Annotated in this window: 379 protein-coding genes, 14 tRNA genes, 2 rRNA genes, 1 other RNA gene and 50 pseudogenes (1 of these 446 cut by a window edge); 208 read left to right on the top strand and 238 right to left on the bottom strand. The window is 35.3% G+C overall.

The genetic code is table 11. The features are described from left to right. Positions 1–694, bottom strand: partial view of a tetratricopeptide repeat protein gene (locus OPR46_RS04225; RefSeq protein ID WP_265042915.1) — the start only. The gene continues 1,775 nt to the left of window position 1, outside the view; the window shows 694 of its 2,469 coding nt (coding positions 1–694); it begins with the start codon at positions 692–694; its stop codon lies beyond the left edge, outside the window. 249 nt (positions 695–943) lie between these two features. Here OPR46_RS04225 and secA point away from each other — a divergent pair, with 249 nt between their 5' ends. Beyond that, positions 944–3,604 carry a preprotein translocase subunit SecA gene (gene secA / locus OPR46_RS04230; protein WP_265042917.1) on the top strand — a complete coding sequence of 887 codons (2,661 nt, stop codon included), beginning with the start codon at positions 944–946 and terminating at the stop codon, positions 3,602–3,604. Positions 3,605–3,613: 9 nt separating this feature from the next. On the opposite strand, the gene OPR46_RS04235 is transcribed toward secA, so the two are convergent. The 6 genes from OPR46_RS04235 to OPR46_RS04260 all read right to left on the bottom strand — a co-directional run bounded on the left by OPR46_RS04235 (position 3,614) and on the right by OPR46_RS04260 (position 6,353). Next, the gene (locus OPR46_RS04235) at positions 3,614–3,859 is read right to left on the bottom strand and encodes a hypothetical protein (protein ID WP_265042919.1); all 246 of its coding nucleotides are present in this window, start codon (positions 3,857–3,859) and stop codon (positions 3,614–3,616) included. A 32-nt stretch (positions 3,860–3,891) separates the two neighbouring features. Further along, positions 3,892–4,221, bottom strand: a complete 330-nt coding sequence (locus tag OPR46_RS04240) for a hypothetical protein (RefSeq protein WP_265042921.1) — start codon at positions 4,219–4,221, stop codon at positions 3,892–3,894. After that, positions 4,205–4,828, bottom strand: a complete 624-nt coding sequence (locus OPR46_RS04245; RefSeq protein WP_265042923.1) for an ankyrin repeat domain-containing protein — start codon at positions 4,826–4,828, stop codon at positions 4,205–4,207. The genes OPR46_RS04240 and OPR46_RS04245 overlap by 17 nt, the downstream gene beginning before the upstream one ends. 336 nt (positions 4,829–5,164) lie before the next feature. Next, positions 5,165–5,806: a fructose-6-phosphate aldolase gene (gene fsa, locus OPR46_RS04250; RefSeq protein WP_265042925.1), complete on the bottom strand. Its 642-nt coding sequence runs from the start codon at positions 5,804–5,806 to the stop codon at positions 5,165–5,167. Between the two features lie 39 nt (positions 5,807–5,845). Beyond that, positions 5,846–6,187 (bottom strand): hypothetical protein, encoded by a 342-nt coding sequence (locus OPR46_RS04255; RefSeq protein WP_265042927.1) that lies wholly within the window; start codon positions 6,185–6,187, stop codon positions 5,846–5,848. Continuing rightward, a complete protein-coding gene (locus OPR46_RS04260) occupies positions 6,168–6,353 on the bottom strand; it encodes a hypothetical protein (RefSeq protein ID WP_265042929.1) in 186 nt (61 codons plus the stop codon). Before OPR46_RS04260 ends, OPR46_RS04255 begins: the two co-directional genes overlap by 20 nt. Positions 6,354–6,457: 104 nt before the next feature. On the opposite strand from OPR46_RS04260, the pseudogene OPR46_RS04265 reads away from it, so the two are divergent. Then, positions 6,458–6,762, top strand: a pseudogene (locus tag OPR46_RS04265) (transposase); the annotation flags it as partial. Between the two features lie 529 nt (positions 6,763–7,291). Here OPR46_RS04265 and folD read toward each other — a convergent pair. The 5 genes from folD to OPR46_RS04290 all read right to left on the bottom strand — a co-directional run bounded on the left by folD (position 7,292) and on the right by OPR46_RS04290 (position 11,553). Then, positions 7,292–8,170: a bifunctional methylenetetrahydrofolate dehydrogenase/methenyltetrahydrofolate cyclohydrolase FolD gene (gene folD, locus OPR46_RS04270; protein WP_265042931.1), complete on the bottom strand. Its 879-nt coding sequence runs from the start codon at positions 8,168–8,170 to the stop codon at positions 7,292–7,294. Beyond that, the gene (locus tag OPR46_RS04275; protein WP_010082294.1) at positions 8,154–8,729 is read right to left on the bottom strand and encodes a UbiX family flavin prenyltransferase; all 576 of its coding nucleotides are present in this window, start codon (positions 8,727–8,729) and stop codon (positions 8,154–8,156) included. The genes folD and OPR46_RS04275 overlap by 17 nt, the downstream gene beginning before the upstream one ends. After that, on the bottom strand, positions 8,722–8,988 hold the full coding sequence (locus OPR46_RS04280; RefSeq protein WP_010082293.1) for a DUF2312 domain-containing protein: 267 nt from the start codon (positions 8,986–8,988) through the stop codon (positions 8,722–8,724). Before OPR46_RS04280 ends, OPR46_RS04275 begins: the two co-directional genes overlap by 8 nt. 13 nt (positions 8,989–9,001) lie before the next feature. Next, entirely contained in the window at positions 9,002–10,285 is a 1,284-nt protein-coding gene (locus tag OPR46_RS04285) for an HlyC/CorC family transporter (protein WP_265042932.1), read from the bottom strand. Between the two features lie 89 nt (positions 10,286–10,374). After that, positions 10,375–11,553 carry an aspartate aminotransferase family protein gene (locus OPR46_RS04290; RefSeq protein ID WP_006280246.1) on the bottom strand — a complete coding sequence of 393 codons (1,179 nt, stop codon included), beginning with the start codon at positions 11,551–11,553 and terminating at the stop codon, positions 10,375–10,377. 275 nt (positions 11,554–11,828) lie between these two features. On the opposite strand from OPR46_RS04290, the gene OPR46_RS04295 reads away from it, so the two are divergent. Beyond that, positions 11,829–13,001 carry an NADH-quinone oxidoreductase subunit D gene (locus OPR46_RS04295; RefSeq protein WP_265042934.1) on the top strand — a complete coding sequence of 391 codons (1,173 nt, stop codon included), beginning with the start codon at positions 11,829–11,831 and terminating at the stop codon, positions 12,999–13,001. A gap of 760 nt (positions 13,002–13,761) precedes the next feature. On the opposite strand, the pseudogene OPR46_RS04300 reads toward OPR46_RS04295, so the two are convergent. After that, a pseudogene (locus OPR46_RS04300) lies at positions 13,762–13,944 on the bottom strand (IS256 family transposase); the annotation flags it as partial. Positions 13,945–13,978: 34 nt separating this feature from the next. Here OPR46_RS04300 and OPR46_RS04305 point away from each other — a divergent pair. Then, on the top strand, positions 13,979–14,125 hold the full coding sequence (locus tag OPR46_RS04305) for a hypothetical protein (RefSeq protein WP_265042935.1): 147 nt from the start codon (positions 13,979–13,981) through the stop codon (positions 14,123–14,125). Between the two features lie 146 nt (positions 14,126–14,271). Here OPR46_RS04305 and OPR46_RS06750 read toward each other — a convergent pair. The 6 genes and pseudogenes from OPR46_RS06750 to OPR46_RS07020 all read right to left on the bottom strand — a co-directional run. Continuing rightward, positions 14,272–14,772: pseudogene (locus OPR46_RS06750) on the bottom strand (transposase); the annotation flags it as partial. Between the two features lie 104 nt (positions 14,773–14,876). Next, positions 14,877–15,666, bottom strand: a pseudogene (locus OPR46_RS06755) (IS4 family transposase); the annotation flags it as partial. 118 nt (positions 15,667–15,784) lie between these two features. After that, entirely contained in the window at positions 15,785–17,116 is a 1,332-nt protein-coding gene (locus OPR46_RS04315; RefSeq protein ID WP_265042937.1) for a DNA recombination protein RmuC, read from the bottom strand. A gap of 173 nt (positions 17,117–17,289) precedes the next feature. Continuing rightward, positions 17,290–18,374, bottom strand: a pseudogene (locus OPR46_RS07015) (IS3 family transposase). A gap of 209 nt (positions 18,375–18,583) precedes the next feature. After that, positions 18,584–19,513 (bottom strand): AEC family transporter, encoded by a 930-nt coding sequence (locus OPR46_RS04335; protein ID WP_265042940.1) that lies wholly within the window; start codon positions 19,511–19,513, stop codon positions 18,584–18,586. Between the two features lie 303 nt (positions 19,514–19,816). Beyond that, positions 19,817–19,960: pseudogene (locus tag OPR46_RS07020) on the bottom strand (N-acetyltransferase); the annotation flags it as partial. A gap of 16 nt (positions 19,961–19,976) precedes the next feature. Here OPR46_RS07020 and OPR46_RS04345 point away from each other — a divergent pair. After that, complete coding sequence (locus OPR46_RS04345) at positions 19,977–21,140, top strand: multidrug effflux MFS transporter (protein ID WP_265042943.1); 1,164 nt, start codon at positions 19,977–19,979, stop codon at positions 21,138–21,140. Positions 21,141–21,167: 27 nt separating this feature from the next. On the opposite strand, the gene prfA is transcribed toward OPR46_RS04345, so the two are convergent. Further along, positions 21,168–22,247, bottom strand: a complete 1,080-nt coding sequence (gene prfA, locus OPR46_RS04350) for a peptide chain release factor 1 (protein WP_265042945.1) — start codon at positions 22,245–22,247, stop codon at positions 21,168–21,170. A gap of 98 nt (positions 22,248–22,345) precedes the next feature. Between prfA and yihA the strand changes: the two genes are divergently transcribed. The 4 genes from yihA (at position 22,346) to OPR46_RS04370 (ending at position 25,509) form a co-directional block, all read left to right on the top strand. After that, a complete protein-coding gene (gene yihA / locus OPR46_RS04355; RefSeq protein ID WP_265023858.1) occupies positions 22,346–22,939 on the top strand; it encodes a ribosome biogenesis GTP-binding protein YihA/YsxC in 594 nt (197 codons plus the stop codon). 4 nt (positions 22,940–22,943) lie between these two features. Further along, a complete protein-coding gene (gene argB / locus OPR46_RS04360) occupies positions 22,944–23,855 on the top strand; it encodes an acetylglutamate kinase (protein WP_320109366.1) in 912 nt (303 codons plus the stop codon). Positions 23,856–24,351: 496 nt separating this feature from the next. Further along, the gene (dut, locus tag OPR46_RS04365; RefSeq protein ID WP_265042947.1) at positions 24,352–24,813 is read left to right on the top strand and encodes a dUTP diphosphatase; all 462 of its coding nucleotides are present in this window, start codon (positions 24,352–24,354) and stop codon (positions 24,811–24,813) included. A 78-nt stretch (positions 24,814–24,891) separates the two neighbouring features. Beyond that, the gene (locus tag OPR46_RS04370; RefSeq protein WP_246165642.1) at positions 24,892–25,509 is read left to right on the top strand and encodes a hypothetical protein; all 618 of its coding nucleotides are present in this window, start codon (positions 24,892–24,894) and stop codon (positions 25,507–25,509) included. Between the two features lie 229 nt (positions 25,510–25,738). Here the strand turns inward: OPR46_RS04370 and OPR46_RS07025 are convergent. After that, positions 25,739–26,663 (bottom strand): annotated as a pseudogene (locus OPR46_RS07025) (IS5 family transposase). A 33-nt stretch (positions 26,664–26,696) separates the two neighbouring features. On the opposite strand from OPR46_RS07025, the gene OPR46_RS04385 reads away from it, so the two are divergent. Beyond that, positions 26,697–26,837, top strand: a complete 141-nt coding sequence (locus OPR46_RS04385) for a hypothetical protein (RefSeq protein ID WP_153296794.1) — start codon at positions 26,697–26,699, stop codon at positions 26,835–26,837. A gap of 56 nt (positions 26,838–26,893) precedes the next feature. Here the strand turns inward: OPR46_RS04385 and nusB are convergent, their stop codons facing one another. From nusB to yidC, 3 genes are read right to left on the bottom strand one after another with little or no spacing between them, the layout of a single operon-like run. After that, positions 26,894–27,376, bottom strand: a complete 483-nt coding sequence (nusB, locus tag OPR46_RS04390) for a transcription antitermination factor NusB (RefSeq protein ID WP_007549265.1) — start codon at positions 27,374–27,376, stop codon at positions 26,894–26,896. After that, a complete protein-coding gene (locus tag OPR46_RS04395) occupies positions 27,376–27,804 on the bottom strand; it encodes a 6,7-dimethyl-8-ribityllumazine synthase (RefSeq protein WP_006279647.1) in 429 nt (142 codons plus the stop codon). The genes nusB and OPR46_RS04395 overlap by 1 nt, the downstream gene beginning before the upstream one ends. Next, entirely contained in the window at positions 27,782–29,491 is a 1,710-nt protein-coding gene (gene yidC / locus OPR46_RS04400; protein ID WP_265042948.1) for a membrane protein insertase YidC, read from the bottom strand. Before yidC ends, OPR46_RS04395 begins: the two co-directional genes overlap by 23 nt. 134 nt (positions 29,492–29,625) lie before the next feature. Here yidC and OPR46_RS04405 point away from each other — a divergent pair, with 134 nt between their 5' ends. After that, positions 29,626–30,141, top strand: coding sequence for a TIGR02281 family clan AA aspartic protease (locus OPR46_RS04405; protein WP_265042949.1), 516 nt, complete (start codon positions 29,626–29,628; stop codon positions 30,139–30,141). 6 nt (positions 30,142–30,147) lie between these two features. Here OPR46_RS04405 and secF read toward each other — a convergent pair whose 3' ends face one another. From secF to OPR46_RS04420, 3 genes are all read right to left on the bottom strand, one after another. After that, entirely contained in the window at positions 30,148–31,023 is an 876-nt protein-coding gene (gene secF / locus OPR46_RS04410) for a protein translocase subunit SecF (RefSeq protein ID WP_010082185.1), read from the bottom strand. Positions 31,024–31,223: 200 nt separating this feature from the next. Then, positions 31,224–33,314: a hypothetical protein gene (locus tag OPR46_RS04415; protein WP_265042950.1), complete on the bottom strand. Its 2,091-nt coding sequence runs from the start codon at positions 33,312–33,314 to the stop codon at positions 31,224–31,226. Between the two features lie 173 nt (positions 33,315–33,487). Further along, positions 33,488–35,551: a cytochrome c-type biogenesis CcmF C-terminal domain-containing protein gene (locus OPR46_RS04420; RefSeq protein WP_458694309.1), complete on the bottom strand. Its 2,064-nt coding sequence runs from the start codon at positions 35,549–35,551 to the stop codon at positions 33,488–33,490. On the opposite strand from OPR46_RS04420, the gene OPR46_RS04425 reads away from it, so the two are divergent. From OPR46_RS04425 to OPR46_RS04475, 11 genes and pseudogenes are all read left to right on the top strand, one after another. Beyond that, positions 35,472–35,660 carry a hypothetical protein gene (locus tag OPR46_RS04425; protein ID WP_022626229.1) on the top strand — a complete coding sequence of 63 codons (189 nt, stop codon included), beginning with the start codon at positions 35,472–35,474 and terminating at the stop codon, positions 35,658–35,660. The two genes, OPR46_RS04420 and OPR46_RS04425, sit on opposite strands and share 80 nt — an antisense overlap. Before the next feature lie 80 nt (positions 35,661–35,740). Further along, the gene (locus OPR46_RS04430) at positions 35,741–36,982 is read left to right on the top strand and encodes a hypothetical protein (RefSeq protein WP_265042952.1); all 1,242 of its coding nucleotides are present in this window, start codon (positions 35,741–35,743) and stop codon (positions 36,980–36,982) included. Positions 36,983–37,104: 122 nt separating this feature from the next. After that, positions 37,105–38,430, top strand: coding sequence for a dihydroorotase (locus OPR46_RS04435; protein ID WP_265042954.1), 1,326 nt, complete (start codon positions 37,105–37,107; stop codon positions 38,428–38,430). Between the two features lie 198 nt (positions 38,431–38,628). Beyond that, on the top strand, positions 38,629–39,813 hold the full coding sequence (locus tag OPR46_RS04440; RefSeq protein ID WP_265042956.1) for a dicarboxylate/amino acid:cation symporter: 1,185 nt from the start codon (positions 38,629–38,631) through the stop codon (positions 39,811–39,813). A 3-nt stretch (positions 39,814–39,816) separates the two neighbouring features. After that, on the top strand, positions 39,817–40,413 hold the full coding sequence (gene pyrE / locus OPR46_RS04445; RefSeq protein ID WP_265042959.1) for an orotate phosphoribosyltransferase: 597 nt from the start codon (positions 39,817–39,819) through the stop codon (positions 40,411–40,413). 97 nt (positions 40,414–40,510) lie between these two features. Further along, on the top strand, positions 40,511–42,340 hold the full coding sequence (gene typA / locus OPR46_RS04450) for a translational GTPase TypA (protein ID WP_265042961.1): 1,830 nt from the start codon (positions 40,511–40,513) through the stop codon (positions 42,338–42,340). A gap of 62 nt (positions 42,341–42,402) precedes the next feature. Continuing rightward, a pseudogene (locus OPR46_RS06560) lies at positions 42,403–42,648 on the top strand (PD-(D/E)XK nuclease family transposase); the annotation flags it as partial. 1,001 nt (positions 42,649–43,649) lie between these two features. Next, entirely contained in the window at positions 43,650–46,307 is a 2,658-nt protein-coding gene (locus OPR46_RS04460; RefSeq protein ID WP_265042966.1) for an ATP-dependent Clp protease ATP-binding subunit, read from the top strand. A gap of 27 nt (positions 46,308–46,334) precedes the next feature. Beyond that, positions 46,335–51,086, top strand: coding sequence for an NAD-glutamate dehydrogenase (locus tag OPR46_RS04465; protein WP_265044085.1), 4,752 nt, complete (start codon positions 46,335–46,337; stop codon positions 51,084–51,086). A gap of 4 nt (positions 51,087–51,090) precedes the next feature. After that, positions 51,091–51,387: a Sec-independent protein translocase subunit TatB gene (tatB, locus tag OPR46_RS04470; RefSeq protein WP_265042968.1), complete on the top strand. Its 297-nt coding sequence runs from the start codon at positions 51,091–51,093 to the stop codon at positions 51,385–51,387. Continuing rightward, positions 51,359–52,741, top strand: coding sequence for a PleD family two-component system response regulator (locus tag OPR46_RS04475; RefSeq protein WP_265042970.1), 1,383 nt, complete (start codon positions 51,359–51,361; stop codon positions 52,739–52,741). Before tatB ends, OPR46_RS04475 begins: the two co-directional genes overlap by 29 nt. Positions 52,742–52,957: 216 nt before the next feature. On the opposite strand, the gene OPR46_RS04480 is transcribed toward OPR46_RS04475, so the two are convergent. From OPR46_RS04480 to OPR46_RS06760, 4 genes and pseudogenes are all read right to left on the bottom strand, one after another. Beyond that, the gene (locus tag OPR46_RS04480) at positions 52,958–53,089 is read right to left on the bottom strand and encodes a hypothetical protein (protein ID WP_265042972.1); all 132 of its coding nucleotides are present in this window, start codon (positions 53,087–53,089) and stop codon (positions 52,958–52,960) included. Between the two features lie 144 nt (positions 53,090–53,233). After that, positions 53,234–53,956: a DNA repair protein RecO gene (gene recO, locus OPR46_RS04485; protein ID WP_264329797.1), complete on the bottom strand. Its 723-nt coding sequence runs from the start codon at positions 53,954–53,956 to the stop codon at positions 53,234–53,236. Further along, positions 53,940–54,086 carry a hypothetical protein gene (locus tag OPR46_RS04490; protein ID WP_007548499.1) on the bottom strand — a complete coding sequence of 49 codons (147 nt, stop codon included), beginning with the start codon at positions 54,084–54,086 and terminating at the stop codon, positions 53,940–53,942. The genes recO and OPR46_RS04490 overlap by 17 nt, the downstream gene beginning before the upstream one ends. A 76-nt stretch (positions 54,087–54,162) precedes the next feature. After that, positions 54,163–55,178: pseudogene (locus OPR46_RS06760) on the bottom strand (PDDEXK nuclease domain-containing protein). Positions 55,179–55,350: 172 nt separating this feature from the next. Here OPR46_RS06760 and OPR46_RS04510 point away from each other — a divergent pair. The 3 genes and pseudogenes from OPR46_RS04510 to OPR46_RS04530 all read left to right on the top strand — a co-directional run bounded on the left by OPR46_RS04510 (position 55,351) and on the right by OPR46_RS04530 (position 57,449). After that, a complete protein-coding gene (locus OPR46_RS04510) occupies positions 55,351–55,971 on the top strand; it encodes a hypothetical protein (protein ID WP_265042978.1) in 621 nt (206 codons plus the stop codon). Positions 55,972–56,181: 210 nt separating this feature from the next. Beyond that, positions 56,182–57,059: pseudogene (locus OPR46_RS07030) on the top strand (IS5 family transposase); the annotation flags it as partial. A gap of 174 nt (positions 57,060–57,233) precedes the next feature. After that, complete coding sequence (locus tag OPR46_RS04530; protein ID WP_264339319.1) at positions 57,234–57,449, top strand: hypothetical protein; 216 nt, start codon at positions 57,234–57,236, stop codon at positions 57,447–57,449. Positions 57,450–57,519: 70 nt separating this feature from the next. Here OPR46_RS04530 and OPR46_RS04535 read toward each other — a convergent pair whose 3' ends face one another. Beyond that, positions 57,520–57,858, bottom strand: coding sequence for an outer membrane protein assembly factor BamE (locus OPR46_RS04535; RefSeq protein ID WP_320109367.1), 339 nt, complete (start codon positions 57,856–57,858; stop codon positions 57,520–57,522). A gap of 130 nt (positions 57,859–57,988) precedes the next feature. On the opposite strand from OPR46_RS04535, the gene OPR46_RS04540 reads away from it, so the two are divergent. From OPR46_RS04540 to tsaB, 3 genes are all read left to right on the top strand, one after another. Further along, positions 57,989–58,978, top strand: a complete 990-nt coding sequence (locus tag OPR46_RS04540) for a ribonucleotide-diphosphate reductase subunit beta (RefSeq protein ID WP_265042987.1) — start codon at positions 57,989–57,991, stop codon at positions 58,976–58,978. A 128-nt stretch (positions 58,979–59,106) separates the two neighbouring features. Then, entirely contained in the window at positions 59,107–60,237 is a 1,131-nt protein-coding gene (locus OPR46_RS04545) for a dicarboxylate/amino acid:cation symporter (protein ID WP_265042989.1), read from the top strand. Next, positions 60,237–60,812 (top strand): tRNA (adenosine(37)-N6)-threonylcarbamoyltransferase complex dimerization subunit type 1 TsaB, encoded by a 576-nt coding sequence (gene tsaB, locus OPR46_RS04550; protein ID WP_265042991.1) that lies wholly within the window; start codon positions 60,237–60,239, stop codon positions 60,810–60,812. The genes OPR46_RS04545 and tsaB overlap by 1 nt, the downstream gene beginning before the upstream one ends. Here tsaB and OPR46_RS04555 read toward each other — a convergent pair. After that, positions 60,807–61,430: pseudogene (locus OPR46_RS04555) on the bottom strand (DEAD/DEAH box helicase family protein). The gene tsaB and the pseudogene OPR46_RS04555 overlap by 6 nt on opposite strands. 280 nt (positions 61,431–61,710) lie before the next feature. Between OPR46_RS04555 and OPR46_RS04560 the strand changes: the two are divergent. The 3 genes and pseudogenes from OPR46_RS04560 to OPR46_RS07040 all read left to right on the top strand — a co-directional run. After that, a complete protein-coding gene (locus OPR46_RS04560) occupies positions 61,711–62,421 on the top strand; it encodes a class II aldolase/adducin family protein (RefSeq protein ID WP_265042993.1) in 711 nt (236 codons plus the stop codon). A 105-nt stretch (positions 62,422–62,526) separates the two neighbouring features. After that, positions 62,527–62,938 (top strand): annotated as a pseudogene (locus OPR46_RS07035) (transposase); the annotation flags it as partial. Between the two features lie 104 nt (positions 62,939–63,042). Next, a pseudogene (locus OPR46_RS07040) lies at positions 63,043–63,241 on the top strand (IS3 family transposase); the annotation flags it as partial. A gap of 130 nt (positions 63,242–63,371) precedes the next feature. On the opposite strand, the gene OPR46_RS04580 reads toward OPR46_RS07040, so the two are convergent. From OPR46_RS04580 to pstC, 4 genes are all read right to left on the bottom strand, one after another. Beyond that, positions 63,372–63,506, bottom strand: a complete 135-nt coding sequence (locus OPR46_RS04580; RefSeq protein WP_265042996.1) for a hypothetical protein — start codon at positions 63,504–63,506, stop codon at positions 63,372–63,374. A gap of 429 nt (positions 63,507–63,935) precedes the next feature. Next, positions 63,936–64,280, bottom strand: coding sequence for a F0F1 ATP synthase subunit epsilon (locus tag OPR46_RS04585; RefSeq protein ID WP_006279902.1), 345 nt, complete (start codon positions 64,278–64,280; stop codon positions 63,936–63,938). Positions 64,281–64,292: 12 nt separating this feature from the next. Further along, positions 64,293–65,720 carry a F0F1 ATP synthase subunit beta gene (atpD, locus tag OPR46_RS04590; protein WP_265044086.1) on the bottom strand — a complete coding sequence of 476 codons (1,428 nt, stop codon included), beginning with the start codon at positions 65,718–65,720 and terminating at the stop codon, positions 64,293–64,295. A gap of 101 nt (positions 65,721–65,821) precedes the next feature. Next, positions 65,822–66,910: a phosphate ABC transporter permease subunit PstC gene (gene pstC, locus OPR46_RS04595; protein ID WP_265044087.1), complete on the bottom strand. Its 1,089-nt coding sequence runs from the start codon at positions 66,908–66,910 to the stop codon at positions 65,822–65,824. Between the two features lie 107 nt (positions 66,911–67,017). On the opposite strand from pstC, the gene rpmH reads away from it, so the two are divergent. From rpmH to OPR46_RS04610, 3 genes and pseudogenes are all read left to right on the top strand, one after another. Continuing rightward, entirely contained in the window at positions 67,018–67,152 is a 135-nt protein-coding gene (gene rpmH / locus OPR46_RS04600) for a 50S ribosomal protein L34 (RefSeq protein ID WP_006279898.1), read from the top strand. A 19-nt stretch (positions 67,153–67,171) separates the two neighbouring features. Next, positions 67,172–67,495 (top strand): annotated as a pseudogene (gene rnpA, locus OPR46_RS04605) (ribonuclease P protein component); the annotation flags it as partial. An 85-nt stretch (positions 67,496–67,580) separates the two neighbouring features. Beyond that, positions 67,581–67,844, top strand: a complete 264-nt coding sequence (locus OPR46_RS04610) for a hypothetical protein (RefSeq protein ID WP_077188558.1) — start codon at positions 67,581–67,583, stop codon at positions 67,842–67,844. A gap of 85 nt (positions 67,845–67,929) precedes the next feature. Here OPR46_RS04610 and rrf read toward each other — a convergent pair. Both rrf and OPR46_RS04620 read right to left on the bottom strand, forming a co-directional pair. After that, positions 67,930–68,036: ribosomal RNA gene (gene rrf / locus OPR46_RS04615) — 5S ribosomal RNA — on the bottom strand. 66 nt (positions 68,037–68,102) lie between these two features. Next, positions 68,103–70,868: ribosomal RNA gene (locus tag OPR46_RS04620) — 23S ribosomal RNA — on the bottom strand. 336 nt (positions 70,869–71,204) lie between these two features. Here OPR46_RS04620 and OPR46_RS04625 point away from each other — a divergent pair. Together OPR46_RS04625 and OPR46_RS04630 are read left to right on the top strand one after the other, a co-directional pair. Then, positions 71,205–72,281: a methyltransferase domain-containing protein gene (locus OPR46_RS04625; RefSeq protein WP_265042999.1), complete on the top strand. Its 1,077-nt coding sequence runs from the start codon at positions 71,205–71,207 to the stop codon at positions 72,279–72,281. 58 nt (positions 72,282–72,339) lie between these two features. Further along, positions 72,340–74,124: a ribonucleoside-diphosphate reductase subunit alpha gene (locus OPR46_RS04630; protein WP_265043001.1), complete on the top strand. Its 1,785-nt coding sequence runs from the start codon at positions 72,340–72,342 to the stop codon at positions 74,122–74,124. A gap of 5 nt (positions 74,125–74,129) precedes the next feature. Here OPR46_RS04630 and OPR46_RS04635 read toward each other — a convergent pair whose 3' ends face one another. The 10 genes and pseudogenes from OPR46_RS04635 to OPR46_RS04680 form a co-directional block, all read right to left on the bottom strand. Then, positions 74,130–74,759, bottom strand: a complete 630-nt coding sequence (locus OPR46_RS04635) for a hypothetical protein (protein WP_265043003.1) — start codon at positions 74,757–74,759, stop codon at positions 74,130–74,132. Positions 74,760–74,943: 184 nt separating this feature from the next. After that, positions 74,944–75,222: a recombinase family protein gene (locus OPR46_RS04640; protein ID WP_265043004.1), complete on the bottom strand. Its 279-nt coding sequence runs from the start codon at positions 75,220–75,222 to the stop codon at positions 74,944–74,946. A 212-nt stretch (positions 75,223–75,434) separates the two neighbouring features. Beyond that, a pseudogene (locus OPR46_RS04645) lies at positions 75,435–75,836 on the bottom strand (ankyrin repeat domain-containing protein); the annotation flags it as partial. Between the two features lie 168 nt (positions 75,837–76,004). Continuing rightward, positions 76,005–76,583 (bottom strand): annotated as a pseudogene (locus OPR46_RS04650) (phage tail protein); the annotation flags it as partial. Between the two features lie 102 nt (positions 76,584–76,685). Beyond that, positions 76,686–76,892: pseudogene (locus tag OPR46_RS04655) on the bottom strand (phage baseplate assembly protein V); the annotation flags it as partial. Next, positions 76,879–77,352, bottom strand: a complete 474-nt coding sequence (locus OPR46_RS04660) for a hypothetical protein (RefSeq protein WP_265043006.1) — start codon at positions 77,350–77,352, stop codon at positions 76,879–76,881. The pseudogene OPR46_RS04655 and the gene OPR46_RS04660, both read right to left, overlap by 14 nt. Further along, a pseudogene (locus OPR46_RS04665) lies at positions 77,349–77,459 on the bottom strand (phage tail protein); the annotation flags it as partial. The pseudogene OPR46_RS04665 and the gene OPR46_RS04660, both read right to left, overlap by 4 nt. Before the next feature lie 104 nt (positions 77,460–77,563). After that, positions 77,564–77,965, bottom strand: a pseudogene (locus tag OPR46_RS04670) (phage tail protein); the annotation flags it as partial. After that, positions 77,958–78,251, bottom strand: coding sequence for a head-tail joining protein (locus OPR46_RS04675; RefSeq protein WP_265043009.1), 294 nt, complete (start codon positions 78,249–78,251; stop codon positions 77,958–77,960). The gene OPR46_RS04675 and the pseudogene OPR46_RS04670, both read right to left, overlap by 8 nt. Before the next feature lie 17 nt (positions 78,252–78,268). Continuing rightward, positions 78,269–78,406, bottom strand: a complete 138-nt coding sequence (locus OPR46_RS04680; RefSeq protein ID WP_265043011.1) for a major capsid protein — start codon at positions 78,404–78,406, stop codon at positions 78,269–78,271. Positions 78,407–78,448: 42 nt separating this feature from the next. On the opposite strand from OPR46_RS04680, the gene OPR46_RS04685 reads away from it, so the two are divergent. The 6 genes and pseudogenes from OPR46_RS04685 to OPR46_RS06765 form a co-directional block, all read left to right on the top strand. Next, a complete protein-coding gene (locus tag OPR46_RS04685) occupies positions 78,449–78,796 on the top strand; it encodes a phage tail protein (protein WP_265043013.1) in 348 nt (115 codons plus the stop codon). Then, positions 78,793–79,002 carry a tail protein X gene (locus OPR46_RS04690; protein ID WP_265043015.1) on the top strand — a complete coding sequence of 70 codons (210 nt, stop codon included), beginning with the start codon at positions 78,793–78,795 and terminating at the stop codon, positions 79,000–79,002. Before OPR46_RS04685 ends, OPR46_RS04690 begins: the two co-directional genes overlap by 4 nt. Then, positions 78,999–79,964, top strand: a complete 966-nt coding sequence (locus OPR46_RS04695; protein WP_265043017.1) for a phage late control D family protein — start codon at positions 78,999–79,001, stop codon at positions 79,962–79,964. The genes OPR46_RS04690 and OPR46_RS04695 overlap by 4 nt, the downstream gene beginning before the upstream one ends. Positions 79,965–80,115: 151 nt before the next feature. Continuing rightward, positions 80,116–80,547, top strand: a complete 432-nt coding sequence (locus OPR46_RS04700) for an ankyrin repeat domain-containing protein (protein WP_319606855.1) — start codon at positions 80,116–80,118, stop codon at positions 80,545–80,547. Between the two features lie 67 nt (positions 80,548–80,614). After that, positions 80,615–80,836, top strand: a complete 222-nt coding sequence (locus tag OPR46_RS04705; RefSeq protein ID WP_265043020.1) for a hypothetical protein — start codon at positions 80,615–80,617, stop codon at positions 80,834–80,836. Positions 80,837–81,004: 168 nt separating this feature from the next. After that, positions 81,005–81,675, top strand: a pseudogene (locus OPR46_RS06765) (hypothetical protein); the annotation flags it as partial. Positions 81,676–81,714: 39 nt separating this feature from the next. On the opposite strand, the gene wmk reads toward OPR46_RS06765, so the two are convergent. From wmk to OPR46_RS04730, 3 genes and pseudogenes are all read right to left on the bottom strand, one after another. Continuing rightward, positions 81,715–82,692, bottom strand: a complete 978-nt coding sequence (gene wmk, locus OPR46_RS04720; RefSeq protein ID WP_265044089.1) for a WO male-killing family protein Wmk — start codon at positions 82,690–82,692, stop codon at positions 81,715–81,717. Positions 82,693–82,738: 46 nt separating this feature from the next. Continuing rightward, positions 82,739–83,224, bottom strand: a pseudogene (locus OPR46_RS04725) (helix-turn-helix domain-containing protein); the annotation flags it as partial. Between the two features lie 110 nt (positions 83,225–83,334). Further along, positions 83,335–85,305, bottom strand: a complete 1,971-nt coding sequence (locus OPR46_RS04730) for a hypothetical protein (protein ID WP_265043022.1) — start codon at positions 85,303–85,305, stop codon at positions 83,335–83,337. Positions 85,306–85,921: 616 nt separating this feature from the next. Here OPR46_RS04730 and OPR46_RS04735 point away from each other — a divergent pair. The 5 genes from OPR46_RS04735 (at position 85,922) to OPR46_RS04755 (ending at position 94,947) form a co-directional block, all read left to right on the top strand. After that, complete coding sequence (locus OPR46_RS04735; protein ID WP_265043025.1) at positions 85,922–87,649, top strand: ankyrin repeat domain-containing protein; 1,728 nt, start codon at positions 85,922–85,924, stop codon at positions 87,647–87,649. Then, positions 87,631–90,153: an ankyrin repeat domain-containing protein gene (locus tag OPR46_RS04740; protein WP_265043027.1), complete on the top strand. Its 2,523-nt coding sequence runs from the start codon at positions 87,631–87,633 to the stop codon at positions 90,151–90,153. The genes OPR46_RS04735 and OPR46_RS04740 overlap by 19 nt, the downstream gene beginning before the upstream one ends. A gap of 125 nt (positions 90,154–90,278) precedes the next feature. Continuing rightward, a complete protein-coding gene (locus OPR46_RS04745; RefSeq protein WP_265043029.1) occupies positions 90,279–91,607 on the top strand; it encodes an IS4-like element ISWosp9 family transposase in 1,329 nt (442 codons plus the stop codon). A gap of 792 nt (positions 91,608–92,399) precedes the next feature. Then, positions 92,400–93,746, top strand: coding sequence for an IS110 family RNA-guided transposase (locus OPR46_RS04750; protein ID WP_265043032.1), 1,347 nt, complete (start codon positions 92,400–92,402; stop codon positions 93,744–93,746). 289 nt (positions 93,747–94,035) lie between these two features. Then, a complete protein-coding gene (locus tag OPR46_RS04755; RefSeq protein ID WP_265043035.1) occupies positions 94,036–94,947 on the top strand; it encodes an Rpn family recombination-promoting nuclease/putative transposase in 912 nt (303 codons plus the stop codon). Here OPR46_RS04755 and OPR46_RS04760 read toward each other — a convergent pair. Continuing rightward, positions 94,934–95,233: pseudogene (locus tag OPR46_RS04760) on the bottom strand (transposase); the annotation flags it as partial. The gene OPR46_RS04755 and the pseudogene OPR46_RS04760 sit on opposite strands and share 14 nt — an antisense overlap. Positions 95,234–95,375: 142 nt before the next feature. Continuing rightward, complete coding sequence (locus OPR46_RS04765; protein WP_265043041.1) at positions 95,376–96,896, bottom strand: HlyD family type I secretion periplasmic adaptor subunit; 1,521 nt, start codon at positions 96,894–96,896, stop codon at positions 95,376–95,378. A gap of 266 nt (positions 96,897–97,162) precedes the next feature. On the opposite strand from OPR46_RS04765, the gene fabG reads away from it, so the two are divergent. Beyond that, on the top strand, positions 97,163–97,897 hold the full coding sequence (fabG, locus tag OPR46_RS04770; RefSeq protein ID WP_265043043.1) for a 3-oxoacyl-[acyl-carrier-protein] reductase: 735 nt from the start codon (positions 97,163–97,165) through the stop codon (positions 97,895–97,897). 88 nt (positions 97,898–97,985) lie between these two features. Continuing rightward, positions 97,986–98,315 (top strand): TrbC/VirB2 family protein, encoded by a 330-nt coding sequence (locus OPR46_RS04775; RefSeq protein WP_155968336.1) that lies wholly within the window; start codon positions 97,986–97,988, stop codon positions 98,313–98,315. A gap of 27 nt (positions 98,316–98,342) precedes the next feature. Here OPR46_RS04775 and OPR46_RS04780 read toward each other — a convergent pair. From OPR46_RS04780 to carA, 37 genes and pseudogenes are all read right to left on the bottom strand, one after another. Then, positions 98,343–99,161 (bottom strand): annotated as a pseudogene (locus OPR46_RS04780) (tetratricopeptide repeat protein); the annotation flags it as partial. Positions 99,162–99,265: 104 nt separating this feature from the next. After that, positions 99,266–99,727 (bottom strand): annotated as a pseudogene (locus OPR46_RS04785) (M48 family metalloprotease); the annotation flags it as partial. Between the two features lie 71 nt (positions 99,728–99,798). Next, positions 99,799–100,452, bottom strand: a complete 654-nt coding sequence (gene ribB / locus OPR46_RS04790; protein ID WP_265043045.1) for a 3,4-dihydroxy-2-butanone-4-phosphate synthase — start codon at positions 100,450–100,452, stop codon at positions 99,799–99,801. A 6-nt stretch (positions 100,453–100,458) separates the two neighbouring features. Then, entirely contained in the window at positions 100,459–100,953 is a 495-nt protein-coding gene (gene greA / locus OPR46_RS04795; protein WP_007549342.1) for a transcription elongation factor GreA, read from the bottom strand. Between the two features lie 9 nt (positions 100,954–100,962). Further along, on the bottom strand, positions 100,963–102,504 hold the full coding sequence (atpA, locus tag OPR46_RS04800; RefSeq protein ID WP_012673176.1) for a F0F1 ATP synthase subunit alpha: 1,542 nt from the start codon (positions 102,502–102,504) through the stop codon (positions 100,963–100,965). Beyond that, positions 102,501–103,061 (bottom strand): ATP synthase F1 subunit delta, encoded by a 561-nt coding sequence (gene atpH, locus OPR46_RS04805; RefSeq protein WP_010962742.1) that lies wholly within the window; start codon positions 103,059–103,061, stop codon positions 102,501–102,503. Before atpH ends, atpA begins: the two co-directional genes overlap by 4 nt. A 41-nt stretch (positions 103,062–103,102) precedes the next feature. After that, on the bottom strand, positions 103,103–103,453 hold the full coding sequence (locus OPR46_RS04810) for a YraN family protein (protein WP_265043047.1): 351 nt from the start codon (positions 103,451–103,453) through the stop codon (positions 103,103–103,105). 23 nt (positions 103,454–103,476) lie between these two features. Beyond that, positions 103,477–103,905, bottom strand: coding sequence for a 50S ribosomal protein L17 (rplQ, locus tag OPR46_RS04815; RefSeq protein ID WP_007550873.1), 429 nt, complete (start codon positions 103,903–103,905; stop codon positions 103,477–103,479). Positions 103,906–103,912: 7 nt separating this feature from the next. Continuing rightward, positions 103,913–104,980, bottom strand: coding sequence for a DNA-directed RNA polymerase subunit alpha (locus OPR46_RS04820; protein ID WP_265043049.1), 1,068 nt, complete (start codon positions 104,978–104,980; stop codon positions 103,913–103,915). Positions 104,981–105,001: 21 nt separating this feature from the next. Then, the gene (gene rpsK / locus OPR46_RS04825) at positions 105,002–105,388 is read right to left on the bottom strand and encodes a 30S ribosomal protein S11 (protein ID WP_265043051.1); all 387 of its coding nucleotides are present in this window, start codon (positions 105,386–105,388) and stop codon (positions 105,002–105,004) included. 24 nt (positions 105,389–105,412) lie between these two features. Further along, positions 105,413–105,781 (bottom strand): 30S ribosomal protein S13, encoded by a 369-nt coding sequence (rpsM, locus tag OPR46_RS04830; RefSeq protein ID WP_265043054.1) that lies wholly within the window; start codon positions 105,779–105,781, stop codon positions 105,413–105,415. A 59-nt stretch (positions 105,782–105,840) separates the two neighbouring features. After that, complete coding sequence (locus OPR46_RS04835; protein ID WP_265043056.1) at positions 105,841–106,482, bottom strand: adenylate kinase family protein; 642 nt, start codon at positions 106,480–106,482, stop codon at positions 105,841–105,843. Continuing rightward, complete coding sequence (gene secY, locus OPR46_RS04840) at positions 106,479–107,807, bottom strand: preprotein translocase subunit SecY (RefSeq protein ID WP_265043058.1); 1,329 nt, start codon at positions 107,805–107,807, stop codon at positions 106,479–106,481. The genes OPR46_RS04835 and secY overlap by 4 nt, the downstream gene beginning before the upstream one ends. A gap of 3 nt (positions 107,808–107,810) precedes the next feature. Further along, a complete protein-coding gene (gene rplO / locus OPR46_RS04845) occupies positions 107,811–108,281 on the bottom strand; it encodes a 50S ribosomal protein L15 (RefSeq protein ID WP_006279863.1) in 471 nt (156 codons plus the stop codon). A gap of 3 nt (positions 108,282–108,284) precedes the next feature. After that, a complete protein-coding gene (rpsE, locus tag OPR46_RS04850) occupies positions 108,285–108,797 on the bottom strand; it encodes a 30S ribosomal protein S5 (RefSeq protein ID WP_010962748.1) in 513 nt (170 codons plus the stop codon). Positions 108,798–108,809: 12 nt separating this feature from the next. Further along, positions 108,810–109,181, bottom strand: a complete 372-nt coding sequence (gene rplR / locus OPR46_RS04855) for a 50S ribosomal protein L18 (protein ID WP_006279867.1) — start codon at positions 109,179–109,181, stop codon at positions 108,810–108,812. Positions 109,182–109,186: 5 nt separating this feature from the next. Then, entirely contained in the window at positions 109,187–109,732 is a 546-nt protein-coding gene (gene rplF / locus OPR46_RS04860) for a 50S ribosomal protein L6 (protein WP_007551152.1), read from the bottom strand. 16 nt (positions 109,733–109,748) lie between these two features. Then, the gene (rpsH, locus tag OPR46_RS04865; protein ID WP_007551150.1) at positions 109,749–110,144 is read right to left on the bottom strand and encodes a 30S ribosomal protein S8; all 396 of its coding nucleotides are present in this window, start codon (positions 110,142–110,144) and stop codon (positions 109,749–109,751) included. 21 nt (positions 110,145–110,165) lie between these two features. After that, on the bottom strand, positions 110,166–110,474 hold the full coding sequence (gene rpsN / locus OPR46_RS04870; RefSeq protein ID WP_006279345.1) for a 30S ribosomal protein S14: 309 nt from the start codon (positions 110,472–110,474) through the stop codon (positions 110,166–110,168). 16 nt (positions 110,475–110,490) lie between these two features. Beyond that, positions 110,491–111,024: a 50S ribosomal protein L5 gene (gene rplE / locus OPR46_RS04875; protein ID WP_010962750.1), complete on the bottom strand. Its 534-nt coding sequence runs from the start codon at positions 111,022–111,024 to the stop codon at positions 110,491–110,493. Positions 111,025–111,030: 6 nt separating this feature from the next. Beyond that, positions 111,031–111,348, bottom strand: coding sequence for a 50S ribosomal protein L24 (gene rplX, locus OPR46_RS04880; protein ID WP_006279347.1), 318 nt, complete (start codon positions 111,346–111,348; stop codon positions 111,031–111,033). Continuing rightward, entirely contained in the window at positions 111,348–111,707 is a 360-nt protein-coding gene (rplN, locus tag OPR46_RS04885) for a 50S ribosomal protein L14 (protein ID WP_006279348.1), read from the bottom strand. The genes rplX and rplN overlap by 1 nt, the downstream gene beginning before the upstream one ends. A gap of 13 nt (positions 111,708–111,720) precedes the next feature. Further along, positions 111,721–111,957, bottom strand: a complete 237-nt coding sequence (gene rpsQ / locus OPR46_RS04890; protein WP_007549925.1) for a 30S ribosomal protein S17 — start codon at positions 111,955–111,957, stop codon at positions 111,721–111,723. Beyond that, the gene (rpmC, locus tag OPR46_RS04895) at positions 111,950–112,153 is read right to left on the bottom strand and encodes a 50S ribosomal protein L29 (RefSeq protein ID WP_265043061.1); all 204 of its coding nucleotides are present in this window, start codon (positions 112,151–112,153) and stop codon (positions 111,950–111,952) included. Before rpmC ends, rpsQ begins: the two co-directional genes overlap by 8 nt. A gap of 11 nt (positions 112,154–112,164) precedes the next feature. Next, the gene (gene rplP, locus OPR46_RS04900) at positions 112,165–112,578 is read right to left on the bottom strand and encodes a 50S ribosomal protein L16 (protein ID WP_010962752.1); all 414 of its coding nucleotides are present in this window, start codon (positions 112,576–112,578) and stop codon (positions 112,165–112,167) included. 14 nt (positions 112,579–112,592) lie between these two features. Continuing rightward, positions 112,593–113,207 carry a 30S ribosomal protein S3 gene (gene rpsC, locus OPR46_RS04905; RefSeq protein ID WP_010962753.1) on the bottom strand — a complete coding sequence of 205 codons (615 nt, stop codon included), beginning with the start codon at positions 113,205–113,207 and terminating at the stop codon, positions 112,593–112,595. A 39-nt stretch (positions 113,208–113,246) separates the two neighbouring features. Continuing rightward, positions 113,247–113,594, bottom strand: a complete 348-nt coding sequence (gene rplV / locus OPR46_RS04910; RefSeq protein ID WP_265043064.1) for a 50S ribosomal protein L22 — start codon at positions 113,592–113,594, stop codon at positions 113,247–113,249. Between the two features lie 5 nt (positions 113,595–113,599). Continuing rightward, entirely contained in the window at positions 113,600–113,884 is a 285-nt protein-coding gene (gene rpsS, locus OPR46_RS04915) for a 30S ribosomal protein S19 (protein ID WP_006279181.1), read from the bottom strand. Between the two features lie 3 nt (positions 113,885–113,887). Next, positions 113,888–114,712, bottom strand: coding sequence for a 50S ribosomal protein L2 (gene rplB / locus OPR46_RS04920; protein WP_015589143.1), 825 nt, complete (start codon positions 114,710–114,712; stop codon positions 113,888–113,890). A 1-nt stretch (position 114,713) separates the two neighbouring features. Then, entirely contained in the window at positions 114,714–115,001 is a 288-nt protein-coding gene (locus OPR46_RS04925; protein WP_265043066.1) for a 50S ribosomal protein L23, read from the bottom strand. Next, a complete protein-coding gene (gene rplD, locus OPR46_RS04930; protein WP_265043068.1) occupies positions 114,998–115,612 on the bottom strand; it encodes a 50S ribosomal protein L4 in 615 nt (204 codons plus the stop codon). Before rplD ends, OPR46_RS04925 begins: the two co-directional genes overlap by 4 nt. 2 nt (positions 115,613–115,614) lie before the next feature. After that, a complete protein-coding gene (gene rplC / locus OPR46_RS04935) occupies positions 115,615–116,337 on the bottom strand; it encodes a 50S ribosomal protein L3 (RefSeq protein ID WP_265043071.1) in 723 nt (240 codons plus the stop codon). 9 nt (positions 116,338–116,346) lie between these two features. Further along, the gene (rpsJ, locus tag OPR46_RS04940; RefSeq protein ID WP_012673184.1) at positions 116,347–116,667 is read right to left on the bottom strand and encodes a 30S ribosomal protein S10; all 321 of its coding nucleotides are present in this window, start codon (positions 116,665–116,667) and stop codon (positions 116,347–116,349) included. A gap of 14 nt (positions 116,668–116,681) precedes the next feature. Next, on the bottom strand, positions 116,682–117,854 hold the full coding sequence (gene tuf, locus OPR46_RS04945; RefSeq protein WP_265043073.1) for an elongation factor Tu: 1,173 nt from the start codon (positions 117,852–117,854) through the stop codon (positions 116,682–116,684). Between the two features lie 77 nt (positions 117,855–117,931). Further along, positions 117,932–118,002: transfer RNA gene (locus OPR46_RS04950), tRNA-Gly, on the bottom strand. Between the two features lie 4 nt (positions 118,003–118,006). Then, a tRNA-Tyr gene (locus tag OPR46_RS04955) sits at positions 118,007–118,089 on the bottom strand. 114 nt (positions 118,090–118,203) lie between these two features. Beyond that, a complete protein-coding gene (gene carA, locus OPR46_RS04960; RefSeq protein WP_010962760.1) occupies positions 118,204–119,403 on the bottom strand; it encodes a glutamine-hydrolyzing carbamoyl-phosphate synthase small subunit in 1,200 nt (399 codons plus the stop codon). Between the two features lie 338 nt (positions 119,404–119,741). On the opposite strand from carA, the gene OPR46_RS04965 reads away from it, so the two are divergent. Next, positions 119,742–120,107 carry a hypothetical protein gene (locus tag OPR46_RS04965; RefSeq protein ID WP_265043075.1) on the top strand — a complete coding sequence of 122 codons (366 nt, stop codon included), beginning with the start codon at positions 119,742–119,744 and terminating at the stop codon, positions 120,105–120,107. Positions 120,108–120,526: 419 nt separating this feature from the next. Here the strand turns inward: OPR46_RS04965 and OPR46_RS04970 are convergent, their stop codons facing one another. Both OPR46_RS04970 and glpX read right to left on the bottom strand, forming a co-directional pair. Continuing rightward, a complete protein-coding gene (locus OPR46_RS04970) occupies positions 120,527–121,744 on the bottom strand; it encodes a hypothetical protein (protein ID WP_265043077.1) in 1,218 nt (405 codons plus the stop codon). A 231-nt stretch (positions 121,745–121,975) separates the two neighbouring features. Further along, a complete protein-coding gene (gene glpX, locus OPR46_RS04975; RefSeq protein ID WP_265043079.1) occupies positions 121,976–122,893 on the bottom strand; it encodes a class II fructose-bisphosphatase in 918 nt (305 codons plus the stop codon). Between the two features lie 393 nt (positions 122,894–123,286). Between glpX and OPR46_RS04980 the strand changes: the two genes are divergently transcribed. Both OPR46_RS04980 and OPR46_RS04985 read left to right on the top strand, forming a co-directional pair. Beyond that, positions 123,287–123,916 carry a hypothetical protein gene (locus tag OPR46_RS04980; protein ID WP_265043081.1) on the top strand — a complete coding sequence of 210 codons (630 nt, stop codon included), beginning with the start codon at positions 123,287–123,289 and terminating at the stop codon, positions 123,914–123,916. Beyond that, positions 123,913–124,128 carry a hypothetical protein gene (locus OPR46_RS04985; RefSeq protein WP_265043083.1) on the top strand — a complete coding sequence of 72 codons (216 nt, stop codon included), beginning with the start codon at positions 123,913–123,915 and terminating at the stop codon, positions 124,126–124,128. The genes OPR46_RS04980 and OPR46_RS04985 overlap by 4 nt, the downstream gene beginning before the upstream one ends. A gap of 109 nt (positions 124,129–124,237) precedes the next feature. On the opposite strand, the gene ppdK is transcribed toward OPR46_RS04985, so the two are convergent. Further along, positions 124,238–126,973, bottom strand: a complete 2,736-nt coding sequence (ppdK, locus tag OPR46_RS04990; protein WP_265044091.1) for a pyruvate, phosphate dikinase — start codon at positions 126,971–126,973, stop codon at positions 124,238–124,240. Between the two features lie 210 nt (positions 126,974–127,183). Between ppdK and OPR46_RS04995 the strand changes: the two genes are divergently transcribed. Beyond that, positions 127,184–128,035, top strand: a complete 852-nt coding sequence (locus tag OPR46_RS04995) for an Rpn family recombination-promoting nuclease/putative transposase (RefSeq protein ID WP_015589151.1) — start codon at positions 127,184–127,186, stop codon at positions 128,033–128,035. A 106-nt stretch (positions 128,036–128,141) separates the two neighbouring features. Here OPR46_RS04995 and OPR46_RS05000 read toward each other — a convergent pair whose 3' ends face one another. Next, positions 128,142–129,530, bottom strand: coding sequence for a phosphomannomutase/phosphoglucomutase (locus OPR46_RS05000; protein ID WP_265043085.1), 1,389 nt, complete (start codon positions 129,528–129,530; stop codon positions 128,142–128,144). A 94-nt stretch (positions 129,531–129,624) separates the two neighbouring features. Here OPR46_RS05000 and OPR46_RS05005 point away from each other — a divergent pair, with 94 nt between their 5' ends. From OPR46_RS05005 to OPR46_RS05020, 4 genes are all read left to right on the top strand, one after another. Next, positions 129,625–131,700 carry a hypothetical protein gene (locus OPR46_RS05005; RefSeq protein WP_265043087.1) on the top strand — a complete coding sequence of 692 codons (2,076 nt, stop codon included), beginning with the start codon at positions 129,625–129,627 and terminating at the stop codon, positions 131,698–131,700. A 501-nt stretch (positions 131,701–132,201) separates the two neighbouring features. Then, a complete protein-coding gene (locus OPR46_RS05010; RefSeq protein WP_265043089.1) occupies positions 132,202–132,354 on the top strand; it encodes a hypothetical protein in 153 nt (50 codons plus the stop codon). Between the two features lie 101 nt (positions 132,355–132,455). Then, positions 132,456–132,767, top strand: a complete 312-nt coding sequence (locus OPR46_RS05015; RefSeq protein ID WP_265043091.1) for a transposase — start codon at positions 132,456–132,458, stop codon at positions 132,765–132,767. 42 nt (positions 132,768–132,809) lie between these two features. Further along, a complete protein-coding gene (locus tag OPR46_RS05020) occupies positions 132,810–132,941 on the top strand; it encodes a hypothetical protein (protein ID WP_265043093.1) in 132 nt (43 codons plus the stop codon). Positions 132,942–133,126: 185 nt separating this feature from the next. Here the strand turns inward: OPR46_RS05020 and tsaD are convergent, their stop codons facing one another. From tsaD to OPR46_RS05040, 4 genes are all read right to left on the bottom strand, one after another. Beyond that, positions 133,127–134,134, bottom strand: a complete 1,008-nt coding sequence (gene tsaD / locus OPR46_RS05025; RefSeq protein ID WP_265043095.1) for a tRNA (adenosine(37)-N6)-threonylcarbamoyltransferase complex transferase subunit TsaD — start codon at positions 134,132–134,134, stop codon at positions 133,127–133,129. A 232-nt stretch (positions 134,135–134,366) separates the two neighbouring features. Further along, positions 134,367–134,498 (bottom strand): hypothetical protein, encoded by a 132-nt coding sequence (locus tag OPR46_RS05030; RefSeq protein WP_265043097.1) that lies wholly within the window; start codon positions 134,496–134,498, stop codon positions 134,367–134,369. A gap of 203 nt (positions 134,499–134,701) precedes the next feature. Continuing rightward, positions 134,702–135,439, bottom strand: a complete 738-nt coding sequence (locus OPR46_RS05035) for a WD_0702 family putative metalloprotease (protein WP_265043099.1) — start codon at positions 135,437–135,439, stop codon at positions 134,702–134,704. Positions 135,440–136,308: 869 nt separating this feature from the next. Further along, the gene (locus tag OPR46_RS05040) at positions 136,309–137,445 is read right to left on the bottom strand and encodes a cysteine desulfurase family protein (protein ID WP_265043101.1); all 1,137 of its coding nucleotides are present in this window, start codon (positions 137,443–137,445) and stop codon (positions 136,309–136,311) included. Between the two features lie 155 nt (positions 137,446–137,600). Between OPR46_RS05040 and OPR46_RS05045 the strand changes: the two genes are divergently transcribed. Together OPR46_RS05045 and OPR46_RS05050 are read left to right on the top strand one after the other, a co-directional pair. Then, a complete protein-coding gene (locus tag OPR46_RS05045; protein WP_265043102.1) occupies positions 137,601–138,299 on the top strand; it encodes an alpha/beta hydrolase in 699 nt (232 codons plus the stop codon). 52 nt (positions 138,300–138,351) lie between these two features. Next, positions 138,352–138,516 (top strand): lipoprotein, encoded by a 165-nt coding sequence (locus OPR46_RS05050; protein WP_265043103.1) that lies wholly within the window; start codon positions 138,352–138,354, stop codon positions 138,514–138,516. Between the two features lie 21 nt (positions 138,517–138,537). On the opposite strand, the gene OPR46_RS05055 is transcribed toward OPR46_RS05050, so the two are convergent. Both OPR46_RS05055 and OPR46_RS05060 read right to left on the bottom strand, forming a co-directional pair. After that, a complete protein-coding gene (locus OPR46_RS05055) occupies positions 138,538–139,212 on the bottom strand; it encodes an ABC transporter ATP-binding protein (protein ID WP_265043104.1) in 675 nt (224 codons plus the stop codon). Between the two features lie 39 nt (positions 139,213–139,251). After that, on the bottom strand, positions 139,252–139,713 hold the full coding sequence (locus OPR46_RS05060; protein WP_265043105.1) for a HesB/IscA family protein: 462 nt from the start codon (positions 139,711–139,713) through the stop codon (positions 139,252–139,254). 47 nt (positions 139,714–139,760) lie between these two features. On the opposite strand from OPR46_RS05060, the gene OPR46_RS05065 reads away from it, so the two are divergent. From OPR46_RS05065 to OPR46_RS06885, 4 genes and pseudogenes are all read left to right on the top strand, one after another. Then, the gene (locus OPR46_RS05065) at positions 139,761–140,960 is read left to right on the top strand and encodes a deoxyguanosinetriphosphate triphosphohydrolase (protein WP_265043106.1); all 1,200 of its coding nucleotides are present in this window, start codon (positions 139,761–139,763) and stop codon (positions 140,958–140,960) included. Next, on the top strand, positions 140,960–142,042 hold the full coding sequence (gene ribD / locus OPR46_RS05070; RefSeq protein WP_265043116.1) for a bifunctional diaminohydroxyphosphoribosylaminopyrimidine deaminase/5-amino-6-(5-phosphoribosylamino)uracil reductase RibD: 1,083 nt from the start codon (positions 140,960–140,962) through the stop codon (positions 142,040–142,042). The genes OPR46_RS05065 and ribD overlap by 1 nt, the downstream gene beginning before the upstream one ends. 112 nt (positions 142,043–142,154) lie before the next feature. Next, positions 142,155–143,013, top strand: a pseudogene (locus tag OPR46_RS06880) (IS66 family transposase); the annotation flags it as partial. A 72-nt stretch (positions 143,014–143,085) separates the two neighbouring features. Further along, positions 143,086–143,505: pseudogene (locus tag OPR46_RS06885) on the top strand (IS66 family transposase); the annotation flags it as partial. Here OPR46_RS06885 and OPR46_RS05080 read toward each other — a convergent pair. The 3 genes from OPR46_RS05080 to OPR46_RS05090 form a co-directional block, all read right to left on the bottom strand. After that, positions 143,437–143,574: a hypothetical protein gene (locus tag OPR46_RS05080; protein ID WP_265043117.1), complete on the bottom strand. Its 138-nt coding sequence runs from the start codon at positions 143,572–143,574 to the stop codon at positions 143,437–143,439. The pseudogene OPR46_RS06885 and the gene OPR46_RS05080 sit on opposite strands and share 69 nt — an antisense overlap. Before the next feature lie 176 nt (positions 143,575–143,750). Then, positions 143,751–144,431, bottom strand: a complete 681-nt coding sequence (rpe, locus tag OPR46_RS05085; RefSeq protein WP_264724025.1) for a ribulose-phosphate 3-epimerase — start codon at positions 144,429–144,431, stop codon at positions 143,751–143,753. A gap of 94 nt (positions 144,432–144,525) precedes the next feature. Then, entirely contained in the window at positions 144,526–144,954 is a 429-nt protein-coding gene (locus OPR46_RS05090; RefSeq protein WP_265043118.1) for an MJ0042-type zinc finger domain-containing protein, read from the bottom strand. Between the two features lie 74 nt (positions 144,955–145,028). On the opposite strand from OPR46_RS05090, the gene dapD reads away from it, so the two are divergent. Then, positions 145,029–145,859 carry a 2,3,4,5-tetrahydropyridine-2,6-dicarboxylate N-succinyltransferase gene (gene dapD, locus OPR46_RS05095; RefSeq protein WP_265043120.1) on the top strand — a complete coding sequence of 277 codons (831 nt, stop codon included), beginning with the start codon at positions 145,029–145,031 and terminating at the stop codon, positions 145,857–145,859. A 6-nt stretch (positions 145,860–145,865) separates the two neighbouring features. Here dapD and OPR46_RS05100 read toward each other — a convergent pair whose 3' ends face one another. Continuing rightward, positions 145,866–146,150 (bottom strand): DUF2610 domain-containing protein, encoded by a 285-nt coding sequence (locus OPR46_RS05100; RefSeq protein ID WP_010962783.1) that lies wholly within the window; start codon positions 146,148–146,150, stop codon positions 145,866–145,868. Then, on the bottom strand, positions 146,151–146,522 hold the full coding sequence (locus OPR46_RS05105) for a hypothetical protein (protein ID WP_406833312.1): 372 nt from the start codon (positions 146,520–146,522) through the stop codon (positions 146,151–146,153). A gap of 101 nt (positions 146,523–146,623) precedes the next feature. Here OPR46_RS05105 and OPR46_RS05110 point away from each other — a divergent pair, with 101 nt between their 5' ends. Then, a complete protein-coding gene (locus tag OPR46_RS05110) occupies positions 146,624–147,673 on the top strand; it encodes a class I SAM-dependent methyltransferase (RefSeq protein WP_182320464.1) in 1,050 nt (349 codons plus the stop codon). A gap of 449 nt (positions 147,674–148,122) precedes the next feature. On the opposite strand, the pseudogene terL (OPR46_RS06770) reads toward OPR46_RS05110, so the two are convergent. Together terL (OPR46_RS06770) and OPR46_RS05130 are read right to left on the bottom strand one after the other, a co-directional pair. Beyond that, positions 148,123–149,678: pseudogene (terL, locus tag OPR46_RS06770) on the bottom strand (phage terminase large subunit). 22 nt (positions 149,679–149,700) lie between these two features. Next, complete coding sequence (locus tag OPR46_RS05130; protein ID WP_265043126.1) at positions 149,701–149,970, bottom strand: hypothetical protein; 270 nt, start codon at positions 149,968–149,970, stop codon at positions 149,701–149,703. Here OPR46_RS05130 and OPR46_RS07045 point away from each other — a divergent pair. Further along, positions 149,954–150,256, top strand: a pseudogene (locus tag OPR46_RS07045) (integrase core domain-containing protein); the annotation flags it as partial. The gene OPR46_RS05130 and the pseudogene OPR46_RS07045 sit on opposite strands and share 17 nt — an antisense overlap. Positions 150,257–150,616: 360 nt before the next feature. Here OPR46_RS07045 and OPR46_RS05140 read toward each other — a convergent pair. Together OPR46_RS05140 and OPR46_RS05145 are read right to left on the bottom strand one after the other, a co-directional pair. Then, a complete protein-coding gene (locus OPR46_RS05140) occupies positions 150,617–152,191 on the bottom strand; it encodes a penicillin-binding transpeptidase domain-containing protein (protein WP_265043129.1) in 1,575 nt (524 codons plus the stop codon). After that, positions 152,146–152,985 (bottom strand): polysaccharide deacetylase family protein, encoded by an 840-nt coding sequence (locus OPR46_RS05145; RefSeq protein WP_320109352.1) that lies wholly within the window; start codon positions 152,983–152,985, stop codon positions 152,146–152,148. The genes OPR46_RS05140 and OPR46_RS05145 overlap by 46 nt, the downstream gene beginning before the upstream one ends. A gap of 122 nt (positions 152,986–153,107) precedes the next feature. On the opposite strand from OPR46_RS05145, the pseudogene OPR46_RS06775 reads away from it, so the two are divergent. The 4 genes and pseudogenes from OPR46_RS06775 to OPR46_RS05175 all read left to right on the top strand — a co-directional run bounded on the left by OPR46_RS06775 (position 153,108) and on the right by OPR46_RS05175 (position 157,095). Then, positions 153,108–154,719: pseudogene (locus OPR46_RS06775) on the top strand (YifB family Mg chelatase-like AAA ATPase). 83 nt (positions 154,720–154,802) lie between these two features. Further along, on the top strand, positions 154,803–155,252 hold the full coding sequence (locus OPR46_RS05165; RefSeq protein WP_265043135.1) for a hypothetical protein: 450 nt from the start codon (positions 154,803–154,805) through the stop codon (positions 155,250–155,252). Between the two features lie 248 nt (positions 155,253–155,500). Further along, complete coding sequence (ftsZ, locus tag OPR46_RS05170) at positions 155,501–156,697, top strand: cell division protein FtsZ (protein ID WP_265043137.1); 1,197 nt, start codon at positions 155,501–155,503, stop codon at positions 156,695–156,697. Next, positions 156,697–157,095 carry an EVE domain-containing protein gene (locus OPR46_RS05175; protein WP_007549395.1) on the top strand — a complete coding sequence of 133 codons (399 nt, stop codon included), beginning with the start codon at positions 156,697–156,699 and terminating at the stop codon, positions 157,093–157,095. Before ftsZ ends, OPR46_RS05175 begins: the two co-directional genes overlap by 1 nt. Before the next feature lie 33 nt (positions 157,096–157,128). Here OPR46_RS05175 and OPR46_RS05180 read toward each other — a convergent pair whose 3' ends face one another. Beyond that, positions 157,129–157,308 (bottom strand): hypothetical protein, encoded by a 180-nt coding sequence (locus OPR46_RS05180; protein ID WP_265043139.1) that lies wholly within the window; start codon positions 157,306–157,308, stop codon positions 157,129–157,131. A 15-nt stretch (positions 157,309–157,323) separates the two neighbouring features. Next, positions 157,324–157,455, bottom strand: coding sequence for a hypothetical protein (locus OPR46_RS06890; RefSeq protein WP_255322244.1), 132 nt, complete (start codon positions 157,453–157,455; stop codon positions 157,324–157,326). Between the two features lie 24 nt (positions 157,456–157,479). Here OPR46_RS06890 and ybeY point away from each other — a divergent pair, with 24 nt between their 5' ends. Together ybeY and OPR46_RS05195 are read left to right on the top strand one after the other, a co-directional pair. Beyond that, positions 157,480–157,932, top strand: a complete 453-nt coding sequence (gene ybeY / locus OPR46_RS05190; protein WP_265044095.1) for an rRNA maturation RNase YbeY — start codon at positions 157,480–157,482, stop codon at positions 157,930–157,932. A gap of 86 nt (positions 157,933–158,018) precedes the next feature. After that, positions 158,019–158,807 carry a succinate dehydrogenase iron-sulfur subunit gene (locus OPR46_RS05195; RefSeq protein WP_010082472.1) on the top strand — a complete coding sequence of 263 codons (789 nt, stop codon included), beginning with the start codon at positions 158,019–158,021 and terminating at the stop codon, positions 158,805–158,807. 3 nt (positions 158,808–158,810) lie between these two features. Here OPR46_RS05195 and OPR46_RS05200 read toward each other — a convergent pair whose 3' ends face one another. The 4 genes from OPR46_RS05200 to OPR46_RS05215 are packed head-to-tail and all read right to left on the bottom strand — an operon-like array spanning position 158,811 to position 162,244. Further along, a complete protein-coding gene (locus tag OPR46_RS05200) occupies positions 158,811–159,947 on the bottom strand; it encodes a hypothetical protein (RefSeq protein WP_265043141.1) in 1,137 nt (378 codons plus the stop codon). Positions 159,948–159,989: 42 nt separating this feature from the next. Next, positions 159,990–160,769: a GNAT family N-acetyltransferase gene (locus tag OPR46_RS05205; protein ID WP_265043143.1), complete on the bottom strand. Its 780-nt coding sequence runs from the start codon at positions 160,767–160,769 to the stop codon at positions 159,990–159,992. Beyond that, positions 160,759–161,241 (bottom strand): phosphatidylglycerophosphatase A family protein, encoded by a 483-nt coding sequence (locus tag OPR46_RS05210; RefSeq protein WP_006279290.1) that lies wholly within the window; start codon positions 161,239–161,241, stop codon positions 160,759–160,761. Before OPR46_RS05210 ends, OPR46_RS05205 begins: the two co-directional genes overlap by 11 nt. Before the next feature lie 19 nt (positions 161,242–161,260). Next, a complete protein-coding gene (locus OPR46_RS05215; protein WP_265043145.1) occupies positions 161,261–162,244 on the bottom strand; it encodes an NAD(P)H-dependent glycerol-3-phosphate dehydrogenase in 984 nt (327 codons plus the stop codon). Between the two features lie 159 nt (positions 162,245–162,403). Here OPR46_RS05215 and OPR46_RS05220 point away from each other — a divergent pair, with 159 nt between their 5' ends. Together OPR46_RS05220 and OPR46_RS05225 are read left to right on the top strand one after the other, a co-directional pair. After that, a complete protein-coding gene (locus OPR46_RS05220) occupies positions 162,404–162,544 on the top strand; it encodes a hypothetical protein (RefSeq protein WP_265043146.1) in 141 nt (46 codons plus the stop codon). 129 nt (positions 162,545–162,673) lie between these two features. Next, the gene (locus OPR46_RS05225; RefSeq protein WP_010962797.1) at positions 162,674–163,444 is read left to right on the top strand and encodes a response regulator transcription factor; all 771 of its coding nucleotides are present in this window, start codon (positions 162,674–162,676) and stop codon (positions 163,442–163,444) included. A gap of 51 nt (positions 163,445–163,495) precedes the next feature. Here OPR46_RS05225 and rnpB read toward each other — a convergent pair. From rnpB to OPR46_RS06795, 5 genes are all read right to left on the bottom strand, one after another. Further along, positions 163,496–163,845, bottom strand: an RNA gene (gene rnpB / locus OPR46_RS05230) — RNase P RNA component class A. A 53-nt stretch (positions 163,846–163,898) separates the two neighbouring features. Beyond that, positions 163,899–164,084 carry a hypothetical protein gene (locus OPR46_RS05235; protein WP_265043148.1) on the bottom strand — a complete coding sequence of 62 codons (186 nt, stop codon included), beginning with the start codon at positions 164,082–164,084 and terminating at the stop codon, positions 163,899–163,901. Between the two features lie 22 nt (positions 164,085–164,106). Further along, positions 164,107–164,388 carry a hypothetical protein gene (locus tag OPR46_RS06785; RefSeq protein WP_406833313.1) on the bottom strand — a complete coding sequence of 94 codons (282 nt, stop codon included), beginning with the start codon at positions 164,386–164,388 and terminating at the stop codon, positions 164,107–164,109. A gap of 17 nt (positions 164,389–164,405) precedes the next feature. Further along, positions 164,406–164,576: a hypothetical protein gene (locus OPR46_RS06790; protein ID WP_406833314.1), complete on the bottom strand. Its 171-nt coding sequence runs from the start codon at positions 164,574–164,576 to the stop codon at positions 164,406–164,408. Between the two features lie 32 nt (positions 164,577–164,608). Continuing rightward, positions 164,609–165,580: a hypothetical protein gene (locus OPR46_RS06795; RefSeq protein WP_406833315.1), complete on the bottom strand. Its 972-nt coding sequence runs from the start codon at positions 165,578–165,580 to the stop codon at positions 164,609–164,611. A gap of 808 nt (positions 165,581–166,388) precedes the next feature. Here OPR46_RS06795 and nuoE point away from each other — a divergent pair. The 3 genes from nuoE (at position 166,389) to OPR46_RS05255 (ending at position 168,613) form a co-directional block, all read left to right on the top strand. Further along, positions 166,389–166,889, top strand: coding sequence for an NADH-quinone oxidoreductase subunit NuoE (gene nuoE / locus OPR46_RS05245; protein ID WP_265043150.1), 501 nt, complete (start codon positions 166,389–166,391; stop codon positions 166,887–166,889). Next, a complete protein-coding gene (tgt, locus tag OPR46_RS05250) occupies positions 166,890–168,104 on the top strand; it encodes a tRNA guanosine(34) transglycosylase Tgt (RefSeq protein ID WP_151807958.1) in 1,215 nt (404 codons plus the stop codon). A 191-nt stretch (positions 168,105–168,295) separates the two neighbouring features. Then, complete coding sequence (locus OPR46_RS05255) at positions 168,296–168,613, top strand: WD_0736 family protein (protein ID WP_010082444.1); 318 nt, start codon at positions 168,296–168,298, stop codon at positions 168,611–168,613. Between the two features lie 6 nt (positions 168,614–168,619). On the opposite strand, the gene OPR46_RS05260 is transcribed toward OPR46_RS05255, so the two are convergent. From OPR46_RS05260 to OPR46_RS05270, 3 genes are all read right to left on the bottom strand, one after another. After that, complete coding sequence (locus tag OPR46_RS05260) at positions 168,620–169,891, bottom strand: M16 family metallopeptidase (RefSeq protein ID WP_265043152.1); 1,272 nt, start codon at positions 169,889–169,891, stop codon at positions 168,620–168,622. Further along, entirely contained in the window at positions 169,888–170,508 is a 621-nt protein-coding gene (locus tag OPR46_RS05265) for a superoxide dismutase (protein ID WP_265043153.1), read from the bottom strand. Before OPR46_RS05265 ends, OPR46_RS05260 begins: the two co-directional genes overlap by 4 nt. A gap of 127 nt (positions 170,509–170,635) precedes the next feature. Beyond that, complete coding sequence (locus OPR46_RS05270; protein WP_265043154.1) at positions 170,636–170,785, bottom strand: hypothetical protein; 150 nt, start codon at positions 170,783–170,785, stop codon at positions 170,636–170,638. A 753-nt stretch (positions 170,786–171,538) separates the two neighbouring features. On the opposite strand from OPR46_RS05270, the gene OPR46_RS05275 reads away from it, so the two are divergent. From OPR46_RS05275 to OPR46_RS05310, 7 genes and pseudogenes are all read left to right on the top strand, one after another. Then, positions 171,539–172,945, top strand: a complete 1,407-nt coding sequence (locus OPR46_RS05275) for a cytochrome ubiquinol oxidase subunit I (RefSeq protein ID WP_265044097.1) — start codon at positions 171,539–171,541, stop codon at positions 172,943–172,945. Beyond that, complete coding sequence (cydB, locus tag OPR46_RS05280) at positions 172,938–173,960, top strand: cytochrome d ubiquinol oxidase subunit II (RefSeq protein ID WP_265043155.1); 1,023 nt, start codon at positions 172,938–172,940, stop codon at positions 173,958–173,960. The genes OPR46_RS05275 and cydB overlap by 8 nt, the downstream gene beginning before the upstream one ends. 250 nt (positions 173,961–174,210) lie before the next feature. Next, entirely contained in the window at positions 174,211–175,095 is an 885-nt protein-coding gene (gene era / locus OPR46_RS05285; protein WP_010082484.1) for a GTPase Era, read from the top strand. Continuing rightward, positions 175,088–175,909, top strand: a complete 822-nt coding sequence (locus tag OPR46_RS05290) for a 3'-5' exonuclease (protein ID WP_265043156.1) — start codon at positions 175,088–175,090, stop codon at positions 175,907–175,909. Before era ends, OPR46_RS05290 begins: the two co-directional genes overlap by 8 nt. A 207-nt stretch (positions 175,910–176,116) precedes the next feature. Beyond that, the gene (locus OPR46_RS05295; protein WP_265043157.1) at positions 176,117–178,084 is read left to right on the top strand and encodes a WD0745 family porin; all 1,968 of its coding nucleotides are present in this window, start codon (positions 176,117–176,119) and stop codon (positions 178,082–178,084) included. Positions 178,085–178,592: 508 nt separating this feature from the next. Continuing rightward, a pseudogene (locus tag OPR46_RS05305) lies at positions 178,593–179,212 on the top strand (DUF2163 domain-containing protein); the annotation flags it as partial. 31 nt (positions 179,213–179,243) lie between these two features. Beyond that, positions 179,244–179,330: transfer RNA gene (locus tag OPR46_RS05310), tRNA-Ser, on the top strand. Between the two features lie 210 nt (positions 179,331–179,540). On the opposite strand, the pseudogene OPR46_RS05315 reads toward OPR46_RS05310, so the two are convergent. Further along, a pseudogene (locus OPR46_RS05315) lies at positions 179,541–179,911 on the bottom strand (transposase); the annotation flags it as partial. A 3-nt stretch (positions 179,912–179,914) separates the two neighbouring features. Here OPR46_RS05315 and OPR46_RS05320 point away from each other — a divergent pair. After that, on the top strand, positions 179,915–180,061 hold the full coding sequence (locus OPR46_RS05320) for a hypothetical protein (RefSeq protein ID WP_265043161.1): 147 nt from the start codon (positions 179,915–179,917) through the stop codon (positions 180,059–180,061). Here the strand turns inward: OPR46_RS05320 and OPR46_RS07050 are convergent. Beyond that, positions 180,031–180,563: pseudogene (locus OPR46_RS07050) on the bottom strand (transposase); the annotation flags it as partial. The gene OPR46_RS05320 and the pseudogene OPR46_RS07050 overlap by 31 nt on opposite strands. 359 nt (positions 180,564–180,922) lie before the next feature. On the opposite strand from OPR46_RS07050, the gene OPR46_RS05330 reads away from it, so the two are divergent. The 3 genes from OPR46_RS05330 to OPR46_RS05340 are packed head-to-tail and all read left to right on the top strand — an operon-like array spanning position 180,923 to position 184,336. Further along, a complete protein-coding gene (locus OPR46_RS05330) occupies positions 180,923–182,032 on the top strand; it encodes an outer membrane protein assembly factor BamB family protein (protein WP_265043162.1) in 1,110 nt (369 codons plus the stop codon). Continuing rightward, positions 182,025–183,404 (top strand): dihydrolipoyl dehydrogenase, encoded by a 1,380-nt coding sequence (lpdA, locus tag OPR46_RS05335; protein ID WP_265043163.1) that lies wholly within the window; start codon positions 182,025–182,027, stop codon positions 183,402–183,404. The genes OPR46_RS05330 and lpdA overlap by 8 nt, the downstream gene beginning before the upstream one ends. A 2-nt stretch (positions 183,405–183,406) precedes the next feature. Then, positions 183,407–184,336, top strand: coding sequence for a tyrosine recombinase XerC (locus OPR46_RS05340; protein WP_265043164.1), 930 nt, complete (start codon positions 183,407–183,409; stop codon positions 184,334–184,336). Positions 184,337–184,480: 144 nt separating this feature from the next. Here OPR46_RS05340 and OPR46_RS05345 read toward each other — a convergent pair whose 3' ends face one another. Next, a complete protein-coding gene (locus OPR46_RS05345; RefSeq protein ID WP_265043165.1) occupies positions 184,481–184,753 on the bottom strand; it encodes a hypothetical protein in 273 nt (90 codons plus the stop codon). Between the two features lie 28 nt (positions 184,754–184,781). On the opposite strand from OPR46_RS05345, the gene OPR46_RS05350 reads away from it, so the two are divergent. Continuing rightward, a complete protein-coding gene (locus OPR46_RS05350) occupies positions 184,782–184,949 on the top strand; it encodes a hypothetical protein (protein WP_265043166.1) in 168 nt (55 codons plus the stop codon). On the opposite strand, the gene OPR46_RS05355 is transcribed toward OPR46_RS05350, so the two are convergent. The 5 genes from OPR46_RS05355 to grxC all read right to left on the bottom strand — a co-directional run bounded on the left by OPR46_RS05355 (position 184,924) and on the right by grxC (position 189,881). Next, positions 184,924–186,102, bottom strand: a complete 1,179-nt coding sequence (locus OPR46_RS05355) for an ankyrin repeat domain-containing protein (RefSeq protein WP_320109368.1) — start codon at positions 186,100–186,102, stop codon at positions 184,924–184,926. The genes OPR46_RS05350 and OPR46_RS05355 overlap by 26 nt on opposite strands. Positions 186,103–186,191: 89 nt before the next feature. Then, complete coding sequence (gene trxB / locus OPR46_RS05360; RefSeq protein ID WP_174516028.1) at positions 186,192–187,130, bottom strand: thioredoxin-disulfide reductase; 939 nt, start codon at positions 187,128–187,130, stop codon at positions 186,192–186,194. Next, complete coding sequence (locus OPR46_RS05365) at positions 187,117–187,716, bottom strand: peroxiredoxin (RefSeq protein WP_265043167.1); 600 nt, start codon at positions 187,714–187,716, stop codon at positions 187,117–187,119. The genes trxB and OPR46_RS05365 overlap by 14 nt, the downstream gene beginning before the upstream one ends. An 838-nt stretch (positions 187,717–188,554) precedes the next feature. Next, on the bottom strand, positions 188,555–189,427 hold the full coding sequence (locus tag OPR46_RS05370; RefSeq protein ID WP_265043169.1) for a hypothetical protein: 873 nt from the start codon (positions 189,425–189,427) through the stop codon (positions 188,555–188,557). 115 nt (positions 189,428–189,542) lie between these two features. Continuing rightward, a complete protein-coding gene (gene grxC / locus OPR46_RS05375) occupies positions 189,543–189,881 on the bottom strand; it encodes a glutaredoxin 3 (RefSeq protein WP_265043170.1) in 339 nt (112 codons plus the stop codon). A gap of 68 nt (positions 189,882–189,949) precedes the next feature. Here grxC and ribF point away from each other — a divergent pair, with 68 nt between their 5' ends. From ribF to OPR46_RS05395, 4 genes are read left to right on the top strand one after another with little or no spacing between them, the layout of a single operon-like run. Then, on the top strand, positions 189,950–190,879 hold the full coding sequence (ribF, locus tag OPR46_RS05380; protein ID WP_265043172.1) for a riboflavin biosynthesis protein RibF: 930 nt from the start codon (positions 189,950–189,952) through the stop codon (positions 190,877–190,879). Next, the gene (gene lspA / locus OPR46_RS05385) at positions 190,876–191,352 is read left to right on the top strand and encodes a signal peptidase II (protein WP_265043173.1); all 477 of its coding nucleotides are present in this window, start codon (positions 190,876–190,878) and stop codon (positions 191,350–191,352) included. The genes ribF and lspA overlap by 4 nt, the downstream gene beginning before the upstream one ends. Before the next feature lie 29 nt (positions 191,353–191,381). After that, the gene (locus tag OPR46_RS05390; RefSeq protein WP_265043175.1) at positions 191,382–192,722 is read left to right on the top strand and encodes a M16 family metallopeptidase; all 1,341 of its coding nucleotides are present in this window, start codon (positions 191,382–191,384) and stop codon (positions 192,720–192,722) included. After that, positions 192,709–194,028, top strand: coding sequence for a M16 family metallopeptidase (locus OPR46_RS05395; RefSeq protein ID WP_265043176.1), 1,320 nt, complete (start codon positions 192,709–192,711; stop codon positions 194,026–194,028). The genes OPR46_RS05390 and OPR46_RS05395 overlap by 14 nt, the downstream gene beginning before the upstream one ends. A gap of 9 nt (positions 194,029–194,037) precedes the next feature. On the opposite strand, the gene purN is transcribed toward OPR46_RS05395, so the two are convergent. Both purN and OPR46_RS05405 read right to left on the bottom strand, forming a co-directional pair. Continuing rightward, a complete protein-coding gene (gene purN / locus OPR46_RS05400) occupies positions 194,038–194,598 on the bottom strand; it encodes a phosphoribosylglycinamide formyltransferase (RefSeq protein ID WP_265043177.1) in 561 nt (186 codons plus the stop codon). A gap of 15 nt (positions 194,599–194,613) precedes the next feature. Next, the gene (locus tag OPR46_RS05405) at positions 194,614–194,751 is read right to left on the bottom strand and encodes a hypothetical protein (RefSeq protein ID WP_265043179.1); all 138 of its coding nucleotides are present in this window, start codon (positions 194,749–194,751) and stop codon (positions 194,614–194,616) included. Between the two features lie 255 nt (positions 194,752–195,006). On the opposite strand from OPR46_RS05405, the gene OPR46_RS05410 reads away from it, so the two are divergent. After that, positions 195,007–195,423 (top strand): hypothetical protein, encoded by a 417-nt coding sequence (locus tag OPR46_RS05410; RefSeq protein WP_006279382.1) that lies wholly within the window; start codon positions 195,007–195,009, stop codon positions 195,421–195,423. Here OPR46_RS05410 and OPR46_RS05415 read toward each other — a convergent pair. After that, complete coding sequence (locus OPR46_RS05415; protein WP_265043180.1) at positions 195,416–195,946, bottom strand: Na+/H+ antiporter subunit E; 531 nt, start codon at positions 195,944–195,946, stop codon at positions 195,416–195,418. The two genes, OPR46_RS05410 and OPR46_RS05415, sit on opposite strands and share 8 nt — an antisense overlap. 68 nt (positions 195,947–196,014) lie before the next feature. Between OPR46_RS05415 and OPR46_RS05420 the strand changes: the two genes are divergently transcribed. From OPR46_RS05420 to dapA, 10 genes are all read left to right on the top strand, one after another. Beyond that, the gene (locus OPR46_RS05420; protein ID WP_265043181.1) at positions 196,015–197,865 is read left to right on the top strand and encodes an ankyrin repeat domain-containing protein; all 1,851 of its coding nucleotides are present in this window, start codon (positions 196,015–196,017) and stop codon (positions 197,863–197,865) included. 120 nt (positions 197,866–197,985) lie between these two features. Further along, on the top strand, positions 197,986–198,435 hold the full coding sequence (smpB, locus tag OPR46_RS05425) for an SsrA-binding protein SmpB (RefSeq protein ID WP_007548863.1): 450 nt from the start codon (positions 197,986–197,988) through the stop codon (positions 198,433–198,435). Between the two features lie 6 nt (positions 198,436–198,441). After that, positions 198,442–199,233 carry a prolipoprotein diacylglyceryl transferase gene (gene lgt / locus OPR46_RS05430; protein WP_265043182.1) on the top strand — a complete coding sequence of 264 codons (792 nt, stop codon included), beginning with the start codon at positions 198,442–198,444 and terminating at the stop codon, positions 199,231–199,233. A 976-nt stretch (positions 199,234–200,209) separates the two neighbouring features. Beyond that, on the top strand, positions 200,210–201,955 hold the full coding sequence (locus OPR46_RS05435; protein ID WP_265043183.1) for a type I secretion system permease/ATPase: 1,746 nt from the start codon (positions 200,210–200,212) through the stop codon (positions 201,953–201,955). Positions 201,956–202,316: 361 nt separating this feature from the next. Beyond that, positions 202,317–203,756 carry a hypothetical protein gene (locus OPR46_RS05440; RefSeq protein ID WP_265043184.1) on the top strand — a complete coding sequence of 480 codons (1,440 nt, stop codon included), beginning with the start codon at positions 202,317–202,319 and terminating at the stop codon, positions 203,754–203,756. A 4-nt stretch (positions 203,757–203,760) separates the two neighbouring features. Beyond that, positions 203,761–204,369 (top strand): hypothetical protein, encoded by a 609-nt coding sequence (locus OPR46_RS05445; RefSeq protein ID WP_015589194.1) that lies wholly within the window; start codon positions 203,761–203,763, stop codon positions 204,367–204,369. Between the two features lie 4 nt (positions 204,370–204,373). Beyond that, a complete protein-coding gene (locus OPR46_RS05450; RefSeq protein ID WP_209473389.1) occupies positions 204,374–205,189 on the top strand; it encodes a hypothetical protein in 816 nt (271 codons plus the stop codon). A 13-nt stretch (positions 205,190–205,202) separates the two neighbouring features. After that, a tRNA-Arg gene (locus OPR46_RS05455) sits at positions 205,203–205,276 on the top strand. Positions 205,277–205,343: 67 nt separating this feature from the next. Further along, positions 205,344–205,826 (top strand): single-stranded DNA-binding protein, encoded by a 483-nt coding sequence (ssb, locus tag OPR46_RS05460; RefSeq protein ID WP_265043185.1) that lies wholly within the window; start codon positions 205,344–205,346, stop codon positions 205,824–205,826. Positions 205,827–205,835: 9 nt separating this feature from the next. Beyond that, positions 205,836–206,717, top strand: a complete 882-nt coding sequence (dapA, locus tag OPR46_RS05465; protein WP_265043186.1) for a 4-hydroxy-tetrahydrodipicolinate synthase — start codon at positions 205,836–205,838, stop codon at positions 206,715–206,717. 38 nt (positions 206,718–206,755) lie between these two features. Here the strand turns inward: dapA and ligA are convergent, their stop codons facing one another. Further along, positions 206,756–208,744 carry an NAD-dependent DNA ligase LigA gene (gene ligA, locus OPR46_RS05470; protein ID WP_265043188.1) on the bottom strand — a complete coding sequence of 663 codons (1,989 nt, stop codon included), beginning with the start codon at positions 208,742–208,744 and terminating at the stop codon, positions 206,756–206,758. Between the two features lie 206 nt (positions 208,745–208,950). Between ligA and gltX the strand changes: the two genes are divergently transcribed. Then, positions 208,951–210,273: a glutamate--tRNA ligase gene (gene gltX / locus OPR46_RS05475; RefSeq protein ID WP_265043189.1), complete on the top strand. Its 1,323-nt coding sequence runs from the start codon at positions 208,951–208,953 to the stop codon at positions 210,271–210,273. A gap of 315 nt (positions 210,274–210,588) precedes the next feature. Here gltX and OPR46_RS05480 read toward each other — a convergent pair whose 3' ends face one another. Beyond that, positions 210,589–210,732 (bottom strand): hypothetical protein, encoded by a 144-nt coding sequence (locus OPR46_RS05480; protein WP_265043190.1) that lies wholly within the window; start codon positions 210,730–210,732, stop codon positions 210,589–210,591. 508 nt (positions 210,733–211,240) lie between these two features. Here OPR46_RS05480 and dnaE point away from each other — a divergent pair. The 7 genes from dnaE (at position 211,241) to OPR46_RS05515 (ending at position 217,830) form a co-directional block, all read left to right on the top strand. Beyond that, positions 211,241–214,570: a DNA polymerase III subunit alpha gene (gene dnaE, locus OPR46_RS05485; protein ID WP_265044100.1), complete on the top strand. Its 3,330-nt coding sequence runs from the start codon at positions 211,241–211,243 to the stop codon at positions 214,568–214,570. A gap of 48 nt (positions 214,571–214,618) precedes the next feature. After that, a complete protein-coding gene (locus OPR46_RS05490; RefSeq protein WP_265043192.1) occupies positions 214,619–215,392 on the top strand; it encodes a 30S ribosomal protein S6 in 774 nt (257 codons plus the stop codon). Beyond that, on the top strand, positions 215,392–215,667 hold the full coding sequence (rpsR, locus tag OPR46_RS05495; RefSeq protein ID WP_007548890.1) for a 30S ribosomal protein S18: 276 nt from the start codon (positions 215,392–215,394) through the stop codon (positions 215,665–215,667). Before OPR46_RS05490 ends, rpsR begins: the two co-directional genes overlap by 1 nt. A 7-nt stretch (positions 215,668–215,674) precedes the next feature. Further along, a complete protein-coding gene (gene rplI, locus OPR46_RS05500) occupies positions 215,675–216,229 on the top strand; it encodes a 50S ribosomal protein L9 (protein WP_265043193.1) in 555 nt (184 codons plus the stop codon). Between the two features lie 42 nt (positions 216,230–216,271). Then, complete coding sequence (locus OPR46_RS06895) at positions 216,272–216,469, top strand: hypothetical protein (protein WP_265043194.1); 198 nt, start codon at positions 216,272–216,274, stop codon at positions 216,467–216,469. Then, positions 216,466–217,758 carry an adenylosuccinate lyase gene (gene purB, locus OPR46_RS05510; protein WP_265043195.1) on the top strand — a complete coding sequence of 431 codons (1,293 nt, stop codon included), beginning with the start codon at positions 216,466–216,468 and terminating at the stop codon, positions 217,756–217,758. Before OPR46_RS06895 ends, purB begins: the two co-directional genes overlap by 4 nt. Next, positions 217,758–217,830: transfer RNA gene (locus tag OPR46_RS05515), tRNA-Met, on the top strand. Before purB ends, OPR46_RS05515 begins: the two co-directional genes overlap by 1 nt. Before the next feature lie 170 nt (positions 217,831–218,000). Here OPR46_RS05515 and OPR46_RS05520 read toward each other — a convergent pair. After that, the gene (locus OPR46_RS05520; protein ID WP_265043196.1) at positions 218,001–219,257 is read right to left on the bottom strand and encodes an iron-containing alcohol dehydrogenase; all 1,257 of its coding nucleotides are present in this window, start codon (positions 219,255–219,257) and stop codon (positions 218,001–218,003) included. A 42-nt stretch (positions 219,258–219,299) separates the two neighbouring features. Between OPR46_RS05520 and dapE the strand changes: the two genes are divergently transcribed. After that, positions 219,300–220,496 carry a succinyl-diaminopimelate desuccinylase gene (gene dapE, locus OPR46_RS05525; protein ID WP_265043197.1) on the top strand — a complete coding sequence of 399 codons (1,197 nt, stop codon included), beginning with the start codon at positions 219,300–219,302 and terminating at the stop codon, positions 220,494–220,496. Positions 220,497–220,613: 117 nt separating this feature from the next. Here dapE and nth read toward each other — a convergent pair whose 3' ends face one another. Both nth and icd read right to left on the bottom strand, forming a co-directional pair. Beyond that, on the bottom strand, positions 220,614–221,252 hold the full coding sequence (gene nth, locus OPR46_RS05530) for an endonuclease III (RefSeq protein WP_151807622.1): 639 nt from the start codon (positions 221,250–221,252) through the stop codon (positions 220,614–220,616). Between the two features lie 27 nt (positions 221,253–221,279). Further along, a complete protein-coding gene (gene icd / locus OPR46_RS05535) occupies positions 221,280–222,698 on the bottom strand; it encodes an isocitrate dehydrogenase (RefSeq protein WP_265043198.1) in 1,419 nt (472 codons plus the stop codon). A gap of 145 nt (positions 222,699–222,843) precedes the next feature. Between icd and OPR46_RS05540 the strand changes: the two genes are divergently transcribed. Together OPR46_RS05540 and OPR46_RS05545 are read left to right on the top strand one after the other, a co-directional pair. After that, positions 222,844–223,380: an RDD family protein gene (locus OPR46_RS05540; RefSeq protein ID WP_265043199.1), complete on the top strand. Its 537-nt coding sequence runs from the start codon at positions 222,844–222,846 to the stop codon at positions 223,378–223,380. A 22-nt stretch (positions 223,381–223,402) separates the two neighbouring features. Beyond that, complete coding sequence (locus OPR46_RS05545; RefSeq protein WP_265043200.1) at positions 223,403–223,879, top strand: RDD family protein; 477 nt, start codon at positions 223,403–223,405, stop codon at positions 223,877–223,879. A 166-nt stretch (positions 223,880–224,045) separates the two neighbouring features. Here OPR46_RS05545 and rho read toward each other — a convergent pair whose 3' ends face one another. Together rho and OPR46_RS05555 are read right to left on the bottom strand one after the other, a co-directional pair. Further along, the gene (rho, locus tag OPR46_RS05550) at positions 224,046–225,449 is read right to left on the bottom strand and encodes a transcription termination factor Rho (protein ID WP_265043201.1); all 1,404 of its coding nucleotides are present in this window, start codon (positions 225,447–225,449) and stop codon (positions 224,046–224,048) included. A gap of 209 nt (positions 225,450–225,658) precedes the next feature. Then, positions 225,659–226,261 (bottom strand): cell cycle transcriptional regulator TrcR, encoded by a 603-nt coding sequence (locus tag OPR46_RS05555; RefSeq protein WP_320109353.1) that lies wholly within the window; start codon positions 226,259–226,261, stop codon positions 225,659–225,661. A 331-nt stretch (positions 226,262–226,592) separates the two neighbouring features. Between OPR46_RS05555 and OPR46_RS05560 the strand changes: the two genes are divergently transcribed. From OPR46_RS05560 to trpS, 5 genes are all read left to right on the top strand, one after another. Beyond that, positions 226,593–228,401 (top strand): peptidylprolyl isomerase, encoded by a 1,809-nt coding sequence (locus tag OPR46_RS05560; RefSeq protein WP_265043203.1) that lies wholly within the window; start codon positions 226,593–226,595, stop codon positions 228,399–228,401. A 391-nt stretch (positions 228,402–228,792) separates the two neighbouring features. Beyond that, positions 228,793–229,113, top strand: coding sequence for a 30S ribosomal protein S16 (gene rpsP / locus OPR46_RS05565; protein ID WP_006279266.1), 321 nt, complete (start codon positions 228,793–228,795; stop codon positions 229,111–229,113). 10 nt (positions 229,114–229,123) lie between these two features. Then, positions 229,124–230,110: a polyprenyl synthetase family protein gene (locus OPR46_RS05570; protein WP_265043204.1), complete on the top strand. Its 987-nt coding sequence runs from the start codon at positions 229,124–229,126 to the stop codon at positions 230,108–230,110. A 61-nt stretch (positions 230,111–230,171) separates the two neighbouring features. Then, positions 230,172–230,708 carry a nucleotide exchange factor GrpE gene (locus tag OPR46_RS05575; protein ID WP_406833316.1) on the top strand — a complete coding sequence of 179 codons (537 nt, stop codon included), beginning with the start codon at positions 230,172–230,174 and terminating at the stop codon, positions 230,706–230,708. Positions 230,709–230,741: 33 nt separating this feature from the next. Then, positions 230,742–231,740: a tryptophan--tRNA ligase gene (gene trpS, locus OPR46_RS05580; RefSeq protein WP_265043205.1), complete on the top strand. Its 999-nt coding sequence runs from the start codon at positions 230,742–230,744 to the stop codon at positions 231,738–231,740. A gap of 175 nt (positions 231,741–231,915) precedes the next feature. On the opposite strand, the gene OPR46_RS05585 is transcribed toward trpS, so the two are convergent. The 5 genes and pseudogenes from OPR46_RS05585 to OPR46_RS06900 form a co-directional block, all read right to left on the bottom strand. Further along, on the bottom strand, positions 231,916–232,677 hold the full coding sequence (locus OPR46_RS05585; protein ID WP_265043206.1) for an alpha/beta hydrolase: 762 nt from the start codon (positions 232,675–232,677) through the stop codon (positions 231,916–231,918). 1 nt (position 232,678) lies between these two features. Continuing rightward, positions 232,679–233,206, bottom strand: coding sequence for a c-type cytochrome (locus OPR46_RS05590; protein WP_010082469.1), 528 nt, complete (start codon positions 233,204–233,206; stop codon positions 232,679–232,681). Between the two features lie 93 nt (positions 233,207–233,299). Further along, complete coding sequence (locus tag OPR46_RS05595) at positions 233,300–233,509, bottom strand: hypothetical protein (RefSeq protein WP_265043207.1); 210 nt, start codon at positions 233,507–233,509, stop codon at positions 233,300–233,302. Positions 233,510–233,750: 241 nt separating this feature from the next. After that, positions 233,751–235,006 (bottom strand): annotated as a pseudogene (locus OPR46_RS05600) (IS4 family transposase). 206 nt (positions 235,007–235,212) lie between these two features. Then, positions 235,213–235,413, bottom strand: a complete 201-nt coding sequence (locus OPR46_RS06900) for a hypothetical protein (RefSeq protein WP_265043208.1) — start codon at positions 235,411–235,413, stop codon at positions 235,213–235,215. Positions 235,414–235,777: 364 nt separating this feature from the next. Here OPR46_RS06900 and OPR46_RS05610 point away from each other — a divergent pair, with 364 nt between their 5' ends. The 7 genes from OPR46_RS05610 (at position 235,778) to OPR46_RS05640 (ending at position 240,609) form a co-directional block, all read left to right on the top strand. Then, positions 235,778–236,086 carry a hypothetical protein gene (locus OPR46_RS05610; RefSeq protein ID WP_265043209.1) on the top strand — a complete coding sequence of 103 codons (309 nt, stop codon included), beginning with the start codon at positions 235,778–235,780 and terminating at the stop codon, positions 236,084–236,086. Positions 236,087–236,124: 38 nt separating this feature from the next. Then, on the top strand, positions 236,125–236,361 hold the full coding sequence (locus OPR46_RS05615; RefSeq protein ID WP_265043210.1) for a hypothetical protein: 237 nt from the start codon (positions 236,125–236,127) through the stop codon (positions 236,359–236,361). A 20-nt stretch (positions 236,362–236,381) separates the two neighbouring features. After that, complete coding sequence (locus OPR46_RS05620) at positions 236,382–236,939, top strand: hypothetical protein (protein WP_265043211.1); 558 nt, start codon at positions 236,382–236,384, stop codon at positions 236,937–236,939. A 42-nt stretch (positions 236,940–236,981) separates the two neighbouring features. Further along, positions 236,982–237,200, top strand: a complete 219-nt coding sequence (locus tag OPR46_RS05625) for a hypothetical protein (protein ID WP_265043213.1) — start codon at positions 236,982–236,984, stop codon at positions 237,198–237,200. 60 nt (positions 237,201–237,260) lie between these two features. Further along, positions 237,261–238,529, top strand: coding sequence for a proline--tRNA ligase (gene proS, locus OPR46_RS05630; protein ID WP_265043214.1), 1,269 nt, complete (start codon positions 237,261–237,263; stop codon positions 238,527–238,529). Next, the gene (locus tag OPR46_RS05635; RefSeq protein ID WP_265043216.1) at positions 238,526–238,882 is read left to right on the top strand and encodes a holo-[acyl-carrier-protein] synthase; all 357 of its coding nucleotides are present in this window, start codon (positions 238,526–238,528) and stop codon (positions 238,880–238,882) included. Before proS ends, OPR46_RS05635 begins: the two co-directional genes overlap by 4 nt. A gap of 230 nt (positions 238,883–239,112) precedes the next feature. Beyond that, positions 239,113–240,609 carry a proton-conducting transporter transmembrane domain-containing protein gene (locus OPR46_RS05640; protein WP_265043218.1) on the top strand — a complete coding sequence of 499 codons (1,497 nt, stop codon included), beginning with the start codon at positions 239,113–239,115 and terminating at the stop codon, positions 240,607–240,609. On the opposite strand, the gene OPR46_RS05645 is transcribed toward OPR46_RS05640, so the two are convergent. The 5 genes from OPR46_RS05645 to OPR46_RS05665 all read right to left on the bottom strand — a co-directional run bounded on the left by OPR46_RS05645 (position 240,606) and on the right by OPR46_RS05665 (position 244,324). Continuing rightward, complete coding sequence (locus OPR46_RS05645; protein WP_010082435.1) at positions 240,606–241,268, bottom strand: hypothetical protein; 663 nt, start codon at positions 241,266–241,268, stop codon at positions 240,606–240,608. The two genes, OPR46_RS05640 and OPR46_RS05645, sit on opposite strands and share 4 nt — an antisense overlap. 172 nt (positions 241,269–241,440) lie before the next feature. Then, positions 241,441–242,235, bottom strand: coding sequence for a hypothetical protein (locus OPR46_RS05650; RefSeq protein ID WP_265043219.1), 795 nt, complete (start codon positions 242,233–242,235; stop codon positions 241,441–241,443). 73 nt (positions 242,236–242,308) lie between these two features. After that, a complete protein-coding gene (locus OPR46_RS05655) occupies positions 242,309–243,130 on the bottom strand; it encodes an AAA family ATPase (protein ID WP_265043220.1) in 822 nt (273 codons plus the stop codon). Between the two features lie 17 nt (positions 243,131–243,147). Beyond that, positions 243,148–243,735 (bottom strand): L-threonylcarbamoyladenylate synthase, encoded by a 588-nt coding sequence (locus OPR46_RS05660; RefSeq protein WP_265043221.1) that lies wholly within the window; start codon positions 243,733–243,735, stop codon positions 243,148–243,150. 118 nt (positions 243,736–243,853) lie between these two features. After that, positions 243,854–244,324 carry a hypothetical protein gene (locus tag OPR46_RS05665; RefSeq protein WP_265043222.1) on the bottom strand — a complete coding sequence of 157 codons (471 nt, stop codon included), beginning with the start codon at positions 244,322–244,324 and terminating at the stop codon, positions 243,854–243,856. 75 nt (positions 244,325–244,399) lie between these two features. Here OPR46_RS05665 and miaA point away from each other — a divergent pair, with 75 nt between their 5' ends. Beyond that, complete coding sequence (miaA, locus tag OPR46_RS05670; RefSeq protein ID WP_265043224.1) at positions 244,400–245,284, top strand: tRNA (adenosine(37)-N6)-dimethylallyltransferase MiaA; 885 nt, start codon at positions 244,400–244,402, stop codon at positions 245,282–245,284. Here miaA and OPR46_RS05675 read toward each other — a convergent pair. Together OPR46_RS05675 and OPR46_RS05680 are read right to left on the bottom strand one after the other, a co-directional pair. Further along, positions 245,281–245,496 (bottom strand): annotated as a pseudogene (locus OPR46_RS05675) (hypothetical protein); the annotation flags it as partial. The gene miaA and the pseudogene OPR46_RS05675 overlap by 4 nt on opposite strands. Positions 245,497–245,567: 71 nt before the next feature. Further along, entirely contained in the window at positions 245,568–246,203 is a 636-nt protein-coding gene (locus OPR46_RS05680; protein ID WP_265043225.1) for a hypothetical protein, read from the bottom strand. Positions 246,204–246,499: 296 nt separating this feature from the next. Between OPR46_RS05680 and recG the strand changes: the two genes are divergently transcribed. Both recG and OPR46_RS05690 read left to right on the top strand, forming a co-directional pair. Then, complete coding sequence (gene recG, locus OPR46_RS05685) at positions 246,500–248,521, top strand: ATP-dependent DNA helicase RecG (protein WP_406833317.1); 2,022 nt, start codon at positions 246,500–246,502, stop codon at positions 248,519–248,521. Between the two features lie 531 nt (positions 248,522–249,052). Further along, positions 249,053–249,187, top strand: coding sequence for a hypothetical protein (locus tag OPR46_RS05690; RefSeq protein WP_265043227.1), 135 nt, complete (start codon positions 249,053–249,055; stop codon positions 249,185–249,187). Positions 249,188–249,681: 494 nt separating this feature from the next. On the opposite strand, the gene OPR46_RS05695 is transcribed toward OPR46_RS05690, so the two are convergent. The 4 genes from OPR46_RS05695 to walE1 form a co-directional block, all read right to left on the bottom strand. Continuing rightward, on the bottom strand, positions 249,682–250,074 hold the full coding sequence (locus OPR46_RS05695; RefSeq protein WP_244263371.1) for a hypothetical protein: 393 nt from the start codon (positions 250,072–250,074) through the stop codon (positions 249,682–249,684). 201 nt (positions 250,075–250,275) lie between these two features. Next, positions 250,276–250,350 (bottom strand) — tRNA-Gln (locus OPR46_RS05700). Further along, positions 250,341–250,676 (bottom strand): divalent-cation tolerance protein CutA, encoded by a 336-nt coding sequence (gene cutA, locus OPR46_RS05705; RefSeq protein WP_006279213.1) that lies wholly within the window; start codon positions 250,674–250,676, stop codon positions 250,341–250,343. The genes OPR46_RS05700 and cutA overlap by 10 nt, the downstream gene beginning before the upstream one ends. Positions 250,677–251,117: 441 nt before the next feature. After that, entirely contained in the window at positions 251,118–252,644 is a 1,527-nt protein-coding gene (walE1, locus tag OPR46_RS05710; protein ID WP_265043228.1) for an actin bundler, read from the bottom strand. Positions 252,645–253,097: 453 nt separating this feature from the next. Here walE1 and hflK point away from each other — a divergent pair, with 453 nt between their 5' ends. The 4 genes and pseudogenes from hflK to terL (OPR46_RS06810) all read left to right on the top strand — a co-directional run bounded on the left by hflK (position 253,098) and on the right by terL (OPR46_RS06810) (position 258,054). Next, positions 253,098–254,132, top strand: coding sequence for an FtsH protease activity modulator HflK (hflK, locus tag OPR46_RS05715; protein ID WP_265043229.1), 1,035 nt, complete (start codon positions 253,098–253,100; stop codon positions 254,130–254,132). A gap of 2 nt (positions 254,133–254,134) precedes the next feature. Beyond that, the gene (gene hflC / locus OPR46_RS05720; protein WP_265043230.1) at positions 254,135–255,007 is read left to right on the top strand and encodes a protease modulator HflC; all 873 of its coding nucleotides are present in this window, start codon (positions 254,135–254,137) and stop codon (positions 255,005–255,007) included. A 3-nt stretch (positions 255,008–255,010) separates the two neighbouring features. Further along, entirely contained in the window at positions 255,011–256,495 is a 1,485-nt protein-coding gene (locus tag OPR46_RS05725) for a DegQ family serine endoprotease (protein ID WP_265043231.1), read from the top strand. Between the two features lie 116 nt (positions 256,496–256,611). Next, positions 256,612–258,054: pseudogene (gene terL, locus OPR46_RS06810) on the top strand (phage terminase large subunit). A 241-nt stretch (positions 258,055–258,295) separates the two neighbouring features. Here the strand turns inward: terL (OPR46_RS06810) and OPR46_RS05745 are convergent. Together OPR46_RS05745 and OPR46_RS05750 are read right to left on the bottom strand one after the other, a co-directional pair. Beyond that, entirely contained in the window at positions 258,296–259,864 is a 1,569-nt protein-coding gene (locus OPR46_RS05745) for a hypothetical protein (RefSeq protein WP_265043233.1), read from the bottom strand. Between the two features lie 88 nt (positions 259,865–259,952). Next, a pseudogene (locus tag OPR46_RS05750) lies at positions 259,953–260,531 on the bottom strand (hypothetical protein); the annotation flags it as partial. Between the two features lie 525 nt (positions 260,532–261,056). Between OPR46_RS05750 and OPR46_RS05755 the strand changes: the two are divergent. The 6 genes from OPR46_RS05755 (at position 261,057) to OPR46_RS05780 (ending at position 266,242) form a co-directional block, all read left to right on the top strand. Next, on the top strand, positions 261,057–262,502 hold the full coding sequence (locus tag OPR46_RS05755) for a hypothetical protein (RefSeq protein ID WP_406833336.1): 1,446 nt from the start codon (positions 261,057–261,059) through the stop codon (positions 262,500–262,502). Positions 262,503–262,773: 271 nt separating this feature from the next. Continuing rightward, the gene (locus OPR46_RS05760) at positions 262,774–262,959 is read left to right on the top strand and encodes a hypothetical protein (RefSeq protein WP_182319534.1); all 186 of its coding nucleotides are present in this window, start codon (positions 262,774–262,776) and stop codon (positions 262,957–262,959) included. A 32-nt stretch (positions 262,960–262,991) separates the two neighbouring features. Beyond that, positions 262,992–264,893: a hypothetical protein gene (locus tag OPR46_RS05765; protein ID WP_265043235.1), complete on the top strand. Its 1,902-nt coding sequence runs from the start codon at positions 262,992–262,994 to the stop codon at positions 264,891–264,893. Then, a complete protein-coding gene (locus tag OPR46_RS05770; RefSeq protein ID WP_265043236.1) occupies positions 264,875–265,573 on the top strand; it encodes a hypothetical protein in 699 nt (232 codons plus the stop codon). The genes OPR46_RS05765 and OPR46_RS05770 overlap by 19 nt, the downstream gene beginning before the upstream one ends. Next, positions 265,542–265,832, top strand: coding sequence for a hypothetical protein (locus OPR46_RS05775; protein WP_265043237.1), 291 nt, complete (start codon positions 265,542–265,544; stop codon positions 265,830–265,832). Before OPR46_RS05770 ends, OPR46_RS05775 begins: the two co-directional genes overlap by 32 nt. Before the next feature lie 200 nt (positions 265,833–266,032). Further along, complete coding sequence (locus OPR46_RS05780; protein ID WP_265043239.1) at positions 266,033–266,242, top strand: hypothetical protein; 210 nt, start codon at positions 266,033–266,035, stop codon at positions 266,240–266,242. Positions 266,243–266,344: 102 nt separating this feature from the next. On the opposite strand, the gene uvrB is transcribed toward OPR46_RS05780, so the two are convergent. Further along, the gene (gene uvrB / locus OPR46_RS05785) at positions 266,345–268,252 is read right to left on the bottom strand and encodes an excinuclease ABC subunit UvrB (RefSeq protein WP_265043240.1); all 1,908 of its coding nucleotides are present in this window, start codon (positions 268,250–268,252) and stop codon (positions 266,345–266,347) included. A 395-nt stretch (positions 268,253–268,647) separates the two neighbouring features. Then, positions 268,648–268,968 (bottom strand): annotated as a pseudogene (locus tag OPR46_RS05790) (transposase); the annotation flags it as partial. Positions 268,969–269,053: 85 nt separating this feature from the next. Between OPR46_RS05790 and OPR46_RS05795 the strand changes: the two are divergent. After that, positions 269,054–269,886 (top strand): annotated as a pseudogene (locus tag OPR46_RS05795) (IS982 family transposase). A gap of 22 nt (positions 269,887–269,908) precedes the next feature. Continuing rightward, on the top strand, positions 269,909–270,022 hold the full coding sequence (locus tag OPR46_RS06815) for a transposase (protein ID WP_406833318.1): 114 nt from the start codon (positions 269,909–269,911) through the stop codon (positions 270,020–270,022). 553 nt (positions 270,023–270,575) lie between these two features. On the opposite strand, the gene OPR46_RS05805 is transcribed toward OPR46_RS06815, so the two are convergent. From OPR46_RS05805 to OPR46_RS06905, 4 genes are all read right to left on the bottom strand, one after another. Next, complete coding sequence (locus OPR46_RS05805; RefSeq protein WP_182309927.1) at positions 270,576–270,962, bottom strand: cytochrome c-type biogenesis protein; 387 nt, start codon at positions 270,960–270,962, stop codon at positions 270,576–270,578. Then, on the bottom strand, positions 270,946–271,986 hold the full coding sequence (locus OPR46_RS05810; protein WP_265043242.1) for a hypothetical protein: 1,041 nt from the start codon (positions 271,984–271,986) through the stop codon (positions 270,946–270,948). Before OPR46_RS05810 ends, OPR46_RS05805 begins: the two co-directional genes overlap by 17 nt. Further along, complete coding sequence (locus OPR46_RS05815; protein ID WP_264722965.1) at positions 271,979–272,341, bottom strand: ferredoxin family 2Fe-2S iron-sulfur cluster binding protein; 363 nt, start codon at positions 272,339–272,341, stop codon at positions 271,979–271,981. Before OPR46_RS05815 ends, OPR46_RS05810 begins: the two co-directional genes overlap by 8 nt. Positions 272,342–272,899: 558 nt before the next feature. Continuing rightward, complete coding sequence (locus OPR46_RS06905; RefSeq protein ID WP_265043243.1) at positions 272,900–273,190, bottom strand: hypothetical protein; 291 nt, start codon at positions 273,188–273,190, stop codon at positions 272,900–272,902. A gap of 402 nt (positions 273,191–273,592) precedes the next feature. Between OPR46_RS06905 and OPR46_RS05825 the strand changes: the two genes are divergently transcribed. The 3 genes and pseudogenes from OPR46_RS05825 to OPR46_RS05835 all read left to right on the top strand — a co-directional run. Beyond that, positions 273,593–275,146 carry a Mur ligase family protein gene (locus tag OPR46_RS05825; RefSeq protein ID WP_265043244.1) on the top strand — a complete coding sequence of 518 codons (1,554 nt, stop codon included), beginning with the start codon at positions 273,593–273,595 and terminating at the stop codon, positions 275,144–275,146. A gap of 6 nt (positions 275,147–275,152) precedes the next feature. Beyond that, a complete protein-coding gene (locus OPR46_RS05830) occupies positions 275,153–275,743 on the top strand; it encodes a COQ9 family protein (RefSeq protein WP_265043245.1) in 591 nt (196 codons plus the stop codon). 22 nt (positions 275,744–275,765) lie between these two features. After that, positions 275,766–276,062: pseudogene (locus OPR46_RS05835) on the top strand (hypothetical protein); the annotation flags it as partial. Here the strand turns inward: OPR46_RS05835 and rsmD are convergent. The 8 genes from rsmD to OPR46_RS05875 all read right to left on the bottom strand — a co-directional run bounded on the left by rsmD (position 276,054) and on the right by OPR46_RS05875 (position 291,769). After that, positions 276,054–276,602, bottom strand: coding sequence for a 16S rRNA (guanine(966)-N(2))-methyltransferase RsmD (gene rsmD, locus OPR46_RS05840; RefSeq protein ID WP_010082416.1), 549 nt, complete (start codon positions 276,600–276,602; stop codon positions 276,054–276,056). The pseudogene OPR46_RS05835 and the gene rsmD sit on opposite strands and share 9 nt — an antisense overlap. 122 nt (positions 276,603–276,724) lie before the next feature. Further along, positions 276,725–277,357 carry a WD_0853 family protein gene (locus OPR46_RS05845; protein WP_265043247.1) on the bottom strand — a complete coding sequence of 211 codons (633 nt, stop codon included), beginning with the start codon at positions 277,355–277,357 and terminating at the stop codon, positions 276,725–276,727. Next, on the bottom strand, positions 277,347–281,066 hold the full coding sequence (locus tag OPR46_RS05850) for a TrbL/VirB6 family protein (RefSeq protein ID WP_265043248.1): 3,720 nt from the start codon (positions 281,064–281,066) through the stop codon (positions 277,347–277,349). Before OPR46_RS05850 ends, OPR46_RS05845 begins: the two co-directional genes overlap by 11 nt. Before the next feature lie 89 nt (positions 281,067–281,155). Next, entirely contained in the window at positions 281,156–284,122 is a 2,967-nt protein-coding gene (locus OPR46_RS05855; protein WP_265043249.1) for a TrbL/VirB6 family protein, read from the bottom strand. Beyond that, positions 284,119–286,506, bottom strand: coding sequence for a TrbL/VirB6 family protein (locus tag OPR46_RS05860; protein WP_265043250.1), 2,388 nt, complete (start codon positions 286,504–286,506; stop codon positions 284,119–284,121). The genes OPR46_RS05855 and OPR46_RS05860 overlap by 4 nt, the downstream gene beginning before the upstream one ends. 9 nt (positions 286,507–286,515) lie before the next feature. Further along, positions 286,516–289,065: a TrbL/VirB6 family protein gene (locus tag OPR46_RS05865; RefSeq protein ID WP_265043252.1), complete on the bottom strand. Its 2,550-nt coding sequence runs from the start codon at positions 289,063–289,065 to the stop codon at positions 286,516–286,518. Then, positions 289,058–291,463, bottom strand: a complete 2,406-nt coding sequence (locus OPR46_RS05870) for a VirB4 family type IV secretion/conjugal transfer ATPase (RefSeq protein WP_265044104.1) — start codon at positions 291,461–291,463, stop codon at positions 289,058–289,060. The genes OPR46_RS05865 and OPR46_RS05870 overlap by 8 nt, the downstream gene beginning before the upstream one ends. Positions 291,464–291,472: 9 nt before the next feature. Further along, entirely contained in the window at positions 291,473–291,769 is a 297-nt protein-coding gene (locus OPR46_RS05875) for a type IV secretion system protein VirB3 (protein WP_007548615.1), read from the bottom strand. 100 nt (positions 291,770–291,869) lie between these two features. Between OPR46_RS05875 and OPR46_RS05880 the strand changes: the two genes are divergently transcribed. From OPR46_RS05880 to OPR46_RS05890, 3 genes are all read left to right on the top strand, one after another. Further along, a complete protein-coding gene (locus tag OPR46_RS05880) occupies positions 291,870–293,405 on the top strand; it encodes a lysine--tRNA ligase (RefSeq protein ID WP_265043254.1) in 1,536 nt (511 codons plus the stop codon). A gap of 633 nt (positions 293,406–294,038) precedes the next feature. Further along, the gene (locus OPR46_RS06910) at positions 294,039–294,185 is read left to right on the top strand and encodes a hypothetical protein (RefSeq protein ID WP_410529788.1); all 147 of its coding nucleotides are present in this window, start codon (positions 294,039–294,041) and stop codon (positions 294,183–294,185) included. A 117-nt stretch (positions 294,186–294,302) separates the two neighbouring features. Next, on the top strand, positions 294,303–294,485 hold the full coding sequence (locus OPR46_RS05890; protein WP_265043256.1) for a hypothetical protein: 183 nt from the start codon (positions 294,303–294,305) through the stop codon (positions 294,483–294,485). Here OPR46_RS05890 and alaS read toward each other — a convergent pair. Beyond that, the gene (gene alaS, locus OPR46_RS05895; protein WP_265043258.1) at positions 294,457–297,096 is read right to left on the bottom strand and encodes an alanine--tRNA ligase; all 2,640 of its coding nucleotides are present in this window, start codon (positions 297,094–297,096) and stop codon (positions 294,457–294,459) included. The genes OPR46_RS05890 and alaS overlap by 29 nt on opposite strands. 165 nt (positions 297,097–297,261) lie before the next feature. Here alaS and OPR46_RS05900 point away from each other — a divergent pair, with 165 nt between their 5' ends. The 7 genes from OPR46_RS05900 to gpmI all read left to right on the top strand — a co-directional run bounded on the left by OPR46_RS05900 (position 297,262) and on the right by gpmI (position 302,642). Further along, positions 297,262–297,705, top strand: coding sequence for a PAS domain-containing protein (locus OPR46_RS05900; protein ID WP_010962890.1), 444 nt, complete (start codon positions 297,262–297,264; stop codon positions 297,703–297,705). Between the two features lie 98 nt (positions 297,706–297,803). After that, on the top strand, positions 297,804–298,010 hold the full coding sequence (gene rpmI, locus OPR46_RS05905; protein ID WP_265043260.1) for a 50S ribosomal protein L35: 207 nt from the start codon (positions 297,804–297,806) through the stop codon (positions 298,008–298,010). Positions 298,011–298,030: 20 nt separating this feature from the next. Then, positions 298,031–298,396: a 50S ribosomal protein L20 gene (gene rplT / locus OPR46_RS05910; protein ID WP_015589254.1), complete on the top strand. Its 366-nt coding sequence runs from the start codon at positions 298,031–298,033 to the stop codon at positions 298,394–298,396. Between the two features lie 12 nt (positions 298,397–298,408). Beyond that, positions 298,409–299,308 (top strand): methionyl-tRNA formyltransferase, encoded by a 900-nt coding sequence (gene fmt, locus OPR46_RS05915; protein ID WP_265043261.1) that lies wholly within the window; start codon positions 298,409–298,411, stop codon positions 299,306–299,308. An 80-nt stretch (positions 299,309–299,388) separates the two neighbouring features. Beyond that, the gene (gene purH / locus OPR46_RS05920) at positions 299,389–300,900 is read left to right on the top strand and encodes a bifunctional phosphoribosylaminoimidazolecarboxamide formyltransferase/IMP cyclohydrolase (protein WP_265043263.1); all 1,512 of its coding nucleotides are present in this window, start codon (positions 299,389–299,391) and stop codon (positions 300,898–300,900) included. A gap of 116 nt (positions 300,901–301,016) precedes the next feature. After that, positions 301,017–301,088 (top strand) — tRNA-Asn (locus tag OPR46_RS05925). Between the two features lie 33 nt (positions 301,089–301,121). Further along, positions 301,122–302,642, top strand: coding sequence for a 2,3-bisphosphoglycerate-independent phosphoglycerate mutase (gene gpmI, locus OPR46_RS05930; protein ID WP_265043264.1), 1,521 nt, complete (start codon positions 301,122–301,124; stop codon positions 302,640–302,642). Positions 302,643–302,681: 39 nt separating this feature from the next. Here the strand turns inward: gpmI and fabD are convergent, their stop codons facing one another. Further along, entirely contained in the window at positions 302,682–303,662 is a 981-nt protein-coding gene (gene fabD, locus OPR46_RS05935; RefSeq protein ID WP_265043265.1) for an ACP S-malonyltransferase, read from the bottom strand. Positions 303,663–303,832: 170 nt separating this feature from the next. Between fabD and rpmE the strand changes: the two genes are divergently transcribed. The 3 genes from rpmE (at position 303,833) to OPR46_RS05950 (ending at position 306,416) form a co-directional block, all read left to right on the top strand. Further along, complete coding sequence (gene rpmE / locus OPR46_RS05940) at positions 303,833–304,036, top strand: 50S ribosomal protein L31 (protein WP_007548602.1); 204 nt, start codon at positions 303,833–303,835, stop codon at positions 304,034–304,036. A 38-nt stretch (positions 304,037–304,074) separates the two neighbouring features. Then, a complete protein-coding gene (locus OPR46_RS05945) occupies positions 304,075–304,869 on the top strand; it encodes an NAD kinase (RefSeq protein ID WP_070356930.1) in 795 nt (264 codons plus the stop codon). 83 nt (positions 304,870–304,952) lie between these two features. Then, entirely contained in the window at positions 304,953–306,416 is a 1,464-nt protein-coding gene (locus tag OPR46_RS05950) for a hypothetical protein (protein ID WP_265043266.1), read from the top strand. Between the two features lie 197 nt (positions 306,417–306,613). On the opposite strand, the pseudogene OPR46_RS07055 reads toward OPR46_RS05950, so the two are convergent. The 9 genes and pseudogenes from OPR46_RS07055 to OPR46_RS05995 all read right to left on the bottom strand — a co-directional run. Next, positions 306,614–307,397, bottom strand: a pseudogene (locus OPR46_RS07055) (IS3 family transposase); the annotation flags it as partial. A gap of 257 nt (positions 307,398–307,654) precedes the next feature. Continuing rightward, positions 307,655–307,900 (bottom strand): transposase, encoded by a 246-nt coding sequence (locus tag OPR46_RS05965; protein WP_265043272.1) that lies wholly within the window; start codon positions 307,898–307,900, stop codon positions 307,655–307,657. A gap of 72 nt (positions 307,901–307,972) precedes the next feature. Next, positions 307,973–308,625: pseudogene (locus OPR46_RS05970) on the bottom strand (IS630 family transposase); the annotation flags it as partial. Positions 308,626–308,793: 168 nt separating this feature from the next. Next, a complete protein-coding gene (locus OPR46_RS05975; RefSeq protein ID WP_265043273.1) occupies positions 308,794–309,006 on the bottom strand; it encodes a hypothetical protein in 213 nt (70 codons plus the stop codon). A 162-nt stretch (positions 309,007–309,168) separates the two neighbouring features. Next, complete coding sequence (locus OPR46_RS06830) at positions 309,169–309,390, bottom strand: hypothetical protein (RefSeq protein WP_022626388.1); 222 nt, start codon at positions 309,388–309,390, stop codon at positions 309,169–309,171. 25 nt (positions 309,391–309,415) lie between these two features. After that, the gene (locus OPR46_RS05980) at positions 309,416–309,550 is read right to left on the bottom strand and encodes a hypothetical protein (RefSeq protein ID WP_255324781.1); all 135 of its coding nucleotides are present in this window, start codon (positions 309,548–309,550) and stop codon (positions 309,416–309,418) included. Positions 309,551–309,583: 33 nt separating this feature from the next. After that, positions 309,584–309,787 (bottom strand): IS5 family transposase, encoded by a 204-nt coding sequence (locus tag OPR46_RS05985; RefSeq protein WP_007549940.1) that lies wholly within the window; start codon positions 309,785–309,787, stop codon positions 309,584–309,586. A 91-nt stretch (positions 309,788–309,878) separates the two neighbouring features. Next, positions 309,879–311,045 carry an aspartate kinase gene (locus tag OPR46_RS05990; RefSeq protein WP_265043274.1) on the bottom strand — a complete coding sequence of 389 codons (1,167 nt, stop codon included), beginning with the start codon at positions 311,043–311,045 and terminating at the stop codon, positions 309,879–309,881. Between the two features lie 404 nt (positions 311,046–311,449). Further along, positions 311,450–312,883: a hypothetical protein gene (locus tag OPR46_RS05995; RefSeq protein ID WP_265043275.1), complete on the bottom strand. Its 1,434-nt coding sequence runs from the start codon at positions 312,881–312,883 to the stop codon at positions 311,450–311,452. A 133-nt stretch (positions 312,884–313,016) separates the two neighbouring features. Between OPR46_RS05995 and OPR46_RS06000 the strand changes: the two genes are divergently transcribed. Next, positions 313,017–314,291: an APC family permease gene (locus OPR46_RS06000; RefSeq protein WP_265043277.1), complete on the top strand. Its 1,275-nt coding sequence runs from the start codon at positions 313,017–313,019 to the stop codon at positions 314,289–314,291. Between the two features lie 494 nt (positions 314,292–314,785). Here OPR46_RS06000 and OPR46_RS06005 read toward each other — a convergent pair whose 3' ends face one another. Continuing rightward, a complete protein-coding gene (locus tag OPR46_RS06005) occupies positions 314,786–314,929 on the bottom strand; it encodes a hypothetical protein (protein WP_265043279.1) in 144 nt (47 codons plus the stop codon). Positions 314,930–315,261: 332 nt separating this feature from the next. Then, positions 315,262–315,714, bottom strand: coding sequence for a hypothetical protein (locus tag OPR46_RS06010; protein ID WP_265043280.1), 453 nt, complete (start codon positions 315,712–315,714; stop codon positions 315,262–315,264). 140 nt (positions 315,715–315,854) lie between these two features. Between OPR46_RS06010 and OPR46_RS06015 the strand changes: the two genes are divergently transcribed. Together OPR46_RS06015 and OPR46_RS06020 are read left to right on the top strand one after the other, a co-directional pair. After that, the gene (locus OPR46_RS06015; protein WP_010962945.1) at positions 315,855–316,889 is read left to right on the top strand and encodes an aspartate-semialdehyde dehydrogenase; all 1,035 of its coding nucleotides are present in this window, start codon (positions 315,855–315,857) and stop codon (positions 316,887–316,889) included. Positions 316,890–317,100: 211 nt separating this feature from the next. Then, complete coding sequence (locus tag OPR46_RS06020; protein WP_265043281.1) at positions 317,101–317,238, top strand: hypothetical protein; 138 nt, start codon at positions 317,101–317,103, stop codon at positions 317,236–317,238. A gap of 551 nt (positions 317,239–317,789) precedes the next feature. On the opposite strand, the gene OPR46_RS06025 is transcribed toward OPR46_RS06020, so the two are convergent. After that, the gene (locus tag OPR46_RS06025; RefSeq protein ID WP_265043282.1) at positions 317,790–318,284 is read right to left on the bottom strand and encodes a Smr/MutS family protein; all 495 of its coding nucleotides are present in this window, start codon (positions 318,282–318,284) and stop codon (positions 317,790–317,792) included. Between the two features lie 92 nt (positions 318,285–318,376). On the opposite strand from OPR46_RS06025, the gene rlmB reads away from it, so the two are divergent. The 4 genes from rlmB to OPR46_RS06045 all read left to right on the top strand — a co-directional run bounded on the left by rlmB (position 318,377) and on the right by OPR46_RS06045 (position 321,628). Next, a complete protein-coding gene (gene rlmB / locus OPR46_RS06030) occupies positions 318,377–319,141 on the top strand; it encodes a 23S rRNA (guanosine(2251)-2'-O)-methyltransferase RlmB (protein ID WP_265043283.1) in 765 nt (254 codons plus the stop codon). Positions 319,142–319,220: 79 nt separating this feature from the next. After that, a complete protein-coding gene (locus OPR46_RS06035; protein ID WP_265043284.1) occupies positions 319,221–319,943 on the top strand; it encodes a Bax inhibitor-1/YccA family protein in 723 nt (240 codons plus the stop codon). Next, the gene (locus OPR46_RS06040) at positions 319,944–320,480 is read left to right on the top strand and encodes a cytochrome c oxidase assembly protein (RefSeq protein ID WP_265043286.1); all 537 of its coding nucleotides are present in this window, start codon (positions 319,944–319,946) and stop codon (positions 320,478–320,480) included. Between the two features lie 170 nt (positions 320,481–320,650). Beyond that, positions 320,651–321,628: a quinone oxidoreductase family protein gene (locus tag OPR46_RS06045; protein ID WP_265044106.1), complete on the top strand. Its 978-nt coding sequence runs from the start codon at positions 320,651–320,653 to the stop codon at positions 321,626–321,628. Positions 321,629–321,912: 284 nt separating this feature from the next. On the opposite strand, the gene OPR46_RS06050 is transcribed toward OPR46_RS06045, so the two are convergent. The 4 genes and pseudogenes from OPR46_RS06050 to OPR46_RS06065 form a co-directional block, all read right to left on the bottom strand. Then, a complete protein-coding gene (locus OPR46_RS06050) occupies positions 321,913–322,059 on the bottom strand; it encodes a hypothetical protein (RefSeq protein WP_265043287.1) in 147 nt (48 codons plus the stop codon). Continuing rightward, positions 322,043–322,577: pseudogene (locus tag OPR46_RS06055) on the bottom strand (transposase); the annotation flags it as partial. The pseudogene OPR46_RS06055 and the gene OPR46_RS06050, both read right to left, overlap by 17 nt. Positions 322,578–322,921: 344 nt before the next feature. After that, positions 322,922–323,290, bottom strand: a pseudogene (locus tag OPR46_RS06060) (transposase); the annotation flags it as partial. Positions 323,291–323,394: 104 nt separating this feature from the next. After that, a pseudogene (locus tag OPR46_RS06065) lies at positions 323,395–323,923 on the bottom strand (IS110 family transposase); the annotation flags it as partial. A gap of 216 nt (positions 323,924–324,139) precedes the next feature. On the opposite strand from OPR46_RS06065, the pseudogene OPR46_RS06835 reads away from it, so the two are divergent. Together OPR46_RS06835 and OPR46_RS06840 are read left to right on the top strand one after the other, a co-directional pair. Next, a pseudogene (locus OPR46_RS06835) lies at positions 324,140–324,315 on the top strand (IS4-like element ISWosp2 family transposase); the annotation flags it as partial. 104 nt (positions 324,316–324,419) lie between these two features. Further along, positions 324,420–324,651 (top strand): annotated as a pseudogene (locus OPR46_RS06840) (IS4-like element ISWosp2 family transposase); the annotation flags it as partial. A 7-nt stretch (positions 324,652–324,658) separates the two neighbouring features. On the opposite strand, the pseudogene OPR46_RS06075 reads toward OPR46_RS06840, so the two are convergent. Next, a pseudogene (locus OPR46_RS06075) lies at positions 324,659–325,243 on the bottom strand (DUF6444 domain-containing protein); the annotation flags it as partial. Between the two features lie 445 nt (positions 325,244–325,688). On the opposite strand from OPR46_RS06075, the gene OPR46_RS06080 reads away from it, so the two are divergent. The 4 genes from OPR46_RS06080 (at position 325,689) to lepB (ending at position 329,703) form a co-directional block, all read left to right on the top strand. After that, positions 325,689–326,714, top strand: a complete 1,026-nt coding sequence (locus OPR46_RS06080) for an extracellular solute-binding protein (protein ID WP_265043290.1) — start codon at positions 325,689–325,691, stop codon at positions 326,712–326,714. A gap of 203 nt (positions 326,715–326,917) precedes the next feature. After that, positions 326,918–327,805 carry an aspartate carbamoyltransferase catalytic subunit gene (locus tag OPR46_RS06085; protein WP_006280416.1) on the top strand — a complete coding sequence of 296 codons (888 nt, stop codon included), beginning with the start codon at positions 326,918–326,920 and terminating at the stop codon, positions 327,803–327,805. Between the two features lie 745 nt (positions 327,806–328,550). Continuing rightward, positions 328,551–328,673 (top strand): hypothetical protein, encoded by a 123-nt coding sequence (locus OPR46_RS06090; protein WP_265043292.1) that lies wholly within the window; start codon positions 328,551–328,553, stop codon positions 328,671–328,673. Positions 328,674–328,956: 283 nt separating this feature from the next. After that, positions 328,957–329,703, top strand: coding sequence for a signal peptidase I (lepB, locus tag OPR46_RS06095; RefSeq protein ID WP_265044108.1), 747 nt, complete (start codon positions 328,957–328,959; stop codon positions 329,701–329,703). 7 nt (positions 329,704–329,710) lie between these two features. Here lepB and hscA read toward each other — a convergent pair whose 3' ends face one another. From hscA to iscU, 4 genes are read right to left on the bottom strand one after another with little or no spacing between them, the layout of a single operon-like run. Further along, positions 329,711–331,459 (bottom strand): Fe-S protein assembly chaperone HscA, encoded by a 1,749-nt coding sequence (gene hscA, locus OPR46_RS06100; RefSeq protein WP_265043293.1) that lies wholly within the window; start codon positions 331,457–331,459, stop codon positions 329,711–329,713. Then, entirely contained in the window at positions 331,437–331,895 is a 459-nt protein-coding gene (locus OPR46_RS06105; protein WP_320109369.1) for an iron-sulfur cluster co-chaperone HscB C-terminal domain-containing protein, read from the bottom strand. The genes hscA and OPR46_RS06105 overlap by 23 nt, the downstream gene beginning before the upstream one ends. Further along, entirely contained in the window at positions 331,888–332,301 is a 414-nt protein-coding gene (locus tag OPR46_RS06110; RefSeq protein ID WP_182309603.1) for a HesB/IscA family protein, read from the bottom strand. The genes OPR46_RS06105 and OPR46_RS06110 overlap by 8 nt, the downstream gene beginning before the upstream one ends. 5 nt (positions 332,302–332,306) lie before the next feature. Next, positions 332,307–332,690 carry a Fe-S cluster assembly scaffold IscU gene (iscU, locus tag OPR46_RS06115; protein ID WP_151808025.1) on the bottom strand — a complete coding sequence of 128 codons (384 nt, stop codon included), beginning with the start codon at positions 332,688–332,690 and terminating at the stop codon, positions 332,307–332,309. A gap of 180 nt (positions 332,691–332,870) precedes the next feature. Between iscU and ftsY the strand changes: the two genes are divergently transcribed. Then, positions 332,871–333,782 (top strand): signal recognition particle-docking protein FtsY, encoded by a 912-nt coding sequence (ftsY, locus tag OPR46_RS06120; protein WP_155969582.1) that lies wholly within the window; start codon positions 332,871–332,873, stop codon positions 333,780–333,782. On the opposite strand, the gene radA is transcribed toward ftsY, so the two are convergent. The 9 genes from radA to OPR46_RS06165 all read right to left on the bottom strand — a co-directional run bounded on the left by radA (position 333,769) and on the right by OPR46_RS06165 (position 340,716). Next, a complete protein-coding gene (gene radA, locus OPR46_RS06125; RefSeq protein ID WP_264723993.1) occupies positions 333,769–335,112 on the bottom strand; it encodes a DNA repair protein RadA in 1,344 nt (447 codons plus the stop codon). The genes ftsY and radA overlap by 14 nt on opposite strands. A 744-nt stretch (positions 335,113–335,856) precedes the next feature. Beyond that, positions 335,857–336,612 carry a putative folate metabolism gamma-glutamate ligase gene (locus OPR46_RS06130; protein ID WP_265043297.1) on the bottom strand — a complete coding sequence of 252 codons (756 nt, stop codon included), beginning with the start codon at positions 336,610–336,612 and terminating at the stop codon, positions 335,857–335,859. 1 nt (position 336,613) lies between these two features. After that, on the bottom strand, positions 336,614–337,102 hold the full coding sequence (locus OPR46_RS06135; protein WP_265043300.1) for a dihydrofolate reductase: 489 nt from the start codon (positions 337,100–337,102) through the stop codon (positions 336,614–336,616). After that, on the bottom strand, positions 337,096–338,379 hold the full coding sequence (folP, locus tag OPR46_RS06140) for a dihydropteroate synthase (protein WP_265043302.1): 1,284 nt from the start codon (positions 338,377–338,379) through the stop codon (positions 337,096–337,098). Before folP ends, OPR46_RS06135 begins: the two co-directional genes overlap by 7 nt. Continuing rightward, on the bottom strand, positions 338,376–338,762 hold the full coding sequence (locus OPR46_RS06145; protein WP_007548841.1) for a dihydroneopterin aldolase: 387 nt from the start codon (positions 338,760–338,762) through the stop codon (positions 338,376–338,378). The genes folP and OPR46_RS06145 overlap by 4 nt, the downstream gene beginning before the upstream one ends. A gap of 39 nt (positions 338,763–338,801) precedes the next feature. Then, the gene (locus OPR46_RS06150; RefSeq protein WP_265043304.1) at positions 338,802–339,458 is read right to left on the bottom strand and encodes a CADD family putative folate metabolism protein; all 657 of its coding nucleotides are present in this window, start codon (positions 339,456–339,458) and stop codon (positions 338,802–338,804) included. Between the two features lie 78 nt (positions 339,459–339,536). After that, a tRNA-Ile gene (locus OPR46_RS06155) sits at positions 339,537–339,613 on the bottom strand. A 42-nt stretch (positions 339,614–339,655) separates the two neighbouring features. Further along, positions 339,656–339,979, bottom strand: a complete 324-nt coding sequence (gene trxA / locus OPR46_RS06160) for a thioredoxin (RefSeq protein ID WP_007548839.1) — start codon at positions 339,977–339,979, stop codon at positions 339,656–339,658. A gap of 116 nt (positions 339,980–340,095) precedes the next feature. Beyond that, positions 340,096–340,716, bottom strand: coding sequence for a ribonuclease D (locus OPR46_RS06165; protein ID WP_010962900.1), 621 nt, complete (start codon positions 340,714–340,716; stop codon positions 340,096–340,098). 171 nt (positions 340,717–340,887) lie between these two features. On the opposite strand from OPR46_RS06165, the gene OPR46_RS06170 reads away from it, so the two are divergent. The 3 genes and pseudogenes from OPR46_RS06170 (at position 340,888) to OPR46_RS06180 (ending at position 343,664) form a co-directional block, all read left to right on the top strand. Next, positions 340,888–340,960 (top strand) — tRNA-Gly (locus OPR46_RS06170). A gap of 1,453 nt (positions 340,961–342,413) precedes the next feature. Next, a pseudogene (locus tag OPR46_RS06175) lies at positions 342,414–342,762 on the top strand (transposase); the annotation flags it as partial. Between the two features lie 42 nt (positions 342,763–342,804). After that, positions 342,805–343,664 (top strand): IS630 family transposase gene (locus OPR46_RS06180; protein WP_265043306.1). Its coding sequence is split into 2 segments (ribosomal slippage): positions 342,805–343,129 and positions 343,129–343,664, totalling 861 coding nucleotides; the frame shifts between segments, so codons are not numbered across the junction. A gap of 78 nt (positions 343,665–343,742) precedes the next feature. On the opposite strand, the gene OPR46_RS06185 is transcribed toward OPR46_RS06180, so the two are convergent. Beyond that, on the bottom strand, positions 343,743–345,659 hold the full coding sequence (locus OPR46_RS06185) for an ATP-dependent helicase (protein WP_265043308.1): 1,917 nt from the start codon (positions 345,657–345,659) through the stop codon (positions 343,743–343,745). 231 nt (positions 345,660–345,890) lie between these two features. Beyond that, entirely contained in the window at positions 345,891–346,319 is a 429-nt protein-coding gene (locus tag OPR46_RS06190; protein WP_010082321.1) for a WD_0964 family protein, read from the bottom strand. 212 nt (positions 346,320–346,531) lie between these two features. On the opposite strand from OPR46_RS06190, the gene OPR46_RS06195 reads away from it, so the two are divergent. From OPR46_RS06195 to OPR46_RS06230, 9 genes are all read left to right on the top strand, one after another. After that, positions 346,532–347,119, top strand: a complete 588-nt coding sequence (locus OPR46_RS06195) for an NADH-quinone oxidoreductase subunit J (protein ID WP_264338039.1) — start codon at positions 346,532–346,534, stop codon at positions 347,117–347,119. Further along, on the top strand, positions 347,110–347,418 hold the full coding sequence (gene nuoK, locus OPR46_RS06200) for an NADH-quinone oxidoreductase subunit NuoK (protein ID WP_265043311.1): 309 nt from the start codon (positions 347,110–347,112) through the stop codon (positions 347,416–347,418). Before OPR46_RS06195 ends, nuoK begins: the two co-directional genes overlap by 10 nt. A 4-nt stretch (positions 347,419–347,422) precedes the next feature. Beyond that, positions 347,423–349,270 carry an NADH-quinone oxidoreductase subunit L gene (nuoL, locus tag OPR46_RS06205; RefSeq protein ID WP_265043313.1) on the top strand — a complete coding sequence of 616 codons (1,848 nt, stop codon included), beginning with the start codon at positions 347,423–347,425 and terminating at the stop codon, positions 349,268–349,270. 3 nt (positions 349,271–349,273) lie between these two features. Next, the gene (locus OPR46_RS06210; protein WP_265043314.1) at positions 349,274–350,716 is read left to right on the top strand and encodes a complex I subunit 4 family protein; all 1,443 of its coding nucleotides are present in this window, start codon (positions 349,274–349,276) and stop codon (positions 350,714–350,716) included. Beyond that, positions 350,713–352,077 carry an NADH-quinone oxidoreductase subunit N gene (locus OPR46_RS06215; RefSeq protein ID WP_265043315.1) on the top strand — a complete coding sequence of 455 codons (1,365 nt, stop codon included), beginning with the start codon at positions 350,713–350,715 and terminating at the stop codon, positions 352,075–352,077. The genes OPR46_RS06210 and OPR46_RS06215 overlap by 4 nt, the downstream gene beginning before the upstream one ends. Positions 352,078–352,094: 17 nt before the next feature. Continuing rightward, positions 352,095–352,964, top strand: coding sequence for a biotin--[acetyl-CoA-carboxylase] ligase (locus OPR46_RS06220; protein ID WP_265043316.1), 870 nt, complete (start codon positions 352,095–352,097; stop codon positions 352,962–352,964). Next, a complete protein-coding gene (locus OPR46_RS07060; RefSeq protein WP_006012903.1) occupies positions 352,961–353,098 on the top strand; it encodes a CcmD-like small membrane protein in 138 nt (45 codons plus the stop codon). Before OPR46_RS06220 ends, OPR46_RS07060 begins: the two co-directional genes overlap by 4 nt. Further along, on the top strand, positions 353,082–353,474 hold the full coding sequence (gene ccmE, locus OPR46_RS06225) for a cytochrome c maturation protein CcmE (protein WP_264702474.1): 393 nt from the start codon (positions 353,082–353,084) through the stop codon (positions 353,472–353,474). The genes OPR46_RS07060 and ccmE overlap by 17 nt, the downstream gene beginning before the upstream one ends. A 201-nt stretch (positions 353,475–353,675) precedes the next feature. Beyond that, on the top strand, positions 353,676–353,837 hold the full coding sequence (locus OPR46_RS06230) for a hypothetical protein (RefSeq protein WP_265043318.1): 162 nt from the start codon (positions 353,676–353,678) through the stop codon (positions 353,835–353,837). Positions 353,838–354,158: 321 nt separating this feature from the next. On the opposite strand, the gene OPR46_RS06235 is transcribed toward OPR46_RS06230, so the two are convergent. Beyond that, positions 354,159–354,234 (bottom strand) — tRNA-Ala (locus OPR46_RS06235). A gap of 320 nt (positions 354,235–354,554) precedes the next feature. Between OPR46_RS06235 and OPR46_RS06240 the strand changes: the two genes are divergently transcribed. Beyond that, positions 354,555–354,627, top strand: a tRNA-Lys gene (locus OPR46_RS06240). 19 nt (positions 354,628–354,646) lie between these two features. Then, positions 354,647–355,900: an NADH-quinone oxidoreductase subunit NuoF gene (gene nuoF, locus OPR46_RS06245; RefSeq protein WP_010962959.1), complete on the top strand. Its 1,254-nt coding sequence runs from the start codon at positions 354,647–354,649 to the stop codon at positions 355,898–355,900. A 28-nt stretch (positions 355,901–355,928) separates the two neighbouring features. Here the strand turns inward: nuoF and infC are convergent, their stop codons facing one another. From infC to nuoI, 4 genes are all read right to left on the bottom strand, one after another. Beyond that, on the bottom strand, positions 355,929–356,447 hold the full coding sequence (gene infC, locus OPR46_RS06250; RefSeq protein WP_265043320.1) for a translation initiation factor IF-3: 519 nt from the start codon (positions 356,445–356,447) through the stop codon (positions 355,929–355,931). A gap of 12 nt (positions 356,448–356,459) precedes the next feature. Continuing rightward, complete coding sequence (thrS, locus tag OPR46_RS06255) at positions 356,460–358,361, bottom strand: threonine--tRNA ligase (protein ID WP_265043322.1); 1,902 nt, start codon at positions 358,359–358,361, stop codon at positions 356,460–356,462. Next, a complete protein-coding gene (locus OPR46_RS06260; protein ID WP_144054593.1) occupies positions 358,358–358,573 on the bottom strand; it encodes a hypothetical protein in 216 nt (71 codons plus the stop codon). Before OPR46_RS06260 ends, thrS begins: the two co-directional genes overlap by 4 nt. A gap of 115 nt (positions 358,574–358,688) precedes the next feature. After that, entirely contained in the window at positions 358,689–359,171 is a 483-nt protein-coding gene (gene nuoI / locus OPR46_RS06265; protein ID WP_174515692.1) for an NADH-quinone oxidoreductase subunit NuoI, read from the bottom strand. Between the two features lie 131 nt (positions 359,172–359,302). On the opposite strand from nuoI, the gene mnmE reads away from it, so the two are divergent. The 3 genes from mnmE to OPR46_RS06280 all read left to right on the top strand — a co-directional run bounded on the left by mnmE (position 359,303) and on the right by OPR46_RS06280 (position 361,951). Further along, positions 359,303–360,631 carry a tRNA uridine-5-carboxymethylaminomethyl(34) synthesis GTPase MnmE gene (mnmE, locus tag OPR46_RS06270; protein WP_265043324.1) on the top strand — a complete coding sequence of 443 codons (1,329 nt, stop codon included), beginning with the start codon at positions 359,303–359,305 and terminating at the stop codon, positions 360,629–360,631. A 47-nt stretch (positions 360,632–360,678) separates the two neighbouring features. Next, a tRNA-Ser gene (locus OPR46_RS06275) sits at positions 360,679–360,766 on the top strand. Positions 360,767–360,934: 168 nt separating this feature from the next. Then, positions 360,935–361,951, top strand: a complete 1,017-nt coding sequence (locus OPR46_RS06280) for an NAD(P)/FAD-dependent oxidoreductase (RefSeq protein WP_265043326.1) — start codon at positions 360,935–360,937, stop codon at positions 361,949–361,951. 735 nt (positions 361,952–362,686) lie between these two features. Here the strand turns inward: OPR46_RS06280 and OPR46_RS06285 are convergent. Genes OPR46_RS06285 through rpmF form a run of 3 tightly spaced genes read right to left on the bottom strand, consistent with a single transcriptional unit; the run spans position 362,687 to position 364,866 of the window. Then, positions 362,687–363,643 (bottom strand): beta-ketoacyl-ACP synthase III, encoded by a 957-nt coding sequence (locus tag OPR46_RS06285; protein WP_265043328.1) that lies wholly within the window; start codon positions 363,641–363,643, stop codon positions 362,687–362,689. Then, positions 363,636–364,673, bottom strand: a complete 1,038-nt coding sequence (plsX, locus tag OPR46_RS06290; protein ID WP_265044109.1) for a phosphate acyltransferase PlsX — start codon at positions 364,671–364,673, stop codon at positions 363,636–363,638. The genes OPR46_RS06285 and plsX overlap by 8 nt, the downstream gene beginning before the upstream one ends. A gap of 10 nt (positions 364,674–364,683) precedes the next feature. Continuing rightward, on the bottom strand, positions 364,684–364,866 hold the full coding sequence (gene rpmF, locus OPR46_RS06295; RefSeq protein WP_041573607.1) for a 50S ribosomal protein L32: 183 nt from the start codon (positions 364,864–364,866) through the stop codon (positions 364,684–364,686). Between the two features lie 332 nt (positions 364,867–365,198). Here rpmF and OPR46_RS06300 point away from each other — a divergent pair, with 332 nt between their 5' ends. Next, positions 365,199–365,981 (top strand): MlaE family ABC transporter permease, encoded by a 783-nt coding sequence (locus tag OPR46_RS06300; protein WP_015589313.1) that lies wholly within the window; start codon positions 365,199–365,201, stop codon positions 365,979–365,981. Continuing rightward, positions 365,974–366,675, top strand: coding sequence for an ABC transporter ATP-binding protein (locus OPR46_RS06305; protein WP_265043331.1), 702 nt, complete (start codon positions 365,974–365,976; stop codon positions 366,673–366,675). The genes OPR46_RS06300 and OPR46_RS06305 overlap by 8 nt, the downstream gene beginning before the upstream one ends. A gap of 153 nt (positions 366,676–366,828) precedes the next feature. On the opposite strand, the gene OPR46_RS06310 is transcribed toward OPR46_RS06305, so the two are convergent. Next, a complete protein-coding gene (locus tag OPR46_RS06310) occupies positions 366,829–367,026 on the bottom strand; it encodes a hypothetical protein (protein ID WP_265043333.1) in 198 nt (65 codons plus the stop codon). 65 nt (positions 367,027–367,091) lie between these two features. On the opposite strand from OPR46_RS06310, the gene OPR46_RS06315 reads away from it, so the two are divergent. From OPR46_RS06315 to OPR46_RS06325, 3 genes are all read left to right on the top strand, one after another. Continuing rightward, positions 367,092–367,589, top strand: coding sequence for a hypothetical protein (locus OPR46_RS06315; protein ID WP_265043335.1), 498 nt, complete (start codon positions 367,092–367,094; stop codon positions 367,587–367,589). A gap of 65 nt (positions 367,590–367,654) precedes the next feature. Continuing rightward, entirely contained in the window at positions 367,655–368,818 is a 1,164-nt protein-coding gene (gene dxr / locus OPR46_RS06320; RefSeq protein WP_265043337.1) for a 1-deoxy-D-xylulose-5-phosphate reductoisomerase, read from the top strand. 202 nt (positions 368,819–369,020) lie between these two features. Continuing rightward, positions 369,021–369,932, top strand: a complete 912-nt coding sequence (locus OPR46_RS06325) for an Rpn family recombination-promoting nuclease/putative transposase (protein ID WP_265043339.1) — start codon at positions 369,021–369,023, stop codon at positions 369,930–369,932. A gap of 34 nt (positions 369,933–369,966) precedes the next feature. Here the strand turns inward: OPR46_RS06325 and OPR46_RS06330 are convergent, their stop codons facing one another. The 3 genes from OPR46_RS06330 to tldD form a co-directional block, all read right to left on the bottom strand. Then, entirely contained in the window at positions 369,967–371,214 is a 1,248-nt protein-coding gene (locus tag OPR46_RS06330) for an IscS subfamily cysteine desulfurase (RefSeq protein WP_265043341.1), read from the bottom strand. Between the two features lie 90 nt (positions 371,215–371,304). Next, positions 371,305–371,445, bottom strand: a complete 141-nt coding sequence (locus OPR46_RS06335; RefSeq protein WP_265043342.1) for a hypothetical protein — start codon at positions 371,443–371,445, stop codon at positions 371,305–371,307. Between the two features lie 55 nt (positions 371,446–371,500). Then, positions 371,501–372,919: a metalloprotease TldD gene (gene tldD / locus OPR46_RS06340; protein WP_010962974.1), complete on the bottom strand. Its 1,419-nt coding sequence runs from the start codon at positions 372,917–372,919 to the stop codon at positions 371,501–371,503. Between the two features lie 62 nt (positions 372,920–372,981). Here tldD and OPR46_RS06345 point away from each other — a divergent pair. The 4 genes from OPR46_RS06345 (at position 372,982) to OPR46_RS06360 (ending at position 375,359) form a co-directional block, all read left to right on the top strand. Further along, a tRNA-Leu gene (locus OPR46_RS06345) sits at positions 372,982–373,066 on the top strand. Positions 373,067–373,136: 70 nt separating this feature from the next. Beyond that, positions 373,137–373,661: a hypothetical protein gene (locus OPR46_RS06350; RefSeq protein ID WP_265043343.1), complete on the top strand. Its 525-nt coding sequence runs from the start codon at positions 373,137–373,139 to the stop codon at positions 373,659–373,661. Positions 373,662–373,872: 211 nt separating this feature from the next. Next, positions 373,873–374,580 carry a uroporphyrinogen-III synthase gene (locus OPR46_RS06355; RefSeq protein WP_265043344.1) on the top strand — a complete coding sequence of 236 codons (708 nt, stop codon included), beginning with the start codon at positions 373,873–373,875 and terminating at the stop codon, positions 374,578–374,580. Further along, positions 374,580–375,359, top strand: a complete 780-nt coding sequence (locus OPR46_RS06360; protein WP_265043345.1) for an exodeoxyribonuclease III — start codon at positions 374,580–374,582, stop codon at positions 375,357–375,359. The genes OPR46_RS06355 and OPR46_RS06360 overlap by 1 nt, the downstream gene beginning before the upstream one ends. A 35-nt stretch (positions 375,360–375,394) precedes the next feature. Here OPR46_RS06360 and OPR46_RS06365 read toward each other — a convergent pair whose 3' ends face one another. Continuing rightward, positions 375,395–376,390 (bottom strand): hypothetical protein, encoded by a 996-nt coding sequence (locus OPR46_RS06365; protein ID WP_174516012.1) that lies wholly within the window; start codon positions 376,388–376,390, stop codon positions 375,395–375,397. A gap of 49 nt (positions 376,391–376,439) precedes the next feature. Next, complete coding sequence (gene polA / locus OPR46_RS06370) at positions 376,440–379,016, bottom strand: DNA polymerase I (RefSeq protein ID WP_265043346.1); 2,577 nt, start codon at positions 379,014–379,016, stop codon at positions 376,440–376,442. Positions 379,017–379,240: 224 nt separating this feature from the next. On the opposite strand from polA, the gene OPR46_RS06375 reads away from it, so the two are divergent. Next, positions 379,241–379,396 (top strand): hypothetical protein, encoded by a 156-nt coding sequence (locus OPR46_RS06375; protein WP_265043347.1) that lies wholly within the window; start codon positions 379,241–379,243, stop codon positions 379,394–379,396. Here the strand turns inward: OPR46_RS06375 and OPR46_RS06380 are convergent. From OPR46_RS06380 to OPR46_RS06410, 7 genes are all read right to left on the bottom strand, one after another. Next, complete coding sequence (locus tag OPR46_RS06380) at positions 379,367–379,669, bottom strand: transposase (RefSeq protein ID WP_081600753.1); 303 nt, start codon at positions 379,667–379,669, stop codon at positions 379,367–379,369. The genes OPR46_RS06375 and OPR46_RS06380 overlap by 30 nt on opposite strands. Before the next feature lie 232 nt (positions 379,670–379,901). After that, complete coding sequence (locus OPR46_RS06385) at positions 379,902–380,708, bottom strand: SDR family oxidoreductase (protein ID WP_213863192.1); 807 nt, start codon at positions 380,706–380,708, stop codon at positions 379,902–379,904. 5 nt (positions 380,709–380,713) lie between these two features. After that, positions 380,714–381,358: an alpha/beta hydrolase gene (locus OPR46_RS06390; RefSeq protein ID WP_265043350.1), complete on the bottom strand. Its 645-nt coding sequence runs from the start codon at positions 381,356–381,358 to the stop codon at positions 380,714–380,716. 397 nt (positions 381,359–381,755) lie between these two features. Then, positions 381,756–382,121: a hypothetical protein gene (locus OPR46_RS06395; RefSeq protein ID WP_265043353.1), complete on the bottom strand. Its 366-nt coding sequence runs from the start codon at positions 382,119–382,121 to the stop codon at positions 381,756–381,758. A 121-nt stretch (positions 382,122–382,242) separates the two neighbouring features. Continuing rightward, a complete protein-coding gene (locus OPR46_RS06400) occupies positions 382,243–383,910 on the bottom strand; it encodes an aminopeptidase P family protein (RefSeq protein ID WP_265043354.1) in 1,668 nt (555 codons plus the stop codon). Between the two features lie 8 nt (positions 383,911–383,918). Next, entirely contained in the window at positions 383,919–385,841 is a 1,923-nt protein-coding gene (mnmG, locus tag OPR46_RS06405; RefSeq protein WP_265043355.1) for a tRNA uridine-5-carboxymethylaminomethyl(34) synthesis enzyme MnmG, read from the bottom strand. Between the two features lie 291 nt (positions 385,842–386,132). Continuing rightward, a tRNA-His gene (locus tag OPR46_RS06410) sits at positions 386,133–386,208 on the bottom strand. Positions 386,209–386,358: 150 nt separating this feature from the next. Between OPR46_RS06410 and murJ the strand changes: the two genes are divergently transcribed. Beyond that, the gene (murJ, locus tag OPR46_RS06415) at positions 386,359–387,846 is read left to right on the top strand and encodes a murein biosynthesis integral membrane protein MurJ (protein WP_010962984.1); all 1,488 of its coding nucleotides are present in this window, start codon (positions 386,359–386,361) and stop codon (positions 387,844–387,846) included. 3 nt (positions 387,847–387,849) lie between these two features. Beyond that, on the top strand, positions 387,850–390,393 hold the full coding sequence (locus OPR46_RS06420) for an AsmA-like C-terminal region-containing protein (RefSeq protein WP_265043356.1): 2,544 nt from the start codon (positions 387,850–387,852) through the stop codon (positions 390,391–390,393). A 54-nt stretch (positions 390,394–390,447) separates the two neighbouring features. Here OPR46_RS06420 and OPR46_RS06430 read toward each other — a convergent pair. Next, positions 390,448–391,463, bottom strand: a pseudogene (locus OPR46_RS06430) (phage portal protein). Between the two features lie 157 nt (positions 391,464–391,620). Here OPR46_RS06430 and lipB point away from each other — a divergent pair. Beyond that, the gene (lipB, locus tag OPR46_RS06435; protein ID WP_265043357.1) at positions 391,621–392,238 is read left to right on the top strand and encodes a lipoyl(octanoyl) transferase LipB; all 618 of its coding nucleotides are present in this window, start codon (positions 391,621–391,623) and stop codon (positions 392,236–392,238) included. Beyond that, complete coding sequence (locus tag OPR46_RS06440; protein ID WP_265043358.1) at positions 392,238–393,263, top strand: LD-carboxypeptidase; 1,026 nt, start codon at positions 392,238–392,240, stop codon at positions 393,261–393,263. The genes lipB and OPR46_RS06440 overlap by 1 nt, the downstream gene beginning before the upstream one ends. Positions 393,264–393,805: 542 nt before the next feature. Here OPR46_RS06440 and OPR46_RS06445 read toward each other — a convergent pair. Beyond that, a protein-coding gene (locus OPR46_RS06445) for an IS630 family transposase (protein ID WP_265043306.1) occupies positions 393,806–394,665 on the bottom strand; the annotation gives its coding sequence in 2 pieces (ribosomal slippage) (positions 393,806–394,341 and positions 394,341–394,665; 861 coding nt in all). Between the two features lie 66 nt (positions 394,666–394,731). On the opposite strand from OPR46_RS06445, the gene OPR46_RS06450 reads away from it, so the two are divergent. Beyond that, positions 394,732–394,890: a hypothetical protein gene (locus OPR46_RS06450; protein ID WP_265043359.1), complete on the top strand. Its 159-nt coding sequence runs from the start codon at positions 394,732–394,734 to the stop codon at positions 394,888–394,890. Here OPR46_RS06450 and terL (OPR46_RS06575) read toward each other — a convergent pair. Continuing rightward, a pseudogene (gene terL, locus OPR46_RS06575) lies at positions 394,845–396,155 on the bottom strand (phage terminase large subunit). The gene OPR46_RS06450 and the pseudogene terL (OPR46_RS06575) overlap by 46 nt on opposite strands. On the opposite strand from terL (OPR46_RS06575), the gene OPR46_RS06465 reads away from it, so the two are divergent. Continuing rightward, a complete protein-coding gene (locus tag OPR46_RS06465) occupies positions 396,136–396,357 on the top strand; it encodes a hypothetical protein (protein WP_265043362.1) in 222 nt (73 codons plus the stop codon). The pseudogene terL (OPR46_RS06575) and the gene OPR46_RS06465 overlap by 20 nt on opposite strands. 622 nt (positions 396,358–396,979) lie before the next feature. Here OPR46_RS06465 and OPR46_RS06470 read toward each other — a convergent pair. The 4 genes from OPR46_RS06470 to trmD all read right to left on the bottom strand — a co-directional run bounded on the left by OPR46_RS06470 (position 396,980) and on the right by trmD (position 400,327). After that, positions 396,980–397,777 (bottom strand): phosphoribosylformylglycinamidine synthase subunit PurQ, encoded by a 798-nt coding sequence (locus OPR46_RS06470; protein ID WP_044471287.1) that lies wholly within the window; start codon positions 397,775–397,777, stop codon positions 396,980–396,982. A 6-nt stretch (positions 397,778–397,783) separates the two neighbouring features. Further along, complete coding sequence (gene pstA / locus OPR46_RS06475; RefSeq protein ID WP_213863204.1) at positions 397,784–399,034, bottom strand: phosphate ABC transporter permease PstA; 1,251 nt, start codon at positions 399,032–399,034, stop codon at positions 397,784–397,786. 221 nt (positions 399,035–399,255) lie between these two features. After that, complete coding sequence (gene rplS / locus OPR46_RS06480; protein WP_006279489.1) at positions 399,256–399,633, bottom strand: 50S ribosomal protein L19; 378 nt, start codon at positions 399,631–399,633, stop codon at positions 399,256–399,258. Continuing rightward, positions 399,617–400,327 (bottom strand): tRNA (guanosine(37)-N1)-methyltransferase TrmD, encoded by a 711-nt coding sequence (trmD, locus tag OPR46_RS06485; protein WP_007549279.1) that lies wholly within the window; start codon positions 400,325–400,327, stop codon positions 399,617–399,619. The genes rplS and trmD overlap by 17 nt, the downstream gene beginning before the upstream one ends. A 74-nt stretch (positions 400,328–400,401) precedes the next feature. Between trmD and purC the strand changes: the two genes are divergently transcribed. Further along, positions 400,402–401,124 (top strand): phosphoribosylaminoimidazolesuccinocarboxamide synthase, encoded by a 723-nt coding sequence (gene purC, locus OPR46_RS06490; RefSeq protein ID WP_265043364.1) that lies wholly within the window; start codon positions 400,402–400,404, stop codon positions 401,122–401,124. Here purC and purM read toward each other — a convergent pair. After that, complete coding sequence (purM, locus tag OPR46_RS06495; RefSeq protein ID WP_265043366.1) at positions 401,121–402,158, bottom strand: phosphoribosylformylglycinamidine cyclo-ligase; 1,038 nt, start codon at positions 402,156–402,158, stop codon at positions 401,121–401,123. The genes purC and purM overlap by 4 nt on opposite strands. 133 nt (positions 402,159–402,291) lie before the next feature. Here purM and OPR46_RS06500 point away from each other — a divergent pair, with 133 nt between their 5' ends. Together OPR46_RS06500 and OPR46_RS06505 are read left to right on the top strand one after the other, a co-directional pair. Then, the gene (locus OPR46_RS06500) at positions 402,292–402,585 is read left to right on the top strand and encodes a hypothetical protein (RefSeq protein WP_265043367.1); all 294 of its coding nucleotides are present in this window, start codon (positions 402,292–402,294) and stop codon (positions 402,583–402,585) included. A 104-nt stretch (positions 402,586–402,689) separates the two neighbouring features. Continuing rightward, positions 402,690–402,944, top strand: coding sequence for a hypothetical protein (locus OPR46_RS06505; protein WP_406833319.1), 255 nt, complete (start codon positions 402,690–402,692; stop codon positions 402,942–402,944). 66 nt (positions 402,945–403,010) lie between these two features. Here the strand turns inward: OPR46_RS06505 and OPR46_RS06510 are convergent, their stop codons facing one another. After that, entirely contained in the window at positions 403,011–403,829 is an 819-nt protein-coding gene (locus tag OPR46_RS06510; RefSeq protein ID WP_265043369.1) for a transporter associated domain-containing protein, read from the bottom strand. Positions 403,830–404,174 lie beyond the last annotated feature (345 nt).

Below are 404,174 nucleotides of genomic sequence, written 5' to 3' on the forward strand. Positions count from 1 at the left end.
TTATACTCTCTTCTAACCTGCTCTTTATTATTTGTTTAAATTCGTTTTGCCACTTTTGATTTCTTCCCAATTTCCTTTTTGAATCCTGATCTGATTTACTTTGAAGTTTTTCTATCTCCTTTTCTAATTCTGCTATCGTCTCTTCCACAGCACTCTCAAATGCCGGTTGCACTACCGAAATCATATTATTATGAATACAAGAGAACTTATATCTAGTGCCGCCGTCTTTAAAAAAGACATCACTAGTGTCGATTACTTCAACTAAAATTTCTATTTCATTGTTTGGTCCTGAAGTTTTTACCTTCAACTTCTTCACTGTGTTTTGTGCTGTGCTTTGATCCAGATCAAAATCGATATTAGTGCAGATAATAAAATCTTTCAGGTTACCATCTGCAAAATCTTGATTATTTTTAATCTTTAGATAAGAGATGAAATACTTTGCTAACCTAAATTCGCCATTTTTATTTTGTGTAAGTAAGTCCCCTACTTCAATTTTTCTACTATCTTCAGCTTGTGTGTGTTTAGCCTGCAAAAAGTGGTATGCTTTCTTACTACCCTGGGTATATGCAAACACTAAATCATCAAACTTTTGGGCTTCTTCTATTTCTGTACCTAAGCGAAAAGAATGCTGATAAAGTACTCCGCGATGCAAAAACAGCATCAATACCTTTAACTGATAGATATTACCGTGCATAACTAGTTACCCCATACAGGCTGCAATAAATTTATTTAGTCTAGAATTAAAGATTACCAAATACCTAAAATAATACAACGGTATCTTCAATATTTTGATAGAAGGCCTTCGAGGGTAGGAATTGCCTGGCAAACTCTTAATTCTTGATTTAAAAAAGACTTTCCAAAGATTCCCTAAATCTAATATATCATTGCCGCAGGCTGCATTTAGTAATATAATCTCATATTAAATAAGACTTTACTTAAGTTTATGCTAGATTCTCCGCTAATTTTGACAGCCATTCTTATATTTTTCATTTTTACGTTGTCATTCTTTTTTATAAGAAAGATATTTGGTTCCACAAACAAGAAGATAATAAAATCCTTTAGGAAAATTGTTCAGCAAATAAATGCATTAGAAACAGAAATGCAGAGCTTATCTGATGAGGAGCTTGCTGGTAAAACTGAAGAATTCAAACGAGAATTGAAAAATGGGAAAACGTTAAATGATCTTCTCGTACCTGCATTTGCAGTTGTGCGTGAAGCCTCTCGACGATTCCTTAATATGAAACATTTTGATGTCCAGCTAATTGGTGGAATGGTGCTTCATAATGGCATGATATCAGAAATGAAAACAGGAGAGGGAAAGACACTCGTTGCAACTTTAGCTGCATACCTTAATTCTTTAGAAGGAAAAGGCGTGCACGTCGTAACTGTTAACGACTATCTTGCAAAACGAGACACAGAGTGGATGAGCAAATTATATAATTCTCTTGGGGTTTCTGTTGCGTTTATTACGAATAACTTGACAGACGAAGAGAGGAAAGAGGCTTACAGTGCAGATATCTTGTATTCCACAAATAACGAGCTTGCCTTTGATTACCTGCGAGACAATATGAAATTTTCTCAAGAAGACATGGTTCAGAGAGGCTTTCACTACGGAATAGTTGATGAAGTGGACTCAATACTCATTGATGAAGCTCGCACTCCGCTTATTATTTCTGGCCCGGTTGAGGAAAACAATCAGATATATAAGCATATCAATAAAATAGTAACCAAATTAGTTGACTCTGATTATGAAGTAGATGAAAAAGGTAGAACGGTATTCTTGACTGAAGATGGTATTTCACGAGTGGAGGAACTACTAAGATCATACAATCTCATTCCTGAAAATTCCTCGCTCTATGATACTGACAGCATGATAATGACTCATTATATGGACCAAGCATTACGTGCACATAAGCTGTTCACTGCTGATAAAGATTATATAGTAAAGGATGGCAAGGTAGTGATTATTGATGAATTTACTGGGCGTATGATGGAGGGCAGGAGATATTCCGATGGTCTTCATCAGGCACTTGAAGCGAAGGAGAATCTTGAAATTCAGCATGAAAACCAAACTTTAGCATCGGTCACATTTCAGAATTACTTTCGTATGTACAATAAACTTTCCGGAATGACGGGAACAGCAGCAACAGAGGCAGAAGAGTTTCGTGATATATACAGATTAAATGTAGTAAAAATTCCAACCAATGTACCTGTAAAAAGAGTTGATATTGATGATGAAATTTATGGCACAGGAAAAGAAAAATTTAATGCTGTGTTGAAGTTTATAGAAGAATGCTACAAACGCCTTCAACCGGTCCTTGTTGGCACGGTAAGCATCGAAAACTCTGAGAAGCTTTCTGCGCTTTTGCAAAGCCATTCTCTTAAGCATTCAGTGTTGAATGCTCGTTATCATGAACAAGAGGCGTACATAATAGCGCAAGCTGGAGTGCCAGGTAGTATCACTATAGCAACTAACATGGCAGGACGTGGAACTGATATTCAGCTTGGTGGAAATGCTGAAATGATTGCAAAGGTGGAGCTAAAGAAGATAAAAAATGCTGATGAAAGAGAAAAAAAATACCAAGAAATAGTTGAAAGAGTAAAAAAAGATAAGGAAATTGCTATAAAAGCTGGTGGTTTATGTGTGGTTGGAACCGAAAGACATGAAAGCAGGAGAATAGATGATCAATTACGCGGCCGTTCTGGTCGTCAGGGGGATCCTGGACTTTCTAAGTTCTTTTTATCGCTCGAAGATGACCTAATGAGAATATTTGGCTCTGATAGAATGAGAAGCTTTTTACAAAAAGTAGGGTTAAAGAATAACGAAGCTATTCATCATCCATGGATCAATAAGGCACTCGAGAAAGCGCAAAAGAAAGTTGAAGCTAGAAACTATGACGTGCGGAAATCTCTACTTAAGTTTGATGACGTAATCAATAACCAACGTAAAGTTATTTTTAAGCAGAGAAACAATATCTTAGGCAACGAAATTAATGATATATTTGAAGTGTATAGCGAAGTAAATGAGAGCGTAGTAGAAGGTATAATCCAAAGTGGCTATTACGAAGATTATGTTGAAGATATAGCCAAAGAATTCCATACAAGGTATGGAATAACGCTTGATAAAGAAGACTTGGCAAAGTTTTTGAATAAACAAGAAGCTTTGAATTATATAAATGATAAGATACAAGAATTTTTTACTGAGAAAGAAAAATATTTCAACAGTCAGCACACTACAGATTTGTGGAATACGATCGTGAAGCAAATGATGATAATGACACTTGATCATTTATGGAGGGAACACCTTTCAGTTCTAGAGAGCCTAAGACAAAGCATAAGCTTACGTGCTATGGGGCAGAAAGATCCACTGAATGAATTTAAACGCGAAGCTTTCTTGATGTTTGAGTCAATGCTTGAAAAATGGAAGGAACTCACCATTCACCGCTTAGCACACTTTAAGTTGCCAGACAACCAAGAGATAGGCAATAGGTTACATTCTGCTAGAAATAGCAGACTTCCCAAAGTCTCAAGAAATGACAAATGTCCTTGCAACTCCGGAAAGAAATACAAACACTGCCATGGTGCGGTTACTGTGGTGAACTAATAATTATGGTTATACAGTTTGTTTATTTCCATCAACATTACTGCAGCTAACCTCACTTAGCTTACTGTTTAATGAATGCTCTGATGACTTATATGCAACTCCATAGGTAATACCACCAACTATCAGTACAGATGCTACAGTAATTCCAATTATTGCTAGTGCAGGTAATGCAGTGGCATAGGCAGGTATAGCCTTTCTTATAATAGTCCGAATGCGATAAGATATGTGTTTATGGCTATAGCAGGCCAGTAGCATATTACGGTCTGTTCGGATTATTGTAAAAAGAGCTATACTAGTGGAACTACAACAGCAGATATAACACCCACAGTAATTCCTGCTGTTATAGCTTTAGGTCTATGGATGCATGATGGATTTGCACCATAATTTAGCAGGAGTTTTGCCATCCTTGGACTAGGTTTGTAAGGTTCATAAAAATTACCTAGTAAAGTTGTGTCACAATCTAGTAGCAGTTTTCCTCCTAACCTTATATTACGGTAACTATAACTAAGAGTAGCATAGTATAAAGGTGCCCTTCCATCCTTGTCTTTTATATTAGCATCTGCACCTTTTTTAAATAGCATTTCTATTGTTTGTATAAGTTCATAACCAAATAGCATAATGCAAAGGAGTTTTTCCATCCTCGTCTTTTATATTAACATCTACTCCTCTTTGTAATAAAAGTCCCGCTATCTTTGCTGCACTATCATCCTTCATAGGAGTACATATGTTAGCATTACATGTAGCATAGTGCAAAGCAGTTCCTCCAGATTTATCCTGTAGATTAACATTTGCCACTTTCTCCAATAACATTTGCACTATTTCTATATCTCTTTTGCCAGCAGCTACATGTAAAGGAATCTCTTTATCTTCATCTTGTGCATTAACGTCTGCTCCCTCTTCTAGCAAAACTTCTACTACTTGCGTATACCCATACTGAGCAGAATAATGTAAAGAGGTTTTTTTCCATACATCTTGTACATTAACATTAGCCCCGCTTTTTATTAGGTGTTTTACTACTTTTCCACAACCATTTTTAGCTGCTATAAGTAATAAACCACAATTAAGTACTTCAAATGTGTGATTTATATCAAACTGGTTACTTTCCCACTCACTGTAGATATCTGGAAGCTTCTGCTGTAGTTCATCTTTGATTTTCTCAACTACATTTTCTGCACTCAGGTCTGGACTACTGTTGACTTCTTGTAGTATTAACCTTAATGTCATTTCCTTCTCCAAGATATAAAATTTTATTATGGCATATGGAGTGGATTATGTCAATGAAGAACTAAGAAACTGGTTCTTCTTTTTTTCTATAGCTTTAGGTTTACCTACAATTTGAAAAACAACAAATTCGTCATTCCGCTACTCGTTAGCGCCGCGGCGGTATGATGTAGGGAAACCTTTCTTGGGTTAGCTATAAAGTTAAAATTCGACCAGGGCAGCCGCAATAAGGTAGAAAACGCCATCATGTCTTTAGGAGAGTTTGCTAATGAAGGCTCTTAAGTTGACGCCATTGCCTGAACGGATACGCCAATTTTTATGTTCATTTGTAACCGTCCATTATTTTACACCCCAGTCTTTTTCAAATATTGCTAGCCCTTGGTCAGTAAGTGGGTGATTAATTAATTGTCTAAGTACTTTTGCTGGCACAGTAATTGAATCAGCACCAAGCCTTGCAGCTTCTATTACATGCGCTGGGCTTCTCACTGATGCAACAAGAACTTTAGTATCAAAACCGTAATTAGAATATATAGTACATATATCTTCTATTAGCGATAAGCCATCATAGCTTATATCATCAAGGCGACCAACAAAGGGGGAAATAAAACAAGCACCGACCTTAGCGGCAAGCAGTGCTTGTCCAGGAGAAAAACATAATGTGATGTTAACAGGTATTTTATGCTCTGTCCATAACTTTTTACAAGAAATTAATCCTTCATGTATAAGAGGTAATTTGATCACAACATTATCAGCAATTTTTGCTAAATTCAGACCCTCTGTGATCATCTCTTCATGTCTATCTGCAACAACTTCAACACTAACAGGCCCTTTTATAATAGAGCATATTTCACGCACTAAATCCTCGTATTTATCTTTACGCCCGGACTTTGCTATTAAAGAAGGATTAGTTGTTATGCCGTCAATGAACTCCTTTAGTTCTTTAATTTCATTTAAATCAACGCTATCAAGAAAAATTTCCATATTAATCTCCTATAAAAAAAATACCCTTGCAAAATCTTGTCATCCTACCGCTTGACTTACAACCGTATGAACTTCCTGCGTTGTAAACATCAAACGGCCGATAACACAACTGTACAAATATTGAGACATAAGAGTAATTTGCACCAAGAAAAAAGATGTCATCCCAGTGCCCAGACCCCTTAGACAATGTACCATCTTTTGATTTTGTCCATTCTGGGCGGGGTTTTCAAGTTCTTTGATCTTAAATACTACATCTACTTTATCAAGATCAATGTTGACTTCTTTTACTAATGTCCTAACAAGACTACGTTTGGCTTGCCAATCTAGGTCCGATTTAACACTAGAATAAAAGCCCTTGATGCTATTTGTAATAAGATTCATTTTCTGCCGTATTCCCTTTTACCTTTTTCTTCTCTCCTTTAATCTCTTTTAAACGTTCCTTCATTTTTTTTATTGCCTGCTTAAAGTCTTCCTTACTTATAGTTAGTGCATACTTTGTTGCCGTAAAAACTTCTGGTACCCAAACAGTTGTAATAAGTATACACAATCTTTGTCAACTATTTTCGGCACTGGTATATTGACCTTACCCAGAAAAAGTGGAGAGAAAGAAAAGAGTTTTTTTTGGTAAAATAAAATTTTGGAGGATTAGAAATGGCAAGAGAATATACGGCAGAATTCAAATTGGAAGCTGTTAAACTGGCAAATGAACAAAGAAAGGTAGGTCAACCAGTTGCAAAAGTAGCAAGAGATCTAGGAATAAGGGATAGTGTATTAGGAAAATGGATGAAGAAATATAACGAAAAAAAGTCAGCGGCAAATGCATTTCCAGATGTAGCACCTTATGACAAAGAGAGATTTGATTTACAGAAAGAGTTAGCAAAAGTAACAAGAGAAAGAGACATTTTAAAAAAAGCCCTGGCCAGTCAAAAAGAGTAAAATATTTTTTTTTAAAAGAGCTATAACTATTGCATTCCAGAACAATTTGATGCATCATTCTTTTTGTAAAAAACATTCCACACTTTCTCTCCACTTTTTCTGGGTAAGGTCAGATACTATAAACTATAAAAAAATTTCTCCGATAGTTCATATAGCAAGTAAATTCACAAAATGAAGACTATTATTTTTATTACAGGTGTATCTACGGTTGGAAAATCAAGTTTGGCTCATATATTAGGTTCAAAGCTTTTTATGCCTAGAAACTTTGCAATTCCACTAACTATAGCTAACCCAAGAAAGGTTTCCCTACGTCATACCGCCGCGGTATCTCAGCATAGATTCCGCTAACGAGTAGCGGAATGACGAATTTGTTGTTTTTCAAATTGTAGGTAAACCTAAGCCACTTTAGCTGTACTTGTAGAGAAAAAAGAATAGATGATGATCCTAAATATTTAATAAATTTGACTACTGAGGAATTTCAAAAATCTCAATTTTTTATTAATTGTGATATGGTACATTCTATCTTCATATAGCTTTCCTCTTCATACCTCAACTAATGAAATCAGAAGCATCAACTCCCTTTTGCAAGCAAGCAGCAATAACAGTGTTCATCATTAGAAATGCAATGGTCATTGGGCCAACACCCCCGGGTACTGGGGTCATAGCTTTGGCTTTCCCTTTTATTCCTTCAAAGTCAACATCACCTACAAGCTTTCCTACGTTAACGCTATTTATGCCAACATCGATCACTATTGCACCTTTCTTTATCCAGTCTGCTTGAACAAAATTTGGCTTTCCGACTGCTGCAACTACTATATCCGCTTTAGAGCAATATTCAGCTAAATCCTTGCTTTGTGAATGCAAGATGGTGACAGTGCAGTTTTCTTGCAATAGCAGGTAAAACGTTGGCTTGCCCACGATATTTGACCTACCAATTACCACTGCGTTTTTACCGGAAAGGTTCTCTTCAATTGACTTAATTAAATGCAAAGAACCTTTAGGAGTGCAAGGTATAAGACAGTTTTTTTCACCTTTAACTAATTTGCCAACGTTTTCATCATGAAAGCCATCTACATCTTTTTCAACACTTACTGTGTTAATTACTCTGCTTGCACTAATATGATTTGGTAAAGGCAACTGTACTAAAATGCCATGCACAGATGGATCTTCATTTAACTCATTGATTTTCTCAATCAATTCATCTTCTAAAATATTATTAGGCAAAACAATGGTCTCAGAACTTATGCCTATTGATTCTGCTTTTTTCTGTTTGTTGCGAACATAAACCTGACTTGCTGGATTGCTACCCATGAGAATTACTTTCAGGCAAGGAAAAATGTTATACTCTCTCTTTAAAATATCAATTTTTTGTGATAGCCTCTCACATAGGTCGTTTGCTATTTTTTTACCATCAATAATAATTGTCACTTCCTTGCCACTCCTTAAAGTCGGGTAATTTGATATCAAATAAATCCAATACTTTGCCAACAGAATGATTAATAATATCATCCAACGATTTCGGTTTAATATAAAAAGCAGGCACTGGTGGAGCAATTATTGCTCCCATCTCCGTTAATTTTAACATATTTTGTAAATGCCCAAGATGCAGTGGTGACTCTCGCACCATAAGAACTAACTTTCTTCTTTCTTTTAGCGTTACATCTGCAGCCCTTGTCAATAGATTGGAAGTAACACCTGATGCGATTTCAGACATTGTCTTCATAGAGCATGGTGCTACAATCATCCCTGAGGTTTTAAATGAGCCGCTTGCTATTTTTTCTCCAATCTTTTCTTCAGAATAGTAAAAATCTGCAAGTGATGTAATATCTTCAAGTTTTTCTTTAATCTCGTGAGCTAAAGTTACTTTCCCAGCACGACTTATCACTAAATGAGTTTCATAATCGACGTCTTTCAACGCTTCTAAAATACGCACACCGTAAATAGAACCAGATGCTCCACTTATTCCAATTACAATTCTGCTATTCACTTAACTCTTCTTCGTAGCTCATTCCCAATGCACGTTTATAGGTATCAAGCAATATTTCTTGTTCCTCTCTGTCATCATCATCCATCTTCCTCAGCCTAATAATTTGTTTCATCACTTTTATATCCCAACCTTCATCTGCGGCTTTTGCATATACATCACGAATGTGATCTTGCACATCCCTCTTTTCTTGTTCAAGTTTTTCGATTCTCTCTATGTAACCCTTCAACTCTTCAGCCGTTATTTTTACTGTATCTTCCATGAAACTCCACTAATTAATTGCTGCCACTAATATTACCAATTTTTACTTGCACTTCAACAACAGTAGTAATATTTTTATCTTTTTTTAAAATCTTAAAGCGAAAACCATACATGGAAAACTCCTCGCCTTCGTCAGGAATGCGCTCTATTTCATTCACAATCATACCTGCTAGAGTTGTAGCTTCTTCATCAGGGAGATTCCAGTATAACTGCCTGTTAATGTCCCTAATAGTAGATTTTCCTTCTATGTGATACATATTATCAGATATTTTCTTTATAAAATTCTCCGTAATCAAATCATGTTCATCCGAAATTTCTCCAACTATTTCTTCCAGTATATCCTCAAGAGTTACAATTCCCTGCAGTGCTCCATACTCATCAATAACAAATGCAAGGTGTTTCCTGTTCTTACGGAAGTTGTGAAGTTGCACGCTGAGCGGTGTACTTTCTGGTATGAACCAAGGCCTTGACATAACTTGGGTAATGTCAACTTCTTCCGCTTTATTATTCTTTTCACGCAAAGCATTTATTAGAGCTTTCACGTGAATTACACCTACAATGTTATCTGGTTCCTTCTGCCATAAAGGTACTCTACTGTGACTGCTGGTTAAAATCTCTCTTATTAACTCTTCTTTATTCCGATCTATATCAAGAGAAAATAGGTTTCTTCTATGGGTCATAATTTGTGATATCTCTGTCTCAGCCAAATCAAGTATGCTGCTTAGCATATCTAAATCCTGTTGCAACATAGTTCCTTCACTGCGGTGAAGAGTAATCATATTACGCATTGCATCCGCTGCAGATATCACTTCCTTATCTTTATGCAGCCCACATAATTTTAGGATGAGGTTAACAATAAATTGAATACCTAGTGTCAATGGAGAAAAAATCTTTACAAAAAACAATACAAAATAAGCAGAAAATGATGCAAATTTTTCAGGATTTTGAATAGCATAAGTTTTTGGTAGAACTTCGCAGAACAATAAAATACAAAATGTCATTATAATTGTTGATAGGAGAATGCCCTCATTTCCAAAAAGATTGATAAATATTGCTGTAAATAAAGCAGAGCAAGTAATATTAATAATTGTATTGCCGAGCAATACCGTTCCTATTGTCAATTCTTTCCTATTTAATAAGCGATCTATTACCCTGGCTTTTTTGTTACCGTCTAGCTTTAGCTTATTAACTCGAGAACGGCTAATTGAGGTTAAGCCTATTTCTGCTCCTGAGAACAAAAACGATAAAACTAACAAAACAAAAATTGCTGATGATACTAAGACCAATAACCAATCCATTAAAGTACGATGTTATTGTGATAAAAAATAAAATTAATTTTACATGTTATGAGAGGCATTTGCAATGCCTAAACTTATATTGCCGAATTTTATATACCTTTAATCTTAAAAAACAAATCATAAAGCATATTACACGCTGCGTTCACATGCTCATCCTCAATGATAAGTGGTGGGGTTACCCTTACTACTTTGTTGTTTAAAACCCTAGTTATTATTAAACCTTTATCAAGAGATCGACTAATAATTTTATCAGCTACAAGAGTTGCTAGTTCTATTCCCATTAGTAACCCTTCTCCACGAACTTCTAAAATCATCTCAGGAAATTCTTTAGCTAAAAGCAACAGCTTTTCTTTTAAATATTTACTAATTCTTTTAACATGATCAAAAAAGCCTTCTTTTAGCATTATATCGAGCACTGCATTACCAACAGTCATGGCAAGTGGATTGCCACCATAGGTTGATCCATGAGTTCCTGGAGTAATTGCTTCTGCTATATAATCTTTCACTAAACATGCAGCTACAGGAAAACCGTTACCCATAGCCTTCGCACAGGTTAGCATATCAGGTTCAATGCCGACATTTTGATAATGAAATAAAGAACCGATGCGTCCATATCCGCACTGCACTTCATCAAAGCACAAAATTATTCCTTGAGCTTTTGTTATTTCCCTTACTTTTTGAAGATATTCTACGTCTAGTGGATATACTCCACCTTCGCTTTGTATGGGCTCTAAAAATACAGCAGCTATTTCATTGTTGATTTTTTCTTCTAATGCTTTAATGTCATTTCTTGGCACTTTATCAAAACCAGAAAGGAGCGGAGCAAAACCTTCGCGTGATTTTTCATTGCCTCCAGCAGAAATTGCAGCAATACTGCGGCCATGAAAGCCTCCTTCAATTGTAATAATACGATTACGTTTTGCTTGCCCTTTTGAATAAAAGTAACGACGAATAAACTTAATTGCAGCTTCTGTTGCTTCAAGCCCACTTGAGCAGAAAAAAACTTTATCTGCAAAAGTAAGGGTTGTTAAACGCTCGGCAAGCCTTTCTTGCTCGGGAATAGTGAAAATGTTAGAGCAGTGCCATAATGAGCTCGATTGCTCTTTCAGCTTATCTGTAATGTATGGATGACAATGCCCTAAAGAAGTTGTAGAAATACCTGCAGCAAAATCTAAATATTTTTTACCATCTTTATCAAAAAGATATGCCCCTTCTCCCCTGACTATAGGAGTGTCAAGTCTATTATACGCATTAACAACATGATCCATTTTATAAGTATTGTGGTATTATCTATACTATACCTGAAATGAATCCATTAACACAAAGCTTTTCCTTTAACCTCTTATGCTACTTCAACTAAAAATTTGGCTAATGCAAACCTTTTTTGTCATTCTATAGCTAAAGTGACTTGGTTTTACCAACACTTATTAGCCATTGTAAAAGTTTTTGTTTCTATTTAATGATAGTTGTAGCCTATGCAAGAAGTTTATTGACTTTGAGCGCACTTTAGCCTATACAATTTTAATATCTTAAACTACTGGACATGCCCGATCTAAAGACAATGATGTTAAATTTTGGACCTCAGCACCCAGCTGCACATGGAGTGTTGCGTCTTGTTTTAGAGATGGATGGTGAAGTGATCGAGAGGGCAGATCCCCATATTGGGCTTTTGCACCGCGGTACTGAAAAATTAATAGAACATAAAACGTATCTTCAAGCTTTGCCTTATTTTGATCGCCTTGATTACGTATCACCAATGTTACAAGAGCATGCATATTCACTTTGTGTGGAGAAATTGTTGCAATGTGAAGTGCCAATTAGGGCAAAGTATTTACGTGTCTTGTTTTGTGAACTGACGAGAATACTAAATCATTTACTGAACGTTTCTTCTCAAGCACTTGATGTTGGAGCAATGACCCCTCTTTTATGGCTCTTTGAAGAAAGAGAAAAAATACTGGAATTTTATGAAAGAGCTTCAGGTGCAAGGTTTCACGCAGCTTACATCAGGCCAGGTGGAATTGCAGCAGATGTTCCAGAAGATTTGATTGAGGATATTGCAAAGTTTATAGAGCAATTTCCAAAATATATAGACGATGTTGATGAACTTTTAACAGAAAATAGGATATGGAAGCAACGCACTGTAGGAATTAGTGAAATATCAATTAAACAGGCACTTGATTGGGGCTTTAGTGGCCCAATGTTGCGCGCTGCTGGGCTTGCTTGGGATTTGCGAAAAAGCCAGCCATATGAGATATATGATCAACTAGATTTTGATATACCGATCGGCCAAAATGGCGACTGTTATGACCGTTATCTAGTTAGAATGGCAGAGATTAGGCAATCTATCAGTTTGGTGAAGCAGTGCATAGAGAAAATGCCTGAAGGGCAAATAAAAACTGAAGATAGAAAAATTTCTCCACCGTCAAGAGCAGAGATGAAAAAATCTATGGAAGCTCTGATTCACCATTTTAAGCTCTATTCAGAAGGATATCACGTACCAGAAGGTGAGGCTTACGCAGTTGTTGAGGCACCAAAAGGTGAGTTTGGAGTGTATATAGTTTCAGATGGTACCAATAGACCTTATAGGTGCCGAATAAGAGCACCTGGCTTTGCGCATTTACAAGCCTTAGACTTTATGGCAAAAGGACACATGCTTGCTGACGTTGCAGCAATTATTGGCTCACTCGATATAGTTTTTGGTGAGATTGATAGGTAATCATTGGTACCCGTTCAGGCAATGGCGTCATGCAAGTAGCTGACACATAACTGTACGAACATTTGTTTGCAAAGGCAGTATGTTAAGTGTTATAGCCGATTTTGCCTCAAACACAAAGGCAGTGCCTTGACTACTTGGATCCAGAAAAATTGATTGTGTACTATACAACATTTTTGATCAAAAGCGTAACCGTTCACTGTTAGACTGCATTCTGTGATTTTTAGCAAAACATGATCTTTCATTTGAGCTTCCTTCAATTTAAAATAAATACAGAAAATTGCTGCCTATAGCTAAACTGACTTAGATTTACCAACAATCGTCATCCCGCTACTTGTTAGCGGCTAAGAGATACCGCGGCGGCATAGCTATCTTCAAAAATATGGTTGAATAATTGTGTGTATAATTATTAATATTTTTAAACACTTTGGCTATGGCTTTATCTAAGTTTCTCGACCCTAAGCTGGATTTAACCTTCAAAAAAATATGTAGGGTCAAGAACTGGCGCGCCTACTTTAGGGTTTGGTGGCTGATCCATTGTTTTCACAATAGGCCTCAATCCAAATTCCCATGTTAACGTTTCCAGCTCCAGCCTCGTCAAACGCAGCATCCGCACTACGCTTTCCTAGCAGATTCTTTACCAAAGTTTATAACATATTGTGCTGGTGATGCTTTCGGTTTGTAATACCTTATTCTGTAGTCTGAATATAGACCCAGCGTTTTGTATATCCATTCGCTACTCCACTTCTTCCAACCAAAACCTCTCTTCACTTTCAGCTAATAAGTGATTTTCTATTTCACCTTCCAAACTTGCCTCCAGCAGCTTTTTTATAAGTGGTGTAAATGCTCCATCCCTTCCTGTTAATGGTCTGCCTTCCCTTATTGATGACAGTATATTTGCTTCCAGTTCTTTGTAATCTACCAAACCGGTAGTTCTGTTTACTATAGCTCTTTTTACAATAATCCGAACAGACCGTAATATGCTACTGGCCTGCTATAGCCATAAACACATATCTTATCGCATTCGGACTATTACAAGAAAGGCTATACTTTCTGACTCATTGTCAAACCTCCATTTTTTTTATATCAATTTATTACTTTTTTTTTGGTTTGACACACTTTTTTGAACCATACGCGTCAAGTTAAGAGATTGTGAGCAAATTTAGAGAGGTTATAGCCTTTCTTGTAATAGTCCGAATGCGATAAGATATGTGTTTATGGCTATAGCAGGCCAGTAGCATATTACGGTCTGTTCGGATTATTGTAAAAAGAGCTATAAAGTGGATACTCTAGCCCTTCTACGTTTGTCTTTTAATGAAAATCGCGACCAAGTTATAGTGAGTTTTTTAAGAAATTCTTTTAAACTATTAATTTTGGTTAATACTAAAAATAACTTTCTAACCCGCCTTTTTAGCTCAATAAATGCCTTTGTTAAGCTAAGTTCTGTATTCTTTTTCACTTCTGTGCAACCAACTATGCCGTGAAATATAAGAATTGCGCACAATTTAGCATATAGTTCACATAATACTCTGCATGGCTTTCCTTTTAGCTTATCAAGCCTGATATGGCTTTTATACAATTTAAATAATAACTCAATTTGCCACCTTACTCTGTAAATCGTTAATACTTGCTCAGCACTAATTTTATTTTCTGGAACATTAGTTATAAATATTGACCAGTTCAACAATTTTTGATTTCTTTTAGAGGATGTATATCCCTGCGATCTTGCTAATCTATTAGCTTTCCTTCTTCTGGCCATAGACTGTTCTTCAGTTATAGCCTTTCTTATAATAGTCCGAATGCGATAAGATATGTGTTTATGGCTATAGCAGGCCAGTAGCATATTACGGTCTGTTCGGATTATTGTAAAAAGAGCTATAGTTTCTGACATATAATTCTTACTCTAATTTTTGCTTCTTTTCCTAACAATACCTCGTTTTCTAAAAATAACTTATCCTCTAAACATTCTAATAACTCCATTTTTTGATTTGTTTCTACATCATATATGTTGGTATCGACGACTTATGAAATAAGCTCCTATTTCATTGATTTGTTTAAAAGAACTTGGCACAAAATAACCGAGATCAGATATTAGCAAATCATTGCTTAATATATTACTTAAATGTTTCCTATATCCCTGGTCTGATCTTACCCCCTCCGTTAAATTAAGTTGGTCTATTATCTGATTCATGTAGTCGAAAACTAATTGTAACTTTATTCCAGACTTAGTATTGCTTTCATAGCCACTGTAGCTAGTACCATAACCTTTATACATCTCTTCCATACTGTTAGGTAGAGTAATATAGCTACTGTCCAATAATTTAACACTATTAAATTGCTGTAAGATTTTGCAATCAACTTGCAAGATATTTTTAAAGAGAATCACAGATTCATTATACATCCTTTTCATAAATTCCACTGCTTCTTCAGTAAATCTAAAATCCAAACCTTGTTTTGTTATATCTATCGAGTCCTCGTTTAGTAATTGACACATTGTTTCTACGCTACAATTATCAACTCCTATATTACCCAAGACCATGGCTTTTACGAATGATGAACCTTTTAGCTTTCTCTTTCTTTTTATAAACCTTGTTGTAATTGAGATTTTCTCTGCTTTTTCATTAAAAAATTCTTTGAGCTTTTTTGATAAGCAAGTTATTTTATTCATTGGTTCTCTCACTAAAAGTATATCTGGGAGAACTTATACCTTATTATTCTATCTCTTTCATACCTTTATTTCCTTAACTTGACGCGTATGCTTTTTTGAACATTCCCTGTTAAGATGCCTAATCTACTTTCAGCTCCTCAGTATGTAAACTGCGTGGTAAAGACTCTAATTCCTTTGCAGCACTTAAACTTTTATTTTTTGCATGTATACCAAGCTTATTGAATTCTCGAGCAGCAGGAAACACCCTTGCTTCAAGAGAGCCAGCAGTTTTATTATAATGATCAACAGCACTTTTTAAGCTCCTGCGCAAATTATCAAAGTTTTCACCCATTGTGCAAATGCGCTCATATAAAATATGACCTAGTTCACTGATTTTCTTTGCGTTTTCAGCTATCATCTCTTGCTTCCATCCATACGCTATTGCTCTCAGCAACGCAATTAGAGTGATCGGTGTTGCAATGATCACTTTTTTTTCCACTCCAATCTCTATCAAAGCAGGCTCATATTCCAGTGCTGCGCTAAAAACCCCCTCCCCTGTTAAGAAAAGCACCACAAGTTCTGGCGTATTTTCAAATTGATTCCAATACTCTTTTTTACCCAAATCATCTATGTGTTTTTTTATTGCCAGGGAATGGTTCTTTAATTTCTCCTTTTGTATTTGCAAATCATTTTGTGATATAGCATCCATGTAAGAATCAAGCGGCACTTTAGCATCTATTATTATTTGCTTTCCAGATGGCATTTTGATTATTAAATCAGGACGCAATAAATTATCCTCGTTTTTATCAATCACTGACGGCTGAGTAAAAAAATCGCAATACTCAATCATTCCTGCCATTTCTACCACTCTTTTGAGTTGCATTTCACCCCATTTGCCCCTAATGTGAGGTTTCCTCAGGGCATTAGCAAGGTTGGAAGTTTGGTTCATCAGCGCTCCAATTTGCTCCTTTAAACCTTCATAGGCCCCTACCCTCTCCTTTTCTAGCTCACGTATTTCATTATCGAATTTTTCTAATTTTTCTTTTATTGGAGTTACAACTTCGTTGATCGTTGCTTGTCTTTTTTTGAAATCGCTTTCCGTTTCTTTTAATTTACTATCGATTACTTCCTTTGCTAAGTTCAGAAAATTATTGTTATTTGTTTGCAAAGCATCAAGAGAGAGCGCTTTAAAAGTGTTTGTTAATCTCTCCTCTGCTTTTGTTAGTAATTCTATTTCCTTTTTCTTTTCCTCACGTTCTTTTTGCAGAGTTACTTCAAGTTCTGCTTTTTTGACCCTTAAATCAACTATTTCTTCATTCTTCGTAAGCAAAGTTTGCTTTGTTTCTTGAAGTTCTTGCTCTAATTTACATAAATTACCCTCAAGGTTTGCTTTCTTTTCGCTCAGTTTTTTTACGATAATGTAGAAAAATAGTAATAGAGAGACAACCAGAGCTATAGAATTGAAAAGCATCAGAATAAAAAAGCTGTATTTACAATTCTATATGATTTTTGTGTGTATAAGAAAGAAAAAAGGAGCACCTAAAGAGGTGACCTTACCCAGAAAAAGTAGAGAGAAAGTTAAGACGTTTTTACCATGAGAATAAATTGTGCAGGAATGCAATAGTTAATAGTAGAATGTCTACGTTATTTGTTATAAAAGATTTCTATGTATTCAAATATGGCAGTTCTGGTTTGTTGAGCGAGAAGTATCAATAAGCAGCTCCCTTTTAAGTGAACTTTTCTGCAACAGAGTTATCGTAACAACAGCCCTTATGGCTCATGCTGGAAATGATGTTTTTTGTATTCAATAGAAATTGGTGATTTTGATAGGTATACTGTGACCCTTGATCGCTATGTAACAGCAGATTTTTATCGGGCTTGCGTTTATCAACGGCCATCAATAAAGAATCTATAACTAATTATCATGTTACTCATTAACCACCATGCGTGAATATAGGTCAATTATTGCCGCCAACAACCTTCTTTAGTTTTTATGTAGGTAATCCCAAACTTTATAGCTCTTTTTACAATAATCCGAACAGACCGTAATATGCTACTGGCCTGCTATAGCCATAAACACATATCTTATCGCATTCGGACTATTATAAGAAAGGCTATATTTGGCTGATCAGTAGTAAAATTTTGATCCAATGTGTTCGGAGCCACAACTCGGTTGCTTATTTGCTGTTTTTTATTTTTGAACCTTCGTCTAAGCTTGGTTTTAATGCCATTTTCTTGCATAACACTTTGTACTGTTTTAATTTTTGCCTAAAGCTTTTAATTCAGCGTGAATTTTAGGGGCTCCATATCTGCATTTAGAAGCTTGATGTATTTTTTGAATATCTGCTAGAAGCCCTTCTTTTGCTAATTCTTTACTGCTTTTTTCCTTAGCAACCAATACCACCAGTACAAAACCCTACATAGTTCCTGTATTTTATAGCAATTTCTATATAAAAGAATACTTTACTCTTTTTCTTTGCCCAGGGCTTTTTTTAAAATGTCTCTTTCTCTTGTTAGTTCTTTTTTTAGATCAAATCTTTCTTTGTCATAAGGAGCCTTTGCCTGGAAATGCGTATGCTCCAGACATTTTTCCATCATATTTTCTTACTTAACATACTGCCATCTATACCTAGATCTTTTGCTATTTTTGTACTTGCTTGACCTGTTTCTTTAACCAGCTTAACAGCTTCTAATTTGAATTCTGCTGTATATTCTCTTCTATTTGTCATATTTTGAAAAAACGTTTTATTTTACTCCAAAAACGTCTTAACTTTCTCTCTACTTTTTCTGGGTAAGGTCAATTTACCGCCACGGCGCTAACTAGTAGCGGGATGACGGGTTACCAAATTGTAGAAGTTGCTTTAGCTATAAATTCAAGTTTTATCAATGTCTTGTGTTGTTACCCAAATAATGGTTGTGCAAGCGCTTAATTTTTTGATCAAAAAGGAACAAGTTTAGTAAAAAATAATGATATTATTAGTGGAACATAAAACAGTCCCACTGCAGTACTGATTAGAAGCAACAGAGTAGCTTTATCTGGTTGATAATTCAAAATATTAGCAAGTATTATACTGGACCCAGAAACTGGAATAATAGCCAGCAACATCAGTGCTTTATATATGCTCTCATCGTATATACCTATAACATGCTTGTCTAAAAGGACAATTCCTAAAACAAACAGTGGCCAGAATATGTACTTTGCTGTAATAGTGATCAAAGCAAGCTTCCAATCTATTTTAAAGCTTGCAATATTCGCAATGCTCACTCCAAGTAGCACCATTCCTAATGTGACAAATGTACTTCTAATGTTCATCATAACATCTGTTAAAAAAGTAGGTATTTGTATATCGTATATACTTAAAAAGAAGCCCAGAACCATCGCATAAAGCGAAGGAAGTTTGAACAACTTTAATATGCATTCTTTTGCGGTATAAATACCATTTGCAGCTATGTAAAATCCTAAGCTGTTTTCAAATAGCGCCATTCCTATATAACAAACAACATATACAGATACTGAATCTTCATCAAATAAAGCCATGGCAATCGGCAGGCCAAAATAACCCATACTTGTGCTACCCGAGCTAAATGCTAATATGTTTCTCGTGTTATCCTTAAATAAAAAAGAAGAAAGATAATACACTGATAAGGACATAGTGCTACCTATAAACCATATCAAAATCGGCAGAGAAATTACTTTTAAATTAACTTCTGTATGAGAAACTCCATATAAAATCACTATTGGATTAGCTATATAAAAGAGTATTTGAGATATAGTGTTTCTATCAATTTTAAGACATTTTCCTGCTAAATAACCAATAAATATCGTAATATAAATAGGTAGTATTTTTAGGAAAAGAGTAAAGAACATACTAGCCTATTGTGATACTTTTGACTGATAAAGTAATATTAGATCTTAAGGTATTGTAAAAGTAAACAAAATTTATTTTCCAATTTATCCAGCTCATAGTTAATTAAATTAGTGTCAAAATTTGTTTTTACATAGGACTTAAGAATGACATTTTTATGATAAAATTATGTTAAGTTTCTATAAAGCTTCTTGCATATTTTTAAATAATGACATATTTACTAAAAATTAAACTGCTTGTAGTAATTTAGACGAACTGTTGAAAAAGTAAGAGGAAATAAGTAAAGTTAGGACAGAGAGTAAGAGCTTTAACATAGTTGTCAGATTTTTCTCAATTAACTCTGGTGTCCAATTTATCCACCACCTCTTTACGTGAGGTGTTTCTAACCATTTTAATAACAGTAAAAAATGTTCTTCTTTCAACGCTTTAAATGCGATATTTTTATTCATTAATTGAAAATCTCAAATGTTACTACCATTTCTATTAATCCTGTCTCTAATTGCCAAGTTCATTGAAATTGACATTTCCGTACCTAGTTTTCCTGATATGGTGCGCTATTTTAACGTATCAGAAGGAACAATTCAATTAACTATTGCTTATAATTTTTTAGGCTTTTGCATAGGAGGGTTGTTTTTCGGTCCATTGTCTGAATGCTACGGCAGAAGGAGAATTATGATCATAGGTAACACTTTGTTATTAATCGGCGCTGTTGGTTGTGTTTTTGCACCGTCGATTTTTTGGCTTTTAATCTCTCGCTTTGTTCAGGGCATTGGTGTCAGCACATCTGTAGTTGTGTTTGCAATCGTTGCAGACAGCTATAAAGGTGACGAAGCGGTGAAATTTATTGGAATCATGAATTCTGTTCTTACAGTTGTCATGGCAATTGCGCCAGTGTTAGGCAGTTTCATCAATGAAATTGTAGGATGGCGTGGTAATTATGCAACTGTTGCAATACTTTGTTTGATCTCTTGGGTTTTGCTGCTTTTAGCGTTACCAGAAACAAAAAAGGACCGCGATATTTTCAGTTTGAAAAAAACGATGAAAGATTACAGAAAACTACTATCTAATCCGAGGTTTGTTACGTTGTCTTTGATTTCAAGCCTCTTTTCTGCTGCTTATATGTTATTCATCACTTGTGGACCTTTTCTGTATATGAAGACTTTTAGTTTATCTAGCACTATTTATGCACTACATCAAGGTGCAATAGTTGGGTGCTTCTCACTCATCAGTCTATTTGCTGGCAAAATCTTGCAGAAACTTGGAGCAATAAAGTGTGTAATTTCTGGTACGAGCGTGGTTGCTATTGGGTCTCTATTGCTTGTAATATTCAGTATAATTGTACCCCACTCTTTCTACTTAGTAACACTGTCTATGATTATTTTTTCTATCGGTTGTGCAATTTTCCAGCCAGTGATTTTTAATGCATCAATAAATGTTTTCCCTGAAATTAAAGGCACAGCTTCTTCTGCAGTCTCGTTCATTAGAGCTTTTATCATGGCTATTTTTATCGGCTTAACAAGCTACATTTACAATGGTCAAACAATTAGTGTAGCTGTTCTTGTTTTATCCGTGATAGTACTAGAACTTGTTTTTACTGTCTATCTATTGCGTTTAAAAGATCCTATGTAATTAATAAAGATATTCCATTGTAGGCTGCTAACTTTCCCCTGCCAATCTTTCTGCTTCATTACGTGAGATTAATGCCTCAATAAATTCATCTAGTTCGCCTTCTTTTATAATCTGCTCTAGCCGATGTGAAGTTAGATTAATTCTGTGGTCTGTTATTCTTGATTGTGGGAAATTATATGTTCTTATGCGCTCGGAACGATCACCAGAGCCAATCTGACTTTTCCTCATTGTTGACCTTTCCATTTCTTTTTTTTGTCTTTCAATTTCGTATAGCCTTGCCCTCAATACTTTGAGCGCTTTAGCTTTATTTTTATGCTGCGATTTTTCATCTTGCTGTATCACAACTATCCCTGTTGGCAAGTGGGTGACCCTTACTGCGCTGTCAGTTGTATTCACTGATTGCCCTCCAGGACCACTGGATCTATAAACATCTATTCGTAAGTCTTTTTCTTCTATTTTAAAGTCAACTTCTTCTACTTCAGGTAATATCGCAACAGTAGCGGCAGAGGTATGCAACCTTCCTGAAGATTCAGTTTCTGGCACTCTCTGTACTCTGTGCACTCCTGATTCAAATTTCAACCTTGCAAAAACTTCTGTTCCATTAATGAGTGCAGAAGCTTCCTTATATCCACCTATACCTGTATTAGAAATGCTTATTGGCTCGAACTTCCAATTTCTTCTTTCTGCATATTTTTGATACATACGAAATAACATTGCTGCAAATAATGCTGCTTCTTCTCCGCCTGTACCTGCTCTAATTTCTAATATTGCATTTCTTGAGTCATCTTCATCTTTGGGCAATAATGCTAACTTTAATTTTGCTTTTATTTTTGGTAATAATACCTTGTGCTTTTCGAAAAATTCTTCTTTTGCTAACTCTTTTATATCACCTTCGCTGTTTTCATCTTTCATTATTTCTTCTAAGTCTGAAATTTCCTCTTTCAGCGTGTTATATTCATCAATTATCTTGATTATTGGCCTGAGCTCAGAGTATTCCTTTGAAAGGGTAATGAATTCTTTTTGACTTAAATTGGCAGGATTTTCCAAATTCCTCTCTATATCATTAAATTTTTTCTTTAAGTCTTGTAAATTATTTTCCATATCCATATAGCACAGATCTAGCTAAGTAATATATACTGAAATAAAAAATTTCTTATATCAAGCAATAACACTATAATATACCTACTACCTTCTAGTTGAATATAATGGCAAAACAGATAACATCAAACTGCAATTTCATATTTGGAGCTTCGGACATAAAATCATTACCAAATGAGTCGGTTCCAGAGATTGCGTTTGCTGGTAGATCAAATGTAGGAAAATCCAGTCTGATTAACTTACTGATAAACAGCAAAAAAGCTGCCAGAGTTTCCTCTAAACCTGGATGCACTAGACAAATAAATTTTTACTCTATGTACAATGATAAGTTCAGGCTTGTTGACCTACCAGGGTATGGTTATTCTCATGCAGGTAAGGAGGAAATTATACAATATTTAAACTTAATTGAGTATTATCTAATTCAAAGAAGAAATCTAAGAAGAGTGTTTGTGTTGATAGATAGCAAGGTAGGATTAAAAGAAATAGACAAAGACTTCATTTATTGGTTAATATATAATAACATTAACTTTAACGTTGTGCTAACAAAAATAGATAAAGTAAGTCAAAAAAGCTTAGGTGCTGTTATAGAAGATATTCAAAGATGGATTAATAATGAGAATGTGTCAATTCATCAAATGAGCATCCGTGTTAAGCATAAAATAACCAAGGTAAGAGATGAGTTTTTCAAGTTTACAAGATAAAAAAATGAAGAGTAGTGAATTCTTAAAGGGTGAGGTATCATTTGAACAAAAAGCAGAAATATTATTTGAAGTGCTATCTAATATACCTAGCTTTGTAGGCGAGACTTTTGTCATTAAATGCGGTGGTACAATAATCTTAGATGAAACACTATTTAACACTTTTGTGCATAATGTTGTCTTGTTGAAGCAGCTTGGTATAAATCCGGTAATAATTCATGACGGAGAATATGAAATTAACTCGGTGTTAAAAGTGCTGGGTATGGACAGTAAATTTGTGAATGGTATCAGACTTACAGACAGAGACACTATGAAAATCATTGAAATGGCACTGTGTGGCTCAGTTAATAAAAAAATTGTTCAGCATATAAATTCTGCTGGTGGTTCAGCTATTGGATTATGTGGAAAAGATGGTAACTTAATTAAAGCCGAAAAAATAACCGCTACGCTTAGAGAAGATAGATCAAATAATATCGAAAAGATATTAGACATGGGGTTCATCGCTAGACCCACTGAAATCAATCCTGATATATTATTTTTTATTGAAGAATCAGATTTTATACCAGTTATTGCACCAATTGGTCATGGAAAAGATGGGGAAACATATCATATTGATGCCGATAGCACTGCAAGCGCAATCGCAATCGCAGTTTCTGCATCTAAAATGATAATCTTGAGTGACACAGATGAAGAAATAGATAAAATTGGTGGCAGGAAGATATCTGTTAAAAATTTAAATGCATCGATTGATTGTGGGAAAATTAAAGGGGAAAAATTTATTGAAAGGCTTATGGCATACGTTAAAATGGCGGAGGAATGTGCTGGAATTGTTCACATAGTTGATGGTAGAATACCTAACATTATGCTTGATTTATTTACTGAGAGTAATTCAAGCATATCGATTGTGAGTGATTTATAGCTATACTGCTTGCAACTACACGAATACCAAGAGGGTGTCATTCAAGTAGCTGGCACTGGAATGACAGCAATCTACGTCATACCGCGATTCATTCGCGGTATCTCTAGATCCCGCTAACAAGTAGCGGGATGACGGTTGTCAGGGTGTCATCCCAGTGTCTGGGCACTGGGATCCAGAAGACTTAATTTCAACCAAGTGGCTGCATAATAAGGACTAGATTCCAGACTGGAATGACATCATAGAGGCACTGGGATGACAAAAAAAGGAGCACTGAACTTGTCAAGGAATTTTATGGCCTAGCGTCACGCGCTGGAATGACATCATTTAAATTTATCACTTTTGCAGATACAATTTATAGCCTTTCTTATAATAGTCCGAATGCGATAAGATATGTGTTTATGGCTATAGCAGGCCAGTAGCATATTACGGTCTGTTCGGATTATTGTAAAAAGAGCTATACATGCTATAATTGAGTCTTCATAGATGGTAAATTGGAGTGCAAAGAAGTAAAATTAAAGTAGAAATAAAAAGATTATCACACGGAGAAGACTTGTCTCTTCCATGTTATGCAACTACGCAGAGTGCTGGCATGGATCTTTATGCTGCATTGAATGATTCTGCTGTTTTAAATCCACTTGAAAGATTACTTCTTCCAACTGGAATTGTGATTGCAATACCAAACGGTTTTGAGGGGCAAATCCGCCCACGTTCTGGTCTTGCTGCAAAACATGGAATCACTGTCTTAAATTCTCCTGGTACTATAGACTCTGATTATCGAGGTGAAGTTAAAATTTGTCTAATTAATCTAAGTAATCAGCCATACGAAATAAAAAGAGGAGATAGAATCGCACAAATCCTTATTTCTCCTGTATCTCAGGTAATTTGGGATGACAGAGAAGAATTCTGCGCAGAAGAAACCGGTCGCAATGCAGGGGGCTTTGGCTCAAGCGGCAGGTAGCTTACGAAAAAGCTTGACTATGACAGTTCTTTTATACACAATTTAAGCATATTAATATTTTATTAAATGAAGTCGTTTATGCTAACTTTCAAAAATCATTGTGGCCAGCTCCACAAAGCAAACACTGTATTTGTTGCATTTACTGCTATATACGTTATAGGTGGATTAGCAATACTTTCAACACCGCTTTGGAGGCCTTCAACTTGCAAGCTAGCAGCTTTTGCAGCTACACCACTTGGAATGGGCGTTTTAGCATTTGTTGCTGCTGCGCTGACTTATTTAGCAATATATGCTATCAGCAAAAATAACGAAATATCTGAGTTGAAAGCTCTGAAGGTTATTAAGGATGGGTTACTAGTAACAAAAGACGCATTTAGGGAAATTGCAAGGAATAACCAAGTTAAAGATGAAGAAGGTCAGGTAGAAAAGGATAAACATTATATAGACTTCAGCTTAGAAGGCAAGAACTACCGTATTATTGTTGATATTAATCAGTTTACCAATAAGCTAGGCAATACTTCACTCTTCGAGATAGATTCACTAGAAGTGAAAAACAAAGAAGGTAAGTTCGAGACAGTAGATAAAACAGAATGGAATAAAACATTAGGTTTAGAAAAAGAGGGTGCTAAAGAGGTTAACACTTATTTAGGCTCGCTTATTGTTGAACAAGTTGCTTCTCAACAACAGACAGTATAGCCAAGTGAAATAAAAGAGGTAGATTAAGTCTGCCTCTTTGTTTTTTTTGATTTTTAGTGTTACGCGCATAACTGCATGGATGTTGCGATTCTCAAGGCAACGTATCTGTTTAGATGCATGGCTAATGCTGAAACAAAAATTCCAGTGTTCCCTTTCTTGTCATCCAAGTAGCTGACACTGGGATGGCTTTGTTGCATCACACTTTATGAGATGGTGATTTATGGTAAATTCATGTAACTGTCTCAAATTTAGCCATACCAATATCAGTGAATTTATTAAGCAAATAGCATTTGATTAGCAGTTCTTTTTCTCGATTTATCTCAGATTTATTCCTAAAACTAAATCCGAATATTTGCTTTAATCTTGAGAAAAACCCTTCAATATAAGATCTTTTCCCATAATTTACTTCTTTTTTCCATTCTTTCATGCCATCTTCACCGTATAATTTTATTAACCTAATAGCAGCATTCCTGTCAGACATATAATCTATTTCTGGATGTTCTGCCGCATTGTTTATTGGTGGAATTTTTGTCTTTATATCATATTCGTTACACAACTTATAAAACTTGTGCCTATCACATGCTCTATCTGCATATAGTGCTTTTATGGCATGCTGAAAATCAACTTCTTTTAGCAAATCACAAGCTCCATAGTGATCAGCCGTTACTGTATTTTACAGCTATGGCTTTTTTGTTGTTTATATTCAACATTACGTGCAATTTTCTCGTTTGCTCATAGCCACGATATTTTCTGTCAGTGCTATTTTCCTTACTGTGTGTTGTTGTATATACTAATTCCTGTACTGTCTATAGCAATTTCGATATCTTCCATATTATTTTCTGCAATCATTGATCTTAATATTAAGTTTTTTTTGATGCTTGTGAATAGCTGATAACTGCCAAACCTCTTCCTATTTGTTGCAAATACCCTTTTATAAACCCGACTGTTTGTCTTAAACCAATTCTAAAGAAACTGACGATTATATGCACCAAAATCACAACTTTATCACTATAAATATAGTTGCCGCCCTGCATTTTTGGACAATTCTCGTACCAATTTTCTATGGCGTCATTGATATAACAAAAAATGCTTCCTCTTTCTTGGAGAAATTTGTTATATTCATGGCAGTTACTGACTCTCATTTTTTGTGGCATATTTTTTCTTCAACAGTTAAATGGCTATTTATAATGAATTTTGTCAGTAACTGCCAGTTCTTTTCACTTGAGCGATGCAACAAAGCCCACTGGGATCCAGAAAATTTGATCGTGTACTATACAACATTTTCGATTAAAAGCTGGATTCCAGTGTCAAGCACTGGGATCTGGTAGACAATGTTCATACAGCAGCTACTCGGATGACACCTTGTGCTTGCTGGCTATAATTGCTAAGGATTTTTATTTAATTTAACTGCATCTTTTGCCTTATCCAATAACCCATTAATAAAACCAATTTCGCTTGGTTTATCAAGTAAATCAGATGCAATGTTAGTATATTCATTAATGACAACTGGAACTGGCGTATCACAATTAGCTAACTCACATATTGCAACACGCAAAATAGATAAGCTTATAAGATTTAACCGTGAAAGGGACCAACTTGGGTGTAAATAAGACTCTATTATTTTATCATATTCTTCACTGCTTTTTATAACCTTATATAACAAGTTTTCTAAGAACTGATGTTCAAATTCTTCACATTCAAATATATCTTTCAACTTATTTATGTAGTCCTTAAGCTCACAATTTTCCAGTTTAAAAGTGCTTTTGTTGTAACCTACGAAAATATTTGAATAAGCAATTTGTACAGCAAGAAATCTTGCCGTGCTTCTTTTTATGCGCCACTTTTTATCTACTGGTTTTTCCTCCATTATTTTAATTTATTGTGTAAATCTATCATACGCAAAACAGTTGAGGCTGCATGGCCACCAACGTTCTTTTTGTTTTTATCAGCTCTAACTAGTGCTTTATCTTTGCTGTCAGCGGTAATTACACCCATACCAAGGGGTATTGCATAATGCATAACAACCTCATTTAAGCCTTCAATTACTCCTTTACAAACATATTGATAATGATCGGTTTCACCGCGAATTACGCACCCAAGAGCTAAATAACCATCATAATTAGTATGCCCACTCTTGACTGCAAAAAGAATTGTAGCTGGTATCTCAAATGTACCAGGAACCTCAACTACATCGTAACTGGCATTACTGCCTTTTAATTTATCAATTGCACCTTCAAGCAAAAGGTTCGCTATTTCAGTATAATAAATCGAATTAACTATTAGTATTCTCGACATTTACTACCACTTTTTTTGTTAAAAAAAACTTTATTAATGACTGTTGAATTAGAGTTATAATATTACTAAATATCCAATATATTAACAGGCCGGCAGGAAAAGAAGAAAAAATAAAGACAGAAATGTAAGGTAAAAACTTCATAACATTTACTTGAATATCATCTTTACTGGTTTGATCTTTCTCACTTAGCTTCTGCTGAATTATCATGGTGGCACCGAAAATTATAGGTAAAATGCCTATAGAAATAGGAAAGTTATAATTAAACAACCCAAATAATGTAAAGATGTTCGTTGGGTCAGGAGCTGAAAGATCCTTAATCCATAAAAAAAAAGGAGCATGCCTCATCTCTATAGTAACAAATAATACTTTATATAGAGCAAAAAATACCGGTATTTGTATTAGCATGGGAAAAATGCTCGACATTGGATTTACGTTGTTTCTCTTAAACAATGCAATTGTCTCTTTATGCTGCTTTAAGCTGTCATTTTTATACAACTCTTTTATACGAGTTAATTCAGGCTGCAGGCTTTTTACCTTAAACATCGAAATATATGATCTATTAGATAAGGAAAGCATCAAAAGTTTGATTACTAAAGTCAGCAATAATATTGCTAAGCCAAAATTTTTTAAAACGAAGTTAAAATATTCAAGCAGTAAAAACACTGGTTTAGTTATAAAGTAAAGAACACCAAAATCTACAGCTTTATCAAACAGGGGTATATTGAGAGTGTCCTTATAAGAATCCAGTAAATTCAACTTTTTTGCTCCAGCAAAAAAATAATTCACATTAGAAACGCTTGCACCAGGCAGTATGCTCTTGTAAGGTTTGACAAAATCTACTTGGAATTTATCAGTATTATTAACGTTTGTGTGTTTAATGCTTACATTTATTTTATCAGATTTTTCAGGTATGATGGCTGTGAGCCAGTATTTATCAGCAAAACCAAACCAATTTTTTTCACTCGTGCTTGCTTTTATTAAATGTTTTTTGGAAATATCCTTATATGTCCACTCCTCTAGTTTATTATCAAATGCACCCAGTACTCCTTCATGGGATATCCAATAAGATTCGTTGATATTGTCACGTTTACGGTTAATTTTACCATAAGGAACCAAAACTACATTATCCTTTGTATTATTTTCAACAACTTGCTCAACTTTAAACATGTAATTATCGTCGAGGTTAATTTTCATTCTAAATAAAATGCCATTCTCATTGTCCCAAGATAAATTGACCTCTTTTTGATTAAGTTTATCTGCTCGCCAGACTGCTTTAGAATCTGGAACTTTAATCTTGTTACTCGGATCGAGCCACCCAAATTCTGCAAAATATACATCTTTTGATTCTGCAGGTGACAGTAACACCACTTGTGGAGAAGAAGAACTCGGTTCTAAGTGGTAATTAGTTAAAATTAAGTCATCAAACCTTGCACCTTTCAGAGAAATTGATCCTTTAATCATGTTATTGGTTAAACTAACCCTCTGTTCTCGAGTAGAATTAATAATTTCAGAACGATTTTGGTATATTATAGGAGCAAGGTCGTTAAAAGATTCGATATGTTCAATATTTTCAATCAATGGCTGGTTTTGGTTTGTACTAAAAAAATTATCATAAATAATACGCCAAGACACCATGATTAACATGGAAAGGATAGCTGCCAAAATTAAACTTTTTGCTTCTGACATGAAATTAAATCAAACATATCTTCTTAAAGTGTATACTAAATATTGTACTAAAACAATGAAATTTACTTATTTTTAATAATAACTTTTAACGCTGATCTTTAAAATTTATTTTAATAGCTTCAAATTTTAACAATATGAACGCGGTGAAAAATCTAGTTATTTGGTTGCTAATAATAGCCACTACTGCAATGCTTATTGATTCACAAAGGGACAAACTAAGCGACAGATTTCTCAGTACTTTTTTACCATATAAAGGAAGAATTCAAAATAGCGGTCAGAATAGTGGAAGTATTGAATTTACGAAGTCATATGATGGACACTTTTATATTCAGGCTCAAGTCAATGATCGCAATATAACGTTTTTGCTTGATACTGGAGCAACCGATATTGTTCTATCACAAAAAGACGCATTACATGTTGGTATTAACTTACAAAATGTTCAGGATTTTAAAATATATGAAACTGCGAAAGGTCAAATAAAAGCTGGAATGGTTCAAATACCTCAAGTTAAAATAGGAAATTTTTTGATTAATGATGTACAGGCAAGCGTTAACACTCATTATATGTCTCATTCACTACTTGGAATGAGCTTTTTAAGGTATTTTCATTTCACTATAAGAGATAATAAGTTGATATTATACCGCGACTAAACACTTCTACAATCTACTTATCAAAGCTCTGTAGGTCAATATAGGAGCAGAAATAAATATTGCAGAACAAGTGCCAATCAAAATACCAAAAAAAATGATCAAGCTGAAGTCTCTCACTGCATCTGTGCAGATTAATACCAAAGGAAGAGCAGCAAGAAGGGTTGTACCAGAAGTTAATATAGTGCGAAATAATGTAGCGTTGATACTTGCATCTACTACCTCACTCATCCGCCCACTTTTACCACTCCTGCGATACTCTCGAATCCGATCATATATAATTACTGAGTTATTGATTGAATAACCAATGACAGTAAGGAGAGCTGCAACTGATGAAATATTAAACTCAATGCCAGTTAGGCTAATAAAACCAACAGTTAAAATCACGTCATGAATCAGTGCTGTTATTCCACTGAATCCACATTGCCAATTAAATCTAAACCAAACGTAAAAAAATATTCCAACAATCGCGATCAACATGGATAACATTCCTTCAAATATTTGTGTTGAGCTTATTTGTGGGCCAACATAGTCTATTTTACGATAGCTTATTGAGCTCCCCAGCTTTTCTTCTAGTATGCTTTTTATCTTTTTGATTTTATCTTCATCTCCTTCATCTTTAAAACGCATGACTAAATTATCACCCGCTTTTGAACTCTGCACTGTAAAACCATTTTCTTTTAATGCATCGAGAATAGAGTGATTCTCATCTGAAGATTTTATCTCTATCAAAATTCCGCCTGCAAAGTCTATGCCTAAGTTCACTCCACGCAGCACAACAGTGAATATTGAAAAGATGATAAGAATAATGCTAATTAATGCAGTCAAATCCCTATATTTACTAAACTTGATATCGAGGTTGTCTGGAATGAGTCTAAGTGCCATTCTATTTACTTAAACTTGAATTTTATATACTTTTCAAAAAATTCACTAGTTTATTCTGTGATTGTTTGATTATGTCAATTTTTCCATCAGTTAATTCTTGTCTGTCAATTAAGTTCTATCTAGTGCAAACTTTGCAATTTTGAAGTACATTACAAGAGCAAAATACCGCCAATTTGGCCCATCATTTTATCTCTGCAAGCTTATCCCCCCCTTGCTATGTTAGCAACGGAACCTAAGCTAGGTTCCTTCATAGCAGTGTTAGATACACTGCCATATCTTTCAAAACTTTCATGCTCTATAGCTTCCTCAACACTTTTTCCTCCTAAAAGACAGTTTTCCCCTAAACTTTTTCCCCTATTTTTTAACTCATTAAACCTTGCTCTGTTTTCCCCATCAATCTCCACTTTTATTTTATTGCTGCCTTTCTCACTAGGACTTAGATAAATACTTATCTCTCCTACCTCAGTAGTAAAAGACATTTCAATACCACCTTTTGAGACATCCATGTAATTTCTTTTTCCCCCTATTTCTTCTACATTTTCAACTCTTACTATACTTTCTCCAATTTTGAGTATGCCAACTCTTAAATTTAAGTCTTTGGCTTTTTCATTGTTTAGGATTTCTGCAACTTCAACAATACTATCTTGCGAGTATTCTATACAAAAATACCCATTATCCTTGTCTACTCCCAATACATTTTGAGTCTGCTTGCTTTTGTTTACAATACTTTCATATGCTAAATTATTAAGTCCTAAAATATTTTTATTCCTTTGACTTAAAATCTCTTTTTCTCTGTAAATACAATCTACATAATCATCGTACCTCTCTTTAGTAAATTTATTTAAAGTTGCACCCTCCGATATTACTTGTAATATCTTTTTCTCCTCTAGAAGTCTAGAATTCTCAGTAGAATCGACCCAATATAGTTCTTGTGTTGTATTAATTATACGGTCTACAAAGGACTCGCCGTCTTTATATGGAAAAGTGAACATAATTCCTTGTTCCAGTGCTTGGCTTATAACTTCATCAAGTCTCCCTTTCAACTTCCCAATATCATCTTCTTCACATTCACCAGCTTCATCTGAATTACTAAGGATTTTATCCATTTCTTGCCAAATACTTTCATACTTTTCCTTTTCTGCTTTATTCAGTTCTATTTGGGCTAAAGAAAAAGAATCTTTTTTTATTATGTTTGTGTTTTCATCATGAAAACTCAGATGACTGTAGCGTTTACCACAATCTGTATCATAATGACCAACATCATTATCACCACAGTCCGAACTATCTTCTGAGTTCCCATCACTATCTGACCAATTGTCAACTTTCGGAGATTCTGAGCTTTTCTGTTCACCTTCAAAAGTCTGATTACTACCGCCAGCGCCCTTTGTCAAATTTTCTTTACTTTCACAAGAATCACCTAAAGAATAGCCTTGACCCTCTTCTTGATCTGAAGCACTTAATTTGCTACAAGTCGCTTGACTATAATCATTGAAGTTATAACCTAAACCATTACTACCATGCTGTAAAGGATCGCTTTTAAAAATTTGTGGATTATTACTTCCGTTTGGCAAATTACCTGATAAACCAGTCTGATGATTATTTTCACCTACCCAACCATCAGTTGTTGTTGGAGTACATACATTTCCTGTATATTTTTGGTTATTTTGTGCTTCTATTTTCCTCTTCCTGTACAACGGTTCAAACTGATCAATTTCAATCGATCGTACTCGTTTCCTTGAAGGAAAGTCCTCTGGAATCTGATCCTCATCGTCAGAATTGTGACCTGAATCACAAATTACATGATCATTGCAGGTAGAATTATGCTCTTGACTAATCAAGGAAAGCTGAATTAGATTGCTAAAAACAATATTATCTAGCCATACTGGATCAATACTTTCAAAAATTTGTGGATTATTACTTCCGTTTGGCAAATTACCTGATAAACCAGTCTGATGATTATTTTCACCTACCCAACCATCAGTTGGTGTGGGAATGCATATTCCTGTATATCTTTGGCTATCAAGAGAATCATTAGTTAATTGTACTGCTGTATAAGTTGTCCGGTCATCCTCATCATCGGAACTAATACCTGAACCATGGCCATCACCTTCTTCTGAATCTGAATCACCTGACCTATGATTATTACTGTTATCACTTGTACAAGAATCATCGGAGTGCTGTAGAGGAGTTTGTGCATTACTTTCAAGATTTTGATGCCAATCGCTGTAAGGCTCCTTAAAATCGAAAGCAGTGCGTATAGCTTTTTCCTTGCCTGATACCCCATCATTCATATTGTATAACCATTATTCACTAACCCCTTAGTGAATATCGCAATATATAGGTCTGTCAATAAAAAAATATAACTTTCTTTGGTTCTAACCTTTGCAAATCAGTATCTATAGCCCGGTAATTTCTCATATATTGCACTCTGGACCTAGGAGCGTTGTTAATAAATCCACGACAGCTAGACAACCTTCGCCCGTTTACTAAAAGGAAAAGCAGCAAAGAGCGAACCAAAAGCGATAAGAAAGGATCCAAGCCAGATTATAGACATTCCAGGTTTATAGTGCACTTTAGCTGCGATTTTGCTCTTACTCTTATCAATTTCTCCAATTACAACATAAATATCAGAAAATAAATTGTGGTAGATACTGCTTTCAACATTTTTCTGACCTTCCGCAAGGTAAAATCTATATTCAGGAGTTACTTCACCCAATATCTTGTTATTCAGCAAATTCCTGATATCCATTGTACCCCTCACTGCATGGAAATTTTTTTCTTTTATTAGCTCAATATTTCGTAAAGTAACTTTAAATTTATTGACTGTTATGCTATCCCCTATTTTTAAGTAATTTTCTTTTTTCTCCTGCCAACCAACTGAATAAGCTATACCAAGCACTAGAATTGCCACTCCAGCATGAGCTGCAATCATTGCATAGTAGGATTTAGAAACTTTTCTTGCTAATAAAATTGATTCACCAAATGCTACCTTAAATAAACAAATTCTTTTACTGTATGCTTCTAAAACAAAGACTAATAATGCTATGGAGATAGTAATTGATAGCACAATTATTAGCTCCATGTGAAAAATAAACGGCAAAATAGCTGCAGCACTACAAAATGAAAATCTATATTCACGGAATATTGGCAATAGACTATTTCCCTGCCAACTGCAGTATTGCCCAATTATCGTGAGGGCTAGAATAGCCAGTGCAATAGGATTAAATAAAGAATTGTAATATGGTTCTCCAACTAAAATTAATTCACCGGTTAAATATTCGAGCACTGTAGGGTATAAAGTGCCAACGAACACAATGAAAAAGGCAGTGATGAATAATAAATTGTTCATCAGCATCATTGTAAGGCGTGAAAAGAATCTTCTATCCTCTGTCACTTGAGTAGCAGGTTTCTTTTCAGATTCCAGTGTCAAGCATTGGAATGACATCGCAGACGTGTGATTTTTTCTCGTAAATACTACAAATATTACTAAGCTACTGACTGTAATTACACCAAGTAGAGCTAATATATACAGTCCATACCTTGGATCATCTGCAAACGTGTGCACTGAGGTGAGTATTCCTGAGCGGACTAGAAATGTTCCAGTCACACTCAATATAAAAGTTGTAAGCGTAAGTAAAATAGCAAAGTTCTTTAAAACATTGAAATTCCGTACCACGAGCAACAAATGTGTCAGCGCTACTGCAATTAGCCACGGCATCAAAGAAACGTTTTCCACTGGATCCCAAAACCAAAATCCACCCCACCCAAGTTCGCGATATGCCCACCAGCTACCCAAACTGATGCCCAAAGTGAGCAGCGACCAAGAAATAAGTACCCAAGGCCTGACAATTTTAGCCCAAACATTTCCTTCAACTTTTGCAATTAATCCAGCTATAGAGAGCGAAAAAGGAACGCTAAACCCAAGGTACCCCAAATATAATATCGGTGGATGAATAGCAAGGCCTATATCTTGCAATATCGGATTAAAACCCAGTCCATCTGTTTCAATGCCTGGCATTTTAGTGAAGGGGCTGGATTCAAGTAAAGTGAACAGTAAAAAACAAAAGCAAATCAAGCCTTGGGTGATAAGAGATATTTTTTTTAATTTACTACCATTAGTTCGTTCTGGTGTCATTCCAGTGCTTGACACTGGAACCCAGTTTTTATTATACTGCCATTTGATGTACTCATTTGCAATTAAATTGTCTGGATCCAAGTAGTCAAGCACTGGGATGACAGAAGGTATATAAATATCCATTAGTAATAAATACATGGTGAGCACTAAGGTCCAAAGCAACATAGATCCTTCTTTATTTCCCCAAACACCACAAATCTTGTAGATCAAAGGTTTTGTTGTGTGTGAGTGGTAGTATACGTTTTCAAGTGAAAAATCATTTGTAATGTGGCAGTAGATCAAAATAGCCATTGATGTTGATACACAAAAAAATATGGCAGTGGTAATAAACCGACAAGAACTAAGCGGTAAAAACAAATATGTCAAAGACAATAAGCAGGCTAGCAATAGCAATATATTCCCAAGTTCAGGCATAAAAAATTATAGTTTTTATATAAACAATATTACTGATGATAAGTTAGAAGTTAAAGTGTTAATTGATGCTAGCATAATGCTCCCGTAGTTAGCTGTGCTAGTATTAATTAAAAATTAAATATTAAATCTTTATACTTTTATAGATAGCGTTAATATTGAGGTAACATTGTGGGTACAACTAAGATTAGTAAATTTCCATTCAATATAAAAGGTAAAGTGGCAAAACAACATGCCGAACCAATAATCGAAAAAAATCTCTATACTATTTTAGGATTCAAAGATATAGAAGATTTTGAAAATAAGACAAGTAAACTTGTTAATAAAAAAGTTTGGCAATCATTTGTTGACTGCTTTGCAAAAGAAATAGATTATGCAGCAACCGAAGAAGTTGTAAAAAACATCGTTTGTAACATTGCAAAGAGTGATCAAGGTAATGCTTTTACCAAAACTGAACATCTCATATTAAATGAAAAGCAAGATAATAAAAAGAGAGAAAAAGCGATTAGAAAAGCTATTAGTATTTTGAGAAAAATCAATCCAGAAAAAGCCTTTAATGAACTTTCAGTAATAAAAAAACAAGCTGAAGATTTTTTACAAACCGATTTTTGTAAAGCACAGAGTAAATCACTTCAAGGATTTGCTCCCTCTGGTGGACAGCTCTTTGCGGAAACTCTGAAATATATAGAAACACTAGAAAGATTATCCGAAGTAAAAAAAGAAGGGCTAGTTAGAGATTTCTTGTTAAATCATGTTAGTTTATTGAATAAAAAGTATCCTAAATCACAAGGTAAAAGGGAAGATGCTATAACAATACTATCAAATGATGAGTTGAAGAATTTTTACAATAAAGGTGTAAAAGAAGGAATGTTACAACCAATGGCATCTTACAAAGGATGCAGAAACCTGTATGACAAAATGAACCAGATAAAAAATGAATCCAAAAGTATAATTAAAAGAGAAGAACGGGAAGAAAATTTAAAGAAAATAGATAAGTCGATAATCAGCGCAATTAATGACATAAAAAAACATAGAGAAGCAATCCTTAACTGTAAAGACTTTCAAAATTCTTACATAAAAGAGAAAAAAGAACATCCATTTAGAGGCAACGCATGTCAAAAAATGATTGATATATATCAAGAGAGAATTGTTGGATATCAGGAGAAAATTCGTCAAAACTTAAACCAAATAAAAGCGATATTAAAAAGTGCGCCGCAAGAAATGGATGATGTGGAAGAATTCGAGGAAATAATTGATGATATACATGAAGCAAAGCAGTGTGATGAAATTTTTGATTCAGCTTTAATTTGTTTATCGAACATACAGAATGAGCTAGATATTCAGCTGGAAAATCCTTCAACAGAACTCAGAGCTTCACACATTAACGTTAAAACTGAGCTAACTAGGTTATAAGAACCAAATCTTTAGGATAATGAAAGCACTTTAATTCAAGACAGCTCTTAGTCTGTGTTTTAATTTGGTTGTGTTTTATTAAAAAAACTTTAGATTTATTTTATAATCGATACTCAAATATAATGACTCAAACTTGGGATTTGTTGCAAACAGGGCAAAAGGAAGGCTATAAAATTGCGTATACTAATGCTCGTATTATCGACCCGGAAACTAAACTTGATATAAAAGGTTCATTATTGACTGAAGGGGATAAAATTGTTGACTTTGGTGAATCATTATTTTCAACAAGTGGAGTTGATGAAACAATAGACTGTAAAGGGCTTGTTCTAATGCCAGGCCTTATTGACATTCACGTACATTTTCGTGAACCAGGCCAGGAACATAAAGAAACTATATATACAGGCAGCAAATCTGCAGCTGCGGGGGGAGTTACAACTGTAGTTTGTCAGCCAAACACTGTTCCAGCAATTGATAGCGTTATTTTGGCTAAATATTTGAAATATAGAGCACTTGAAACTTCACATGTAAACGTTGAATTTTACGCTAAAATCACCACTTCGGAAGAACACCTGACTGAAATGGCACTTTTAAAGGAAGCAGGTGCGGTTGGGTTCACCGATGATGGCATGCCAGTTATGAACCCAATGATTATGAGACAGGCGCTGCTTTATTCAAGTATGCTGAATGTTCCTATTGCTCAACATGCAGAAGATTTAAATTTATCAGCAGGTGGTGCAATCAACGAAGGTAAAATTTCTGAAGAATTGGGAGTAAAGGGGATCTTAAGTGCGTCAGAATCGGTTATGGTAAGTCGCGATATACTGCTCATGAAAGATATGGAGAATGTGCACTACCATATTTTACATGTCTCTTCAAAAGATTCACTTGATGCTATTAAACGTGCAAAAGATTTGGGATTAAATGTTACGTGCGAAGTAACCCCTCATCACTTCACTTTGACTGAAGATATAGTAAAACAACATGGGGCAATTGCAAAAATGAACCCGCCACTTCGCACTGAAGAAGATCGTTTAGCTATGATTGAAGGTTTAAAGACAGGTGTGATTGACTGCATTGCAACCGATCACGCTCCGCATGATCGTAGTTCTAAAGATCTACCACTTGAAAATGCTGCATTTGGTATTGTTGGTCTTGAAACAATGCTACCCCTTTCACTTGAACTCTATCACAGTGGGCAAATGGGTCTACTTGATGTGCTTGCAAAATTGACATATAAGCCTGCAGATATAATACACATACCACGTGGTCGTATACAAAAAAACCTTGCTGCAGACTTAATTTTAGTTGACCTCAATTATGAATGGGAAATTAAAACTGACAACTTTGCTAGTAAATCAAAGAATTCTCCTTTCGATGGTCGCAAAGTAAAAGGACACGTAGTACGTACTGTTGTGTCCGGCAAAACTATATACTCGCAGAAGAGTTAGTTATCATATCTTATCTATTCCAATTTGTTATCACCAGAATGGGCTAAGTGCACCTAAATTTAAATTAAGAAATCTTACACTGTCTCCGAATAAACACATCCTCTTATCTTTCCCTAATCTGTAAAGTTATTTTGTCTATCAATCTGATTCCAAAACAGCAAAATTATTGTATAATGTTACTTTGAAGTTTTATTTTCAATGCACAAGTTTGCAATACTTTTTTCTATACTGCTTGCAATAGTTGCTTACTACCTAAACAATGAAATCATATTTGAAATAGCAAAGCTATTTAGTGATATCTTTATCAGCTTGCTCAAATTAATAAGCTTACCTCTGGTTTTTTTATCCATAGTTTCCACAATTTGCGGGCTCAAAGACTCAATTGAAATCAAAGTCTTAGTTAAGAAAACACTATTTTATACTCTGCTTACAACTATTATAGCTGCGTTTGTTGCATTATCGTTTTATTTGTTAATAGATCCAGCAAGAAAAAATTTCATAAGTAATACAATAGGGAGTATTAACAGCAATAACCACAGTTATTTTTCATATTTAAAATCACTCATTCCTTCTAATTTTGTGCAAGTTTTTCTTGAAAATAATATGATTGGTAGCATATTAATCGCTTTTTTGATGGGTGGAGCTATTGTTTCACTTTCAAAAGAAAAGCAGGATATATTATATCAAGTATTCTCTGCACTTTTTGATACGCTACTTAAAATTGCTCAAGGGTTATTAAAATTTATTCCGCTTGCTGTTTGGTCTTTTATTACATGTTTTTTGCATGAATTAAAAGGCGGTAGTGAGTTCTACAATCTTTTATGGTATTTTGTTTGCATAATGTCTGCAAATTTTGTGCAGGCATTTCTGATTTTACCGCTATTTATGTGGTATAAAGGCATATCACCAATTCAAACGCTGAAAGGGGTTATGCCAGCACTCACACTTGCGTTTTTTTCTAAATCATCCAGTGCAACATTGCCAACAACTATAGAATGTGTGCAGAACAAGCTAAAGGTGCCAAAGAAATTATCGTCTTTTATTTTACCAATATGCACAACAATTAACATGAATGCATGTGCTGCATTTATACTAATCACTGTAATGTTTGTTGCAGAAATGAACGGATACGTATTTTCCTTAAGCGAAATGTTGATATGGATTTTTTTAGCTACAGGGGCTGCAATTGGTAACGCTGGAGTGCCGATGGGGTGCTATTTTATGGCAACCAGTTATCTCATGTCGATGAATGTTCCTCTGCATATTATGGGACTGATTTTGCCTATTTATACAATCATCGATATGTTTGAAACTGCAATAAATGTGTGGTCTGATGTTTGTATCACTCAGATAATTAATAAAGAATGTAATAGTGAAACTTAAAAAATGATATTAGACGAAAATAACCTAATAATAAAAGAATTTAAAGAAGCAGAAGCAATTTTGCATGGGCATTTTGTTTTATCATCCGGGCTGCATAGTGACACATACATACAGTGTGCGAAGATTTTTAAAAATCCAAGCAGAGCCATGAAAGTTTGCGCATTATTAGCAGATAAAATAAAAAAAGAATTAAATAGCTCCATAGATTTAATATTATCTCCTGCAATTGGTGGAATAATTGTGGGTTATGAGATTGGCAGGCAGCTTGGAATAAAGACAATGTTTTGCGAGCGCGTTAATGGTAAGTTTGAATTACGCCGTGGATTTAAGATCAAAAAGGGTGAGAAAATATTGCTCATTGAAGATGTAATAACCACAGGTAAATCTTCACTTGAAGCAGTGGAATGTGCAGAAGGGGAAGGAGGTAAAGTTGTTGCTGAAGCTTCTTTGATAAAGAGAAATAGTGAAACGAAACTGCCTTTTCCTGTCATATCTTTGATTGAACTGAACATCAAAAACTACAGCGAGGAAGAACTTCCAAGTGAATTAAAACAACTACCCATAACAAAACCTGGAAGTAGGGAATATTTAACAAAATAATCCTATAACATCTTGGAAACACAGCACAGCTTTAGTTATTTACTCTAAGTGTATTTTATGTATACTTATTACTAAATTAATTTTGAAATGATAGAAAATGAACGAATTTAAATCGATCCGAAATATAGCAATAATCGCACACGTTGACCACGGTAAAACTACTTTGCTTGATAACATGTTAAAACAAAGTGGCACGTTCCGCGAGAATCAAGAAGTTCAAGAGCGAGTTATGGATAGTGGCGACCAAGAACGTGAGCGCGGGATTACAATACTTGCAAAATGCACATCAATAATGTGGGGTGATGAAAAAATCAATATTATTGATACGCCAGGGCACGCAGACTTTGGTGGAGAAGTAGAAAGGGTATTGTGCATGGCAGATGGTGTGTTGCTGCTGGTTGATGCTGCAGAAGGTCCCATGCCACAAACTAAATTTGTGTTGTCAAAAGCACTAAAAGCAAATCTGAAGCCAATTGTAATAATCAATAAGGTCGACCGACCAGACAGCAGAATTGATGAAGTATTAAATGAAATATATGAGTTATTTTTTAACCTTGATGCAACCAACGAGCAGCTAGATTTTCCAGTGTTGTATGCTTCAGGTAGAAATGGCTGGTGTGCTAAGGAGCTTTCTGATGAAAGAAAAGATTTAAGCCCATTATTTTCAACGGTTATAGATTATATAAAACCTTCTGTTTATAATCAAAATGCACCTTTTGCTATGTTGGTCACTCTACTTGAGTCTGATAAGTTTCTTGGCAGAATATTGACAGGAAAGGTTTATCAGGGCATTGCAAAAGTCAACTCAGATCTTAAGGTGCTTGACCTCGATGGTAAAGTAATTGAACGAGGAAGATTAACTAAGTTGCTCTCATTTTCTGGCTTGAAACGCATTCCAGTAGAACAAGCTGTGGCGGGAGACATAATTGCAATTGCAGGACTTGAGGAAGCTTCAGTTTCAGACACTATAGCAGCACCAGAGGTTACAACTGCAGTAAGCTCAACTCCAGTTGATCCGCCGACAATGGCGATTACTCTAAGCGTTAATGATTCGCCTTTTGCTGGACAAGAAGGTACAAAGCTTACCTCAACTGCTATAAAGGATCGCTTATACGCGGAGGCAGAAACAAATGTTGCAATTACTTTGACTTTGGCACCAAGCGGTGAAGCGTTTGAAGTAGGTGGACGTGGTGAGCTACAGCTTGGGGTGTTAATTGAAAATATGAGGAGAGAAGGTTTTGAGCTTTCGGTATCACGCCCTCGAGTGCTATTTAAGGAAGAAGATGGCAAAAAACTTGAACCTATAGAGGAAGTAGTAATTGATGTAGATGATGAATATAGTGGAATCATCATGGAAAAACTCAGCTTCCGAAAAGGTGAAGTGACTGACATGAGACCTTCTGGTAATGGCAGGACAAGATTAACGTTTTTAGTGCCATCAAGAGGATTAATTGGTTATCAAGGAGAGTTTTTAACTGATTCTCGGGGTACGGGCATAATCAACCGTTTATTTCACAGTTATGCTCCACATAGAGGTCCAATTTCTGGAAGGCGCAATGGAGTTTTAATTTCCACTGATAAGGGTGAAGCAGTAGCATACGCAATTTTCAATTTGCAAGATAGGGGAATTATGTTTATTAAGCCACAGGATAAGGTATATTGTGGCATGGTTGTCGGCCAGCATAGCCGTGACAATGATTTGGAGATAAATGTGTTAAAGGGTAAGCAATTAACAAACGTAAGAGCTTCAGGTAGTGATGAAGCTATAAAGCTCACTCCACCAAAGATAATGACACTGGAGGATATGATAGCGTATATAGATGATGATGAATTGGTGGAAGTAACTCCAAAATCTATACGTTTACGCAAGAAATTCCTTGATCCAAATGAACGTAAGCGTGCAGGAAGGGCAAAGAATAAGGAGTAATCAGAGGTTGAACATTTGCGAAAAATAGTGTATAATTATTCGTCTTCTAATTGTATTTAATTATGGCCTTTTCGAAATTTCTCGATCCAAAAAACAATTTCGCGTTCAAGAGAATATTTGGCACTGAGAAAAATAAAGATATTCTCATTCGCTTTCTCAATGATATATTGGGCTTCGCTGGCAAAGATGAAATAGAAGAAATAGAATTTCTCAGCACTATCATGGATGCTGAGATTGCCTCTAAAAAACAAAGTATTGTTGATGTTTTCTGTACTGATTCTGCTGGAACCCAGCTAATTATTGAAATGGTGCGACCTGAAGGTCTTCGGTCATATTGTTTAAAAGGAGAGGAATTCCTTCAGAAAGAAACTAAAAGAGTTCTAAAACTTATTAAACCAGATGTTTTGCCATCTGAGTCTACGCATCAGTGCGAATCGGGTAACCGGTTGGTGCCAAGCGATGCGGACAATGAACCTCCTCTTGAAAAAGAAGATGCTCAATCGTGAAAGGAGCATAAACTACAAGCATCATGTGGTTGGAGAGCTAGGCTTAGTGGTATGGTGAACGTAAGTGAAGCTTCATAAGTATCGTAACGATTAAAGAGCTAAAGATGCTGATAAGCTCCGACCAAAAGGTAATGTGACATTTTTCATTTCTGGATGTACGCAAATCACCGGTATAGAGAAGTCACCTAACCCACTGTTGTATGACAGAAGGAACAGGGTAAGCCTGTATTTCCGCCTATATGGCAAGCAAACCGCAAGGAACGCTGATGAAAATGCAGGTAAAGGATAATGGAGAAAGCGAATGCCATTTTGTAACGAAATATATAGAATTTGTAACATTAATTCGCGTGAAAACGAGCAGATTTCCATTTGGCCCCTCGTGACAAGAAACTTTGTTAACCACTTGAGGTAGAGAAGCAGATGACCTTACCCACAGAAATGATGAAGAAATTAGGAATATTTTTTACAAAAAGGACAATACTAACAAAAGAACTTTATTCTATTTAAAATATAAGGTTACAATAAATTTTCCTGTCATCTCCAAATAAATTACATTAACTTAGTATTGTATATTGTTAATAACTTAAATAATACAACCATTTTCAGCAACAAAAACCAAAGGTCTTGAGATACAAGATATAGCTCTTTTTACAATAATCCGAACAGACCGTAATATGCTACTGGCCTGCTATAGCCATAAACACATATCTTATCGCATTCGGACTATTATAAGAAAGGCTATAGGTTTAAATTTATGAAATCAGTTGTTATATATATCAGCAAATACGAATTTAACTGGTGTTATGGACTTAAATAAATTTACCGAAAAAGCAAAAAGTCTAATTCAAAGTGCTCAAATGAAAGCGTTGGGAGCTGGGCATCAGATTTTTATGCCTGAGCATTTACTAAAAGTGATGCTTGAAGATGAATCAGGTTTAGTTCAGGATTTGATAAACGCTTGTGGTGGAAATGTGCAGAGTATTTCCGATGCTGTGGATAGTGCAATAAGAAAGTTGCCAGTAATTGAAGGTCCAGGAAGTGGTGGCCTTCAACTTTCAAGAGAAATAGCAAAAGTTTTTGAAGATTCAATTGGTATTGCAAAGAGAAATAAAGATTCATTTGTTGCTGTCGAGCGTTTACTGCAGGGCCTCACTGCACAAAAAGATGATACTGTAGGCAAAATTCTGGCAGAGAATGGTGTGACTCCACAAAAACTGAACTCAGTTGTTGCAGAAATGAGAAAGGGCAGCAGTGCGGACTCGCCAAACAGTGAGGAAAAATTAAACGCAGCAAAGAAATATACAAAAGATGTTACAGAGCTTGCTATGCAAGGAAAGCTTGATCCTGTCATTGGTCGTGATGAAGAGATCAGAAGAACTATGCAGGTATCACTGAGGCGGACAAAAAATAATCCAGTGCTGATCGGTGAACCTGGTGTTGGAAAAACTGCAATAGTTGAGGGGCTTGCAAATAGAATTGTTGCAAACGATGTACCACTTGGTTTGCATGATGCAAAGGTCTTAGCTTTGGATCTTGGAGCACTAATTGCTGGCACTAAGTTTAGAGGAGAGTTTGAGGAAAGGTTAAAAGCAGTGATTAATGAGATTTCGAGAGCGGAGGGAAAAATTATATTATTCATCGATGAATTGCACACTTTAGTTGGAGCAGGAGCAACAAGTGGTGCAATGGATGCCTCGAATCTGCTGAAGCCTGCTCTTGCGCGTGGAGAAATTCGCTGTATAGGAGCCACAACTTTAGATGAATATCGTCAGCATATAGAAAAAGATCCTGCACTTGCAAGGCGTTTTCAGCCTGTGTTTATCTCTCAACCAACTGAAACTGATACCATTTCAATACTCAGGGGTTTGAAGGAAAGATATGAGGTGCATCATGGTATAAGAATTACAGATGGTGCAATAATTGCTGCTGCGACGTTGTCCAATAGATATATAACAGATAGGTTTTTACCTGATAAAGCAATTGATTTGATTGATGAAGCAGCAAGCAGGGTGAGAATTGAAATGGATAGCAAGCCTGAAGTTATTGATGAACTTGAGAGAAAGGTTATACAGCTAAAGATTGAAGCAGAGGCTTTAAAAAAAGAAAGTGATGAAAATTCTAAACAGCGTTTAAAAAAGATAAATGAAGAGATCGAAAATCTAAACAGTAAATTTGCTGACTTGAACAGCAAATGGCAGATGGAAAAGAATAAAATAGCTAGAATACAAGAAACAGCCGAAAAATTAGATAACGCTAGAAAAGAGTTGGAATTAGTTCAGCGTAGTTGGAATTTGGGAAGAGCAGGAGAGCTGATGTATGGTGTGATTCCTCAGCTTGAGAATGAATTAAAAAATCAGGAAAAGGTTACTGATAGTTTCTTAAAGAAAGAAGTGACTGGAGATGATATTGCAAACATTGTTTCAAAGTGGACAGGAATTCCAGTTGATAACATGATGCACAGCGAAAAGGAAAAACTTCTTAACATGGAGAATGAAATAGGAAAAAGAGTAATAGGGCAAAAAGGCTCGATAGAAGCAATAAGTAATGCAGTTAGGCGCTCTCGCTCTGGTGTGCAAGATACTAATCGACCTTTCGGTTCATTTTTATTCTTAGGCCCAACCGGGGTTGGTAAAACGGAACTGGCAAAAGCCCTTGCTGAATTTCTGTTTGACGATCAATCAGCGCTTTTGCGTTTTGATATGTCAGAATATATGGAAAAACATTCTGTTTCAAAGCTAATTGGCGCGCCTCCAGGGTATGTTGGCTATGAACAAGGTGGCAGATTAACTGAAGCGGTAAGAAGAAGGCCATATCAGGTTATTCTGTTTGATGAAATCGAGAAAGCAAATCCAGATATATTTAATCTATTGCTGCAAATCTTGGATGAGGGTAGACTCACTGATAGTCATGGCAAATTAATTGATTTTCGCAATACCATACTGATTTTAACTTCTAACCTTGGCGCTGAGATAATGCTTAAAGGAGCAAAAGAAAATAGCTCTCTTGAAAAGCCCTCTGTCATCCCAGTGCTTGACACTGGGATCCAGGAAAAAAAGTGGATTCCAGCGTCACGCACTGGAATGACACCAGAGAGATCAAATGAAGTAATGCAAATAGTTAAATCAACATTTCGTCCAGAATTTTTAAACAGGCTGGATGAAATTATTATATTTCACAGTTTAACCAGAGATGACATTTATAAAATTATAGATGTTCAATTTTCTTATTTACAAAAAACACTTGCTAAGCGTAAACTGAGTATAAGTTTGTTACAGGAAGCTAAAGAACTAATAGCACAAGCTGGCTATGACCCTGAATATGGAGCAAGGCCCCTAAAAAGGGTTATACAAGAGTATATTCAAAATAATTTAGCTAAATTAGTTTTATCAGGGGAAGTAGTAGAAAATGATGAGCTAATAGTGTACGCTCTTAATAATGAAATCTTAGTTAAAAAGGTTTAAGTTCACTGTGTATTTTTGTTAAAAAAAATGTGTATAGATCATAATGTTGACACTGAGTCTTTATTTAAGTTAGCTGATCAAGAAAATCAGCAAGATAAAGAAAAAATTAAAAAATTTATTAAGTATTTTTATAGTTTTGTTTATAAAAGCGACCTAAAAGCCAACGATAAGTTTTTGCTATATATTGTAAACGATGCTTACAATTTTGTTTCTCAAAAAGAGAAAGATGAAAATAAGTTAGTAGTAAGTAATATAGATGATATACCAGGAATAGAAGGCGATTTTACCACGATTAAGATAACAAACGATGATATGCCATTTTTGGTTGACTCCGTTATTGCAACTATTAAGTCGCACGATTTAACCATATGCTATTACAGCAACAGCATAATTAACATTAAAAGAAAAGATGGCCTAATAGACGAGATTTACCCTTTGGAAGAAAGCAATGGAATCAAAGAGTCAGTTATATATCTAATTATCAAAGGTATAAGTGACAGTTTTGTTGATACATTAAAAGAATCTCTACAAAAAACGCTGAAAGCAGTTAATTGCGTTGTGAAAGATTGGCACTTAATGCTTAAGAAACTTGATGAGGCAAGTCTTTCTGTAATCCCAGTACTTGATACTGGGATCCAGGAAAAGGACACGTGGATTCCAGTGTCACGCACTGGAATGACAACAGACCGAAATCAAGAGCAAAAAGATTTTCTAGTTTGGTTAAAGAATAATAATTTTGTATTTCTAGGTTATCAAGAATATATTGCTGGTAAAGATGAAAAACTCGTCTGTGATGGCAAAAAGGACCTTGGCCTGATGAGAGTAGGTCAAAGTACGTTGATTCCTTCTGCAAACCTTGATTCCCTATACATATTGAGATCAGATCTAATCTCAATAGTCCATCGGCGTACATACATGAATTGTATAGGAGTAAAAGAATTTGATGACCAGGGTAATGTAGTAAAGGAACGGCGTTTTTTCGGGCTATTTACTTCTGTAGCGGAGGTCCAAGATATTCGAACTATTCCAATAATAAAAGATAAAGTTAAAGTTATAGAAAAAAATGCAGGATTTGTAACCGGGGGCCACAACAATAAAGCTTTGATTTCTATTTTGCAAGTGTTCTCTTGTGATGAATTATTCCAATCAAATGAAGACGAATTATTTAAAATTTGCATTTCGATCATGTCTCTTGCGATTAGGCCAAGGGTCAGATTATTTTTAAGAAGAGTCGGGGATTTTATTAGTTGCATAGTGCTGATACCGATGCGTTATGCTAGCGCTAGGCTAATGTTCAAGATACGTGACATATTGAAGGATGAGACAAGTGCAGAAAGTTCAGATATTTATAACAATCACATTATCAATGAATATGATTTGATGAAATTGCATGTAGTGCTAAAGACCAAAAATGCTAGCGTTCTTGATGATGAAGTTTTGCATATCGAAAACAAATTAAGAAACATTACAGAAAAGTGGGAAGATCGGTTTATAGACAATTTATACAATACTTTTAGCACTGTTGAGGATATATTCATCCGTTATTGCAAGGCATTTCCAATAAGCTATCAAGAGAGTTTCGAACCTCATGATGCATATTACGATATGAAAAAATTGGAGATAGTGAGGAAGAAAGGAGTTAGCGAGGTCGATTTAAGACTTACTCGTGATAATCTTAATTATCAATTAAAGGTTTATACTCCAAACAATGGAGGCCTTGAATTATCGAAGATATTAAGGATCACTAAGAATTTGGGAGCTAAAATTCTATCTCATAATGGCTATTACATAGAAATTAACGGTGGAATATGGATACACCATTTTGTGTTGTCAAGAGTCGATGAATTAATAGACAACATTACTCTAAAAGAGCAATTTGAAATAACACTTGCGAAAGTGTTTAGCAAGGAAATTAAAAATGACTATTTCAATAGTTTGATCATTATTGCTGGGCTCAAGTGGAAGGAAGTGCTTCTGATTAGAGCGCTAAGTGCCTATCTAAAGCAGACGTCATTTAACTACAACCCAGAATATATCCAAAAGGTAGTCTCAGAGTATCCAAAAGTAGTAAAGTATTTGATACAACTATTTCATGCAAGATTTGATCCTAACATAGACATTGATAGAGCAGAAACTACAGACATTGTCAGAGAAAAAATTGAGGAACTTCTAAAAGAGATCAGCAATGTTTCACATGATTACGTTTTGCGCTCGATATTTAACTTGATAATGGCTATTTCAAGTACCAGTTATTATCAAGATAATAAACCCTACTTATCCATAAAATTTGACTCAAGTAAAGTGAATGGTTTGCCTGATCCTCGTCCGTATCGTGAATTATATATTTATTCAAACCTTTTTGAGGGAATACATCTAAGAGGAGGGAAATTAGCCCGTGGTGGCTTAAGGTGGTCGGATAGGACGGAAGATTTTCGCACTGAAGTTTTGGGGCTCATGAAAGCTCAGATGACAAAAAATGCGGTTATTGTCCCTGTTGGCGCAAAGGGTGGGTTTGTAATTAAGCAAGTTTATAAAGACAAAGATACTTTAAGAGAGAAAAGTGTTGAGTGCTATAAGAGTTTTATTAGAGGAATGCTTGATATTACTGATAACGTGGTTGATGGTGAAATAATTCCACCAGAGAATGTGATTAGGTATGATGAAGACGATCCATACTTGGTAGTTGCAGCAGATAAAGGCACTGCTTCATTTTCTGATTATGCCAACCAGATAGCCTCTGAATACAATTTTTGGCTTGGCGATGCATTTGCATCTGGTGGATCAGCAGGTTATGATCACAAAAAAATGGGTATTACAGCCAGAGGTGCATGGATTGCAGCACAGAGGCATTTTTGGAAAATGAATAAGGATATTTACCAGGATACAACTGTTATTGGAATTGGAGATATGGCTGGCGATCTATTTGGAAACGGTATGCTGCTTTCAAAAAATATACATTTAATCGGCGCATTTAACCATATGCATATTTTTGTTGACCCAAACCCTGATGCAGAAAAGAGTTTCACAGAGCGTAAACGTCTCTTTGAGTTACCATTTTCAACTTGGATGGATTATAATAAAGATTTGATTTCTAAGGGTGGAGGAGTATTTGAGCGTAGCAGTAAGCAAGTAAACATTTCTCAAGAAATAAAAAAGTGCTTTGATATAACAGAAGATATGCTACCTCCAAGTGATTTGATTAGATATCTGTTGAAAGCAAAAGTGGACTTCATATGGAATGGAGGAATCGGCACGTTTGTTAAGGCAAAGAGTGAAAATCATAGCATGGTCGGTGACAAAGCAAACGATGAGTTAAGAGTGAATGGTAAAGATATTAGAGCTTCTATGTTTATAGAGGGTGGAAATCTTGGTTGTACACAGTTTGGAAGAATAGAATATGCTGAAAAAGGTGGATATATCAATGCAGACTTTGTTGATAATTCAGCCGGAGTGATATGTTCGGACCTTGAAGTTAACATTAAGATTGCATTTGTTTCAGCTATGAAAGCAGGGGGTATTTCTTTAGAAAAAAGGAATGAAATACTGGCAAGTATGGTGGATGAAGTTGCATCCAAAGTGCTTGAGAACCACAACAAAATTGAAACAAAAGCATTACTTCTTGAGTGTTTGCAAGCTAAAGAGAGATTGGAGCAGCACCACAGGTTACTACTCAGTTTAGAAAAATCTGGGCTGTTAAACCGAAGCGTAGAATTTCTTCCAACTGAAGAAGAGATAGCAAGGATGTTAACTGGTGCAAAAGGTTTCAGTTCTCCTCAGCTCTCTGTTCTAATATCTTATGCTAGAACAGCAATAAAAAATGAAATTATACATTCCGATCTGTCTGAAAAAGATCTTATATCTCATGACTACTTGCTAGGTTATTTTCCTAAAAAGATGGTAACAAAGTTTAAGGATTTCATATTAAAACACCAACTTCGTAGAGAAATTATCTCTACTTGCATTGCAAATGATGTAGTGAATAGAATGGGCTGTATATTCATCAATAATTTGGCTGAGAACACTGGAATTAAGATACAAGAAGCGGTTAACATATATATTGTTGTTAACCACCTGTATGATTTAAACAGCCTGTGGCAGAAAATTGATGAATTGGATGGAAAAATTGATGTTAACTCATACTTACAAATAGTGAGGAACGTGCAGAAATTTATTGGCAGAGTATCATTTTGGCTAGTGAAAAATCTTGGCAAGCTTAGCTTTGTAGAATTGGATGATGTTACAAAATTTAAAGATGCAATTGAAACTTTAGGCCAGAACTTAACTGATGTTTTAGATGAACACCTATTAAAGATCTATAGCCATGGATCAACTTCTTTAGTAGAACTTAATATAAATAAAGATCTAGCAAAAAAAGTTGCTGATCTATGCGTTCTTGCTTATGCACTGGACATTATATCTGTTGCTGAACAGACATCTTTGTCCATTCTTGATGCTGGTAAAATATACTTTGAGTTAAAGTCGCTGTTAAGATTCGATCTGATTAGAACAATTGCCATCAAGATGAAAAGCCGCTCTTCTTATTGGGATCGCAGCTTAGTTAATGATTTATTGGACGATTTAAGCAATTACCATCACAAGCTAGCTGTTAAAGTCATAAAAGCTACTAATAACCCCGAAGATAAGGTTCAAACCTGGGCTTGTGATGATAAGGACTACATAGAACGTTATAATAGTTTTTTAGATGAGATGGTTGCTTCTAAACTTGATTTAAGCAAATTAATATTTATAATCAGAAGGATTAAAGTACTTGCTTCATAGGAAAATGTTCAATATAGGTCTTTCGGAAATTTTAGTTGTAGCTTTAGTGAGCATAATTGTTCTTGATAAAAATAAGGTACCTGTATTTATTGATTTTATTAAGACTATATATAGGTATTTTACAATTGTAAGGTTAAAAGCCAGAAGGTTATTGAAGGATGGCGGAATTGAAGACTCATATAAAGAGTGTAATACTGAGAAAGTAAATTACATAGTTGGTAAAAATGGTAAGCTTTATCCTACTTACGATATAGATAATACATCTAAAGATAATGACAGCGAAGATTCTGGTAGTAGATGATGTACTATCTAATGTCAAGCTTTTAGAAGCTCTACTAAAAGCAGAGTACTATACGGTTATCGTAGCTCATGATGGTGAAGAAGCTATAGATTTAGTAGCAAAGCAGCAGCCTGATATTATATTACTTGATATCATGATGCCAAAGATGAATGGCTTTGAAGTTTGTAAGGAGCTAAAGAGTGATCCCTTGACAACCCATATTCCAATAATTATGGTAACTGCGCTGCATGATACTCATGATAGAGTGCAAGGTATTAATGCTGGCGCGGATGATTTTCTGACTAAACCAATAAACGAAACTGCTTTATCTGCACGAATTAAGTCTCTCACACGCTTAAAGATGATTATCGATGAATTGCGTTTGAGAGGAGAAACTAACGCTGAGATTGGTGGAGTCGCAGGAAACAGTATTATGGATTATTCCAATCAGATTTTTGATGCTAACATACTTGTTATAGATGAGGATGTTCATCAAGCAGAGCAGATATATAATATATTAAAGCAACGCTTTAGGTCAATTAAAATACTGAGTGATCCAATGGAAGCATTGAAGGTTGGTATTGAGAATGGTTACGACCTGATTATTTCTGATATGCAATTTTCAAAAGCTGACGGCTTGCGTTTGTGTTCTGAGTTTCGTAGTAAGGTGGAAACACGTTATACACCAATTCTGATTCTTTCTGAGGATTATGATAAAAACAATTTAGTAAAAGCACTTGATGTAGGTGCTAATGATTATTTAACAGTACCTTTGGATGAGGGTGAGCTAATAGCAAGGGTTAATTCGCAAGTAAAACGCAAAAGATATCAAGATGCCTTGAGAATGAATTTATTTAATAATGCGGAAATGTCTATAAAGGACCCATTAACTAACTGTTATAATAGAAGATATTTTGATGCACACTTAAGAAACATTGTTAAGGACTATGTGGAAAAGGATAGAAGGTTGTCTCTTATGATACTTGATATAGACTATTTTAAGATAGTGAATGACAGTTTTGGGCATAGTGCTGGAGATGAACTTTTAAAGCAAATACAGAAAAGAATTTCTGAAAATATCAGAGTGACAGATTTACTAGCTAGGTTTGGTGGTGAGGAGTTTGTTGTTGTAATGCCAGATACCAATGTATCAGATGCGTATACTATTGCGGAGAGAATACGAAAAATTATTGCTAAAGAACCTTTTGTACTTGCGGATAAAAATACAACCCATAATGTAACTGTGAGCATTGGAATTGCAGAAATGCAAGGATCTGACTTTGATGATATTAAAAAATTTATAGTACGTGCCGACAAATATTTATATAAAGCAAAAAACAGTGGTAGAAATAGAGTGGTTACTGGCTATAGCTAAAGTGGCTTAAGTTTACCGACAACCGTCATTCCGCTACTCGTTAGCGGAATCTATGCTGAGATACCGCGCACAACTGTACGAACGTTGTAGTTTGGGAGCAATTCCCACCAGTGGGATGTCATCCCAGTGCCCAGACACTGCGATCCAGCTTCTATGCAACTTAATTAAAAACGTTTGTTTTAGCGTAAGACAACTACCTTTAGCTCATCAGCTCAGTTATAAGCAAAATTTCTGGATTCCAGTGTCAAGCACTGGAATGACACCATTTGCTGTGCAATTTATAGCCCTTCTTATAATAGTCCGAATGCGATAAGATATGTGTTTATGGCTATAGCAGGCCAGTAGCATATTACGGTCTGTTCGGATTATTGTAAAAAGAGCTATACCTTCAAAAATGAATGTTTGTACAGCTATGGAATGAATCGCGGTATGACGTGTTGCTTGGGTTAGCTATAGATTTCTGAAATGATTTCAAAAAAATGATAACTAAGATTAAAGCGACAACATGAGGTTTCTCAGCTCTGGAAATTTCACGTTTAACTGCAAAAATAGATACTTATTTAAAAAATATCCTGTGACTTTCAGTCCTAACTGAAATTCTTGGAATGAGTAGCTGTTTTGTAGGGTATTATTGTATACATCATGCAACATTTGTGGAAAAGGTAGGAGTTTATCTGCATAATAATCTCCTACTTTTTTTGACACTGCTCTACCAGTTTTTGGAGAAATAAATTGCAGATTTTCCTTAACACCTGTTACAGCGCATTTGGATAAGTCTAACTTGAATCCCAATTGCGTAAGAAGCAGAAGCTCTAAGTTAAGATAATGGCTTTGCCAAGACTGATTGTTGTGTTTAATTACATCGATGAAATATCGAAAATTGTCATACAGCATGGCACAGGGTTCACTTTCTGGAAGCACTTTTTCTAAAATAGAGGAGAAAGAAACAATAGTAATGCTTTTTAACCTATCTTGAAAGAAATGATGGAATGGAGATTCGATTAATTCGCACTTTAAAAAACCTAGATTTTCAGGTAACTTAGCACTCCATTCTGCATGTAATAGATTACTTATCTGAAACTTATAATTGCTATTGTTTGTTAGCTTAGTTAATCCCCTGCGCTTTCCATGATTTTTTGTAAACAGAGAAAGAATTAAGTTTTTATCGCCGTATTTTTTAGCAGCTATAATGATGCCTTCATCTTTCCATCTCATTTAGAGTGTATTGACCGTATGATATATAGGATAGTGCACCTAGAGCGTGTAATCCATAAAAATCACTTACTCCGTTACTGTTTGCTTCCAAAGTTTCAAGGCTATGAGAGAGTAAGTTATTGGCTGCCACTCTTCTTCCTGAGCCTGATGCATTTCATACTGAGCTTTTGGTTTGCTAAATAATTGTTTGAATGATTTTAGTAACATTACTTTTCCTCGTCTGAAATTTTGGATAATTCAGCTTCTAATTCTTCTATCGTCGGTAAAGCTGTTTTTATGTTCTCTGGTAGATTTTCAGTTATTCGATATTCTGCTAGCCCTATTGGCTTGTTCATGTCTCGGAGTGTATATTTAGCAAGTACATCGTCTTTAGATTTACATAAGATTAACCCTATAGAAGGTTGATCTGTCGAGTGCTTCAGTAAATCATCAACTGCAGAAAGATAAAAATTCATTTTACCAGCATATTCCGGCTTAAAATCCTTATCTTTTAGTTCAATCACTACGAAGCAACGTAACTTTAAATGATAGAATAATAAATCAATATAAAAGTCTTTATTACCAACATCTAAATGAAATTGTCTACCAACAAATGCAAATCCTTCACCGAGTTCTAACAGAAATTTTTCCATATGCCCTACGAGTCCTTTTTCTACTTCTCTTTCATGAGCATCCTTACCTATACTTAAAAAATCAAAAATATACGGATCTTTTAATGTGTAATGTGCTAGATCGGATTGTGGAGATGGTAATTTTTCTTTAAAATTAGTTATTGCTTTTCCTTGACGTTTATGTAGTCCAAGTTCTATCTGCATCATCATAATGTTACGTATGTTCAATAGCTTTTTTTACATAAAATAATCTTATTTCATGACTTTCTATTTTTTCCAAAAGAGTGATATTGTGATACCAAGTTAATTGTGCAAGAGGCTCCTGCACAAATTCAACATCAGAATATTCTTCGGCAAACTTACGCATATACTTCAGATTTCTCGTGCTAAAGCCTTTCATTTCTGGAAATGTACTTCTCAAATCCTTACTTAATTGATCAATTACCTTAGCTCCCCAGATTTTGGCGTTTTAGGATCTCTGTACCAATATGGTGGTAAAGCAAAATAAGCTTACTATTTACTGCAAGTGCTGCTTTATAACGGTTTGTTGCAATATGATCCTTCAATTGCTCTAAAAATTCTGTATATTCTTTTGCTATAATTTTTGTCATACGGTTCCTTTTAATCCATTATACAATTCCTTTGTCTGTCGAGAAGACAATCTTTCGCTTGCCTTCAGCTTTGAAGGGATTCCTTATTGACTTCAAACTCGTCCATCAACTAAAATATATTGACTTTACGTGCAATATTAGCTTTAAACCAGTAAAACAAGCTGCTTAACATATGCGTTTTTTCTATTCGAATTATATTCTTTTTTTGTCTTTATGTTGTTTTTTGCTTTTTTCGTTATCTTCAACAAAAGCCCAAACGAATGATACGTTAGCTGTTCCTATACCACAAAGGAAAAAAGAAATAGTTGAGCACACTGTTGTAGCACAACCGAGGCAAATTATCGAAATGCAAGAAGAAGTCATTATTAACGAGGGTAAAGAATTCATTCCAATTCCAAAAAGAAAAAAAAGTGTAGAGAAAAAACTAAGAAGGGATGTTAGAGGGGCAAAAAATGAAATAGGAAACGAAAAAAGCGTTGAGAGCAAAAAGGATGAATTAGTTGTAACAGAAATTATTAACTCTATAAGAGACAAGCTCACAAAATGCTGGAGCATTCCTGAAAGCATAGCTTACAAAGAAAATTTTAATATAAAAATTAACTTATTGTTATCCAGTCAAGGCGAGATAATTATGGCGGATGTAGCAGACAGTGATTCCTATCGAAATAATCCACTTTTCAGGTCGATAGCAGATAATGCAATGCGTGCAGTATATAAATGTAGCCCATTGACCGGCTTGCCTAATCAGCACCACCACATTTGGCGTGAAGTAACACTAGATTTTATTCTATAGCTAAAGTAATTCTATAATTTAATAAGCCCACTGTATCCGTTCAGGATAGCAGCAAGGTAGTATAACCATAGAGTAAAAGTGAGTTTACAACAAATGGTGTCATCCCAGTGCTTGACACTGGGATGGCTTTGTTGCATAGCAACTGAAAAAATCTGGTGGCTACTGACAAAATTCATTATAAAATAGCCGTTTAACCTTGAAAGAAAAAATATGCCACAAAAAATGAGGGTCAGTAACCATAGCGAATATAACAAATTTCTAGAAAAAAGAGGAAATATTTTTCATTATATCAACGAAGCCATAGAAAAGTGGTACGAGAATGGTCCAAAAATACCAGGTGGCAACAATATTTATAGCGATAAAGTTGTAATTTTGGTGCACATAATAACTTGTTTATTTAGAATAGGCCTGAGGCAAACAGTTGGGTTTATAGCAGGATACCTTGAGCAAATTGGGAAAAATTTGCAAGTTATCAGCTATTCACAATCATCAAGAAGGTTTAAGAAACTCAATATTAAGATCAATGATTGCAGAAAATAATATGGAAGATATCGAAATTGCTATAGACAGTACAGGAATTAGTATATACAACAACACTCCTGGTCATAGCAAAGGAAATAGCGAAGATAGAAAGTATCGCAGCTATGAACAGACAAGAAAATTGTATGTAATGTTGAATACAAACAGGAAAAAAGCCATAGCTGTAAAATACAGTAACGGCTGATCACTATGGAGCTTGTGATTTGCTAAAAGAAGTCGATTTTCAGTATGTCATAAAAGTACTATATGCAGATAGGGCATATGACAGAGAAAAGCTCTATAAGCTGTGTAATCAATATGGTATAAAAACGAAAATTCCTCCGAAAAACAACGCAGCAGAGCATCCAAAGTTAGACTATATGGCTGAGAGAAATTCTGCAGTCAAGCTCATAAAGTCATATGATGAAGATGGTATAAAGAAGTGGAAAAAAGAGATGAGTTATGGAAAAAGATCTTATATAGAAAGTTTTTTCTCGCGACTGAAACAAACATTCGGGTTTAGTTTTAGGAATAAATCTGAGACAAATAGAGAGAAGGAACTACTTGTTATAGCTCTTTTTACAATAATCCGAACAGACCGTAATATGCTACTGGCCTGCTATAGCCATAAACACATATCTTATCGCATTCGGACTATTATAAGAAAGGCTATAAATGCTATTTGCTCAATAAGTTCACTGATATTGGTATGGCTAAATTTGAGATAGCTTCATAAATTTATTGTGCGTTACCTACTATCCGAAGAGCGATGCAACAAAGCCCACTGGGATCCAGTTTTCTTTACAAATTCACCAAAAGTGCTTCATTCTATAACGCAAAACCCATACTTACCAAACCCAATGCATTACTTGCAATTAAGTTTCCTGGATCCAAGTAGTCTGGGCACTGCCGTCATAAAGGAACTAGTGTCAGCTACTTTCATGACACCCTTCTGGTAGGCCCAAATCGCAATGTTCGTACAGTTATGGAATGAACCGCGGTATGACGTAGGAAGATCTGAGCAAACTTTCAATCAGAAACAGCCAAAGATCTCTCTAAGATGTCAGTTTCTTTTGTATCTTCAACTTTACCGTCCTGGTCGAATGAAATTCGCAGAGACTTACTACTATACTTCCTTTTTCCTAAAAAATTGGCTTGTTTAATTTTATATGAGACATAGTACCAAACATTGTCATCGAACTTTGATACTAATGTTGGTGATCCTAAAGTGTGAACCACTTTTTCTTTATCGTCACCTACTTTTATCTTGCTCCACAATTCAACACTAATGCCAGGAGCTCCGTGATTGTGAATAGTGTGAGTGCAGCTCACTGTAAATAATAAAATAAAAGATATTAATACTCGCATTTCTGTTGATAAATTACTTGAAGCTATAATACACAATAAATTATCTGCCGTCAAATTTCAAAAAAGTTAAATTGACTGATTCTCAATATCACTTAATATAATATTTACTTTAGAAAATAATAGGTGTCTTATGTCATTGTTAGAAGCAGATCCAATATACAAACCTTTTAATTACCCTTGGGCGTATGATGCGTGGCTGCAGCAACAAAGAATCCATTGGATACCTGAAGAAGTTCCGCTCGCTGATGACGTGAAGGATTGGAAAACTAAACTTTCAAGTGTAGAAAAAAATCTACTAACCCAGATCTTTAGATTTTTTACTCAGGCAGACATTGAAGTAAATAACTGCTACATGAGGCATTATTCAAATATATTTAAGCCAACAGAAATATGCATGATGCTTGCAAGCTTTTCCAATATGGAAACCATACACATTGCAGCTTATTCTTATCTTTTAGACACAATTGGCATGCCAGAAAGTGAGTATCAAGCATTTTTAAAGTATGATGCTATGAGAAAGAAATATGAATATATGTTGGAATTCGAGGAAAGCAAAAAACACGATAAAAAACATGTAGCTAAAACTCTAGCAGTGTTTGGTGCATTCACTGAAGGGTTGCAGTTATTTGCATCATTTGCAATTTTGCTCAATTTCCAACGTTTTGGAAAAATGAAAGGAATGGGGCAGATAATCGCCTGGTCAGCCCGTGATGAAACTTTGCACACCAATTCAATTATCATGTTATTTAATACATTTATTAAAGAGAATAATGAAATTTGGGACAACGAGTTTAAAGAGGAATTATATTCTGCATGTCGCACCATCGTTGAACTTGAGGACGAATTCATAAAGCTTGCCTTTGATTTAGGAGATGTTGAAGGACTATCCGCAGAAGAAGTGCGCAATTACATACGCTACGTAGCAAACAGACGGTTAATGCAATTAGGTCTTGAGTCCATATATGATGTCAATGATAATCCTATTCCGTGGCTTGATGAAATACTAAATGGCGTTGAACATACGAATTTCTTTGAAAATAGAGTAACAGAGTATAGCCGCGCAGCAACTCAAGGCATGTGGGAAGAAGCTTTTACTGAAAATGACACGAATAATAAGTGAATGCTAATTTCACTCTTTTTTGTCATTCCACTTTCATTACACCATTTGCTGTGCAGTTTAGACAGTTTTGCTTTACTTAACAACTAACTTACCATATATATGTCCATAGGACATTGGTATATAAGAACGTGCTACAACTATTAATCTTACTCACGGTCATCACTTCAGCTGCATTCTTTGGTCATTTAGTTCCAATGGAAATAAAAACCTTCTTGTACTCAGTGAGCCTGAGTATAAAAGAGGTTTTGCTATTTATAATGCCTTTTGTTATTTTTGCGTTAATCTTTAGCAGTGTTAACAATCTTAAGCAGTCAGCTATAAAGTTCATATTGTTACTTATTATAATGATCTTCTTGTCAAATCTGGCTTCAAGTTTAATAGCTTATTCTGTTGGGCATTTTATCATACAAAACACTCATTCAATACAAGATATAACGTATGAAGAAACAATTGTTCCCTTATGGTCGTTTAGGCTGCCTGCATTGCTTTCTAATTTTTATGCCCTTGCCTGTGGATTTGTGTCCAGCATAGTAGTGTCCACACTGCTACCCAAGAAAAGCAAAGAGCTTTCGAACAAAATGTTAGATTTAACTCTCTTTATTTTGAAGACGTTTTTGACGCCGATTATTCCAATATTTGTACTTGGGCTTGCTTTAAAAATGCAGCATGATCAAGTTTTATCTATAATATTTAAGGATTACTCAATAATTTTCATTATTATAGCATCTGCAACCTACCTTTATGTTTTCCTCTTATATGGAGCAGCAAATTCATTAAAGATCACAAGCTGGATAGCTAGTATAGGCAATATGATACCGGCATTTATTACTGCAATGAGCACAATGTCTAGTAATGCAACTATGCCACTTACTCTTGAAGGAAGCAAAAAAAATGTAAAGCAACCTGACATAGCATCGTCTGTTGTACCAATAACTGCTAGCTTTCATTTAGTAGGTGATTGCTTTTTTATTATAATATTATCAATGATAATTGCCTCCGGTTATTCATTCTGCACAACAGACTATGTAACTTTCCTTCTCTATTTTTTGTTATTTAAGTTTGCTATCGTGGCAGTTCCGGCAGGAGGAATTATGGTAATGCTACCTATTCTTGAGAAATACCTCAAATTTTCTCCAGAAATGCTTTCGTTAATCACAGCACTGTATATAGTGTTTGATCCAATAATCACTTCAGCAAACGTTATGGGTAATGGTGCCTTTGCTATAATGTTTACAAAACTCTATGATAAGCTTAAGTAATGTCTATTTTAGCGATTGATACTGTAGGTATTGGTAGTTCAATAGCAATAGTTGATTATGATGGTAACTGTTTTGTAGAGCACAATTCCGCCAGCAACAATCATGCAGAATCATTTTTTCAAATTCTGAATACTTTGTTTGATAAGCACAACTATAATTATGATAAAATAGATCATTTAGTGGTAGTAGTTGGACCAGGAAGTTTCACTGGAATTAGAGTTGGTATGTCAGCTACACAAGGTATAAATCTTGCTACAAATAAGCCATTATACGGAGTTAGTGCGCTGGAAGTTCAAGCCTACGCAATATCTTTGCTTTGTACGAATAACAAAAAAAATATCAGAGCTATAGTCAAAAATGCTCAAGGGTTTTATACGCAGTTATTTGATTTCAATTTATTGCCACTATCTGCACCTGGATCCCAGTGTCACGCTACAAGCAGTACACATATGGATTGCAATTTAAATGCTAGCCATGCAGGGCTATTAGTCCGTTATAGATTAGAGAACAAGCAAAAATTAAATGAAGTTGAAGCTCTATATTTAAATGAGCCTCAGTATATGAAATCATTATAGACTATTCTTTCGCGTACATGCAATGTTACTAAGCTTGTGCATCTGGTTTACTATCTCTTGAGCTACTTATTTTATACTCATATCTGAATTTTCTATCTCTATGGCACTTGGTGGTATAAATAAATCGTCAGTCCTAAATTTCTCTACAATGCTATTTAGATTAATCACCTTCCTATTTTTTCTTTGCCTTTTTAATGCAATACGCTTTTGTAATGTTGGTAGATCACACCTAAGTACCACAGGAAGGATTTCTGTGTTCATTTTTTTACTAAGCCTTACTATTGAATCATACATCCTCATGTTCTGGTCATTATTTTCCATCAACTCATCAATAAATATGTAATTTTTTGAGTGAATCGGATAATTTTCTATTACCTGAAGCATAATTTGCATAATGCCATATATTCTATCTTGAACTTCTTTAGGTATTTGATCACGTTCAAAGACACCATCGTATATAGAGCAAGCTTGAACATTGTTATAGAACTTACTATTTACAATTAATGCGTTTATTATATTAGATAATTCTATTGCTGTGGAAAGTTTACCACTTCCCGGAATACCAGAGAGAGATATGAAAAATCCTGCTGGCTGTTTTTTTGTGTTAATATTTACCATATTATTTTCAATCTTGAAACTTACATTCATAATAACATAAAAATGAAGCTTTAAAACATATGAAACATTATATAGAAAATTATTTTTGTAGTTAAGATATTATGTAATTTAAAAACATAAATTCTGTATATAAACTCTATAATAACGATAACTATTTTTAAGCAAGCTACAACACAAAAGTGTTTGGTATTCAGAAAGCAAGACAGAGTGGCATAGACTTATTAGTTTACTAGAAGTCTCTTTTCGCGTATAAACCTTCAGAAGATTCTAACAGAGGATTGTGTTGTTAACAAAGAGCAGAGTAAAAAGGGATCTAGTCTATGCCTATCATATTTTGTCCTACCTTAAGTTCGATGATCATACATATACTCACCTTTCAGTGCGTTCTGAAGATCAAAAGTCGTTTTATATTTATCCGTTTGGTATGCGTTTTGATGAAGTAGATGAACGTTCGTTAATGAAAGTATCATTTGATGGAGATGTAATTGAAGGCAAAGAATATCAATATAATAGAACTGGCTATATAATTCATGGTTTTGTTTATCAAGCAAGGAAAGATATTCAAGCAATTTTTCACTTGCATACACCTTCTATTGTAGCGGTTTCTTCTCTCAAAGATGGGCTGCTTCCTATAAGTCAATGGGCACTGCACTTTTACAATAAAATCTCTTACCATAATTATAATTCCCTAGCACTTAGCGATACAGAAGGAAAGAGGTTAATAGCTGATCTGAAAGAAAATTTTGTCATGTTAATGCGTAATCATGGATCTATAACGTGTGGTCGGACTATACAAGAAGCAATGTTTTACTCGTATCATTTAGAACAAGCGTGCAAAACTCAATGTTTAACGTTAGCAATGAATAAGGAGTTATCAATTCCAAGTGAAGAAATTTGCTCAAAAGCTGTAAAGGATCTCCTATCTTTTGAAAGCAATCTTGGTGAGAGGGATTGGCACGCATGGGTTAGACTAATTAAAAGTAAGTTGTAAGAGACTTTCGCACTACTATCTGTCATCCAAGTAGTGACCTTACCCAGAAAAAGTAGAGAGAAAGTTAAGACGTTTTTGGAGTAAAATAAAACGTTTTTTCAAAATATGACAAATAGAAGAGAATATACAGCAGAATTCAAATTAGAAGCTGTTAAGCTGGTTAAAGAAACAGGTCAAGCAAGTACAAAAATAGCAAAAGATCTAGGTATAGATGGCAGTATGTTAAGTAAGAAAATATGATGGAAAAATGTCTGGAGCATACGCATTTCCAGGCAAAGGCTCCTTATGACAAAGAAAGATTTGATCTAAAAAAAGAACTAACAAGAGAAAGAGACATTTTAAAAAAAGCCCTGGGCAAAGAAAAAGAGTAAAGTATTCTTTTATATAGAAATTGCTATAAAATACAGGAACTATGTAGGGTTTTGTACTGGTGGTATTGGTTGCTAAGGAAAAAAGCAGTAAAGAATTAGCAAAAGAAGGGCTTCTAGCAGATATTCAAAAAATACATCAAGCTTCTATAGCTCTTTTTACAATAATCCGAACAGACCGTAATATGCTACTGGCCTGCTATAGCCATAAACACATATCTTATCACATTCGGACTATTATAAGAAAGGCTATAAATGCAGATATGGAGCCCCTAAAATTCACGCTGAATTAAAAGCTTTAGGCAAAAATTAAAACAGTACAAAGTGTTATGCAAGAAAATGGCATTAAAACCAAGCTTAGACGAAGGTTCAAAAATAAAAAACAGCAAATAAGCAACCGAGTTGTGGCTCCGAACACATTGGATCAAAATTTTACTACTGATCAGCCAAATATAGCCTTTCTTATAATAGTCCGAATGTGATAAGATATGTGTTTATGGCTATAGCAGGCCAGTAGCATATTACGGTCTGTTCGGATTATTGTAAAAAGAGCTATAAAGTTTGGGATTACCTACATAAAAACTAAAGAAGGTTGTTGGCGGCAATAATTGACCTATATTCACGCATGGTGGTTAATGAGTAACATGATATAGCCTTTCTTATAATAGTCCGAATGCGATAAGATATGTGTTTATGGCTATAGCAGGCCAGTAGCATATTACGGTCTGTTCGGATTATTGTAAAAAGAGCTATATCATCTATAAAATTAAAAAATCCATGAAAGGGGATGAAAATATGTAAAAAAGTATTATTGATTAATTAAAAACAGATTTTGATTTGATAATACTAATAAAATCGATTTATCTTAAATTTACGTTGATTTTTACCTGTTATTTTTTGTAGTTTATCCAACGTAAATTCCAGGTAAAACAAAGTCGTTATCTCCAACCGTTACAACCAACTCTCCTTCTTTAATTTTTATTTGATTAGGTGTATGGTCCCATACCATCACACTCTGAGATCATACACCTAAAGTACTCCGACACTGGGATGACACCCCGGGGTTTCTGGGATGACAAAAAAGAGCCCCCTGAGCAAAAATCTTATAGCCACTTGAATGATAATTGACTTTTTGCCTAAAATAACCTAAGAAAGAAACTTCTCATCAAGATAACTTAAATATATACTAATTCTCTTATTTTTAAACGATTTCTCATCATGAATTGCACGATCAAAAACCTGAATTTGACTTGTTATAATGCTACAATTATTATTTGCAACTTCTAATACGCCACTATCAATTACAACCTTCTTTTCTGTTTGGTTACTCATTTTAACAGTAATCATACCAGGCAATAAATAAATTAAGTAAGGAGCATGGTGAGCTAAAATCATAAGCTCCCCTTCGAGCCCAGTTACTGAAAGAGAAACCACTCCACTGAATGAAATTTGATCATCAGGAGAGAAAAATTGCACTTTAAAAGTATTCATAATCTTTAACTTTTATTTAGCTTCAGCTTGTATTAATTCAGCCTTTTTTATTGCTTCATCTATATTCCCCACCATATAAAAAGCAGCCTCTGGTAAGTGATCATATTTGCCTTCAACAATCCCTTTAAAACTGGAAACAGTATCAGAAAGTGAAACAAATTTACCAGGCATGCCAGTAAATATTTCTGCAACGTGAAAAGGTTGAGAAAGAAATTTCTGAATCTTACGAGCCCTATCAACAATAATTTTATCTTCATCAGATAGCTCATCCATACCAAGTATTGCGATAATATCTTGCAGTGATTTATAAGTTTGCAATATACGTTTCACCTCAGAAGCTACATTATAATGTTCTTCACCAATGATTTCAGCAGATAAAGACTGAGAAGTTGAATCAAGTGGATCAACAGCAGGGTATATTCCCATTTCAGCTATTTGCCTTGACAACACTGTGGTTGCATCAAGGTGAGAGAATGTAGTTGCTGGGGCTGGATCAGTCAAATCGTCCGCAGGAACATATATAGCTTGCACAGAAGTAATAGAGCCAGAAGTTGTTGAAGCTATTCTTTCTTGCATTGCACCCATATCAGTTGCAAGGGTTGGCTGATAACCAACAGCTGACGGTATTCTTCCAAGTAAAGCAGAAATTTCAGAACCAGCTTGTGTAAATCTAAAGATATTATCCACAAAAAATAGAACATCTTGGTTTTCACGGTCACGAAAATACTCTGCCATAGTAAGTGCTGTTAAAGCAACTCTAGCCCTTGCTCCAGGAGGCTCATTCATCTGACCATAAACCAAAACAGCTTGAGATTTTTCATGCTCATTTATATTTATTACATTTGAAGTGATCATCTCGTGATAAAGATCGTTACCTTCACGCGTTCTCTCCCCTACCCCGGCAAACACAGAAAATCCTTTATGAGCTTTTGCTATATTATTAATTAATTCCATTATTAGGACTGTTTTACCAACACCGGCTCCACCAAATAAGCCAATTTTTCCTCCTTTAAGATAAGGTGCAAGAAGATCTATAACTTTTATTCCCGTAACTAAAACTTCTTCCTGTATTCTCTGTTCAGTAAAACTTGGAGGTGCTCTGTGTATAGGCTCTAAGTTATACTTTCCCTTCAGTGGACCACACTCATCTATAAGCTCTCCAACAACATTAAAAATCCTTCCTAAAGTTGAACGCCCAATTGGCACCGATATTGGTGCACCTGTATCAACAAATTCATCCCCCCTTGACATGCCATCTGTGCTATCCATAGCAATACAACGAACTATATTGTCACCTATATGCTGCGAAACTTCTAAAACCAGCTCCTTATCCTTATATTTTAGTTTGCTTTTTAAAGCATTAAATATTTTAGGCAATTCACCTTCAAATTTTATATCAACAACTGCTTGAGTTACCTTAATCGCTCTACCTATATCCATCTCTTTATTTTTATCACCTAACACTATAATTCCATAAAAGAACTTCTAAAGAAAATAAATTTTATATTATTAATAGAAATTTTGCAACATTAAAACGCTTACTAGTTACGCTTCATTACAAACAATGCAAATGCATTTAATAGCCAAGTAATAATAAACAATACTAAACTAAGCGCATAAGCAGCAAGAGTCTGTACACTATTGAAATCCTGATCTCCGGTAAGTAATGTAGCGATCTGGACGGTAATGGTAGTAACTGAATTAAGAGGGTTAAAAGTCAAATTTGCGTTGATTCCCACAGCCATTAGCACAATCATTGTTTCACCTATCACTCTTGAAATTGACAATAAAATTGCACTTAAAATTGTAGGCATTGCATAAGGTATTGTTATATGCCATATAGTTTCCGCTGGAGTTGCACCAAGTGCCATGAAGCCATAACGCAAGCTTTTTGGAACAGATCTTATGGCATCTTCGAGTAAAGAAATAATAAAAGGAAGAATCATTATCCCAATCGATAAACCGGCAACTAAGGCACTTTCTGAGTGTATACTTAAACCAAAAAAATTTGCTACCTGCTTTATAAAGAAAGACAAAAACACAACCGCGAAATATCCATATACAACCGTAGGAATAGCAGACAAAACTTGCAAAGTTGTATTAACAATATAACGCACTTTCTCACTCGCATATTCACTAATATATATTGCAGAAAATAAACCAAGCGGAACAACAACTAACATTGCTATAATAGTTATAAGTAATGTACCAACTAAAAGCGGCGCTATACCAAAACATCCTATCTTCTCTTCATTGATAGTAACTACATTGTGGCCCCATTTCAAGCAAAACAAGAATTCTGAAATAGCTACTTTATTAAAAAAACTAATGGATTGAATAAAAATAGACAGCATTATAAATAAAGTGATAAAAAATGATATGGCCAAAGCCACAAATAACGAAAGTTTTATTATCTTATTTCTTTTATTTTTAAAGATAAAAGCAAGCATGAAAAAAAGTAACGCTATAGAAATAAAAGTTACAAAACAATTATTATAGAATACTAACAACCAAGTTAGCATCCATACACAACTAAGATATAGATAAGATTTACCCTTATTTACTTCTTGAAACCTACTAAAACAAAATAAAAGGATTAGTAAGACAGGTATGACTATCACCGAATTCATTCTTCCATGCATCAAATTTTATTCTACGAAAATGTCATACAAGTTCACCATTATTTGACAATAAAGTAAAACAATTTAAAATAAATAATTATATTAATATAAAAACAATGAAGAGAACATTTCAACCAAAAAATTTGATAAGAAAGCGCAGACACGGATTTCGTTCACGTATGGCAACAAGAGCTGGAAGAAAAATCCTTAATAGGCGCCGTTCATTAGGGTGTAACAAATTATGCGCATAGTAAGTATAAAAAAAAAGATTTTTCTTCTGCTTTCAAAAATAAGTTAGCACTCAACAGTCTTTTTTATCGTGGGCTTTATATATCACTGTACGCTATAAAAGAAAGAGAACCTGAAAAGTACATTCATACTATTAGAGTAGGTCTGGCTATCAGTAAAAAAACCGGAAAAGCAGCAAAAAGAAATAAAATAAAAAGACAACTACGAATGCTTGCTAAAATTAGCATTTTAAATATAAGTAATATAGGGCACTACTACATAATACTAACTCATAGAAACATTATGCAAGCAAGTTATAAAAACTTACAAAAAGATCTAACTATTTGCTTAAAAAAGATAAAATAAAAAAAATCTCAATTAAGGTATTTACAACTATATTTTTTATGATAGTATAGGTAAAATTTTTAAAAATAGTTAATGGGTATGGTGAATGGTAGAGCATATAAAAGAGGTAAATAACACAGGCTTTGGTCAGATGTATCAATTCTTATTTCTTCCTAAAGGAACAGGAACAGATTGGAGGTCAGCATTTCGCCAACAAGAAGAATTATTTAAAAAAGTGGGAGGTAATGTAATATTACCAGAAATCAGTAATTCTCCTTCAAAAGGGAATCAATTAGGGGAAGTAGGAACAATGCTAAATAATGTAGAAAATGACCAAGAACACATAAGAAAAAAAAGATATCGTAGTTAAAGTAAAAACTTAAAGAATAGTAACAAAACAAGAAAGTTAAAATATAAGTATACCTACTGTCCAATTAACAAAGAAATTTTTACAAACTTGGCGGCGACCTACTCTCCCTTTTCAAGTACCATCAGCGCTAAAAAGTTTCACTTCCGAGTTCGAGATGAGATCGGGTGGTTCATTTTTGCTATAGCCACCAAGTCAATAAAAATTTCTAACTTAACAACTTTAACTTAATATTTAACACTGCATACACACATATAGAAAGCAAATAAATCAATCAGGCTATTAGTACTAGTTAGCTTCACGTGTTACCATGCTTCCACACCTAGCCTATCAACGTGGTAGTCTTCCACGGCCTTAATTGGGAAATCTTTTTGAAGAGGGTTTCTTGCTTATATGCTTTCAGCAATTATCCCATCTATACATAGCCACCCAGCGATGCTATTGGCATAACAGCTGGTACACCAGAGGTATATCCATCTCGGTCCTCTCGTACTAGAGTCAGACCTTCTCAAATTTCCTTCACCCACGGCAGATAGAAACCGAACTGTCTCACGACGTTCTAAACCCAACTCACGTATCACTTTAATCGGCGAACAGCCGAACCCTTGGGACCTTCTTCAGCCCCAGGATGTGATGAGTCGACATCGAGGTGCCAAACGGTGTCGTCGCTATGAACGCTCGAACACCATCAGCCTGTTATCCCCGGCGTACCTTTTATCCGTTGAGCGATGACCCTTCCATACAGAATCACCGGATCACTATGACCGACTTTCGTCTCTGCTTGGCTTGTCAGCCTCGCAGTCAGGCAAGCTTATGCCATTATACTATCAAGCTGATTTCCGACCAGCTCTAGCTTACCTTCGCACGCCTCCGTTACTTTTTAGGAGGCGACCGCCCCAGTCAAACTACCCACTATACAATGTCCTAGTTCCAGATAATGAAACATAGTTAGATATCAAAAGTGTAAAGGGTGGTATCTCAAGGTTGACTCCATTATAGCTAGCGCCATAACTTCAAAGTCTCCCACCTATCCTGCACATCACACTTTCAATAGCAATGTAAAGATATAGTAAAGGTGCACGGGGTCTCTTCGTCTAACCGCGGGTACCCCGCATCTGCACGGGGAATTCAATTTCGCTGAAGTGATGTTGGAGACAGTGGAGAAATCGTTACGCCATTCGTGCGGGTCGGAACTTACCCGACAAGGAATTTCGCTACCTTAGGACCGTCAGTGTTACGGCCGCCGTTTACTGGGGCTTCAATTCGGAGCTTGCACCCTTCCTATTAACCTTCCAGCACCGGGCAGGCGTCAGACCCTATACTTCCACTTACGTGTTTGCAGAGTCCTGTGTTTTTAGTAAACAGTCGCTACTCCCTATTTTGTGCCACCTACTCATAGTTGCCTAAAAGCAGGTTACCCTTCTTCCGAAGTTACAGGTATAATTTGCCGAGTTCCTTCAACATCATTCTTTCAACACCTTAGTATACTCTACTCATCCACCAGTGTCGGTTTGCGGTACGGCCTCATAAATATAAGTGCTATTTCCTGGAGCTTCTTTTAAGCATAGATCAATCCAATAAGATCTATACAAATACGAAACCCGTCACACTTAAGAGGTTTAGGAATATTAACCTAATTGCCATCGACTACTCCTTTACGGACTCGCCTTAGGAACCGACTAACCCTACGCAGATTAACTTAACGTAGGAACCCTTAGATTTTTGGTGAGAGTGTTTTTCACACTCTTTTACGCTACTTATGTCAGCATTCTCACTTCCGATATCTCCAGCAGTTTTCACAAACCACCTTCACAGACTTACGGAACGCTCCGCTACCGCGCCTATTGATCGAAATCAATAAGCACTCACATCTTCGGTATACAGCTTTAGCCCCGGTACATTTTCGGCGCAGAAAAACTTATTTAGACAAGTGAGCTGTTACGCTTTCTTTAAAGGATGGCTGCTTCCAAGCCAACCTCCTAGCTGTAATGGTTTTTCTACTTCCTTCCCCACTTAGCTGTAATTTTGGGACCTTAGATAGTGATCTGGGTTGTTTCCCTCTTCACCACGGACTTAGCACCCGTAGTGTGCCTGCTGTATAATTAATTGTTGGTATTCGGAGTTTAGTTAGATTTGGTAAGACGGTGAATCCCCCTAGTCTATCCAGTGCTCTACCCCCAACAACATACATACAACGCTCTACCTAAATAGATTTCGCGGAGAACCAGCTATTTCCAAGTTTGATTGGCCTTTCACCCCTAATCACAACTCATCCAATAATGTTGCAACATTAACTGGTTCGATCCTCGAGTGTGTTTTACCACACCTTCAATCTGGTCATGACTAGATCACTTGGTTTCGGGTCTAATCCATAAAACTAAAACGCCCTATTCAGACTTGCTTTCGCTACGCCTACACCTAACGGCTTAAGCTTGCTTCATAGATTAACTCGCTGACCCATTATGCAAAAGGTACGCTGTCACTCTAAATATCAATAAACTGATATTTAGCTCCAACTGTTTGTAAGCACTTGATTTCAGATTCTATTTCACTCCCCTCCCGGGGTTCTTTTCACCTTTCCCTCACGGTACTTGTTCACTATCGGTCGTCAAGGAGTATTTAGGCTTGGAGGATGGTCCCCCCATATTCAAACAGGATTTCACGTGCCCCGCTCTACTCAAGGATTTAAAAACTTTCTACTTATACAGGACTATCACCTTCTATGGTTACTATTTCCAGAGTATTCTAATTCTTATTCTTAAATCACTAGCCTTTTCCGCTTTCGCTCGTCACTACTAACAGAATCTCGGTTGATTTCTTTTCCTTTGGCTACTTAGATATTTCAGTTCACCAAGTTTGCTTTACATACTTAGTACGTAATAACTAGCTAAACTAGTTGGGTTTCCCCATTCGGAAATCTGCGGATCAAAATTTGTTGACAATTCCCCACAGCTTATCGCAGCCTGCCACGTCCTTCATCGCCTCTTAACGCCAAGGCATCCATCAAGTGCTCTTAATAATTTATTTATCCGACTATATGCAGAATATGCAGAGTTAAATATTATTAAAATTGAATTGAGATTAAATTAATCTCTACCATAAAACTTGTCAAACATCTAAAAAACTAAATTAATCTTTTATATACTACAACCTAATAAATAATATGTCAACGCCTTTTTGCACAAAACATTTACTTATATTATCAACAACAATATACTAGCAATCCTAAACAGTATAATCTGAGAAATATGTGGTAAACTTATATATACAGTAAAAATTAATGAAAAAGATATTTTGTAAGATAAAATGTGTTAAAATCAATTGCCTAAAAATGATAATAAACATTCGGAGTATTTCTAACGTATGAAAAGTAATCTCTCTTTTATAAAAAACGTTGCTTTAAATTGTATGTCTAAGCTCATTGGCGTATTAAATATTAAGAAAGTAAAACACTTCGTTGTGAATAAATATAATACTCTTCATAAAGAAATGACAGTGCTTCTTAAAAAATCTAAGAACCTGTTAAACACCAACATTGAAATCGGTTTATATCACTTTTATAAAGGTAGCATATCAGATGCAAAGTTACGATTTTGGTTAATTAGCATATTTTACCCCCATTTACCTATAGTCTGGTATAACATCGGAAGGTGTCATTTTGCGGTAGGGAATACTAACAAAGCTTGTAATTATTTAACAAGGGCACTAAAATTAGATAATGACCACGAGGAGGCGTCTTACTATATAAAAAAAATGACAAACTCAGCGCCTATTACAGAATTGCCAAAAAACCTCATAAGACAATATTTTGATTACACAGGTGAATATTTTGTTGAGCATTGGTTGATTGCCAAACAATATAGAGGGCATGAACTTGTACACATGATAATTACAAAAATCTTCAACAACTCCACTTCTGAGCTCAATATACTCGACCTTGGTTGTGGAACTGGAATATGTGGTCATTTCTTGAAAATAAATAGTATTGGAAACCATATAACAGGAATTGACATTTCAAGTAGAATGCTAAATATCGCAAGAGGATGCTTTATAAAAGGTAAGCCTGTTTACAATGAATTAATACATATGGAAATGAAAGAGTTTCTTAAACAAGAGAAAAACCAGCAGTATGATGTAATTATCTTTGCTGAAGTACTACATTATCTACATGACTTTCAAGAAGAGTTGGAATTAGCAAAAAGATCTACGAGCAAAAAAGGAGTTATTGTATGTTTAATAAGAAGAAAGGAAGGTGAAGGTATTGACTTTGTAAACAAAGGAGACTATTTTCGTCACTCAGAAAGTTATGTTCAACATGTTGCAAAAGAAATAAATATGCAAATAAGTTATATGAGTTACTGTAAAATATATGGCAGTCAGGTTGACAGTATCTTGTTTGCATTACAGCATCAACAAAAAAATCCGAAAAACCTAACTTAAAAATCGCTCAAAATGACTTTTAAGTACCTATATATAATAAAAGAATAAAAGGAACTTTATGAATAACATTACCATTAATTACGCAAAGGACAGCAAATTAACCGACTTTGGAAAAGCAGTTCTATCAGACAGGTATTTAATAGAAAATGAAAGTTATCAAGACCTCTTTGCACGTATTGCTAATTACTATTCTGATAATAAAGAACATGCGCAGCGTCTTTATGACTACATGAGCAACTTGTGGTTCATGCCTTCAACACCAATACTCAGCAATGGTGGCACTAAGAGAGGGTTACCTATCTCTTGCTTTCTTAATGAAACCGAAGACAGCTTGCAGGGAATAGTTGATCTATGGAACGAAAATGTTTGGCTTGCTGCACGTGGAGGAGGCATAGGTAGTTATTGGGGAAATTTACGCTCAATAGGCGAAAGCGTAAAGGGTAGCGGCAAAACATCAGGAATTGTTCCATTTATTGTAGTGCAAAATGCTCTAACGCTTGCAATTAGTCAGGGATCCCTAAGGCGAGGAAGTTCAGCAGTCTACCTTCCTGTATCTCATCCGGAGATAGAAGAGTTTCTAGATTTACGCAAGCCAACAGGCGGTGACCCAAATCGCAAAGCGTTAAATATACATCATGCTGTAATAGTAACAGATAAATTTATGCAGGCTGTTGAGAATGATCAAGAATGGAATTTAATAAGCCCTCACAACAATAAGGTTATTTCAACTGTAAAAGCGCGGGATATATGGATCAAAATATTAACAGCAAGAGTTGAAACTGGAGAACCTTACATTATTTTCCTTGATACAACAAATAACAATAAGCCAGAATCTTACAAAAAGCTCAACTTAGACATCAAGATGTCAAATCTATGCAGTGAAATAACTTTAACCACAGGTTATGATCACCTGAATAAGTCACGCACTGCTGTGTGTTGTCTATCATCCGTAAACCTTGAGTACTACGAAGAATGGAAAGACAATAAACTCTTCATAGAAGATATAATGCGCTTTCTTGATAATGTATTGGAAGATTTCATAAATAAAGCACCGAATGAAATGCAGCGAGCAAAATATTCTGCAGCCAGAGAACGCAGTATTGGTCTTGGTGTGATGGGCTTTCACTCATTTTTACAAAGCAAAATGGTTCCTTTTGAATCAGTAACAGCACAACAATGGAATAAAAAAATATTTAAGTATTTACGCGAGCAAGCAGATATAGTTTCTAAAAAATTAGCAGAAGAAAAGGGAGCATGTTCTGATGCCAAAGAAGTTGATCTAATGGAAAGGTTTACACACAAACTCGCTATTGCTCCTACTGCCTCGATCTCCATTATTGCAGGTAATACCTCCCCTGGAATAGAACCATACGCAGCAAACGTATTCATACAAAAGACACTTACAGGTTCATTTGTAGTGCGAAATAAATTCTTGCAAAAACTATTAGCAGAAAAAAATCAAGACAATGATAAAATATGGTCTTCAATTTCAACAAACGAGGGTTCCGTTCAGCATTTAGATTTTCTTAGTGAGCATGAAAAATTGACATTTAAAACAGCGTACGAGCTTGACCAAAGATGGATTATAGAACATGCAAGTGATAGAACTTCGTATATTTGTCAATCTCAATCAGTAAATCTGTTCTTACCTGCCAACGTACATAAACGTTACTTGCACAAAATACACATGCTTGCTTGGAAAAAAGGATTGAAGAGCTTATATTACTGCAGATCACAATCAATGCAGAGAGCCGATAAGGTCTCGCATGACATATTCAAAAAAAGTGAAATATTGCAACAAAAAACAGATATTGACTACGATGAATGTCTGTCATGCCAATAGCGGCCTTACTCAAAAAAAGTAGAGAGAAAGTTAAGCAAATGGGTAAATAGACTTCTTGCATAACCATATAACGCACTTTTATTGGGAATAGAAACGAAAAAACTTTCTTGACAAACTCCGCCAGCCCCCTTATCATGACGTCCAGTACAATGTTGCAAATTAAAAATCTCTCCATCCTTTGCTGGTTCTTCGATTCTAAACGCCACTTCTACCTGGTCATAACCAATCTGAATTCGTTCTACTAATGCTTTAATGATGCCACGCTTAGTTTGCCAATCTAGCTGTTCCAAATTAGATTTTACACTGGAATAAAGACTCTTTATAGTGTTGATGATAAGGTTCATTCCCTTCTCTATTGCTTTTTGATCAACTACCTTTTTCTTCTCTTCTTCTATCCCTCTTAAGCGTTCCCTCATTCCTTTCATCGTCTGTTTAAATTCTTCCTCACTTATATATCCTTTATCTCCTACATTTTCTTGACTATAATAGTCTTCCATTAACTTTTCGATGCCTTGTTTTATTTGATTTTCCCTTCTTGCAAACTTCTTATCTGATGATTCATCATTTTTATTTTCTGCAATTCTACGGTGATACTCATTTTTTATTATCTCTGGGTTTTTTAGTAAATTTTTCACCTTTTCCCATATAGCTGTTTCTAACATATCTGTACGGACCAATTTATTAGTACACTTCTCCCTACCATCAGTAATACGTATAGTATAGCTCTTTTTACAATAATCCGAACAGACCGTAATATGCTACTGGCCTGCTATAGCCATAAACACATATCTTATCGCATTCGGACTATTATAAGAAAGGCTATATCATTTGATGTGCAGATTTTCTTGATAGTCGGTCAGGTGAATGAATATAAATTTTATCAATTTGATCTTCTCCTACTTTATCACGTAATGCATCTAAACCTTCACGTTCTAAACTCCACCCACTAAGCCCATCATCCTTAAATTCATACTCATTCAATAACTCATGCTTATCTGCAGCAATTCTATGCTTGAGCTCGGCAATTTGACTCTCTATTGTATTGTTCTGCGCTTGACTCTTCGATGAAACTCTTGCATATAAGGCCACTGTTATCATTTTTCTTTATCTCCTTTTCATTGTTTCTTTTTACCGCATACCTTAGTAACAGCTCATAGGCGTCTGCTAGATGTTGTTCCGCTAATTCATCTGGCTCGTATCGGCAAGTTATAGCTCTTTTTACAATAATCCGAACAGACCGTAATATGCTACTGGCCTGCTATAGCCATAAACACATATCTTATCGCATTCGGACTATTATAAGAAAGGCTATACATTGGTGTTGCACCGTACTTATTCAGTTGATTAACTTCAGCTCCAGCCTTTACCAGCTCTTTTATTATTTCAACTCCTGCTCCTCCTATTTTGCACGCAGAGTGCAGTGGCGTACATCCAGTGACATATTGAGTGGCATTTACTTCTGCTCCCGAACTTAGCAGCACTTTTACATTTTCTAAGCTTTTCGCAAATACTGCACAGTGTAGTGGTGTATAACCATTTTTATCTCTTGCATTTACCTCTGCCCCTTTTTTTATTAATAATCTCACTGTTTTGTAATCAGAGATTTCTACTGCTTGATGCAAGATCGTCTCTCCTTCTTCATTTCTTTTATTAATGTTTTTAAACCCGTTACTTGATACTTCTTTAAAAAACTTACTCTTGCTAAAACTCATTTCATACCTCACAAAATTAGCTTTTCTAGCGCTAGATAAATTTCTTATGTTTACCTGCTGCTATTCAAGTCATGTCCTTTTTAGCATGAGAAAGCAAGTCTTTTTCTTTTTATTTCATACACTTTTACCTATTATTAATATAATATATGAGTGTCTAAATATAAGCACTTAACTTATTAGAGATATTATTCGACTATCTTTCCAACTTCTGTGCAAATGTCGATGTTCATGCCACTTCAGTACTCCCGGGTAAAATACTAAAATGTGCTTTTCTAATTCGTGTATTGAGTCTTTTTGCTCTGAATCCAAATCATTTTTATAGTAAACGTTGTGTTCTGCTAAAACATATTTTCTGACCTTCTGATCTGTATAATTTTCTACTTTATAGTTGTGAGTAACGCTAAACCTTTCTAAAATTGGTTTGTGTTTTAAATTCCAACGTTGCCATGAAAGTTTATCGTTTCCCAATACAAATTTATTTCCTTCTTCTATGCTACCAACCGGAAAGCACGCATTTATTTCTTCTAAGTTCCAACTGTCCGATAATATAACTTGCGCCTTCGCAAACTTAATTTCTGGTAATAAACTCTGTGGTAATGGATATAGTGCTTTTAAGTTATACCACTGATGACTTCTTTCATAGACGCCTTTGTAATCTTTTGTATAAGGCTCTGTTTCTCCAAGTACTGCTACATCTAATCGATATATGTCATTACTAAATGTTTGTTCATAATGGTTGCGTAGATATGGCCTTTCTTATAATAGTCCGAATGCGATAAGATATGTGTTTATGGCTATAGCAGGCCAGTAGCATATTACGGTCTGTTCGGATTATTGTAAAAAGAGCTATACTACCTGTTCATTTATGCTTGGTGGTAGCCAGCTTCTTTCCTCTCCTGCTCTAGAAGTTATCCATGGAAGAAAATCTGTTAAAAGTTCTCCTATCTTCACTCTTACTTTTGCTTTCTCATAATCTACTTCTTTTACAACTCCTATTCGTACAATGTTTGCTAACTTTCTTTGCAGCTCTGAAATAGCAAAATTACTCTCTAACATTTTCTTCTATTATAATCGTATGTGGCTTAATCTTATTTTCTGTCCATATCGATTTACCTAAATGAAGCTGATGACTCCAATCAACCATCCACACCAAATATGCATCTAATTCGGGTCTAAATACGTCAATTTCTGCAGAGATAAATTCTCCTGGTGAAACATTTTTTATATTCCATGTATTTTTGTTTACAACTTTTGCCACCTCAGCAGCTAATGTTCTGACAATAATAGCTGCATTTTCTATTGTGCTATCAATCACAATTCGTGCTTCAAATCTTGCTTTCAGTGCTAATTCTTCTGTTACTGGATCTTTTCCCGATTCTAAACTCACAAGCTCTACAAATAACGCTGGCGCTAATAATTCTTTCCTTATCGATGGATAAATTTCACAAGTTTGAATTGCTGGTATTTCTTTCTTCAGCGTAGTGCAGATTGCGTTATGCAAATCTTTAAAATTCATATATTTCTTGTAATATCACGTTCAAAGAACTTTTCAAACACTTCCTCAACCTCATAATTAACAAGATTCCCTATTATCCTTGAAGCCTCAGGTTCGAGTGACAATTTATAGCTCTTTTTACAATAATCCGAACAGACCGTAATATGCTACTGGCCTGCTATAGCCATAAACACATATCTTATCGCATTCGGACTATTATAAGAAAGGCTATAACTTCCTTTATTGGCAATGCTGCTCTTCCTTCACGTTTAAACATACCGCTATTTCCTTTTGTCATAACTGCTGCAAATCCTCCTATAAACTCATGCTTCCCTACTTTCGATCCTCTTCTTGTTTTTTGTATTTTGCCAATTGTCGATGCTCTAATGTCGTAGAGATTTGCTCTAATTAACACTTCTAATCTGCTTGTTTTTGCTTTAAAAATTCTTAATCTCTTTCTTATCAAACTTAATTTTATCTTCTTTTCCTCACTGATTTCCTTAGCTGCTTGCGCTTTTAACCATAGTGCTGTTCTATTTAGTGCTTTTATAGCTGCCAGTTTTACTTTCTGCTCTTTTTCGTCAATATTGTAGACTATTTCATTAATATTGTTACTAATTTTAATATCAAACATTTTCTATTGCCTCAATTTTCCATATTTCACTCGAAGAATCTTTTAACGGTGGTTCAAAAATCTTGTAGAACCTTTTTTCAATCTTGATATAATCACCTATGCTAAAGGAAGTAACGTCCTGATCACGTATTTCTATAGAAGCAATTTGCTGAGTTAATGCTCCATCTGCACCTAGAGAGTACGTAGTCTCAGGACGTTTAATTAGCACTTTTATTCTACGAATGCCCTCCTTATTTTTATTACAATATGTGGCTTCCACTCCTAAATGCTCAAAACAATCTTCCAATAATTTTCCTATATTCATCAACTAGAACTAATTTTTACCAAAACTCCCGGACGATGGCACATTGGCAATGGATTCGACTGCGTATGTATAGCCTTTCTTATAATAGTCCGAATGCGATAAGATATGTGTTTATGGCTATAGCAGGCCAGTAGCATATTACGGTCTGTTCGGATTATTGTAAAAAGAGCTATACATTGATGTTGCTTGGAAAATGTAAGCTTGAACCAATAAGCCTAATATACAGTAAAGAAAAAAGGTGGTATACAATTGAATGTATTGAAAAAACGTCGCTACAAAACATTGGCTCAGGAATTGAATGTATTGATTTAACAGGAGTAATTTATCCACGTTATCAGAGTAACGGCTTAGAACGGCTAAAAAATATACGTGATACTAAAGAACCACACGTTCTAGTTGATAATTCAGGAAATATACTTGGAAATTTTGTCATTACTAATGTAGAAGAAAAACAGATATTATTTTTTCCTGATGGAAAACCGAGAAAAGTTGAGTTTATTTTGAAGTTAAAAGGTTACAGTAAGTGATTTATTATTACACGAAAGAAAACGAAATGTTAGATGAAATTTGCTGGAAACATTATGGATACAGTAGTGGAGCAGTGGAGGAAGTATTGCTTGAAAATTCAGGCCTTGTAGAACATGGAAGTTTTTTGCCCGCTGGATTAAGAATTAAGCTTCCTAAAATTCAAAAAATACCGAAAGAATCTGTTATAAACATTTTAGATGAATGACACCAGATTTTGATATAGTAGCAAAAAATAACCCAGTAACAGAGGTTTTAAAAAAGAGTTTAATATTACTACATGTCACTGATGGATCAGGTACTACAAGTGACGAAGCTGAGATATGTATTAATTATAGCTCTAGCGCTTTAGAACTTAAGGGTAATTTACAGGTTTTTCTAGGATATAAAGAAACAGGTTTATTACCTATGGGGGTATATAAGGCAAATCAAATTACAATACAAAGTCCACCACAAACTTTAAGAATAAAATGTGACGCTGCAAGTTTAAGAGGATCATTAAAGGAAAGAAAATCAAAGGAATGGAAAGACATTACCTTGGGAGATTTGATTAAAGAAATAGCACAAGAACATGGGCATGAAGGTAAAGTCGCTGAAAGATTTGAAAATATATTTATACCACATACCATTCAAGCAGATGAAAGCGACATGAGTTTTTTGGAAGGATTAGGCAAAAAATATGATGCACTAGTAAAACCAGCAGGAGGATATATAATTTTTATTCCGAAGGGAGAAGCAAGATCAGCGACTGGAAAGATGTTAGGTACAACAGTATTAACACCTAAAGATATTATAAATTGGGAAGTAAATTTTAATGTACGTAACAAATATGGATCTGTTATTGCAAAATGGCACAGTTATGAGAAGGGAGAAACTATAGAAGAGAAAGTGGGAAATGAGGGTCCAAGTTATACCCTGCAAACGCTTTACTCTACCGCAGAATCAGCAATTAGTGCAGCAGCAGCCAAGTTAAAACAACTAAAACGTAGTACATCAAATTTAAATGTAACTGTTCCTGGTAATCCAGAATTATTTGCAGAAGCTAAGATCAGCCTTTCAGGATTTTGTCAGGAAATTGAAGGTGAATGGGTAATTAGCAAGGCAGAACATATTCTGAATAATAGAGGATATCAAACTATAGTAGAGGCAGCAGCGAGCAAAGCTGTTTAAGTGAAACTTAAGCAAATGATTATTTAATTCTAAAAAAATGTTAGACATGAACAAAATAAGTAAGAACATAAAGAATAAGATAAATTTTCTATGGCTGATGATAACAATTATATGTGTTGTTATTACATGCTGCTATACAAAGAGTAAAGCTGTGGGTAATTATAAAGCAATACTACAAATTGCCTCTAAGAACTGCAGTTTGGCAGTTACAGAATTTTCAGTAAAAAACCTATTAGATATTAACACACAAATTCCTATGATGAGAGCTTTGCATTATTCATCTAGTTCAGGGTGTCTGCAAGTTGTAAAGTTTCTTGTAGAGGAAGGAGCTGATATAAGTGCCACAGGTGGATATATGGGATGGACAGCCTTGCATCATGCTGCAGATAAAGGCCATTTAGAGGTTGTTAAGCTTTTATTAGACAAAGGTGCAGATCCCACTGCTACAGCTAAAGATGGAAGAAGACCTAGAAATATGGCTGTAGTGGAATCAAGACACAATAAAGATAAACCTTACAGGGAAATCATTAAGCTACTTGCAGAAGCAGAGGACCGATACGAATCAACAAAAAGTAATCACTAAAGCTGTAAGTTTTCTATAATCTGTATATAAACTTCTAAAACTATCCATAATAGATTAATACCTTCACATGCAAAATCAAAAAATCCCAATAGCGGTAATAATAACAATAGTTCTACAAACTGTAGGATTCATATGGTGGTTGGCAAAACTTGACTTACGTGTACACATCCATGATAAATTTATAGAAAAAAACCAAGGACTAATCGAAATAGTCTATCGACTTGAAGAGAGAGTGAAAAACCTCACTGAAGAAGTCAACGAACTTGAAGCTATTCACAAACACAAATAAATTTTACAGTGACAAAGTACATTTTATCTGTAGATGGAGGTGGCATTAGAGGGATAATATAGCCTTTCTTATAATAGTCCGAATGCGATAAGATATGTGTTTATGGCTATAGCAGGCCAGTAGCATATTACGGTCTGTTCGGATTATTGTAAAAAGAGCTATACATTAAGCAAGGTACTGATAACAAGTTATGATATTAACAACAACTATCCTTTCTTTTTTAAGAGCTGGAGAGAAGACAGAAATTTTATCAGGCTAAAAGATGCACTCAGAGCTGCAACGGCTGCATCTACTTACTTTACACCTAAATATCTTAAAATCAACCACAAGGAAATGGTGTTAGTGGATGGCGGGGTGTTTGCCAATAATCCAGCGGCTTGTGCTTATGCTAGTGGTAAAAGGTTATTTCCAAATGACAATATTGTGCTGTTATCGATAGGTACTGGAAGAACAGATAGAAGCATAGCTAATTCAAGAAGATTAGGAAAAATAGGCTGGATAAAACCACTATTATAGCCTTTCTTATAATAGTCCGAATGCGATAAGATATGTGTTTATGGCTATAGCAGGCCAGTAGCATATTACGGTCTGTTCGGATTATTGTAAAAAGAGCTATACATGTGATGTTTGCTTCAAGTTTAGATGCAGTAAACTACCAACTTGATCAAGTTATAGCTGATAAATATATACGCATACAATCGCAATTAAAAATAGCATCATCTGACATGGATAATATTACATCAAAAAATATCAAATCTCTTCAGCAAGAGGCAAATGAAATGATAGAGGATAATCAGAAAGTGATAGAGAAATTCTGTATAGAAATATTAAATATATAACTATTTTTACTTATATCTTAATATATTGTTTAACACAATTCAATTTTCACACTCATCAGCAGTTAGGCCACTTGCTCGCACAATAATATCAATAGCAACACCTTCCTTAACTAGATCTTTTGCAATCTTGATTTTCTCTGCTTTTTTAACCTTCTCTTTACCAGTTTGCATTCCTTCAGATAAAGATCTAGCTACCATATCCAGTAATTCTTGATCCTCAATTTTTTCACATTTACCTACAAACCTCAAAAATGGCTCATTTTCATATTCTGTTAGTCCAAGAGCTTTAATGTTAACTGATAATGTCTTTGCTATCTTATATAATATTTCAATTGGAATGTCTGTATATCCTCGTTCATAGTCGTGTATTTCTTTAGGTGTTGAACCGATTTTATTTGCCAAGTCCTCCTGAGTGTATTCCCGTATTAATCTCTGCTCTTTTATCCTTTTCCCCACTTTGTAGAGTATAGAATCAGTACAAATTTCTTTCTCTATATCATCATACTCATAAGTAGATAAGCGAGTCACTTGGGAAATAATATCAACTGAAACTCCTTCTTTCACTAGATTCTTTGCTACTTCTATTTTCGCTTCTTCTTGGCTAATTTTCTCGCTAATATATACAAACCTTACTAATGGATACAGCTTCTTGCGTAATTCCTGATCCTTAATTTCTCTATGTATTTTTGTTAGATAGACTATTTCTTTATCCTCATCTTCGTACCAACCGTTTTCTCTTAGTACTGTTGGTCCTGGAAGTAGATCTACAACACTAACTGACAATGCTCCTGCTATTATATACGATTCTTTGATTGTAATAGCCTTGCACCCTAGTTCAAAGTTATGTATTTCCTTATGTGTTAAACCAATTTTGCTTGCTAGTTTTGCCCGAGTATACCCTTGTACTATGCTACAACCTTCTATTTTTTTCCCTAGCTCGTAGCTTACTGAGCCAATATGCTCTGAATTATCATAGATAAATCCTCTAAAAGCTGTTTTTCCTACAGAAGCAAACATATATTCTATCACAAAAAAATCCACTATTGGCTAAGTTTCTATGAAATCACAAAAATTTCTCAATCATATAATTTGATAAGCCTGTCGTTTGCAAGATAATATCAACAGAAATTCCTTCTTTCACTAAATTCCTTGCAACTTCAATCTTCTTTTCCTCTCTGACCTTTTCTCTACAAACATGTATACCTTCAAATAAAGACTTGATTAGCATATCGCGTAATTCCCGACTCTCAATCTTTTTGTATTCTTCTATCAAGTTTGATAGCTTTTCTTCCGCTTCACTATCCTCATCTGATTCGGGAAGTAGATCTATGATACTGATTGATAATACCTTTGCTATTTCATCTAACATTTCAAGTGAGACAGCAGCTCTCCCTTGTTCATACTCGTATACTCCTTGATTTGTTATGCCAACTTTATTCGCTAAATCTTTTTGTGTATATCCTCGTATCAATCTCCACTCTTTTATCCTTTGCCCTACTTTATATGGAACCGGAATTTTGTTCTCCTCATACTCACCAATAGATAAGTTATAGCTCTTTTTACAATAATCCGAACAGACCGTAATATGCTACTGGCCTGCTATAGCCATAAACACATATCTTATCGCATTCGGACTATTATAAGAAAGGCTATACATTACTAATTCCAAGAAAAAGGAGCATTTGGATCATCTGGAATTTCATAAAAAGGCAGCCTATCAATTAACAGACTTTCTTCATCTCTACTAAGATCTCTTGTTACAATATTGCAAAAATCTCTATTGCTCCCAAAATTAGCTGTTACTGCAGTCCTTAAATCTTGATTTCCTGCCACAGCTTCCTGAAAGCTGCTGTTATTGGCAAGATGAGTTTCCAGCACAGGTTTTGCGTCATTACCAAATTTGTTTTTCACATTCAGAATAGCTTGTCCCAATTTATTTGTGTTGCTACTAATTAATTTTTCTGCCACTCCTTCCTGCAAAATACGACTACCTGCTAAGATCTCTCTATTTTCATTATCCTTCACAACCGCTTTCCCTATTTCATCTACCTTGGTATTCAAAAGGTGCTGAGTTACGTTATTGACTAACGTCTTCGACTCATCTATATTGTCGCCTAAGCCACTTGCATTAAACAAATATTCAGCTAATTTTTCAGGGCTAACCTTCCCTTCAGTAATTCTTTTTGCTTCACCTTTCTCTATACTGCCAGCATTAAATAACAACTCAGCTAACCTAGAAGTGCCGACATTTTTTATTATATCTTCAATAAAGCTCTTTTGATCCCACTGATAATTCTCTACTAGTGCATTCTTAGCATCGTTAAATACTAGTTCAGAAATCTTATACGAGCTAACTTTATCTTCGGCAATCTTTTTGTCTGCAAGTTGATCTAAGTTACTTTTATTAAAAAGCAACTCAGCGAGTTTTATTGGATCAGCTTTATTTATAAAATCCTGCGAATTAAGATTTATTTTATTAGCAACATGAGTAGCAAGATTTTGACCAGTGCTATCAGTTATATCAAGTACTGTTTTTCCCAATATATCTTTATTTTCATCAGTAAGTAGCTGTACAGCGACTTCCTCAATTGATGGGCTTTTTCCATCTCTACCTGCCGGACCTTGAGGACCATCTGCACCTTTTGATCCCTGCACCCCCTTGTCTCCTGAAAAAGCTTTTGCTATCTTACCATCATAAGCATTTTCGTTATCAGCAGTTTGATCAAGAAATCTGCCTAATTTCTCCACTAAAATTGATTTCTTTTTCCCATCTCCTATATCCTCTGTTGCATCAAGTATTTTTTTCGTGAATTCTAAAATTTTTATATTAGAGCCATCAGCTTTAGCAAAATTACCCTTTTCTGCCAAAAAATCTTTTGCTGTTTTATTATCACCATATATTTCATATTTTTCATCAAGAAGCTTCCCTAATGTATTAACTAAAATTGAAGTTGCATTGGGATCATGTTTATAAAATAATTCCCTTGCTAATCTATTGATTCCGTCACTGTCACGAGAAATAAATCCTCTATCTGTATCTTCCTTAGTATATACATTTTCAACATCAACCTTTTTATTTAATCCTTCATCTACTTCTTCCTTAGTATATACATTTTCAACATCAGCCTTTTTATTTAATCCTTCATCTACTTCTTCCTTAGTATATACATTTTCAACATCAACCTTTTTATTTAATCCTTCATCTACTTCTTCCTTAGTATATACATTTTCAACATCAGCCTTTTTATTTAGGTAAGCAGGCAGAACATCTCGCCTAGGAAATGTACTCTCTAGTATCAAGTTAGAGATTCTATCACCCTTATCAAAATCTTTTGCATAAAATATCGCCTCCACTATGGACTTTTCTGCTAACTTCTCTTCAAGTACTGTATGTTCATCATTGTTAGTACTTTTCATATCAAGTAGACTTTTAAAAGCTGCCGCTAAACCTCCTACTTTATAGCTTATTTCACCTTGACCATCTTGTTTATATTTTAATTCCAGACTACCATTGCTTGCATCTAAAGTATACTTATTACCTTTCTCATCGCTCAAGGTTATAATTTTAACATTTTCCAAATTTGATATTGATGTACCGTGATTATCTTTAAACTCTACATTAGGTGTCATATCACTTCCTATTAATTAAAACGAAAGGATACGCAAAAAAATATATTTTTTTATTAATACATGATGCAAAAAGAGCTTTATTCTATTTTAAATATAGAATTGCAATGAATTTTCCTTTTATTTCCAAATAAACTAATTTTCACTCTTTAACATTAATTACCACTAACTCAAATAACACAACCATTTCCAGCATTCAAAACCAAGGGTCGTGAGAAGAGTTTGTTTTGGGATGGATTGGACCTACCAAATGACACGTGTGAACTTTTCTATATAATAATTCTACTATACCATAAAAGCAGCTATATTAGCCTACTTTTACTACATTTACATACGAACTAACTTACCTAACTTTGTTGCAAAGATTGCAAGTTCCTATTTTCATAACCCTACTTTTACGTAGCTTGTTCTCACAAAGATACGATCTTTTTGGGATCTTTGAAGAAGTAAATAATTGAAATCTTTGTAATACTTGGTTGCAATGTTTTTTAGAGACAAAAGGTATTTTCCTATATCTGAATACAATAAATTTGTAATTCTGAAAAAAAATATAAAACTATTGCTAATTATAATAATTGTACAATAATTAAAACATAAGTTTTTAAGTTAAGGTAGTGTCGTGGGTAATCAATTGGAAGAAGTATCTAGTACAATAAATATTCAAGCAGATTTAGAAGAGAACAGTATGGTTGATGGAATAGAAAAGCGGTCAAAAGAACAAGGTTTTTATGCAACACAGACCATACCAATTTATCAAGTTAATCAAAATATTACGTATTCATATTTAGCTACGCTCGATAGTCACTTAAAAACAGATGAGCATTGTGTACACGAAAGTAATATACATACTGACTTACTTAATTTTGCTTTTCATGGTTCCTTAGAGAAAGTTCAAGATCTATTAAACGAAGGAGCTAGTGTTGAGATAAAAGACAACAATGGTAACACGCCTTTGCATCTTGCTGCTTGCAGGGGCCACTTCGTAATCGTTGGAACCCTGTTAAAAAAAGGAGCTACTGTTGAGGTAATAAACAATGAAGAAGCTACTCCGCTGCATATCGCTGTTCAGATGGGTCACTTAAACGTAATTCAAGTTCTACTAGATAATGGTGCTGATGTTGATGTGCAAAAAGATAATGGTGACACTGCCTTACATATTGCTGCTAAAGCAGGCCACTTAGAAGTAGTTCAAGTTCTATTAGAAAAAGGGGCTAGTGTTGAGGCACGAAACAAAGAAGGATGCACTGCTCCTCATTCTGCTACTGAAATGGGTAAATTAAAAGTGGTTGAGTACTTTATAAGTGAAGAAAAAATCAATATTAACCAAGCAACCGATGATAATGACACTCCCTTGCATATTGCCGCTGAAATGTGTCACTTAGATGTAGTTCAATTTCTGTTAGAAAAAGGAGCCAGTGTTGAGGCACGAAACAACGAAGACTGTACTGCTTTGCATGTTGCTGCTCGAGAGGGCCACTTAGAAATAGTTAAAGCTCTATTGGGCCAAATCAATAATGCTGACATACGAAAGAATAGTTTCAAATGTGTATTGCATATTGCTGCTCGAGAGGGTCACTTAAAAATCGTTAAAGCTCTATTAGACAAAGGTGCTGATATTAATGCAACAAACTATGAAGGCGATACTGCTTTAAATGAAGCTGCTGGATGTAGTCATTTGGAAGTAGTTCAATTTCTGTTAGAAAAAGGAGCTAGTTTTGAAGCACGAAACAAAGAAGGATGCACTGTTTTGCATATTGCTTGTGAGGTGGGCTGTTTAGGCATAGTTAAAGCTCTGTTAGAAAAGGGATCTGATGTTAATGTAGTAAGCGAAAAAAATGGCGATACTCCATTACATGAATCTGCTAGAATGAATTGCTACGATATAGTTAAATATCTTGTAGAGGAAGAAAAGGCTACTATTGATGTAAAAAACTTGAGAGGTGAGACTCCTTCCGATTTGGCAGATTCTAATGGTTACAAAGATATAGTTAAGTATCTTAGTCTTCGAGTAAGGGAGTGTCCCAAAACCTCGGGAAGTCTGGCTGATGATAAAAATGTGATACAGTATCAAAAAGTGACAGAAAATAAACACCTAACTATACCTAATAGAGCAATAAAGACCATTTTCTGTGTAGCGATAATGACCATGTTGACAAGTGTGGCTATTGGATGTACTGATATTCATCTTAGTTTATCAATATCAGCTACTGCTGCATTGATTGTTGGGGCCATTGCTGGTGGCATTACATATGCAGTATTAAAGCCTAATAGTAGGCTAAATGAATGTGAAGTGAATAGGCAAAGCTTACCTCAAATGCCTAAGGACGAATGTTGCATGTCATATTAGTTCTTGCATTTTATGTCATGCGTGTGAAAATGGTGTGTAGTATTTTTAACCGAGGTGGAGTTATGGAATTGAATAAATTGCAGGAAGTATTAAATTCTGCTAACGCTGATGTTGGTTTCAGTAAGAGTAATGTAGTTAGTAAAATAGAAGAGAGATTAAAGCAAGTAGATCCAGGTACATTGTGCCAATTAAGTTTTGCTGTTTTAAAAAACAACAAACAAATGGTAGAAACCCTTATAAAAGGAGGAGCTGATGTTAACACAATTGATGCGTACAATCGTGATCCATTATATTATGCTATCTCACAAGGGAACACAAGAATGGTAGAGATCCTAATAAAAAATGGAGCAAGTGTTAATAAGAAGTATAATGACGGAAGCACTCCTCTACATCATGCTGTCTTGAGCCAAAAAATAAAAATAGTAGAGTATCTTATAAACAATGGAGCTGATGTTAATGCGTTAGATGAAAAACGGCGCACTCCATTATACTTAGCTGGACGAAGTACAAAAATGGTCTCGATTCTCATGAAGAAGGGGGCATTACCTTTACTGGAAAACAGAGATATTGAATTTTTAAAGGATCTAGCTAAACGCATTAAAGATGATGATACAGAGTATTTAAAGGAGGTAAAGGTAGAACAGAAGGAGGGGCGGGTAGATGATAAGTATAAGTCAATTAAATACTCGTTGCTGCTTAGTGATAACAGCTCTTTGACCTCTATTATTAAAAGGGAAAAATTCAAAAATTTAATATCTGATTGGTCTTTCAACGTACCTGATTTAAAAGATAACCAAAAAAATTTGAATAAGGCACTGTTAAATCTTCTTACAGACTTTCCATTTTGTGACATTACAAGGTTTAAGGACTTTTTACACGATAACAAAGGTGATGATCTAAAAGCTGTTCTCAATCTTCAAAGGGGAGAATCCAAATTGACAATACTACATGTAATACAAGGTATGGAGTATTTAGCAGTGGAAAAAGACATAGGTTGTGCAGTTAGTGCATTTATGACTTTACTTTTAAAATCTGGTGCTGATCCTAACATAGTTAACAGTGAAGGGCAAACACCTTTGCACTATGCTGCTTATTATAATACTTTAAATATACCTTTGCTTCTGAAAAAAGGAGCACGTGGTCAAACTGACAGACAAGGAAAAACTCCTCTAGACATTGTAATTATTAACAAAAAACCTTTTGAAGTGAATCTTTTAGAACAGATCTTTTTAACTCAGGAGCAATTGGAAGCAAAAAATGATTTAGAAGGTATTTGCGGTCATAGCTTTAACACTAATCGACTAAGAAAGTTTTTCAATCAGCACAAAGGAAATGAAGGTCTTAAAGAGATTCTCAATCTTCGTGATTGCGAAGGAAAGTCTCGAGTTTTTCAAAAGATTAGGGAGGCTTGTTATGGTAATGAAACTCATTTCAAAGAAGCAAAAAAGTTGCTGCTAGAAGCAGGAGCGATTGATTACGAAGAGTGGAAGGACAAAAAACGTTTGCCTAAGCTTAGAACTCTATGGGATGATTTAATATTAGATCAGTCGGAAAAGTTGGAAATATTTTTGGGTAGGGTAAATAAATCCAAAGATATAGATGAGTTAAAACGCGTTGTAAACGAAGCTATAGAACTTGGGGTAAGGCTGAACTTTCCTAACCAGGGTAGTATATACGGAAAGGTATATGAAAAGGAATATAGTTTTACAGATTTTGTGATAAGAAAGATTAGTGAATTAAGAAAGAGTTCCGAAGGTTCAAGGAATATAGAGGTTGCTAGTGGTATAGTATGTCAATTGATATCAAAAGGGGCAATTTTGTACAACATAAGCAGTATATATGTAATTGACGAACTGGAAGAGTTTGAAAGCCACAAAGCTAATATGAAAAACGCTTATGCAGATTATGAGAATCGCGCTTTAGATTTCATAACAATCGTTCAAAGCGCAACAAGTGGTAAGGTAAGAGACGTAAAAATCGACAACTCTACTCTCTGTCTTGAATATTCACAGGATAGTAAAGTAGATGTTGCAAAGATTACAAATGGAGCAAGGGGTTTAGGTATCACTCAGGAAGGTGTACAATACGGAAGAAATATAATAAAGATAGGTAAGAGTGAGGTAGAAATTATAACGGAAAACGCTATAAGGAATTATGTAGCCCTAGCAGATGGTAGTAATATAGTATTGACTTTCGATACTGGCTTGGGAGAGTTGGAAGTGAGATTATACCCTGATAAGCAAAATCTAATAAAGGTAGAAGTAGAAGATCAAGAAAAGTGGAAAAAATTACAGAATTGTGAGGAACGAATAGGGGAAAAATGTTTGCTTGGTGGGTGTTCAGTACGTGATGCTATTGAACGAGGTTTTTTTACTAGATCTGGAGGGTTGATTCGTTCTGAAACAATTAATCAATCTGATGCAACAAAAGTGGACTCTTGGACAAAGCGCGAAAAAATGAGAAAAGCTTCAAGTCTTGAAGAAACAGTAGGCCGTTTTCTATAATGAAGTGGGGGAGTGTTAAATAAACCATACGCGTCAAGTTAAGGAAAAGTGTAAGTAAAGTCGATAGAGTGGAGGAAAATAATAAGGTATAAATTCTCTTGGATATATGAATGAGAGAACTTACAATGGACAGAATAGCTTGCTTATCAAAAGACCTCAATGAATTCTTTAATGAAAAAGCAGACGAAATATCAATTGCAGTAGGTTTTATAAAAAGAAAGAGAAAACTTAATGGCTCATCATTCATAAAAGCTATGGTTTTTGGTAACATAGGAGTTGATGATTGCAGCATAGAAACAATGTGCCAATTGCTAAATGAAGACTCGATAGAAATTACAAAACAGGGTTTAGATTTTAGGTTTAGTGAAGAAGCAGTTGAGTTCATGAAAAAAATGTATAACGAAGCTTTGTGTTTATTAAAAAAAAGTCTACAGATTGATTGCAAAATTTTACAGCAATTTGGAAGCGTTAAATTATTGGATAGCAGCTACATTAGCCTGCCCAGTAGCATGGAAGATATGTACAAAGGATATGGCAGTAGCTATAGAGATTGTGAGAATAATACCAAATCAGGAATAAAGCTACAGTTAGTCTTTGATTACCTGAATCAAGCGCTAGATAAGTTAAATTTTATGGAAGGAATAAGGTCGGATCAAGGTTATAGGGATTATCTGAACGGTTTATCAGCCAATGATTTGCTAATATTTGACTTGGGCTACTTTGTGCCTAGTTCTTTTAAACAGATTGATGAAGCAGGTGCATATTTTGTTAGTCGTTATAAGTCTGATACCAATATATATGATATAGAAACAAATCAAAAAATAGAGCTATTGGAGTATTTAGAAGGTCAATTATCTTCAGAAAAAGAAGTATTATTAGGAAAGGAAGTAAAAATTAAGGTAAGAATTATATGTCAAAAGCTAACTGAAGAACAGTCTATGGCTAGAAGAAGAAAGGCTAATAAATTAGCAAAGTCACATGGATATACATCTTCTCAAAAGAATCAAAAGTTATTAGATTGGTCAATATTTATAACTAATGTTCCAGAGAGTAAAATTAATGCTGAACAAATATTGACGGTTTATAGAGTAAGATGGCAAATCGAATTACTATTTAAACTATATAAAAGTCATATCAATCTTAATAAACTAAAAGGAAAGACAAATCCATTTAGAGTATTGTGCGAGCTATACGCAAAATTATGTGCTATTCTCGTATTTCACGAAATGATTGGCTGTGTAAAACTAAAAAAGAACACGGAGCTCAGTTTAACAAAGGCATTTATTGAATTGAAAAGGCGGGTTAGAGAGCTCTTTTTGATATTAAACAATATTGTCAATAATTTAAAAATTTTTCTAAAAAAGCTTACTATAATCTGGTCAAAGTTTTCTTTGAAAGACAGATATAGGAAGACCAGGGTATCTACTTTAAGCTCTCTACATTCCTTAACTTGACGCGTATGGTTTATTTAACACTCCCCCACTGGACATTAGGTTTGGGACAAAAGGCTGAATAATGGGAGCTGTGTGAGTCGAGAGGGTGCGCCGTGGTACGCATTAAGAAATACTTAGCGGAGCTAAGCGGGGTTCAGAATAAATGGCCTCGAGGTGAACAACTAACTTTAACCCGAAAGGGAAGGAGGACAAGAGCATGTATGTAAAGCGAGAGTTATCTGAAGATGTGTAAGGTAACGGCTTGCAACACCTGATCAATATGGTTAAAGCTAAACTGCTTGAATTCTAATCTTCAGGGGTGGGATTTCACATCCATGGGTATCACATTTATAGCCTTTCTTATAATAGTCCGAATGCGATAAGATATGTGTTTATGGCTATAGCAGGCCAGTAGCATATTACGGTCTGTTCGGATTATTGTAAAAAGGGCTATAAAACCCCATGTCTACAGTAAGCACAAATTAAACTTTCGTTTGTGTGACATTCTGGCTGTAGAACGATAAGTAGTGAACTTATTTAAGAGCGTCGAACAAGAAAAAAATCTTGTTAAACCGGAAAGAAACTATTTCTTCACTTCCATAGCAATTTTTATATATAATTTATCAAGAAGTACTTCTGCAGTTATAACCGACTGATCAATGGTGCTTAAGTGCCCGTTTAGGAGCGTGGTTTTGGAGGAACGGTTAAACCACTGATGGAGTCTATTATGACTACCTCGATTAGAAGATTGTATAATCTAACCGTCCCAAGCTTAAGTGCTTCTCCATTATAAGTTATAGTAGGATAATTACCATGATAAAGGCAAAAAGTAAACCAGAAATAGTGAATCCTGATACAGCAGGAATTGATATCGGCTCAGCTGTACATTATGTATGTGTACCTGAAGGAAGAGGTGAACAACGTGTCAAAAAATTTGGATGCTTTACAGTTGATCTTCATAACTTAGCAGGGTGGTTAAAGAAATGTAAAGTTAGAACAGTAGATATGGAATCAACAGGAGTATATTGGATTCCTTTGTTTCAAATACTTGAGTCATATAGATTTGAGGTAAAATTGGTAAATGCACGATATATTCAGAACGTGCCTGGTAGAAAATCCGAAGTTCAAGACTGTCAATGGTTACAACAATTACACAGCTATGGATTACTCCATGGGTCGTTTAGACCTGATGATCAAATGTGTGTGTTGCGTAATTACGTTAGGCAACGTAGCAACCTGATTGAAAGTGCATCCACACATATTCTACGTATGCAAAAAGCGTTAATTCAAATGAACGTTCAATTACACAAAGTCATAAGTGATATTACTGGAGTGACCGGTATGCAAATTATCAAAGCAATAATTGAAGGTGAAAGGAATCCTGAAACATTATCAGAATTGAGAGATGTACGGATAAGAAATGATAGATCTACCATGGCAAAAGCGCTAAAAGGCGACTACAGAAAGGAACTCTTATTTGTGTTAAAGCAAGAATTTGAATTGTATAATATTTATCAGGAAAAAATAGCAGAATGCGACAAAAGCATCGAACAATATTACAAAACATTTGAAACAAAATCTGACGAGAATAAGCGATGCAGCAAAATAAAGAATAGGTTTTCAAAAAACAGACCAGACTTTCCTTTACACGAAGAACTGTATAGAGTAACCGGTATTGATTTTACTAAAGTTCCTGGGCTTGATGTGCTAACTATACAAACAATTATCTCAGAAGTTGGTTTGAACCACGATAAATGGCCATCAGAGAAGCACTTTACTTCTTGGTTGGGGCTAAGTCCTGCTAATAAAGTTACAGGGGAAAAAGTATTTGGGACGAGAACTCGCAAAGTTATTGCTCGTGCTGCAAATGCTTTTAGGATGGCTGCCCAGTGTGTGTCAAGAAGCAACAGTGGGATTGGTGCATATTGCAGAAGGTTAAAAAAACGACTAGGAGCACCGAAAGCGATTACCGCTACGGCTAGGAAATTGGCGTGCATTTTTTATAGTATGCTAAAGTATGGACAGGAATATGTAGAGAAGGGCATTGATTACTATGAAAAGTTATATAAGGAAAAAATAGTGAAGACTCTAAGCAAGAAAGCTAGTGAATTTGGTTATGTCTTGATTAAAAAAGAGCTACTAGCAGAAAGAGTTTCTTAGAAGATTAGCCTCTCACACCCAAAATAGGTATTTTTGAAGTTTTTTATAGCTACTAAATTCATGAATTCATTTGCCGGGGTTTTTAGGCGCTTTATGATGGGGATATAAAAAGATGTACAAAAGGACGTCTAAGGTGCGTAGTAGCATTCTAGGATCATCTATGAAGGTAGTTTTTTGCCAACTCTTGAAATTCAGCTAAATTTACCACTTTAATAGACCTCAGCATAAAAGAGTTGAATATTTCTTCAGAATTGTGTATAATTATTAATGCTTTTTAGGTATTCTTGCTATGGCTCTTTCTAAGTTTCTCAATCCAAAATTAGACTTAACCTTCAAAAAGGTCTTTGGTACCGAAAGAAATAAAAACATTCTTATTCACTTCCTCAATGATATCTTAGGATTTACCGGGATAGATACTATACAAGAAGTTGAGTTTCTTAGCACCTATATGGATCCTGAAGTCGCCTCTGATAAACAAAGCATTGTTGACGTCCTTTGCAAGGATTCTAGTGGGTTCAGATACGTGATTGAGATGCGGCTCGCTCGTGATAGAGGCTTTGAGAAACGCGCTCAGCTATATGCTGCTAAAGCTTATTCAAGGCAGGTTGGAAAAGGTGGCGAGTACATCGATTTAAAAACAGTATTCTTTATTGCTATTTCCGATAATACGCTATTTCCTGAGGAGGTTGAGTATATTTCCACTCATAATATACGAGATATAAAAACCAACGGACATTACTTAAAAGATTTTCAGTTTGTCTTTATTGAGTTGCCTAAATTCGCAAAAAACAAAGTAGAGCAGCTAGAAAGTACAATAGAGCGCTGGTGCTTTTTTTTCAAGTATGCAGAAGATACTACAGATGAAGACCTAAAAGATATTGCAGAAAAATCGCCAATAATAAAGCTAGCATACGATGAGTTAGACAAGTTTCGCTGGAATGAGAAAGATCTGATAGCGTACAAAGAAAGGATAATGGATCTGCGGAAAGAAGAAGGCATCCTCGCTCAAAAACTTGATGATGCTAGAGAAGAAGGTAGAGAAGAAGGCATCCAAATCGGGCATGAAAAGGGCAGGGAGAAAGGGAAAGAGGAAGGCAGAAAAGAAGAAAAAATTGAAGTCGCAAAAAACCTACTTAAGGCTGGTGTTTCCATTGATATCACCTCCCAAATAACCGGCCTTCCTCAATATACTCTTTTATGAAAAAATATTTTACTCTTTTTGACTGGCCAGGGCTTTTTTTAAAATGTCTCTTTCTCTTGTTACTCTTGCTTTGTAAATCAAATCTCTCTTTGTCATAAGGTGCTACATCTGGAAATGCATTTGCCGCTGACTTTTTTTCGTTATATTTCTTCATCCATTTTCCTAATACACTATCCCTTATTCCTAGATCTCTTGCTACTTTTGCAACTGGTTGACCTACCTTTCTTTGTTCATTTGTCAGCTTAACAGCTTCCAATTTGAATTCTGCCGTATATTCTCTTGCCATTTCTAATCCTCCAAAATTTTATTTTACCCGAAAAAACTCCTTTCTTTCTCTCCACTTTTTCTGGGTAAGGTCAAGAAGCCTATTGTCTAATTATGTACCTAAATTTTATTACGGCACTTTCACTACTACTTTAACGAGTGAGCTACCTTTCTATAAAAGACCTATCGACTGTTGCAATTATAGGCGTAAACAAGAATGACAAAAGAGTACGAGATTGAGTAACTATGTACACTTCTGCTGGCATACCAGGGTATAAGTATACGTTTTTAAACTGAGCAAGCTCTGGTTTTGGTATCACTACACGTACTGAATAATAACGCCCTAGCCTTGGATCATCAAGGGCATCGGGAGAAATATTGCTTACTATACCATTAATTAAACTTAAACGACGTGCACTGTAAGCACTTAAACGAACTTTAACCTTTAGCCCTTCTAGCCCATCAATAGAGACTATGTTGCTATCTTTCTTTTGTGCTGACAGTATCTCTTCTATGTTTCTGGTCTGAATTTTAGCATCTATTATTAGGTCATCATCCGATGGCACTACGCTCATGATCGGAACTCCAGATTGTATAACACCACCTTCAGTATGGTATCTTATATCTGTGACTATCCCATCTTGAGGCGATTTAATTATTGTACGTGCTAATGAATCTTCAGCAACCATCAGTCTCTCTTTCAAGTCTGCAATAGACGTACTAACTTCCTTAAGTTCAGCGTTTGCTCTTTCTTGAGAATCATTTCTCACGTTTATAATTTCTAATTCGTTCTCTCCAATTTTTTGCTGCACTTGAGATATTGCAGAACGGTAATGTCCAACTCTGCCTTCAATTTCAGCAAACTGCTTTTCTAAAGCTAAAATGTGTGGTTTGCTTATATGGCCACTATCAAGTAATTGTCTTTTTGTTTCCAACTCCTCAGTTATCAAGTCATATTGCTTATGAGCTGCATTTAGTTGAAAGTTTAGCCCCGCTAATTCATCATTTAACTGCTTTATACGTTGTTGCAGTATGTCTGTTTTTCCCAACATGCTCTTTCTCTGAGAGTTGAACAACTTTACTTGATTCTTTATCACTTTATTTACAAGTTCATCGTGAGATAATTTTTTAACCTCATCAGGAAACTCGAGCGTGTCCAAATCTACTCTGATTGCAAGAAGCCTTGCTTCTGTTGCTAAAAATGATAAGAGCTTCTCTTTGATGATACTTAAATTCGCCTTCTCGTTAACATCACTCAACAAAACTAGAGGCTCATCTTTTTTAACTGCTTGACCCTCTTTTACTAAAATTTTGCTTATTATTCCTCCGCCCAAGTGTTGAACTATTTTTCTATTTGAAGATACAATAACTTCTCCACTTGCATGCACCGCACCGTCAATTGGAGCTATAGCCGACCAAATACCACCTATCCCAAAAAAGATGAGTATTACTACCAGACCAAAAAATAGTGGTCCCCATGTTACTTTCAGGACTTCATTTACGTTATTACTTTCGCGTTTTAAAATAAAATTTATCACTGCATCAATCAATGCAAACGTCTTATCCAAAAATTTTGGGTACTTCTTCTTTTTATTTTTTGCTCCTTGCATATTTATATTATCACCATGGCCAATCAAGCCTGTCAAAGAAAATCCAGCGCTAAGCTTTTTTAACTTACTTATCATAATACTACTGTGAATTTGTGTTAACTCAAGATAACACACAAAAACAAAGAATCTATAATTTAAGCATTCCATTTAGACTGTAGAGCACCAGAATAAACTATTTAGTAACAATTCCTGCATCAACTATGTTTTTAAAATTTTTTGACGTTTAACTTTATTATAACTTTTTCTTTACTTTGTGAATATCTGAGTTACTTATATTATGTAAGAAATCTATTGCCAACTAGTCAATATTCTGTTAGGAATTAAGATAATATAAAGTTATTATGCTTAAATTGGAAAGCAGAAAGTTCCTGATTACTGGAGCATCAGGCGGAATAGGGCAAGCAATTGTAAAAATTATGCACAAAGCCGGAGCAACTTTATGTATTTCTGGCACAAAAAAAGAAGTGCTCGAAGAAGTTGCTAAACAATATGAAAAAAACATGCATGTACTCCCTTGTGATTTATCAGATGCTGAGGAAGTAAATCAACTAATAAATAGAGCAAGTGAGCTGATGGAAGGCTTTGACGGGCTCGTATGCAATGCGGGTATTACGCGAGACAGTTTATTATTGAGAATGACAGATGAAGCATGGCAAAAAGTAATTGATATTAACTTGAGCTCTACATTTAAGCTGAGTAGAGAAGCATGCAGAAAACTAATTAAGAATAATTGGGGAAGAATTATAAATATTTCCTCAATAATAGGGCTGACAGGAAACGCCGGGCAAGCAAATTATGCGGCGTCTAAAGCTGGAATAATAGCTATGAGCAAATCCGTAGCAAAAGAAGTTGCAAGTCGTAATATAACAGTAAATTGTATTGCTCCTGGGTTTATAGATACTAAAATGACTGAAGTTTTAAATGAAGGACAAAAGGGAAAAATATTAGATAATATTCCAATGAAAAGAATGGGAACAGGGGAAGAAATAGCAGCAGGGGTCTTGTTTTTAGCAAGTGATGAAGCAAAATATATAACAGGGCATGTGCTCAATATTAATGGTGGGTTATTTATGTAGCAACACTTATGTATGGACAAATTATAATTTTTACTTTAAAATAAAAAATGTGTAGGTTTAGGTTAATTTATTACTTAGAGGCAAAAAAATGAGCTCTATAATGGAATTTTTTAGTGTTTTTTGCGTAGTATTGCTTTTCTCTTTCTCAGGTTATGCAGCTGACCCTGATATGGATGACACAACTAAAGTAATATGCAATATTATTGGTTATGTTTGGGGGATAGGCGGTCCACTTATGACGGTAGTAATAATTGGTGCAGCTTTGCTTGCAATATTTGGCAGGATGCCGTGGCCAGCCCTCTTTGCTCTTGGCATGTTCTGTGGTGTATTTTTTGGCGCTAAAACTATCATAACGAAAATTATGCCCAACGTAAGCGATGAAGCAAAAACTATGTTGGAAAAGTGTGGACAAAAATAATCCAAAAAGTGCAGAAATGCTTTTTTGTTACCCATTAAATTGCTTCATATCTTCAATTTGCAACAAGTAAGGGCTATTCTTTGGTAGAGTTTTAACAGCTAACTCAGCGTATTTCATAAATTGCTTTGAATTACCTTCAATACAAGCCTTTTTTGTCAAAGCAAAATAATGCATTGCCGTATCAGCGTCACATTTATATGCAATGCTTAAATATTTCCAGACAAAAGCGTTATTTGGTTCTACATTCAAAATCTGCTCCAGGTAAAAAATCGCCTTTTTTGCATCACCGTGTAATAATAAAGTATGAGATAATGCAAGTTTCACTAAATAACTGTTTTTCTCAGATAAATACCTAAGCGATTCTTCATACATTTTTATTGCTTCACTTAAGTTTCCAGCTTTGTATAGCATTTCTGCTTTTAATTCATATAGGTATGGGTCATTGCGTGACTCTTGAATCAATGAATTCATTTTAGCAATAGCCTCTTCTATCTTTCCTTGCCTATAGCAAACTATAGCATTTACATACTCAGAATTATTTTCATATTTATTAGATAACACATGAATAGGAGCAAAGAAAGAGTCTAGCTTTGCAACCACACGCTCAAACTTTAGTAACTTATCAGCAAAAATTGGTTTTACGTTGTTTTTGACCTTATAATTTTGTACAGCAAATATGCGTTTCTCACTAAGTGGGTGAGTGCGGAAATATTCCTCGGTGTTCTCATGCTCAATACTTTTAAAATAATCAAAAATCTCTTTCATACCTGAATTATCATAGCTAGATTCATCAAGGTACCTTAAAGCATAGCTATCTGCTACACTTTCTTGCTCTTGAGAATAGTTATAGCCTTTCTTATAATAGTCCGAATGCGATAAGATATGTGTTTATGGCTATAGCAGGCCAGTAGCATATTACGGTCTGTTCGGATTATTGTAAAAAGAGCTATAAAAAATAGCCTTGAACTGAATGCTACACCACTAAGCAAAATTGCACCAGCAACCTGAGGGTTAATGATAATACTAGAAACTAATCCTACCATATAACTAATCATTGCTATCGATTGAAAATAACCCATAGCACTACTCATCTGCAATATATGACCAGCAGATATGTGAGCAATCTCGTGTGCTAATATACCAAGCAAGACATAAGGTTTAGCCGAATATCGTAAAAGCCCTAAATGAATGAAGATACTATTATTGTTAATTACAAAAGCATTAATCGAATTGTCATTAATTATAAAAACTTTTATTTGCTCATGATCAACATCCGCAGCAGAAAATAAAGGTTGCGCTAGCTCTTTCACTATTGCTTCCACTTCACTATCTCTAATAATGTTAATAGAGTAGGCATTATTATAATATGCAAAAAAGAACAATAAGGTCAAAAACTTAGCAATTCTAAACATGAAAATTCTGTGCTTGTATAATTTATAGGAATTCTATATTTTAACACTTAAATTATACAAATTTATAAACGCTAGTTTAATTTTTTAACGTAACTGATAAGTTTGTCGATGGTAGTTAACTTAATTTTATGTTGTTCAGCAAATTTAAGCAACTGAGGTAAGCGCATCATAGAGCCATCATCATTCACTAATTCACACCCTACAGCTGCATGATTAAGACCAACCAACTTTGCTATTTCAACACTTGCTTCAGTGTGACCATTGCGTGCTAAAACCCCGCCTTTATTTGCAATAATAGGGAAAACATGCCCTGGAGTAATAATATCGTCCTTAGTACTCTTTTCATCAATGGCAGTAAGTATCGTATGCGTTCTATCATGAGCAGAAACACCTGTTGTAATGCCATAACGCGCATCAATTGACGTAGTAAATGCAGTATGAGGAGTAAGCTTTTCATCTACATTGCTCTTCCTCATAAACTCAAGATTTAGTTTACTCATATGAAGCTTTGTCATAGCTAAAAATACAATACCAGTACCGTATCTAACCATAAAAGCCATATGTTCTGGTTTTACTTTTTCAGCTAAGACAACCAAATCACCTTCATTCTCTCTACTTTCATCATCAACTAAAATGAATAATTTACCGGAACGAGCATCCTCTAATACATCTTCCACAGAAGAAATACCTGGTAGACTCATTGAAGCATAAGTTGCCTGTACCATAATAATTTACTTAAATTCAATCTTAACTATTTTATACAATTTCTCTCCATTTGGCACTGTCACTTCCACATATTCACCGACTTTTTTGCCGATTAAGGCACTCCCAAGTGGTGAACTAGTAGATATTAACTGCTTTGAAACATCAGCTTCATATTCGCCTACAACCTTATAAACATATTCCACTTCACCGTTATTATCACTTAACATGCTTAATGTCACAGTTGCACCAAACATTACTGAATCACCAGACAAATTTTTTACTTCTATTACTTCCGCATGTGAGAGCTTACTTTCTATCTCCATTATACGGCCTTCAATAAAACCTAACCTTTCCCGTGCTGCATGATACTCTGCGTTTTCAGACAAATCACCTTGATCACGAGCATCAGAAATAGCCTGTATCACAGAAGGTTTTTCTTCCTTTAATTTTTCAAGTTCGGCTTGCATATTCTCAAAACCTTCCCTCGTCATAGGAAATTTATTAATAATGGATGAAGCCATAATCACCACCTAAACGCAATTAAATTGAGTAACGAAATTACTCACAATGTTAAAAATATCACCTTTTATATCATCACTCATGTCATTTGACAACTTTTTTAAAACCCCAGGGTGTACAGTATGAAAATAATTAATAAGATCATGTTCAAATTTATTAATGTAACTTATTTGTATTTTACTTAACTGATTATATAGGTTAGAAAAAATATACATCAGCACTACTTGCTCTTCTATTGACATAGGTAAATGTTGTTTTTGCTTTAATAACTCGACAAGATATTTACCCTTATTCAAGGATAATTGAACACTAGCATCAAGATCAGAACCAAATTTTGCAAAATCTTCTAATTCTCTATACTGAGCTAAGCTTAGCTTTATAGAACCAGCAACTTTCTTCACAGACTTTAGTTGTGCAGCAGAACCAACCCGTGAAACTGACAAACCTATATTTACTGCAGGTCGAAATCCTTTATAAAATAATTCAGACTCAAGAAAGATCTGCCCATCGGTAATTGAAATAACATTTGTTGGCACATATGCAGATACATCACCAGCTTGAGTTTCGACAATTGGCAAAGCAGTTAAAGAACCCTGCCCTTTTTTATCAGACATTTTAGCAGCTCTTTCAAGCAAGCGAGAATGTACATAGAATATATCTCCAGGGTAAGCTTCACGACCAGGAGGACGTCTGAGCAATAAAGACATCTGCCTATATGCCACAGCATGCTTAGATAAATCATCATATATAATCAAACAATGCATTCCATTGTCACGGAAAAATTCCCCAATAGTGCAACCAGCATAAGGTGCTAAAAATTGCATAGGCGCGCAGTCAGATGCACTAGCCACAACTACAGTTGTATACTCTAATGCTCCGCTTTCTTTCAGCTTATTTACCACTTTTGCTACTGTTGAAATTTTTTGCCCAATAGCAACATAAACACAGTAAACCTTTTGATTTTCGTTTACCTCATCGTTAATCTTCTTCTGATTGATAATAGTATCAAGCGCAATAGTAGTTTTACCAATTTGTCTATCACCAATAATTAATTCACGCTGCCCTCTACCTATTGGAATTAGCAAATCTATAATTTTAATTCCTGTTTGCAGCGGCTCATGCACAGACTTACGATCAATAATGCCTGGCGCTTTAGATTCTATATCCATTCTGTTTTTGGCTCTAATTTCCCCACCGTCGTCCATAGGATGGCCCAACGCATTTACAACTCTCCCTAACAATTCATGCCCTACAGGCACCTGCACAACATCACCACTACATTTTACAACGTCCCCTTCTTTCACATCACGGTCATTACCAAGCACAACTATTCCAGCCGTATCATGATCTAAATCGAGAACTATTCCTTCTACACCACTTGCAAAAAATACCTTTTCACCGAATTTTGCTTTTTCCAGCCCATAAACCAATGCGATACCATCTGTTACTGAAATTACTTCACCTATATTTTCCCGCTTTATAGGATTATCAAACGTCTCAACCTTTTCTCTTATTATACTTGCTATCTCAGAAACATTCATACTGTTCTTCATACAAAATTCCTTACTTTTAATATTTCCATTTTACTTAAGTCAACTAACCTATCCAAGTAACTTTTTAGCGAAGCATCGATCAAATTAAAACCATACCTAACTACGAAGCCACCTAGTATAGAAGGGTCAACCACATTGCTTACTTTTATTATTTTACCAAGAAAGCTCAAAGATTCAGTAATTATTTTTATATCAGATTCCTTTAAAGTTTCTGCTGACTTTATAGTAATTTCGAATTCATTTTCATTTTCTCTTGCAAGACTTAAGAATTTTTCTAATATAAGGATCAATAAACTAGAGCGTTTATTTGCAAATATAACCATAATAAATTTTACTAAATTCTCACTCAAGTGCTCATTTATAGAAAGCATCACTTCTTTTTTGTGTGCAAAAGAAATCATAGGATGAGATAGGTACACAAAAACATCACGTTGATCCTTAAAAAAAGCCAACAAAAATTCTACTTCTTTCCTTATAATGCCTAACCTGCTTCCTGAGACATGAAATAGCACTCTAGCGTAAGATGAAACTAAATTATTGTATTGGGTCTTTTTCATATTAAATCCAGTAAATCTAAATTAATTCAGCTACAAATCTTTCATTCTTCAATCCAAGCATTTTTTATATAAACAGGTCTTCTCTTTAAGGAAAGAAAATATAAATCATATCTGACTGAATAATCTAAAAAACTAAGGTTTTTACTTAAGAAATACTTAGAAGAATTTATAATAGACTGACATTGAAGATGAGATATCGGTATTTCTTTTCCAAGTAAACTTGTTTTAACTTCTATAAAAATCAGCTCCTTTTTTTTAGATACAATTAAGTCAATTTCACCGAACTTACAACGGTGACGGCGTTTTATAACATTATACCATTTCAGTTTTAAATATACTAAAACTAATAACTCGCCAAAGTAACCTACAAAGTAGCGTAACCTACTTACCACAAGAAGAACAATTATGATAACAATTAACTTTGTGTAACTACTTTGCCTCCTTCTTTATTTTTACTATAAACCTTACCTCTTGCTGCAATATCCCTATCAACCAGTTCTATCACTGCCATTGAAGCGCAATCACCCTTTCGAGTGCTAAATTTTATTATTCTAGAATACCCACCTTTACGATCTTGATAACGGCTGGCTAAGACGTTTAATAACTTATCAACTGCTAACTTACTATTATGAAGGCGTGAAAGCAAAAGTCTTCTACCATGTAAAGTATTCTTATTCTTAGCAATTGTAATAAACTTTTCGACATATGGACGAAGTTCCTTAGCTTTTGGTAAAGTAGTTACAATCTGCTCATGGTTAATTAATGAGATAGATAGATTCTTTAACGTCGATAATCTATGTTCAGTACAACGAGATAGTTTACGTTTTTTTATTCCATGTTTCATATATCACCTAATCTTCATCAGTATGTTGTTTAGCCAACTCATCTATATCCTTAGGTGGCCAGTTTAGCACATTCATACCCAAAGACAAGCCAAAATTAGTCAAAACTGCCTTAATCTCATTCAAAGACTTTCTGCCAAAATTAGCAGTTCTTAACATTTCACCTTCTGTCTTTTGCACAAGATCACCTATATAAGTGATGTTTTCGTTTTTCAGACAGTTATGAGACCTGACAGATAATTCCATTTCATCTACCTTACGCAATAAGACAGGGTCATAACCCAAATCTTTAGCACCACTAGACGAAGAAACCTGCGATTTTTTATAACTTACATCAGAACTAATAAAGGGCTGAAGTTGCTCCTGTAATATTCTTGCAGCAGAGTCAACAGCTTGACTCGGAGAAATTGTACCATCAGTTTCAATTGACAATATCAGCTTATCCTTATCAGTCACTTGGCCAACACGACTGTTCTCTACCCTGTACGAAACCCTGTTGACAGGGCTATACAAAGCATTAACTGGAATAAAACCAATTAAATCCTGTTCACTCATAAGCTTCAAAAGTTCATTTTCTTTATATTTAGTTACAGGAAGATAACCTTTTCCGCTAGCCACATATATGGTCATGTTAAGCTCCACATTTTGCCCCAGCGTACATATTAACAAATCTTTATTAACAATAGAGCATTGATCATCAGTTTCTATCATCCCAGCTAATACCTGGCAAGGCCCTTTAGCGCTTAAATTTAAGCATTTATTAGAAGCACCATTTAATTTACACCTCAACATACCCATATTTAATACTATATCAGTTACGTCTTCTCTCACCCCTTGAATTGAAGTGAACTCATGAGTTACACCTTCAATTTTTATTCCATAAACAGCACTACCTTTAAGAGAAGATAACATTACACGTCTTAATGCATTACCTAATGTTAAAGCAAAACCACTTTCCAACGGTTCTAGCACTATATCACTTTTTTCACTTGAATCATCTGATACTACCTTAACTGAACTAGGTTTAATCAATTTATCTAAATTGCTACAGAGAGAAACATCATTATTATAATACATAAAACAACCTTTTCAAATATCCTATACTCTTCTTTTTTTTCTTAACCTGCACCCATTATGAGGAATTGCGGTTTTATCTGCAATTGAAGTCACAGTCAACCCACAGCTCTGAAGTGCTTTAACCGCAGCTTCGGTACCAAAGCCAGGACCGCGAATTATTACAGAGACAACCTTCATACCAAATCTCTCCATTGCGTTCTTCGCAGCAGACTCCGCAGCCTTACCTGCAGCATAAGGTGTGGATTTTCTCGAACCTGAAAAACCACATGCACCCACAGAAGTTTGACATAGCGTATTACCATGAACATCAGTTACATTTACAAAAGTATTATTAAAAGTTGCACGAATATGGACAACACCAGTAATAAACTCCTCCTTACTCTTACTAACCGTTTTGACTTTTTTCATTAAAACTCACAATAATAATAAATTTTATTTTTTCCCAGCAATAGGCAACCGAGATCTACCTTTACGAGTCTTAGCATTAGTATGAGTCCTTTGCCCTCTCACAGGTAAACCTTTTCTATGTCTCACCCCTCTATAGCATCCCATTTCCACTAAAGATTTTATGTTCATAGCCACTTCTTTTCTGAGCTCACCTTCTATAACATAATTTTGTCTAATGAAACCGCTGATCTTTTCTATATCTTCATCTCGTAATTCTGAAACACGTTTGCGCTTATCAACTTCGCAAGCGCGACAAATTACATTCGCAGTAGCAATACCTATACCATATATATAAGTTAATGCAAAAGGAACACATTTCCTCACTGGAATATTTACGCCTGCAATACGTGCCACTGGTACCTCGATACTTTATTAATAACAACTCCTAATTTATACCATAAAACAACTCAGAGTCAAACCAAATTACAAGAAATTTTACTTTCAATCTCTTGCGTTACCTCATCAACACTCAAATTAGCGTCAATTGTTAATAATTTGCCTTTATAATACTCGCGTAAACCTTTCATTTGAAGGTGATATTCACTTATTCTCTTATTAATTGCAGACATATCAGCATCATCAATTCTTTTCTCTAACCTCGTACTTTTACATTTAGCACAAGTAGTACTCTTAAAAGAAGATACACTATATATGCTTTTACAGTCCAAACACACGAGACGATTTTTTAACCTATCGATTGCAATATTATCGTCAAGCTGCAGCTCAACTACAATGTCAACATCCCTATTATATTTTTCTTGCAAAACTTGAGTCAAAAAATGAGCCTGGTTTAAATTTCTCGGAAAACCATCTAATAAGCAATTATCATCCACTAATGCAAGCTGGTCACGTAATAATCCACATATAATTTCATCTTGAATTAAATTACCAGATTCCACGGTACCCTTTATTTTTTTACCTAACTCACTACTGCTAGATATAATATTCCTTAATAAATCCCCTACTGAAATTAATTTTAAATTATATTTTGCTATTAACAAGCTTGACTGAGTACCTTTACCAGAACCTGGAGGACCAAAAATCGTAATGATCATCTTACTTTCCTCGTTTTAGACTCATATTTCTTTATCCAGTTGTCGTACCTATTTGAAAAAATATAAGATTGTATTTGCATAATAGTATCAGTAATAACGTTCACTATAATCAGTAAGCTCGTCCCACCAAAAATAAATGGTATATCATAATAATATCTCATAACTTCAGGTACAGTACATATGACTACCAAATACGCAGAGCCAATGAATGTCAACTTAAAAACTATATCTTGAAGGTAATCAGAAGTATGTTTCCCAGGCCTTCTACCAGGTATAAAACCACCATTTTTTTTAAGAAAATCTGCGTTTTCCTCTGGATTAAATATAAAATTGGTATAGAAAAAATTAAAAAATACTATCAGCACCAAATAGGCTACAATATATACTACTTTATTTGCCATAAAGTAATTCAAAATAAAATCAGAAAAAGCGTGCCCCTTATAGAAATTTGCAATTGAAATAGGTGTCAATAAAATTGCATTAGCAAAAATGGTTGGTACTACACCAGATAAATTAATCTTCAATGGAATATAAGTAAAATCGTCATTATGTAATCTTTTAAATTGCTTTTTAGGATGTTGAACAATAACCTTTCTATAAGAAGACTCTACAAAAATGACTAAGGGTAGCAGCAAAAAAAACAATACCAAAACAAAAAGGATAATAAATAACGATACGCTACCGTTTTTATTTAACGTTAACAAAGATGACAAAGCGCTGTGTAACTCTGATATTATACCCGTGAAAATGATTAATGAGATACCATTGCCTATACCGCTAGCGCTGATTCGTTCACCAAGCCATATTAAAAGCATATTTCCACCTAAAAGGCTGAAAACACCTATTGTACGAAACATAACACCAGGTTCGATTACAACCAATACCCCTTCCCTATTCATCCCTTCCAATCCAACCAAAATTGGAATTGATTGAAATACACAAATTACTATGGTCAGATAGCGTATATAAGAATTCATCTTTCTACGGCCTGACTCTCCATCATTCTTAACTTCCTTCATTCCTTTAATCGCAGAAGAAAGTAACTGAATAATGATAGAAGCCATTATATATGGCATAACGTTCAATGCTAGAATTGTCATTCTAGCCAATGCACCACCAGAAAATAAATTAAATACTCCAAAAACACCTGAGCCATCTTTGGGAAATATATCATTAATTACATCAAGATTAATTCCAGGAATAGGCACATAAGTACCCAAGCGATAGCAAATTAAAGCTATTAGCGTAAAAAATATACGCTTTAATAAATCGCCTTTATATAACAACGTAGGATCCAAGCTATTAAATGCTGATTTATTGCCCATGACTTACGATAGTATTTCCACACTACCACCAACTGAAGCTACAGATTTTTTTGCAGCTTCTGACGCAAAATCAACATGAAACACAAATTTTTCGCTCAACTTACCTTTATTAAGAAGTTTAATTTTATCCTTAATAGACTTTATAAAACCTAATTTATACAGCCTCTCCTTATCTATAACAGAGTCTTTCACTATTTTTTTAGCTTCCATTAAGCGCTGTATATCGCCAACATTAATTATAGAGTATATGCTCCTACGTATAGGCTTAAAACCTCTTTTAGGCAAACGAGTATATATAGACTGTTGTCCACCCTCAAAACCATTTATAGAAACTCCACTTCTAGCCTTCTGCCCTTTATGCCCTCTACCGGATGTTTTACCTTTACCACAACCGATACCTCTACCCAGCAACTTAGGCTTCTTTTTCTTAGATAATTTAGTAAATATAGAGTTTAATTTTACAGCATTATTCATACTTTACCTGTTTCCAACTATCTCGCTAATCTTTTTGCCTCTTTTGCTTGCTACCTGACGAGGAGATAACATACTATCAAAAGCCTTAAACACCGCACATATAACGTTATGAGGATTATTTGATCTAGTGGATTTAGCTACCACATCCTTTATACCTAACACCTCAAAAACTGATCTAATCGCTCCACCAGCAATAATACCTGTTCCGGCTCTTGCGGTTCTTAAAACTATCTCACCAGAACAAAATTTAGCTTTAATATCATGATGCAAAGTTCTACCTTCACGCAAGTACACTCTAATCATTGATTTCTTTGCAGCATTTACAGCTTTGACTCTTGCTTCAGCAACTTCTGCGTGCTTACCTATTCCACACCCTACCCTACCCTTCTCATCGCCAACAACAACCAAAATTGAAAATGAAAATCTTCTACCACCTTTGGTAACCGTTGTCACTCTTCGTACCGAAACTAAAAGCTCTGATAAATCATTATTATTTTGTAAATTCTTTATAGCCATATTCAAAACCTTCTAAAATTCAAATCCAGAACTTCTTAAAGCCTCAGCAAATTGAGAAACTAATCCTGTGTATTTATACGCTCCACGATCAAACGTAAGCTGCTGCTCTAATTTCATGCCAGACAGACGCTCAACCATTAAAGAAGAAACCTGTTTTATAGTTTCAGCGTTGACTTTCCCTTTACATACATCCTTAATTTTAGCATCCAAAGTAGAAGCTGAAGTGAGAGTTATTCCTTTTACATCATTAATTAACTGGACATAAAAATGCCTATTAGATTTAAATATGGATATACGTAAACGTTCAGCGCTCTTGTCAAGCTTCGCTCTATTACGTAACTTCCTTTTTTCAGAATTACTTAAAAAATTATACGATCTTTTCATTTTTATTACTTCTTTTTACTTACAACCTTACGCAGCATAAATTTGCCTTTTATTACAACACCCTTACCTTTATAAGGATCATATTTTCTAATTTTGCATATATCAGACGCCACCATATAGACCTTCTGCTTATCCATACCACTAACTACTAAGTGAGTTGGCTTTATGCACTTAATCTCAACATCTTTAGGCACTTTATATTTAACATTATGGCTATAACCAAGATATAAAGTCAAATACTTACCATCACACTCTGCCTTATATCCCACACCGTTAATCTCAAGATTAACAGAAAAACCATCAACCATGCCGTTAATGATATTATTAATATTACTCCTATAAGTGCCCCACATAGGCTTTATTTTATCATAATTATCTTTATCTTGATCAACAGAAAGCAATAGCTGATTATCAATAATCTGACACACAACATCCCTGATCAAGCTAACTTCCTTTTCAGCCTTAGCACTCTTTATTAACATACTACCATTATTATATTCAACTGAAACACCAGCAGGAATATTGATAGGAGCAGCACCTATACGAGACATGAATTTCTCCTATTATTTAAAACACACGACACAAAACTTCTCCACCAACCTTTAACTTATGTGCATTATAATCAGTCATCACTCCTTTGGGTGTCGATATAATAAAAATACCAAGACCATTATATGCTTTAGAAATGTCCTTATACTTAGAATAACGACGACAACCAGGCTTTGACACCCTAACTATGTCACTAATTACAGGTGACTTCTCATAATACTTCAATTTTACAATGAAAGAAGGTAAATTATCTACAACTTGCTTTTCATAATCAAGGATATACCCTTCCTCTTTTAAAATCTCCAATATAGAAGAATTCATCTTAGAAAATAGTACCCTTGTTGCCCTATGCATTGCCAATTGAGCATTACGTATCCTTGTTAAAAAATCACCAATACTATCAGATAACGCCACAATATACTCCTTATATTATATTTACCAACTAGACTTTGTAACTCCTGGAATTTGCCCAAAAGAACATAAATCACGCAAAACAATTCTACATAAACCAAATTTTCTATATACTCCTCTTGGTCTCCCAGTTAAAGCACACCTATTTCTAATTTTGGTTTTAGAAGAATTTCTAGGCAATTTTTTAATTAATTTATTCTGAGCTGTAAACCTTTCTACAATAGACAAATTCTTATTATTTATTATAGATTTCAATTTTTCTCTTTTTTCTTTATATTGATCGCACAACTTTATTCTGCGAAGATTTCTTTCTATCATAGATTTTTTTGCCATATATTTCTCCTCTCAATTAATCAAAAAAAGGAAATTTAAGAGCCAGTAATAATTCCTTTGCTTCCTTATCACTAACTGCACTTGTTATAATATTAATATCCATACCTCTAATTTTACTTATTTTATCATAGTCTATTTCTAAAAACGAGATATGTTCCTTTATACCAAAGGAAAAATTACCATTACCGTCAAATTGCTTCACACTAAATCCTCTAAAATCTTTTTCCCTTGGCAAAGCAATATATATCAATCTTTCTAAAAACTCATACATTTTATCTCTACGCAAAGTTACTTTGCAACCTACTGTAGCACCTTTTCTGATCTTGAAGCCAGAAATAGATTTTTTTGCAAAAGTTGATAAAGGCTTCTGCCCAGCAATCAAATATAGGCTATCAAGTGGTTCATTTATTGCTTTACTATCTGTAGCAGCATCTCCAACGCCCATATTGATACACACCTTGACAAGTTTAGGCACTTGCATTATATTGCCGTAATTAAACTTATCTTTCAAGGACTTTACTATGCTATCTTTATACAATTCTTTAAACATATCAACCTAATCTATCACTTCTCCAGAAACTTTTGCAAAACGCACTTTTCTACCGTCTATAACCTTAAACCCCACTCTAGTTGGAGTTTTATATTTAGGGTCCAATGTTGCAACGTTGGATATATCAATAGCTAACTCTTTATTTAATATACCACCACTACTACCAGCTTTTGGTTTAGTATGTCTCTTATGCACATTCACTCCAGAAACAATTACTTTCTTTTTAGCATCACGTGCTATAACTTTGATTACCTTACCGATTTTTCCCTTATCTTTACCAGTTAAAACTATAACGTCGTCACCACTTTTTATTTTAGCACTCATTATAAAACCTCAACAGCTAATGACATTATCTTCATAAAAGAACCAGATGATAACTTTTTTACCGGACCAAACACCCGAGTGCCAAGTGGTTCACCTTGATCGTTAATCAAAACTACAGCATTGCTAGAAAAACGAATTACAGAACCATCAGATTTTCTAATAGGGCTTTTCACCCTCACCACAACTGCTCTATATACTTTTCCCTTCTCAACTTTCCCTCTTGGAGTAATAGATTTAGTAGATACAATAACTGTGTCACCTATAGATGCAGACTTTCTACCACCCAATAAACCAATACAAAGCACTGCACGGGCGCCAGAATTATCAGCTACTTCCAACAATGTATTTTTTTGAATCATATAAATATCCTATTCAATGTGAGCTATTAACAATAACCCATTTTTTAGTAGTAGAAATAGGCTTGTGTTCTTGTATTAAAACCTTGTCCCCTTCTTTACAACTATTATTCTCATCATGTGCTGTATACTTCTTGTATTTTTTTATAACCTTTTTATACAGCTCATCCTTATACACTTGTAATACCGAAACCTTTACAGTCTTATCACACTTAGCCTTAGTTACAGTACCACAAAAAACCTTTTTAGGCATTCTTTTCCTCTCTTCTTCTTTTATTTAATGTAGTTAAAATACGAGCTATGCTCTTTCTTATTAAGCTAAAACGCGAAAGATTGTTGCACTGGCCCAGCTTCTTTTGAAAAACCAAATTAACAAACTCTTTTCTCAAATTCACAAGAATTTCATGCAATTCTTGCGAGGACCTCGATTCAATGTCAGCTATATCCATTGCAACTCCATTTAATTATGATTAGATACAAATTTACACTTCATAGGAAGCTTAGCAGTTGCCTTTTCAAGCGCCAATCTTGCTAAATGCATGGGAACATCACTGCTAATTTCAAACAACATTCTACCGGGCTTAGCTTTAAATACCCAAAACTCAACACTACCTTTCCCTTTACCCATACGCACATCCGCCGGCTTTTTACTAACAGGGGTATCAGGAAAAATTCTTATCCACACTTTACCAGAGCGTTTTAATGTTCTAGATATTACACGCCTTGCAGTTTCAATATGCTTAGATTGAATCCTACCTGCTTCCATAGCCTTTAGACCATAATCTCCAAAAGATAATGTGCTACCACCTTTCGTGTTACCCTTAATTCGTCCTTTAAATACTTTTTTATATTTACTTTTTTTAGGAATAAACATTTCAATATACCTAATTAGTTACCAATATAAACCCAGACCTTAACTCCTATGATGCCATATATAGTTTTTGCTTCAGCAAAAGCATAATCTATATTAGCACGTAAAGTATGCAAAGGCAAACGGCCTTCTTTATACCACTCAGTACGAGCTATCTCAGCTCCGCCAAGGCGCCCAGAACAACTTACTTTAATACCTCTAGCACCCATCCTCAAACAACTTTGAATAGCTTTTTTCATCGCTCTTCTAAATGAAACCCTTTTTTCTAACTGCTGTGCAATGCTGTTTGATATTAAAACTGCATCTATTTCAGACCTTTTAACCCCTACTACATTCACTTCCACATTATTTTTTACTTTTTCAGCTATCTTTTGCTTTATCTTCTCAATATCCGAGCCTTTCTTACCTATTATCACTCCAGGTCTAGAAGAATGTATTATTACAGATACCAAATCGATCGTACGCTCTATAATTACTTTAGAAACACCAGCATGCTTAAAAGATTCATTTATATAACTGCGAATAGATAAATCTTGATGCAACCCTTGTTTATAACCCTTCTCAGCATACCAAATAGATGACCAAGTATTAATTATTTTTAACCTAAATCCTTTAGGATTAACGTTTCCCATATTTTTGCACTTTCCTTATTAATTTTCTATTTTTATGAATCATATAATTTCCCCCAATTTTACAGTTATATTACTATAACGTTTACTAACTCTATTAGCTCTACCCATAGCTTTTGGACACACCCTACGCAAAGTAAGAGACTTACCTATTAAAATTTCTTTTATATATAAATTATCGATATCCAATCCATAATTTTGAGCATTAGCAATCGCAGAATTTAATACCTTACTTATAAGACCTGCAGCTTTCTTTTCACAAAATCTTAATTGCACAGTGGCAAAAGAAACTTTTTTATTACGTACTAAACCAGCAACCAAATTCAATTTACGAGGAGTTGATTTTAAAACCCTAGAACCAGCTTTAACTATTACATCTCTGTTTTTCATATCAATTACCTTCTTGTCGCCTTTTTATCACCACTATGCCCAGTAAATTTACGAGTGGGTGAAAACTCACCAAACTTATGACCTATCATATTCTGATCATTAACATTCACAGGAATGTAATCCTTACCATTATAAACAGCAAACTTTAAACCTAAACAATTAGGAAGAATTACAGAAGCCCTGGAATGAACTTTTATAGCCATGTTAACAAACCCCTTGTTTAAAGCATTATTCACCGACTTTAATATAGAAGGATGACAAAAAGGAGGCTTCCATGCAGATCTACTCATAAACTAACCTTTCAATTGTTTTATATACTTATCACTAGATTTATTTCTCCTTCGAGTTTTCTTTCCTTTTGTTGCAACACCCCAAGGAGTAACAGGATGACGACCACCAGAGGTTTTTCCTTCCCCGCCTCCATGAGGATGGTCAACCGGATTCATTGCAACTCCACGTACAGTAGGTCTAATCCCAAGCCACCTACTCCTCCCAGCTTTACCCAACTTTCTATTCTTATGGTCAGGGTTAGATACTACACCAATAGTAGCCTTGCAAGAAGATAAAATCAACCTAATTTGACCAGACCTGAGTCGTAATAAAACATATTGGCCATCACGACCAACGATTTGTGCATAACAACCAGCAGCTCTAGCAATCGCAGCACCATTACCTGGCTTCAGCTCAACATTATGAACGAAAGAACCAACAGGTATATGCTTGAGTAGTAAACAATTCCCTGGCAAAATATCAGCATCATTCCCAGCTGTAACAACATCACCTGGCTTCATACCTTGAGGAGCTAATATATAAGACTTAATATCATCTTCCTTATATGATATTAACGCCAAAAACCCACTTCTATTTGGGTCATACTCTATTTTTTCAACTATACCTTGACCACTTCTATTACGCTTAAAATCTATCACTCTATACTTCTTTTTGTGACCACCACCCCTATGACGAGTTGTAATTCTACCATGATTATTTCTTCCACCACTGGACTTTTTACCGGATGTAAGAGACTTTTCTGGCTCATCTTTTGATAAACCAACTTTACTTACTAACACAGTCCCACGAGAAGACGGAGTAACAGGATTAAAAAATTTCATACCCATACTAAACGCTCATTATATCTAATTTTTGACCATCCATCAAAGAAAAATAAACTTTCTTTTTCTGTTTTTCACAACCAATCACACCCCTAAAACGCCTATATTTAGGCTTAATTCTAACAACATTCATAGAAGAAATTTTAACATCAAATAGAGACTCTATTGCCAACTTTATTTGAAGCTTATTTACATTTACAAAAACATACAAAGAATATTTATTAAACTTCTCCCTCAAAAAAGAGGCCTTTTCTGTAATTATAGGAGATTTTATTATATTATTATATTTGATCATAACAATCTACCTTCAAGATGCTTTAAAGTATCCTTTGTCAACATCACGCATTCGTGATTCAATATATCAAAAACATTTAACCCAATAGGTTTAATTAAGTCTACATAGTGCAAGTTTTTAGCCGCACGCAACAAATCATCTCCATAATCACCAACTATCAAAAAGGAAGAAAATTTAAAATTTTTAATATATTTACACATTTCAGACGTTTTCTTCACATCAATATTTAAATTATCCAGAATAATTACTTGATTATTTAAATACTTTAGAGATAAAGCAATTTTTAAACCAAATTTGCGTACCTTCTTATTAAGAGAATAAGTATGACTCCTCACAACAGGGCCAAAAATAATCCCACCACCTCTAAATTGAGGAGATCGCAAGCTCCCTTGTCTTGCCCTACCGGTACGTTTTTGACCATAAGGTTTAGCTGTTGTACCAGAGACATCACTAATACCTTTTGTTTTATGAGTACCAGCTCTTCTCTTCGCTAATTGCCATCTCACTATATCATGCAAAATACTCAATTTTTGCTTAGCAGAAAATATCAAAGGATTGAGCTGAGCAGTACCTACATTATCATTAGATAGATTAACTAAATTACATTCCATAACTAACTTACCAAACTACTAGCATCATCATTTACATCTAACAGTAAACCTACCGGAAAAGGAACATCTTTATGTAAAGATTTTTTAACTGCATCTCTTACAAAAACATAGGAATTTTTAAACCCAGGAACATTATTACCCTTCACAGCAATTATACTATTTTCATGATCGATGGATAATATCTTCATATTTTGTGCAGTTATCCTGCTGTTACCTAAATGACCAGCCATTTTCTTTCCTTTGAATACTCTACCAGGATCCTGACATTGGCCAGTGGAACCTTGTGATCTGTGAGCAATAGAAACACCATGAGATGCCCTAAGCCCACTGAAATTATGCCGCTTCATCACACCAGCAAATCCTTTACCTATAGAATAACCCGTAATATCAAGATATTGACCAACCACAAAATGATTGATTCCCACTTTTTTACCACATTCTATTCCCGACAGGTCATTTAATCTACTTTCGTATAACTTACATTTATTATTTATACCCTTTTTCTTTAAATATTCCAACTGAGGTTTTGCTATATTTTTAAAATCCCCTGTGCCTAAAATGACTGAATTATAGCCACATTTATCTTGTCCTTTTATATCAATAATATAAGTTTCGCTGAGATGCAATAAAGTTACAGCCATGCGACTATTGTCAGAATACATAGCAGTATGACCAATATTCATCATTAGTAAACCAATTCTCCTCAGCGAATTTATTCTCTTCATTTCCTTCTCCTAAACCTTAACTTCCTTGACTTTTAAATCCACTTCTACGCCAGCAGAAAAAGATAAACCTGTAAGCATCTGCATCATAGTAGGAGTAAGATCATGTAAAACAATCAAACGCCTAGAAGTTCTCATTTCAAACTGTTCACGAGATTTTTTATCAACGTGAGGAGATCTATTAACAATAAATTTAGAATCTTTCCTTGGCAACGCAATCGGACCAGATAATTTTGCACTGGACCGCTTTAATTCATCAACAAATTTTCGAACACACTCCTCCAATAAAGAACAATCGAAAGCCTTAATGTTAATATATATATCTTGCTTCATCTTAGTTACTACACTCACTCCAAAATTTCAGAAACAACACCAGAACCAACAGTTCTACCGCCTTCTCTTATCGCAAAACGCAATCCCTTATCCATTGCTATCGGTACTTGCAATCCTACTTCTACACTCACATTATCTCCTGGCATTACCATCTCCTTCCCATCTAGCAATTTTATGCTCCCAGTTACATCCGTTGTCCTTAAATAAAACTGTGGCTGGTAATTCGCAAAAAATGGTGTATGCCTTCCTCCTTCCTCTTTCTTTAATATATAAACCTCCGCCTTAAATTTTCTATGCGGTGTTATCGTCCCCGGTTTTGCTAATACTTGCCCCCTCTCCACTTCTTCTCTTTTTGTTCCTCTCAGCAATATTCCTACATTGAGCCCTGCACTCCCCTTCTCTAGCAACTTCTTAAACATCTCAACACCTGTACATATTGTCTTTTGTGTTGCTTTTAAACCTATTATCTCTATCTCTTCTCCCGTCTTTATCTCTCCCTTCTCTATTCTTCCTGTTACCACTGTTCCTCGCCCCGATATCGAAAATACATCTTCGATTGGCAGTAAAAATGGTAAATCCACAGGCCTTGGTGGAACCGCCACATATTCATCTAACTTTTCCATCAATTTGTCTATTGATTTCTTTCCATATTCGCTGCTGTCATCCTCCAGCGCCTTGAGTGCTGAACCAACCACCACAGGCACTTCATCCCCTGGAAATCCGTATTTACTCAGTAATTCCCTCACTTCCATTTCTACTAAATCTATCATATCAGCATCAGCAACATCAGCTTTATTTATATACACCACGATATATCCAACACCTACCTGCTTCGCCAGCAATATATGCTCTCTCGTTTGTGGCATTGGCCCATCAACCCCCGACACTACCAATATCGCCGCATCCATCTGTGCTGCACCTACTATCATGTTCTTTACATAGTCAGCGTGTCCAGGACAATCAACGTGTGCATAATGCCTTTTTTCCGTCTGATACTCAACATGCGCTGTTGCTATCGTTATCCCCCTCTTCCTTTCTTCTGGCGCCTTATCTATCTGATCGTACGCTACAAAATTTCCATAATGCTTCGTTATCGCCGCTGTTAACGTCGTCTTCCCATGATCCACATGTCCTATTGTTCCCACATTTACATGTGGTTTTCCAAATGCTTCCACTACTGCTGTCATAATTTAAACTTTTCTACCCAAAATACAAATACATCAATAAATAATATGTTGATTTTATAAAAATACAACAAAAAAAGAGCGGATAGTGGGAATCGAACCCACGTCACTAGCTTGGAAGGCTAGAGCTCTACCATTGAGCTATACCCGCACAATGGAGGAGGTAGGATTCGAACCTACGTACGCTCACGCGGACAGATTTACAGTCTGTTACCTTTAACCACTCGGTCACTCCTCCGCAAAAATTTGTTAAGAGAATACTATTTTAGCATCTTAACTTAAGCTCTTATTGTATTTAATACTAAACGCCTAAAATTAAAAAATCAAGCAATAAAACCTACCCTGATTAAAATCATGCAGATTTCATTTTATATAACACAATATTGCCAATAAAACGCCTAAACAAATAATGCGAATCATGCGTACCTGGAGCTTCTTCTGGATGATATTGCACAGAAAAGACTAGGTAATCCTTCATCATTATTCCCTCTACACTATTATCAAATAGAGAAATGTGAGTAATTTCAACATTACTTGGAAGAGAAGCTGAATCAACAACAAAACCATGATTTTGGCTAGTGATCTCAACTTTTCCACTAATTACATCATAAACTGGATGGTTACTCCCTCGGTGACCTATATCCATCTTGATGGTCTTTGCCCCCAAAGTAATCGCAAGTAATTGATGACCCATGCATATGCCAAAAATTGGTATTTTAGATTTTATAATAATGTCTATTTCTGAAACTACACTTTCTCCTATTTCTTGCGGATCACCAGGACCATTTGAAAGCACTATACCATCTGGATTCATACTCAACACTTTTTGAGCAAAACCTGTGCTTGGTCTGATTAATTCAACTGTACAACCAAGTTCTATTAAGCGTGAAACTATACTGATTTTTACGCCAAAATCAACGATTACAATCCTATATTTTGCATTAAGGTCAATAGCTCTATCTGATGTCATTCCAGTGCGTGACACTGGAATCCATATATTTTTTGCTGGATCCGAGTAGTCAGCTACTTGGATGACAAAGTGCTCCGCTAGTCTATTATTTTCAAAACTGTTATTTAAACTAACCTTATTAGTTATTTCTATCCCATTTACAGGTTTGTATTCCTTCAATTTGTCTAATGCATGCGCCTTACTCGATGAGCATATCATTCCATTTTGAGATCCATGTTCTCTCAAATGTCTTGTTAAAGCTCTAGTATCAACTCCTGATATCCCAATCACGTTATTTTTCTCTAACCAATCATTTAAACTGATATATGAAGAAGGGTGGGACATAGAAGAAAGTTCACGCATAACCACACCACTTGCAAAAATTTTCTTTCCTTCATTATCTTTATGGTTTATTCCAATGTTACCAATATGAGGAAAAGTGAACGTTATAATTTGATCGGCAAAAGAAGGATCAGTTATAGTATGCTGATAACCGGTCATACCAGTGGTAAAACAAACCTCGCCTATGCACTTGCCTTTTTTACCTACTGATTTTCCCCAAAAGCACTTGCCATCTTGTAAAATTAAAACTGCGTCCTGCACTTCATTATCTATTTAACTGATTCAAAACAGTATACAAGAATTTCAAATAATACGTAACTCTTTCTAAAATTCCAAATTTAACCACGAAGCAGCAAAAAATAACATGAAAAACTTTTAATACAATCTTTCATATAAAATATATAGTTGACTACCTTCATATTTCGTATTAGATATAGGTAAATCATAAGTAAAGTGGAGGGTAATAATGAACACTGGTACAAATCAATCAAAAAAAAAAAATAAATGAGAAGTGGTTAGCTGGAGGAATTGGCGCGCTATTATTTGTAATGATGCTACCGTCGATTCTTCTTTTAGCAAAAATAGCTATAGGGCTAATTATGGTTTCAGTTGCAGCAATAGCGATAAAAGTTGCCTTAAAAACAATATCGAATGCTTTAGAGGATAAACAGGCAGATCAAAGCCAAGCGAAGCAACAAACAACACAAAGTAAAATTATAAACCCGGCTATTGGATTAACATCTATATTCGTAGGAGGATTATCACTATTCATTATAGCACAAACTGGCTTAATTGTAGCATGTGCAGCTATAACTGCTTTAGCTCTACGCGAATATGTTAAAAATCAAGAAATAGGAAAAGAGATAAATGATAAGTTCGATAAGGTAGCTGACGATACAATCAATTTTATTGTTAGCAGTGTTGAAAAACTTATTCCAACAAAGCCGCCAGGCATAACAGCCTAAACTGTCTCCGTTCAGGGCATAAGTGTTACAAGTAGCATTATATAAAGCGATTAATGGCATCCTCCTGATAATAGAATAATTGTATCTGTTCAGGGGCATCGCAAATATTGAAGCAAAAGTGGTCAGTGCTTACTATACGAATATTGTGATTTGAATCCACTAGGGAGGATGTCATCCCAGTGCCCAGACACTGGGATCCAGGATTTTGATTAGAGATTAAATTGGTGAGTATAAAAGTAGCTAATCCTACGTTAAAATACAACGTTTTTAATGGGACTGCGTAAAAGGGCCGGATTCCAGTGTCAAGCACTGGAATGACACCTTTGTGTTTGAGGGAAAACCTGCTATAACATTTCTTCGAAAACAAACGTTCGTACAGTTATGTATCAGCTACTTTCATGGCACCATTTGTTGTAAACTCACATTTCTCTATGATTATCTTTATTTGCCGCTTTCCCGAACGGATGCTCTACAGTTATTTCCTCATTAATAGAGCGAGGTGCACCGGAACCAGGTACAACGATATTCTCGTGCGATTGCATATCCTTCTTTTCCTCACATGGTGTTTGCTTAATGAAATGTGCTGCTAAAACTTCATGTAAAGCTTTACCTTTTATAAGCACAGCCTCGTTTTGCTTAGCTAACTCTAAAATTTTCTTTGGTTCAACATCTTTACCGTCAATAGTTGATTTTTTAATACTAACTTGACCTAAATTTATATTTAGAACAACAGTACAGTTAAGGTCTTTTCCAGATTCATCTTTTGCACCCCAACTAATTTCGATGTCACATATTGCAAATTTTGTAAAGGAGTAGTTCCTCTGTTGTTTCTCATTCTTCTCAATTGTTACTATTCTTTCACCATTGCTGTATATTTTTGCTCTTTTTACCTCGCTTTTCTCTTCTTCCATTCTTTTAGTTTTTTCAGTGAAAAGACGACTGGTTTCTAAACTTTGTTCAGGTTTAGTAATGTTGATATTAAGATGGTCATAATGATTAAGAAGACGGTTTGCATATGGACATGGCACATAACACACATCAAAGAAAGCAATTGCACTACCAGTTTTTAGAAATTCTTGTCCATCGCTCATTCCTTCACCAATTCGAATAAGATATCTACCCAACCTCTTTTTAAAATTTTCTTTTAACTCCTCCTGATCTTTAGAAGTAAGCTTCTTATCCAATATACCCATTATTTCTTTTCGCTTACTCAATACTACATAATTGAAAAGGAAAATATCATCCTCTCGATAATAATTTGCTATCTTGTCAAATGGATCTGCCGGCCAACCGTTATTATAATTTACGGAATCAGAAGAATCTTCACACTTATTATCCTTAAAATCAAAATTCAATCTTTCAAAATCTGATAATACTTTTTCTGCCCTATCTTCAAAAGACCGAAGTCCATCTTGAAGTTCTTTTCCATAACTCATTCCTTTGTCAATTTGAAGAACATATTGACCATATTTCTTTCTAAACTCCTCCTGTTCTTCGAGGAGAGGAAGATTCCTATCTAATATATCGATTATTTCTTTCCGCTTATTCAATATCACGTAATTAAAGAGGGAACTCTCCCCCTTCTTTTCATAATCGTCTGCTATTTTGTCAAAACACTTATTATCCTTAAACTCCAATTCCTAAAAATCTGAGAGCACACTTTGTACCTAAGTCTCATCGAATTGAAGATTTGCTTGAGGAGATAGAAGAGTCAACTTTTCTTCACTTTCCTTGGTACTCGAATTTTTGTACAAACCATTAAATAGATTTATAATACTAGAAAACATTTCACACCTCTATTGTTATAAGTAAACTTGATTATATCTTAATGCTAAATGTTGTAAAGCTAAAATTAGAAACTAAAAAAGCTAACATAAGTTCTGCATTGTTTGCAGCTTTATCAGCTTATTAGGTAGAATTATTAAAGAACTAGTTGAACAGACGTTATCAACTCCATCCACAAGTTCTCCGCTTGTTACTCCAGTTGCAATGAACACTGATTCACCTCTTGCCATATCTTTTACGGCGTAGACTTTTTCTGGGTCATCAATATTTAAATTTTTTGCTCTTTCTTTTAACTGATCTGTGTCAAATATCAATCTTCCTTCCATCTGCCCACCGATTGAACTCAGCGCTGCAGCCGCAAGCACCCCTTCTGGTGCCCCTCCTATTCCGATATACATATCATGATTGCCATTTACTAGTGAAACTACGGCCGCAATATCACCATCATCTATTAGTTTAATTTTTGCTCCTAACTTCCTGATTTTTACTATTAATTCATCGTGCCTTTCACGATTAAGTATAGTTACTGTAAGATCATTTACTTTACATCCTTTTGCCTTGGCTAAATTGTCTAGATTCTTTTCAATGCTATTTTTTAGTGAGACTACACCCTCCGGAAGATTTTTTCCTACTGCTATCTTTTCCATATAAACATCAGGTGCGTGTAAAAAATCACCTTTTTTCGTTGCAGCAAGAACAGACATTGCACCTTGTTTATGGTGAACGCAGATTGTAGTGCCTTCAAGTGGGTCAACAGCAATGTCGATCTCAGGACCATTTCCAGTGCCAATCTTCTCGCCAATATATAGCATCGGTGCTTCATCTCTCTCACCTTCACCAATTACGATAGTACCATTTATTTCCATAGAATTTAACACTGTTCGCATTGCATCAACTGCAACCTGATCAGCCTTTTTTTCATCGCCGAAGCCTGCTAGTCTATATGCAGCAAGTGCTGCAGCTTCGGTCACTTTAACTAATTTATAGGCTAAATCTTCCATCATTTGCTTCAAGAACTATAAATAAAGCATTGAATATATATCATGCTGCTTGAAACTGCAATATGCCTTGACTGGTTTTGGGAAAGTTGCTATAATAAATTAGATAGTAATAGTGGTAAAATTTGACATGACTTATGAAAAGATAAAGGAAATTGTAACTAACAATCCTAATATAACTGCTGAGGAGTTTGGTGAGAAGCTCAAAGAAAATAGGATAAACATAAAAAAACAAATAAATATCATTATACTTTACTTGGGCATATTGTTAATTCAAAGGGACCTAATATTACAGACAACACCAATGATCGTGCTATATTTCTACACATTATTAAATTACTCACAGAGTTGAAAACTGAAGGCAGTACTGGTCAATTCAAACATGTAAAAGCTGGATTGAGCGAAGCTATAACGACTAAGCAAGCTGATGTTGTAAGAATACTCCTGGATAGTGGTAAGTTTAATGAAGAAGAAAAATTTAACGCTTTGCTCTGTGCTGTTACTCAAAAGTATGTCCAGGGAGTTAAATTATTGTTAGGTCATGTAAATGATGAAAACATGCAAAAGGCTTTAAAGGTGGCCATGGATAAAGAACAAACTACACAAGTTGAAGAAATTACTCAGATACTATTAAATTTTATTACACCAGAAACATCCAATGTAGAAGAAAATATAGTACCAGCACCTCCTATAGTAACAGAAGCAAATGCTAACCAACCTGTGTCAAGTAGTGTTAATGATCAGCCAGGTCATAGTAACGAAAATGAAATGCCTGTATTAACAATAGAAACAAATACCGGCAAAACTACTATATCAGATTGTGATAATAATAAAAATGTCTTCACAAATTCTCAATTTTCTATGCCAAATGAACAAGAAACTATAGCTCTTTTTACAATAATCCGAACAGACCGTAATATGCTACTGGCCTGCTATAGCCATAAACACATATCTTATCGCATTCGGACTATTATAAGAAAGGCTATAAATATAAAGAGAGCAAAAAGGATTTTTACACCTCATTGACAAAAGATGTTGTTGGAGTTGTTATTACAGGATTATTCATTACTGCTACTGTGATGGTTCCATTTGTAGCTGGTGCAGTAGTTTGCAGTGTCATAGCTGCTTTGGTTGCAATATACACCGGGTTGCATGTAAAAAATTCTACATTACCAAGTTATAGGGAGATGAGAGAGAATGAAGTTGAACGTGTAACAGGATGTCATCCCAGTGCCTAGACACTGGGATCCAGAAGGCCATAATAAAAACTAGATTCCAGCGTCACGCGCTGGAACGACACCCTCTGGTGGGCTCAAACCATATGAGTAGCCAACACTGCCACTATACTTACCTAGCAAATTTAGATCTAACACTAAACTGTGCTGCCAATAACTTTGCAACCGGTACTCTATAGGGTGAGCATGAAACATAATCCACCCCTGATTCGATGAGAAACTCTATAGATTTTGGATCTGCTCCATGCTCTCCACATATACCCAGTTTTATTTCTTTTCGGGTTTTTTTGCCTCTTTCAATGGCCATCTTGATTAACTCCCCTACCCCTTCGATGTCCAGCACTTCAAATGGGTCGTTTTCGAATATGTTGCTTTCCTTATAAGAATCGAGGAAATTAACTGAATCATCTCTTGAAAGTCCCATGGTCGTTTGCGTTAAATCATTAGTGCCAAAACTAAAGAATTCTGCATGTTTTGCTAACTTATCAGCAATCAGTGCCGCTCGTGGCAGTTCTATCATTGTTCCAATTGAGTACGCCTTGTCTGATGTCATTCCAGCGCGTGACGCTGGAATCTGCTTCTTGATCCTAGCTGAGATGACAGAGGATTCTTTCTTTGCTAGCTCGCATATCAGAACAAACTCTTTCTCACTCATGATAAAAGGAATCATGATTTCAGGTTCCACTTCTATCTTCTTTTCTTTCTTTAATTCACTTGCAGCACTAAGTATTGCCCTAATCTGCATGCTATATATTTCAGGATGAGAAATAGCAAGTCTACAACCTCGATGGCCAAGCATTGGGTTCTTTTCTGATAACTGTGCTATTTTATTTTTTACTGACTCAACTGACTTACTAAGTGATTTGGCAATTTTTTCTATAGTAGACTGATCATTGGGTAAAAATTCATGCAAAGGTGGATCAAGCAACCGTATAGTGACTTCCCTGCCCTCCATAATAGAAAATATTTCTTTGAAATCAGACTTTTGCATTTCTTCTAGTTTAATGAGCGCATTTGCCCTTTCATTTTCATCGTCAGCTATTATCAATTTTTGAATGAATTCGATTCTATCACTAGCGAAAAACATATGTTCTGTGCGACATAAGCCTATACCTTCTGCACCGAATTCTTTTGCAATTTTTGCGTCTTTTGGAGTATCAGCGTTCGCTCTCACTTTGACCGTTTTGATTTCATCTATCCAGTTGATTACCGTTTTGAATTCTTGCGATAACTCAGGTGAAATTGTAGGGAGAATGCCAAGCATAACCCCCCCTGTTCCTCCGTTGATGGTAATTGGTTCACCTTTATTTACTTTTGTATCCCCTACAGAAAAGAAAATTCCATCTTTATCGATATAAAGTCCACTTACACTGCAAATGCATGGCTTACCCATTCCACGGGTTACAACAGCAGCATGCGAGGTCATCCCTCCCCGTGCTGTTACTATGCCGCTTGCAGCATTCATTCCATTAATATCTTCAGGACTCGTTTCTGACCTTACTAAAATCACTTTTTTACCCTGCTCTGCAGCTTTTTCAGCATCACTTGCACTAAACACTACATATCCAGAAGCAACACCTGGAGAAGCAGGTAGCCCCTTCCCTATTACTTTTTGGTTACTCTTAACGTCAAGAACTGGATGCAATAAATTGTCAAAGGTTTTTGGATCAATTCTCAATATTCCTTCTTCTTTTGTAATCGTTCCTTCGTTTACCATATCAACTATTATGCGAATAGCAGCTTCAGCCGTGCGCTTGCCAGACCTAGTCTGCAAAATCCATAATTTACCGTCCTGTACAGTAAATTCGATATCCTGCATGTCTTTATAATGCCTTTCAAGTTTTTCACATACCGCGCATAATTCCAGGTAGACACTTGGCAGCAAGTTCTCCATGGTGTTTTTTTGCTCTCCGTCAATTGGCATAGGAGTATAAACACCAGAAACCACATCCTCACCCTGAGCATTAACCAAAAACTCACCAAAAAGCTTTTTTTTCCCAGTTGAAGGATTTCGTGTAAATATCACACCAGTTGCAGAATTATCATTTAAATTACCAAAAACCATTGCTTGCACGTTGACCGCTGTTCCAAGGTTTTCAGGAATATTATGTATTTTTCTATAGGAAACAGCCCTATCATTTTTCCAAGAAGCAAATACTGCATTCACTGAGCTGAGCAATTGCTTTTCAACGTTCTGCGGAAAATGTTTTCCTATTTTTTCATGTACTATCCTTTTGAAATTGTTAACAATTTCTTTTAAAACATCAACATCAAGATCAGCTAAGCTTTTTGCTCCACTCTTTTGCTGCTTATTATCAACAACATCTTGAAATAGGTGATGATCAAGCTGTAGTACAACATTGGAGTACATCATGATGAAACGGCAGTAGCTATCGTAAGCAAAACGTTCGCCACTTTTTTTTGCAAGCCCAACAACGGTTTCATCATTTAGACCAACATTTAAAATAGTATCAAGCATGCCCGGCATTGAACTAACACTACCAGAGCGTATTGAAACTAATAAGGGATTATTTAAATCCCCAAATTTACAACCGATGTCATTTTCGAGCATCGTCATGTAGTTTTTAATTCCACTACATATGTCATTCCAGTGCGTGACCACATTTTTTTCTGGATCCGAGTAGTCAGCTACCTGGATAACAGAAGATCTATTGTCTTGATAATAGACTTTGCAAGCAGAGGTGGAAATTGTGAAACCAGGTGGAACAGGAATGCCAACATTGCACATTTCTGCTAAATTTGCCCCCTTTCCTCCCAGCAGATTTTTCATTTCTGCATTGCCTTCGCATTTACCCTGGCTAAAGTAATGTATTAACTTTTCCCCCATCATTTTCTCCGGATTTTCACTGATAAACACATTGTACATATAGTTCCAATAAACCTGTGAAGACTTGAAACCTTAGGATAATAAATTTTACAAAATTTGGCAACAACGTTCCTTCTGGCAACATCAGTAAAGTTAACAAAAAAGATGACAAATGATTGAATTATTATCAATAAGAATATATAATATAAAGATACATTTAAAAATTTTTTTATGGCTCTTTCTAAATTTCTCGACCCCAAGAATGATGTTGCGTTCCGGCGTATTTTTGGTACTGAAAAAAATAAAGACATCCTCATTCACTTTCTCAATGATATTTTGGGGTTCACTGGCAAAGATGAAATAAAAGAAATAGAATTCCTCAGCACTATTCAAGATGCTGAAATTGCCTCTAAAAAACAAAGTATCGTTGATGTTCTTTGCAGGGATGAAAATGGGGTGCAAGTAATAGTCGAAATGCAAGTTGCCAAAACTAAAGGCTTTGAAAAACGTGCTCAGTATTACGCTGCTAAAGCTTATTCAAGGCAAGCTGATAAAGGTGATCAATATCAGGGTCTTAAAGAAATCATTTTTATAGCTATTGCTGATTGTATTCTCTTTCCTAATAAATCTGAGTATAAGTCAGATCATGTAATGTTAGACAAAGATAGCTATGAACATGATTTAAAAGATTTTTATTTTACATTTATTGAGTTACCAAAATTTCCTAAAACTAAAGAAGACCAATTGGAGAGTATAGTTGAAAAATGGATCTATTATTTTAAATATGCAGATGAAACTAGCGAAGAAGAATTGGAAAAGATAATAGGTAGTGATGTAATAATTAAAAAGGCATATGAAGAACTAAATAGATTCAACTGGTCAGAGAAAGAATTTATTGCCTACGAACAGGAAATAAAACGTATTCGTGATGAACGGGCTGTTCTTGAACAAAAACTTGATGATGCTAAAAAGGAAGGAAAAATTGAAGTTGCAAAAACAATGCTAGCTAATAATGTTGATGTCACCACTATTGTTAAGTTTACTGGCCTCTCCATGAGTGAGATCAAAGAATTGCAGAATTAAGTGGACCCGCAAACGGTTACACGAAATAATGCTGCAGCCTGACCAGATGATAAGTACATTTAGCCTATTTATCTTTATACTTTCATGTCAATTTTATAAATCAAATTTATTTCTGTGAGTAGCTACAATTTAAAGACCTTGCTTCATCAATGTAATGGAACAAAACCTTTTTAGTAAGTTCAAAACCCTCTAAAGTCTCTCCTTCGCATCTTGCTGTAATGCAGTTTTGCGTATTTGATACCCTAAGAAGCCACCAACCTTTATTATCGGTTACCTTAACACCATCAAGATCTGAAAATACAATATTTTGCTGCTCCAGTGTTTTCTTTATTGACTCAATTATTTGAAACTTTTTCTCATCTTTCACTACAATCTTCACTTCATGAGTGATATATAACTTCGGTAAATCCTCAATCACCTGAGATAGGCTTTGGTTTTTCTTAAGCAAAATGTCAACTGCTTTAACAGCAGAATATAGCCCATCATCAAAACTTAACTCAGAAAAGAAGAAGTGCCCGCTTAATTCACCAGCAAACTTTGCCTCTTCCTCTACCATCTTCTTCTTAACTAGTGAATGTCCAGTAGCACAGGTGATAACTTGCCCTCCTAACTTGCTAACAAAATCATGCACTTTCATACTCATTTTTACGTTAGCAATAACTTTGCTTTCTGGATATTCCTCCAACACTTCACGTGCAAAAATTATAAATAAATGGTCATTGGAAACAACGTTGCCTTTATTATCAATTAAGCGCACCCTATCGCTATCGCCATCTAGCGCAATGCCAAGATCACATCCATATTCCTTCACAATGTCAATTAATTGAGCAAGATTTTTTTCCTCTATGGGATCTGGATCATGCAGTGGAAATGCCCCATCTATAGAGTTATTGGTTACGATGTGCGTATGACCAGGCAAGATCTTTTCAATATACCTTATAATTCCACTTGCTGGACTATTTCCACAATCCCAGGCTATTTTTAATTTCTGTGTAGTATTATTCTTCACTGCACTTTTCAATATGCTAATGTACTCACTATATATATTTATGTTAATTAAGCTTCCAATTCTTGTGCTGTTTTTAATTGGACTGCTTATAATTTCCTTCATTTCTTGATCTGAGAAGACTTTTTTATTACTAAAAAATTTAAAGCCATTATATTCGCTGGGGTTGTGAGAGGCAGTTATTATGATACCAAGATCCGCCTGTGTGATTTGTGTTGCAGCGTAAAGCATAGGTGAAGAGCATAGTCCAACGCGTATAACATTTGCACCGGATAAAGTTAAGCCCCTAATTAATTCTCTTTCTATACCTGGTGAATCTATTCTGCTGTCGTAGCCGACACAAACACTAACTACGGTTTGGCCAAACTTTCTACCTATCTCGTACCCATCATTAATCTGCAAGTCTTTGCCTATTATACCTCTAATATCGTATTTTCTTATAATGGTATTGTCCATACTGTACTTCTTGAAGTGACTACTGTATAACATTTTGGCCAAATGCTCAAGTTTATTTATCCAACAATTAGTTGATTTTTTGGAGAAATCTGTTAATATTATAGTATATTTTTTAAAATGTAAAATTATGCCACAGGAAAACGAAAATGTATTTATAGCTGAAAGTCAAAGTTTAGATGTAGATGAACAGAAGAAAAACGATATTTTAAGTGTCATTGAATCTTGCAACGATCTTCAGGATTTTATAAAAAAACTAAAGGAAGAAAATCTCATCTGGTACTTCATTGGTCCTTTATGCAAAGATGAGAACATTACAGGACAGATAAATTTAAAGTGGGAAAAGGAGTTCCAAAAATTTGAGCAATCAATAGACGCAACGCATAAAGAACTCAAGTCGTCTCTGCCTGGTCAAAATTTCTTAGTGTATCCAACAAAGGATAATGACTTCAAAATTAGATTTGAAAATGAAGAAAAACCAATAGAAATTAGCAATATTTTAAGAGCTAGCAGTGAAGGTAAGGTTTATAACATATCTTTAGGGAAAGATAGTCAAATAACTGCAACCAAAAAAGGCAGCGAAAGGCACTATGATTTTACTGGTTCAAGCTCATGTGAAATGACCATTAATTGGCAGGCTAAGGATTCTGAAGGTAACAGCATAGACTGTAGCATGACCGTAAAATTGGATTCTCGTGGTATACAGAGTGTTATTGGTGAGCCAAAATTTGGAGGAATAACGAGTTCAGAAGAAGCATTAAAGTTAGTTGGACAAAATAAAGAAGTTTTTATCAACGGAAAAACTCTGTATCAAGCTTTTACTGACATATCCAAGAGTGTAGACGATCAGCAGGTACCAGCAGAGGAAATATTTACAAAAGATCTACATATATCACCACAGTCACCTATACCAAGCAGCAGTGGGTATTCCTCTCCTAGGACACCTTCTTCACGTAGAAGTTCTATATCCACCAGCAGTGAATTTAGTGATGAAGATGAAATATTTGAGGATGATATGTCTGGTGATGAAGAAGAGTATGAGCAAGAAGGATTAAAAGATGAAGTTGAGGAATTAGAGGAAGAAAAAGAAACATTTGCTAAATATTTTGCAGTGCAGGCAAAGCAGCTTGAGGATCTAAGATTAGAACGTGACTCCTTGAGAGATAAAGTCAATGAACAACAGCGAGCGATATTTGAAAGAGGTCAAAGAATAAAGGAACAAGAGGAAGAACTACAGGATAAAAATGATGTAATAAAGAACTTAAATGATCAGTTGAAAGATAAGGAAGGTGAAACAAATGAGGCAAATAAAGAATTACAGAGAAAATTGAAGCAAAGTGAAGCTAATTTAACTGTACTAAAGGAAAAGAATGCAAATTTGGAGAATGACCTGAAGAAAATAGTGGAAGGTTTAAACGATGATCATAAAAAGCAGTTGGCAGAACAGTTAATGGAAACAAAAAAGGAAAACAATACATTGGCTGAAACGGCGAACCAATTGTCTAAAGAATTAAATGGATTACAGAGAGAGAAGGAAGACTTAGAGAGGAAAATTCGACAACTTGAACCTGGAAGATCACTTGCAGATGAGCTAAGCGAAGAAAATACGAAGGGGGAAATAGAAAAGCTTCAACGTCAGCTTAAGGAAAAGGAAGATATGTTACAAGAAGAGTTGAAATCTGCCAAAGAGAGCCTAGAGCAACTGCAGAACATATTACAGCAGGAAAAAGGTCAGACAACTCAAACTGAAGTTGAATATGAAAGTAGAGGAACAAGCATGCAGCAGCAAGACCAAGGTATACAAGCTGTAAACAACAACTCAAGCAGAACAGCTAGTGGGTTAAGACAAGAAAACAAAAAATTGACTAGAGACAAACTAACTATATCTGAACAATTAAAACAAAAAATAAGAGAGATTGACGAGTTAAAGAAAAATTTAAAGCAATTACAAGAAGAAAATAAACAACTCAAACAAGAAGTTACTAAAAATGCAGGAGTTGATGCATCATCTTCAACAGGTCAAAAAGAAGCTAAAGAAGCAGAAGTTATACCGCAAAACATTATGGATTGGCCTGTTCCAATTCCAGATGATAAACCCGAAGAGCAGAAAACTCCATTAGAGCCAATCAAGGTAAATACAGAATTATCAGATCCAAAATCAATCCCTGATGAGGGTCCGGAAAAATCTCCTCCTCTTTCAAAATGATGAGTTTTGCTTCTATAGCTGACCCAAGCAACACGTCATCCCGCGATTTATTCGCGTTATCTCAGCCGCTAACACGTAGCGGGATACTTAACCGTCATACCGTGATTTATTCACAGTATCTCTTAGCCACTAACAAGCAGCGGGATGACAGCAATCCTACGTCATGCCGCCGCGGTACCTCTAGATCCCGCTAACTAGTAGCGGAATGACGAATTTTTGTTTTTCAAATTATAGCTAAACATACTGTAATTGCTATTGAATGATGGAGTCCATTATTTTAGCACGAAGTAACAAATTCAATGAATTGGTTCTTCAAAAATAATTTAAACTTTTACAGTAGGTCATGAAATATTATAGCGATCTCATTAAAAGAAACTTTTATAAGTATCGTTGATGAGAAAGGAAAAGTTGTTAAGGAAGAAGTTGTTGCAAGCGAAAGTAAGGCAATAGCAGATTAGCCAAGGCAAAAAATACGAACCCATAGGAATAGAAAGTGGATAGTTGTCAATATCAATGTGCAAAGAGTTAAGGAGTTTTGGATTACCAGTAATTTGTGTAGATGCAAGGCATATGGCAGCAGCGTTGTCTGCAAGAATCAATAAGAATGATAAAAACGATGCGAGGGGGTATAGCGCAGATGATGAGAAGTGTTAGTAAAATCAGTTGTCAAATTAAAATAGCGCTTGGAAGCAGAAGACAGCTAATGTGTAGCAAACAGCAGGTTATTGGAACAATAAGAGGGTTGTTGAAGATACATGGTCGATAAAGGATCAAAATTTGAAACTTTCGCTTTAAGAATACAAGAGGCAATAAATAATTTGGATGAAATCAGTAGGAGTTCAATTGAAGCGTTAGTTTGTAGTTTGGAAGCAATAGAACAGTCATTAAGAAAGCTTGACAAAATGCTTTCAGAACAAGGTGAAAAAGACGATGATTGTAAATTGTTAACTACTGTTCCAGGAGTGGGGATTATAGTAGCAATGACGTATAAAGCTGCAATTGATAACCCACATAGGTTTGAGAAATCTGATACAGTTGGAGAATATATAGGGTTGACACCAAGGTAATATTCTTCTGGAGAAGTTGATCGGCATGGCAGCATATCAAAGATGGGACCAGCGGAATGTAGAAGTATAGCTCTTTTTACAATAATCCGAACAGACCGTAATATGCTACTGGCCTGCTATAGCCATAAACACATATCTTATCGCATTCGGACTATTATAAGAAAGGCTATATAATGCGGCTTGACAAATTTATTGTCATCTCAGACCGCGGAAAGAACCATATGCTACTTTTAACTTATGTAAAATTACCAAGGATTATGGAGAAGATATGCTGTTTTGATTTGTGTGAAAATTATTGTTGACTTATGTGCAATTAGAGAACCTAAGTCACTTTAGCTATAATTCAGAATTGAGAGCTTTTAATAACTCTCTAACTCCCACTTAGGTCTTGGTGCAAAATTAAGTGGATCTATATAATTTTTCTGTAACCTTTCAATTCCTGCCCATCCAACCATTATTGCATTATCTGTACATAGGTTGTTGGGAGGAAAAAATATGTTTAAGTTTATGTGTTGCTTTAATTTTTCTCTCAAGAAATTATTTGCTGCAACTCCGCCGGTAATCACAAAGTCATTGATTTTGATATTTAAAGATTCGGCTATAATAATCGCATTACTAACCCTGTCCAGCAGTATGTCACTAATACACTCTTGAAACGAAGCACATACATCACACACATCTTGCTCGCTCATTTTCAGTTCTTGCACTAAGTTTTTTACTGCTGTTTTAATTCCAGAAAACGAAAAGTTACATCCAGAACGTTTTATCATTGCCCTTGGCAGTTTGAATCTTGTGCCATTGCCTTTTTTAGCCAACTTTTCAATTAATGGGCCTCCTGGGTAGCTTAAACCCAGCATCTTAGCAACTTTATCAAATGCTTCTCCTAGTGAATCATCGAGCGTTTCTCCAAGTTTAATGTATTTACCTACATCCTGTGCAATTAAAAATTGACAGTGACCACCTGATATTAGTAGGACTAAAAATGGAAATTTTACCTCATGCCGTAACCTAATAACCAATGCATGCGCTTCTAAGTGATTCACTGCAATGAACGGTTTTTGTGCTACATGCGCAATTGCTTTAGCCATCATTGTACCAACTATTAATCCACCTATGAGTCCTGGTCCTGATGTTGCTGCAATTGCATTGAGGTCACAAAAGTTAAGGTTAGATTTTTCCACGGCGCTTTTTATTAGACCACTTAAATGCTTCATATGAGCACGTGAAGCTATTTCAGGGATCACCCCACCACGTTTTTTGTGTTCTGCTTGGGAGAGAATTTCGTGAGCAAGGACTTGCTTGTCACTATTTACAATCGCTACTGCAGTTTCGTCGCAGCTTGTTTCAACAGCTAAAATGGTTTTCATGTATATTCGAGCACTTTATTATCAAAACTATATCTTGAAACGCTGTAGAAGTTATAGCTCTTTTTACAATAATCCGAACAGACCGTAATATGCTACTGGCCTGCTATAGCCATAAACACATATCTTATCGCATTCGGACTATTATAAGAAAGGCTATAACTTCTACAGCTAAAAGATTTACCGACAACCGTCATCCCGCTGCTTGTTAGCGGGATCTATACCGCGAATGAATCTACAATCGTATGAACATTGCGCTATTGAGATGGAGCACTTTCTCGTTATTCCAGGTCTCCTCTCTCGTCATCCCAGTGCCCTGACTACTTGGATCCAGAAAAAAGAATGGTGTCATGAAAGTAGCTGACACTGATTCCTTTATGATGGTGTCATCCCAGTGTCACGCACTGGGATGACAGAAAGAGGAGACTGAGATGACAAATGTGAGTGCTGATGTAACAAATGTAAATGCTCGAATGACATCAATAGTTATATACATTTTATCACTAAACTAGACGTTCGTACAGTCGTGGAATGAATCGCGGGATGACCTAGGAAAACCTGCACTATAAGCTAATCATCATCTCCAAATATAGAGCTAATTTTTTTGCCCCCAGGAGAAAATTTATTAGTCCAACTGCTTTGCACTTTGGTTACGTCTTTAGTGGCAGTTTTATTGCTGTATTCCTTGATTTCCTTATCTATTCTCTCCATCATTTGTGAATCAAGGTAGCTCTTTTTCCATTGGCCAGTAGCAAGGAACACTTTGTTTAAGTCTTGAGTGCGGATTAAGTATTCTTTATCTTTAGGGTAAACCTCCTGCGCCCAAGCAAATAGCTCAAAATAGCGTGCAAATAATTCAGATGCACGTGATTTTGCAGTTTGATAAGCCTGTATCTCCTTAAATATAACTTGGCCGATAATTTTCTGCACAAGAATACTTGCTTGCTTTAGGTTCTGCTCAATATCCTGGTAAACTTTATGGAGAAATTCCTGTTCCAAACTTAAGTTCAGTTCATTTTCAACCATGTGTGAAAGTTCATGCACTATAATGTATGGGTTTGACTTCCTCAGTACAATAACATATCTATTTACACTGGAAGACCTGATTGTCTTACACACTCCCTCTTCCATATCCACTAATCCCTCTTGGTATATTTCAAATGAGAGCCTGTTTTGCTTTATTAGTGATAAAGTGAGGTTTAATGTGTTTCTAAACTTCTCAAATTGATAGAGATATTCGACATACCGTATTGCATTTTCACTGCTTCCTACTTGAGTTGCTTGTTTTATTAAATTCCTGATTAGCATACCTTATTATTAAAGGAATTCTTTTTATACTCAAGAATTGATTGGCTACAAAGTGTTTTTAGGAAGCCTGATTGCATAGTTAAAGTAATTCATGTTTACTGATGACCGTCATACCGCGATTCATTCCATAGCTGTACGAACATTGTGATTTGAGAGCAATTTCCATAAGGGAGGATGTCATTCCAGTGCTTGGCACTGGAATCCAGCCTTTCCATAATCATCAAAACATTGTATTTTAACGTAAAACAGCTATTTTTATGCTCACCAACTTAATAAAATTCCTGGATCCAAGTAGTCAGGGCACTGGGATGACATTACAGGGGCACTGAAATGACACCATTTTCAGTCTCTTAAATTGCTTTAGCCATAAATATTTAAGAAATTTACTAAATAAAAAAAAGGCAAAAGAAGCCCCGTGGTGGTTGGCTATTTACTATGTACTAAAATATCGGCGTTTTTTTTATTCTAAAACGCTTGATTAAGAGCGATTTAGCTGCTTTTAACTTGCAACTAACCTACACCGCAAGTGTTTAAGAAATTTACTAAGCAGGAAAAAAGGCAAAGAAACCCCGTAGTAGCTAGCATTCAAATTCTCCCTTGTCAATTTGACGTTTTTTGCTGTCTCAAACGCTTTGTAAGCGCATTTCGGCTTATATAGGTAAAAACCTAAAAATTTTTAAAGACATGCGATGCACGTAGTGCGAAAAATTAAACATGAGACGCCAAATACCCTAAGTTTTTTGTCATTAACCTGCACAGATTGCGAAGATAAATAAATAGCTTCACTGTTATGATAAGGGGGCTGGCGAAACTTGTAAAGGAATTTTTTACATCTAATTTATAGCTCCCTGCATGATATCACGTATTATCTATACCAAGGAGTTCTGCTTGTAGATATTATACCAACAATCCACTATTTTTTTTATGTCTTGTGGTTTAGTTTCTGGACCTATACTGATTCTAATTGAACACTCTGCTTGCTCTTTTGTTGCCCCCATTGCAAGCAAAACATGGGAAGGCTCAACTTTTCCAGAAGAACATGCGGAGCCATTACTAACTGCAATATGATTCAAGTCAAAATGCATAAGCTGCACATCACTCTTTACTCCTGGCATATAAATAAAACTTGTGTTTGGCAGCCTCTTAGAGTTTTTACCGAAGATTCTTATGTCACTGGCAAGATTTAATAATTCACACTCTAATTGATCGCGTAGCTCCTTTACTTCATCCATTTTTGATAGAAGATCTGGAATATTTTGCAGTGCAGCAGAAAGGCCTGCAATTGCAACAATATTTTCCGTACCACCACGAAATCCCTTCTCTTGTCCACCACCTATTATAATAGGTTCTATCGCAAGTTCTTTATTGAATATTAAAATTCCACTGCCTGCTACACCGCCAAATTTATGGGCGGATAAAGTGAGTAAATCCACTCCTAGATCTTCCATATTAACTTTAATTTTCCCAACACTTTGAGCAGTGTCAGTGTGGCAAATTGCTCCAAACTTGTGTACTATTTTAGCTATTTCCTCAATAGGTTGAATAACTCCGGTTTCGTTATTTGCCATCATAACTGAAACTATTGCTTTGTTTCCTTTAAGTTCGCTTAGAATTTTTTCTAGCTCTAAAAAGTCAACAATGCCCTCCTGATTAACAGGTATTATATATGGATTACATGCAGAATTAAGAATTGAAGGATGCTCTATAGCTGAAATTATATGCAGGTAGCCTGCTATTCCTCTCATAACAAGGTTATTCGCTTCAGTTGCACCAGACGTAAAAACTATTTCTTTATCACTTGAGACGCCAATAGCACCACGTACGTTATCTCTTGCATCCTGAAGAATCTTCCTCGCTTCTTGTCCTCTTTTATGTAGTGATGATGGATTGAGCGTTTGTTTTAACAAGACCTCAAATATACTTTTTTTTACATTTTCACTAATTGGAGCAGTTGCATTGTAATCAGCATATACGCAACCACTATTTTCTAAAGAGAATGGACTCATCTGTCACTTAAATAAGTTTACCATCAACTATAGCCATAACTATGTACGTTAGCTTTAACACGATAAAAAATTTATTGCAAAAACAGCGAAATTAATACACAATTAATAACTCACGTCATTAATACCTGTCAAGCGGGTTCTTATTAGGGGTTACCATGGTTGAAGTTTTTTTGAATAATGCAACAAGAAAGATAGAAGGTGAATACCACCAAAGCAAAGATGCCAACGCGCCGGTTGTGCTGGTTTTACATCATCATCCTCAATATGGTGGTAATATGGATAGTAAAATTGTACATAGTACATATACGTCTTTTATCGATAACAATTTTTCTGCATTGAAGATTAACTTTCGTGGTGTGGGAAAATCTACCGGAACTTTTGATAAGGGTATAGGAGAATTAACTGACGCTGCGGTAGCCATTGATTGGCTTCAGGAACATAATCCTAGCAATGTTCCAATTTGGATCGCTGGTTTTTCTTTTGGAGCATGGGTGGCTATGCAGCTAACAATGCGCCGCCCTGAGATAGTGGGTTTTATTGCTCTTTCTCTTCCGGTAACTAAGTACGATTTTTCTTTTCTTTCTCCCTGTCCAGTTTCTGGGCTTATAATACAAAGCAGTAATGATACAATCTCAGAAGAAAGCGATGTAACAGAATTAGCAAAAAGGTTGATAAATTCAGTAAGAAGTGATCACATGAAATACCATATAATAGATGATACTAATCACTTTCTAAAGGATAAAGAAGAGGAAGTGGCTCAAATCGTGGACAATTATATAAAACTGCGCTTGAATAGTGCAACTATTTCTTTTCAAAAGGTCAAAAAAGAGGTAAGGGTAAAAGAATATGCCTAATCTTTACAAACAAGAGAAATGAGTGTAGTAATATAAATGAAAAGGTTTTGTTATGTTTAAAAAGCTATTATTTTTTATTTTAGCTGTGTTTATGTTATCGGGGTGTTCCCTAAGTAAACAGCGTAAGTTAAAAAGTCCGTGTATAAAAAGCAATGAAAGCATTTCATGCGAGTTGTACTCTGTTAATGATCATTGGTTAGATAAGTATAAGGCATAGAAATTGTGCTATTTTTCCTATTCACAACTTCACTAATGATCGATCTCTCAATTGGAAAATGCAGTCTGCCTTTTCTGCAAGGAGATGATTGTGTGTTACTATAAGCATAGAGCTGTTATTTTCCTTTACGTATGAATGTAGAAGTAAAAACACGTTAAAAGAATTTGTTGGATCTAAGTTTCCTGTTGGCTCATCTGCAAGTAAAAGCTTTGGAGAATTTACAATGCTTCTTGCAATTGCAACTCTCTGCCTTTCCCCACCCGAAACTTCAGATACCATGCTACTTGCTTTGTTTTCCAGACCAAATTTTTCCAACATTGCTTGCGAATTTTTTTTTGCTTCAGCTTTGCTTTTTCCTGCAATGAGTTGAGGAAGCATAATATTTTCCAACACCGATAACTCTTGTAACAAATAGTGAAATTGATAAACAAAACTAAGAAAATTTCTTCTTACATGAGTTTTATGCTTATTACTGGCTTGTGTGCAATTTATTCCATCTATCGTAACTATACCTGAAGTTGGCTTGTCCAACAAGCCTGCGATTTGCAATATAGTTGTTTTCCCTGCACCTGAATCGCCAATCAGCGCTACTACTTGCCCTCTTGTGACACTTAAGTTGATATCCTTTACAACAGCAGAACTGTTCTTGAAGCTTTTATCTACGGAAGTTAGTTCTAGTGCTACATTACCACCCATGTTTAAAAGATCCAGAAGGCATCTAAGTTTTAGTAATAATTAAACCGAAAAACTGTTACCACAACCACATTGAGACTTAGCAAAGGCATTCTTTATTTGAAAACCAGAACCACTGAGATCCTCAGTATAATCTATAACTGAGTTATTTAAAAATTTTGCTGAACAATTATCAACCATTAATACAGGATTACCATTTTCATCATTAATTACTATATCTTTACCTTTTTCGCTAAAACTGGAATGGCTTCTATAGTCCTCGCTTTCTTCATAATCATCATCTTCGTCTTCGTCATCAAACTTATCATCGTAATCATCATCTTCATCATCCAAAGATAGATTTTTATTCATTTGATCCATAAGAAAATTGTATTTGAAGCCAGAACATCCACCGCCTGAAACTGCAACCCGTAAAACGGAACTCTTATCTCCTTCCTGCTCTGCAAGAGAGTGGATTTTTTTTAGTGCATTATCAGTTAAGTTGATGTTGTAATTTGTTGACATAGTAACCACCGTTTATTATTGATAACTTATTATAGTAGAAATTTTACATGTCAAACAATAATTTTCTATTAAATTATGCATGTTTTCCAAGCAAAACAAAAGGGAGATACTTCAAAGAGCCAGAAGATGAGAATCGCAGCTGCTTTCAGCGTGATAGGGACCGTATCATTCACTCTAATGCGTTTAGAAAATTGGAGTACAAAACACAAGTTTTTATCAATTATGAGCACGACTACTATCGCACTCGGCTTACTCATAGCCTTGAAGTTGCACAAATTGCAAGGTCCATTGCGCGTAGACTTGGCTTAAATGAGGATATCACTGAATGCATAGCGCTTGCACATGACCTTGGTCATCCTCCATTTGGTCATGCAGGTGAAGATGCTCTAAAGAAATCAATTCAAGATTTGAATCTTGATAACGAGAAGTATGAGTTTGATCATAATGTTCAAGCTATAAGGATTTTAACTTATCTTGAACAAAAACATGCTGATTTTGATGGTATGAATCTAAGTTGGGAGGTGATTGAAGGAGTTGCAAAACATAACGGTCCCTTGCTTGGTCAAAACGCGGAGTCTTCTACAAGTAATCAGCTGTTATTAGAATACAACAAAAAATATGATCTAAAACTTGAAGAATTTTCAAGCATTGAAGCGCAAGTTGCTTCAATTGCCGATGATATTGCTTACAGTGTTCACGATCTTGATGATGCACTCAGGGCGAATTTAGTAACCATCGAAGATTTGCTGAATGTTCCTTTAATTGAAAAAATGTTTAAAGACATAAGGAGCAGATATTCAGAATTGCCTCAGAGCAAACTCATACATGAATCACTGAGTGGAACTATAGGAACTATGATAAGTGATGTTGTTTCTCAGACTGAAAGAAATATTGAAGATCACAAAATAAAAAGCGTAGAAGACGTAAGAAGTCTAAATAAAATGCTAGTCACATTTTCACCAGAAGTTGCGAATGCTACAAAAGAAATGAAAAGATTCAACATGGAGAAAATATACAGAAGCTATAAACTGAGTAGAACGATGAAAAAAGCAAAACGCATAATACAGGAACTCTTTCAATGTTTTTATGAAAACCCAGGATTACTTCCCACAGAGTGGAGCAAACTCGCTTGTGAATCTCAGCGTTCAGTAATAATATGTGACTATATCTCAGGTATGACAGATAGATTTGCTATACACGAGCACAGAAGAATTTTTGATACCTCATACGAAATGACTTCTTTCTAATGACTGATGATCATTTCATGTCAATTGCATTAAGGCTTGCAGAAAAAAATCTTGGAAATGTTGCACCAAATCCTGCTGTCGGGTGTGTTATTGTAAAGGATGGTACAATTGTTAGTGAGGGATACACAGGGATTGGTGGGCGTCCGCATGCGGAGGTAGTCGCTTTGCAAAACGCTAAAGATTCAACTCATGGCGCAACTATATATATCACTCTTGAGCCATGTTGTCATCACGGAGTCACGGGGCCTTGCACTGCAAAAATCATAAAAGCTAGCATAAAAAGAGTAGTAATTGCAACTATTGACCCAGATAGTAGAGTTTCAGGCAGAGGCATGAAAGCTCTGAAAGAAGCAGGAATTGAAGTTGAGCAAGGTATTATGCAAAAAGAGGCAAAAGAACTGAATGTCGGTTTTTTCACCACTAAAGAATTACATAGACCATTTATAGCTTGCAAAGTCGCAACAACTCTTGACGGAAAAATCGCAACATTTACAGGCGATAGCAAATGGATAACAAGTGAAAATACGAGAAACTGGGTGCATGAGCTCAGAACGAAATATGATGCAATTATGATTGGCAGCAATACTCTTATTAATGATGATCCACTCTTAACTTGCAGATTACCAGGACTCGGAGGTAGATCGCCAATAAGGCTAATTATAGATAGTCAAGGGAGATTAAAGGAAGAGCATAACATTGCAAAGACTGCAGACAAAGTAATAACTTGGGTCATCACAAATAAAGAAGTAGAGAAAAAAATAAAAAACATTAACTACTTAGTAGTTAATTCAAGCAACGCAGGTAAGGTTTGCCTAAAGGACATGGCATTAAAACTTGTTTCAGAAATTGGTATAACAAGATTATTAGTTGAAGGTGGAGGAGTGTTAATCACAGAACTATTAAAGTGTAATTTAATCGACAGGTTGATAATATGCCGCAGTGGTAAAATTTTAGGCAATGATGCCACTCCTTTTGTAGGAGATTTAGGGATTCAATTCATTAACAACTGTTATCAGTTTAAAAAAACAAAGATAATAGAGTTTAGTGAGGATATAGTTGAGGTTTGGGATAGGTCGTCATAATCCTTACATACTCAAACAGTAAAAAAAAGGTATCCGTTCAGCGGAGCGGTAAAATAAAAAGTAGACAAGGAGTGCTAAAAACATAATATCACAAGTAGTATGTGTGGTAAATATGTCTGATCTACTAGCTAGTCTTCTCAAGCTCTGTGAAAGCTTTAAAATAGAGATAGAGCAACTAAAAGCAGAGATAAAGAGGTTAGAGATAGAAAACGAAAATTTTAGATCTGAGAATAAGGCGCTAAGAATCGAAAATGCTGAATTGAAAGAAAGACTAGGTCTGAATTCACAAAATTCATCGATACCGAGCTCAAAAGAGTTATACAAGCTAAAGAAGAAAAAGAAAAAAAGTGACAGGAAAATAGGGGCACAGATTGGGCATGAAGGAAAGTATCGCCCTAAAATGGAAGCAGATGAAGTGGTGAAAATAGAGTTCTTGCGAGTGCGGAGGAGAAATTCCGATATCGAAAGAGCCATACATTCATCAAAAAGTTGATTTGCCAGCTTATGTTGTGGAATACCAATGGCCGCTGTTGCAAGTGTGGAAAAAGAAAAAGTAGCAGGCTACCAGAAGGTGTTACTGCGGATACATTTGGTCCAAAAGTTAAGTCAACAATTGCGGCGCTGAGCGGATTTTACAAGAACTCGAAAAGAGAAGTAGCAAATATTATAAAAAATATTTTCAACCTGGACATCAGTGTTGGTAGCGTGTCAAATAGCGAGGCTAGAGTTGCAGAAAAATGCCAAGAAGCATATGAGCAAATCGAGCAAGAAGTAAGTAAAAGTGAAGTTCTGCATATCGATGAAACGAGCCATTATAACAAAGGTAAACTTGGTTGGTGCTGGATGTTTGCCAGTAATACAGCAAGTTTTATAAAATTGACAGAGTCAAGAGGAATGAAGGTTTTACAAAATAGTAAGTTCTGCAATCGCAATAGCTTACGACAGGTACGCAGCATACAACTATAGCCTTTCTTATAATAGTCCGAATGCGATAAGATATGTGTTTATGGCTATAGCAGGCCAGTAGCATATTACGGTCTGTTCGGATTATTGTAAAAAGAGCTATACTTAAGAAACGTAGCCACTGAATTATTTGCACTAAAAAAGGCCTTGCTAAAAAATGAGATAGATGTTTTTAGATTTACCAGACGTGCCAGAAAATTGCGAAAACGTACAAGGTATTACTTGAAGCCGTTTACCTGAAGCAATTGGAGCTTCTCGAGTTGCAAAAAATATTTTGAAATCTGAAAGAATAATGTGGAATTTTTTAGATGACCCAGAAAACATTCCGCTGACAAACAACCATGCTGAACAGCAGATACGGCATTATGTCGTTTATCGCAAAAATTCATATTTTACCCAATCGAAGCGGGGAACTTGAACGGATAATTTCATTATATAGCCTTTCTTATAATAGTCCGAATGCGATAAGATATGTGTTTATGGCTATAGCAGGCCAGTAGCATATTACGGTCTGTTCGGATTATTGTAAAAAGAGCTATACTTGACATGGAAACAAATGGGCTTTCCAAAACCTCTTATCTATCATCTCTCACACCGCTTAGCTGAACGGATACAACCCAAGAAAGGTTTTTCTACGTCATACCGCCGCGGTATCTCAGCATAGATTCCGCTAACGAGTAGCGGAATGACGAATTTGTTGTTTTTCAAATTGTAGGTAAACCTAAGCCACTTTAGCTATATAGGGTCACAACAATAGATTTTTAAGATCGGTTACGGCCTTCTTAATATCTTCAGCCTTGAATATCGCCGATCCCGCAACTAAAATATCAGCACCTGCTTTTATTATATCAGCTGCGTTAGAAAAGTTAATTCCACCATCTACTGAAATTTGTGTTTTAAGATTACGCTCCTGTATCATTTTTTTTATAGTAGATATCTTGTTCAACTGTGAATGAATAAATTCCTGCCCTCCAAAGCCAGGGTTGACTGTCATAATCAGCACAATATCTAGCTCATGTATTATGTATTCAAGCACACTTGGAGAAGTTGAAGGAACAATTGAAACTCCAACTTGAATCGGTTTTTTTTCGTCGTTTACATTTTTGTATGACTTTATCTTTCTTATCAACCTCTCAAGGTGTATCTCTGCTTCTGCATGTACAGTGATAATATCAGCACCAGCATTTATAAAGCTTTCAATGTGGTTACCAGGAGATTTGACCATTAAATGCACATCAAAAGGAAGATTGCTATATTTACGTATTGCAGAAACAACGCTAGGACCAATTGTAATATTTGGAACGAAATTCCCATCCATAACGTCTATGTGTATGTAATCCACACCTAAATCGCTAATTTTTCTTACTTCTTCCCCTAATTTTGCAAAATCTGCTGAAAGTATAGAAGGTGCAATTTTAATACTCATGAGCTGCCTTTTTTGCTAAAAAATAACTTATTTTTAAAACTCTGTCACCCTAAGCACCATCTGAGTAGCTAGAGACCGATATCGGTATGCCTATTTAACTAGATCTTAAATTAGATAAAAAAAGGTAGTCTTGATAAAACTTATTTACAGCAAGTTTTTTTACATTTGGACTTTCTGTTTGTTCTTTTTTGTACCCTAATTTATAGCTTATTGAATCCTTATATGAACTGATCGTTTTGTATGCTTTGTTCATCTCTCTAGGAAAGATGCCGTTAGCAATTACGACGCATAACCCTGTAGCTGTTGCAAAAGCTAGAGTGGTAAATGCTAGATTTTGTAAAAAATTCCTTCCACTAACTTTTTTTTCCTGTATATTAGCAGAGTGCTGTTTGTTTGACACTTCTTCTAGATATTCATACCATATGTGATTGCAGTTCGTACATTTTACCTTTCTTCCAGATGCACCTATTTGCTCGTGAGATACTAAATAAGTCTTAGTACAATTATAACATTGTATTTTCATAGTACTTACGTATAAAGTAGTAACAAGCCCAAATGATACGAGCTACAAATTTAATATCAATATATATATAACAAATGGAAGGTTTGCAACTAAAAAAAGCACAGAGTGAGATAGAAGATATTTGGAAAAATAGAGAAAAATTTAATGACTGTAATCTAAAGAAAACAGCAAGAATAGCAATTAAAGAGGTAATTGAGCTCCTTGATAGTGGCAAAATTAGAGTAGCAGAAAAGCTATCAAGTGGAGAATGGGTAGTACATAAGTGGATAAAGCAGGCAATATTATTACATTTTCTCACCGAAGAAAATAAAATAATAGATAATACTAATTGCTGGTTTGATAAGATCGGTAACAAGTTTAGTGAATGGAATGAGGAGAAATTTCGCCGGTTAAAAATTAGAGTAGTTCCTGGGTGTTTTGTTCGCCGATCTGCTTATATAGGTACAAATGTTGTTCTAATGCCAAGTTTTATCAACGTTGGTGCATATGTTGATTCAGGAACAATGATAGATACCTGGTCAACGATTGGTAGCTGTGCGCAAATAGGAAAAAACTGTCATATTTCCGGTGGAGTGGGAATAGGTGGAGTTCTTGAGCCTATTCAAGCTTCACCTGTCATTATAGAAGATAATTGCTTTATTGGAGCACGTAGCGAAGTGGCCGAGGGTGTGGTAGTGAGAGAAGGATCAGTCCTTGGCATAGGTGTGTTTATTGGGGCATCAACAAAGATTATTGATAGAGAAACTAGCAAGGTATTTTACGGCGAAGTGCCACCTTATTCTGTAGTGGTACCAGGGTCTATTCCATCTAAAAATAATATTTCAACCTATTGTGCAGTCATAGTAAAAAAAGTGGATGAAAAGACGAGATCGAAAATCTCTATAAATGAAATATTGAGGGATTAAACTATCTTACTCCTTGTCGTCACTTTTTTTATCATTATTACTAACCACAGTAATGGCATACGCGCATAACTCTGAGAAAGAGACTCCATTTTCTTGAGATAGTTTATATAATTTTTGTAGACTTTCTTTTACTTTATTAGGAATATTCCCTCCACGTTCTTTTACAAGCCAGGAATCTTGATGATGAATTGGATGAGCATCACTTTTTGGATTTCCTATGTATATTGCAAAAGGTGAACTTTGTCCTTTGAAGTCACATTGTACAGTAAATTTTTTTATAGATTCAGCCATCTAAAGACCTCTACTTTTCTTTTTGGTCGATTTTATAGCAGGTGGAAGAGGTGGTTTCTTTATAAAATCTTGTCTATTGACAACACTTTCTCTACCTTCCAAAGCTCGGCGAACATCAGCTCTGCTTAATTGCGACTCTTTTGCTACCTTCATTCCATGCTTTGCCATAATATTAGCATATCCTAGTACTTTTTTTACCAATGCTAGATCACCATCTAGCATTTGAACTAGCACTTGAAACACTTCCGCTAAAGTTAGCCCATCAGCATTTATAACCTTGTTTTCTATAAAATTGACAGCTTCTTCAAATTTGTATTCAATACTATCATCTTGAGCTATAAGGGCAACATAATCGGTGTTTTTGTCGTCCATAACTGAAGCACTATTACTCACAAACTTAAGTGTATACTATATATATAAATACTCTACTATTTTATGTTATGGCACGCTATAGTTAAACATTTATTAATAACATGCTCACTTATATACACGAATTAATTGACAAAAGTCAAGGATCAATATCCATCAGTGATTTCATGAATGCCGTTTTGTACCATGAAAAATACGGCTATTATACAAGTAAATTACCGCTTGGTAAGGATGGTGATTTTACTACCGCACCTGAGATCAGCCAATTATTTGGTGAAGTAATTGCAGTTTGGATAATGCATACATGGGAAAAATTAGGAAAGCCATCAAAATTTTCTCTAGTTGAACTTGGTCCAGGCAAAGGAACACTCATTCACGATATAATAAGAGTCACTAAAAAATACAGCAGCTTTTTTAATTCAATGTTGATCCACTTAGTTGAAATAAGCCCTACTTTACGAAAGATACAAAAGGAAAAATTAAAAAGCTTAGATGTTAATTGGCACAAAAATATTGACAACCTACCAGAACAACCTACCATTTTTTTAGCAAATGAGTTCTTTGACGCTCTTCCGATAGATCAGTTTGTATATCATGATGAGGGGTGGTATGAAAATATGGTGACAAAACAAGATGATGGCAGTCTCTTGGTGTCATGCCAGTGCGTGACACTGGAATCCAGAAAAAAAGAATCATGGATTCCAGTGTCAGCTACTCAGATGACAAATGGAAAATTTTTTAATGGTGCAGTGGTGGAAATATGTTCAGTTGGGGTTGAAATATTAAAAAAACTTGAGAAGAAGATATATAATAATAAAGGAGCTGCTTTGATTGTAGATTACGGTTATGTATACCCCGCATATAAGAGCACTTTGCAATCGATAAAACAACATAAGTATGCTAATTTTCTTGAGAATGTTGGTAATAGTGATATTACCGCACTTGTAAACTTTCAAGCATTAAAAGATTCATTAAAACACGTAGATTGCGAGATTTTAACTCAAAGAGAATTTTTATATCTTTTTGGCATAAAAGAAAGAACCCTGGCTTTAATGAAAAGCGCAAGTGATGAACAAAAGAATAGGATCTTTAGTGAATTCTTAAGGTTGACTGAAAATATGGGCACTCTTTTTAAAGCAATGCTATTGATATAGCTAACCCAAGAAAGGTTTCCCTACATCATACCGCCGCAGCGCTAACGAGTAGCGGAATGACGAATTTGTTGTTTTTCAAATTGTAAGTAAACCTAAGCCACTTTAGCTATAGCATAGCTAAAGTAATTTATGTTATTGGGTAAGTTAAAAATATGATATAAATAAGATAGGAGGGAGCTACTCACTATAGGAATAGAGTTGTGCACGACCCACAACTGTACGAACATTTGTTTGCGAAGAAATGTTATAGCTGGTTTTGCCTCAAACACAAAGATGTCATACGAGTAGCTGACTACTTGGATCCAGCCTTTCCATCCAAGACGGCAGTGCCCAGACACTGGAATAACAGCAGTCCTACGTCATACCGCCGCGGTATCTCTAGATCCCGCTAACAAGCAGCGGGATGACGGTTGTCTCCTAGCTGTCATCCCAGTACTGGTAGACTCAAATCACAATGCTCGTATAGCTGCAACCCTGGAGGTACTGTTTCTCACCCACTGCAAATATTGCACGGTACTATCCACTTGGTCGTCGTGGCGCGTTTCTGGGAACATTAAAATCTCATACTCAAAATCGTTCAGCCATACTGCTTGGTGCGGCAGAAAAACCTTGCCAGACTCTATAATCGGAACAATTTGATGAAATCGAGTGAGCTTGTCATCATGTGGCACTATTTCAATAATCGGTAAATCACTGTTTGTCTTTAGCTCTTGCACCAATTGTTGACCACTTGTTTTTGCTTCGATTAAAATTGCGTGTGGTGTTCATCTTGCAGCTAGTGACAAAACCTGTTCTTTAAGCTTTGGATACTCAAGCTTTGCGCGATATACGTCGAGTAAATAGAATTTATTATCTATTTTTGCCCAGGTGATGCAGACACTAAAGTTGCTCATGTTACTTGTTGAAACCGCAGTATCCCAACTTTGTGTTATATGCGAGAGATTATCAGGAAATTTTTTATAGCGTTTCAACCACCCTGGTTTAATTATACCACTTGAAAGCGGCAGAGGGTTTTGTTGATATTGAGCAGCAAAAGCGTAACTCCCAAGTTCAGCTTTTATTATCTCAACTTCTTCTTTTCCTCCATCGAGGGGATATAACAACTGACCTTCTTCTCTTGAATATAATATCCTTACAGGTGACGCTGGTTTATTATATAATCGCCTGGTCGCACAGTGCTGAGCTACTCGGATGATAGGAACGGGAGGTATTGGCTTTTTGATTGAATAAATATAGCCTTTCTTATAATAGTCCGAATGCGATAAGATATGTGTTTATGGCTATAGCAGGCCAGTAGCATATTACGGTCTGTTCGGATTATTGTAAAAAGAGCTATAACCTGCTTATTTTCAGAAATCATTGGCAAACAAATATGATGCCATATGTTTTTTGGCTTGGAGAGAAGGTGTCCAGTTAAGTCCTCCTGGTGTAGCCTGTGCATTACAAGAACGATGACTCCTTTTTTTCTATCGTTCAGCCTGGTTACTAAAGTCTGATCAAACCAGTTTGTGGCACGCTTTCTAAGCGTTTCACTCAAAGCTTGATCAGAACTGAGCGGATCGTCCACAATGATAAAATCACCACCTTCACCAGTTAGTGTTCCACCAACTGATGTTGCGATTCTGTATCCTCTCTGCACTGTTTGAAATTTATATTTTGTATTCTGGTCTTTGGATAGTTCTATCTCTGGAAATAGCGCTCTATACCAACTAGACTGCATCACGCACCTGGTGTCGAGCGAGTGCTTTTCGCTGAGCCGCTGAGAATAACTTGCAACTATTATTCTCGCAGTTGGTTGGTTTCCCAGTATCCATGCGGGCCACGCAACGCTTATGCACATGGACTTCATCGAGCGCGGAGGCATATTGAATATTATTCGTTTCACTTCACCAGCGCTCGCCGCTTCCAGCCTATCTGCTATGACTTTTATATACTGATAATCGTTATACTCACACCCCGGCACTACCGTTTGAAAGCACAGTTCAATGAATTTTAGAAAGTTCATGATATAATGTTGAAACCAGCGCTTAACGCTGGGATGACAGAAAAAGGAGCACTGACCCTTTATGGTCTCTTAAATTGCAATTACAAACATTAAGAAATTTACCAAATAAAAAAAAGGCAAAAGAAGCCCCGTGGTTATTATCCGCTTTAAAATATTGGCGTTTTTTATGTTTTATAGCCTTTCTTATAATAGTCCGAATGCGATAAGATATGTGTTTATGGCTATAGCAGGCCAGTAGCATATTACGGTCTGTTCGGATTATTGTAAAAAGAGCTATAGATGCGTTATTCATGGCTATTGGTAGGCGCAAATCTGCTAAAAATCTACTATTTCATAGCGATCAAGGATCGCAATACACCTCTAAAAATTATCAATTTTTACTAAGTACAAAAAATATTACTTCTAGTATGAGTCACAAAGGTTGTTGTTATGATAATGCTGTTTCAGAGAGCTTTTTTAGTTCACTTAAGAGAGAGTTACTCATTGATACTTCACAACACTCTGCACAACAAGCTAAAACCGCAATATTTGAATATATAGAAATTTTTTATAATAAACAGCGTAGACATTCTACTATTATAGCTCTTTTTACAATAATCCGAACAGACCGTAATATGCTACTGGCCTGCTATAGCCATAAACACATATCTTATCGCATTCGGACTATTATAAGAAAGGCTATAACTATTGCATTCCTGAGCTTTTTGATTCATCATTCTCATAGCAAAAACGTCTTAACTTTCTGTCTACTTTTTCTGGGTAAGGTCAATACTGCAAAAAATTGAACATAAGACGCCGATACATTAAGTAATCCTTACCTCTTAATCTGCAGATTGGCGAAAGCAAATACAATAGCTTCACTATCATGATAAGGGCGCTGGCGAAGGGTGTCAAGTAAGTTTTTTCGTTTCTATTCCCAATAAAAGTTCGTTATATGGTTATGCAAGAAGTTTAATACTCATAGTTTCAAGCATATACTGAAATATTTCATTAGCTATAGCAACATCTTGGCGTGGGGCTTTGCCGTGTTCTATAAACACAGAGATTGCATAGCGCGGGTTATGGTAAGAGTCATAAGCGATAAATAACTTATGACTTTCACCCTTAGAGTTTATCTCTGGTGTACCGGTTTTACCGGCAATTTGTATACCGCTTAGCCCTTTCTTATAGGTTCCAGTTTTAGAATTCACCACATCAAACATAGCTTTTCGAACTATGCTAAGATGCTCACAATCCACATCAATATCGGGAAAATCTTGTATCGTTTCATTCATCTTAATGCGGGGAATTACCTCTTTTCCTGTTGCAATCCTCGCTGCAAGAACTGCAAGCTGTAGTGGTGTTGTAAGCATATACCCTTGTCCTATAACTAAGTTGATAGTGTCACCTAAATACCACTGCGAATATAGCTTTCGTGTACGCCAATCTCTATCTGGCAACAACCCTGGAGCTTCTTCTTTAAACGTTCCAATCAGTGGCCCACTTCCAATACCAAATTTTCTGGCCATTTCTACTAGAGAGTCTACACTTATTTTTTTCCCTATATTATAAAAGTAAGTGTTGCATGATAATGCCATTGCTTCATTTAAAGATACATATCCATGGACTTTGCTTTTCAGGCAACGAAATTTCCGCTCACCTATTTTCATATAGCCCTTACACGAGAATTTTTCTTCTGGTGTGATTATTCCGTCTTTTAAACCCGCAAGCGCAACTATTACTTTAAATATTGAACCAGGTGGAATTTGATATGATAACGCACGATTCACGAGCGGCAATGAAGGAGCATTCAAGCTCTCCCAAGTCTCATTTGATAGCCTGCTAGCAAAAAGATTATTATCGTAAGAAGGTGAATTATATAATGCTAAAATTTCTCCATTATTTACATCAATTACCACTGCGGAGCCTTGGTGATCTTTAAATACCTCTGCGGTTTTCTCTTGCAGATTAATATCAATTGTCAGTTGTACATCTTGTCCGTCTTGTTGTGGTATGCTTGATAATTCTTTTATGACGCGTTTTTTAGAATTTATTTCCTGCTCAGATTTTCCTGACTTGCCTTTCAATATATGATCATATGTATATTCAATACCGCTGATTCCTACTTCGCTTATGCCTTGCTGTCTTTTTGTATATCCGATTACATGAGAACACATTGAACCAAACGGGTAATAACGTTTATAAAGAGCAGTTATTTTTTCTGACGATTTTGCTATCTTAGACTCGACTTCTGATAATGTCTGCAAATCAACTTCCTTACCAGAACCATCAAACAAAACAACATACGAAATTTTATTTACCGCAAGTTCAATGCTATTCCTATCTAAAATTTTGCCCCGCTTAGGCATAATAGTAGCAACTCTTATTCTATTACTATTAGATAGTGCTTCGTACTTTTGTCTGTTTCGTATTTGTAAATTATATAACCTGCAACTAAAAACCGCAGAAATGGTAAGCTGAATACCACCTAATATGAATGCTCTGCGGTTAAAGACTTTGTTTTTTGTCCACATAACATTCCTTCAAAACACACTTTTTTCCCCTCTTTTATTGTTACACTTCTGGCTTTTACCGTATTACAAACCCTTTTTTCCCACTCACTTAAGGTCACAAACTTATAACCTGATTTTTTTAGTATTTTAATAATATGAGGTAAAGCTTCAATTGTGTTTGACCTGTTATTGTGATCATGAAACAGTATAACTGCTCCATTATGTACATTACTTAAAACTCTTTCAACTAAAGTTTCTGGCTTATCACCTTGCCAATCTAGCGAATCAACTGTCCATAATATTGAATACATATTTAATTGATCAGTATTTTCAATCAGATTATCGTCATAACATCCATATGGCGGACGAAACCATTTTACATCTTGTTTTATTGCATTTTTAATTGCTGTATTTGTCTTTTCCAATTCTTGCAATTGTTCCTCACTTGAAAGTGATGTCAAATTCCTATGCGACCAAGAGTGATTGCCTAACTCATGACCTGATTCATGAATTTTCTTTACTATTTCAGACGTTTTTTCATTTATACGTTCACCAAGCACAAAAAATGTTGCTTTTGCTTCATAGCTTTCCAGAACATTAATAATATCGTTTACTCTATTGTTAGACGGTCCATCATCAAACGTAAGCGCAACAAACTTATCGTCGTTATTCAATAATTTTTTTATATTACTTAAATTTCTATATGATAGATCTAGATTACAACTGAGCCCACAGTATGGTAAATTAAAATTACAATCACTACAAAAAGCCGTACTTGAATATAGTAAGAAAAAAGTGATTATCCTTATAAACATTTGTAATCAGCAAAGTGATAGAATACTACACTTTTTTGCTAAGTTAAGCCATCTTTAATTGCTGTAGCCTTTACTTCATCGCTTCTTTAATATATTGTATTAACAATTTTATATAATATATTATGATTGCAAATATAAATACCGTTGCGCTTCAGGGAATTAGCACAGTAAATGTCAATGCACAAATTCATATGGCAAATGGTATTCCAGCTTTTAATATTGTTGGCTTGCCGGATAAAACTGTTGCAGAATCCAGAGAGCGCATCAGAGCAGCGTTAAATTCAATCAATCTACTACTACCTCCAAAAAGAATTACAGTTAATCTCTCCCCTGCGGATTTGCTGAAAGAAGGCAGTCATTATGACTTGGCTATTGCTATTGGACTACTTGTTGTAATGAATGTGATACCAGTTGAAAAAGTTCAGTCTTATATAATCATGGGTGAACTGGCTCTTGATAGCAGAGTTATTCCAGTTTCAGGTGTGCTGCCAACAGCAATTAATGCAAAAAAGGACAATAAAGGAGTAATTTGCCCGAGAGGAAATGGTGTAGAAGCTGTATGGGTGAAGAATGTTTCAATTCTGGCTATAGAGAAATTATAGCTCTTTTTACAATAATCCGAACAGACCGTAATATGCTACTGGCCTGCTATAGCCATAAACACATATCTTATCGCATTCGGACTATTATAAGAAAGGCTATAACTGATATTATCAGACACTTTAAGGGTGAGCAATTAATTCAGCCAGTAATTTTTAATTATAGTGATGCACCCAAAGAAAAAAGATTGGTTCCCGATATGAAGGATATCAAAGGCCAAGTTGTTGCAAAAAGAGCAGCTGAAATTGCAGCAGCAGGTGGGCATAATATGCTTCTTGTTGGCCCTCCTGGTACTGGAAAATCAATGCTTGCTAAACGCTTTATAGGGTTGCTGCCTGATTTAACCGAACAGGAGATGATTGATGTTGATATTATTTCCAGCATAACAAAAACTGGTAATGAAATATTCAAATAACTCGTCCCTTTCGTGAACCTCATCATTCATGCTCTATACCAGCGATGATAGGGGGAGGAAAGAATGCAAAACCTGGAGAAATTACCATGGCTCACAATGGCGTGTTATTCCTTGATGAGTTGCCAGAATTTCCAAGACTTGTGCTTGATTCTCTGCGCCAACCACTTGAAGATAGAAAAGTTACCGTTGCAAGGGCAAATGCTCACATAACCTACCCTGCAAATTTTCAACTGATTGCTGCAATGAACCCTTGCAGGTGCGGTTATTTAGGTGATGCAAGCAGATCGTGCAACAAAGCTCCAAAGTGTGGCACAGATTACAAAAACAAAATATCAGGCCCATTGCTTGATAGAATAGACATATGCATTGAAATGCCAAACGTTAGCATACTCTCTCCTGAAATCTCTGTGGAGGGAGAAAGTACTAAAATCATAAGAGAAAGAGTGATAGCAGCAAGAAAAGTTCAAACTGAGCGCTATAGTGAATTAAATATTCGTTGCAATTCAGAAGTAAGCGGTGAAGCATTTAATAAATTTACTGAACCAGATCAGGCAGGGTTAGAATTGCTAAAATACGTACTGAAAGAAAATTACATTTCCAATCGAGGCTACACACGCGTATTAAAAGTTGCAAGAACTATTGCAGATCTTGCAAAAAGTGAAGAAGTAAAAAGAGCACACATTGCTGAAGCGCTCAATTATAGAATAAAGGTATATTAAAAAATTATTTTACTTGACAGGCAATTTTTTTTACTATATGCTTCCTTAATGAAATTTTAACATTCTATTTAAGGGGTAGAGTTATGGCATTAACAAATTATAGCTATGAAAAAGGGGATGGCATTTTTCGTGCTATTTCAGAAGGATATATACGAGCTGAAAAATACTGGGGAATTCCTGGTGCTGCTGGTGGAGCTGGTAAGTACGCTATGCATAATAAAGGGAGAACAGCATTATTTCCGCTTGCAGTTGCAAGTGTTGTCTTTACAGCAATGCATATAAAAGCAGGCTTTGTTGGTGCAGCAGAAGCTTCTGGGTTTCTTGCTAAGACTGCCAGTTACTTTGTTGGAACAAATCAAGCAATAGCTGCTTCATTACCTGGATTTATCGGAACAGGTGTTGCTGGTCAGATAGTTGCGGGTGCCATAATGGCAATTGCTGCAGTTGCTGCTGTTTATGGAACATATCAAGTTGCCTCAAAATTAAAAGATGTTGCAGTTGAAGCATTGAAAGGGAAAGATCAGGCAGTATAATAATCTTCAACAAAATAAAAAGGGATAGGTTTCTCTCCCTTTTTATAAACGTTTTCTATTTTTTGCATCGGTTAAGTGATGTCATCTAAGAATCTAGTTGTTATAATTAACGGCACTTATTAGTATAAATGTTAAGAATAAGTAAATCCCGTTTACTATTTACGCCTATAGAAGTGAAAAGTATTTGCATATTATTAAAAAAGCGGTAACTTATTATCAAGTGGATCCGCTAAATTTGAGTAATTTAAATGTCTATTGATCTTAGTCTGCCGGAGTTGCCTGTATTACACCCAAGGATTACCGTTGTGGGAGTGGGTGGTGCTGGTGGAAATGCTGTGAATAACATGATCCAATCTAATTTGCAAGGAGTGAATTTTGTTGTCGCAAATACCGATGCTCAAGCACTAGAAAAGTCGTTATGTGATAAAAAAATTCAGCTTGGCATTAATTTAACTAAGGGGCTTGGTGCTGGTGCTTTGCCTGATATTGGCAAAGGTGCAGCAGAAGAGTCAATTGATGAGATTATGGAGCATATAAAAGATAGTCATATGCTTTTCATCACAGCAGGAATGGGCGGTGGTACTGGAACTGGTGCAGCACCGGTAATTGCAAAAGCAGCCAGAGAAGCAAGAGCCGCAGTTAAGGATAGAGCGCCAAAAGAAAAAAAGATATTGACTGTTGGAGTTGTAACTAAACCGTTCGGTTTTGAAGGTGTGCGCCGTATGCGCATTGCAGAGCTTGGACTTGAAGAACTGCAAAAATACGTGGATACACTTATTGTCATTCCAAATCAGAATTTATTTAGAATTGCAAATGAAAAAACTACATTTTCTGATGCATTTAAACTTGCTGATAATGTTCTGCACATTGGCATCAGAGGAGTAACTGACTTGATGGTCATGCCAGGGCTTATCAATCTTGACTTCGCTGATATAGAAACAGTAATGAGCGAGATGGGCAAAGCGATGATCGGCACCGGAGAGGCAGAAGGAGAAGATAGAGCAATTAGTGCTGCAGAGGCTGCAATATCTAATCCATTGCTTGATAATGTATCAATGAAAGGTGCGCAAGGAATATTAATTAACATTACTGGTGGCGGAGATATGACTCTGTTTGAAGTTGATGCTGCAGCCAATAGAGTGCGTGAAGAAGTAGATGAAAATGCAAATATAATATTTGGTGCTACTTTTGATCAAGCGATGGAGGGAAGAGTTAGAGTTTCTGTTCTTGCAACTGGCATTGATGGTCGCAATAATAAATCAGAAACTTCACCTGTAAGTCAGAGCGAAGACTCAGAGAAAGAGAAATTTAAGTGGCCATATAGTCAAAGTGAAAGTACACAAGACAAAACACTGGAAACAAAACCAGCTGAACAGGTAAGCGAAGGAGCTAAGTGGGGCAGCAATATCTATGATATACCAGCTTACTTAAGAAGAAAAAAATAATGCAATTTTGGCTACTTAAGTCAGAGCCAAGTGAATACTCATGGCAAAAAATGGAAAAGGAGCAGGTAGTTGAGTGGGATGGTGTGCGCAATTATCAAGCTCAAAATTACATGAAAATTATGAAAGCAAGCGATCTTGCGTTTTTTTATCATACAGGTAAAGAGAAAGCAATACTTGGAATCGTTGAAGTATTTAAAGAGTATTATCATGTTAATGATCCCAAGTTCGGATTAGTGAATGTAAAGTTTTTGAAACCTTTAAATAACCAAGTAACGTTAAATAATATAAAACAAAACCCACTTTTGAAAAATATGACTATATTAAAACAACCACGTTTATCAATTGCCCCAGTTTCGGAAATTGAATGGAATGAAATAATAAGGATGAGTGATGTGTAATACCTGTCATTTCAGTTCCTAAATGATGTCATCTCAGCACACAACGCACAGCTGTATGAATATTTGTCTCGAAGGCAGTGCATTAAACGTTATAGCCGATTTTGCATCAAACACAAAGGTGTCATTCCAGTGCTTGACACTGGAATCCAGCCTTAATGCAACCACACTAAAGCCGTTGTGTTTTAATATAAGATTAGCTACTTTTATATTCACTAACTTGATGTCTAATCAAAATTCCTGGATCCCAGTGCCTAGACACTGGGATGACATCCTTCTAGTGTACAATATTCGTACAGTTGTGTACATGACACAAGGGTCTATAACTCTTCTTTTTTGGATTCCAGTGTCAGCTATTTGCATGACACCCTTACTGATGTGTCACTCATGTTAGAAGTAAATATTCTTGACAAGAAATGGTGCAGCATTATAGAAAATCCTAAAAATTTTGTATTAGGTGTCATCAATGCTTCTCTAAAAGAATTAAAAATAGACCACTATAAACCAAATATATCAATAGCTCTGGCTGATGATGACTTGCTACATCAACTTAATTTAAAATTTAGAGAAATGGATAAGCCAACTAACGTACTATCATTTCCGTATGAACAATTGTCTAATGAGTGCGATTTAGGAGACATAGCAATTTCAATAGACACAATAAAAAGAGAATCGCATGAGTATTATATACCCATTCTTGCTCACATTGCACACATGTTAGTGCATGGATTACTGCATTTACTCGGTTATGATCACAAAAAAAAAGATGAAGAAATTATAATGAAAAATCTAGAAAGAGAGATTTTAGCTTCGCTTGGCTACAATATGTGTGCGATTTAAAAGGAATTTAATAAAAATATAGTAGATGATAATAAAATATGTTATCTACAAAGGGTTTTAGCTATAAACAATAAAAGGTAAGTGATATGGTTCAGTTTTCTTTGCCAAAGAATTCTAAAATTAATCAAAAGGGCAAAATTTATCCTATTCCTGCTAGAGCAAAAAACATCAGAAGATTTCAAATTTACCGTTGGTCTGCTGATGACGAGAAAAACCCTAGAATAGACACATTTTTTATTGATATGGATAGTTGTGGCCCTATGGTACTTGATGCATTAATAAAAATAAAGGATGAAATAGATTCGACTTTAACTTTCAGACGTTCTTGTAGAGAAGGCATATGTGGATCTTGTGCCATGAATATTGACGGAACCAATACTCTTGCATGTACTAGATCTATACATGATATAAAAGGTGACGTAAAAATATATCCATTACCTCACATGTATGTAATAAAGGACCTAGTCTCGGATTTGAGCCAATTTTATGAGCAATACAAATCAATTAAACCTTGGTTACAAGCAGATAAGCCTGCCCTACCAAATAAAGAATACTCTCAATCTTCTGAAGATAGAAAAAAATTAGATGGCTTGTCCGACTGTATATTATGTGCTTGCTGTTCGACTGGTTGCCCAAGCTACTGGTGGAATAGTGATAAATTTTTAGGACCAGCAATACTATTACAAGCTTACAGATGGATTGCTGACAGCCGTGATAATAAGACAGGTGAAAGACTTGATGTTTTAAACGACCCATTCAAGTTGTATCGTTGTCATACAATAATGAATTGCACAAAAACTTGTCCTAAAGGACTTAATCCAGCAAGAGCAATAGCGAAAGTAAAACAGCTCATGGTAGAGAGAGAAGGAGTTTAAGTATTATCTTTTGCATTCTTCGTAAGAGAACAGCAAACCTTCCGAAGCGTAGGGTATTGTTAATACCCTGAACGCTTTTCCGTTTGTGAAGTGCATCGTATCATCGTACGATTCAAATAATTTTTTGAACAACTCATGTCTTTGGTTACTAATAGTTTGAAAATCCTCTTTTTCTAAAAGCTTTTTAGATTCGAAGAGGTAAAGCATAACTTCGTGATAAGTTGGGTAAGATGCCAAAAATTTTGGGTCAAATTGAAAGGTTTTTATAAAAGCATTATTATAAAATTTTAGCTTTTGATTCTTACTATATATTACTATAGCAACCGGTAACCTCTCAAGCAAATTTTTCTGTGTAGCTAAATAACTGTTTAATTCAGTATATAACTTCTCTGCATCACTAACATCTTTCCCATACATTACTATGCTACCAGAACCTTGCATTGGAATTTTAACAAAATCGAAAACCTTAGGTTCGTTCTTATAAGTTATGACATGTCTTCCTGGTTTTGTGCTATGAGCGCTACCGGTAATAGCAAATTTCTTAGAACCATCTACATATTTATCATAAAACAAGTTATAAAATTCCACCTTTCTACTCTTGTTATATCTTAGTATTGGAAATGGTAAAGAGTTGAAAACGTTTTTATAGCTCTCCACTTCCTGTGTAAGCTTACTATTTTCTAACTCAAGTCCGTTAGCCTTTATCTTACAGTCTGAGACATTCCTTATCCATAACAGCACACCTATCACATTGTTAGAATCATCTATTATGCTTCTACCGTAACATATGCAATAAACCTCACTGTCTTTTGACTTTAAATCTAGAGTAAAAGATTTATTTATTTCCTTTGCCTCAACAAAATTTTTGATTAAGCTTTCTGATTGCTCAAAAAAATTCACAAACTCATTAAATGAGTAAAAAACAGTATTAAGCAAAATTAGTAAATTGGGAGAGAACTTTTCTATACGTTTTTTTGCATCCCAAATATAAAACCCATCATTCACAGTATCAATTAAATTATTTATGATAACATTTTGATGCTGTAAGTTCTTAATCTTATTACTAATTTTTAATTTAGAATAAGAGAGAAAGAATAATATTAGAATCAATATTAAAACCACTTCATACAAAAAAAACATAGCACTTTTAAAACAAATGTAAAAATTTGTAACCGCTCAGAATTATGCTGAAGAGGTATATAAGTAAAGATTGCCTAACATTTGAAAGCCCAATCTCTTATAAAGGTTCACAGAAGATTTCATACAATGTGCTACTATATATTTGCATTCAAGCTGTTTAGCTATCTTTATTCTTTCTAAAACCATTTGGGTACCTATTCCACGATTCCTGTAAATTGGTAAAACTCCATCACTATAAAAACCAGCTACGCTATCTTGAACATAAAGACCGCATGTCCCAATAATTTCATTATTTAGTGTTACAAGAAAAAATCTTAATCTTGAGTTCTTATCATCATAATTTGATAATCCGCGAAAAAATGTGCTGACAATTCCAACGCCATGATAAAAAATTTTAGAAGTGTGTAGATCTAACTGTTCTAAGAGGTTGCTACCATTCACAGCATTTAACCTCAAGTTTGGAATAACATCAGCAGGTAAAAAGTAATTTTTCATATTAAGTAAAGCTTTTTTTGGTGTGCTAACGTGTTTTATTTCACACTTTTTTAAAATATCTCTTATTTTCATATGTGAATTTATTACCCATGTTGCTTCTATATCTCTTGTTCTGAGATAATCTAGAGTTTTTTGTATAGAAAGCTCGGCACATTGATCTCCACAGAACACAAAATTAAATAATGACTCCCTGGTACCATTTATTGTAAATATGATGTTATCAAATTCATCGTGTACTTCCCACTCAGATAAATTCGCTGTGTACAGTATATAATCCTTTAGATTTTGAACAATTAAGCTTGAATAATAAATTTTTTTATCCTGCATACACCAACAATAAACAATAAAAGGCTCCTATAAGAACACAGGCTAAAATTGCAGCTATAACGTCATCTAGCATAATACCTAAAGGACCTTTGGTATTTTTATCGATTAAATTTATAGGCCACGTTTTTATTATATCAAAAAACCTAAAAGAAAAAAAGCACAACAACAATGAAGAACAATTCATCTCTTGGCTTAACAATATCGAAACTAAAAGTATCGTCAGCAATTGACCAACCACTTCGTCAATTACTACCTCTTTTGGATCACATGAAGTCTTGTAATGTTTTATATAATTACCTGTAGACCATAATCCAATTAAGAATAAAAAAGAAATAATTGCTGCACCTAAAATTTTGTTGCTCAGGATTACAGGAACAAGCGGAAAAGAAGCCAAACTACCCACAGTACCTGGCATTTTTTTTACTGTTCCAGACAGCCACCACGTTGATATTAATTTATATAAAAATTTCACAATATATCCAAATACAAAATTAACTTATAAGAACAGAAAGAGTATCCTCTATAGAGGCGCTTTCATACAATAATCTATAGACCGCTTCACATATAGGCATTTTTATCTTTAGCTTTCCTGCTAAATTAAATATGGACTCAGCAGTGCTAAAACCTTCAATCACTGACTCGCCTTCTGACAAAATCTGCTGAACATTAAAGCCATTGTCACTATTACCTATTTTAAACCCAAAAGATAAGTTTCTTGAATTCAAGGATGTGCATGTCATAATTAGGTCACCCAGACATGCTGGCCCAAGTAGTGTATTTATATCCACATTACCGTCACCAATTTTTGCTGAGTATAAAGCCTTAATTTCGCTCATACTTTTCGTAATCAATGCTGCATGAGCATTAAACCCAAGTTTACTACCTAGAACAATCCCACACGCTATAGCAAAAACGTTCTTTAACGCTGCACAAATCTGTACTCCTATAATGTCGTTACTAAACTCCAATTTAACATTTTCTTGTTGCAGCTCTGATACTAGCTTTGAACCTAATGTGTTATTTTGGCATGCAAGAACCATTGAATAGGGTAATTTTCTTGCAACTTCTACAGCAAAGCTAGGACCTGAAAAAATAGCAATAGGATTGTTAGGTAAAATTTCATTTACTATTTCACTAGGTAATTTTAATGTAGACTTTTCTATTCCCTTACAAGCTAAAATTATTGCTACATCTTTTTTCAGATTACAATTATGCAATTGCTGACATACCTTCCTCAGAGACTGAGTGGGAACAGCGAGGATTGTTACTGAAGCATTAATTATGTCTTCAATAGCCAATTTTACTGACACATTATCAGAAATTCGACAACCGGGTAGCTTGTCACTTTCTCTTTTCCCGTTGATTGATTCAAATGTAGTTTCATTGTGAGTCCACAAAATCACATCTTTCTTACTACCTAATGAAATTGCGATTGCTGTACCCCATGCACCAGCACCTAAAATTGATATTGCCACACAATATTCCTGAAAATATTACTTATACTTTAAAATAGTAGGATAAGTAAATTAAAAATATAACACAGACATATAGAATAGTTAAATATTTATTAACCGAAGTATTCTTTTAATAATAGTAACTTTAATTCAATATTTACTAAAAATATTATTACTATCATGGTATGTCTATTATATTCTATAGCTCTTTTTACAATAATCCGAACAGACCGTAATATGCTACTGGCCTGCTATAGCCATAAACACATATCTTATCGCATTCGGACTATTATAAGAAAGGCTATAGATCTATTTATATAACTTTGGAACAATATATTTACTATTAATTAATAAGTGTAATTTTGATCATTTGTTAATAAAAATTTGATTTATTACTTTCCTTAGTTATATATATTACTAAAATTATAAATTATTTATGGGGTGTAAAATATGCGTATATTATTAATTGAAGATGATCAAGTAAGTGCAAAGACTGTAGTTAACGCCTTAACTTCTGATGGACACTTCTGTGACGTTGTTACTTCTGCACAAGATTATAACAATAATATGGTTTCCTCAAACGGAGATTACTATGACCTAGTTATTTTAGATATACACTTACCTGGTGATATTGACGGATATGATATATTGTTAAGACTAAGAAGTGCAAAAATCAAAGTTCCTGTCTTAATACTTTCATGCATATCCGCTGTCAATCACAAAGCTAAAGGACTCGGGTATGGTGCCGATGATTACTTAACCAAGCCATTTCATAAAAGCGAGTTATTAGCTCGAATTAAGGCCATAGTGCGTCGTACTAAAGGCCATCCTGAATCGGTGATAAAGATTGGTAATATAAATATCAATTTTGATCACAGGGTTGTTGAGGTGAAAGGTAAAACGGTTCACCTTACTAATAAAGAGTATTCTATGATAGAATTGCTAGCACTGCGTAAAGGAACAGTACTAACAAAAGAAATGTTCTTAAATCATCTTTACAATGGCTTGGATGAACCTTCAGATAACAAGATAGTTGATGTTTTTATGTGCAAATTACGTAAGAAACTTGAAAGTGCAAATGATGGAAAAAGCCACATAGAAACCGTTTGGGGCAGAGGGTATGTTCTGAAAGAGTATATTGATGATGATGAATATTCTAATGTTAATGTAGGCGAAAGTAGTGATGGCTATCAAGCAGAACAAGTTAAGGACAACGCATGAAATGCCTACACATTTAAATATAGCATGGCTTATATCGCACGTATCATGTGAACGCCTAGGTGAAATATAAGCCGAGTTCTGTTTATGTAGCTATTTATCTGGAGTAAATGTTACCATTTACCGCATGCGATTTACCCGAGTAGATATGAGGAAAACATAAAATCTACTTCTATTTAATCTTGCTCCTAGTGTTGGTTACTCGACTACCAATGTTGCCATTGCCATGGTGTGCTCTTACCACACCTTTTCACCCTTACCTAAAAATATTTTAGGCGGTAATTTTCTGTAGCCCTATAACTGGAGTTACCTCCGGCGGGCATTACCCGTCACTATTTTTCCTTGGAGCCCGGACTTTCCTCTGCTATGTTTATCACACAACAGCAGCTACTTATTTCACCTAGGAATTATACTTTAACATGAAAATCACAAAAGCAAAAGACAATTTCCTAACAGTCTACATATTAAAAACATTTAGACAAATAGCTATAGCCTTTCTTATAATAGTCCGAATGCGATAAGATATGTGTTTATGGCTATAGCAGGCCAGTAGCATATTACGGTCTGTTCGGATTATTGTAAAAAGAGCTATAAAGGTGATATTCCGGCACATCATCACTATCCCAAGATAAGCTTTTTTCACTTTTAGACTCCGCTTCAGTTAGTCAAGAGCCTGGTCCACCGCTTGAAGACGATGAGCTACTTCTTGATCGACTACTACTTTCTACTGATATACTATTTAGCACTGTTTCAGATTGATATATAGTTCGCATTCTGTTACCAGTGGTAAAAATTTCTTCATCGCTACTTGAAGATGATCGCCTTCTATAACCCAAATCAGTTAGTTCTAATACAGGAGCAGCATTACGACCCTTAACATATCTATATGCTATGAATCCTATAATTCCAACAATACCTATTGCTCCAACCAAAGATCTCCCTATCATTCCTGCCTTATTAGACCCTATAGCAAGTTGAGTAGGTTGTGGTGAAGAAGTAGACTGAGGAAGTAAAGTCGTGGTGAATATAGGAGTTGTTGACTCTTTTGTTCTAGTACTTGGTATACTATAGCCTTTCTTATAATAGTCCGAATGCGATAAGATATGTGTTTATGGCTATAGCAGGCCAGTAGCATATTACGGTCTGTTCGGATTATTGTAAAAGGAGCTATACTATCGGCACACTAGTTGACGTTGTAGCAACCGTGGTCGCTTGTGAAGTAGTAGTTGTTTTTGCTACTGTCGTTAACTCCGTTGAAGGTTTACTTATTGTAGAAGTAGGTGCAACGGCTTCCGTTGTCAATTTAGTAGTCTTCACAGCGTCGGTTTCTGCTGTGCTAGTAATTGCAGCAGTCGGCGTTTTCTTAGAAGTCACAACCGTTTCTGCAACAGTTATAGGAGCCACGGTACTACTAGAAATAATATCTGGCGTTAATCGACCGTTAATGATATTAACAAAATCACTGAGAGTTTTGATGCTATTTGCCGGTATTATTGTTGCTTCAGAAGATTTTCCAGAGCCGTTTTGATTAAAAGTTACAATATTTTCTCCACTTACCGCAGTTACGATAAAACCACCCTGACCGTTGCCTTTAATATATAATTGCTCTATAGGATCTGTAAATTGATAGATAGGAAAATCTGACACTGATCCATTTTTAAGTAGAGTTGCTATATGTAACCTCTGCTCATTAGCTGATTGGTCATTTTCAAGAAAAGCAACTAGATCATTTCCTTCCGTTTGTTCAACATACTGCAAAAAGCTTATTTCATGTTCTCTAGAAAGAGATAGTGCTTTATTATCTATTTGACCTTTTCGATTACCAAGTAAAAAGCCATTAACTCCATCCTTCAGACCCTGAATCACTTTAGCCATATCAAATTTAAAAATACGTGTTTTTCTCACCTCTTGATTTTCCTTAGTAATCCTTTTGCTCACTTGCGAATAAAGCATCGTGTTTCCATTTAATGCCAATTGCCCCTGATTATCAAAATTGAACAATTTTCTTTCTGTAACACCTTTTTCTCCAGTCAATACCTTAAATTTTCCGCTCTCGCTTGACTTTAAGTACCAAGAAACTAAAGTTTGATCCTTTAAGTTATGGGCGATTACAATTACGTCACCATTACCAACTTTCACTGCTCTTGGTTGAAAGTAACTATTGCCCACATTTGCAAGACTATTATTATCAATATTCTTTTGTAATTTTCTTTTATCTAAATGTTCAACTGAAGGAGTATTAACTGATTGTTTAATTCCGTAAGTGTTAAAAGATAAGCCTTTAACGCATTTTTCTCCTTCTTCGCTAATTCCTTCTTCAGGAAAGATAACTCCAACTTTATCTATTTCAGCTGAATCTTCTATTAATGTGAGAGATAATTGATCTTTGAATTCATTTGCTACGCTGATATTTGTACCACATTCGTATGTTTTTGATTGATATAATGGACTAATAAGTAATTTTACTTTACTGCTCCCATTACCATTATCTTGATAGCTGAGTCCGTAAGCAACTCCATTCCCCTCAATTATAGCTCTTTTTACAATAATCCGAACAGACCGTAATATGCTACTGGCCTGCTATAGCCATAAACACATATCTTATCGCATTCGGACTATTATAAGAAAGGCTATAATTCTACGTTTGTTGGATTAAAACCTATCGCTTCTTTAATTTCCGGTGTATTTGAGTTGATCCCGAGCAATCTTCTTAATATAGACATAATTTTATTTAAAATATTAATAAAATGCTATTATGATTACTCCTGTGTGTTAATGTCAATGAAAATTTTAACTAAAATTAAAAAATTAATATAATATTTTATACTAAAAGGTAAATATAAGCTTGAAGAGGGCTAAGAAGCTTTATGCTATTTCTCAAAAAACCAACAATTGCAATCATTGGTTCTACAGGTATAATCTGTTAAAGTTTACACGAGTCTCATGAATGATAGAAAAAGAAGAGCAGTTTAGTTTTACATCAGAAAACCTCAAGAAAGCGGGAAAGTTTATAGAGATGTATCCCAAAGGTAGAGAAGGTAGTGCTGTTATGCCTTTACTATATCTGGTTCAAGAGCAATGCGGATGGGTTTCTGAATCTGCTATGCGTTATGTTGCTGATATGCTGCATATTCCACATATTCGTGTATATGAAGTGGCAAATTTTTACACCATGTATAATTTAAAACCAGTAGGCAAATATCTAATACAAATTTGTAGAACAACTCCTTGTTGGTTGTGCAATAGTGAAGAAGTTTTAAATAACTTTAAAAAAAAACTTGGAATCAATATCGGTGAGACTACTAAAGATAATTTGTTCACTTTAAAAGAAGTTGAATGCCTAGGTGCATGCGTTAATGCTCCCGTTGTGCAGATCAATAATGACTTCTATGAAAATCTTACTCCTGAGAAAGTAGAAAACATCATAACAGAACTTTCAGGCAAATAGATGAAAGAAGAATTTTCATTCAAGAGAATCAAGCAATCAGGTTCTGCAAGAGTTGGAACAATTAAAACTCCAAATGGAAGCGTAGAAACCCCCGCTTTTATATTCTGCGCAACAAAAGCTGCAATTAAAGCTGCAGATATTGAAAGAATAAGTGAAGCTGGTACCCAAATCATACTTTCCAACACCTATCACCTAATGCTTCAACCAGGAGAGAATACTGTTGCAAAACTTGGTGGTTTGCGCAAGATGATAGGATGGAATGGGCCAATGCTAACTGACTCAGGTGGATATCAGATATTTAGCTTAGGCCACGGATCAGTTTCGGAAGAGATAAAAGGAATAAGAAAAAAACAAAAAACTTTGATCAAAATTAATGAGGATGGGGCAATTTTTCGTTCTTACATTAATGGTAAAATTTATTGCTTAACTCCTGAAAAATCTGTACAAATTCAACAGAAATTAGGTGCAGATTTAATCCTAGTTTTAGATGAATGCACTCCATTTCACGTAAGCAAAGAATACACAGCAAAATCAATGCTCATGAGCCACAGATGGGCTGAACGTTCTTTAAATGAATTTGAAAAAAACAATAATGGCAAGCAGGCACTGTATGGAATTAGTCAAGGCGGAGTGTATCAAGATTTACGTAGAGAAAGTTGTGATTTTATCAACGATTTGCCATTTTTTGGTCAAGCAATAGGTGGATCACTTGGTCAAAGTAAAGAGCAGATGCATGATGTAGTTTCTTTCACTATGGACCACCTGAAAAAAGACAGGCCTACTCATTTGCTTGGTATTGGTGGAATTGTGGACATCTTTCGCGGAGTAGAGCTTGGAATTGACACGTTTGATTGCGTGCATCCAACCCGCTTAGCAAGGCATGGTGGCGCACTTGTTAAAGTAAAAAACAGAAATTCTATTTCTTCAAAGTGCAAAGAGCATATTAATTTGCGGAATCAACGATTTGAGCTGGACAACAACCCAATTGAAAGTGACTGTTTATGTTTTACCTGCAGAAAACATTCAAGAGCTTATATACACCATTTACTGAAAGCTAAAGAGCTCCTGGCTTACACGCTCGTTACCATTCATAATATTTTCTTTATGAATAAGTTAATGGCATCAATAAGGCAGGCTATATTAGATGATAGGCTAGATCGGGAGAAAAATAATTGGATTAGTGAGATACCACTACACTGTGAATTATACACCTAGTTCATATTTTTCTACGCTTATTTTATATTCCCTAAAACAGAAAAAGCCTTCCTCTTCCTACTCTTTCTTCCTTGGCTAATCCATAGTTAGCGTCTTTTGCACATGTGCGTTGCATTTTTTAATCTTCTTTAAAAACTTGACAATACATAACAACGCTGGTATGCTAAAAATATAGTTTTTTTGAGGTATTTATGGTTAACAATAAAGAAAAACATCAAATAGCGTTTTGCGTTTCAGCCGTTACATTCTTAGCTGGGTTATCATTAATCGCAACTGCAATTGCAGTGGGTACCGTACCTGCTATAGCTGCTTGTCTAGTGATAGGAGGAATTTTGACTGTCTTGTCTGGTGTGCAAGCAGTAGAAAGCTATTTATTTTTACGAAACAGCGAGAAAACTTTGAATAAACTGATAAGTAATATACGCGATGAACCAGAAAGCAAACTTTTTATAGAAAGGATTTTGCAACCGTTCATTGAACTTTTTAGTGAGCTTAAGCAACATAATTAAAGTACACTAAGCTTTAAGCATAGAAACCACTTTATCGTAGCTTGGCAATGATTCAATTTCTCCAATTGCAGCTAGAGTGGTTTTTTCATGCTGAGATAACAATTCTTCTGCTGCTTTTTTTACGTTAGCAGTGGTAACTGCACTAATTTTTTCTATTAATTCATTTTTACTGATGTACCTATTATAGTTACCGTAGTAGTGTCCCAATGTTTCAGCACGTGAGCTAACACTTTCGCGTGACATTAAAATTTGGGATTTTACTCGCTCTTTCACTCTATTTACTTCTTCTTCCTTCAGATCATCTGTAGACAACTTCTTCAACTCTGTCGTTATAGATTTTAAAAGCTTATCTAAGTTACTACTGTCTGTACCAGCAAAAATGGAAAACATTCCTGTATTAGTACAGCTGGAATTAAATGAATAAACAGAGTAAGCTAATCCCTGCTTTTCCCTTACTTCCTGGAATAAACGTGATGACATTCCGCTCCCTAATATAGAATCAAGCACTTGAAACGTGTGATATTTATCGTCATGGCGAGAAACACTAGGTAGACCAATTAGCAAGTGTACCTGATCTAATTTACGATGTTCTAAATACTCACCACCAGTACAGCTCACATTTTGGCTTTTTTTCAGCTTTTTAGAATGAATCTTTGAGAGAAAATCTTTGGTTAATGCAACAACTTCTTCATGTTCAACATTTCCTGCAACGGCAAATAGCATATTCTCACCAAAGTAATGCTCATTTATGTAATTATCTAGATCTCCTCGAGTAAAAGATTTTACAGTATTTTGCGTGCCTAAGATTGACCTACCAAATGGTTGGTCTTTATAAGCTGCCTCAAAATATTTGTCGAAAATAATGTCACTTGGTGAATCATTAGTTTGAAAAATCTCTTGTATTACAACACCCTTCTCACGTTCCAATTCATCTTCTGGAAACGTGGAATTCATCAATATATCTATTAATATATCAATACCAGTTTTTATGTCTTTCTTGAGGACTTTTGCATAATAGGTGGTGCTTTCCCTACCGGTGCTAGCGTTGAAAACTCCACCTATGTCATCAAAAGCTTTTGCAATTTCAAAGGCAGTTCTTGTCTTCGTCCCTTTGAAAGCCATGTGTTCTAAAAAATGGGATATTCCGTTTTGCTTTGCACTTTCTGCTCTACTGCCAACACCAACTCGTATGCTTAAAGCTACGGAATCAATACCACGCACCTGCTCAGTTATTATGCGCAGACCATTATCTAATTTTGTTACCCGGGGTATATTCATCTCATATATTCTTCTAAGTTCTCTTCTGCAAAATCCCAATTAATCAAATGATCAAGGAAAACTTTTATGTAGTCAATTCTACGGTTTTGACAATCTAAATAATAGGCGTGCTCCCACACATCCATAGTGAGTAGTGGCACTTGGCCATAAATTATTGGCAAATCTGCATTTGGAGTCTTGGTGATTTTGAGCTTTCCTAACCTACCTTTTTCGAGCACTAACCATACCCATCCACTGCCAAACTGGCTTACTCCATGACTCGAAAATTCTTCATAAAATTTATCAAAGCCACCGATATCGTCTTGAATTTTTTTTGCTAGAAGACTACCATCTTTAGGCTTACCACCACCATTTTTTTTCATTGAATTCCAATAAAAAGTATGGTTCCAAACTTGTGCTGCATTATTTAATATAGGCAAGTTGCCGCTATTACCATGCACTTTTGTTATTAATTCCTCAATTTTTACATGTTGATAATCCGTATTTTCAACTAGCTCGTTGAGTTTATTTAAATATCCTTTATGGTGCTTATCATAATGAAAATCTAAGGTTTTTGCAGATATATAAGGCTCCAAAGCTGTTTTATCGTATGGTAATTCAGGTAAAGTAAAACTCATAAAAACCTCTTTATTTCTAACCTACTTGGATGGTAGGGCAATACATGCTTTTGTGCAACATATAATTAATAGCTAAAACATTTAGGTATCTATTGCATTATTCTAAATTATACTACAATAACGATTATTATATAAGCCATAGAAATGGATTAAATGCAAAAGTTATAGCCTTTCTTATAATAGTCCGAATGCGATAAGATATGTGTTTATGGCTATAGCAGGCCAGTAGTATATTACGGTCTGTTCGGATTATTGTAAAAAGAGCTATACTTGACACCCTTCGCCAACCCCCTTATCATGAAACTGAAGCTATTTATTTATCTTATCTGTACAGATTAAATGACAAAAAAAACTCACGTATCTGGCGTCTCATGTTTAATTTTTTGCACTATGTGCACCTTATCTCTTATAAAATTTCTACCTACATAAGCTGAAACGCGCTTATAAAGCGTTTAAAACATAAAAAACGCCAACTTAAAAAATGGATAGTGAATAACTAGCTACCCTAGGGTTTCTTTTGCCTTTTTTTCTGTTTAGTAAATTTCTTAACGTTTATAATTTAGATTAGTTGCGGTTTAAAAGTAGCTGAATCGCGGTTATTAAACGTTTAGAATAAAAAAACGCCATACTTGAAAGTATAGCTCTTTTTACAATAATCCGAACAGACCGTAATATACTACTGGCCTGCTATAGCCATAAACACATATCTTATCGCATTCGGACTATTATAAGAAAGGCTATATAATGTAAGTAATTAGCCAACCACGGGGCTTCTTTTGCCTTTTTCTCCGCTTGGTAAATTTCTTAATGTTTATACGGAAGGTGTCATTCCGCTACGTGTTAGCGGGATCTAGAGATACCGTGACGGTATGACAAGGGAGAACAGTTGTATTCCTGCACAATTTATTCTCATGACAAAAACGTCTTAACTTTCTCTCTACTTTTTCTGGGTAAGGTCAATTTTGTGAAAAAATGGATTGAATTATAGGCAGATTTGGCTATTATTTGTAATACATGGGTATTAGGTAAAATGTTTAAATTTGATCCTTTATTATTAGCTCGAATTCAGTTTGCCTTCACAATAGGCTTTCACATTATATTTCCTGCTTTCACGATCGGGCTTGCAAGTTTTCTAGCCTTTTTGGAATGGTGTTGGCTTAAGACTGGTGATACACGTTTCCGTGATGTTTATAAATTCTGGATCAAGATTTTTGCCGTTGCTTTTGGCATGGGAGTGGTATCTGGAGTTGTAATGTCATATCAACTTGGTACCAATTGGTCGATTTTTTCTGACCGCATAGCCAATGTTCTCGGCCCTCTATTTTCCTTTGAGGTTTTAACAGCCTTTTTTCTGGAGGCATCTTTTTTGAGTATTATGCTATTTGGATGGAATAGAGTAAGTTCTCGTATGCACTTTGCTTCTACTTGTATTGTTGCAGTGGGAACGCTTATTTCAGCTTTTTGGATTATTGCGGCCAACAGTTGGATGCAAACACCCGCTGGATTCACGATTGGTGAGAATGGTCTCCTATATCCAACCAATTGGTTAGAGATTATTTTTAATCCTTCTTTCCCTTATCGCTTTATTCATATGGTAACAGCAGCCTATCTTACAACAGCTTTTGTGGTTGGTGGTGTAGGAGCATTTTATCTTTGGAGAAAACGACATGCTCCTCAAGCAAGAATTATGCTTGGTATGGCAACCATTATGGTAGCTTTAGCTGCACCATTTCAGCTGTTCATGGGAGATAGGCATGGATTAAATACACTAAAGCATCAACCTGCTAAGATTGCTGCAATGGAAGGTATATGGGAAACCGAAAAAGGGGCTGGCTTACTTTTATTTGCTTATCCGGATCAGCAAAATGAAATTAATCACTACGAGATAAAAATTCCTAATCTTGCCAGCTTGATCTTAACACATGATTTTTTAGGAGAGGTAAAAGGATTAAAGGAATGGAAAAAAGAAGATAGACCACCTGTAGTATGGGTATTCTGGTCCTTCCGTATAATGGTTGGAGTTGGAATTTTAATGATCATAATTGGGTCAGTAAGTGTTATACAGTATCTTCGTGGCAAATTATTCCAAAGTTGTTTCTTACATGGATGGTGGATATCAATGATGCCGTCTGGGTTCATAGCGTTACTTGCAGGTTGGTTTACTACTGAAATTGGCCGTCAACCTTACACTGTATATGGAATTATGCGCACAATTGAATCATTTTCATCTGCGATTACCGGTCCTCAGGTTGCATGGTCTTTGATTGCATTTATCGTTATGTATACCCTTATATTTGGAGCAGGTAGTTACTATATTCTGAAACTTATATACAAAGGAATTCCTGTCATTAAAGAAGGAGAGCAATTTTATAAACACGGTATTGGAGCTTCAGTGATTGATGCTGGTACATCTGGAAAGGACAACAATCATGTTTGATTTTTCTTCCTTAATTAATTTACCCCTAATCTGGGGATTACTAATTGCCATAGCTGTTTTACTGTATATTTTAATGGATGGGTTTGATTTAGGTATTGGTATTTTACTTCCTTTTGCACCGTCAGATAAATGCCGTGATCACATGATAAGCTCAATTGCACCATTTTGGGATGGAAACGAAACATGGTTGGTATTGGGTGGTGGAGGGTTGTTTGCTGCTTTTCCTCTTGCATATTCAATATTAATGCCTGCTTTTTATATTCCAATCATTATTATGCTGCTTGGCCTTATAGTGCGCGGAGTATCCTTTGAGTTTCGTTTTAAGGCAGAAGGAAAATACAGGCGATTATGGGATTATGTCTTTCATTTTGGGTCACTTGGTGCTGCATTTTGCCAAGGCATGATTTTAGGTGCATTTATACATGGTGTAGAAGTAAACGGACGCAACTTTTCTGGTGGCCAATTTGATTGGGCAAGTGCTTTTAGTGTAATGACAGGCATTGCTGTGATATTTGGATATGCACTTTTAGGTTCTACATGGCTCATAATGAAGACAGAAAATATAACACAAGAATGGGCACGCAAGGTTGCTTCTTATACGCTTGGTTTTGTAGGTATTTTCATGGGACTAGTGAGTGTAGTGACACCATTTTTAAATGAACGTATTAAAAACTTTTGGTTTAGCATGCCAAATTTTTATTATTTATTTTCTATTCCATTACTCACATCTTGGCTATTTTTCATGCTGTGGTTTGATCTTCAGAATACTAAACGGGAGTACCGTCCATTCTTTCTCAGTATTGCTATTTTTTTTATGGGATATTTAGGTTTAGGAATTAGTATCTACCCATGGATTATACCTTTTCAATATACCATTCTGGATGCAGCCGCTTCTGGGCCAAGTTTATCTTTAATGCTCATTGTTATAATACCGCTTTTACCAATCATTTTAACTTACACTGGTTATTGCTATTATGTCTTTCGTGGAAAATCAAATTATGAACACACATATTAAGGATTCAGTGACCTTATGGTTAAAACGTTACCCTTAAATCAAGCAGTCGTTCAGGCAATGGCGTCAACTCAAGAACCTTCATTAGCAAACCCTCCTATGGATTTTCTGAAAAGTTTTTGAGTATATTGTATTTTTAATTTGTAGAATAAGTTTTTTTCCTTTTTGCATGCTAACCAAAAAGGGTTCTGTCATCCTTCTTGTCACATAAGTAGCTTGACGCGGGCATTCAGTTTTCTTTATAATTTTCTTTGTGAAAGAACAAAAATGCTTATTTGTAACCATAGCTGGCTTACCAAATGCTGGGAAGTCTACATTAATTAACAGCATCATAGGCAAGAAAATTGCAATTGTCACCCCTAAAGTGCAAACAACAAGGACGCAAATAAGGGGTGTTGCAACATGCAACAACACACAAATTGTCTTTACTGACTCCCCAGGAATTTTCTCAGCAGAAACAAAACTTGAAAAAGCTTTAGTCAAATCTGCATGGTCGGCAGTTAAGGATAGTGACATCACTTTGTTGCTTGTTGATGTAAGCAATTATTTGAAAAATATAGAAAGAATTAAGACTATATTTATGCGGCTGCAGCGCACAAAAGGCAGATGCATTTTGGTTATCAATAAAACTGATTTGGTAAAAAGGCCTGAATTAAAGATGGCGCATGAGCATCTGAATTTGCTTTATAAATTTGAAAAGGTTTTTATGATATCAGCATTAAAGAATGATGGACTTTCTGATTTGATGAATTACTTGTCTGAAGTTGCATCGGTGAGCCCCTGGTTTTATGAAGAAGATCAAATAACCGATTCCTCGACAAATTTTTTATCAGCAGAAATTACGAGAGAAAAATTATTCTTGAACTTGCGTGAAGAATTGCCATACTCTACAGCTGTTATAACTGAACAATTTGAGGAAAAAAAAGATAAGAGTTTAGTCATCAAACAGATCATATTTGTGTTGAAAGATAGTCATAAAAAAATAGTACTAGGAAAAGATGGCAGTAATATTAAAAAAATTAATATCGAAGCGCGTGCTGAACTAGAAAAATTATTTGAGTGCAAGGTACACCTCTTTTTATTTGTGAAAGTGCGACCTTGGATCGACCGTCCGGAGGAGTATATAGGCAATGCTTAATTCTTTATTGGTATTTGATATTGAAACTATACCAGATGTAAATTCCTGCAAAAATTTACTCAATATTAGTGATGATAGTAGTGTAGAAGAGAAGAGGGATGCATTAACAAAATATCATCTCGAAATAACAAATGGGCAAAACTCTTTTCTGCGTCAGCCTTTTCACCTTGTTGTAGTTATTAGTTTTTTACTTTGCAATATAAGCTACCAAAGCTGTTATGAGGTGTTCACACTGCAAGAAATAAGATCTGGAGGCACACTAAATTCCAGTGAAAAGGAGCTAGTGAAAGGATTTTTTAACTACATATCAGAGAAAAAGCCAAGATTAGTTTCGTTCAACGGACGCACTTTTGATATACCAGTGCTGAAGTATCGTGCTATGGTCCATGGCATTCAAGCGGAATATTTTCATAAAGCTGGCGATAAGTGGAATAGTTACAATCAGAGATATAGCAGTGATTGGCATTGTGACTTACTTGAATCCCTCTCTGATTTTGGAGCTTCTGCGAGAGTAAAAATGAACGAAGTTTGTGCAGCATTTAATCTTCCTGGTAAGATTGGAGTTGATGGGTCACAAGTTATGGACTTATACGATAGCGGCAAGATACAAGAGATTCGAGATTATTGTGAAACAGATGTAATTAACACTTATTTGATTTACTTAAGGTTCATGCATCATCAGGGAAGGATTACTACTGAAAGCTACAACAAAAGTGTGGAAGAGCTGCTTTTAGAGTGCGAAAAAAAAGAATACCTAAAGAAATTTAAAGAAGAATGGCAAATAACTTGTGGTGGAAAAATTTTACTTCCATAGAATAAATAGTCGAGTTATAATGCACTAACAAGCGAACCTCTGTACTAAATTTTGGTTAATATACACGTTGAGCATATTAAGAAAGTTGCTTTTAAGGTATTGCATTTTACTTTTATTTTCGTTATAAGGTTGCTTTAAGTTGAATTTTCAACATTTTTATACTATTTACATTTAAGATATGATTTCGAAATTTTTTGGGGGCACTTCATGAAAAAGTCTATGTATACTAGAACTGCTCTAGTTTCTTTATTAACTTTATGTTCTTTCAGCAGTTTTGCAGCTGACTTTCCTGATGAGAGTATGAAGGAAATAAAAAAGCAAGAGAGCAGAAAAACTTCTGGAGAAGTGGAAGTTATGAAAACATCAAATAAAAAACTGAAAGAAAAGATGGACAGAATATGTAATGCTGATCCAAGAAAAAAAGCTGAAGAGCTTAAGAAAAAAGAGGAGCTAAGATTAGCAGCCGAGCAGAAGAAAAAAGAGGAGATCAGGCTAGCAAATGAGAAAAAAGCAAAGCTTATAGAGGATTCAAAAGCGAAAGCTCTAAACGCTAAGAATTCTAATATAGAAAAAGGTAAAGTTTCAAAAACTAAGCGTTCTAAAACTAAGAATGCTAAAGTTGAAGCTAAAGATGTAAAGAAGGATATAAAAGTTGTTAACAAAAATACAGAGGAAAAAGGTAAGGCAAGTCCTGTTGTTTCAGTTGGTGGAGTTGATATTATCGATACCAATCAAGGGCAAAGTAATTTAAGAATAACTTTTGGTGGTGTTGTTGATGCTCAAGGTTATGGCAAAGCTGGACCAAGTGGCGCAGATTATAAACGTTATAACGTTATGCCAAACAGATCTACAGAGTATTATAATGCCACTCCAGATATAACAAGAGGAGCAAATCCAATATTCTATGAAGGAATAGGAAATATTGGTGATTACAGCAACGATATGGGTATGATTGCTGACGCGATATTGCACCTCAGAGCAGAAAATAAGAATGAAGATTTAGGTCTTCTTTATGGTGCTGACGTGCAGTTTCATGTTCCAGTGACCGAAGGTAAGGGAGCTTCACAGGGTGTTTATGCTGCAAAAGGCAGAAGTGCGCATGTGTTTGTTAACTCAAAATATGGTGACGTGAAGCTTGGTTACCAATTTGGTCCTGAGGCTCTGATGAGGCTTGATGCAACAAGAATTGCGACTGTTGACGGAGCTGCAGATAGTGACTGGTTCAGAAAAGTGAACTTAGAAGGAAGCGCTGCTAGCTTTCCATTTTATGTAACACCACGTCTTTACACTGAAAGTTTTTCGAGTGAAAGTGAAAAATTCTCTTTCCGCATGGCAGGGAAATATAACAAAGGCGTTATGACTACACTGCCATTTAGAGGTGCCTACTACTCACCAAATTATATGGGCGCAAGGTTTGGCATCAGTTATGCACCTCGTTATGATAGTAGCTTGTTTATTGTGAAAGAAAAAGAAGAGAAAAACGGTAAGGTAAAAGATAAGATAAGGCATGTCGGTCCAGACTATGAGCACATAGTAAGTGCTGGTGCATCATATGAATATGACTTTGATAAATATAATGTAAAAGTTAAAACTTCTGCAGTTGGTGAGTATGGCTTTCCAAAGCAACCAAGTAAAGACAAGCATCTTTATAAGGAATTTGTGGAGTATAATGACCTGATGGGTGTTAATTTTGGTGTAAGCGCTGATTATAAGATTAATGAAGATCAAGGCGTAAAGTTTGCTGCCTCTTTTGCATACTTGGGCAAATCTGGTCAACCGAAGGGTATTAAAAAATTAATTGGTGATACCTATACGGAAATTGATAGTAAAGATGCTACTGATGGCAAAAGAGTGGAAGGGCTGAAAGCTCAATTTGGTAAAGATAGTATAGATACCATGTATTGGACTGTAGGAGCTGGGTATCAACATGAGAATATCTACACAAGTTTGACGTATTTTGGCAGCAGAATGAATGACAAAGATATGCTTCATGATGGTGCACTTGGCGTTCAATATGATCTGTCTCCTGCATGCAGTAAGAGCAAATTTGTTCCTTACGCAGCTCTCCATTATTTTATGACTAACGAAACAGGTAAGCTGAAAGATGAGTCTGATGCTGATGTACCTTCTAACCAAGGAATTTTCCTTCTTACTGGTGTGAAGTTTTCTTTCTAACCAGCAAGAATACACCACAGTTAACTGTGGTGTATTCTTGTCTGTTAGTGTTTATTTGTCGATCAAATAAACATATGGTGTCCTCTCTCCTGTCATCCCAGTGCCCAGACACTGGGATCCAGCTTTCCATGCAACTTCATCAAAAGCGTTTTTCAGCATAAGATCATCCACTTTTTATGCTCACCAAATCAGTTTGCTTACTTACAAGCAAAATTTCCTGGATTCCAGTGTCAAGCACTGGAATGACACCCTATGGTGACCGGAATGACGCTTTATGGCTACTTAGATGATGAGAAAAGAACACACTGCCCTTATTCTACTGGCCGTATAGCTACTTTCAAATTTAATCAATTAAGCAGGAGGCCCCTATGCAAACCACACTAAAAAATCATTTAGCTGGAGAATTATAGCTCTTTTTACAATAATCCGAACAGACCGTAATATGCTACTGGCCTGCTATAGCCATAAACACATATCTTATCGCATTCGGACTATTATAAGAAAGGCTATAAAGACTGATAATTTGGAAATTGAGGGAATATTAAATAGTGTTGATATCAAAAAAAAGATGTTTTATCAGGAAAGTACGACTTTGCAAATATTGAGATATTTCTTGTGAATTATAAAGACTTGACCCAGGGAACAATGAATCTACATTCAGGAATTTTTGGTAAAGTGACATTAAGTAGTGGAAGATTTATTGCTGAAATTAGAGGGCTCTCAGCAAAGCTTGAGAGAAGCATAGCAGAATTATACTCTCCTGCATGCAGAGCAGAATTTTGCGATGATAAATGTAAAGCCGATACTAAAAAATTTAGTAAAATAAGTACAATCACTAAAGTAATAGATGAAAGAAGATTTGAAGACACGAATTTAACTGAGAGTGATGAATATTATAAGCACGGAGTAGTAAAATTCTTTGGCTCAATAGCGTTTGAAGGTGTAGTAAAATAATATAAAAATAAAGTAGTTACGTTGTTTACTTCGCCTCCATACCAAATTTTTGCTGGAGATAAATATTCAATACTCGCAGGTTGCGATAAAACATTTCCAACTTGCAGAAGCAAGTTTAACAATACTGTGAATTTTCGTGGTGAACCCTATATACCAGGTTTTTATATTGTTTAGTAGTACAATTTTCAATATTATGAATAAGCATGGAAAGGTGGCTGAGTGGTCTAAAGCACACGCTTGGAAAGCGTGCACATATGAAAATATGTCGGGGGTTCGAATCCCCCCTTTTCCGTATGTTATAGCCTTTCTTATAATAGTCCGAATGCGATAAGATATGTGTTTATAGCTATAGCAGGCCAGTAGCATATTACGGTCTGTTCGGATTATTGTAAAAAGAGCTATACTTCTAGAATAGTATAAAACCCCCGGTCGCGCACACAACTGTACAAACATTGTAATATGGTACAATGTTACAACTATGCGGTGGTAATTTACGATAAATTCATGTAGCCATTTCAAATTTAGCCATACCAATGTCAGTAAATTGATTAAGCAAATAACACTTGAGTAGCAGTTCCTTCCCACGATTAATTTCAGATTTGTTCCGAAAATTAAACCCGAATGTTTGTTTCAGTCGCGAGAAAAAACTTTCTACATAAGATCTTTTTCCGTAGTTTGTTTGCCTTTTCCACCTCTTCATTACATCTTCGCTGTATGACTTTATTAGTCTAATTGCAGCATTTCTCTCTGCCATACTTTGGATGCTCTGCTACATTGTTTTTTTGGAGGAATTTTTGTCTTTATGCCGCATTCATCACACAATTTATAGAGTTTATGTCTGTCATATGCTCTGTCTGCATATAGTGCTTTTATGGCATGCTGAAAATTATAGCTCTTTTTACAATAATCCGAACAGACCGTAATATGCTACTGGCCTGCTATAGCCATAAACACATATCTTATCGCATTCGGACTATTATAAGAAAGGCTATAACTCCTTTAAGTAAATCGCAAGCTCCATAGTGATCAGACCGTTACTGTATTTTGCAGCTATGGCTTTTTTGCTGTTTATATTCAACATTACATGCAATTTTCTTGTCTGTTCATAGCCACGATATTTTCTATCAGCGCTATTTTCCTTGCTGTGTGTTGTTATAAATGCTGATGCTTGTGCTATCTATGGCAATTTCGATATCTTCCATATTATTTTCTGCAATCATTGATCTTAATATTAAGTTTTTTTTGAAGCTTGCGAATAGCTGATAACTGCCAAATCTCTTCCTATTTGTTGCAAATACCCTTTTATAAACCCGACTGTTTGTCTTAAGCCAATTCTAAAAAGATTAACGATTATATGCACTAAAATCACAACTTTATCACTATAAATATAGTTGCCTCCCTGCATTTTTGGACTATTTTCATACCAATTTTCGATAGCTTTATCGATGTAACGAAAAATATTTCCTCTTTTTTCTAGAAATTTGTTATATTCATGGCAGTTACTAACTCTCATTTTTTGTGGCATATTTTTCCTTAAGCGGTTAAATGGCTATTTTATAATGAATTTTGTCAGTAGCCACCAGATTTTTTCAGTTGCGATGCAACAGAGTCATCCCAGTGTCAAGCACTGGGATGACAGGAAAAGAGGCTATTTGGATGACATCTTTCTTCTTGGTATAAATTACTTTTATATCTCAATGTTCGTACAGCTATGCACGTTGCCGCATAGTGGATGAGGTGTACTACCTCCAAGAGTATACATTATCTCACATAATAATATAATATTTCGTTCATAAATCAACGTTTTTAACATGCAGCAAGAACATTTCCGTTGTAATTAAGGTTCTTAAGATGTATATTAATGAATCTTGTTTTCAATAAATAATGAAAGTAATAATTGTCATGATAATGTTATTGTGTAGCAGTTACACAATGGCAAGCGAGAGAATAAGTCTAGTGGATAAAAAACTATCTCAAGGATATGTAGCTCCAGTGCTTACAGAAAATAGCGTTATTTTATCAGACAAGCACGGCGCTTTATATTCCTTTGATATTGATAACTCAAGAGCTATGAATTGGAAATTACACCTCTCACACAGAAAAAAAATTAGTAACATGAGTCTATTGCGTCACAGAGGAAACGTTTTCTTTATAGTGGATAACGTTCTACACACAATAGATGCAAAAACCGGCGAGATTCAGTGGGAAAAAGAATTGAGAGCTCAAGTAAGAGGGAAAGCAGCAGTAATAAACAATAAATTGGTAGTATTGACTATTGATAATTATCTGTACGTGTTTGATATAAAAGATGGCAGCTTCGTTTGGACTTATCAAAACGGCATCAATGAGGTTCGAGGTTTGTATTCCATATCGCCAGCAATTTCTAATGATAAAATAATAGCACCATTTTCAAATGGTGAGTTAATAGCTTTTAATGAAGACGGTAAAAAATTGTGGAGCCAAAAATTGGCTACAAACCTTTTGGATACACAGCTCACAGATGTAACTACTACACCAAGAGTGCTTGGCGATACTTTAATAGCTACAAATAATTCTTATATTTATGGTATTGACGTAAAATCAGGAAATATTTTATGGTCAAAGTCACTGCAAGTAAAAAGTGTATCAGACATTGAATCATATTACAGTCCTCTTATTCCTCCAAAGGAGCAAAAAGAAGGCGGAAGAATTTTTATAGTTACTAAAGATGATAAAATAATTGGCCTGGATATAAAAAATGGAGAAATAGTCTGGGCATCTGATTTAATAGAAAATACGCAACTATTTGCTCCAATTATGCATGCCCATACACTGTGGGTGACAAGCAATAAAAGTTCGATGTTTGCTTTTCCGGGATCTGAAAGTGCAGGAAAGGTAGTAAAAGTACCTGGTAATGTGTTTCACACTCCAGTGTTTACTCGCAATAAGATATATGTAACAACTGAGGGAAAAGGTGTTTATTCTTTAGAAAATAGGTTTGTTTTTTATGACTGATTATGATTTAATTGTTATAGGTGGTGGCCCAGGAGGCTATAAGTGTGCTATCGCTGCTGCAAAACTTGGATTGAAAGTTGCCTGTATAGATAAAAATAGCATTTTTGGTGGCACATGCCTCAGAGTTGGGTGCATACCCTCCAAAGCATTGCTCCATTCTTCCTATCAGTATGCTCACACGAAAAATGATCTGTCGAAGCTTGGCATAAAAATTAAGGACGCAAGTTTCGATTTAAAAGAAATGCTAGGTTATAAGGACGCCAGAGTTCAGGAACTTGGAAAAGGTATAGAATATCTGTTTAACCTTCACAAAATCACTAAAATCAATGGGCTTGCTTCTTTTGACCAAGGTAATCTTGAAGTTTCAGTTGAAGGTAAGGTGCTGAAGACAAAAAATATAGTAATTGCAACCGGTTCTGACGTTATTTCTTTGCCAGGAATTAATATCGATGAGAAAGACATTATTTCTTCCACCGGTGCACTATCTTTAACTGAAGTACCAAAAAAACTTGTCGTAATCGGAGCTGGGGCAATAGGGCTTGAAATGTCTTCTGTATGGAGGAGGCTAGGGTCTGAAGTCACTGTAGTAGAATTTTTTGACAGAATCGCTGCAGCAATGGATGGAGAATTAAGTAAGTCTCTACTTTCTAGTCTACAAAGACAAGGAATAAAATTTTTACTTAGCACTAAAGTTGAGGAGATAAAACAAAGTAGTAATTCTTTGAGTGTGAAAGTTTGCTCTGTAAAAGATAATCAAACAAACACTATAGAGGCGGATAAGGTATTGGTGGCAGCAGGACGCAAACCATGCACTGAGAATCTTGGTATTGATGAAAAAATAGAAAAAGATAATCGCGGTTTCGTTCAAGTTAACAACAGATATGAAACTAATGTGAAAGGAATATTTGCTATTGGTGATGTGATCGGTGGAGCAATGCTTGCTCATAAAGCAGAGGAAGAAGGAGTGGCAGTTGCAGAGATAATAGCAGGACAGTCACCTCACGTTGATTATGGAATCATACCATCTGTCATTTACACTCACCCTGCGGTTTCTTCGATTGGTAAAACCGAAGAGGAACTCAAAAATGCTGGCCGTAAGTACAAAGTTGGTAAATGTCAATTTGCTGCAAACGGCAGAGCAAAAATCACTGATGATGCTGAAGGATTCGTGAAAGTGCTGACTTGTAGCAGAGCAGATACAATACTAGGTGTGCATATCATAGGAGCATACGCTGATACGCTAATCAACGAAGCATCGGTTGCAATGGCATATGGTGCAGCAGCAGAGGATATATACAGAATTTGTCACTCTCATCCTGATATAAATGAAGCCTTTCGAGATGCGTGCATCGATGCTTTCTTTAAAAAATAATTGTGGACCTCGGTTCAATCATTGAAAAATGGTATGAGTGGCTGAGGTGTAACAGATCTTATTCACCAAACACTTTAGAGTCATACATGAGGGACTTGAAGGATCTTATAAGTTTCCTAAATACTCACATTGGTGGAGAAGTAAATGTTGGTACTCTGAAAAATTTAAGCATACCTGAGTTAAGAAGTTGGCTTACCTCTCGTTACGCAAGAGGTGTGAATGCAAGATCTAACACTCGAGCACTCTCAGTAATCAGAAATTTCTTCAAGTACATAAAAAATAACCACAATATAGACAATGAAGCTGTATTTTCCTTATCAAGGCCAATTCAGAGAAGAACTCTGCCCAAAGCATTATCAATACCTAATATAAAAACTTTATTGAAAGAAATGAAACTATCCGACCTGGGCGAACCTTGGGTGATAAAAAGAGAAATTGCAATTACCGTCCTGCTATATGGTACAGGCTTAAGAATCAGTGAAGCGTTGAACCTTAGGGTTAGTGATATTAACAATGAAAGTTTAATAGTAACAGGTAAGGGAGATAAACAAAGGCAGGTATTCATTCTTCCGGTAGTAAAAAAATGTATACAGGAATATGTAAAAGCCTGTCCTTATCTTGGCATTAATGATGAAGCACAATATCTTTTTTTGGGAGTAAGAGGAAAAAAATTGGGAAGAACTTATGTGGCCAATCGTTTGCAAAAAATAAGGAGAATGTTAAATTTACCAGAAATTTTATCTCCACATGCATTTCGCCATAGTTTTGCTACTCATTTGCTTCAGGAAGATATTGACATAAGATCAATACAACAACTGCTTGGTCACTCAAGCCTGGAAACCACTCAAATTTACACTCACCTCAATTATCAAGATGTTTTTAACATGTACAAAAATTTTCAGCAGGGCCTGGAGAAGAAATCAAAACTTTAACTTCGTTCTAAACCACCAAGCTGAGTGCTTTCAACATCACTAAGTATTGTGTTTGCTTTATATAAATTACAACATCCTAATAAAAAAAAGCCAGTGCAACTGCTGTAAAGAAAGCACTTATTATCCCTGGATAATCTTCTATTACTAAACATGCAACAACAGTATAACCTTTCTTATAATAGTCCGAATGCGATAAGATATGTGTTTATGGCTATAGCAGGCCAGTAGCATATTACGGTCTGTTCGGATTATTGTAAAAAGAGCTATAAATACTCCAAGCAATATAAAACATGCAGAAGCGTAGTTGCTTAGTTTTCTACCAGAAGAAATTGCTTGCGAGGATTTTTCGTTTTTATTACTACGGAGCAGTCTATTTTCTGATAAAAGCCTATCTCTTTCTTCCCTTACTTGTTTCAAATCTCTTTTTAATCGTGAAATTTCGACAGTGTCGCTTGCTCTTCCACACACAATTCTATTAAGTCGAGTTATAGCTCTTTTTACAATAATCCGAACAGACCGTAATATGCTACTGGCCTGCTATAGCCATAAACACATATCTTATCGCATTCGGACTATTATAAGAAAGGCTATACTTCACTATTTAGATCATTGATTTTTGTTTTTTGAGCCGATTTTTCCTGCCTTAAATCTTCTTCTAACTGTGAAATTTTGTCAATGCCTCTCGTTCTTTCGCGTACGACCCTATCCAGCTCTCGTTCTTTTTCTATGAGTTGAGCTTTCGTTCTTTCAAGTTCACCTTTAAGTTCTTGTATAACTTGCTCAGAACCTACCGGTATATCATTCGTACTTGCCAAAGGTTGTAATGTATTTGCAGGAAATTTTTCATTTAGATAATTTACAATAGACTCGATTGGATTATTAACATTTCTCCATGCAGCAATAATAATTGCATAATTCATGAAGTCATTATCTTCTACTAATTTTTTTACATCATCTAAATCTTTTTTATTAATAGTACCGGTTAATCGCTCTGTGATAGCTTGTTCAATTGTTTGCTTTAATTGTGCATACTGCTCGTAACTAAAATCTAGGTCTTTATGTTTTAAAAGTTTTGTCAATACTTCTTTTTCATCTTCTGTTATCGTTCGTAAACATAATCGAATAATTAAGCTAAGTGGTGTTTTTATTCTTCCATCTTGGGTTCTTCTCCAGCAATTAGGATGAAGCTCTTGATTCAACAGTGTTTTCGCTTGGCAAATATTTCCGCTAGAAAGAGCAGCTAATAATTCTTTTCCTTTCTGTGCTTTTTGTATTTCTATTATCAAATGCCCAGCACGATTTTGTCTAGCACATTCCTCAGGATTTTGATAGTTTTTATTGGTTAGATAAGTGTTTATGTTTGGATGACTTAGTAAGAGTTGTAAAGTTTTCTTTTGTTGAAAGCACATTGCTAGATGCAAAACTGTATTGTTATTATTTTGTTCAGAAATATTAACATCTATGCTCCGGTGCAGTAGGAGCAACCTAATCATATTCTGATATTCTTTTTCTGTTTCAGAGCCTGCAGACAAATTAGTAACTATGGACATCAAAGGTGTCATGCCTTCTTTATCAAACGCATTAACATCCGCACCCTCTGCCAGAGCTTCTTTAAAATCTTCTAGGTTTCCATCATTAATAGCCTTAAATAGCTGTTTTGTTGATTCACTTAGCTGTCTTGAAGTTGTCGGATTTCGAGCTTGCGATGCCGTGTTATCACCACCTCCATAAGCTCTATAATATGCTACACCGTTTCTATAAGGGATACTAAACCCTCTTTATTAATGATTTACTAATATAATTATGTAAAAGAAAAGGAAAATTGCAAGCAATTTATCTAAAATCCTAGAATTAACTACGACTCCAAAAACTTTTCTGCATCAAGCGCAGCCATGCATCCTGTTCCTGCTGCAACTACTGCTTGACGATATACCTTATCTTGAACATCACCTGCAGCAAACACTCCTGCCCTACTAGTTAAAGTTGTTCCAGGTTTTGTAATGATGTAACCCTGCTCATCCATTTCAACAAAGCCTTTAAAAATACCCGCATTTGGTGCATGCCCGATTGCAATGAACACTCCATCCACTTTTAATTCTTGGGTTTCTGCTGATTTAATCGCAATACCAGCAACCCTTTTTGGATTTTCTTCTCCAAGAATCTGCTCTACGGTATGGTTCCACATTACTTTTATTTTATCATTTTTAAAGAGCCTATCTTGCATTACTTTTTCCGCTCTTAATTTATCACGCCTGTGTATTAATATCACTTCTTTAGCAAACCGAGTTAAAAATATTGCTTCTTCAACAGCAGTGTTTCCACCACCAATCACAGCTACAACTTTATTCCTAAAAAATGCACCATCGCAAGTCGCACAAGCTGAAACCCCATAACCCTGAAATTTCTTTTCACTTTCTAAACCAAGCCACTTCGCTTGCGCACCAGATGCAATGATAATTGCATCTGAATAGTAGTCATTGATATTACCAGAAGATCTAAATCTATACTCATTAAAGTCCTCAAGTTGTTCAACGCTTTTTATCTCATCATCTATTATTTTTGCTCCAACCTTTTCTGCATGCAACCTCATTTGCTCCATTAGTTCTGGACCCTGTATTGAAACAAAACCAGGATAGTTTTCAACATCTGTAGTAATTGTAAGCTGACCACCAGGCTGCATTCCCGTTACTACAATTGGCTCTAAGTTTGCACGTGCTGCATATATAGCGGCAGCATAACCCGCTGCCCCAGATCCAATAATAAGAACTTTTGTACTAAATTTATAATTCTTCACTGTATGAGTTTAGATAATCAGCTACTCCTTCATCGCTTGCATGCATTGCTGGCTTACCTTTCTTCCACCCTGCTGGACATACTTCACCATGCTCCTCATTATGTTTAATTGCATCAACGATTCTAACGAATTCATCGATATTACGCCCTAAAGGCAAATCATTTATCGATTGATGACGTACAATAAATTTATCATCAATAACGAAAGTTGCTCTCAGCGCAATTGAGTCATCATATAAGACCCCATAGTCTCTTGATATAGACTTTTTGATATCAGACACTAAAGTGTAGCTAATCTCTCCAATACCACCATCATTAACTGGAGTGTTTCGCCATTTATAATGTGAAAATTTTGAATCTACACTTATTCCTATCACTTCAACACCACGCTTTGCAAACTCATTTATTCTATTATTGAGCGATATCAATTCAGTTGGGCAAACAAAAGTAAAATCAAGTGGATAGAAAAAAAGGACAGCATACTTATTTTTTATGCGCTTACTCAGACAGAAATCATCAACAATTTCTCCGTCAGAGAGAACAGATGAAGCAGTAAAATCGATAGCAGATTTTGTTACAAGATTCATAATTAACCTATTCTTTTAAAATAACTTTAATTTTACATCTTGATAAACTTATATGCAAGTTTTCTTTGGTTTTAGTCCTATAAAAACTTCCTAAAATAGCTCTTCTTTTTTACCGATAAGATACAATCCAGGTTGGAATACTGAGTTGGTGAGTATAAAATTCTACGTCATGCCACCGCGAACCGTCATACCGCCACGGTATCTCAGCCGCTCACAAGTAGCGGGATGACGGTTGTCGTTTAGCTATAAATGTTAAAAAATTTGCCAAACGAAAAAAAAGGCAAAAGAAGCCCCGTGGTTGGCTAATTACTTACATTATACTTTCAAGTATGGCGTTTTTTTATTCTAAACGTTTAATAACCGCGATTCAGTTGCTTTTAAGCCGCAACTAATCTAAATTATAAACATCAAGAAATTTACTAAACAGAAAAAAAGGCAAAAGAAACCCTAGGGTAGCTAATTACTCACTATCCATTTTTTAAGTTGGCGTTTTTTTATGTTTTAAATAGCGCATTTTAGCTTATATTAGGTAAAAACCTAGAAGTTTTATAAAGACATAAGGTGCACATAGTGCAAAAAATTAAACATGAGACGCCAGATACGTGAGTTTTTTTGTCATTTAATCTGTACAGATAAGATAAATAAATAGCTTCAGTTTCATGATAAGGGAGTTGGCGGAGTTTGTCAAGTAAGCTTTTCGCTTCTGCGGGCTACTTGAATAACGGCTACAATGTTCATACAGCTATGTACATAGCTGGAACCCAAAAAAAGAACCAAGTAGCCTTGGCTACTTGGATGACAAAAGGTAATACAAGAAGTCTATTGGCTCTCGTATATCTTAGTGAAACTTAACAAGTTTATCTATAGTTTTAGTGATGATTCTTGGAGTATCCGGAGAAACTGCTGAGCTCAGCCTATTTAACCGCTCTACAGCGAACTCGCTATTCTCATTTGCTATGAAATCACATAAAATATTTTCTATATCCTTAGTAACACTTTCATGCTTTCTCAGAGGATGATTATGTGGATACCTACTGATGGTTTTGATACTGGAATACTCAACAAAAGCTTGATCCTTAAAAGCAAGTTGTCTCAATTTCTCTTTGAATTTTCCTTCTTCCTCTTTTGCTAAAAGGCGAGACTTTATCAGTGATTTTATAATCAAATTTATAGCTTGATGTATTTCAGAATGCACTATAACTTTAATGGTATTTTCTTCTACTATACAATCATAAATATTTTTTTCGCTCTGTAACGACTCTATTAATTTCTTGCTACTTTGTGAATTCAATTCCAAATTTTCCTCACTCATAGGAGTTATTATGAAGGTGTTCTTACTCACTCTGATGTTAAATTGTGGAGAGCCTTCAGAAAAGGAAAATGCTACATCCTTAAATTCAAGTGCATGATTGTATGCAGCAAAAAGGGTGTGTGCTATAACACTGCTGGGCACCTTCATTCCATGTTTACTCAGGTGGTTCAATACATTTTCAACCTCATGATATGTAAAGTCTGTATCTTTTAGCAATTCAACAACTTCTATGCCGTTGTGTTGTTTATACTCTATTCTCACTTCTTCTGTAAAAAGTGTTTTAGCTGCTATATGTTTATCAAGCACTGTGAAAATCTTGATGAAATTCTCTAAATCTTGTTTGTTAACTAATTCGATACTAATTAAGTTTCTGCTAATAATTGAAATATTTTTTGTCATTTTTTCCCACTAAAAAAACTCACTGAATGAATTGTATTTTTAATTCATTAAGAATTGTTTAAAGTGAGCATACTAGTTTTCATTTACGTATTACACGACAAAACAAGATAAAAAGTTACATAAAATCATCATGTGGTATAACACACTCTCCACATTCATCATTGCTGTTTGTGTAGGTTGTGACATCAGTGTGATTGTCATTATTATTTAGCATATCATCCAACTTTCCTTCTTTTTCAAGATCCATCAATTTGTCACACCCCCCAATGTGCTTATCGTTGATAAAAATCTGTGGAACTGTTCTAACGTTATACTTTGATTTTATGTCGTTAAATAGATCTGAGTTTTTGAGCACATCAATTTCTTCATACTTCACACCTTTTTTATCTAGTAAATCCTTTGCCCTTATGCAGTATGGACAGCCCTTCTTTAGATATATCACAACATTTTTCACAATTTATCTCCGTAGCTTACTAAAATATAGTTATTGTATATAAGAAACATGTAAAAACATCAAATTGTATGAAAATTATTTATAATTGTGAGCAAGGAATAGAAAATAATATAGCACTAACCTTCGGAAATTTCGATGGCATTCATTTAGGACACGAGTTTGCAATTTCTACTCTAAAGAAGGTAGCACAAGAAAGAGGATTACCCTCTGCAGTTTTAACTTTTGAGCCTCACCCATCAACTGTTTTATTTGGTAGAAACAATTTTAGGTTAATAGACCAAGAACAAAAAAAGGAACTAATCAGCAGCTATGGTATAGATTACTTATATATTATTAATTTTAATAGAGGTTTTTCTGAGGTTAGCTGCGATGACTTTATCAGTGAGATTTTAATAGATAAATATGGCGCTAAACACATAATTGTCGGAGAAAATTGCACTTTTGGTCATAAACGATTGGGTAATATATTAACTCTAGAGAAATATTCTGAAATATATGGATACTCTTTGACTAAATTAGAGCCATTAACAATTGACGGCAAAATTTGCTCTTCTTCAATAAGGGAGTATGTACAAAGGGGCGAAATAGAAATTGCTAATAAATTGCTCGGCAGGCCTTATCAAGTTTCTGGTGTTGTGACAAAAGGTGCATGTAGAGGTAGAGAAATAGGATTTCCAACCATAAATATTACTATAGAAGATTGCATGATAAAACCTAAGTTTGGCACATATTACGCTAGAGTGACTTTTCCTGATAGTAATCCAAATTGGTTATATGGAGTAGTCAATATTGGTATGAGACCTACTTTTAAGGATCTGAAAAAGCCTATAATAGAAATGCACATATTCGATTTTGATGAAGACGTATATAGTCATAAAGTCAATATACAACTTTTAAAATTCATAAGGTCAGAAAAAAAATTCCATAGTATTGAGGAGTTAACAAAACAGATAAATTATGATATACTTAAAGTTTATGGGTTAAAGGCAAATTTATGAAAAAGTTATGCTTAGTTGTTATATTAATCATAGTATTGATTGACCGAACGAGCAAATTGTACATAAACTCATTGATTGATGAAGGAGAATCAATTGAGATCGCTAGTTTTATAAAACTAGTTGAAGTTTGGAATTCAGGTATTAGTTTTGGAATGTGTAGCGCTTTACCACATGGCGGTTTCTTTTTTTCAGCATTTTCAATACTAATAATTGGTATACTTGCATATTTGATATACAAGTCTGACGATCAGTCAACTTACCTTGGTTTTTCTCTGATGATTGGTGGAGCAATCGGAAACGTAGTTGATAGGATCTATTGGGGAGCTGTATATGATTTCATATATTTTCATATTGATGATTGGTATTGGCCAGCCTTTAATTTAGCAGATTTATCTATAGTTTGTGGAATGTTTACATTGTTATATAAGTGGTATATATACGATATGCTTATTTCTAAACAAAATGAGGAATAAAATAATTGTTTTTATATTAGGTCGAAATAATGCTTCATAAGTTTTTTAGTTTTCTTATACTACCTGTACTTTTTTTTACTTACCCAATTTCTTCGAATGCTTTAAACATAGAGCACAACATAAAATATACTAAACTCAGTAACGGGCTAGATGTTTATGTTGTTTCTAATCATCGGATTCCAGCCGTTTTACATGCAGTAATATACAAAGTTGGGGGAATGGATGATCCAATCGGCAAAGCAGGATTGGCTCACTACTTTGAACATTTAATGTTTGAAACTACAGGGAAGTTCACAGATATAGAAGCCACTATGAGTAGCATTGGGGCTCAATTTAACGCATTTACCACTAAAGAATATACCTGTTATTTTGAGTTGATCCCCAAAAAAGATTTACCACTTGCAATGGAAGTTGAAGCAGATAGAATGGGCAGCTTTAATGTTACTCAAGACAAAATAGATAGAGAAAAAAACATCGTATTAGAAGAAAGAAAGATGAGATTTAATAACCAACCTCATAACTTGTTATGGGAAGAAATGGATAGTGCATTTTACCGTACTGGCTATGGTAGGTCTGTTATCGGCTGGGAGAGCGATATCAAAACTTACAATCAGGATGACATAGTGAGGTTTCACGATAGTTATTATCACCCTGGTAATGCAATATTGCTGATTGTGGGTGATGTGGAGTTTGATAAAGTAGTGAAATTAGCAGAAGAAAAATATGGCGAAATTAAAGCTAAGCCTGTAATGAGAAATTACCCAAATCAGGATCCAGTGCATAATGCAGGTCTATCGGTGACCTTAGAGAGTACTGAAGTAAAAGAATCAGTTTTATATTTTCGTTATCGTGTTCCCTTATTTGATCACATAAATGAAGCCTCTGCTGCTCATTTAGCGGTTGACATTTTAGGTGGCGGCAAATCCAGCAAACTGTATAAAGATTTGGTTTTAGATAAAGATGTCGCAGTATCAGTGTTTGCTTATTATAATAGCCTAGCTTTTAGTGATGGCTACATTGATATTATGATAATTCCAAAAAGTGGCGCTAATTTAGATATTGTTGAAAGAGAGTTAGATAATGCTATTAATGGCTTCGTATCTAAAGGGGTGACGAGCGAGGAATTACAAAGCTCAAAATATAGGTATAAGGCAGCACAGTTTGATAATCTATCTGACTTAACTCATATAGCGATGTTCTATGTGCCACACCTTGCACTTGGTATTCCACTTGATGAAATAGATATTTCATATAGCAAGATTAATGATGTCAATCTAGAGGATGTAAATAATAAAATCCGTGCTATTTTTTCTGCTAATAAGTTAATTGGTCGTTTATTACCAAAAGGAGATAATAATGAGAATAAGTAAAATTATATTTCTATTTTTTTTCTGTCTAGGCTTTAATTTACAAGCAAGTGGTAACCTAAATATAGAGGAGGTCACTACCCGTAAAGGATTTAAGTTTTTATTTGTAGAAAATCATGATTTGCCAAAAGTTTCACTAAATATATCGTTCAAGGATGCAGGTTATGTGTATGAGAATAAGGAAAAACAGGGGCTTGCTTGGTTTACTTCTCTTGTAATCCAAGAAGGGGCAGGAAAAAATGATGCCAAAGATTTTGCGAAAAAGCTTGAAGATAAAGGGATTAGTTTAAATTTTATTGCTGATTTAGAAGCATTTAGGGTTTCATTAAATACTTTGTCTGACAATCTAGAGGAAGCAATTTCATTACTGAGCGATACTATAATGCGTCCTAAAGTTGACCCTGAAGGGTTGAATAGAGTTTTCGAGAAAGCCAAAGTTGATTTTAATAATCTTGAAAAAAATCCTTATTTTGTTGCTGGAAAAGAATTAGATGCGTTATTGTTTAAAAAACATCCTTACTCAAAAAGTGTGTACGGTACTCTTGATACTATAATGAGCATTACTAGAGACGATGTTTTAACATACATAAAGCGTAATTTTGCTAAAGATAACACAGTTATCAGTGTTGCTGGTTGTACAAAAAAAGAAGAAATTATTACGCTATTAGATAAATATTTATCTAAATTGCCGTCAAAAAGATCAAAAGTTAGAAAAATACCTGTAAAAAATAATTTTGGTTCTGCAGAAAGTAAGAATATTTTTATGGATATACCACAGAGTGTGATACTTTTTGCTCAAAAAGGTATAGCTTATGAAGATCCTAATTATTATAACGCTGGTGTCTTAATTGATGCACTTGGTGGCATGAGGCTGAATTCAATATTAATGACAGAACTGAGGCAAAACTTGGGTATTACTTATGGTGTTTATGCAAGTATTATTTCCAATAAACATGGAAATATTATATCTGGATTTATAAGTACTGATAGTTCTACTGCTGGCAAAGCTATATCAGCAGTAAAAGATACATTTAGCAGAATAAAAAAGCAAGGAATTGACGAACAATTGTTCAAGGATGCAAAAATTGGCTTGGTAAATAATCTTGTCCTTTTCCTGTCCAATAACACAAATACAGCAACGCTGCTAGATAATATGCAGATAAATGATCGTGATGTTAACCGTATAAATAATTATGCGAATATCATTAATGATGTTAAATTAGAGGAAGTAAACGAACTGGCAAGTTCTTTACTGGAACCTGAAAATTTATTTTTTGTTGAAGTTGGAAAAAACGCTCAAGGTCAATAATTATTACAGTCATATATCTTCTGCTATTGACCTTACTGCTTCTACATAACACTTATGCTCCTCAGCTAGAATGCGTTCTGAAAGGCTTTGAACATCATCATTTGGTAGCACTGGCACAGCAACTTGAGCAATTACGGCTCCAGCATCAACTTCAGGAGTGACATAATGTACAGTACAACCTGTAATTTTTACACCTGCTTTTAGAGCTTGCTCTTGAGCGTTTAGACCTTTAAAAGACGGAAGTAAAGAGGGATGAATATTTATCACCTTGTTATGCCATTTACTCAGAAAATCAGCTTTGAGAATTCTCATAAATCCTGCAAGGCAAATTAAATCAACCTTCTGTTGAACAAGTATTTTGTGAATTTTATCAGCATCAAGTGGTTTATCTTTAACAATAAACGCTGGGATTCCTGCTTGCTCTGCTGTTTTCAGACCAGCAGCTTCGCTATTATTTGTGATAACACATGCAACTTCTGCGGGAAAATTCTGATCTTGACATGCTTCTATTAAGGCCTGCATATTCGATCCCCTACCTGAAATTAGTATTCCGAGTTTTATCTTTTTCATTATAGCACAGTTAGTTTATAATTTAGTTATAGCCTTTCTTATAATAGTCCGAATGCGATAAGATATGTGTTTATGGCTATAGCAGGCCAGTAGCATATTACGGTCTGTTCGGATTATTGTAAAAAGAGCTATAATACTAACAAAACAGCTCAAAAGGAAAACTTATTTTATAGCAAAGAAGGCAGACTAAACTCTTTATATAAGTGGACCTCTAATTTTGGACCTCACTGGATAACACAAAATAACGAATAGCCCCATGTACCCAGCTAAAACTAGCTTTAATGCTTAGATATTGTGCTATTTTTGTATAATATACCACTATAAGTATATATTTTTGTAATCGCGTTATTATTTATTTAACAAAGTATTAGTATAATTTATTACACTAGATTAAATGGAGAAAGTTCAATGAGTAAATTACCGAACAATGCAAAAATAGGTAAATCTCAGGTTACTCAGTGGGAGGTAATAAAAAATTGTGAATATGCTGATAATTGCTTGTCAAAAATAGTAACTTTGTACGTTATTAGAATAACTCAGCTATCAGATTTTTATACGAGTGACGAACCTGAAATTAACACTGTTTTAGCAAGAATAAGCGTGACAAGTGAAAATGTATTTTTAAACAAGGCTACTACTATTGAAGTTATGGAAGGTATTTTTCCGTATAAATTTAACAGCAAGAAGAGAAATAACATATTAAGGTTAGAAGATTTATATAATTATTTATGTTCTATTGTTAATAATAGCCTTCCAAAAGAAATGCTTGAAAGTCTTGTAAGGGAATATAAGGATGCTGTTAACTTATTTAAAGCAATTACTTAACTGAACGTAGTATTTTTAAGATTTTGTTTTCTATTTCAGAAATGCCGCTTTCAAGGTTTTTATCTATCAAGCATATGGTAGACAAATACGTTTTTTGCTTGCTTTCAACATTGATAGTTAAAGTTCCGGGAGTGATTGTGACTGAATTGGCAAATAACGCAATGCTTTCATCATTATGCCCTTTGCATTTCTTGAGAATAATAATCGGCTCAAGCTTAGATTTGAGTTGTAGCACCTTTTTTGTTACATAAACACTTGATAAAATGATTTGGTACATTAACCATGGTATATAACTTACTAACTTATAAAACGACAGTCTACTCGTACTATTTAAAATCTGGCTAAGAGCTCTTTCAGCGTTTATCAACCTTCTAAAGATAAACGATGTGAATATAGAGGAAAACACTCCACAAAAAATAAAAAACGGTTCAAAATAACCAGACAATACAGTCCATAGAACAAATAAAATTATAAACGACAGAGAAAAAAATTTGATTTCCTTCCTAAAGTTGAGGTTTTTCATAGTCTGTAATATAACTAAAATGACTCTTTAAGGAAAGATAATAACGAATATTTAGGTTCTTGACTTCTATGTTAAAATATATAACAACCAAGTTATATATTTTAAGTGAGGAAGTTATGGAATATGATAAATTTATGGAAATATTAAAAAAAATAAATGACCTTTCAGATTTGAGCAAGGACAATATAGTTGAAAAAATAAAAGCTAAGTTACAAGAAGAAGATCCAGATTTATGTCAAGAGTGGGAAAAGAGTAAACCTGACAATGATAGTGGATCTGGCATAAATTACATATTTACTATCTCTCGTGGTCAAAACTCTAAGGAAGTCAAATTGTTACATCTTGCTTCTTATTGGAACTGTGCAAATGTAGCAAAAGCTCTGATTGAAAACGGGGCAGATATTAATGCAGAACATGATAATAAAATTACTCCTTTACATATTGCTGCTCACTATGGCCACGAAGATGTAGTAACCATTCTAACTGGAAAAGGAGCAATTGTTGATGCAAAAAATGGTGATGGATGGACTTCTTTACATTTTGCTGTTGAAGAGAACCACGAAAATGTAGTAAACACTCTAATTGGAAAAGGAGCAAATGTTAATGCAGAAAATGATAAAGGATGGGCTCCTTTACATCTTGCTATTATAAATGGCCACAAAGAGATAGTACAAGTTCTATCAAAAGCAGAAGGAATCAACGTTGATGCAAAAAATAGTGATGGGTGGACTCCTTTACATCTTGCTGCTGCAAATGGCCGCGAAGATATAGTAGAAACTCTAATTGAAAAAGGAGCAGATGTTAATGCGAAAGATCATTATAAATGGACTCCTTTAACATTTGCTTCTCAAAAAGGCCATAAAGCGGTAAAAGAAGCTCTATTAAAGGCACAAGAGAACATCAAAGCTTTGCATTCAGCTGTTAAACATAATAATGAGGAGGAGGTGAAAAACCTATCAAATAAAGGAGTAAACGTTAATGAAAAAGATGATGATGGATGTACTCCTTTACATCTTGCTGCCAGAGAGAGCTGCGAAGATGTAGTAAAAACTCTCATTGCAAAAGGAGCAAATGTTAATGCAGAAGGTATTGTGGACGAGACTCCTTTACATCTTGCAGCCAGAGAGGGCCATAAAGATGTAGTAGACATTCTAATCAAAAAAGGAGCAAAGGTTAATGCAGAAAATGATGATAGATGTACTGCTTTACATCTTGCTGCTGAAAATAACCACATAGAGGTAGTAAAAATTCTAGTTGAGAAAGCAGATGTTAATATAAAGGATGCTGATAGATGGACTCCTTTGCATGTTGCTGCTGAAAATGGCCACGAAGATATAGTAAAAACTCTAATCGCAAAAGGAGCAAAGGTTAAGGCAAAAAATGGTGATAGACGTACTCCTTTACATCTTGCTGCTAAAAATGGCCACGGAGGTATAGTAAAAGTTCTGCTAGAAGCTGGAGCAGACCCTTCATTAAAAGATGTTGATGGAAAAACGCCAAGAGACCTCACTAAAGATCAAGGTATAATTCAGCTTTTAGAGGAAGCGGAAAAAAAGCAAACGTTAAAAAATGAGAATAAAAAAACGCCAAAGGATCTGACTGAAAATAAAGATGTAATGCAGCTTCCAGAGAAAAAGGAAGAAAAACAGGTTGGAAAAAATGCAATTGTGAAAGAAAAAGAACAATCTGCAAAAAATGCAATTGTAAAAGGTGTTATTGTGTGTTTTGTAACTGCAGTGATAGTTGGTGTTGCACTTGCATTTGCTACTGCCCTATCTGTACCAGCAATAATTGGACTAGCTGCAGGATCTGCGCTCATAGTTGGTGCTGGTCAATATATAATGTCAAAGCCTAAAACTGAAATGAAAGGAGTAAAGCAGGAACTTGTATCTGGAAAGGCAAAAGAAGTACTTACTTGATTTTTGTTATCCTGTTGCCATCAGACTAGCCTGGCACCTTATATTTATTGGGATAACTGTTTTATTATGAATTAAGTCAAAAACTCTGTAATATATTGAAGCTTAAAGATATCTTTAAATATGGAAGTTATTGCAGAAAATAGGAAAGCAAGGTTTGAATATTTCATCTTAGAAGAATTTGAAGCGGGTATGGTCTTATTAAGCAGTGAAGTTAAATCGCTAAGAGAAAGAAAAGTAAATATTTCCGACGCCTACGTTGTTGAAAAGAATAGCGAAGTATGGCTGCACAATATGCATATTGCAGAATATAAAGCTGCGAACCGAAAAAATCATAAACCAAAAAGGGAACGTAAATTACTCTTGCATAAAAAGGAGATAAATAAACTAATTGGTCAAATCAAGACTGCTGGGATAACTGTTGTGCCGCTTTCGGTCTATTTTAACGATAAAGGATTTGCAAAAACTAAAATTGCCATTGTAAAAGGAAAAAAACTCTACGATAAGAGAGCAACCATAAAACAGAGAGAGTGGGATCGTGAAAAAAGTAGATTGTCTAAAAATAATTTATAGCAAAATATGTCTTTAAATCCAGTAATTTTCAGCATCGGTCCTGTTTCTATATATTGGTATTCCTTAGCCTACGTTTTGGGTATAGTGTTTGCATATTGGTATTTACATAGGCTAGATGACCAAAAAATATTTACTAAGAATTTTTACGATTCGTTATTAACAGCCACTATTGTAGGTATTATCCTTGGAGGTAGACTTGGCTACGTATTGATATATGATCCAGTTCTTTATATAAGCAACCCTATCGAGATATTGAAGACCTGGGAAGGAGGGATGTCATTTCATGGCGGTGCTATAGGAGTTTTACTTGCAGTAATAATCTCCTGCAGAAGACATAACATTCCTATATTTTATGCACTGGACCTAGTTTCTTGCGGAGTTCCCATAGGTTTATTTTTAGGTCGCATAGGCAATTTTATAAACGGAGAGTTATTTGGCAGAGTTACAACTATGCCATGGGGTATGGTATTTCCAGAGAGTGGTGATAATTTGCTGCATCATCCAAGCCAGCTTTATGAGGCACTTTTTGAAGGACTGCTACTTTTTGCAGTTGCAAATTCACTGTTTTTCTTAACTAGAATAAGACTGTATCACGGTGCGTTAACTGGTATTGCAGTTATGTGGTATGGAATAGCACGTTTTTTCGTTGAGTTTTTTCGCGAACCAGACTATCAAATTGGCTATTTGTGGCTTGATTTAACTATGGGGCAGTTGCTTTCTATACCTATGGTTTTGCTAGGAATGCTTGTATATCTAGGCGTATTAAATTTAAAATTTAATACGAAATCTGTCACATAGAGAAAAGGTGAGTTCAATAGAAAAATGTAGCCAGAAGCCCCACATTATGCACAATTGTACGAATTTTCTGCGTTGCAGTAGAATGAATCGGTGGGCTTTGTTGCATCGCTAGCTATGATGGATTAAAGATAAAAAAGGTGGAGAATATCAGTAGCTTATTATTCTGGTATTTATAACAAGAACGGTCAGTGAATACCTAAATTTGAGTAAAAGAAATTTCACTACCACTCACTAATCTGGCTAAAATTCAAGAATTTCAATGCTTTAGCTATTTTCAATAGAATTAAATTTATTAATATAAATAACAAATTACTATTCTTAAATTTAATCAGATTGATTGCAAAAAAACAAGCTTTTCAATAAGTTGCTTATATAGCCTTTCTTATAATAGTCCGAATGCGATAAGATATGTGTTTATGGCTATAGCAGGCCAGTAGCATATTACGGTCTGTTCGGATTATTGTAAAAAGAGCTATACTATTCTTAAATTTGATCAGATTGATTGCAAAAAAAAAACAAGATTTTCAATAAGTTGCTTATAATCCTAATTATAGTTAGCCTTTCATAAGTAGCGATGCAACAAAGCCATTCCAGCGTCAGCTATAGCTCTTTTTACAATAATCCGAACAGACCGTAATATGCTACTGGCCTGCTATAGCCATAAACACATATCTTATCGCATTCAGACTATTATAAGAAAGGCTATATAAGAAAGGTTATACTTTCATGACACCATTTGCTGTGCAGTTTACCTTCAAAAATGAATGTTCTTACAGCTATGGAATGAATCGCGGTATGACGTAGCTTCGCTATAGGCAATGAAGGAAATATTAACTATACTTCTTTTTACCATTGTTTATATTTCCTATTCACATATATTAATATTTTACTCACTTAAAGTAAGCTAACTACCGTTATTAATATTTTTGTAATAAAAATTGTATATGGTGCATGTAATCAAATTAAGAGGAAGATTGTGGAAATTACGCCATCAATAAAAAAAGAATTGAAGCAAAGTACTCTATATCTTTGCCTAGAAAAATGCAAAAGTGCATTTTGGTTTATCTTTTGGTTTAGTGCGGGAATCAATTTATTAATGTTATTCCTACCACTTTATACCTCTCAAGTGCTTGATCGGGTGATATCGAGCGAAAGTGTATCAACACTAACTATGCTGACAATTATCACTTTATCTGCATTTGCATGTTCTGCAATGCTTGAAACTTGTCGATATTTAGCCATGGCAAAAATAGGTGATTGGATCGATAAAACTGCAACACCAGATCTGATAGTAAGGTCAATCAGGCTAACGTCAGTGCAGAGCTCAACTTCAAGTGGTGAAGCAATACGAGATCTCGGAGTGATAAAAAATTTCATTACAGGAAATGGTATATTCTCACTGTTTGATACTCCATGGTCGTTAATTTACCTTGTTGTGATTTTCATGATACATACCTCCACGGGGTTTATAGCTATTACTGGAATTATTATATTAGTCTCTATGGCAATATGGAATGAACTTGCCACTAAACGAATATTACAAGAAACCAACGAAGAAACTATACGGAATATCAATGCTATAGATGTTGCAACAAGAAATGCAGAAGTGGTTGAAGCTATGGGCATGTCAGAATTCATAGTCTCTGATTGGTGTAAACGAAATGATCAGAACCGAGCAATGCAAATTAAAGCACAAAATCGCTCTAATGTAATTACTGGAATCACTAAATTTTTGCGCTCAACTCTGCAAATATCAGTGATTGGAACAGGTGCATTACTTGCAATCACAGCTCATAAGACTGCCGGTAGCATCATCGCTGCTTCAATTTTAATGGGTAGAGTATTAGCACCATTTGATGCTGCGGTTCATACTTGGAAGTTTTTAAATCAGGCTAGAATGTCATATGGAAGGCTACAAAGACTTATATTAACATCGCCAAAAAGAGAGCAAACGATGGCTCTACCAGAACCTGAAGGAAAATTGGAATTTGATAGAGTATTTTTTACTCCTTATGGAAGCAATAAGCCGACAGTAAAAGGAATATCATTCATTATAGATCCTGGAGATGTAGTTGGTGTTATTGGTGCAAGTGCTTCTGGTAAATCCACTATCGCAAAATTAACTGTTGGTGTATGGAAGCCAATATCTGGTGTAGTCAGACTAGATGGCGCTGATGTATATACTTGGAATCGAGAAAATTTTGGTAATTATGTTGGCTACTTACCTCAGGATATTGAGTTATTTAACACTAGTGTCAAAGCTAATATTGCTCGCATGAGGCCAGATCCAAATCCTGAAGAAATAATCAAAGCAGCAAAAATTGCAGGAATACATGAACTAATACTAAGCTTACCAAATGGATATGATACAACAATAGGAGGTCCTGGAGGAGTAACGCTCTCTGGCGGCCAAAAACAGCTTCTTGGACTTGCCAGAGCTTTTTATGGTCACACAAAACTTTTAGTACTTGATGAACCAAACGCTAACTTAGATAGCAATGGAGAGGCATGCTTAATTAATGCAATTGGCATTGCAAGAAAACAAAATACTACTACTGTTATCATCACTCACAAGCTACCGTTATTGTCCGTAGTTGATAAGGTGATCCTCATGTCAGATGGTGTCATTTACGCTATGGGACCAAAAGATGAGATTTTGAGCAAATTAGTTGCTCCATCATCAAGTACCACAGAAGATGAGCGCTCTTCAGCAAATGGTTAGTTTACTTATAATAAATTCTGTATCTGAAATAACAACTGTTCCAGAAAAATATATATTTCTTTACCATTAGAAATAATATTACAAGAATAGTAAATAGATTAATAACTCTTATTAATTAAAGTCAATCGGCAGATATAGCTAAAGTGGCTTAGGTTTACCTACAATTTGAAAAACAACAAATTCGTCTTAATGAATTTTCTTAATTTGTTATCTAAATAACTTAATATTAGTGGTAATTTTATAAAAAAATTATAATATAAATAATGTTGCTGCGAAAATTTATAACAATATTTCCCTCTAACGTTTAATGAATTTCAATAAATTGCCTTTTTAATTCTAGATAAGTATATACTTTGTTAATATGTTTAGTTCAAAATCCAAAAGTAAGTTTATGCTTTCTATTGGAGAAGAAGGCATAATGTTACTATATTTTAAAAATAATACTTTAAATAAAAGGTATTTTGTTAAGGGCAAAAACGATAAAGCAGTTTCCGATTTAATTTCATGTCTTTCGTCAGATAAAAAAGCACCTTTATACCTGGTGCTTAATCATGCAGATCAAAATTACTCGCTACAGTTTATTACAAGGGCAAACAAGATTAGTGCCTATCTATCAGCAAAAACAAAGATGGAGCATTTTTCTCGTAATAATGACATAAGTTCAGTTTTTTTGGTTGAGAAGCCAAACAAATTCAATCAAAACTGGTGCTATCTTCTTGTTTCATCAAAAGCAAAGCATTTAGTAGAATATTGGTTGAATGTGTTTATTGAGATAGGCTCCAACTTTAAGGGAATATTAATGTTTCCTATAGAAATAAGTAATATAACAAAAAAGATTCTACATAAAGATCCTAATAATTGGAAAATTATAGTTGCTGCAACTAAAACGGGAGGCTATAGACAAGTGGTTCTTAAAGAGAATAAAATGGTATTTACGCGCTTAACATCATTTACTAATGATAATTTACCAGGAATTATCGCTGGTGGAATATATCAGGAAGTGCAAGATACTATTCGATCCTTAACTAAGTTTGGGTTTGAAAAAAATAACCCTATCGACCTTTGTATCATAGTGTCAGAAGATATCAAAGCTAGTTTATCAGTCATAAATTTTTCAGAGAACAGTGTGAACATATTAACTCCATATGAGTTAGGCAAACTATTAGGAGCAGAACTAGCTATAAGTGAAAAAGATAACTTTTGCGATACCATAATTTTGTTTCATAGCTTTAAGAATAAATTAGCAGCTATTTTTAATACAAAGGAAACTAAAGAATTTTATCTATTCAATTACCTTTATTTAAACTCTCCTCGAATTTTTCTATACTTCGCCCTGGTTTTAGTTATAACAAACACCCTTTGTTTGCTAAATTTGTATTCAAATTTCAATGTCGCTGATAATTTATCAGCAAAGCAGAACACCTTAAATAACCAATTAACAAAACTTAGCCAAATCTATAATGTAAAAAAAATAGATGAAATTTATGATTTTATTAATATCAATAATATTTTATCAAAAATAGAATACTCTCCTCTTACACAAGTTAAGTATGTAGAAAAGTTAAAAATACCAGGTATAGAGCTTCGATCATTTGAATGGAATTATAATGAGGCAAAAAGTTATATTACCACAACTTTAAAGTTTAATTTTCAATCCGGTAAAAATATTTCTCATCAATACGAGAAACTACGAAAAAATTTAAACGATAATTTTCGTACCTATGACATTAATATTTCTAGCTTACCTGCTGCTAAAGAGCAAAATCTATCTATTGATGTTGAAATAGGAGAGGCAATGTAGATTAATGACTATCTCTCAATTAAAAAGAAAAGCTACAATTCAGTTTATATCGTATTTGTTATTATCTGTTGGATTAATAGGGTTATTAACATATGTTGTTATCTATAACGAAAAGATTTATAATAAAAACCAAATTGCGATTGATAAAATACGTTCTATTAATTTACAGATTACTGGAATTCAAAAAAAGGAAGTTGTTCTAAATAAAAACCTAGATTTATGGAAAAAAATTTCTTCTTCAAATTTACATAGTAGCAGATACATTGCAAATTTAAATTTCGAGCTTAGCAAGTTATATAAAAAGCACTATATATTAGAACCTGAAATATCAATTTCTATACCCGAAGAAGTTGAGCTCCACAACAAAAGTGAACGCACAAAAGTAATAAAAAGTGAAGTGGTCCTAAATTTAAGCTCAATCAGCGATAAGCATATTTTTTTATTTCTACAGTCTATTCCAAATCTGCCCGGTTATGTTATGATCAAATCTCTTATTTTAAATAAGCAGAGAAATATTGATGCTGCAACTATGAATCAGATTTTGAATGGTAATATGATAGAGATAGTGAGAGCTAATATAGTCTTTGATTGGTATACTATATTAAGTAGATAAGGTGATGAACATAAAGCTGTTTTTTATTTTTACGCTACTCATTTCCAATGTTAATGCATATTGCAGTTGTGAAGATATCATAGAAAGCATAGAAATTTGTAAGGAGTATTCTTGCCGACAATATATTGGCAATGAAGATTTTATTGAGCATAAAATATTAGGATTAAATAGTGGAAATTTATGCGTATATATAGAAAAACAAGGTAATGATGAAATGGTTTGTCATCATTCTCAGTATGGAATGATGATAGAAAAAAGATATTTTGAAAGTATTCTTAAAGTTGGCAATCAAGAAATCGACGATTTTATTGATATAGCAAATTTGCGTGCAAAAGAGTGTTTCTTTATCAACAATCAAAAACTAAGCTATACAGATCGGGACGATATAATAAGAGAAGCAGTGGAAAGTGACTTTGACGTTTTGTCACAATATAGTAACGTAAAAAGCATTTTTTTTGATGAAGAGCCAGTTAATAGAATGGTCAATGAAATGGAAAAGTTCAATTTACAATCTTCAAGAGCTGCAAAAGAGGAGGTATCAGATAATTTCAACGGTAAGGTAGTGAGTTTAGACTCAATTTTATATCTTTCTCCCGATACATGGAAAATATGGGTAAATGGAAAACTGTTTATAAATACTAAGGATTTAAAAGTGCACTCAGTCACTGAAAATTATGTAACTTTTGTATGGACCGTAGATCAAAAAGCAATAAAAAAGCATGCGAATGATTCTCAAAATGTATATTTTGGATATGGGAGTATTATGTTTACGCTTTATCCAAAACAAAAATTTGACTTGGATGGCTTATCTATTAAATAACTTAAATATATATGCGCTTGTAGCTCAGTTGGATAGAGCGTTGCCCTCCGGAGGCAAAGGCCGTGGGTTCGAATCCCTCCAAGCGCACTTTTAATTAAATTTGACAATAGTACTTTCATATAAGATAATAAAGGGATTTATTTAGAACATAATTATGTCTGGTGGTACCATAAACAAAGTCATACTAGTTGGTAATTTAGGAAAAGATCCTGAAATTAGGACTACACAAAATGGAAAAGAAATGGCAAGTTTTTCAATAGCCACGTCTGAAAGTTGGACTGACAAACTTTCCGGTATGCGCTCTGAAAAGACAGAGTGGCATAATATCGTAATTTTTAGTGAAGGATTAGTAAAAATCGTCAAAGATTTTGCACGCAAAGGCAGCAAAGTTTATGTTGAAGGTTCTTTGAGAACTAGGAAATGGACTGACCAAAACGGTAGTGAAAGATACACAACAGAGGTGGTTCTATATAATTTTAATAGCGCTCTTACTCTCTTGGATTCACGAAATAGTGCGCCAAATTCTGATTACAAGCCAAGTGGATACAAACAAGGTGAAACAGAACAAAAAGATAAACACGAAAGTTTTGACAACGATATAAAAGATGAACTACTCGACGATGAAATACCATTTTAACAATTTAAATTGAAATCTACATTTTTATGGACTGCTTGTGTTACTCCTTTTGATTGCAATGGGGATAGCATAGATTATAGCAGTTTGCAGCGTTTACTGACAATGCAAGTTAAAGCTGAAAATGGCGTAGTGTTGCTAGGTAGCACAGGTGAGAGCCTATCGCTTACTGATTCTGAAAAGCGTACATTAGTTGAATTCGTATGTAAGCTAAAATTAAATACGAAAATTATAATTGGCGTACCAGGAGTGAATCTATATCAGGCTCTTGAATGGCTTGATTTTTGCAAGGGTATGCCTATTCATGGCTATCTAATGACAACTCCCATTTATGCAAAGCCCGGAATTATGGGGCAGACTTTATGGTTTGAAAAGCTGCTTGAGAAAGCACATGTGCCGGTTATGTTTTACAATATTCCATCAAGAGCAGGAGTGAGTCTTCACGCTGAAACTGTACGCAACTTATCCAGTCACGAAAAATTTTGGGCTATCAAAGATTCAAGTGGCACTGTTGATACTTTAACTCAGTATAAGAAAGTTGCACCAAATATTGAGGTCTTTTGCGGAGATGATAATATGATATCTGATATGGCCGCTTATGGTGCGGCTGGTCTGGTTTCCGTTGCTGCCAATGTTTGGCCGCGCGTAGCACATGAATACGTTAAGCAGTTCATCAATGGCAGGAACCCTCAGGCAGATATCTGGCAACAGGCTTGCGAAGCGTTATTTATTGCCAGCAACCCAATACCCACTAAAGCACTTTTGCATGATATTGGGCTCATAGAACATCAAACTGTCCGCCTACCACTCAGCACAGAAGACTTGCCTTCTGTTGAAAAATTGAGGCAAGTCAATAAAATGATTCTTGGATGGAAAGAATTGGCTACTCTCTAAATAGTCTTGCAACTTTGATTTAATATACAATCCAAGTTTCATTTGAACACTCCCAAACTTATCACTTTATGCCACTGGTCTTCATCTAAAATTTCTACACCTAATTCCACTGCCTTTTTATATTTGGATCCTGGTTTTTCTCCTGCAATTAGGTAGTCAGTTTTAGCAGAAAGATGTGAGCTGACCTTTGCTCCTAGAGTTTTGGCTCTTACTTTTGCCTCTCCTCTACTCATAGCAAGTAGCTTACCAGTAAACACTATAATTTTATTATTTAAAACAGAGTTACTAGAGTTGGAGCTCACAGGAAGAATTTGAAGACAAGCAGTAAGATCATTTAACATTTTGATGTTATGTTCCTTAGAAAAAAATGATTCCAAAGATTCAGCTACTTTTTTTCCTATGCCGTCTATACCTACTAGCTCAGTATTATCTGATGACAGTTCAATCATCGAATTATACCAATTATAATAAGAAACATAATAATCTGCAAGCAATTCTGCTGCAACTTGGCCAATAAATCTAATACCTAAAGAAAATATAAACCTATCTAGAGTTATTACCCTTCTGCTTTGTATAGCATTTAATAAATGAGCTATTGATTTCTTGCCCCAACCAGACTGTTCTTCCAGATTAAATTCATCCAATCTTTCTTCTAAAGTAAAAATATCGGGAATTTGTTTTATCAGACCAAGGTCGTAAAAAAACTCTATCTGCTTATCACCAAGGCCAACAATGTCAAATGCATCTTTCGATACAAAATGCTTTAGTTTTTCTATTATTTGAGCTTTACAGGCAAATTCCTCAGGACATCTTACTGCAGCCTCTCCCTCAACCTGACGTACTTTACTACCACATTCAGGGCATACTTCAGGAAACACAAATTCAGGTGTATTTGGAAGACGAGAATCTCTGCTTACTTCAACGATCTGGGGAATTACATCCCCTGCCCTTTTGATTGTTACAATATCTCCCTCTCTTATGTCTTTACGTTTTATCTCATCTTGGTTATGCAGACTTGCTCTACTAACTAGCACCCCACCAATATTGACTGGCACTAAATCTGCAACTGGAGTTAAAACCCCTGTTCTGCCCACCTGTATAAATATCTTATTTAACTTTGTTTTTGCATAAACCGCAGAAAACTTGTATGCAAGTGCTGAGCGCGGTGCTTTGTGAGTATTCCCTAGACGATTTTGTAGTACCAAATCATTTACTTTATAGACTATTCCATCAATATCATAATCCAAGTTATAGCGACAGTTATAGACCTCGTTATAGAACTTCAGCATTCCATCTAAACTACTCGTTAAGGACTGATGCTCATTTACGCAAAAACCAAGTGCCTCAAGCTTATTTAGTACCTCACTTTGACTTTTCTCTGCTCCACCAATCAAAGAATAAGCAAAATATCTAAGAGGTCTGCTTGCTGTAATGTTTGCATCCAATTGCTTTAGAGAACCAGCGGCTGCATTTCGAGGATTGGCAAATTCATCGTTTTCATTTAACTTTAAAAAGTCGCTGTTACTGATGTATATTTCACCTCTTACTTCTAGTCTTCCTTGCACACCTTGCAAAAACTTAGGAAAGCCTTTTATTGTTGCAACATTGTGAGTGACATCTTCCCCTACAAAACCATCACCTCGAGTTGCAGCTTTAACAAATCTTCCATCCTCATAAATTGCAGAAAACGACAACCCATCAATTTTTGGTTCACATAATATCTCTATTTTGTCCTCAATTAAAAACCTCTTTATTTTAGACAAAAATTTCTCTACACCTTGTTCATCATAAGCATTCTCAAGGGAAAGCATAGGTTCTTGATGTTCCACCTTAGAAAACCTCTCATCAGGTGGAGCACCAACACTATCTTGTGTTGCATAAATTTCTGGCTCTATTTCAGCTAACTTTTTCTTCAGTTCATCATATTCAGCATCACTTATTTCTGGCTTATTTTTTTTGTGATACAAAACATTATGATAATTTATTTGATCTTGCAGTTTTTCTCTCATCTTTTCTAAGTTAGTCATGATACCAATATAATGCTACATTAGCCTTTGTCGTCAAGCCATGAATTTTCTTGAATTCATCATATGGTCTCAAACATCAAAGGTGCCACAATGCTATAGCCATACTTATTCTTCTTTTGCTCAATTGTATTAGCAGATCTCGCTTGCTTTAGCCGTACATTTATATAAAATTAAAATAAATTAGAGTAAACAATATTGCTATTTAAATGCTAACAAGATTCGCTCCAAGCCCAACTGGCTACCTCCACGTAGGAAACGTACGAACTGCCTTGGTTTGTTGGATGTACACACGCAATCAAAATGGAAAATTTTTACTCCGTTTTGATGATACTGACCTTCAGCGTTCAGATGTCAAATATATAAATGATATCATACAAGATTTGAAATGGATTGGTATCAATTGGGATGCAAGTTTCAAGCAATCAGAGCGCTTTGAGCGTTACAATGAGGTGTTTTTGCAGTTAATAAAAGAAGGGCATATTTATGCATGCTATGAAACAAGAGAAGAGTTAGACATTAAACGAAAATTGCAGTTAAAACAAGGACTTCCCCCTGTATATGACAGAAGCGCGTTACTTCTAACTGAGCAAGAGAAAATTAGTTATGAGCAAGAAGGAAGAAGACCACATTTTAGATTTAAGTTGGATAGAAATGAAGTTGTTAAATGGAATGATGAAGTTAAAGGTGAAATAAATATTGCAACAAGTCACATCAGCGATCCTGTGGTAAAAAGAGAAGATGGAATTTACACATACATGTTACCTTCTGTTACTGATGATGTTGACTTTAATGTAACTCATATTGTACGCGGGGAAGATCATGTAACTAATACCGCAGTGCAAATCCAAATGATTAAAGCATTAAAAGCGAAAATCCCTACACTTGCTCACCTTTCTCTGCTACATTTTGATGATAGCAAAATATCCAAGCGAACCGGCGTGCTGGACATTAAATCTATAAAAGAAGATGAAGTTGAACCGATGGCACTAGTTAGTTATTTAGTGAAGCTTGGAACATCCAATCCAATTGAAGCTTGCGCCTGTATGCAATCTTTGATTGATTCATTTGACATTAAAAAATTTAGCTCAGCATGTACGCAATTTAGCTTGAGTGAAGCATACAAGCTAAATTGCAAAGTGCTGCAACAAATGCCATTTGAAATTATACAAGAACGTTTAAATCAAATTGGAGTGGACTCCTCAGAGTTTTGGTATTTTATAAAGAACAATATAGAAAGGTTTTCTGAGGTGGCCAAGTGGTGGAAAATATGCAAATCCGATATAGAGCCTGTGATTCTTGATAAGGAGCTTATAAAAATCGCGCTCAATACATTGCCTCAAGACGATTATAATGAAAACACATTATCAGAGTGGGTCACAACTATTCGGCACACAGTAGATATAAAGGCAAAAGACCTATTTATGCAGTTGCGCTTAGCTTTAACAGGAACAGAAACAGGACCAGAGCTCGCTAAATTATTAATTTTTATCGGCAAAGAAAATATCATTGCAAGGTTAAAAGAAAAGTGAAAACTAAAGAATTATAGCTAATGCAATCCCTACGTCATACCGCGATTCATTCGCGGTATCTCTTAGCCGCTAACAAGCAGCGGGATGACGATTGTCAGGGTGTCATCCAAGTAGCCTCTTTCTTGTCATCCCAGTGCCCAAACACTGGGATCCAGCCTTTCCATAATCATTAAAACATTGTATTTTAACTAAAACAGCTATTTTTATGCTCACCAACTTAATAAAATTCCTGGATCCCAGTGTTTGGGCACTGGGATGACAAAAAAAGGAGCACTGACCTCTCTTGGGCTCTTTTAGCTACAAACGTTAAGAAATTTACCAAATAAAAAAAAAGGCAAAAGAAGCCCCGTGGTTATTATCCGCTTTAAAATATTGGCGTTTTTTATGTTTTATAGCCTTTCTTATAATAGTCCGAATGCGATAAGATATGTGTTTATGGCTATAGCAGGCCAGTAGCATATTACGGTCTGTTCGGATTATTGTAAAAAGAGCTATAAACGCTTGACAAGCGAAATTCAGCTGCTTTTAATTGCAACTAACTTACGCTGCAAATGTTTAAGAAATTTACTAAGCAGAAAAAAAGACAAAGAATCCCCGAGTTAGCTAGTCTTTTACTATCTCTGTCGAGTATTGGCATTTTTTGATGTCTTGTAACGCTTTATAAGCGCGTTCAGCTTATTTAGATAAAAATCTAGATGTAGATGAAGTTTTGTAAAGACATACAGTATCTATATACTGCAAAAAATTGAACATAAGACGCCGATACATTAAGTAATCCTTACCTTTTAATCTGCAGATTGGCGAAAGCAAATACAATAGCTTCACCATCGTGATAAGGGAGCTGGCGGAGTTTGTCAAGTAAGTTTTTGTATTTTAATTTTAGAATTTTATAGGCTTTTGTTCTCATGAAAATTATGTTCTCATGAGTAAATTAATGTTATCCTTTTTTGTTGATCTAAAGTTTCTTATGTTCATACACTTACGTGTTCATAGTGTTTATTCGCTGCTTGAAAGCTCGGTTAAAATTGAGGAGCTGATCGGCCTTTGTTTGCGAAATAAAATGCCAGCGGTTGCAATTACTGATTCAGGTAACTTGTTTGGCTCGCTCGAGTTTTCAGAATATGCAGCAAGTAGGGGAATACAGCTAATAATAGGATGCAATATTATAGTTAAACATTCAGAACAAAATTTACCTATATTATTGCTTGCAAAAAATGAGCAAGGGTACACTAATTTAGTCACTTTGGTGAGTGAGTCTTTTAGAAAGCGCAAGAATAACAGCGATATTCCTTACGTTGATTTTGATGAGCTATTGAATTTAAGTACGGGTCTGATCGCTTTAACCGGTGGATGTTTGGCTCAACCATTGTTGGGGCAAGATAAAGAAACGGTTGAAAAACTGCTTTCAGCATTCAATGGTCATTTATATGTTGAATTGCAGCGTCATGGGCTGAATAAAGAGCTAGAGCTTGAAGAAGCTTTGATAGACTTTGCTTATCAGCGCAATATACCACTAGTTGCAACGAACGATGTGTTTTTTCCAAATAGGTCTGACTATGAGGCTTATGATATATTAACGTGTATATCGGAGGGGAGTTATGCCCTGGAGAATAACAGAAAGAAGTTAACTACCGAGCATTACTTCAAGTCTGTGGCAGAAATGGAGGAGCTGTTCAGTGATATTCCTGAAGCAATTCATAACACTTTAGTGATAGCTAAGCGGTGCTCTTACATGCCAAGAAGCAGGCAGCCTATTCTGCCTAAATTTCCTTGTAGAGAAAATAAAACTGAGAATGAAGAACTGAGGGAGCAGGCAGTTGCAGGATTAGAATTCCGCATCGCAAATGAGACAGACATAGACCTTAAACAATACTACGATCGGCTAAATTACGAACTAAGCGTAATAACTTCAATGAATTATTCCGGGTATTTTCTAATAGTTTCTGATTTCATTCGTTGGAGCAAAGCAAATGGCATTCCAGTTGGTCCAGGAAGAGGCTCTGGTGCAGGCTCAATTGTTGCTTGGGGCTTACAGATTACAGACCTTGATCCAATAAAGTTTGGCCTAATATTTGAAAGATTTTTGAATCCTGATCGTATATCGATGCCTGACTTTGATATCGATTTTTGCCAGGAAAAAAGAGACCTGGTTATTGATTATGTTCAGAAAAAGTACGGTTATGTTGCTCAAATAATCACTTTTGGAAAATTGCAAGCAAGGGCAGTATTGCGTGATGTTGGTAGAGTATTGCAAATGCCTTACTCTCAAGTGGATAAAATATCTAAAATGGTTCCATTTAATCCAGTAAATCCTGTAACTTTATCGCAAGCGATAGAGCTTGATCAAAACCTGCAGAAAGAACGAGATAGTGATGAGGTAATTGCAAAGCTTCTTGATATATCTCTTAAGCTTGAAGGAATATATCGTCACGTTTCAACTCATGCTGCTGGAATTGTAATATGTGATCAAAAGTTGGAAAATTTTGTTCCTGTGTACTACGATCCAAATTCGGCTCTGCCAATCACTCAATACAGCATGAAATATGTGGAGAAAGCTGGGCTAATAAAATTTGATTTTCTTGGACTTGGTACGCTAACGCTAATAGATCGTGTGTGTCGTTTAATTAATCGTGATAGACAAAAGATCGATATTTCTTCAGTTCCTTTAGATGACCAAAAAACCTATGAGATGCTCTCAAGCGGTGATTCAATTGGAGTGTTCCAGCTTGAAAGTTCGGGAATGAGAGAAGCTTTAATTAAACTAAAACCGGACTGCATTGAGGACATCATCGCTTTAATCTCCCTTTATCGTCCAGGACCTATGGGTAACATTCCAACTTATGTTGCAAGAAAACATGGACTTGAAAAGCCAGATTATATTCATCCATTACTTGAGGGAATATTAAAAGAAACGTTTGGGGTAATAATCTACCAAGAACAGGTGATGGAAATAGCGCGTATTCTCTCTGGATATAGTCTCGCAGAAGCAGATTTGCTAAGACGTGCCATGGGTAAGAAAATCAAGAAAGAGATGGATAAACAACGTACACTTTTCGTCCAAGGGGCAACGAAGAATGGCGTTGATTATGACAGGGCAAGTTATATCTTTGACCTTGTTGCAAAATTTGCTGGTTATGGGTTCAATAAATCTCATGCTGCAGCATATGCGGTTATATCTTATCAAACGGCTTACCTTAAAGCTAATTATCCATTAGAATTTTTTACAGCACTAATGAATCTGAATATTGATGATAGAGATAAACTGAATTTATTTTATCATGCAGCAAAGTTTAGTGGCGTTACCGTTCTTTCACCTGATATAAACAAGTCTCAAGCTGAATTCTCAATAGAGGATGAACGCATACGTTATGGTATTGCTGCCTTGAGGAATGTTGGTTTTTCTATAGCGGAAGGAATAGTGAACGTACGTTCAAGCGCTTGTAAGGACATATGGGAATTCATTCAAAATTCAGGTCATATAATAAATAAGAGAGCGCTAGAAAGCCTGATTAAATCCGGAGCATTCGATAGCGTGCATAAGAACAGAAAGCAGCTATATGAGTCAATGGACACGCTGATTTACTTTACAAATAAAAACAAACAGGATAGAGAATCAAGTCAAGCTGCTTTGTTTGGTAGTCTTGATGTCCTCAAACCGAAACTTGAGAATGTGGAAGATTTTGATGAAGAGGAAAAATTAGAACATGAGTTATTTTCACTAGGATTTTATTTAACTAATCATCCGCTTGAAAAATTTAGAACTCTTCTGGAAAAGTTAAATATTGGGTTTATCGGAGAAAATAGAACAGCAAAAACTGCTGGGGTAATATTAAATGCACGTATGAGAACTTCAGAGCGTGGAAGGTTTGTTATCCTCACACTTTCTGATCCCCATAACGTTTCTGAAATAGCATTCCATAATAATGAAATAATAGAAGAAAAAAGAGATTTATTTTCACCAGGAACATTTGTGATAATTGATCTTGAAGCTTCGGAAAATACAACAAGATTGGCAGGCAAAGATATATCTGAGTTTACAAAAAGAGTCACTTCTACAATAAAAGAATTAGTTCTCACCACTGAGTGCACGGATTCGCAAAAAGCCGCTATGGAATTAAACGCAATATTGAAAGATGAAGGCAGAACCAAAATAATGCTAAAACTTCTTTTCGACAAACACAAAGTGAGCATCTTATTACCAGGTGCATACTCAATTGCTCCTCAAGTTATTTATGAAATATCTAACTTAAGCTGGATTAAAGGCGTAGAAATTAATACAAATAACTTGCTTATATAAAAAAGCTTTATATAATGAAATATTTAATCGGTATTAAAGGAAGATATAGTGAATCTTTATGAATTTACTTTTATAGCACAACAAGGATTGTTAGAGCAAGAAGTAGAGGAGATGGTCCAAGAGCTAGCTGTTTCATTGAAAAATATTAAAGCAGATATTATGTTCCAGCAAATCAGGGATATTCTGAAAAAAGGAAATGACAAGCTTACAAAACAAGAGTTAGAAGTGCGTGCTGAGGACATTAAAGAAAGTCTAGTTGCTTACTCTGATTTCTTGGAAGATCTTACAAAAATTTTATGGGTTGAATTAGAAGAAGATCTTTCAAATTTGAAAGAAGTGAAGTCAAAAATCGATAAAGAGTTGAAAGATGACCTAAAAGATTTAGGAATAACGCAAGATTTTACAAAATTTCTAGGAGGCAGTACTAAAAGTGCGTTTATCCATAACGCAGTAAATGCTTTGAAGAGAAATATTTCAGAACATCTAATAAAGATTTTTCAAGATATTTTGAAAGATTTTAGAATAAACGGTCCAACTCAATCGAGCAAAGCGTTGGAAATGCTTTTGAAAAACATTGAAGCATCAGGATTAATCAAGTATGAACATTGGGGTCTTTTGGATTTTGCATATCACAAAAATAAAATGAAGAGCGGTCATTATTGTATAATGTGCATAAGTTCTACTGCAAGCATTCTGGATGAATTTATGCGTAGAATGAAACTTAATGAGAACGTTATTCGCCACTTTCCTGTGCAGGTTGATAAAATTTTTGAAGGTAAATCTCATATGATGAATAAACAAATTGAGGAGCAAAGCGCATAATGATGAAAAGACGAAATAGTTTTAATAATTCTTACGTATCTGTAAATAATAGGACTGGCTTTAGGCGTTCTAAAGTTTGCCCCCTTGCTGCGTCTAAAGATGAAGACATAGATTATAAGAATATAGATTTATTATCCAAGTTTACCTCTGACTATGGTAGGATATTACCTAGAAGATTAACAGGCGTATGTGCAAAGAAACAAAGGAAGTTACGCTTAGCGATCATAAGGGCACGTTTTTTAGCTCTTATTCCTTACTGTACTAAAAAAGTTTAGGTAATTTATGTTGATAATTTTAAAGAAAAATATAAGGACTTTAGGTAAGCTTGGTGAAGTTGTCAAAGTTAAACCAGGTTATGCACGTAATTTTCTTTTTCCACAAAGAGAAGCGGTGAAAGCTACCAAGGAAAATTTAACAAAGCTAGAGGAGCAACGTTTATTACTGAAAGAAGAGAATATAAAAAGATTAAATGTAGCAAAAGAGCTTGCATTGTCACTACATGATAAGTTTGTGGTATTGATAAAGCAAGCTTCAGAGGATGGTAAAATTTTTGGTTCTGTAACAACACGTGAAATTGCGAAAATTTTACTACAAGAAGGACATGTGATAGATCACCGTAGTTTATCTTTTGGTGGAGTAAGCATCAAAAACTTGGGTGAATACCAAGTAAACGTAGAATTACATAGTGAAGTAGTAGTACCAATTACTATATACGTCGTGAAATCCGAAACAGATGCAGATGAGCTAAGGCAAGTAAAATTGCAAAATCAGAAGTCTGAGCAACAAGAGGCAGAGCAAGATGCGAATAAAGAAGCTACTGATGGTGATGATAGCTGATCAAAGATGATCCCTTGTTATAGTCGTAAGGAAATGTCTGCCATGGCTAAGCTGGTGTCATCCCAGTGCTTCCCTCATGTCATCCCAGTGCGTGACACTGGGATCCAGTTTGTTTCATCATGGACATTATTTTATGCTTCTAGAATCCGTTGTCCATTGAATAATTTGCAAATACTTTTATACCTGGATTCCAGTGTCACGCACTGGAATGACACCATTATTGGAATAAATCAAAAATGATTCCCCGCTATAGCAGAAAAGAAATGTCTTCCATTTGGGAGGAAAATAATAAATTTAATATATGGCTTAAAATAGAAAAATTAGCGTGTGAAGCTCAAGCAAAGTTAGGAGTGATTCCGAATAATATTGCTGAGAACCTCTCTGGTGCTATTGAATTTGATGTTGAATGTATCAACGAAATTGAATCCATTGTAAAACATGATGTTATAGCTTTTCTGACATATATTGCTGAAAAAGCGGGAGTTGATGTTCGTTATCTCCACTATGGAATGACAAGTTCTGATGTTTTGGATACATGCCTTGTGGTGCAACTGAAAGAGTCCTGTGATATTTTGCTCGAGAATCTAAAAAATTTACTTGCAGCATTGAAAAAAAAAGCTGAGGACTATAAAGATATTGTTTGTGTTGGACGCAGTCACGGAATGCATGCAGAACCAACAACTCTTGGAATAAAATTTGCCAGATTTTATGCTGAATTTAAACGCAATTATCAGAGATTAATTAGCGCGCAAAAAGAAATCTCAATTTGTAAAATATCAGGTGCGGTAGGCAATTTTGCAAATGTTGATCCGTTTGTTGAAGAGTATGTAGCGAAAGAAATGGGACTCATACCTGAAACCATATCATCTCAAATCATTCCTCGTGATAGACATGCCATGTTCTTTTCAGTTTTGGGAGTGATTGCAAGCTCAATAGAAAATATTGCAATTGAAATTCGTCATTTGCAAAGAACTGAAATCGGCGAAATTTCTGAGCATTTTTCCACTGGGCAAAAGGGGAGTTCTGCTATGCCACACAAATGTAATCCTATTTTAAGTGAAAATCTGACTGGACTCTCACGTTTAATACGCAGTTATGTTTTTCCTGCGTTAGAAAATGTTGCATTGTGGCACGAACGTGATATATCACACTCGTCTGTGGAAAGATGCATTGCTCCTGATGCTTGTATAACAATGGATTTTGCTTTAGTGCGATTAACAGATTTGATAGATAAATTGGTGATCAATAAGGAAAACATTGAAAAGAACTTAAATTCTTCAAAAGGTTTAGTTTTCTCACAGCGTGTATTGCTTGAGTTAGTAAATAGTGGTTTGGCGAGGGAAGAGGCGTATAAAATTGTTCAGAGCAATGCAATGAAAGTGAAACAAAACAACAGTGATTTTCTGGCCGAATTGAAACAAGATAAACTCTTACTTAAGGTTATTAACTCGGAAAAACTTGAATCTTTGTTTGATTTGAAATACTATACAAAACATGTAGGTCACACGTATAGCAAGGTTTTCAATTAGGCTGAGTAGCTCAGTTGGTAGAGCAGGAGGATCATAATCTCTTGGTCGGGGGTTCGAGTCCCTCCTCAGCCACTCGCACTAAACTATGTTTAGCAAGATAGTGCTATTGGTGAAACCCAGTGTCAACTACTTGGAGTGAGTTGTGTATCCACTCAGGTGAAGAGACAATGGATAAGAAATTGTGAAAAGGGTTTAGCTTTTGGCCTATGATCTCTTTAAATGACAGAATTTCACTACAAAACTTAACTTTCTTCTATGCAGTTAGCTAAGTCAAGAAAAGTGAATCTATCTCTTGTTGCAAACGCAAGATCGACCACTTTACAATATTGTTCTTTATTCCAATTGAGGTGCTCTGGTAAGTGTGGAATTGATAGATCTTCAAATATTTTTTGCAGGTGTTTTGCAGGTAGTAAATTTTGCTTAATTAAACTGGAAATATTATGCCATTCTTTGCGAATAATCTCTTGGATTTTTTGCTGCAGAATTTGCTTCTGTTCAAAAGTTCTTACAAATTCAATATTATCAAAGCACTGAGTTATATGTTTTACATCTAAAGTGGTCGGTTTGATTATTGGGTTTTGTATTGATAATATCTTTTCCTGTAAATTAGCCATAGTAATCGTTGTGACAGCAATTTTTTCACCATGTAGTGAGGAATAATCTTTTGTTACCATTTCCATTGCGTGAGCTATCATATGCTCTCCTTGGCTTGCAGAATAGCTGCCTTTTGACATCACCATTCCAAGTCCTGAAATTAGTAGAACTTCCATAAGTAATAGGACCTCTTTTCTACTTCTTTTAGTAAGCGCCATATATTCTCTTAGCAAAATTTGCTCCAAATCATGAACAAGTGTAAAAGGTAATTCATTGTATTCTGTGCTAAGCAACAAATGAGATAGTAGCCAGTCAGCCTGAACTGTTGAACGACAAATGAAATCTGCAAATCCGCTTAATGTGAGGCGCAGTGGTGCATTGGCAAGTATGTCTATATCTATATATATTGCTCTTGGAAGATGTGCTTTGAACGATTTTTTATATCCATTTACTAATATTGAAGCATTTGCGGATGTATATCCATTCATAGAAGCGGCTGTTGGGAAGGATATATAATCTTTTTTCTCGAGGTAGCTTACATATTTGCAGATATCGTTAACGGTGCCGCTACCAAATGCAACTATTAAGTCACTGTCTTTTACTTTGTTTCTCACTAGATTTACGGTTTCAAGAGAGGCAGCTCTGCTTGGTGTCATTTCTCTACCTGATGTCATCCCAGCGCGTGACACTGGAATGGCAGGTGGGGTTGGAATAATTAAATGAGAAATTTTATTAAGTACGTTTTTGTTTAAAAGTTTTGCTGTATTTTTATCTGCAACTAGAAAGACGTCATTTCCGTGTCGTGTGCATATTTCATAGATATCATCAGCAAGGTAGTAATCTGTTATTACTTCCCTTAGAAAAGTTTGTTCGGTTTGATGTAATATTTGTTTTAAATAGTGCATAGAGTGTTTACAATATAGCAATATAAGTATTTTAAGATTGACATGAAAATTGACCCTGTAGAGCTAACTAAGAAATTGATCTCTTTTGAGAGTATAACACCAAGGGACGGCGGGGCAATAGAGTATATAGCAACAATCTTCAAGAAGAGTGGCTTTGATTGTGAAATTTTAGAGTTTGGTGATAAAGTTAAAAATCTTTATGCGAAATATATAAATGGAGTACCAAATTTGTGCTTTGCTGGGCATGTTGATGTTGTACCACCGGGTCAGTTAAAAGATTGGGCATTTGGTCCATTTAATCCAGAAGTGAGGGATGGTATATTATATGGAAGAGGGGCGGCTGATATGAAAAGCGGAGTAGCTGCGTTTATTGCTGCTATGGTAAATTTGATTGCAGAGAAGTTTCAATTTAATGGTTCGATAAGTGCATTGATTACCAGTGCTGAAGAAAGCACGGAAGAATATGGAACAAAGGCAGTTTTGGAATGGATGAAAAGTAAGCAAAAAAAGGTGGATTTCTGTGTGGTTGCTGAACCAACCAGTAGTGAGAAATTAGGTGATACCATAAAAATAGGCAGAAGAGGTTCTGTAACATTTGAATTAATTTGCCATGGAAAACAAGGGCACGTTGCCTATCCAGACCTAGCAGATAATCCAATATATAAGGTAATATCGATATTGAGTAAGGTAAAAAATACTACTTTTGATCATGGTAATAAATATTTTCAGCCTTCACATTGCGAAGTTACTACTATTGATGTTGGAAATAATACTAGCAATCTAATACCTAGTTCAGCAACTACACGTTTTAACATTCGATATAACAATGAACAAACACCGGGTGGCTTATATAAGCTGATTGATGAAATATGCTACAGTGTAACTAACAATTATAAACTTTCTGTGCATAGCAGCAGGGACGTTTTCCTCTCTACTCCCGATAGAAATACTGATATTATGCTTGATGCGATAAATAAATTTACCAGTATTGATGCTGCGCTGAGCACAAGTGGTGGCACATCTGACGCTACGTTTATCAAAGATGTTTGTCCAGTGATTGAATTTGGTATAATCAACAAAACTGCACATCAGATAAACGAATGCGTATCAGTAAACGATATACACAAGTTAACAGCTATATATAAGGAATTTATAGAAAATTATTTCAATCCCACTAATAAAATATTGAATCAGGTCAACGTAGTTAGTAACATATCTAGTGGTCCATTGTTAGCTTAGATGTAATCAGATCTCTTGCATAACTGTTGTCTGAATAACAACTGGTGTCATTCCAGCAAAATGTGTCAAGTAAGTTTTTTCGTTTCTATAGCTACTTGGATGACAAAAGAAGAAATACTAGACTTTATACCTTTTGCACTTAAATTCACATAAATCATGAATTATGCACGTTTCACACGAAGGTTTCTGTGCTTTGCAAACATATCTACCATGCAAAACTAGCCAATGATGAGCATAAAGCAGGTATTTTTTGGGAACCACATTTAAAAGAGATTGCTCTGTTTTAAACACATCTTTTTCTTTCACAAGCCCAATTCTATTGCTCACTCTAAAAACGTGAGTATCAACTGCCAATGTTGGAATGCCAAGCCCCGAATTTAAGAACACATTAGCGCTCTTTCTCCCCACTCCAGGCAAAGACACCAAATCATCAAAATTAGTAGGTACTTTGCTGTTGTATCGTTCTACCAATATTTTACTAAGCCCGATTATATTTTTTGCTTTGGAATTATATAAACCAATACTGCTTATGCATTTTTTCAGCTCACTCTGCCCAAAGCTCAGCATTTTTTCTGGCGTATCAGCGATATTAAATAGTTCTCTTGTAATTTTATTAACGCTTACATCAGTTGTCCGCGCTGATAAAACTATCGCAACCAGTAACGTAAAATGATTGGTATAATTTAGCTCTATTTTTGGCGCAGGATTTGATTGTTGAAACTTTTCAAATATTAGTTCTACTTTTTTTGAGTCCATTTCATTTACCACACCTCTTTTAAATATTTAAACAAAGAACCCCTCTTTCCCATCATACAAATACAATTTGTCCATTCTCACCACGTCAAAATTGTGTTCTTCGAGTTTGATTAGCAAGTTATTTACATCACTATTTGTAATAGCTTGCTTTTCATTATTTGCGATAAACCTACAGGTTATTTGGTCACTTGAAGGTTTTGAGTTTCCTGGCCAAATCGCAAGTCCTTTTGAGTATATTGCTATCATTTGCAGATTACTTGATTCAAATAATCCTACTATTTGATCAACATTACTGGATTTTTCCCAAGCGAGAGTTATATCACTACCCACTAGCTTTTTAACTTTGTAATCTTGTTCGTAATTGTCTTGTACTTTATTTATTTTACTATCCGAACCACTGCCAATTATAAGCTCAGCAGGTTTCTTTCCTAAATTATCTATAACAGCTTCTGCAAATTCTTTGGTACCAACTTTCTGTTTACTTCTTTTCTCCTTATATAAATCGGCAGTGTGTATTCCATCCTCCAAAGTCTTGAGCCATGCATCGTAGATTAGTTTTGCAGTACCCACTTGACCTATGTAAATTAGCATATGCACTGCAGCATTTAAAAGACCAGAAGGATTGGCTATGTTTTTTCCTGCAATATCAGGGGCAGAACCGTGCACTGCTTCAAACATTGCGTATTCATTCCCGATGTTGCTACTTCCGGCAAGCCCCACAGATCCAGAGGTTTGTGCGACTATATCTGATAATATGTCGCCATATAAGTTCTCGGTTACTATAACATCAAAATTCTCCGGTTCTGTTGCAACACGCGCCATTCCAATATCAACTATATAATGTTCTGCCTTTATATCTGGGTATTCCTTTGCAATGCGATCAAACGCGGCATGGAAAGTTCCGTCAGTCATTTTCATGATGTTATCTTTAGTCAGGCAAGTTACTTTTTTTCTGTTGTGTTTTTTTGCATATTCAAAAGCGTACCTGCATATCTTCTCTGAGCCAGATCTAGTAATAATTTTAGTGCATTGGTAAGAGTCACCAGTGAGCCTATGCTCTATTCCGGTGTAAACGTCCTCTTCATTTTCACGTATCACTACGATATCAAACTTATCGAATTTATTTTCTATAACAGGATGATATGAAATGCATGGTCTGATATTTGCATACAACCCTAGATTTTTTCTGAGTGCAACGTTTAAGCTTTTGTGCCCTTTACCTTGAGGAGTTGTTGTCGGAGATTTTAATAATATTTTTGTCCTTTCAATTGATTCCCAACCACTTGGAGAAATTCCGTGAGACCATTCTTTACTGTAAACACGCTCCCCTATTTCAATAATATCTATTGAGATTTCCGCTTCTGCTTCGCGCAATATCGACAGCACCGCTTCCATGATTTCTGGTCCGATACCGTCGCCATATGCAACTGTGATTAGTGTTGACATAACTTCCCTAGTTATAAATGATTTAATATTAATTTAAATAATAGAGTGGCACAAGTAGCTAATATTACCCAAGTTAGTATATTTACGGTTATTTAATAACGTATTTTTATATCATATGATGATATTATGAAATATAGGTGGGGTTATGAATACTGAAATAAATGTTAAAGTAAATTATGTAGGATTTACAAGGCGTATTGTAGCAGAAATACTTGACCTCATCATATTTTCCCCTCATTTTATCTTCGGTTTTATCTATGGTGTATTCATCGTATCATTACAAGATAAGGATAAAGACTCTTTTCAGGAACTTGCACAACTAGCAACAGAAATACCATTTATAGTTTCTACAGTGGTCGCAACATTAGTACTAACAATATCCAAAATATTAATGGTAACAAAACTTGGTGGTACCCCAGGAAAACTATTGTGTGGTATGCATATTAAAGATGCTAATACATTTACAAATGTTACCCTTATGCAAGCAACAATAAGATGTATTTCTAAGGGAAGCATCTGGATTATTTTTCGCTTTTTGCTTCATCTGCATTATCATGGTTATACTTTTCTATATCTTTTAATTGTGCTAATTTTATTTTTGTTTGCAGTATTTGATCAACGCAAACAGACTTTTTACGATAAAATTGCAAAAACAGTAGTGATAGACTATAAATCTAGTTGATATTTTTCTTTATAGGTAGTACATGGATAAAAAAGTAAACTACTCAACAATGACAAGACGTACTCTAGCATTTATAGTTGATTGTATTTTATTTATCGCAATACCATTTGGTTTAATGGCGGTGGGTTTCTCACTTACACACGCAATACAAGGGATCATGGGTGCAATAATTGTAATCACCACGATTGTATTTTCTTTATTTTTAATGATACCATGTATATTTCATATATTCATGCTAGTAAAATTTGGCGGCACTCCAGGACACTTGTTACTTAGCATGCGTGTAAAAGACAAAGATACATTTGAGTCAATCACTACAATGCAAGCAATGAAAAGGACTATAGCTCTTTTTATAATTTATTGCATATCACTTTGTAATCCCATTTTATTCTTATCTATACTAATCTTAGTTTTAGTATGTGCAGTAGGTGATGAACATAAACAAGCTTTTCACGACAAAATTGCAAACACGGTAGTGATAGATTATAAACCTAGTTGATATTTTCCTTTAGCTGTCTGCCACCAAGGGTGTCATTCCAGTTTCACGCGCTAACTTAAGGTGAATTGCCAACTTAACTATAAATATATTTTGGTAAATCCAAATTATTTTAGCTATAAGAGCGTTTTACTTTTTGCTCAGCATATCCATCATAACTGGCTTACTTTTAGTAATTCATGGAGTTAAAAAAGTCAGCATTGCTCTTTGTTAAAAGTAGTTTGTCACGTAAAAATTCCATTGCTTCAACGGGTCCCATAGGATTGAGTATCCTACGCACCACCCATATTTTATTTAGTATAGCCTTATCAACTAATAGCTCTTCCTTCCTTGTTCCGGATTTTGTAATATCAATAGCTGGAAATATACGTTTATCAGAAAGTTTTCTATCAAGTATGATCTCAGCATTTCCTGTACCTTTAAACTCTTCAAAAATAACTTCATCCATTTTTGAACCAGTCTCTATAAGAGCTGTGGCGATTATAGTTAAAGAACCCCCATTCTCAATATTACGAGCTGCTCCAAAAAAGCGTTTTGGTCTCTGCAGTGCGTTTGAATCTACACCACCAGTTAGAACTTTCCCAGACGAAGGAATAACCGCATTATAAGCACGTGCAAGTCTAGTAATATTGTCAAGTAGAATTACCACATCTTTTTTATGCTCAACCATTCTTTTAGCTTTTTCTATTACTATTTCAGCAAGCTGTACGTGACGGTAAGCAGGCTCATCGAATGTAGAACTTACTACCTCACCTTTTACAGAACGTATCATATCTGTTACTTCTTCAGGTCTTTCATCTATAAGTAACACTATTAATTCTACTTCAGGGTGATTTATAGCTATAGAGTTAGCCATTTGCTGAAGCAATACTGTTTTTCCTGTGCGAGGTGGAGCAACTACTAACGCTCTTTGCCCTTTTCCAAGAGGAGCTACTATATCTATAGCACGCATGCTTAAGCCTTTTTTATCATCACCATTATTACACTCAAGTACTATGCTTTCCTCAGGATAAAGAGGAAGCAAATTATCAAAATGGACGTACTTTCTTAATTCACTTACTTCAGTAGAGTTTATACTTTGAACCTTAGTTAAAGTAAAATATCTCTCTTTATCACCAGGTGGCCTTATTTCTCCATATGCCATATCTCCTGTACGTAAATTAAACTTCTTTATTTGCCCGTTAGAAATATAAACATCATCGGTACTTGGGGCATAATTTGCACTTGCTGAACGTAAGAAACCAAAACCATCAGGCAATATTTCCACTATTCCACTCCCTGTGGTTATGCCTCCTTCTTCACTCATTTTTTTCATTAAGCTGAATATTATTTCCTGCTTTAGCATTCTACCATTGCTTTTACCGTTAGTTGAAATTTTTCTTTCTTCAGCTAACTCTAACAATTCTTCTGCTGTTTTCTCTTTTAATTCGCTCAGATCTAATGTTTTTCTGTTTTTCTCAGTACCTTCATTGACCATCTGTTTTACTGTATCGTTATTGTAAATTTGCTCACTTTTTTCAGGTTGAGCTGTAACCTTTCCTTTTGCCAAAACATCTTCATTGATTGTTGTCATAATCCTCCAAAAATTTTAATTGATGCTTACTAACCTAAAATGTGACTATAAGATAATAAATTAGGCTGAGTTAGTTTCAGTGCGTATTAAGCTTAATTATCATTAAACCCCGTACTTTACTCACATTATACTAATAAACACTAGCAAGTCAAGTCAAGTTAATTTAATTTAATGTTAACAAAACACAAAAATTTGAGGATTTTCAATAGCTATTCTTTATATTTTTTTAACCTTTCTTGCTTCTCCTCTTCTACTTTTGCTTTTTCCACTTCTGCTTCTAAATTTTCTTGACTACATAAGCCGAGTAGTACAGGATCTTGGGGTTTTATATTTTGCATGTTATGATGAGATCCATCTCTTACCTGCTCAACTGTGTAATTTGTTGTACTAATTAATTTAGCTATAACGTTATTGTCCAAGATAGGAAATTTTTTTACTAAATAATAAATCGCATCAGGTTTATCTCTACGTCTTGCCGTAGAGGCAAAGCCAAGAATGCTACCAATCGCTTTACTCCTTTTTTTTATATTTTTTATAATCAAATTTGGTACACGATTTGGATTTTTTTTGCAATCATCGATTTCTTTTTCAGTAATTATTCCAGAAATAATAGGGTTATATTTTTCTACTTCTATTTCCTCATCAGCTATGTCTTGTACTTCTTCAAGGGCCAATCTGCAACATTGTGCTATTTGATTAAAAGTTAAACCAGTGTTGTCTACTAACCAAGCAGCTATTTGCACTAGAAACTGTTTATTTCTATCGTTATTGCCCTTAAAAGATTCCATTGACATCAAAAAAGCATCTCCCATTTAAAGTATCCCTTACTGTTATACAGAGCTAAAATATAAACTATTAAAACTAAAAAAGCATTAATTTTGTCATTCAATAACTTTTTGTTTGTCACTTCCCACCTCTTAAGTTAATTAAATGCGCTTACCTTTAAGCATATTTCAAACAAAATATTTCCCCTTCCTAAGGTATAGTATAACTCAGTTAAACATATGTTCCTATTTAAGATTAGAGAGTTAAATTTTAAGTTAATATATTGTAATATTATATATATTAGCTAATAAAGCAACAGGTTTACAAGCATTAAATTATCACTATTCTATAATTAATCATTAATTAACTGGGTTTAAAATGAATGTTAAAAATTTTTTCACTAAAGTAACCGTTGTCCTTTTAGCTTGCTTGTTAATCTTCATGGGAATTGGCAACCTTTTATCAGGTGATGATGAAAAAGAAGAGGTAGCTAGGGTTGGAAAAGAAGTTATAACGTCAGATGAGTATAAGTCGCTATATCAAGATTATGGAAAACAAATTTCTGGATCTGATGCGAGTAGAGAACAAGTAAAAAAGCTGAAATATGATTTGCTTAACGCACTTATAGAGCAAAAACTATTGTTTAACCTAACTAGTGAGCTGGGGTTGACAGTTGGAGAAGAATCTATAAAAAACCATATTAAAAACACCAAATACTTTCAAAATGATAAAGGTGAATTTGACAAAAATAAATTCTATGAAACGCTAAATGACCTGCATATGACAGAGAAAGAGTATATAGCAAAGCTAGAGAAAGTCCTGCCTGCAATGATGTTCATGACTTCATTATTTAAAGATAATTATCCAGTAACTTTTGGCGAGAAAATTGATGAGCAGATATACAAAAGTCGCTACCAAACTAGAGTAGTTGATATTGTTAAAATAACTGAAGATGCAGTTACAAACATTCCTGAACCAGATGATCAAGCCTTACTTGATTTGTACGAAAGAAATAAATCCCATTTTTATTATCCTGAGTATCGAACTGCGCAATATATTTCCCTAGGCCAAAAGTATTTTGAAGATCAAATCAAGATCTCAGATGAAGAAGTTGATGGTATAATAGAACAACAAGAACTTAACAATCAAAGAGATATATTCAATGCAATATTTTCTACCAAAGAAGAAGCTGAGACAGCAAGAAGAGCATTTGAGGAGGGTAAAACAAGCTTTGAACAGATAGTAGAAGAGTTTGGCAAAGCAAAACTTGAGGAAACTAGAGTAAATAATATAACTAAGGATTTTTTACCAGAAGACGTGAGAGAGAAGGTATTTGCTCTTAAAGTAGGTGAAGTAAGTGAAGTTTTAGCAAGCAGTTTTGGTTGGCACATAGTAAAAGTGGAAAGTGCGCATCAAATCTCTGATGAAGACTTAGTTGATTTAAAAAAAGACATAAAGTCAGTTCTAACTAACCAAAAGTCTTTTGAAAGAGTCAATGATTTCATAAACCAAGTGAACTATAAGATATACAATGGTTCAGAAATTGAAGAAATATTGAGTGAATATAATTTACCTATACAAACTATTGGTCCAGTAGATGCGAGTGGAAAAGATCAAAGCGGTAATAACGTAGGAGATTCTGGTGATTTGATTTCTTTCATTTTTTCGCGAGAAAAGGATCAGAAAGGTTATTTTAAGGGCGTTGGGGACGCTGTTGTTAGTGTAAAAATCATCGATATCGTTCCACCTAAATCACAAAGTTTTGAAGAAGGCAGGGCATTAGCGGTAGAGCTTTGGCGTAGTGAGTTTATAAAAGAAAGAATGTTTAAATTCGGGCAAGAGGTTGCAGTTCAACTAAGAGAAAAAACAGATTTGGAAGAAATTCAAGGTGTGGAATTAGTTAAAGGTCAGCAGATGCACCGCAATAAAGTGGATCAACAAAACTACCCCTTTTCTTTTGTAGAAGAGATTTTCAATATGAAAACAACTGGTTCAGTGACAGATCCTATTCAATACAATAATGAAATTATAATAGGTGTTCTAAAAGAAATGCATTCATCAAATGGCAAATTAAACATGCTTGAGACTGGAAAACGTGTGATGATATCGCTAAAAGAGCAATTAATTAGCTATCTGGAATCAAAGTATAAAGTCGAAGTTAATCACGCTATACTTGACGATATATAGTCAAAAATCTTATAAGTTGCTTCAAACGCATCCAGTGCCCAGACACACAACTGTACGAACATTGCGATTTGAGAGCAATCTTCACTAGAAAGGATGTCATCCCAGTGCCCAGACACTGGGATCCAGGAATTTTATTAAGTTGGTAAGCATAAAAGTAGCCGTTTTATGTTAAAATACAACGTTTTAATGATTAAAAAAAGGCTGGATTCCAGTGTCAGCTACTTGCATGACACCATTTGTTGTCTTCAAAAATGAATGTTTGTGCAGTTATGCGCCTGGCACATCCTACATTATTGGTAATTATATTATAAGGTGCAAAAGTTGTATAATTCATTTGACTTAAAACGGCTCATTGTATAAAATTGTGGCTAATATATGAATAAAGGTTAACATGGCAGTTAAAATAAGGTTGGCGAGGTTTGGCGCAAAGAAACGCCCTTTTTATAGGATAGTTGTAGCTGATTCACGAGCACCAAGAGATGGGCGTTTTATTGAGAAAATAGGACAATATGATCCAATGTTACCAAAAGACAATAAAAATCGTGTTGTGGTGAAAGCTGATAGATTAAAACATTGGCTAAGTGTAGGCGCGCAGGCAACTGAAAGAGTACTGTGGTTTATCAAAAAAGGCATAGTAACTTTAGAAACAGAACCAAAGAAAACAGAAAAGAAGAAAGTAGAGAACGAGAAAGCACAAGGGCAAGAGGCATAAGTCTCTTAAAATGCTAAATACTGATTTAACAAACAGCGATAAATTAGACGATATTGTATCTTCTGATTTGTCAGCTATGAATGACTTTGTCTTCAAAAATGTCAATGATGAAGATGCTAAGCTTGCTACTGATATTATATCTCATCTTGTTAGGTCAGGTGGAAAAAAAATAAGGCCTAAACTAGTTTTTATTATATGTAAAATGCTAAACTATTCTGGGGAGAATAGGATCAACGTTGCTGCATCGGTAGAGTTTATACACAATGCTACTTTACTTCATGATGATGTGCTCGATGAAAGTGAGGCACGCCATGGAGTTAAAACAGCGAATAAGATTTGGGGGAATAAATCAAGCATTTTAGTTGGTGATCTATTGTTGACTCTAGCATTTAGATGGCTTATAGAGTGTGGAAATTTAAATATTCTCCCTATTTTATCTAAAGCATCGCATTTACTTGTGAAGGGTGAAATAAAGCAGATGACAACACGTTTTGACCCCCACACAGTCAGGGAAAATTATTTTGATATCATTGGAGAAAAGACAGCGTCTTTATTTTCTGCATGCTGTGAAGCTGCATCTACAGTATCTGGTGCAACAAATGACGAAACAGAGAGGCTAAAGAATTTTGGTTTTAATTTTGGTATGGCATTTCAAATAGTTGATGATATGCTCGATTATACTGCTAATCAAGGCACTTCTGGAAAGCAAGTCGGAAAAGACTTTTTCGAAGGTAAAGTCACCTTACCTGCTATTATAGCATACGAAAAGGGCAGTCCAGCAGAGCAAAAATTCTGGGAAAAATGCTTTTCTTCAGCTAGACACAATTTTGACCAAGCATTACACTATATTAATCACCATAATGCCATTCAGCTTTCTATGGAAAAAGCTAGACACTACATTAATATGGCACAAAATGATATTAGTACTTTTTCTGATTCTTTTTATAAAACTACTTTAATTGACTTTTTAAATGCGAGCATAGAAAGACGAATGTAGCTGGCGCTTGATATTTTCGTATTAATTGCTATATATTTATTAGATTCTTAAGGGTAATAATATGTCAGATAGTAGTAAAGAGAAAAAGAAGAAGTTTGCTGATATGGTAAGTAGGCAGAAAGGTGACGACCAACAAAATAAGCAGACTGATGATTTAAATGAAGATCTCAATACATTAAAAGAACGTGCAGTTCAGCTTGAAGATCATTTACGCCGTGCTGTTGCAGATAATGAAAACGTCAAACGTATAATGCAAAGGCAAATTAGCGATGCAAGTGACTACGCAGTCACAAAATTTGCACGTGATATGATCGACTCGTGTGACAATTTAAAAAAAGTAATGGAAATTTTGAAAGACGGTGATCCTGTTCATGAAGGAATCAAAGTAGCATATCAAAAAATTATAAATGATCTAAAAAAACATGAAGTAGAAGAAGTAGATCCACTTGGTGAGCTTTTTGATAGTAATTTACACCAAGCTGTTGTGGAAAGAGAAGACAATGAAAAAGAGCCTGGCACCATTGTAGAGGTACTACAAACTGGTTATACTATCAAAAATAGGTTGCTTCGCCCTGCAATTGTTATTATTTCTTGCTGATTGTGGAAGCGATTAGCATGAGGTAAATGTATAATGACAAGTATTGTCTTTTCAGGTATCCAGCCAAGTGGCGTACTACATTTAGGTAATTATCTTGGTGCAATCAAACAGTGGATAGACTTACAGGATAAATACAAATCTCTTTTTTGTATTGTCGACCTACATGCAATCACAGCAAATAAGCTTCCCGCAAGTGAATTAAAAAGTAATATTTTCAAAACAGCAGCAGCTTATATTGCATGTGGAATAGATCCAGAAAAGTCCATTATTTTTAATCAGTCCACGGTTAGTGGTCATGCAGAACTGGGCTGGCTGCTTGGGTGCTATACACCAATTGGTTGGCTTAATCGCATGACTCAATTTAAAGATAAAGCTGGCGGCGATAAACAAAAAGCCTCTCTTGGATTATATAGTTATCCAGTACTTATGGCTGCAGATATATTGTTGTATCAAACTAAATACGTTCCTGTTGGTGATGATCAAAAACAGCATTTGGAGCTTGCACGTGATATTGCATCAGCTTTTAACAATCATTATAAACTGGATTATTTCATCGTACCTGAAATCTTAACTTTGGATTGCACATCAAGGATAATGAGCTTAAGAGATGGCACAAGCAAGATGAGTAAATCTGACCCTTCAGAATATTCGTGCATTAACCTTGATGATACAGATGATTTAGTTGTTAAAAAAATAGAAAAAGCAAAAACAGATTCAATTCTAGGCTTTGCTACTTTAGAGTGCCGACCAGAAATAAGCAATTTGATAAACATTTATTCAGTGCTTAGTAATGTAAATGTGGAAAAAGTATGTGAAGAAGTGAACAAACATGACATGAAGCACTTCAAAAAAGAGTTAGCTGATTTAATTATCAGTGTTATATCACCCATACGTGAGAAAATGAATGATCTTTTAAAAGACCAATTCCATTTACATGAAATATTAAAAAAAGGCACAAAGAAAGCAGCAGAAATTGCAACCCATAATATAAAAGAAATCAAGGATATTATTGGATTTGCTCAATATCTGTAAGGTTCCAAAGTGTGATGGTGCGAACCGTCATACCGCCGCGGTATCTCAGCCGCTAACACGTAGCGGGATGACGGTTTTTCAAATTGTCGGTAAATCTAAGTCAGTTTAGCTATAGGCAGCAATTTTCTGTATTTATTTTAAGTTGAAGAAAGCTCAAATGAAAAATCGTGTTTTGCTAAAAATCACAGAATGCAGTCTGGTTACAAAATTCTCTAATGGTCTTAAATAAAACTTCCAGTGAATGATTGTCAGACATATTGTGCTCTGCTGATTTTATTAAGTGTACTTCAACATCGGTTGACTTAATTTTTTCAGCTAAATTCAATGAAGTTTGATAAGGAACATCTTTATCATTAATGCTATGCAGCAAGCGCACAGGACAGTTTATATCTATTGTCTTTTTGTTTAAAAGAAGGTTCTTTCTGCCATCTTCGATCAAATTTTTAGTTACTTTGTATGTACAATGCTCTGAAGTAAAATCTATTACACCTTTAGAATCTAGTTCTTCTTTTTGCTTGCCTGACAATTGCTTGAATATCAAATCTTCAGTAAAATCGGGAGCAGACGATATACCAATTAGTGCTGCAATTTTTTCTGGAAATTGAGGGGCAGTGAGCAACATCAGCCATCCTCCCATACTTGAACCTATAATTATTTGTTTATCGCTAGTTAATTCACTCATTACTTTAGCACAATTTTTTTGCCAATCACTTATCGTGTAATCAATAAAATTACCACTTGAATGACCGTGACCAAAATAATCAAATAGCACAAGTGCTACGTCATTTTCTTGGCAAAATTTGTAAATAGCAGTTGCTTTAGTTCCATCCATATTGGATGCAAATCCACCGAAAAAAACTACAGAAGCTTTCTTTCCTTGTAGCTTTCGATATGCTATGTGACCATTATTTCCATCAAACAATTTACAATAATCCATACTACTTTGGCAAAGCAACCGGGCTATCACTCAATTGATGCAAATAACTAACTAGATCTGCAATTTCTTGTGGATTGGAAATACCTGCAAATGCCATACGTGTACCTTTTATATAGGCTTTTGGGTTCTTTAAAAAGGCAAATAGCTCCTCATACCCCCATTTTCCACCTCTTTCAAGCACTGCTTTTGAGTAATTGAATGAGTTACCAAGATGGGCCTTTTTATTTCCAACTATGTTCCATAAGTTTGGTCCTACTTTATTCATTCCACCTTTCTCAAAACTATGGCAGGCTATACATTTTTTTGCTGCTGATTTACCTTTCTCAAAGCTAGCATTCTGCATGAGCGCTCCAATATCAAGCGCCACTTGCTCGATTTTTTGCTGGAACTCATTGCTGCCAGCAGCTACTATCGTTTGGTGTTCAATCTTATATTCTTCTGGACTGTAAAGCATATCAACTACATTACTAACTATCATAATGATTAGCCCAGAAAGTAAAATCGATGCTGCAATCTTATTAAGCTCCATAGTTAATTTTTATTAAGTAATGTTACTTAAATTATGCGAATATTTTCGCAAATAGCAACCAATTACCTTGAAGCTCGCTAAAGATGAGAGTCTCTATAGCTGACCCAAGAAAGGTTTTCCTACGTCCATACCGCCGCGAACCGTCATACCGCGATTCATTCGCGGTATCTCAGCCGCTATAGCCTTTCTTATAATAGTCCGAATGCGATAAGATATGTGTTTATGGCTATAGCAGGCCAGTAGCATATTACGGTCTGTTCGGATTATTGTAAAAAGAGCTATAACAAGAGATCCCGCTAACAAGTAGCGGGATGACGAGGTTCACTGCCATTAAGTTAAGGAAAGAATGGTTAAAAACTGAACTAAAAAGTCAGAAATAATTAAGGATTTATGACAAATGTTGAAACAGAATAGAGTAAACTTTAAAGCAGATAAACTCTGAAGTGTAAATTACTTAAGAAACAGTTTGTTTAGAAGTCATTTTACAGGAGCTATGGCAATAAGCTACCCAGTTATTATCAGAAGATATGAATACTACCTCTAGTCAAAATATGTGTTTTCTAACCCTTTTTTGGTAATTGAACGAACGAAGATAAGGTACCTTATGACGATCAACTTTCCTTCCCTTTCTTACCGCCAAAGTGTTCATCAAAAATAGCTTTGATAATTGATCCATAATGCAGTCAGTATCTGATTCCGTAGCAAAAATGTCGAAAGCCAAGTTTTTGATCGCGTTAAATGAGACAGATTTGTTAATGCTCCTCTTAAGCTTATCATCGGTTAAGTCCATATTCAACGCTTCTTCTACATCTTCTGTCATAACACTTTCTAGGTTGCTAATAATGATAGCTGACCAAAAATCCTGTTTAACAGACTCAACACTTTTTCCTGTAAAATTTTCTAGACTTAGTCTTCCTTTGAGTTTTGCAAAAAATGTCTCAACTCCCCAGCGTAAAAAATATAACTCCTTAAATCCTCCAGTTTGAAACTTTTGTTCATCCATTAATGATGTAGCTAACACTTCAATTTCACCAGATGGCAGTACCACTTTGAAGCGTTATTCCACTATTTTCTTGTTTTATCTTACGCTGAGCACATATGGTAACCTCAACACTAGATGGGCTTTTTTCTTCAAACATAGCATTCACTTCATTAAAAGATGATCTGGGACATCGAATGACATAAGCAATTTTTCTTTTTGTAAGGCTAGAAAGAAATTTATAAGATAAATATACAAATCAGTAAGTCATTAGTATTTACAACTTTAAGCATTTCATCTGCTAAGTTAATTTCATGAGTGTTACCTCTATCTAACACTGACCTTATGGCAACATTATTTAGCACATCTTAACAAACCGCAAAGGTTGCACTTGCATAATCACCTAAATCTTTTGGTTTTTGGTTACGTATTTTTCTTGAGCCAAATTCATTTTTTATTTCAACGCTTGTTGGTAAAATGATTTTGGAGGCATAAAGAGCTAAGACTCTAAAGCCAAAACAAGTTTTAAATTTTTGGTCTTGGTAGTACAAGGAAACCACACCTTCGTTAATTTCTGAAAATGCACTGTGTTTCATTTTTTTTCTTGCTTGACTAAAAGCACTAGCAGTAACGGTATAGTCTTTTTTCCTATATAAAATAAATTCGTTTAGTATTACTTGCAGCGACTTTACACTTTTTCTTAAAATTAAGATAAATATGTCAATAAAAGATAACTTCCTCTTTCTCATAAAATCTTTTGAAGATGATTTATGGGATTCTATAAATTCTAGACTTACCAATTCATTTTGAATAAATTTTATTACTGCCTTTTTTACTCATACTACCTTTAAACTTATTGGTATACATCATTATCCCATAAAATCTATCTTTTTTCCTTAACTTAATGGCAGTGAGACGAGGTTATCGTCATGCCGCCACGAACCGTCATACCGCGATTCATTCGCGGTATCTCTTAGCCGCTAACAAGTAGCTGGATGACGATTGTCAGGGTGTAATCCCAGTGTCCCTATGATGTCATCCCAGTGCCCAGACACTGGGATCCAGGAAACTTAATTGCAAGTAATGCATTGGGTTTGGTGAGTATGGGTTTTGCGTTATAGAATGAAGCACTTTTGGTGAATTTATAAAGAAAGCTGGATCCCAGTGTCAAGCACTGGGATGACAAAAAAAGGAGCACTGGAATGGCACCATTTGTTATGTTTAACAAAGTTCGTACTTAGCTTCATGTTAGCCATAAATATTTAAGAAATTTACCAAATGAAAAAAAGGCAAAAGAAGCCCCATGGTTAACTAGTTCTGACACTGGTTTCCATCCAAGACGGCAGTAGCCCCTTCGGTGTCATTCCAGTGTCAAGCACTGGAATGACAAAGGAGAGCAGTGTCAGCTACTTGGATGACACCTTTTTTCTACTTAGTGTGGGTTATACAAGAAGTCTATTGTATAGCTATTGCTGGTTGTATATTACTTATAGCTTATCTATTCAAATTTTGACTTTATTTTTCATAATTAATTATTGACACTGTTGATAATCTAGTTATTATTAGTATCCCATTGGTTAATGAGGTAAAAAATGTCTACATCTAAACTTAAAATTTCAATTGCTGCTTTATCATTATGTGTATCTGCCGTTGCAATTTATATACATCTTCCTTATGTTATTGCAGCAGTTTCTGGTTCTGGTGCAATTGAAGCAGTTCCTTTAGCAATTTTTGCTGTTTCTGCGATTGTTGCGCTGGTTTCAGTGATATGTCTTATTAGACTGGCCGTTTCTAGAGCTGGTGATAAGAAAAAAATAGATCTTAGTGGAGAAGAATCCGGCCATACTGCATCTCAAGAACCACAAGAAAAGCCTGTTAAGCAAGATAGTGAACACAGATAAAAGTTGATAGTGGTACTAGTTCGCAGCATAAATCAAGTGTGCCTACTTCTCCTTCACAGCCTCCGCAAACACGTGATACAGCATCTTCTCAAGTACCACAAGAAAAGTCTGTTAAGCAAGATAGTGGATCACAGATAAAAGTTGATAGTGATACTAGTTCGCAGCATAAATCAAGTGTGCCTACTGCCCCTTCACAGCCCCCGCAAACACATGTTACAGCGGTTCCTCAAGTACCACAAGAAAAGCCTGTTAAGCAAGATAGTGAACACAGATAAAAGTTGATAGTGGTACTAGTTTGCAGGATAAATCAAGTGTGCCTACTTCCCCTTCACAGTCTCCGCAAACATGTGATACAGCATCTTCTCAAGTACCACATAGTGTACTACTATCCCCTTCGTCTCCACCAAGTGGTGCAGTACCACCACCACCTCCTCCTGTAACACAAATCGATCCACTTGCAGTGTATAAGGAAAGAATAAAAAATAAAACTGGCGCTACTGCAAGTACATCTAGTACATCTCATAGTACTAACTCTTCTAGTTTGGCTGAAGAAGCAAAAATAAAAAGAGCGAAGCTTAAAAGAGTTTCTATTGTAAAACAAGATTCTGATACAGTACAAAGTAATAAGGGCACTGACAAAAAAGAAACGCAAGAAGAAAAGTATAATAAGAGAGTTGATAAATTGCAAGAAGAGAGAAGGAAGAGGAATGAGAATGATTCAGATCTTAAAAAGGCACTTGAGGAGAGATTAGCAGTCATGGCACCCTCAGATAATGAAAGTGAGCAGTCTAGCTGGACAAGTAATGAAGATGGACACGCACAAACAGAGCCAGAGCAGGCAGAAAAGGAGTAGATAAAATACACAAATCCCCCATCAAGCAAGGAAGAAGGAAGCGTGGGTCTTGACAGTGGTATAGGATCTAGAGCCACATCTCCGTTATATTTTGAACAAAAGACAGAGGAGCCACCAAGTTCGCATGTTAATTCATCTTCTATAGCACAAGTAAAGAGTGTTAACCCAGTGGATAATAAGGTGCAAGATTCATCTATTCCTCCTATCGAGGACCACGCAAAATTTTCTGCTTCAAAGGGAGGTGTTCCACGCTCTTCTTAAAATAAGTTTACCTACAAGTCTGATTGTATTAAGATTACTTAATACAATCAGATCTATTATATGCGTTTATCCAAGTATTACTTACCAACTCTAAAGGAAAAGCCTGCTCATGCTAAAATTATCTCCCATCAATATTCTTTACGTGCAGGTTTAATAAAGCAGATAGCATCTGGCATCTATACGTGGTTACCACTTGGTCTCTTAGTGCTTAAAAATATTGAAAACATTATCAGGGATGAAATGAACAAATCCGGTGCTATTGAAGTGTTAATGCCTTGTGTGCAACCGGCAAGTCTTTGGCGAGAATCAGGACGCTATGATGATTACGGTAAGGAAATGCTACGCATAAGGGATAGGCATGAGGAAGATATGCTTTTCGGTCCAACGCACGAGGAGGTGACAACTGATTTAATTAGAGATGTGGTAAAAAGTTACAAAGATTTGCCACTTTGTTTATACCAAATTCAATGGAAGTTTCGTGATGAGGTAAGACCACGTTATGGTGTTATGAGGGGCAGGGAATTTTTGATGAAGGATGCATATAGTTTTGATGTGGATTACGAAAGTGCACAGAATTCATATAATTTGATGTACAAAACTTACATAAAAATCTTCAAACGCATGGGACTTACCCCAATTGGAGTTCGAGCTGATACGGGGCCAATTGGAGGAAATTTGAGCCACGAGTTTCATATATTGGCAAACACTGGTGAGAGCACTTTATATTATGACAATAAATTTTCTGAACTACTAGAGAGTGAAGATATTGAAAATCTGAAGAGTATATACGCAGTTGCAGATGATATGCACAACCCTAAAACTTGCCTTGTGCCGCAAGAGCAGTTAAATGTCAGTAAAGGTATTGAAATAGGGCATATTTTTTATTTTGGCGACAAATATTCAAAGCCTATGAAGGCAAGTGTTACTTCTCAAGATGGAAAAAATGTCAATATACATATGGATTCGTATGGTATTGGGGTTTCAAGGCTTGTCGGCGCAATAATAGAAGCTTTTCATGATGATAAGGGAATTATCTGGCCAGAATCGGTGGCTCCTTTCAGAATTGGTTTAATCAATTTACAAACGAAAGTAACGGAGGCTGCAGATAAAATATACAAAGCTTTGAAGAGCGATGAAGTGCTTTACGATGATACGGAAGGAAGTGTAGGAGTAAAATTTTCTAGAATGGATCTGATAGGCTTGCCGTGGCAAATAATTGTCGGAAAAAAGGCAATAGATGAAAAGATAGTTGAAGTAAAAAATAGAGCAACTGGAGAGGTAAAGGAAATGCAGATTGAAGAAGCAATAAATCACTTTAGCAAAAAATGATACACGGTATCGGCACTGACATAGTATATATACCAAGAGTATTGAGAATATTACAAAAATACGGGGAAAAATTTCTCAATAGAATCTACACTAAAAAGGAAATAGAGCTAAGTAGAAAGTATAATAGTCAAGAAATGCGAGCAAGGTATTTTGCTAAACGCTTTGCAGCAAAAGAAGCTTTTGTTAAAGCACGAGGTAGTGGTCAGAGCATTACAATGAAAGATATAGAAATATACAATGATGTAAGAGGCAAGCCGTATCTTACCGTTAGCAAGGATTTTATCTCCAAAATTCATCTTTCTCTAAGTGACGATGGAGATTACGCTACTGCATTTGTTGTAATTTGCGTCTAGCAGATATTTTCAATTTATGCAGTTGACTTTGTGCTATCTATATAGCTAAACTGACTTACGACAACTTGAAAAACCGTCATTCCGCTACTAGTTAGCGGAATCTATGCTGAGATACCGCGGCGGTATGACGTGTTAGCTATAGCATACACAAACAACTAGTTTGCCAAAAAAACATAGCAGTTTTTCTATGATTTGAGTATAATTCCAGCTTTACCTAAACAGAAAATTTAATGGACTATATCTTAATGTATCTTTCCTTACCATTTTCAATTACCGAGAATTATTTATTAATTACTGCATTGATTCCACTTTTGAGTGGGTTAGCTATTTTTTTTACTGGTAAATGGCCCAGAGTGAACAATAGTATTACTGTCACTTCTTCTGTACTTCTGTTTACGTATACGTGTCTGTGCACTTTATATTGGGTATATGGTGATTATTCTCAATTTATTCTCATGGATTTTGGTAATAATTTGCACATTAGTTTAAAGCTAGAGTCTACCGGAGTAATATTCAGTTTATTAATATCGTTTTTATGGGTGCTGACCAGTATATATGCAATATGTTATATGCAGAATAACTATGCTGATAGCAATCACTCAAGTTTTCTATGCTTTTTTTCAATATCGATTGGCTGTGCAATGTTTATTGCTTTTTCTGGAGACTTGCTCACTACATTTGTCTTTTATGAGCTTCTAACTATTAGTACATACCCTCTGGTTACTTACAACTCAACAAATGAATCAATGATTGCAGGACGCTATTACTTTGGCGTGCTATTTTTCTCTTCTTTGGTATTATTTTTTCCTGCAATAGGCCTTTTATATCATGAATTTCATACTTTAGACTTTGTAAGCGGTGGAATATTCAAATTTGATACTTCACTCATCACTTTCATTGCAGTGTGTTTTGCTATGCTGATTTATGGAATAGGAAAAGCTGCATTAATGCCAATGCATTTTTGGTTACCAAAAGCAATGGTTGCACCAACTCCTGTAAGCGCACTACTGCATGCTGTTGCTGTTGTGAAATCCGGAGTTTTCATCATCATAAAAGTTATATTATACACTTTCGGCGTCGATAACATGCAACGTTTTGTGCAGCAAAATTGGTTTGCTGGAGGGTGGCTTCCGTACACTGCTGGATTTACTATTATTACTGCATCATTGATTGCACTAAAGCAAAAAGAATTAAAGAAATTGCTTGCTTACTCTACCATCTCTCAATTGTCGTATATTATATTATTCGCTTCAATTTTTAGTGATCTCAGCATGAGGGTTGCAATTTTTCAATTAGTTTGCCACGCATTTGCAAAAATCACTTTGTTTTTCGTTGCCGGAGCAATAATAACGAGAGCAGGTGAGAAATATATAGATAAGATTTACGGTATAGGACGCAGTATGCCAATTAGCATGACAGCATTTGCTATAGGTGCATTGTCTATGATAGGGGTGCCGCCTGCTCCGACTTTTTGGGGTAAATTTCTCATTTTTCAAGCTGTTTTCAACTCTGGCAATGTAATACTTTCTGTGTTTGTAACTCTAGTGTTAATTGTTAGTACTATACTCAACGCTCTGTACTTTTTACCGATAATTTACAACGCCTTTTTCTTAAAACCTTCTCAGAATTACTTTATTAAAAAAACACCAATTCTTCTAGTTTTACCTCCAGTTATTACTGCTATGTGCACTTTGGTTATTTTTTTTAGCTACCAAGTAATATTTTAAAATCTGTATTTATAACCATTAACAATAAATTTAAATGGTATTATACCAGCCAGAGTTGCTTTTATATTCGACAAAGTGAAGCTAATCTCCACAGTATCCTCCTTATTTTGCTCGGTTGTAAAAACTACAGTAGCATTTCCAGCAAATGTAACTAAGTCCTTGGTCGATCGATCAATAGATAATGTTATTACATTGATGTTGGCGATTTTTCTTTTAGATAAAGACAAATTACCAGCTTCATTATTCGTTTTTTCCTGAAAGCCTTGATAGATTTTATGTATAGAATTGTTTCTTATAAAATTTTCTTGGTACTTCGGTTCAACGATCTTAATGGACTCGTATATTTCAATGTATTTACTTATTAAGTACCTCGCTGTGGAAGTGTATTCATCTTCCTTTTTACTGAAACTAAGCTTATGCATTGCAGAGAACTCATCTTCTGTGTGGTTCATATACTTCACAAAATTTAAATCTTTTTTAATAGGAAATAACAGGTATATGTTTAATGTTAATAAACATAAGCATACTAGGAGAAGCGATACTATTAATGCCATCCAAGACCTTTCTGCTACACAAAACAGATACCTATGGCAGTACCATTCGACTGCTTTACTGAAATAACTTTTGTTTTTTACTGATTCGAGCAATTTATCTTCCATAACACAATACTACCAGACCTAATCGGATCATTATAATAACAATAAGCTTAGATACTCTAAAAAAAACTTTAAAATATGTCTAAATTTTCCCAAATAGGATGAATGATTATATCACCTTGTTCTGCAATGAGGTAGAATTTATCGATTTTGCTCACATCTATATTTATCATTTTTACACTGAAATTTTCAGGATCATAAGTATTATAGCCTTTCTTATAATAGTCCGAATGCGATAAGATATGTGTTTATGGCTATAGCAGGCCAGTAGCATATTACGGTCTGTTCGGATTATTGTAAAAAGAGCTATACTTTCTACACTTTTGTGATAATTATAATAATGTAATTTATTTTGATCATCAAAATAACCAAATTCATCAGCAAAGGTTCCCACTTTTCTACCTTTACCACTTTTGACTAGCTCAAATAGATCAATTACATGGTTTTGGGATCCAGGCTCAATAGGCCCTTCTGCAGCAAAAAATTTAGGTGCATGACCAATGTATTCCTTAAATTTTAGATTATGAGTCTTTTTTACACTACCAAAATCCACAAATTTATATTCATCTGAAATACCAGAATATTGTGGATCATACTTTTTATATTCAAAAAACTCATTACCTAAAAAATTACAAAACGTTAATTTATAATTATCATGATCGGATTTTACGACTTTAAGGTAATGAAAATCTCCAGGAATCTTTACTTCCTCTTCCGTAATATGATTACGTACAACAAGCTCACCATTTAGCATATGATAGCCAATTTTTGGCAAAGTAGCTATATTGATTGTCTTGTTTAGCTTAAAATTTGCTTCATAAATGCCACTTAACAACTCCTTTCCTTTTTCTAGGGTTATGTCTTGATCTGAAGCTATATTCTTAATTAAGCTTAATTTTTTCTGCATGTTCAATATGGTTTTCGTCAAAACTTCTATTGATTGCCATACAGTTAATTTATTATCAGTCAAATTATATACTTCGAGTATTAAATTAACAGAATTTTATCATGAATTTATGTTAAAAGTATTATACTTTGTAAACTTATGTCATGATATTAACTACATTAGCTAAAACATGCTTTTTATCTAAGTGGAGTTGCTTTGCGGCAACGAAAAGTTCATCTATTTTTTTCCACTGACTTAGCAGAATTTCAACACCATTTACCTCTCTCTTTATGCTTTCTAAAACGAAGGCCTGAATTATATATGATGCTAGTTCTAGTTCGATTTCGCTATTAATTACTTTATTAATCATATTGGGATTCTTTAAATCATGAAGAAATTTATAAAAGCATTTGTATGCTTCATAAGCATCACTACTTATTGTATTTATTATCATTCCTGGCATTCCAGGAAATAAAGTAATCATTTCGTCAAACGTTTGATTATCAAATTTACATTGAGATGAAGCAACTTGCTTTGTTTCATCATAAGTTAATGGGAGTAAATTTAGCTGAAAGCACCTACACAAGATAGTGGTTTGTATATCATATGGCTTATGGCTAATTATAAATATCTTAGAATTTTTTGGCGGCTCTTCTAATATTTTCAATATTGCGTTTTTAGCGTTATTAGTCATTGCCTCTAAGCTATCTATTATAGCTATTTTGTGTTCTGATTGAATGGGACTTAAGTGTAGAAAGTTTTTCATTTCTCTGACTTTTTCTATTCCGATAGTATCACCTTCAACAATGTGTAAGTCCAATGCTACTTCATTATAGTTTTTTATGAGTAACCAATTGGAGAAGGATTTTGCAAGTGTTGCTTTTCCTATACCTTTTTTACCACAGATCAGCCAAGACTGAACAGATAAGTTGTTCATTATTTTTTTTTTGGCTTGGTTGTGGCCTATTACTTTTTTCATTCTTTCTCCTATAGATTTTAGTTTGAAAATGCGTTGTTTACTGTTTGTAATGAAATTGTACCTTCCCTTAAAACCTTAATCTTATCTTCGGTTAAGTCAATAATAGTAGATTCTATACCAGAAACTAGTTCGTCATCTTCAATCACTACAGATAAATGTTGCTTAATGGATTGTGGTATATCGTTTGCCTTACATACACTTTCTTTTCCTGAAATATTTGTACTAGTTGCAACTATTGGAACTTTCAGTTTGTTTAGTATTGAAATTGCAATAGGATGCTCGGGAATTCTGATACCTATACTATCTTTAAAGAATTCGTTTGGCAATATGTTGTTGTTTTTAAGTGGTAAAATATAGGTAATTGGTCCAGGAGAAAAGTGGTTTATTAAATCAATATATCTTTCCTTTACCTTTGCTATTTTTGTCAAATTGTAAATATCACTAACAAATATAGACAGTGGTTTATTTTGAGAGCGTTTCTTTATCTGATATATTTTTCCTATAGATTCATTATCTAGTGCATTACAAGCAAGAGCATACACTGTTTCTGTTGGAAAAGACACTAATAAATTGTTCTGTATTGCATTTATTATTTTAGATACCATATAGCTAAAAACTTATTCATAACAACTAGATCAGTTTTGTTGCACTGTATCTTATATAGTAACTGCTAGTTTTTGTAAACGTAATGCAACGCAGCTTACCATTTGTTATGCAGATTTGCTACAACCCAAACTCTTCATTGACTTTATCAATTATTGCCTGTGGTGGATCCTCTCCCCATCCTGAATACAAAATCTCTCCATAGTCTGCAACATCTATAGAGCCAGTTCTGCTTTTTGCTAGAAACATTTCTCTTTTCTCTTTATCAACTAATACATAATGCCACGCTGATTTTCCACGATCTTTACCACGGACTAAGTATATAAGATCTGACCTACTTCTTTTTGTTGCATCAGCAAAAGATCTTTCATTGACAGTTTTGCTTTTACTTTTTATGCCGCCACTTTCAGAAAAAGCTTCCTTGGATTCGTTTTTTTTGCCTGCTAATTCAGAAATTTTTCCTTTTTCCCCTAATGCCCGTTCTTTGGTGTTTTGAGACGAATACTTACTGGAAAAACCTTCCCCTGTACCGCCAGGAGTCCTGTTTGTGAAACGCTTAGTAAATGAATTATTGTCGTTGTTTTCTGCCATAAAAATCTCCAAACTTTAGATTGTAGAATCCAAACTTTTACTACACTTTATCATATGTTAATTAAATTAATATAAATGAAAAATAATATAGTAATTATTACAGGAATTACGGCCTCAGGTAAATCAGAATTATGCGATAACCTGATAGAAAAATATGGAAATATTAGTATAATAAATTGTGATTCAAAGCAGGTATATGAAGAAATTCCCATAATTACTGCTCAACCACCAAAGCAAGAAGTATTTTATAAACTATATGGTTATGTTTCAGCAAAAGAAAATTATTCCGTGGGTCTATGGTTAGAAGATTTAGAAAAAGAAGTTAATCACGCATTAGAAAATGCTCAAATACCTATCATCACTGGAGGAAGCGGGCTTTACATCAGCAGTTTAATCAAAGGCTTATCATCAATGCCACAAATAAGTCAGGAAGTGAGGAAAAATGTAAGCGAATTAAGGAAAAATTTAAGTAAAGAGGAGTTTTACAAATTAGCGCTAAGCAAAGATCCAAGGATTCAAGGTAAAGTGTTCATGAATGACTCGCACCGCCTTTCAAGGACACTTGAAGTTATCACTGAAACTGGCAAGTCAATTTTTGTATGGCAAGAGAATAGACAGCCTCCTTTATTCAATAATTTTAAGATATATACAATTCTGCCTAAACGTGAAGATGTATACCGAAAAATAAATTCTCGTTTCATTACAATGATTGAAAATGGAGCAATTGATGAAGTAAAAAAGCTACTTAGCATGAACCTAGCCCCACATTTGCCAGCTATGAAAGCACACGGAGTGCCAGAAATTATAAAGTACTTGAAAGGTGAGATTACTTTAGACGAAGCGATACAAATTGCTCAAACAAACACAAGACACTACGCGAAACGTCAGTATACCTGGTTTAAAAAACAATTTCTAAATGCTGAAGTGATTGATTGTGCAAACAAGCTCAAGATATTTTAATTCAGGCCGTGCTCATTACTACGAATAGGGGGTTCCATATTTTCCAGATGGTCGCTTACTTCTAGTGGATCGCCTAAACCATGCTCTATTTTTATTTAAAAAAATCCAAGCCTCTCGCAAAATTTCTGAAAACACTCTTTTATAACGTCAAACAAGTTTTTATCACCTATATTATAGTCCTTCAGTCTCTTAGGAACAGTAAGTGACAATTTATAGCTCTTTTTACAATAATCCGGACAGACCGTAATATGCTACTGGCCTGCTATAGCCATAAACACATATCTTATCGCATTCGGACTATTATAAGAAAGGCTATACCATCTTCATATGTTACATTTTTATCACCTTGAGACTTAAGTGTGAATTCTAGCGAGCTATCCAATTTACATAATTCTTCTTCCAGTTCTGCAAAAGTGCGAACTGCAATTTTTTCTTCAATTCTGATTGCCGCATGACTTGGATCACTACAATTAATATGTGTTACATGATTAGACTGAAACAATAACCCATATGTTTCAGCTAAACGAAGGATAGGTCCTCCTTTACCATACAATGCACCCACATAAGCAGCCTGGTTACAATTAGTGATTAGTTCTTCTAGAATAGAATCATTTGGAACTTCTGCTTCAGCATATTCAAATAGCTCTGTAAAAACTTGTTTTACAAATTGGCGGTACTTATTTTTGTCATTTGAAATGAGGTTGGTATGTTTATTATATAATTCATCAACAAGCTCTTTTGCTATAACTTTGTTCTGAATAACAAGTTTCATTCTTGGAAGATCTACGTACATAGTTGCACCAGAATTCGCTTCAGCATTATCTTTACCAGCCCTCAACCTGCTAAAACCAAACTTTTCTGCTTGAGCTCTTAGTGTAACTATTGGATTTTCCTTTTCTTTTGGTGTAGAGCTGTTCATCATTAATACCTTGATATAGACTGCTAATGGTATAATAATACATAAAAATGATTAATGAGTTAATAAAATACCTATTATAAGCCCTATGATAGCAAATATAGTTAGGGGTAACTTAGGCTTACCGACGATTTTAAAAACAACAAATTCGTCATTCCGTTACTTGTTAGCGGCTGAGATACCGCGAATGAATCGCGGTATAACGTTAGAGAGCTGTGCTAGCTATAGTGCATACCTGACCATAAGGTGACAAGATTTTAAAAAGGCTCTATAACAGTTTTACACATGTATGAATCTCAATGAGCAATCAGATTTTTCTAAATAGCAGGCTGGAGAATATACCTAAATTTCATTCCGCAATATTACCTAAACTTTGTGGTGGGGACAAGGTGGTGGATCTGCTGTTTTATAAGCCACTTAGTTATGTGGATAGAAGCAAGTTACTATCTGATGCTCGAGTTGGAGAATTTACAACTTTCATTGCAAAAGTTTATGAACATCAGTCGCCCACTTTTAGAGGTAGACCATATAAAATAGTCGTTGAAAGTGAGAGTCAGTATATATTCATAGTCTTTTTTAATTACTCAGTTAAGTATTTATATAAACTATTTCCAATTGGAGCGAATGTGATCATCAGTGGCAAACTCGAAAAATTTGCTGAACATTGGCAAATTACTCATCCAGATTACGTGTCGCTTGACATCAACCAATTTAAAGAAATAGCTTGCATAGAGCCAGTTTACCAATTATGCCGTGGCATTACCAATAAGCGCATTGGGAACATAATAAGCTCTAATCTAAAGGAATTGCCTGATTTACCAGAGTGGATAGATGATACATTAATCAAGCAAAAAAAATGGTTAAGTTGGAGGGAAAGCATCATAAAGTTGCACAGACCAAGCTCATTGGTGGAAGCTGAGGTTTGTAGAAAAAGGCTTGCTTATGATGAATTGTTTGCGTATCAGCTAGCGCTGAAACTTGCAAGAAAAAATCATGTGAAAGAAAGGGGAAGAGAATTTATAATATTGAGTAAATATAAAGAGCAAGTTTTAAATGAATTGTCGTTTCAATTAACAAATGATCAAACTCGTGCAATAGATGAGATCTCAGAGAGACAAAAATCCAAGTATCGCATGATAAGCTTGCTGCAAGGTGATGTTGGTAGTGGCAAAACCGTAGTTGCACTTTTTGCGATGATAAATGTGGTAGAAAACAACATGCAGGCAGCTCTAATGGCACCGACTACTATCTTGGCGGAGCAACATTATAATTGGATTGAGGAAGTTTTATCCTGTACCGATATAAAAGTTGCGCTGCTTACTGGTAAAACTTCGCGCAAGGAAAGAAAGATTATCATGAACGAACTTGCAAGTGGTGTTTTAAATATAGTGATTGGCACTCATGCACTATTTCAAGCTAACGTTACATTTAAAAATTTAGGGCTTGCAGTCATAGACGAGCAACAGCGATTTGGAGTGATGCAGAGAAATCGCTTGGTAGGAAAAGGAGAAAATGCCGATATACTTTTCGTTACTGCAACTCCCATTCCAAGAACTTTGCAGCAAGCTATGTATGGTGACGTTGAATCTTCAATTTTGAAAGAAAAACCAAAATCCAGATTGCCAATAAAAACTGTAACTATGAACATTAGTAGGGTGCCAGATGTTATTGAAAAGCTAAAAGGTGCTATAAACAGGGGCGAAAAAGCATATTGGATTTGTCCATATATAGAAGAAAACGAAGAGACCAATATTGCTGCAGCAGAGATGCGTTTTCAGGAATTACAAAAAACATTTCTTGATAAAGTCGGGATAATACACGGAAAATTGACTCAGGAGCAGAAAGATCAAGTTATGTTTTCCTTCAAAAGGAATGAATTTTCTCTGCTTGTTGCAACCACTGTGATAGAAGTTGGTATAGATGTGCCAGATGCAACCATCATGATTATAGAAAATGCAGAGCAATTTGGGTTATCACAATTGCATCAGTTAAGAGGCAGAGTAGGGCGAGGAAACAAGCCATCTTTTTGTGTATTATTATACGATAATTTAAGTAAAAGCTCATCTTCAAAGTTAAAGATCATGTGTGAGTCACAAGATGGATTTTACATTGCTGAAAGGGATATGATGCTAAGAGGCAGTGGAGATATTTTAGGCACAAAACAATCAGGATGTATGGAATTTAAATTTGCTGATTTATATCAGGACAAAGAGCTGCTCAATCTCGCGTATAATAACGCAAAAGGCGCAATGGCTGATTTTGAATTACTGCTTGATATATTTGAATATAGGAGTAGATTACATTTTTCAAAATTTCAGTAGGAAAACCAGGTAGCCCGCAGAAACGAAAAAACTTCCTTGACAAACCTCGCCAGCCCCCTTATCATGAAACTGAGGCTGTTGTATTTGCTTTCGCCAATCTGCAGATTAAAAGGTAAGGATTACTTAATGTATCGGCGTCTTATGTTCAATTTTTTGCAGTATATAGATACTGTATGTCTTTACAAAACTTCATCTACATCTAGATTTTTATCTAAATAAGCTGAACGCGCTTATAAAGCGTTACAAGACATCAAAAAATGCCAATACTCGACAGAGATAGTAAAAGACTAGCTAACTCGGGGATTCTTTGTCTTTTTTTCTGCTTAGTAAATTTCTTAAACATTTGCAGCGTAAGTTAGTTGCAATTAAAAGCAGCTGAATTTCGCTTGTCAAGCGTTTAAAACATAAAAAACGCCAATATTTTAAAGCGGATAATAACCACGGGGCTTCTTTTGCCTTTTTTTTATTTGGTAAATTTCTTAAATATTTAGATTAGTTGCAATTTAAGAGCCCGTAAAGGGTGTCATTCCAGTGCTTGACACTGGAATCCAGGTTGCTCACAAGCGAACTAGCATAGAAAGTGGTTACAACGTTTTCGATGAGATTGCAGAAAGGCTGGATCCCAGTGTCAGCTACTTGAATGACATCATAGGGGCGCTGCCCTGACAATCGTCATCCCGCTACGTGTTAGCGGAATCTGCTGTGGCAACATAAACTCAAATCATTCAAATTTTAATCCAAAGAGGTATCATTATGTCAAACAACTTCAATTTTAAAGAATTTTTTAACCACTATGAAACAAATAGTACGTCAGATGATATACAAAGGTATTATTTGCTGTGGAAATCAGTAATAGCGCAGGCAATGATTGATGCAGCAAGTATAGCCTTTCTTATAATAGTCCGAATGCGATAAGATATGTGTTTATGGCTATAGCAGGCCAGTAGCATATTACGGTCTGTTCGGATTATTGTAAAAAGAGCTATAACTGTAAAAAAACAGAAAGCTTGGTAGAAAAACGTAAGGCAATTTCTTGGTTGTCAGACTTTAGTCAAGATTTTGTGCACACATGTATATTGGCTGATTGTGATCCGGTATACGTAAAAAATAAAATACAGCCAACCTTAAAAAGCCTTACTAGATAAAGCCTTTTTATATACTTAATGAGGTTTACTCCTTTTACCGAAAAAAATATAATTCAATCTCCTATCTATAGTTGCCTCTATATCTTTGATTAATAGCTGCTTTATCATGTTTACTTTTCGCTTTGCATCTTGAGCTTGACGCTCATTGTTACCACTGTTATTGCTGTAATTATTCTTATCACTATAACTACTGCCACTTGGTTTGCTACTGTTACTGAACTCACTACCCTTTTTTCTTCTTGTGTTGAGTATCTGTATTATCTTTTCCTTTAAAAAGGACTTCCAGCCTGTGCCAAGTAATAATTTATAGAGAAAATGCGGAGTAAGAAACGCCACTAATATTCGAATAGAAATTCCGTAACCGAGATCTTCCCTATTTTCATAATACCACTTGCAATATTGAAACAAACGGTAAAACGCATTTTTGAAAGAGCAAAATTCTACAGCATACCAAAAACCATTGCTGAGAAACATGAGCACAATGCTGAATGTGTAAAGATACATTGTGAAGAGAAACAGTTTGACAATTATATCTTTTAGACTACCTAATATATAATTCAATAATCTTGATTTATAGAAAAGTGATATCATTTCACACCCACTTCAATATGGCTGGGGTGGAAGGATTCGAACCTTCGCGTGGCGGTATCAAAAACCGCTGCCTTACCACTTGGCTACACCCCAATACTACTTACATCAATAACACTATTAGCCCAATTAGTAAAAGATTTATTTGCTTTTTCTATGGGCATCACAGCAATAGCTGGCTGATCATAAGAATGCATTGCTTCGATTTTTTCTACAATTTTATCAACTTGATCATTCCTGCTCTTCATGATTGCCACTACTTCACAACTATTACTAATTTTACCTTCCCATAAATACAGAGAATTCACTTCGGGAAATATATTTACACATACAATTAATTTCTCGTTTAACAATTCTTCAGAAACAGTTTTAGCCTCCTCAAAATTTGAAAAAGTTGTATAAACCAAAACTAAATTATTCATTAGTAGCTACATAAATGCATTGCTACTATACTCTACCGAGATTTATTCATCAAGAGAAAATAACGCCAGCGCGTACTGTATGAACATTTGTTTGCAAAGGTAGTATGTTAAGTGTTATAGCTAGTTTGCCTCAAACGTAAAGGTGTCATCCCAGTGCCCCTGTGATGTCATTCCAGTGCTTGACACTGGAATTCAGTTTTCCATATAATCTCATCGAAAACGTTGTAACCACTTTCTATGCTAGTTTGCTTGTTTACAAGCAAACTTTCCTGGATCCCAGTGTCAGCTACTCGGATGACACCTTTCCTAGCAGAGAAATCACAATGTTCATACGGTTGTACGCATACCGCTGGGATCTAGGATTTTTCTATAGTTTAAAAACAAAAAAAGGATGTTACTCATTGAGTAACATCCTTTTGGAGAAGGTAGAAGTTTTACTTATTACACTGTTCCTGGAGTTGCTGTAGCTCTTGAGTTGACAGGTTCTGCACTAGGTTGATCTAGAGATGCGCGTCGTTTTGCCAACTTTTCTTCGAGTTCTCTGTCAAATTCTTCTTTTAAAGGAAGAACTTGTTTTCTTGTTAGCATAGAAGAACCAGAATCCATTCCACTATCAGTAGAATTACTGTGAGTGAGAGTTCTGTTACTCAAACTATCCAGGTTTTGCTCCACAATAGGATCACTGAGAACATCTTCACTGAAAAAACTTTGTCCATTTAAGTTAGTCAATGAGGCGCTTCTAGGTAGTTCTGGTGGAGCAACTGGAGTAAGCTTAGGAGTTAAGCTACTAGATGAATTGCTTCTACGGACTGTTGCAAAGTTCTGAGAATCTGAATCAGAGACAGTAGCAGTACTTTCAGTTCCTATAGAATTTAGTGAATTGCTTTTTGACAAGCTGTTAGATTGTTCAGAGCCTTTTCTTCCCAGTGAAGAGAATGATGATGACACAGACCTAGTTAAACTTTTGACAGAAGGCCTGTTAGCTTTTTTCTCTGCTCTGTCAAACATATTGCTTACGCTTGAGTACAAATGATTTTCTCTACATTCTTTAATAACCTTCTTAATTTCATCGTAATGTTCAGAGAAAACACTGTCGATGAAATAACTAGCTTTAGGTAATGACCTTTGTGTTAACAAGTTATGCAAGCTTTTTTCATTTAAATTATTAATGAATTCTTTCTGTACTTGCCATCCAGAAGTATGTTCAATCTCCCCTGATTTTGCCTTCTCTGCCATTTTTAAATCAATTTCTGACGATATTCCAGAAAGTACATTTTTCACTAACCCAGAATTATTTCCTTTATCAGCAAAAATTGCTTTCATATCATTTCTTATTTCGTCAGATTTCTTAATTGCATCTGGAGTAAACCTTTTTACCTTATCTAAATAGTCCGTCTCACCAGATGCCTTATGGAATTTATTTGCCACTCCTTCGCCTACAAAACTAGCGCCTTTTTTCAGTGAATCTACTGAATGTTCATAACCTTCTTTCACCTTATCTTTAACATGCACAGCACCATCTCTAACTTTTCCGGCAGCGTATGTTGATGCGTCCTTAACTTTCCCAGCAGTATATTTCGCCCCATCAACTGTTTTTTCTGCTGACCACTTGAGCCCTTTATATCCAGATTGAACTGTTTTTACAGCGACTTTTACAGCGAAATATAAAGCAAGACCAACTATAGCACCTGGTATAGCAAGTGTTGCACCAACTGCCAAAAGTGGTAGTACTGCCGTAAATAATCCACTTGCTGCACTTACTACAAGAATCTTATCTCCTTGTTTCATCTTAGAGAATTCTGTATCCCCTTTTAACAGGTCAGTAATTCTTTCTTTTAGCTTCTTGGGATCATTAGCAATATCTGAATTTGGTAGATTTTGCATAGTTTTATTCAAATCAAGACTACCTTCTTGTTGTAGGTCTATTTCAGTTTCAACAGAATTTAAACTTTTTTTATTAGGTAACATTTTTAACCTCACTATTAATTAAATATATTATAATTGTATTCCTTGATTCTTAAGTTAGTGTTAAATTGATTGCCAGTATTTATTTGTCTTCAAATAATTTCGCTTGACATGTTTTGTGGTAACATAGAAAATTAGGTAAAGAAGCTGCAGCATTTATGAAGTATAGAAAAAGAACACTCATCTTTTTGGCTGTTATAACTTTAATAATAGTAGCTTTACTATTTAGGTATAATTCCCATTTTCACAAAGACGTAGTGCACTTAAAGAGTGACAACAAAGAATTCAAAAAAAAGCCAGAAAATTCCATAGAGTCGACCATATTACATAGAGAAAAGGAAGTGTACGATCATGTTTTCCATCCTGATGATTAATTTGTAAATAAAATAGCAATTTATGTTTGCATTTTCTTATTAAAGAAGTAATATTAGCGTATTAATTATAGAATCAATCATTATGTTCGATGATAATAATCCTTGGAATCTGGGAAAGAAACCGGTAGGGAACAAAACTCCTAATAATGAAGATATTTTAAGTAAAGCTGTATCTGATATAAGGTTCTTTCTTAATGGATTAACCAGAAACAGGGGCAAAAAACCTTATTTCATCATTTTCATTATTTTGCTGTTCTATGCTTGCACTGGCTTTTATATTGTCCATCCTAGTGAAGAAAGTATAGAACTTACCTTTGGTAAATATTCTAATACGGAAACACCTGGTTTGCGTTATCACTTCCCCTACCCTATTGGCAAGGTTTTTAAAGTGAACGTTAAGGAAGTAAATCGTGAAGAAATTGGGGTAAGTAGTTCTTATGGGCGAGATACAGATCGCGGTGAAGGCGTGATGCTAACTGGAGATGAAAATATAGTCAACGTTAACTTCGAGGTTCAGTGGCGCGTTAGAGATGCTAAGGACTATTTATTCAAAGTGCGGGATTACAAACCCGGTTTCAGTGTTAAAAATGCTGCTGAAAGTGCCATGAGAGAAATAATAGGTAAAAATACGATCTCTTTTGCACTTGGTCAAGGCAGACCAGAAATTTCTAGAGATACTAGAATTCTATTGCAGCAGATTCTTGATGGATACCAAATGGGTATAGAGATTTTATCTGTTCAAATGAAAAAAATTGATCCACCAGAAAAAGTAATCAGTTCGTTTAGAGATGTACAAAGTGCTCGTGCAGACAAAGAGCGTACTATAAACGAAGCATATGCTTATAATAATGGTATTATACCTCGAGCAAAGGGTGAAGCGATAAAGATAAAATTAGATGCACAAGCATATGAAAATGAAATAATAAATGAAGCAAAAGGTAATGCAAATCGCTTTTTATCTCTTTATGAGGAATATAGACAGAATCCTTCTCTCGTTAAGAATCGTATTTATCTTGAAACTATGGAAAATATTTTCAGTAAGGTAGACAAAGTTGTTGTAACTGATGATCTGAAAGGTATGTTTTCTTATTTACCTCTTACAAATTTAGGAAAATAACCATGAGTAGTAATATTAAAATTGTTTTTGTTTCTGTATTTGTTGTTTTATTGATTACTTTATCTAATTCAATATTTGTTGTGCAAGAAACAAAGCAAGCAATAGTTATACAACTGGGTAAAGTTGTAAGGGATGTTAGGGAAAGTGGCTTATATTTTAAGTTGCCATTCATAAATAGTGTAGAGTTTCTTGATAAAAGAGTTTTAGATTTAAGTCCTGATAAGATCCCAAGGGAAGTGATAACAGCGGATCAAAAACGTATTATAGTAGATGCGTATGCAAAATATAAAATAACAAATCCTGTTACTTTTTACCAGGCTGTGAGGAATGAATCAGGTCTGGTTAGAAGATTATATCCGGTTATAGAAGCTCACATAAGAGAAAATATAGGCAGATTCTCGTTGATTAGTTTGTTGAATGAAAAAAGATCAGAGGTTATGCAATTGATTCAGCGTGGAGTTTATTCTGAAGCTGAAAAATTTGGCATAGAAATAATAGATGTAAGAATCAAGAGAGCAGATTTACCAGAAGAAAATAGTTCTGCAATATTTCGCCGTATGCAAACTGAAAGGGAAAAAGAAGCAAAAGAAATTAGAGCAGAAGGAGAGCAAGCTGGGCAGGAAGTTAGATCAAAAGCTGATAAATTAAAAAGGGAAATTATCTCCAGTGCAGTAAAAGAATCGTACGAAATAAGGGGCCGTGGTTATGCTGAAGCAACTAGAATTTATAATGAGGCATTTAAGGTTGATGAAGAGTTCTTTAACTTTTATCGCTCTATGAGCGCTTACAGTAAATCATTTGCCGAAAATAATACTAAATTTGTACTTTCACCAAACAATAACTTTTTAGATATTTTAAATAAAGGATGGAAATAATTTATGAAAAGTAAGGCATTTATTTTATCTATATTTGCATATTTTCTAATTGCGTTTTCTTCGTATGCTAATATGTTTGATTGGAATGCAAAAAAGGTCGTTGATGCTAGCACTACTGCATGCAACTGTAATCAAGGACTTGCCGATTTAGTGGAAGAACTCATTCCTGCGGTTGTAAATATTTCAAGCGAACAAATCATCAAACAAGAAAATAACAGCAGAACTAGAGTTCCATCTATGCCAGGAAATAATTTTTTTGATGATTTTAGAGAGTTTTTTGAGCATTTTGATCAGTTTTTTATGGATAGGGGCCCTAGTGTTAACAAAGAGGTGGTGTTGCTTGGTTCTGGGTTTATTATAGATAAAGGTGGAACTATAGTAACCAATTATCACGTTATTAAAAACGCCAAAGATATCACAGTTACTATGAACGATAATACTTATTTCAAAGCAGAAGTTTTAGGCTATGATGCAAGAACTGATCTTGCTGTGCTTAAGATTAATTCTGATAAAGATCTTTCTTCTGTTGCATTTGGTGATTCTGATAAAGCAAGGGTTGGTGATACGGTTATGGCAATAGGTAACCCATTTGGTTTGGGTGGCTCTGTAAGCACAGGAATTATATCTGCAAGGTCCAGGGACATTAGTATTGGCACTATGAATGAATTTATTCAAACTGATGCTGCAATTAATAGGGGTAACTCTGGAGGACCGTTATTTGATTTAAATGGAAAAGTTATAGGTATTAATACTGCTATCTATTCTCCATCTGAGTCTGGCGGCAACGTGGGTATAGGTTTTGCCATACCATCTAATTTAGCTATGTCAATTATTGACACATTAAAAAGTGGCAAAAAAATAAAACATGGTTGGCTTGGTGTGCAAGTTCAGCCTATAACGAAAGAATTTGCTGAGTCCTTAGGTTTAAAAGATATAAAAGGCGCATTGGTTGCAAGTATAGTAAAGGACAGTCCTGCAGAAAAAGGTGGGATTAAAGTAGGTGATATATTATTAGAATTTGACGGTAAAAAAATCGATAGAATGACACAATTACCTCAAATGGTTTCAAGAGCTGGACCTGAGAAAAAAGTGCAAGTTAAGTTACTTAGAAAGAGCAAAGAGGTTAATATTAAAGTTGTGATCGGAGAATCTACAAATGATGGCCAAGATAACAATCAAGAAGAAAATAAATCAACATCTGATTATGTAACCGGTTTAACTGTTTCAAATCTGCCAAAAGAATCAAAAGAAAGTAATCCTACAAAAGGTGTGATAGTTACCAATGTAGATAGTAACAGTAATACCACGCTGCGTGGTATTAAAAAAGGAGACATTATTATCCAATTAGATGGAACCGATATAGAAAATACTAATGATTTTCAAAAACAAGTTGATTCAGCAGTAAAGAAAAACGGTAAAGATTCAATAATGTTGCTCATTTACCGCAATGGAAATCAATTCTTTACTTCGATAAAGTTGAAGAAATAGCACTCGTAGGTTATTTACTAAATTAGCAGCATTGTAAGCCTGTCATTGTAACACCTCAATCTTACAAGACAAATCAAAACTATTAAAGTCTACATTCCATTCACTAAAATACACATATGGATAATATAAATTTTCTAAAATTCATTGAACTGTGCTTTCAAACGGTGGTGCAGGGATGTGAGTATAATGATTATCAGTACATAAAAGTCATAGCAGACAGGCTGGAAGCAGCGAATGCTGGCGAAGTAAGGCGCATAATATTCAATATGCCTCCGCGTTCAATGAAGTCCATATGTATGAGTGTTGCGTGGCCCGCATGGATACTGGGAAATCAGCCAACTGCAAGAATAATAGTTGCAAGTTATTCTAAGTTGCTTAGTGAAAAACATTCGCTCGATACCAGGTGCATAATGCAATCTGATTGGTATAAAGAACTATTTCCAGAGGTAGAACTATCCAAGGACCAGAACACTAAATATAAATTCCAAACAGTGCAGAGAGGATACAGAATCGCAACATCAGTTGGAGGAACATTAACCGGTGAAGGTGGTGACTTTATTATTGTGGATGATCCGCTTAACCCTGCTCAAGCTTTGAGTGAAACATTTAGAAAACGTGCCACAAACTGGTTCGATCAGACTTTAGTAACGAGACTCAACGATAGAAAAAAAGGAGTAATTGTGCTTGTGATGCATAGGCTCCACCTGGAAGACTTAACTGGGCACCTCTTATCCAAGCCAAAAAACATATGGCATCACATTTGTTTGCCAATGATTTCTGAAAATAAGGAGGTTATAGCCTGGAGGGAGGAAGAGAAGAAGTTGAGATGATATAGCTCTTTTTACAATAATCCGAACAGACCGTAATATGCTACTGGCCTGCTATAGCCATAAACACATATCTTATCGCATTCGGACTATTATAAGAAAGGCTATACGCTTTTGCTGCTCAATATCAACAAAACCCCCTGCCGCTTTCAAGCGGTATAATTAAACAAGAGTGGCTAAAGCGCTATAAAAATTTCCCTGATAATCTCTCACATGTAACTCAAAGCTGGGACACTGCAGTTTCAACAAACGATTCCAGCGACTTTAGCATCTGCACGACCTGGGCAAAAATAGATAATAAATTCTATTTACTTGATGTATATCGAGCAAAGCTTGAGTACCCAAAGCTTAAAGAGCAAGTTCTGTCACTAGCTGCAAGATGGATGCCACACGCAATTTTGATCGAAGCAAAAACGAGTGGTCAACAATTAACACAAGAGCTAAAGGCAAATAGCGATCTACCGATTATCGAAATAATTCCACACAATGACAAACTCACTCAAAATTGTTCCGGTGATAGAGTCTAGCAGGGTTTTTCTGCCACAGCAAGCGGTATGGTTAAATGATTTCGAGTACGAAATTTTAATGTTCCCAGAAGCTTGCCACGATGATCAAGTGGATAGTACGGTGCAATATCTGCAATGGATGAGAAAAACCAACACCAGTGCTTTCAGGGTCAGGGACTTTGGCCCCAACCCTAATAAACCATTTAGATGGTTAAGATATATCTAAAAACCTAAATTTATTTCCCCAAAGCTTCTCACGTACGCTCTACAGAATGTGAGTTTACCTGTTGCACACTACACTCTGTAACCTTTAAAGGGGCACTTCCCTTATGTTGTAAAACAGGAGAAGCAGGCGATCCCATAGAAGAAAAACCACTAGCTCTATTAGAGTTATCAGGTGACGATAATTGTGCTTCTGCAAGTCGCCGTAACTGTGATTCTTTACTCTCACATAGAAATCTGCTTAGCTAACTTTTCCCCTCAGGAGTATGCGTCAAGTATAAAAGCCGCTCCTTCCCAGGGGAGAAAGAGTTGGAGTCTAGCTTCTTTTGCAGCTCAGGAGAAAGAAATAGGCGTAGTTCCTTCCTCTCGTCACTAGTAAGAGGTTTTAGTCCACCTGACGCACCTTCATGCGTAGGAGAAGTCACCGCTGAGGATGGATTACTTCTTGCTCTTATTCTAGCTGGGAATGAAGAAAATAGCTTAGACACAGGTGGTTTTTCAGTTACAGGAGTTTCAGGAGTACTTCGCGTTGTATCACGCCCTACATCATGTCGCTTAAGGTTTACGCCATATTGCTTCTTAAAAGGTGAAGAGAGCAATTTTTTTATTTTTTGAAGACCACCCCCATGTTTCTTCTCCGGAGATTTACTATCTTGTGACTTTGCTTCAGAACACTCATCACTACTTTTTCGATCACTTTCATCAGTAACTTGCTGTTTTTCAGGTTCCTCATTAGAAACCTCAAGATTTAAGAATGTTGAATCATCCCATGCTATAGGAGAAGGAGTCAATGATGGCCTATGTCTCACTTGCTGACCCCGAATCTCTATTAGCATACTTTCATCAGCACCTTTCGATGATGAAGGTCTACTCTGTGTCCATGATAAACCACTAGGTCCTGGTTGGGTAAACTGCGTTGACGACATCCATTTATTTCCGGACGTGCTTTGTGATAACAAAGGGTTCATTGGCTGAGACCAAGTACTAGGTCCTGCTTGCACATTTTGAGCAGCACTTACACATTTCTCTGTACCCTGACTAACTGCAGTATAACTCAGATGTGAACGTGGCAAGAATTCTCCACTCGTTCCAGGAACATCTAACTTTTTATGCAGCATAAAAGATTCTTCCAACCCTTGCCTGGGAGACTCTCCTAATCCTACACCCTGACTCCGCGTGGGAGACTCCTGTTTCAGTGATGGTTCAGTTAATAGCGTTCGAGGAAGCCCAGGATCAATCTCTATTTGACCATCTTTGCTGATTACAGAGTTTTCTATAATTACAGGAATTAAAAGAGCAATCTGTCTATTGGAAAAAGCATATACACCACCAAATCTACCTGATCGTGTGGTTTCAGTTTGACCTTTAATATCAGTCAAAAGATCATAACCAAATTGAGCATTAATCTTATTTGCCTCACCACGATTTAGGTACCTTGAAATATTACCCTCTTTGATTGTAGGTATAAAAGCAAAGCGATCTCCATTACTTATCTTGTCTTTATCGATAAACTCATCATAGTAATACCTGTGGATTGATATTTCAGTTAAGCGAAAGATTAGCTCGCCTATAGCATCCTTGTAGTGTTTAGCTTTCACTTTTAAATTATCACTGTGCTGAAGGTAAAAATTATACCCCACCTCTTTTTTAGAAGCTTCTGTTATATTTCTAATGAAACCAATATTTTCAACATCTTTAACATATACCTTATTGCCATCAATATGATAGAAATCTGAATAACTACAACCATGCTCCTCCATTTGTGCTTGAAGTGCCATCACAAAATACGTTTGCAGATTTGGGCCATTAAACAACAGACATTTTATATAACTAGATGACGGATCCATTTTTGCCTGCTTTATACTTGCGTTTAAAGTCTCTTCAATGCGTTTTTTACCAAGATGATGTTTTTTCTGCTTTTTTATCTTCCTTTTCTGTAGATGCCTCTACCGCAGCCGCCAACTCAACTCCAAACATCTCTGCGAACATTGTAACAATCCATCCGACAACGGCCATTTGTAACCTGAGTTTCAGATCTTGCAATGCAGTTAATCTTTCTAACGCCCTTGCAAACTCTTCTTCTGATAACTCACCACTGCCTAATTTCTCCTGCAATTCTTTTACCTCTTTGTCCAACCTCTGATTGAAACTTAAATCGCGTGCAAAAATCTTCTTGATTAACTCCTTAAGCTTATCACACAAAAACTTCATTATCGCAGCAATCAGGTTTTTTTCTTTCTTCTCCTTGAGCATTTGGTAGATTTTCGGATCATCTACATCTACTTCAAAAAGGTTGAAGAGAGATTCAAAGAAATTCCAGAAATCTCCGATTACTCTTCCTTTTTCACTAGTGAAGTAATCCTCATCATCACCTTCTCCGATATGTAGATCTGCTTGAGATGATATTTCATCGACACAACTAGAAGCCTGACGCTCACACTCGAGCCTCCTGAGCAAATCTTGTCTGGTGAGCTCCTCTACGCACTGCCTCTATTGTCTGATATAGCTAAAGTGACTTACGATAATTTGAAAAACAAAAATTCGTCATTCCGCTACTTGTTAGCGAAATCTATACCGCGAATGAATCGCGGTATGACGTAGGACTGCTGTCATCCCAGTGCGTGACACTGGGATCTCGTTCCTTAACTTTATAGTGTAAATTATTTCAAATTGTGTCTAGCTGCAAGTATAATAATTTCCATTTATAGATAAAGTATGTTGCAAATGTTATGCCAAAGAGTATAATAAAATCCATATCAAATACTTTACAAGAAAAAGTGGGATAGAGGCAAAAGCAAACACTAATAAGGATAATTTAAGAAAAGCGCATGCTAGGGTTTGAAGAAGCAGTAAAAATAAAAATATTATTGAAAGGTTAAATAGCACATGATATAATGTATATATAGTGTAAAAATGTAAATAATTTTATTAACATCTTTACATTAATAGTTCTTAAATATTTAGTACTGTAGAATTAAATTATTAAGTTTTATGAAGGAAGTAAAAATGGTGGAAAGCTTTTCAGGTAACAACAAAGGCAGTAATTTTATTGAGAAGGCAAAAATAATGGAAAATTTTTCAGATAATAACGGAAACGGTAGCTCAATCTTCCAAGGAAAAATCAGGGAGCAAGATTTCTCTGCAGAGCAGAAGTTAAATGAACTAAAAGCAGCCATAGAGGAGCTCACCAGACAAGATTTGCTCAGGAGGCTCGAGTGTGAGCGTCAGGCTTCTAGTTGTGTCGATGAAATATCATCTCAAGCAGATCTACATATCGGAGAAGGTGATGATGAGGATTACTTCACTAGTGAAAAAGGAAGAGTAATCGGAGATTTCTGGAATTTCTTTGAATCTCTCTTCAACCTTTTTGAAGTAGATGTAGATGATCCGAAAATCTACCAAATGCTCAAGGAGAAGAAAGAAAAAAACCTGATTGCTGCGATAATGAAGTTTTTGTGTGATAAGCTTAAGGAGTTAATCAAGAAGATTTTTGCACGCGATTTAAGTTTCAATCAGAGGTTGGACAAAGAGGTAAAAGAATTGCAGGAGAAATTAGGCAGTGGTGAGTTATCAGAAGAAGAGTTTGCAAGGGCGTTAGAAAGATTAACTGCATTGCAAGATCTGAAACTCAGGTTACAAATGGCCGTTGTCGGATGGATTGTTACAATGTTCGCAGAGATGTTTGGAGTTGAGTTGGCGGCTGCGGTAGAGGCATCTACAGAAAAGGAAGATAAAAAAGCAGAAAAAACATCATTAAAGGAAGAAAATAAAGAAGTTTGCGAAAACGTAGAAATGAAAGTGGATGAAAGAGAAAAACCTAAAGTGCCAGTTTTCCTTTTTGACGTTTCACCCGGATTTGTAAGGCCGGTTGTTCTGAGCAAACCAGAACTTGATCTTTTACCAAAACCTATAATGCCTCCTATATTTAAAGAGGTTATAAACAATGAGAACCGCGAGGTAAAAGAAACAAAACCAAAAGTGGAAGAAGAGAAAAAAGCGAAGCAGGAGGAACCGAAGAAAGAGGTGTGTCCACCGAAACCTGCGGAGAAGGAGCCCGTGGTGAGAGGGAAAATAGCTGATTTTATAAGTATAGGAGCATCTACTGGTCGCAGCAGGGATGCAAGTGAAAGTGCTAATGGAAGAGGAACCACGTCTGCTGATAAGTCTAGCAGTATTAGTGGAAAAGAATCCAAGTCTACTGATGAGCATAAAACAGATGACCCTTTTGCTAAACTTAGAGAAAAAGTTGCTCAAAGGAATACCCAAGCTGATGTTAAGCACGATTATCCAATTGGTCATTTTCAAGTTTCATCAGGAACTACTGATAATGGAAAATCTAGTGCTGATCAGCGTAGTTCTGCAAGTGATGCTAAAGAAAATCCTAAGTCAAAATTTACTGATGTACTTGAGGAACCTGCAGCAAGAGGAAATGGTAATACACCATTGAGATAGCTAGTGTTAGCTACTTGTGTGATAAAGAACACCGGATCTCAGTGTCTGGGCACTGGGATGACATTCTATGTTAGAATGGCTACTAAGGCGACAAGAAAAGGTCTCTTTTTGGTACCTCTTTCTTGTCATCCCAGCGCGTGACGCTGGAATCTAGAAACTAGAGTTATGAAAAAAGAGTGAATAAAAATTTTTAAAAAAAATATAAAAAAGTGCTTGCACTTAATTTTATTTTTAGTACATTAGTTGCATAATATTTTTACTGGAGGGTAATATGCATGGTAGTAATGATAATGGTGGTGGTAATAAGTGGCCTTCACATAAAAAGGTTGAGTGGATTGGTCCTGATAAGTATAAAAACTACGAGCAACAAAGTGAAAGCAGTAAGCCTAATACACAACTGGGTAGTAGTAGTGCTACTAGTGCCGGTAGTAGTAAAGATAAAGGAAAAAGCAAGTAATGTTGTTTAGTAAACATTTTAATGGGGGAGTTATGAGTAATTCTGTAGAAAACCTGGTTAATGCATTTAACTTAAATAATTATTTTTGTGAAAGGGTTAATACTAATTTTACTGTAAAAGGTAACAAGATTGTTGGGTTATTTGCTGATGACACTGACGTAGCAGAATATCTACATGGAATAGGAGAGGAAATAATAAAGCAGCACTACAGTAATGGAAGTGAGGTAGCACATAAATATTATAACTTAAATTACTTTCCATTTGTTTTAGGTGCTAATCCTAGCAAGAAAAAAAGTGACATAAAAGGTGTAATGGAAGTAAAGCTTGCAGATTCTGTAAATCGTGAAGTAATCCGTAACTTGAAGATTCATTTAGTTAATGAGTTTAGGAGGGCTGTAATATTGAAACTGGTTGCACGTTTACAAAAAGCAGTAGGAATAACGGAGGAAAAAGCGCATGAATGGGTAGGAAAAACTTTTGGAATAGCAGCAACAGGTAAGTCTTCTTCTTATCTATACTGTATTGTTTTTAGCGACGAGTATTTGAGGAAGGAGGGGTATGATTCAGAGACTTTTGAATTACTTAAAAGCGAGTATATTAAAGAGTTTTACTTAAGGTTAGAAAACTGTGGCCTTAAGAGTTCAGACTTTTATGAATATAAAGATGATATGTTGTATATTAAAAACATTAGCGATAAGGTAGTCAGGAGTGTAGCAGAATATGAGAGGGGGCGAGTAGCGCTTGATTTTAGAACTCCAGGCACAGAAGATTCTAAAGTTGGGAATTTTAAGGATGTTCTTGGCGATTTTATTTTTAAACGGACAGGAAAACCAATTAATGCTTATGGATATGATATTTTTGCAGATGAAGGAAAAATAGGGAGTGGCAATAATTTTGTTCTTATACCTTTAACAAAAGCGTGTGATGATCAGCTTGAATTTTTAAAGTGTAAGGATGTGTACAAAATTAATATAGAATATAAAAATCTTATGACTGATATCAGAGGCAAGACAGCAGATCCAGATATTAACAGTTGTGAAAACCCAATTTACGCTTTCTCTAATAAAGGAATTGCTCAGTTACTTCCTAAAATTATGGAGTCTGCAATTACATATAATAAAGAAAACAAATGTTTTGAATTTGCAGTTGATCCTGGAAATTTTAGGAGACGTGACTCGATAAGAGGTAGTCAATCCTCCTCAACAGTAAATTCTCCACTCAATTCTCCTACACATGCAGGACCGAGTGGACTAAGAACACCGCCCAACCAAAGAGACAGAGATAGTGGTTATGATAGTAATTCACCTCCGAAACCTAAGGATTCTGGTTCTTCAAGTGGTGGTCCAAGTTCTGGCTTAACTGAATTGTCATCACCGACACAGGAGTTTCCCAAGCGAAGTCGTGGTAAAGGGTTAAAGAGGCCTCCCAGGCAAGGATCAGAAAGAGAGGAAGGAAAAGGGGGGCTGTTTCAGTTGGTGCCGGGGGAAATAGATCCAAGTCAATCCACTTGTGGTCAATCACAGCTATCTTTAGGTACTGGTAAAGGTATGCTAACAGAGGATAATATTCCGGATCAGAAAAGATCATCATCGATTCCTACTCCTATAGCATGGGATGATTCAACATTCTTAAATCCTGAGGTTTCTAATGAGGAATTTGAAAAACAGCAAGTTACTGATAAAAGTGATCGAAAAAGTAGTGATGAGTGTTCTAAAGCGAAGCCACAAAAGCAAGAACGTGATTCGGTGTATTCAAGTGCAAGTACTCCTGAGGGTTCTGTAAGTAAAAAACCATCTTTAAGTAATCCACCCTCAGGAGTGACTTCTCCTGTTACTGAACCAGATGATGGCGGATTTCTCAATAGACCAAAAATACGAGAATTACGTTCTAAAACGAATGTGGTATTCCAGAACCCTTGCCACAAGATGCCGTAAGCAAGCCAAATGTGCCCGGGGACCGTAATTCTAAAATTTCTAAAGATAGTGGTTTCGAGTCGCTTGAGTGGCCACAGTCGAATTCTTCTATCACTACTAGTACTGTTCCAGGGATATCTGAATCAAGGAAAGATCTAAATCCTCCCGTAGACAATAAGCGTCCACAGTCACTGCCACTTGCGGGTTTTTCTACTTGTGCTAGTAATGAAACAGTAAAAGCTTTTTTGTGTTTTCTAGATTATTTTTCTTCTTCTGAAGGGAAGAAGCAACTACCCTCACTTCTTTCTTCTGAGGCGGGAAAGCAGTTATCCTCGATTTCTGATCCTTGTGAACAGGAAAACCTACTAGACTTTCTTTTTTCTACTGAGAGGAGTAAGCAACTATGCTCGCTTTTTTCTTCTGAGAATAAACAACAACTGCATTCACTTTTTTCTCTTAAGGGAAAAGAGCTACTGTTTTCACCTTCTCCTGAGACGCAAAAGCTGATACCTTTAGTTCTTTCTCCTAAAGGGAAAGAGAAACTACCCTTACTTTTGTCTCCTGAGGGAGAGCGAATATCCAAACCTTTCTCTCCTGAGGCAGGCAATATAATATCCTTACTTATTTATTCTCGTGTAGAACCTAAAAATATGTCACACCGTTCATTTCGTGACAAAATTAGCAAAATGGCTTCACCGTAATTCTTCACTCTCAAAAGTGGCTTCTCCTCAAGAAAAACCTCTTACTAATGACGAGAAGAAGGAACTACGCCCATTTCTTTGTCCTAAGCTGCAGAAGAAACTAGATTCCAACTCTCTTGAGGATGCACAGTTAAAATACTTGCTGTATACTCCTGGTGGGAAAGAGAAGCTAGACTTACTCCTTTCTTCTCCTGAGAAAGAGGAGAAGCAACTACACTCAGATTTACCTTTTAAGACAAAAAAAAGGCTTACTTTTTAAATTCTTTGGTGATGAACAAGAAATTAGTCGTAACGTTTCTACAAGTTCTGCAGATAGTGGTTTAGGGAAGTCGCTTGAGCGGGGACAATCACCGTCGCTTATTGAAAAGTTTAATAATAAATCTCTTATAAATTCTAGGGTAGATTCTCCTAATATCAAGAAATATAGCTCTTTTTACAATAATCCGAACAGACCGTAATATGCTACTGGCCTGCTATAGCCATAAACACATATCTTATCGCATTCGGACTATTATAAGAAAGGCTATACTTGCAAGAAGGAAAAGAAGTTTTTGTATAAGCGGTTTGTACCTAATCCACCGCTCTCAGCCACCTAAGCGTTTTATTAGGGTTAGGGCCAAAGTCCCTGACCCTGAAAGCACTAGTGTTAGTTTTTCTTGTCCATTGTAAGTATTGCATGGTACTAAATGTTTAAAAAGTATTAATATAAAGATATCAATAAAATTATTTACACTTTCATGCTATGCCCATAGCATCATATATTACTTAACCTTACAATAATTTTTTTATTCTTGCTGCTTCTTCAAACTCCAAATTTTTAGCATGCTCTATCATTTGCTTTCTCAAATCATCCTTATTAGTATTTACTTTCGGTTCTGCTATTGCCCTCTCTTGTAAGGTGTTTGATATAGGTTTTACTATAGTCTTCGGGATAATATTGTGCAATATATTATGTTCTTCTTGTTTTTTTCTTCTTCTTTCGGTCTCTCTTAATGCACAATCTAAAGAACCAGTGATTTTATCTGCATACAAAATTACTCTACCCTCAGCATTACGCGCAGCACGACCGATCGTTTGAATTAATGAAGTTTCTGATCGCAAAAATCCTTCTTTATCAGCATCCAAAATTGCAACCAACCCACACTCTGGAATATCAAGACCTTCCCTCAGCAAGTTAACACCTACTAAAACATCGATTTCTTTAGATCTCAATTTGTATATAATTTCTATTCTCTCCAGCGCACCAATATCAGAATGCAAATAACTCACTCTCATATTTAACTCACTCATATATTCAGCTAAATTTTCAGCCATTTTTTTCGTCAATGTAGTGATTAAAACACAAAATCCCTTCCCTATTGTCACTTGTGCCTCATGAATTACATCATCAATTTGACTCTCTATTGGTTTTACAATGCAGATTGGGTCCGTAAGCCCTGTTGGACGGATAACTTGCTCTATAAATACATTACTGGTCTTTGCCAACTCATACTTTCCGGGAGTGGCTGAAATGTAAACAGTCTGCGGCCTAACTCCCTCCCACTCTTCAAATTTTAATGGACGATTATCAAAAGCGGAAGGGAGCCTGAAGCCATAGTCGATCAATTTCTTTTTACGCGCCTCATTACCACTGTACATCGCACCAACCTGAGGAACGGTGACATGACTCTCATCAACAAATAAAATTACGTCTTTAGGTAAATATTCAAACAAAGTAGGTGGTGGATCCCCAGCTTCCATTCCATAGAGATAACGCGAATAATTTTCAATACCTTTACATATTCCTGTTGTTCTCATCATTTCGATATCAAAATTAGTGCGTTGCTCGAGGCGCTTTGCTTCAACAATCTTGTTTCGCGAGTAGTAATAATCCAAGCGTTCATGCAGCTCTTTTTTGACTAGTTCAATTGCCTGCAACAAAGCCTCACGCGGGGTTATGTAATAGCTATTTGGAAAAATGGTGATTTTATTTACGCCTTTGGTAACATTGCCCGTTATAGCATCAACTTCAGAAATTTCTTCTATTTCATCGCCAAATAACGATAAACGCCAAGCTTTATTTTCATAATGGGAAGGAAATATATCAACAATATCGCCGCGCACTCTGAAATATCCTCTCTCAAACCTGGCATCAGAGCGCTTGTATTGAAGATCAGTTAAGTTGCTCAGGAAATCATTAATACGAATTTTATTTCCAACACTAAGCGGTATGATCATGCTGCGGTAGCTCTCAGGCGAACCAAGACCGTATATGCAGGAAACACTGGCAACTACGATCGTATCCCTGCGCTCCAAAAGGGAGCAGACGGTGGAATAACGCAGCATCTCAATTCTTTCGTTAATTGCAGAATCTTTTTCGATATAAGTATCAGTTTGTGGTAAATAGGCTTCAGGTTGATAATAATCATAATAAGAAATGAAGTATTCAACAGCATTATGGGGAAACAATCCTTTCATTTCCTCATAAAGCTGTGCTGCTAAAGTTTTATTGTGTGCCATAATTAATGCAGGCCTGTTTGTCCTTGCAATAACATTTGCCATAGTAAAAGTTTTCCCAGAACCAGTAACTCCAAGCAAAACCTGATCTCTTTTATTGCTATTTAGCCCTGCAATTAAGCTATCGATTGCCTGTGGTTGATCCCCAGCCGGTTGAAAATGTGTAGCGATTTGAAATTCCATAGACTTTACTTACTATCTTTGATTCATTGTATAGTAAACACTATATTGCTTTTAAGATAAGTTGTATAGCTATCGTAAAGCCATAAAACATTAACCAACAATGTCATGCAAGTAGCTGACACTGGAATCTTGTTTCAATGTTAAACAAAATACCATAGAATTCAAGAAGACAATTCCTAAAAAATCCCTACATCCAAAAAAAGGCAAAATGCTGCTTGAATAAGCTAAATTTTTTTAGATGCAAAAACAATAAAACATAGTTGATACTAAAGTTATAGTACTCCTATGACAACGTTACAAAAATTAAGGAAATGGATAGCTCTGATCAATTGGAATAGTATTTTCAGGTACCGGTGATCAATATGACATTTTTAAAATAAAGATTTAGAACCTGTTTAAAATCTTCTCAATAGAAGAGAAATGAAGGAAAGAACGACCATTTGTAGGCTAGTGTTAAGTTTTCGCTCGCAATTTTTCCACAATCGTCTGCATTTTTCTAACCAAGCGAAAGATCGCTCTACAACCCATCTTTGTGGCAATACAGCAAAGGAATGTAATTCACTTCGTTTTATTACTTCTACAGTTGCTCCAATAATCGTTTTTATTTGAGTTGCAAAATTTTCTCCTGTATAACCTGCATCGACCAGTATATTTTTAACTTCCGAGAGGTTTTCTTTTGCGCTTTCAACCATTCTCACAGCACTGCTAACCCCAGTTGTAAATTAGAAAAAATAGAAAAGGTAAGGAAATAGGGTAAACTCCGAGGTATTTGATATTCATTCCTAAAATAGGAGGTTACCAATGAAAGAAAAAGTAACAGAAATCTTTTGTATAGTCGATGATTTTTGCAATACAGTCGATGAAAATTTTGCAGAAAAACTTCTACCAAGTGGCAAAAAACCAACCAGGACGCCAGAGATTACGCATTCAGAGATTTTTACCATAATATTGCTATATCAAGTGCGACAATTTTAAAATTTTCTATGTGCATTATTTGAAATTATTATACGAATCAGCGTTTCCAAAATTGCCATCCTATAGTAGGTTTATCAGGTTAAAATCGCGGGTTTTATGGTATTTAGCGCTCTTAATGCAATGGTTTTGCGAACAGTCAAAAGTGAAAGGGATTTCGTACATAATCTATCGCTGTTTGCCATCCAAAAAGGACCTCGAGAAACAAAGTTTTCAAAGGGTTGGCAAAGATTGGAAAGACTACTTATGGGTGGTTTTTCGGTACATCTAGTAATCAACGAAACTGGCGAAATTCAAGGGGTTACGGTGACAAAAGGCAACGTTGATACCTGTGCCAAATTTAACTAAGAAATTGACTGGATTATTGTTTGGAGATAAAGGATATATCAAAAAAGATCTTTTTCACGAATTATTCGATAGAGGGTTAAAGCTTGTAACCAGTATAAAAAAGGGTATGAAAAACTCATTAATGGCGCTAAATGAGAAGATTTTGTTAAGAAAAAGATCGATTATTGAGACAGTTTTTGGCTCTCTGAAAAACAAATTTGAGATTGAGCATACTCGCCATAGATCACCGATAAATTTTTTGGTACACATTTTTTCTACGCTTGTTTCATATTCTATACAGCCGCTGCATTTCTAAGCTTTACTTCGTTGGCTAATCCGCAACTGGGGTATATAGGGTTGACACCAAGGCAATATTCTTCTGGAGAAGTTGATCGGCATGGCAGCATATCAAAGATGGGACCAGCGGAATGTAGAAGTATAGCCTTTCTTATAATAGTCCGAATGCGATAAGATATGTGTTTATGGCTATAGCAGGCCAGTAGCATATTACGGTCTGTTCGGATTATTGTAAAAAGAGCTATATGTTATATGAAGCTGCACAAACAATGCTTACAGTTACCAAGAGGACATTTAAATTAAAAAACTGGGGTTGCGAAGAAAAAAGGAATGAAAAAAGCAATTGTAGCAGTAGCAAGAAAATTAGCTGTAATTATGCATAGGATGTTGGTTGATAAAACAGAATTTTATTATCAATAAACATCAAAAGAGCATAGGACAATAATTTTATTGAAAACAAAGATAGCAATGCCGATGGAAGGGACAAGCAAGAACTTAGTTAGACTTCGTGGTAAACATGTTGCCGTCCACTTCCGCCTAACAAGCATGATGCGGCTTGACAAATTTATTGTCATCTCAGACCGCGGAGAGAACCATATGCTACTTTTAACTTATGTAAAATTACCAAGGATTATGGAGAAGATATGCTGTTTTGATTTGTGTGAAAATTATTGTTGACTTATGTGCAATTAGAGAACCTAAGTCACTTTAGCTATATATAAAAGGTTTAAGTGGTTGTATTGATGTATCTTTGTATTAAAAAACACCCAATAAGCAGAGTTGTAAGTGGAATAAACCACAAAATGTAAGTGCTAGATTTTATAGGTGGTACGATTATAATTGAATTGCCGTAAGAATTTTTTAACTCTGAGATTATCTCTTCATCTGTGTATCCATCATTGATTTTTTTACGAATTGCTTCTCGCATATCATACGCGATCTGAGATCCAGATTCAGACAATGATTCGCCAGAACATATTGGACACCTTATTATTTCAAATAAACTGGTTGCTCGTTTTTCCATGCTTTTATCTCTGAGTTTATTATCCAGAGTAAAAGCGTTTACGCCTGAGTGGAATATCAATATGAAAAGTAAGCTAATTACTATTCTCATTCTTGGTTAATTGGATTATTTTACTGAGTTGGTTCATAAAATCAGTGATGGATAACTTTCCAATAAAGCTTGACCCTACATCATCATCGTACTTTATTGAAAATTGAATGCCATTATCAGTTGTTTTTTCTGATAAGGAAGGTACTAATTTTTCGAACGCATCTGAAGTTTTTGAGTCACCAATCATAAACGAGATTAATTCTTTATAATTTGATATAGCCACGTTGATTTTGTCTTTAAATGAATATGTAACTAAGTTGTAATTGTTTACCCCACCATCTGCAGCAAAAGAAAAATTATTACTTTGAATCAAAAATTTCTCTATATTGAAATTAATTCTGGAAGCTGAGATGTCGTTTACAAATTCATAATCAAATTTAGTGTCGATACTAAGGTAACTTTCAGGACTTGCAGTATTTTTATACCGATAAGTATACAAATCAAATCCTAGCTTAGCATTTCCACTCAGTTCTTTATCGAGGTAAAATTGAATGTAATTACTTTTATCATTCACTTCAGTTATAACACTTTGCTGATTTTCTGAAACATCACATTTTAATCCATAATCTTCGTAACGAAGTGTACCTATATAGTCTATCACGGTACTATTTCTGTTGAATCGCAATGAAGATGGTAAATCGTTTAGTCTAACAACAAAGTGGCTGCTATCGTTTGTGTGGCATTTTATATTCTTTTTCTCATCATCATGAACAGCAATGTTGACTTCATTGCTTGGTATGTAGATATATACTGATTTATCAAACAATCTATTTTTTATCAATAAAGCATCAGATGAGATGGTTAATTGCTCATTGGAAAATTTTGGGTTTGTCACACGGAAAATTAGGTTAGAAGGAAATCCACTAAAATCATGTGAAATATCAAATTTTTCGTCGTTAATGTATAGTATTGTTTCAGCTAAAAGATTTTTTACCTTACATGCAGAAAAATACCAAAAACCACTATACGCTACAGGAACAAACAAAAGTAAAGAGACGATAATATAGATAAAAATCTTACGCATGATTCCCCTGTTTATCTAATGATATGTTTCTTGTACCCCTTGGTATGGTTACACACAAGCCGTCGATATCTTTTGTAATTTTTATTTGGCATCCAAGCCTCGACGTCTCTGTTAAGCCGAAAGCTAGGTCTAACATATCATTTTCCTCATCAGATATAGGGTTATGTATTTCTACAGCATTATAAAACTTTGGATCAACAATTACATGGCATGTAGAGCAAGCAAGAGAACCTTCACATGCACCTTCAAGCAGATCTGGAGCACTTCTATGGGCTAAATTGAGCAGAGTTTCTCCCTCTGCAGCTTCATAGCTTTTCTTACTCCCATCAGGTAAAATAAAAGTAACAGATGGCATATTATTCCTATTAAAATCCTTACTAATTTCTCTATATCCTACAGGTAATAACTAATATTTGCAAACTCTTTGCAATTCCAGTGCCTATATTTCTTGTTATCCAAGTATCTCCTTTAGCATAGATCCCGCTAACAAGTAGCGGGATGACGATTGTCAGGGTGTCATCCCAACGCCCCTATGATGTCATTCAAGTAGCTGACACTGGTTCCTTTATGATGGCAGCGCCCCTATGATGTCATTCCAGTGCTCCTTTCTCGTCATCCCAGTGCTTGACACTGGGATGGCTTTGTTGCATCGCTAGCTATGATGGATTAAAGATAAAAAAGATAGGGAATATCAGTAGCTTATTATTCTGGTATTTATAACAAGAACGGTCAATGAATACCTAAATTTGAGTAAAAGAAATTTCACTACCATTTACCAATCCGGCTAAAATTCAAGAATTTCAATGCTTTAGCTATTTTCAATAGAATTAAATTTATTAATATAAATAACAAATTACTATTCTTAAATTTGATCAGATTGATTGCAAAAAAAACAAGATTTTCAATAGTTTGCTTATAATCCTATAGCCTTTCTTATAATAGTCCGAATGCGATAAGATATGTGTTTATGGCTATAGCAGGCCAGTAGCATATTACGGTCTGTTCGGATTATTGTAAAAAGAGCTATAACTATAGTTAGCCTTTCATAAGTAGCGATGCACCAAAGCCCACTGGGATCCAGGAAAGTTTGCTTGTAAGCAAGCAAACTAGCACAGAAAGTGGTTACAACATTTTCAATGAGATTATATGGAAAACTGGATTCCAGTGTCAAGCACTGGAATGACATCATAGGAGCACTGACCATTTTCGGTCTCTTAAGTTGCTTTAGCTACAAACATTAAGAAATTTACCAAATAAAAAAAAAGGCAAAAGAAACCCCGTAGTAGCTAGCATTCAAATTCTCCCTTGTCAATTTGACGTTTTTTGCTGTCTTAAACGCTTTGTAAGCGCGTTTCGGCTTATATAGGTAAAAACCCAGAAATTTTTAAAGACATGCGATGCACGTAGTGCGAAAAATTAAACATGAGACGCCAAATACCCCAAGTTTTTTGTCATTAACCCGCACAGATTGCGAAGATAAATAAATAGCTTCAGTTTCATGATAAGGGCGCTGGCGGAGTTTGTCAAGGAAGTTTTTTGTTTCTATTGAATGACAGTTGTACCCTACGAAAGAAGTCTGTTGTAATTTGTACGATATCTTTATAAAATGGTTCGCATAAGTTATCTAGCAGTGCAACTAAACAAATACAAAAATCAAAACGTCGCGGTTTTTGGTCTTGGTAAAACTGGTTTATCCGCCATTAACGCTCTAACAAAGAGTGGTGCAAGAATATATGCATGGGATGATCATGAAGAGCAAATAGCAAATGCAAAAATGATGTATAAAAAATGTAATTTTATTCATCCCAAGGAATACAATTGGCATGAGATCAGTGCATTGGTTTTAAGCCCTGGAGTGCCAACAGAGCCACATTGGATAGTAAAACTTGCAAGGAGATTTGATTGCAAAATAAAATCAGACATTGAGCTATTTCTTGAAGCTAAAACTACGAACCAGAAGGTAATAGGCGTCACAGGAACAAATGGTAAATCAACCACTACATCACTAATAGGGCACATATTAAAATCTGCAGGGAAAAAAGTAGCTATTGGTGGAAATTTAGGCGTTCCTGTTTTGGATCTAGAAAGAGATGCAGAAATTTATGTAATCGAACTCTCCTCTTTTCAATTGGAGTTGATGAATGAAATTAACGTGGACATTTCAGCACTGCTCAATATTACACCAGATCACATAGATAGGCATGGAAGTATGGAGAACTACATAGCAACTAAATTAAAACTGATAAACGGTAGTGAGGTTGCCGTAATAGGATGTGACAATGAGATTACTGCTGATATATTCAACAAATTCACTGGAGACAAAATTCCGATCTCAGTAACATATTCCCCGATGTCATTCCAGCGCGTGACGCTGGAATCCAGAAAAGAAAAACCATTGCCAACTACTCAGATGACAGAGGGTGGTGCAAGAGATCTAATATCATTGGCAGGTAACAATTTGCTTGATTATAGTGAACAGATTACTGGTATAGATCGAAATTATCTGGATCCCAGTGTCAGCTACTTGGATGACAAAAGGGGCACTGGAATCCAGAAGATCTCGTTAAAACTAGAGAATCATAGCTTATCAGTAAGCAACGTGAAAATAAACCTAATATCCAACGCAGAAAACATAGCAGCCACATATGCCGTATGTAAGGTACTTGGAGTAGATAGCAACACTATTATCAATGGAATCAAGTCCTTTTCAGGACTGAGGCATAGGAATGAACTGCTTGGCAAAATAAGAAATGTGTTTTTCGTGAACGATAGCAAAGCAACTAATGCAAAATCGAGCGAAAAGGCGATCTTATCTTATGAAAACATAAATTGGATCGCTGGTGGAAGAAGCAAAAAAGGTGGAATAGAATCATTAAGCAAGCATTTTACAAGGGTTAGAAAAGCTTTTCTTATTGGAGAATCAACCGAAGCTTTTGCAAATGTTATGGAGAATAAAGTAGATTATGTTAAATGTTGCAATCTAGAAGATGCATTCAGATTGGCTTTTGAAGAGGCCTTAAATAGCGCAGAAGAAGTAACAATATTACTTTCTCCCGCGTGTGCTTCTTTTGATCAATGGAAAAATTTCGAGGAACGTGGTGAAGCATTTTGTAGAATGTTTGAAAATCTCAGGTACAATCACACATGCTGTTTAGTATGATGTTGCGTGGAACAAAAGTTAATAATAGATAAGCTAATTAGGGTTATTCCATTTGAAGGGATAAGCGATGAAACCCTATTAAAGGTGTGCACTGACCTTAATCTAGCTAATAGCTTTTGCAAATTTCAGAATGGAATATATAGCGCTTTGGAGCACATAGCAGAGGACTTAAATAGCTCAATGGAAGCTGAATTAAGAAATTCTAATTTAGAAGATATGAAAGTGCGAGAGCGAGTAAAGTTAGCCATTCAAATACGCCTTTCAAACTACGCTAAGCTACCGAATTATAGAGAACTTTTAAAAAATGTTTTATTATTTTCTGTATCACCAAAAAATACATATTTTTCTAGTAAACTTTTATACAGAACTATTAGTGCGATTTGGTATGGCATTCATGACCAATCAACAGATTTTAACTACTATACAAAAAGAGCAATATTAGCTGGAGTGTACTTAAGTACGATACTTTTTTTTATCAATGATTATTCAGAAGATTTTGCGGATACTTTATCGTTTCTTGATAACCGTATCAACAATGTCATGACATTTCAAAAATTCAAAACTCGCTTAAAAGGAATCATAGGAAATTTCTTATAAGCTATTGATTGTTGGTAGAAAAGTACTTGAGCACGATCCTGAAAAGGTTTGTGAAAATAAAAATATTCATGCTGATCATAAAGAACATTTAGTTTATCGTGAGGATAATGATGGTACAACAAAATACACCAGTTACGAAGAAAAAGAAAATAAATTTATTGAAGAAGCACATGAATATTTAATAGACTCTGAATTTATAGCTCTTTTTACAATAATCCGAACAGACCGTAATATGCTACTGGCCTGCTATAGCCATAAACACATATCTTATCGCATTCGGACTATTATAAGAAAGGCTATATATGCAAGTTTAAGTTGATAGAGAAAGAAAAATTATTCTTGCTATACCGTAAATACGTTCCAAGATTATACTAAAGTCTTTATTGCACTCAAAACCTTCGTTTTTCCTAATCTCTAGAATTATCAATGCATCATCACTTAACCAGCCTGAGTTAGCTAGTCCATTCAACGTTGATTCAACTAGATTGCTATTGTAAGGTGGGTCTATAAAAACTATGTCGCATTTTGAAATAGGTTTTGGTAAGCAGTTAGCACTGCAGCAAATTAGCGTAACATTGTCCGTAATTCCAAAATCTTCTGCTGTTTTTTTAGGCAGTTGCAAATTGTAATAATCTGAATCCACCATGAATGCATGTTTAGCGCCGCGAGAAAGCGCTTCAAATGAAAAAGAGCCACTTCCGCAGAACAAATCAAGTACATTCAAGTTATAAATAGGTTTTCTTGAGGAAAGTATACTAAATATTGCTTCTCGAACAATACTCATAGTTGGTCGTGCAGCTAAATGCTTACCTGTAGTTATTTTTCTTCCGCGATATTTGCCTGCAATGATGCGTAGCATATTAAATAAGCTCCAAAATAATTAATTATTTATACTATATGATTAATGTCAATATGGCTTTAGCAGTTTAATAGAGAGAAGCTATCGAGTCGCTTGTAAGAAAAACACAAACACAAGACTCATCAGTTATCTTTTTCTGATTTGCCTGTTGCATTTATTGCTTGACCAATCTCATCTTGTAAATCACCATAACTATTTCCTTCATCGTGATTGATCCCTTCAATTCTACTTTCTAATTCTAACTTAATTATAGTATTGATTTTATCTATATTATCAAGAAAGCCTCTACATTCTTCTTCACTATACTCTTTACCAGATGCCTTTTTTTCGATAAATAGACTTTTAAACTCTGTAAGATCAGAATTCTGATCGGTATTTAGTACAACATTTCTCTCTATGAAGCTAAGGTCTGATAGCAATAAACTAACCTCTAATAGCTCTTCACTTTTAATGTTTGCAAGATTATCAAGATTGTCTAAAATATTAGACATCTTAAGCCTTTCTTGTGCAATCTCTTTGTCTTCCTTATCAAATTCAGACAATAAACCATGATTATCTACAAATTTCTCACTCAAAGCTTTATTCAATTTAGCAAAATTGACATCCTTGTCAAGTGATGTGTTATCCCGCAACAAGTCTACCCTTGCCCTACGCGCATTTAAAATGTCGTCGTAGTCATTTAACTTTATGTTGCCATCTTTGTCTTGCTGCAATTTATAATAATCAAGGCCTTTGAAATTTTTATTAGTCTTCATCTTCAATCCTCTTCTCATCTCCTTTTGCATCTGGTTTCCTCATTGGTTCCGGTAATTTCCTTTTACTGTCTTCTCGATTTCTTTTTTCCTCTCTTTCAGCACGTTTTTTTATAGCTTCCTGGGTATTCATTTCAAAAAGTGCCTTAACGTACTCTTCTGGATTTTTTGGTTCTTTAAATAAAGGCTTAAGATTATAAACTTCGTCTTTTCGATCTCTTTCTTCTTTTCTTCTAGCTCTTTCAGCACGTTTTTCTACAGCTTCTGGAGTGTTCATTTCAAAAAGTGGTGAGAGGTTGTAAACTTTATTTTGACTTCTTCTGCCTTCTCTTTCAGCACGTTTTTCCATACCTTCAAAAGCAGATCCAAAATCATCAATTTCATCTGGGCCTTTTGGTTCCGTGCCTAAATTTCGTGTCACTTCATTTGATTGATCAGGCTTATCTTCTTCTGTTGGCTGATCATGCTGTAGTTGATTAGGCTTGTCTTCTTGTTCTGTGCTTAGTTCTCGTACTACCTTATCTGGCTGACCTCCCCCTCGTAGTCGAAGAGGGTCGCCTTCTTCTAGTGGCTGATCATGGTTATCTCTTACTAGTTCCGTGCCTAACTCTCGTCCTACCTTATTTGATTGATCAGGATTGTCTTTTTCTGGTTCTCTCTTACGGCCGATAGTGTAATCATGAAGCTTCTCTAAAAACTCTCTCCTATATTCTTTTGCTCTATAGAGTAGGTTATGATCATAGCTATGCTTTCCTATAGAATCAAGGCCATGCTTCCAAGTAAATTTCATAGCATCTTCTATTGTGTAGCCCAAATGTGATCCTACATATCCTTTATAATAATCTAAATATTTACCAATCCTTCTATGTGCAATATCTTCTTTATCAACTCCAAATGCCTTGTAAATTTTTTCCTCAAGCTTATCGACGTCATTTTTAGGTGATGTTGCAAACTTCGTTGCTTCAATAGTAGCACCTACAAATTTACGTGGCACATCAATAGCGTATTTCAGCACTCCTCCAACTCTTGGTACTCTCCCCAGCAGATTAGCTGCACCTCCAGCTAATCTATCCGGTAAATGAGTAGCCCAACTGCCTAAAGACTCTAACCCTCCACCAATTTTATCTTGCACTGCTGATTTGCCAAAATATAAGATTTGACTTACAAAAGACGCATCTGGGTCGCCATGTGCAGTAGCGCTTGGAGAATGCTTAGAATACATACTAGATATATTGTAAACGCTGAATCCACCACCAGCGATACTTGAGCCCATTTGTTGTACGAACGTGCGTAAGGAGAACATTAAAAATGAAAGCAAGAATAACACAAAGATTTCCCCTGCATTGATTAAATAACCTCTCTGTATGTCTTGCACCCTTTGGTAATCACTATTTTCTTGATAGTTTCTATTTACCTTATAAAAATTCTGTGATTGGCAGCTCCCATCTTGTCTAATTATATCTTGCACTAAAGACTTTATTTCACTTTTTAAACTTGGCTGTAGAATTACTTTTTCTATGATTTCCTTGTAATTAGTACACCTGCTTTCATTTCCTGGCTGCTTACAATAGATTTCTGTCTTTTTACTTATATTATTAATCAATAATAAGATATCATCTTTTTCTGATGCATGGGATAAACTATTTGTTAAACGCACTAAATCTTTTACACTACAGATATTATCTACTACCATATCACTTTCTGCAATATAATGGTCTGCTGGATTCTCTTTAGTACCAGGAATTGGGTTAAAGAAAGGATAATCTATATAACGAAACCCTTTTTCAATGTAATCCGGTGGAAGAGGGATATACCCAGCACCGCCAGTAAATTTTATTGTACCACCTTCTCTGCTTATCTTTTCTATACCTTCTATGTTCTTATCTACGTTCAGCGGAGAAGCTTCTCCAAGAGTGTAAGGTACGAAAATTTGCCCTGGGGTCCAACCAAAGTACTGCTTATCAACGATACAAAAACCACCAAACACCCATTTTGGAGCACATAACCTTACCTCAAACCATTTATTGTAGCATACAGTAAAACCTAACTGCCTATAAAAGGTATTCATTATAATGGAAGCCAGTAATGACAAGAGAGCAAATATCATAATCGACTGTAAACAAAAGCTGATGCAGAATTTTATCCAACCTTCAAATAGACTTTTCAGCGGTGAAAATAAAATAGAAATTAGAAACAGTGGCATAATGGCTATAAGAAAAGCTATACCCATAAAACCAGAGAGAAATATTATGTAAGCATATAAGCACAGCAAGAAGTATAGCAAAATCCCTATGAAAATTGCCGGTATCATAAGAAGGCTTGCCCACATTTGGTAATGCAAAAACGCTGCAAACTTTTTCCAAACAGAATAAGCAAAAAACTTATTGAACATGTCCTCCATGAAGCTAAACAACTTAGCTTCATCTCCTTGAGCAATACTTCCGGTGTTCGTGTTGGGAGCAAAGTTAGTAATTATACTTATCAATTGTTCAAGACCTTTAACGAATAAAACAAGAAAATGATCATAGAAAAATCTAAAACTTCCAGGAGATATAAGCACTATTACTAGAGTGATTTTTATCATTCTGATGAGCATATCGTGCTTAGTTTCTTGTATCATGCCAAAAAGATAAAGAAGCGATGAAATCATTACAAATAGAACAAGCAAGGAAAGAACAAAATTGTGAAAGCTCGTACTTTTTTCAGCTATATTTTCGAACATAGCTTGTGCAGCTGCAGGATCGTTACTGTTAAAATGCTTTTCACAATTTTTGTTAATCAATAATACACATTTTAGATAGTGATAAATGTAACCAAAAAACCCAAAACTACTTGGCTGCTGCACTCCACTTAAGAACTCAAAAGAGTAGCCACCTACATTATCTAAGTAATATCTATCTAATATTTTTACATATATTTTCCATCCCTTTTTTAATTTCACCGGGTTACAATTTCTGTCTTTTAATTTAGTGCTATCTCTGTCTAAAGTAAAAAGACCGCTCCCATTTTCTGCCACGGAGTTGTAACCTAGATGTACAGTAGGATATTGAGGATCGCGCATTAACTTTAGATTTTCGTTAGGATCATCTTTCCCCGTTTGAAACAAAAGATAAGCACCATGACCATTGGTAAACCAACATGGAGCACCACGTGATACTGTATTTGCGCTATCATCTTCATTAATGCACTTGCAATTTACAGTGCAACTTGTATCAGACTTACTTGAAAATTTTTGTATGCTAGGTTTATAATCATTACAAACTAAGTGAAAATTAGGTAAACTATTATCACTTTGTTTACCTAATTTAGTTGCATATTTTAACTGCTCCAAGCTTTGTAAGGTATAACTGCCTTTTTTAGATTCCTTCTTGTTATTATTACTCCAAGATGTCCATGCACCATTTACTCGCACTATTAAGCTATCTCCATTGGTTTCTAATCCAGTATCTTTCCACTTCACCACTTGGTTATGGTGAAAACCATAATTAATTTCACCAGTGTCAGGATCAATAACGCTTTCATCTTCACCTTCTGGAATAAAAGCATCATGATCGCTTGAAAAATGAGCGCTTACTGCAATAGGTTCAGGACCAAAATAGTCAGCAGATATGCACCTTGGAAAAGGCATATCGTTCTTACTACAACCTGTGATCAGCACATAAGCTGCAAGAAGTAATACCCTAAACCAACATTTGCCTAAACGTGATTGCATATCTAAACTTTTTCCAAATACAGAATAAATTTCTAAAACTTTACTTAAAATATCTTTTTAATTAGTTACTCCATAACATCATTCATATCTTACTCCTCTCCATTTTCTTCCTTGTTTTTAGCTTTAGCACTAGGATCACTTCTTATTGTTTCATCAGAATTTTTTTGCTGATCTGATTGTTTTAATGTTTTAGGTCTATCACTCGTTGTCTTATCAGAACTTCCTTTAGAATCTTCTTTTTTGTCTGGTTGCTTTGGTGTGTTAGGTAATTTAGCCTCAATTTTTCCCCGATCTTTACTCATTTTCTGCTTGATACTCTGTATCATACTTTGGGTCTTATCATCAAGGCCAACGGTTGACAGCATAGCTTGCGATGCGCTCTTAGCAACTGTACCAACACCGCCAGTAACTCCATAACCAGAGCTAAATAGTGTTTGTACCATAGTTTCCGATATAGAAACAAAAGCTTCCATTGCACCGGCAATAATGAGGTATACAAACGCCTGGATTAGGTCTATAGGTAATGCTGCAAAGTGTCCACCAGCCCTTTCTCCGGTACTGAGTGCAACATCAACGCTAGTGCCAGGACTGTATCCAAGAGGCAGTATTGATTTCATCAAGCACAGATCATACGATAAGAAATTTACGCTAATTAAACATTGATAGCATGCAGAAAAATTTGTGAGGTTATATAAAACTGAATACATCAACTGATTTAAAAGAGATAAAAATGAAAATAAAATGACTGGTTCTAATGAAACATGAGCCAACGTTTTTATCCAATTATCAAACAAGGGTTTAGTCTTTTGAAATAGAATAAATACGATAAATAAAGGTGTTAATGACAGTAAAAACGCCACTAGAACAGTAGATATTACATATTTAAACGTAGCGCTAATAATGCATTTTAAAAACGCATAAGTAGCGCAGAATATTACCCAAAATGCAATAAAGCCAAAAGGACCAGAGAGCATCAATGATAAAAACTTTAACCAAGTTTCTGCTGTGAATAATACTCCTGCTGTCAAGTCTAAGAATGCAAATTTTCTCTCCCCTTCTCCTACATAGCCAGAAAAACTATCAACTAAATAAATGCTACCATCTACAAAAAGTCTGGATAAAGTTGTACCAAAGAGTTCCCATCTTCTATCGCTAAAGGCAAAAGCTATAAATGCTATCTTGAACATCCTTACAATGAAATCAAATTTACTTAGCTGTATTGTTCCAAGCATATAGCCAATGACAGTAAATATAACGTATAGAGTAAGCAAAGCTCTTACTCCCTGAAGAAGACCTTTTATATATCCTTTGTATGAATCTTTAACGCTGTCACCAATTACTTCTTTTTTCATAAAATCAAATATCTTGTTTATATTCGATGAAATAAAATCATTAATTTTTCTTTTGACAAATAAAGTTACACTATACTTATTGTTTTCGTAATATTTGCCATTTTTGTCCGTAATGTCATCTTTCTCTACGTTGCTTACATTGATGCCGAAATATATCTTCTTAGGTTTGCATTCATCTGTTATAGGTTTTTTGTCTTTGCATTCATCTGTTAAAAGACCTCCATCTATTATATAATATACCTTATCCTTTGTTTTATCTAAGTTCTCTACTTTTTTGAAATCATTAGTCTTTGGAGCAGATGGATTCCCTGGCGGGTTATCACCCAAATACACATACAGTTTTTTGCCATTGATATATTCACACGATCTAGTCACTTTAACATGGTACCCACCTCTATTAGCTCCATAGTGACCATAATCTGCAATGGCAAGCATCACACTGCTACCGGGCGTTACCTCGTCATTTACTGGATAATCATTGTTCAATTCCAGAGAAAAATCCTCGAATTTATTGTTATCGCCAATTTGCGAACACATATTATCCCCTTTTGCACCCTCTTTCTTTGGAAGACATTGAATACCTTTAGCGGTATTTTTATCATCAGGATCACCAATTTTTGCAACAAGAGCCTCAGCCCAAGATTTATCATCTTCAGTAAAACTACCTGCTTTAACATTCCCTTCCATTTTTTCTAGATAAGAATACATATCACATTTATTTCCTTTATCGTACTTCTTATACCTTATAGAGGAGACACAGTTCCGTTCTCCTGCTTGACCTAAACCATAGTTCCATATACCCTTCTCAGTATAGCATATATTTTGATGGTAGCAGTTAAGCTCATAGGAGGAGTACTTTTTTCTCTCATCAAGACTACAGTTTTTTCCATCACATAACTCGTTCAATCCTATTTTAGCGCGGCGTAAATCAAGTAGTGAACCATATACCCATGGTTCGTTGTCTTGAATATAACCTTTATTAAAATGCACCTTATTATCATATGGGGTATACCCATTGCCAACTAGCACTTTGCTTTCCTTTGCTTTTGTTTTATCAAGAGGTAAAAATTGTATTTTATTTTTTGTACCATCTTTACCATCACAAAAAAACTCTCCCCCCTGATGTACTTCACTCACTGTAGCTTTCTTATATACAGTTTCCTTACGATCATTTTCTACAGCTTTATAACAATTGTCATCAAAATTGATGCCTTTCCCTTCTGGATTGTCGTAATCAATTGTTATTTTTCTGGGAACTAAGCTGAAGCTTAACTTGTCACCAGGATTTACTTTAATTCCAGTGTCCACATAACGTCTATTGCTGCCAAATCCTTTGCCACCACATAGTTCGTTTTTACTCTCATTAACACCATAATTGTTAGGTACACTATTAATATCCGCAGCCTTACTATAATTTGGTTCTGAGCCATCAGCACAAAAGCTAGCTGGCACAAGTACTTTCCTTGGATTTTTGTCTTCTTTAAAAGGGCAAAAATTTACTGATCCATCGAGGGTGAATTTGATTTTCTCACCCTGACTAATTACCTGACCAGAATCAACCCAATGAATTTTATCGGCTTTACGAACTGGAACATCCACATTAACGCTGGTGTTTTTGCTCTGCAACCCAGGCTCGACACAATCCATATTACAACCAGTGATTGCAAGACACAGTATCAATAATAGTGATCTTTTACTTATCATTGCTGTCTTCCTGGTTGTGGTATCTGAGGCGTTGACCTTTGAGTCCCTTGTGGTATTTGAGGTCTTGACGTACCTGACTGTTGAGAGGCATCTCCTCTTTCTCTTCTTTGAACACTTTGTTCATCTAACCCTACTGTTCCCATTAAGCTTTGTTGATACTGTCTTCCAGGTTCGCTTGCTACATAAGCACCAAACAACGAGTCAGATATTGCCGAAGAAGCTTCAACTAAAGCTTTCATAGCGTGTCCCAAAATAACAAAAGCCATCATAGCGGTAATATTAGGTGTATATTTGGAAGCATAACCATAAAAAATACAAGGGTTAAAAATCTTTAGGTTAATATTAAGTATACATGTAGAGCAGACCTCAAAATCAAATACTGAATACACAATATAATCCATAACCTGACTTATCAGTGATATAAAAATTAAAAGGACCACTGGATGAATTGCAAATCTTGCTAAATTTTTAACCCAGTTTTGAAACATCTGCCTAGTATACGCAAATAAAAGACAAATAATAAAAATAGGTGCTAAAGAAAGTAATAACGCAACTATTGCTATAGATGTAATAAAAGAAAATAAGGCATTAAAAATAGATAAGCTCACTGTGATTAAACCCCAAATCACCAAGCAAAAAGATACAATGCCCAAAGGGCCAGAAAATATAAGAGATACTATTAACAATACTGAATGCGATGACAAGAACCTATTGAGCGGCAAATCAAGAAACTCAAAAACATTTGAAGTAGTGCCTCTAAAATTTGCTATTTCTATTAGTTGTTTTGGAGTGTTAATAAATATAGAGAATGCGTTGTTATAAAAAAAGTCCCAGCTATTATCCTGCAATAGCTGAGCGATGATTCCTATCTTTACGCATATAATTAAAAACTCATATATAGAAATATGAGTTAATCCAAAAAAGTAATAAAGAGTATATAAGATTATATATAGTACTAATAGTGATATTATAGTAGATCTAATGGTATTTGTTCTGCTTGATTTTATAAAACTTTCGTAAAGAGACTTTACAGGACTAGTATCAGAGTGAATTGCGTTAGGGTCTTTATAATTAGAGCCGAAAAATGCAGTTTTCACTTTTTCATCAAAGAAATTATATATTGCACTAAAAGTTTTTGTAGGTGGCTCTTTAGTTGTTAGGTTAATACTAAACTGACCTTCATTTTTGTAATCGCAGCCATGGTCTCTTATTCCATAATATATGGTGCCTGTTTTGTCTTTTAATTTTCCTTTCAAGTTTTCCATGTCATGAACTTTGCTGATATATACAGATATATCCGCTTGATTTTCACCAGGCTTATGCTCAGGGAATTTATCGGAAACACTTATATACAAGCTATTTTCCAGACTATGGTTCTTCGTTACTCTTATGTTGAACCCGCCTTTGTCATTTGTATTGTAGCAGCTCTTGTCATTTCTGCTACATAGACTAAAAGTTAAACTTGGTATTTGATGGTCATTCTCCATCTTATGATCACAACTAGTACATAAACCACCACCTGGAATGTGTTCAAGAGTTTCATTATCCATACCAACTTTTAGAAATGTAATGTCAGTTTTTACCTGTTTTCCCTTTAATACGTTACTAATAATTTCAGCAACAACAGATTCACCACTAGAATTTAAAGCATTGAATAGCTCAATTTCTATATTATTATATTCAATATACACGCAATCCTCGCCTCTACGACCAGAAGAAAATTTACATATACGTCTACAGAGTGAATTTAAAATGTGCGTATCTATCTTACTTGCACTGCTCTCTGAAAGCTTGCTGCAATCTATATTCTCTCCTTGTTTTATAGAGTTAATAATATTTTCAATTTCCTTTTTTCTTTCATCTTGATCTAACTTCGAAAACCAGTACTCTCTTCCACTCAACCATTGCGCATCGCCTATTATATATTTATTAGGACATATCCCATCCTTGCCACCTTGGCATTTCTCTTGATTTAAAACATGTGCAAAATGTTCCGTTTCTTGCTCGCTACACTTTTCGTCGATTTTCAAATACCTGATTTTTGTCTCACTCTCTTTATCTTTACACACTTTACTTCCAATCACACTAAAGCTTATCGTATCGCCTTTTTTAAGTGCAAATGGTAATGCAACGTCATTTCTCCCAGGCCCAATTGCAAAATCTGCATACTGCTTAGGACAAAAATTAACCTTACTAGGCACTATATCAATCTCTGTTACTCTTATTCTATCTGAGATATTAACACCAGAATCAACCCATTTCTGCTCTGTTGACACTATATCTAGTTTTTCACGCAAACCTGATAAATTTTCTGGCTTAATACAGTGATGTTCCCCGCAGCCTGACAGAAAAAAAAACGGTATTATCAGCAAAAATTTTAGCATAAATCCAACTCATTCAGTGCTTTTGTTAACACTCTCGGAGCTACTAGAACCAGAACCTCGAGATTTACTCTTGTCCCCACCACTCAACTTCTTAGCAGCAGCACCAGCAACTCCAGCAACACCCCCAGCAGCAGCTCTGGCAGCAGATAAAGCTTTGCCCACCATTTGTCCAGGTGTCTGACCTGAGCCAAGTGCTGCTCTATGGTTACCAGCAAGTTCAGCAGACATGCCAGGAAGAATGTTTAAAAAGTGGTAAAAGAGGAATAATACTAAACACAATTTTAATAATTCTCCGATGAGAGAGCTGCCAAACTCCATGTATGTAAAGTCGAATAGACCAAGTATGCTGCTCTTTTTAAAGCTATAATTTTGCATCATACATGCAAGAGTAGTTTCATTTTTATCACATTCCCCATCTTTCAATTTAAACCACTGTTTTTTCTTACTATATGAGATTTCTGCTTGTTTCTTTTCATATGACTTGTCCGGTTGTTCATTTTTATATGACTCGTCCAGTTCAAAATTTAAATTTTTAAAATAGATTTTATCACATGCTATGAACATAAAGGACAAAAACGCAAAAAGGATAACCGGGTATAAGCTATAGGTAATCAACTCTTTCACCCAGCCTTCAAAATATCCTTTGGTGTGTTGGAATAAAACCATAGGAATGAACAAAGGTGATAAAATGATGATTACACTTAAAGCAACTAGAGATAAAATAAATACATAGCACAGCCACAAAATAACCATCATCATCAGAACGGCCATAAATATACAGACAAGAGCTACTAAAATTTGTCCACCAGCAAAAATAATACCGATTACCGAACCTGCAACTAATAAGACAGGAGCAGCACCAAGCAAGACTGCTAACGTTGCAACACCTCCAGTACCAATTTTGCCACCAATTCCATCTAAAGGGGCACCTAAATAAAATAAAATTCTACAATCAAGCCTATCCCAAGGTGCAAGATAACTGTAAGATACCCTCTTTCCTGCACGAGTATATTCATAATCTGTACCTGCTTTATAATTACATATGCCTTTACTTTCAGATGATGCTTTTAGCACTATCTCTGACAAACCATTTGAGAGACGAGTTAATTCTCCATAATAATGAGACATGGTACTGCCTGTTGTGAAGTAAATCACTAAAGCGAATTTTATGATCAACATATACATTTCTTGAGGCCTCTGAACTCCACCAGACATGGCTTTTATAGAGAACAGTATTAAAGCTAAAACTAAAACAGCAGTTACAGTGTTTTTCAGCCTTTTCTGTGCTACAGATATAAAACTCTCACCATTTGGTGAACCTTTACCTGCAACTAAATTATCTAACGATTCCTTAATGCATTGCACTATCATAGAAGTTACGGGAATAGGAGCTAATGATTTACTCCCTGCCTGATTGTAACAAGCTTCAGAGACATACGAGCTAAAACAGCCTTTATTGTCGTAACCTACAAAAATTTTTCCTTCTTTTTCCCTATTTCTTATATTAGTTTTATAGTCATTATCACTACCAATAGAAACTTCTTCTTTCCCTGTGCCATCTTTATTTGTGAATATCATCACAGATTTTTCACACATAGGAGCAAGTGGGTCAGGTGGCAATTCCGTGCACCCCATATCAACCCCTTGCGGCCAAGGAGTCATTTCGATACCAAGCATGCTAACACTGGCTAACTCCACACATAATCTGCCCGTTTTTCTCACTGCTTTGAATGTAGCTCCATGTATGGGTTCGCTCTGTCCTGCTTTGAGAACTCTACATTCCAGACCACCATCAACCTTCGAGGACCATGACCCATCTACGTATCCAGTGTCTTTCTCCCTGACATCAAAGTCTATGTATCCAGGTTTTCCTCTGGAATTAAAGTCTACCTTCTTAAAAAGATTACCAAAAGTTAAAGGGTTTCGATGACATACTTCTATATATTCACTGTATTGCACACCATTTTTTGGCCAGTAATAACTCTCTGTACTCTCCTGAACGTTAGAATTTAAGGCTTCTTTTTCTGCTCTTTTCCCGTCATAATCTTTTTTGTTCACGTCTTCCCGAGCTTTATTTTGCAAACAAGAAAAATATTCCTCTTCTGTTTGGTGATTTTCGTTGGTGCAGCCACTATAACCTGTGTCTTCTAATTTAAAATTTTTGTATTTTCCATCATGATCACGTGCAACTGGGTGTTTAACAAAACTATGTTCACAAACAACAAGCCCTCCTATCGCTTTCCAGACTCCAACAATTGCAGCTATCATTCCAACAATAACAAGAGCGGTAAACAAACCAGCAGAAGAAACGATCAAAACAATGCCAGTAAATATTGCGCCAACAGCAATCGCTATTCCAGCAAGTGCTGCAGCTGTTTTAAACGCTCCACAATCAGGATTAGAGGCACGACTAAAACTGCCAGTGGAATTAAATCTGCTAACAAATTCTGTCTTGTCAGTACCACTTACTCCATCTGCAAGCACTGGATATGAGAGTAAAAAGTCTATATTTAGTAAAAATATCGCAATTAATAGCAATGACAGCTTAGTCTTAAACATTTTTTACCTTCTGATAAAATATAGGCAACCATACTTTTGGGTTGTCCCCAACTTCATTTAATATATCGTGTAACAATAGAACACTTTCTGCACGTCCGGATAATACGTTGATTATATCATCCAGGCCTTTTAAGTCTATTCTAGCTACTACAGCATTGACTCCTTGTTTCACCAAAAAGAATCTAGTACTCGGATCTGTGTGCTTAATTAATATATATTCACGTTCAGTTAACATAAAAACATCCCGATAGACACTAGTAGCTTTCAGATTTGGTAAAAAAATCTGTGTCGCTGTTTGTTGTACAAGCGTATCGCTAATAGTACTTTTACTTGCATCCTCAACACTCTGAGTAGCAAAAATCACAAAAGCATTTAGTTTTCTCAGTACCTTCAACCAGTCTTTTATCTTTGGTGCAAAAACTGGATTATCTATTAACGCCCATGCCTCATCAAGAACGATAATAGATGGAGTGCCATCAAGAGATATACTAATCCTATGAAATAAATAAATCAAGACCGGTCCAAGAGCAACAGGATCTTTGAGCAAGCTAGCCATCTCAAAACCAAATACTCTTGCTCGTGAAAAATCTAGCAAATCTTCTTTATTGTCAAATATTGCAGCATGAGAACCATTATCATGCCACATAGATATTGCCCCAGCTAGAGTATCAGGACCTGCAAGCCCTAAAAACGGTACGAGGTTTCTCAAGAATCTGTCTTCTTTTCTTAATTTAAAATTTCCTTCAATTGCATCATTAATTCGTGCAATATCTTCTGAAGTAAATTTATCATTATATACCGAAATTAAAGACTTCATCCACTCCATTAAAAATGTTCTATTATCAGAGGTATCATCAAGTTGTAAAGGATTAAAATTTGTTTTAGTTCTTGGTTCTATTATAGTATAGATACCACTAAGTGCTCTTAAGAAAATCTCTGCACCGCGATCTTTATCAAAAAAGAATATCCTTGGAGAAAACTTCATCGCTTGGGCACACAGGAAATTCATTAAAACAGTTTTACCAGCACCAGTTGGGCCAATTATCATAGTGTGTCCAACATCCCTTATATGAAAGTTGAAAAAAAATGGAGTACCAGATGTCGTGTCAAAAACTGTAACAGCATCTCCCCAGTGGTTATTGAATTTATTACCAGTAGGATAATTATGTTGAGATGCAAATCCAGCCAAATTAAGACTACTTATTGTAGCTTTTCTCACTATATAATCGAAATTACCAGGAATTTGCGCCCAAAATGCTGGTTCAAGGTTAACTCTCTCACGTATAGGGTAAACACCGCAATTAGAAAGCTCTGATTCTACCAACGACAGAGCGTTATCCAATGATTTAGGACTTTTTTCTATACATAAAATAGTCAGGTGATGTTGACCAAACGCAATCTTACCACTCATTGCGTCATCAAGCGCTTGAGAAATTTCTGCTATTTGAGAAATAGCTTTATCTGCAGACTGTATCATTCGATTTTGCTGTATCTGCATTTTTCCAATCGCCATTTGCCTGTTTATAAATTGAAAAGATTGCGTAATTATAAACTCGTAAGGAAGTTGTAAAAACGAATCAAGCATTCCTGCAGAAGTATGATTTCCATATTCTTTGATACTAATTATTCCAGCATATTTACTCTCATTATGAGTCACAACCTGTATCATCTTACGGCCAAAGAATAACCTATGTACTGGTAAGTATCTTGATATTTCAGTTCTTAGCGGAAAAAGCGTATTTGTAACGAAGCCACAATTTACGATTCTAGATAGAAACTCCATTATTTCGCAGAATAAACCATCTGGAGTTTCTTTTACTCCAAGAATTTTAGGCGAATAATTTCTAAGGCTTGTCACTACACGATTTGTCGTTTCCTCTAAATCTTCATACGTGGCACGTATATCACTTTCCCAAGCATGTTTTGAAGTTACATGTCCGAATTTTTTTAGTAGATGTGACAAAAATTCTACTCCTTTTGTGTCCGCTCTACGGATAATCGTAATGTATAGGTCATTAATAAATGATTGCCTTGTTGCGTGTTTTTCTCTCCATTTTAGATTTACGTGATTAGCGAAAAAATTCGGCAAACCTTGACTTGCAAATTCATCAGAAAAAATATTTTTCTTACGTCTGATAGTATGAAAATACAAACTAAATGCCGGAGATGAAATGCTTCTTAGCATCTGATTCCTGATGTTGTTCTGTATGACTAAATCCTCGTCATCGGCAGTTTCAAATGCAAAACCACTTAATTTTATAACCTTAACCAACCAATTTTCTTTTGTCATCAAGGTTGTGCTATTCCAATAGCAAGAATAAGGAATAAATTCAGCAGCGTGAACTTCCCTGTTCAGAGTAGACTTATTCTTTGATTGAATAGCCCTAAACCTCAGCATCACACAACGTCAAGCAATATCATAAGAATTGGCTCCATGATAAAAACGATTTAAACATTTCGAGCACTTCCCTAATTTTACCATAAATAATTCAATAAACAACGGTTCTTTTGCAGAAGCTATATAACCAAGTCCATGTATACCTGGTAACATTAAGAGAATCACTCTTAAATCATTTGAATTAATGAAAATTAGCATGCAAATCAGGACGTTTAATATTGCAAACATATAACTCACACCAAAGAGCATTGCAGGTCTTGTAAGACCTTTAAATAATTGATCTGTTTGTATACTACCTGTGGACATATCTTTAACCTTCTAATAATAACTAATACTATATCATTATATTAAAAATCCATTGAAACTAGCAGCACTTTAAGTTAAGATGCATTATTTAATCCCGATAATGACAAGTTGGCCATTTCAAGAAGCAGAAAAAATATTGCAAGAGTTTCCTAATAAAAAAGAAATAATATTTGAAACTGGTTATGGACCCTCTGGTTTACCCCACATAGGAACCTTTGGAGAGGTTTTCCGCACTACAGTTATTGTAAATGCATTAAAAAAAATAGCTCCTGGTATAAAAACCAAAATCATTGCAGTTTCAGATGATATGGATGGTTTGCGAAAAATACCAGATAATTTGCCAAATCAAGAGATGCTAAGAGAGCACTTAAATAAACCATTGACTATGATACCTGATCCATTTGGCACTCATCAGAGTTATGGTCATCATATGAATTCATTGTTGTGTAAATTTCTTGATATGTTTGAATTTGAATACGAGTTCAGGAGTGCAACAGAGTGTTATAAATCTGGCGTTTACGATGAAAAAATTTTACTCTTACTGAAAAATTATGATAAAGTGATGGACGTAATGCTTCCATCATTTCGGGAAGAAAGACAGCAGACTTATAGTCCATTCTTGCCAATATGCCCAAAAACTTCTCAAGTTTTACAAGTTCCAGTAATTGAAACAAATACAGAGAAAGGAACAATCACATATGAAGACCCAAACGGGGAAAAAATAGAAGTTCCAGTGACAAAAGGAAAATGTAAACTGCAATGGAAACCTGATTGGGGAATGAGGTGGGCCGCATTTGGAGTAAATTACGAAGCTCACGGAAAAGATTTAACTCCATCTGCTGTGCTTTCAAGTCAAATATGTGAAATACTTGGAGAAAAGCCACCACTTCTGTTTTGCTACGAGCTTTTCCTTGATAAAGAAGGAAAGAAAATATCAAAATCAAAAGGAAATGGCATTTCAATTGAAGAGTGGCTAACTTACGCACCAACAGAGAGCTTAGCATTGTACATTTTTCAGAGTCCTAAAAAAGCTAAACGTTTATATTTTGATGTGATACCAAAATCAACTGATGAATATTTAGAATTTGTAAAGCGTTATCATGAGAACAAAGAAAAGGATATAAATAATCCTGCTTGGCACATTCACCAGGGCAATGTTCCCAGTATAGAAACTTCAGGCATAAATTTCTCACTACTTTTAAACCTAGCAGCAGCTTGTAATGCTGAAAACAAAGAGATCCTATGGGGTTTTATATCCTCTTATGCACCAAACGTTACACCAGAAAATAATAAAATGCTTGATAGACTTTCAGACTTTGCAGTAAAGTATTATCACGATTTTATCAAGCCAACAAAATCATATAAAACTCCAAATGAAAAAGAAAAAGCAGCGTTACTAGATTTGAAGGACACTTTACATTCTCTATCTACAACTGCTACTGCTGAAGAAATTCAATCTCAGGTATTTTCTATTGGAAAAAAATATGATTACACCAACTTACGTGACTGGTTTCAGCTATTATATGAAACGTTATTTGGCCAAAAAACCGGTCCAAGAATGGGATCTTTCATAAAGCTTTACGGAATAGGTAATACGATTTCTCTCATAGAAAGCGCTACTAAATGTATACTTTAGAGTTTACCTCCTTTCATTTGAGCTCTTTAGTTTTAATAAGAATTCCTTGACAAACTCCGCTAGCGCCCTTACCATGAAACTGAAGCTATTGTATTTGCTTTCGCCAATCTGCAGATTAAAAGGTAAGGATTACTTAATGTATCGGCGTCTTATGTTTAATTTTTTGCAGTATATAGATACTGTATGTCTTTACAAAACTTCATCTACATCTAGATTTTTATCTAAATAAGCTGAACGCGCTTATAAAGCGTTACAAGACATCAAAAAATGCCAATACTTGACAGAGATAGTAAAAGACTAGCTAACTCGGGGATTCTTTGTCTTTTTTTCTGCTTAGTAAATTTCTTAAACGTTTGCAGCGTAAGTTAGTTGCAATTAAAAGCGGCTGAATTTCGCTTGTCAAGCGTTTAAAACATAAAAAACGCCAATATTTTAAAGCGGATAATAACCACGGGGCTTCTTTTGCCTTTTTTTTATTTGGTAAATTTCTTAATGTTTGTGGCTGAACGACAACCGTCATCCCGCTACTTGTTAGCGGGATCTCTTGTTAGCGGCTGAGATACCGCGAATGAATCGCGGTATGACGGTTCGCGGCGGCATGACGATAAGGTTTATACCTTGTCATCCCAGTGCTTGACACTGGGATCCAGCTTTCTTTATAAATTCACCAAAAGTGCTTCATTCTATAACGCAAAACCCATACTCACCAAATCCAATGCATTACTTGCAATTAAGTTTCCTGGATCCCAGTGTCTGGGCACTGGAATGACGCCATCATAAAGGAATCAGTGTCAGCTACTTTCATGACACCATTCTTTTTCCTGGATCCAAGTAGTCGAGCTACTTGGATGACAGCTAGCCTGACAACCGTCATCCCGCTACCTGTTAGCGGGATCTATGCTAAGAGATACCGCGAATGAATCGCGGTATGACGGTTCGCGGCGGCATAGTATAGCTCTTTTTACAATAATCCGAACAGACCGTAATATGCTACTGGCCTGCTATAGCCATAAACACATATCTTATCGCATTCGGACTATTATAAGAAAGGCTATAATTCGTCATCCCGCTGCTTGTTAGCGCCGCGGCGGTATGACGGTTCGTGGTGGTATGACGTAGAGTGCTTAGAAGCTGTTATTTTGCTATAAATGGCTGTAATGGCATCATCTATTTTATTGCTATCATAGCCTGTTTGTGCAAGTTCAGCATTCCCACCACAGTTCTTTTTAACTGCTATGGATATTAGTTCTTTTGCGCTAATCTTATTGATTAAGTCTTTACTTACTTTAATAATCAAGACTGTTTTATCTTTTTCTGTTGCCGTAAAAGCTATTACCGTTTTTGGTTTTTGTTGCTGCAAAACAAACTCTCTTATTACATTTGCTGGAATATCAGTGAAAGTGTGGCTTATAAAATTTATTCCATTTATTTCGGTGCTTTTTATATTCTCTGCACTCACAAGCTTTTTATATAGGTTTTTTATTTTGGTTTCGGATTTTTTGTGTTCTTGACTTAAAATACTTAATCTGCTTGTTATTTCACTCACTGGCGCTTTTACGAATTCTGCAACTTTTTTTAAGTTAATTTCATTATCACGTACATAATTGATTACTTCCTGACCAGTTAAAGCTTCAATTCTCCTCACTCCAAAAGCAACAGAACTCTCTGTTACTATCTTAAATAAACCGATTTCTCCAGTATGTTCAACGTGCGTGCCACCACACAGTTCCCTTGAATCTCCAATCTTCACTACTCTTACTTGATCGCTATATTTTTCGCCGAATAACGCCATAGCTCCTTCGTCTATTGCCTGATTCATGCTCTGAATTTTTGTAGATGCGGAAAGGTTTTCTCTGATTAGAGAGTTTACCATATCTTCTACTAAGAATAGCTGATCCTGAGTAACTTGAGTGTTATGACTAAAGTCAAATCGTAACTTATCCGGTGCAACTAGGGAACCTTTTTGAGTGACATGATCACCTAGAATTTTTCTGAGTGTAAAGTGCAGAAGATGTGTAGCTGAATGATTTCTTCTTAAGGTTTGCCTTCTTTCCTTGTCAATGCTTGCTGCAACTGTGTTACCTTTACAAATTGAACCGAACTTAACTATGCATCTGTGCAAATATAGGTCATTAACCTTATTGGTATTCTCGACTATAATAATACTTCTATCAGATTTGATCAGACTGCCAGTATCTCCCACTTGTCCACCTGACTCGCCATAAAAAGGTGTTTTATCAAGTATAATGGTTATCTTTTCTCCCTCCTTTGCAGAATCAATTACTTCATTTTTAGAGGAAACTATAGCTAGTATTTTCGCATCACTTACTTCATTGAACTCATAACCAACAAATTTTGTTTTGCCAAATTTATTGATCAAATCAAACCATACTTGCTCAACAGATTTTTCACCAGATCCAGACCATTTAGCGCGTGCTCTCTCTTTTTGCTCTCCCATTGCATCATCAAAACCCTTCTGGTCAAAATTTATTTTTTTCTCTTTTAAAATATCAAGTGTAATATCAAAAGGAAATCCGTAGGTGTCATATAGCTTAAACGCTGATTCTCCAGGCAAAGTATCGCCTGGTTTTAAATCTGCAGTGAATTTCTCCAGGAGATTGATACCCTTCATCAAAGTGTCTTTGAAGTTCTCTTCCTCTGATTTTAACGTCGTTTCTATTAAGCTTTTAGCTCTGATCAATTCAGCTCCCATATAAGCTGAACTCGTGCTATCTATCAGCGCCGGAAAAACGCGATGGAGTAGGGAATCATTATATCCAAGCAGGTGGATATAACGCGCGGCTCTCCTAATTAATCTGCGTAATACGTAATTCCTGCCCTCATTTCCAGGGAGCACTCCTTCTGCGATGAGAAATGCAGCCGCGCGAAGATGATCTGCTACGATCTTATGCGCTACTTTATTTTCTGTTCTTCCACAATACTCTTGAGATTTATTTATCAAAGCAGAAAATAAATCAATATCATAGTTATCATGGACGTTTTGCATAACAGCCGCTATTCTTTCAAGACCCATTCCAGTATCGATGCATTTTTTTGGCAATTTGTGTAAATTACCTTCTTCATCTTTGTTAAATTCCATGAACACCAGATTCCAGATTTCAACAATTCTATCGCCCTCTTGTAAATTAGGACTCCCATGGTCATAAAAAATTTCAGAACATGGACCGCACGGACCAGTGCTTCCCATACTCCAAAAGTTATCATCCGTTGTAATTCTTATGATTTTATCACTTGAAAAGCCACTTATCTTACGCCAAATCTCGTACGCCTCATCATCAGTATGGTAGACGGTTATGGATAGTCTGTTTTTATCAAGAGATAACTCTTTAGTGATAAATTCCCACGCAAATTCTATCGCAGTTTCCTTAAAGTAATCACCGAAGCTAAAATTTCCGAGCATTTCAAAAAATGTGTGATGCCGAGTTGTATAGCCAACATTTTCCAGATCATTGTGTTTACCGCCTGCTCTTAGGCACTTTTGACTTGAGACAGCACGTTTCATTTCAGTTTTTTGAGCACCAGTAAAAATATTTTTAAACTGCACCATACCAGCATTTGTGAACATGAGCGTTGGGTCATGTTCTGGAATCAAAGGAGAAGAAGAAACCTGCTCGTGGTCATTATTTACAAAAAATTTTATAAATCTTTCTCTGATTTCGCTTAGCTTCATCGTTTTTATTGAGGTTATCTATAAATAATAAGTTGTAATGGAAATAAAATCAATACCACTCTCTAGATCTCAGAACTTCTAGTGACATGCACCTTGTGGTAAGAAAAAATCAATATATTCACGATAAATTTACCTCATATCTGTGTTTTATATGTGGAAATTGGAATGGAAATTTATGTAGGCAAAGAAAAAAGAATAGCAAATGTGGTGACTCAACACTGGAATGACATAAAAGGATCAGACAGAGATTGGCCAGAAAGGCATGAAATAGACACTGCAGAAATAATGGAATCATGGCAGCATTGTTTTGTCATTGAAGTCAAGGATCAAGGTTATATTTGTGAAAATGCAGGAGAAAAGGCTGTTGAATTCTATGGTTTTGAGAAAAAGACGCGCATTGATAATAAGTATGCAATTGATGCACCATTTTTGCGACTATATAAAATAGATGCAGTTATTGATAAACTTGATACTGTAATAGAGAGTAAATGCCCGATCAATGAAGAGGAAGAAAGTGAAAGTGTTAAAATGAGGCAAGTATTGTTGCCACTTGGGAATAAAGAAGGTATAACACACATATTGGGCGTAATTACTTTTAAACTCCTTTAATATACAATTTTAATTTGATTCTTTAATAAAATTATTTATACTAATGCTTAATTACTATTAAAGAACTCAATAGTAGTGCTTGTAAATTTATTTGGAATATGAAGAAAATAAAATTAAAAACCAAATCTTCTGTGAAAAAGCGCTTTCACCTTACAGCTAAGGGTAAAGTTATTTCTACTCAGTCAGGCAAAAGGCATGGCATGGTAAAGAGAAGTAAATCTAATATTCGTAATCAGCGCGGTACAACGATTCTTGGTAAATCTGACTCGCGTATAGTTAAGCTTCATATCCCTTACGGTATTTAACAAAATGGAGGTAAAATAAAATGGCTCGGGTAAAACGTGGAGTCACTACTCACGCTCGTCATAAAAAAATATTGAAACTGGCAAAGGGTTATAGAGGGCGCGCAAAAAGTTGTTATAGAATTGCATTACAAAGAGTTGAGAAAGCACTGCAATATGCTTATAGAGACAGAAGAAATCGTAAACGTGATTTTCGTGGTTTATGGATAATACGTATTAATGCAGCAGTAAGAGAGCATGGGCTTACTTATGGTAGGTTTATGCATGGTCTTACACTTGCCGGCATTGATTTAAATAGAAAGATTCTTGCTGAGATGGCCGTTAATTATAAGGATGATTTTGCCAAATTAGTAGAAGCTGTAAGTGGTAAATTAGCAGAGAATTCTTAAAGCAAAGACACCATGAGAATTATTTTCATGGGATCACCAGGATTTGCTGTTAATTCTCTGAGCTTGTTACTGAAATCAAAGAGCGAAGTGGTGGCAGTATACACCAAGGCTCCAAAACCTTCGGGGCGTGGACAGAAGCCAACGAAATCTCCAGTACATGTTATCGCTGAAGAAAGTAACATAGAGGTATGTACTCCTATCTCTCTAAAGTTTTCGGCAGAGCAAGAAAAATTTAGAAATTTCAAACCAGACGTTGCAGTTGTAGCCGCGTATGGGTTGATACTTCCAAGAGAAATTTTGAATATTCCAAAATATGGTTGTATTAATATTCATCCTTCATTACTACCAAGGTGGCGTGGTGCAGCCCCGATACAGCACACAATTTTAGCAGGAGATCAAGAAACCGGGGTTAGCATTATGCAATTGGATGAAGGATTAGATTCCGGCCCTATTTTAAAACAGGAAAAATTTCTTATCGAAAAGAACGATAATTACAAGACATTGCATGATAAATTATCTAAGCTAGGCAGTGATTTACTGCTGAAAGTGCTAAACAAAATTGAAAAACAGCTTCCCTTAAAACAGAACGATAACAATGCATGTTACGCTGACAAAGTGGAAGACTATAAAATTTATGCAAGTGATGCCTGTGAAGTTGCTTATAGAAAGGTTAAAGCGTTTTACCCAAAAGCATTCATTAAGATAGAAAATAAACGTATCAGGATACTTGATGCTGACTTTGAAGCTCTCGCTTCAGAACAAGGTAAGATTGTTAACGATAATATGCACATAAGTTTAAAAGGTGGCACTTTAATTCCTAAAGTTGTACAAATGGAAGGGAGAAATCCTTGCAGTATTGAAGATTTTATTCGTGGCTTGAAATCAAGCATGGTAAAAAAATTTATAGAATAGACTGCTTTAAATTAGTGTAGAAATGTAATAGCTAAATTTCCTTTTCTTAGATATAATCTTAAAAAACTTTCCATATAAAAATGAAAATAAAAAGAGCTTTAATATCAGTATACGATAAAACGAATATAATTGATCTTGCATCGTTTTTAACGCAGCAACAAATAGAAATTCTTTCAACGGGCAATACTTATAAAGTGCTATCTAGTGCAGGAATAAAAACACAAGAGGTCTCAGATTACACACAATTTCCAGAGATACTGGGTGGTAGAGTGAAAACTTTACACCCTAAAATTCATGGAGGAATACTTTATGATCGAGAAAAGCATAAAAAGGAAGTGCAAGATCTAGGTATTGAGCCAATAGACCTGCTTATAACTAACCTATACCCATTTTGGGAGACAGTAAGTAGCGGCTCAAATGAAGAGCAAATTATAGAACAAATTGATATCGGCGGAGTGGCGTTAATTAGAGCTGCAGCAAAAAACTTTCGTTTTACTTCAGTTATTTCTAGCATTCAAGACTACGAAGCACTAAAAGCTGAGATGATAAAAAATAACAATGAAACAACATTGGAATATAGAAAATATTTAGCAACCAAAGCATTTGCTCTCACTGCACACTACGATTCTAATATTCACAGTTGGTTTTTATCCCAGAGTAAAAATAATGAGTTGCCAGAGTTTTTCGCACTATATGGGCATAAAGCACAAGAATTAAGGTATGGTGAAAACCCTCATCAAAAAGCTGCATTTTATAGCAATCAATTCACCAAATATCCGCTGGAAAAAATACATGGAAAAGAGTTGAGTTATAATAATATAGTAGATATAGAGTCCGCACTTAACATAACTTCTGAATTCGAAGAGCCTGCAGCAGTGATAATAAAGCACAATAACCCATGTGGCGCTGCTGTTAGTAATAATGCTTTGGAGGCATATGAAAAGGCTCTATCATGTGATGAAGTAAGCAGTTTTGGTGGCATAGTTGCCTTAAATCGGGAGATAGATTTAAAGCTAGCAGAAAAATTAAACGAGATATTTTTGGAAGTTGTGATAGCACCATCAGTAAACAATGAGGCACTAAAAATTTTGCAAAGAAAGAAAAAATTAAGAGTGATTATTCATAAATCTTTTCAACAAAATGTGAAATACCAAACTAAAAATGTTATTGGTGGGTTTTTGGTGCAAGAAAATAATGACCACACAATAAAAGCAGAACAAGTAACAGAATGCACTGCAACAGACAAAGAAAAAAAAGATCTTATTTTTGCCTGGAAAATATGTAAGCATGTGAAATCCAACGCAATAGTTATAGCAAAAGATGGTTGTGCTATTGGCATCGGCGCAGGGCAAACAAGCAGAATAGATAGTGTGAACATTGCAGTGAAAAAAGCAGGTGAAAAATGTAAAGGTGCAGTGCTTGCTTCAGATGCATTTTTTCCATTCCCAGATAGCATAGTAGAAAGTGCAAAACATGGAATTACAGCTATAATTCAGCCCGGCGGCTCGCTGAAAGATCAAGATGTGATAAAAGCTGCAAATGAAAATAAAATTGCTATGTTTTTCACCGGCATTCGTAGCTTTTTTCATTAGGCTTGTATCTCATGTCAATGTACACTTTTTCGCGCATTTAACATTGTTTTGATCATAATTGTATACAAAAACCATTTACAATCAGCGCTCAATATGATAAATTGAAACCAGTTTATTCCTCGGTAGCTCAGTGGTAGAGCAGTTGGCTGTTAACCAATTGGTCGCTGGTTCGAATCCGGCTCGGGGAGCTCTTCTCTGTGAAATTCTAGTATTGATTTTGTATGAACATTAAGTCAGTCGTTTTATGTATACTAGATGGCTGGGGAAATGGAGTAGAAAGCAGTAAATACAATGCTATTAGCAACGCAAATCCACCCTGTTGGCAATATATTAGCTCTAATTATCCAAAATGCAGTTTATCCGCCTGTGGAGCTGATGTGGGGTTACCTGGTGGTCAAATAGGTAATTCAGAAGTTGGCCACATGAATATTGGCAGTGGTAGAGTAGTAATGCAAAGCCTTCAGCGCATTAATCAAGAAATTGGAACAATAGAAAACAATGCAAATCTACAAAGTTTTATTAGTAATCTAAAAAGTAAGAACGGAGTATGCCATATAATGGGATTAGTGTCAGATGGCGGTGTTCATTCGCATCAAAAGCATATTTCAACTTTAGCAAATAAAATATCACAGCATGGAATAAAAGTGGTGATACATGCATTTTTAGATGGCAGAGACACATTGCCAAATTCAGGAAAAAAATGCATTCAAGAATTTACAAAGAGTATAAAGGGAAATGACACAAGAATTGCTACTGTTTCTGGGCGTTACTATGCTATGGACCGTGACAACAGGTGGAAGAGAACAATCGAAGCTTATGAGGCTATCGCATTTGCAAAGGCACCTTGTCATGATAATGCAGTATCGTTGATTGAGAATAACTATCAAAATAACATAACTGATGAGTTTATCAGGCCCGCAGTAATATGTGATTATCAAGGTATAAAACCAGAAGATGGAGTGCTGTTGGCTAACTTTCGTGCTGATCGAATGATACAATTAGCAAGTATTTTGCTTGGCAAAACAGATTACGCTAAGGTAGCAAAATTCTCTTCAATTTTAAGTATGATGAAGTATAAAGAAGATCTCAAAATTCCTTATATTTTTCCTCCTACTTCTTTCGCTGATACTCTAGGACAAACAATAGAAGACAATAAATTACGACAATTACGTATCGCCGAAACCGAGAAATACGCTCATGTGACTTTCTTTTTCAATTGTGGAAAAGAAGAACCTTTCTCTGGTGAAGAAAGAATACTCATTCCCTCACCAAAAGTTCAAACTTACGATTTGCAGCCCGAAATGTCAGCCTTCGAGCTCACAGAAAAGCTTGTAGAAAAAATTCACTCCCAAGAATTCGCACTGATAGTTGTAAATTACGCTAATCCTGATATGGTAGGACATACAGGTAATATAAAAGCAGCCGAGAAAGCTGTGCTAGCTGTAGATGATTGTCTTGCAAAAGTGCTGAGTGCTGTTAAAAAGTCAAGCAACACCGCGTTAATTGTCACTGCAGACCATGGTAATGTGGAATGTATGTTCGATGAAGAAAATAATACACCTCATACAGCACACACTCTAAATAAAGTGCCATTTATTGTGTCTTGCAATAATCTAAAACTAAGAGACGGAAGGTTATCTGACATTGCCCCTACTATTTTACAGCTACTTGGAATTAAAAAACCAAACGAAATGACAGGCAGTTCGTTGATTTCTTGCATTACCCTCTGTCATTCCAGCTAGGCAGCGTTATGCACCGGAATGACATCAAATAGATGTGTTTTAACTTAATCCAACTTTTAAATTTTTCGCTGTTAGTACTAATGATTCATTAAAGAAACTGTCAATATCACCAATACTATCTATATTTTTTGTACTGATAGATTGGTCAATTCTTTTGACCAAATTAGATAAAACTTTATTAGGGCCAATTTCAACAAATTTGTTAATGCCACGGCTTGACATATACAAAACCATTTCTCTCCATTTCACTCTGCTTACAACTTGCTTGGCGAGTAAAGTTTTTATAACTTTGGGATCACTCTCCTCTTTAGCTGTAACATTTGATATCAAAGGAACTATAGGACGGGTTATTTTAATACCCTTCAAAAACTCCAAAACTTTTTCATCAGCAGGTTTCATAAGAGATGAATGAAAAGGCCCACTAACCTGTAATTTAATTAGTTTCCTCACACTCGAGTTTTTGAATAAATCGGGTAACATTTCAAGAGCTTCTCTAGTGCCACTTACAACCACTTGTCCGCCACCGTTATCGTTTGCAATTTCACAAATTCCGTCAATTTGAACTGATTTCAATATATCTTCCACTTCATTTATCTCTGCTCCAAGCAACGCAACCATTCCGCCTTTACATTTCAGTGAAGCTTCATGCATTGCTTCGCTGCGAACTTTCAGCAGCTTGATTGCAGACTCAAGCGTTAACGCTCCTGCAGCACACAGCACTGTATATTCGCCAACTGAATGCCCACAAACATATTTAACATTGTGATCAGTGAAAAGAGATTTGCCAAACACATGCTCCATAACACGTAGCATTGCAATTGATACTGCCATTATAGCTGGCTGAGCGTTTTCTGTAATGGTTAATTCTTCAATAGAACCGTTGAAGATTAAATGAGACAGCTTTCTATCCAATATGCTATCTACTTCATTAAATACTTGTCTTGCAACGGAAAACTCACTATATAAGCTCTTTCCCATTCCTACAAACTGAGAGCCCTGACCAGGGAAAGCGAAAATCATGATAATTATTCCTTATTCCTTATTCCTTATTCCTTATTCCTTATTCCTTATTCCTTATTCCTTATTAAGGATAAGATTTTATTTATTTTTTGTCAATATTTTAGAATAATGATTGACTTAGTGAATTAAGTTCACTAGAATGTTAACTGACTAAAAGTTTATAAACAACAATGAATTATCATAAAATTATTATAGTTATGACAGACGGTCAAGAGTTTGAAACTCGTTCCACTTATGGAAAGGAGGGAGATAGGGTAAAACTTGATAGAGATCCTCTTACTCACCCTGCATGGACTGGAAGTTTGACAAGCGGGTTAGCAAGTAAAACTAGCAAATTAGCTAAGTTTAACGATAAATATGGAAGCATTTTCTAATTCTCCTCCTCTTTAAGTTTTAGAGAGTTTACTGAAGCATGCATAAATACAAAAATATAGGCTATGTTGCTTCTCCATCACCAAAATCGCAGGAAGTATCTAAACTATTAAAGAAACTTAATTTTATCAATATAACAGAAGAAAATAAGTCCGAAATCGATCTATTGATAGTTGTTGGCGGTGATGGCTTTATGCTACGCACTTTGCACAATTACGTCATAGAAAATAAAAACATGCATGTGTATGGGATAAACACTGGCAATGTTGGGTTTTTGATGAATAAATGCTTTAGCTGCAGTGAAGATTTAATTGATCATATAGAGCATGCAACTTCAACTCAGTTAACTTTGCTAAAAATGGAAGCAACAGACACAAGTGGCAAGAGATATCATTACATAGCAGTAAACGAAGTATATGTTTTTAGAAAAGCAAACCAAATAGTAGAAATGAATATTACTATTAATGATAAGCTAAAAGTAGAAAAATTTAGAGGGGATGGAGTAATATTATCTACTCCCACAGGCAGCACTGCATACAACTTCTCTGCCGGTGGCCCAATCTTGCCGCTAAATTCAAATTTACTTGCATTAACCTCTATCAATAGCTATTACCCAAGGCATTGGAATGGAGCGCTAATTTCAAATGATACGATCGTACAAATTGACATTAACGACACAAAAAACCGTCCAGCACTTGTAGTATCAGATTACAAGGAGTTTCATAATATATCACAGATAAAAATACAAAAAGACCACGAAAACACAATAACTTTGCTTTTTGACAAAGATTACCCTCTGAATGAAAGAATCTTTGATAGACAATTTCTATACTAATAATTATCCGTAAATTGGTATTTACCATATCTTAATAACTATAGCGTAATCAATGCAGCATAGTAATTAACTTTGGAGTGAATATGCATGGGTCAGTCGAAAAATCAACAGTAAAATTAACTTCTTACAAACAAACAGGTGACAATAGCAAGATAACACTAAAAGATCCACCATCGCCTGAAGAAGCAGGAAATGCTATCTCAAGTGTACTGAATGTAGTACCACGTGTGCAAGGAATGTCACATGAAGAATCAGATGATGAGGAAGTGGATCCTACTTATGCATCTGTAAATCGACAAAAAGATGGTGATGGAGCACCACCGATTTTGCCAAAAGCTCCAGGTTTACAAGACAAAGAAGACAAAAATTTGTTTGGTCTTAGTACTGAAGTACTACCTCCTTCCCTAGAAGAAACAAAAGGTGAGACTCATGATTGGGTATCACAAACAGCAAGTTTAGGTTTAGAAGGATTATCTGGTAATGGATCAGAAGAACATATTTATGCAGTTATAAACCCAAATACAAAATCTTCGAAAAAGAGTTTAGACAGTGAAATAGGTGGTCAAAACTCAAAAGATGATTTAGGTGCGTCTTCAAATACTTTACCATCGTATAAAAGCAAAGATGACTCTGAAGAGTCTTTGTCACTAAATTCTGATATAGGTAGCACAACAAATAAAAAAACAAACAGATTCTTGCCAAGAGCAAAGTATTCCATGCAGCAGAAGGGCTTTATAATTTTTACTGCAAGTGCTATTATACTCAGTATATCTGCAGCTTTATTATATTTACAAGATAAAGCAAAATTTATTGCATTTTTTACAAACAGCCCAAAATATATCACTATACCAGTTATCGCACTTGCTGCATTGCTTGCAATTGGTCCAATATTTTTTGCAACAAGGCAATTTATAGATACTGAAGAACATTCCATTCAAAAAAAAGATGCGGATAAAATTTTAGCTGAGGTGTTGGAGCACCAGCCAAAAGATAAAGCTATAAAATCTGTAAGACTGGAATATAGCAATGGCACTCATTCAAATTTTGTACTTAATGCTTGGGAAGCTAAACAAGGCTTCACTAACATTGACGAAAAAGTAATTACTAGAACTAATAAAATAAAATCAGTAATTAACGACAGACCAATATTTACTGCATTATTTACTGGTGTAGTTGCTGCAAATATAGCGTTTCCTCTAGGGCTACTTGCAACACATGGTGTTAATGGTGTACAAAAATTTTACCAAAACCTTTTGACTAATAACATAGGATTATCATTACTTATAGGTTCTGGTATACTTGCATTATCAATTATATGTCTTGGCGTGCATTATTATAGAAAAACAAGTTGCACTAACCTTATATATTCTGAAGAAGAGATTGATCCTAAAGATGTTAATGGGAAATTCATTGAGGAAATAAAACGAGAAAGAACAAATGTTCTTTGGGAAAATCACAGTAAAGACGCTAAACGCAGCAGCTTAACGCTTGAGCAAGTTGTGGTTCAATCTCATAATTGTAAGGATATTGTTTATAGTGTCGGTTAATAAAATGCATGATATAGCTAGTGCAGCCCTACGTCATACCGCTGCAGACCGTCATACCGCGATTCATTCGCGGTATCTCTAGATCCCGCTAACACGTAGCGGGATGACGATTGTCAGGGTAGCACCTCCCTCCCCTGTCATCCAAGTAGCTGACTGACCTTACCCAGAAAAAGTGGAGAGAAAGTTTGGAATGTTTTTCACAAAGAGAATGATGAATCAAAATGCTCAGGAATGCAATAGTTAATAGTGACGTTGTTTGTTATAAAAAATTTCTATATATTCAAATATAGCAGTTTTGATATGCTGTTTAGAGTGCCGAGAGGTGTCCATTGGTAACTCCCTTTTTAGAGAACTGAAGAAGCTTTCCACAACAGAATTGTCGTAACAACAACCTTTATGACTCATCTATGTTTTTTATGGATAAGAGATATTGATAACCTTGCAAAGTATATTGTGAACCTTGATCACTATGTAATAGTAGATTTTTGGCAGGTTTACGCTTGTTAACGGCCATTAATAAAGAGTCCATAACCAATTGTTTATTTATTGAACTGCTCATTATAGCCTTTCTTATAATAGTCCGAATGCGATAAGATATGTGTTTATGGCTATAGCAGGCCAGTAGCATATTACGGTCTGTTCGGATTATTGTAAAAAGAGCTATAACTACCATGCGTGAATATAGATCGATTATTGTTGCCAAATATAGCCATCCTTCTTTGGTTTTTATATAAGTAATCCCATACTTTATTTGGTTGATCGACAATCAAGTTTTGGTCTAATATATTGGGAGCTACTGTCCGTTTGTTGTTTCTTAATTTTAAATTTTCTTCTCAATATAGCCTGAATACCATTTTTCTGCATAATACTTTGCACTGTTTTTAAGTTGCAACTTTTACCCAAAGCCTTCAATTCAGCATGAATTTTAGGAGCTCCATATCTACATTTAGAAGCTTGATATATTTTTTGAATATCTGCTAATATAGACTTTCTTATAATAGTCCGAATGCGATAAGATATGTGTTTATGGCTATAGCAGGCCAGTAGCATATTACAGTCTGTTCGGATTATTGTAAAAAGAGCTATAACTCTTTATTTGCTGATTCTCTACTGCTTATTTTCCTTGTAGTCCACTTATAGTAGCCACTAGCAGAAAATCCTACATAATTCCTGTACTTTATAGCAGTTACTATATAAAAAAATATTTTACTCTTTTTGACTGGCCAGGGCTTTTTTTTTTAATGTCTCTTTCCCTTGTTACTCTTGCTTTGTAAATCAAATCTCTCTTTGTCATAAGGTGCTACATCTGGAAATGCATTTGCCGCTGACTTTTTTTCGTTATATTTCTTCATCCATTTTCCTAATACACTATCCCTTATTCCTAGATCTCTTGCTACTTTTGCAACTGGTTGACCTACCTTTCTTTGTTCATTTGTCAGCTTAACAGCTTCCAATTTGAATTCTGCCGTATATTCTCTTGCCATTTCTAATCCTCCAAAATTTTATTTTACCCGAAAAAACTCCTTTCTTTCTCTCCACTTTTTCTGGGTAAGGTCAGTCTGTCCAGGTTCCAAGATCGGTGTCAAAAATTGCTCAAACCATCCATTAAAAACATCCATATTACAGTGGCCTTCAAAGGTTAACGGAACAACTATCTTTCTTCCACTTAAGGCTGCAACCATACTGATTCGTTGAGTTTTCTTTCCAGATTTTAAGGCATAAAACCGCTGTCCTTTCTGGCAATATCCGTAGGGGTAGTCTTCGGTGTTATCAATGCCAGACTCATCTATATACACTAAGTTTTTAGGTTCTTTTGTCGCTATAATTTTCAAAAATTCAGCACGTTTTTCTTCGTTTCTTCCCTTGTATCCATATGTCTTTTTTTGCGCGTAAATCCAATTTTTTTAAGGGCTCGATAGATCGTTTGGATACTAACGTTGTTCCAAAGTTTAGCCATTTCCGATAGAGTCTTTCCTCCGTGTTCTCTGGCAAATTTGGCAAACGTATCCCAGTCGGTAATTTTGTGATTGTAACCCCCATTTCCAAGTTTTTTTGATTGAAAGTCTCCTGTTTCTTTTCTTCTTTGCCGCCACTCCCATAAAGTAGTTCGTCCAATCTTAAATCTTGCTGCCACTGTTTCTCTGCTTTCTCCTTCGTCTAGCGCTTCCATTGCTTTTTTTCTTAAATCATAACTATATGCTGCTGGCATTCAACCTCCTTATCATCATCTACCCTTATCCTATCACATCCGGACTTTTATGGAAAGAGCTATATATGTTTCTCCTGGCAAAAATTCTGTAACCGTTCACACTTAATTCTTCAATCTCATACCAATTTCTATTACATAACAAACAAATAGACAATAGAAGTGAGAAGGTTATACTAAGGCAGTATAATGATGGAGTTTTGGAATGGCATTGGTATCAGGTTGCAATTTTAGCTTACATTGTGCCAATCTTTCTTCAATTGCTGCTCGCATAAATTCTGCCTGTCTTTTAGTTCTGCAGTGCACTATCGCATCATTCACATATCTTTCAAATGGTACTGTTGGGTGATTTTGTTTCATCCATATATCAAATGCATGGTGCATAAATATGTTTGAAATGATTGGGCTTATTGAACCTCCTTGCGGAACTCCTTTTTTCCCTAACTACCTTACTGCCATCTGCTTGCTGAATAGGGGATTTCATCCACCTTTCAACATACAGTATGACCCATTTGCAGTCTGTGTGCTTCTTGATAGCCTGCAGTGCTAAATTGTGGTCCAGATTGTCGAAAAATCCTGTAACATCAACAGCTTTCTTGGTAATCGTATCCTGTCTCCAATAAACAGCGGTTTTGCTATGTATCCTTGATCAGCAAAAAACTTACGTAAAGTTGGAGCCTTGTATTTAGCTTGAGTGAAAAGATTTAGAGCACCATCACGATCTTGAACACTTGCACTATGAACATCAGCCGCAATAATTAAGCCCACTGTATCTACAACAATATGACGTTTTCTACCCTTTATTTTTTTTCAGCATCATATCCTCTGGATCCCCTTTTTGAGTGGTTTTTACTGATTGACTGTCAATTATTCCTACTGAAGGTGTTTCATTTTTACCAAACATTTTTCTTACCTCTTTTACTAGCATATTATGTATTTTTTCCAATTTGCCATTACTACGTCACCTGAGAAAATAGTCATACACTGTCTTCCATGGAGGAAAATCTTTCGGCAGCATTCTCCATTGACAACCACCTCTCATTATATACCTTATTGCATTAATAATTGTTCTGATATTGTGCTTTCTTGGCCTCCCTATCTTTCCTTGTGCAACATGTGGCTCCAAAATTTCCCATTCCTTATCACTTATATCACTTGGATACAATTTTCCCTCCTATTTTTTACTTACACTATCATATTTTTTTCCTCATTCCTTTTCAAGACATACTCTTAGACAACTGGACGTCAAGCCTATCCTAGTGCTGCATATCAAGCTCATACTCAGTATGTAAATCTTTGACTAAAGCTACAGCGCATTCTTTTTGAACAATTATACTGATTTTGATTTCAGATGTTGTGATAGCAAGTATTTCTATCTTTTTTTCGCTTAAAACCTTGAGTGTGCGGTGCATCACTTCAGTGTTAGACATAACACCAATACCAATTATTGAAATTTTAGCTACATTATCGTTTATAGCATAATTTTCATTCTTATTCAGTAACTTTTCCATTAAATCAATATCAAATTTAGAGATAACAAAACTTGACCCATGTATCATATCAATTTTAACGTTTGCTCCTGCTATGTCTCTTAAAGTGCGCAAGTTATTTGCAAGGTTAGTGAAAGTTACAAGAGCTTCATTAGTGCTATAAGCTATTCCAGTAATTAAGTATCTCTCTAGTACCTCCCTTTTGTGTAGCACTGTGGTGCCTTCTACTTCCTTAAAAGTGGATAGCACTTGCACTTTAATGTCATGTTTCATTGCAAGTTGTACTGAACGATTATGCAATATTTTAGCACCAGATGACGACATTTCCAACATTTCATCGTAAGAGATAAATTTGAGCTTGCGTGCCTTTGGAACAATTCTCGGGTCTGCTGTATATATTCCATCAATATCAGTAAAAATTTTGCAAGTTCTAACACCAAAGGCTACCGCGAAGGCAACTGCTGATATATCAGAGCCTCCTCTTCCAAAAGTAGTGATTCTATCATCATTTATACCCTGAAAACCAGCGATGATCGCAGCAGTATAACCCTCAGCAAAAGATCTTTTCACACGGTCAATCTTTATTGTTTTTATTTTAGACTCAGAATAAAAATCATCAGTTACAATTGGTAACTGCCAAGCAAGCCACGATTTAGCATTAACTCCGATCGATTGGAGAGTGATAGCTAAGAGACCGCAAGAGATTTGTTCTCCTGCTGAAAGCATAACGTCATACTCTGATAACTCTTGTCTGTAACTTAAATTTGAGATTTGCCTAGCCTGAAAAACCATTTGGTCAGTAAATCCTGCAACAGCAGATACAACAACGATTACATTACAACCTTTCTCAATATCGTTTTTTATCAAATTTGCAACTCGGTTTAAATCAGTTAGCGAAGTCCCACCAAATTTTTTTATGATTATTTTGTCCATAGTTACAATATAACTCTCTTCTGAAGAAAAATATAGTTTTTGTAGAGATAGCAGCTTGCAAGCCATTCAGAAAAGGGAGGACAAAACTATAAAAAACCATAGGCGCCAGATGGTTTTTAGCTAAAGTCAAGTGTCTGGAATTTTAGGCATAGAATCCCCCATATGAACAAGATTCAGAAAAAATGCAATGCACATTGGGCAGAGATTAAGTATGCGTGTGCACCCACATACACTGAAGAAGATACGCCACATTTTTAACTGAAATTTAAATGAAAAGTCTGCAGACGGAGACAAATTTTGAGCTCGAGAAACATCTCTAATTGTCATTATAATGAGGTTTCAAGTATGCGGAAGTAATTTTTTTAGCTAAAGTCAAAATTTTCTACCATGACATGAGCCCACCACTAAGCAGCAGGAGACCTTGCATGACCTCCAAAAAATGCTTTTACTCTTTCAAGATAAGTAGGTGGTTCTGCAGGGATTTCTATATTATACATTGAATAATACACTGCTTCCTTTATACTATCATCTGTAACTAATCCCCTTAATTTTTGCTTTATGGCACCTCTTTGAATACTTTTTCCATACTCTTCGTAAGATTTTATGTAAAGCTCTTTAAAGACAAATTCTCTTATTTCTATTATTGATTGGTTAATGTTGCTCTTCACCTCATCGCTTATATTATTTTTATCCGCATAATCTTCGGAGTAAAAATCTTCAAACTTGTCTACCAAAATTTTTAATTTTTTATAATTGCAATATTCTTTTAAAAATCTTTCAGTAAATTTAGGTATTAATACGTTCACTGCTCCATTTATTTGAACCAAGAAATTATTTTTCGCTTCAAGACAACTAAGCGAATAAATAATACGATCGAACATTCCCAGAGTACATAAACCAAGTCCATCCTTTAAATTCATTAGTAATAGTGAATTCACATCTGATTTTTGATTCTTAGCAGCAGTTGAAACTAAGTTTGCAGCTTGTGTGAGAGTTAGTCCAGTTTTTGATTCTTGCCAAGCTGCTTCATTGGAACCATTAAAGTTAAGATAAAGTTTTAATTGCTCTTTTTGCTTAGTTGTAAGCTCATCTGAATTATTTATGTAGTCTTCAAACTCTTTATTGAGTACATTTGGTTGAGTTCCAAATTTCTGTTTTAGTTCTTCAGCGCAGTTTATGACACTTTCCTCAAAACTTCTAGTATGAACACTTTGACTACCGGTGCCCACATCACTTACATTAAACAAAAAGCTTAGCTGCTTTACATTCAAACCCAAAGGTGAAAAGAGTTTTACTAATGGATATTTTATTAACTCAAGAAGTGCTACTGGAATTAGCAGTGCATAATTTAACAATAATAAACCAAAATTAAATATAAGAAACCCAAGTAGAGCTGATACCTTTGATGCAATATACAAAAATGGAAGCTGTAGGTAATATATCAAGTGTATACTGAAGAATAAGATTTTGTCCTTTAATTTTATTGTTGGATCTTTATAAACCTCAAACAACATGCTATTGCTATCAATATTGTTGTTTTTAAAGGAGGTATAGTTGTTTATGATCTTCTCTTGCAAGGGAAGAAGCATTTTATTCAGGCAAATAAACGCAGCAATAACAATAAAACCTGTAGCCAAAAATGCTAGTGCAGGGCTAGAAGTGCTTGTAGATAAATAGGCATAAAGACCATCAACAATTAAGTTTTTGTATAATCTTTCAAAGGGACGAACTAGAATCGGGTCAAGTATATAGTTAACAAGAAGATTTAAATAATACACGAGAAACAAAAGTGCAATAATACTACAAACAACCAAAAATGCTTTTAATCTCGGATTCATAACCCCTCTTAATAATCTGTTAATATAATCTATTTTAGGAATAAATTGAAAAAATACAAGTTTTTATGTTAAAAGATCAATTGAAATTTCTGAGTTTAGGGTATATTGTTAATCTATTTAGATAAGAATTATTGTGTCAAATAAAATAGGTTTTTGGGCTATTTTTGCCTTAGTGATTAGCAGCCAAATTGGCTCTGGAATTTTTATGCTTCCCATTAGCCTTGCTCCATATGGCATGTATAGCCTTATAAGCTGGATAATATCAGGGCTTGGTGCTATATCTCTTGCTTTAGTTTTTGCCTCACTCTGCGCAAAATTTCCGGAAACGGGTGGCCCTCACGTCTATGTAAGGCATGCTTTTGTCCCTGCTGTAGCTTTTTTTGTTGGTTGGACGTATTGGGTGATCTCATGGGTTAGCACAACAGCCGTAATAGTTGTGGGTGTTGGTTATCTTACACCATTTTTCCATGAAGATATTCAAAACGTACATCTGTTTTTAGAGATGTTATTACTTACAATTATTACACTAATAAATTTTAGAGGAGTAGCTACTGCTGGACGTGTTGAGTTTTTATTGACGGTGATAAAAATTTCTGTATTGCTTGTAATACCTATAGCAGCATTGTTTTTTTTTGATAGAAATAACTTCATCATAAGTGAAGAAATATCAAATCTTACAACATCGCAGATTCTTGCCCGTTCTACACTTATTACTCTATGGGGTTTTATTGGAGTTGAATTGGCAACAGCACCTGCAGGGTCAGTTGATAATCCAGCTAGAACAATACCAAGAGCTGTGGTACTTGGAACAATCTCTGTTGCTGTTGTGTATTTTATCAACAATCTTGCAATTATGGGATTAATAAATGGCAATGATTTAGCAAGTTCAAGAGCACCATATGTTGACGCAATAAAAATTATGGCCTCTTGCAATTGGCACTTGATTATTTCTATAACTGCGTTCATTTTTTGTGTTGGTACTTTAAACGCTTGGGTACTAGCTAGTGGACAAGTGGCCCTTGGCCTTGCAAAAGATAAACTGATGCCACAGTTTTTTGCTCAAAGAAACAAGCACGGTTCTCCTTTCTGGGGCATAACAACTAGCTCAGTTGGAACTGCAACTTTACTAATCCTCACTTCAAGCAACAATTTTGCTAAGCAGATCACATCAATTATCGACTTTTCTGTAGTTTCATTTTTATTTGTTTACCTTGCATGCAGTCTTGCTTTTCTCAAAGTTATTGTGCAAGAAAAGAGTTGTTACAAATTTTTAATTGGCAGTATAGCAACAACCTTTTGCTGCTGGGTAATATTTGAAACTTCTGTGAATACCTTGCTGACCGCAAGCTTATTCACTGCAAGTGGCGTACCTCTTTATTTATTTTGGTATCGCAGAGTTTCTGTATAGCAAATGTTATGTATCTGTTCAGCAGAGTGGCAAAATAAGGTAGACGAGAAAAGACAACTATAGGAAGAAATGGGTGTCATGCCAGTGCGTGACACTGGCATGACTTTGTTGCATCGCTACTTATGAAAGGCTAACTATAATTAGGATTATAAGCAACTTATTGAAAATCTTGTTTTTTTTGCAATCAATCTGATCAAATTTAAGAATAGTAACTTGTTATTTGTATTAATAAATTTAATTCTATTGAAAATAGCTAAAGCATTGAAATTCTTGAATTTTAGCCGGATTAGTGAGTGGTAGTGAAATTTCTTTTACTCAAATTTAGGTATTCACTGACCGTTCTTGTTATAAATACCAGAATAATAAGCTACTGATATTCTCTACCTTTTTTATCTTTAATCCATCATAGCTAGCGATGCAACAAAGCCCACTGGCATCCAGTTCTTTCGCGCAGTTCCATCAAAAACGTTGTAAAGGATTAATCGCTTTCGTGTTTACCAACTTAGTGCCCAATCTGGATCCCAGATACTGTCTCTGCTGTCAAACAAATTATCCAACAAAATTACAATTATAGCCTTTCTTATAATAGTCCGAATGCGATAAGATATGTGTTTATGGCTATAGCAGGCCAGTAGCATATTACGGTCTGTTCGGATTATTGTAAAAAGAGCTATAAACTGAGAGTTTAGACTAACCTTGTAATACGGGATATAATTCCAAAAGATACTGTTCAGTCTTTAACTCTATGGGAGGGAAGCAAAATCTGGCTTAATGGCATTAGTGTCGCATCAGCTTCACCCTCCCTGTGAGGTATTTTAGCTCTAATGCCTCACATCATAAAGATACAAGTGTCACGCACTGGGATGACGAGAAAGGAGCACTGGAATTTTTGTTTCAATATTTGTACATGAGCCATGCATCTGAACAGATACAATGTTATAACTAGAGATAATTTTTAAATGATTGATATTTATGAACTACGACTTTTCTTGTTGTCCACTTGTTCAACATTACCCTTCTCAAGTTTACTACCTACTTCTTTTGTGTGTTCATCATCTATACTAGTTTCATCTTTTATCTTACTAGGGTAATCTTCCTGCGATTTTTTATATGCTTCCATGTTGTCATATATAGGGTTACTGATGATTTCTATTTTTTCAGGTGTGAAAATCCTTGCTAAAAATCTCCTTATTATTGGTATTGACCTTAAGAGATCTCTTAGCTTTGAAGATTCTTGTCTTTTGTTTAGAGACTGTTGGTCTATTTTAGAGGTTTTTACACCATACTTTTTATCATCAAAATTTATTGTAGGCTTTCTTTTATTCGAAAGAACACTTTGGGCCTTTGATCCATTGGTTCCTTCAGGCCCTTGAGGTGTAGACATTGAAGGTTTAACCTTAGTTTCATCGTATTCCTTACTCATCTTTCATTTCATTATGTAATATTACTAATATTGCATAATAATAGCTAAATTACAATTAATTGCAAGATAAAAATATTAAAACAATTGTAAATTTTGTCAGTAAAAATATAATAGAACTTTAAAATTAGAGGTTCATCTATATGAGATACAAAATTGCTGTTATTGGAGCAACCGGAAGAGTAGGGCGTGAGGTATTAAGCACGCTTGCTGAATTTCAAGATGAGGCAATAGATTGCGTTATTGCACTTGCGTCGAAAAAATCAGAAGGGAAGAAGGTGAGCTTTGGTGACAAAGAGTTAACAGTTTTATGCCTTGAGGATTATGACTTCGTTGGAACTAATGTAGCCATTTTCTGTGCTGGATCTCATGTTTCTGAAGAGTATGTACCAATTGCAACACAGGCTGGATGCATCGTGATAGATAACAGTTCCCATTTTAGAATGAAAGAGGGTGTGCCACTCATTATTCCAGAGATTAATAAAGAAAAAATTATGGAATATAAAAACCACAACATAATATCCAATCCAAACTGTACTACAATACAGATGCTGCTAGTACTACATCTATTACACCAAAAAGCAAAAATAAAGAGAATCGTTGCTTCAACTTATCAATCAACTTCTGGTGCAGGCAAAGCAGCAATGGATGAGCTCTATGACCAGACAAAAAAAATCTTTATGAACGAAGCTAAAAAACCCAAGATATTCTCTAAGCAAATAGCATTCAATTGCATTCCCCATGTAGGAGAATTCATGGAAAATGGTTCTACAGAAGAGGAATGGAAAATGCAAGAGGAGACAAAAAAAATTTTAGAGGAAGATATAAAAGTTACTGCAACTTGTGTAAGGGTACCCGTCTTTATCGGTCACGCTATGGCAGTAAATGTGGAATTTGATCAACATATCACTGAAGAACAAGCTCGTGAAGTGCTAAGTGAAGCCGAAGATAGTGGAGTTTTAGTGTACAACAGGCGTGAAGATAGTGAATACATAACTCAAATTGATGTTGTACAGGAGAATGCTGTATATGTATCGCGTATTAGAAGAGACAATACTGTTGAGCACGGATTAAATATGTGGATAGTGGCTGACAACCTGCGCAAAGGCGCAGCATTAAATATAGTGCAGATTCTTGAGATTTTGATAAGAGAGCATTTGTCAATCAAGTGCATATAGAGCGCACGTACGTTGTAATTCGAAGGAAATTTGTATATCACATGGCAGCGCGTGACGCTGGAATGGCTTTGTTGCATCGCTACTTATGAAAGGCTAACTATAATTAGGATTATAAGCAACTTATTGAAAATCTTGTTTTTTTTTTGCAATCAATCTGATCAAATTTAAGAATAGTATAGCTCTTTTTACAATAATCCGAACAGACCGTAATATGCTACTGGCCTGCTATAGCCATAAACACATATCTTATCGCATTCGGACTATTATAAGAAAGGCTATAAATTTAATTCTATTGAAAATAGCTAAAGCATTGAAATTCTTGAATTTTAGCCGGATTAGTGAGTGGTAGTGAAATTTCTTTTACTCAAATTTAGGTATTCACTGACCGTTCTTGTTATAAATACCAGAATAATAAGCTACTGATATTCTCCACCTTTTTTATCTTTAATCCACCATAGCTAGCGATGCAACAAAGCCGGCTGGATTCCAGTGTCAAGCACTGGAATGACACCATTTGCTGTGCAGTTTACCTTCAAAAATGAATGTTCGTACAGCTATGGAATAAATCGCGGTATGACGGTTCGCAGCGGTATAGTAACTCGTCACCCCGCTACTTGTTAGCGGCTGAGATACCGCGGCGGTATGACGTAGAAGCTATACTTTTATACTCACCAACTCAGTATCCAATCTGGATCCAAGTAGTCAAGCTATTCGGATGACACCCTCATAAAGTGAAATGAGATCCCGCTAACACGTAGCGGGATGACGGGAAAAGAGGTACTGGGAGACATCCTTCCTGGTAGACCCAAATCACAATGTTCGTACAGTTGCGCGTCACGCGCTGCCGAACACTGTATGGTTATACAAGAAAAATTAAGGCTTAAAAGGAAACTTAAGCAGCTAATAGGACCTAAGCCTTCTTAATAAAACATAAAAAGCTCCTTTACCACCATGTTTTTTCGTAGCTTGCTGGTAGTATAGAACCATATACTGGATTTTAGTATCATTTAACCACTTATTTAAGTTATTCTTTATAGTGTCTGTTTTATTTGTTGCACTGCCGTATCCCGTAATTACCAATAAACATCTATTTCCTGCTCGATAATTTTTGATAATAAAATCTATCAATTTACAGTAAGCATCCTCTATATTATAGCCATGCAAATCGAGCTTATCGCTTATAAAATATTTACCCCTATCAATCTTTGATTTTGTGTTGTAGTCAAGACAAAATGATGAGTTACCATTATTGGTATTAAGAAAATTCCCTTGTAAGTCGGAGGTACCTTTATCAACCATAGACTTTATATTTACTTTATGATCAACTTTCAAAGTAACTTTTCTACATTCTATTGGCTTAACATTTTTTTGCCAATCCAACTCATCGTTCGACATAAACGCATTAATCGAATTGTATAATTTTACAACAATATCTAAACATAGTAAAATGTTGCTTATTCTATAAAAACCCGATTTTCAATAATACGATGAAATCGTCAAAAACTAATGAGAATTTTTGGCTGTATGGAAAGCACACCTGCATGTCAGCACTGAAGAATAAAAATAGGCGGTGTATAGAACTGTTAGCAACAGAAAATTTCTATAGAGAGTACAAAAAAGAAATTAGGCAATGTGTAGACAGTAAGGGCATTAAAGTTCGATTAGTAGAAAGCAAAATACTTAATGACGTTTTACCCAAAGGTGCTAACCATCAGGGAATTGCTTTAAATGTTGCCCCTATTCTTTATAACTTAAGCATTGAAGAAATAGCTGAAAGCTCGAACGATAGCTCTACTATAGTCATTTTAGATCAAGTCACTAACACGCACAATATTGGGTCAATTTTAAGAACTTCAGCTTGTTTTAATGTCAATGCATTGGTTTTACCACATAACCATTCACCGAGCGAAAATGCATCTATTGCAAAAGCAGCAAGCGGAGCATTAGATATTGTCCCGCTAATATACGTTACAAATATAGTAAAAACTATGCAGTATTTAAAAAAGGTCGGTTACTGGTGTTATGGGTTTGATTGCAATACTAAAGAAAATATAGATGAAATAAAGAGTTTTGAGAAAAAAAGAGTAATTATTTTTGGTTCTGAAGAGAAAGGGGTACGAAGACTAGTTAAAGAAAACTGTGATTATCTTTTAAAAATACCAATGTCAAATGCAATTAACAGTTTAAATGTTTCAAATGCATCGGCAATAGGCCTATATTCTATTTATATTAAAACAAATGCCAGCGCATAGCTGTTTATAATAAAAACACTTGATAAAAATGTGGTTTTATATTATAATGTGTTAAGTAATGGATAAAAGGAGTTATATTATGTCTTATATGAGAAATGAACAGGATATTCGCTCTCAAGGCGCTTACTACAGTGCTGGGCTTAGAAGTTACCTAACTAAAGTATATAACTGCATGGCTTTGGCTTTGGGTGTTACAGGGCTTGTCGCGTTCCTAACGGTGTTTTCAGGTCTTTTTCAGGTAATTCATTCTAATCCTGTTCTGTCGCTTGTGATAATATTCTCTCCAGCTGCATTGGTGATCTATATGCGGTATAGAATTCAACACCTAAGTGCTCAGTCTGCCGTTACTATATTTTTCTCGTTCTCAGTGTTAATGGGGCTTTCCTTATCTTATATTTTTATAGTTTATACTGCAGAAAATATAGCAAGAGCGTTTTTCATTACATCAATTATGTTTGGCTCTATGGCTTTATATGGTAATACCACAAAAAGAGATCTTACAAGTATGGGCTCTTTCTTGATTATGGGAGTCTTGGGGATAATTATAGCATCCATAGTAAATTTATTCCTTGGAAGTAGTCCTCTCTACTTTGCAATATCGTTCATATCAGTAATAGTCTTTACCTTAATGACTGCGTATGATGCTCAAAGAATCAAGGACGTTTATTATAAATATAACGACGGATCAGAAGTCGTTACTACTAAATTGGCAATACTGGGTGCAACTGATCTTTATTTTAACTTTATTAACATATTTCTCAATCTACTCAGGTTACTTAACTTGTTCAATAATAGGGACTAGATGTTTTCCTTTTTAAGGAAAGGTAGTAAGAATTCTATAGTTTTCTTTTTAATATCTTTAGTTGTATCGATGATATGTCTTACATATGCATCGGTGCCTCTATATAGCATTTTTTGTAAAGCTACTGGGTATGGTGGCACAATAAGAAAAGTAACTAACACAACAACAAATATAACTAACCAAAAGATCAGGGTCCATTTCAATGCTGATATAATGTCCGATCTACCTTGGGAGTTTAAATCAGAAACTAACTACGTTGACGTAAACATAGGAGAACAAAGTTTAGCGTTTTATTACGCAAAAAATCTATCTGATCAGCCTTCATTTGGAATGGCGGTGTATAATGTTACGCCTTTTAAAGCAGGTAAGTATTTCAATAAAGTTGCATGCTTTTGTTTTGAAGAACAAATGTTGCTACCAAAACAAAAAGCAGCTATGCCCGTATCTTTCTATATAGATCCTGAGATAATGCTTGATAGTAATACAAAAGATTTGGGCGAAATAACACTATCATACACGTTCTTTAAGCTTAAGTAACAGAATGTTTGCAAACCGTGTCATTTCAGTAATCAATAGGGTGTCATCCAAGTAGCTGACACTGGAATGACAGGAGGTAACGCAAGAAGTCTATTGATTGTGAAAACAATAACTTTGCAAAATATTAATTGTTAGATAACATAATCAAAGTTTTTATCTTAATATTCATCATGGTTAGAGCTATACAAATTAAAAAAACTGGGGGACCAGAAGTATTAGAATTTGTAGATAAGAGCATAGGTGAGCCAAAAGGCGAGGAAGTTTTAGTACGTCACACAACTATCGGCTTAAATCGTTATGATTTAGAGCACAGAAAAGGTATGCGCAAAATTAAAGATCTACCATCGGTGCTTGGGGTAGAAGCAGTGGGAGTTATTGAAAAGCTTGGTAAAAAAATCAGTGATGGGTTGAAGGTCGGAGATAGAGTTGGATATTGCACAGCTCCTCCAGGGGCATATTGTGAAAAGCGCATTATACACCAGAAATATCTGATAAAAATTCCAGATAACATATCTGATGAAGTTGCTGCTGCAGTGCTGTTTAAAGGTATGACAGCTCACTATTTAGTTAATCAATCTTATAAAGTTAGGCCTGGTGCTTTTGTGCTAGTTCATGGGGCTAATGGTGGCTTAGGACAAATAATATGCCAATGGGCAAAGGATAAAAAAGGTGTAGTGATAGGTTCTGTAAGCTCTGATGAAAAAATGAAGATAGCTTTACAAAGTGGCTGCACATACGCAATAAACTACAATGATAAAGACTTCGTTTCTAAAATTATGGAGATTACGCAAAACAGAGGAGTAGGTGCAGTGTATGACCCCATAGGTTACGCTACAAGTAAGCTCTCTTTTGAATCTTTAGGCAGGTTCGGCATATACGTTTCCTATGGGCAGATATCAGGTAACGCTCCTATTAGTTTTTCTTTACTTAGTTCACGTTCGTTATTTGCAACTGGAACCTTAATATATCATTATAAGCATGATAGATTCACATTAGTGCTTACCACAATGGAAATCTTCGAGATGATAAGAAAAAAACTTTTAACTGTACGGATCAATAAAAAATATAAATTTGATGAAATAATTCAAGCACATCGTGATATGGAAAATAGAAAAGCGAGTGGGTTAAATATTATCAAAATCTCTTAAATAAATTAGTAATTTAAACTAACCATTCATTAAGTCATATCAACTAGAACTTCACATATTTAATTCTTCTTTTGGGGGAATTAAAAGCATATAGCTAAACTGACTTAGATTTACCGACAACCGTCATCCCGCTACGTGTTAACGGAATCTATACCGCGAATAGACTTCTTGCATAACCCAAATTATAGCCTTTCTTATAATAGTCCGAATGCGATAAGATATGTGTTTATGGCTATAGCAGGCCAGTAGCATATTACGGTCTGTTCGGATTATTGTAAAAAGAGCTATAAGTAGAAAAAGGTATCATCCGAGTACCTGACACTGGTTTCCATCCAAAAGGGTGTCATCCCAGTGCCCAGACACTGGGATGGCTTTGTTGCATCATACTTTATGAGATGGTGATTTATGGTAAATTCATGTAACTGTCTCAAATTTAGCCATACCAATATCAGTGAATTTATTAAGCAAATAGCATTTGATTAGCAGTTCTTTTTCTCGATTTATCTCAGATTTATTCCTAAAACTAAATCCGAATATTTGCTTTAATCTTGAGAAAAACCCTTCAATATAAGATCTTTTCCCATAATTTACTTCTTTTTTCCATTCTTTCATGCCATCTTCACCGTATAATTTTATTAACCTAATAGCAGCATTCCTGTCAGACATATAATCTATTTCTGGATGTTCTGCCGCATTGTTTATTGGTGGAATTTTTGTCTTTATATCATATTCGTTACACAACTTATAAAACTTGTGCCTATCACATGCTCTATCTGCATATAGTACTTTTATGACATACTGAAAATCGACTTCTTTTAGCAAATCACAAGCTCCATAGTGATCAGCCGTTACTGTATTTTACAGCTATGGCTTTTTTGTTGTTTATATTCAACATTACGTGCAATTTTCTCGTTTGCTCATAGCCACGATATTTTCTGTCAGTGCTATCAACTATGTTTTTTAAAAATTTTTTTATTTGTGTAATTTTGCAAATTATATGGGCAATAAAAACCCGTTTGTCATAGAAATAGAATTTTATATCAAACAGCTACCACAGCAATTTCTGCTTAAGCTAATGAATATGTGCTTTAAGTCTGTGTGGACGCACATATTCATTAGCCAATTTCAGTTACCGTTGTGAAGATTTTTAAGTATGCAAATTAATTGCTTCTTTAAGTCTTGTATTAGCAATTATAGCTCTTTTTACAATAATCCGAACAGACCGTAATATGCTACTGGCCTGCTATAGCCATAAACACATATCTTATCGCATTCGGACTATTATAAGAAGGGCTATACTATAATTTTATGCATTAGGGCTGTTATAGCCACCATCTTCTTCTTACCACTTTCAACAAGCTTAGAATAAAAGGCGCCAAGTATAGATTTTGACCTTGTAGCAGCCATAGCGGCTGTAAAGAGCTTTGAACGAACGTTACTTCTACCACCTGTAATCCTTCGGTAACCAACAGCTTTACCACTTTCTTTTGGATGCGGTGCAACTCCGGCAAGACTTGCTACTTCTTTTCTGTTTAAGTAACCAAGCTCTGGCATTAAACACAAAAAATCTTGTGATAACTTTTTACCTATTCCAGGAACTGTTTTAAGAATTTTTTGGCGTTGTTGTAATTCGCGGCTTTCATCAATAATCTTTTGTATAGTATAGCCTTTCTTATAATAGTCCGAATGCGATAAGATATGTGTTTATGGCTATAGCAGGCCAGTAGCATATTACGGTCTGTTCGGATTATTGTAAAAAGAGCTATATCATTGAGTTCGTTTATTTGACTATCGAAAAACTCAATGGTCTTTTGACAGCTTTCTTTTATATGATCATTTTCCGGTGCTTCAAGTCTGCATTTTTCTTGAGTTCTCATTTGCGTAATATCATCACGACGTTGACAAAGTGCAGCCAAAGTTGATTGTTCTGTAGAGGTAGGTACAAATAGAGAGATAGTTCTATGGCGTTCAAATCCATATTGAGCAAGAGCTCTTGCATCTAGACTTTGCTAAAGTTCCGTGAGATAAAATAAAGCTTTTTACTTTACGAGTATTAGCTCGATGCACGGCAATATTTTTGTCGGTAAGAAAATGTGATAAGCCAAGCTCATATTTCCCTGCATTTTCTAAAGTCACTAAAGCATTAGGTAGAATATCTGAAAACTCTTGAAATAATTGTTGCCAACCAGAAGCATTATTATCAAATTCGACAGCATTCTTCTGTTTGTGAATTGCAACGACATTTTTAAATTTTCCGATGTCAATGCCAATAAAATTTTGATAAGATGTAACCATAATAAACCTCGATAGTTTTAGTTAATTTAAGATTGTAAACGGGTGCATATATATGTCCCAAGCAACTATTCAAACGTATCGAGAGATAGGGCTAGCGTACCTTGATACCAACGGTTGTAATACCAATTTCCTTTCGGTCGCGCACGCCCGCTATTCCTAGTGAGCAGGGTTATCTTTCTCTCTTATCTCTTTTATATCACGTTTTTAACTTACAATTGCCTTAGATGGAAAATAGAGATATTACATAAAATTTTAAATTCGGTCTCAAAGTTGAAGAATGTAGGCTTGGAATAGCAGAAAGACTAATGAGATATCTAACAGTTGTGAGTATTATTGCTTGGAGGATCTTCTTTATTACATCAATTGCAAGAGCTAACCCAACATTACCATGTATAGCCTTTCTTATAATAGTCCGAATGCGATAAGATATGTGTTTATGGCTATAGCAGGCCAGTAGCATATTACGGTCTGTTCGGATTATTGTAAAAAGAGCTATACTACCTTATTAGCTGAAGAGGAATGGAAAGTTTTATACGTTAAAATACACAGAAAACCATGTCCAAGTGTAGTTCCCAACATAAAAGAAGCTGTTTCATGAACTTGGAGGCCATTTAGCAGGAAAAAATGACCCAGAACCAGGACCTTATGTTCTTTTGAAAGGATATAAACATCTCTTTGATTTAGCAGAAGGATGGCGAATTGCTCACGAACCTCATATTTGTGGGTAATAGTAAGATTTGATATGCTGCCAACACTTATGTTCAAATTAAAAATGTCATTTATGATACTAGCCACTTCACGCTTTGAGTTTTTGTAAAATCCGCTGAGTGCTGCAATTATAGACTTAACCCTTGGACCAAATGTATCTGGCGTAACACCTTCTGGTAACTTGCTACTTTTTCTTTTTCTGCATCTCCAACAACGACCATGTTCCAATTACTACATAAGGCCTAATTTCCGGAAGATCAACTTTTTGGTGAACATAAGGTTTTCGCATATTACAAGCTCTCCTCCGCATTCGCAAATATTAGGCAACTCTATTTTTACTACTTTATCCGCTTCCATTGTGGCATGAAAATTTCCTTTATGCCCAACCTGATCGCCAACATTCCTTTCGCTTTTTGGCTTGTCCTTTTTTATTTTGTATAGCTCTTTTGAGCTGGGCAGGGATGAGTTTTTTGAATTTAAACCGAGCCTTTCCTTTAATTCAGCGTTCTCTATCTTTAAAGCTTTACTTTCTGTTTTTAAGTTTTCTATCTCTGCTTTCAGTTTTTCTATTTTTTGCTGTAAATTTTTGCAAAGTTCTAAAAGGTTTACCATATTACCTCACTTTTGCTCTATGATTATCTTTTTAGATCACTTTGTCTACCTTATTCTACCACTCCGCTGAACGGATACAATTTACTAAACAGAAAAAAAGGCAAAAGAAACCCTAGGGTAGCTAGTTATTCACTATCCATTTTTTAAGTTGGCGTTTTTTAATGTTTTAAATAGCGCGTTTCAGCTTGTGTAGGTAAAAACCTAGAAATATTGTGAAGACATAAGGTGCACATAGTGCAAAAAATTAAAAATAAGACGCCAACTACGTTGTTTTCTTGCTGTTTAATCTGCACAGATGAAGATAACTGAATACCTTCAGTTTCATGATAAGGGGGCCGGCGAAGCTTGTCAAGGAAGTTTTTATGATTTATCTAACGAACTTTACACTTGCTAAAGTTGTACCATCTTGGTAACTTTAACTGAAAGAAGTTATTTTTTATCCAATATGAAAAAAGCCTTTATATTCACATCCTTAATAGCAATTATATTGATAGTTATTACTTATTTATACAGAAACGACGGAACTAATGACTCACAAGTGGTAAATGTTTATTCATCGCGCAAAGAAGAATTAGTACGTACTTTGTTTGATGAATGCACGAAAAATACAGGTATTAAAGTACGTTACATCATTGATGATTATTCTCAGCTACTTTCACGAATGGAAAACGGTGGTGAAGCTGACTTATTTTTGACTGCTGATGCAATCAACTTAATTCTAGCAAAAAAAAGAGGACTTTTATCTCAAGTAGATTCAGAGGTTTTAAAAAGTGTTATACCTGCAAGATTTAGAGACAGTGAAGATTATTGGTTTGGTCTTACAAAAAGAGCTAGGATATTGGTTTACAATAAAGAGTCAGTAGACCCTAAGGACTTAAGTACTTATGAAGATTTAGCAAATGAAAAATGGAAAGGAAAAATATTAGTGCGTTCTTCTACAAGTCCATATAACAGATCGTTAATTGCTTTTATGATTGCAAATAATGGTTTTGAAAAGACGAAAGAATGGGTAAGCGGAATTGTGAGCAATATGGCAAGAAAACCAAGTGGTGGTGATACTGATCAAATTTACGCCGTAGCAGCGGGTGAGGGAGATGTTGCAATAGTAAACAGCTACTACTTTGCGAGAATTCTTTCATCAGAAAATAAAAAGAATGTTGCAGACAAGCTAGGGGCTTTTTTTCCTAATCGCAACGATCACGGTGTAATGGTAAACATCAGTGGTGCAGCAGTAACAAAAAACGCAAAAAACAGGGAAAATGCTATAGTCTTATTGGAATTTTTAGTAAGCAAGCAGGCTCAAGAGTTATACGCTAAAAAAAACCAAGAATATCCTATTATTGAAGGCGTTGAAACTTCCGATATACTAAAATCTTGGGGAAATTATTCACAAAGTGATTTGCCTCTAAGTGAACTTGAGAAGCATCTTTTTGAGGCTGTTATGATAGCGGATGAGTGTAAGTGGAAGTAATCCCCAGCGCCACTAAACATTGGGATGAAAGATTTATGCTAATATACCTTACTCTTGACTCGCTGAACTTTTTCTTCCTTCTAACTTAATTTTGACTTTACTATCTTTTTCCGTTCTTTCACCAAAACAATTGCTGCACAAGAAGTCTATTGAAAAAAGGTAATAAGAAAGTAGAATAGGTTCAAGTAGTTGAAAAGGAAACTATGAACAAGAGAAGGAATTTGTTAAACATCTCAGACCTTACAGTCGATGATGTAGAAAATATAACTAAGTTGGCCAACCAGTACCTTAAAAAAGAAGTTGCAAATAGTCATATCTTGGAAAATAAGACAGTAATAAATTTATTCTTTGAAGATTCAACGCGTACACTTGCGTCTTTTGAAATAGCAGCAAAAAGCCTTGGAGCAAATGTTGTAACTTTGCCAATAAGATCTTCTTCTATTAACAAGGGAGAAGATCTAAAAGACATGATCAAAACATTAAATGCAATGAATCCTGATTACATAATAATCAGGCATAAAAGTAGTGGTATCATTAATACACTGGCAAAGTATGTTAACTGCTCGCTAATCAATGCAGGCGATGGAAGTAGTGAACATCCAACTCAAGCTCTTGCAGACTATCTTGTAATCAGCAATCACAAAAAGCAAATAAAGGACCTCAAAGTTGTGATATGTGGAGATATTCTGCACAGTAGAGTTGCAAGATCAAATATAAGATTGCTAAAAATGTTTGGAGCAGAGATAAACTTGGTCGCACCACCAACTTTGATTTGTAAGCATTTTCCTGAAGTAGATTCAGTCCATTATTCATTAATTGAAGGTATAAAGGATGCTGACGTAATTATGCTTTTGAGATTGCAGAAAGAGCGCATGAATAATAGTTCTTCAGAGAAAGAATATTTTTATTTGTATGGACTTGATTCACAAAAGCTATCATACGCAAAACCAGATGCGATTGTTATGCACCCAGGGCCAATAAACAGAGGGATTGAGATTAGCAGCGATGTAGCAGATTGTGTTATTTTACAGCAAGTAGAATTTGGATTGGCAATACGTAAGGCAGTGTTGCACTATTATAGGCCTTGCTAATATTAAAAGATGCTACACAACTAATGCAAAAAGGGGGGGAATGAAATGACAAGGCTTGTGAATGGTTTGAGAATGGCCATTAAGATGTTAAGGCCGAGGATATGGTGTGGAAGTTTTTACGAAAGCCTGAAGTCAATCAACAACCTTGCAGAACGGCAAATTAGACGGCTATCGTAAAAACAGCTTTTTCACCTGGTCGGAACATGGAGAAAGATTTGTGGAAAGAATGTTGTCGATATTTTTGACATCACGTCTCAATGGCCAAAATCCCTTCCAAAAGTTACGACTGCTTAGTTCTTTATTCATTCTCACAATCCGTGAACGGTTACAACCTGGATTCCAGTGGGCTTTGTTGCATCGCTAGCTATGATGGATTAAAGATAAAAAAGATAGGGAATATCAGTAGCTTATTATTCTGGTATTTATAACAAGAACGGTCAATGAATACCTAAATTTGAGTAAAAGAAATTTCACTACCATTTACCAATCCGGCTAAAATTCAAGAATTTCAATGCTTTAGCTATTTTCAATAGAATTAAATTTATTAATATAAATAACAAATTACTATTCTTAAATTTGATCAGATTGATTGCAAAAAAACAAGATTTTCAATAGTTTGCTTATAATCCTATAGCTCTTTCTACAATAATCCGAACAGACCGTAATATGCTACTGGCCTGCTATAGCCATAAACACATATCTTATCGCATTCGGACTATTATAAGAAAGGCTATAATATGGTGTTATGAAAGTAGCTGACACTGGAATGGCTTTGTTGCATCGCTACTTAAGAAAGGCTAACTATAGCCTTTCTTATAATAGTCCGAATGCGATAAGATATGTGTTTATGGCTATAGCAGGCCAGTAGCATATTACGGTCTGTTCGGATTATTGTAAAAAGAGCTATACCTTAACAAAAGCAAATGTTCGTACAGATGTGCATCAGCTACTTTCATCTGCCACCTGCAAATTGCAATGTTCGTACAGTTATGTGTCACGCTACTTGGATGACACCGTTGAAAGAAATGAACCGCCTTTTCAAAATTGTTTTGAATAGAGGAATAACATTCACAAGTAAAATTTCATATTACCATTTTTTAATTTATGTATTATAATAAGCTTAATCTATAAGAAAAACAAAGTTGGAAAAGTTGGAAGAACTAAGCAAAAACTGGGTGATAAGAACGGGAAGATTTTTATCTTCATTGTTTTTTTTACTGTTGATTGCGCTATCAATACGTAGTTTTTTATTCGAGCCATTTCATATACCTTCTGGTTCAATGAAAAGCACCCTACTTGAAGGGGATTACATTTTTACTAGTAAATATTCATACGGTTACAGTAAACACTCCTTTCCATTTTCTCCAAACATTTTTAGCGGCAGGATTTTTTATACCCCTCCAAAGCGTGGCGACATAGTAGTTTTCAAACCCACAAGAAATTACAGCATCAGGTTTGTTAAGCGAGTAATAGGAACACCAGGTGACAAAGTGCAAATGATAGAGGGAGAATTATACCTAAATGATCAGAAAGTAGAGCGAAGGCAAATTGAAAGTTTTTTTGATTATGAGTCAAATCGTAACATACCAAGATATATAGAAACGCTTTTAAGTGGCAAGGAACATGAGATTTTGGTAGATGACATTTCTAATAAGCTATCATATAACACTCCGGTTTATTATGTACCTAACGATCAATTTTTCGTTATGGGAGACAATAGAAATAATTCTTTAGATAGTAGGTTTCCTGAAGTTGGTTTTGTACCAATGGAAAATATCATTGGGCGTGTAAGCATAGTTGGTTTATCATTTAAATTAGGAAAGGTCGATTGGTTACCATTTAATTTCAGGTTACCTGTTGCTTTGAGATTAAATAGGGTATTGCACAAGGTTGTGTAAGCTTTTTCTACCTATTTGTTAATTCACACAACTCTAAAGAAGAATTTTCTAACTCGGCGATAGTGTTGTTAATTTCATTCAAGTCATTGCCTTGTAAAGCGTTTTTTGCATTTTGTAATAGGTTTTTCAACTTTTGATCAGTGGAAAGGTTATTATTGTTTTCAACCAAGTGTATGAGTTTATTTCCATTAATTTTAGCACCTGCAAGGGAACGAGCCTTCATATCTTCGTCAAAACTGTTTATTGACTGGTTAACCATATTTTGAACATCAGCTTCACTCAAGCCAAAACTTGAATTTACTTTAACTGTCTGCTCAATTCCAGTAGTTTTTTCTCTTGCAGTAACAGTCAAGATTCCGTCAACGTTAACTGTAAATTCTATTTCAACTCTTGCAGAACCTGTAGGCAGTGGAGGTATACCTTTTAGTTCAAACTGCGCTAGAGATTTGTTATCCTCTATCATTTCACGTTCTCCCTGACAAACATGAATTTTCATTGCTGTTTGCCCATCAATATAAGTTGTAAACTCTTTTGTTTCTGAAACTGGCAGTGGCGTATTTCTTGGTATGATTTTTTCAACTATGCCTCCCATAGTTTCTATGCCAAGTGATAGAGGTAAAACATCCAGGAGAATATTCCTATCTTTTGAGCTCGAAGTTAAATCATGAGCCTGCAGAGCTGCCCCAATGGCAACTGCTTTATCTGGATCCACGTCATTTAGTACTTTATTTCCAAAGAGTTTAACTAGTGAGTTTTGAACCAATGGTGTTCTAGTTGCACCACCAACTAAAATTACTCCTCTTATATCGTCAATTTTAAGATCTATATCACTTATAGTACGAGTGACTATATTGATAGTCCTATTAACCAAAGAACTGATTGCCTGCTCGAATTCTTCTCTGGTAATTTCGCACTCAAACGGCTTGCCGTTAACATTAAATTCGAAGATACCTATAGTGTGATTGCTTAGGTACTCTTTCACAGAGCGTGATTCGATAAGTAAGGAATTTAGTTGCTTGGCCGTCTTTTCTCTATACTTATCAATCACAATTGAACTCAGCAAATGATCAAAATCATCACCGCCGAGGTTGGTGTCACCACCAACCGCAAGGACTTGAAACACTCCTTGGTGCAATTTCAATATCGAAATATCGAACGTTCCGCCACCAAGGTCATACACTGCATATATTCCACTGCTATTGTTCTTTTCAATGGAGTAAGAAAGCGCTGCAGCGGTTGGCTCGTTAACGAGGCGAAGAACTTCTATGCCAGCTAATTTTGCCGCATATTTAGTTGCGTTACGTGCTGAATCGTCAAAGTAAGCTGGCACAGTAATCACTGCTTTTTTTACTTCCAGCCCCTTAGACTTTTTTACCCTCTCACGTAAAGCTTTTAATATCTCAGCAGAAATCTCAATAGGAGTAAGATACTTTTCCTCTGCGCATTTTATTCTAATAACTTTTTCGCTTTCATGATCTATTTCAAAATTGACGCCTTCTTTATTTAATTCTTCAACACTTTTACCCATTAAACGCTTTATTGAGTAGATTGCATTTTGACCGACATCGTAGCCAGTTTTCAATGTATTATTTTCATATGAAAGAGCAGAAGGCAGCAGTTCTCTTCCTTGTTCATCTTTAAATATCTCCACGTTGCCAGCTTTATTTACCATAGCAATCAAAGAATTGGTGGTGCCAAGGTCTATACCAAAAACTACTTCACTTGAATTTGGTTCAGAAATTTGAATTGGTTGCATTCTTTTTCACCTCCTCAAATGACTTATATAAATATTTCAATCTTAAGACTTGTGTAGCAGCTCCATCAAAATTCTTTACAGCAAAAGTGTTAATTAGGTTTTTAACGCAATCTTTTATTTTTTCATCAATTGTCCTGCTTGCAAATTGTAGATCATCGCAGTCTAGTAAGTACTCTCTTATTTCCATTGATTCATTTAATATTTCAGAATTTGGATGATCCTTTGGGCTTCCCACACCAAAAAGATTCAACAAATGCTCAGCACGTTCTAGTGGTGACTTTAGCACTTGATAAGCTTTGTTGATATTTTTCATGTTTTTGGACTGTCTTTCATTTATATCAGTCTTGCTTAGCTCAATATATTTTTTCTCTAACTCATCAAAGCTGATATTGAAAGCTGGTTCAATTTCAAACAATGCAAAATAGTTGCTAGACATGAAAACTCTCTCCACAACCACATTTTCCTTTCTCATTAGGATTTTTGAAAACAAAACCCGATGAAAATTTCTCTTCTACATAATCCATTTCAGAGCCAAGAATAAACATGACGGATTTTGGGTCGATCAACACTTTAACTTTTTGGCCATCACTACAGTTTTCTTCAATTACCGACTCTAAAGGACGAGTATCATATGCATATTCAATATCATATTTTAAACCAGAACATCCTTTTTGCTTAATTAGCACTCTTATTCCTATTGCTTCTTCCGGTTTCTCAAGGTTAGTATGCTTCTTTTGGTCCAATAAATACCTTATCCTTTCTACTGCTTCCGCAGTTATAGTGATAAGTTTTTTATTCTTTTTTACAGTTTCACCTCCGCCTACTTCTTGATATTCACTCATGCTTCTTAATTCTTTTGCTTACTTTGATAATCATGAATAGCAGCCTTTATAGCATCTTCAGCAAGTACCGAACAGTGTATCTTCACTGGAGGTAAAGACAACTCTTCCACTATTTGAGTATTCTTTATCTGTGTAACGTCACTGATGGTTCTTCCCTTTATCATCTCTGTTAACAAGGAACTTGAAGCAATGGCAGAACCGCAGCCAAAAGTCTTAAATTTTGCATCTTCAATAACACCTTTGTCATTGACCTTTATCTGCAATTTCATTACATCACCGCACGATGGTGCACCAACTAGACCAGTGCCAACACTTGGATCATTTTTATCCAGAGAGCCAACATTCCTTGGATTTTCGTAATGATCTAAAATTTTCTCATTATAACTCATAAAATTACCTGTGAAGCGCTATTCTACATTATAACATATTTAGGTTAAAAACTAAAGTAAAATACACTAGCAAACGGTATATTTTACTCACAGAATAACACAAAAGTGAGTGTATTTAACTTTACAAATACACTCATTGCATGTCATTCTTTATATTGTAATTTTAAAAGGAGCATTCCCTTGAGTTTATTTGGTAATCTTTATAAAGGCCTGTTAAAAACTTCTTCTCGCTTTAGCGACGGAGTGAAAAGTATTTTCTCTGGCAAAAAAAAATTAGACCAGTCGCTTTTAGACGAGCTAGAAGAATTGCTAATTAGCATGGACATTGGTCATAAAACTTCTAAGTTGATTATCGATAGGCTCACAAGCATCAAGTTTGACAAGGAAGTTGAACATAATATTATCTCGCAGCAGTTAATGAACGAAATAGAAGCTATATTGAGCCCAGTTGTACAGCCGTTAATTTTAAATAAAAAACCACATATAATAATGGTATGCGGAGTAAACGGTAACGGTAAAACCACAACTATAGGTAAGCTTGCATATAAATATAAGGAAATGGGAAAATCCGTTATGCTTGTTGCATGCGATACATTTAGAGCGGCTGCTAGTGAGCAATTAAACATTTGGGCAGAACGTTCTGATTGCTTAATTGTTACTGGAGAGTACGGTAGCGACTCTGCAAGTGTTGCATACAGAGCTGTAAGTCAAGCTATAAAAGACAACGTTGATGTTGTTCTAATTGACACAGCAGGAAGGCTGCAAAATAATGTGAACCTTATGGAGGAGTTATCAAAAATATATAGAACGATAAAGAAATTGGATGACACTGCCCCTCATGATGTTATTTTAGTTCTTGATGCAACTACCGGCCAAAATGCTTATAGCCAATTAGAAGCATTTAGCAAAATGGTTAATGTTACCGGGCTAATCGTAACAAAGCTAGATGGCACTGCTAAGGGTGGAGTGGTAATTGGACTTGCAGAAGCTTATAAGATAAAGTTACATGCTATAGGAATTGGCGAAAATATAGAGGACTTAAGGGAGTTTACTAGCAAAGAATTTGCTGAAGCGTTATTTAATTGTAATTAAAAATTTCTCTTAATTCCCTTACGTGACCGAGCTTAATTATCTCAATATCGTGAGAAGAGTAATTACCATTTTTAGGCATAATTGCTTTTTTGAATCCTAACTTTTGTGCTTCTTTTAGTCTGAGATCAGCATGCGAGACATTCCTAATTTCTCCTGAAAGTGCAACTTCACCGCAGATTATTGAAGAAGTTGGCAGCGGTAAATTTACTACACTTGAAATAAGGGAAGCAGCAACAGCAAGATCAGCCGATGGTTCCTGTATTTTGAGTCCCCCTGCAATGTTTAGGTATACCTCTTTATCATGCAAAAACATTTTGCAACGAGCATTTAGCACTGCGATGATCATAGCCAATCTATTAATATCCCACCCAACTACTGCCCTTCTTGGGGTTGCCATATTAGTTCCTGCTATTAATGCTTGCACTTCCATTAAAATTGGTCTTGAACCTTCAATTCCTGCAAATACGGCGCTGCCAACTACTTCTCTGTCATGGGCCATCAGAAACAATGATGATGGGTTATCAACAGGCACAAGTCCTGCTTCAGACATCTCAAAAACACCAATTTCATTTGCAGGGCCAAATCTATTCTTAATAGTACGCAAAATGCGGTATTGATTGCTATTTTCACCTTCAAAATATAATACCGTATCCACCATATGCTCCAAAGTTTTAGGCCCAGCTATTTGTCCATCCTTAGTTATATGGCCAACTATTAAGAGGGAAATACCATATTGTTTCGCAAGAATGGTTAATTCATGTGCGCAAGTGCGGACCTGAGTTACAGTTCCTGGTGCTGATGTAATTCTGCTATCATACATTGTTTGTATAGAGTCAATTACTAAGAATTTAATACTTTTATTTTCCTTTATTGTTGCTACTACATCAGTTAAAGACACTGTAGATAAAAGCTTAATTTTAGGTTCATTTATCTTAAGACGCTTTGCTCTGAGACTCACTTGCTCTAAAGATTCCTCGCCAGATACATAAAGACATTCAAAAGAGGAAAGTTGCACAACATTAGCTGCAATTCTAAGCAAAAGGGTGGATTTCCCAATTCCAGGTTCGCCACCAATTAAAATGCTAGCACCTTGAACGATACCCCCACCAAAAACTCTATCTAATTCTTCTATTCCTGTTAAAAAACGACTTGGAGTGATAATTTCGCTACCCGATAACGTCTTTATTAAAATTGGTGCAGATATACTTCTTTTGCTCGTTTTTACTGCTATTTCCTCAACAACTGTATCCCAATTGTCACATGCAATACACTTCCCTACCCACCTGCCAGTGCTATGACCACAGGATTGACATACATATACAGTTTTCATCAAAGCCAAAATTATTTTGTTGTAATTGTAATAAAAATTAGCTGAATATGCGAAGTAAATCTATAGCTAACCCAAGAAAGGGTTCCCTATGTCATACCGCGATTCATTCGCGGTATCTCAAAGCATAGATCCCGCTAACACGTAGCGGGATGACGAGGTCATGCCACCGCGCGAACCGTCATACCGCCGCGGTATCTCTTAGCCGCTAACACGTAGCGGGATGACGGTTGTCGTTCAGCCACAAACATTAAGAAATTTACCAAATGAAAAAAAAGGCAAAAGAAGCCCTGGGGTTATTATCCGCTTTAAAATATTGGCGTTTTTTATGTTTTAAACGCTTGACAAGCGAAATTCAGCTGCTTTTAATTGCAACTAACTTACGCTGCAAACGTTTAAGAAATTTACTAAGCAGAAAAAAAGACAAAGAATCCCCGAGTTAGCTAGTCTTTTACTATCTCTGTCGAGTATTGGCATTTTTTGATGTCTTGTAACGCTTTATAAGCGCGTTCAGCTTATTTAGATAAAAATCTAGATGTAGATGAAGTTTTGTAAAGACATACAGTATCTATGTACTGCAAAAAATTAAACATAAGACGCCGATACATTAAGTAACCCTTACCTTTTAATCTGCAGATTGGCGAAAGCAAATACAATAGCTTCAGTTTCATGATAAGGGGACTGGCGGAGGGTGTCAAGCAAGTTTTTTCGTTTCTATTCCCAATGTTATATGGTTATGCAAGAAGTCTAATAGCAAATTTTTAAGTTTCTCTTTAACCAGCGGGCTCGCATGAGGAGAGGAGAGTAAAGGTCCTCTTCCATAGATATCTTCACACTTTTTTCTTCTTCTGTAGTTGGCGGACGAGTAAGAAAGTGAATCTTTGGTGCGCCACTAATTATTGCCATTGGTGTTTGCTCCGCCCCTTCTCCCATAACTAAAACAGCAGACGTTGCCAACGCATCAAGAAGATTGACTTGTGTTACTTGCAGTGGTTGATCATAAAGATCTGGCTTGCCTATATAGGAATAAAGTGGTTTAAATCCACACCAACCAAGAGCAACGCCCGTAACCCCACGACGCATAGGTGTTATGTTACTATCTGTAATCAAAATACCAAGATGTTTTATGCAGTGTTTTGTCTTGAGATAGTTCCATATTGATAGAGCTGTTTTCTGAACATCCTTTGGGTATAAAATATACATTTCATTACCATTTGATTCATCAATACCAGCAGATGGAATTAAGATATTGTCTTTGATTGTTAAATAGATGCCGTAAGAATTATGGTCTACATCAACAATTGCATCAGCTTCTCTTTTGATTAGCTCTTCTTTAGAACAAGCAGTTTTGCAAACCACTTGTTTTTGACAAATAGAAATGATTTTTGATGTGATAGCAAGAACAACTTCCTCTCCTAGCAACTCTGAAACATAGCGATCAAGAACCTGCTCTAATACTTCCCCACATTCAATGCGGTGGGTATAAATTGCTTTAACATGCATATTAACGTATTAGCCTACATATAGTATAATCTTTCGTTTTGGTGAGAATAGTTTTATGCCATCCATCAAGAAGCGTTAAGTTGAAATATACATCACCTTTATAGGGTTTGTGAATTTTTGTTATGATAAACTCTGAAATTAGATTATATTCTAAAAAAAGATGCGCTATTTGTGCTCCACCAATCATAAAGATTTGAGGGTAACTCCAATTACTTTGGATTGACAAAAACTCTTGCATAGAAGAAATAATAGTGCATTTTACCCCTCTGTTAAAACAAGAATTTAATTTGTCACGAGAAAAAACAATAGGAATACGATTCCCTAATATGTCTTGAGGCATAGTTTCAAATGTCTTTCTCCCCATAACAATAACTTGTTTGTCAGTCACCTGACGAAAATGATCTAACTCACTTGGATAATGCCAGGGCAATCCATTATTTATTCCAATTACCCCCTTGGGATCAACAGCCATAATTCCGATAACTAGCATCCCTGTAAAGCAGCTTGAGCTACAAAAAATCGCATGTGATCACGCACATTATGCACTCGAAGGAAATCAACCTTGTTGTGCAATGCAGATGATAAAGCAATTGTTTCTAAATCTCGGTTAAAGACAGGTTCTATAGAAAAAGAAGAAATAAATGACTTTCTAGAATGACCAACCAGAACTTTGCAGCCAAAACTTTGCAATGCTTCTATATTGCGTAAAATCCAGATATTCTGATATAGAGATTTGCCAAAACCAATACCAGGATCAATAATGATCGAGCTTTGATCAAAACCTAGAGCTAGTAATCTATTAATGTTCCTTTCTGCCCAATTATTTATGGTATCAATTGGATCAATGTCACTTGGGATAATGTTGTCACTATATGGTGGTATGGAGAGTGAATGCATAATAACGATACTACATCCACTGCTAGCAATCGCTTTTAAGGTATTATCATCTAGATCTCCCTTCTGATCGTTTACCCAAGCAATGTTGTAGTGCTCCAAAACGTTCAAAATAACATCTGGCCAGAAACTATCAATGCTGACTTTAATGTCACCAACTTTCATATATTGATTAAGGTCATCAAGTACTGGTTTTAAGCGTGCATACTCTGCTTTTGGAGTTTGTATTGAGGAGCCAGGTCTTGTTGATTGAGCACCAAGTTCAACTATGCTTGCACCATCTGATAACAGCCGCAGTGCCTGCTTGGTTGCTTGATCTGCATCATAATAAAGACCACCATCTGAAAATGAATCAGGAGTAATATTGACAATACCTATAAGCTCTGGTGAAAGCGTAAAACTCCTTAAAAAGCAATCCTTAATGTTAGGGTTAACAGTACCAAACGTTTTGTTAACTACTGCCATGGGACTCAGCATTGCCATCAAGTGAAGCAAAAATGGTCTGTTTATCAATTCTGGGTGAGGAATCTTAAGGTAGGGTGTATCAAGTGTCAGGTCATCCCATAACAAAATATCCAAATCAATAACGCGAGGTGCCCATTTTTCATAGACCTGCAGACGGCCAATGTCACATTCAATTTGTTTAAGGCCCTTTAACAGCTCTTCAGGAGAAGAAGAACAACTTCCATACACAACCATATTTAGAAATGGCCTGTCCCACCCAGGTGGAGCATCATTTGGTAAAATAGCCTTAGTTTCCAGAATAATTGAAGATTTTAAATTTTTAAAATAGCGTTCCTGCAGTAACTGAGCAGCCTTTTGTAAATGGGAAAAGCGATTCCCCATATTTGAGCCAATAGAAATGTAAATCATTCTTGCAACGCATTACGATAAGTAAAGAAAACACCTCCATGCACACTGGGGACAGGTGGTGCAACTTTGTGAATAGTTACGCCTATAGAAGAAATAATAAGCTTTTTTTGCATCACAAGGTTATTAATGGTCCTGTATATATCATGAGTTAAATGCTCGATTAAGTTGAATTGCTTGCTTTGAACGAGAGATTGAATACTCTGAACTACCTCCAAGTAGCATATAGTATCCTCAAGCCGGTCAGTTGTAAGTCCTAAAGGGGGGGATTTAAAGGTAAAATCAATATTAACACTAACTAATTGAGAATGATACTTCTCTTCTGCACTATAGCCTAAATGAACCCAAAGCCGTAAGTCAGATATAAGAAGATTACATGCAGACATTGCATTCCAACATCACTGAGTTTAAGCTACTTACAACTACTAACACACGCTAGCATTCATCATTCCATCAAGAAAACCCCACAAGAGCCTTGCTCCCTTTTGAGCACCCTGCATAACTTTATCTTGCTCTTTTTCATCTAGATCTTCAATAAGATTTGCACATTCCTCAGAATGCCATTCATCAGCATGCATATGGACCGTAAAAAATTGAAGAGAACGCTCATCACTTATTGAATAGTGTTTTTTTAAACCTTCAATTTTAGACTTGGAAACCTCTGGAGTTTGACGTTCGTAAGCGTACAAGGCTCCAAGACCTGCCGCAAAACCTGATCTTACAATATCAAAGTAACCATCAACTAACTCCTGTGTCTCTTTAATCTGTGCACTTTCACGAAGATCAGATTGCGCAACGCCAAGCCCTTCAGCAAAACGTTGCCATAATTCTGGATGATTTTCATCACCTTGTTCCTCTTCTATTAAATTACCAAGTAAAACCTGTCGCATTTTTAGATCTGGGCACAAAAAATGTATACCACTGATGCAACGAGGAAACGCAGCAACGTGGTGATAATATTCTTTAGCATAGGTTTGTAAAGCTTGCAAGCTTAAGCTTCCTGTATTCCATGACTGGTAAAATGGATGATTTAGTAAGTGCAATTCATTTAACTTGTTATTTAGAGACTTAGTAAATTCCATCATTTCCCCCATTACATTAATATATAGTTCATATACTATAGTTTTCTCATTGTTACGATCATGCTAAGATCAATACAATGGTGGGATTGGTAGGACTCGAACCTACGGCCAATTCGTTATGAGCGAACTGCTCTAACCGACTGAGCTACAATCCCTTTTATCAATATTTATAATACACACAAAAGCAAATTTGTCTATTAGCTTATTTCACTATCAACCCAACTTGACAAATCATTTGTTGCACCAATTTTGCGTGCAATTTCCTTACCATCTTGAAATATGATTAAAGTGGGTATAGATTGCACTCCATACTTACTTGGCACTTCAGTCCCTTCATCTATGTCGAATTTGCAGATCTTAATCTTGCCTTTTCTATCCTTAGCCAATTGTTCTATACGTGGCATTAGACTTTTGCATGGCCCACACCATTCTGCCCAAAAATCTACCAGCACGAACCCTTTATAGTCAGTGACTTCAGATTTGAAATTTTGATCATTTACCGATGTAATATCATCACTCATAAAATACCTAAATTTTTGCAAAATATAGCGTATCTATTAGCAGTTAATCAACTAAATTCTTACCGCAGAGCTTGAAAAATTGCCCTAAAGTGTTTTGCACAAACAAAAAACTTCTATTACATCTGGTGGTTAAAGATATCCACGTTTTCCCAACCCATTAAGTCTAACTCAATACGAGTAGGAAGAAATTCAAAGCACTTTTGGGCCAATTCTTTTCTATTTTCACGTTCCAGCATTAAGTCTAGCTTTTCCTTTATCCTGTGGAGATACAAAACATCAGATGCAGCATAACTTTTTTGTTTGTCTGTTAAATTTTCATTTCCCCAATCAGAAGATTGCTGCTGCTTATTTAGTTTGGTATCAAGCAGCTCTAAGCACAACTCTTTTAAGCTATGATTATCTGTGTAAGTGCGAACTAAACGTGAAGCTATCTTTGTGCAATAGCACGGAAGTGCCCAAGTTTCCAAGTAATAACGTATTATGCTCACATCAAATCGCGCGAAGTGAAATATTTTAGTTATATTTTTATCCTCTAATATTTTTCTCAAATTTGGCGCTGTATAATCGTTCTTGAGTTGAACTAAGTGAGCGTTGCCATCATTAAAAGAGAGCTGCACAAGGCATAATCTATCTCTGCTATGAAGTAGCCCCATTGCCTCGGTATCAACAGCTATAGACCTTATATCATCTGGTATTGAACTAGCTGGCAAGTCGTCTTTATATAAAAATATTCCCATAAAGCTTTGTGGAATAATTAAAAACTTATGATAATCAAAAATAAGCCTTAAGTATACGAAAGATCATAGAAGGAACCACGCAAATTTATGGGCTCTCACATTTTTCGTGTACACGGGGTTTACAAATCGCTGTATATGCCTATAACTAAGTAAATTTAGGTTAATTTAATTGCGGGAGTAGCTCAGTTGGTAGAGCGCAACCTTGCCAAGGTTGAGGTCGAGGGTTCGAACCCCTTCTCCCGCTCTTTACTTTCAAAATCATTTCGTCAAAAACTTGCTTGACACCCTTCGCCAGTCCCCTTATCATGAAACTGAAGCTATTGTATTTGCTTTCGCCAATCTGCAGATTAAAAGGTAAGGGTTACTTAATGTATCGGCGTCTTATGTTTAATTTTTTGCAGTACATAGATACTGTATGTCTTTACAAAACTTCATCTACATCTAGATTTTTATCTAAATAAGCTGAACGCGCTTATAAAGCGTTACAAGACATCAAAAAATGCCAATACTCGACAGAGATAGTAAAAGACTAGCTAACTCGGGGATTCTTTGTCTTTTTTTCTGCTTAGTAAATTTCTTAAACGTTTGCAGCGTAAGTTAGTTGCAATTAAAAGCAGCTGAATTTCGCTTGTCAAGCGTTTAAAACATAAAAAACGCCAATATTTTAAAGCGGATAATAACCCCAGGGCTTCTTTTGCCTTTTTTTTCATTTGGTAAATTTCTTAATGTTTGTGGCTGAACGACAACCGTCATCCCACTACTTGTTAGCGGGATCTCTTGTTAGCGGCTGAGATACCGCGAATGAATCGCGGTATGACGTAGGACTGCTGTCATTCCAGCGCGTGACGCTGGAATCCAGTTCTTATTACCTGGTGTAAAGTTAAGTTTCCTGGATGCCAGTGGGCTTTGTTGCATCGCTAGCTATGATGGATTAAAGATAAAAAAGGTAGAGAATATCAGTAGCTTATTATTCTGGTATTTATAACAAGAACGGTCAGTGAATACCTAAATTTGAGTAAAAGAAATTTCACTACCACTCACTAATCCGGCTAAAATTCAAGAATTTCAATGCTTTAGCTATTTTCAATAGAATTAAATTTATTAATACAAATAACAAGTTACTATTCTTAAATTTGATCAGATTGATTGCAAAAAAAACAAGATTTTCAATAAGTTGCTTATAATCCTAATTATATAGCTCTTTTTACAATAATCCGAACAGACCGTAATATGCTACTGGCCTGCTATAGCCATAAACACATATCTTATCGCATTCGGACTATTATATGAAAGGCTATAGTTAGCCTTTCATAAGTAGCGATGCAACAAAGCCATCCCAGTGTCTGGGCACTGGGATGACAAGAAAGAGGCTACTTGGACAACACCCTGACAACCATCATCCCGCTACGTGTTAGCGGGATCTGGAAATACCGCGGCGGTATGACGTAGGACTGCTGTCATTCCAGTCTGGAATCCAAAAAAGGATGATGTCATCCCAGTGCTTGACACTGGGATCCAGCTTCTGTGCAACCTCATCAAAAACATTCATTTAGTATAAACTTTCCATTCTAGTTTGCTTGCTTACAAGCAAACTTTCCTGGATCTCAGTGGGCTTTGTTGCATCGCTCAAGTGAAAAGAACTGGCAGTTACTGACAAAATTCATTATAAATAGCCATTTAACTGTTGAAGAAAAAATATGCCACAAAAAATGAGAGTCAGTAACTGCCATGAATATAACAAATTTCTCCAAGAAAGAGGAAGCATTTTTTGTTATATCAATGACGCCATAGAAAATTGGTACGAGAATTGTCCAAAAATGCAGGGCGGCAACTATATTTATAGTGATAAAGTTGTGATTTTGGTGCATATAATCGTCAGTTTCTTTAGAATTGGTTTAAGACAAACAGTCGGGTTTATAAAAGGGTATTTGCAACAAATAGGAAGAGGTTTGGCAGTTATCAGCTATTCACAAGCATCAAAAAAAACTTAATATTAAGATAAATGATTGCAGAATTGATAAAAATATAGCTCTTTCCATAAAAGTCCGGATGTGATAGGATAAGGGTAGATGATGATAAGGAGGTTGAATGCCAGCAGCATATAGTTATGATTTAAGAAAAAAAGCAATGGAAGCGCTAGACGAAGGAGAAAGCAGAGAAACAGTGGCAGCAAGATTTAAGATTGGACGAACTACTTTATGGGAGTGGCGGCAAAGAAGAAAAGAAACAGGAGACTTTCAATCAAAAAAACTTGGAAATGGGGGTTACAATCACAAAATTACCGACTGGGATACGTTTGCCAAATTTGCCAGAGAACACGGAGGAAAGACTCTATCGGAAATGGCTAAACTTTGGAACAACGTTAGTATCCAAACGATCTATCGAGCCCTTAAAAAAATTGGATTTACGCGCAAAAAAAGACATATGGATACAAGGGAAGAAACGAAGAAAAACGTGCTGAATTTTTGAAAATTATAGCGACAAAAGAACCTAAAAACTTAGTGTATATAGATGAGTCTGGCATTGATAACACCGAAGACTACCCCTACGGATATTGCCAGAAAGGACAGCGGTTTTATGCCTTAAAATCTGGAAAGAAAACTCAACGAATCAGTATGGTTGCAGCCTTAAGTGGAAGAAAGATAGTTGTTCCGTTAACCTTTGAAGGCCACTGTAATATGGATGTTTTTAATGGATGGTTTGAGCAATTTTTGACACCGATCTTGGAACCTGGACAGACTGTCATTCTTGACAATGCTACTTTTCATAAGTCTGATAAGATTATCGAGCTTGCTAAAGGGGTTGGTGCAGAAATTTTGTATCTGCCGCCTTATTCTCCAGATTTCAACAAAATTGAGCATCATTGGTTTGCTATAAAAAACAGAGCCAGGAAAAACATTCCTCTATTCGAATCCTTTCGTCGTGCTGTTGATTCTGCCTTCCTATGACCTGTTCGGACTATTATGAGAAATGCTATAGTTAAAGTAATTCAGATTTGTAAGATATGTTTATCTGCAATTATAGCTTCAACAGTAGGGAATGTTGCTTTTAATTACCTCAACATTTTTTCTTGGCAATTCTTTAATGAACCGAGAAGTGCGCATCGGTTGCCACTGGTTGTTAATTTCCCTCCTATCTGCACATGAAATGATTAACCTTTCTTTGGCTCTGGTTATGCCAACATATGCGAGTCTCCTTTCTTCTTCTAAAGCTTTACCACTTTTGTCATCAAAAGATCTTTGATGAGGAAATAATCCCTCTTCCCAACCAGGTAGAAACACGCACGGGAATTCAAGTCCTTTGGCTGCATGAAGAGTCATAACATATACGGTGTCATCGTTATTCATATTATCCACTTCCATCACCAGACTTATATGCTCCAAGAAAGTTGTGGCATTATCGAAATTTTTTAAAGATGAGATGAGCTCTTTAACATTTTCTATTCGTGCTAAGCCTGTTACCTCCTCATTTTCAAGCATTTCAATATATCCTGATTGGTTTGCTACGATTTTAACGAATTCATGCAGTGGTTTTACGCTTACTATTTCTTCCCAAGCTTTAATTTTATTTAAAAAATCGTTGAGTGAGAGTTTAATTCTTTCGGTTACCTGATTACTATTAACTAATATTTTTGCTGCCTCAAAAAAAGAAATTTTGTTATCCTGAGCAGTCGTGTATATTTTCTTTAGAGTTGTAGCCCCTATGCTTCTTTTTGGCCGATTTACTATCCTTTCGAAAGCTAAGTCATCGTTATTGTTTGTAACAAGTCTTAAATATGCAATTATATCCCTGACTTCCTGACGTTCGTAGAATTTTACGCCACTTATAATCTTGTAGGGAATTGAATATTTTATAAAATACTCTTCCAGAACTCTAGTTTGAAAAGTGGCCCTTACCAGCACTGCAATGTCACTAAATCTGTATTTATTGAGCTTTAATATCTGTTCGCTTATGAACCTTGCTTCAGCTTTCCCATCCCATAATTTTATTAGATTTACCTTTGCCCCTTCAATGTTTGTTGTCCACAATTTTTTTTCTAAGCGAGTCTTATTGTGATTGATAACATATGACGCAGTTGCAAGTATGTGGGATGTTGACCTGTAGTTACACTCTAGTTTAACGGTTTTTGCATTTTTAAAATCATCAGAAAACTTCAAAATATTTTCAACTTCTGCACCACGCCAACTATATATCGACTGGTCATCATCTCCTACACAGCAAATATTTGAGTGCTCTTTTGCGAGGTATTTTAGCCAAAGATATTGTATCGCATTTGTATCTTGATATTCATCTACCATAACATATTTAAACTTGTTTTGGTAGTAGGACAGAACTTCGGTCTTTTGATTAAAGAGCTGTATGTTATATAGCAATAAGTCACCAAAATCGACAGAATTAAGGAATTTCAACCTTTCCTGATACTGGTGATAGACTTTGAGTGCAGTTACATATACTGGCCTAAATGATTGAATATCTTCCACTTCAGATGGCAATAAGCACTTCTCTTTCCATTGCTGAATAATATTCATAATGGTCTTACATTTTTCTGATAGGTAATCAGGATTTATTTCATTGATAATATTTTTTATTACCTGTAATTGGTCATCCACACCAATGATTGTAAAATTGGGGTTTAAGCCCACAATTTCTGCGTGCAGGCGCAAGATTTTTGCTGCAATTGCATGGAAAGTGCCAAGCCATGGTATGTTTGTGCCCGTTAGCTCAAGTACCCTTGATACCATCTCATTTGCTGCTTTATTTGTAAATGTAACTGCTAATATCTCATCAGAATAAGCGTGACCGTTTCTAATTATGTGTGCTATTCTTGAAGTAATCGTTCTTGTTTTTCCCGTCCCGGCTCCTGCCAGTATCAAAACTGGTCCATCTATGTTAGTTACAGCTGATTGTTGTTCTGGATTTAGCAGTGAGAGATAATCGTTCATCGTAGCCCTATAGATTATATAGCCTTTCTTATAATAGTCCGAATGCGATAAGATATGTGTTTATGGCTATAGCAGGCCAGTAGCATATCACGGTCTGTTCGGATTATTGTAAAAAGAGCTATAACTTCGTAAAGTTAAACCTATGATTGAAATATTGTAAAGGTTTTATTGAATAGAACAGTTAAAGAATGCTTCACTCAAGTACTACATATTTAAACGTAGGTTTTACATCTATTTTGTTTTAGTAGTTTCAGGTGTATGTCGAGTAACAACAACTTGATTTGAGGTATTGGCACCAGAACTTCTGCTTGTTGGGTGGATAAGTGGAGTTTGGAATGGCTTATATGTACGGTTTAGTTCCTTCATTTCTATTTCTTCAACTTCAACAAGGGGTTTTTCTTTTGGGGTATAGCGATTATGCGTTGCAGGTCGTTCAGTGAGATTTTCATATGTTTCTTTCAACCAAGTTCCGATATCATACATAAATCCATACGCTTTTTCTTTAAATTCTCTCAATGATCTACTGAAACTTGCTAGTGTGTTATTAAAGTAAATTGTCATATAGTCTCTTGTGGTGTATTGATAACTTTCTCCATCTAGTCTGCTACTTTGTGCGTTAGAACTATTGTTGCTTTTAAAATAACCAAATATGTTGTACATTTTGAGCCGCCATTAATTACTAACATACACATATTATATATTGATAAATTAAGGATTTAGTGTATTGATTAAGCACTTAGAAAGCGCTCTGTATAATAATTTAAAATGGAGCTGGAGCTTTGTAGTACAATGTTTTCAAACGTTTAATATAATATTGACTTTACAACGATAGTCACTTTAAATTAGTAACTATTGTTGCAGTTAAAGTATCAATGCCTTTTTTCTTTTATTTTTTTGCAATTCTTAGCATTTTATCTGCTGTATGCGTAATTAGTGTAAGAAATCCTGTGCATGCAGTATTATTTTTAATTTTCACCTTCGTTAACTCTGCAGTGCTTTTTATTCTCCTTGGAGCTGAATTCATTGCTATGATGGTGCTGATAGTATACATCGGTGCGGTTGCGGTGTTGTTCCTCTTTGTAGTTATGATGCTCGATATTGACTACATAAGGTTGCGCCAGGGTTTTGCAAAGCATTACACTCTTGGTGCTATGTTGTGTGTTGTGTTTTTTCTAGTCATCAGCTTTGTAATCCGCAGCTCAGCACCGAATATAAGCAATGTTATAAACTATAATACCAATAATGTGAAAGCTATTGGTAATTTGCTGTATACCGACTACATGTACGCTTTTCATCTTTCTGGTATTCTGCTGCTTGTTGCAATTGTCGGTGCAATTGCTCTTACTTTGCAGGACAAGAAAAAAGGAGTTAAAAAACAGAATGTATTAAAGCAATTGACACAATCTTCATCTGTAAAATTGATTAAGGCTAAATTTGGAAAAGGAGTAGAATGGAAATAGGATTAAATCACTTTTTGATAGTTGCTGCTGTTTTGTTCACTATTGGAGTGTGCGGTATTTTCATCAACCGTAAGAGCATAATCAATATATTGTTATCAATAGAAATATTATTGCTGGCAATTAATATCAACTTAGTTGCTTTTTCTGCCTTTATGAATGATATAGTTGGGCAAATTTTTGTGATGTTTGTGTTGACTGTTGCGGCAGCAGAGTCAGGAATTGGGCTTGCAATATTGGTTGTATATTATAGAAGCCGTGGCAATATAGATGTTGAACAAGCAAATTTAATGAAAGAATGAAAGTATGATGGATATACTGAAATTAATAGTATTTTTGCCACTTTTTGGTTCGCTATTTGCAGCACTTTTTAGAAAAAGTCAGTTAGTTACAACGGCAGGGATTGGAATATCTGCAGTTTTATCTTGGTATGTTTTTCTCACCTTCTCTGAAAATTATCACTTGAGTTTATTTCCTTTGTTTTCATTAAGCATCTTAAAAGTAAATTGGGCAATTAGTGTGGATGCTCTCTCATCCTTAATGCTTATTGTTATTACCACCGTTTCACTGGTAGTACATCTCTACTCTATCGGTTATATGGAGCATGATAAGGGAAAGTCGAGGTTTTTTTCTTACCTATCGCTATTTACGTTTTGCATGATTGTGCTGGTTGTAAGCGATAATTTCGTGCAGCTTTTTTTTGGCTGGGAAGGGGTTGGCCTATGTTCTTATTTACTCATAGGATTTTGGTTCCAAAAATATTCTGCAAATAATGCAGCAATTAAAGCATTTGTTGTGAATAGGGTAGGAGACTTTGCACTATTGATTGGAATCTTTCTTATTTATTATACATTTCACTCTTTGAATTTTACTGAAGTTTTTGACACAACTGATCTTCTTGGCACGCAGAACATTAGGGCATTCTGCTGTGAATTCAAAGTAACTCATATAATATGCATATTATTTTTTATTGGCTGTATGGGTAAATCTGCACAGCTTGGTTTACATGTTTGGTTGCCAGATGCAATGGAAGGGCCAACTCCTGTTTCTGCACTTATTCACGCAGCAACGATGGTAACAGCAGGTATATTTTTAGTAGCAAAGTGTTCTCCATTGTTTGAGTTATCAAATGTGGCACGAGAATTAATAGTTATCGTTGGAGCACTCACTGCTTTTTTTGCAGCCACCGTTGCAATTACTCAGAACGATATAAAGAAAATAATTGCTTATTCAACCTGCAGTCAACTTGGTTATATGTTCATGGCATGTGGGCTTTCTGCTTACAATGTTGCTATTTTTCATTTAATGACACACGCTTTTTTTAAAGCTCTACTATTTCTTGGTGCTGGCAATGTGATTCATGCAATGCATCATGAGCAAAACATTCAGAAAATGGGAAATTGCTGGAAGAAAATCCCTTGCACTTACGCTCTCATGTGGATTGGATCTCTTGCGCTTTCTGGGATATTCCCATTTGCAGGTTTTTATTCAAAGGATTTGATAATTGAACATGCTTATAGCACGGATAGCTTTGCTTTTGTAATAAGCTTAGTTGTTGCATTCTTCACAGCGTTTTACTCTTGGAGGTTATTGCTTCTTGTGTTCCACAGCCAAAAACAAAGTAAAATTAATATACATGAGGCACCAAAGATTATGCTTATACCATTACTGACACTCGCTTTTGGATCAGTATTTTCTGGAATATGGGGAGCAAATATTTTGAACATAACTAGTAATGCGTTTTGGAAATCAAGTTTAGTGATGATTGATGAGCATGGAGTTCATAATTTCTTTATAAAACTACTGCCAACCTTAGCAAGCCTAAGTGGAATAGCACTTGCGTACCTAATTTACCAATATCAAGTAATTAGGCAAATTAAGAGTAAATTTTTACTTAAGTTTTTGCAGAATAAATGGTACTTTGATGAGGTGTATGAGTTTGTTATAATTGCACCGATAAGGTTTATATCTAGGCTTCTATGGAAGTTTGATGTTAAGGCTATTGATTCATTTGGACCAAATGGTGTTGTAAGGTTGGTTAATGAATGTTCAAAAAGTTCTATAAAGTTACAAACTGGTTATATATTTGATTATGCATTTATTATGTTTGTTACTCTAATAATCGGTGCTTTATATATTATTGGAATTAAATAGAAGGTGTTGTTACTTAGTATATTCTTGCTTCCACTGATAGGAGCGTTGATTTTATCCTTAATCAGGATTAATCATCAATCTATACACTTAAGATTCGTTGCTCTATTTTTTGCTGTACTTCCATTTTTGCTTAGCATTGTAGCTTGTATAGAATTTGATTATAACAATGCGGACTTTCAGTTTGTCAGCTACCCAATTAGAAATGTTGGAATAGGGATAGATGGTATATCGTTGCTTTTCCTTCTGCTTACAACTTTCTTGTTTGTAATTTGTATACTCTACAACTGCAAAATGAGTTATACGACCCTAAAAGCCTATATGGCATTGTTTCTACTGCTTGAGAGTTTTGTAGTCGGTTTTTTCGTTTCACTGAATGCTATAAGCTTTTATGTGTTTTTTGAAGCTGTTTTAATACCAATGTTCTTTATTATTGGCATCTGGGGAGGAAAACACAGGGTATATGCAACGTTTAAGTTGTTTCTTTATACATTAACTGGCTCATTATTATTTCTACTTGGATTGGTTTACATCTATAACATTTTTGGAACGTTTAATATACAAAAATTAGCTACATTAGTGCCAAGCCTTGATCTTGAAGTGCAGTCATTGCTGTGGATTGCATTTTTTATTTCTTTTGCAATAAAAGTACCGATGTTTCCATTTCACACTTGGCTTCCTGATGCGCATGTACAATCACCAACTTCTGGATCTGTGATTTTAGCTGGCTTGCTTATTAAAATGGGAGGATATGGATTTTTAAGGTTTTCTATTCCAATGCTTCCTCAGGCAAGTTTATATTTTTCAAATTTCGTTGTTGTGCTGAGCATTATTGCGGTGATATATGCTTCGCTAGTTGCGTTTGCTCAAGATGATATAAAGAAGTTAATAGCTTATTCTTCAATAGCACATATGGGGATCGTTACTGCTGGCCTCTTTTCATTTTGTGAGGAAGGAGTACTGGGTAGCATATTTCAAATGATTAGTCATGGCCTTATTTCTGCTGCTTTATTTTTGTGTGTTGGAATGCTATATACTCGAACTGGAACTTTGGAGATTGCAAAATATTTTGGCATAGTAAACACAATGCCAAAATTTGGTTTTATGTTCATTTTATTTTCAATGGCTTCAATAGGGCTACCTGGAACATCTGGATTCATAGGTGAGTTTTTGGCTATGGTTGGAATGTTTAAGAGCATAGGGTTTTTTACAGGATTTATCGCACTTGGCACTATTTTAAGCGCAGTTTATATGCTGAATTTATGTAAGCAAATAATATGGGGGGTTAGCTATTCTAAATTATTAAATAACCGCTTGGATAGCATAGAATTTTCTGTCTTAATTCTGCTTGCAGTGTTTGTTATTTTGCTTGGATTCTACCCAACCCTTGCACTGAATTATTTGAAGCCATGTATGGCAAATTTGTTAGTCAAATATAATGCGCTATGAATTATATACAGATATTGCCGGAAACGTTCTCTATTATCTCCTCGTTAGTGTTGCTACTACTTGGAATTATATTTAACCGCCGAACTATCAACTTATTAGCACTTGGCTGCACAGTGGTAACTTTGATTATTTTAATTATTTCGGCAGAAAACAATGAAATTTTTCTCTTTAATTCGTTGTTAAAACTCAATTTATACATCAGGTCAGCCCAAGGGTTAATTCTCAGCACAGGAATTTTAATACTTTTGATGCTGAATTTATCAAAATATGACTATAAATATGAATTTTCAATACTGATTCTTTTTGCGCTATTTGGCATGATAACTTTGGTTTCAGCAAATAGTCTGATTTCTTTTTATTTAGCTTTTGAGTTGATGAGTATATCTTTGTATGTTCTTGCGAGCTTTAATAAAGATTCAGCTTATTCATGTGAAGCAGGAGTGAAATATTTTACACTTAGTGCACTATCTTCCTGCATTATGCTATATGGAATGTCGCTGCTTTATGGATATACAGGACAAGTCAATTTCTCTGAGCTCGGTTCATTCTTGCAAAGCCATCAGATAGCTTATGGAATAGTTTTTGGGTTAGTTTTTATCCTTATTGGTTTGTGTTTCAAGCTTGCTATTGCTCCTTTTCATATGTGGGCTCCAGATGTCTATCAAGGTGCACCTACCATAGTAACTGCGTTTTTTTCTACGGCCCCAAAAGCTGCACTTGTAACATTTTTAATTCGATTGATGAATGAAGAGTTAGTAAATGTAAAAAGTTATGTTCAGCCTATTTTCTTATACGTTTCAGCATTGTCTGTGCTTATCTCAGCTTTTGGGGCTTTGCGTCAGCAAAACTTAAAAAGGCTGCTTGCTTACAGTTCAATTGGTCACATTGGTTTTATATTTGCTTCACTTTCTATTTTTACACAAGCAGGAACAGATAGTGCCTTAATGTATCTGGTGATATATATCATCACAAGCATAGGGCTATTCTCATATCTCGTACAAATTGACGATGACGATTGTGATATTGCAAACTTGTCTGGTATAGGGAAGAAACGCCCAATTGTAGCATTTCATCTTTCTGTGCTGTTACTCTCGATGTCGGGAATACCTCCACTTGCGGGTTTTATCGCTAAATTTTTTATATTCAAAAGTTTAATAAATTCTGGCTTTATCACCCTGTCTTTGATCCTTGTAATGGCAAGTGTTATATCGTGTTACTATTATCTAAATATTATAAAAGCTATGTATTTCGATAAAGCTAGTGGTAATAAGGTTACTTATTCTAAGGGTCTATTCATTATCACTTCGGTGGCTTCACTGATTAACCTCGTTCTTTTCTTGTACGTTTTACTCACTCATTGAACTAAAGGGCTGACAAGGTGATCCCTGAGGGTTTTCATATTCATCATTACAAAGAAGTTTTAACCACTAATGGAAAAGCACTGGACTTAATTAACAGAGGAATATCAAATGAAACTGTTATTATTGCCGATAAACAAACAGAAGGCAGGGGGCGCACCGGAAAAAGTTGGGTTTCTCCAGAAGGTAATTTCTATGCGAGTTTGGTGATAAACCTCTTTAACGATTATCTGAATGAAAGCCAGCTTTCGGTGTCATTCCAGTGCGTGACGCTGGAATCTAGGAATCAAGAAGCATGGATCCCAGTGTCAAGCACTGGGATGACATCGGATGGTACTGGGATAACAGTAGGCTTAACGAGTCAAGTTAAAGACATCAGCAAATTAACAGAATTGACTTTTGTGACTGCTCTTGTTGTAGGGAATACTTTACTGTCATTTATGGATGATAGTAACATTCAATATAAATGGCCAAATGATGTCCTAGTTGATAGTAAAAAAATCAGTGGAATATTGCTTGAAAAAAGATCCAATTCGAATTGGCTTATTGTAGGAATTGGAATTAATGTCAATCATGCACCACTTCCAGGAACAACGTGCATTAGCAATTATGGTGAGTCTGTGTCTAACATGGATTTGTTAAAGGAATTAATAATAAATTTTAATAAACTAAGAAAGCAATGGCTATTTGATGGGTTTTATGCTATAAGAGAAATGTGGTTAAAAAAAGCATTCAAAATGAATGAGCAAATCAGTGTAAAGTTAGCTGACAAATTGTATGAAGGAATTTTTGCTGATATAGATAAAAGTGGTAAATTGGTGTTGCAGCAAAAGGATGGAAGCTTAATTTATTTTGATGCAGGTGAGTTATTTATTAACGATATATTATGAACACGTATGTGATTTTTGCTTACCTTATTAGTCTTACATTGATTACCGGAGAACTGATCCTTACCATTTCTTGCTATATTAAAAGTAAAAAAATTCTAGAAAGCCTGAAAGATAATAATGAAGAAGAAACATAAGCGATTACTTATAACTTCAGGAATTTTCTGCTTTTTAAGTTGTGCAGTTTTTTTTATTTTAACAACGCTCAAAGAAAATATCTCATTTTTCTATACAGTAAGTGAGGCAATAGTTTTACCAAATAATCAAAAGCCAATCCGTGTTGGTGGAATGGTTGTTGAAAATAGCGTGATACGAAGCGAAAGCGAAGTAGTTTTTCAAATGACAGATTTTAACAAAAGCGTTGTAGTGAAATACCAGGGAATACTTCCTCCAATGTTTTCAGAAAAAAGTGGTGTTGTTGTACAAGGTAAAATGTTTGATAATAGTACTTTTCTTGCAGATACAGTGTTTGCAAAACATGATGAGAACTATATGCCGAAAGTTTTAAAATAGATTTCCTAACTCAGCTATATTAAAATAGCATATGGAGAAGGTAATAGCCTGATATCAGGCTATTACCTTTTTTATTAAAGCAATCCGTTCTCTTCACCAGTAATATGGAGTAATGGAGGAGCTTCTCCAATATCTGGAATCGAATTCCTAAGATCTGCAAGTTCACTATCTATACTACTTGTCTTGCTGTCTATACTATCTATGGTTGATGATATAGCTCTTTTTACAATAATCCGAACAGACCGTAATATGCTACTGGCCTGCTATAGCCATAAACACATATCTTATCGCATTCGGACTATTATAAGAAAGGCTATACTACATCGTTTTTATCATCCAGCGATACAAGCTCAACTTTTTTAATAGGCATTGTAGGATCATTACCTTCAGGCCACTTTATCCTTGTAGTCGGGGTTTTTCTAAACACCTCTTTTCCAGGTATCATCTTAAAAACATGCTTTTTTCCACTCATAGGCGTTACCAATAAATTAATTGTTAGTATTCTAACATTTATTGATTAATTTATTGTTAAGTTAGTATATATTACAATTGTAATAACCAACATTACTTGTGTAGAGAAAAGTTACGAAAAGAAATAGAGATTTTCAGGGAAATAGTATAAAATCCTCATAGATTAAAATAAGCTGCTTTGGCAAGTTTTGTGGCGGCTAGAACTGTATAGACTGGTGGAGGCAAGCGGGATCGAACCGCTGACCTTCTGCGTGCAAAACAGATGCTCTACCAGCTGAGCTATACCCCCAGGTAATTCTTGCTTAAAGCATAAATCACTCAGGCTGAAATGCAAGAAATATTTATCTATTAGGCTATTGCTAAATAGTGTACAAATTCTGCAGGGTGTACACACTTCTCTATTTTTTTGTCTCCTTAGCGTTATACGTCACACCATCCAAATAAATCTGTGAACTGAAAATTAACAAGAAGTTTTCCTTTAAAAAATTTTTAACTAAATTATCACTAACACAGTATATTATATAATTTATTTAACCACACATGAAAATTTTAGTTTGATTAAAACGGATAAAAACTGTATTGATGTTTAGTATAGCTGAAAAATGAAATGATCCCGTAGCTCAGCCGGTAGAGCAACTGACTTTTAATCAGTGGGTCACGCGTTCGAATCGCGTCGGGATCACTCACAAATTTTGAAAAACATGCTAAAAGAACAAGACAAAATATTCACCAACCTAAATGGTAAAGGAACTCCACTACTTGAGGGTGCAAAAAAACGTGGTAGCTGGCAAAAAACAAAGGAATTACTGGATTTAGGATCAGAAAAGATCATTGATGAAGTAAAGAAATCTGGTTTGAGAGGTCGAGGGGGTGCAGGATTTTCCACCGGCCTTAAGTGGAGCTTTATGCCCAAAAATCTCCCAAAAGCATATTTAGTAGTCAATGCAGATGAGTCAGAACCTGGTACATGTAAAGATAGAGATATATTGCGATATGAGCCACATAAGTTACTTGAGGGAATTCTCCTGGCCGGCAAAGCGATCAGCGCATCAGTTGCATATATTTATATCAGGGGTGAATTTTATAATGAATATTTAGTTCTAAAAAAAGCACTTGAGGAAGCCTATAAAGAAGGTTTAATTGGAAAAAATGCCTGCAAATCAGGTTATGATCTTGATGTGTTTATCCATAGGGGCGCAGGAGCTTACATATGTGGGGAAGAAACAGCTCAACTCGAATCAATTGAAGGAAAAAAGGGCTTTCCTCGCATGAAGCCTCCATTTCCCGCAGGTGTTGGACTTTTTGGCTGCCCAACCACAATAAACAACGTTGAAACTATAGCCATGGTTCCAGATATTCTGAATCGCGGAGGAGAATGGTTTGCATCTCTTGGTAAACCAAATAATACTGGTACCAAGGTCTTTTGTATTTCAGGGCACGTAAACAACCCGTGTAATGTTGAAGAAGAGCTCGGAATTCCATTACGTGAATTAATTGAAAAATACGCAGGTGGAGTGCGAGGAGGTTGGGATAATTTACTTGCTGTAATACCTGGTGGGTCTTCAGTGCCATTAATTCCAAAATCTATATGTGATACTATTGAAATGGATTTTGATTCATTAAGAACTGCACAATCAGGGCTTGGTACTGCTGCTGTAATAGTGATGAATAAATCAACTGATATAATAGCTGCAATAGAGAGGTTATCACACTTTTATATGCATGAGTCCTGTGGACAATGCACACCATGCCGTGAAGGTACTGGATGGATGTGGAGGATTATGAAGAGGATGGTGGCAGGAGATATTAAGCCTGATGAAATAGATAAGCTGCTTGACCTTACAACTCAAATAGAAGGACATACAATTTGCGCACTTGGCGATGCTGCAGCTTGGCCGATTCAAGGATTAATAAGACATTTTCGCCATGTTATCAAAGAGAGAGCGATAATTTAACTTTACTTATACTTCTTAAGCCGTTTTGCTACTTAGCAACCAGAGCTAAAAAATATTGATTCCCTTCTCTTTTAGGTGCCAATTCTACCTTTGCGATATCTTCAGTGTCTCGAATTAGCCGTTCTAATTTTTCCAGTCCAACTTCAGTGTTTATAAGCTCTCTCCCTCTAAATCTCATTGTGACTTTAATTTTATGTCCGTGGGCAAGTAAGTCTCTTGCTTGACGCAATTTTGTTCCGTAATCGTGATCACCAATATTGGGACCCAGTTTAATTTCTTTTATAGTTAATGTTTTTTGTTTCTTTTTTGCTTCACTTGCTTTCTTTTTTATATCATACTTTCGTTTGCTACAATCCAGAATTTTACATACTGGAGGGGTTGAATCAGGTGCAATTTCTACCAAGTCTAAACCAACACCCTGTGCAAGCTCCAAAGCTCGTTCTATTAGCACGATTCCGATCATTTCACCACTGTGATCAACTAAGCGTACCTCCTTAGCTGTGATGAATCCATTAATTCTGTTTTTATTGTTCTTTTTAACTTGCAAACTTTAACTCCCTTAATTCAAATTAATACTTTTTAACAACAATTCAATAGCCTTCTCCAAAGAAAAAGACTCCTGTCTTTCCGATCCTAAATTTCTCACTGACACAGTTTTACTTGTAACTTCATTTTTGCCTACAATCCACAATATAGGAACCTTGTTTGAACTATGCAAACGTATCTTATAACTAATTTTTTCATTGGTCAAATCAGTCTTGACTCTCACACCTTGTTCTTTTAAAATATTGCTAATTTCTGTGGCGTAACCGTCAGCTTCATTTGTAATGGTCAGAATAGCAAGTTGCGTTGGAGCAAGCCAAACTGGAAATTTTCCTGCATAATTTTCTATCAAAATTCCGATAAAACGCTCAAAAGTCCCAAGAATTGCCCTATGTAACATGACAGGGTGATGCTTGTGCCCATCTGCCCCTATATAAAAAGCTCCCAGACGTTCTGGTAAAATGAAATCAACTTGCAATGTTCCACATTGCCAGCTTCTGCCTATTGCATCTTTCAAAACAAACTCTAGCTTTGGACCATAAAATGCACCTTCACCAGGGCTCAGTTCATAACTCAAGCCCGCTTCTTTAACGGCTTCAAGCAGCGCTTTTTCAGCTCTATCCCACACTTCATCATTACCTGCTCTAATATCTGGACGGTCTGAAAATTTCACAGAAATTTCATTAAATCCAAGCTCTGAATATACTTCTTTTAAAAGGTCACAAAACTTTATAGTTTCAGAATTCACTTGTTCTTCCATACAAAAAATGTGTGCATCGTCTTGCGTAAAACCACGCACTCGCATCAGTCCGTGCAATGAGCCTGAGCTTTCATTCCTATGACACGTACCAAATTCTGCCATACGTATCGGTAAATCACGATAGCTTCTGGTGTGAGAATTAAAAATCTGCACATGACAGGGGCAATTCATGGGTTTTATTGCTAGCTTTTTGCTTTCAGATTCATCAACAATAAACATATTTTCACGAAACTTATCCCAATGTCCAGATTTTTCCCACAGCTCTTTGCTTACTAAAATAGGAGTTTTTACCTCAAAATAGCCATTATTTATTAGCTTCTTTCTGATGTAAGACTCAAGAACATTATATAAAATATATCCTTGTTCATGCCAAAAAACCTGCCCGACAGCTTCCTCTTGGATGTGAAATAAATCCATATCCTTGGCAATTTTGCGGTGATCACGTTTCTCTGCTTCTTTGAGACACTCAAGATAAGCGTTTAATTCATCCTTATTTCTCCATGCTGTGCCATATATTCGCTGCAACATTGGGCCCTTTGCATCACCTCGCCAGTATGCACCCGCTACTTTCATAAGTTTAAACGCTTTAACTCTACCGGTTGATGGTGAGTGCGGACCACGGCATAGGTCAACAAAATCACCTTGCCTATAAACAGTTAGGTTTTCACCCTCTGGTATCGATGAGATAATATCAACCTTATATTTTTCGCCTATACCACTAAAGAAATCAACTGACTGCTTGCGAGTCCAAACTTCTCGAACAAATCTGTGGTTACTTTTTACAATCTCTTTCATTTTCTTTTCTATTGCGGTAAGATCGTCCGTAGTGAAGGTACGATCTGTAGCAAAATCATAGTAAAAACCGTCCTGAATTGTTGGGCCGATAGTAATCTGAGTATTAGGAAATAGCTCTTTCACTGCCTGCGCCATTATATGAGCAGCATCATGCCTTATTATATCTAAACCCACTTCGTCACTCAGTTGTATCACCTCTATCTCTGCATCAGCTTCAATTTCACGTGAGAGATCATGCAACTCACCATTTACCTTAAAGGCAATTGCTTCTTTCAAAACATCCGGTTGTAATATATCAAAGCCAGTAACTTTACCACTGTATTCTTTTACTTTTTGTTCGGCTGAAAAAGTAATCCTAATCATTTATCGACCCTTTTGTCTAACCCTCTCTTTGTCATCCCAGTGCGTGACACTGGGATCCATCTTATTTTTATAATGGAAATTAGTTTAACGTATGCTCCTAAAATCTGTTGTCCATTGCACAATTTGCAAATATTTTTATACCTGGACCCCAGTGTCAAGCACTGGGATGACACCTTTGTGTTTGAGGCAAAGCAGGCCATAACATTTAACATACTGCCCTCGCAAACAAATGTTCGTACAGTTGTGTATCAGCTACTTGGATGACACCACCCCTAGTGGGCACTGCCCCTAAATCATAATGGATAACAGGGTTATAAGCTCTGAACATTAATAATAAGGTCTATTCTTTTTTAACCTGAGTGCAATTGCGTCTTCCCAAATTTCACCATTACGCAATAACTTTTCTTTATTGTACATTAGCTCCTCTCTCGTTTCAGTAGCAAATTCAAAGTTAGGACCCTCCACAATTGCATCAACTGGACATGCCTCTTGGCAAAGTCCGCAGTATATGCATTTTGTCATATCAATATCATAGCGCGTAGTGCGGCGACTACCGTCTTCTCTTTCCTCTGCTTCAATAACTATTGCTTGAGCAGGGCAGATAACTTCGCATAATTTACAAGCTATGCATCGTTCTTCACCGTTTGGATACCTACGCAACGCATGCTCACCACGAAACCTTGGACTTAAAGGGCCCTTCTCCATAGGATACCTCAAAGTAACCTTTGGCTTAAACATATATTTTAATGTAATAACAAACCCTTTAATTAACTCTACAAAAGACCAGTACCAAGCTAATTTCTTGAGCATAAAATATTTAAAACTTGTGTCAGTCATTATAAATCATATTATCAGTTTTCAAAATAAATATTTTCACCTGGGTGACTTTTTAGGTATTTTGGTTTCTTAAGTGTAATATTGCTAAGTAGTTTATATAAATAATGACAAACACAAATGAAACTATTTTCGCTTTATCGACCGTATTTGGTAAGTCAGGAGTTGCAGTAATTAGAATTTCAGGCAACTGTGCGCTTAAAGCTTTAAATCATTTTCATATTAAGAAAGAAATTAAACCAAGATTTGCTACTTTAGTTGATCTATATGATGATTTCAATCAATTGATAGATAATGGAATAATCATCTATTTCCCTGCTCCAAACAGTTTCACTGGCGAGAATGTTATAGAGTTACAAGTGCATGGAAGTAAGGCAGTCATAAAAATCATCTTGGAGGAATTATCAAAAATTTTCGTTATGGCCAGGCCTGGAGAATTCTCACTTAGGGCTTTTCTAAATGGTAAATTTGACTTAACTCAAATAGAAGGAATTGCAGACTTAATTGACGCTGAGACGAAAATGCAAGCTAAACAAGCGATTAAGCAGATATCAGGAGAATTGGAGAGACTATACAGCAATTGGAGGCAAAGATTGATAACGATACAATCCAAAATCGAAGCATATATAGACTTTCCAGAGGACATTTGGGCAGAAAAAAGTGAGTTGGAAAAAATTAATAATGAAGTGCAATCTCTCGTGCGATTGATACAAGAGCATTTAAATGATAATAGACGGGGCGAAAGGTTGCGTGAGGGTTTACATATTGTAATAACTGGTAAACCAAATGTCGGTAAATCAACTCTGTTTAATTTCTTAGCCAAGCGTGATATTGCTATTGTTTCTGAATATGCAGGCACAACAAGAGATATACTTGAAGCTCATATTGACATTGGCGGATACCCAATCATTCTCTCTGATACTGCTGGAATTCGTGAGAGTTCAGATCCAATAGAATCAGAAGGTATAAGTCGAGCGAAAAAGAGGTCTTTTGAAGCTGATTTAAGAATAGAACTATTTCCTTTTGAACAGCGTCATAATATCAATTGCAACGTTGTAAATAGCGATACTATTTATGTATTGAGCAAAGCTGACGATGTTATCAATAATCACAATATAAAAATTAATGGCATAGATTTTCTACCTATTTCTATTTTAAAGGGAATAGGTACAAACAAATTGATCTCTCTCATAAAAGAGAAGGCAGAGGAAAAATTTGGGCATGATAGAGACACTCCTGTAATCACTCGGCAAAGACATAGGAATCACATGAAGAAAGCACTGGAACATTTACAACGTTTTAATATCGATAATCCAATTGAGTTGATATCTGAAGATTTGAGGCTTGCTGCATTTGAACTTGGTGCGGTGATTGGAATTATTAATGTTGAGGAAATATTGAGTAGTGTGTTTAGCAACTTTTGCGTGGGCAAGTAAAGCTTTTATAGATTGCTTAAAATCAAATGTTGTGATAGAAAAGAAATGGACGGATGGCCGAGCGGTTTAAGGCACCAGTCTTGAAAACTGACGTACGTGATGAGCGTACCATGGGTTCGAATCCCATTCCGTCCGCACAGCATCTCGCTATGCTAGCTGATTTTTAGAGCTTATTTGGACTATGTGGTTCATAACGCTGGAAATCTTGTCTAATCTAGCCACATCTTTTAAAAATACATCCCTTTGTAAATTGACCTTGTTAGCAAAGAAAGCTAATATCTATAAATAGATCACCATCTGAATATGAAAACCGATATAGTAATAATAGGTGCAGGACCTGTTGGAATATTCACTGCTTTTCAAGCGGGAATGCTTGATATGAGATGTCATGTAATAGATGTTTTGGATCAAGCAGGAGGACAATGCACAGCTCTTTACCCAGAAAAGCCAATATATGATATACCTGGTTATCCTGTAATTACTGCCCAAAAATTAATTGAGCAGCTAATGGAGCAAGCTTCGCCATTTAAGCCTATTTACCATTTAAGTCAAAAAGTAGAAAAGATTTCAAATAACGAAGGTGAAAACTTTACTATCATAACGAACATAGGTACAGAGGTAAAATGCAAAGCCGTTATCATTGCTGCAGGTAACGGAATGTTTGAACCTAACCGTCCACCCTCAAGTGCTATATTAGAATATGAAAATCAATCTGTATTTTACAGTGTAAATAAAATTTCTGATTTTCAGGACAAAACTATAGTCATTGCAGGGGGGGGTGATTCTGCGGCTGATTGGACCGTAGAACTTTCTAAAGTTGCAAAGAAAATTTATGTGATACATAGAAGAAAGGAATTTCGCTGCACTCCTGAAACTAGAAATAAATTAGAATCACTTGAAAATGATGGAAAAATAGAACTGGTAGTGCCATATCAATTACACGAACTAGCAGGAAGTAATGGGCAGTTGAGCGCAGTGATAGTAAAAAACATTGCCTCTAAGGAAGAAAAAGAAATATCCGCTGATTTTTTGCTGCCATTTTTTGGATTGTCAATGAATCTTGGTCCAATAAACAATTGGGGTATACAGTTAGAACATAGCCGCATAGTTGTCGACCCAGCTACACTTAAAACCAGTAGGGATAGAATATATGCAATCGGAGATATAGCTACTTATTCAGGCAAACTAAAGTTAATATTAAGTGGTTTTGCCGAGAGCGCCATGGCTTGTTATGACATATACAAAGTAATCCACAACTCTCCAGTCAATTTTCAATATTCAACTTCAAAGGGAATTCACGGGAAAGAAAAACTTCCTTGACAAACCTCGCCAGCTCCCTTATCATGAAGCTGAAGCTATTGTATTTGCTTTCGCCAATCTGCAGATTAAAAGGTAAGGATTACTTAATGTATCGGCGTCTTATGTTTAATTTTTTGCAGTACATAGATACTGTATGTCTTTACAAAACTTCGTCTACATCTAGATTTTTATCTAAATAAGCTGAACGCGCTTATAAAGCGTTACAAGACATCAAAAAATGCCAATACTCGACAGAGATAGTAAAAGACTAGCTAACTCGGGGATTCTTTGTCTTTTTTTCTGCTTAGTAAATTTCCTAAACGTTTGCAGCGTAAGTTAGTTGCAATTAAAAGCAGCTGAATTTCGCTTGTCAAGCGTTTAAAACATAAAAAACGCCAATATTTTAAAGCGGATAATAACCCCAGGGCTTCTTTTGCCTTTTTTTCGTTTGGTGAATTTCTTAATATTTATAGCTAAACAACAACCGTCATCCCGCTGCTTGTTAGCGGGATCTAGAGATACCGCGAATGAATCGCGGTATGACGTAGGACTGCTGTCATTCCAGTGCTCCTTTTTTTGTCATCCGAGTAGCTGACACTGGGATCCAGGAAACTTAACTTTACACCAGGTGAATGTACAATAAGAACTGGATTCCAGACTGGAATGACACCGAAGGGGCTACTGGGATGACAGGAGAAAGAGGTACTGGAATGACAAGAGGAGGGTACTTGGGTGACAGGAGGTAATGCAGGAAGTCTAATAGTGCAGCAACACGGAACCCCAGGTCAGGCCTGCACCTATTGAAATCAGCAGTACCAGATTTCCTGATTTTATTTTTGATTCTTGTATTGCATAGTCTAAGGCCAGTGGAATTGATGCCGCTGAGGTGTTTGCATGCTTATCAACGGTATTAATCACTTTCTCTATAGGAAAATCTAATTTCTTTACTACTGCTTCAATAATACGAATGTTTGCTTGATGGGGAATTAACCAGTCAATATCAGTGATTTTCAAATTATTGCATTTCAGAGTTTCCTCTACTGAGGCTGTTAACTTATCCACTGCATGTTTAAACACTTCTCTTCCATTCATGCATATTTTTCCAGAATCACCAGTAGAGGATACCCCTCCATTCGTACATAGTATGTCCACATTGCCGTCAGAGTATAAGTTTGTTGACATGATGCCGCTTCTACCCATTTCTGATTTCATCACCACTGCACCAGCACCATCACCAAAGAGTACACAAGTTGACCTATCTTCCCAATCAACAATCCTAGACATTATTTCAGCACCTATAACCAATGCATATTTAATTCTATTGTTAGATTTTATGAGCGAATCAGCAACTGTAACTGCATATATAAAACCAGAGCATGCTGCTTGTACATCAAAAGCAAATGCGTTTTTACATTTTAACTTACTTTGTACAATCGTTGCACAGCTAGGAAAAGTTTTATCAGGAGTTGTTGTAGCAACTATAATCAAGTCAATTTCATCTACTGAAATTTTAGCTTTTTCTATAGCACTTTTTGCTGCATTTACAGCTAGATCTGACGTTAGTTCTCCTTCATCTTCTATATGCCTTTGAACTATTCCTGTTCTCTGCCTTATCCATTCATCGCTCGTCTCAACTATCGATGCAATTTCGTTGTTACTCAACATTTTTCTTGGTAGGTAAGATCCAGTGCTTAATATGAAACTTTTATTCAATATGACTTACCCCGTTAATTATCTTTTGATTTAAATTTTCACTAATTGCATTTACTGCAAATTTTATGGCATAGGCAAAAGAAATAGCATCAGAATTTCCATGACTTTTAATGATGATACCATTCAGCCCTAAAAACATAGCTCCACTTCTAATTTTGGGATTAAAACGCGTTAAAGCTTTATTTAGTTTGGATTTTAACAATATACCAACAAGCATTTTCGCTATCCACGAATTGAATACTTCCTGCTTTATTAGATTGATAAAGGTACTAGCGGTTGCCTCAGCCGTTTTGAGCATTACATTGCCAACAAAACCATCAGCAACAATCACATCTATATTACCCTCTAAAAATTCACTTGCCTCTATATACCCTTTGAAATTAATGCCTGGAGCGTTTTTAAGCAACTCAAAAGCGCCGCGCACTGAGTCATTACCTTTAACTTCTTCTGTGCCGATATTTAGCAAAGCAACTTCAGGATTGTCAATTTTTAATGCTATTTTTGCAAATATACTACCCATTAACGCAAATTGAAATAATGAGTCGGCATTACAATCAACATTTGCACCAAGGTCAAGCAAAGCGAAGCTTTTTGTCTTAGTTGGACAGATAGAGGCAATAGCAGGACGATAAATGTTTGGTAATGTTCCTAAAATAAATCTGGAAATTGCCATCAATGCTCCGGTGTTGCCTGAAGATACCACTCCGAAAGCTTTACCTTCTTTCACTGCAACAATTGCAGCTTTCATACTTGAGTCTTTACGATGTCTCAGCGCAAAAGATGGCTTATCATTTGCAAGAACATTGTCAGAACAATGAGTAAACTCAGAATTGTTACTTACTTTTTTATATTTCAAAAGCAAAGGAGATACTTCTTCCTTATCTCCATAAATATGAAAAAAAACTTTAATGCCTGGGTCAACAAGGTTGTCTAAAAAAAAACCAGCACCCTGAATTACGGAAAGAGGCGCAAAATCGCCCCCCATAGCGTCAAGTGCAATAACTATATTATTATTGACCGTAGGTAACATATCATAATAGTCACTCCGCCTGTTGCTTGATGAAAACCCGTTTTCCTTTGTAACTGCCATCAACTGCTACGTTATGAGGCAACATGAATTCCCCAGTTGTTGAACACACCACAATATTCTTAGGCTCAATAGCATGATGAGAACGATGCATATTACGCCTTGACTTTGACTTTTTTCTTTTTGGAACTGCCAAAATTTCCTCCATTCTACTACAAAATACAATACATTAGTAACATGTTTTTTACAGGAAGTAAACAGGGATAGTAAAATAAGTAAGGTTTGCTTATGTAATTGAGTTCTATAGCTAAAGTGGCTCTACAATTTGAAAAACCGTCATTCCGCTACTCGTTAGCGGAATCTATACCGCGAATGAATTGCGGTATGACGTAGGGAAACCTTTCTTGGGTTAAGCTTTAAATTAAAACATCAAGTATATTGAACTTAAAACATATCTCAGCTATACTTTGTGATAAAGTTAATAAAAATTTTAATAAAATCAGTAACTCTAGCTAAAATGAATACAAAGTGAGCTTTTTTGATATAAATAGTGTTAGAATAATTGGTAGGTACTTTATCAATTTTTTGTTAAGGCTTGGTAGTGCATTCATATTTTTTATTCAATCTCTATACCACTGCCTTGTGCCACCATATTATTTTAGCAACATAGCAAGACAAATTATAGAGATAGGCTTTTTCTCTCTGCCAATTGTTGGGCTCACTGGAGTTTTTATAGGAGCGGCAATAGTTTTACAAAGTAGCTTGAGTGACCCATTAATTAACCAAGAACAGATAATACCCAAACTTGTTACGATCACTATCATTAAAGAGTTAGGACCAGTTTTGATCAGCTTAATAATGGTAGGAAAGGTTGGATCATCAGTTGCAGCAGAAATTGGTACAATGCGCATCACCGAGCAAATAGATGCACTTACAACCTTGAACATCAACCCTTTTAAATATTTAATTGCACCAAGGATTTTAGCGTCAATCATAGTATTTCCCATACTTACAGTATGTGCAGATTTAATAGGAATATTTGGAGGATGTATCACTGCAGTCTTCGAATTTAACCACAATTTAAATATATACATTAAACACACAGCTCAGTTCTTTAATACGTATGATTTTATAACTGGGCTAATAAAAGCAACTGTATTTGGCGCCATAATTTCTGTCTCAAGCTGCTATTACGGTTACCATTGCAAAGAAGGTGCACGAGGAGTAGGTGTTGCTACAACATCAACTGTTGTTTTATCGTCCATACTGATCATTTTAGCAAACTACATGATTACTTTGATACATGCGTAACCCCATAATATCAATATCGAACTTAAGCTTATCTTTTGATGACAGGACAGTACTAAAAGATCTAAATTTTGATATATTAAAAGGGGAATCATTAGTCATACTTGGTGGCTCAGGAAGCGGCAAATCTGTATTAACAAAAACAATTATCGGCTTGCTTGCTCCAGACTCAGGGTCTGTTAAAATAAATAGTAAAAGCAAAAATAAATTTGGGGTTTTATTTCAAAATTCCGCTTTATTTGACTACGTTACAGTGTGGGAAAATATATCTTTTAATTATAAAAAGCGCTTTAATATCAGCAAAAAAGAGGCAAAACAGCTAGCAATCGAGAAGTTAAATGATGTTGGACTGGAGGAAAGCATAGCAGATATGTTTCCAATAGAGCTATCAGGTGGAATGAAAAAAAGAGTGGCACTTGCAAGGGCGATTGCACACAATCCAGAAATCATTATTTTGGATGAACCAACTTCAGGATTGGACCCAATTATGTCAGATATAGTAAACGAGATAATAATAAAATTATCTAGAGATCTTAACCCTACAATTATCACGATTACACATGATATTCATAGCGCATTTAAAATAGCTGATAAAATAGCAGTATTATATGAAGGGGAGATCATTTCCCATGGAACTGTTCAGGAAATACAAAATACTAATAACGAATATATAAAAAAATTCATTCGTTATATATAGCTAAAGATATATACACTATTGCTAACAGTCATATTTTTAAGTTTTAACTTTGTAAAAGGTAGTGGACATTGGAATTCAGATTTTTTTCAAACTGGATCCTATAGCTAACACGTCATACCGCGATTCATTCGCGGTATCTCGGCATAGATTCCGCTAACTAGTAGCGGAATGACGGTTTTTCAAATTGTCGTAAGTCAATTTAGCTATATATAGGATGGCAGAAATTATAGCCTTTCTTATAATAGTCCGAATGCGATAAGATATGTGTTTATGGCTATAGCAGGCCAGTAGCATATTACGGTCTGTTCGGATTATTGTAAAAAGAGCTATACTTGTATTAGCTATATTCAAAAGCTCTATTGATATTTTGCAATATTTGTGATAAAATAATAGCTTAAGGTTGAGAGTAAAAATTTATGAGTGAAGCTCAAGGTCCAAACATTGCAGAATGGCAAGCGCAGCAACAACACCAAGAAGCCGCTGGTGAGAAAAGTGGTTTTGGTCTTGGTCATAGTGACTCTGTTTCAACAGTCGTGGATGGAATGAAATGGTTATTCAACTTTCATGAAGGAGCAATTGCTGCTTATAGTAACGTATTTGAAGGCTTGGTGAGTGGCAGTAGTCTAGTAACATTGTTTGGAAAGTCAGGTAATATGTTTGGCATAAAACTTCTTGAAGGCCTTGCAGAATATTTTTCAGGTGGAGGTGGGGAAGATATGCCATCAGAAGGAATGGATATGGCTCATGGTGATGATGGACATCACTCAGATGATTACCCTCATGCCAATAACGAAATAGCTCATAATGCTGATGGTTTGCAAGACATGCATGATGCAGGTGATCACCATGGTCAATCTTTTTCACCTGGTCCTTCACCATCTGTTGGCGATGACCACGGGCATGAACTTGGTTAAACGCTTAAAAACTATTGAATAGTTGGGTTCGCAAGAAAAGTTGCTATTGTTATGAGTTTGTCTTAGTGAAAAAGGTTTCAGTTTTAGGATCAACAGGAAGCATTGGACAAAAGACTGTAGATTTGCTCTCAAAGAGAAGAGAAGAATACCAAGTGGAAGCACTAAGTGCCCATTCGAACTTTGCTCTACTGGCACACCAAGCAAAACTGCTAAATGCAAAATATGTTGCTATCTCCGATGAAAGGTTTTACAAAGATTTGAAAGAAAGTTTACTTGGTACAGATGTAAAAATAGCAATTGGTGCTACAAATATTGCTGCTATACCTGTTGATCTCTCAGTTGTTGCAATAGTTGGCATTGCAGGCCTTGGGCCAGTTATGGAAGTTATAGAAAGCGGTACCAAAGTCATTGCATTGGCAAACAAAGAAAGCATTGTTTGCGGTGGAAAGTTATTACTCAAAAAAGCTAAAGAAAAAAATGTACAAATAATCCCTATTGACTCTGAGCACAATGCAATTTTTCAAATTTTGCAAAATGACGACAAATGCGTAGAAAAGATCATACTTACTGCTTCTGGTGGACCATTCTTAAATTATAGCCTTGAGCAATTAAGAAATATCATGGTAGATCAGGCGCTTAGTCACCCCACTTGGAATATGGGAAAGAAAATCTCGGTTGATAGCGCAACAATGATGAATAAGGCACTAGAGATAATAGAAGCACATAACTTGTTTAATATCAGCCCGGATAAAATTGAAGCAGTAGTGCATCCTGAGTCAATAGTACATGGAATTGTAACTTATAAGGATGGGTTCAACTTTGCTGTGCTTGCAAAAACTGACATGGCAATTCCTATTTCATATGCTCTATCTTGGCCGGAAAGATCAGCTTTGAATTATAAACTAGACCTAACAAAGCAAGGAAAATTGACCTTTCAAGAGCCAGACCATAAGCATTTCCCTGTGCTAAAGCTTAGCATGGAAGTGTTAAACTCTTCTACTCCACAAGCAAATAGTATTGTGCTCAATGCTGCAAATGAAATAGCTGTTAATGAATTTTTGAAGTCACGAATCGGCTTTTTGGAAATAGTAGAGGTAGTGGAATCAACAATGGAAAGTTTTGGTAGTTATACCGATATTAATTCACTATCTGATATAATAAATATTGATTGTGAAAGTCGTATTATTGCTCACAAAATTGTTGAAAGTAAAGTTGTTGCGTATAGCTAGAGTAATGTAACCAGACTGCATTCTGTGATTTTTTTTTAGCAAAGCACGATACACAATCGTCATTCCGCTACTTGTTAGCGGAATCTATGCCGAGATACCGCGGCGGTATGACGGTTCGCGGCGGCATAGCTATCTTCAAAAATATGGTTGAATAATTGTTAATAATAGTGTATAATTATTAATATTTTTAAGCACTTTGGCTATGGCTTTATCTAAGTTTCTCGACCCTAAGCTGGATTTAACCTTTAAAAGAATCTTTGGCACTGAAAAAAATAAGAATATTCTCATACATTTTTTGAATGATATTTTAGGGTTTACCGAGATAAATACTATACAAGAAGTGGAATTCCTCAGTACTATAATGGATCCTGAAATTGCCTCTGATAAGCAAAGTATAGTTGATGTTCTTTGCAGGGATTCCAGTGGGGCCAGGTATGTGATTGAAATGCAGCTCACTCGCGATAAAGGCTTCGAAAAACGAGCTCAACTATATGCTGCTAAGGCTTACTCAAGGCAAGCTGATAAATCTGGTAAGTACATTGATTTAAAGAAGGTTTTCTTTATTGCTATCTCTAATTGTAATTTATTTCCTGATAAGCTTGATTATATATCCAGCCACACTATAAGAGATGAGAAAACCAATGAGCATGACTTAAAAGATTTTCAATTTGTATTTATTGAACTACCTAAATTTCCTAAGAATAAGGAAGAACAGCTAGAAAGTATAGTGGATCGTTGGTTATTTTTCTTCAAATATGCAGATGAAACTACGGAAGAAGAATTAAGGAAAATAGCAGAAAAAGCACCAATAATAAAGTTAGCCTACGATGAATTAGACAGGTTTAGCTGGAATGAAAAAGATTTAGTAGCTTACGAAGAAAGAATAATGGATCTACGGAAAGAAGAAGCCATTCTTGAATACAGACTTGATCTTGCTACTGAAAAAGGCATCCAAATTGGCGAAGAAAGAGGCATCAAAATCGGTAAAGAGGAAGGGAAAATTGAAGTCGCAAAAGCAATGCTGGCTAATAATGTTGATGTCAACACTATTGTCAAGTTTACTGGCCTTTCTATTAGTGAGATTGAAGAATTAAGTGTGAACGGTACAGAGTAATTTCAAAGTGCATTTGCAGTTGGAACGGATACATTTAATGAGAGTCCCATTTCACGGTGTTCAAATCTACTCCTTCTTGTACCATCTCCCAAAGTGGGCTCATTTCTCTCAGTCGGCCAACATTTTTAGCAACAAGATCTGCTGCATACAAAACTTCTTCTCTAGTTGTAAATCGGCCTAGGCCAAATCTAATTGATGAATGCTCAAGGTCATGGCCATTATTTAGCGACCGTACTACATAGGAAGGCTCAAGAGACGCAGACGTGCACGCAGAACCAGAACTTACTGCTAAATCCTTGATTGCCATGATGAGAGACTCACCCTCAACATAGGGAAAGCTCAAGTTTAGGTTGCCAGGAATTCTATTTTCATAATCACCATTTAAAACGATATCAGGAAACGCTTCTTTTATCTTGTTATACAAAATATCCCTTAATTCTTCCACTCTAGTTGTTTCTTTTTTCATTTCTTCTCTAGGAATACGTGCCGCTTCACCAAAACCAACTGCAAGAGGTGTTGGAACTGTTCCAGAACGCATGCCTCTTTCCTGTCCACCACCACTAATTAGTGGTATCAGCCTAACACGAGGATTCTTTCTACGTACATATAATGCGCCTATTCCCATAGGTCCATAAATTTTGTGGCTAGAGAGACTCATAAGATCAATGCACATCTCATTAACATCAATTGGAACTTTTCCAAAGCTTTGAGCTGCATCTGTGTGGAAAAATATATTATGCTTTCTACATATTACACCAATTTCTTTGACAGGCTGAATTACTCCGATTTCATTATTTACCATCATCACTGAAACCAGGATTGTTTGATCAGTAATTGCTTCCTCAAGCTTTGATAAATCTATAATTCCGTTTTGCTTAACAGGCAAATATGTAACTTTAAAGCCTTCATTTTCCAGATGCCGACAAGAATCCAGAACACACTTATGCTCCGTGCAGACAGTGATTATATGATTTCCTTTATTTTTATAAAAGTGAGCAACGCCCTTGATTGCTGTATTATTTGACTCAGTTGCACCTGAGGTAAAGATAATTTCTTTGCTATCTGCGTTCACCAGATCAGCGATGTGTTTCCTTGCTTTTTCCACTGCTTCTTCAGCAGTCCAACCAAATGAATGGCTGCGAGAGTGTGCATTGCTGAACTCACCAAAGTAAGGTATCATCACCTCTAAAACACGGGGATCTACTTTAGTAGTAGATTGATAATCAAGAAATATTGGTAATTTTATTTTAGCATCGTGTATTTTTTTACTTTCAACATTCATAAAGCTACCACGGAGACAAAATTTACAATTGTTTTATAGCATTAAAACTTAATTTTTTCAAGATATAATCTTGCATCAAGTACAAAAGTGTCATCCAAGTAGCTGACACATAACTGTACGAACATTTATTTGCGAAAGCAGTGTGTTAAATGTTATAGCCAGTTTTGCCTCAAACACAAAGGCAGTGCCCAGACACTGGAATGACACCCTATTGGTGGCAATTGCTTCCAAATCATAATGTTTGTACAGCTGTGCGCCGTGCGCTGGAATCCGTTTTAGCCCTTATCTATATCTCAGTTCCACCAACAGTTATTGCGTCGACTTTGAGTGTCGGCTGACCAACTCCAACGGGCACATTTTGTCCATCTTTCGAGCATGTGCCAACACCAGGATCTAACTTTAAGTCATTACCAACCATAGATACTTTTTTCAACACTGTTGGACCGTCACCAATTAGTGTTGCTCCTTTTACTGGCTGTGTAATTTTGCCATTTTCTATTAGGTAAGCTTCCGAAGATGAAAAAACAAATTTTCCTGACGTTATATCAACCTGCCCACCACCGAAATTTACTGCATATAGACCTTTCTTTACGCTAGATATTATTTCCTTCGGTGTATACTTTCCGGGCAACATATAGGTGTTTGTCATGCGCGGCATAATAACTTCTTTATAACTTTCTCTTCTACCATTACCAGTTGGGCTTACGCCCATGAGTTTAGCGTTCATATGATCCTGCATGTATCCTTTTAGGATCCCATCCTCTATCAATATATTATAACTGGGTGGAGTGCCTTCATCGTCTACGCTGATAGAGCCGCGCAAATTGGGCAGAGTTCCGTCATCAACTACTGTGATGTCACTAGCTGCTACTTGTTTACCCACAGAATTTGAAAATGCTGAGACTTTTTTGCGATTGAAGTCGCCCTCAAGTCCATGACCCACGGCTTCGTGTAACAATATTCCTGGCCAGCCTGGACCTAAAACGACTGTCATTTCTCCGGCTGGAGTTGGAATTGCTTCAAGATTTACCAGTGCTTGTTCTAACGCTTGGTTTGCAACTTCTTTCCACTTTTTCTCAGAAATAAACTTACTATAAGAGTCCCTTCCACCATGCCCTGCAGAACCTCTTTCGGTACGGCCATCTTTTTCTACAATGACTAGCACATTAAAACGTACCAGAGGCCTGATATCGCTTAATCTGTGATCACCCTTTATTATTTGTACAACTTGCCATTCTCCACTTAGAGTTATTTTTACTTGCTTCACGCAGTTATTTTTGGACCTTACATACTCATTAACCTCATTGAGTAGCTTAATCTTTGAATTCAGATCCATTTCATTTATAGGGTTAATCCTCGAATATAGGCTTTTTGTCTCTTCGTTTAAATTTATTGAATTTGTCTTGTTTAAAGACACTGAGCTTTTTACCATAGAAGCAGCATTACTAATTTCTTTTTCGCTGATCTCAGAAGAACAAACGAAAGATGTACTATCTTCACAAAAAGACCTTAAACCAAATCCCCTTCTAGTATTCAAGTCCATGTGTTTTAATATGTTATCCTCAAAAACCAGGGACTCCGACTGGCAAAATTCTAGAAACAGCTCACCACCATCGCTATTGCTCAAAGCGTTATTGACTATTTTATATACGTTATTAATATTAACATTGTTTTGAGCAAAAAATATTTGATCTAGATTTGGCATTACCTTTGAACTAAAAATTGTTTAAGTATATTATTTAACTTTAACATAGTAAACTATAAAAAGCCCGGGTGGCGGAATTGGTAGACGCGCTAGCTTCAGGTGCTAGTAACTTTTTAAGTTGTGGAAGTTCAAGTCTTCTCTCGGGCACTCTTAGCTTCCATATTGCTTATTGAATTAATTAATGTTATAATATAACATATTAGGTAATATTCATGCTATGTATAGTGAAAAAAATAAGTTAGCCTGCAGAAAGAAGGTACGAACTTACTCGAAACGCTTAGTTACTACACTATCTACTATCTCTTTCATTGGATACACAGCGGCATTGGTCTTGAATATTCCTGTCTTAAGTCTGTATTTTAGTATTGCCTGCACTATATTAAGTGTACTTTCATCTACCTTAAACATATGGTCATTAGCTGATCATTTTAGGCAGCGTGATCTTAATAAGCAGCTTGGTGTAGAAAACACTCCTGGACAAGAAAAACTAACGAAGATCTGTCTTGATATTACATCTAACGTTTTGTTTTTAATAGGAGGAATTACATCTATATTGCCCTTTGAATCTCCTATCATTCCTTTTGTTTCCACTGCCTTTTTTATTCTAGGCTGTGCCTTTATGGCAACTAATATCGTTCGGACTAGGATTAGCGAACCACAGGCAAAAAAACCTACTGATGACCACTCCCTAACTGCAAAAGCAGCTCAAGTATTAACTTATACAGGAATATTAGCTATATAATTCCACTGAAGGAAGCCATTCAAAAGAGTTCGATGTAATTAGCGTCAAAAAAGTGTAAGCAGAAATTGTGGGCTTATTGGGGTAGGAGCGCTTAGTACTCCTACTTCCACATCAATTACTTGAATAATTGCTCAAGCTATCAAAATAAAAGTTTTTATTTAGTAATTTGTGTATAAAGGATATTATTTTACTGGTAGTGAAATAAATCAGAATGAAGTCTATTTTATTAACGAGGCCTTTATTGGACTCGTTCAATACAAGAAATATATTGAAAAAGTATGGATACAAAGTTTTTATAGAACCAGTATTCACAATAAAGTACTTAAATCCTGATATATCTGCGCACGAATTTGACGTTGTAATATCCACAAGTAAAAACAGTGTAAAGGCTTTTAGTCAAATATGCAAAGTGGATGACTTTCCGATTATTACAGTTGGTAATTCAACCATGCAGGCTGCAAAAAATTTGGGATTTTCTGATATAATCTCAGCAGACAGCAACGTTGATGGTCTGATATCATTCATAAAAGCTCATTATTCAAACGCAATAAAGTTCTTATATATAAGGGGACAAGAAGTATCATGTGACCTAAAAAAGAGATTATCTGAAGAAGATTTCAACGTAAGAGAAGTTGTACTCTATAAAACAATTATAAAAAGGAATCTAACTAATAGGTGTAAAAATTTACTGTTGGATGGTAAAATTGATAGTGTTGCTTTTTTTTCCTCACAGACAGCAAGGATATTTTGTTCATTAGTTCTAAAAAGTGGGCTATCTCATGTGATGAATAATGCAGTTGCATATACCATGAGCAAGAACATTGCTGATAGTTTAAAGTTAATCAAATGGAAAAAAATTATAACATCGAGGTTGCCTACTGGAGAGAGTTTAATTGATATAATTAATAAGGATTGCTGATGCTAAAGATTGCAACTTGGAATGTAAACTCCATACGTAAAAGAGTTAACCAACTTTGTAGTTTTATAGTTGATAGTCAGATAGATATAGTTTTGTTGCAAGAGATAAAATGTACAGAAGAGCAATTTCCTTATGCAGAGATAGAAAAGTTAGGATATGAATATGCTATCTATGGACAAGTTGCAAGAAATGGCGTTTGTGTTTTATCTAAATATCCAATACTGGAAAAGTTTAAAATTGATATCGTAGAAGGTTATCAAGAAGCGCGTTATATAGAGTGCATAATAAAGCACAATAATCAGAAGGTAAGGGTGGGAAGTGTATACGTTCCAAACGGTCAAAGCCCGGACTCTCAAGCATTTGAATATAAACTCAAGTTTTTTGATAATCTATATGAAAGGATGAGCACTTTGTTAAAGAATGAAGAGTTAACTATTATAGCTGGCGATTATAATGTTGCACCGGATGAAATTGATGTCTTTGATTCAAACTTATTGAATGGCCAAGTGTGCTTTCATATAAAAGAACGTGAGAAGTTAAGAGAAATCTTGAATCTTGGGTTTAAAGATGCGTTTAGAATATCTCACCCAAATTTGCAACAATTCACTTGGTGGCATTATCAAGGCAATTCACTCAGAAATAATCAAGGAATGCGCATAGATTATATGCTGTTATCACCACAAGCTGTAGATAAATTGGAAACATGCTACATAGATGATAGATTGCGTAAGCTAGAAAATCCGTCTGACCATACTCCTGTTGTATGTGCTATAGAATAATAGTAGACCTCTTACACAACTCACTTTTGGCAAACCTAGGTAATCCCTGCTTGTTTGTTGCTTGTGTTTTCTTCCTTTCGTTCGTTTTCCTTTCTTGTCCAAGGTTGATCTTGCTGTTTGCTTTCTTCGTTTTCCCTGTTGTTTTCCTGGGAAATTTGCTCAGGAACAGGTTGTTGTTCACTCTTTTCTTTTCCTTGGGAAATTTGTTCAGAAACAGAAATGGGTTGCTCACTCCCTTTAGCCTTCTCGACTGGGGTTCCTAAAATTTTATTGATACCATCGCAAATTTTTTTATTCAATTTTGCTCTCTTTTCTGTATCATCTTTATCTTGTGAGCTAGGGTCATACAAAGTACCTTTTTTGTTATTTGAAAAAAGACTTTTGATTGTACTTACTTCAGTCCATACAAGGAGACCACCACTAATTGCTAATGCAATTGGGCCAGTGCCAAATATTAATGCTGAAAAAGCAAAAAGAGTAATAGGAAATAAAGATTTACGTAAGAACGTTTTTACCATCTCTTCATCACTAAGTGGTGGTTCATCTTCCTCTTTTTTGTCTTTACCTAAGAATGGTATTTTTTCTTTCACCCCATCCATAAAGGAGCCAGAGATATTTTTCGGGTCTATTTTGATCCCTCCAATTAGCAGCAGCGGCATTTCCAATACGAACTTTATGGATGAATCTTTAGCTTCTGTACCCCGTATATCAGCTACACACTTGGTTATTATTTGTCGTATTTTATCATCATTTAATTTCTCTTCTCTAGCTAAGCCTTGCTCCCTAATTTCTTTAAACACAGAAAGTAAAAACTGAGAAAAATTCTCTTCACTGAGTGGTTCTACATCTTCTAGCTTGACATTATTGAATATAGTTTGATTCTGACTTAGCATGAAAGCGAGTACTGCCTCGTCATCTTCCTTTAATTCTTTAGGTTGTACTTTGTTTTTTAGCAATTGTATAAAGGCATCATAGATTACCTGAGTAGGTAACTTTGGAGGTTTTGAACTTTTTACTTGTGTGCCTATCATGGCTGACCTATTTGCATTTGCTATGCTCTATTCTAACATATTTTTCGTATTAGTTCAAATGATTTATACTCCTAGAATTCACGATGTTTAAGTCATAATTAAGGGAATTTAGACCCCAGTTGTCGCCAACTTTTATTTCTACTTCAAGTGGTACAGAAATTTCTATTGCATTTTCCATTATATCTTTCATAAGTTTTGCTGTTTCTTGTACCTTTTCGTCTTCTACTTCAACCAGTAGTTCATCGTGAACCTGGAGGATTATTTTACCTACTTTTAATTGGTCAAAAAGCTGAATCGTCGCACGTTTTATTATATCAGCGGCGGTGCCTTGCAGTGGTGCGTTTATTGCTGCCCTTTCTGCAAATTGTCTTATATAAGGAATTGTATTGTTTATGTCTCTTACAAAGCATCTCCTGCCAAACAAAGTTTCTACATAACCATGCAATCTTGCGATAGACACTGCTTTTTCCATATAGGCCTTTATTTCTGGGTAACAGGAAAAATAGTAATTAATGTATTCAGCAGCTTCCGCAATGGTAATTCCAAGCCGCTTTGCAAGACCAAATGGGCTAATGCCATATATAATTCCAAAATTGATGGATTTTGCTTTGCGTCTTAATTGCTCATCTATTTCTTGCACTCCAAAAACTTGCCTAGCGGTGATCTCATGAATATCTTGTCCGTTTGCAAAAGCTTCTTTAAATGCTGCAACGTTTGCAACGTGTGCCAGGAGTCTTAACTCTATTTGTGAATAGTCAGCAGAAATTATCTTATGCCCTTTTGGCGCAATAAATGCTTGTCTGATGAGATTTCCCTCTTCGCTTCTGATAGGAATATTCTGTAAATTAGGATTGCTGGAGCTCAGCCTTCCAGTTGCAGTTGCAGTCGTTGAAAAGCTTGTGTGTATTCTACCATCAATGGAATCAACTTGCTTTATTAGCGCATCAGTGTAGGTGCCTTTTAATTTACTTAAATGTCGCCAATTTAGAATTTTACTTGCGATTTCTACCCCTTCTTCTTCGAGTGCCTCTAGAACTTCATAATTGGTGCTATACGATCCAGATTTTTTTGACTTTTTCTTTTTATTAAGCCCCATTTTGTTGAATAAAACATCACTTAATTGTTTTGGCGAAGCAATATTAAATCTTTCTCCTGCCAAATTATATATCTCATCTTCAAGCACGGCAATTACCTGCTGAAATTTATCGGACAGCTCCTGTAATTTTTGTATGTTCAGTAATATCCCATTTTTCTCCATATCAAATATTACTTTCATAAGTGGCTTATCGAAGCGCTCGTAAATTGTGAGCAATTTTTCCTGAAATAACCTTTGCTTTAGCTTTTCATGAATTGCTATTAAAGTTTTTGCCGAGAAAATTTCTGCATTTTCACTCAAATTATGCGCAACTATGTTTGGAATACTGTGATCATGCTTTCCTGTATCCAAGCTATACGACATTATCATCAAATCATCAACTAAATCTAGCATCTTCTCTACTGTAGGGAAGATTTTCCTGATTTCTTTAATGTTATGTATTATTTTAAGCGCCCCATTTGAGAGTAAAGTTGAGTTAATTATAATGAGTGCATCTTGTATGCTGTCTTGCTCTATATAAAAAATATTACTTTCGCTATAAGATAGACTTAATACATTGTTTTCAAGGTGGTAATGAATTGCAATTTTGCCTTCATATCTACAGTGCTCTAAAAATTTCTCTAACTCTTCACTACTATACTCTATTTTTTCTTCTGTGCTAGACCCACTATAGGAAAAAAGCTTTTCCACTTTCCCTATCAAGGAATTGAATTCATACTTCTTTAAAAAGGATAACAATTTCTCCATGTTTGGAGAATGGACTTCATATTTTGCAATATCATGTTGAAGGTCTACTTTTTCGCATAGTGATAAAAGTTCTCTTGAAATTAGTGCTTTTTCCTTATGTTCGGTAAGAATATTACGAATCCTCGTTTGCTCGATTTTATCAATGTTCTCTATAATATTATTCAATGAATCAAATTCATCTAATAATTTAGTGGCAGTTTTTGGGCCTATTCCTGGAACGCCTGGAATGTTATCAGATGCATCACCAGTTAGAGAAAATAAATCAAGAAGCTTGTGTGAGTTTACACCAAATTTTTCTACTACTCGTTTTTCATCTATGTATATATTTTTAATGGGGTCGAATATTAAAATATTGTGGTTCAAGAGTTGAAACAAATCTTTATCTGATGAAACGACTACCACTTTAAAGTCTTGGTGGTTGGCGTATTTTGCAGCTAGTGTTGCGATTATGTCATCTGCTTCATAACCTTCAATTTCTTCATAGCTGAGGTTAAAAGCTTCTACCGCTTCTCTCAATATTGCAAACTGTAAAGTGAGATCCTCAGGAGGCGTTACTCTGTTTGCTTTGTATTCAGAATATAAATTGTGCCTAAAATTCTTTTTCCCTGCATCAAGTGCTATAATTAAGTAGTCCGAATGGGCAATGTACTTAAGAACCATATTCAGAAAGCCATATACACCACCTATTGGCATTCCTGTTGTGGTAATTAAGTGAGGTAGTACATAGTAAGCTCTGAAAAGAAAACCATAGCCATCGATAATTGTGAAAGTTTTTTCTTTCATTGTAGATATTTATGCGTGCTTTTGATGGTCCACTATTTAGCTGAGAAAATCAAGTTTTTGTTTTTCTGCTTTTGAGCGTTGTAAGAGATTTTACCGAAAATAGCATTCATGATGGGGATGTACACATATGTAATATCAAAACCTAGTAGAAGAAATTTGACCTTACCCAGAAAAAGTGGAGAGAAAGTGTGGAATGTTTTTTACAAAAAGAATGATGCATCAAATTGTTCTGGAATGCAATAGTTATAGCTCTTTTTACAATAATCCGAACAGACCGTAATATGCTACTGGCCTGCTATAGCCATAAACACATATCTTATCGCATTCGGACTATTATAAGAAAGGCTATACTATATAAAAAAATATTTTACTCTTTTTGACTGGCCAGGGCTTTTTTTTAAATGTCTCTTTCCCTTGTTACTCTTGCTTTGTAAATCAAACCTCTCTTTGTCGTAAGGAGCCATGTTACCTCTACCTGGAAATGCATCTGCTGCCGACTTTTTTTCGTTGTGTTTCTTTATCCATTTTCCTAATAAACCACCCTTTATTCCTAAATCTCTTGCTATTTTTGTAATTGTTTGACCTGCCTTTCTTTGTTCATTTGCCAGTTTAACAGCTTCCAATTTGAATTCTGCTGTATATTCTCTTACCATTTCTAATCCTCCAAAATTTTATTTTACCCGAAAAAACTCTTTTCTTTCTCTCCACTTTTTCTGGGTAAGGTCACTATTTCTTAAGTAATTTACACTTCAGAGTTTATCTGCTTTAAAGTTTACTCTATTCTGTTTCAGCATTTGTCATAAATCCTTAATTATTTCTGACTTTTTAGTTCAGTTTTTAACCATTCTTTCCTTAACTTAATGGCAGTGACAATAAGCCTATCTATCATTCTGATGTGATTTCAGTTTTGTTTACGTGCAAACTCTCTAATCCCACCTTGTAGTTAGGATAAATTAGAGAGACATTAAGATCTTTTTTAATTTTAACATTACTTACTCTCTTTGATCCTAAATAAAAACTCTGTGCATAATCTGGTAACTCAATTGGTTCTGGAGGGCTAACATTGAGAAGTTTGGTCGCATATATTACCACTTCAGATTGTGTAGTGGGTAAATCGTCTGCACAATTGTATATTTCACCAGGTTTTATGTTTTGCATGGAAGAAAATAAAATATTTGATATATCTTCAACGTGAATACGAGAAAAAAAATGCCCTTCTTTTTTCACATTTCTTGCTTTGCCAAGCTGCAAGTCAATTAACACGTTCCTACTAGGGCCGTATATTCCAGCTAAACGAAAAATATGTACAGGCAGTTTGCTATTTAGCCACTTCTTTTCAGATTTAAGGCGCTTTTCTCCTCTGATTTCTATAGGTCTTGTTTCAGATTCCTCATCCACCCAATTACCAGAGTGATCACCATAGACGCTAGTTGCAGACAAATAACCAAGCCATTTTACATTTTGCAGGCAATCACCGTATCTCTCCACAACATCATCGCCATCTGGAGGAATAGAAATTAAAACGTGCGTTGCGCTTTTAAGCAGATCTTGACTAACTTTCTCATAATTAAAGAGGATTACATCTTGTATATTTTTACTTCTTGATGTGCCACTGACTTTCCAACCTAAGTTCAGTAATTTTTTCGATAAAAATTTAGCTACATATCCATAACCAAAGCAAAACAAGTGCATGAAAATTAATTTTTAAAATTCTTCTTGATAAATTCTACTCCTAATTTTATTCCCTCTTCATTAATAATATGCCCTAATGCATGAATTGGGTGTCCTTCAACATTTACTCCATTTTCTTTCAGAGCTTTAACCGCTAAGTCGAGGGACGAAAAAGGTACCACGTCGTCAGCATCACCATGGATAACACATATGTTAGGTTTTGACTTGATCTCTGGTGCAGTTTTTGAAGGTGAAAGAAATCTACCAGAGTATGCAACAACTGATGCACAGGATTGAGAGCGGGTGAGAGCTGTATGTATTGCAAGCATTGCTCCTTGAGAAAATCCAACTAAAGAAAGTTGCGTATCTTTTAAATTAAGCTCCTTTAATTTTGTATCAATGAAATGATTTACAATTGATGTAGCATTTTTTACTCCATTATATAGCGCTTCCTCACTACGATCTTCCAAGCTGAACCACTGATAACCATCACCTATTTCTCTTTCAAACGGAGCATTGGGTACTGCAAAATATGAACCCAGTAAAAACTTGCTCATAACTTTAGCAAGGTGAATGAAATTATCGCCACTTGAGCCCCAACCATGTAAAAAAATAATCAAATTTTTCTTATTTCCGCCTGCACAAACTTCTGGGCCTTTAAGTTCAATCATTTCTTTTCCTTTTGCGTTTATATTTTTATTTAACACTAATTTTCAAATTTGTAAAACCTATGTGCAATTACGTTCCCGATACTACAGATAAAGTAACTTAGGTTCATCGACGATTTGAAAAACCGTCATTCCGCTACTAGTTAGCGGCTGAGATACCGCGAATGAATCGCGGTATGACGCAGGGAAAACCTTAGCTATAAACCTCAGAAATAAGAAAACAAACTAGAAAAAATACCTAACTATAACTGCAGCCTTAAGCAACGTACCTTATTTATTTACGAAAACTGGTATAAATGCTATGCAAGTAGCTACACTACTTGCATAGCATTTATAATTGACCTCGACTTACCGTCCAACTAGAAAGTTGTATATAGAATGACAGAAATCCAGATGTTATTTACTTACTTTCGATCTTTTCTATCAATTTTTTAACTAAGCCTCTTAGCTTTCTACTGGATTCATCAAGCTCTTGAATCTGCGAGGTGTGCTCTTTCATTAGTTCCTTATAGTTACCTCTTATGTAGTCAATCATTTCCTTCATCTGAGCAATCATCTTGTTAACATCCATACTGCCCAAATCAGGTATCATGCCAGGCATATCCCCTTCTAACATACCGCCAGCCATAAGCTGCTGAGACATCTGCATAAATGGTTTTAAAGTCTGATTAAGCAATTCAGGATCCTTGGCTAATTTTTCTATTTGCTCTTTGCAAGTATCCATATACTGCTTCATAAATCCATCTTCTTGCCCTTTGTCTATCATAATTATAACCTACCTAAAAATACGTGTTCTTTATTATATATTATTTTAAAATTAAAAACAATACAAAATACCTGTCACAATTGCATTAATACTTTTTAAATAATAAAAAATGCTCCTTTGCTTATAAAGGGTCACATACCTTCTTTAACCATTCCTTATCTTTTACGCTATTTTCTAAGTTTTTATAGACAAATTGATGGTAGCCATTTATCCATTCAATTTCATCCTTAGTAAGCATTTGCACATTTATTAGTCTTCTATCATATGGAATAGAGGTCAGTTGTTTAAAGTTTAAGAAGCCGTTTTCTTGTCTGTTGACATACATCAGATTTTCAATCCTTATTCCATACTCTCCCGGAATGTAATAGCCAGGTTCGTTGGAAAGTATCACCCCTGGCGTGAGTTTCACTTTATTACTTTTTGATATTGCTTGTGGTCCTTCGTGTACTGATAGGTAACTTCCTACTCCATGCCCTGTACCATGCATATAGTCCATTCCAAATTTCCATAAATGCGTACGTGCCAATATATCCAATTCTCCACCAGTAGTGCCGGGGGGAAAGACGACACTTGCTATAGCAATGTGAGCCTTGAGTACTATTGTATAGTGGGTTATTTGCTCATTGGTCGGATTACCAACTACTACAGTTCTTGTCACATCAGTTGTGCCGTCAAGGTACTGACCACCAGAATCAATCAAATACAGTCCATCTTTCTGAATTACCTTATTCGTCTTACTGCTTGCACGATAGTGAATTATTGCTCCATTCTCATTAAATGCTGAAATTATTGGAAAACTTAGTTGCTTAAACAAATTCTGCTCTTTTCTGTATTCTAAAATCTTTTCTTCAGCTTCAAGTTCTGTACCAACATTATTTTCAAGCCAATATAGAAAATTTGTAACTGCCACTCCATCTCTGATATGCGCATTTATAGCCCCAGCTATTTCAGTTTGGTTTTTTGCTGCTTTATAAATTAGACAAAGATCTTCTCTCTCAGCTACCTGTTTATCTTTTATTACAGCCATGATACTCATTGGAGTTGTGTTTGGATCTATAACTATTGAATTTAGCTTGTGCAGCGAATTTTCTAGCTCACTAATATCAAAAATATTTACATGATTGCCTAAATTTGCTTCTATAGTTGAATGTTCTTTATCTTGAATAAACAAATCAACATTACCGCTTTTATACAATATAGCACGACCCAATATACATGGAGTATATTTAGCATTTTCGTTTCTTAAATTTAATAACCATGAAATTGAATTTGGATCAGTTAAAAGCACTGCTTCAGCTCCTTTATCTACGCTTCTAGCTATTTTTTCACATTTGTCCTTACTACTTTTACCAGCATATTTAATAGAATGTAAAACCACTGCTTGTTTTCGATAGTCACTTTTTTTTCCAGCTAAACAGGGTATTAATTTACAGATATTCTCATACTTTCTTATATCTTCGATGGTAAAATATTGCAAATAATAACCTAGTGAGGCAGTCGATGTTAAGTTTGCTTTTATCCATTCGCGTGGATCCTCTTCTTGTATATTATATACTTGAAAATTGCCCCGATCGAGCTGATTGCGAGCTTGTGTAATATAGCGTCCATCCGTAAAAAATGGGCACTTGTTGTCTTTTGTAACGATAAGTAGCCCATTTGTTCCTGTAAAGCCACACAGCTTTGTTAGCTCCTCTGAATACTCATTTAAATATTCATCTTTAGTATGCAACATAAATGCATCAACGTTTATCTCGTGCATAAAAGAACGAAATTCTTCGATTTTTGACATAGAACACCTCATACAAAATTAGCAGCCACTTTCGTTTTCCTGTTTCTCAAATACACTAATATGCTCACTATCGCTGCAGGAGTGATGCCTTGTATTTGCTTTGCAATGCCAATCGTCGCTGGTTTTATCGTCTGCAACTTTTCTATTACTTCACTTGACAGGCCTTTAACTTGTGAATAGTTAAAATCAATTGGAATTTGAGTGTTAATTTCCTCTCGTAAAAACTTCATATCCGCTTCTTGTCTTATTAGATAAGGTTTGTATTTTGCTTCAATTTCAACCGCTTCGCATATTTCATTCTTAGTTATGCTACCCATTGCGGTGCCATCCCAGCGCGTGATGCTGCTTAACTCCGGCCATATTTCTTGTAATTTATTCCAGTCGATGTTTGGATAGCTAAGTAGATCTAGTGCCGTTTTTCTTATCCCATCATAAGATATTTTGATACCATAAGACCTAAGCTGCTCAGGAGTAATCGTCAAACTCTCTAGTTTTTCTTCAAGTTGCTTAATAGATTTAAGTTTATTCTGTAAAACAGAGTATCTCTCATGCGACACAAGGGAAATATCATAACCTTTTTGTGTTAATCTCCTATCTGCATTGTCTGACCTGATAGCTAGCCGATATTCTGCACGCGAGGTAAATAATCTATAAGGTTCGATCACCCCTTTGGTGACTAGATCATCTATCATTACGCCGATATATGAGTCTGTGCGATGAAGAACAAAGCTTTCTTTTTTTTCAGATGCAGAGAGTGCTGCATTAATTCCGGCAATAATTCCTTGCCCTGCTGCTTCTTCATATCCAGTAGTGCCATTAATTTGGCCAGCAAAATATAGGCCTTTAATTTTCTTAGTTTCAAGAGTATGGCTTAGTTCTCGTGGATCAATATAGTCATACTCAACTGCATATCCAGACCTCAATATTTCTGCATTTTCAAGTCCTTTAATACTCTTTATCATTTCACGCTGCACTTCAACAGGCAATGAATTTGAAATTCCGTTTGGGTATACAGTATCATCATTCAAGCCCTCTGGTTCTAAAAATATTTGATGACTACTTTTTTCTGCGAATTTTTTAACCTTAGTTTCAATGGATGGGCAGTATCTTGGTGCTATAATATCATCTAAATACGAAGAAGCTGACCTGTGCAGATTCTCTCTAATTATTTTATGCGTGTTTTCATTAGTATGGGTAATAAAGCATGATACCTGAGGTTGGTTAATTTTTTCTGTGAGATAAGAAAACGGCACAGGTGGATTATCACCCACTTGTTCTTGCAATATTGACCAGTTTATAGTGCCACGATCAAGCCTTGGCGGAGTTCCGGTGCGCAATCTACCTAATTTAAAATTATATTTCTTCAACGTATTTGCAAGTTCTACTGCAGGCTTATCTCCCATTCTCCCTGAAGGAGTTACCTGCTCTCCTATATGAATTACACCTTGCAGGAAAGTTCCCGTAGTTAAAACAACTTTACCTGTTAGTATATGTTCCCCTGAGCTTGTTATTACAGCTTTAATGCACAATTCTCCATTGTTATTACTCTCTATAAGGAAATCGTCAACCGACTCTTCTTTTACCGTCAAATTGTTATAATTTAGAATAATTTCCTGTATTGCTTGCTTGTACAATTTTCGGTCTGCCTGTGCACGTGGTCCCCACACCGCCGCACCTCTGCTGCTATTTAAAATGACTGAGTGTATACTTGCTTGATCGATTGCTCTTCCCATTATTCCATCAAGAGCGTCAACTTCCCTGACTACAACGCCCTTTGCAACTCCTCCGATTGCTGGATTGCAGGACATTTCCCCTATAGTTGAAATTTTATGAGTTATAAGCAGCGTGTTTGCACCAAGGCGAGCTGCAGCTGCAGCAGCTTCGCACCCTGCATGACCACCACCTACTACTACTACATCATATTTATGCATGCCTTCTTGAGTAATTCTTACTCTACTAATATTCTAACTATTAGCGGTTAATGTCAAATTTTACAGTAATTATAGCTCTTTTTACAATAATCCGAACAGACCGTAATATGCTACTGGCCTGCTATAGCCATAAACACATATCTTATCGCATTCGGACTATTATAAGAAAGGCTATAACTATTTCAATCATCAGTGGCCAATGTATAGCTAACTCACGTCATACCGTCACGGTATCTCTAGATCCCGCTAACAAGCAGCGGGATGACGGTTTTTCAAATTATCGGGTTTTAGTGGGGCGAGCGACCAGGATCGAACTGGCGACATTCAGTACCACAAACTGACGCTCTACCAACTGAGCTACGCCCGCCAAGATATAAAATTTCTAACATAAGAGCGCAAATAGTCAATTGATTATTTAACTCTCCTTTTGCAGAGGGTTTTAAGTTTAGCCAATAAATATTTTCATTGATATTTTTACTATTATAGTTAATTGTATTGACACTAATGAAGTAGTGATATGTTTAAAAGTATTTTCACATTTAGTTTTTTTACGGCTATTTCAAGGATCTCAGGGTTAATAAGGGATGTATTGATTGCTACGGTTATTGGTGCGAACTCTCTTGCAGACATATTTTTTTCTTCGTTTCGCTTTGCCAATCTATTTCGAGCATTTTTTGCAGAAGGAGCGTTCACTACCTCATTCATACCGTTATACTCGACAGAATCATATGATAATAAAAAGGCATTTAATTTTGCAAGTAGTGTAATATCCATTACGTTTATTATCTTAGTAATTTTTTGCCTTATCATGCAAACTTTCTCCCCTTATATGATTCAAATTTTTGCTCCTGGATTTGACCAAAGTAAGTTTACCCTTACTGTTACTTTATCAAGAATTATGATGCCCTACATAATCTTTGTTTCAATTGCATCACTTATTGGTGGAATGCTGCAAGTAAAGCAGCATTTTGCTTCAACAGCTATTGCACCAATCGTTTTGAATCTCTGTTTAATCATCAGTTTGTTTGTGCCTTACGTAAAAACTCCAGCACACAATCTTTCTATAGCTGTCCTTATAGGAGGAATTTTCCAGCTACTTTTGATACTATTTAGTGCATACAAGTTAAAGGCAGCTTTTTCTTTTAGCCTTGAATTAAGCAATGAAGTAAGGTTGTTTTTTAAGCGTGTGATACCTGCAATTATCAACAATTGTGTAACTCAAATAAGCTTATGGATTGATACAATCATGGCGAGTTTTATACCAAATGCGGTGTCCTATATATATTATGCCGATAGACTAAATCAACTACCGCAGGGAATAATCGGTACTGCAATTGGTACAGTGCTTCTTCCTTTAATTTCAAAACAGGTGGATAATACTGAAAATATAGTCAAAATACAGAACAAGGCTCTCAACATAGGATTAATGTTAATTATGCCAACAACTGCTGCCTTTATCATTATTCCCGACATAATTTTACTTACGCTTTTTTCTTACGGCCGGTTTGATCATTATGCAGTGCAGCAAACTGTTCCCACTTTAATAGCATTTTCTCTTTCTTTACCTGCATTTATTATAAATAAAGTATTGCTACCTACATTTTTTGCTAAAGGCAATCTGAAAATACCAACCATATTTTCGCTAATGTGTCTTGGAATTAATGTAGTGCTAAACCTTTTGTTAATGAACGAGTATCAGCATACGGGGATTGCTATTGCTACTTCCGTTTCCACTTGGATAAACTCTATTCTATTAATTAGTTATTTAACAATAAATAAAATGTATAAGGTTAGCCAAGCGTTATTGTTAAATGTCATGAAAATTTTTGTAGCAACGGCAGTCATGTCAATAGCCCTTTATATTTTTAATTCTTTGTTGGCAGGATTATTTTTTGATAAAATGTTGGCTCGTATTGTTTATTTAACGACTTTAATAGCTTTGAGTGTTATTGTTTATTTTGGTATTCTCTATTTAATATTTAAGGGAAACTTTAAGCATGTGTAAATTATGAGACTTTCTTTATATGCTATATTATCAATCTCACTGCTATTAATTCTCGTGCATGTTGCTGCAACTTTTAAGGATTGGAGTGGCTACAGGAAATATATCATAAAAGAGTTAGAGAAGACGTATGATGCTAAAGTGCATATTGGGGGAAAAATTAAAGTTTCGTTGATTACCCCAAAGCTCACTATTTATAATGTATACGTACAATACAACGAAAATAAAGAGCAAAAGTTGTCAGATTTAATTAGTGTAAGAAAAATTGAAATAAGGCCATCGTTCCTATCGTTGTTTTTATTTTCGTTGCAACCAAAGTCAATCACATTGTTTGGCATGAAAAGCAACAAAGAAAATTTACTTAATATTATAAATACAAACGCCAGTGGTAACACAGTCAATACAGTAATAAAAGACAGCCAAGTAAGTTTCAAGAATTATTTCGCTGATATTGTTAACATAAAGGAAGTTGCTGTAAAAAAAAATAAGCAGTTTTTTGGTAAAGTAAAGGTAGGTGATAATAATTACGATTTTTCAGGAAAGGTTAATATCACAAAAAGGAATGTACACATTAGTGTTGAATCAAATTTTGTAAATTTGCTATTTACAGGTAATAGAAATCAAGAAGAACTCCAGGGTAATTTAACATTAACAATTAATAACAGTTCCGGTTCTGTGAGTGATTTAGCAAAAATCATTAATCTTAGCTTTCTCTCTTGTGTTATTCCTAGCGAAAATATCAAGATATCATCCAATATAAGTCTTAATGAAAGTGAGTTTACGGCAACTGACTTAAAAATTGATTCCAAAAGCATGCAAGCCAGCGGTACAATACAAAATGATAGAAAAGGCAATCACACTAATTTCAATATTAGCTTCAGTAAAGTTGATTTAGATTCCATACAAAATGATTCACAAAGAACAATGAATATGAAGGATCTTCTGGAATGTTTTAGAGCAGTTGTGCCAAAGAACTTGAGCTTAAATTTTAATATAGAAGCTTCTAACATTCAATATCAAAACAAAATATTGGACAATTTCCGTGCTGTACTAAAATCCACTGATGGCAAAGTAAAAGTTAATACGCTTCTTAAATTTCCTGGAATCAATAATATATCTTACTTATCAGGAGAGATCTCAAACAATAATGTCCTATCTGAATTCAACGGTGATTTATTAGTCGAAGGAAATGATTTTGAGTCATTCATTTCATGTTTTTTCCCTTCTATAAAGATGAAAGAAAACCAGAAAAATCAATTTACACTAAGTTCTAAACTGCACCTTGCACCAAGAATATTATCTATCTCAGACATTAGACTGCTAAATAATAAGGAATCCTTGCAAGGATCAATTAGAGTAAGCCACACAAAAAAACGCAGTGTGATCGATGGTGAATTTAGCATGCATAATCTTGATGCAGATAAATATGATCATTCATTATTTAGCAGTTTACCTAAAATGCAATGGCTGAAAAATTTTCAGTATGATGCAAATATAAAGGCCCGTGTTAATAACCTTACATTGAATGATACGAAAATTAAAAATTTGGATTTTTTGCTGAAAATGGAAAAAGGTAAGCTAGTTGCAGATAAAATAAAACTATCTGGAGAAGATTTCGATATTACCGGTAATGCAAAAATATTAGCAGATCAAAAATACGCCAAACCTTTATTAGATGTTAACCTTACGGGCAGTAAATTTAATGGAAAAATTATTACATTACCAAATTTAGTAGAGACGAAAAGAAATTCAAGAAATGAGATAGATCAAATTCAATGGTCAACAAAGCAGCTTGATTTTTTGGATGATAAAGAAGGCTTTGATGCAAATGTGCAAATCAATACTGCAGAATTTAAAACCGAGCAGAATGTTTTAAAAGATTTTAATTTGGATGCGGTAATGAGAAACAACACTATCACTATCAGGCAGGCAAGTTACGTATTAGAACACGGGCAAGTGTTTTTTCAGGGTTATTTAAGATCAGACTCAATGAATACAAGATTTTCTATTGTAAATTTGGACACTAAAAAGATTGGTAAGGTTATAGGAATTGACAATGTAAATGGTCAGGTAAGCTTAAATGGTGAAATCAAAACTCAAGGAAAAAGTTTTCATGATTGGGCTAGTAACTTATCAGGAGATATAAATTTACAAGCACAGGGAATAGAATTTACTAATGTGGATTTTAATTCATTTATCACTAATTTGTTAAGCAGTAAGAATAAGTCTGAAATTTCCACACTTGCTTATATTGATATATATAATGGTAAAACATTTTTTGAAAATATTAGCGGAAAAGCAAGTATTAAGAGTGGTATATGTTCAACTAGTTTACAGTTCGGGATTGATCAAGCATCAGGGTCGATCTCTTCTAATTTAACCTTATCTAACTTCGCTTTAGCTTCCATATTCAGGTTCTTTTTCATACCACCAAATTATAGTAATCCAATCTATATCGATATGCATTTGGATGGCCCTATTTGGCGTCCTAAGATGAGTTTTGATGTAGACCAAATCTTCACCGCTCTGGTTGGCAAGAAAAATAGTTGATTTACTTAGGCGTACGGTTTAGGGGACAATGAACTCATCTGAACGGATACAAACTTAACCTAACTCATCACCACCTGGCAGTGGTGGCAAGCCAAATGCTTCTCTCTTTTCGTTGAGCGTCATGAAGCTTGCGTTTTCTACATATTTCCACAACTTTTGTCTTTTTTCCATGAGAATTTCTATTGCATCTTTGTCATACGACAAGCACAGATCTTCACCAAATTTTGGTGTTATAGCCTTTCTTATAATAGTCCGAATGCGATAAGATATGTGTTTATGGCTATAGCAGGCCAGTAGCATATTACGGTCTGTTCGGATTATTGTAAAAAGAGCTATATCTGCGCTTTTAAGCGTTGGTACTGCTCTTGACTTAAACTTCCACCACTTCCATCTTTCGCTGATTTCACAACTATTGCACCACTTGGTCTTGCCCCATTTTGCAACATCGCTTGATTCCAAGCACCCGCCTGATTATGCTGATCTATGCTATATGCAGCTGCCTCAATTGGTGATAGCCCATACCAATCATTCAAAGGGTTAAAGGTCTTTAGGTGCAACACTGCTGAACGTCCGGTTAGTTTATCAACTTTAAAGTCATAACTGTTGTTATTTATGGCATAACGATAGATATAAGGAACGTTATTTCTCCCTGGAACAATTTCAACCCTATCGGGGCGCAGAAGATAAAGCTCTGTTGGTGGTTTTCTACTGTTCTGTGACTCAATCATCAATATATAAGAATTGCCGTTAACTAACCGATAAGTTACAATCCCCTCAATAAATTCCGATTTTGATGTCATTGGATTAGGAGAATAAAGTAATTTCAGTAATGGATGGGCTTTTAATTGCGATTTTCCCTGTTCAGTAAGCTGGCAGAGAGTAAAAGGTACCGAAGATGCAGCACTTGCAATCATATTAATTGCTCGAAAGGCAATAACATTTTTTATGTAACCTTCCTCAGCAAAACTTACATAATCACGCTTACTCCAACTTGGCTCCATCATTAGCTGCAAAGCAGAATATTTAGTAAATACTGCGCTTTTTTTTCTTTGAAAGATGTTGAAATTCATATGTGCCTCATGAAAGATGTTTAAAAGTTAAAAGTGTTTTAGATTCTGTAGTTAAACTAAGACATAGATCCCAGTGTCACGCACTGGGATAACGGAAGGAAAGCACTTGGGTGACAGGAAAAAACGAACTGCTATACTAAAAAAAAAGAAATAGAATATGACAGAATGGCTAATATCTAATCAGCTTATTGATTATAACTGTGCCGTAAAATCTATGGAAGAAAAAATTCAACAAATTTACAATAATTCAGCAGACGAATTAGTATGGCTACTCCAGCACCCTCCACTTTATACTGCAGGAATCAGTGCAACAGATGACGACGTTGTTGAAAAATTATTTCCTATATATAAAACAGGCAGGGGTGGCAAATACACATATCATGGTCCAGGACAGCGCATTATATATTTAATGTTAAACCTTAAAAAAAGAAACAAATGCGATATAAAGCTATATATTAGAGATCTAAGTAAGTGGATAATAAATGTTTTAAAGCAATTTAATATACTTGGAGAATTTAAAGAGGATAGAATAGGTGTTTGGGTGAATAACAATGGAGTAGAAAAAAAAATTGCAGCTTTTGGTATCCGTTTAAGAAAATGGGTAACTTATCATGGCATAGCGCTTAATGTCTCCCCCAACCTCTCTCACTATAAGGGCATTATTCCTTGTGGACTGCAAGATTATGGTGTCACGTCAATGGAAGAACTAGGAGTGAAAGTTCCACTCTCTGAATTGGATGATATACTAAAAAAAGAGTTTTATAAGATATTTTAATGATTGTTTACCTTTTATATTTCATTCTCACTTTATGTGCTAACACAGGTATTCATGCAATCGACCAAGTTGATATTATTGCTCCTTCTTCGAAGGGAAAAGAATTAGATCTGACTACTATAAAAGAATATGTAGAAGCTTTGGATTTTAATCCCCATATTTCGGAGAAAATATATAGTAATGATAATCCATTTTATTCCAACTCTGATGAATTCAGAGCAAATGATTTGATTAGTGCACTAACCGGTGATAGTAAAATAATCTGGTGTATCAGAGGAGGAGAAGGGGCTTCTCGGTTAATTCCCTATCTAGAAAAGTTACCCAATGATAAAAAAGAAAGGATTGCTCAAAACAAAAAGATCCTCATAGGCTATAGCGATATAACTGCCTTGCACATCCATCTACAAGCTAAATATGATTGGCAAACTCTTCACGGCACCATGTTGGAAATGATAGTAAATAACTCCGTTTCTGAAAGCTCTGTTGAAAAATTGAAAGAGTTAATTCTTAACAAGCGGGATTCTATCATATTTGATAACCTAAAGACGATAAATAATGGCATTAGACTAAAAGATGGCAGATTAGAGTCTAAAATCATCGGTGGTAATATGACTCTAGTTGAAAATAGTATAGGAACCGCTTGGCAAATAAATGCGAAAGGTAAAATTCTATTTTTAGAGGACATAAGAGTTTACCCATATGCAATAGAGCGCAGTTTAGATCACCTAAAACAAGCTCACATCTTTGATGGAGTACATGCAGTAATCTTTGGGGATTTCGTTAACTGCTATAACGATAACCTTGTTGAAGTTGTAAAAGAAAGGTTTGCAAAAAGTGTTAACTTTCCTGTATTTACAATGAAAGGGGTAGGCCATGGACATACAAATGATCCTTTACCTTTTAACACTCACGCTATTATTAGCGTTCAAGACGAAAAAGAAGGTTTGTTTTTTATGGACGTGCAGAATTTAGCTAATCTTATAGCTAACGCGAGCTCTACGTCATACCGCCGCAGTATCTCTTAGCCGCTAACACGTACTTAACCGTCATACCGCGATTCATTCGCGGTATCTCATCCGCTAATAAGAGATCCCGCTAACATGTAGCGGGATGACGAATTGCTTAACCGTCATTCCGCCGCAGACCGTCATACCGCCGCGGTATCTCTTAGCCGCTAACACATAGCGGAATGACGAAGTTATCGTCATTCCACCGCGAACCGTCATACCTCCACGAACTGTCATACCACCACGAACCGTCATACCGCGATTCATTCGCGGTATCTCTAGATCCCGCTAACACGTAGCGGGATGACGGTTGTCAGGGTGTCATGCAAGTAGCTGACTACTTGGATCTGGTAGACTCAAATCACAATGCCCGTAAAGCTGCGACCCTAGAGCTATAGCTCTTTTTACAATAATCCGAACAGACCGTAATATGCTACTGGCCTGCTATAGCCATAAACACATATCTTATCGCATTCGGACTATTATAAGAAAGGCTATACTATCTCTCACCCACTGCAAATATTGCACGGTATAGCATTTCTCATAATAGTCCGAACAGGTCATAGGAAGGCAGAATCAACAGCACGACGAAAGGATTCGAATAGAGGAATGTTTTTCCTGGCTCTGTTTTTTATAGCAAACCAATGATGCTCAATTTTGTTGAAATCTGGAGAATAAGGCGGCAGATACAAAATTTCTGCACCAACCCCTTTAGCAAGCTCGATAATCTTATCAGACTTATGAAAAGTAGCATTGTCAAGAATGACAGTCTGTCCAGGTTCCAAGATCGGTGTCAAAAATTGCTCAAACCATCCATTAAAAACATCCATATTACAGTGGCCTTCAAAGGTTAACGGAACAACTATCTTTCTTCCACTTAAGGCTGCAACCATACTGATTCGTTGAGTTTTCTTTCCAGATTTTAAGGCATAAAACCGCTGTCCTTTCTGGCAATATCCGTAGGGGTAGTCTTCGGTGTTATCAATGCCAGACTCATCTATATACACTAAGTTTTTAGGTTCTTTTGTCGCTATAATTTTCAAAAATTCAGCACGTTTTTCTTCGTTTCTTCCCTTGTATCCATATGTCTTTTTTTGCGCGTAAATCCAATTTTTTTAAGGGCTCGATAGATCGTTTGGATACTAACGTTGTTCCAAAGTTTAGCCATTTCCGATAGAGTCTTTCCTCCGTGTTCTCTGGCAAATTTGGCAAACGTATCCCAGTCGGTAATTTTGTGATTGTAACCCCCATTTCCAAGTTTTTTTGATTGAAAGTCTCCTGTTTCTTTTCTTCTTTGCCGCCACTCCCATAAAGTAGTTCGTCCAATCTTAAATCTTGCTGCCACTGTTTCTCTGCTTTCTCCTTCGTCTAGCGCTTCCATTGCTTTTTTTCTTAAATCATAACTATATGCTGCTGGCATTCAACCTCCCTATCATCATCTACCCTTATCCTATCACATCCGGACTTTTATGGAAAGAGCTATAATATGGAAGATATCGAAATTGCTATAGACAGTACAGGAATTAGTATAGCTCTTTTTACAATAATCCGAACAGACCGTAATATGCTACTGGCCTGCTATAGCCATAAACACATATCTTATCGCATTCGGACTATTATAAGAAAGGCTATACTATCCACTTGATCATCGTGTCGAGTTTCAGGAAACATTAAAATCTCATACTCAAAATCGTTCAGCCATACTGCTTGGTGCGGCAGAAAAACCTTGCCAGACTCTATAATCGGAACAATTTGATAAAATCGAGTGAGTTTGTCATCATGTGGTACTATTTCGATAATTGGTAAATCACTGTTTGTCTTTAGCTCTTGCACCAATTGCTGACCACTTGTTTTTGCTTCGATTAAAATTGCGTGCGGTGTCCATCTTGCAGCTAGTGACAGAACTTGCTCTTTAAGCTTTGGATACTCAAGCTTTGCGCGATATACATCGAGTAAATAGAATTTATTGCCCACTTTTGTCCAGGTGGTGCAGACGCTAAAGTTGCTCATGCTGCTTGTTGAAACTGCAGTGTCCCAGCTCTGAGTGACATATGAGAGACTATCAGAAAAATTTCTATAGCGCTTCAGCCACTCTCGTTTAATTATACCACTTGAAAGTGGCAGAGGGTTTTGTTGATATTGTGCAGCAAAAGCGTAACTTCCAAGTTCAACCTTTATCATCTCAACTTCTTCTTTTCCTCCATCAAGGGGATATAGCAACTGACCTTCTTCTCTTGAGTACAATATTACGGGTGGTGTCATTCTAGCACTTGATGCTGTAATCCAGCTTTTGTACTCATTTGTAGTTACTCGGGTGACAGGAACAAGAAAAGGAGGCGCTGGCTTTTTGATTGAATAGATAATCTCCTTATTTTCAGATATCATCGGTAAACAAGTATGGTTCCATATGTTTTTCGGTTTGGAGAGAAGGTGCCCGGTTAAATCTTATTGATGTAGCCTATGCATCACAAGAACAATTACTCCTTTTTTTCTATTGTTGAGCCTGGCTACTAAAGTCTGGTCAAACCAATTTGTAGCACGCTTTCTAAACGTTTCACTCAAAGCTTGGGAGGGACTCAGTGGATCATCCACGATGATGAAATCACCACCTTCACCTGTTAACGTCCCTCCAACTGACGTTGCGATTCTGTATCCTCTCTGCACTGTTTGAAATTTGTATTTGGTATTCTGATCTTTGGATAGTTCTACCTCTGGAAACATCTCTCTATACCAACTAGACTGCATTATGCATCTTGTATCGAGCGAGTGCTTTTCGCTAAGCAGCCGAGAGTAGCTTGCAACTATTATTCTTGCAGTTAGCTGATTTCCCAGTATCCATGCGGGCCACGCAACACTAGCGCACAGGGACTTCATTGAACGCGGAGGCATATTGAATATTATTCGCCTCATTTTGCCAACATTTGCCGCTTCAAGTCTGTCTGCTATGACTTTTATAGCTCTTTTTACAATAATCCGAACAGACCGTAATATGCTACTGGCCTGCTATAGCCATAAACACATATCTTATCGCATTCGGACTATTATAAGAAAGGCTATACTATGCCGCCGCGAACCGTCATACTGCTGCGGTATCTCAGCCGCTAATAAGTAGCGGGATGACGGTTGTTGTTTAGCTATAAATATTAAGAAATTTACCAAATAAAAAAAGGCAAAAGAAGCCCCGTGGTTGGCTAATTACTTACATTATACTTTCAAGTATGGCGTTTTTTTATTCTATAGCCTTTCTTATAATAGTCCGAATGCGATAAGATATGTGTTTATGGCTATAGCAGGCCAGTAGCATATTACGGTCTGTTCGGATTATTGTAAAAAGAGCTATAAACGTTTAATAACCGCGATTCAGTTGCTTTTAAGCCGCAACTAATCTAAATTATAAACATTAAGAAATTTACTAAACAGAAAAAAAGGCAAAAGAAACCCTGGGGTAGCTAATTATTCACTATCCATTTTTTAAGTTGGCGTTTTTTGATGTTTTAAATGCTTTATAAGCGTATTTCAGCTTGTATAGCTAGAAATTTGATAAAGACATAGAGTGCACATAGTGCAAAAAATTAAACATGAGACGCCAGATACGTTGAGTTTTTTTGTCATTTAATCTGTACAGAGAAGATAAATAGCTTCAGTTTCATGATAAGGGGACTGGCAAGGCTTGTCAAGCAAGTTTTTTGCAATATCAGGGGATAATTTCGACCATAAATCCCTATCAATAAATTTCAACAAAAATACTTCAGTGCATTTTCAAATATAAGCATTCCATCGCCATATTTTGGCACAGCAACACCTAACCGCTTGCTCTTTTCTTTTTCAAGGGGCCAATTATCTTGCTGGGTAAAAAATATTCCCCTTTCTGGATGGGGCATTAAAGCTAGCACTCTTCCACTTTTATCTGATAAAGCTGCTAGGTCGTATGTAGATCCATTCGGATTGTAAGGAAATTGTAGGTTAGCATAGTTGCCATTTTTATCAATGTAACGTAATGCGGTGGAATTGCTCTCAATCAATTGGTTCAAAATATCTTGATCCATAAAAAATTTACCTTCCCCATGAGCAATAGGGAGATATAGTTCACTCAGACCCCGTAGCCAAACAGAATTACTCTGCGGATTAACTCTCACTCTAATCCAGCGGCATTGGTAATTGCCTATATCATTATGGATTAAAGCTAGATTAGAGAACTCTGGAATTAATTTTACTAATATCTGACAACCATTACATATTCCTATAATCAGCTTGTCCTGAGATAAAAACTCTTGAAACTCATCCAACAAGTTGTTTTTAATACGTAAAGCAAACGCATTACCAGCACCAGTGTCATCACCATAGGAAAAACCCCCTGGAATTGCAAGTATATTGCTTAATTTCAGTTCACCTGGATTATCTATGATATCGTTAATGTGAACGATTTTTACTTCAATATTACCAATACCAAGTTTTCTGCTGCATTCCATAAATGCAAATGCAGTTTCTTTTTCGCAATTTAAGCCATAACCAGATAGGACTGTAATTTTCATGAATTGCTAAAAATTAAAAAATTCGAATTTCCTTTTTACAAAATTTGCTACTAAATTTAACGCAAATAACACCAATAATAAAGCTATAATTGCGATAGCAGCAAGTTCAACAAATGCAATTTCAGGATTGCTTGACCATATGTATATTTGCACAGGTAGAACAGTCGCCGGATCGAAAAAGGACGTAGGTGTATCAGCAATAAATGCCACCATACCCATCATAAGTAAAGGAGAAGATTCACCTAAAATCCTTGCAATTGCAAGCACAGTACCATGTATTATTCTTGGTAACGCAATCGGTAAAGAGTGATCTAATATCACCTTGATGTGAGGTGCACCGAGCGCAAACGCTGCATCTTTTATCGTAATAGGAACATTCGCAAAGGCATTTTTTGTTGCAATTATAATATTAGGTAACATCATAAATGAAAGAGTCATTCCACCAACAAGTGGTGAAGAGCGTGGTAGCCCAAATATGCCAAGATAGAGAGTTAAGCCTACTACACCAAATATTATTGAAGGCACTGCAGCAAGATTATTTATGCTAATTTCTACAATATTGGTCATGAGCCTATTTTTAGGCATAAATTCGTAAAGACAGATGCCCGACATAATTCCTATTGGTAATGCTAATGCTAGGCACACTATAATTGTCATCAATGAGCCGATAAATGCACCTAAAATCCCTGCATTCTCAGGTTCACGAGAGTCAGATTTAAGGAATAAAGACTTATTAAAAAATTTTTTCACTCTCCCTTTTTCTTTTAGCCAATCAAGTAATTTAGCATAACGATCATTCAAATATTTATCTTTATTTATTGAATTAATTATACTTGACGCGGTAAACCAGATCTCATATTCACCACTATCTTTTACTTTCTTACGAAAAAATTTCTCTAGTTCTTTGTAAGAATTACGACTTAAAATTTCGTCACCGTCTTTAAAATCAGTTCCTCCAAACACCTTACGTAAAGAATCGTTGAGTAAGCCAATGGACTTATACCGCAAATCACTAGGATTACTCGCCAAAGCAAGATCAGCATTTATTTCAACTGGCAATAAAATTTTCGTTACTGTTAAGGCACTGTAAGAGTTAACTAATATACTCAACAATATACACACAGGACAGCCAAGTGAGATAACTAGTGCCGTGAAAGAACAAAAGCGTAGCGCTCTGTTCTTTTTATTTTTCCTTTTTATACGAGCATGTACACGTCTTGACTGAAGTAATTTAAGGAATTTTTTCTTTATACTCATTTACTTTTCTTTACACGAGGATTTGAAAAAACTTTCCCCTTTTTTGTCATGCAAGTAGCTGACACTGGGATCCAGCAGGCTTTGCCTGCAAATAATTTTTACATTTTCCATGAAAGCACAAACCAAAAGGAGAATAATGAATGCTGGATCCCAGTGTCGGAGCACTGGGATGACAAGAGAGAGTTCTGAGATGACACAATTGACATCACTCCCTATTGTATCTACTTAGATTTCTTTTTAACATAAGTAGTACGCTCTTTGATCCTTGCAGCTTTTCCAAATAGTTTGCACAGATAATACAGTTTTGCTCTACGAACCTTTCCTTTTCTTGTCACTTGCACTGAAACCAGTGCAGGAGAATAAACAAAAAACTGAGACACTATACTTTCTCCATGGCTCACTTTTCTGACTGCAAAAGAAGAATGTAACCCGCGGTTCCTTTTTGATATACATACACCTTCAAATATCTGTATACGTTCACTTGTACCGTCAACTACTTTAAAAGTGACCTTCAAATCATCGCCAGGACGAAATTCTGGTATTTCTTTAGCTAACACTTGCATTTGCTGTTCGTTAAATTTTTTAAGTAAATTTGTCATTTATCTCTCCACTCAATAATTCAGGCCTACGCTTTTTTGTTATAACATGAGACTGCTTCTGCCTCCAATCACTTATTTTTTTGTGATTGCCAGATAACAAAACCTCAGGTACTTTATATCCCTTCCACTGCTCAGGTCTAGTATATTGAGGATATTCAAGTACACCACCACCATAATTAAAACTTTCTTCAGTAATACTATCGGTATTATTTACTACACCTGGAAGAAGTCTAATGCATGCATCAAGAACCACCATTGCAGCTGGCTCACCTCCTGAAAGTATATAATCTCCAATACTTAACTCATAAGGAGTATACGCATCAATTATCCTTTGGTCAATACCTTCAAATCGACCACACAATATTGTTATATGAGGAAACTCTAATAATTCTCTGGCAATATTCTGATTAAACTTAGTTCCAGATGGAGTCATGTAAATAAACTTAGTGTTTTTATGAACAGAGAGCATACTATCTACTGCATCACCAACTACATCAGAACGCATAACCATTCCTGCTCCACCTCCATATGGAACATCATCCACAGTTGAATGTTTATCTTTCGCAAAAGAACGAATATTTATTACTTCAAGGTTCCATATTTTTTTTTCTAACGCTTTTCCGGCAAGAGAATAGTTCAAAAACCCCGGGAACATTTCTGGGAATATGGTTAATATTGTAACATTGAATGCCATTAAGGTTTATTTTAAGTTATTTGGGGCTATACTCTAAGAATAGTAAATTGATATAATATATAGTTAAATTAAACATGTCACTGAATAAAACGATATACGAAGGTAAAGCGAAAGCCATTATTGAAACTGAAGACTTATCAATTGTCATACAGCACTTTAAAGATGATGTTACAGCATTCAATAAGGAAAAATATGAAATAATCGATGGTAAAGGAATAATTAATAATCATATTAGTGCTTTTATCATGGAAAAGCTTGAGAAAGCAGAAATTAGCACACACTTTATAAAAACTCTAAACGAAAGAGAACAGCTAGTCAAAAAACTCAAGATAATACCTCTTGAGGTAGTAGTTAGAAATGTCGCAGCTGGCAGCTTTTGCAAACGTTTTAATATCAAAGAAGGTGAGAGGCTTGCATCTCCTATAATCGATTTTTTTTACAAAAATGATGACTTAGCCGACCCAATGGTAAGTGAAAATCACATACTGTATTTTGATTGGCTATCTAGCAAAGAAATGGATGAAGTTAAAACTACAACTTTAAAAATCAACGAAATATTAGTTCACCTATTTTCAAATGCAAGTATATATTTAGTTGATCTCAAGTTAGAATTTGGCAGATTAATAAATGACAGTGCTAAAATCGTTTTAGCTGATGAAATTAGCCCTGATAACTGCAGATTATGGGATAAAAATACTTATAAAAAGCTAGACAAAGATGTCTTTCGTTTGAATTTAGGAGATTTAAAGGAAGCATACCTAGAAGTTGCAAAAAGACTGTCAGTAAAGTTAGGTTAACTAAATACTACTCTATCAAGTGGAGGGTTACATGCCTCATCAAGTTTTCCAATAATTTCAATTTTTTCTCCACGTTTTTGGAAATGATTTTTCACGTTTTGCATATTCTCAGAACTTACGATCAATACCATACCAATACCACAATTAAATGTTTTTAGCATTTCTTTCTTCTCTATTTTACCCTCCTTTGTTAGCCATAAAAATATATCTGGCCATTTCCAGGAATTAATGTCTATGTTTGCAAATAAGTTTTTTGGAAGAATTCGCGGAATATTGTCTACCAAACCACCACCCGTGATGTGCGCAATACCTTTTACTTGTGACATGATAGGCAGCAAAGAATCAACATATATTTTTGTTGGTTCAAGTAGTATTTCACTCCAAGATTTATTATTCCATAGAGATGTATCGTTATAATTTATACCTAAGCTTTTGAAAACATGGCGCACTAAAGAAAACCCATTTGAGTGAATTCCACTTGACTCTAATCCAACTATATAATCACCTGCTTTCATCATACTACAGTTTGGAAGAATTTGCTTTCGATCAACTACACCAACCACAAACCCTGCAAGGTCATAGTGATTATTACCATACATTCCGGGCATTTCTGCAGTTTCCCCACCAACCAATGCTATTTTAGCTTGCTTGCACCCCTCTGCAATGCCCTTAAACACAGATAATAAAACATCTTTGGTCAAAACGCCTGTTGCAAAGTAATCAAGGAAAAACAAAGGCGTTGCTCCTTGTGCAAGTAAGTCATTTACACACATTGCAACTAAATCTATACCTATAGTATCATGTTTATTCACTTCTTGAGCTATCAACAGTTTCGTACCTACTCCATCAGTTGAGGAAACGAGTACTGGATGGTCATACTTCTTACTTAGTGCAGCAAAATCAAATAACGCAGAAAATGAACCTATTTCGCTGATTACTTCTTCTCTAGTAGTTTCTTGAGCAATAGGCTTGACTTCTTTTATTAACTTATTATATAGTTCAATATCTATTCCTGATCTGGTATAAGTATTCATAATCCTTTTATAAATTTTAAAATTGTTAATACTATATTAATGCCTTGATATAAAAAGTGCAACGAAACTTTCTCTTAATTGACTATTATATACTTACCAATATAGGGTAACTTAAATCATTAATAATTATCCAATGAACGAAAATACCAAAAACATACTGTTAATAACGGAACTGCTATCAGGACGGCTGCTTCATGACTTTGCTAACTCTATGAATGGAATGACGTTTGGCGTAGAAGAGCTTGAAGTAATAGATAAGAATGATGCTGATGCGCAGAAGGAAGCGTTGTTGTTTCTTAAAGAAAGCTCCGATGATTTAATATATAAACATAAAGTTATGAAGCAGGCATATTCTTCTTCAATGGATAATTATAGCTTTGATAAAACCAAATCTAATATCGAAAATTATTTATTAAAAAAAAAGTAAAGCTTACGTGGAAAATAGACGCATACTCTGCAAAAAATAAGGAAGATTTAATTGAAAAGATAAATAAGATAATTTCTAATATGGTGCTAACTATAGCCAGTGCAGTGGCGGAAGTTGAACTAGTATCTGTTTTACTGAGTCAAACAGAAGATAAAATGCTATTAACTGTAAAAATTCTAAATGAACACAAACCAATAAGCAAATCATTAGTAGACAAATTAATCAAAAAAAATGACACTAATTTAAATACAAAAGATATTAATATCTATATGACTTCTTTATTATTAGAGTACTATAACACTGAAATGCATTATACTTGCGAAAATAATTTGCTGGAAATAGGTTTAACTATAACTTGAGTTGCATATTTGGTTATTACAACTTTTTCTTCGTGTCAAGGCATTCCCCGACAAGGGGTATCAAATCTAATTTTTGTAATCACTTAAGTCTAGTACTATTTTATTAATGTAGCGCTCATTTGCATCTTTGATGATAAACTTCATACCATTTTTATATTTAATGACTTCATCTACAGAAGGTACTTTACCAGCAATCGAAAGAATCAAACCACCAAGTGTAACATAGTCTTCTTCAGGGTCACGTAATTCTATTTTTAGATCCTCTTCTATATCTTTTATAAGAGCCCTTGCTGATACTTCAAACTTATTTTGAGACAATTCAGTAATGGTATATTCTGAATTTATTTCGTTTTCACTATCAATGTTTGGTATTAGTTCCTCTATAAGATCAGTCATTGAAATTAAACCATCAGTTCCACCATATTCATCCAATACGATAGCTAAGCATGATTTAGAAGAGTTCATCCTAACAAAAAGATTAGTTGTCTTCATCGAGTGTGGAACAAATATTACGCTTTGTATAATATGTTTCAGATTAAAATTTTTATCCCTATTAAAAATAACATCTTTTACATAAAAAAAACCTATTACGTTATCAAAGTTATTTTTATAAATTGGTATTTTAGTGTGGCAAGTGTTTTTTATCTTCTTTATTATTTCACGCTCGCTTGACTCAATGTCTACTGCGCATATCTCTGTACGTGGAGTCATTATATCCATTATACCACAATCGCGGAATTTTAATAGACCATTAAATATATTAAGTTCTGGCAGATCTTTCATTAATACCTCAGTCGCACACTTTTTCAACACAGAAGCTTTTTTGAAAAGGAAGAGAAAAATTCTATATGCTATTTTTTCTACTAAGGTTCTTTTTTTACTCAATTTATTCCCTGTAATGGCAAAAACGTTTTCAGATTAGATTTATCAAGAAAACTGTCATTAAATGTTTAATAAGCATGTGAATAATGTCAAATTAATTTGTGAATTATTTGTTGATATAAAATACCAACAATTGATCAACAACTTTTTCAACAACATATACATAGTTGTGTAACAATGCATGATGGTAAAGTATTTTCCATAAAAGAAAATTACTAACACTCTAAACACCTTACTTATACACATAAATCATAACAGAAAATCAATAATATACGAAAGTTACTCACATATTTATCCACAAGTTGAACAACGCCAATTTTTACTGAATTTTAAGTTAGTAACAAGTTA

The sequence above is a fragment of the Wolbachia endosymbiont (group A) of Scambus nigricans genome (genome assembly GCF_947251485.1).
Classification (GTDB): Bacteria; Pseudomonadota; Alphaproteobacteria; order Rickettsiales; family Anaplasmataceae; genus Wolbachia; species Wolbachia pipientis.

What these genes read in the sequence shown, in the direction of transcription:
- secA (WP_265042917.1), top strand. Translation starts at nt 944, where the DNA reads ATGCTAGATTCTCCGCTAATTTTGACAGCCATTCTTATATTTTTCATT.
- OPR46_RS04235 (WP_265042919.1), bottom strand. Translation starts at nt 3,859, where the DNA reads ATGCTACTGGCCTGCTATAGCCATAAACACATATCTTATCGCATTCGG.
- OPR46_RS04240 (WP_265042921.1), bottom strand. Translation starts at nt 4,221, where the DNA reads ATGCTATTTGGTTATGAACTTATACAAACAATAGAAATGCTATTTAAA.
- OPR46_RS04245 (WP_265042923.1), bottom strand. Translation starts at nt 4,828, where the DNA reads ATGACATTAAGGTTAATACTACAAGAAGTCAACAGTAGTCCAGACCTG.
- fsa (WP_265042925.1), bottom strand. Translation starts at nt 5,806, where the DNA reads ATGGAAATTTTTCTTGATAGCGTTGATTTAAATGAAATTAAAGAACTA.
- OPR46_RS04255 (WP_265042927.1), bottom strand. Translation starts at nt 6,187, where the DNA reads ATGAATCTTATTACAAATAGCATCAAGGGCTTTTATTCTAGTGTTAAA.
- OPR46_RS04280 (WP_010082293.1), bottom strand. Translation starts at nt 8,988, where the DNA reads ATGGAAGATACAGTAAAAATAACGGCTGAAGAGTTGAAGGGTTACATA.
- OPR46_RS04285 (WP_265042932.1), bottom strand. Translation starts at nt 10,285, where the DNA reads ATGGATTGGTTATTGGTCTTAGTATCATCAGCAATTTTTGTTTTGTTA.
- OPR46_RS04290 (WP_006280246.1), bottom strand. Translation starts at nt 11,553, where the DNA reads ATGGATCATGTTGTTAATGCGTATAATAGACTTGACACTCCTATAGTC.
- OPR46_RS04295 (WP_265042934.1), top strand. Translation starts at nt 11,829, where the DNA reads ATGCCCGATCTAAAGACAATGATGTTAAATTTTGGACCTCAGCACCCA.
- OPR46_RS04305 (WP_265042935.1), top strand. Translation starts at nt 13,979, where the DNA reads ATGCTACTGGCCTGCTATAGCCATAAACACATATCTTATCGCATTCGG.
- OPR46_RS04315 (WP_265042937.1), bottom strand. Translation starts at nt 17,116, where the DNA reads ATGCTTTTCAATTCTATAGCTCTGGTTGTCTCTCTATTACTATTTTTC.
- OPR46_RS04335 (WP_265042940.1), bottom strand. Translation starts at nt 19,513, where the DNA reads ATGTTCTTTACTCTTTTCCTAAAAATACTACCTATTTATATTACGATA.
- OPR46_RS04345 (WP_265042943.1), top strand. Translation starts at nt 19,977, where the DNA reads ATGTTACTACCATTTCTATTAATCCTGTCTCTAATTGCCAAGTTCATT.
- prfA (WP_265042945.1), bottom strand. Translation starts at nt 22,247, where the DNA reads ATGGATATGGAAAATAATTTACAAGACTTAAAGAAAAAATTTAATGAT.
- yihA (WP_265023858.1), top strand. Translation starts at nt 22,346, where the DNA reads ATGGCAAAACAGATAACATCAAACTGCAATTTCATATTTGGAGCTTCG.
- argB (WP_320109366.1), top strand. Translation starts at nt 22,944, where the DNA reads ATGAAGAGTAGTGAATTCTTAAAGGGTGAGGTATCATTTGAACAAAAA.
- OPR46_RS04370 (WP_246165642.1), top strand. Translation starts at nt 24,892, where the DNA reads ATGCTAACTTTCAAAAATCATTGTGGCCAGCTCCACAAAGCAAACACT.
- OPR46_RS04385 (WP_153296794.1), top strand. Translation starts at nt 26,697, where the DNA reads ATGAATTTTGTCAGTAACTGCCAGTTCTTTTCACTTGAGCGATGCAAC.
- nusB (WP_007549265.1), bottom strand. Translation starts at nt 27,376, where the DNA reads ATGGAGGAAAAACCAGTAGATAAAAAGTGGCGCATAAAAAGAAGCACG.
- OPR46_RS04395 (WP_006279647.1), bottom strand. Translation starts at nt 27,804, where the DNA reads ATGTCGAGAATACTAATAGTTAATTCGATTTATTATACTGAAATAGCG.
- yidC (WP_265042948.1), bottom strand. Translation starts at nt 29,491, where the DNA reads ATGTCAGAAGCAAAAAGTTTAATTTTGGCAGCTATCCTTTCCATGTTA.
- OPR46_RS04405 (WP_265042949.1), top strand. Translation starts at nt 29,626, where the DNA reads ATGAACGCGGTGAAAAATCTAGTTATTTGGTTGCTAATAATAGCCACT.
- secF (WP_010082185.1), bottom strand. Translation starts at nt 31,023, where the DNA reads ATGGCACTTAGACTCATTCCAGACAACCTCGATATCAAGTTTAGTAAA.
- OPR46_RS04415 (WP_265042950.1), bottom strand. Translation starts at nt 33,314, where the DNA reads ATGAATGATGGGGTATCAGGCAAGGAAAAAGCTATACGCACTGCTTTC.
- OPR46_RS04425 (WP_022626229.1), top strand. Translation starts at nt 35,472, where the DNA reads ATGGCAGTGGTAATAAACCGACAAGAACTAAGCGGTAAAAACAAATAT.
- OPR46_RS04435 (WP_265042954.1), top strand. Translation starts at nt 37,105, where the DNA reads ATGACTCAAACTTGGGATTTGTTGCAAACAGGGCAAAAGGAAGGCTAT.
- OPR46_RS04440 (WP_265042956.1), top strand. Translation starts at nt 38,629, where the DNA reads ATGCACAAGTTTGCAATACTTTTTTCTATACTGCTTGCAATAGTTGCT.
- pyrE (WP_265042959.1), top strand. Translation starts at nt 39,817, where the DNA reads ATGATATTAGACGAAAATAACCTAATAATAAAAGAATTTAAAGAAGCA.
- typA (WP_265042961.1), top strand. Translation starts at nt 40,511, where the DNA reads ATGAACGAATTTAAATCGATCCGAAATATAGCAATAATCGCACACGTT.
- OPR46_RS04460 (WP_265042966.1), top strand. Translation starts at nt 43,650, where the DNA reads ATGGACTTAAATAAATTTACCGAAAAAGCAAAAAGTCTAATTCAAAGT.
- OPR46_RS04465 (WP_265044085.1), top strand. Translation starts at nt 46,335, where the DNA reads ATGTGTATAGATCATAATGTTGACACTGAGTCTTTATTTAAGTTAGCT.
- tatB (WP_265042968.1), top strand. Translation starts at nt 51,091, where the DNA reads ATGTTCAATATAGGTCTTTCGGAAATTTTAGTTGTAGCTTTAGTGAGC.
- OPR46_RS04475 (WP_265042970.1), top strand. Translation starts at nt 51,359, where the DNA reads ATGACAGCGAAGATTCTGGTAGTAGATGATGTACTATCTAATGTCAAG.
- OPR46_RS04480 (WP_265042972.1), bottom strand. Translation starts at nt 53,089, where the DNA reads ATGCTACTGGCCTGCTATAGCCATAAACACATATCTTATCGCATTCGG.
- recO (WP_264329797.1), bottom strand. Translation starts at nt 53,956, where the DNA reads ATGAGATGGAAAGATGAAGGCATCATTATAGCTGCTAAAAAATACGGC.
- OPR46_RS04510 (WP_265042978.1), top strand. Translation starts at nt 55,351, where the DNA reads ATGCGTTTTTTCTATTCGAATTATATTCTTTTTTTGTCTTTATGTTGT.
- OPR46_RS04535 (WP_320109367.1), bottom strand. Translation starts at nt 57,858, where the DNA reads ATGCGAGTATTAATATCTTTTATTTTATTATTTACAGTGAGCTGCACT.
- OPR46_RS04540 (WP_265042987.1), top strand. Translation starts at nt 57,989, where the DNA reads ATGTCATTGTTAGAAGCAGATCCAATATACAAACCTTTTAATTACCCT.
- tsaB (WP_265042991.1), top strand. Translation starts at nt 60,237, where the DNA reads ATGTCTATTTTAGCGATTGATACTGTAGGTATTGGTAGTTCAATAGCA.
- OPR46_RS04580 (WP_265042996.1), bottom strand. Translation starts at nt 63,506, where the DNA reads ATGCTACTGGCCTGCTATAGCCATAAACACATATCTTATCGCATTCGG.
- OPR46_RS04585 (WP_006279902.1), bottom strand. Translation starts at nt 64,280, where the DNA reads ATGAATACTTTTAAAGTGCAATTTTTCTCTCCTGATGATCAAATTTCA.
- atpD (WP_265044086.1), bottom strand. Translation starts at nt 65,720, where the DNA reads ATGGATATAGGTAGAGCGATTAAGGTAACTCAAGCAGTTGTTGATATA.
- pstC (WP_265044087.1), bottom strand. Translation starts at nt 66,910, where the DNA reads ATGAATTCGGTGATAGTCATACCTGTCTTACTAATCCTTTTATTTTGT.
- rpmH (WP_006279898.1), top strand. Translation starts at nt 67,018, where the DNA reads ATGAAGAGAACATTTCAACCAAAAAATTTGATAAGAAAGCGCAGACAC.
- OPR46_RS04610 (WP_077188558.1), top strand. Translation starts at nt 67,581, where the DNA reads ATGGTAGAGCATATAAAAGAGGTAAATAACACAGGCTTTGGTCAGATG.
- OPR46_RS04625 (WP_265042999.1), top strand. Translation starts at nt 71,205, where the DNA reads ATGAAAAGTAATCTCTCTTTTATAAAAAACGTTGCTTTAAATTGTATG.
- OPR46_RS04630 (WP_265043001.1), top strand. Translation starts at nt 72,340, where the DNA reads ATGAATAACATTACCATTAATTACGCAAAGGACAGCAAATTAACCGAC.
- OPR46_RS04640 (WP_265043004.1), bottom strand. Translation starts at nt 75,222, where the DNA reads ATGATAACAGTGGCCTTATATGCAAGAGTTTCATCGAAGAGTCAAGCG.
- OPR46_RS04660 (WP_265043006.1), bottom strand. Translation starts at nt 77,352, where the DNA reads ATGAATTTTAAAGATTTGCATAACGCAATCTGCACTACGCTGAAGAAA.
- OPR46_RS04680 (WP_265043011.1), bottom strand. Translation starts at nt 78,406, where the DNA reads ATGCTACTGGCCTGCTATAGCCATAAACACATATCTTATCGCATTCGG.
- OPR46_RS04685 (WP_265043013.1), top strand. Translation starts at nt 78,449, where the DNA reads ATGTTGCTTGGAAAATGTAAGCTTGAACCAATAAGCCTAATATACAGT.
- OPR46_RS04695 (WP_265043017.1), top strand. Translation starts at nt 78,999, where the DNA reads ATGACACCAGATTTTGATATAGTAGCAAAAAATAACCCAGTAACAGAG.
- OPR46_RS04705 (WP_265043020.1), top strand. Translation starts at nt 80,615, where the DNA reads ATGCAAAATCAAAAAATCCCAATAGCGGTAATAATAACAATAGTTCTA.
- wmk (WP_265044089.1), bottom strand. Translation starts at nt 82,692, where the DNA reads ATGTTTGCTTCTGTAGGAAAAACAGCTTTTAGAGGATTTATCTATGAT.
- OPR46_RS04730 (WP_265043022.1), bottom strand. Translation starts at nt 85,305, where the DNA reads ATGACACCTAATGTAGAGTTTAAAGATAATCACGGTACATCAATATCA.
- OPR46_RS04740 (WP_265043027.1), top strand. Translation starts at nt 87,631, where the DNA reads ATGTTGCATGTCATATTAGTTCTTGCATTTTATGTCATGCGTGTGAAA.
- OPR46_RS04745 (WP_265043029.1), top strand. Translation starts at nt 90,279, where the DNA reads ATGGACAGAATAGCTTGCTTATCAAAAGACCTCAATGAATTCTTTAAT.
- OPR46_RS04750 (WP_265043032.1), top strand. Translation starts at nt 92,400, where the DNA reads ATGATAAAGGCAAAAAGTAAACCAGAAATAGTGAATCCTGATACAGCA.
- OPR46_RS04755 (WP_265043035.1), top strand. Translation starts at nt 94,036, where the DNA reads ATGGCTCTTTCTAAGTTTCTCAATCCAAAATTAGACTTAACCTTCAAA.
- OPR46_RS04765 (WP_265043041.1), bottom strand. Translation starts at nt 96,896, where the DNA reads ATGATAAGTAAGTTAAAAAAGCTTAGCGCTGGATTTTCTTTGACAGGC.
- fabG (WP_265043043.1), top strand. Translation starts at nt 97,163, where the DNA reads ATGCTTAAATTGGAAAGCAGAAAGTTCCTGATTACTGGAGCATCAGGC.
- OPR46_RS04775 (WP_155968336.1), top strand. Translation starts at nt 97,986, where the DNA reads ATGAGCTCTATAATGGAATTTTTTAGTGTTTTTTGCGTAGTATTGCTT.
- ribB (WP_265043045.1), bottom strand. Translation starts at nt 100,452, where the DNA reads ATGGTACAGGCAACTTATGCTTCAATGAGTCTACCAGGTATTTCTTCT.
- greA (WP_007549342.1), bottom strand. Translation starts at nt 100,953, where the DNA reads ATGGCTTCATCCATTATTAATAAATTTCCTATGACGAGGGAAGGTTTT.
- atpA (WP_012673176.1), bottom strand. Translation starts at nt 102,504, where the DNA reads ATGAAGAACAGTATGAATGTTTCTGAGATAGCAAGTATAATAAGAGAA.
- atpH (WP_010962742.1), bottom strand. Translation starts at nt 103,061, where the DNA reads ATGAAAAAGACCCAATACAATAATTTAGTTTCATCTTACGCTAGAGTG.
- rplQ (WP_007550873.1), bottom strand. Translation starts at nt 103,905, where the DNA reads ATGAAACATGGAATAAAAAAACGTAAACTATCTCGTTGTACTGAACAT.
- OPR46_RS04820 (WP_265043049.1), bottom strand. Translation starts at nt 104,980, where the DNA reads ATGTATTATAATAATGATGTTTCTCTCTGTAGCAATTTAGATAAATTG.
- rpsK (WP_265043051.1), bottom strand. Translation starts at nt 105,388, where the DNA reads ATGAAAAAAGTCAAAACGGTTAGTAAGAGTAAGGAGGAGTTTATTACT.
- OPR46_RS04835 (WP_265043056.1), bottom strand. Translation starts at nt 106,482, where the DNA reads ATGATCATTACGATTTTTGGTCCTCCAGGTTCTGGTAAAGGTACTCAG.
- secY (WP_265043058.1), bottom strand. Translation starts at nt 107,807, where the DNA reads ATGGGCAATAAATCAGCATTTAATAGCTTGGATCCTACGTTGTTATAT.
- rplO (WP_006279863.1), bottom strand. Translation starts at nt 108,281, where the DNA reads ATGAATAATGCTGTAAAATTAAACTCTATATTTACTAAATTATCTAAG.
- rpsE (WP_010962748.1), bottom strand. Translation starts at nt 108,797, where the DNA reads ATGGCTATAAAGAATTTACAAAATAATAATGATTTATCAGAGCTTTTA.
- rplR (WP_006279867.1), bottom strand. Translation starts at nt 109,181, where the DNA reads ATGAAAAGATCGTATAATTTTTTAAGTAATTCTGAAAAAAGGAAGTTA.
- rplF (WP_007551152.1), bottom strand. Translation starts at nt 109,732, where the DNA reads ATGTCTCGTATAGGTGCTGCTCCTATCAATATTCCTGCTGGTGTTTCA.
- rpsN (WP_006279345.1), bottom strand. Translation starts at nt 110,474, where the DNA reads ATGGCAAAAAAATCTATGATAGAAAGAAATCTTCGCAGAATAAAGTTG.
- rplE (WP_010962750.1), bottom strand. Translation starts at nt 111,024, where the DNA reads ATGTTTAAAGAATTGTATAAAGATAGCATAGTAAAGTCCTTGAAAGAT.
- rplX (WP_006279347.1), bottom strand. Translation starts at nt 111,348, where the DNA reads ATGAGTGCTAAAATAAAAAGTGGTGACGACGTTATAGTTTTAACTGGT.
- rplN (WP_006279348.1), bottom strand. Translation starts at nt 111,707, where the DNA reads ATGATTCAAAAAAATACATTGTTGGAAGTAGCTGATAATTCTGGCGCC.
- rpsQ (WP_007549925.1), bottom strand. Translation starts at nt 111,957, where the DNA reads ATGCCTAAAAAGGTTTTTTGTGGTACTGTAACTAAGGCTAAGTGTGAT.
- rpmC (WP_265043061.1), bottom strand. Translation starts at nt 112,153, where the DNA reads ATGGATATAGCTGACATTGAATCGAGGTCCTCGCAAGAATTGCATGAA.
- rplP (WP_010962752.1), bottom strand. Translation starts at nt 112,578, where the DNA reads ATGTTTATTCCTAAAAAAAGTAAATATAAAAAAGTATTTAAAGGACGA.
- rpsC (WP_010962753.1), bottom strand. Translation starts at nt 113,207, where the DNA reads ATGGGAAACGTTAATCCTAAAGGATTTAGGTTAAAAATAATTAATACT.
- rplV (WP_265043064.1), bottom strand. Translation starts at nt 113,594, where the DNA reads ATGAAAAACAGAGATGTAATAGTTAAAGCTGGTTCTAGGGTTTTAAAA.
- rpsS (WP_006279181.1), bottom strand. Translation starts at nt 113,884, where the DNA reads ATGAGTAGATCTGCATGGAAGCCTCCTTTTTGTCATCCTTCTATATTA.
- rplB (WP_015589143.1), bottom strand. Translation starts at nt 114,712, where the DNA reads ATGGGTATGAAATTTTTTAATCCTGTTACTCCGTCTTCTCGTGGGACT.
- OPR46_RS04925 (WP_265043066.1), bottom strand. Translation starts at nt 115,001, where the DNA reads ATGATCAAATATAATAATATAATAAAATCTCCTATAATTACAGAAAAG.
- rplD (WP_265043068.1), bottom strand. Translation starts at nt 115,612, where the DNA reads ATGGAATGTAATTTAGTTAATCTATCTAATGATAATGTAGGTACTGCT.
- rplC (WP_265043071.1), bottom strand. Translation starts at nt 116,337, where the DNA reads ATGAAGAGAATAAATTCGCTGAGGAGAATTGGTTTACTAATGATGAAT.
- rpsJ (WP_012673184.1), bottom strand. Translation starts at nt 116,667, where the DNA reads ATGAAGCAAGATATATATATTAACATTAAGGCTTTCGATTGTTCTTTA.
- tuf (WP_265043073.1), bottom strand. Translation starts at nt 117,854, where the DNA reads ATGACAGCAGTAGTGGAAGCATTTGGAAAACCACATGTAAATGTGGGA.
- OPR46_RS04965 (WP_265043075.1), top strand. Translation starts at nt 119,742, where the DNA reads ATGGTTTCAGTTGCAGCAATAGCGATAAAAGTTGCCTTAAAAACAATA.
- glpX (WP_265043079.1), bottom strand. Translation starts at nt 122,893, where the DNA reads ATGGAAGATTTAGCCTATAAATTAGTTAAAGTGACCGAAGCTGCAGCA.
- ppdK (WP_265044091.1), bottom strand. Translation starts at nt 126,973, where the DNA reads ATGGGGGAAAAGTTAATACATTACTTTAGCCAGGGTAAATGCGAAGGC.
- OPR46_RS04995 (WP_015589151.1), top strand. Translation starts at nt 127,184, where the DNA reads ATGGCTCTTTCTAAATTTCTCGACCCCAAGAATGATGTTGCGTTCCGG.
- OPR46_RS05000 (WP_265043085.1), bottom strand. Translation starts at nt 129,530, where the DNA reads ATGTTATACAGTAGTCACTTCAAGAAGTACAGTATGGACAATACCATT.
- OPR46_RS05005 (WP_265043087.1), top strand. Translation starts at nt 129,625, where the DNA reads ATGCCACAGGAAAACGAAAATGTATTTATAGCTGAAAGTCAAAGTTTA.
- OPR46_RS05015 (WP_265043091.1), top strand. Translation starts at nt 132,456, where the DNA reads ATGGTCGATAAAGGATCAAAATTTGAAACTTTCGCTTTAAGAATACAA.
- OPR46_RS05020 (WP_265043093.1), top strand. Translation starts at nt 132,810, where the DNA reads ATGGGACCAGCGGAATGTAGAAGTATAGCTCTTTTTACAATAATCCGA.
- tsaD (WP_265043095.1), bottom strand. Translation starts at nt 134,134, where the DNA reads ATGAAAACCATTTTAGCTGTTGAAACAAGCTGCGACGAAACTGCAGTA.
- OPR46_RS05035 (WP_265043099.1), bottom strand. Translation starts at nt 135,439, where the DNA reads ATGCTAATCAGGAATTTAATAAAACAAGCAACTCAAGTAGGAAGCAGT.
- OPR46_RS05040 (WP_265043101.1), bottom strand. Translation starts at nt 137,445, where the DNA reads ATGAGTCCATTCTCTTTAGAAAATAGTGGTTGCGTATATGCTGATTAC.
- OPR46_RS05045 (WP_265043102.1), top strand. Translation starts at nt 137,601, where the DNA reads ATGGTTGAAGTTTTTTTGAATAATGCAACAAGAAAGATAGAAGGTGAA.
- OPR46_RS05050 (WP_265043103.1), top strand. Translation starts at nt 138,352, where the DNA reads ATGTTTAAAAAGCTATTATTTTTTATTTTAGCTGTGTTTATGTTATCG.
- OPR46_RS05055 (WP_265043104.1), bottom strand. Translation starts at nt 139,212, where the DNA reads ATGGGTGGTAATGTAGCACTAGAACTAACTTCCGTAGATAAAAGCTTC.
- OPR46_RS05060 (WP_265043105.1), bottom strand. Translation starts at nt 139,713, where the DNA reads ATGTCAACAAATTACAACATCAACTTAACTGATAATGCACTAAAAAAA.
- OPR46_RS05065 (WP_265043106.1), top strand. Translation starts at nt 139,761, where the DNA reads ATGTCAAACAATAATTTTCTATTAAATTATGCATGTTTTCCAAGCAAA.
- ribD (WP_265043116.1), top strand. Translation starts at nt 140,960, where the DNA reads ATGACTGATGATCATTTCATGTCAATTGCATTAAGGCTTGCAGAAAAA.
- rpe (WP_264724025.1), bottom strand. Translation starts at nt 144,431, where the DNA reads ATGAGTATTAAAATTGCACCTTCTATACTTTCAGCAGATTTTGCAAAA.
- OPR46_RS05090 (WP_265043118.1), bottom strand. Translation starts at nt 144,954, where the DNA reads ATGAAAATACAATGTTATAATTGTACTAAGACTTATTTAGTATCTCAC.
- dapD (WP_265043120.1), top strand. Translation starts at nt 145,029, where the DNA reads ATGGAAGGTTTGCAACTAAAAAAAGCACAGAGTGAGATAGAAGATATT.
- OPR46_RS05100 (WP_010962783.1), bottom strand. Translation starts at nt 146,150, where the DNA reads ATGGCTGAATCTATAAAAAAATTTACTGTACAATGTGACTTCAAAGGA.
- OPR46_RS05105 (WP_406833312.1), bottom strand. Translation starts at nt 146,522, where the DNA reads ATGGACGACAAAAACACCGATTATGTTGCCCTTATAGCTCAAGATGAT.
- OPR46_RS05110 (WP_182320464.1), top strand. Translation starts at nt 146,624, where the DNA reads ATGCTCACTTATATACACGAATTAATTGACAAAAGTCAAGGATCAATA.
- OPR46_RS05130 (WP_265043126.1), bottom strand. Translation starts at nt 149,970, where the DNA reads ATGAATAACGCATCTATAGCTCTTTTTACAATAATCCGAACAGACCGT.
- OPR46_RS05140 (WP_265043129.1), bottom strand. Translation starts at nt 152,191, where the DNA reads ATGTGGACAAAAAACAAAGTCTTTAACCGCAGAGCATTCATATTAGGT.
- OPR46_RS05145 (WP_320109352.1), bottom strand. Translation starts at nt 152,985, where the DNA reads ATGTTTATAAGGATAATCACTTTTTTCTTACTATATTCAAGTACGGCT.
- OPR46_RS05165 (WP_265043135.1), top strand. Translation starts at nt 154,803, where the DNA reads ATGGCATTAACAAATTATAGCTATGAAAAAGGGGATGGCATTTTTCGT.
- ftsZ (WP_265043137.1), top strand. Translation starts at nt 155,501, where the DNA reads ATGTCTATTGATCTTAGTCTGCCGGAGTTGCCTGTATTACACCCAAGG.
- OPR46_RS05175 (WP_007549395.1), top strand. Translation starts at nt 156,697, where the DNA reads ATGCAATTTTGGCTACTTAAGTCAGAGCCAAGTGAATACTCATGGCAA.
- OPR46_RS06890 (WP_255322244.1), bottom strand. Translation starts at nt 157,455, where the DNA reads ATGCAAATAGCTGACACTGGAATCCAAAAAAGAAGAGTTATAGACCCT.
- ybeY (WP_265044095.1), top strand. Translation starts at nt 157,480, where the DNA reads ATGTTAGAAGTAAATATTCTTGACAAGAAATGGTGCAGCATTATAGAA.
- OPR46_RS05195 (WP_010082472.1), top strand. Translation starts at nt 158,019, where the DNA reads ATGGTTCAGTTTTCTTTGCCAAAGAATTCTAAAATTAATCAAAAGGGC.
- OPR46_RS05200 (WP_265043141.1), bottom strand. Translation starts at nt 159,947, where the DNA reads ATGTTTTTTTTGTATGAAGTGGTTTTAATATTGATTCTAATATTATTC.
- OPR46_RS05205 (WP_265043143.1), bottom strand. Translation starts at nt 160,769, where the DNA reads ATGCAGGATAAAAAAATTTATTATTCAAGCTTAATTGTTCAAAATCTA.
- OPR46_RS05220 (WP_265043146.1), top strand. Translation starts at nt 162,404, where the DNA reads ATGGTATGTCTATTATATTCTATAGCTCTTTTTACAATAATCCGAACA.
- OPR46_RS05225 (WP_010962797.1), top strand. Translation starts at nt 162,674, where the DNA reads ATGCGTATATTATTAATTGAAGATGATCAAGTAAGTGCAAAGACTGTA.
- OPR46_RS06785 (WP_406833313.1), bottom strand. Translation starts at nt 164,388, where the DNA reads ATGATAGGGAGATCTTTGGTTGGAGCAATAGGTATTGTTGGAATTATA.
- OPR46_RS06790 (WP_406833314.1), bottom strand. Translation starts at nt 164,576, where the DNA reads ATGCTACTGGCCTGCTATAGCCATAAACACATATCTTATCGCATTCGG.
- nuoE (WP_265043150.1), top strand. Translation starts at nt 166,389, where the DNA reads ATGATAGAAAAAGAAGAGCAGTTTAGTTTTACATCAGAAAACCTCAAG.
- tgt (WP_151807958.1), top strand. Translation starts at nt 166,890, where the DNA reads ATGAAAGAAGAATTTTCATTCAAGAGAATCAAGCAATCAGGTTCTGCA.
- OPR46_RS05255 (WP_010082444.1), top strand. Translation starts at nt 168,296, where the DNA reads ATGGTTAACAATAAAGAAAAACATCAAATAGCGTTTTGCGTTTCAGCC.
- OPR46_RS05260 (WP_265043152.1), bottom strand. Translation starts at nt 169,891, where the DNA reads ATGAATATACCCCGGGTAACAAAATTAGATAATGGTCTGCGCATAATA.
- OPR46_RS05265 (WP_265043153.1), bottom strand. Translation starts at nt 170,508, where the DNA reads ATGAGTTTTACTTTACCTGAATTACCATACGATAAAACAGCTTTGGAG.
- OPR46_RS05275 (WP_265044097.1), top strand. Translation starts at nt 171,539, where the DNA reads ATGTTTAAATTTGATCCTTTATTATTAGCTCGAATTCAGTTTGCCTTC.
- cydB (WP_265043155.1), top strand. Translation starts at nt 172,938, where the DNA reads ATGTTTGATTTTTCTTCCTTAATTAATTTACCCCTAATCTGGGGATTA.
- OPR46_RS05290 (WP_265043156.1), top strand. Translation starts at nt 175,088, where the DNA reads ATGCTTAATTCTTTATTGGTATTTGATATTGAAACTATACCAGATGTA.
- OPR46_RS05295 (WP_265043157.1), top strand. Translation starts at nt 176,117, where the DNA reads ATGAAAAAGTCTATGTATACTAGAACTGCTCTAGTTTCTTTATTAACT.
- OPR46_RS05320 (WP_265043161.1), top strand. Translation starts at nt 179,915, where the DNA reads ATGCTGAAAATTATAGCTCTTTTTACAATAATCCGAACAGACCGTAAT.
- OPR46_RS05330 (WP_265043162.1), top strand. Translation starts at nt 180,923, where the DNA reads ATGAAAGTAATAATTGTCATGATAATGTTATTGTGTAGCAGTTACACA.
- lpdA (WP_265043163.1), top strand. Translation starts at nt 182,025, where the DNA reads ATGACTGATTATGATTTAATTGTTATAGGTGGTGGCCCAGGAGGCTAT.
- OPR46_RS05365 (WP_265043167.1), bottom strand. Translation starts at nt 187,716, where the DNA reads ATGAATCTTGTAACAAAATCTGCTATCGATTTTACTGCTTCATCTGTT.
- OPR46_RS05370 (WP_265043169.1), bottom strand. Translation starts at nt 189,427, where the DNA reads ATGACAAAAAATATTTCAATTATTAGCAGAAACTTAATTAGTATCGAA.
- ribF (WP_265043172.1), top strand. Translation starts at nt 189,950, where the DNA reads ATGAAAATTATTTATAATTGTGAGCAAGGAATAGAAAATAATATAGCA.
- lspA (WP_265043173.1), top strand. Translation starts at nt 190,876, where the DNA reads ATGAAAAAGTTATGCTTAGTTGTTATATTAATCATAGTATTGATTGAC.
- OPR46_RS05390 (WP_265043175.1), top strand. Translation starts at nt 191,382, where the DNA reads ATGCTTCATAAGTTTTTTAGTTTTCTTATACTACCTGTACTTTTTTTT.
- OPR46_RS05395 (WP_265043176.1), top strand. Translation starts at nt 192,709, where the DNA reads ATGAGAATAAGTAAAATTATATTTCTATTTTTTTTCTGTCTAGGCTTT.
- purN (WP_265043177.1), bottom strand. Translation starts at nt 194,598, where the DNA reads ATGAAAAAGATAAAACTCGGAATACTAATTTCAGGTAGGGGATCGAAT.
- OPR46_RS05410 (WP_006279382.1), top strand. Translation starts at nt 195,007, where the DNA reads ATGAGTAAATTACCGAACAATGCAAAAATAGGTAAATCTCAGGTTACT.
- OPR46_RS05415 (WP_265043180.1), bottom strand. Translation starts at nt 195,946, where the DNA reads ATGAAAAACCTCAACTTTAGGAAGGAAATCAAATTTTTTTCTCTGTCG.
- OPR46_RS05420 (WP_265043181.1), top strand. Translation starts at nt 196,015, where the DNA reads ATGTTAAAATATATAACAACCAAGTTATATATTTTAAGTGAGGAAGTT.
- smpB (WP_007548863.1), top strand. Translation starts at nt 197,986, where the DNA reads ATGGAAGTTATTGCAGAAAATAGGAAAGCAAGGTTTGAATATTTCATC.
- lgt (WP_265043182.1), top strand. Translation starts at nt 198,442, where the DNA reads ATGTCTTTAAATCCAGTAATTTTCAGCATCGGTCCTGTTTCTATATAT.
- OPR46_RS05440 (WP_265043184.1), top strand. Translation starts at nt 202,317, where the DNA reads ATGTTTAGTTCAAAATCCAAAAGTAAGTTTATGCTTTCTATTGGAGAA.
- OPR46_RS05445 (WP_015589194.1), top strand. Translation starts at nt 203,761, where the DNA reads ATGACTATCTCTCAATTAAAAAGAAAAGCTACAATTCAGTTTATATCG.
- OPR46_RS05450 (WP_209473389.1), top strand. Translation starts at nt 204,374, where the DNA reads ATGAACATAAAGCTGTTTTTTATTTTTACGCTACTCATTTCCAATGTT.
- ssb (WP_265043185.1), top strand. Translation starts at nt 205,344, where the DNA reads ATGTCTGGTGGTACCATAAACAAAGTCATACTAGTTGGTAATTTAGGA.
- ligA (WP_265043188.1), bottom strand. Translation starts at nt 208,744, where the DNA reads ATGACTAACTTAGAAAAGATGAGAGAAAAACTGCAAGATCAAATAAAT.
- gltX (WP_265043189.1), top strand. Translation starts at nt 208,951, where the DNA reads ATGCTAACAAGATTCGCTCCAAGCCCAACTGGCTACCTCCACGTAGGA.
- OPR46_RS05480 (WP_265043190.1), bottom strand. Translation starts at nt 210,732, where the DNA reads ATGCTACTGGCCTGCTATAGCCATAAACACATATCTTATCGCATTCGG.
- dnaE (WP_265044100.1), top strand. Translation starts at nt 211,241, where the DNA reads ATGTTCATACACTTACGTGTTCATAGTGTTTATTCGCTGCTTGAAAGC.
- rpsR (WP_007548890.1), top strand. Translation starts at nt 215,392, where the DNA reads ATGATGAAAAGACGAAATAGTTTTAATAATTCTTACGTATCTGTAAAT.
- rplI (WP_265043193.1), top strand. Translation starts at nt 215,675, where the DNA reads ATGTTGATAATTTTAAAGAAAAATATAAGGACTTTAGGTAAGCTTGGT.
- OPR46_RS06895 (WP_265043194.1), top strand. Translation starts at nt 216,272, where the DNA reads ATGGCTAAGCTGGTGTCATCCCAGTGCTTCCCTCATGTCATCCCAGTG.
- purB (WP_265043195.1), top strand. Translation starts at nt 216,466, where the DNA reads ATGATTCCCCGCTATAGCAGAAAAGAAATGTCTTCCATTTGGGAGGAA.
- OPR46_RS05520 (WP_265043196.1), bottom strand. Translation starts at nt 219,257, where the DNA reads ATGCACTATTTAAAACAAATATTACATCAAACCGAACAAACTTTTCTA.
- dapE (WP_265043197.1), top strand. Translation starts at nt 219,300, where the DNA reads ATGAAAATTGACCCTGTAGAGCTAACTAAGAAATTGATCTCTTTTGAG.
- nth (WP_151807622.1), bottom strand. Translation starts at nt 221,252, where the DNA reads ATGGACTCAAAAAAAGTAGAACTAATATTTGAAAAGTTTCAACAATCA.
- icd (WP_265043198.1), bottom strand. Translation starts at nt 222,698, where the DNA reads ATGTCAACACTAATCACAGTTGCATATGGCGACGGTATCGGACCAGAA.
- OPR46_RS05540 (WP_265043199.1), top strand. Translation starts at nt 222,844, where the DNA reads ATGAATACTGAAATAAATGTTAAAGTAAATTATGTAGGATTTACAAGG.
- OPR46_RS05545 (WP_265043200.1), top strand. Translation starts at nt 223,403, where the DNA reads ATGGATAAAAAAGTAAACTACTCAACAATGACAAGACGTACTCTAGCA.
- rho (WP_265043201.1), bottom strand. Translation starts at nt 225,449, where the DNA reads ATGACAACAATCAATGAAGATGTTTTGGCAAAAGGAAAGGTTACAGCT.
- OPR46_RS05555 (WP_320109353.1), bottom strand. Translation starts at nt 226,261, where the DNA reads ATGGGAGATGCTTTTTTGATGTCAATGGAATCTTTTAAGGGCAATAAC.
- OPR46_RS05560 (WP_265043203.1), top strand. Translation starts at nt 226,593, where the DNA reads ATGAATGTTAAAAATTTTTTCACTAAAGTAACCGTTGTCCTTTTAGCT.
- rpsP (WP_006279266.1), top strand. Translation starts at nt 228,793, where the DNA reads ATGGCAGTTAAAATAAGGTTGGCGAGGTTTGGCGCAAAGAAACGCCCT.
- OPR46_RS05570 (WP_265043204.1), top strand. Translation starts at nt 229,124, where the DNA reads ATGCTAAATACTGATTTAACAAACAGCGATAAATTAGACGATATTGTA.
- OPR46_RS05575 (WP_406833316.1), top strand. Translation starts at nt 230,172, where the DNA reads ATGTCAGATAGTAGTAAAGAGAAAAAGAAGAAGTTTGCTGATATGGTA.
- trpS (WP_265043205.1), top strand. Translation starts at nt 230,742, where the DNA reads ATGACAAGTATTGTCTTTTCAGGTATCCAGCCAAGTGGCGTACTACAT.
- OPR46_RS05585 (WP_265043206.1), bottom strand. Translation starts at nt 232,677, where the DNA reads ATGGATTATTGTAAATTGTTTGATGGAAATAATGGTCACATAGCATAT.
- OPR46_RS05590 (WP_010082469.1), bottom strand. Translation starts at nt 233,206, where the DNA reads ATGGAGCTTAATAAGATTGCAGCATCGATTTTACTTTCTGGGCTAATC.
- OPR46_RS05610 (WP_265043209.1), top strand. Translation starts at nt 235,778, where the DNA reads ATGTCTACATCTAAACTTAAAATTTCAATTGCTGCTTTATCATTATGT.
- proS (WP_265043214.1), top strand. Translation starts at nt 237,261, where the DNA reads ATGCGTTTATCCAAGTATTACTTACCAACTCTAAAGGAAAAGCCTGCT.
- OPR46_RS05635 (WP_265043216.1), top strand. Translation starts at nt 238,526, where the DNA reads ATGATACACGGTATCGGCACTGACATAGTATATATACCAAGAGTATTG.
- OPR46_RS05640 (WP_265043218.1), top strand. Translation starts at nt 239,113, where the DNA reads ATGGACTATATCTTAATGTATCTTTCCTTACCATTTTCAATTACCGAG.
- OPR46_RS05645 (WP_010082435.1), bottom strand. Translation starts at nt 241,268, where the DNA reads ATGGAAGATAAATTGCTCGAATCAGTAAAAAACAAAAGTTATTTCAGT.
- OPR46_RS05655 (WP_265043220.1), bottom strand. Translation starts at nt 243,130, where the DNA reads ATGAAAAAAGTAATAGGCCACAACCAAGCCAAAAAAAAAATAATGAAC.
- OPR46_RS05660 (WP_265043221.1), bottom strand. Translation starts at nt 243,735, where the DNA reads ATGGTATCTAAAATAATAAATGCAATACAGAACAATTTATTAGTGTCT.
- OPR46_RS05665 (WP_265043222.1), bottom strand. Translation starts at nt 244,324, where the DNA reads ATGGCAGAAAACAACGACAATAATTCATTTACTAAGCGTTTCACAAAC.
- miaA (WP_265043224.1), top strand. Translation starts at nt 244,400, where the DNA reads ATGAAAAATAATATAGTAATTATTACAGGAATTACGGCCTCAGGTAAA.
- OPR46_RS05680 (WP_265043225.1), bottom strand. Translation starts at nt 246,203, where the DNA reads ATGAACAGCTCTACACCAAAAGAAAAGGAAAATCCAATAGTTACACTA.
- recG (WP_406833317.1), top strand. Translation starts at nt 246,500, where the DNA reads ATGAGCAATCAGATTTTTCTAAATAGCAGGCTGGAGAATATACCTAAA.
- cutA (WP_006279213.1), bottom strand. Translation starts at nt 250,676, where the DNA reads ATGAATAATTTAGTTTTGGTTTATACAACTTTTTCAAATTTTGAGGAG.
- walE1 (WP_265043228.1), bottom strand. Translation starts at nt 252,644, where the DNA reads ATGTTACCTAATAAAAAAAGTTTAAATTCTGTTGAAACTGAAATAGAC.
- hflK (WP_265043229.1), top strand. Translation starts at nt 253,098, where the DNA reads ATGTTCGATGATAATAATCCTTGGAATCTGGGAAAGAAACCGGTAGGG.
- hflC (WP_265043230.1), top strand. Translation starts at nt 254,135, where the DNA reads ATGAGTAGTAATATTAAAATTGTTTTTGTTTCTGTATTTGTTGTTTTA.
- OPR46_RS05725 (WP_265043231.1), top strand. Translation starts at nt 255,011, where the DNA reads ATGAAAAGTAAGGCATTTATTTTATCTATATTTGCATATTTTCTAATT.
- OPR46_RS05755 (WP_406833336.1), top strand. Translation starts at nt 261,057, where the DNA reads ATGGTGGAAAGCTTTTCAGGTAACAACAAAGGCAGTAATTTTATTGAG.
- OPR46_RS05760 (WP_182319534.1), top strand. Translation starts at nt 262,774, where the DNA reads ATGCATGGTAGTAATGATAATGGTGGTGGTAATAAGTGGCCTTCACAT.
- OPR46_RS05765 (WP_265043235.1), top strand. Translation starts at nt 262,992, where the DNA reads ATGAGTAATTCTGTAGAAAACCTGGTTAATGCATTTAACTTAAATAAT.
- OPR46_RS05780 (WP_265043239.1), top strand. Translation starts at nt 266,033, where the DNA reads ATGCTACTGGCCTGCTATAGCCATAAACACATATCTTATCGCATTCGG.
- uvrB (WP_265043240.1), bottom strand. Translation starts at nt 268,252, where the DNA reads ATGGAATTTCAAATCGCTACACATTTTCAACCGGCTGGGGATCAACCA.
- OPR46_RS05805 (WP_182309927.1), bottom strand. Translation starts at nt 270,962, where the DNA reads ATGAGAATAGTAATTAGCTTACTTTTCATATTGATATTCCACTCAGGC.
- OPR46_RS05810 (WP_265043242.1), bottom strand. Translation starts at nt 271,986, where the DNA reads ATGCGTAAGATTTTTATCTATATTATCGTCTCTTTACTTTTGTTTGTT.
- OPR46_RS05815 (WP_264722965.1), bottom strand. Translation starts at nt 272,341, where the DNA reads ATGCCATCTGTTACTTTTATTTTACCTGATGGGAGTAAGAAAAGCTAT.
- OPR46_RS06905 (WP_265043243.1), bottom strand. Translation starts at nt 273,190, where the DNA reads ATGGTCAGTGCTCCTATGATGTCATTCCAGTGCTTGACACTGGAATCC.
- OPR46_RS05825 (WP_265043244.1), top strand. Translation starts at nt 273,593, where the DNA reads ATGGTTCGCATAAGTTATCTAGCAGTGCAACTAAACAAATACAAAAAT.
- rsmD (WP_010082416.1), bottom strand. Translation starts at nt 276,602, where the DNA reads ATGCTACGCATCATTGCAGGCAAATATCGCGGAAGAAAAATAACTACA.
- OPR46_RS05845 (WP_265043247.1), bottom strand. Translation starts at nt 277,357, where the DNA reads ATGAAGACTAATAAAAATTTCAAAGGCCTTGATTATTATAAATTGCAG.
- OPR46_RS05850 (WP_265043248.1), bottom strand. Translation starts at nt 281,066, where the DNA reads ATGCAATCACGTTTAGGCAAATGTTGGTTTAGGGTATTACTTCTTGCA.
- OPR46_RS05855 (WP_265043249.1), bottom strand. Translation starts at nt 284,122, where the DNA reads ATGATAAGTAAAAGATCACTATTATTGATACTGTGTCTTGCAATCACT.
- OPR46_RS05860 (WP_265043250.1), bottom strand. Translation starts at nt 286,506, where the DNA reads ATGCTAAAATTTTTGCTGATAATACCGTTTTTTTTTCTGTCAGGCTGC.
- OPR46_RS05865 (WP_265043252.1), bottom strand. Translation starts at nt 289,065, where the DNA reads ATGTTTAAGACTAAGCTGTCATTGCTATTAATTGCGATATTTTTACTA.
- OPR46_RS05870 (WP_265044104.1), bottom strand. Translation starts at nt 291,463, where the DNA reads ATGCTGAGGTTTAGGGCTATTCAATCAAAGAATAAGTCTACTCTGAAC.
- OPR46_RS05875 (WP_007548615.1), bottom strand. Translation starts at nt 291,769, where the DNA reads ATGTCCACAGGTAGTATACAAACAGATCAATTATTTAAAGGTCTTACA.
- OPR46_RS05880 (WP_265043254.1), top strand. Translation starts at nt 291,870, where the DNA reads ATGACAAGTTGGCCATTTCAAGAAGCAGAAAAAATATTGCAAGAGTTT.
- OPR46_RS05890 (WP_265043256.1), top strand. Translation starts at nt 294,303, where the DNA reads ATGCTAAGAGATACCGCGAATGAATCGCGGTATGACGGTTCGCGGCGG.
- alaS (WP_265043258.1), bottom strand. Translation starts at nt 297,096, where the DNA reads ATGAAGCTAAGCGAAATCAGAGAAAGATTTATAAAATTTTTTGTAAAT.
- OPR46_RS05900 (WP_010962890.1), top strand. Translation starts at nt 297,262, where the DNA reads ATGGAAATTTATGTAGGCAAAGAAAAAAGAATAGCAAATGTGGTGACT.
- rpmI (WP_265043260.1), top strand. Translation starts at nt 297,804, where the DNA reads ATGAAGAAAATAAAATTAAAAACCAAATCTTCTGTGAAAAAGCGCTTT.
- rplT (WP_015589254.1), top strand. Translation starts at nt 298,031, where the DNA reads ATGGCTCGGGTAAAACGTGGAGTCACTACTCACGCTCGTCATAAAAAA.
- fmt (WP_265043261.1), top strand. Translation starts at nt 298,409, where the DNA reads ATGAGAATTATTTTCATGGGATCACCAGGATTTGCTGTTAATTCTCTG.
- purH (WP_265043263.1), top strand. Translation starts at nt 299,389, where the DNA reads ATGAAAATAAAAAGAGCTTTAATATCAGTATACGATAAAACGAATATA.
- gpmI (WP_265043264.1), top strand. Translation starts at nt 301,122, where the DNA reads ATGAACATTAAGTCAGTCGTTTTATGTATACTAGATGGCTGGGGAAAT.
- fabD (WP_265043265.1), bottom strand. Translation starts at nt 303,662, where the DNA reads ATGATTTTCGCTTTCCCTGGTCAGGGCTCTCAGTTTGTAGGAATGGGA.
- rpmE (WP_007548602.1), top strand. Translation starts at nt 303,833, where the DNA reads ATGAATTATCATAAAATTATTATAGTTATGACAGACGGTCAAGAGTTT.
- OPR46_RS05945 (WP_070356930.1), top strand. Translation starts at nt 304,075, where the DNA reads ATGCATAAATACAAAAATATAGGCTATGTTGCTTCTCCATCACCAAAA.
- OPR46_RS05950 (WP_265043266.1), top strand. Translation starts at nt 304,953, where the DNA reads ATGCATGGGTCAGTCGAAAAATCAACAGTAAAATTAACTTCTTACAAA.
- OPR46_RS05965 (WP_265043272.1), bottom strand. Translation starts at nt 307,900, where the DNA reads ATGGCAAGAGAATATACGGCAGAATTCAAATTGGAAGCTGTTAAGCTG.
- OPR46_RS05975 (WP_265043273.1), bottom strand. Translation starts at nt 309,006, where the DNA reads ATGCACCATGCATTTGATATATGGATGAAACAAAATCACCCAACAGTA.
- OPR46_RS05980 (WP_255324781.1), bottom strand. Translation starts at nt 309,550, where the DNA reads ATGCTAGTAAAAGAGGTAAGAAAAATGTTTGGTAAAAATGAAACACCT.
- OPR46_RS05990 (WP_265043274.1), bottom strand. Translation starts at nt 311,045, where the DNA reads ATGGACAAAATAATCATAAAAAAATTTGGTGGGACTTCGCTAACTGAT.
- OPR46_RS05995 (WP_265043275.1), bottom strand. Translation starts at nt 312,883, where the DNA reads ATGAATCCGAGATTAAAAGCATTTTTGGTTGTTTGTAGTATTATTGCA.
- OPR46_RS06005 (WP_265043279.1), bottom strand. Translation starts at nt 314,929, where the DNA reads ATGCTACTGGCCTGCTATAGCCATAAACACATATCTTATCGCATTCGG.
- OPR46_RS06010 (WP_265043280.1), bottom strand. Translation starts at nt 315,714, where the DNA reads ATGAGTAAGGAATACGATGAAACTAAGGTTAAACCTTCAATGTCTACA.
- OPR46_RS06015 (WP_010962945.1), top strand. Translation starts at nt 315,855, where the DNA reads ATGAGATACAAAATTGCTGTTATTGGAGCAACCGGAAGAGTAGGGCGT.
- OPR46_RS06020 (WP_265043281.1), top strand. Translation starts at nt 317,101, where the DNA reads ATGCTACTGGCCTGCTATAGCCATAAACACATATCTTATCGCATTCGG.
- OPR46_RS06025 (WP_265043282.1), bottom strand. Translation starts at nt 318,284, where the DNA reads ATGTCGAACGATGAGTTGGATTGGCAAAAAAATGTTAAGCCAATAGAA.
- rlmB (WP_265043283.1), top strand. Translation starts at nt 318,377, where the DNA reads ATGAAATCGTCAAAAACTAATGAGAATTTTTGGCTGTATGGAAAGCAC.
- OPR46_RS06035 (WP_265043284.1), top strand. Translation starts at nt 319,221, where the DNA reads ATGTCTTATATGAGAAATGAACAGGATATTCGCTCTCAAGGCGCTTAC.
- OPR46_RS06040 (WP_265043286.1), top strand. Translation starts at nt 319,944, where the DNA reads ATGTTTTCCTTTTTAAGGAAAGGTAGTAAGAATTCTATAGTTTTCTTT.
- OPR46_RS06045 (WP_265044106.1), top strand. Translation starts at nt 320,651, where the DNA reads ATGGTTAGAGCTATACAAATTAAAAAAACTGGGGGACCAGAAGTATTA.
- OPR46_RS06080 (WP_265043290.1), top strand. Translation starts at nt 325,689, where the DNA reads ATGAAAAAAGCCTTTATATTCACATCCTTAATAGCAATTATATTGATA.
- OPR46_RS06085 (WP_006280416.1), top strand. Translation starts at nt 326,918, where the DNA reads ATGAACAAGAGAAGGAATTTGTTAAACATCTCAGACCTTACAGTCGAT.
- OPR46_RS06090 (WP_265043292.1), top strand. Translation starts at nt 328,551, where the DNA reads ATGAAAGTAGCTGACACTGGAATGGCTTTGTTGCATCGCTACTTAAGA.
- hscA (WP_265043293.1), bottom strand. Translation starts at nt 331,459, where the DNA reads ATGCAACCAATTCAAATTTCTGAACCAAATTCAAGTGAAGTAGTTTTT.
- OPR46_RS06105 (WP_320109369.1), bottom strand. Translation starts at nt 331,895, where the DNA reads ATGTCTAGCAACTATTTTGCATTGTTTGAAATTGAACCAGCTTTCAAT.
- OPR46_RS06110 (WP_182309603.1), bottom strand. Translation starts at nt 332,301, where the DNA reads ATGAGTGAATATCAAGAAGTAGGCGGAGGTGAAACTGTAAAAAAGAAT.
- iscU (WP_151808025.1), bottom strand. Translation starts at nt 332,690, where the DNA reads ATGAGTTATAATGAGAAAATTTTAGATCATTACGAAAATCCAAGGAAT.
- radA (WP_264723993.1), bottom strand. Translation starts at nt 335,112, where the DNA reads ATGAAAACTGTATATGTATGTCAATCCTGTGGTCATAGCACTGGCAGG.
- OPR46_RS06130 (WP_265043297.1), bottom strand. Translation starts at nt 336,612, where the DNA reads ATGCATGTTAAAGCAATTTATACCCACCGCATTGAATGTGGGGAAGTA.
- OPR46_RS06135 (WP_265043300.1), bottom strand. Translation starts at nt 337,102, where the DNA reads ATGCTAGTTATCGGAATTATGGCTGTTGATCCCAAGGGGGTAATTGGA.
- folP (WP_265043302.1), bottom strand. Translation starts at nt 338,379, where the DNA reads ATGATTTACATTTCTATTGGCTCAAATATGGGGAATCGCTTTTCCCAT.
- OPR46_RS06145 (WP_007548841.1), bottom strand. Translation starts at nt 338,762, where the DNA reads ATGTCTGCATGTAATCTTCTTATATCTGACTTACGGCTTTGGGTTCAT.
- OPR46_RS06150 (WP_265043304.1), bottom strand. Translation starts at nt 339,458, where the DNA reads ATGGAATTTACTAAGTCTCTAAATAACAAGTTAAATGAATTGCACTTA.
- trxA (WP_007548839.1), bottom strand. Translation starts at nt 339,979, where the DNA reads ATGAGTGATGATATTACATCGGTAAATGATCAAAATTTCAAATCTGAA.
- OPR46_RS06165 (WP_010962900.1), bottom strand. Translation starts at nt 340,716, where the DNA reads ATGGGAATATTTTTATATAAAGACGACTTGCCAGCTAGTTCAATACCA.
- OPR46_RS06185 (WP_265043308.1), bottom strand. Translation starts at nt 345,659, where the DNA reads ATGAACGATTATCTCTCACTGCTAAATCCAGAACAACAATCAGCTGTA.
- OPR46_RS06190 (WP_010082321.1), bottom strand. Translation starts at nt 346,319, where the DNA reads ATGTACAACATATTTGGTTATTTTAAAAGCAACAATAGTTCTAACGCA.
- OPR46_RS06195 (WP_264338039.1), top strand. Translation starts at nt 346,532, where the DNA reads ATGCCTTTTTTCTTTTATTTTTTTGCAATTCTTAGCATTTTATCTGCT.
- nuoK (WP_265043311.1), top strand. Translation starts at nt 347,110, where the DNA reads ATGGAAATAGGATTAAATCACTTTTTGATAGTTGCTGCTGTTTTGTTC.
- nuoL (WP_265043313.1), top strand. Translation starts at nt 347,423, where the DNA reads ATGATGGATATACTGAAATTAATAGTATTTTTGCCACTTTTTGGTTCG.
- OPR46_RS06215 (WP_265043315.1), top strand. Translation starts at nt 350,713, where the DNA reads ATGAATTATATACAGATATTGCCGGAAACGTTCTCTATTATCTCCTCG.
- OPR46_RS07060 (WP_006012903.1), top strand. Translation starts at nt 352,961, where the DNA reads ATGAACACGTATGTGATTTTTGCTTACCTTATTAGTCTTACATTGATT.
- ccmE (WP_264702474.1), top strand. Translation starts at nt 353,082, where the DNA reads ATGAAGAAGAAACATAAGCGATTACTTATAACTTCAGGAATTTTCTGC.
- OPR46_RS06230 (WP_265043318.1), top strand. Translation starts at nt 353,676, where the DNA reads ATGGTTGATGATATAGCTCTTTTTACAATAATCCGAACAGACCGTAAT.
- nuoF (WP_010962959.1), top strand. Translation starts at nt 354,647, where the DNA reads ATGCTAAAAGAACAAGACAAAATATTCACCAACCTAAATGGTAAAGGA.
- thrS (WP_265043322.1), bottom strand. Translation starts at nt 358,361, where the DNA reads ATGATTAGGATTACTTTTTCAGCCGAACAAAAAGTAAAAGAATACAGT.
- OPR46_RS06260 (WP_144054593.1), bottom strand. Translation starts at nt 358,573, where the DNA reads ATGTTAAATGTTATGGCCTGCTTTGCCTCAAACACAAAGGTGTCATCC.
- nuoI (WP_174515692.1), bottom strand. Translation starts at nt 359,171, where the DNA reads ATGCTCAAGAAATTAGCTTGGTACTGGTCTTTTGTAGAGTTAATTAAA.
- mnmE (WP_265043324.1), top strand. Translation starts at nt 359,303, where the DNA reads ATGACAAACACAAATGAAACTATTTTCGCTTTATCGACCGTATTTGGT.
- OPR46_RS06280 (WP_265043326.1), top strand. Translation starts at nt 360,935, where the DNA reads ATGAAAACCGATATAGTAATAATAGGTGCAGGACCTGTTGGAATATTC.
- plsX (WP_265044109.1), bottom strand. Translation starts at nt 364,673, where the DNA reads ATGTTACCTACGGTCAATAATAATATAGTTATTGCACTTGACGCTATG.
- OPR46_RS06305 (WP_265043331.1), top strand. Translation starts at nt 365,974, where the DNA reads ATGCGTAACCCCATAATATCAATATCGAACTTAAGCTTATCTTTTGAT.
- OPR46_RS06315 (WP_265043335.1), top strand. Translation starts at nt 367,092, where the DNA reads ATGAGTGAAGCTCAAGGTCCAAACATTGCAGAATGGCAAGCGCAGCAA.
- OPR46_RS06325 (WP_265043339.1), top strand. Translation starts at nt 369,021, where the DNA reads ATGGCTTTATCTAAGTTTCTCGACCCTAAGCTGGATTTAACCTTTAAA.
- OPR46_RS06330 (WP_265043341.1), bottom strand. Translation starts at nt 371,214, where the DNA reads ATGAATGTTGAAAGTAAAAAAATACACGATGCTAAAATAAAATTACCA.
- tldD (WP_010962974.1), bottom strand. Translation starts at nt 372,919, where the DNA reads ATGCCAAATCTAGATCAAATATTTTTTGCTCAAAACAATGTTAATATT.
- OPR46_RS06350 (WP_265043343.1), top strand. Translation starts at nt 373,137, where the DNA reads ATGTATAGTGAAAAAAATAAGTTAGCCTGCAGAAAGAAGGTACGAACT.
- OPR46_RS06355 (WP_265043344.1), top strand. Translation starts at nt 373,873, where the DNA reads ATGAAGTCTATTTTATTAACGAGGCCTTTATTGGACTCGTTCAATACA.
- OPR46_RS06360 (WP_265043345.1), top strand. Translation starts at nt 374,580, where the DNA reads ATGCTAAAGATTGCAACTTGGAATGTAAACTCCATACGTAAAAGAGTT.
- OPR46_RS06365 (WP_174516012.1), bottom strand. Translation starts at nt 376,390, where the DNA reads ATGATAGGCACACAAGTAAAAAGTTCAAAACCTCCAAAGTTACCTACT.
- polA (WP_265043346.1), bottom strand. Translation starts at nt 379,016, where the DNA reads ATGAAAGAAAAAACTTTCACAATTATCGATGGCTATGGTTTTCTTTTC.
- OPR46_RS06380 (WP_081600753.1), bottom strand. Translation starts at nt 379,669, where the DNA reads ATGGTAAGAGAATATACAGCAGAATTCAAATTGGAAGCTGTTAAACTG.
- OPR46_RS06385 (WP_213863192.1), bottom strand. Translation starts at nt 380,708, where the DNA reads ATGCACTTGTTTTGCTTTGGTTATGGATATGTAGCTAAATTTTTATCG.
- OPR46_RS06390 (WP_265043350.1), bottom strand. Translation starts at nt 381,358, where the DNA reads ATGATTGAACTTAAAGGCCCAGAAGTTTGTGCAGGCGGAAATAAGAAA.
- OPR46_RS06395 (WP_265043353.1), bottom strand. Translation starts at nt 382,121, where the DNA reads ATGATAGACAAAGGGCAAGAAGATGGATTTATGAAGCAGTATATGGAT.
- OPR46_RS06400 (WP_265043354.1), bottom strand. Translation starts at nt 383,910, where the DNA reads ATGTCAAAAATCGAAGAATTTCGTTCTTTTATGCACGAGATAAACGTT.
- mnmG (WP_265043355.1), bottom strand. Translation starts at nt 385,841, where the DNA reads ATGCATAAATATGATGTAGTAGTAGTAGGTGGTGGTCATGCAGGGTGC.
- murJ (WP_010962984.1), top strand. Translation starts at nt 386,359, where the DNA reads ATGTTTAAAAGTATTTTCACATTTAGTTTTTTTACGGCTATTTCAAGG.
- OPR46_RS06420 (WP_265043356.1), top strand. Translation starts at nt 387,850, where the DNA reads ATGAGACTTTCTTTATATGCTATATTATCAATCTCACTGCTATTAATT.
- lipB (WP_265043357.1), top strand. Translation starts at nt 391,621, where the DNA reads ATGACAGAATGGCTAATATCTAATCAGCTTATTGATTATAACTGTGCC.
- OPR46_RS06440 (WP_265043358.1), top strand. Translation starts at nt 392,238, where the DNA reads ATGATTGTTTACCTTTTATATTTCATTCTCACTTTATGTGCTAACACA.
- OPR46_RS06450 (WP_265043359.1), top strand. Translation starts at nt 394,732, where the DNA reads ATGGAAGATATCGAAATTGCTATAGACAGTACAGGAATTAGTATAGCT.
- OPR46_RS06470 (WP_044471287.1), bottom strand. Translation starts at nt 397,777, where the DNA reads ATGAAAATTACAGTCCTATCTGGTTATGGCTTAAATTGCGAAAAAGAA.
- pstA (WP_213863204.1), bottom strand. Translation starts at nt 399,034, where the DNA reads ATGAGTATAAAGAAAAAATTCCTTAAATTACTTCAGTCAAGACGTGTA.
- rplS (WP_006279489.1), bottom strand. Translation starts at nt 399,633, where the DNA reads ATGACAAATTTACTTAAAAAATTTAACGAACAGCAAATGCAAGTGTTA.
- trmD (WP_007549279.1), bottom strand. Translation starts at nt 400,327, where the DNA reads ATGGCATTCAATGTTACAATATTAACCATATTCCCAGAAATGTTCCCG.
- purC (WP_265043364.1), top strand. Translation starts at nt 400,402, where the DNA reads ATGTCACTGAATAAAACGATATACGAAGGTAAAGCGAAAGCCATTATT.
- purM (WP_265043366.1), bottom strand. Translation starts at nt 402,158, where the DNA reads ATGAATACTTATACCAGATCAGGAATAGATATTGAACTATATAATAAG.
- OPR46_RS06500 (WP_265043367.1), top strand. Translation starts at nt 402,292, where the DNA reads ATGAACGAAAATACCAAAAACATACTGTTAATAACGGAACTGCTATCA.